The organism is Mesorhizobium sp. C277A, assembly GCF_040324395.1.
Lineage (GTDB): Bacteria > Pseudomonadota > Alphaproteobacteria > Rhizobiales > Rhizobiaceae > Mesorhizobium.
Window position 1 is genome coordinate 4,272,501 of the sequence record NZ_JAMYVW010000002.1, and the last position, 446,330, is coordinate 4,718,830.

General features: G+C 63.3%; 444 protein-coding genes, 4 tRNA genes, 1 other RNA gene, 5 pseudogenes and 2 riboswitches (2 of these 456 cut by a window edge). Of the genes and pseudogenes, 196 read left to right on the forward strand and 258 right to left on the reverse strand.

All coding sequences use genetic code 11. The features are described 5' to 3' along the window. Positions 1 to 1,609 carry the 3' portion of a M23 family metallopeptidase gene (locus NKK52_RS21010; protein WP_031204460.1) on the forward strand. 362 nt of this gene lie to the left of the window's left edge, so the window shows 1,609 of its 1,971 coding nt (coding positions 363–1,971); its start codon lies beyond the left edge, outside the window; the stop codon is at positions 1,607 to 1,609. Between the two features lie 173 nt (positions 1,610 to 1,782). On the opposite strand, the gene NKK52_RS21015 is transcribed toward NKK52_RS21010, so the two are convergent. The 9 genes from NKK52_RS21015 to NKK52_RS21055 all read right to left on the reverse strand — a co-directional run bounded on the left by NKK52_RS21015 (position 1,783) and on the right by NKK52_RS21055 (position 15,344). Continuing rightward, positions 1,783 to 3,342: an MFS transporter gene (locus tag NKK52_RS21015; protein ID WP_023685769.1), complete on the reverse strand. Its 1,560-nt coding sequence runs from the start codon at positions 3,340 to 3,342 to the stop codon at positions 1,783 to 1,785. A gap of 100 nt (positions 3,343 to 3,442) precedes the next feature. Then, the gene (locus NKK52_RS21020; protein ID WP_023685770.1) at positions 3,443 to 4,960 is read right to left on the reverse strand and encodes a L,D-transpeptidase family protein; all 1,518 of its coding nucleotides are present in this window, start codon (positions 4,958 to 4,960) and stop codon (positions 3,443 to 3,445) included. 292 nt (positions 4,961 to 5,252) lie between these two features. Beyond that, the gene (locus tag NKK52_RS21025; RefSeq protein ID WP_023685771.1) at positions 5,253 to 5,609 is read right to left on the reverse strand and encodes an MmcQ/YjbR family DNA-binding protein; all 357 of its coding nucleotides are present in this window, start codon (positions 5,607 to 5,609) and stop codon (positions 5,253 to 5,255) included. A gap of 71 nt (positions 5,610 to 5,680) precedes the next feature. Then, a complete protein-coding gene (gene clpB / locus NKK52_RS21030; RefSeq protein ID WP_023685772.1) occupies positions 5,681 to 8,287 on the reverse strand; it encodes an ATP-dependent chaperone ClpB in 2,607 nt (868 codons plus the stop codon). A gap of 208 nt (positions 8,288 to 8,495) precedes the next feature. After that, entirely contained in the window at positions 8,496 to 9,473 is a 978-nt protein-coding gene (locus NKK52_RS21035) for a DUF4167 domain-containing protein (protein ID WP_023685773.1), read from the reverse strand. A gap of 304 nt (positions 9,474 to 9,777) precedes the next feature. Continuing rightward, on the reverse strand, positions 9,778 to 10,656 hold the full coding sequence (gene prmC / locus NKK52_RS21040; protein WP_031204462.1) for a peptide chain release factor N(5)-glutamine methyltransferase: 879 nt from the start codon (positions 10,654 to 10,656) through the stop codon (positions 9,778 to 9,780). Then, positions 10,649 to 11,728 (reverse strand): peptide chain release factor 1, encoded by a 1,080-nt coding sequence (gene prfA, locus NKK52_RS21045; RefSeq protein ID WP_023712842.1) that lies wholly within the window; start codon positions 11,726 to 11,728, stop codon positions 10,649 to 10,651. Before prfA ends, prmC begins: the two co-directional genes overlap by 8 nt. Before the next feature lie 8 nt (positions 11,729 to 11,736). Continuing rightward, positions 11,737 to 14,007, reverse strand: a complete 2,271-nt coding sequence (gene ptsP, locus NKK52_RS21050) for a phosphoenolpyruvate--protein phosphotransferase (protein ID WP_023693992.1) — start codon at positions 14,005 to 14,007, stop codon at positions 11,737 to 11,739. 83 nt (positions 14,008 to 14,090) lie between these two features. Then, positions 14,091 to 15,344: an aspartate kinase gene (locus NKK52_RS21055; RefSeq protein ID WP_023685777.1), complete on the reverse strand. Its 1,254-nt coding sequence runs from the start codon at positions 15,342 to 15,344 to the stop codon at positions 14,091 to 14,093. A gap of 245 nt (positions 15,345 to 15,589) precedes the next feature. On the opposite strand from NKK52_RS21055, the gene NKK52_RS21060 reads away from it, so the two are divergent. From NKK52_RS21060 to NKK52_RS21075, 4 genes are all read left to right on the forward strand, one after another. Next, entirely contained in the window at positions 15,590 to 17,431 is a 1,842-nt protein-coding gene (locus NKK52_RS21060; RefSeq protein ID WP_023685778.1) for a CHASE3 domain-containing protein, read from the forward strand. Then, entirely contained in the window at positions 17,428 to 17,727 is a 300-nt protein-coding gene (locus NKK52_RS21065; RefSeq protein WP_023685779.1) for an antibiotic biosynthesis monooxygenase, read from the forward strand. The genes NKK52_RS21060 and NKK52_RS21065 overlap by 4 nt, the downstream gene beginning before the upstream one ends. 84 nt (positions 17,728 to 17,811) lie before the next feature. Then, positions 17,812 to 18,561, forward strand: a complete 750-nt coding sequence (gene ubiG / locus NKK52_RS21070) for a bifunctional 2-polyprenyl-6-hydroxyphenol methylase/3-demethylubiquinol 3-O-methyltransferase UbiG (protein WP_023672976.1) — start codon at positions 17,812 to 17,814, stop codon at positions 18,559 to 18,561. A gap of 23 nt (positions 18,562 to 18,584) precedes the next feature. After that, complete coding sequence (locus NKK52_RS21075) at positions 18,585 to 18,917, forward strand: MmcQ/YjbR family DNA-binding protein (RefSeq protein ID WP_023685781.1); 333 nt, start codon at positions 18,585 to 18,587, stop codon at positions 18,915 to 18,917. An 87-nt stretch (positions 18,918 to 19,004) separates the two neighbouring features. Here the strand turns inward: NKK52_RS21075 and NKK52_RS21080 are convergent, their stop codons facing one another. Beyond that, positions 19,005 to 19,910, reverse strand: coding sequence for a DMT family transporter (locus tag NKK52_RS21080; protein ID WP_023685782.1), 906 nt, complete (start codon positions 19,908 to 19,910; stop codon positions 19,005 to 19,007). A gap of 85 nt (positions 19,911 to 19,995) precedes the next feature. Here NKK52_RS21080 and NKK52_RS21085 point away from each other — a divergent pair, with 85 nt between their 5' ends. Next, entirely contained in the window at positions 19,996 to 20,481 is a 486-nt protein-coding gene (locus NKK52_RS21085) for a MarR family winged helix-turn-helix transcriptional regulator (protein ID WP_023672979.1), read from the forward strand. Positions 20,482 to 20,485: 4 nt separating this feature from the next. Here NKK52_RS21085 and NKK52_RS21090 read toward each other — a convergent pair whose 3' ends face one another. The 4 genes from NKK52_RS21090 to NKK52_RS21105 all read right to left on the reverse strand — a co-directional run bounded on the left by NKK52_RS21090 (position 20,486) and on the right by NKK52_RS21105 (position 22,950). Beyond that, positions 20,486 to 20,911, reverse strand: coding sequence for a DUF1178 family protein (locus NKK52_RS21090; RefSeq protein ID WP_023685783.1), 426 nt, complete (start codon positions 20,909 to 20,911; stop codon positions 20,486 to 20,488). Beyond that, a complete protein-coding gene (locus NKK52_RS21095) occupies positions 20,908 to 21,774 on the reverse strand; it encodes a carbon-nitrogen hydrolase family protein (RefSeq protein WP_023804565.1) in 867 nt (288 codons plus the stop codon). Before NKK52_RS21095 ends, NKK52_RS21090 begins: the two co-directional genes overlap by 4 nt. Positions 21,775 to 21,860: 86 nt before the next feature. Further along, a complete protein-coding gene (grxC, locus tag NKK52_RS21100) occupies positions 21,861 to 22,142 on the reverse strand; it encodes a glutaredoxin 3 (RefSeq protein ID WP_023804564.1) in 282 nt (93 codons plus the stop codon). A 22-nt stretch (positions 22,143 to 22,164) separates the two neighbouring features. Then, the gene (locus NKK52_RS21105) at positions 22,165 to 22,950 is read right to left on the reverse strand and encodes a ComF family protein (RefSeq protein WP_198026958.1); all 786 of its coding nucleotides are present in this window, start codon (positions 22,948 to 22,950) and stop codon (positions 22,165 to 22,167) included. Between the two features lie 71 nt (positions 22,951 to 23,021). On the opposite strand from NKK52_RS21105, the gene NKK52_RS21110 reads away from it, so the two are divergent. Next, positions 23,022 to 23,894, forward strand: coding sequence for a methyltransferase domain-containing protein (locus NKK52_RS21110; RefSeq protein ID WP_352629743.1), 873 nt, complete (start codon positions 23,022 to 23,024; stop codon positions 23,892 to 23,894). A 12-nt stretch (positions 23,895 to 23,906) separates the two neighbouring features. Here the strand turns inward: NKK52_RS21110 and NKK52_RS21115 are convergent, their stop codons facing one another. From NKK52_RS21115 to argJ, 5 genes are all read right to left on the reverse strand, one after another. Beyond that, the gene (locus tag NKK52_RS21115; protein WP_023685789.1) at positions 23,907 to 24,089 is read right to left on the reverse strand and encodes a Flp family type IVb pilin; all 183 of its coding nucleotides are present in this window, start codon (positions 24,087 to 24,089) and stop codon (positions 23,907 to 23,909) included. A 127-nt stretch (positions 24,090 to 24,216) separates the two neighbouring features. Beyond that, on the reverse strand, positions 24,217 to 24,525 hold the full coding sequence (locus NKK52_RS21120) for a hypothetical protein (protein ID WP_023685790.1): 309 nt from the start codon (positions 24,523 to 24,525) through the stop codon (positions 24,217 to 24,219). A gap of 97 nt (positions 24,526 to 24,622) precedes the next feature. After that, positions 24,623 to 25,039, reverse strand: a complete 417-nt coding sequence (gene mutT, locus NKK52_RS21125; RefSeq protein WP_023685791.1) for an 8-oxo-dGTP diphosphatase MutT — start codon at positions 25,037 to 25,039, stop codon at positions 24,623 to 24,625. Then, the gene (locus NKK52_RS21130) at positions 25,036 to 25,785 is read right to left on the reverse strand and encodes a GNAT family N-acetyltransferase (RefSeq protein WP_031204465.1); all 750 of its coding nucleotides are present in this window, start codon (positions 25,783 to 25,785) and stop codon (positions 25,036 to 25,038) included. Before NKK52_RS21130 ends, mutT begins: the two co-directional genes overlap by 4 nt. A 29-nt stretch (positions 25,786 to 25,814) precedes the next feature. Next, entirely contained in the window at positions 25,815 to 27,056 is a 1,242-nt protein-coding gene (gene argJ / locus NKK52_RS21135) for a bifunctional glutamate N-acetyltransferase/amino-acid acetyltransferase ArgJ (RefSeq protein ID WP_023685793.1), read from the reverse strand. A 169-nt stretch (positions 27,057 to 27,225) separates the two neighbouring features. Here argJ and NKK52_RS21140 point away from each other — a divergent pair, with 169 nt between their 5' ends. Beyond that, positions 27,226 to 28,455 carry a caspase family protein gene (locus NKK52_RS21140; protein ID WP_023714959.1) on the forward strand — a complete coding sequence of 410 codons (1,230 nt, stop codon included), beginning with the start codon at positions 27,226 to 27,228 and terminating at the stop codon, positions 28,453 to 28,455. 139 nt (positions 28,456 to 28,594) lie between these two features. After that, entirely contained in the window at positions 28,595 to 29,182 is a 588-nt protein-coding gene (locus NKK52_RS21145) for a TetR/AcrR family transcriptional regulator (RefSeq protein WP_023685795.1), read from the forward strand. 46 nt (positions 29,183 to 29,228) lie between these two features. Here NKK52_RS21145 and NKK52_RS21150 read toward each other — a convergent pair whose 3' ends face one another. After that, the gene (locus tag NKK52_RS21150) at positions 29,229 to 30,149 is read right to left on the reverse strand and encodes a peptidylprolyl isomerase (RefSeq protein WP_023685796.1); all 921 of its coding nucleotides are present in this window, start codon (positions 30,147 to 30,149) and stop codon (positions 29,229 to 29,231) included. A 244-nt stretch (positions 30,150 to 30,393) separates the two neighbouring features. Between NKK52_RS21150 and secA the strand changes: the two genes are divergently transcribed. After that, positions 30,394 to 33,126, forward strand: coding sequence for a preprotein translocase subunit SecA (gene secA, locus NKK52_RS21155; protein WP_023685797.1), 2,733 nt, complete (start codon positions 30,394 to 30,396; stop codon positions 33,124 to 33,126). A 216-nt stretch (positions 33,127 to 33,342) separates the two neighbouring features. Here the strand turns inward: secA and NKK52_RS21160 are convergent, their stop codons facing one another. Next, entirely contained in the window at positions 33,343 to 35,931 is a 2,589-nt protein-coding gene (locus NKK52_RS21160) for a helix-turn-helix transcriptional regulator (protein WP_352629750.1), read from the reverse strand. 244 nt (positions 35,932 to 36,175) lie between these two features. Here NKK52_RS21160 and NKK52_RS21165 point away from each other — a divergent pair, with 244 nt between their 5' ends. From NKK52_RS21165 to NKK52_RS21200, 8 genes are all read left to right on the forward strand, one after another. Beyond that, positions 36,176 to 36,448, forward strand: coding sequence for a DUF4242 domain-containing protein (locus NKK52_RS21165; RefSeq protein ID WP_023685308.1), 273 nt, complete (start codon positions 36,176 to 36,178; stop codon positions 36,446 to 36,448). Between the two features lie 435 nt (positions 36,449 to 36,883). Beyond that, the gene (locus NKK52_RS21170) at positions 36,884 to 37,387 is read left to right on the forward strand and encodes a hypothetical protein (RefSeq protein WP_023685309.1); all 504 of its coding nucleotides are present in this window, start codon (positions 36,884 to 36,886) and stop codon (positions 37,385 to 37,387) included. A gap of 502 nt (positions 37,388 to 37,889) precedes the next feature. Beyond that, the gene (locus NKK52_RS21175) at positions 37,890 to 38,939 is read left to right on the forward strand and encodes a hypothetical protein (RefSeq protein ID WP_156939300.1); all 1,050 of its coding nucleotides are present in this window, start codon (positions 37,890 to 37,892) and stop codon (positions 38,937 to 38,939) included. Next, on the forward strand, positions 38,921 to 39,694 hold the full coding sequence (locus NKK52_RS21180; protein ID WP_156939301.1) for a hypothetical protein: 774 nt from the start codon (positions 38,921 to 38,923) through the stop codon (positions 39,692 to 39,694). The genes NKK52_RS21175 and NKK52_RS21180 overlap by 19 nt, the downstream gene beginning before the upstream one ends. 477 nt (positions 39,695 to 40,171) lie before the next feature. Continuing rightward, positions 40,172 to 41,575 (forward strand): lipopolysaccharide biosynthesis protein, encoded by a 1,404-nt coding sequence (locus NKK52_RS21185; protein ID WP_023685313.1) that lies wholly within the window; start codon positions 40,172 to 40,174, stop codon positions 41,573 to 41,575. Continuing rightward, on the forward strand, positions 41,575 to 42,855 hold the full coding sequence (locus NKK52_RS21190; RefSeq protein WP_023685314.1) for a GNAT family N-acetyltransferase: 1,281 nt from the start codon (positions 41,575 to 41,577) through the stop codon (positions 42,853 to 42,855). Before NKK52_RS21185 ends, NKK52_RS21190 begins: the two co-directional genes overlap by 1 nt. A 75-nt stretch (positions 42,856 to 42,930) precedes the next feature. Beyond that, complete coding sequence (locus tag NKK52_RS21195) at positions 42,931 to 44,082, forward strand: YncE family protein (RefSeq protein ID WP_023685315.1); 1,152 nt, start codon at positions 42,931 to 42,933, stop codon at positions 44,080 to 44,082. A gap of 139 nt (positions 44,083 to 44,221) precedes the next feature. Continuing rightward, on the forward strand, positions 44,222 to 44,797 hold the full coding sequence (locus NKK52_RS21200) for a cation efflux transmembrane domain-containing protein (RefSeq protein WP_023673757.1): 576 nt from the start codon (positions 44,222 to 44,224) through the stop codon (positions 44,795 to 44,797). A gap of 188 nt (positions 44,798 to 44,985) precedes the next feature. Here the strand turns inward: NKK52_RS21200 and NKK52_RS21205 are convergent. Beyond that, positions 44,986 to 45,070 (reverse strand) — tRNA-Leu (locus NKK52_RS21205). A gap of 206 nt (positions 45,071 to 45,276) precedes the next feature. Between NKK52_RS21205 and NKK52_RS21210 the strand changes: the two genes are divergently transcribed. Further along, the gene (locus NKK52_RS21210; protein ID WP_023685316.1) at positions 45,277 to 45,861 is read left to right on the forward strand and encodes a YqaA family protein; all 585 of its coding nucleotides are present in this window, start codon (positions 45,277 to 45,279) and stop codon (positions 45,859 to 45,861) included. A gap of 62 nt (positions 45,862 to 45,923) precedes the next feature. Then, positions 45,924 to 46,442 (forward strand): disulfide bond formation protein B, encoded by a 519-nt coding sequence (locus tag NKK52_RS21215; protein WP_023685317.1) that lies wholly within the window; start codon positions 45,924 to 45,926, stop codon positions 46,440 to 46,442. Between the two features lie 266 nt (positions 46,443 to 46,708). Here the strand turns inward: NKK52_RS21215 and NKK52_RS21220 are convergent, their stop codons facing one another. Both NKK52_RS21220 and NKK52_RS21225 read right to left on the reverse strand, forming a co-directional pair. Next, a complete protein-coding gene (locus tag NKK52_RS21220; protein WP_008874122.1) occupies positions 46,709 to 47,266 on the reverse strand; it encodes an HNH endonuclease in 558 nt (185 codons plus the stop codon). Between the two features lie 128 nt (positions 47,267 to 47,394). After that, the gene (locus NKK52_RS21225; protein ID WP_023685318.1) at positions 47,395 to 48,036 is read right to left on the reverse strand and encodes a DNA-3-methyladenine glycosylase family protein; all 642 of its coding nucleotides are present in this window, start codon (positions 48,034 to 48,036) and stop codon (positions 47,395 to 47,397) included. 74 nt (positions 48,037 to 48,110) lie between these two features. Here NKK52_RS21225 and gluQRS point away from each other — a divergent pair, with 74 nt between their 5' ends. Then, entirely contained in the window at positions 48,111 to 48,986 is an 876-nt protein-coding gene (gene gluQRS / locus NKK52_RS21230) for a tRNA glutamyl-Q(34) synthetase GluQRS (RefSeq protein WP_023685319.1), read from the forward strand. Here gluQRS and NKK52_RS21235 read toward each other — a convergent pair whose 3' ends face one another. Then, the gene (locus NKK52_RS21235; protein ID WP_023671677.1) at positions 48,987 to 49,274 is read right to left on the reverse strand and encodes a hypothetical protein; all 288 of its coding nucleotides are present in this window, start codon (positions 49,272 to 49,274) and stop codon (positions 48,987 to 48,989) included. A 218-nt stretch (positions 49,275 to 49,492) separates the two neighbouring features. Here NKK52_RS21235 and NKK52_RS21240 point away from each other — a divergent pair, with 218 nt between their 5' ends. Beyond that, positions 49,493 to 50,368 (forward strand): DMT family transporter, encoded by an 876-nt coding sequence (locus NKK52_RS21240; RefSeq protein ID WP_031193215.1) that lies wholly within the window; start codon positions 49,493 to 49,495, stop codon positions 50,366 to 50,368. Here NKK52_RS21240 and NKK52_RS21245 read toward each other — a convergent pair. After that, positions 50,365 to 51,216 (reverse strand): YihY/virulence factor BrkB family protein, encoded by an 852-nt coding sequence (locus NKK52_RS21245; protein ID WP_023671675.1) that lies wholly within the window; start codon positions 51,214 to 51,216, stop codon positions 50,365 to 50,367. The genes NKK52_RS21240 and NKK52_RS21245 overlap by 4 nt on opposite strands. 60 nt (positions 51,217 to 51,276) lie before the next feature. On the opposite strand from NKK52_RS21245, the gene NKK52_RS21250 reads away from it, so the two are divergent. From NKK52_RS21250 to NKK52_RS21280, 7 genes are all read left to right on the forward strand, one after another. Continuing rightward, positions 51,277 to 52,143: an SDR family oxidoreductase gene (locus NKK52_RS21250; protein ID WP_081732471.1), complete on the forward strand. Its 867-nt coding sequence runs from the start codon at positions 51,277 to 51,279 to the stop codon at positions 52,141 to 52,143. Positions 52,144 to 52,167: 24 nt separating this feature from the next. Next, positions 52,168 to 52,359, forward strand: coding sequence for a twin transmembrane helix small protein (locus NKK52_RS21255; RefSeq protein WP_023671673.1), 192 nt, complete (start codon positions 52,168 to 52,170; stop codon positions 52,357 to 52,359). A gap of 19 nt (positions 52,360 to 52,378) precedes the next feature. Further along, entirely contained in the window at positions 52,379 to 52,960 is a 582-nt protein-coding gene (locus NKK52_RS21260) for a cob(I)yrinic acid a,c-diamide adenosyltransferase (protein WP_023671672.1), read from the forward strand. 29 nt (positions 52,961 to 52,989) lie between these two features. Further along, positions 52,990 to 53,790, forward strand: coding sequence for a rhomboid family intramembrane serine protease (locus NKK52_RS21265; protein ID WP_023685321.1), 801 nt, complete (start codon positions 52,990 to 52,992; stop codon positions 53,788 to 53,790). A gap of 214 nt (positions 53,791 to 54,004) precedes the next feature. Next, on the forward strand, positions 54,005 to 54,754 hold the full coding sequence (locus NKK52_RS21270; RefSeq protein WP_023685322.1) for an electron transfer flavoprotein subunit beta/FixA family protein: 750 nt from the start codon (positions 54,005 to 54,007) through the stop codon (positions 54,752 to 54,754). Positions 54,755 to 54,774: 20 nt separating this feature from the next. Further along, a complete protein-coding gene (locus tag NKK52_RS21275) occupies positions 54,775 to 55,704 on the forward strand; it encodes an electron transfer flavoprotein subunit alpha/FixB family protein (protein WP_023685323.1) in 930 nt (309 codons plus the stop codon). Between the two features lie 120 nt (positions 55,705 to 55,824). Beyond that, positions 55,825 to 56,703, forward strand: coding sequence for a 3-hydroxybutyryl-CoA dehydrogenase (locus tag NKK52_RS21280; protein ID WP_023671668.1), 879 nt, complete (start codon positions 55,825 to 55,827; stop codon positions 56,701 to 56,703). Positions 56,704 to 56,730: 27 nt separating this feature from the next. Here NKK52_RS21280 and NKK52_RS21285 read toward each other — a convergent pair whose 3' ends face one another. From NKK52_RS21285 to NKK52_RS21295, 3 genes are all read right to left on the reverse strand, one after another. Next, positions 56,731 to 58,656: a PAS domain S-box protein gene (locus tag NKK52_RS21285; RefSeq protein WP_245263150.1), complete on the reverse strand. Its 1,926-nt coding sequence runs from the start codon at positions 58,654 to 58,656 to the stop codon at positions 56,731 to 56,733. Between the two features lie 211 nt (positions 58,657 to 58,867). After that, on the reverse strand, positions 58,868 to 59,506 hold the full coding sequence (locus NKK52_RS21290; protein WP_023685325.1) for an NrsF family protein: 639 nt from the start codon (positions 59,504 to 59,506) through the stop codon (positions 58,868 to 58,870). 1 nt (position 59,507) lies between these two features. Next, positions 59,508 to 60,059 (reverse strand): sigma-70 family RNA polymerase sigma factor, encoded by a 552-nt coding sequence (locus tag NKK52_RS21295; protein WP_023685326.1) that lies wholly within the window; start codon positions 60,057 to 60,059, stop codon positions 59,508 to 59,510. Between the two features lie 204 nt (positions 60,060 to 60,263). Here NKK52_RS21295 and NKK52_RS21300 point away from each other — a divergent pair, with 204 nt between their 5' ends. From NKK52_RS21300 to NKK52_RS21310, 3 genes are all read left to right on the forward strand, one after another. After that, positions 60,264 to 61,271, forward strand: coding sequence for an iron ABC transporter substrate-binding protein (locus NKK52_RS21300; RefSeq protein ID WP_023685327.1), 1,008 nt, complete (start codon positions 60,264 to 60,266; stop codon positions 61,269 to 61,271). 154 nt (positions 61,272 to 61,425) lie between these two features. Further along, a complete protein-coding gene (locus tag NKK52_RS21305) occupies positions 61,426 to 62,997 on the forward strand; it encodes an ABC transporter permease (RefSeq protein WP_023685328.1) in 1,572 nt (523 codons plus the stop codon). Continuing rightward, on the forward strand, positions 62,994 to 64,076 hold the full coding sequence (locus NKK52_RS21310; RefSeq protein ID WP_023686694.1) for an ABC transporter ATP-binding protein: 1,083 nt from the start codon (positions 62,994 to 62,996) through the stop codon (positions 64,074 to 64,076). The genes NKK52_RS21305 and NKK52_RS21310 overlap by 4 nt, the downstream gene beginning before the upstream one ends. A gap of 35 nt (positions 64,077 to 64,111) precedes the next feature. Here the strand turns inward: NKK52_RS21310 and NKK52_RS21315 are convergent, their stop codons facing one another. The 4 genes from NKK52_RS21315 to ugpB all read right to left on the reverse strand — a co-directional run bounded on the left by NKK52_RS21315 (position 64,112) and on the right by ugpB (position 68,304). After that, positions 64,112 to 65,173: a sn-glycerol-3-phosphate import ATP-binding protein UgpC gene (locus tag NKK52_RS21315; protein ID WP_023673333.1), complete on the reverse strand. Its 1,062-nt coding sequence runs from the start codon at positions 65,171 to 65,173 to the stop codon at positions 64,112 to 64,114. Between the two features lie 7 nt (positions 65,174 to 65,180). Then, entirely contained in the window at positions 65,181 to 66,029 is an 849-nt protein-coding gene (gene ugpE, locus NKK52_RS21320; RefSeq protein ID WP_023685329.1) for a sn-glycerol-3-phosphate ABC transporter permease UgpE, read from the reverse strand. 9 nt (positions 66,030 to 66,038) lie between these two features. Next, positions 66,039 to 66,923: a sn-glycerol-3-phosphate ABC transporter permease UgpA gene (ugpA, locus tag NKK52_RS21325; protein WP_023685330.1), complete on the reverse strand. Its 885-nt coding sequence runs from the start codon at positions 66,921 to 66,923 to the stop codon at positions 66,039 to 66,041. 70 nt (positions 66,924 to 66,993) lie between these two features. Then, positions 66,994 to 68,304, reverse strand: a complete 1,311-nt coding sequence (gene ugpB / locus NKK52_RS21330; RefSeq protein WP_023685331.1) for a sn-glycerol-3-phosphate ABC transporter substrate-binding protein UgpB — start codon at positions 68,302 to 68,304, stop codon at positions 66,994 to 66,996. Positions 68,305 to 68,489: 185 nt separating this feature from the next. On the opposite strand from ugpB, the gene NKK52_RS21335 reads away from it, so the two are divergent. Together NKK52_RS21335 and NKK52_RS21340 are read left to right on the forward strand one after the other, a co-directional pair. Continuing rightward, positions 68,490 to 68,636 carry a hypothetical protein gene (locus NKK52_RS21335; RefSeq protein ID WP_023685332.1) on the forward strand — a complete coding sequence of 49 codons (147 nt, stop codon included), beginning with the start codon at positions 68,490 to 68,492 and terminating at the stop codon, positions 68,634 to 68,636. Between the two features lie 147 nt (positions 68,637 to 68,783). Then, on the forward strand, positions 68,784 to 71,231 hold the full coding sequence (locus NKK52_RS21340; protein ID WP_023685333.1) for a bifunctional diguanylate cyclase/phosphodiesterase: 2,448 nt from the start codon (positions 68,784 to 68,786) through the stop codon (positions 71,229 to 71,231). A gap of 99 nt (positions 71,232 to 71,330) precedes the next feature. Here the strand turns inward: NKK52_RS21340 and tlpA are convergent, their stop codons facing one another. Then, complete coding sequence (tlpA, locus tag NKK52_RS21345; protein ID WP_023685334.1) at positions 71,331 to 72,023, reverse strand: thiol:disulfide interchange protein TlpA; 693 nt, start codon at positions 72,021 to 72,023, stop codon at positions 71,331 to 71,333. Between the two features lie 34 nt (positions 72,024 to 72,057). On the opposite strand from tlpA, the gene argH reads away from it, so the two are divergent. The 3 genes from argH to lysA all read left to right on the forward strand — a co-directional run bounded on the left by argH (position 72,058) and on the right by lysA (position 75,082). Next, complete coding sequence (gene argH / locus NKK52_RS21350) at positions 72,058 to 73,458, forward strand: argininosuccinate lyase (RefSeq protein WP_023685335.1); 1,401 nt, start codon at positions 72,058 to 72,060, stop codon at positions 73,456 to 73,458. A gap of 68 nt (positions 73,459 to 73,526) precedes the next feature. Beyond that, positions 73,527 to 73,733, forward strand: coding sequence for a hypothetical protein (locus NKK52_RS21355; RefSeq protein ID WP_023673325.1), 207 nt, complete (start codon positions 73,527 to 73,529; stop codon positions 73,731 to 73,733). An 80-nt stretch (positions 73,734 to 73,813) separates the two neighbouring features. Beyond that, on the forward strand, positions 73,814 to 75,082 hold the full coding sequence (gene lysA / locus NKK52_RS21360) for a diaminopimelate decarboxylase (RefSeq protein WP_023685336.1): 1,269 nt from the start codon (positions 73,814 to 73,816) through the stop codon (positions 75,080 to 75,082). Between the two features lie 20 nt (positions 75,083 to 75,102). Here the strand turns inward: lysA and NKK52_RS21365 are convergent, their stop codons facing one another. Beyond that, a complete protein-coding gene (locus tag NKK52_RS21365; protein ID WP_023714970.1) occupies positions 75,103 to 75,405 on the reverse strand; it encodes an ArsR/SmtB family transcription factor in 303 nt (100 codons plus the stop codon). Between the two features lie 50 nt (positions 75,406 to 75,455). Between NKK52_RS21365 and NKK52_RS21370 the strand changes: the two genes are divergently transcribed. The 3 genes from NKK52_RS21370 to NKK52_RS21380 all read left to right on the forward strand — a co-directional run bounded on the left by NKK52_RS21370 (position 75,456) and on the right by NKK52_RS21380 (position 79,534). Beyond that, positions 75,456 to 76,397 carry a threonine/serine dehydratase gene (locus NKK52_RS21370; RefSeq protein WP_023685338.1) on the forward strand — a complete coding sequence of 314 codons (942 nt, stop codon included), beginning with the start codon at positions 75,456 to 75,458 and terminating at the stop codon, positions 76,395 to 76,397. 135 nt (positions 76,398 to 76,532) lie between these two features. After that, positions 76,533 to 79,121: a TIGR02302 family protein gene (locus NKK52_RS21375; RefSeq protein WP_023685339.1), complete on the forward strand. Its 2,589-nt coding sequence runs from the start codon at positions 76,533 to 76,535 to the stop codon at positions 79,119 to 79,121. A gap of 41 nt (positions 79,122 to 79,162) precedes the next feature. Then, complete coding sequence (locus NKK52_RS21380; protein ID WP_023685340.1) at positions 79,163 to 79,534, forward strand: glyoxalase superfamily protein; 372 nt, start codon at positions 79,163 to 79,165, stop codon at positions 79,532 to 79,534. On the opposite strand, the gene NKK52_RS21385 is transcribed toward NKK52_RS21380, so the two are convergent. Beyond that, a complete protein-coding gene (locus NKK52_RS21385) occupies positions 79,531 to 80,394 on the reverse strand; it encodes a LysR family transcriptional regulator (protein WP_023685341.1) in 864 nt (287 codons plus the stop codon). The two genes, NKK52_RS21380 and NKK52_RS21385, sit on opposite strands and share 4 nt — an antisense overlap. 224 nt (positions 80,395 to 80,618) lie before the next feature. Between NKK52_RS21385 and NKK52_RS21390 the strand changes: the two genes are divergently transcribed. Beyond that, positions 80,619 to 81,569 carry a DMT family transporter gene (locus NKK52_RS21390; protein ID WP_023686707.1) on the forward strand — a complete coding sequence of 317 codons (951 nt, stop codon included), beginning with the start codon at positions 80,619 to 80,621 and terminating at the stop codon, positions 81,567 to 81,569. A 6-nt stretch (positions 81,570 to 81,575) separates the two neighbouring features. Here the strand turns inward: NKK52_RS21390 and NKK52_RS21395 are convergent, their stop codons facing one another. The 3 genes from NKK52_RS21395 to NKK52_RS21405 form a co-directional block, all read right to left on the reverse strand. Beyond that, positions 81,576 to 81,947, reverse strand: coding sequence for a response regulator (locus NKK52_RS21395; RefSeq protein WP_023673316.1), 372 nt, complete (start codon positions 81,945 to 81,947; stop codon positions 81,576 to 81,578). Positions 81,948 to 82,011: 64 nt separating this feature from the next. Then, on the reverse strand, positions 82,012 to 82,554 hold the full coding sequence (gene hpt, locus NKK52_RS21400) for a hypoxanthine phosphoribosyltransferase (protein WP_023673315.1): 543 nt from the start codon (positions 82,552 to 82,554) through the stop codon (positions 82,012 to 82,014). Positions 82,555 to 82,577: 23 nt separating this feature from the next. Then, positions 82,578 to 83,213, reverse strand: coding sequence for a hypothetical protein (locus NKK52_RS21405; protein ID WP_023685343.1), 636 nt, complete (start codon positions 83,211 to 83,213; stop codon positions 82,578 to 82,580). A 179-nt stretch (positions 83,214 to 83,392) separates the two neighbouring features. Between NKK52_RS21405 and ftsE the strand changes: the two genes are divergently transcribed. From ftsE to NKK52_RS21420, 3 genes are all read left to right on the forward strand, one after another. Then, positions 83,393 to 84,052 carry a cell division ATP-binding protein FtsE gene (gene ftsE / locus NKK52_RS21410; RefSeq protein WP_023685344.1) on the forward strand — a complete coding sequence of 220 codons (660 nt, stop codon included), beginning with the start codon at positions 83,393 to 83,395 and terminating at the stop codon, positions 84,050 to 84,052. Then, entirely contained in the window at positions 84,045 to 85,034 is a 990-nt protein-coding gene (locus tag NKK52_RS21415) for a cell division protein FtsX (RefSeq protein ID WP_023673312.1), read from the forward strand. Before ftsE ends, NKK52_RS21415 begins: the two co-directional genes overlap by 8 nt. Before the next feature lie 133 nt (positions 85,035 to 85,167). Beyond that, entirely contained in the window at positions 85,168 to 85,887 is a 720-nt protein-coding gene (locus NKK52_RS21420; RefSeq protein ID WP_023673311.1) for a YdcF family protein, read from the forward strand. Positions 85,888 to 85,985: 98 nt separating this feature from the next. Here NKK52_RS21420 and NKK52_RS21425 read toward each other — a convergent pair whose 3' ends face one another. Beyond that, positions 85,986 to 86,618 carry a pyridoxamine 5'-phosphate oxidase family protein gene (locus NKK52_RS21425; protein WP_023673310.1) on the reverse strand — a complete coding sequence of 211 codons (633 nt, stop codon included), beginning with the start codon at positions 86,616 to 86,618 and terminating at the stop codon, positions 85,986 to 85,988. 112 nt (positions 86,619 to 86,730) lie between these two features. Between NKK52_RS21425 and NKK52_RS21430 the strand changes: the two genes are divergently transcribed. Then, complete coding sequence (locus NKK52_RS21430; RefSeq protein ID WP_023685345.1) at positions 86,731 to 87,636, forward strand: LysR family transcriptional regulator; 906 nt, start codon at positions 86,731 to 86,733, stop codon at positions 87,634 to 87,636. A gap of 116 nt (positions 87,637 to 87,752) precedes the next feature. Further along, positions 87,753 to 88,562 (forward strand): lysophospholipid acyltransferase family protein, encoded by an 810-nt coding sequence (locus NKK52_RS21435; protein WP_023673308.1) that lies wholly within the window; start codon positions 87,753 to 87,755, stop codon positions 88,560 to 88,562. Positions 88,563 to 88,631: 69 nt separating this feature from the next. On the opposite strand, the gene NKK52_RS21440 is transcribed toward NKK52_RS21435, so the two are convergent. From NKK52_RS21440 to NKK52_RS21450, 3 genes are all read right to left on the reverse strand, one after another. Beyond that, on the reverse strand, positions 88,632 to 89,246 hold the full coding sequence (locus NKK52_RS21440; protein ID WP_023685346.1) for a LysE family translocator: 615 nt from the start codon (positions 89,244 to 89,246) through the stop codon (positions 88,632 to 88,634). Between the two features lie 83 nt (positions 89,247 to 89,329). Next, positions 89,330 to 90,277, reverse strand: coding sequence for an aldo/keto reductase (locus tag NKK52_RS21445; RefSeq protein WP_023685347.1), 948 nt, complete (start codon positions 90,275 to 90,277; stop codon positions 89,330 to 89,332). A gap of 163 nt (positions 90,278 to 90,440) precedes the next feature. Further along, positions 90,441 to 90,974: a gamma-glutamylcyclotransferase gene (locus NKK52_RS21450; protein WP_023673305.1), complete on the reverse strand. Its 534-nt coding sequence runs from the start codon at positions 90,972 to 90,974 to the stop codon at positions 90,441 to 90,443. Positions 90,975 to 91,097: 123 nt separating this feature from the next. Here NKK52_RS21450 and NKK52_RS21455 point away from each other — a divergent pair, with 123 nt between their 5' ends. Next, a complete protein-coding gene (locus tag NKK52_RS21455; RefSeq protein ID WP_023685348.1) occupies positions 91,098 to 92,096 on the forward strand; it encodes a DUF2125 domain-containing protein in 999 nt (332 codons plus the stop codon). A 124-nt stretch (positions 92,097 to 92,220) separates the two neighbouring features. Continuing rightward, entirely contained in the window at positions 92,221 to 93,144 is a 924-nt protein-coding gene (locus tag NKK52_RS21460; RefSeq protein ID WP_023685349.1) for a sugar kinase, read from the forward strand. Between the two features lie 7 nt (positions 93,145 to 93,151). Here the strand turns inward: NKK52_RS21460 and NKK52_RS21465 are convergent, their stop codons facing one another. Together NKK52_RS21465 and hisC are read right to left on the reverse strand one after the other, a co-directional pair. After that, a complete protein-coding gene (locus tag NKK52_RS21465) occupies positions 93,152 to 94,087 on the reverse strand; it encodes a prephenate/arogenate dehydrogenase family protein (protein ID WP_023685350.1) in 936 nt (311 codons plus the stop codon). 4 nt (positions 94,088 to 94,091) lie between these two features. Next, a complete protein-coding gene (hisC, locus tag NKK52_RS21470; RefSeq protein ID WP_023685351.1) occupies positions 94,092 to 95,201 on the reverse strand; it encodes a histidinol-phosphate transaminase in 1,110 nt (369 codons plus the stop codon). Positions 95,202 to 95,327: 126 nt separating this feature from the next. Further along, positions 95,328 to 95,405, forward strand: a riboswitch (SAM riboswitch). A 60-nt stretch (positions 95,406 to 95,465) separates the two neighbouring features. Between hisC and metX the strand changes: the two genes are divergently transcribed. Both metX and metW read left to right on the forward strand, forming a co-directional pair. Beyond that, on the forward strand, positions 95,466 to 96,635 hold the full coding sequence (gene metX / locus NKK52_RS21475; RefSeq protein WP_023685352.1) for a homoserine O-acetyltransferase MetX: 1,170 nt from the start codon (positions 95,466 to 95,468) through the stop codon (positions 96,633 to 96,635). After that, complete coding sequence (metW, locus tag NKK52_RS21480; protein WP_023685353.1) at positions 96,632 to 97,246, forward strand: methionine biosynthesis protein MetW; 615 nt, start codon at positions 96,632 to 96,634, stop codon at positions 97,244 to 97,246. The genes metX and metW overlap by 4 nt, the downstream gene beginning before the upstream one ends. A gap of 7 nt (positions 97,247 to 97,253) precedes the next feature. Here metW and NKK52_RS21485 read toward each other — a convergent pair whose 3' ends face one another. Beyond that, a complete protein-coding gene (locus NKK52_RS21485) occupies positions 97,254 to 97,574 on the reverse strand; it encodes a DUF1330 domain-containing protein (RefSeq protein ID WP_023685354.1) in 321 nt (106 codons plus the stop codon). A 248-nt stretch (positions 97,575 to 97,822) separates the two neighbouring features. On the opposite strand from NKK52_RS21485, the gene NKK52_RS21490 reads away from it, so the two are divergent. Beyond that, positions 97,823 to 98,758 carry a glycosyltransferase family 2 protein gene (locus NKK52_RS21490; RefSeq protein ID WP_023685355.1) on the forward strand — a complete coding sequence of 312 codons (936 nt, stop codon included), beginning with the start codon at positions 97,823 to 97,825 and terminating at the stop codon, positions 98,756 to 98,758. Positions 98,759 to 98,809: 51 nt separating this feature from the next. Here NKK52_RS21490 and NKK52_RS21495 read toward each other — a convergent pair whose 3' ends face one another. The 3 genes from NKK52_RS21495 to NKK52_RS21505 all read right to left on the reverse strand — a co-directional run bounded on the left by NKK52_RS21495 (position 98,810) and on the right by NKK52_RS21505 (position 102,403). After that, the gene (locus tag NKK52_RS21495; RefSeq protein WP_023685356.1) at positions 98,810 to 99,598 is read right to left on the reverse strand and encodes a DUF1194 domain-containing protein; all 789 of its coding nucleotides are present in this window, start codon (positions 99,596 to 99,598) and stop codon (positions 98,810 to 98,812) included. A gap of 64 nt (positions 99,599 to 99,662) precedes the next feature. Then, positions 99,663 to 101,483, reverse strand: a complete 1,821-nt coding sequence (locus NKK52_RS21500; RefSeq protein WP_023685357.1) for an ABC transporter ATP-binding protein/permease — start codon at positions 101,481 to 101,483, stop codon at positions 99,663 to 99,665. Between the two features lie 137 nt (positions 101,484 to 101,620). Continuing rightward, a complete protein-coding gene (locus NKK52_RS21505) occupies positions 101,621 to 102,403 on the reverse strand; it encodes a class I SAM-dependent methyltransferase (protein WP_023670688.1) in 783 nt (260 codons plus the stop codon). Between the two features lie 118 nt (positions 102,404 to 102,521). Between NKK52_RS21505 and gloB the strand changes: the two genes are divergently transcribed. Together gloB and NKK52_RS21515 are read left to right on the forward strand one after the other, a co-directional pair. Further along, positions 102,522 to 103,289, forward strand: coding sequence for a hydroxyacylglutathione hydrolase (gene gloB / locus NKK52_RS21510; protein WP_023670687.1), 768 nt, complete (start codon positions 102,522 to 102,524; stop codon positions 103,287 to 103,289). Positions 103,290 to 103,309: 20 nt separating this feature from the next. Then, positions 103,310 to 103,741, forward strand: coding sequence for a cupin domain-containing protein (locus NKK52_RS21515; RefSeq protein WP_023699114.1), 432 nt, complete (start codon positions 103,310 to 103,312; stop codon positions 103,739 to 103,741). On the opposite strand, the gene NKK52_RS21520 is transcribed toward NKK52_RS21515, so the two are convergent. Genes NKK52_RS21520 through NKK52_RS21530 form a run of 3 tightly spaced genes read right to left on the reverse strand, consistent with a single transcriptional unit; the run spans position 103,738 to position 106,142 of the window. Then, on the reverse strand, positions 103,738 to 104,412 hold the full coding sequence (locus NKK52_RS21520; RefSeq protein ID WP_023670685.1) for a lysoplasmalogenase family protein: 675 nt from the start codon (positions 104,410 to 104,412) through the stop codon (positions 103,738 to 103,740). The two genes, NKK52_RS21515 and NKK52_RS21520, sit on opposite strands and share 4 nt — an antisense overlap. Further along, a complete protein-coding gene (gene yddG / locus NKK52_RS21525) occupies positions 104,409 to 105,296 on the reverse strand; it encodes an aromatic amino acid exporter YddG (protein ID WP_023670684.1) in 888 nt (295 codons plus the stop codon). Before yddG ends, NKK52_RS21520 begins: the two co-directional genes overlap by 4 nt. Before the next feature lie 45 nt (positions 105,297 to 105,341). Continuing rightward, the gene (locus NKK52_RS21530) at positions 105,342 to 106,142 is read right to left on the reverse strand and encodes a DUF3108 domain-containing protein (RefSeq protein ID WP_023685359.1); all 801 of its coding nucleotides are present in this window, start codon (positions 106,140 to 106,142) and stop codon (positions 105,342 to 105,344) included. A gap of 259 nt (positions 106,143 to 106,401) precedes the next feature. On the opposite strand from NKK52_RS21530, the gene rpmB reads away from it, so the two are divergent. The 3 genes from rpmB (at position 106,402) to NKK52_RS21545 (ending at position 108,216) form a co-directional block, all read left to right on the forward strand. Then, entirely contained in the window at positions 106,402 to 106,698 is a 297-nt protein-coding gene (gene rpmB / locus NKK52_RS21535) for a 50S ribosomal protein L28 (protein ID WP_023670682.1), read from the forward strand. 162 nt (positions 106,699 to 106,860) lie between these two features. Continuing rightward, positions 106,861 to 107,541 (forward strand): queuosine precursor transporter, encoded by a 681-nt coding sequence (locus NKK52_RS21540; RefSeq protein ID WP_023685360.1) that lies wholly within the window; start codon positions 106,861 to 106,863, stop codon positions 107,539 to 107,541. Between the two features lie 3 nt (positions 107,542 to 107,544). Further along, positions 107,545 to 108,216: a spermidine synthase gene (locus NKK52_RS21545; protein WP_023685361.1), complete on the forward strand. Its 672-nt coding sequence runs from the start codon at positions 107,545 to 107,547 to the stop codon at positions 108,214 to 108,216. A 5-nt stretch (positions 108,217 to 108,221) separates the two neighbouring features. On the opposite strand, the gene NKK52_RS21550 is transcribed toward NKK52_RS21545, so the two are convergent. The 4 genes from NKK52_RS21550 to NKK52_RS21565 form a co-directional block, all read right to left on the reverse strand. Next, positions 108,222 to 109,247, reverse strand: coding sequence for an esterase-like activity of phytase family protein (locus tag NKK52_RS21550; protein WP_023685362.1), 1,026 nt, complete (start codon positions 109,245 to 109,247; stop codon positions 108,222 to 108,224). Beyond that, a complete protein-coding gene (gene cobT / locus NKK52_RS21555; RefSeq protein WP_023685363.1) occupies positions 109,244 to 111,142 on the reverse strand; it encodes a cobaltochelatase subunit CobT in 1,899 nt (632 codons plus the stop codon). Before cobT ends, NKK52_RS21550 begins: the two co-directional genes overlap by 4 nt. Positions 111,143 to 111,153: 11 nt before the next feature. Then, complete coding sequence (cobS, locus tag NKK52_RS21560) at positions 111,154 to 112,140, reverse strand: cobaltochelatase subunit CobS (protein ID WP_023670677.1); 987 nt, start codon at positions 112,138 to 112,140, stop codon at positions 111,154 to 111,156. A 123-nt stretch (positions 112,141 to 112,263) separates the two neighbouring features. Further along, positions 112,264 to 112,893 carry a J domain-containing protein gene (locus NKK52_RS21565; protein ID WP_032887126.1) on the reverse strand — a complete coding sequence of 210 codons (630 nt, stop codon included), beginning with the start codon at positions 112,891 to 112,893 and terminating at the stop codon, positions 112,264 to 112,266. Positions 112,894 to 113,061: 168 nt separating this feature from the next. Here NKK52_RS21565 and NKK52_RS21570 point away from each other — a divergent pair, with 168 nt between their 5' ends. Then, the gene (locus NKK52_RS21570; RefSeq protein ID WP_023670675.1) at positions 113,062 to 113,364 is read left to right on the forward strand and encodes a BolA family protein; all 303 of its coding nucleotides are present in this window, start codon (positions 113,062 to 113,064) and stop codon (positions 113,362 to 113,364) included. 11 nt (positions 113,365 to 113,375) lie between these two features. Here NKK52_RS21570 and NKK52_RS21575 read toward each other — a convergent pair whose 3' ends face one another. Both NKK52_RS21575 and NKK52_RS21580 read right to left on the reverse strand, forming a co-directional pair. Continuing rightward, a complete protein-coding gene (locus NKK52_RS21575; RefSeq protein ID WP_023685364.1) occupies positions 113,376 to 114,929 on the reverse strand; it encodes an acetolactate synthase large subunit in 1,554 nt (517 codons plus the stop codon). 112 nt (positions 114,930 to 115,041) lie between these two features. Continuing rightward, entirely contained in the window at positions 115,042 to 115,374 is a 333-nt protein-coding gene (locus NKK52_RS21580) for a hypothetical protein (RefSeq protein WP_245260187.1), read from the reverse strand. Between the two features lie 92 nt (positions 115,375 to 115,466). Here NKK52_RS21580 and NKK52_RS21585 point away from each other — a divergent pair, with 92 nt between their 5' ends. The 3 genes from NKK52_RS21585 to NKK52_RS21595 are packed head-to-tail and all read left to right on the forward strand — an operon-like array spanning position 115,467 to position 120,301. After that, positions 115,467 to 117,416, forward strand: coding sequence for a PrkA family serine protein kinase (locus NKK52_RS21585; RefSeq protein WP_023685367.1), 1,950 nt, complete (start codon positions 115,467 to 115,469; stop codon positions 117,414 to 117,416). Between the two features lie 17 nt (positions 117,417 to 117,433). Then, the gene (locus NKK52_RS21590) at positions 117,434 to 118,741 is read left to right on the forward strand and encodes a YeaH/YhbH family protein (RefSeq protein ID WP_023685368.1); all 1,308 of its coding nucleotides are present in this window, start codon (positions 117,434 to 117,436) and stop codon (positions 118,739 to 118,741) included. Positions 118,742 to 118,750: 9 nt separating this feature from the next. Beyond that, positions 118,751 to 120,301 carry a SpoVR family protein gene (locus NKK52_RS21595; protein ID WP_023685369.1) on the forward strand — a complete coding sequence of 517 codons (1,551 nt, stop codon included), beginning with the start codon at positions 118,751 to 118,753 and terminating at the stop codon, positions 120,299 to 120,301. Positions 120,302 to 120,342: 41 nt separating this feature from the next. Here the strand turns inward: NKK52_RS21595 and NKK52_RS21600 are convergent, their stop codons facing one another. The 3 genes from NKK52_RS21600 to NKK52_RS21610 are packed head-to-tail and all read right to left on the reverse strand — an operon-like array spanning position 120,343 to position 122,977. Continuing rightward, the gene (locus NKK52_RS21600; RefSeq protein ID WP_023670669.1) at positions 120,343 to 121,239 is read right to left on the reverse strand and encodes an HlyC/CorC family transporter; all 897 of its coding nucleotides are present in this window, start codon (positions 121,237 to 121,239) and stop codon (positions 120,343 to 120,345) included. Then, positions 121,236 to 122,369 (reverse strand): 3-dehydroquinate synthase, encoded by a 1,134-nt coding sequence (aroB, locus tag NKK52_RS21605; RefSeq protein WP_023685370.1) that lies wholly within the window; start codon positions 122,367 to 122,369, stop codon positions 121,236 to 121,238. The genes NKK52_RS21600 and aroB overlap by 4 nt, the downstream gene beginning before the upstream one ends. Then, complete coding sequence (locus NKK52_RS21610; protein ID WP_023670667.1) at positions 122,366 to 122,977, reverse strand: shikimate kinase; 612 nt, start codon at positions 122,975 to 122,977, stop codon at positions 122,366 to 122,368. The genes aroB and NKK52_RS21610 overlap by 4 nt, the downstream gene beginning before the upstream one ends. Positions 122,978 to 123,149: 172 nt before the next feature. On the opposite strand from NKK52_RS21610, the gene NKK52_RS21615 reads away from it, so the two are divergent. The 5 genes from NKK52_RS21615 (at position 123,150) to NKK52_RS21635 (ending at position 127,112) form a co-directional block, all read left to right on the forward strand. Further along, positions 123,150 to 123,302 (forward strand): hypothetical protein, encoded by a 153-nt coding sequence (locus NKK52_RS21615; RefSeq protein WP_023670666.1) that lies wholly within the window; start codon positions 123,150 to 123,152, stop codon positions 123,300 to 123,302. A 21-nt stretch (positions 123,303 to 123,323) separates the two neighbouring features. Continuing rightward, positions 123,324 to 124,235 carry a site-specific tyrosine recombinase XerD gene (locus NKK52_RS21620; protein WP_352629780.1) on the forward strand — a complete coding sequence of 304 codons (912 nt, stop codon included), beginning with the start codon at positions 123,324 to 123,326 and terminating at the stop codon, positions 124,233 to 124,235. Between the two features lie 88 nt (positions 124,236 to 124,323). Then, the gene (locus NKK52_RS21625; RefSeq protein ID WP_023685389.1) at positions 124,324 to 125,274 is read left to right on the forward strand and encodes an acetyl-CoA carboxylase carboxyltransferase subunit alpha; all 951 of its coding nucleotides are present in this window, start codon (positions 124,324 to 124,326) and stop codon (positions 125,272 to 125,274) included. Between the two features lie 234 nt (positions 125,275 to 125,508). Next, positions 125,509 to 126,804, forward strand: a complete 1,296-nt coding sequence (locus NKK52_RS21630) for a L,D-transpeptidase family protein (protein ID WP_023685371.1) — start codon at positions 125,509 to 125,511, stop codon at positions 126,802 to 126,804. Positions 126,805 to 126,863: 59 nt separating this feature from the next. Beyond that, positions 126,864 to 127,112, forward strand: coding sequence for a sulfurtransferase TusA family protein (locus tag NKK52_RS21635; RefSeq protein WP_031204348.1), 249 nt, complete (start codon positions 126,864 to 126,866; stop codon positions 127,110 to 127,112). A gap of 12 nt (positions 127,113 to 127,124) precedes the next feature. Here the strand turns inward: NKK52_RS21635 and NKK52_RS21640 are convergent, their stop codons facing one another. Then, positions 127,125 to 128,219, reverse strand: a complete 1,095-nt coding sequence (locus NKK52_RS21640) for a CobW family GTP-binding protein (protein ID WP_023685372.1) — start codon at positions 128,217 to 128,219, stop codon at positions 127,125 to 127,127. A gap of 3 nt (positions 128,220 to 128,222) precedes the next feature. After that, positions 128,223 to 129,401 carry a D-alanyl-D-alanine carboxypeptidase family protein gene (locus tag NKK52_RS21645; RefSeq protein WP_023685373.1) on the reverse strand — a complete coding sequence of 393 codons (1,179 nt, stop codon included), beginning with the start codon at positions 129,399 to 129,401 and terminating at the stop codon, positions 128,223 to 128,225. A gap of 233 nt (positions 129,402 to 129,634) precedes the next feature. On the opposite strand from NKK52_RS21645, the gene NKK52_RS21650 reads away from it, so the two are divergent. Both NKK52_RS21650 and NKK52_RS21655 read left to right on the forward strand, forming a co-directional pair. Beyond that, positions 129,635 to 130,798 (forward strand): M20 aminoacylase family protein, encoded by a 1,164-nt coding sequence (locus tag NKK52_RS21650; RefSeq protein ID WP_023685374.1) that lies wholly within the window; start codon positions 129,635 to 129,637, stop codon positions 130,796 to 130,798. A gap of 106 nt (positions 130,799 to 130,904) precedes the next feature. Further along, a tRNA-Arg gene (locus tag NKK52_RS21655) sits at positions 130,905 to 130,981 on the forward strand. A gap of 278 nt (positions 130,982 to 131,259) precedes the next feature. On the opposite strand, the gene NKK52_RS21660 is transcribed toward NKK52_RS21655, so the two are convergent. The 8 genes from NKK52_RS21660 to NKK52_RS21695 all read right to left on the reverse strand — a co-directional run bounded on the left by NKK52_RS21660 (position 131,260) and on the right by NKK52_RS21695 (position 138,909). Next, positions 131,260 to 131,670: a TadE/TadG family type IV pilus assembly protein gene (locus NKK52_RS21660; protein ID WP_352443962.1), complete on the reverse strand. Its 411-nt coding sequence runs from the start codon at positions 131,668 to 131,670 to the stop codon at positions 131,260 to 131,262. Then, positions 131,660 to 132,091, reverse strand: a complete 432-nt coding sequence (locus NKK52_RS21665) for a TadE/TadG family type IV pilus assembly protein (RefSeq protein ID WP_023690708.1) — start codon at positions 132,089 to 132,091, stop codon at positions 131,660 to 131,662. The genes NKK52_RS21660 and NKK52_RS21665 overlap by 11 nt, the downstream gene beginning before the upstream one ends. Positions 132,092 to 132,095: 4 nt before the next feature. Next, complete coding sequence (locus NKK52_RS21670; protein ID WP_348524259.1) at positions 132,096 to 133,301, reverse strand: pilus assembly protein TadG-related protein; 1,206 nt, start codon at positions 133,299 to 133,301, stop codon at positions 132,096 to 132,098. Between the two features lie 379 nt (positions 133,302 to 133,680). Next, positions 133,681 to 134,667, reverse strand: a complete 987-nt coding sequence (locus tag NKK52_RS21675; protein WP_023683939.1) for a methyltransferase — start codon at positions 134,665 to 134,667, stop codon at positions 133,681 to 133,683. A 237-nt stretch (positions 134,668 to 134,904) separates the two neighbouring features. Next, positions 134,905 to 136,296, reverse strand: coding sequence for a chromate efflux transporter (gene chrA, locus NKK52_RS21680; protein WP_023683940.1), 1,392 nt, complete (start codon positions 136,294 to 136,296; stop codon positions 134,905 to 134,907). Then, entirely contained in the window at positions 136,293 to 137,111 is an 819-nt protein-coding gene (locus NKK52_RS21685; RefSeq protein WP_023683941.1) for a chromate resistance protein ChrB domain-containing protein, read from the reverse strand. Before NKK52_RS21685 ends, chrA begins: the two co-directional genes overlap by 4 nt. Positions 137,112 to 137,251: 140 nt before the next feature. Next, positions 137,252 to 138,040: a 3-hydroxybutyrate dehydrogenase gene (locus NKK52_RS21690; protein WP_023683942.1), complete on the reverse strand. Its 789-nt coding sequence runs from the start codon at positions 138,038 to 138,040 to the stop codon at positions 137,252 to 137,254. 332 nt (positions 138,041 to 138,372) lie between these two features. Further along, positions 138,373 to 138,909 (reverse strand): TetR/AcrR family transcriptional regulator, encoded by a 537-nt coding sequence (locus tag NKK52_RS21695; RefSeq protein WP_023683943.1) that lies wholly within the window; start codon positions 138,907 to 138,909, stop codon positions 138,373 to 138,375. A 149-nt stretch (positions 138,910 to 139,058) separates the two neighbouring features. Here NKK52_RS21695 and NKK52_RS21700 point away from each other — a divergent pair, with 149 nt between their 5' ends. Beyond that, a complete protein-coding gene (locus tag NKK52_RS21700) occupies positions 139,059 to 140,363 on the forward strand; it encodes an efflux RND transporter periplasmic adaptor subunit (protein ID WP_023683944.1) in 1,305 nt (434 codons plus the stop codon). After that, entirely contained in the window at positions 140,360 to 143,443 is a 3,084-nt protein-coding gene (locus tag NKK52_RS21705) for an efflux RND transporter permease subunit (RefSeq protein ID WP_023683945.1), read from the forward strand. Before NKK52_RS21700 ends, NKK52_RS21705 begins: the two co-directional genes overlap by 4 nt. A gap of 164 nt (positions 143,444 to 143,607) precedes the next feature. Here the strand turns inward: NKK52_RS21705 and NKK52_RS21710 are convergent, their stop codons facing one another. After that, positions 143,608 to 144,069, reverse strand: coding sequence for a L,D-transpeptidase (locus tag NKK52_RS21710; protein ID WP_023683946.1), 462 nt, complete (start codon positions 144,067 to 144,069; stop codon positions 143,608 to 143,610). Between the two features lie 331 nt (positions 144,070 to 144,400). Here NKK52_RS21710 and NKK52_RS21715 point away from each other — a divergent pair, with 331 nt between their 5' ends. Then, positions 144,401 to 144,733 (forward strand): hypothetical protein, encoded by a 333-nt coding sequence (locus tag NKK52_RS21715; protein WP_023670061.1) that lies wholly within the window; start codon positions 144,401 to 144,403, stop codon positions 144,731 to 144,733. A gap of 33 nt (positions 144,734 to 144,766) precedes the next feature. Then, a complete protein-coding gene (locus NKK52_RS21720) occupies positions 144,767 to 144,937 on the forward strand; it encodes a hypothetical protein (RefSeq protein WP_023670062.1) in 171 nt (56 codons plus the stop codon). Between the two features lie 71 nt (positions 144,938 to 145,008). On the opposite strand, the gene NKK52_RS21725 is transcribed toward NKK52_RS21720, so the two are convergent. Continuing rightward, complete coding sequence (locus NKK52_RS21725; protein ID WP_023670063.1) at positions 145,009 to 145,713, reverse strand: response regulator transcription factor; 705 nt, start codon at positions 145,711 to 145,713, stop codon at positions 145,009 to 145,011. Positions 145,714 to 145,807: 94 nt separating this feature from the next. Between NKK52_RS21725 and NKK52_RS21730 the strand changes: the two genes are divergently transcribed. Beyond that, the gene (locus NKK52_RS21730) at positions 145,808 to 146,536 is read left to right on the forward strand and encodes a response regulator (protein ID WP_023670064.1); all 729 of its coding nucleotides are present in this window, start codon (positions 145,808 to 145,810) and stop codon (positions 146,534 to 146,536) included. A gap of 222 nt (positions 146,537 to 146,758) precedes the next feature. Continuing rightward, positions 146,759 to 148,849, forward strand: a complete 2,091-nt coding sequence (locus NKK52_RS21735) for a hybrid sensor histidine kinase/response regulator (protein ID WP_023670065.1) — start codon at positions 146,759 to 146,761, stop codon at positions 148,847 to 148,849. A gap of 235 nt (positions 148,850 to 149,084) precedes the next feature. Here NKK52_RS21735 and NKK52_RS21740 read toward each other — a convergent pair whose 3' ends face one another. Next, complete coding sequence (locus NKK52_RS21740; RefSeq protein ID WP_023683947.1) at positions 149,085 to 149,465, reverse strand: hypothetical protein; 381 nt, start codon at positions 149,463 to 149,465, stop codon at positions 149,085 to 149,087. Positions 149,466 to 149,968: 503 nt separating this feature from the next. Here NKK52_RS21740 and NKK52_RS21745 point away from each other — a divergent pair. After that, entirely contained in the window at positions 149,969 to 151,171 is a 1,203-nt protein-coding gene (locus NKK52_RS21745) for an aromatic ring-hydroxylating oxygenase subunit alpha (RefSeq protein ID WP_023670067.1), read from the forward strand. A 15-nt stretch (positions 151,172 to 151,186) separates the two neighbouring features. On the opposite strand, the gene NKK52_RS21750 is transcribed toward NKK52_RS21745, so the two are convergent. Beyond that, on the reverse strand, positions 151,187 to 152,599 hold the full coding sequence (locus NKK52_RS21750) for an aminotransferase (RefSeq protein ID WP_023670068.1): 1,413 nt from the start codon (positions 152,597 to 152,599) through the stop codon (positions 151,187 to 151,189). A gap of 295 nt (positions 152,600 to 152,894) precedes the next feature. Here NKK52_RS21750 and NKK52_RS21755 point away from each other — a divergent pair, with 295 nt between their 5' ends. The 3 genes from NKK52_RS21755 to NKK52_RS21765 all read left to right on the forward strand — a co-directional run bounded on the left by NKK52_RS21755 (position 152,895) and on the right by NKK52_RS21765 (position 155,798). Beyond that, a complete protein-coding gene (locus NKK52_RS21755; RefSeq protein WP_023683948.1) occupies positions 152,895 to 153,812 on the forward strand; it encodes an ABC transporter permease in 918 nt (305 codons plus the stop codon). Then, positions 153,809 to 154,633 carry an ABC transporter permease gene (locus tag NKK52_RS21760; protein ID WP_023670071.1) on the forward strand — a complete coding sequence of 275 codons (825 nt, stop codon included), beginning with the start codon at positions 153,809 to 153,811 and terminating at the stop codon, positions 154,631 to 154,633. The genes NKK52_RS21755 and NKK52_RS21760 overlap by 4 nt, the downstream gene beginning before the upstream one ends. A gap of 91 nt (positions 154,634 to 154,724) precedes the next feature. After that, on the forward strand, positions 154,725 to 155,798 hold the full coding sequence (locus NKK52_RS21765) for an ABC transporter ATP-binding protein (RefSeq protein WP_023683949.1): 1,074 nt from the start codon (positions 154,725 to 154,727) through the stop codon (positions 155,796 to 155,798). A 40-nt stretch (positions 155,799 to 155,838) separates the two neighbouring features. Here the strand turns inward: NKK52_RS21765 and NKK52_RS21770 are convergent, their stop codons facing one another. The 5 genes from NKK52_RS21770 to NKK52_RS21790 form a co-directional block, all read right to left on the reverse strand. After that, complete coding sequence (locus NKK52_RS21770) at positions 155,839 to 157,134, reverse strand: flavin monoamine oxidase family protein (protein WP_023683950.1); 1,296 nt, start codon at positions 157,132 to 157,134, stop codon at positions 155,839 to 155,841. Further along, on the reverse strand, positions 157,131 to 158,207 hold the full coding sequence (locus NKK52_RS21775; protein ID WP_023670074.1) for an extracellular solute-binding protein: 1,077 nt from the start codon (positions 158,205 to 158,207) through the stop codon (positions 157,131 to 157,133). The genes NKK52_RS21770 and NKK52_RS21775 overlap by 4 nt, the downstream gene beginning before the upstream one ends. 116 nt (positions 158,208 to 158,323) lie before the next feature. Next, positions 158,324 to 159,406: an ABC transporter substrate-binding protein gene (locus tag NKK52_RS21780; RefSeq protein WP_023683951.1), complete on the reverse strand. Its 1,083-nt coding sequence runs from the start codon at positions 159,404 to 159,406 to the stop codon at positions 158,324 to 158,326. Positions 159,407 to 159,464: 58 nt separating this feature from the next. Further along, entirely contained in the window at positions 159,465 to 160,142 is a 678-nt protein-coding gene (gene betI, locus NKK52_RS21785) for a transcriptional regulator BetI (RefSeq protein ID WP_023683952.1), read from the reverse strand. Between the two features lie 27 nt (positions 160,143 to 160,169). Beyond that, positions 160,170 to 160,970, reverse strand: a complete 801-nt coding sequence (locus NKK52_RS21790) for a class I SAM-dependent methyltransferase (protein ID WP_023683953.1) — start codon at positions 160,968 to 160,970, stop codon at positions 160,170 to 160,172. A 201-nt stretch (positions 160,971 to 161,171) separates the two neighbouring features. Between NKK52_RS21790 and NKK52_RS21795 the strand changes: the two genes are divergently transcribed. The 4 genes from NKK52_RS21795 to NKK52_RS21810 are packed head-to-tail and all read left to right on the forward strand — an operon-like array spanning position 161,172 to position 165,869. Next, positions 161,172 to 162,791, forward strand: coding sequence for a phytoene desaturase family protein (locus tag NKK52_RS21795; RefSeq protein ID WP_023683954.1), 1,620 nt, complete (start codon positions 161,172 to 161,174; stop codon positions 162,789 to 162,791). Further along, a complete protein-coding gene (locus NKK52_RS21800; protein ID WP_352629798.1) occupies positions 162,778 to 164,343 on the forward strand; it encodes a phytoene desaturase family protein in 1,566 nt (521 codons plus the stop codon). The genes NKK52_RS21795 and NKK52_RS21800 overlap by 14 nt, the downstream gene beginning before the upstream one ends. Before the next feature lie 51 nt (positions 164,344 to 164,394). Beyond that, the gene (locus tag NKK52_RS21805) at positions 164,395 to 165,621 is read left to right on the forward strand and encodes an aminomethyl transferase family protein (protein WP_023683955.1); all 1,227 of its coding nucleotides are present in this window, start codon (positions 164,395 to 164,397) and stop codon (positions 165,619 to 165,621) included. A 2-nt stretch (positions 165,622 to 165,623) separates the two neighbouring features. Beyond that, positions 165,624 to 165,869, forward strand: a complete 246-nt coding sequence (locus tag NKK52_RS21810; RefSeq protein WP_023670081.1) for a hypothetical protein — start codon at positions 165,624 to 165,626, stop codon at positions 165,867 to 165,869. Positions 165,870 to 165,872: 3 nt separating this feature from the next. Here the strand turns inward: NKK52_RS21810 and NKK52_RS21815 are convergent, their stop codons facing one another. The 4 genes from NKK52_RS21815 to NKK52_RS21830 all read right to left on the reverse strand — a co-directional run bounded on the left by NKK52_RS21815 (position 165,873) and on the right by NKK52_RS21830 (position 169,041). After that, a complete protein-coding gene (locus NKK52_RS21815) occupies positions 165,873 to 166,931 on the reverse strand; it encodes a dipeptidase (protein WP_023670082.1) in 1,059 nt (352 codons plus the stop codon). A gap of 248 nt (positions 166,932 to 167,179) precedes the next feature. Beyond that, positions 167,180 to 167,479 (reverse strand): GNAT family N-acetyltransferase, encoded by a 300-nt coding sequence (locus NKK52_RS21820; RefSeq protein ID WP_023683956.1) that lies wholly within the window; start codon positions 167,477 to 167,479, stop codon positions 167,180 to 167,182. Then, on the reverse strand, positions 167,472 to 168,104 hold the full coding sequence (locus NKK52_RS21825) for an alpha/beta hydrolase (protein ID WP_023683957.1): 633 nt from the start codon (positions 168,102 to 168,104) through the stop codon (positions 167,472 to 167,474). The genes NKK52_RS21820 and NKK52_RS21825 overlap by 8 nt, the downstream gene beginning before the upstream one ends. A 4-nt stretch (positions 168,105 to 168,108) precedes the next feature. After that, positions 168,109 to 169,041, reverse strand: coding sequence for a VOC family protein (locus NKK52_RS21830; protein ID WP_023670085.1), 933 nt, complete (start codon positions 169,039 to 169,041; stop codon positions 168,109 to 168,111). Between the two features lie 217 nt (positions 169,042 to 169,258). On the opposite strand from NKK52_RS21830, the gene NKK52_RS21835 reads away from it, so the two are divergent. Next, a complete protein-coding gene (locus NKK52_RS21835) occupies positions 169,259 to 170,797 on the forward strand; it encodes an alkaline phosphatase family protein (RefSeq protein ID WP_031204126.1) in 1,539 nt (512 codons plus the stop codon). A gap of 118 nt (positions 170,798 to 170,915) precedes the next feature. Here NKK52_RS21835 and NKK52_RS21840 read toward each other — a convergent pair whose 3' ends face one another. Continuing rightward, positions 170,916 to 172,220 (reverse strand): PRC-barrel domain-containing protein, encoded by a 1,305-nt coding sequence (locus NKK52_RS21840; RefSeq protein WP_023683958.1) that lies wholly within the window; start codon positions 172,218 to 172,220, stop codon positions 170,916 to 170,918. A 257-nt stretch (positions 172,221 to 172,477) separates the two neighbouring features. On the opposite strand from NKK52_RS21840, the gene NKK52_RS21845 reads away from it, so the two are divergent. Further along, positions 172,478 to 173,398, forward strand: a complete 921-nt coding sequence (locus NKK52_RS21845; RefSeq protein ID WP_023683959.1) for a diacylglycerol/lipid kinase family protein — start codon at positions 172,478 to 172,480, stop codon at positions 173,396 to 173,398. A gap of 26 nt (positions 173,399 to 173,424) precedes the next feature. Here NKK52_RS21845 and NKK52_RS21850 read toward each other — a convergent pair whose 3' ends face one another. Continuing rightward, positions 173,425 to 173,652 carry a hypothetical protein gene (locus NKK52_RS21850; RefSeq protein ID WP_023683960.1) on the reverse strand — a complete coding sequence of 76 codons (228 nt, stop codon included), beginning with the start codon at positions 173,650 to 173,652 and terminating at the stop codon, positions 173,425 to 173,427. Between the two features lie 115 nt (positions 173,653 to 173,767). Between NKK52_RS21850 and NKK52_RS21855 the strand changes: the two genes are divergently transcribed. Then, positions 173,768 to 175,342 carry a sensor histidine kinase gene (locus NKK52_RS21855; protein WP_084627206.1) on the forward strand — a complete coding sequence of 525 codons (1,575 nt, stop codon included), beginning with the start codon at positions 173,768 to 173,770 and terminating at the stop codon, positions 175,340 to 175,342. Between the two features lie 58 nt (positions 175,343 to 175,400). On the opposite strand, the gene NKK52_RS21860 is transcribed toward NKK52_RS21855, so the two are convergent. From NKK52_RS21860 to NKK52_RS21870, 3 genes are all read right to left on the reverse strand, one after another. Further along, the gene (locus NKK52_RS21860) at positions 175,401 to 175,862 is read right to left on the reverse strand and encodes a hypothetical protein (protein ID WP_023683962.1); all 462 of its coding nucleotides are present in this window, start codon (positions 175,860 to 175,862) and stop codon (positions 175,401 to 175,403) included. 11 nt (positions 175,863 to 175,873) lie between these two features. After that, positions 175,874 to 176,200 carry an ElaB/YgaM/YqjD family protein gene (locus NKK52_RS21865; protein ID WP_023670092.1) on the reverse strand — a complete coding sequence of 109 codons (327 nt, stop codon included), beginning with the start codon at positions 176,198 to 176,200 and terminating at the stop codon, positions 175,874 to 175,876. Positions 176,201 to 176,324: 124 nt separating this feature from the next. Beyond that, positions 176,325 to 177,086: a Crp/Fnr family transcriptional regulator gene (locus NKK52_RS21870; RefSeq protein ID WP_023670093.1), complete on the reverse strand. Its 762-nt coding sequence runs from the start codon at positions 177,084 to 177,086 to the stop codon at positions 176,325 to 176,327. A 339-nt stretch (positions 177,087 to 177,425) separates the two neighbouring features. Here NKK52_RS21870 and NKK52_RS21875 point away from each other — a divergent pair, with 339 nt between their 5' ends. Further along, positions 177,426 to 177,743, forward strand: a complete 318-nt coding sequence (locus tag NKK52_RS21875; RefSeq protein WP_050485906.1) for a response regulator — start codon at positions 177,426 to 177,428, stop codon at positions 177,741 to 177,743. Positions 177,744 to 177,799: 56 nt separating this feature from the next. Here the strand turns inward: NKK52_RS21875 and NKK52_RS21880 are convergent, their stop codons facing one another. Then, positions 177,800 to 178,351: a sigma-70 family RNA polymerase sigma factor gene (locus NKK52_RS21880; protein ID WP_023670095.1), complete on the reverse strand. Its 552-nt coding sequence runs from the start codon at positions 178,349 to 178,351 to the stop codon at positions 177,800 to 177,802. A 3-nt stretch (positions 178,352 to 178,354) separates the two neighbouring features. Next, positions 178,355 to 178,558 carry a NepR family anti-sigma factor gene (locus NKK52_RS21885; RefSeq protein ID WP_023670096.1) on the reverse strand — a complete coding sequence of 68 codons (204 nt, stop codon included), beginning with the start codon at positions 178,556 to 178,558 and terminating at the stop codon, positions 178,355 to 178,357. Between the two features lie 212 nt (positions 178,559 to 178,770). On the opposite strand from NKK52_RS21885, the gene NKK52_RS21890 reads away from it, so the two are divergent. The 6 genes from NKK52_RS21890 to NKK52_RS21915 all read left to right on the forward strand — a co-directional run bounded on the left by NKK52_RS21890 (position 178,771) and on the right by NKK52_RS21915 (position 182,252). Next, complete coding sequence (locus NKK52_RS21890; RefSeq protein ID WP_023670097.1) at positions 178,771 to 179,565, forward strand: response regulator; 795 nt, start codon at positions 178,771 to 178,773, stop codon at positions 179,563 to 179,565. A gap of 220 nt (positions 179,566 to 179,785) precedes the next feature. Beyond that, a complete protein-coding gene (locus tag NKK52_RS21895) occupies positions 179,786 to 179,953 on the forward strand; it encodes a DUF1328 domain-containing protein (RefSeq protein ID WP_023670098.1) in 168 nt (55 codons plus the stop codon). Between the two features lie 163 nt (positions 179,954 to 180,116). Beyond that, complete coding sequence (locus NKK52_RS21900; protein WP_023683963.1) at positions 180,117 to 181,151, forward strand: sensor histidine kinase; 1,035 nt, start codon at positions 180,117 to 180,119, stop codon at positions 181,149 to 181,151. A gap of 129 nt (positions 181,152 to 181,280) precedes the next feature. Beyond that, positions 181,281 to 181,457, forward strand: coding sequence for a hypothetical protein (locus NKK52_RS21905; protein ID WP_023683964.1), 177 nt, complete (start codon positions 181,281 to 181,283; stop codon positions 181,455 to 181,457). A gap of 142 nt (positions 181,458 to 181,599) precedes the next feature. Further along, entirely contained in the window at positions 181,600 to 181,926 is a 327-nt protein-coding gene (locus tag NKK52_RS21910; protein ID WP_023670101.1) for a hypothetical protein, read from the forward strand. A gap of 83 nt (positions 181,927 to 182,009) precedes the next feature. Further along, complete coding sequence (locus NKK52_RS21915; RefSeq protein ID WP_023683965.1) at positions 182,010 to 182,252, forward strand: YMGG-like glycine zipper-containing protein; 243 nt, start codon at positions 182,010 to 182,012, stop codon at positions 182,250 to 182,252. 39 nt (positions 182,253 to 182,291) lie between these two features. Here the strand turns inward: NKK52_RS21915 and NKK52_RS21920 are convergent, their stop codons facing one another. The 4 genes from NKK52_RS21920 to xylF form a co-directional block, all read right to left on the reverse strand. Further along, positions 182,292 to 183,938 carry a CHASE domain-containing protein gene (locus NKK52_RS21920; RefSeq protein ID WP_023670103.1) on the reverse strand — a complete coding sequence of 549 codons (1,647 nt, stop codon included), beginning with the start codon at positions 183,936 to 183,938 and terminating at the stop codon, positions 182,292 to 182,294. Positions 183,939 to 184,094: 156 nt separating this feature from the next. After that, a complete protein-coding gene (locus NKK52_RS21925; RefSeq protein ID WP_023683966.1) occupies positions 184,095 to 184,892 on the reverse strand; it encodes an ATP-binding cassette domain-containing protein in 798 nt (265 codons plus the stop codon). Between the two features lie 12 nt (positions 184,893 to 184,904). Continuing rightward, positions 184,905 to 186,221, reverse strand: coding sequence for a sugar ABC transporter permease (locus NKK52_RS21930; protein WP_023683967.1), 1,317 nt, complete (start codon positions 186,219 to 186,221; stop codon positions 184,905 to 184,907). Between the two features lie 144 nt (positions 186,222 to 186,365). Then, positions 186,366 to 187,406, reverse strand: coding sequence for a D-xylose ABC transporter substrate-binding protein (xylF, locus tag NKK52_RS21935; RefSeq protein ID WP_023683968.1), 1,041 nt, complete (start codon positions 187,404 to 187,406; stop codon positions 186,366 to 186,368). 266 nt (positions 187,407 to 187,672) lie between these two features. On the opposite strand from xylF, the gene NKK52_RS21940 reads away from it, so the two are divergent. Further along, the gene (locus NKK52_RS21940; RefSeq protein WP_023683969.1) at positions 187,673 to 188,908 is read left to right on the forward strand and encodes an ROK family protein; all 1,236 of its coding nucleotides are present in this window, start codon (positions 187,673 to 187,675) and stop codon (positions 188,906 to 188,908) included. A 30-nt stretch (positions 188,909 to 188,938) separates the two neighbouring features. Here the strand turns inward: NKK52_RS21940 and phoB are convergent, their stop codons facing one another. From phoB to NKK52_RS21975, 7 genes are all read right to left on the reverse strand, one after another. Continuing rightward, complete coding sequence (gene phoB, locus NKK52_RS21945) at positions 188,939 to 189,628, reverse strand: phosphate regulon transcriptional regulator PhoB (RefSeq protein WP_031193203.1); 690 nt, start codon at positions 189,626 to 189,628, stop codon at positions 188,939 to 188,941. A gap of 16 nt (positions 189,629 to 189,644) precedes the next feature. Further along, positions 189,645 to 190,349, reverse strand: a complete 705-nt coding sequence (gene phoU, locus NKK52_RS21950; protein WP_023670109.1) for a phosphate signaling complex protein PhoU — start codon at positions 190,347 to 190,349, stop codon at positions 189,645 to 189,647. Positions 190,350 to 190,390: 41 nt separating this feature from the next. After that, positions 190,391 to 191,215 (reverse strand): phosphate ABC transporter ATP-binding protein PstB, encoded by an 825-nt coding sequence (gene pstB, locus NKK52_RS21955; RefSeq protein ID WP_023683970.1) that lies wholly within the window; start codon positions 191,213 to 191,215, stop codon positions 190,391 to 190,393. Positions 191,216 to 191,232: 17 nt separating this feature from the next. After that, the gene (pstA, locus tag NKK52_RS21960) at positions 191,233 to 192,549 is read right to left on the reverse strand and encodes a phosphate ABC transporter permease PstA (protein ID WP_023683971.1); all 1,317 of its coding nucleotides are present in this window, start codon (positions 192,547 to 192,549) and stop codon (positions 191,233 to 191,235) included. Continuing rightward, positions 192,546 to 194,006, reverse strand: a complete 1,461-nt coding sequence (gene pstC, locus NKK52_RS21965; RefSeq protein ID WP_023683972.1) for a phosphate ABC transporter permease subunit PstC — start codon at positions 194,004 to 194,006, stop codon at positions 192,546 to 192,548. The genes pstA and pstC overlap by 4 nt, the downstream gene beginning before the upstream one ends. Before the next feature lie 96 nt (positions 194,007 to 194,102). Continuing rightward, the gene (locus NKK52_RS21970) at positions 194,103 to 195,131 is read right to left on the reverse strand and encodes a substrate-binding domain-containing protein (protein ID WP_023683973.1); all 1,029 of its coding nucleotides are present in this window, start codon (positions 195,129 to 195,131) and stop codon (positions 194,103 to 194,105) included. A gap of 496 nt (positions 195,132 to 195,627) precedes the next feature. Beyond that, a complete protein-coding gene (locus NKK52_RS21975) occupies positions 195,628 to 200,136 on the reverse strand; it encodes a PAS domain-containing hybrid sensor histidine kinase/response regulator (protein WP_352629815.1) in 4,509 nt (1,502 codons plus the stop codon). A 242-nt stretch (positions 200,137 to 200,378) separates the two neighbouring features. Between NKK52_RS21975 and NKK52_RS21980 the strand changes: the two genes are divergently transcribed. Further along, on the forward strand, positions 200,379 to 200,735 hold the full coding sequence (locus tag NKK52_RS21980; RefSeq protein WP_023670115.1) for a hypothetical protein: 357 nt from the start codon (positions 200,379 to 200,381) through the stop codon (positions 200,733 to 200,735). A gap of 107 nt (positions 200,736 to 200,842) precedes the next feature. Here NKK52_RS21980 and NKK52_RS21985 read toward each other — a convergent pair. Then, a pseudogene (locus tag NKK52_RS21985) lies at positions 200,843 to 201,756 on the reverse strand (DUF2865 domain-containing protein). 290 nt (positions 201,757 to 202,046) lie between these two features. Between NKK52_RS21985 and NKK52_RS21990 the strand changes: the two are divergent. Further along, positions 202,047 to 202,262, forward strand: a complete 216-nt coding sequence (locus NKK52_RS21990) for a hypothetical protein (protein WP_023670117.1) — start codon at positions 202,047 to 202,049, stop codon at positions 202,260 to 202,262. 134 nt (positions 202,263 to 202,396) lie between these two features. Here the strand turns inward: NKK52_RS21990 and tolA (NKK52_RS21995) are convergent, their stop codons facing one another. The 6 genes from tolA (NKK52_RS21995) to NKK52_RS22020 form a co-directional block, all read right to left on the reverse strand. Beyond that, complete coding sequence (tolA, locus tag NKK52_RS21995) at positions 202,397 to 202,765, reverse strand: cell envelope integrity protein TolA (protein WP_023683974.1); 369 nt, start codon at positions 202,763 to 202,765, stop codon at positions 202,397 to 202,399. 220 nt (positions 202,766 to 202,985) lie between these two features. Beyond that, on the reverse strand, positions 202,986 to 203,867 hold the full coding sequence (locus tag NKK52_RS22000; protein ID WP_023683975.1) for a glutathione S-transferase family protein: 882 nt from the start codon (positions 203,865 to 203,867) through the stop codon (positions 202,986 to 202,988). A gap of 25 nt (positions 203,868 to 203,892) precedes the next feature. Then, positions 203,893 to 204,474, reverse strand: coding sequence for a VOC family protein (locus NKK52_RS22005; protein ID WP_023683976.1), 582 nt, complete (start codon positions 204,472 to 204,474; stop codon positions 203,893 to 203,895). A 594-nt stretch (positions 204,475 to 205,068) separates the two neighbouring features. Further along, positions 205,069 to 205,143: transfer RNA gene (locus tag NKK52_RS22010), tRNA-Glu, on the reverse strand. Between the two features lie 92 nt (positions 205,144 to 205,235). Beyond that, positions 205,236 to 205,643, reverse strand: a complete 408-nt coding sequence (locus NKK52_RS22015) for a VOC family protein (RefSeq protein WP_023683977.1) — start codon at positions 205,641 to 205,643, stop codon at positions 205,236 to 205,238. 13 nt (positions 205,644 to 205,656) lie between these two features. Beyond that, positions 205,657 to 206,037, reverse strand: a complete 381-nt coding sequence (locus tag NKK52_RS22020; protein ID WP_023683978.1) for a hypothetical protein — start codon at positions 206,035 to 206,037, stop codon at positions 205,657 to 205,659. A 25-nt stretch (positions 206,038 to 206,062) separates the two neighbouring features. On the opposite strand from NKK52_RS22020, the gene NKK52_RS22025 reads away from it, so the two are divergent. Both NKK52_RS22025 and rpoH read left to right on the forward strand, forming a co-directional pair. Further along, positions 206,063 to 207,121, forward strand: a complete 1,059-nt coding sequence (locus NKK52_RS22025) for an RluA family pseudouridine synthase (RefSeq protein ID WP_023683979.1) — start codon at positions 206,063 to 206,065, stop codon at positions 207,119 to 207,121. Positions 207,122 to 207,365: 244 nt separating this feature from the next. After that, complete coding sequence (rpoH, locus tag NKK52_RS22030; protein WP_023670124.1) at positions 207,366 to 208,277, forward strand: RNA polymerase sigma factor RpoH; 912 nt, start codon at positions 207,366 to 207,368, stop codon at positions 208,275 to 208,277. 293 nt (positions 208,278 to 208,570) lie between these two features. Here the strand turns inward: rpoH and NKK52_RS22035 are convergent, their stop codons facing one another. The 4 genes from NKK52_RS22035 to NKK52_RS22050 all read right to left on the reverse strand — a co-directional run bounded on the left by NKK52_RS22035 (position 208,571) and on the right by NKK52_RS22050 (position 211,089). Beyond that, positions 208,571 to 209,443 carry an MBL fold metallo-hydrolase gene (locus tag NKK52_RS22035; protein ID WP_031204128.1) on the reverse strand — a complete coding sequence of 291 codons (873 nt, stop codon included), beginning with the start codon at positions 209,441 to 209,443 and terminating at the stop codon, positions 208,571 to 208,573. A 146-nt stretch (positions 209,444 to 209,589) separates the two neighbouring features. After that, positions 209,590 to 210,249 carry a peroxiredoxin gene (locus NKK52_RS22040; protein ID WP_023683982.1) on the reverse strand — a complete coding sequence of 220 codons (660 nt, stop codon included), beginning with the start codon at positions 210,247 to 210,249 and terminating at the stop codon, positions 209,590 to 209,592. A gap of 189 nt (positions 210,250 to 210,438) precedes the next feature. Further along, on the reverse strand, positions 210,439 to 210,804 hold the full coding sequence (locus NKK52_RS22045; protein ID WP_023670127.1) for a cell division protein ZapA: 366 nt from the start codon (positions 210,802 to 210,804) through the stop codon (positions 210,439 to 210,441). A gap of 12 nt (positions 210,805 to 210,816) precedes the next feature. Further along, the gene (locus NKK52_RS22050) at positions 210,817 to 211,089 is read right to left on the reverse strand and encodes a DUF4164 domain-containing protein (RefSeq protein WP_023670128.1); all 273 of its coding nucleotides are present in this window, start codon (positions 211,087 to 211,089) and stop codon (positions 210,817 to 210,819) included. Positions 211,090 to 211,362: 273 nt separating this feature from the next. Here NKK52_RS22050 and tkt point away from each other — a divergent pair, with 273 nt between their 5' ends. The 8 genes from tkt to NKK52_RS22090 all read left to right on the forward strand — a co-directional run bounded on the left by tkt (position 211,363) and on the right by NKK52_RS22090 (position 221,143). Further along, positions 211,363 to 213,354, forward strand: coding sequence for a transketolase (gene tkt, locus NKK52_RS22055; protein ID WP_023683983.1), 1,992 nt, complete (start codon positions 211,363 to 211,365; stop codon positions 213,352 to 213,354). A 155-nt stretch (positions 213,355 to 213,509) separates the two neighbouring features. After that, positions 213,510 to 214,520, forward strand: a complete 1,011-nt coding sequence (gene gap, locus NKK52_RS22060) for a type I glyceraldehyde-3-phosphate dehydrogenase (protein WP_023683984.1) — start codon at positions 213,510 to 213,512, stop codon at positions 214,518 to 214,520. Positions 214,521 to 214,726: 206 nt separating this feature from the next. After that, on the forward strand, positions 214,727 to 216,613 hold the full coding sequence (locus NKK52_RS22065) for a potassium/proton antiporter (RefSeq protein ID WP_023683985.1): 1,887 nt from the start codon (positions 214,727 to 214,729) through the stop codon (positions 216,611 to 216,613). A gap of 145 nt (positions 216,614 to 216,758) precedes the next feature. Further along, positions 216,759 to 217,961 carry a phosphoglycerate kinase gene (locus tag NKK52_RS22070; protein WP_023683986.1) on the forward strand — a complete coding sequence of 401 codons (1,203 nt, stop codon included), beginning with the start codon at positions 216,759 to 216,761 and terminating at the stop codon, positions 217,959 to 217,961. A gap of 121 nt (positions 217,962 to 218,082) precedes the next feature. After that, positions 218,083 to 219,108, forward strand: a complete 1,026-nt coding sequence (locus tag NKK52_RS22075) for a class I fructose-bisphosphate aldolase (RefSeq protein ID WP_023683987.1) — start codon at positions 218,083 to 218,085, stop codon at positions 219,106 to 219,108. A 172-nt stretch (positions 219,109 to 219,280) separates the two neighbouring features. Further along, a complete protein-coding gene (locus NKK52_RS22080; RefSeq protein ID WP_023683988.1) occupies positions 219,281 to 220,021 on the forward strand; it encodes a DUF899 domain-containing protein in 741 nt (246 codons plus the stop codon). A gap of 62 nt (positions 220,022 to 220,083) precedes the next feature. Beyond that, entirely contained in the window at positions 220,084 to 220,797 is a 714-nt protein-coding gene (locus NKK52_RS22085; RefSeq protein ID WP_023683989.1) for an SGNH/GDSL hydrolase family protein, read from the forward strand. Positions 220,798 to 220,822: 25 nt separating this feature from the next. After that, positions 220,823 to 221,143: a hypothetical protein gene (locus NKK52_RS22090; protein ID WP_155924185.1), complete on the forward strand. Its 321-nt coding sequence runs from the start codon at positions 220,823 to 220,825 to the stop codon at positions 221,141 to 221,143. Positions 221,144 to 221,152: 9 nt separating this feature from the next. On the opposite strand, the gene NKK52_RS22095 is transcribed toward NKK52_RS22090, so the two are convergent. Continuing rightward, complete coding sequence (locus NKK52_RS22095) at positions 221,153 to 221,314, reverse strand: hypothetical protein (protein WP_023683991.1); 162 nt, start codon at positions 221,312 to 221,314, stop codon at positions 221,153 to 221,155. Between the two features lie 204 nt (positions 221,315 to 221,518). On the opposite strand from NKK52_RS22095, the gene NKK52_RS22100 reads away from it, so the two are divergent. The 3 genes from NKK52_RS22100 (at position 221,519) to NKK52_RS22110 (ending at position 223,127) form a co-directional block, all read left to right on the forward strand. Next, a complete protein-coding gene (locus NKK52_RS22100) occupies positions 221,519 to 221,689 on the forward strand; it encodes a hypothetical protein (protein WP_023670139.1) in 171 nt (56 codons plus the stop codon). A 181-nt stretch (positions 221,690 to 221,870) separates the two neighbouring features. Further along, positions 221,871 to 222,281, forward strand: coding sequence for a hypothetical protein (locus tag NKK52_RS22105; RefSeq protein WP_031196067.1), 411 nt, complete (start codon positions 221,871 to 221,873; stop codon positions 222,279 to 222,281). 126 nt (positions 222,282 to 222,407) lie between these two features. Continuing rightward, positions 222,408 to 223,127, forward strand: coding sequence for a helix-turn-helix transcriptional regulator (locus NKK52_RS22110; RefSeq protein WP_023683994.1), 720 nt, complete (start codon positions 222,408 to 222,410; stop codon positions 223,125 to 223,127). Positions 223,128 to 223,190: 63 nt separating this feature from the next. On the opposite strand, the gene NKK52_RS22115 is transcribed toward NKK52_RS22110, so the two are convergent. From NKK52_RS22115 to NKK52_RS22125, 3 genes are all read right to left on the reverse strand, one after another. Then, on the reverse strand, positions 223,191 to 223,883 hold the full coding sequence (locus NKK52_RS22115; RefSeq protein ID WP_023670142.1) for a DUF1013 domain-containing protein: 693 nt from the start codon (positions 223,881 to 223,883) through the stop codon (positions 223,191 to 223,193). A gap of 326 nt (positions 223,884 to 224,209) precedes the next feature. Then, positions 224,210 to 224,350, reverse strand: a complete 141-nt coding sequence (locus NKK52_RS22120; protein WP_023670143.1) for a DUF1127 domain-containing protein — start codon at positions 224,348 to 224,350, stop codon at positions 224,210 to 224,212. 356 nt (positions 224,351 to 224,706) lie between these two features. Next, positions 224,707 to 225,717, reverse strand: a complete 1,011-nt coding sequence (locus NKK52_RS22125) for an NAD(P)H-quinone oxidoreductase (protein WP_032903975.1) — start codon at positions 225,715 to 225,717, stop codon at positions 224,707 to 224,709. Between the two features lie 136 nt (positions 225,718 to 225,853). Between NKK52_RS22125 and NKK52_RS22130 the strand changes: the two genes are divergently transcribed. The 3 genes from NKK52_RS22130 (at position 225,854) to NKK52_RS22140 (ending at position 227,679) form a co-directional block, all read left to right on the forward strand. Then, positions 225,854 to 226,048: a DUF1192 domain-containing protein gene (locus tag NKK52_RS22130; protein WP_023670145.1), complete on the forward strand. Its 195-nt coding sequence runs from the start codon at positions 225,854 to 225,856 to the stop codon at positions 226,046 to 226,048. Between the two features lie 96 nt (positions 226,049 to 226,144). Further along, entirely contained in the window at positions 226,145 to 227,383 is a 1,239-nt protein-coding gene (locus tag NKK52_RS22135; protein WP_023683997.1) for an MFS transporter, read from the forward strand. Between the two features lie 32 nt (positions 227,384 to 227,415). Next, positions 227,416 to 227,679 (forward strand): ArsR/SmtB family transcription factor, encoded by a 264-nt coding sequence (locus NKK52_RS22140; protein WP_023690079.1) that lies wholly within the window; start codon positions 227,416 to 227,418, stop codon positions 227,677 to 227,679. 29 nt (positions 227,680 to 227,708) lie between these two features. Here NKK52_RS22140 and NKK52_RS22145 read toward each other — a convergent pair whose 3' ends face one another. The 5 genes from NKK52_RS22145 to NKK52_RS22165 all read right to left on the reverse strand — a co-directional run bounded on the left by NKK52_RS22145 (position 227,709) and on the right by NKK52_RS22165 (position 230,516). Continuing rightward, positions 227,709 to 227,933, reverse strand: coding sequence for an SRPBCC domain-containing protein (locus NKK52_RS22145; RefSeq protein ID WP_023699360.1), 225 nt, complete (start codon positions 227,931 to 227,933; stop codon positions 227,709 to 227,711). Between the two features lie 246 nt (positions 227,934 to 228,179). Then, complete coding sequence (locus NKK52_RS22150) at positions 228,180 to 228,554, reverse strand: nuclear transport factor 2 family protein (RefSeq protein ID WP_032887163.1); 375 nt, start codon at positions 228,552 to 228,554, stop codon at positions 228,180 to 228,182. Positions 228,555 to 228,577: 23 nt separating this feature from the next. Then, positions 228,578 to 228,904, reverse strand: coding sequence for an ArsR/SmtB family transcription factor (locus NKK52_RS22155; protein WP_023699361.1), 327 nt, complete (start codon positions 228,902 to 228,904; stop codon positions 228,578 to 228,580). A gap of 5 nt (positions 228,905 to 228,909) precedes the next feature. Continuing rightward, positions 228,910 to 229,566, reverse strand: coding sequence for a glutathione S-transferase family protein (locus tag NKK52_RS22160; protein WP_023683999.1), 657 nt, complete (start codon positions 229,564 to 229,566; stop codon positions 228,910 to 228,912). Positions 229,567 to 229,682: 116 nt separating this feature from the next. Continuing rightward, on the reverse strand, positions 229,683 to 230,516 hold the full coding sequence (locus tag NKK52_RS22165; protein ID WP_023684000.1) for an alpha/beta fold hydrolase: 834 nt from the start codon (positions 230,514 to 230,516) through the stop codon (positions 229,683 to 229,685). Between the two features lie 115 nt (positions 230,517 to 230,631). Here NKK52_RS22165 and NKK52_RS22170 point away from each other — a divergent pair, with 115 nt between their 5' ends. The 3 genes from NKK52_RS22170 (at position 230,632) to NKK52_RS22180 (ending at position 232,079) form a co-directional block, all read left to right on the forward strand. Continuing rightward, positions 230,632 to 231,159 carry a winged helix-turn-helix transcriptional regulator gene (locus NKK52_RS22170; RefSeq protein ID WP_023684001.1) on the forward strand — a complete coding sequence of 176 codons (528 nt, stop codon included), beginning with the start codon at positions 230,632 to 230,634 and terminating at the stop codon, positions 231,157 to 231,159. Between the two features lie 79 nt (positions 231,160 to 231,238). Beyond that, a complete protein-coding gene (locus tag NKK52_RS22175) occupies positions 231,239 to 231,472 on the forward strand; it encodes a hypothetical protein (protein ID WP_023684002.1) in 234 nt (77 codons plus the stop codon). A 175-nt stretch (positions 231,473 to 231,647) separates the two neighbouring features. Then, entirely contained in the window at positions 231,648 to 232,079 is a 432-nt protein-coding gene (locus tag NKK52_RS22180; protein ID WP_023684003.1) for a GlcG/HbpS family heme-binding protein, read from the forward strand. Positions 232,080 to 232,201: 122 nt separating this feature from the next. On the opposite strand, the gene NKK52_RS22185 is transcribed toward NKK52_RS22180, so the two are convergent. The 4 genes from NKK52_RS22185 to NKK52_RS22200 form a co-directional block, all read right to left on the reverse strand. Continuing rightward, positions 232,202 to 232,603: a hypothetical protein gene (locus tag NKK52_RS22185; protein ID WP_023670154.1), complete on the reverse strand. Its 402-nt coding sequence runs from the start codon at positions 232,601 to 232,603 to the stop codon at positions 232,202 to 232,204. Positions 232,604 to 232,795: 192 nt separating this feature from the next. Continuing rightward, positions 232,796 to 233,743 carry an agmatinase gene (locus NKK52_RS22190; protein WP_023684004.1) on the reverse strand — a complete coding sequence of 316 codons (948 nt, stop codon included), beginning with the start codon at positions 233,741 to 233,743 and terminating at the stop codon, positions 232,796 to 232,798. A 199-nt stretch (positions 233,744 to 233,942) separates the two neighbouring features. Then, a complete protein-coding gene (rpmF, locus tag NKK52_RS22195; protein ID WP_008834724.1) occupies positions 233,943 to 234,125 on the reverse strand; it encodes a 50S ribosomal protein L32 in 183 nt (60 codons plus the stop codon). A 153-nt stretch (positions 234,126 to 234,278) separates the two neighbouring features. Beyond that, positions 234,279 to 234,986, reverse strand: coding sequence for a transglycosylase domain-containing protein (locus tag NKK52_RS22200; protein ID WP_050591984.1), 708 nt, complete (start codon positions 234,984 to 234,986; stop codon positions 234,279 to 234,281). A 132-nt stretch (positions 234,987 to 235,118) separates the two neighbouring features. Between NKK52_RS22200 and NKK52_RS22205 the strand changes: the two genes are divergently transcribed. After that, a complete protein-coding gene (locus NKK52_RS22205) occupies positions 235,119 to 236,036 on the forward strand; it encodes a polyprenyl synthetase family protein (protein ID WP_023684007.1) in 918 nt (305 codons plus the stop codon). Positions 236,037 to 236,132: 96 nt separating this feature from the next. On the opposite strand, the gene NKK52_RS22210 is transcribed toward NKK52_RS22205, so the two are convergent. Then, complete coding sequence (locus tag NKK52_RS22210; protein ID WP_023684008.1) at positions 236,133 to 237,134, reverse strand: NADP-dependent oxidoreductase; 1,002 nt, start codon at positions 237,132 to 237,134, stop codon at positions 236,133 to 236,135. Between the two features lie 68 nt (positions 237,135 to 237,202). Then, a complete protein-coding gene (locus NKK52_RS22215) occupies positions 237,203 to 238,018 on the reverse strand; it encodes an oxidoreductase (RefSeq protein ID WP_023684009.1) in 816 nt (271 codons plus the stop codon). Positions 238,019 to 238,123: 105 nt separating this feature from the next. Here NKK52_RS22215 and NKK52_RS22220 point away from each other — a divergent pair, with 105 nt between their 5' ends. Beyond that, positions 238,124 to 238,708: a TetR/AcrR family transcriptional regulator gene (locus NKK52_RS22220; RefSeq protein ID WP_023684010.1), complete on the forward strand. Its 585-nt coding sequence runs from the start codon at positions 238,124 to 238,126 to the stop codon at positions 238,706 to 238,708. Positions 238,709 to 238,823: 115 nt separating this feature from the next. Here the strand turns inward: NKK52_RS22220 and NKK52_RS22225 are convergent, their stop codons facing one another. From NKK52_RS22225 to NKK52_RS22250, 6 genes are all read right to left on the reverse strand, one after another. Next, entirely contained in the window at positions 238,824 to 239,681 is an 858-nt protein-coding gene (locus tag NKK52_RS22225; protein WP_023684011.1) for a sigma-70 family RNA polymerase sigma factor, read from the reverse strand. Beyond that, positions 239,681 to 240,154: a carboxymuconolactone decarboxylase family protein gene (locus NKK52_RS22230; RefSeq protein WP_023684012.1), complete on the reverse strand. Its 474-nt coding sequence runs from the start codon at positions 240,152 to 240,154 to the stop codon at positions 239,681 to 239,683. Before NKK52_RS22230 ends, NKK52_RS22225 begins: the two co-directional genes overlap by 1 nt. A gap of 98 nt (positions 240,155 to 240,252) precedes the next feature. Then, complete coding sequence (locus NKK52_RS22235; RefSeq protein WP_050591985.1) at positions 240,253 to 241,353, reverse strand: ABC transporter ATP-binding protein; 1,101 nt, start codon at positions 241,351 to 241,353, stop codon at positions 240,253 to 240,255. Positions 241,354 to 241,367: 14 nt separating this feature from the next. Then, positions 241,368 to 243,572 (reverse strand): ABC transporter permease, encoded by a 2,205-nt coding sequence (locus NKK52_RS22240; RefSeq protein WP_023684014.1) that lies wholly within the window; start codon positions 243,570 to 243,572, stop codon positions 241,368 to 241,370. 90 nt (positions 243,573 to 243,662) lie between these two features. After that, a complete protein-coding gene (locus NKK52_RS22245) occupies positions 243,663 to 244,688 on the reverse strand; it encodes an ABC transporter substrate-binding protein (RefSeq protein WP_023684015.1) in 1,026 nt (341 codons plus the stop codon). A 61-nt stretch (positions 244,689 to 244,749) separates the two neighbouring features. Continuing rightward, on the reverse strand, positions 244,750 to 245,583 hold the full coding sequence (locus NKK52_RS22250) for an inositol monophosphatase family protein (protein WP_050587494.1): 834 nt from the start codon (positions 245,581 to 245,583) through the stop codon (positions 244,750 to 244,752). Positions 245,584 to 245,801: 218 nt separating this feature from the next. On the opposite strand from NKK52_RS22250, the gene NKK52_RS22255 reads away from it, so the two are divergent. The 3 genes from NKK52_RS22255 to NKK52_RS22265 all read left to right on the forward strand — a co-directional run bounded on the left by NKK52_RS22255 (position 245,802) and on the right by NKK52_RS22265 (position 249,472). Then, positions 245,802 to 246,821 (forward strand): LacI family DNA-binding transcriptional regulator, encoded by a 1,020-nt coding sequence (locus tag NKK52_RS22255; protein ID WP_084569953.1) that lies wholly within the window; start codon positions 245,802 to 245,804, stop codon positions 246,819 to 246,821. Between the two features lie 37 nt (positions 246,822 to 246,858). Then, complete coding sequence (locus NKK52_RS22260; RefSeq protein WP_023684018.1) at positions 246,859 to 247,044, forward strand: hypothetical protein; 186 nt, start codon at positions 246,859 to 246,861, stop codon at positions 247,042 to 247,044. An 85-nt stretch (positions 247,045 to 247,129) separates the two neighbouring features. Beyond that, positions 247,130 to 249,472 carry a response regulator gene (locus NKK52_RS22265; RefSeq protein WP_023684019.1) on the forward strand — a complete coding sequence of 781 codons (2,343 nt, stop codon included), beginning with the start codon at positions 247,130 to 247,132 and terminating at the stop codon, positions 249,470 to 249,472. Here NKK52_RS22265 and NKK52_RS22270 read toward each other — a convergent pair whose 3' ends face one another. The 6 genes from NKK52_RS22270 to NKK52_RS22295 all read right to left on the reverse strand — a co-directional run bounded on the left by NKK52_RS22270 (position 249,473) and on the right by NKK52_RS22295 (position 254,750). Beyond that, positions 249,473 to 250,225, reverse strand: coding sequence for a Stf0 family sulfotransferase (locus NKK52_RS22270; protein WP_023684020.1), 753 nt, complete (start codon positions 250,223 to 250,225; stop codon positions 249,473 to 249,475). 80 nt (positions 250,226 to 250,305) lie between these two features. Next, a complete protein-coding gene (locus tag NKK52_RS22275; protein ID WP_198031508.1) occupies positions 250,306 to 251,445 on the reverse strand; it encodes a sterol desaturase family protein in 1,140 nt (379 codons plus the stop codon). A 163-nt stretch (positions 251,446 to 251,608) separates the two neighbouring features. Beyond that, complete coding sequence (locus tag NKK52_RS22280; protein WP_023684021.1) at positions 251,609 to 252,160, reverse strand: chloramphenicol phosphotransferase CPT family protein; 552 nt, start codon at positions 252,158 to 252,160, stop codon at positions 251,609 to 251,611. A gap of 8 nt (positions 252,161 to 252,168) precedes the next feature. Further along, positions 252,169 to 253,026 carry a lytic transglycosylase domain-containing protein gene (locus tag NKK52_RS22285; RefSeq protein ID WP_023684022.1) on the reverse strand — a complete coding sequence of 286 codons (858 nt, stop codon included), beginning with the start codon at positions 253,024 to 253,026 and terminating at the stop codon, positions 252,169 to 252,171. A 3-nt stretch (positions 253,027 to 253,029) separates the two neighbouring features. Then, on the reverse strand, positions 253,030 to 254,283 hold the full coding sequence (gene ispG, locus NKK52_RS22290; RefSeq protein ID WP_023684023.1) for a flavodoxin-dependent (E)-4-hydroxy-3-methylbut-2-enyl-diphosphate synthase: 1,254 nt from the start codon (positions 254,281 to 254,283) through the stop codon (positions 253,030 to 253,032). 287 nt (positions 254,284 to 254,570) lie between these two features. Beyond that, on the reverse strand, positions 254,571 to 254,750 hold the full coding sequence (locus tag NKK52_RS22295) for a YdcH family protein (RefSeq protein ID WP_023684024.1): 180 nt from the start codon (positions 254,748 to 254,750) through the stop codon (positions 254,571 to 254,573). A 239-nt stretch (positions 254,751 to 254,989) separates the two neighbouring features. Between NKK52_RS22295 and NKK52_RS22300 the strand changes: the two genes are divergently transcribed. Continuing rightward, complete coding sequence (locus NKK52_RS22300) at positions 254,990 to 255,193, forward strand: YdcH family protein (RefSeq protein WP_023673103.1); 204 nt, start codon at positions 254,990 to 254,992, stop codon at positions 255,191 to 255,193. A gap of 24 nt (positions 255,194 to 255,217) precedes the next feature. Here NKK52_RS22300 and NKK52_RS22305 read toward each other — a convergent pair whose 3' ends face one another. Continuing rightward, positions 255,218 to 256,033: an IclR family transcriptional regulator gene (locus NKK52_RS22305; RefSeq protein ID WP_023684025.1), complete on the reverse strand. Its 816-nt coding sequence runs from the start codon at positions 256,031 to 256,033 to the stop codon at positions 255,218 to 255,220. A gap of 155 nt (positions 256,034 to 256,188) precedes the next feature. Here NKK52_RS22305 and NKK52_RS22310 point away from each other — a divergent pair, with 155 nt between their 5' ends. The 8 genes from NKK52_RS22310 (at position 256,189) to NKK52_RS22345 (ending at position 262,652) form a co-directional block, all read left to right on the forward strand. Continuing rightward, a complete protein-coding gene (locus NKK52_RS22310; protein ID WP_023673105.1) occupies positions 256,189 to 257,019 on the forward strand; it encodes a transporter substrate-binding protein in 831 nt (276 codons plus the stop codon). 66 nt (positions 257,020 to 257,085) lie between these two features. Then, on the forward strand, positions 257,086 to 257,751 hold the full coding sequence (locus NKK52_RS22315) for an amino acid ABC transporter permease (protein WP_023673106.1): 666 nt from the start codon (positions 257,086 to 257,088) through the stop codon (positions 257,749 to 257,751). A gap of 1 nt (position 257,752) precedes the next feature. Beyond that, complete coding sequence (locus tag NKK52_RS22320) at positions 257,753 to 258,403, forward strand: amino acid ABC transporter permease (protein ID WP_023684027.1); 651 nt, start codon at positions 257,753 to 257,755, stop codon at positions 258,401 to 258,403. 4 nt (positions 258,404 to 258,407) lie between these two features. Further along, complete coding sequence (locus NKK52_RS22325) at positions 258,408 to 259,202, forward strand: amino acid ABC transporter ATP-binding protein (protein ID WP_023673108.1); 795 nt, start codon at positions 258,408 to 258,410, stop codon at positions 259,200 to 259,202. Positions 259,203 to 259,319: 117 nt separating this feature from the next. Next, the gene (locus NKK52_RS22330; RefSeq protein WP_023673109.1) at positions 259,320 to 259,781 is read left to right on the forward strand and encodes a RidA family protein; all 462 of its coding nucleotides are present in this window, start codon (positions 259,320 to 259,322) and stop codon (positions 259,779 to 259,781) included. Positions 259,782 to 259,801: 20 nt separating this feature from the next. Beyond that, positions 259,802 to 261,007: an aminotransferase class V-fold PLP-dependent enzyme gene (locus NKK52_RS22335; protein ID WP_031204137.1), complete on the forward strand. Its 1,206-nt coding sequence runs from the start codon at positions 259,802 to 259,804 to the stop codon at positions 261,005 to 261,007. A 74-nt stretch (positions 261,008 to 261,081) separates the two neighbouring features. Then, on the forward strand, positions 261,082 to 261,579 hold the full coding sequence (gene purE, locus NKK52_RS22340) for a 5-(carboxyamino)imidazole ribonucleotide mutase (protein WP_023684029.1): 498 nt from the start codon (positions 261,082 to 261,084) through the stop codon (positions 261,577 to 261,579). Further along, a complete protein-coding gene (locus NKK52_RS22345) occupies positions 261,576 to 262,652 on the forward strand; it encodes a 5-(carboxyamino)imidazole ribonucleotide synthase (protein WP_023684030.1) in 1,077 nt (358 codons plus the stop codon). The genes purE and NKK52_RS22345 overlap by 4 nt, the downstream gene beginning before the upstream one ends. A 38-nt stretch (positions 262,653 to 262,690) precedes the next feature. Here NKK52_RS22345 and NKK52_RS22350 read toward each other — a convergent pair whose 3' ends face one another. Then, complete coding sequence (locus tag NKK52_RS22350) at positions 262,691 to 263,119, reverse strand: lysozyme inhibitor LprI family protein (RefSeq protein ID WP_023684031.1); 429 nt, start codon at positions 263,117 to 263,119, stop codon at positions 262,691 to 262,693. A 242-nt stretch (positions 263,120 to 263,361) separates the two neighbouring features. Here NKK52_RS22350 and ykgO point away from each other — a divergent pair, with 242 nt between their 5' ends. The 4 genes from ykgO (at position 263,362) to NKK52_RS22370 (ending at position 265,833) form a co-directional block, all read left to right on the forward strand. Further along, positions 263,362 to 263,487 carry a type B 50S ribosomal protein L36 gene (ykgO, locus tag NKK52_RS22355; protein ID WP_006327841.1) on the forward strand — a complete coding sequence of 42 codons (126 nt, stop codon included), beginning with the start codon at positions 263,362 to 263,364 and terminating at the stop codon, positions 263,485 to 263,487. Positions 263,488 to 263,600: 113 nt separating this feature from the next. Next, positions 263,601 to 264,182 carry a tetratricopeptide repeat protein gene (locus NKK52_RS22360; RefSeq protein ID WP_023684032.1) on the forward strand — a complete coding sequence of 194 codons (582 nt, stop codon included), beginning with the start codon at positions 263,601 to 263,603 and terminating at the stop codon, positions 264,180 to 264,182. Positions 264,183 to 264,298: 116 nt separating this feature from the next. After that, a complete protein-coding gene (locus NKK52_RS22365; protein WP_023684033.1) occupies positions 264,299 to 265,363 on the forward strand; it encodes an alpha/beta fold hydrolase in 1,065 nt (354 codons plus the stop codon). 5 nt (positions 265,364 to 265,368) lie between these two features. Continuing rightward, complete coding sequence (locus tag NKK52_RS22370; RefSeq protein WP_023684034.1) at positions 265,369 to 265,833, forward strand: hypothetical protein; 465 nt, start codon at positions 265,369 to 265,371, stop codon at positions 265,831 to 265,833. Between the two features lie 8 nt (positions 265,834 to 265,841). Here NKK52_RS22370 and pyk read toward each other — a convergent pair whose 3' ends face one another. Then, the gene (pyk, locus tag NKK52_RS22375) at positions 265,842 to 267,287 is read right to left on the reverse strand and encodes a pyruvate kinase (protein WP_023673117.1); all 1,446 of its coding nucleotides are present in this window, start codon (positions 267,285 to 267,287) and stop codon (positions 265,842 to 265,844) included. After that, a complete protein-coding gene (locus NKK52_RS22380; protein ID WP_023673118.1) occupies positions 267,284 to 267,772 on the reverse strand; it encodes a DUF1036 domain-containing protein in 489 nt (162 codons plus the stop codon). The genes pyk and NKK52_RS22380 overlap by 4 nt, the downstream gene beginning before the upstream one ends. Before the next feature lie 246 nt (positions 267,773 to 268,018). Here NKK52_RS22380 and NKK52_RS22385 point away from each other — a divergent pair, with 246 nt between their 5' ends. The 3 genes from NKK52_RS22385 to NKK52_RS22395 all read left to right on the forward strand — a co-directional run bounded on the left by NKK52_RS22385 (position 268,019) and on the right by NKK52_RS22395 (position 270,637). After that, positions 268,019 to 268,816 carry an N-formylglutamate amidohydrolase gene (locus NKK52_RS22385; RefSeq protein WP_023684035.1) on the forward strand — a complete coding sequence of 266 codons (798 nt, stop codon included), beginning with the start codon at positions 268,019 to 268,021 and terminating at the stop codon, positions 268,814 to 268,816. Positions 268,817 to 268,828: 12 nt separating this feature from the next. Then, a complete protein-coding gene (locus NKK52_RS22390; protein ID WP_023673120.1) occupies positions 268,829 to 269,137 on the forward strand; it encodes a DUF1244 domain-containing protein in 309 nt (102 codons plus the stop codon). Between the two features lie 324 nt (positions 269,138 to 269,461). Further along, complete coding sequence (locus NKK52_RS22395; protein WP_023684036.1) at positions 269,462 to 270,637, forward strand: MFS transporter; 1,176 nt, start codon at positions 269,462 to 269,464, stop codon at positions 270,635 to 270,637. Here the strand turns inward: NKK52_RS22395 and NKK52_RS22400 are convergent. After that, the gene (locus NKK52_RS22400) at positions 270,601 to 271,509 is read right to left on the reverse strand and encodes a LysR family transcriptional regulator (protein WP_352629844.1); all 909 of its coding nucleotides are present in this window, start codon (positions 271,507 to 271,509) and stop codon (positions 270,601 to 270,603) included. The two genes, NKK52_RS22395 and NKK52_RS22400, sit on opposite strands and share 37 nt — an antisense overlap. A 95-nt stretch (positions 271,510 to 271,604) precedes the next feature. On the opposite strand from NKK52_RS22400, the gene NKK52_RS22405 reads away from it, so the two are divergent. From NKK52_RS22405 to NKK52_RS22425, 5 genes are all read left to right on the forward strand, one after another. Beyond that, positions 271,605 to 272,561 (forward strand): SDR family oxidoreductase, encoded by a 957-nt coding sequence (locus NKK52_RS22405; protein ID WP_023684037.1) that lies wholly within the window; start codon positions 271,605 to 271,607, stop codon positions 272,559 to 272,561. A gap of 178 nt (positions 272,562 to 272,739) precedes the next feature. Further along, positions 272,740 to 273,600 carry an FAD binding domain-containing protein gene (locus NKK52_RS22410; protein ID WP_023684039.1) on the forward strand — a complete coding sequence of 287 codons (861 nt, stop codon included), beginning with the start codon at positions 272,740 to 272,742 and terminating at the stop codon, positions 273,598 to 273,600. Further along, the gene (locus NKK52_RS22415; protein ID WP_023684040.1) at positions 273,600 to 274,082 is read left to right on the forward strand and encodes a (2Fe-2S)-binding protein; all 483 of its coding nucleotides are present in this window, start codon (positions 273,600 to 273,602) and stop codon (positions 274,080 to 274,082) included. The genes NKK52_RS22410 and NKK52_RS22415 overlap by 1 nt, the downstream gene beginning before the upstream one ends. Next, positions 274,079 to 276,343, forward strand: coding sequence for a xanthine dehydrogenase family protein molybdopterin-binding subunit (locus NKK52_RS22420; protein ID WP_023684041.1), 2,265 nt, complete (start codon positions 274,079 to 274,081; stop codon positions 276,341 to 276,343). Before NKK52_RS22415 ends, NKK52_RS22420 begins: the two co-directional genes overlap by 4 nt. Before the next feature lie 24 nt (positions 276,344 to 276,367). Further along, positions 276,368 to 276,613 carry a MoaD/ThiS family protein gene (locus tag NKK52_RS22425; RefSeq protein WP_023684042.1) on the forward strand — a complete coding sequence of 82 codons (246 nt, stop codon included), beginning with the start codon at positions 276,368 to 276,370 and terminating at the stop codon, positions 276,611 to 276,613. A 276-nt stretch (positions 276,614 to 276,889) separates the two neighbouring features. Here the strand turns inward: NKK52_RS22425 and NKK52_RS22430 are convergent, their stop codons facing one another. The 9 genes from NKK52_RS22430 to NKK52_RS22470 all read right to left on the reverse strand — a co-directional run bounded on the left by NKK52_RS22430 (position 276,890) and on the right by NKK52_RS22470 (position 287,835). Beyond that, the gene (locus NKK52_RS22430) at positions 276,890 to 277,732 is read right to left on the reverse strand and encodes a DUF3618 domain-containing protein (protein WP_023752871.1); all 843 of its coding nucleotides are present in this window, start codon (positions 277,730 to 277,732) and stop codon (positions 276,890 to 276,892) included. Then, positions 277,729 to 278,121: a phage holin family protein gene (locus NKK52_RS22435; RefSeq protein WP_023693628.1), complete on the reverse strand. Its 393-nt coding sequence runs from the start codon at positions 278,119 to 278,121 to the stop codon at positions 277,729 to 277,731. Before NKK52_RS22435 ends, NKK52_RS22430 begins: the two co-directional genes overlap by 4 nt. Continuing rightward, entirely contained in the window at positions 278,118 to 278,726 is a 609-nt protein-coding gene (locus NKK52_RS22440) for a hypothetical protein (protein WP_352629849.1), read from the reverse strand. Before NKK52_RS22440 ends, NKK52_RS22435 begins: the two co-directional genes overlap by 4 nt. A gap of 530 nt (positions 278,727 to 279,256) precedes the next feature. Next, positions 279,257 to 279,673 (reverse strand): DOPA 4,5-dioxygenase family protein, encoded by a 417-nt coding sequence (locus NKK52_RS22445; RefSeq protein WP_023731819.1) that lies wholly within the window; start codon positions 279,671 to 279,673, stop codon positions 279,257 to 279,259. A 349-nt stretch (positions 279,674 to 280,022) separates the two neighbouring features. After that, on the reverse strand, positions 280,023 to 280,181 hold the full coding sequence (locus NKK52_RS22450) for a DUF3309 family protein (RefSeq protein WP_023685825.1): 159 nt from the start codon (positions 280,179 to 280,181) through the stop codon (positions 280,023 to 280,025). A gap of 96 nt (positions 280,182 to 280,277) precedes the next feature. After that, complete coding sequence (locus NKK52_RS22455) at positions 280,278 to 283,448, reverse strand: efflux RND transporter permease subunit (RefSeq protein ID WP_023685824.1); 3,171 nt, start codon at positions 283,446 to 283,448, stop codon at positions 280,278 to 280,280. A gap of 81 nt (positions 283,449 to 283,529) precedes the next feature. Further along, positions 283,530 to 284,708: an efflux RND transporter periplasmic adaptor subunit gene (locus NKK52_RS22460; protein ID WP_031204473.1), complete on the reverse strand. Its 1,179-nt coding sequence runs from the start codon at positions 284,706 to 284,708 to the stop codon at positions 283,530 to 283,532. 521 nt (positions 284,709 to 285,229) lie between these two features. Further along, positions 285,230 to 286,360 (reverse strand): patatin-like phospholipase family protein, encoded by a 1,131-nt coding sequence (locus NKK52_RS22465; protein WP_023685822.1) that lies wholly within the window; start codon positions 286,358 to 286,360, stop codon positions 285,230 to 285,232. Positions 286,361 to 286,746: 386 nt separating this feature from the next. Beyond that, positions 286,747 to 287,835, reverse strand: coding sequence for a citrate synthase/methylcitrate synthase (locus NKK52_RS22470; protein WP_027050804.1), 1,089 nt, complete (start codon positions 287,833 to 287,835; stop codon positions 286,747 to 286,749). 93 nt (positions 287,836 to 287,928) lie between these two features. Between NKK52_RS22470 and NKK52_RS22475 the strand changes: the two genes are divergently transcribed. After that, the gene (locus NKK52_RS22475; RefSeq protein ID WP_352629855.1) at positions 287,929 to 289,068 is read left to right on the forward strand and encodes a citrate/2-methylcitrate synthase; all 1,140 of its coding nucleotides are present in this window, start codon (positions 287,929 to 287,931) and stop codon (positions 289,066 to 289,068) included. Here the strand turns inward: NKK52_RS22475 and ftrA are convergent. Next, positions 289,065 to 290,057 (reverse strand): transcriptional regulator FtrA, encoded by a 993-nt coding sequence (gene ftrA / locus NKK52_RS22480; protein WP_031204472.1) that lies wholly within the window; start codon positions 290,055 to 290,057, stop codon positions 289,065 to 289,067. The genes NKK52_RS22475 and ftrA overlap by 4 nt on opposite strands. A gap of 89 nt (positions 290,058 to 290,146) precedes the next feature. On the opposite strand from ftrA, the gene NKK52_RS22485 reads away from it, so the two are divergent. Beyond that, complete coding sequence (locus tag NKK52_RS22485) at positions 290,147 to 290,566, forward strand: rhodanese-like domain-containing protein (protein WP_023685815.1); 420 nt, start codon at positions 290,147 to 290,149, stop codon at positions 290,564 to 290,566. A 50-nt stretch (positions 290,567 to 290,616) separates the two neighbouring features. Continuing rightward, a complete protein-coding gene (locus NKK52_RS22490; RefSeq protein ID WP_031194243.1) occupies positions 290,617 to 291,072 on the forward strand; it encodes a GNAT family N-acetyltransferase in 456 nt (151 codons plus the stop codon). A 44-nt stretch (positions 291,073 to 291,116) separates the two neighbouring features. Here NKK52_RS22490 and phaR read toward each other — a convergent pair whose 3' ends face one another. Then, positions 291,117 to 291,731 (reverse strand): polyhydroxyalkanoate synthesis repressor PhaR, encoded by a 615-nt coding sequence (phaR, locus tag NKK52_RS22495; RefSeq protein ID WP_023685813.1) that lies wholly within the window; start codon positions 291,729 to 291,731, stop codon positions 291,117 to 291,119. Between the two features lie 302 nt (positions 291,732 to 292,033). Here phaR and NKK52_RS22500 point away from each other — a divergent pair, with 302 nt between their 5' ends. From NKK52_RS22500 to NKK52_RS22525, 6 genes are all read left to right on the forward strand, one after another. Beyond that, positions 292,034 to 293,218 (forward strand): acetyl-CoA C-acetyltransferase, encoded by a 1,185-nt coding sequence (locus NKK52_RS22500; protein ID WP_023673832.1) that lies wholly within the window; start codon positions 292,034 to 292,036, stop codon positions 293,216 to 293,218. 129 nt (positions 293,219 to 293,347) lie between these two features. After that, positions 293,348 to 294,073 (forward strand): acetoacetyl-CoA reductase, encoded by a 726-nt coding sequence (phbB, locus tag NKK52_RS22505; RefSeq protein ID WP_023685812.1) that lies wholly within the window; start codon positions 293,348 to 293,350, stop codon positions 294,071 to 294,073. Between the two features lie 693 nt (positions 294,074 to 294,766). Beyond that, complete coding sequence (locus NKK52_RS22510; RefSeq protein WP_352630550.1) at positions 294,767 to 298,342, forward strand: helicase-related protein; 3,576 nt, start codon at positions 294,767 to 294,769, stop codon at positions 298,340 to 298,342. A 75-nt stretch (positions 298,343 to 298,417) separates the two neighbouring features. Beyond that, on the forward strand, positions 298,418 to 298,804 hold the full coding sequence (locus tag NKK52_RS22515) for an RNA-binding S4 domain-containing protein (protein WP_023673663.1): 387 nt from the start codon (positions 298,418 to 298,420) through the stop codon (positions 298,802 to 298,804). 252 nt (positions 298,805 to 299,056) lie between these two features. Beyond that, positions 299,057 to 299,395, forward strand: coding sequence for a ferredoxin FdxA (gene fdxA / locus NKK52_RS22520; RefSeq protein ID WP_013529180.1), 339 nt, complete (start codon positions 299,057 to 299,059; stop codon positions 299,393 to 299,395). Positions 299,396 to 299,821: 426 nt separating this feature from the next. Further along, on the forward strand, positions 299,822 to 300,403 hold the full coding sequence (locus NKK52_RS22525) for a CarD family transcriptional regulator (RefSeq protein WP_023673664.1): 582 nt from the start codon (positions 299,822 to 299,824) through the stop codon (positions 300,401 to 300,403). 195 nt (positions 300,404 to 300,598) lie between these two features. On the opposite strand, the gene NKK52_RS22530 is transcribed toward NKK52_RS22525, so the two are convergent. The 3 genes from NKK52_RS22530 to NKK52_RS22540 form a co-directional block, all read right to left on the reverse strand. Then, positions 300,599 to 301,366, reverse strand: coding sequence for an amino acid ABC transporter ATP-binding protein (locus NKK52_RS22530; protein WP_023685808.1), 768 nt, complete (start codon positions 301,364 to 301,366; stop codon positions 300,599 to 300,601). Continuing rightward, a complete protein-coding gene (locus tag NKK52_RS22535) occupies positions 301,363 to 302,043 on the reverse strand; it encodes an amino acid ABC transporter permease (RefSeq protein WP_031204469.1) in 681 nt (226 codons plus the stop codon). The genes NKK52_RS22530 and NKK52_RS22535 overlap by 4 nt, the downstream gene beginning before the upstream one ends. Positions 302,044 to 302,180: 137 nt before the next feature. Then, entirely contained in the window at positions 302,181 to 302,954 is a 774-nt protein-coding gene (locus NKK52_RS22540; RefSeq protein WP_023673667.1) for an amino acid ABC transporter substrate-binding protein, read from the reverse strand. Between the two features lie 397 nt (positions 302,955 to 303,351). Between NKK52_RS22540 and NKK52_RS22545 the strand changes: the two genes are divergently transcribed. Further along, entirely contained in the window at positions 303,352 to 304,209 is an 858-nt protein-coding gene (locus NKK52_RS22545) for an RNA polymerase factor sigma-32 (RefSeq protein ID WP_023685806.1), read from the forward strand. Between the two features lie 106 nt (positions 304,210 to 304,315). Here NKK52_RS22545 and NKK52_RS22550 read toward each other — a convergent pair whose 3' ends face one another. The 4 genes from NKK52_RS22550 to thiB form a co-directional block, all read right to left on the reverse strand. Continuing rightward, a complete protein-coding gene (locus NKK52_RS22550; RefSeq protein ID WP_245260137.1) occupies positions 304,316 to 305,722 on the reverse strand; it encodes a M48 family metalloprotease in 1,407 nt (468 codons plus the stop codon). Between the two features lie 329 nt (positions 305,723 to 306,051). After that, positions 306,052 to 306,816 (reverse strand): thiamine ABC transporter ATP-binding protein, encoded by a 765-nt coding sequence (thiQ, locus tag NKK52_RS22555; protein WP_023707251.1) that lies wholly within the window; start codon positions 306,814 to 306,816, stop codon positions 306,052 to 306,054. Then, a complete protein-coding gene (thiP, locus tag NKK52_RS22560) occupies positions 306,813 to 308,411 on the reverse strand; it encodes a thiamine/thiamine pyrophosphate ABC transporter permease (protein WP_023685804.1) in 1,599 nt (532 codons plus the stop codon). The genes thiQ and thiP overlap by 4 nt, the downstream gene beginning before the upstream one ends. 220 nt (positions 308,412 to 308,631) lie before the next feature. Continuing rightward, on the reverse strand, positions 308,632 to 309,639 hold the full coding sequence (thiB, locus tag NKK52_RS22565) for a thiamine ABC transporter substrate binding subunit (protein WP_031198746.1): 1,008 nt from the start codon (positions 309,637 to 309,639) through the stop codon (positions 308,632 to 308,634). 43 nt (positions 309,640 to 309,682) lie between these two features. After that, positions 309,683 to 309,797: riboswitch (TPP riboswitch) on the reverse strand. A gap of 162 nt (positions 309,798 to 309,959) precedes the next feature. Between thiB and NKK52_RS22570 the strand changes: the two genes are divergently transcribed. The 4 genes from NKK52_RS22570 to NKK52_RS22585 are packed head-to-tail and all read left to right on the forward strand — an operon-like array spanning position 309,960 to position 313,038. Beyond that, the gene (locus NKK52_RS22570) at positions 309,960 to 310,619 is read left to right on the forward strand and encodes a thiamine diphosphokinase (protein WP_023685802.1); all 660 of its coding nucleotides are present in this window, start codon (positions 309,960 to 309,962) and stop codon (positions 310,617 to 310,619) included. Position 310,620: 1 nt separating this feature from the next. Then, complete coding sequence (locus NKK52_RS22575) at positions 310,621 to 312,441, forward strand: ABC-F family ATP-binding cassette domain-containing protein (protein ID WP_023685801.1); 1,821 nt, start codon at positions 310,621 to 310,623, stop codon at positions 312,439 to 312,441. 55 nt (positions 312,442 to 312,496) lie between these two features. Then, on the forward strand, positions 312,497 to 312,739 hold the full coding sequence (locus tag NKK52_RS22580) for a type II toxin-antitoxin system CcdA family antitoxin (protein WP_023693600.1): 243 nt from the start codon (positions 312,497 to 312,499) through the stop codon (positions 312,737 to 312,739). Beyond that, on the forward strand, positions 312,739 to 313,038 hold the full coding sequence (locus NKK52_RS22585) for a CcdB family protein (RefSeq protein ID WP_023673676.1): 300 nt from the start codon (positions 312,739 to 312,741) through the stop codon (positions 313,036 to 313,038). The genes NKK52_RS22580 and NKK52_RS22585 overlap by 1 nt, the downstream gene beginning before the upstream one ends. Before the next feature lie 26 nt (positions 313,039 to 313,064). Here the strand turns inward: NKK52_RS22585 and NKK52_RS22590 are convergent, their stop codons facing one another. Together NKK52_RS22590 and NKK52_RS22595 are read right to left on the reverse strand one after the other, a co-directional pair. Continuing rightward, entirely contained in the window at positions 313,065 to 314,699 is a 1,635-nt protein-coding gene (locus tag NKK52_RS22590; protein ID WP_352629868.1) for a hypothetical protein, read from the reverse strand. A 76-nt stretch (positions 314,700 to 314,775) separates the two neighbouring features. Next, positions 314,776 to 316,074 (reverse strand): adenylosuccinate synthase, encoded by a 1,299-nt coding sequence (locus NKK52_RS22595; RefSeq protein ID WP_023684197.1) that lies wholly within the window; start codon positions 316,072 to 316,074, stop codon positions 314,776 to 314,778. A gap of 208 nt (positions 316,075 to 316,282) precedes the next feature. Here NKK52_RS22595 and NKK52_RS22600 point away from each other — a divergent pair, with 208 nt between their 5' ends. After that, positions 316,283 to 317,188 (forward strand): DMT family transporter, encoded by a 906-nt coding sequence (locus NKK52_RS22600; RefSeq protein WP_023684196.1) that lies wholly within the window; start codon positions 316,283 to 316,285, stop codon positions 317,186 to 317,188. Positions 317,189 to 317,293: 105 nt separating this feature from the next. After that, complete coding sequence (locus tag NKK52_RS22605; protein WP_023684195.1) at positions 317,294 to 317,758, forward strand: DUF2231 domain-containing protein; 465 nt, start codon at positions 317,294 to 317,296, stop codon at positions 317,756 to 317,758. 64 nt (positions 317,759 to 317,822) lie between these two features. On the opposite strand, the gene serA is transcribed toward NKK52_RS22605, so the two are convergent. From serA to glmM, 5 genes are all read right to left on the reverse strand, one after another. Then, the gene (gene serA / locus NKK52_RS22610) at positions 317,823 to 319,424 is read right to left on the reverse strand and encodes a phosphoglycerate dehydrogenase (RefSeq protein WP_023684194.1); all 1,602 of its coding nucleotides are present in this window, start codon (positions 319,422 to 319,424) and stop codon (positions 317,823 to 317,825) included. A gap of 58 nt (positions 319,425 to 319,482) precedes the next feature. Further along, positions 319,483 to 320,658, reverse strand: a complete 1,176-nt coding sequence (locus tag NKK52_RS22615; RefSeq protein WP_023684193.1) for a phosphoserine transaminase — start codon at positions 320,656 to 320,658, stop codon at positions 319,483 to 319,485. Positions 320,659 to 320,859: 201 nt separating this feature from the next. Continuing rightward, the gene (locus NKK52_RS22620; RefSeq protein WP_023684192.1) at positions 320,860 to 321,630 is read right to left on the reverse strand and encodes an outer membrane protein; all 771 of its coding nucleotides are present in this window, start codon (positions 321,628 to 321,630) and stop codon (positions 320,860 to 320,862) included. A gap of 229 nt (positions 321,631 to 321,859) precedes the next feature. Continuing rightward, a complete protein-coding gene (locus NKK52_RS22625) occupies positions 321,860 to 322,675 on the reverse strand; it encodes an outer membrane protein (protein ID WP_023684191.1) in 816 nt (271 codons plus the stop codon). A gap of 251 nt (positions 322,676 to 322,926) precedes the next feature. Next, positions 322,927 to 324,279, reverse strand: coding sequence for a phosphoglucosamine mutase (gene glmM, locus NKK52_RS22630; RefSeq protein WP_023673591.1), 1,353 nt, complete (start codon positions 324,277 to 324,279; stop codon positions 322,927 to 322,929). 347 nt (positions 324,280 to 324,626) lie between these two features. On the opposite strand from glmM, the gene NKK52_RS22635 reads away from it, so the two are divergent. After that, positions 324,627 to 325,628 (forward strand): hypothetical protein, encoded by a 1,002-nt coding sequence (locus NKK52_RS22635; protein ID WP_023684190.1) that lies wholly within the window; start codon positions 324,627 to 324,629, stop codon positions 325,626 to 325,628. 414 nt (positions 325,629 to 326,042) lie between these two features. Here the strand turns inward: NKK52_RS22635 and NKK52_RS32260 are convergent, their stop codons facing one another. The 3 genes from NKK52_RS32260 to NKK52_RS22655 are packed head-to-tail and all read right to left on the reverse strand — an operon-like array spanning position 326,043 to position 327,730. After that, a complete protein-coding gene (locus NKK52_RS32260; protein WP_210164784.1) occupies positions 326,043 to 326,735 on the reverse strand; it encodes an imine reductase family protein in 693 nt (230 codons plus the stop codon). Continuing rightward, on the reverse strand, positions 326,716 to 326,937 hold the full coding sequence (locus NKK52_RS22650) for an NAD(P)-binding domain-containing protein (protein WP_198031514.1): 222 nt from the start codon (positions 326,935 to 326,937) through the stop codon (positions 326,716 to 326,718). The genes NKK52_RS32260 and NKK52_RS22650 overlap by 20 nt, the downstream gene beginning before the upstream one ends. Positions 326,938 to 326,965: 28 nt before the next feature. Beyond that, on the reverse strand, positions 326,966 to 327,730 hold the full coding sequence (locus NKK52_RS22655; RefSeq protein ID WP_023684186.1) for an SDR family oxidoreductase: 765 nt from the start codon (positions 327,728 to 327,730) through the stop codon (positions 326,966 to 326,968). 185 nt (positions 327,731 to 327,915) lie between these two features. On the opposite strand from NKK52_RS22655, the gene NKK52_RS22660 reads away from it, so the two are divergent. Beyond that, on the forward strand, positions 327,916 to 328,284 hold the full coding sequence (locus NKK52_RS22660; protein ID WP_023684184.1) for a winged helix-turn-helix transcriptional regulator: 369 nt from the start codon (positions 327,916 to 327,918) through the stop codon (positions 328,282 to 328,284). 66 nt (positions 328,285 to 328,350) lie between these two features. Here the strand turns inward: NKK52_RS22660 and ftsH are convergent, their stop codons facing one another. The 9 genes from ftsH to ybgC all read right to left on the reverse strand — a co-directional run bounded on the left by ftsH (position 328,351) and on the right by ybgC (position 338,351). Further along, positions 328,351 to 330,276, reverse strand: coding sequence for an ATP-dependent zinc metalloprotease FtsH (ftsH, locus tag NKK52_RS22665; RefSeq protein WP_023684183.1), 1,926 nt, complete (start codon positions 330,274 to 330,276; stop codon positions 328,351 to 328,353). Between the two features lie 103 nt (positions 330,277 to 330,379). Beyond that, positions 330,380 to 331,786 carry a tRNA lysidine(34) synthetase TilS gene (gene tilS / locus NKK52_RS22670; RefSeq protein ID WP_023716078.1) on the reverse strand — a complete coding sequence of 469 codons (1,407 nt, stop codon included), beginning with the start codon at positions 331,784 to 331,786 and terminating at the stop codon, positions 330,380 to 330,382. Positions 331,787 to 331,837: 51 nt separating this feature from the next. Continuing rightward, positions 331,838 to 332,920: a tol-pal system protein YbgF gene (gene ybgF, locus NKK52_RS22675; RefSeq protein WP_023733018.1), complete on the reverse strand. Its 1,083-nt coding sequence runs from the start codon at positions 332,918 to 332,920 to the stop codon at positions 331,838 to 331,840. A gap of 211 nt (positions 332,921 to 333,131) precedes the next feature. Further along, positions 333,132 to 333,638 (reverse strand): peptidoglycan-associated lipoprotein Pal, encoded by a 507-nt coding sequence (gene pal, locus NKK52_RS22680; RefSeq protein WP_023684182.1) that lies wholly within the window; start codon positions 333,636 to 333,638, stop codon positions 333,132 to 333,134. A 249-nt stretch (positions 333,639 to 333,887) separates the two neighbouring features. Continuing rightward, positions 333,888 to 335,192 carry a Tol-Pal system beta propeller repeat protein TolB gene (gene tolB, locus NKK52_RS22685; protein WP_023673841.1) on the reverse strand — a complete coding sequence of 435 codons (1,305 nt, stop codon included), beginning with the start codon at positions 335,190 to 335,192 and terminating at the stop codon, positions 333,888 to 333,890. Positions 335,193 to 335,230: 38 nt separating this feature from the next. Continuing rightward, a complete protein-coding gene (gene tolA, locus NKK52_RS22690) occupies positions 335,231 to 336,388 on the reverse strand; it encodes a cell envelope integrity protein TolA (protein ID WP_023684181.1) in 1,158 nt (385 codons plus the stop codon). Between the two features lie 7 nt (positions 336,389 to 336,395). Beyond that, the gene (tolR, locus tag NKK52_RS22695) at positions 336,396 to 336,848 is read right to left on the reverse strand and encodes a protein TolR (RefSeq protein WP_023673843.1); all 453 of its coding nucleotides are present in this window, start codon (positions 336,846 to 336,848) and stop codon (positions 336,396 to 336,398) included. Positions 336,849 to 336,857: 9 nt separating this feature from the next. Further along, positions 336,858 to 337,568: a protein TolQ gene (gene tolQ, locus NKK52_RS22700; protein ID WP_023673844.1), complete on the reverse strand. Its 711-nt coding sequence runs from the start codon at positions 337,566 to 337,568 to the stop codon at positions 336,858 to 336,860. Positions 337,569 to 337,880: 312 nt separating this feature from the next. Continuing rightward, positions 337,881 to 338,351 carry a tol-pal system-associated acyl-CoA thioesterase gene (ybgC, locus tag NKK52_RS22705; protein ID WP_023824259.1) on the reverse strand — a complete coding sequence of 157 codons (471 nt, stop codon included), beginning with the start codon at positions 338,349 to 338,351 and terminating at the stop codon, positions 337,881 to 337,883. 65 nt (positions 338,352 to 338,416) lie between these two features. On the opposite strand from ybgC, the gene NKK52_RS22710 reads away from it, so the two are divergent. After that, positions 338,417 to 339,667 carry a glycoside hydrolase family 5 protein gene (locus NKK52_RS22710; RefSeq protein ID WP_023684178.1) on the forward strand — a complete coding sequence of 417 codons (1,251 nt, stop codon included), beginning with the start codon at positions 338,417 to 338,419 and terminating at the stop codon, positions 339,665 to 339,667. A gap of 144 nt (positions 339,668 to 339,811) precedes the next feature. Here NKK52_RS22710 and NKK52_RS22715 read toward each other — a convergent pair whose 3' ends face one another. The 6 genes from NKK52_RS22715 to NKK52_RS22740 all read right to left on the reverse strand — a co-directional run bounded on the left by NKK52_RS22715 (position 339,812) and on the right by NKK52_RS22740 (position 344,376). Continuing rightward, positions 339,812 to 340,714: a metallophosphoesterase gene (locus tag NKK52_RS22715; protein WP_023684177.1), complete on the reverse strand. Its 903-nt coding sequence runs from the start codon at positions 340,712 to 340,714 to the stop codon at positions 339,812 to 339,814. A 136-nt stretch (positions 340,715 to 340,850) separates the two neighbouring features. After that, complete coding sequence (gene ruvB / locus NKK52_RS22720; RefSeq protein WP_023716073.1) at positions 340,851 to 341,888, reverse strand: Holliday junction branch migration DNA helicase RuvB; 1,038 nt, start codon at positions 341,886 to 341,888, stop codon at positions 340,851 to 340,853. 43 nt (positions 341,889 to 341,931) lie between these two features. After that, positions 341,932 to 342,552 (reverse strand): Holliday junction branch migration protein RuvA, encoded by a 621-nt coding sequence (gene ruvA / locus NKK52_RS22725; RefSeq protein ID WP_023684176.1) that lies wholly within the window; start codon positions 342,550 to 342,552, stop codon positions 341,932 to 341,934. A gap of 10 nt (positions 342,553 to 342,562) precedes the next feature. Next, a complete protein-coding gene (gene ruvC, locus NKK52_RS22730; protein WP_023668769.1) occupies positions 342,563 to 343,069 on the reverse strand; it encodes a crossover junction endodeoxyribonuclease RuvC in 507 nt (168 codons plus the stop codon). Between the two features lie 67 nt (positions 343,070 to 343,136). Then, positions 343,137 to 343,667: a protease adaptor protein RcdA gene (rcdA, locus tag NKK52_RS22735; RefSeq protein WP_023684175.1), complete on the reverse strand. Its 531-nt coding sequence runs from the start codon at positions 343,665 to 343,667 to the stop codon at positions 343,137 to 343,139. A 385-nt stretch (positions 343,668 to 344,052) separates the two neighbouring features. Then, positions 344,053 to 344,376 carry a hypothetical protein gene (locus NKK52_RS22740; protein WP_023716072.1) on the reverse strand — a complete coding sequence of 108 codons (324 nt, stop codon included), beginning with the start codon at positions 344,374 to 344,376 and terminating at the stop codon, positions 344,053 to 344,055. Positions 344,377 to 344,744: 368 nt separating this feature from the next. On the opposite strand from NKK52_RS22740, the gene NKK52_RS22745 reads away from it, so the two are divergent. Continuing rightward, positions 344,745 to 345,296: a DUF2269 family protein gene (locus tag NKK52_RS22745; RefSeq protein ID WP_023684174.1), complete on the forward strand. Its 552-nt coding sequence runs from the start codon at positions 344,745 to 344,747 to the stop codon at positions 345,294 to 345,296. A gap of 7 nt (positions 345,297 to 345,303) precedes the next feature. Here the strand turns inward: NKK52_RS22745 and NKK52_RS22750 are convergent, their stop codons facing one another. After that, on the reverse strand, positions 345,304 to 346,074 hold the full coding sequence (locus NKK52_RS22750; protein ID WP_023668765.1) for a sulfite exporter TauE/SafE family protein: 771 nt from the start codon (positions 346,072 to 346,074) through the stop codon (positions 345,304 to 345,306). Between the two features lie 208 nt (positions 346,075 to 346,282). Here NKK52_RS22750 and NKK52_RS22755 point away from each other — a divergent pair, with 208 nt between their 5' ends. After that, positions 346,283 to 346,780 carry a GNAT family N-acetyltransferase gene (locus NKK52_RS22755; RefSeq protein ID WP_023684173.1) on the forward strand — a complete coding sequence of 166 codons (498 nt, stop codon included), beginning with the start codon at positions 346,283 to 346,285 and terminating at the stop codon, positions 346,778 to 346,780. Here NKK52_RS22755 and NKK52_RS22760 read toward each other — a convergent pair. Next, entirely contained in the window at positions 346,737 to 347,174 is a 438-nt protein-coding gene (locus NKK52_RS22760) for an Lrp/AsnC family transcriptional regulator (RefSeq protein WP_023704892.1), read from the reverse strand. The two genes, NKK52_RS22755 and NKK52_RS22760, sit on opposite strands and share 44 nt — an antisense overlap. A gap of 125 nt (positions 347,175 to 347,299) precedes the next feature. Between NKK52_RS22760 and NKK52_RS22765 the strand changes: the two genes are divergently transcribed. The 3 genes from NKK52_RS22765 to NKK52_RS22775 all read left to right on the forward strand — a co-directional run bounded on the left by NKK52_RS22765 (position 347,300) and on the right by NKK52_RS22775 (position 350,118). Further along, a complete protein-coding gene (locus tag NKK52_RS22765) occupies positions 347,300 to 348,217 on the forward strand; it encodes a DMT family transporter (protein ID WP_023684172.1) in 918 nt (305 codons plus the stop codon). Between the two features lie 142 nt (positions 348,218 to 348,359). Next, positions 348,360 to 349,007, forward strand: coding sequence for a thiamine phosphate synthase (locus NKK52_RS22770; protein ID WP_023684171.1), 648 nt, complete (start codon positions 348,360 to 348,362; stop codon positions 349,005 to 349,007). A gap of 46 nt (positions 349,008 to 349,053) precedes the next feature. Further along, the gene (locus NKK52_RS22775) at positions 349,054 to 350,118 is read left to right on the forward strand and encodes a tetratricopeptide repeat protein (RefSeq protein WP_198031512.1); all 1,065 of its coding nucleotides are present in this window, start codon (positions 349,054 to 349,056) and stop codon (positions 350,116 to 350,118) included. 9 nt (positions 350,119 to 350,127) lie between these two features. Here the strand turns inward: NKK52_RS22775 and NKK52_RS22780 are convergent, their stop codons facing one another. Continuing rightward, a complete protein-coding gene (locus NKK52_RS22780; RefSeq protein ID WP_245263110.1) occupies positions 350,128 to 350,622 on the reverse strand; it encodes a zinc-dependent alcohol dehydrogenase family protein in 495 nt (164 codons plus the stop codon). Further along, positions 350,561 to 351,145, reverse strand: a complete 585-nt coding sequence (locus NKK52_RS22785; RefSeq protein ID WP_245263109.1) for a zinc-dependent alcohol dehydrogenase family protein — start codon at positions 351,143 to 351,145, stop codon at positions 350,561 to 350,563. The genes NKK52_RS22780 and NKK52_RS22785 overlap by 62 nt, the downstream gene beginning before the upstream one ends. An 80-nt stretch (positions 351,146 to 351,225) precedes the next feature. On the opposite strand from NKK52_RS22785, the gene NKK52_RS22790 reads away from it, so the two are divergent. The 7 genes from NKK52_RS22790 (at position 351,226) to NKK52_RS22820 (ending at position 357,378) form a co-directional block, all read left to right on the forward strand. Further along, positions 351,226 to 352,110, forward strand: a complete 885-nt coding sequence (locus NKK52_RS22790) for a LysR family transcriptional regulator (RefSeq protein WP_023684169.1) — start codon at positions 351,226 to 351,228, stop codon at positions 352,108 to 352,110. 141 nt (positions 352,111 to 352,251) lie between these two features. Next, a complete protein-coding gene (gene efp / locus NKK52_RS22795; protein ID WP_023684167.1) occupies positions 352,252 to 352,818 on the forward strand; it encodes an elongation factor P in 567 nt (188 codons plus the stop codon). 22 nt (positions 352,819 to 352,840) lie between these two features. Then, entirely contained in the window at positions 352,841 to 353,641 is an 801-nt protein-coding gene (locus NKK52_RS22800) for an inositol monophosphatase family protein (RefSeq protein ID WP_023684166.1), read from the forward strand. Positions 353,642 to 353,758: 117 nt separating this feature from the next. Then, a complete protein-coding gene (gene trhA, locus NKK52_RS22805) occupies positions 353,759 to 354,475 on the forward strand; it encodes a PAQR family membrane homeostasis protein TrhA (RefSeq protein ID WP_023684165.1) in 717 nt (238 codons plus the stop codon). Positions 354,476 to 354,654: 179 nt separating this feature from the next. After that, complete coding sequence (locus NKK52_RS22810) at positions 354,655 to 355,680, forward strand: MotA/TolQ/ExbB proton channel family protein (protein ID WP_023668754.1); 1,026 nt, start codon at positions 354,655 to 354,657, stop codon at positions 355,678 to 355,680. A gap of 1 nt (position 355,681) precedes the next feature. Then, positions 355,682 to 356,713, forward strand: coding sequence for a peptidoglycan -binding protein (locus tag NKK52_RS22815; RefSeq protein WP_023684164.1), 1,032 nt, complete (start codon positions 355,682 to 355,684; stop codon positions 356,711 to 356,713). 239 nt (positions 356,714 to 356,952) lie between these two features. Next, positions 356,953 to 357,378 (forward strand): hypothetical protein, encoded by a 426-nt coding sequence (locus NKK52_RS22820; protein ID WP_023684163.1) that lies wholly within the window; start codon positions 356,953 to 356,955, stop codon positions 357,376 to 357,378. A 78-nt stretch (positions 357,379 to 357,456) separates the two neighbouring features. Here NKK52_RS22820 and NKK52_RS22825 read toward each other — a convergent pair whose 3' ends face one another. After that, complete coding sequence (locus tag NKK52_RS22825; RefSeq protein WP_023684162.1) at positions 357,457 to 357,810, reverse strand: DUF1304 domain-containing protein; 354 nt, start codon at positions 357,808 to 357,810, stop codon at positions 357,457 to 357,459. Between the two features lie 146 nt (positions 357,811 to 357,956). On the opposite strand from NKK52_RS22825, the gene NKK52_RS22830 reads away from it, so the two are divergent. Beyond that, a complete protein-coding gene (locus NKK52_RS22830) occupies positions 357,957 to 359,444 on the forward strand; it encodes a carboxypeptidase M32 (RefSeq protein ID WP_023684161.1) in 1,488 nt (495 codons plus the stop codon). A 10-nt stretch (positions 359,445 to 359,454) separates the two neighbouring features. Here the strand turns inward: NKK52_RS22830 and NKK52_RS22835 are convergent, their stop codons facing one another. Further along, complete coding sequence (locus NKK52_RS22835; protein ID WP_023684160.1) at positions 359,455 to 361,257, reverse strand: ABC transporter transmembrane domain-containing protein; 1,803 nt, start codon at positions 361,255 to 361,257, stop codon at positions 359,455 to 359,457. A 205-nt stretch (positions 361,258 to 361,462) separates the two neighbouring features. On the opposite strand from NKK52_RS22835, the gene rpmE reads away from it, so the two are divergent. Next, positions 361,463 to 361,684: a 50S ribosomal protein L31 gene (gene rpmE / locus NKK52_RS22840; RefSeq protein ID WP_023668748.1), complete on the forward strand. Its 222-nt coding sequence runs from the start codon at positions 361,463 to 361,465 to the stop codon at positions 361,682 to 361,684. A 186-nt stretch (positions 361,685 to 361,870) separates the two neighbouring features. Here rpmE and NKK52_RS22845 read toward each other — a convergent pair whose 3' ends face one another. Continuing rightward, complete coding sequence (locus NKK52_RS22845) at positions 361,871 to 362,512, reverse strand: TetR/AcrR family transcriptional regulator (RefSeq protein WP_023684159.1); 642 nt, start codon at positions 362,510 to 362,512, stop codon at positions 361,871 to 361,873. A 118-nt stretch (positions 362,513 to 362,630) separates the two neighbouring features. On the opposite strand from NKK52_RS22845, the pseudogene NKK52_RS22850 reads away from it, so the two are divergent. After that, positions 362,631 to 363,457: pseudogene (locus NKK52_RS22850) on the forward strand (Rossmann-fold NAD(P)-binding domain-containing protein). Position 363,458: 1 nt separating this feature from the next. Further along, positions 363,459 to 363,935 carry an anthrone oxygenase family protein gene (locus NKK52_RS22855; protein WP_023684158.1) on the forward strand — a complete coding sequence of 159 codons (477 nt, stop codon included), beginning with the start codon at positions 363,459 to 363,461 and terminating at the stop codon, positions 363,933 to 363,935. Between the two features lie 33 nt (positions 363,936 to 363,968). Here the strand turns inward: NKK52_RS22855 and NKK52_RS22860 are convergent, their stop codons facing one another. The 4 genes from NKK52_RS22860 to NKK52_RS22875 form a co-directional block, all read right to left on the reverse strand. Beyond that, entirely contained in the window at positions 363,969 to 364,280 is a 312-nt protein-coding gene (locus NKK52_RS22860; RefSeq protein ID WP_023684157.1) for an Rdx family protein, read from the reverse strand. After that, on the reverse strand, positions 364,277 to 365,062 hold the full coding sequence (locus NKK52_RS22865; RefSeq protein ID WP_084633991.1) for an RDD family protein: 786 nt from the start codon (positions 365,060 to 365,062) through the stop codon (positions 364,277 to 364,279). The genes NKK52_RS22860 and NKK52_RS22865 overlap by 4 nt, the downstream gene beginning before the upstream one ends. Positions 365,063 to 365,155: 93 nt before the next feature. Further along, complete coding sequence (locus NKK52_RS22870; RefSeq protein ID WP_023668740.1) at positions 365,156 to 365,905, reverse strand: YebC/PmpR family DNA-binding transcriptional regulator; 750 nt, start codon at positions 365,903 to 365,905, stop codon at positions 365,156 to 365,158. A 181-nt stretch (positions 365,906 to 366,086) separates the two neighbouring features. Then, entirely contained in the window at positions 366,087 to 366,410 is a 324-nt protein-coding gene (locus NKK52_RS22875) for an ArsR/SmtB family transcription factor (RefSeq protein WP_023684155.1), read from the reverse strand. 51 nt (positions 366,411 to 366,461) lie between these two features. Between NKK52_RS22875 and NKK52_RS22880 the strand changes: the two genes are divergently transcribed. From NKK52_RS22880 to NKK52_RS22890, 3 genes are read left to right on the forward strand one after another with little or no spacing between them, the layout of a single operon-like run. Further along, the gene (locus NKK52_RS22880) at positions 366,462 to 366,944 is read left to right on the forward strand and encodes an SRPBCC domain-containing protein (RefSeq protein WP_023684154.1); all 483 of its coding nucleotides are present in this window, start codon (positions 366,462 to 366,464) and stop codon (positions 366,942 to 366,944) included. A gap of 20 nt (positions 366,945 to 366,964) precedes the next feature. Then, positions 366,965 to 367,327: a VOC family protein gene (locus tag NKK52_RS22885; RefSeq protein WP_023684153.1), complete on the forward strand. Its 363-nt coding sequence runs from the start codon at positions 366,965 to 366,967 to the stop codon at positions 367,325 to 367,327. A 27-nt stretch (positions 367,328 to 367,354) separates the two neighbouring features. Continuing rightward, positions 367,355 to 367,837: an SRPBCC family protein gene (locus tag NKK52_RS22890; RefSeq protein WP_023684152.1), complete on the forward strand. Its 483-nt coding sequence runs from the start codon at positions 367,355 to 367,357 to the stop codon at positions 367,835 to 367,837. A gap of 22 nt (positions 367,838 to 367,859) precedes the next feature. On the opposite strand, the gene NKK52_RS22895 is transcribed toward NKK52_RS22890, so the two are convergent. The 5 genes from NKK52_RS22895 to ssrS all read right to left on the reverse strand — a co-directional run bounded on the left by NKK52_RS22895 (position 367,860) and on the right by ssrS (position 371,015). Next, entirely contained in the window at positions 367,860 to 368,621 is a 762-nt protein-coding gene (locus NKK52_RS22895) for a TerC family protein (protein WP_352629894.1), read from the reverse strand. A 70-nt stretch (positions 368,622 to 368,691) separates the two neighbouring features. Further along, the gene (locus tag NKK52_RS22900) at positions 368,692 to 369,516 is read right to left on the reverse strand and encodes a TIGR00282 family metallophosphoesterase (RefSeq protein WP_023684150.1); all 825 of its coding nucleotides are present in this window, start codon (positions 369,514 to 369,516) and stop codon (positions 368,692 to 368,694) included. 56 nt (positions 369,517 to 369,572) lie between these two features. Next, the gene (locus NKK52_RS22905; RefSeq protein WP_198025839.1) at positions 369,573 to 370,100 is read right to left on the reverse strand and encodes a DUF3592 domain-containing protein; all 528 of its coding nucleotides are present in this window, start codon (positions 370,098 to 370,100) and stop codon (positions 369,573 to 369,575) included. Positions 370,101 to 370,182: 82 nt separating this feature from the next. Continuing rightward, positions 370,183 to 370,767: a 5-formyltetrahydrofolate cyclo-ligase gene (locus NKK52_RS22910; RefSeq protein WP_023684148.1), complete on the reverse strand. Its 585-nt coding sequence runs from the start codon at positions 370,765 to 370,767 to the stop codon at positions 370,183 to 370,185. A gap of 92 nt (positions 370,768 to 370,859) precedes the next feature. After that, a non-coding RNA gene (gene ssrS, locus NKK52_RS22915) (6S RNA) lies at positions 370,860 to 371,015 on the reverse strand. Between the two features lie 149 nt (positions 371,016 to 371,164). Here ssrS and NKK52_RS22920 point away from each other — a divergent pair. After that, positions 371,165 to 372,004: an AAA family ATPase gene (locus NKK52_RS22920; RefSeq protein ID WP_023684147.1), complete on the forward strand. Its 840-nt coding sequence runs from the start codon at positions 371,165 to 371,167 to the stop codon at positions 372,002 to 372,004. A 41-nt stretch (positions 372,005 to 372,045) separates the two neighbouring features. Here the strand turns inward: NKK52_RS22920 and NKK52_RS22925 are convergent, their stop codons facing one another. After that, positions 372,046 to 373,584, reverse strand: coding sequence for an MFS transporter (locus tag NKK52_RS22925; protein WP_023684146.1), 1,539 nt, complete (start codon positions 373,582 to 373,584; stop codon positions 372,046 to 372,048). A gap of 141 nt (positions 373,585 to 373,725) precedes the next feature. Between NKK52_RS22925 and NKK52_RS22930 the strand changes: the two genes are divergently transcribed. The 6 genes and pseudogenes from NKK52_RS22930 (at position 373,726) to msrB (ending at position 377,908) form a co-directional block, all read left to right on the forward strand. Then, entirely contained in the window at positions 373,726 to 374,589 is an 864-nt protein-coding gene (locus NKK52_RS22930; RefSeq protein ID WP_023684145.1) for a LysR family transcriptional regulator, read from the forward strand. Positions 374,590 to 374,647: 58 nt separating this feature from the next. Continuing rightward, positions 374,648 to 375,094 carry a GNAT family N-acetyltransferase gene (locus NKK52_RS22935; RefSeq protein ID WP_023684144.1) on the forward strand — a complete coding sequence of 149 codons (447 nt, stop codon included), beginning with the start codon at positions 374,648 to 374,650 and terminating at the stop codon, positions 375,092 to 375,094. Between the two features lie 35 nt (positions 375,095 to 375,129). Beyond that, positions 375,130 to 375,390, forward strand: a complete 261-nt coding sequence (locus NKK52_RS22940) for a type II toxin-antitoxin system HicB family antitoxin (protein ID WP_023684143.1) — start codon at positions 375,130 to 375,132, stop codon at positions 375,388 to 375,390. A 9-nt stretch (positions 375,391 to 375,399) separates the two neighbouring features. Beyond that, positions 375,400 to 376,589, forward strand: a pseudogene (locus NKK52_RS22945) (vWA domain-containing protein). Between the two features lie 16 nt (positions 376,590 to 376,605). Beyond that, positions 376,606 to 377,403, forward strand: coding sequence for an MBL fold metallo-hydrolase (locus tag NKK52_RS22950; RefSeq protein ID WP_023684142.1), 798 nt, complete (start codon positions 376,606 to 376,608; stop codon positions 377,401 to 377,403). 100 nt (positions 377,404 to 377,503) lie between these two features. Then, positions 377,504 to 377,908 (forward strand): peptide-methionine (R)-S-oxide reductase MsrB, encoded by a 405-nt coding sequence (gene msrB / locus NKK52_RS22955; protein WP_013529102.1) that lies wholly within the window; start codon positions 377,504 to 377,506, stop codon positions 377,906 to 377,908. 62 nt (positions 377,909 to 377,970) lie between these two features. On the opposite strand, the gene NKK52_RS22960 is transcribed toward msrB, so the two are convergent. The 13 genes and pseudogenes from NKK52_RS22960 to NKK52_RS23020 form a co-directional block, all read right to left on the reverse strand. Continuing rightward, positions 377,971 to 378,282 (reverse strand): hypothetical protein, encoded by a 312-nt coding sequence (locus NKK52_RS22960; protein WP_031196451.1) that lies wholly within the window; start codon positions 378,280 to 378,282, stop codon positions 377,971 to 377,973. 7 nt (positions 378,283 to 378,289) lie between these two features. After that, a complete protein-coding gene (locus tag NKK52_RS22965; protein WP_023684140.1) occupies positions 378,290 to 378,730 on the reverse strand; it encodes a hypothetical protein in 441 nt (146 codons plus the stop codon). Positions 378,731 to 378,823: 93 nt separating this feature from the next. Further along, positions 378,824 to 379,084: a DUF2312 domain-containing protein gene (locus NKK52_RS22970; RefSeq protein WP_023668722.1), complete on the reverse strand. Its 261-nt coding sequence runs from the start codon at positions 379,082 to 379,084 to the stop codon at positions 378,824 to 378,826. A gap of 149 nt (positions 379,085 to 379,233) precedes the next feature. Continuing rightward, entirely contained in the window at positions 379,234 to 382,692 is a 3,459-nt protein-coding gene (pyc, locus tag NKK52_RS22975; protein ID WP_023684139.1) for a pyruvate carboxylase, read from the reverse strand. A 283-nt stretch (positions 382,693 to 382,975) separates the two neighbouring features. Beyond that, positions 382,976 to 384,097 carry a branched-chain amino acid ABC transporter substrate-binding protein gene (locus NKK52_RS22980; protein ID WP_023668720.1) on the reverse strand — a complete coding sequence of 374 codons (1,122 nt, stop codon included), beginning with the start codon at positions 384,095 to 384,097 and terminating at the stop codon, positions 382,976 to 382,978. A gap of 137 nt (positions 384,098 to 384,234) precedes the next feature. Then, positions 384,235 to 384,582 (reverse strand): DUF6867 family protein, encoded by a 348-nt coding sequence (locus NKK52_RS22985; protein WP_023668719.1) that lies wholly within the window; start codon positions 384,580 to 384,582, stop codon positions 384,235 to 384,237. A gap of 112 nt (positions 384,583 to 384,694) precedes the next feature. Next, positions 384,695 to 385,423 carry an ABC transporter ATP-binding protein gene (locus NKK52_RS22990; RefSeq protein ID WP_023668718.1) on the reverse strand — a complete coding sequence of 243 codons (729 nt, stop codon included), beginning with the start codon at positions 385,421 to 385,423 and terminating at the stop codon, positions 384,695 to 384,697. A 20-nt stretch (positions 385,424 to 385,443) separates the two neighbouring features. Continuing rightward, positions 385,444 to 386,550: pseudogene (locus NKK52_RS22995) on the reverse strand (ABC transporter ATP-binding protein); the annotation flags it as partial. Next, complete coding sequence (gene livM / locus NKK52_RS23000) at positions 386,550 to 388,145, reverse strand: high-affinity branched-chain amino acid ABC transporter permease LivM (protein ID WP_023684138.1); 1,596 nt, start codon at positions 388,143 to 388,145, stop codon at positions 386,550 to 386,552. The pseudogene NKK52_RS22995 and the gene livM, both read right to left, overlap by 1 nt. A gap of 4 nt (positions 388,146 to 388,149) precedes the next feature. After that, the gene (locus NKK52_RS23005) at positions 388,150 to 389,052 is read right to left on the reverse strand and encodes a branched-chain amino acid ABC transporter permease (RefSeq protein ID WP_023684137.1); all 903 of its coding nucleotides are present in this window, start codon (positions 389,050 to 389,052) and stop codon (positions 388,150 to 388,152) included. Between the two features lie 460 nt (positions 389,053 to 389,512). Further along, positions 389,513 to 390,514, reverse strand: coding sequence for a 4-hydroxyproline epimerase (locus NKK52_RS23010; protein WP_023684136.1), 1,002 nt, complete (start codon positions 390,512 to 390,514; stop codon positions 389,513 to 389,515). 13 nt (positions 390,515 to 390,527) lie between these two features. Then, entirely contained in the window at positions 390,528 to 391,946 is a 1,419-nt protein-coding gene (locus NKK52_RS23015) for an NAD(P)/FAD-dependent oxidoreductase (protein ID WP_280940314.1), read from the reverse strand. Positions 391,947 to 391,991: 45 nt separating this feature from the next. Next, the gene (locus tag NKK52_RS23020) at positions 391,992 to 392,885 is read right to left on the reverse strand and encodes a dihydrodipicolinate synthase family protein (RefSeq protein WP_023684134.1); all 894 of its coding nucleotides are present in this window, start codon (positions 392,883 to 392,885) and stop codon (positions 391,992 to 391,994) included. 69 nt (positions 392,886 to 392,954) lie between these two features. Here NKK52_RS23020 and NKK52_RS23025 point away from each other — a divergent pair, with 69 nt between their 5' ends. Continuing rightward, positions 392,955 to 393,644, forward strand: coding sequence for a GntR family transcriptional regulator (locus NKK52_RS23025; RefSeq protein ID WP_502902994.1), 690 nt, complete (start codon positions 392,955 to 392,957; stop codon positions 393,642 to 393,644). 36 nt (positions 393,645 to 393,680) lie between these two features. On the opposite strand, the gene NKK52_RS23030 is transcribed toward NKK52_RS23025, so the two are convergent. Continuing rightward, positions 393,681 to 393,980 carry a hypothetical protein gene (locus NKK52_RS23030; RefSeq protein WP_023684132.1) on the reverse strand — a complete coding sequence of 100 codons (300 nt, stop codon included), beginning with the start codon at positions 393,978 to 393,980 and terminating at the stop codon, positions 393,681 to 393,683. Between the two features lie 202 nt (positions 393,981 to 394,182). Further along, positions 394,183 to 395,679 (reverse strand): CoA-acylating methylmalonate-semialdehyde dehydrogenase, encoded by a 1,497-nt coding sequence (locus NKK52_RS23035; protein WP_023684131.1) that lies wholly within the window; start codon positions 395,677 to 395,679, stop codon positions 394,183 to 394,185. A gap of 365 nt (positions 395,680 to 396,044) precedes the next feature. On the opposite strand from NKK52_RS23035, the gene NKK52_RS23040 reads away from it, so the two are divergent. From NKK52_RS23040 to NKK52_RS23055, 4 genes are all read left to right on the forward strand, one after another. Further along, positions 396,045 to 396,926 (forward strand): LysR family transcriptional regulator, encoded by an 882-nt coding sequence (locus NKK52_RS23040; RefSeq protein ID WP_023668708.1) that lies wholly within the window; start codon positions 396,045 to 396,047, stop codon positions 396,924 to 396,926. A gap of 123 nt (positions 396,927 to 397,049) precedes the next feature. Beyond that, positions 397,050 to 397,490 (forward strand): phospholipase A2 family protein, encoded by a 441-nt coding sequence (locus tag NKK52_RS23045; RefSeq protein ID WP_023684130.1) that lies wholly within the window; start codon positions 397,050 to 397,052, stop codon positions 397,488 to 397,490. Continuing rightward, complete coding sequence (locus tag NKK52_RS23050; RefSeq protein WP_245263107.1) at positions 397,487 to 399,160, forward strand: phospholipase D-like domain-containing protein; 1,674 nt, start codon at positions 397,487 to 397,489, stop codon at positions 399,158 to 399,160. The genes NKK52_RS23045 and NKK52_RS23050 overlap by 4 nt, the downstream gene beginning before the upstream one ends. Then, positions 399,094 to 399,639, forward strand: a complete 546-nt coding sequence (locus tag NKK52_RS23055; RefSeq protein WP_245263106.1) for a phospholipase D-like domain-containing protein — start codon at positions 399,094 to 399,096, stop codon at positions 399,637 to 399,639. The genes NKK52_RS23050 and NKK52_RS23055 overlap by 67 nt, the downstream gene beginning before the upstream one ends. 104 nt (positions 399,640 to 399,743) lie before the next feature. Here the strand turns inward: NKK52_RS23055 and NKK52_RS23060 are convergent, their stop codons facing one another. The 8 genes from NKK52_RS23060 to rsfS form a co-directional block, all read right to left on the reverse strand. Next, positions 399,744 to 401,000 carry a D-amino acid dehydrogenase gene (locus NKK52_RS23060; RefSeq protein ID WP_023668705.1) on the reverse strand — a complete coding sequence of 419 codons (1,257 nt, stop codon included), beginning with the start codon at positions 400,998 to 401,000 and terminating at the stop codon, positions 399,744 to 399,746. A 93-nt stretch (positions 401,001 to 401,093) separates the two neighbouring features. After that, positions 401,094 to 402,203 (reverse strand): alanine racemase, encoded by a 1,110-nt coding sequence (gene alr / locus NKK52_RS23065; protein ID WP_031198509.1) that lies wholly within the window; start codon positions 402,201 to 402,203, stop codon positions 401,094 to 401,096. A gap of 271 nt (positions 402,204 to 402,474) precedes the next feature. Next, positions 402,475 to 402,990, reverse strand: coding sequence for an RNA pyrophosphohydrolase (locus NKK52_RS23070; RefSeq protein WP_023684128.1), 516 nt, complete (start codon positions 402,988 to 402,990; stop codon positions 402,475 to 402,477). 2 nt (positions 402,991 to 402,992) lie between these two features. Then, positions 402,993 to 404,174: a divergent polysaccharide deacetylase family protein gene (locus NKK52_RS23075; protein ID WP_023684127.1), complete on the reverse strand. Its 1,182-nt coding sequence runs from the start codon at positions 404,172 to 404,174 to the stop codon at positions 402,993 to 402,995. Positions 404,175 to 404,357: 183 nt separating this feature from the next. Next, positions 404,358 to 405,683, reverse strand: coding sequence for a S41 family peptidase (locus tag NKK52_RS23080; RefSeq protein ID WP_023684126.1), 1,326 nt, complete (start codon positions 405,681 to 405,683; stop codon positions 404,358 to 404,360). Position 405,684: 1 nt separating this feature from the next. Further along, the gene (locus NKK52_RS23085; protein WP_023715959.1) at positions 405,685 to 407,043 is read right to left on the reverse strand and encodes a murein hydrolase activator EnvC family protein; all 1,359 of its coding nucleotides are present in this window, start codon (positions 407,041 to 407,043) and stop codon (positions 405,685 to 405,687) included. A 122-nt stretch (positions 407,044 to 407,165) separates the two neighbouring features. Continuing rightward, complete coding sequence (gene rlmH / locus NKK52_RS23090) at positions 407,166 to 407,648, reverse strand: 23S rRNA (pseudouridine(1915)-N(3))-methyltransferase RlmH (RefSeq protein ID WP_023684125.1); 483 nt, start codon at positions 407,646 to 407,648, stop codon at positions 407,166 to 407,168. 61 nt (positions 407,649 to 407,709) lie between these two features. Beyond that, positions 407,710 to 408,087 (reverse strand): ribosome silencing factor, encoded by a 378-nt coding sequence (gene rsfS / locus NKK52_RS23095; protein ID WP_023668698.1) that lies wholly within the window; start codon positions 408,085 to 408,087, stop codon positions 407,710 to 407,712. Between the two features lie 241 nt (positions 408,088 to 408,328). Between rsfS and NKK52_RS23100 the strand changes: the two genes are divergently transcribed. Then, positions 408,329 to 409,183, forward strand: a complete 855-nt coding sequence (locus NKK52_RS23100) for a mechanosensitive ion channel family protein (protein ID WP_352537831.1) — start codon at positions 408,329 to 408,331, stop codon at positions 409,181 to 409,183. Between the two features lie 15 nt (positions 409,184 to 409,198). Here NKK52_RS23100 and NKK52_RS23105 read toward each other — a convergent pair whose 3' ends face one another. The 5 genes from NKK52_RS23105 to obgE form a co-directional block, all read right to left on the reverse strand. Continuing rightward, entirely contained in the window at positions 409,199 to 410,467 is a 1,269-nt protein-coding gene (locus NKK52_RS23105) for an MFS transporter (protein ID WP_502897164.1), read from the reverse strand. 85 nt (positions 410,468 to 410,552) lie between these two features. Then, entirely contained in the window at positions 410,553 to 411,140 is a 588-nt protein-coding gene (locus tag NKK52_RS23110) for a nicotinate-nucleotide adenylyltransferase (RefSeq protein WP_023684122.1), read from the reverse strand. Positions 411,141 to 411,303: 163 nt separating this feature from the next. Next, entirely contained in the window at positions 411,304 to 412,590 is a 1,287-nt protein-coding gene (locus NKK52_RS23115) for a glutamate-5-semialdehyde dehydrogenase (RefSeq protein ID WP_023684121.1), read from the reverse strand. A 3-nt stretch (positions 412,591 to 412,593) separates the two neighbouring features. Beyond that, positions 412,594 to 413,772, reverse strand: a complete 1,179-nt coding sequence (gene proB / locus NKK52_RS23120; RefSeq protein WP_023684120.1) for a glutamate 5-kinase — start codon at positions 413,770 to 413,772, stop codon at positions 412,594 to 412,596. A gap of 2 nt (positions 413,773 to 413,774) precedes the next feature. After that, the gene (gene obgE, locus NKK52_RS23125; RefSeq protein WP_023668691.1) at positions 413,775 to 414,806 is read right to left on the reverse strand and encodes a GTPase ObgE; all 1,032 of its coding nucleotides are present in this window, start codon (positions 414,804 to 414,806) and stop codon (positions 413,775 to 413,777) included. 167 nt (positions 414,807 to 414,973) lie between these two features. Here obgE and NKK52_RS23130 point away from each other — a divergent pair, with 167 nt between their 5' ends. After that, on the forward strand, positions 414,974 to 415,837 hold the full coding sequence (locus NKK52_RS23130; protein ID WP_023668690.1) for an endonuclease/exonuclease/phosphatase family protein: 864 nt from the start codon (positions 414,974 to 414,976) through the stop codon (positions 415,835 to 415,837). Positions 415,838 to 416,028: 191 nt separating this feature from the next. Here the strand turns inward: NKK52_RS23130 and NKK52_RS23135 are convergent, their stop codons facing one another. The 3 genes and pseudogenes from NKK52_RS23135 to NKK52_RS23145 all read right to left on the reverse strand — a co-directional run bounded on the left by NKK52_RS23135 (position 416,029) and on the right by NKK52_RS23145 (position 417,824). Beyond that, positions 416,029 to 416,616 (reverse strand): GNAT family N-acetyltransferase, encoded by a 588-nt coding sequence (locus NKK52_RS23135; protein WP_023684119.1) that lies wholly within the window; start codon positions 416,614 to 416,616, stop codon positions 416,029 to 416,031. Between the two features lie 132 nt (positions 416,617 to 416,748). Further along, positions 416,749 to 417,017, reverse strand: a pseudogene (gene rpmA, locus NKK52_RS23140) (50S ribosomal protein L27). A 99-nt stretch (positions 417,018 to 417,116) separates the two neighbouring features. Further along, positions 417,117 to 417,824, reverse strand: a complete 708-nt coding sequence (locus tag NKK52_RS23145; protein ID WP_023684118.1) for a 50S ribosomal protein L21 — start codon at positions 417,822 to 417,824, stop codon at positions 417,117 to 417,119. Positions 417,825 to 418,191: 367 nt separating this feature from the next. Here NKK52_RS23145 and NKK52_RS23150 point away from each other — a divergent pair. Then, positions 418,192 to 418,281: transfer RNA gene (locus tag NKK52_RS23150), tRNA-Ser, on the forward strand. Between the two features lie 141 nt (positions 418,282 to 418,422). Here the strand turns inward: NKK52_RS23150 and NKK52_RS23155 are convergent. Beyond that, positions 418,423 to 420,402, reverse strand: a complete 1,980-nt coding sequence (locus tag NKK52_RS23155) for a putative bifunctional diguanylate cyclase/phosphodiesterase (protein WP_023684117.1) — start codon at positions 420,400 to 420,402, stop codon at positions 418,423 to 418,425. Positions 420,403 to 420,669: 267 nt separating this feature from the next. On the opposite strand from NKK52_RS23155, the gene NKK52_RS23160 reads away from it, so the two are divergent. Continuing rightward, entirely contained in the window at positions 420,670 to 421,716 is a 1,047-nt protein-coding gene (locus tag NKK52_RS23160; protein WP_023684116.1) for a class I SAM-dependent methyltransferase, read from the forward strand. A gap of 276 nt (positions 421,717 to 421,992) precedes the next feature. Here the strand turns inward: NKK52_RS23160 and NKK52_RS23165 are convergent, their stop codons facing one another. Further along, positions 421,993 to 422,886 carry an SDR family oxidoreductase gene (locus NKK52_RS23165; protein WP_023684115.1) on the reverse strand — a complete coding sequence of 298 codons (894 nt, stop codon included), beginning with the start codon at positions 422,884 to 422,886 and terminating at the stop codon, positions 421,993 to 421,995. Between the two features lie 126 nt (positions 422,887 to 423,012). On the opposite strand from NKK52_RS23165, the gene NKK52_RS23170 reads away from it, so the two are divergent. Further along, entirely contained in the window at positions 423,013 to 423,951 is a 939-nt protein-coding gene (locus tag NKK52_RS23170) for an AraC family transcriptional regulator (protein ID WP_023684114.1), read from the forward strand. 769 nt (positions 423,952 to 424,720) lie between these two features. On the opposite strand, the gene NKK52_RS23175 is transcribed toward NKK52_RS23170, so the two are convergent. From NKK52_RS23175 to uxaC, 10 genes are all read right to left on the reverse strand, one after another. After that, positions 424,721 to 424,873, reverse strand: coding sequence for a hypothetical protein (locus tag NKK52_RS23175; protein WP_023684112.1), 153 nt, complete (start codon positions 424,871 to 424,873; stop codon positions 424,721 to 424,723). 395 nt (positions 424,874 to 425,268) lie between these two features. Further along, the gene (gene recQ, locus NKK52_RS23180) at positions 425,269 to 427,107 is read right to left on the reverse strand and encodes a DNA helicase RecQ (protein WP_023684111.1); all 1,839 of its coding nucleotides are present in this window, start codon (positions 427,105 to 427,107) and stop codon (positions 425,269 to 425,271) included. A 261-nt stretch (positions 427,108 to 427,368) separates the two neighbouring features. Further along, positions 427,369 to 427,707 carry a cupin domain-containing protein gene (locus NKK52_RS23185; protein ID WP_023684110.1) on the reverse strand — a complete coding sequence of 113 codons (339 nt, stop codon included), beginning with the start codon at positions 427,705 to 427,707 and terminating at the stop codon, positions 427,369 to 427,371. Between the two features lie 10 nt (positions 427,708 to 427,717). Next, the gene (gene kduD, locus NKK52_RS23190; RefSeq protein ID WP_023684109.1) at positions 427,718 to 428,485 is read right to left on the reverse strand and encodes a 2-dehydro-3-deoxy-D-gluconate 5-dehydrogenase KduD; all 768 of its coding nucleotides are present in this window, start codon (positions 428,483 to 428,485) and stop codon (positions 427,718 to 427,720) included. Beyond that, positions 428,482 to 429,339 (reverse strand): 5-dehydro-4-deoxy-D-glucuronate isomerase, encoded by an 858-nt coding sequence (kduI, locus tag NKK52_RS23195; protein ID WP_023684108.1) that lies wholly within the window; start codon positions 429,337 to 429,339, stop codon positions 428,482 to 428,484. The genes kduD and kduI overlap by 4 nt, the downstream gene beginning before the upstream one ends. A gap of 20 nt (positions 429,340 to 429,359) precedes the next feature. Beyond that, positions 429,360 to 430,136, reverse strand: coding sequence for a FadR/GntR family transcriptional regulator (locus NKK52_RS23200; protein ID WP_023684107.1), 777 nt, complete (start codon positions 430,134 to 430,136; stop codon positions 429,360 to 429,362). A 23-nt stretch (positions 430,137 to 430,159) separates the two neighbouring features. After that, positions 430,160 to 431,440, reverse strand: coding sequence for a TRAP transporter large permease (locus NKK52_RS23205; protein ID WP_023684106.1), 1,281 nt, complete (start codon positions 431,438 to 431,440; stop codon positions 430,160 to 430,162). Beyond that, positions 431,441 to 432,004, reverse strand: coding sequence for a TRAP transporter small permease (locus NKK52_RS23210; RefSeq protein WP_023684105.1), 564 nt, complete (start codon positions 432,002 to 432,004; stop codon positions 431,441 to 431,443). It lies immediately after the preceding gene. Positions 432,005 to 432,074: 70 nt separating this feature from the next. After that, positions 432,075 to 433,052, reverse strand: coding sequence for a TRAP transporter substrate-binding protein (locus tag NKK52_RS23215; protein WP_023684104.1), 978 nt, complete (start codon positions 433,050 to 433,052; stop codon positions 432,075 to 432,077). A gap of 38 nt (positions 433,053 to 433,090) precedes the next feature. After that, the gene (gene uxaC, locus NKK52_RS23220) at positions 433,091 to 434,500 is read right to left on the reverse strand and encodes a glucuronate isomerase (protein WP_352629921.1); all 1,410 of its coding nucleotides are present in this window, start codon (positions 434,498 to 434,500) and stop codon (positions 433,091 to 433,093) included. A gap of 175 nt (positions 434,501 to 434,675) precedes the next feature. Between uxaC and NKK52_RS23225 the strand changes: the two genes are divergently transcribed. Then, on the forward strand, positions 434,676 to 436,184 hold the full coding sequence (locus NKK52_RS23225) for a mannitol dehydrogenase family protein (RefSeq protein WP_023684103.1): 1,509 nt from the start codon (positions 434,676 to 434,678) through the stop codon (positions 436,182 to 436,184). Positions 436,185 to 436,212: 28 nt separating this feature from the next. On the opposite strand, the gene lepB is transcribed toward NKK52_RS23225, so the two are convergent. The 7 genes from lepB to NKK52_RS23260 form a co-directional block, all read right to left on the reverse strand. Then, positions 436,213 to 436,959 (reverse strand): signal peptidase I, encoded by a 747-nt coding sequence (gene lepB / locus NKK52_RS23230; protein ID WP_033000414.1) that lies wholly within the window; start codon positions 436,957 to 436,959, stop codon positions 436,213 to 436,215. 525 nt (positions 436,960 to 437,484) lie between these two features. After that, positions 437,485 to 437,892 carry a F0F1 ATP synthase subunit epsilon gene (locus NKK52_RS23235; protein WP_023668674.1) on the reverse strand — a complete coding sequence of 136 codons (408 nt, stop codon included), beginning with the start codon at positions 437,890 to 437,892 and terminating at the stop codon, positions 437,485 to 437,487. A gap of 109 nt (positions 437,893 to 438,001) precedes the next feature. Then, a complete protein-coding gene (atpD, locus tag NKK52_RS23240) occupies positions 438,002 to 439,573 on the reverse strand; it encodes a F0F1 ATP synthase subunit beta (RefSeq protein ID WP_023668673.1) in 1,572 nt (523 codons plus the stop codon). Between the two features lie 70 nt (positions 439,574 to 439,643). Then, positions 439,644 to 440,528 carry a F0F1 ATP synthase subunit gamma gene (locus tag NKK52_RS23245; RefSeq protein WP_023668672.1) on the reverse strand — a complete coding sequence of 295 codons (885 nt, stop codon included), beginning with the start codon at positions 440,526 to 440,528 and terminating at the stop codon, positions 439,644 to 439,646. A 34-nt stretch (positions 440,529 to 440,562) separates the two neighbouring features. Next, positions 440,563 to 442,092, reverse strand: a complete 1,530-nt coding sequence (gene atpA / locus NKK52_RS23250) for a F0F1 ATP synthase subunit alpha (protein ID WP_023684101.1) — start codon at positions 442,090 to 442,092, stop codon at positions 440,563 to 440,565. After that, positions 442,092 to 442,652: a F0F1 ATP synthase subunit delta gene (locus NKK52_RS23255; RefSeq protein WP_023684100.1), complete on the reverse strand. Its 561-nt coding sequence runs from the start codon at positions 442,650 to 442,652 to the stop codon at positions 442,092 to 442,094. The genes atpA and NKK52_RS23255 overlap by 1 nt, the downstream gene beginning before the upstream one ends. 246 nt (positions 442,653 to 442,898) lie before the next feature. Further along, on the reverse strand, positions 442,899 to 443,294 hold the full coding sequence (locus NKK52_RS23260) for an AGROH133_08824 family phage infection protein (protein ID WP_023684099.1): 396 nt from the start codon (positions 443,292 to 443,294) through the stop codon (positions 442,899 to 442,901). A gap of 138 nt (positions 443,295 to 443,432) precedes the next feature. Here NKK52_RS23260 and NKK52_RS23265 point away from each other — a divergent pair, with 138 nt between their 5' ends. Further along, on the forward strand, positions 443,433 to 443,621 hold the full coding sequence (locus NKK52_RS23265; RefSeq protein WP_023684098.1) for a hypothetical protein: 189 nt from the start codon (positions 443,433 to 443,435) through the stop codon (positions 443,619 to 443,621). A 16-nt stretch (positions 443,622 to 443,637) separates the two neighbouring features. On the opposite strand, the gene NKK52_RS23270 is transcribed toward NKK52_RS23265, so the two are convergent. The 3 genes from NKK52_RS23270 to NKK52_RS23280 form a co-directional block, all read right to left on the reverse strand. Then, positions 443,638 to 444,333 carry an aspartate/glutamate racemase family protein gene (locus NKK52_RS23270; protein ID WP_023684097.1) on the reverse strand — a complete coding sequence of 232 codons (696 nt, stop codon included), beginning with the start codon at positions 444,331 to 444,333 and terminating at the stop codon, positions 443,638 to 443,640. 110 nt (positions 444,334 to 444,443) lie between these two features. After that, positions 444,444 to 445,778 carry a lysine N(6)-hydroxylase/L-ornithine N(5)-oxygenase family protein gene (locus tag NKK52_RS23275; RefSeq protein ID WP_023684096.1) on the reverse strand — a complete coding sequence of 445 codons (1,335 nt, stop codon included), beginning with the start codon at positions 445,776 to 445,778 and terminating at the stop codon, positions 444,444 to 444,446. Then, positions 445,775 to 446,330: the end of an IucA/IucC family protein gene (locus tag NKK52_RS23280; RefSeq protein WP_050588639.1), read on the reverse strand. It continues 1,265 nt past the right edge of the window; 556 of the gene's 1,821 nt are visible here — the last part of the coding sequence; its start codon lies off the right edge, out of view; the stop codon is at positions 445,775 to 445,777. The genes NKK52_RS23275 and NKK52_RS23280 overlap by 4 nt, the downstream gene beginning before the upstream one ends.

A 446,330-nucleotide genomic window follows, 5' to 3' on the forward strand; every position in this document is an offset into this window, starting at 1 on the left:
CACCATGCCGTTCGTGCAGATCAAGATGGCGCTGGCCGCCGGCCACACCACCAACCGCGCCTATCCGCCTTTCGACCCGATGCAGGTGTTCGGCGACGATGGCGACTCGACGCCGGCGCAGCCGGCGACGGCTTCCGCAGTTGGGGGCCAGATCTACGGCGCCAAGGTCGAAAGCGAGATGAGCCTGAAGACGGTCGATTTCCCGGTCGAGACGGCCTCCTTCGACGAGAAAAGCGACCTGTCCGCCGACGAGGTGGAAAAAGTGGTGCGCGAAGCCGGCACCGACCTCAGCGACGGCGCCGTGCAGGTCGCCTCGCTGCATTATGTCGACCCGCAGCGATTCGGCGATGCCTTCGCCGAATCGATGGCCGGCTCCTACGACGTCAAGATCGTGCCGGAAAACGTCTCGGTGGCGCCGCGCGTCGCGCTCGACGACCAGACCCCGGCTTTCGCCGAGGAAATCATTCCCTTCACCAGGGACCGCGACATTGCCGAGGCTTTCGCTGATTCGGGCTATACGGGCGATGACGCCACCGGCATGGCGGAGGCGATCGGCAAGCTGCTCAACGCACCGGCGCTGAAGGCCGGAACCGTGCTGCGGGTCGGGCTCGAGGTACATGGCGACGCCGCCAAGGTCGTTCGCACCAGCGTCTATGACAAGACAACGCACATCGTCACCATCGCGCTCGACGACCGCGGCCAGTATGTGCCGGCGCAGGAACCGGAGCCGAACCCCGAATTGCTGACCGCGTTCGACGATTCGTCGGCACCGGTGGTGGTGCGCGGCAATCTGCCGAACGTCTATGACGGCATCTACCGCGCCGCCTATTCCTATGGCATGTCGAAGAAGCTGACCCAGCAATTGGTCAAGCTCCTGGCCTCCGGCGTCGACTTCCAGTCCAGGCTCAATCCGTCGGACCGCATCGACGTCCTGTTCTCGCAGCCGGACGGCGACGACCAGGCCTCCGACGAATCGGAACTGCTCTATGTCTCGTCGACCTTCGGCGGCCAGACGCGCAATTTCTACCGATTCCAGATGCAGGACGGCTCGACCGACTATTTCGACGAGGACGGATCTAGCGCCGAGCAGTTCCTGTTGCGCAACCCCCTGCCCGCCGGGAAATTCCGCTCCGGCTTCGGCGCCCGCCGACATCCGATCCTCGGTTATGTCCGCATGCATACCGGCGTCGACTGGGCGGCGCCGATCGGAACGCCGATCATCGCCGCCGGCAACGGCACCATCGAAAAGGCCGGCTGGGCCGGCGGCTACGGCAAACAGATCATCATCCGCCATGCCAATGGCTACGAGACCTCCTACAATCACCAGAGCGCCTTTGCCAAAGGCATCGAACCCGGCGTTCATGTCCGCCAGGGCCAGACCATCGGCTTCCTCGGTCAGACCGGCCTCTCCACCGGTCCGCATCTTCACTACGAGCTGATCGTCAACGGCACCAAGGTCGACCCGATGCGCGTGCGCCTGCCGGTCGGCAAGGTGCTGAAGGGCGACGACCTGGTCGCTTTCAAGCGCGAGCGCGAGCGCATCGATGAACTGCTCAAGCAGGAAGACAGCAATCCGCTGAAGGTCGCGAGCGCCAAGATCGAAGGCTAGTGCATGTCGCCCAGAAGTGTGCCGCGGCTCTGGGACAAGGACATGTGTCAAAACAAAGACTTAAAGCGCGTCGTATGAATCCGTTTCAGCGCGACGCGCTTTAAGCCGTCACACTCGACGCCAGCGAATCATAATCGCCCCATCAGAGCATTCCGAATCGGGTCGGCTCCGAATCAGGTCGACTGCTCCTCTTCGGCTCGTGACCAAGGCAGCTTTTGCCCCGAAACGGTGGCCCAGGCGATAACAGCGGCAAGGAGGCAAAGCACGGCCGTCACTGTCGACACGGCCGCGAACGCCGCATCGCTGGCGGCGAGCCGTGTTGCATCAAGGTCTGGCGCCAGGCCGGCCAATGCCGGTTCGCCGAATCCCGGAATGCCCGGCCTGACGCTGGTATCGAGCATCGTCGAATAGACCCAGGCCGCGAGCGAGCCCATCGCCGCCACAGCAATCAGCCCGCCAATGCGCGAAACCGCATTGTTGATGCCGGAAGCGGCGCCGGTATCCTTGTCCTCGACCGCGGTCATGACCGCCGTCGACAGCGGCGACACCACCAGCGCCATGCCGAGCCCCATCACGGCCATCAGCGGAAAGATACCGGTCCAGAAATTGTGCATGCCGGCATGAGTGAGCAAAGCCAGCCCGGCAAAGGCGATGGCAACTACCAGGCAGCCGCTGGCGATCGGAAAACGCGGACCGATGCGATCCGACCACTGGCCGACGAGACCCGACAGCAGCGCGATCGACGCCGACAGCGGCAGGAAGATGAAACCGACCTCTTTGGTGCTCAGCCCCCATCCGGCGATCAACAGCATCGGCAGGTAGAACAGATTGGCCGACAGGGCGAAATACAGGAAGAAGGTGGCGAGGTTGGCGCCGGCAAAGGCGCCGATCCGAAACAGCTTGAGATCGATCATCGGCTCGCGCTGCCGAAGCTCGAAGACGATGAAGATGATAAGCAGCACGGCGCCTGCGGCGATGCTCGGCCCCGACATCAGCCCGCTGCCTTCGGCGCTCATCGAGGTCAGTCCGTAGGCAAGCGCCCCGAAGGCAAGCGTGGCGAGAGCGGCGCCGCCGAGATCGAGGCTTCGCTTCTCCGTCGGCGCGTCGGCGGGAATCTTGGCCAGCAGGAGATAGATCGAGATCAGCCCGAGCGGCAGGTTGACGGCGAAGATCGCCCGCCAGATACCGCCGCCAAAGGCCGACAGGACGAAGCCGCCGAGCACTGGACCGAGCGCCGTCGTCAGCGCCGAGGCGGCGGCCCAGATGCCGATCGCCCGGCCGCGCTCCTTCTTCGGATAGGCCTTGGCGATGATGGCGAGGCTGCCCGGCACCATGATCGCCGCACCAATGCCCTGAATGGCGCGAAAGGCGATGAGCACCAGCGCATTCGGCGCCACCGCGCAGGCCAGCGAAGCGACGATGAACAGCGCAATGCCGGCAACGAAGGCGCGCCTGAGGCCAAACCGGTCGCCGGCGGCGCCGCCGGCCAGAATCAGCGCCGACAGCGTCAGCGCATAGGCGTTGGAAATCCACTGGACCTCGGCCAGGCTGGCGCCTAGGTCGACGCGCATTGCCGGCATGGCAATGGCCAGGATCGACCCGTCGATGAAGCCGAGCGCTGACGCCAGGATCGCCGCTACCAGCACGAACTTGCGCTGCGACTGCGGGCAAAATGTACCGTTGGAAAGCGACCTGGTCAGGGGAACGGCTGCGGCTTCGCTCGGAGACTTCATGAGCGTCTGCTTAGACTTGTTGCGGGCCGGCAACAACCAGCCAGCACCCTGCGCTCATGAATCCAGCTTTGGATCGGCCTGCCTTGTGGGCAGGCCGATATCACTGCGCTGGAGCGCTCACTTGCTCCGCAACATCATCGGCCGAGGGACCGCCGACGAACTCGACGGTGACGCCCGGCGACACCAGCTTGGCCAGTTCACGCGCATCCCAATTTGTCAGGCGCACGCAGCCATGGCTTTCGGTCTTGCCGATCTTGGAGGGATCGGGCGTGCCGTGAATGCCATAGGTCGGCTTGTCCAGCGCGATCCACACCGAGCCGACCGGGCCGTTCGGACCCGGCGGGATGGTCAGGATCTTGTCGTTCTGGCCCTGCTTGAAATTGATGCTGGGGTTGTAGGTGTAGTTCGGATCGAGCGCGACGCGCGACACCGTATGGGTGCCGGTCGGCGAGGGCGTGTCGGCTGAACCGATGGTGGCCGGATAGGCCGCGACCAGCTTGCCACCGGCGTCATAGGCGAACACCTGCTTCTTGTCCTTGTCGGCGACGATGCGAGCGACCGGCGTCGCCACCAGCCTGCCGAAATTGGCGACCTTGATGATGGTGCCGGGACGGCTGAAGTCTGCCTCGGGATTGAGCCCCTTCAGGTAGTTCTCATCCATGTGGAAGCGTTCGGCCAAGGCTTCGGTGACGGAGGTGTAAGCCATGCGGTCGAGTTGCGCCTTCTGGCTGTAATCTTCCGGTATCGAGGCGACATAAGGCCCGGCCGCGTCTTCGGGCGTGATCGTATAATTGGCGAAAGCATCGCCACCGGTTTGCGCCAGCGCAGCCTGGATGCCGACCGCGTCGGTCGAGCGCAGATTGCTGCCGGTGATCTGGTTGTAGGCGGCAAGCGCCTTGTCGACATTGGAGCCGAAGCGCCCGTCGACGACGCCGGGTGAAGCGCCGGCGCGGTCGAGCAGCACCTGCAAGGCGGCTACATCCTGGCGTGCGCCGAGTGAAAGCGAGGGATCGACCACGGTCTTGCCACCGGCTTTCGGCGGCAGCGCGCCCTGGTCGGCGGGCGCCGCCGGTTCGGCGGGATCGATAGAGGCTTCGTTCAGCGGCTTGCGCTTGACGGGCCGCGGTTCAGCGGATTTCGGCGCTTCCGGATAGGTGTCGCTGTCATTGGCATCATCCTGCGGAGCGGCCCCCAGGAATCTGTCGCTTTCAGGATCGTATTCATCAACCGGCGGGCCGGGGATTCGTCCCTGATCGTCCAGTTGCCTGCGGCGGAAACGCGCCATGTCTTCGGGATCGTCGAGATAGTAGCGGTCGTCGTCTTCGACCGGTGCGCGTCCAAGCTCACGTGCCCGCATTTCCCGGCGCAGCGCGCGGCGGTCGAGCCTGGTCTGCGGCGGCTGGATGGCGATGACCTTGCCGGTCTCGGCATCGACGATGACGCGGTTGCCCCTGGCGTCGTAATAGATGTCGAGATTGCCGTCCTGGGCAAGCACAATGCCGCCGCTATCGGCGGCGCGGACGGCCGGCAGTGCGTTGTCCACAGTCGGCGATGCCATGGCGCTGGACGTGAGCAGCCCGGCGGCGAGCACCGAAAAGGCAAGGATCGTGCGGAACATGGTGGTCAAACTCTCCGGTACTTACAGCGCCGCGCGTCCGTTTGGACGCGCAAAGGACGCTGTAACACTTCATGTCTGCGCATGATCCTTTCCGAAAATCGAATTTCGATTTTCGGGGTCATGCGTAATTGCCGCCGCCCGGCAGTGTTCCCACCAGAACGTTCTCGCCACCGTTTGGATGCGCAAGGAACGCCCTGATCGTCAAAAGCCTGCAGGCAAACCCCTTCGCCAGCAAACCACAACATAAGCTTTCCAACATGAACCGGGCATGAAGATGGCGGATTACTGGTTGCTACAGGCCCAATTCCTTGCGCGTCTGCTTCGTCAGCTTGAGGACGACGAGGCGGTGGCTTTCGCCGAGATAGTCCTTCAGCGCATCATCATCCATGCTCTGGCTTGTCTGACGCTGGATCCATTTCATGCCGCGCGAGGCGAGATAGGGCGCCGGCCGGCAGCCGGGCTGATCCTTCAGCACGTCATAAGCCATTTCAGAGCATTTGAAGGTGACGAAGACGCCACCCTCCCGGTCATGGCCGGCGATGGTGAAGACCTTGCCACCGACTTTCCAGACATCGGCCCCGCCCCACTGCACGACATGCGTCGTCTGCGGCAGCGAGGCGCAGAAGCTGTTGTAGTCGTCCAGCGTCATCTGCACCCCCGTCAAAGGATTGTTGTTTCATAAGAAAATGCCGCGCGTCCGGTCGGACGCGCGGCGTTGGATCAGGCTGCCGCGTCGGTCGGCACCACAGTGGGCCTGGACCGGAAATTCAACCGGTCGGAGCCGGCGGTGACCTTGACGGTCGAGCCGTCGAGTATCTCGCCAAGCAGGATTTTTTCCGCCAGCGGATCTTGCAGGTCCTTCTGCATCACCCGCTTCAGCGGCCGCGCGCCATAGGCCGGGTCGTAGCCCTTCGCCGCCAGCCAGTCGATCGATTCCTGGTCGAGCGACAGTGTGATCTTGCGGTCGACGAGCAGGCTTTCCAGCCGCTTGAGCTGGATCTCGACGATGCGGCCCATATCCTGCCGGCGCAGCCGGTGGAACAGGATCACCTCGTCGACGCGGTTGAGGAACTCCGGCCTGAACGAGGCTCTCACCACGCTCATAACCTCGTCGCGCACGGCATCGACATCCTGCTCTTCGCCGAGATTGACCAGATATTCGGCGCCGAGGTTCGACGTCATGACGATCAGCGTGTTGCGAAAGTCGACCGTGCGGCCCTGCCCGTCGGTCAGCCGCCCGTCGTCGAGCACCTGCAACAGGACGTTGAAGACATCCGGATGCGCCTTCTCGATCTCGTCGAACAGCACGACCTGATAGGGCCGGCGCCGCACCGCTTCGGTCAGCGCACCGCCTTCCTCATAGCCGACATAACCGGGAGGCGCTCCGATCAGCCGGGCGACCGAGTGCTTCTCCATGTATTCCGACATGTCGATGCGCACCATGGCGCTCTCGTCGTCGAACAGGAAATTGGCCAGCGCCTTGGTCAGTTCGGTCTTGCCGACGCCGGTCGGTCCGAGGAACATGAACGAGCCGATCGGCCGGTTCGGATCCTGCAGCCCGGCCCGGGCACGACGCACGGCCTTGGACACCGCCTGCACCGCTTCGCCCTGGCCGACGACTCGCTTGCCGATCTCGTCTTCCATGCGCAGCAGCTTGTCGCGCTCGCCCTGCAGCATCTTGTCGACCGGAATGCCGGTCCAGCGCGACACGATATGGGCGACGTGGTCGGGCGTGACCACCTCTTCGACCATGCCGGCCTTGCCGTCCTGGGCTTCGGCTTCCTTCAGCTTCTTTTCCAGTTCCGGGATCTTGCCATAGGCAAGCTCGCCGGCGCGCTGGAATTCACCCTTGCGCTGGGCAATGGCGAGGTCGTTGCGGGCCGCGTCGAGCTGCTTCTTGAGGTCAGCGGCGAGGCCAAGCTTCTGCTTCTCCGACTGCCATTTGGCGGTGATCTCGGTCGATTCCTCCTCGAGGCCGACGAGTTCCTTTTCGAGACGCGCGAGCCGGTCCTTTGACGCCTCGTCCTTCTCGACCTTCAGTGCCTCGCGCTCGATCTTGAGCTGCATGATGCGGCGATCGATTTCGTCCAGCGCCTCGGGCTTGGAATCGACCTGCATCCTCAGCCGCGACGCGGCTTCGTCGACAAGGTCGATCGCCTTGTCCGGCAGGAAACGGTCGGCGATGTAGCGGTTGGACAAGGTCGCCGCCGCGACCAGCGCCGAATCCGAGATGCGCACCTTGTGGTGCTGCTCGTACTTCTCCTTCAGGCCACGCAGGATCGACACGGTATCTTCCACCGACGGCTCGTTGACGAAGACCGGCTGGAACCGGCGGGCAAGGGCCGCGTCCTTCTCGACATGCTTCCTGTATTCATCGAGCGTGGTCGCGCCGACGCAGTGCAGTTCGCCGCGCGCCAGCGCCGGCTTCAACAGGTTCGAAGCGTCCATGGCGCCATCGGCCTTGCCGGCGCCGACCAGCGTGTGCATCTCGTCGATGAACAGGATGATGCCGCCGGCCGCCGAGGTGACTTCGTTGAGCACGGCCTTCAGCCGCTCCTCGAACTCGCCGCGATATTTGGCGCCGGCAATCAGCGCGCCCATGTCGAGCGCCATCAACTGCTTGTCCTTCAGCGATTCGGGCACGTCGCCATTGACGATGCGCAGCGCCAGACCTTCGGCGATCGCCGTTTTGCCGACGCCCGGCTCGCCGATCAGCACCGGGTTGTTCTTGGTACGCCGCGACAGCACCTGGATGGTGCGGCGGATCTCGTCGTCACGGCCAATCACAGGGTCGAGCTTGCCGGCGCGGGCATCGGCGGTAAGGTCGCGCGCGTATTTCTTCAGCGCGTCATAGCCCTGCTCGGCGCTCGCCGAATCGGCGGTACGGCCCTTTCGGACGTCGTTGATCACCTGGTTCAGCGCCTGCGCTGTGACGCCGGCCTTGGACAGGATATCGGCCGTCTTGGCCGACTTCTCCATGGCCAGAGCCTGCAAAAGCCGCTCAACCGTGACAAAGCTGTCGCCGGCTTTCTTGGCCAATTCCTCGGCGGTCGAAAACACCTTGGCCAGCGGCTGCGCGAGATAAAGCTGGCCGTTGCCGCCTTCCACCTTGGGCATGGCCTCAAGGGCGGTCTCGACGCCGAGCTTGACGTCGCGCACGTTGCCGCCGGCGCGCTCGATCAGCGAGGCGGCCAGCCCCTCATCGTCATCGACGAGGACCTTCAGCATATGTTCGGGAGTGAATTGCTGGTGATTGCGCGAGAGCGCCATGGTCTGGGCGGACTGGATGAATCCGCGGACGCGCTCGGAGTATTTCTCGAGGTTCATATCTGTCTCCTTCCATCACCGGCCCGCTTTGCGGCCCCGGATCAGATTGCGGTGACGGACCCGCTCATCCGAGCCGGGTCCAGTTCACGCCAGATATGGGGCGCAAGCCATTGCCGCTCAAGACGTCCGGCTGATGATATTGCATGGCCGAGCAAACGAAAACGGCGGAGATTTCTCTCCGCCATTTCATCGACTTATGTCTTGTGGGTCAGTTGTTGGCGTCGACGGCGAACGGGTCGCCGGCAGGGCTTTCGGCCGGCGCCGCATCCACCACGTCAATAGCGGCAGCGGTCTCGCCGGCGCCATCCACCACCTGGCCACCACCAGACTGTTCGTCACCGACCTGATCGGCATTGTTGCGCGGGCGGCGCGGACGCCGCGGGCGACGGGCAGCGCCGCTCTCGGCGGCTGCCTCATTGAGTTCGGCCCGGGCGGCAAGAGCCGCCGGCGACAGGTTTTCGTACAGCGGCGCCCGCTCGGAGAAACCGCTCTCGGCTTCGGGCTCAACCGCGGAAACGGTTTCCGCCTGTGCCGGGGTTTCGGTGAAGCGCTGCTGGTCGCCGCGCTGGCCGTTCTGCTCGCCACGCTGGTCGTTCTGGCCATAGCCGCCATTGGGGCGGCGGTCACGGTTGCGGCCGTTGTTGTCGCGGCCGTTGTTGTTGCGGCCATTATTGTCACGGCCATTATTGTCACGGCCACTGTTGTTCTCGCGGCCGTTTTCCTGGCCGTATGCGAGTTCGGCCGGCGTGCCCTCAATCGTCGGCTGCGGACCGTTGCCGTGGTTCGCCATCGGCGCTTGAGTCTCGCCGCCATTGCCGCTGCCGGCATTGTCAAAATCGTCGCGATCTTCATCGTCGTCGAATTCGTCGCGGTTCTGCGGGGCATTCTGGATCGGCATCTGCGCCTGTGCGGCGGCAATGATGCGGTTGTAGTGCTCGGCGTGCTGGAGGTAATTTTCCGCCATAACCCGGTCGCCGGAGCTTTGCGCATCACGGGCCAGAGTGGCGTATTTTTCGGCGATCTGCTGAGCCGATCCACGGATTTTCACGTCCGGGCCGTTGCTCTCGTAGTTGCGCGTCAGGGGATTTGGGCCCTTGCGGTTGTTGTTGTTGTTATTGTTGTTGCCACCGCCGCCGCCATTGTTGTTGCGACCGCGCATGCGCCTGTTCTGCTGTTGTGGCCTCATAAGACTCTCTTCATTTTGAAATTTTCGAAAAACGTTTCACGAACGGAGGCGCTCATGCAGCCAGCCGTTTCGTTTCTTCACCGGCGTTCGCCCGCATCAATTGCGTTGGCGCCACGTGTCATCCTGTTCCGGTTACATCACTTGCCGGACGATTCCCGCACGAAGCTTGGGCGTCGTTTGCGCAAGAAGGCAGCTATTTCCAAGGAAAACCGAATCGCTAAGAGCACTGCCTGCTTCGTCTCATCCGGTTAGGGCGGACCCTAGCCGCATTCCCCGGCATTGCCAAGCGCTTTTTTGCACTGCGTCAAGGCTTTCCCTGTTCAAACATAAGAACCCTGTCGTTTCCGCCAAGATCGACAAATGCCCCGGCCAGCCTGTAGCCGGCTGCCGCGAATATGTCTTTGACCTCATTGCGCTGCGTGTGGCCGATCTCGACCGCTATCTTGCCTTCTGCTTCCAGAAACTTTGCCGCCTCGGCGGCGATGATCCTGTAAGGGCCAAGACCGTCCACACCGCCATCAAGGGCTCTGTGTGGATCGAAATCGCGGACCTCGTCCTGCAGATTTCCAATGTCTCCAGACGGTATATAGGGAGGGTTTGCGGCAATTACATGGTATCGGCCCGAAACTTTTTCGAACCAGTCGGACTGCAGCCCCACGAACCGGCCGGCGAGTCCGAGTTGCTCGGCATTGCGTATCGCGGTTGCCAGCGCGTCTTGTGAAATATCGACCCCGGTGGCGGTCGCGGCGGGAACCGCGCTGAGCAGCGCCAGCGCAATCGCGCCGGTACCGGTGCCGAGATCGAGGATACGGCATAGCCCTAGCCTTTCGGCCGTCGCGCCGGCAAAAGGGAGGATCGCCTCGACCAGCGTTTCGGTGTCCGGCCGCGGCTCCAGCGTTTCCGGCGACAGCGACAGCCGCAGGCCGTAAAACTCGCGAAACCCGAGGATGCGGTGCACCGGTTCGCCGGCCATGCGGCGCTGCAGAGCAGCGCCGATTGCGGCAACCGCACCCGCATCGACCGTCCGTTGCGGGTCGGCGATCGCCTGCGTACGGTCCGTGCCGGAAAAATGTTCGACGATCAGCCTGGCATCCAGCGCCGAGTCGGAAAGGCCGGCCGCGGCAAGCCGCTCCCGCGCCACCCGCAACAACGGCCCGAGCGCGCCGGGCAACATGTCAGCCATCGAGGCCAATATCGGCGAGCAGCTTCGACTGATGGTCGGCAATCAGCGCATTGATGACCTCATCGAGCTCGCCCATCATCACCCGGTCGAGCTTGTAGAGCGTCAGGTTGATACGATGGTCGGTAAGGCGGCCCTGCGGGAAATTGTAGGTGCGGATGCGCTCCGAACGGTCGCCCGAACCAACCTGCGATTTGCGTGACTCCGAGCGCTCCTCGTCCGCCTTGCTGCGCTCTAGGTCGTAAAGCCGCGCACGCAGAATCTGCATGGCTTTCGCCCGGTTCTGATGCTGCGACTTCTCCGCCTGCACCACCATGATACCAGTCGGCAAATGGGTGATGCGCACGGCCGAATCGGTGGTGTTGACGTGCTGGCCACCCGAACCCGAGGCGCGCATCGTGTCGATGCGGATGTCTTCGGCGCGGATGTCGATGTCGACCTCTTCGGCTTCCGGCAGAACGGCCACCGTCGCCGCCGAGGTGTGGATGCGCCCGCTGGCCTCGGTCGCCGGCACGCGCTGCACGCGGTGCACGCCGGATTCGAATTTCAGATGCGCAAAGACGCCCCTGCCGGAAATGGTGGCGATGATTTCCTTGAAGCCGCCGGCATCGCCGTCGCTGGCCGACACCGTCTCGAAGCGCCAGCCGCGTTCGGCGGCATAGCGCTCATACATGCGAAAAAGGTCGCCGGCAAACAATGCCGCCTCGTCGCCGCCGGTGCCGGCGCGGATTTCAAGGATGGCGTTCTTGTCGTCGGCCGCATCCTTAGGCAACAGCAGGATCTGGATGTCCTTTTGCAGCTGTTCGATACGCGCTTCGACGCCCGGCAGATCTGCCTCCGCCAGGGCCCGCATCTCGGCATCGGTGCCCTTGTCGGCAAGCATCGCCTCGAGGTCGGCTTGCTCGCGCTCGACTGAGCGCAGTTCCCTGACCTTGGCCACCATGTCCTGCAGCTCGGCATATTCCGAGGCCATCTTCACATAGGCATCGGCCGCCGGGCCGGCCGACATCTGCGCTTCGAGCATCTCGAAACGCTTGACGACCTGATCCATACGCTCGCGGGGAAGATTGACCATGGCTAATGCTATAGCGGGATGGAGCGGTCGTCGGCGAAGGCCTGCAGCAGCGCCCGCATCGGCAGCCCTTGAGCTGGCGCCATCAGATTGTCGGCAAAGAAAGCCTCCAATTCCTCCAGTGGCAGTTCGGTCAACATCGCCTTGACCGGGCCGATCGAGGCTGGAGACATCGAGATCGAGCGGTAGCCAAGGCCGATCAGCGCCATGGCGGAAATAGGTTTTCCGGCAAGCTCGCCGCACAGCGTCACCGGCGTGTGGTTGCGAACCCCGGCGTCGGCGATCTGCTTCAGAACCCGCAGGAAAGGCGTCGAAAGCGTGTCGAAGCGGTCGGAGAGCTGCGTGTTCCCCCGATCGACCGCCATGACGAACTGGAACAGGTCGTTGGAGCCGACCGAGACGAAATCGACCGCCTTCATCAACTCGTCGAGCTGGAACAGCAGCGACGGCACTTCCAGCATGGCGCCCACCTTGAGGCTGGTCGGCAGATGGTGGGCAAAGCGGGAGAGATGCCGCACTTCGCGGTCGATGATCTCGCGCGCCTGGGCGATTTCGCCGAGTTCGGTAACCATCGGCAGCATCAGCTTCAGTTCGCGCCCGCCGCAGGCCTTCAGCAGAGCGCGGATCTGGGTCCTGAGCAGACCCGGCCGGTCGAGCGTCAGCCGGATCGCGCGCCAGCCGAGCGCAGGGTTTTCTTCCTGGATGGCGCCCTTGAAGTAGGGCAGCACCTTGTCGCCGCCGATGTCGATGGTGCGGAAGGTGACCGGCTTGCCGCGCGCCGCGTCCAGCACGTCGCGGTAGAGCCGCTCCTGCGCCTCGGCACGCGGGAAGGTCGAGGCGACCATGAACTGCAATTCGGTGCGGAACAGGCCGATGCCGGCGGCACCCGCCTCGGCCAGCTGCGGCAGGTCGACGGCCAGGCCCGCATTCATCAGCAGGTCGACCTGGACGCCGTCCTTGGTCACCGACGGCTTCTTGCGCAGTTCCCGGTAGACTTCCTGCCGGCGCGCCCGGAAGCGCACTTTTTCGGCATAGGCAGCTTCGAGGTCGGGCTGCGGCCGCAGATGGATGGTGCCTTCCTCGCCGTCGACGATGATGGCATCGCCGTTTTCCGCCATGGAAACGGCGCCCTTCATCTGGCCGGCGACCGGAATGCCCATGGCGCGCGCTACGATGACGACATGGCTGGTGGCAGCGCCGTCTTCCAGCACCACGCCGCGCAGCTTGTCCCTGGGATAATCAAGCAGTTCGGCCGCGCCCATCGAGCGCGCGACCAGGATGGCATCCTTCGGCAGTGACGCCGCGACGTCGTCAGGCCCGCGCCCCATCAGCTGGCGCAGCAGCCGGTTGGCGAGATCGTCGAAGTCGCTCATCCTCTCGCGCAAATAAGGATCGGTCATGTGCAGCATGCGGGCGCGCATGTCGCTTTGGACCTTTTCCACCGCCGCTTCCGCTGTCAGGCCGTTGCGGATCGCCTCTTCCAGCCGGCGCACCCAGCCGCGGTCGTTGGCAAACATGCGATACGCTTCGAGCACCTCGCGATGTTCGCCCTCGAAGGCGACATCGCGCCGCTCCAGCATGTCGTCGATAGAAAGCCTGAGCGAACCGAGCGACGTCTCCAGCCGGCGCACCTCTTCCTCACTGTCCTCGTTGAACAGATTGGTGACGACGATGCGTGGCTCATGCAGCACGACATGGCCGAGGCCGACGCCCTCGTTGAAGGACAGGCCGGTAAAGCTGACGGGACGGCGCAGATCGAGTTCGAGGCCGGGCCGGGTCAGGCGAGCGAGATCGCCGGTGGCGATCATCTCGGCGATCACCATGGCGGTCGTTTCCAGCGCCTCGACCTCGTCGTCGCGGTAGTGGCGCATGGTCTTGTTCTGCACCACCAGCACGCCCAGCGTGCGCCCTGCCCTTAGTACCGGCACGCCGAGGAAGGAATTGTAGATCTCTTCGCCCGTCTCCGGCAGGTAGGCGAAGGCCGGATGTTCCTGTGCATTGGAGAGGTTGAGCGGCCGCGCGCTCGCGGCAATGGTGCCGACGAGGCCCTGCCCCAGCCGCAGTTGCGCCAAATGGACGGCGTTCGGGTTCAGACCTTCGGTGGCATAGAGTTCGAGCACCGAATCGGCGCGCAGCACATAGAGCGAGCAGACCTCGGCGACCATGTTGGAGGCGATGTCGCGCACGATCCGGTCGAGCCGCTCCTGCGGCTCCAGCGGCTCCTGCATGAGCTCGCGGAGCCGTTTCAGCAGAACGCGCGGGCCGCTGGCCGTATCACGCATCGCGGCTTCTTCTCCAATGGGCATTTTGCCCGCCGCAGTTTCCACTGCGACCGGCGCACACGCAACAACTCAAATCGCTCTCGCTACTGCTTATCCAGACCGTACACGGAATGCAAAGTACGAACCGCGAGTTCCGTGTAGGGACCGTCAATCAGTATCGAAATCTTGATCTCGGAGGTAGTGATGGCGCGGATGTTGATCGCCTTGTCGGCCAGCGCCTTGAAAGCGGTGGCGGCCACACCGGCATGGCTGCGCATGCCGATGCCGATGACCGAAACCTTCGACATGCCGGCTTCCGACTGCACCACGTCATAGCCGATCGAAGCCTTCAGACGCTCCAGCACGGCCAACGCCTTGTCCACGTCGCCGGACGGCACGGTGAAGGTCATGTCGGTGAACTTGCCGTCCTCGGAGATGTTCTGGACGATCATGTCGACATTGATGTTGGCCTCGGCCAGCGGGCCGAAAATGCCGGCGGCAACGCCCGGGCGGTCGCCGACGCGGCGCAGAGAAATCTGCGCTTCGTCCTTGGCGTAGGCAATTCCGGTGACGACCTGCTGTTCCACGATCTCTTCCTCGTCGCAAATGAGCGTTCCCGGAGGATTGAGCAAATCCCCCATTCCGGGCGCATCGGGATCGTCGAAGGACGACCGCACGAACGTACGCACCCTGTGCACCATGGCAAGCTCGACCGAGCGCACCTGCAAGACCTTGGCGCCGAGCGAGGCCATTTCGAGCATTTCCTCGAACGAAATCTTGTTGAGCCGCCGCGCCTTCGGCTCGATGCGCGGATCGGTGGTGTAGACGCCGTCGACATCGGTGTAGATGTCGCAGCGATCGGCCTTGACCGCCGCGGCAATGGCCACCGCGCTTGTGTCGGAGCCGCCGCGGCCGAGCGTGGCGATGCGGTTGTCCGGGCCGATGCCCTGGAAGCCGGCGACGACAGCCACCTGGCCCTCGCCGAAGCGCTTGATCAGGAACGCGCCGTCAATGTCGAGGATGCGCGCCGCGCCATGCGCGTTGTCGGTCTTGATCGGGATCTGCCAGCCCTGCCATGAGCGGGCGTGCACGCCCATATTCTGCAGTGTGATCGCCAGCAGGCCGGCAGTCACCTGCTCGCCCGAGGCGACCACGGCGTCATACTCGCGCGCGTCGTGCATGGGCGAGGCTTCGCGCGTCCAGCCAACCAGTTCATTGGTCTTGCCCGCCATCGCCGAAACCACGACAGCGACCTCATGGCCGGCATCGACCTCGCGTTTGACGTGACGCGCCACATTGCGGATGCGGGCGATGTCGGCGACGGAGGTTCCGCCGAATTTCATCACGATGCGCGCCATGGAAGCGAAATGCCTTTGACTGAAGCCGGCCCAGGACCGAAAGGGGAAGTAAGCGCTCGACAGAAGCCGGCCGCTGAATGCGCGCCTCCTTAGCCAAATGATCACGGTTTCGCAAGGCTGGCGGCGGATGCCGGCTTCAGGATCGCGGCATTTTGCGTTCGGCCCCGCCGCCGCTTACCAAATGCTGCCCGCGGGAAACTCCTTTTGGTCCGGCATATCGAATGATTGTTCGCCTTCGACGCGCCATGCGGTGGCAATCGCTGCCGCTGTTCATCGGCTTCGCCGTGCTGGCGTTGATCGTCGGCACACGCGCCGTGCTGGTCGAGACCCAGAGAGCCAATCGTGAGGCCGCGCGCGAGGCGGTCGAGTATCAGGAATTGCTTTCCGGTTTGCTTGCGATGGCTCAGGAGGCCGAGACCAGCCAGCGCGGCTATCTCCTGACCGGCGAGAAATCCTACCTCCAGCCTTATCGGCAGGCGGTCGACGCCATTCCGGGCCAGCTTGCCCGCATCGACGGCATGACCGCGCCGGACGACGAACTCGTGCAGCAGATCAACCACGTCAAGGACGCGCTTTCACAAAACCAGGCCGAATTGGCTGAGACGATTGCACTCTACGATCGCGGCGATGCGGCAAAAGCTCTGGAACTGGTCCGCAGCGGCCAGGGCAAGGCCGCCATGGACCAGATCCGGGCCAGCATGGACACGATCCGGCGCATTGGCGGCGCAGCCATCGCCGCGCGCGACTCTCATACCGACCGGGTCGAAAACTGGCTGCGAATCGGCTCGATAGCGGCGCTGCTGGCGATCTTCCTGCTTGGCGCCTACACGGTTCGCCTTTCGCGCCGCCGGTTCCGCGCAGTGGCGATCGCCCAGGAAGAGCTGATGCGCAAGAACATCGAGCTCGGCAACGAAATCCAGACGCGTGAAAAGGCCGAATCGCAGATCCGCCAGATGCAGAAGATGGAGGCTGTGGGCCAGCTGACCGGCGGTATCGCCCACGATTTCAACAACATGCTGGCGGTGATCATCAGCGCCATGAACCTCGCCCAGCGCAAGCTGACGCGGGGCGAGCACGACATCATGAAATTCATCGAAGCGGCGACCGATGCGGCGACCCGGGCCGCAAACTTGACGTCACGGCTGCTTGCCTTCTCGCGCCAGCAGCCGCTCGCGCCTCAGGTTGTAGACGCCAATCGTCTGGTCGCCGGCATGTCGGACCTGCTTCGGCGGGCGCTTGGCGAAACCCTCCGCATAGAAACCGTGCTGGCTGGCGGCCTGTGGAAGACCCATGCCGATCCGAGCCAGCTCGAAAATGCCATTCTCAACCTGGCGGTCAATGCGCGCGACGCAATGGGCGAGGACGGCAAGATGACCATCGAGACCGCCAACAGCCACCTCGACGAGGGCTACGCCGCCACCCATGCCGAGGTCAAAGCCGGCCAGTATGTAATGATTGCGGTCAGCGACACCGGCGCCGGCATGCCGGCGGACGTCATGGAGCGGGCTTTCGAGCCATTTTTCACCACCAAGCCAGTCGACAAGGGCACCGGCCTCGGGCTGAGCCAAGTGTTCGGCTTCGTCAAACAGTCCGGCGGACACGTCAAGATTTACTCGGAACCCGGCCAAGGCACCACGATCAGGATCTACCTGCCGCGCTTCTTCGGCCCGGAAGAGGCCGCCATATCTTCGGAACGAGCCGGAAATCCTGCCGTGCCGGTCACCGAAACCATCCTTGTCGTGGAGGACGATCCACGCGTGCGGGCTTCCACCACGGATGCCATGCGCGAACTCGGCTACACCGTCATTCATGCCGCAAGCGGCCAGGAAGCGCTGGAAAAGCTGGGCGACAACCCTGGTGTGGCGCTCATGTTCACCGATATCGTCATGCCGGTGATGAATGGGCGCAAGCTCGCCGAGGAGGCGCTGGCGCGCATGCCGAAGCTGAAGGTGATCTTCACCACCGGCTTCACCAGGAACGCCGTCGTCCACAATGGCGTGCTCGACCATGACGTGCATTTCCTGGCCAAGCCCTTCACCATCGAGCAGCTGGCGGCGAAATTGCGCGACGTGCTGGACGCAAGATGACCGAGACCCTGGAAATCGTCACCTTTCGCCTCAAGCCTGGAGCGGAAGCGGCCTTTGCCGCCGCCAACAACCTGGTCGCCGACTGGCTGGCGCGGCAACCTGGTTTCGTAAACCGCTGCCTGGCGCGGCGGGACGATGGCGGATGGGTCGATGTGGTGCGCTGGCGAAGTCGCGAGCAGGCTCTCGCCGCCGCGGGCCGCATCATGGCCGAGATCGGCGATTGCGAAGCGATGCGGGCCATCGATCCCGCAAGTGTTGCGATGGAACATTCGGCAATTGTGATCTCGAGGCCATAGGTCGACTAGCCAGCAGTCGCAAAAACCGTCCTTGACTTTCTTGCCCCGGCACCCGACTTCCTAGCGTCCGAGGAGACCCGCCCCATGCCAGAGGCCCGACGATCGACAATCGATGCCGGAGAAGTGGAACGCTTTTCCGCGCTTGCCGCCGAATGGTGGAACCCGAACGGCAAATTCCGTCCGCTGCACAAATTCAACCCGGTCCGGCTTGCCTATATCCGGGACCAGGTGGCGGCGCGCTTTGGCCGCGATCCGCGGGCGGCGCGGCCGTTCGAAGGCCTGCGTTTCCTCGATATCGGCTGCGGCGGTGGGTTATTGTGCGAGCCGATGGCAAGGCTTGGCGCCGAAGTGGTCGGCGCCGACGCCTCGGCAACCAACATCGAGGTGGCGAAGCTGCACGCGGCCGAAGGCGGCGTGACGGTGGATTATCGCGCTACGACCGCTGAGGATTTGGCCGATTCCGGCGAGAAATTCGACGTCGTCCTCAACATGGAAGTTGTCGAGCATGTTGCCGATGTCGACCTGTTCATCGGCAAGTGCGGCGAGATGGTCAAGCCCGGCGGCATCATGTTCGTGGCTACCATCAACCGCACGCTGAAGGCACTGGGCCTGGCCATCATCGGCGCCGAATATGTGCTGCGGTGGCTGCCGCGCGGCACCCACCAGTTCGGCAAGCTGGTGCGGCCCGAAGAGCTTGAAAAGGCGCTCGGCAGCGCCGCCATGACCATCATCGACCGTACCGGCGTGACCTACAATCCTCTCGCCGACCGCTGGGCACGCTCCAAGGACATGGACGTCAACTATATGGTGCTGGCGGAAAAACGATCGGTCTGAACGAAGGGGCGGCCGTGGACACTATGAGGGCCCGAGAGCTGGCGCTCGATCTGCCCGAAACGGTCGAGCAATCGCATTTCGGCAAGGCTGACTTCCGCGTCCGCAACCGTATCTTCGTCTCGCTGCCCGAAGCCGACCGTGCTGTCGTCAAGCTCGACCGCGACCAGCAAGAGATGATGGCCGCGGCTGAGCCATCGGTTTTCAGGCCCGTGACAGGCGGCTGGGGCCAAAAGGGATGGACGTCGATTATGCTCGAAGCCTGCGACGAACAGACATTCCGCAGCGCAGTTCGGACGGCCTGGCGAAACGTCGCCCCGCCGGCGCTACGGAAGCGCCTCGACGCGAGCCAAATTTGAGCTTGAGCAGTTCGAGCAAAGTGTGAAGCGGTTTTCCCGGGAAAAGCGCATAGCGCTTTGCCTAGGGAATTGCGTAAACCAAAGACCCTATGCCTTCTGGCTCTGCGCCTTGGTGGTGATGATCACGCCGATGGTGATGATCACCGCGCCGGCCCAAGTCAGCAACTGGTAGTGCTCGCCGAGGAAGATGGTTCCGGCAAACAGGCCGACGGCCGCCGCCACATAGCCGATCTGGCTGAGATAGACCGGACCGCCCACGGCCTGCAGCCGGAAGAAGAAGGCAAACATCGCCGAGGCCGAAGCGACTTGCGCCACGACAACCAGCGGCACGGCCCTGAGCGGGGCGAAAGCGCCAACGCCGAACAGCGTGAGAATGCCGATCAGCAGCAGCGTCGCCGAGGCCAGGTGGCTGCCGACGGCCAGTTCGATCGGACCGGTGCCTTCGGGCCAGTCGACGGTGCGATAGATATTGCCGGCGGCAAGGCTGACCGGGATCAAAAGTCCGACCAGTACCCAGAAGAAATCGGCCGGCTGGCCGGCCTCGCCGCGAGTCACCGCCACCATGACCGCGCCGATGAAGCCGACGGCGATACCGATACTGCCGAGCATATTTGGCCGTCGAACGCCGAGCAGGATCGAAAACACCAGTGTGATGACCGGCGACAGCGTGAACATGATGCCGGTATAGCCGGCGCCGAGATGCGGGATAGCCGAAAACATCAGCAGATTGGGCACGGCGTAGGACACGGCGGCGGTGATGAAGAAATAGCGCAGTCTGTGCGAGGTGAGCCGCATGCGCTCGCCGTTCGCGAGCAACGCGCACAGCAGCACGCCCCCGGCGCCGAACGAGATAACGAAGGCCCAGACCATGGCCGGAACGCCGGCAGCCGTCGCCAGCTTGCCGAACGGCAGGGTCAGGCCGAGCAGGCCGCCGGTGACGACCAGCAGGCCAAGCGCCGATTCCCAGAGAAATTCATCGGATGGTCCCGTCACTCACTTGCGGCACTGGGTCGAAACTGTATCTTGAGGTAGCATACCACAAAGATTCTTAACGTCAAGATACTTAGCGGTGAGACAGATGGATCGCGCGGCAAAGGCGGTGGAGCAATGGAAGCGGGAACGGCCGGACCTGGAGGTGTCGCCAATGCTGGTGCTTGGGCGGCTGAACGAAGCCTCGTCGCTAATCGCCCGCGAGCGCCTCGCCCCGCTGTTTGCCCGTTTCGGGCTGCAGGCCGGCGAATTCGATGTGCTGGCGACGCTGCGCCGCTCCGGCCAGCCCTACGCGCTGACACCGACCGCTCTATACGAGGCGACGATGGTGACCTCTGGGGCCATGACCAACCGGCTCGACCGGCTGGAGAAGGCCGGACTGATCCTGCGCGGCCCGCACCCCAACGACCGGCGTGGCATTGTCGTGCAACTGACCGAAAAAGGTCTGGCCTTGATCGACGAAGCCCTGACCGCCCACGTCGCCAACGAGCATGAAATCCTCGCCGGGCTCACCGGCACGGAGCGGGGGGCACTGGCTCAGTTGCTTGGCAAATTGATCGATAGCGCCAGCTGATCGCTCAATTGCGCTCCTCGGGAAAACTCGGGATCGGCATGAAATCGATGCCATCCTCGGCCAAGCTCTTGGCTTCGTCCAACGTCGCCTCGCCATAGATGCCGCGCGCATCGCTCTCGCCGAAATGGATCTTGCGCGCTTCTTCGGCAAACTTGTCGCCGACATAGTCGGCATTCTCGCGCACCTTCTCGGCCATCGCCTTCAGTTGCGCCAAAGCCTGCTTCTGGGTTTCGCCCATGGCCAGCGCAATTGTTTCCTGCTTCCGCGCGGTGGAGACGGCTGGCGCCATCAGCGCCTTTTGCACCTTGTGCGAGCCGCAGCTCGGGCAATCGACGAAGCCGCGCTTCCTCTGCGTGTCGAAATCGTCATTGCTGCGAAACCAGCCCTCGAATTCGTGCTCGTGCTCGCAGATCAGGGCAAAGCGGATCACGAAGCCGCGCCCCTGAGCCGCGGCACTTCAGCCGTGCCGGCATTGACGGCAAAATCGCGCGCATTCCTAAGGTTGGGGATTTTTTTGCGCGCGGCCGACGACTGTGCGGTATCGATCTCGCCGATAATCACGCCCGGCTCGGCATGGACGGCCTCGGCGATGATGCGACCCCACGGGTCGACGATCAGCGAATGGCCATAGGTCTCGCGGCCGTCCTCATGCAGGCCACCTTGTGCTGCAGCAACCACATAGGCGCCGTTCTCGATGGCGCGGGCTCGCAGCAGCACATGCCAGTGCGCTTCGCCGGTCTGGCGGGTGAAGGCGGCAGGCACCGACAAGAGGTCGGCGCCGGCCATCGCCTCGGCGCGGAACAGCTGCGGAAAGCGTAGATCGTAGCAGACGGCAAAGCCCAGCCTGGCGCCGTCGATCTCGGTGACGACCGCTTCGGTGCCCGGCTCATAGGCGGCGGATTCGCGCCAGCTTTCGCCATTGTCGAGATCGACGTCGAACATGTGGATCTTGTCATAGGTGGCGAGCGTCGCGCCATCCGGCCCAAACAGCAGCGCCCGGTTGGCGAGCTTGCCGTCGGCGCGCAGGATGGCGGTAGAGCCAATATGCAAGAAGACGCCGAGTTCGCTGGCGAGCTTGCGCGCGGTCGCCACGACGATGTCCTTGTCTTCCGAGGTGAAGGAAGCAGCCCTGGCTTCCTTGTCGCGAATCAGCGCTCCGGTCATTTCCGGGGTCTGGATGTAGGTTGCACCGAGGCCTGCCGCCTCGCGAACCAGCCGTTCGAGATCGACCGCGTTGCGCTCGGGGCTCTCGCCCGAACGCATCTGGATCGCCGCCGCCTTGAAAACACCCATCGTCACGTCCTCTTTGAGCAATTCCAGGAAAAGTGTGTACCGGTTTTCCGTCCGAAATTGCATAAAAACAAAGACATAGAGCGGCCCTACGAACCGCTCTTTGTCGTCGAGCCGTTGGCAAGCAGCCTGTCCAGCTGGCCCCGCGCCTCCAATTCGTGGAGGTCGTCGGAGCCGCCGACATGCGTGTCGCCGATGAAAATCTGCGGAAAGGTCGAGCGGCCATGCGCCCGCGAAATCATTTCCTGGCGCAATTCCGGCGAAAACGAAGCGTCATGCTCGGTGTAAGCGACGCCCTTGCGTTCGAGCAGCCGCTTGGCCGCCGCGCAATAGCCGCACATCATACGGGTGTAAATCGTCACATCGAGCATCGGTCCGTGCCTTTCCTCGACCTTATATAGTCGCGGACTCGTCGGCCCGAAAGTCCCCCGGCAGGACACGCGCGAAGGTCAGCACATCGACCGCTCCGGCGCCGCCCTTCTTCAGCGCCCTGGCGACCGAGCGTACGGTGGCGCCGGTGGTGTAGACATCGTCGACCAGAAGCACGCGGCGCCCAGTGATCTCGATTTCGGCTTCCGCAGGCACACGGAAGGCGGCGCGGACATTGGCCTCGCGCTCCTGCCGCTCCAGCCCGACCTGCTGGCGCGTGAGCTTGACGCGCCGGACCGCCGAGGGCGAGAAAGGCAGCCCGCTAAGCTGCGCAACCGCCCTTGCCAACTCCGCCGACTGGTTGAACTGCCGGCGAAAGAAGCGCCGCCAGTGCAGCGGCACCGGTACGACGACATCGGCGTCTGCAATTAGCTCAGCGCCGGCGCGCAGCATCCAGCGCGCCATCCACGGCGCCAGATCGGTGCGATCCTGGTATTTCAGACCTTGCACCATCTGGCGGGCGACACCTGAATAGGCCACGGCCGCCCGCGCCCGCTCGAACAGCGGCGGATCGGCGATCGCCTCGGCCGACAGGAATCCCTCGCCCATATCGTGCGTGAATGGCGTGCCCATCACCGCGCACCATGGCCGCTCCAGCAGCCTGAGTTTCGGCCAGCAGGCACCGCACAAAACGCCGGGTTGCGAGACGTGCCTGCGACAGCCGGCGCAGACCGGCGGGAACAGCATCCGCGCCGGCCAGTCCAACATGGCCAGTTTCAACATGGTTTGAGCGAGGCTCTTGATCTCCATCACCGGATCGGCCACGTGGTTTTGTCGTCCGCGCCAGGATATCACTAGACGGACAAACAGGATGTCTACCGTTGCAGCCGATCATCGATACTGAACTTTGGCTGGTGCGCAAGCGCAGGGCCCTAGCCCACCCCGTAGCCGGCGCGGATTTTCTGATGCGGCGGGCGGCGGAAGACCTTGCCGACCGGCTTGGCGCGGTCGAGCGGAAATTCGGCAAGGCCGCGGTGCTGTTTTGCCAGACGCCGGACGCAACGGACGTGGTCGCTGCAAGCGGCAAGGCAGCGGAGATCGTGCGCGTCGAGGCAAATCCAGCGTTTCTGGACGGCCGGCCAGGGCTGGTAGCACCGCTGGAGACAGTGCCGTTCCAGCCGGAAAGCCTCGACCTCGTCGTTTCACTTCTGTCGTTGCAGGCGATGAACGACATTCCCGGCATGCTGGTGCAGATCCGCCGCGCTCTGCGGCCCGACGGGCTTTTCCTCGGCGCCTTTGCCGGCGCCGGCACGCTTTCCGAATTGCGCGAAAGCCTGCTCGCCGCCGAGACCGAACTCTATGGCGGCGCCAGCCCGCGTGTCATCCCCTTCACCGATGTTCGCGACGCCGGCGCACTGCTGCAGCGCGCCGGACTGGCGCTGCCGGTGGCCGACGTCGAAACGGTGACCGTCCGCTACGATACCCTCTTCGACCTCATTGCCGATCTCAGGGCGATGGGCGAAACCAGCGCGCTGACCGATCGCAGCCGGCGACCGGGAGCGCGAAAGCTTTTTACCCGTGCCGCCGAAATCTATGCCGAACGCTTTTCGGACGCTGATGGCCGCATCAGGGCAAGCTTTTCCATCGTCTGGATGTCGGGCTGGGCGCCCGATGCCTCGCAGCAAAAGCCCTTGAAACCGGGTTCGGCGAAGGTCTCGCTGAAGACGATACTGGAAAACCCCGGCGGGCGGTGACGGCGCTCCGGATCAGTGCTCGGCGAAGGCATTGGCAAGCTTGCTGTTGGTATCACTGAACAGAAACTGGATCGCATTGCTGGCCTTGCCGACACCCCCGACGATGGCAAGCGACAGCACCGCAACGATCAGGCCATATTCAATGGCCGTGGCGCCTGTTTCGTCCTGCAAAAATCGGCGCAGCAATGGCTTCATGATCGTCGATCCCTCTCATCCCCGACCATATCGCCGACCTGTTAAGAAAGGTTAACGGCACAAGCTTAACAGGCTGTGAAATGGGCCTGCGTTGAGGAAGTTCTCAAGCTGGTGTCGACCTTGTTGGTCAGCAGTCGCCGCTGCGTTGGCCGTCGGCGCGGATGATGCAGACTGAGCTCGGTGAGGGCTGCAGCACGCTTCTGCGCAGCGTATAGGTGGCCCGCGAGCCGATCGAACCCGTGCTCATCGGGTCGAGACCGCCTGCAAGAGCATCGCGGCTGGATGATCGCGTCTGGTTGTCCAGCATGGGGACCGCGATCAGCGCCAGCGCCACTGCGGCCGAGCCGAACAACAGCGTGACGCGCAATAAGCCGACGCCGGCGGCGCGAAAGCTGCGATCTGGCCGGATCGAGTCCCATTCCCTGTCGAGGCTCATGCAATCGCTCCCCGCGAACCCGCTTTGCCGCAATTTTTCACGACGAGATAAATCTTCCATTAACGCTGGCTAGATCAGACCGCGAAATGGCTTTGTATCACAACAGGTCGATGAGGAACTGGATTAGCGGCGCGTCGGCCGGCGGCATGGGATAGTCGCGCATCTGCTTTGGCCGCACCCATTTCAACGCCTGCCCTTCCCTGGGCTGCGCGATGCCGCGGAAGCGGCGGCAGACGAACAGGGGCATCAGGAGATGGAAATCATCATAGGAATGGCTGGCGAAGGTGAGCGGCGCCAGGCAAGGAATGTCAGTCTCGATGCCGATTTCTTCCTGCAGTTCGCGGATCAGGCATTGTTCCGGCGTCTCGCCTGGCTCTACCTTGCCGCCGGGAAATTCCCACAGGCCGGCAAGCTGTTTGCCCTCGGGCCGCTGCGCCAGAAGCACCCGCCCATCGGTATCGACCAGCGCGCACGCGGCGACCAGCAGCAGGCGTTTGCCGGTGATCTCGCTCATGCGCCCGGCGGCCGGCGATAGTGGTAGCGATAGACTTCGTCGAAGCCCAGCGAGCGATAGAGCGCCAGCGCCGGCGCATTGCCGGCCTCGACCTGCAGCCAGGCTTCGCGAGCGCCACGCAGCCTCGCCCACTTCAGCGCCGACAGGATCAGGTTGCGGCCATGGCCCTGATTGCGCGCCGACTTGGCGGTGGCGATCTCGAACAGACCGGCAAGATCGCCGTCATGGACGCAGATCAGCACCGCCAGAGGGTCGGCCCCTTCCTCCAGCGCAAACAGCCCGACTTCGGGTTGGATAGCGCCGATGATTTCCGAAAGACCGGGCCGCAGCGATGCATCCGAGCCGCTGGCCTTGAGCGACGCGCCGAGAAAGCGGCTGATATCCTTCAGCGGAATCTGGTCCATGGCCGGCGCCAGTTGCGCGTCCGCCAGCGGCAGCCGCATCACCAGGGATTCGTCGAATGTGCTCCAGCCCTCATTGTCGAGATGCTTGGCCAGGTCCGGCCCCGACAGCGGCGAGATGCGGAAGGTCAGCGGCCTGCCATAGGCGTCGAAGCGCCGGCTGGCGCGGCCGATGCGCTCGGCAATGTGCTGGGTGTCGCCGGGATCGAGCGGGTTGACCGAGTTCAGCCGCTTGGCCGGATGGCCGGCTGTCAGCCGCACCACCCAGGTGCCGTCATAATGCACGGCCGCCGCCGGCCAGGCGCGAAACCCCGCAGCCTCGTAGCGGCGCACGATGGCGAGCATGCTTGCCGGATGCCTGGAAGCCAACTCCATCAGCTCCGGTAATCGCCATTGATGGCGACATATTCCTTGGTGAGGTCGCAGGTCCACACCGTCGCCTTGCCGCGGCCGATACCGATATCGGCGCGGATGCGAATGTCGTCGCGCTTCATATAGGCCGAGATCGCTTCCTCGGAGTAGCCCGGGTCGCGTTCGCCCTCATGCGCCAGACGGTTGTCGCCGAACCAGATCGACAGCCGGTCGCGATCGGCCGGCTCGCCGGCCTTGCCGACGGCCATGACGACGCGGCCCCAATTGGCGTCCTCGCCGGCAACCGCCGTCTTGACCAGCGGCGAATTGGCGATGGACAGCGCGATGCGCTTGGCCGAGCGCGCCGATTTGGCGCCGGTAACGGTGACTTCGACCTGCTTGCGGGCGCCCTCGCCGTCGCGCACCACTTGCAGCGCCAGCGATTTGAGCACCTTGCCCAGCGCCCGGCGGAACGCGCCGAGACGCGCATCCTTGGGATCGCTGATGGCGGGCGCGCCGCGCTTGGCAGCGGCTCCGGTGGCGAACAACAGCAGCGTGTCGCTGGTCGAGGTGTCGCTGTCGACGGTGACGGCGTTGAAGGTCTTGGCCGTGCCGCGCGACAACAAGTCCTGCAGCACGGGGGCGGCGATCGGCGCATCGGTGGCGATGAAGGACAGCATAGTCGCCATATCGGGCGCGATCATGCCGGCGCCCTTGGAGATGCCATTGATGATGACGTCGGTGTCGCCAAGCTTGACCGTCGCTGTCGCCACTTTCGGATAGGTGTCGGTGGTCATGATGGCCTTTGCCGCCTCGGTCCACAGATCCGGCTTGCCGTCCTTGACCAGTCCGGCCAGCAAATGGCTGAATTTGGTGGTGTCGAGCGGCTCGCCGATTACCCCGGTAGAAGCGAGGAACACTTCGCCTGGCGTGCAGCCTGCGGCCTTGGCCGCGGCCTCGCCGGTCAGTTGGGTGGAGGCGCGGCCCTTCTTGCCGGTGAAGGCGTTGGCGTTGCCGGAATTGACCACAAGCACCCGCGCCTTGCCGGCGCCAAGGTTCTCGCGGCAGAAGTCGACCGGCGCCGAGGGGCATTTCGACTTCGTGAACACGCCGGCAACCGCTGTGCCGGCATCGAAGACTATGGCCAAGAGGTCGGTACGGTTCTTGTACTTGATCCCGGCCTCTGCGGTGGCGATGCGCACGCCCTCAATGGCAGGCATTTTGGGATATTTCTTCGGCGCGAGCGGCGAAATCGTTGCGTACATTGGGGACCTCGGGCGACGGAAAAACGCTAGGCGAAGGCCGGTTTGCCCGATAGCACGGCCCGGCGCAAGGGCGTTTTCTTGGCCGCCGCTGTGGGCAAGCCACCAGGGATTAAGCTTGCATTTCAAATCCGTTGGCGTCGGCGGGGCCTCTGGCGTTATGATATCGGCCATGGGCAGGCTGGTGATCTTGGCGGTGGCGTTTATGGGGCTTTTGCTCCTGAGCGCCGATGCGCAGCCGGAACGGCGCGTGGCGCTGGTCATCGGCAATGGCACCTATGCCGAAGCCGGCACGCTCACCAATCCGGTCAACGATGCGCTCGATATTGCCGGCAAGCTGCGCTCGATCGGCTTCGACGTCATCGAGGGCAACGATCTCGGCAAGCGCGAACTCGAGCGCAAGATCGGCGAATTTTCCGATGCGCTGGAAGGTGCGGGCGTCGGGCTTTTCTATTACGCCGGCCACGGCTTGCAGGTGGAAGGGCGCAACTACATCGTGCCGGTCGACGCCCGGCTCGACATGCCGGTCAAGCTGCAGCTCGAAGCCGTGCCGATCGACGAAGTCCTCGACATCATGGAGCAGCAGACCAAGGTCAGCCTGGTTTTCCTTGACGCCTGCCGCAACAATCCCTTTGCCCGCAGCCTGAGCCGCACCGCCACCACGCGCTCGGCAACGGCGCTTGCCGGTCTGGCGCAGTTCGATTCGACGCGCGGCTCCTTCATCGCCTTCTCGACGGCGCCAGGCGCTGTCGCCATGGACGGCACCGGGCGCAATTCACCGTTCGCCGCCGCCCTGCTGCGACACATGGCCGAGCCCGGCCAGAGCATCAACGACATGATGATCGCGGTGCGCCGCGACGTGGTCTCCGAAACCCGCGAGGGACAGCGCCCATGGGAACAGGGTTCGCTGCTCGAACGGTTTGAGTTTGTGCCCGGCGGCGAAACGGTTGCACAGCCGAAGCCCGCCGTCCCCCCGGCGCCCGAAACAAAGGTTGCGGCACTCGAACGGTCTGTAGGCGACGACAAGACCGCAATCGAGAAATTCCTGCGCGACGACTATCTTGCGCCCGATGCCGCGGCGATCGGCGAGACCGTCAAGCGGCTCTATGCGCCTTCCGCCACCATCTTCGGCACGCGCTATGACAGCGACGCCGTCGTCAAGCTCAAGACGGACTGGTTCGCGCAATTTGCATCCTGGTCGTTCAGTCTCGAGCCCGGCAGCCTCAATGTGACGCGGCAGGGCGAGAACCGCGCCGAAGCCGTGTTCGCGATGAGCTACGACTATATGTCGAAAGACAAATCGGCGGCGCGCATGACCGGCAAGGCACGCGTCACGCTTGGGCTGGTGAAGAGCGACGGCCAGTGGCGGATCGCCTCGGAAACCTCGCAAGCGATGAACTGAAAATCCCCGCGCAGGGCGAACGTGAGGCCTGCTTCTACAAGCGCTGGAAACGGGCCGTTTCGTTTGCCTGCCAGCTCACCTATATTGCCGGCGAGATTGTTGGCCAGGATTGCCGGCGAGATTGTTGGCGAGGACAGACATGGGCGAGGATCCGGCGCGCAGATCGATCGGGGCGCGGCGCAACCCAGACAGCGCCGAGGCCATTCTCGAGGCCGCGGAGGCGGTGCTGGTCGAGGCCGGCTATGCCGGCTTCTCCATAGAGGCCGTGGCGCGGCGGGCGCGCGCCGGCAAACCCACGATCTATCGCTGGTGGCCGAGCAAGGCGGCCTTGCTGTTAGAGGTCTACAAGCGGCAAAAGCGTGTCGACGTCCCCGGTACCGGCAGTCTCGAAGACGACCTCGTCGGTTTCCTGAGGAACCTCTTCGCGCATTGGCGCGACACATCCTCGGGCAGCGTATTCCGCTCGCTGATCGCCGAGGCCCAGTCGGACGAAGCGGCGGCCGCGGCCCTGACTGGCTATGCCGATGGGCGCGTGTCCCACACCGCTCGGATCATCGAGCGCGCCAAGGCGCGCGGCGAGGTTGCGGCCGATATCGACGCAGCGCTGGTCGCCGACCTCATCGCTTCCTATGCCTGGAAACACCTTTTGACCAACCGGCTGGACGAAGATGAGGCGACAATCCGTGCCACTGTCCGCTATGTGATGTCAGGCATCTCCCGCAATTGAAAAGGGCGCCGAACGGCGCCCTTTGCATGTTTTTTCGGTGCCGGCCTTACTTGCCGGCTTCCATCGTGTCGACGGCCTTCTTCAGATTGGCGTCGGGGATTTCGACCTTGGCGGCGCCGCGCAGCTGCTTGACCAGTGCGAAATACTTGTCGCGGATCACCGCCTGCTTGGCCTGGTCCTTGACGTCGTCGAAGGCCGGCGGCTGTTTGGTGCGCTTGTCCTCGAGCTTGATGACATGCCAGCCGAATTGCGTTTGCACCGGCTCCTTGGTGTATTTGCCGATTTCGAGCGCAACTGCCGCCTTGTCGAATTCCGGCACCATCTGCCCCGGGCCGAACCAGCCGAGATCACCGCCATTGGTCTTGCCCGAGGGATCGCTGGTATGCTCGTTGGCGAGCTTCTGGAAGTCGGCACCGCCATCGAGCTGCTTGATGATCGCCTCGGCCTCTTCCTTCGTCTTCACGAGGATGTGACGGGCATGAATCTCATTGACCGGCGGCGTGCTGGCGATTTCCTGGTCGTAGCGGGCGCGCACCTCGGCATCGGTAACCTTGTCGACGACGCCCTTCTCGACCATCTCGCCATGCAGCGCGCGCTGCTGCAGGAACGCCATGCGGCGCTGGAATTCGGGATCCTTGTCGAGCCCGGTAGCGACCGCCTGGGCGGCCATGACGCGGATTTCGATGGCCGCCGAAAGGGCGGCGGCGCGGCGCTGCTCGGGTGGCAACTGCGAGAACTGCTGCGACAGCTCGCCCTCGGCAAGCCCAAGGTCCGCCTCGGTCAGCTTCTGGCCATTGACGGTAGCGATAACGGCGTTCGGATCGACGGGGGCTGCCGCCGGCGCTGCTGCGGCATCGGCCGGGGCGGGAGCGGCTTCCTGGGCCATCAGCGGAAACAGCGACAGGGCCGACAGGCCGAAAGCCAAGCCAAGGCTGGCGAGCGACGCACGGCGAAACAGTAAGGACATCAAGATTAACTCCAAGGGGGGATTGGTAGGGCTTGCAGATCAGCCGGATTGTGGCGGAATTTGGCGCTGCCCATAGGGCTAACGCGGCGTTGACATCAGTTGAGCCCCCTCTTATCTGTCCAACGACTTTGCGTCCAGAACCGTTTTCCGGGCGCTTTTTGTGTTTGTCCGCGTTTCACGCGGAATTGATGGGGCCGGCCGGCGCTCATCTCAAAATTGAGAATTCTATCGAAAGGACCATCGGATGGTCAGTCTCGGCGGTCTCGCCCGTAAGGTTTTCGGTTCCTCCAACGATCGTCGCGTAAAATCGACCCGGCCGCGTGTCGAGGCGATCAACGCCATGGAAAACGAGATGCGGGCGCTGTCCGACGCCGAGCTTCAGGCCCGCACGGAAAAATTCCGCCAGGATATCGCCAACGGCGCCACGCTCGATGACCTGCTGGTGCCGGCCTTCGCCACCGTCCGCGAGGCATCCCGCCGCGTGCTCGGCATGCGCCCGTTCGACGTGCAGCTGATCGGCGGCATGGTGCTGCACAATGGCGGCATCGCCGAAATGCGTACCGGCGAGGGCAAGACCCTGGTCGCCACCCTGCCCGTTTATCTCAACGCGCTTGCCGGCAAGGGCGTCCATGTCGTCACCGTAAACGACTACCTTGCCACCCGCGACTCCGAATGGATGGGCCGCGTCTACAAATTCCTCGGCCTCTCGGTCGGCGTCATCGTCCATGGCCTGTCCGACGAGGAACGCCACGTCGCCTACGCGTCCGATGTTACCTATGCCACCAACAACGAGCTCGGCTTCGACTATTTGCGCGACAACATGAAGTATGAGCGCGCGCAGATGGTGCAGCGCGGCCACAATTACGCGATCGTCGACGAAGTCGATTCCATCCTGGTCGACGAGGCGCGCACGCCGCTGATCATTTCCGGTCCGCTCGAGGACCGTTCGGAAATGTACAACACCATCGATGCCTTCATGCTGCAGCTCGGCCCAGCCGACTACGAGATCGACGAGAAGCAGAAGACCTCGATCTTCACCGAGGAAGGCACCGAGAAGCTGGAAAACCTGCTGCGCGCGGCCGGCCTGCTCAAGGGCGAGTCGCTCTATGACGTCGAGAACGTCGCCATCGTCCACCACGTCAACAACGCGCTGAAGGCGCACCGGCTGTTCCAGAAGGACAAGGACTACATCGTCCGCAACGACGAGATCGTCATCATCGACGAATTCACCGGCCGCATGATGCCGGGCCGCCGCTATTCGGAAGGCCTGCACCAGGCGCTCGAAGCCAAGGAGCATGTGGCGATCCAGCCGGAAAACCAGACGCTGGCATCCGTCACCTTCCAGAACTATTTCCGTCTCTACAAGAAACTGTCCGGCATGACCGGCACGGCGCTGACCGAGGCCGAGGAGTTCGGCAACATTTACGGCCTCGAAGTCACCGAGATCCCGACCAATCTGCCGGTCATCCGCAAGGACGAGGACGACGAGGTCTACCGGACGGTCGAGGAGAAGTACAAGGCGATCGTCAAGGAGATCAAGGAAGCGCGCGCCAAGGGCCAGCCGACGCTGGTCGGCACCACCTCCATTGAAAAATCCGAGCAGCTGGCCGAGCGCCTGCGCAAGGAAGGGTTCAAGGATTTCGAGGTGTTGAACGCCCGCCACCACGAGCGCGAGGCCGCCATCGTCGCCCAGGCCGGCAAACCCGGCGCCATCACCATCGCCACCAACATGGCGGGACGCGGCACCGACATCAAGCTCGGCGGCAACGCCGAGATGCGCATCGAGGACGAACTGGGCGACATGCCTGCTGGTCCCGAGCGAGAGGCGCGCGAAAAGGAAATCATTGCCGATGTCGAGCGCCTGAAGGAAAAGGCGCTAGCCGCCGGCGGCCTCTACGTGCTCGCCACCGAGCGCCATGAATCGCGCCGCATCGACAACCAGCTCCGCGGCCGCTCCGGCCGCCAGGGCGACCCCGGCCGTTCGAAATTCTTCCTGTCGCTGCAGGACGATCTGATGCGCATCTTCGGCTCCGAGCGCATGGACGGCATGCTGCAGAAGCTTGGCCTCAAGGAAGACGAGGCCATCATCCATCCGTGGATCAACAAGGCGCTGGAAAAGGCGCAGAAGAAGGTCGAAGCGCGCAACTTCGACATCCGCAAGAACCTGTTGAAATACGACGACGTCTCGAACGACCAGCGCAAGGTGGTGTTCGAGCAGCGCATCGAATTGATGGACGGCGAAGGCCTGTCCGAGACGATCGCCGAGATGCGCGAAGGCGTCATCGAGGAGATCGTCACCAAGAACATCCCCGAAAACGCCTATGCCGAGCAGTGGAACGTCGCCGGCCTCAAGGCCGAGGTCGCCGAATTCCTCAATCTCGACCTGCCGGTCGAGGACTGGGTCAAGGAAGAAGGCATTGCCGAGGACGACATCCGCGAGCGCCTGACCAAGGCCGCCGACGACGCCGCCAAGGAGCGCGCCGAGCGCTTCGGCCCAGACGTGATGAGCTATGTCGAACGCTCGGTGGTGTTGCAGACGCTCGATCATCTGTGGCGCGAGCACATCGTCAACCTCGACCATCTGCGTTCGGTCGTCGGCTTCCGCGGCTACGCCCAGCGCGACCCGCTGCAGGAATACAAGAGCGAGGCGTTCGAGCTGTTTCAGGCGCTGCTCGGCAATCTGCGCCAGGCCGTCACCGCGCAATTGATGCGCGTCGAACTGGTCCGCCAGGCCGCCGAAGCGCCGCCGCCCGAAGCGCCTGAAATGTTCGGCAGCCACATTGACGGCACCACGGGCGAGGACGATTTCGAGGGTGGCGAGACCGCACTTCTGGTCCGCCAGGAGAGCAACGCCATCGTCGCTCCCGAAGACCGCGATCCGAACAACCAGGCGACCTGGGGCAAGATCGGCCGCAACGAAGCCTGCCCCTGCGGCTCCGGCAAGAAATACAAGCACTGCCACGGCGCGTTTGCTTGATCATTGGGTCGGCGGGACAGCACCCCCCTCTGGCTTGCCGGCCATCTCCCCCTCAAGGGGGGAGATCAGCAGTTGCGGCGCTCTGACTTCTTTCAACTTCGACAATTGGCGAAAGCCGCGATGACAGCCAATCTCCCCCCTTGAGGGGGAGATGTCCGGCAGGACAGAGGGGGGTGCGAAGGATCGCGACCTCTCGGTCCAACCCTCGTCAAAACCTTACAACAACCCCGAATCGCGCGCGGTCGCTGTCGCCTCGCCGCGCGACACCGCATCCAGCTTGCCCAGCACCGCCGAGACATGGTGATCGACCGTCTTTGGCGAAATCGTCAATTGCTCGGCGATCCGCTTGTTGGAGAGACCACGTTCGATCAGCTGCAGCACCTGCATCTGGCGCAAGGTGAGGCCGGCGAGGTTGGCGCGCGTCGAGCGGCGCGGGCCGCGGGCGATGCCGCCAACGCCGTTCTTGCGCATGATATCGCGCAGGCGCTGGGCCGCCGGCCTTGCCCCCAGGCCGTCGAAAATATCCAATGCCAGACGCTGCCCCTCGTCATCGCCGAGGATGAGCGCCAGTCCGCGCTCGTATGGCGCATTCAATTCGGACCAGAGTGCCGAAGCCGAACGCCAGTCGCCGGTCAGGAGCAGCCGGTATGGTGTCGCCATCTCGGCGGTGTCGCCGGCCGGCATATCGGGAGAGAGCAATGTTCGCCACAGCGCCAGCTCCCCGACATGGGCACGCGAGCGCACCGGCGTTTCGGCGCGGGTGATCAGCGCCAGCGCTTCTTGCCTGTCGGCCAGGCCCAGCCATGCCTGCTCCGCCATCAGCGCCGCGTAAGAGCTCAGCATCTGCAGGTCGCCGCCGCTTCCGACCAGACGCGCCATTTCGGCGAACAGCGGCTCGGCCGAGGGATCGCCGCGCCTCAGGCGCAGTTTCGCCAGTGCCAGCAGCGCCGGAAACCGGCCCACGGTGGTTGTCCGCTCATTGTCGATGACATCGCTTGCCGTCGCGGCGGCCTCATCCCATTGGCCCTGACGCAGTTGCACATCGGCCAGCATGCCCCTGAGATAGTCGCGCCAGGTGCCGAGGTCGTTCTCGGTGCAATAGTGGATGCCGCTCTCGAGCACCGGACGTGCCGCGTCGTAGCTCATCTGGGTGATCTCGAAACAGGCGCGGTTGGTGAAGGCGCGCGCGGCATGTTCCTGGAAATTGCCCTGGAGCGCAATTTCAAGGCTTTGGTCGAGGCGCAGGCGTCCGGCATCCGGATTGAGCCACTGCTCGACGCAGCCGACATTGTTGAGGGCATGCGAGGCGATGTCGGGACGGTTCATCCGCGCAGCCAGCGCCGCTGCCTTCTCGCCATAGAACAGCGTGTCCTCCACCCTCTCCGACAGCATCGCCAGATGCGAAAGGTTCGAATAGGCCATGGCGAGTTCGGGACCGGCGGGAGCCGCTTCCAGCATCGCCACAGCCTCGGCGCCGAAGGCGGCCGCCGCCTCGCGGTCATCGCCCATTTCGCTCAGCCGGGAGAGCCATCTCAGGCTGTCGCCCTCCTTCAGCCTGTTGCCGTCTGCCTGATGCAACCGGCGCGCCTGTCCCTGCGCTGCAAGCGCATCATCGATCTTGCCGATGAGATGGCACTCGAAGGCATGACTTTCGTAGAGCGCGGCGCGCTCGATCACCGGCAGGCTGTCGGCCTGCTGCAGGGCGATCTCGTAATAGCCGGCGGCATCGCGATGGGCGCCGACGCGCGACGCCTCGCGCGCGGCGATTGGCGCAAGTTCGCGCACCGCCGCCAGATTGTGCGCCTCGACCGCATGATGGACCAGGCGGCCTGTGGAGACGTCGCCATTTTCGAGCAGTGCCGCCAGCGCACGCTGGTTGAATTGCCGCCTGTGCGACGTCGTCAGCATCATTTCGATGGCGCGTCGCGCGATGTCGTGGCGGAAGGCGTAGCCGTCGCCCAGATCGTCGAGCAGCCCGTTGGCGACACACTCGGCCAGTTGGCCGGCGCTGGCGACGCCGCACAGGCCCTGCAGGGCCCAGGCGTCGGCGCGGCGCGGAAACACCGACACCGCGTCGAGCATTGCGCGGGCGCCTGGCGACAGCCGTTCAGCCCGCGCCAACACGGCGTCGCGCACGCTTGCCGGCAGCGCCGTTTCGTTTTCGGCCGACAGCAATTCGGTGACGAAGAAGGCATTGCCGGCGGTCGCCCGGTAGATGGCGTCGCCATCGCGTCCGGCCGCATCGGCGAGCGACAGCACGGCCGCCTGGCTGAGCAGCGGCACGTCGATGCGCGCCACGCTGCCGGCCGGGATTTCGCCCAGGGCGCGGCGCACCCGCATCTGTCCCTCGCTGCGGTCGGTGCGCGCCGTGAGCAACAGCAGGATGTGGGTGTTGACGATACGCCGGCCGAGGAAGCGCACGAAATCGAGCGTCGCATCGTCGGCCCAGTGCAGGTCTTCGATGATCAGCAGGCACGGCCCCTTGGCCGCAAAAGCGTCGAGCGCATCGGAAAACAGCGGCAGTCTCTGCCCATGCCGGGCGTCGATTGCGCGCGGCAGCGCCCATTGCGCCTCACGGGCCAGATCGTAAAGCGGCCCCAGCGGATCGGGGATCGACAGATCCTCGCAAGCGCTGCGCAACGTCGCCGCGCTCTCTCCGACACGGGCCGCGAATGCCTCGACAAGCGCCGTCTTGCCGGCGCCGGCCTCCCCGGCCAGCACGGCGACGCGGCCATGGCCGCCTATTGCATCGCCAAGCAGGCTCTCCAACTGCTGCAGCTGCGTCTGCCGTTCCAGAAGCATCATTGTCATCGTCTCACAGGATCGGAGTTTTCCCACCATGGCGGGCCGCTCACGATTAGCCCGTGAAGAAAGCGCCGCAATGTGACTTTGCACACATTGCCGTGCCTCTTTCCACAAAGAACGACGGCAATATAGGGAATCGTCCCGTCCAATATGGGGAATCGTTCCGATGCGCGGGCCGGGCCGGCGTGGTCAACGTCCAGCCGCGCTCCGACCGAGCGTGAATCAATGGAAAAGGAAGTCTTCCATGCCTCGCTATCTGATTGAACGCACATTTCCGGACGGCCTCAACATTCCGATGACCGACATCGGCGCCACTGCGGTCGGCGGCGTCGTCATGCGCAATGCCGAAAAGGGCGTCACCTGGATCCAGTCCTTCGTCACGCCCGACAAGAAGCACAGCTTCTGCATCTACGACGCGCCGACGCCCGAAGCGATCCGCAGCACCGCTCAGAAAAACTCGCTGCCGGTCGACAAGATCACGGAGGTGCGGGTTCTTGACCCTTACTTTTACCTCTGATCCTGCGTTCGGTCGCCACGATGATGAGCATCAAACTGTCCTTCGCGGCTGTGGCGAACTGCCTGATGGCCTGCCGCACGGTGGAATCGGGCCTGTCCTGGGAAAGACCGGCCGGCCAACCTCCGTGCTCGGCCGTCTATGGCGGTTCGCGTCGAAGCTGCCTGCGTATCTGTCTGAAAGGCGGCGCTTGCCCCCGGAAGGCGGCTATCTGAGGCGCGACATCGGGCTATCGGAGCGGGACGTCCCGCAGGAATATTGGCAATATTACTTTTGGGATCGTTGATTTTGCATGGTTTTTAATGGCTGCGGCCAAAGCCCGGCAACGGAAGCCGCATCGCATGAACCGGGACGGACAAACCAAATCCTAAACCAACGCCGCAGGCGTTTCGGCATCGGCCGCCGCCGCCTCGAGCGTCAACAAACGGACGGAAGACCATGACCAAAACGCTTTGGACGACACGCTTCGCGGCTTTCGCCGCCATCTCGATCGCGGCGGGTGCGGCCGCCCAGGCGCACGACGCCAACCCGTTGGCCGAAAAGGTGCGCGCAGCCAACAGCCGCTTCGAAAATGTGGCAGCCGCCACCGCCGAAGGCTATGCCCCCATCCCTTGCGCCAGCGGCATCACCGGCGGCGCCATGGGCATCCACTATGTCAACGGCGCCTATCTCAAGGACGATGCCGTCGATGTCGCCAAGCCGGAAGCGGTGATGTACGAGCCGACGGCCGACGGCAGCCTGAAGCTGATAGCGGTCGAATACATCACCTCGAAAGGCCCGGCCTCGCTCGAAGGCCAGTTGTTCAACTTCAACAGCGCCCCCAACCGCTACGGCCTCGGCCCGTTCTACGAACTGCATGTCTGGGCTTGGAAACAGAACCCGACCGGCGCCTTCGCCGACATGAACCCGAACGTGTCCTGCGACGCGGTGAAGGGGATGTAACCCTCCGACACCTCCGGCACCGGACACCCGGTGCCTGCCATCCCCCTTGGCGGGGGAGGGGCGAGCGAAACGCCGACCGGCTCCCCAGTCTTCCCCGGCGTTCGCTCGCCTTTTATGCCGCCCTCGTCGCCAAACCCAACGCTGTGATGTACGGGCCGGTGGCCAACGGAAAGCGTTTCCATCTCCCTTGTGGCGTTGTGCCCACAACTATGCTATGGTTTATGGGCATGGTGCTGATTTGCGCCGACGACCCGCCGCCGAGGCGGGTTTTTCATTTTCCTGGATGATTCACTGCTGTTTGCTTAACGACGCCCCTCCGGCCAGGGCTGGCGTATCTGTTCTACGCCGCTTTCAGCCGCACCATTTTCAATGAAAAGAAGGCCAGCATTGCCAACAAGCTTGCTCGTGCAACTATGCCGGCGCATTTCTTTTTGGCTCCACTTGCGGCTACTGGCCGGGAAAGCGTAACACTAGAAGATATTTAGGGGCTTCGGGGGTAGCTTTGGCATTGCTGAGGGGGATCGTCCTTGTTGCGGTCTTCGTACTGGCCACGCTTGGGGCAATAGCCCAGGCGGGATCAGCGTCATCGAACGATAGCCAGGAGCACGGGGCCGCCCAAGGTCAGAAGGCACCAACAAACGAAAATGCTCCGCCCCAAGCGACCACGTCCCCAGTCAGCCAAACGAATGCCGGCGAAGGGGATAAGGAAGTAGAGAAGGCACCCGACAAGATAGACCAATTCGGCAACGCTAGCCTGCGCGTTATCGAATTTATTGACGCCCATGAGGGTTTCTTTTTGGTCGTCTTCACCGCGCTGCTTGCTGTTTTTACCTACATGCTGAGGACTTCCACAGACCGGCTCTGGAAGGCGGGGGAAGAGCAAAAGGCCATCTCTAAAAAGCTTGCTGATACCGCCGAAAGGCAGATGCTCATCACCGGACGCCAAACCGACATAATCGAGAAGCAACACGCCATTGTACGGTTGCAGTTCATAAGCGCACGAGATACCGCCAAAAAGGAATTGCGCGCCTACCTTACAGTCGAGCCAGACGGCATCAACCAGCTGATCGGCAGAATGGAGGTGATAGGTCAGGTGCGGTTGCGCAACGTTGGCAGATTGCCGGCTCGCAACGTGACACTGATAGTCAAAATGAAGCTGTCGGCTCTGTCCGAAGAAGACCCGCGAAACAGGACCAAAGACTTCGACGCCTCGGAAGACCGCACCACTTACTCCGATAGGGTTGTAAACCCCGGAGGAGACATGCTGCAGGGGAGCGAAGACAATCCTCCCATAGCCGCTCTCGCTGTTGAACACTACAACATGTACGTCTTTGGAATTGCCAAGTACGACAACGGGTATGGCGATGCCTGCTGGACAAGATTCTGCCACCGCTATTCGACGGACGGTAGGCTTAAAGGTCTTGAAATGATCGATCCGCCCAACGCCACCAGAAGCGTCATTGGGCGCGAAAAGGCCCGCTATCATAACTATGGCAACAGCGCCGAACCTTCCGAAAGCGCGGACCTTGATCCATGCCAGCCATCCGCCTAGTCGCGATAGGGTTTTTCTTCGCGCTATGTGGTGTTGCGCAAGCTGATCCATGGTGGCTAGAACAACCGCCGCCGGCTGTCCAAGAACGCCAGCAAAGCCCCGCCGACGCTGCCAAAGAACAAGACCCCAAAAATGAAGTAGGCGAAACCTTTTGGGAGCGGACGCTCTATGACCCGGTGGCCCTTTCGACGGTGATCATAGCCTTGTTCACTGTTGTGCTTGGAATCGGCACTGGCTTTCTGGTTGTGGATGGCCGAAGGCATTCCAGGCACGCTTTGCGAGCTTACGTCTTTGTAGATTCCGCCGGCTTTTTCGATAGAGGCTTGCCTGAGAACGAACCCCAAGTGAAAGACCTCATTGGGTTTATCGGGTGCTCGATCCACATCAAGAATTCTGGCCAAACTCCGGCATACAACCTCATTCATTGGGCGCAGATCGCAATTTGTACGCCGGAAGAACAAGATGAAGTTTTGACAATCCCGCCGTTGGATGGCGCTGTTCCCAACACTCTGGCCCCAGGCGGCTTTAACAGCAAATGGATCAACAGAACCGACCAGGTAGCTCCGGACGAAATTGCCGATGTCATTGCCGGAAGGAAGATGCTCTATCTTTATGGTCGCGTCGAATACAACGACACCTTTGGCAGACGCCGATTTACAAATCACCGCCTCACCTTCAGTGGAGGTTGGCCTCCATATAATCGCATTGGCCTGATTTATTCCGAAAGAGGCAACGAAAGCGACCAAAACGAATAGGGCAGGAGGCGGGCTATCATCGACCGCCGCCCGTGGCGTTTGCGCCATAATACCGGGTCGGCGCACCTTCGTGGAAGAGCTCAGACTGTTCTTCGGCGCCGAAGGCTAGTCTCTCCCGCCAGCTGGACCGACCCGGCAGCGTGCTCGGCCAGATGGGTTCGCCTCAAGACGCGAATCGCGCATCACTGGGAAGTTTCCCCACGCCAGCAGATTTTGATACTCGTCGCGCGCGCCGCGCACTGGCGGCCTGCCGGCTCTCCGCTATGGCTCCCTGCCCTTCGGGCGTTCAGACCCTTCAAAAGGTCCGCTGGACTTTCTGATCCGCCCGAAGGCGGACCGGGTCTCACCGTTCGTCGCTCGAAAAGCCAAATCGTTGGCTTTTCGTCCCCTGCGCACCCGCACCCCGCCCACCCTTTCTTAATGTGTCTCCGCTACACCGAAACCTTGGAAACAGGCGGAAAACGGAGAGACATCGGGGTGCGCTTTTCCGCGGCGACGACGGCCGGGCGGTTCTTGCCGCAGCGCTTGGCGCTGCGCATGGGGCCTCTGCTTGGCCGCATCGATGCGGTGCTGTTCACCGCCGACGAGCGCGGCGAAGCCGGGCGCATGTCGCTGATCGCCTTTGCCATCCGCATCGTCAGCGCCGTCATCGCCTTCATCAGCCAGGTGCTGATGGCGCGCTGGATGGGCTCGTTCGAATACGGCATCTTCGTCCTCGTCTGGGTGACGATGGTCATCGTCGGCAACCTCGCCTGCCTCGGCTTCCACACCTCGGTCATCCGCTTCATCCCCGAATACCGCGAACGCAACATGATGGCCGAGCTGCGCGGCATCGTGGTCGCCAGCCGCCTGTTCGTGCTGATTGCCTCGACCGCAATCGCCGGACTAGGCGCACTGGGCGTCTGGCTGTGCGCGAACTGGATCGAGAGCTACTATGTCATGCCCTTCATCCTCGGCCTGTTCTGCCTGCCGATGATCGCCATGGGCGACCTGCTGCAAGGCCAGTCACGCGCCAATTCCTGGGCGCTGTTTGCGCTGTCGCCGACCTATCTGGTGCGGCCGGTGCTGATCCTGGCGCTGATGGCGCTGATGCTGGCAATGGGCTATGCGCCCGACGCCAGGACCGCGATCTTCGCTTCGATCGCCGCCACCTACGCCACCACGCTCGGCCAGCTCATCGGCGTGACCACGCGCATGGGCAGGAATATCCCGGCCGGGCCGATGAAGGTGCATTTCGCCGAGTGGTTCATCGTCTCGCTGCCGATCTTCCTGGTCGAGAGCTTCTTCTTCCTGCTCACCAACGCCGACGTGCTGATGGTCGGCGCCTATCTCCAGCCCAATGACGTCGCCGTCTATTTCGCCACCGTCAAGACGCTGGCGCTGGTGCATTTCGTCTATTTCTCCGTCAAGGCCGGCGTTGCCCAGCGCTTTGCGCAGTTCACCCACGGCGAGCCGGAAAGGCTCGCCGCCTTCGCCCGCGAGACCGTGTCGTGGACCTTCTGGCCGTCGCTGCTGATGGCGCTGCTGGTGCTGGCGCTCGGCGAGCCGATGCTGGTGCTGTTCGGTCCCGAATTCACCGCCGGCTATCCGCTGCTGTTCCTGCTGGTCTTCGGCGTCGTGGCGCGCGCCGCCGTCGGCCCTTGCGAAAGCCTTCTGACGATGAGCGGCAACCAGAACATCTGCGCCGCCGTCTATGCCATGACGCTGGCCTTCAACATCGGTCTCAACGTGGTGCTGATCCCGTTCTTCGGCCTGTGGGGCGCGGCGATCGCCACCAGCCTCGCCATGGTCTTCGAGGCCAGCGCCCTGTCCTTCACCGTCTGGCGCAAGCTCGGCATCGTCATGCTGATCTTCGTGCCTGCTGCCAGGGGAGCCGCCTGATGGCCGCCATCCCGCTGATCGAGGAAACCAGCGGCGGTCCGGCCGGCGCCATGGTGTCGGGCCTTGCCGGCCTGGCGCGCGACGCCGATCCGGCGCATCTCGAGATCCTCGCCAACAACCGGCCGTTGCGCAAGCTGGCGATCTATCCGGCTTCGGCCGGCTTCGAACTGGTCGAGGAGCTCGACTATCTGTGCACCCGCACGATCGAGCCCAACGTCTTCTTCAACCCGCGCTTTCTGGCGCCGGCCATGCCCCGGCTGGAAGATCGCGAGGTCAAGCTGGCAGTGATCCGCGACGGCGACGAATACCGCAACCGGCTGCGCCTGCTGGTGCCGTTCTCGGTCGAGCGGCCGGCGGTGCCGCTCGGCGTTCCGGTGATGCGCACATGGTCGAGCCCGTTCGGCCCGATCGGCACGCCGCTGGTCGACCACGACGACCCGATCGGCGTCGTCGAGGATTTCTTCGGCATGCTGTCGCGGCCGCATCTCAAGTTGCCGAAGGTCTTCGTGCTGCCCGACATGCGCCTCGACGGCCCGTTGGCCAGCGTGCTGGCCACCGTTGCCGAGACGCGCGGCCTGACAATGGTCACCACCGGCAAGGCGGACCGGCCGGTGCTCGAAAGCACGCTCGACGGCGAGGCCTATCTGAAAGCATCGCTGCGCGCGCACCACTACCGCGAATTCCGCCGCCTGAAACGGCGCCTGGGCGATCTCGGCAAGCTGGAACATGTCGTGGCGCGGGGACCGGACGAAATCCGCCACGCCATCGAAAGTTTCCTGACGCTGGAAGCGGCCGGCTGGAAGGGCCGCGAGCGCACCGCCATGGCCATCGACCGCTACCGCGCCGCCTTTGCCCGCGAGGCCGTGCACCGGCTGGCCGAGCACGACATGTGCCGCATCCATTCGCTGACGCTGGACGGCCGCACGATCGCCTGCCTGGTCGTCTTCGTCGAAGCCGGCGTCGCCTACACCTGGAAGACCGCCTATGACGAGACGCTGGCGACCTATTCGCCGGGCACGCTGCTGATGATCGAGGTGACCAGGCAGCATCTCGACGACCCCAACATCATGATGACGGATTCCTGCGCCGTGCCCGACCACCCGGTGATGAGCCGGCTGTGGAGCGAGCGCAAGCCGATGGGCTCGCTGGTGATCGGACTGACGCCGGATGCCGATCGGCTGGCCCGCCAGGCCGCCTCGCAGCTGCATCTCTACCGCGAGACCCGCAACATGGCCCGCCTGCTGCGCAACCGCGTGAAGAGTTTGCTGGGACGGCGATAGCCACTGGATCAACGGCAAGACACCAGCTATGGCTCCGGCGGCAATTTCGGCCGGCCTTCACGACAAGCCATCCTGATGATCAGAACCTTTTTGCGTCACGCCGGTCCCCGTGCGGCCTTTTCGCTGCTTGCACTGCTGCCTGTCCGCGCCTGGGCCGATAGCTGTCCCGAGGATTGCAGCGAGCCCGCGCCGTCCATCAACATCTACAGCCACACCGCCGCCGGCCATCTCAGCCCGGCCACGCTGGGTGCACTGCCGCGCGTCTATGTGCCGAACCGCTCCTCCAACAGCGTCACGGTGATCGACACCATGACACTCAAGGAAGTCGACAGGTTCCCGGTCGGCAGCAAACCGCAGCACGTCGTGCCGTCATGGGACCTGAAGACGCTGTGGGTCGCCAACAATGGCACCGGCAAGAACGGCAGCCTGACGCCGATCGACCCGATGACCGGCAAGCCCGGCCCGCAGATCGCCGTGGACGATCCCTACAATTTGTATTTCATGCCGGGCGCGGCCATCGTCGTCGACGAAGCCCTGGAGCGGCTCGATTTCCGCGATCCTCACACCATGGCGCTGAAGTCGGCCCTGCCGACGCCCACTTGTCCCGGCATCAACCACGCCGATTTCTCCGTCGACGGCGCCTACGCGATCTTCACCTGCGAATACGGCAATGGCGGGTTGGCCAAGATCGACCTGAAGAACCAGAAGGTGCTTGGCCATCTCGACTTCTCGAAAATGGGCATGCCGCAGGACATCCGCCTCTCGCCCGACGGCAAGGTTTTTTACGTCGCCGACATGATGAATGACGGCGTGTTCCTCGTCGATGGCGACAGTTTCAAAGAGATCGGCTTCATCCCGACCGGCATCGGCGCCCATGGCTTCGTCGTCAGCCGCGACGGCAAGCGGCTCTATGTCTCGAACCGGGGCTCGCACAAGATGGAGCAGGGCAAGGCAAAGGGACCGGGCAGCGTGAGCGTGATCGACTTCGCCACCCGCGCGGTCGTAGCACTTTGGCCGATCCCCGGCGGCGGCAGCCCCGACATGGGCAACGTCAGCGCCGACGGCAAACAACTATGGCTGTCCGGCCGCTTCGACAGTGCCGCCTACATGATCGACACGACATCAGGCGCGGTGACCAAGTTTCGGGTTGGCTCAGAGCCGCACGGCCTGACGGTGTGGCCACAGCCGGGGCGGTATTCGCAAGGGCATACGGGGAATATGCGCTAAGTCCGTGTTCGAGGCGCGGCTCGAACGCAAAAGGTCGCAAGGGCAACCGCCCATCGGCCGGGACCCGGAACGAGCAGGGGCTTTCCTTGGAAACCGCGAAGCTGTAGCTCCACACACTGGTTTCGGATACTGCCAGAAGATGAACCTTCGCCGCATCGTCCTCATCGTCGCGCTTCTCAATCTTGCCTATTTCGGGATCGAGTTCGCTGTGGCGCTCGCCATTGGATCAGTGTCCCTGTTCGCCGACAGCATCGACTTTCTTGAAGATGCTTCCGTGAACCTCCTTATCCTGCTCGCACTTGGCTGGTCTGTGCGCTCCCGTGCGCGGGTGGGGATGGCATTGGCGCTCATCCTTCTCATGCCGGGTCTGGCAACGCTCTGGACGGCTTGGGAGAAGTTCAACGTGCCGGTGCCGCCGCAGCCCATCGCCTTGACCTTGGCGGGACTTGGCGCTCTCGCCGTCAACCTGTCCTGCGCCTACATGCTGGCCGCGCACCGGCATCGTGGCGGCAGCCTCACAAAGGCGGCCTTCCTGTCGGCCCGCAACGACGCCTTGGCCAACATCGCCATTATTGCCGCAGGGTTGGTCACGGCCTTGCTCTGGCATTCCGCGTGGCCCGATTTGGCGGTGGGATTGGGGATCGCGGTCATGAACGCCGACGCGGCCCGCGAAGTGTGGGAAGCTGCCCGTGAAGAACACCGTGCGGCGGCCTGAGAGCACGTAGTGCGGGGCTACCGGCCGCCGCTGATTGGCGCTATCGCTGTCATCCTCAGCAGCCGCGGTTGGCTCTGTGTTCGAGGCACTGTTCGAACCCGGAGGGTTCGCAAGGGCGACCGCCCGTCGGCCGGTCAGGCCGCCCCATCGGAGCCCATGAGCGAAGCGAACTGGCGTGAGATCAAAAATGGTGCCCCTAGCCGGAATCGAACCAGCACTCCTTGCGGAACTCGATTTTGAGTCGAGCGCGTCTACCAATTCCGCCATAGGGGCTCAGGCCCAAAGGCCTGGATGGGCGCGGACTATACGGTTGGAGGCCTGTTCGTCAACTGGCCAAATGCGCCGCCGTGCCCTGCTTGCGGCAAAAGCCCGCCTTTCTGTTTCGTGAAGCTCCTGCCATTGTGCGGCGCGGAAAACCTTTCTAGACAGACGCGTATCAAAGCGCGTTGCGTCTGGGCAACTTGCATCCAGGAGAGCCGATGCTTCGCGGACTTTACGACTGGACCTTGTCGCTGGCGGCCCGCAAATCCGCCGAATGGTGGCTGGCCTTCATCGCCTTCGTCGAAAGCTCGGTGTTTTTCATACCTGCCGACGTCTTGTACCTGCCCATGGCGTTGGCGCGGCCCGAACGCGCCTATCGCTATGCGCTGACCGCCACTGTCGCGTCGGTGCTGGGCGGCATTGCCGGCTGGCTGATCGGTTACTATGCCTACGACACGATAGCACGGCCGATGCTGGAGCACTTTGGCGGCCTTGACGCGTTCGAGAGGTGGCAGTCGGCCGGCACCGGGCTGATGCTGGTGCTGCTTGTCACATCGGGTGCCGCCCACTTGCCGCCGATCAAGGTGGTCACCATTCTGGCAGGCGCCCTCCACGTCAATCTTGTCGTCTTCATCGTCTCCGCCATCCTGGCGCGTGGCGCTCGTTTCCTGCTTCTTGCCTGGCTGCTGCGCCGCTATGGCGAAGAGATCAAGGAATTCATCGAGAAGCGTTTGGGATTGATCGTCGGCGCCGGCGCCGCCGCCCTGATTTTGCTCTATATCGTCGTCAAATACGCCTTCTGACCGTCCAAGGCGGGCGGTGGGTCAGGACTATGCCGGCGGACGGCGAATTCAACGGACGAAACATGACAGCCACGATGACAGCCGATACCGGACGCCAGCGGACGCGCACCGCTTTGTTTCTCGCCGTGGCCATGGCCGCCACGGTCGGCTCCGCGCTCGCCTTCCAGCACATAGGCGGCTACATCCCCTGCCATCTGTGCCTGGAGCAGCGCACGCCCTATTATATCGGCGCCCCGCTGATGCTGCTGGCGGTGATTACCTCGATGCTTAGCGCGCCCGCATGGCTGACGCGCGGCCTGCTTGCCGTCGGCGGCCTGCTGATGCTCTATGGGCTCTATCTCGGCGTCTATCATTCGGGCGTCGAATGGGCCTGGTGGCAGGGCCCGGCCGATTGCACGGCCGGCGCCGGCCCGGTCGACACCGGCGGCAAGGGCGTGCTCGACGCGCTCGACAAATTCGTGCCGCCATCCTGCGACAAGGCAGCCCTTCGTATCCTCGGCCTGTCGCTGGCCGGCTGGAACGCCATCGCCAGCTTCATCCTCGCCGCCGTCGCCTTTCGCGGCGCGCTGGCCCGCGATTAATCAAGTGCGAGGTCGCGCCATGCGGCCAGTCTCTAAATGTTGGCACCGCCCCTCGTTGCCCTGCCGGGCATTTCTCCCCGTATAGTGACGGGGAGAAAGACGCAGTCATCAATGGTTTCGCCAATCCCGAACGCTGAAAGAAGGGCGCCAAATTTGCAGCCAATTCCCTTCTCCCCGTCACTATACGGGGAGAAGGTGGCGGCAGCCGGATGAGGGGCAGCACCTGACATCGGCGATTGCCCTGGCAAGGCCGATCGGGCCAATCCCTACGGCTCCAACTCCACATCCCAGTAGAGATAATCCATCCAGCTTTCATGCAGATGGTTGGGCGGGAACAGCCGGCCATTGTTGTGCAGGTCGTGCACGGTCGGCTGGTAGGGCTTCTGCAGCGGCCACATCTTGGCGTGCGCCGGCATCATGCCGCCCTTCCTCAGATTGCAGGGTGAACAGGCGGCCACGACATTCTCCCACGTCGTCGCCCCGCCGCGATGGCGCGGGATGACGTGGTCGAAGGTCAGATCCTCGGGCGTGCCGCAATACTGGCACTGGAAGCGGTCGCGCAGGAACACGTTGAAGCGGGTGAATGCCGGGTGCCTCGACGGCTTCACATAGGCCTTCAGGCTGACGACGCTGGGCAGCTTCATCGAAAAGGTCGGCGAAGACACCGCATGCTCGTATTCGGCGACGATGTTGACCCGGTCGAGGAACACCGCCTTGATGGCATCCTGCCAGGACCAGAGCGACAAGGGGTAATAGCTGAGCGGACGGTAATCCGCATTCAGCACCAGCGCAGGAAGCCCATCCGGAGATACGGCAACCGTCACCTTGTTGACCTCCTCGTTCTAGAACCGATCGGCGTGGATACTGTAAGCCCGACATGACAGGGATGTGAAGCGGATTGTCATCAGCCAAACGCGGCAAAAATGCAGGGTTTTCATGCTTTTTTACGGTTTCAGGCCGGAGGTGCTGCGTCCCGGCCCCTGGTTTCGCGATAATAGGACCAGAAAAGCCGCGATGCGACACCTCGCCACGGGCTCCATGATTCGGCCAGGGCGATCAGCGTTTTCTCCGGCGGACGCGGCTCGATGCCGAGCGCGTGGCCAACCGCGCTCTGCAGCGCGACGTCGCGCGCGGGGAAAATATCGGGGTGGCCGGCGGCAAACAGGAGATAGACTTCCGCCGTCCACGGGCCGATGCCCGGCACCGCGATCATAGCCGCGATCGCCTCTTCGGCGTCGAGCGAACAGAGGTGATGCAGGTCGAGCCCCTCAACCACGGCCTGCGCAACCGCGATCAGACCGCGCTGCTTCGGCCGCGACAGCCCAGCCTCACGAAACATGTCCTCGCCGGCGGCAAGGATCGCCTGCGGCGTTAGCGGATCGACCAGTTTCACCAGCCGGCCGAAAATGGCATCGGCGCTCGCACGGGATACTTGTTGCGAAACGATAATGGAGGCCAGGCTTCGAAAGCCGGGCTCCGACAGCCGCAGCGGCACCTCGCCGGCCATGCCGCGCACCTTTTCCAGGCGCGGATCGATTGCGCAAAGCGCATCCAGCCCGCGCGCAATATCGTCCAGTGTCGCGATGCGTTGCATGTTTTCTTGTTCCTGAACCGACCTCACGGTAGCAATTGGCAAAACCGCTGCACAACCCGATTGCCGCTTGTGAGATGACGCTCCTGACATTCCGCTTCGCGCCGAGCCCGAATGGCGAACTGCATCTCGGCCATGCCTATTCGGCACTGCTCAACCAGCAACTGGCGCGTGCGGCCGGCGGCCGCCTGCTGCTGCGCATCGAGGACATCGACACGATCCGCTGCACGCCTGAATTCGAGGCTGGCATCTTTCGCGACCTCGAATGGTTAGGTCTCGAATGGGAACAGCCGGTGCGGCGCCAGGCCGAGCATTTCTCCGACTATCAGGCCGTGCTCGACCGGCTGGTCCGCGAAGACCTCGTCTACCCTGCCTTTATGAGCCGTGGCGAGATCAGGGCCTTCATCGCCGACAGTGAAAAACGCGGCCGCGACTGGCCGCGCGACCCGGACGGCGTGCCGCTTTATCCCGGCGCCGACAAGGCGCTGCCGATCAGCGAACGCAACCGCCGCATCGCCGAAAATGCGCCCTTCGCCTGGCGCCTCGACGTTAAGGCGGCGCTGGCGCGCGTCGGCACGGATTTGTCCTGGCGCGAATTCACCAACGAGACGCTTTCGGCGACGCAGCGCGTCGAGGCGCGTCCGCAGGACTGGGGCGACGTCATTCTGGCGCGCCGCGACATACCGACCAGCTATCACCTGGCCGTCGTCGTCGACGACGCCCTGCAAGGTGTGAGCCATGTCGTGCGTGGCCGCGACCTCTATTCCGCGACCGGCATCCAGCGCCTGCTGCAGGAATTGCTCGGCCTCGGCCAGCCGCAGTATTTCCACCACCGTCTCATACTCGGACCGGATGGGCGCAAACTGTCGAAGAGTTTTGCTGATACCGGCCTTGCCGCGCTGAGGCAGGCAGGCATGTCGCCGGACGATGTCAGGCGGCTGGTCGGGCTATGACTAAAGCCGGGCCAGCCCCGCCTTGAGCAGCGCCAACGCGCCGATAAACGCGAAGGCGCCGCCCAGTCCCCAGGCAACCGCGAGCTTCAGATCTCTCAGGACGATGCCATGTTCGTTCGCGGCCATGACCGCGGCGAAAAAGCCGAGCGTGAACAGCAGCGTGTTGCCGGTCGACCCAAAACCGTCCTCCTGCATGATGGCGTCGAGCGCTGAGCCGAAGAAGAAGCCGAACACGGCCACACTGGCCACCGTCATCAACAGCCAGCTTGTATCGAGATGCAACAGCATGCGCGCTCCCTGTCGAAGCCGAAACGCCATGTCGCCGGATCGATCGACAGAAGTCGATTGCCCTGACGCCGCCCTTTGAATTCGGCCACCTCCTACATCAGGATGAGCTTATGTACCAATTGTTTCACTTTGCTTGCCGGATTGAACCGCATTAGAGCAATTGCCGTATTTGTCTCTTCACCGAATCGGACCTCTCCACCGGAAACGGCTTCCCCGAAATGCACAGTCTCAAGCGGTTCATCCCCGCCTCGTTTGTCGTCCTGTGGGCGACAGGTTTCATAGGCGCGCGCTACGCCATGCCCTGGGCGGAGCCCTTCACCTTTCTGGCCGCCCGCTTTGTCATCGCCGCCTTGCTGCTCGCCGGCCTGATGCTCGTGCTTGGCTCGAAGCGAGCCACAAGGGTAGAAGCGCTTCACGCCACGGTCTCTGGCATCCTCATGCATGGCATCTATCTCGGCGCGGTGTTCTGGGCGATCCACAGGGGCATGCCCGCCGGGCTTTCGGCGCTGATCGTCGGCCTGCAACCGCTGATCACGGCCGTGCTTGCCGGCCGGTTCCTCGGCGAGGCCATCCTGCCGCGCCACTGGGCCGGCCTTGCCGTCGGCCTTGTGGGGGTGATCATCGTGCTGTGGCCGAAGCTCGGCGCTCTCGGCGGCGGCGTTACGCCCGAAACCCTGTCGGCGTCGCTGGTCTCGGTGCTGGGCATGAGCGCCGGGACCATCTGGCAGAAGCGCTATGCCTCGGGTGGCGACCTGGTGGCGGCGACGATGTGGCAATATATCGGCGGCGGCTCGCTGATGATCCTGGCTTCGCTGGCCCTTGAGACCCACACGGTGATCATCAACGGCGAACTGATCTTCGCCATGGCCTGGCTGGTCCTGGTGCTGTCGATCGGCGCCATCTTCTTGCTGATGGTGATGATCCGCGACGGCGAGATGTCGAAGGTCGCGTCGCTGTTCTACCTGGTGCCGGTCGTCACCGCTGTCATCGCCTGGGCGCTGTTCGGCGAACGGCTCAGCCTCGTGCAGATCGTCGGCATGGCAATCGCGACGCTCGGCGTCGGGCTGGCCACGGCTCGGCCAGCCAAAACCTAGCTGCCGACACGTGCGCGCGCTTCGAGAAAGCGGCTGATCGCGGCGTTGAGTTCGCCGCCGAGGATGAAGATTGCCGACAGCATATAGAGGAAAACCACGGCGATCATGATCGAGGCAAGCCCCGCATAGGTCGTCACATAGGACGAGAAGTGATCGAGATAGGTCGCGAACATGGTCGAGCCGACAAGCCACGCAGCCAGAGTGAAGATGATGCCAGGCACCAGCGAGACAAAGCGGCGCTTGCCCGCCGGCAGCCAGTAGTGGACGGCAAACAAGCCACCAATGATGACGGTTGAGGCGATGACGTAGCGCCACAGCGTGATCGTGCCCGTATAGGGTTTGATCCACTCGAAATGAGCTTCCGCCAGCCGCGCCAGCAAAGGCGCAAAGACCAGGAGCACGCTGATCGCCAGGAAACCGGCCGTCGCGATCAGCACGAAGAAAATGCTCTGCACCCGGCGGTAGATGATGCCGCGCGTTTCGGCGACGCGGTAGGCGCGGTTGAGCGAGGTGCGCAGCGCCTCGATGCCGTTGGAGGCGAAATAGGCCGCCAGAAGCACGCCGTAGGTCAAAAGATCGGTGCGCCGCACGGTCAGCACGTTGAGCACCTCGCGCGCGATAGGCTTGGCGATCTGTTCGGGCCAGGTGTCGAAGACCAGGTGCACGGCAGTATCGGCGAACGCCTGCGCACCGAGGAAGCTCGCCAGCGTGGTGGCGAAGATCAGGAACGGGAACAGCGCCATGAGCGAAGTGATCGCCAGATGGCTGGCCATGGCCCAGCCGTCATCGGTGTTGAAATGGCCAAGCGCGTCATAGAGCACGCGGCGCAGCACGACGATATTCCGCATCAAGAGCCGCGTTCCCTTCGATTGTCTCGACGCCGCGAATATGGGAAGGGATTGTGGCAAATGGCAACCCTTGCTCAAACCACGATGCCGCCTGCCAAAGAGTTGCGCACCATCATCGTCACCGGCGCCTCGTCCGGGATAGGCGCCCACTGCGCCCGTGCGCTGAAGGCGGATGGCTGGCGCGTGTTTGCAACGGCGCGCAAGCCGGATGACATAGCCGCACTTGAAGCCGACGGCATCGAGGCCTTTTATCTCGACTACCGTGAGCCGGATTCCATCGCAGCACTTGCGGCATCGGTGCTGGAGCGGACAGGCGGACGCCTCGACGCCCTGTTCAACAACGGCGCCCATGCACAGCCCGGCGCCGTGGAAGACCTGCCGGTTGCGGCATTGCGCGAGCAGTTCGAGGCCAATTTCTTCGGCTGGCACGACCTCACCCGACGCATCGTACCGGTAATGCGTCGCCAGGGACATGGCCGCCTCGTTCATTGTTCCTCGATCCTTGGGCTAGCGCCGGTGCCTTTTCGCGGCGCCTACTCAGCCTCCAAGCACGCGCTCGAAGGCCTGATGCTGTGCATGCAGCAGGAACTCAGGGGCAGCGGCATCCATGTCTCGCTGATCGAACCGGGGCCGGTGACCTCGAAAATCGCCAGCAACGGGCTGTTCTGGTTCCTGAAAAACATCGACCACGAGAATTCCGTCCACCACGTCGCCTATGCCGCGCAGCTGGCGCGGCTTCGGGCCGGCGGCAGCTCATCACGGCTGAAAAAGGGGCCGGAGGTGGTCTATGCGGCCTTGCGCCATGCACTTCTGTCGCGGCGCCCGCGCCCGCACTATGTGGTAACAGTGCCGGCCAGGATTGGCGTGATGCTCAAGCGCATCCTGCCGGCATCGATGCTCTACCGCGTTCTGGCCGGACGCGCCTGATCGCAACAGAACTGGGAACAGATCATGGCAACCGTCATCAAAGTCCTCCTCGTCCTCGTCATGGTCGCCGTGGTGATCGTGCTTGTCCGCGGCCTCATCAACATGATGCGCGGCGGCTCCGGTGTGAGCTCGAACAAGCTGATGCAGGCACGCGTGCTGCTGCAGGCGCTGGCGTTGGCACTGATCCTGCTGGTGGTGTATTTCACCCGCAAGTGACGGCCGTTCGGGAGGCGACGTGGTCAAGCTCAACAAGATCTACACCCGCACCGGCGATGACGGCACCACTGGCCTCGGCACCGGTGAACGCAGGCTGAAATCCGACCTGCGCGTCGATGCCTACGGCACCGTCGATGAAGCCAATGCCTGCATCGGTATCGCCCGCCTGCACACAGCGGCAAGTTATCCCGCCATCGACGCCATGCTGTCCCGCATCCAGAACGATTTGTTCGACCTCGGCGCCGATCTCGCCGTGCCCGACGACGGCAAGCCGCTGGGCTACGAGCCGCTGCGCATCATCGCCTCGCAGACCGACCGCGTCGAAAAGGATATCGACCTTCTCAACAAGGATCTGCAGCCGCTCAAATCCTTCGTGCTCAATGGCGGCACGCCGGCGGCGGCAGCACTTCATCTTGCCCGCACCGTGGCGCGACGGGCCGAGCGGATCATGGTGGCGCTGGCGCAGGACCCGGCCGAACATGTCAATCGCGAGGGGCTGAAATACATAAACCGCGTCTCGGACTTTCTGTTCGTCGCCGCTCGTGCGGTCAATGACAACGGAAATGCCGACGTGTTATGGGTGCCCGGCAAGAACCGCTGAATTTTCGAAGGCGGGAAAGGGCTTGGGGCATGTTCATCCCGCTTTACGACTCCAACAGGTTGCGCCACATCCGGCTGCAATATGTGACGATCGGCCTGATCGCGGTCAACGCGCTTGTGTTTCTCATCACCACGATCGGCGGCGAAAATTTCAACAACGCAGCCGTGCTCGGCTTCGGCTTCATTCCTTCGGTTGTCCACGACACGGCAGAACTCTCGCCCCAATTCGTCGTCATTCCCGAGAGCCTGAGTTACCTTACCTATGCCTTCCTGCATGCCGATATCTTTCATCTCGGCGGCAACATGCTGTTCCTGTGGGTGTTCGGCGATAATGTCGAGGACGCACTCGGCCACATCCGCTACCTCATCTTCTACCTGCTTTGCGCCATCGCCGGCGCCTTCTTCCAGGGGCTCGTCGCCTGGAGTTCGGAGGTTCCGCTGATCGGTGCCTCCGGCGCCATTGCCGGCGTCGTCGCCGCCTATCTGGTCCTCTACCCCCGGGTGAAAGTGTGGGTGCTGGTCTTTGCCCGGATTCCGCTGCGTATCCCGGCCTTCATCCCGCTGATCCTGTGGATCGGCTTCCAGGTGGTGATGTTTGCCGCCGGCGGCGAAAACCAGATATCCTGGGCCTGCCATATTGGCGGCATCATTGCCGGTGGCGTGCTGGTGCTCATTATGCGCAGCCGCGGCGTGCCGCTGCTCGCCGGTGGCGACGGCGAGCCGCAACCCGCCGATCAGCCAGCCGCTTCTACTGGGCCGGCGCCAGCCGGTCCCGCTCCCGTGCAACCTGAGACGCGTTGGGGCCGGGGTGGCGCTTCCGGTCACAAGTGAACCGATTTGGGTGGTTTGGCCGCTGCCGTGGCATATTGACGTGTTGCGTCGCCACAACTACGGAGAGCGCCACCGCTAGGCGGCAGAAGACCAGAATTCGTCCGGCCAGGATTCCGTTTGGCCGGAATTCAGTCAGGAATGTCGGCTTTCGACAACTCTGCGGAGGCGCACGCTGCTATAGCGCGCCCGGATATCTCAGGAGAGGTGACAGACAATGAAGATCCTTGTGCCCGTGAAGCGGGTTGTGGATGCGAACGTCAAGGTTCGCGTCAAGGCCGATGGTTCGGCGGTGGAACTCGCCAACGTCAAGATGGCGATGAACCCGTTCGACGAGATCGCGGTGGAAGAGGCGCTCCGGCTGAAGGAAGCCGGCAAGGCCGAAGAGATCATCGTCGTTTCGGTCGGCCCGCAGCAGGCGCAGGAAACGCTCCGCACCGCGCTCGCCATGGGCGCCGACCGCGCCATCCTGGTCAAGACCGACGAGCAGACCGAGCCGCTCGGCGTCGCCAAGGTGCTGAAGGGCGTCGTTGACGCCGAACAGCCCGGTCTCGTGATCCTCGGCAAGCAGGCGATCGATGATGACTCGAACCAGACCGGCCAGATGCTGGCCGCCCTGCTCGGCTGGGCACAGGGCACTTTCGCCTCCAAGGTCGTGATCGACGGCGACAAGGCCAAGGTGACGCGCGAAGTCGACGGCGGCCTGCAGACGGTGGAACTGAAGATGCCGGCGATCATCACCGCCGATCTTCGCCTCAACCAGCCGCGCTATGCCTCGCTGCCCAACATCATGAAGGCCAAGAAGAAGCCGCTCGACGAAAAGAGCCCGGCCGATTACGGCGCCGACGTCAAGCCGCGCCTGAAGGTGCTCAAGACCGAGGAGCCCAGCGGCCGCAAGGCGGGCGTGAAGGTCAACAGTGTCGCCGAACTGGTCGACAAGCTCAAGAACGAAGCCGGCGTGCTCTGAGACTGGAAGGAACAGATAAAATGACCATTCTCCTCATCGCAGAACACGACAACGCCAGCCTTTCCGACCAGACCGCGAAGGCGCTCTCGGCGGCGCTGCAGATCGGTTCGGACGTGCATGTGCTGGTCGCCGGCAAAGGCGCCAAGGGCGCGGCCGACGCCGCTGCCAAGCTCGAGGGCGTGAGCAAGGTGCTGCTGGCCGAGGCCGACGAACTGGCCGAGCGCCTCGCCGAACCGCTCGCCGCACTCGTTGTCTCGCTGGCCGGCGCCTACGACACCATAATCGCGCCGGCGACCTCGTCGGGCAAGAATGTCGCGCCGCGCGTGGCGGCCCTGCTCGATGTCGCGCAAGTCTCCGAGATCATCGAAGTGGTTTCACCAGACACGTTCAAACGGCCGATCTATGCCGGCAACGCCATCCAGACGGTGCAGTCGAGCGACGCCAAGAAGGTCATCACTGTGCGCACCGCCTCCTTCCAGGCTGCCCCGGAGGGCGGCTCGGCAGCTGTCGAGACGGTCAAGGCCGCGGCCAATCCCGGCCTCTCCACTTTCGTCGAGAACAAACTCTCGGAAACCGACCGTCCGGAGCTGACCTCGGCCAAGATCATCATTTCGGGCGGCCGCGCGCTCGGTTCCTCGGAAAAGTTCCAGGAAGTCATCCTGCCGGTCGCCGACAAGCTCGGTGCAGCCGTCGGCGCCTCGCGCGCTGCCGTCGACGCCGGCTACGCCCCGAATGACTGGCAGGTCGGCCAGACCGGCAAGGTCGTGGCGCCTGACCTCTATATTGCCGTCGGCATTTCCGGCGCCATCCAGCACCTTGCCGGCATGAAGGATTCGAAGGTCATCGTCGCCATCAACAAGGACGAAGAGGCGCCGATCTTCCAGGTTGCCGATTATGGCCTGGTCGGCGACCTGTTCGTCATCCTGCCGGAACTGCAAAAGGCGCTTTGACGCTTTCTGCCAAAGCGTATTAAATTGTGAAAGGGTGGGGTAGACGAAGCTGCCCCACCCTTTTAGTTTGCACTGCACAAAAAGCAGGCCGCAAAGGCCTTTTCGACGGGATCGCTGCAAATGGCCAAGATCGAGACGATCGGCATCATCGGCGCCGGCCAGATGGGCGGCGGCATCGCGCATGTATCAGCACTTTCGGGTTTCAAGGTGCTGATCTACGACGTCTCGCCCGACCGTATCGAGAAGGGTATTGCCACGGTCAGCGGCAACATGGCCCGCCAGGTCGGCTCCGGCAAGCTTGAGGAAAAGCTGCGTAACGAAGCGATGGCGCGCATTTCCGCAGCCCCCACCATGGCTGATCTCGCCGGTGCCGATCTGGTGATCGAGGCGGCGACCGAGGACGAGACGGTCAAGCGCAAGATTTACGCGCAGCTCTGTCCCCAGCTCAACCCGGAAGCCATTCTGGCGACCAACACCTCGTCGATTTCGATCACCCGGCTTGCGGCGCAGACCGACCGTCCCGAGCGTTTTATCGGCATACATTTCATGAACCCCGTGCCGCTAATGAAGCTGGTCGAACTGGTGCGCGGCATCGCTACCGAGGATCAGACCTTCGAGGCGGCCAAGGCCTATGTGAAACAGCTCGACAAGACGATCACCGTCTCTGAAGATTTTCCGGCCTTCATCGTCAACCGCATTCTGTTGCCGATGATCAACGAGGCGATCTACACGCTCTATGAGGGGGTCGGCTCGGTCGATGCCATCGACACCGCCATGCGGCTCGGCGCCAACCATCCGATGGGACCGCTGCAGCTCGCCGATTTCATCGGCCTCGACACCTGCCTGTCGATCATGCAGGTGCTGCATGACGGCCTGTCGGATTCGAAATATCGCCCCTGCCCGCTGCTGGTGAAATATGTCGAGGCCGGCTGGCTCGGCCGCAAGACCGGGCGCGGCTTCTACGACTATCGCGGCGAGCATCCGGTTCCGACGCGCTAACCACCAGAACGAAAGTTCCGTGCTCCCTCAGGACGCCGCTGCAAGCGGCGGCTCTGCTTGGCCGCTTGACCCGGTATCGTCAGGCGCCACGGAAACACAGCCGCGGCCGGCGGCCTTGGCCGCATAGCAGGCAGCATCGGCCCGGGCGATGATCTCGTCGACTTCACCGCTGTTGCTGTGGATTGGCGCCAGCCCGATGCTGGCATCGATCGCATGCGGCCGGCCGTCCCAGCTGAACTGCAGGCCGCGGATGGCGTCGATGACCGAGCGTGCGGCAATCCTGGCGCCGGCGCTCGGCCCGGCTTTCAGGATGACCGCGAATTCGTCGCCGCCGAGGCGGGCCACGATATCCTCCGGCCCAAGCGCACCGCGAATGGCCTCGGCAACCCGCTTCAGCAAGGCGTCGCCGGCGGCGTGCCCGCCAGTGTCGTTGACCAGCTTGAAATGGTCTAGATCGATGAACATGAAATGATGTTCGCCCGCCGGCCTGGCTGTGCCGGCCTTGCGGCTCCGGTCGACCAGTTCCTCCATGGTGCGGATAAAGCTCGAACGGTTGGCAAGGCCAGTCAGCGCATCATGCGCCGCGGCATAGGCGAGCTGGCGCTGCAAGGCGCGCGCATCGGTGAAGTCCTGGAAGACAATGACAAGACCGCAGAACTCCTGGCGGTCGTTCATGATCGGCGACACCACCTGGCGGATGCTGCAGCGTGTGTCGTCGCGACGGATGAGGACGGCGCGACTGTTCTGGTCGACAGGGCTGGCGCTGCCGAGCGCCGGCCGCGTCATGCCGATCCTTTGCCCGGTTTCTTCGTCCACCGCCCAGTAGACATGGCCAAGCGTCTTGCCGAGCGCCTCCGCGCCAACAACGCCGGTGAGCTTTTCGGCGACCGGGTTCATGAAGGTGATGCGGTTGGCGGCATCGGTGCAGATGACGGCGTCGCCGATCGACTGCAGCGTCACCCTCAGCCGCTCCTTCTCGTCGGCCAGCATTGCCGCCGATACGATGAGGCTTTCCTCGGTTTGCTTGCGCTGGGTGATGTCGGTCAGGCTGCCGATGGCCCTGACCAGCCGTCCGTCCTTGTCGCGTTCGAGCGTCTTGCCGCGGTCGAGGATCCAGACCCAGTGGCCATCCTTGTGGCGCATCCGGAACTCGGCTTCGAAGAACGGTGTCCTGCCCTCCAGATGGGCACGATCGGCTTCGGCGACGTTTTCGCGATCGTCGGGGTGGATCATCGCCAGCCAGCGGTCGGGGTCGCCGTCCAGTTCGCCATCGGCATAGCCCAGCATCTTCACCCAGGTGGCGGAGTAGGTGGTGCCGCCCTTCCGCATATCAAGATCCCAGACGCCTTGTCCGGCGCTGGCCAGGGCAAAATTCCAGCGCGTTTCGGCTTCGGCTATGCGCGCCTCGGATTGCTTGCGCGCATCGATATCCTCGATCTGGGAGACCAGGTAGAGCGGGCTCCCGCTCTTCTCGTCGCGAATGACGGAACCGGCAAGATGGGCCCATACCGGCGTGCCGTCCTTCCTGAGGTAGCGCTTTTCGAAGTGGAAGGCGTTGACGGTGCCCGCCCGCATGCCGTCCATCGTCTCACGGCCGATCTGCACATCGTCGGGATGGGTGATCTGGAAGAAGGTCAGCGCCTCGATCTCCTGCTTGCTATAGCCGAGCATGGCGGCGAAGGCCGGGTTGGTTTCATGGATGCGGCCGTCGAGGCCGACAATGGCGATGCCGATCGCCGAATCCTCCATGGCGCGGCGGAAACGCTGCTCGCTTTCGGCGATCTGCCGGCGGTCGTCCAGTATCCGGTAAATGAACAGGGCGGCGAGAATCAGCGCAACGGCGGCGACCGGCACCGATATCTGCAGGCAGAGTTTCAGCACTTCGGCGCTGACATCGAGCCGCGACAGCAGGAGCGCGACCACGGCAGCGCAAAGCCCTCCGGCCGCAAGCACCAAAGCCACCTGACTGTCAGCCCGCAGGCTTTTTCGCTCTCGTCGCATCACTGTGCATGCCACCCCATGCGCAACACATTTCTGCAAAAAACACTGGATGATCGATTTTAAGGAAAGGTTGCGCCGGAGCCACCGGCAACACGGTGAACCCGCAAACAATTCCCGGCATGATTAAGGATCGGTGATTATTGGGCGATCTTGAACGGCCCGGTCACCAGCGCACGAAGAACCGTCCCCCGAGCGCGCCCAGACCGGCGAGGACGGCGATGGCGAGCGTGTACCAGTTGGCGACGAAAAGCGGCGAATCGTCGAAGCAGTGCGCGGCGTAGAAGGTCGCCGCCAGGCCGCCGGCGAGCAGTCCCGCGACCGCCCCGGCCAACACCGGCCGCGTCGGCGCGCCATAGCGCAGCATCCACAGGAAGACGGCAAGCGGGCCGATGCCGATCAGCGGGATGAAGCCCATGCAGATCATCATGTTGGAGCCGACCATGCGCGTGCTCCACATCGGCTCCGGCACCATGAACAGTTCGAGAGCCACCGCCACGGCCACCAGCAGCGGCGCCGCCAGCATCCAGGCCGCGGCTCTTGCCGTCGAAGCGCCCGGCGTCGACAACGCCCGGACCAGGCCAAAGGCGGTGACGGCGAGCACGATGGTGAACACGAACTTCGCCAGGAACCGCATCGTGTGCATGGCGGTCATGATGTCGGGACGCGGGCCGATGGTGAGAAAGAAGACCAGAGCCGCGATCACCGCCGCGGCTGCCGCCGCCATCAACCAGGCCGAGCGCAGCGGCATCGCCTTGCTGCTTGTGTCGGCGTCGAGTGCCTTGATGAGATCCTCCGTCCTCATGTCACTGCCGCCCGAAGCGCCCCTGCCCAAATCGCTTGGCGATCGCGGCAAGCCCGCGATGCAGCGACACCCGCACCGCCGTCTCGCTGACGCCGAGCGTGGCCGCCGTCTCGCCGATGGAGCGGCCGTCGACCGAGATCGAAGAAACGACGGAACGCTGCGCAGCCGGCAGTCCGTCCAGCGCCCGGTTGATGTCGCGTTCGCTGACGGTCTCGGTTTCCGGCTCGGCAAAGGTCTCGGCGATCTCGTCGATCTCGATTTCGATGCGCCGTCCGCGCCGCCGGAAAGCATCGATCAGCTTGAAGCGGGCTATCGCATAGATCCATGGCAACACCGGCGCGTCCTGGCGCCAGGTATGCCGTTTCACATGAATGGCCAGCAAGGTTTCCTGCACAACATCCTCGGGATCGACCCCGCCCTGTACGATCTTGCGCCTCGCAAAGCCGCGAACCAGCGCGGCGATCCGGTGCAAAAAGTCGGCGTAGGCCCTTTCATCTCCCGCGATCGCGGCCCGCATCAGCCGGGAAAGCTCGGCCTCATCCTTGCCGCTCACAAGAGTTCACTCCCCGATCTTCGCGCCTCGGCACCGATTTGTTACGTGTCCGGCGAAATGATGTCCAAGCCAAAGTGCCGCAAAATCACGAAAGTTTGCGGGAGCGGCGACCGATTGAAGCAGCCGAGCAATGTTGACTACTGCTGTCAGGTATCGATAGGTGCAGCCTGCGAAACCAGAACCACCGAGATTGAGGATGACGCCATGAGATACACGCTCTCCACCCTAGCGGGGGCCACAGCGCTGGCCGTGAGCATGATCGCCGGGCCGGCGATGGCCGCGGATGCCGGCATCATCGTCTACAACGCCCAGCATGAGAGCCTGGCCAAGGAATGGGTCGAAGGTTTCACCAAGGAAACCGGCATCAAGGTCACGCTGCGCAATGGCGGCGACAGCGATTTCTCCAACCAGATCGTCGCCGAGGGCGCTTCTTCGCCGGCCGACGTGTTCCTGACCGAAAACTCGCCGGCGATGACCCTGGTCGAAGCGGCGGGCCTTTTCGCGCCGGTCGACGCCGACACGCTGGCGCAAGTCCCGGCCGAATTCCAGCCGAGCAGCGGCAGATGGGTGGGTGTCGCGGCGCGCAGCACCGTCTTTGCCTACAACAAAACCAAGCTCACGGCCGAAAAGCTGCCCAAATCGATGCTCGATCTCGCCGATCCGAGCTGGAAAGGCCGCTGGGCAGCCTCGCCTTCCGGCGCCGATTTTCAGGCCATCGTCAGCGCGTTGCTCGAGCTCAAGGGCGAAGCCGCAACCGCCGACTGGCTGAAGGCCATGAAGGAGAATTTCACCGCCTACAAGGGCAACGGCACGGTGATGAAGGCGGTCAATGCCGGCGAGATCGAAGGCGGAATCATCTACCACTATTACTATTTCGGCGATCAGGCAAAGACCGGCGAAAACAGCAAGAACGTCGAACTGCATTATTTCAAGAACCAGGATCCCGGCGCTTTCGTCTCGATCTCCGGCGGCGGCGTGCTCGCCTCGAGCAAGCACCCGAAGGAAGCCCAGGCGTTCCTCAAATGGGTGACCGGGAAAGGCGGCCAGGACGTGCTGAAGACCGGCACGTCCTTCGAATACGCTATCGGCAAGGACGCGCAGTCCAATCCCAAGCTGGTGCCGCTGGCCGACCTGCAGGCGCCGAAGGTCGATCCGGCGACACTGAACTCCAAAAAGGTGACGGACCTGATGACGGCAGCCGGCTTGCTTTAGGCTGGGTTCGTCCTAAAAGGGCAACGATTGCGCTCCTGCCGGACTTTCCGCAGGAGCGCTCTGTTTTCGAGATGGCATTGTCCATGACGACACATTGCGTTTCCGGCCGCGCCTGCGGCGCCCCCGCCCCGGCGGCAGTGGCGCGGTCGAGCTGATGCAAACTGCGGTCGATCTCGCACGTTCAGGCCAGACAGTCGGGCGGTCCCGCCGGAAGCCCATGTCCTGGATCGCGCTTGTCGCCATAATTGTCTCGCTGCTGTCGCTGCTGCCGCTGGCGTTCATCATCTGGATCGGCGTGCAGATCGGCTGGGACACTGCTTCGGCCCTGGTCTTCCGGCCGCGCGTCGGCGAACTTCTGGTCAACACCGTGCTTCTGGTGGCGCTCACCGTGCCGATCGCCACCGTGCTGTCGGTGACGCTGGCATGGCTGACCGAGCGCAGCGACCTGCCAGGCGCCCGCCTCTGGGCCTGGCTGTCGGTCGCGCCGCTTGCCATCCCCGCCTTCGTGCACTCCTATGCCTGGATTACCCTGGTCCCGGGACTGCATGGCCTGTGGGCCGGCGTGCTGGTGTCGGTCCTTGCCTATTTCCCATTCCTCTATTTGCCACTAGCGGCCGCATTGCGCCGGCTGGATCCCGCCCTGGAAGATGCGGCCGCAGCGCTTGGCCTCGGACCATGGCGCGTGTTTTGGCGCGTCGTGCTGCCGCAGCTCAGGCTCGCCATTTGCGGCGGTGCGCTGCTGGTTGGACTTCATCTGCTTGCCGAATATGGCCTCTATGTCTTCATCCGCTTCGACACTTTCACCACCGCGATCGTCGACCAGTTCCAGTCGACCTTCAACGGCCCCGCCGCCAACATGCTGGCCGGCGTCCTGGTGACATGCTGCTTCGTGCTGCTCGCTCTGGAGGTGCTGGTGCGCGGCGAAGAGCGCTATGCCCGCGTCGGCTCAGGCGCGGCGCGCCACCGGCAGCGCTCGAGGCTCGGGCGCGCCACGCTGGCTTGCCTGGCTCTGCCTGCCGTCACCACGCTGCTCGCCATCGGCGTGCCCTTCGTCACCATCGGCCGCTGGCTGGTCGCCGGCGGCGCCGATGTCTGGCGTTTGGACGAGATCGGCCTGGCGCTGGGCCAGACGCTGTTCCTGGCGCTGGCCGGCGCCTTGCTTGCGACCATCGCCGCCATGCCGATGGCCTGGATCTCGATCCGCGCGCCGGGACCGCTGCAGCGGCTGCTCGAAGGCTGCAACTACATTGTCGGTTCGCTGCCCGGCGTGGTCATCGCGCTGGCCTTGGTCACCATTACCGTGCGCATCGCCATGCCGCTCTACCAGACGCTGTTCACAATCCTCGTCGCCTATGCCCTGATGTTCCTGCCGCGCGCCTTGATCAGCCTCAGAGCCTCGATCGCACAGGCGCCGGTCGAGCTCGAACGCGCCGCCGCCAGCCTTGGCCGGCCGCCGCTGAAGGCGCTTTGGTCGACAACGATTCGCCTGTCGGCGCCGGGGGCTGCGGCCGGCATGGCGCTGGTCGCGCTCGGCATCATGAACGAGCTGACCGCCACCCAGATGCTGGCGCCCAACGGCACGCGCACGCTGGCCATGGCGTTCTGGTCCTATAGCGGCGAGATCGACTATGCCTCCGCCGCCCCTTACGCCTTCATCATGGTGGCGATGTCGCTGCCGCTGACCTGGCTGCTCTATGTCCAGTCGAAACGGATGGCCGGGCGATGAGCTTTCTCGAAATCAGTGGCCTCACCAAGCACTACGGCCCGGTCGCAGCCCTTGCCGGCATCGAGCTCAGCGCCGCAAGCGGCAGTCGCACCGCGATCGTCGGCCCGTCCGGCTGCGGCAAGACGACGTTGCTGCGGCTGATCGCCGGCTTCGAGGCGCCCGACCAGGGCCGCGTCGTGCTCGACGGCGAGGTGCTGGCCAATGGCGGCCATGCGGTGCCGGCGCACCGCCGCGGCATCGGCCTGGTGGCGCAGGACGGCGCCCTGTTCCCGCATCTCAGCATCGGCGACAATATCGGCTTTGGCATGGCCCGCGGCGAGGACCAGCGCGCCGAGCGCATCGCCGAGCTCGCCTATACCGTCGGGCTGGACAAGGCGATCCTCAAGCGCCGCCCGCACCAGCTCTCCGGCGGCCAGCAGCAGCGCGTGGCGCTGGCCCGCGCGATGGCGATGAAGCCCAGGCTGATGCTTCTCGACGAACCGTTCTCGGCGCTCGACACCGGTCTGCGCGCCTCGATGCGCAAGGCGGTCGCCGAACTACTCGAAGCCGCCGGCATCACCACCATCCTGGTCACCCACGACCAGGCCGAGGCGCTGTCCTTCGCCAGCCAGGTGGCGGTCATGCGCGACGGAAAGTTCTCTCAGATCGGCACACCGCGAGAACTCTATCTGCAGCCGAAAGACCGCATGGTTGCCGAGTTTCTTGGCGACGCCATCATCTTGCCGGCAAAGATTTCAGGCGGCTTCGCCACCTCCTCGCTTGGTCGCATAGCCGTCGACTCGAAGGAGCGGCGCGACATCGCCCGCATCATGCTGCGACCGGAGCAGGTGCAGGTAAAGCGCACGTCGCGCGAAGGCATGTCGGGTCCTGCGGGCACGATATTCGCCGAGGTGACGGACTCGGAATTCGCAGGCTCGATGTGCACCATTGCCGTGCGGCTGTTGAACAACCCCGATCCGCCGGACGCCGCGGCGATCGGCAGCACACCGCTGACCTTACGCAAGCCGGGAATCGACGCACCTGCCGTCGGCGAGATCGTGCGTCTGACAGTTTCCGGCAAGGCGCATGTCTTCGCCTGAACTGCCGATGCGTCGGATTGGCGCGAGCGGCTGCGTCAATCGACTCGTTTCCCAGCATTGTCGAACCAATGCAGCTTCTCGGCCCTGGCCACGACGCGCAGTTGATCGCCGGGTTTGGCCGTGGCGCGGCCGGCCACACGCACGACGATGCGGTTGCCGCCGGCGGCACAGTGAAGAAAGCTTTCGGCTCCCACAGGTTCGACCGCCTCGACCGCCGCAGGCAGAATAAGCGCGCCGGATGATGCCTCGGCACTGAAGGTGACGTCGGCATCCTCAGGGCGGAAGCCAAGCGTGGCGGCGTTCGTAGGCGCGAAGTCAACCGTCTTGCCGTCGGTCAGCGCCGGACCAGCCGGTCCTTGCGAAAGAGGCAGAAGGTTCATCGGCGGCGCTCCGATGAAGGAGGCGACGAAGGTCGATGCCGGCTTCTCGTAGATGTCGAGCGGCGCGCCCGTCTGCTCGACCAACCCGCCATTCATGACGACGAGAATATCGGCCAGCGTCATCGCCTCAAGCTGGTCGTGGGTGACGTAGACCGAGGTGACACCGAGCGAGCGCTGCAAATTCTTGATTTCGACCCGCATCTGGCCGCGCAGTTTGGCGTCGAGGTTGGAAAGCGGTTCGTCGAACAGGAAGACTTTTGGATTGCGCACGATTGCGCGACCCATGGCCACGCGCTGGCGCTGGCCGCCGGAAAGCTCGCGCGGGCGCCGGTCGAGCAGCGCCGTGAGCTCCAGCACCTTGGCGGTCGAGCGAACCCTGCTGTCGATCTCGTCCTTGGGAGTACCCCGGTTGCGCAACCCGTAGGCCATGTTGTCGTAGACCTTCATATGTGGATAGAGCGCATAGTTCTGGAACACCATGGCGATGTCGCGCTCGGTCGGACCGATCGTGTTGACGATCTTGCCGTCGATGGCGACGGTGCCGGAAGAAATGGTCTCAAGCCCGGCGATCATCCGCAGCAGCGTGGACTTGCCGCAGCCGGACGGCCCAACCAGCACGCAAAGCTCCTTGTCGGGAATGGCGATCGAGACACCCCTCACCGCCTCGACGCCGCCGGGATAGACTTTCTTCACATCCTTCAGATCGATGGTCGCCATCAGCTTCTCACTTTTCGGTATCGACCAGTCCGCGCACGAACCAGCGTTGCATCAGCACCACGATCAGGATCGGCGGCAGTATGGCCAGCATCGCGGTGACCATGACCAGATGCCATTGGGTATCGGCATCGGCGAAGGAGACCATCTTTCTAAGTGCGATGACGATGGTGTTCATGTCATTGCTGTTGGTGACGAGCAGCGGCCACAGGTACTGCGTCCAGCCATAAATGAAGAGGATGACGAACAGCGCCGCGATGTTGGTGCGCGACAGCGGCAGCATGATGTCGAAAAAGAATCGCCATGGTCCGGCGCCGTCGACACGCGCCGCTTCCACCAACTCACCTGGGATGGTCATGAAGAACTGGCGAAACAGAAGCGTGGCGGTGGCCGAGGCGATCAGCGGAATGATCAGGCCGGCATAGGTGTCGATCATGCCGAGATCGACCATCACCTTGTAGGTCGGCAGGATGCGCACCTCGACGGGAAGCATCAGCGTGATGAAGATCAGCCAGAAGAAGACCATCCGAAGCGGAAAACGGAAGAACACGATCGCATAGGCCGAAAGGATCGAGATGAAAATCTTCCCTACCGCGATGCCGAGCGCCATGATCGTGGTGTTGAGCAGCAATCGGCCGACACTGACGCCGCCGATGCGGCCGACACCGCCGAACAGCGCCTCGCTGTAATTGTTCCAGACCTGGTCGCCGGGCAAAAGAGGCAATGGCGGCTTGAGGATGGTCTGCAGCGTCTGCGTGGAGGCAACGAAGGTGTAGTAGATCGGGAAAGCGACGATCAGGATGCCCAGGATGAGCACGGCGTGGGCGATGAGGGCGCGAAGCGGGGACTGACCAATCATCGCTCGCGCTCAACCGTAGTGGACTTTGCGTTCCACATAGCGGAACTGGATGGCCGTGAGTGAGATGACGATGACCATCAGGATGACCGACTGCGCGGCCGAATCGCCGAGGATCAAATTGACGAAACCGTCATTGTAGACCTTGTAGACCAGCGTCTCGGTGGCCTTGCCTGGCCCGCCGCCGGTGACGGCATGAACGATACCGAAAGTGTCGAACAGCGCATAGACAGTGTTGACGACCAGCAGGAAGAAGGTCGTCGGTGCGAGCAGCGGGAAGACGATGGTCCAGAAGCGCTTCGTCTCCCCGGCGCCGTCCATGGCCGCCGCCTCTATCAACGTCTTCGGCACCGCCTGCAGCCCGGCGACGAAGAACAGGAAATTGTAGCTGATCTGCTTCCAGGCAGCCGCAGATACCAGCAGGATCATGGCTTGGTTTCCGTTAAGCAAGGGATCCCAGGCGATGCCGAGACCTCTCAAGGCGTAGGCCAGCGAACCGATCGAGGGGTTGAACAGAAACAGCCACAACATGCCGGCAATCGCCGGCGCCACCGCATACGGCCAGATCAGCAGCGTGCGATAAAGGCCTTTGCCGCGCACCACCTTCTCGGCCATGACGGCAAGCAACAGGGCCACACCCATGGCGACCATCGCGGTCGCCAGAGAGAACACCAGCGTAACTTTGATCGAGTTGAGGTAGGCCGGGTCGGCCAGCACCTTGCGAAAATTGGCGAGCCCGACGAACTTGCTCTTCAGCCCGAACGGGTCTTCCCTGAGCATCGACTGGTAGAGCGCCTGCCCGGTCGGCCAGTAGAAAAAGATCAGCGTAATGGCGAGTTGCGGCGCCACCAGCAGGTAAGGCAGGGTCTTGTTGGGAAAGACGACGCGTGGAGACAGGGTGATTCCCTCGCTATTCAGGAAATCGTCCACGCGGGTCCGCGTGGACGAGGTTCAACTGACAATCGCTTCAGTTTCCGATCGCTTCCTGAATCGCCTTGTTGCCGCGTGCGACCGCGTTGTCGAGCGCCTGCTGCGCAGTCTGCTGGCCGGCCAGCATCTTCTCGAACTCCTCATTCTCGATGTCGCGCACCTGCGGCAGGTTGACGAGGCGCACGCCCTTCGAGTTCTCGGTCGGCGCCTTGCCCAGCATCTGCAGGATCGGCGTCTCACGGCCCGGGTTCTTGTCATAGAAGCCGGACTTCTTGGTCGCCTCATAGGCAGCGAGCGTCACCGGCAGATAACCCGACTTCTGGTGCAGATACTCCTGCACTTCGGTCTTGGACAGGTAGGAGAAGAACGCCGCGACGCCCTTGTATTCCTCGTCCGATTTGTTGCCGAACACCCACAGGCTGGCGCCGCCCGGCGTGGTGTTCTGGGGCGCGCCCTTGGCGTCACTATCATAGGGAAGCTGGCCGATGCCGTAGTTCATGCCCGATTTGACGATGTCACCGAGACCCCCCGACGATTCGGTGAAGATGCCGCATTCTCCGGCAAGAAAGATCTGCTTGGCTTCGGATGTACGGCCGCCATATTTGAAGGTGCCGTCCTTGGCCAGGTCGGCGAGCGCCTGGAAATGATTGACGAAGATCGGCGCATTGATCTTGAGCTCGACGTCGGTTCCGGCAAGTCCGTTCTGGTTGGTGCCATAGGAAACGTCGTTCCAGGCGGCGAAGGCCTCAAGGTGGATCCAGGTCAACCACGTCGAGGTATAGCCGCAGGAAGCGGCGCCGCTCGCCTTGATCTTCTTGGCGGCTTCCCACACCTCGTTCCAGGTCTTTGGCGGATTGTTCACGTCAAGCCCGGCCTTCTGGAAGATATCCTTGTTGTAATAGAGGATGGGCGACGAGGAATTATAGGGGAAGGACAGCATGGTCCCGTCCGGCTTCGAATAGTAGCCGACGATGCCGGGCAAATACTGGCTCTTGTCGAAGGTCACGCCGGCGCTGGTCAGCACATCGGCCACCGGCTTGATCGCACCTTCGGCGGCCATCATGACGCCGGTACCCACGTCGAACACCTGGATGATGTCGGGCGCTTGCCCCGCACGAAAGGCAGCGATGCCGGCATTCAGCGTTTCGGGATAGGTGCCCTTGAAAACAGGGAGAATTTCATAGTCGCTCTGGCTGGCATTGAAATCCTTGGCGATCTTGTCGACCACCTCGGCATTGGCGCCGGTCATTGCATGCCACCAACTGATCTGGGTGGCGGCGAAGGCGGAGGTGGTGGAAAGCAGGGTCAAGGTGGCGGCAACACCGGCCGCAAAGCCGAACAACTTCATGTTTCATCTCCCGTTTGTCATTGGCGAAAGGGGCGCTCCCGCGAACGCAATATGTGTCGCTGATGACAATCGGACAACGGATTTGTTGCTGTTTCGTGAATTTCATACCCGGCTAACTTCGCGCCCCCTCGCCTTGCAACGAGGACAGAGAGAAATGCCAAGCCGGCTCAGCGATAGAATGGGGCATGGTGGGCCTGCAAGGATCGCCGACCGCCCAGCGATGCGTGAAGGGCCCGCGTGACAGCGCCACGCACCTGCACCGTGCGGCCGCCAAACCGGCGCTCGGCCAGATCGAGATCGGCCGAGCGGCATCGCGCCAGGCGCTGCTGTAACCGTGCGTCTGGAATGAGACAGGATCGCCGCAACGTACAACCCGAAAAACCCGCTGTAGTTGTAGTTCGCATAACCGATTCTTCGTCAAGCGTGGCATACTAATCAAGTGGACGGCTTGATTGCTGTGGGAGAGCAGGTGGGGCGAGATGCTGACGGTCTATAATTGTATCGTGCATGAGCACGATCTGAGACTGGTCGCACTGGCAGCGCTCATTTGCGGTATTTCTTCCTTCTCGGCGGTCAACCTGCTTCGCCATGTCGACCGCTCGAGCGAGCGCAACCGCTATACCTGGCTGATGATAGCAGCCACTTCCACCGGCTTCGGTATCTGGGCGACGCACTTCATCGCAATGCTTGCCTTTTCTCCCGGAATCCCCAACGCCTACAATACGGAAATGTCGGCGCTTTCGCTCGCCGGTTCCGTCGCCCTGACCGCCGCGGGCATGTGGATCGCCACCTTGCGCCGGGGCATCGACTACCCTCTGGTCGGCGGCGCGGTCCTCGGCGCTGGTATCGCCGCCATGCACTATATCGGCATGGCCGCCTTCGAGGTCGAAGGGCGCATCGTCTGGAACCCGCTGCTGGTCGGCGTCTCGGTGCTGGCAGGCGTCACCCTCGCCGCGCTGGCGCTGCTGGTCGTGTTGCGACGGCCGTCCATGCAGGCCACTATCGCCGCCGCCATCCTGTTGACGCTGGCGATCTGCAGCCTGCACTTCATCGCCATGGGCGCGGTGTCGATCTTCCCGGACTCCTCCATCGAGATATCGCAGTTCACGGTCGAACCGGTGTCGCAGGCCTTCGCCGCCGCTGCAGTCAGCATGGCTATCCTGGTGCTTTCAGCCGCAGCATTGTGGATCGACCTTCGCTTCCGGCGTCACAAGCTCGAGGCCGAGCGCATGCACGGCCTCGCCAACGCCGCCGTCGAGGGGCTGATCGTCTGCGACGACGCCCGCATCGTCAGCGCCAATGACAGCATCGCGGCACTCACCGGCATTGCGCCGGAAGTGCTGAACGCGATGCTGCTTGGCGACCTCTTCGGCGAACGCACCGCGGCCGGCATGTCCGACTGCAGCGGACAGGCACAGGAAGCCGAACTCAGAGCCCATGACGGCGCCACCATCCCCGTCGAACTTATCGCCAGAAGCATCGACTATTGCGGCAAGCGGCACAGCGTGGTCGCCGTGCGCGACATCCGCGAACGCAGGAAGGCCGAGCAGGAGATCCTGCGCCTCGCCCATTTCGACCCGTTGACCGGGCTCCCCAACCGCCGCAGTTTCTCCGGCCGGCTCGAGGCCGAAATTGCCGCAATGGATCGCGGCGGCAAGGGTGGGCATCTTGCGCTGCTGCTGCTCGACCTCGACCGCTTCAAGGAAGTGAACGACCTGTTCGGGCATGGCGCCGGCGATGCCATGCTGCAGAAGGTGGCGCTATGCGCCTCCGCCGTGCTCCGCCACGGACAGATGCTGGCGCGTCTCGGCGGCGACGAGTTCGCCATCATCGCTCCGAACCTTCCCGATCCGCAGGCGGCCGGCCGCATCGCCGAGGCGGTGCTGGCGGCCATGCGCGAGGAAAACCGGCTGTCGGTCGGTGGCGGGCTGGTGTCGGCCAGCATCGGCATTGCACTTTATCCGCTCGACGCCGATGAGCCGACACTCCTGGTCAGCCACGCCGACACCGCGCTCTACCGCGCCAAGGCCGAGGGCAAGGACACTTACCGTTACTTCGAGGCCTCGATGGGCGCCGAGGCGCGAGACCGGCGCGTGATGGAGCACGAACTGCGCCAGGCCATGGCGCGCGATGAGTTTCGCCTCGTCTACCAGCCACAAAAGGAGATCAGCAGCGGGCGGATGGTTGGGTTCGAAGCGCTGATCCGCTGGCGCCATCCGCAGCGCGGCGACGTGTCGCCGGCGACCTTCATCCCGGTGGCCGAAGACAGCGGCGTCATCATCCAGATCGGCGAATGGGTGCTGGCGACGGCCTGCGCCGAGGCAGCGCGCTGGAAGAACCCTCTCACCGTCGCGGTCAATGTCTCGGCGGTGCAGCTCCACAATCCGAATTTCAGCCGCAAGGTGCATGAAGTCCTGCTCGGCTCCGGCCTGACGCCCGGCAGGCTCGAACTCGAGATCACCGAAACGGCGCTGGTCAAGGACATGCCGCGCGCGCTGGCGACCTTGCGCCAGGTGAAGGCGCTTGGCGTGCGTGTGGCGATGGACGATTTCGGCACCGGCTACTCCTCGCTGTCCAATCTCCGCGCCTTCCCCTTCGACAAGATCAAGATCGACGGCTCATTCATCAAATCAGTCGACAGCAACGGCCAGGTGGCAGCCATCGTGCGCGCCGTTCTGGGGCTTGGCCGCGGTCTCGGCCTGCCGGTTCTGGCCGAGGGCGTCGAGACGCTGGGCGAGCTGAAATTCCTCGACGCCGAGGCCTGCGAGATCGGCCAGGGCTACTACCTAGGCCGGCCGAGCCCGATCGAGGCGTTCAGCGAACTGACCGGCGTCGCGGCGCCGGCGGCACAAGAGGACGCCAGCGTCAAACAACGCGGCGGCAGCATCTTGATGCTGCCGCCGGCGGCGGCCCTGCGCTCAGCCTAGAGCAATTTCAGGAAAAGCTTGAAACGGTTTTCCGTCCGAAATTGCGTCGAAACAAAAAAGTTAGCGCGGGTAGCCGTTTCGACGAAACGGTGAACCGCTCTAAGGGGCGAGTGCGGCCTCAACCAGGTGCTTGGCATCCGGTCCCGACCATTCGGCCGGTCCGTTCATATGCGCGATCAGGCAGCCTTCGCCATCGATCAGCATGGTGACGGGGAGGCCTAGCGCCAAGCCGCGCGTCTTGACGTCGTTGAACAGCGCCAGCGTCGAATCGCGGTAGTAGCCGAGCGACCCGATGCCGATATCGGCGAGGAACTTCTTCGGCTTCACATCGTCGCCGGCATCGACATTGACCGCGACCACTTCGAAGGCATCGCTGCCCTTTTCCTTCTGCAAGGCGTCGAGCGCCGGCATTTCGGCGCGGCAGGGCGCGCACCACGTTGCCCACAAATTGAGCAGCACGGTCTTGCCGGCATGATCGGCGATCGTCATCGGCTTGCCGTCGGGACCGTTGAAGGCGAGACTTTTCAGCGATTGCGGCGGATCGGCGGGCAGCAATGCCGCCACCTGGCCGGTGGCCGCGGCGGCAACCTTTTTGGCGCGGTCGCTCTTGGCGGCGCAGGCGACATCGTTCTTGCTGTTGCCCGCGCCGGCCGCAGGTGCGCTGCCGGTGGCTGCGTTGTTGCCAGACCCGCTCTCGCTGACATATACCGCGACCGCGCCGGCCAGCACGCCCGCCAGCAAAGCGGCGAGGATCAGGCGCGGGGCCGGGAAGTATCTGTTACCGTCTGCCATTTTCTAAGACTGCTCCGGAGCACGGGTTATAGCGATGAGCGACAAGAAGGCCAGCAACCAGATGTGGGGCGGACGTTTTGCCTCGGGTCCGGCCGCGATCATGGAAGCGATCAACGCGTCGATTTCGTTCGACCGCAAACTCTATGCCCAAGACATAAGAGGTTCGATCGCCCACAGCGAGATGTTGGCTGAAACGGGCATTATTTCGGCGGCCGATCAAGAAAAAATCGCTCACGGGCTGAACACGATCCTAAAAGAGATCGAGGCCGGCACGTTCGAGTTCTCGACCCGGCTGGAAGACATCCATATGAATATCGAGGCCCGCCTTGCCGACCTGATCGGCCCGGCCGCCGGCCGCCTGCACACCGCCCGCTCGCGCAACGACCAGGTGGCGGTGGATCTCCGGCTCTGGGTCAAGGACGAATGTTTCCGCGTCGCCGAGGCGCTGAAGGGGCTGATCTCAGCCTTGCTCGAGCGCGCCGAGGAGCATGCGGCAACCGTGATGCCGGGCTTCACCCACATGCAGGCGGCGCAGCCGGTGACCTTCGGCCACCACTGCATGGCCTATGTCGAGATGTTTTCGCGCGACCTGTCGCGCGTCCGCGACGCCATCGAGCGGATGGATGAAAGCCCGCTCGGCGCGGCAGCGCTTGCCGGCACCAGTTTTCCGATCGATCGCCACAAGACCGCCAAGGCGCTCGGCTTCCGCGAGCCGATGCGCAATTCGCTGGACAGCGTCTCCGACCGCGATTTCGCGCTGGAGTTTTTGAGCCTGGTGGCGATCTCCGCCACGCATCTGTCGCGGCTCGCCGAAGAAATCATCATCTGGTCGACGCCGCAATTCGGCTTTGTCAGACTGTCGGACAGTTTCTCCACCGGCTCCTCAATCATGCCGCAGAAGAAGAACCCGGACGCCGCCGAACTGGTGCGCGGCAAGACCGGCCGCGTCACCGGCCATCTCGTCGGGCTGCTGACGGTGATGAAGGGCATGCCGCTGACCTACGGCAAGGACATGCAGGAAGACAAGGAATCGGTCTTCGACGCCGCCGAGACCCTCGATCTGATGCTGGCGGCGATGACCGGCATGGTGCGCGACATGACGGTCAATGCCGCCGCCATGAAGAAGGCCGCCGGCTCGGGCCACGCGACCGCGACCGACCTCGCCGACTGGCTGGTGCGAACGCTGGGCCTGCCCTTCCGTGAGGCACACCATGTCACCGGCGGCGCAGTGGCGTTGGCCGAAGAGAAGAAGGTGAGCCTTGAAAAGCTGTCGCTGGAGGATCTGCAGTCGATCAACCCCGGCATCACGGCAGACATCTTCTCGGTTCTGGCGGTGCAGAATTCGGTGAAGAGCCGCACCAGTTTCGGCGGCACGGCGCCGTCGGAGGTCAGGAAGCAGATCCGCAGCTGGAAAAAGCGCATCGCCAAGGCATGATGCCGGGGTGCAATGCGCCTAAAACTCGGTTAAAAGCGCAGCATATAAAGTTTCGGACGGATGGATCGATGACCGCAAGCAGGATTTTGGTGACGCTGACGCTGCTGACGGCGATGGCTGCCGTGACCGCTTGCGGCCGTAAGGCCGGTCTCGACACGCCCTATGAAGCGGCCGTCCAGGCCCGCAAGGACGCCGAGCGCGCCAAACAGCCGGTGCCGCCGGAGCCGGAAAAACCGGTCGTGGACAAGAAATTCATCCTCGACCCGCTGATCTAGGGCCGATGAGACCGGCTTGGTCTTTCTGACCAGGTCTCGTGCTAACCAGGTCTCGTGCTCCAACTTCCGGAAACACTCTCGTGAACCATTTCGATTACCGCGACGGCGTGCTCCATGCCGAGGACGTGGCGATACCAGACATCGCCGCAAGCGTCGGCACGCCGTTCTATTGTTATTCGACGGCAACCTTGACCAGACACTACCGGGTGTTCGCCGGGGCCTTTGCCGGGCTCGACACGCTGGTCTGTTACGCCTTGAAGGCGAATTCCAACCAGGCGGTGCTGCGGACGCTGGCAAAGCTCGGCGCCGGCGCCGATACCGTCTCGGAAGGCGAAATGCGCCGCGCGCTCGCCGCCGGAATCCCGGCCAACAAGATCGTGTTTTCCGGTGTCGGCAAGACCGCGCGCGAGATGGATTTCGCGCTCGAGGCCGGCATTCTCTGTTTCAATGTCGAATCCGAGCCGGAGCTTGAATTGCTGTCGGCCCGCGCCACCGCGCTCGGCAAGGTGGCGCCGGTGTCGCTGCGCATCAACCCGGATGTCGACGCCAGGACGCACAGGAAGATCTCCACCGGCAAGGCCGAGAACAAGTTCGGCATTCCCTGGCAACGGGCGCGCCAGGTCTATGCCCGCGCGGCCGGTTTGCCGGGCACCAAGCCCATCGGCATCGATACCCATATCGGCAGCCAGATCACCGAGTTGCAGCCCTTTGACGATGCTTTCGCGCTTCTGGCGGAACTGGTCGGCGCGCTGCGCGCCGATGGCCACGCCGTCGAGCATGTCGATCTCGGCGGCGGCCTCGGCATCCCCTACCGCACCGACAACAGCCCGCCGCCTCTGCCCGATGCCTATGCCGAGATCGTCAGGAAGCACCTGACAAAGCTTGGAGTGAAGGTGATGTTCGAGCCGGGCCGGCTGATCGTCGGCAATGCCGGCATCCTGGTCTCGGAAGTGATCTTCGTGAAGGAAGGCGACGCCAAGAACTTCCTCGTCGTCGACGCCGCCATGAACGATCTGATCCGGCCGACGCTCTACGATGCCTTCCACGACATCAAGCCGGTGGTGCAGCCGCCGGCCGACACGCCGCGCATGGCGGTCGACGTCGTCGGCCCGGTCTGCGAGACCGGCGACTATCTCGGCCTCGACCGTGACCTGCCCCGGCTCAAGTCTGGCGACCTCATTGCCGTCACCACCGCCGGCGCCTATGGCGCGGTGCAATCCGGCACCTACAACACCCGCCTTCTGGTGCCCGAGGTTCTGGTCGACGGCGACCGTTTCCATGTCGTACGCCGGCGCCAGACCTATGACGAACTGATCGGCCTGGATTCGGTGCCCGACTGGCTTGCATAGGAGCCGCCACGGCGGCTGCGCTACAGCCGGTTTTGGATGAGCATCCTTGTGTCGGCGATCCTGTCCTCGTCGCGGCGGTAGAACGTCCATTGCTTGATGCGCTTGGGGCGCAGCAGGCCGGCCTGGGTAAGCACGCGCATATGTTCGGAGAGCGTCGCCTGCGTAATGCCGAGCTTCTCCGCGATCAGCAGCGCGCAAACGCCGTCCTCGACCAGATCGCCGTCTGCCTGGGCCGGGAAATGCGCCTGCGGATCCTTCAGCCAGTCGAGGATCTGCAGCCTGCGTTCGTTGGCGATCGCCTTGAAGAGATCAACCTCTTGCATTTAGCCATTTTGCCAAGTTACTAATTGCTGTCAATCCCAAGGAGATGGTCATGACGAACGGCAACACCGTCACGCGCGAACGCATTGCCGCGATGGAACCGCGCATCCGCCGCTATATCAGGCACACGCCGGTGCTGCGCGTCGACATGGCCGATTTCGACCGGCCGCCGCTGGCGGTCGACCTCAAGCTCGAATGCCTGCAGCATTCCGGTTCGTTCAAAGCGCGCGGCGCCTTCACCAATCTGCTCGAACGGCCGGTGCCTGCGGCCGGCGTGGTTGCGGCTTCGGGCGGCAATCATGGCGCCGCGGTCGCCTATGCCGCCATGCGGCTTGGCCACAAGGCGACGATCTTCGTTCCCGAAGTCAGCCCACCGGCCAAGCTGCAGCGCATCCGCGGCTACGGCGCCGAACTGATCGTCGGCGGCGCCCGCTATGCCGAGGCGCTGGCCGCCAGCGAGGCTTTCGCTGAAAAGACCGGCGCGCTGCAGATCCATGCCTTCAACCAGGAGGAAACATTGGTCGGCCAAGGCACGCTCGGCCTCGAAATCGAAAACGATCTGCCCGACATCGACACGCTGCTGGTCGCTGTCGGCGGCGGCGGCCTGATCGGCGGCATCGCCGCCTGGTTTGCCGGCCGCATCAGGATCATCGCCATCGAGCCCGAAGGCGCGCCGACGCTGCATCGCGCCTTCGAAGCCGGCCTCCCTGTCGATGCGCCCGCCGGAGGCGTCGCCGCCGATTCGCTGGCGCCCAAACGCGTCGGCGAGATGATGTTCCCGATCGCCGAGGCCTTCGTCGAACGCTCCATCCTGGTCACCGACGACGCCATTATTGCCGCGCAGAGGGCGCTGTGGGAGCGGGTGCGGATCATCGCCGAGCCGGGTGGCGCCGCAGCCTTTGCGGCTCTCTTGTCCGGCCGCTACACACCGGCGCCGGGCGAGCGGATCGCCGTCCTTGTCTGCGGCTCGAATACCGATCCGGCGAAATTCTAACCTTGCTTCGACTGAAGTGGGACGCAAACCCGCCAAAGCTTTTCAAGTTTTCCGGAACCGCCTCGCCTTTGCCGTGTTTGCTGGTAAACTTCTGCTTGTTGAGTCCGGGCTATCCCGCCCGGGCAGGAAGGGCCGATGACGGAACGCCCCATTTCCAGTGGCGATCGCAGCCTGGCCGGGCGGCTTGCCCTGAGCCGGCTGGCGACACGGGTCTCGATGACGGTCGAGCGCGGCTGGCCGCTGCTTCTGCCGCTGCTCATCGTCGCCAGCCTGTTTCTCAGCCTCTCCTGGCTCGGCCTTTTCCCCCGGCTGCCTGACATTGCGCGCATTATCCTGGTCACGGCGTTCGGTATTGCCACGCTGGCGGCGCTCTACCCGCTGCGTTTCTTCAAGCTTCCATCCGCCGCTGAAATCGACCGCCGTATCGAGGCCGCCAACCAGCTGCAGCACAGCCCGGTGCTGGTGCAGACCGACCGTCCCAGCGGCAAGGAAAGCATCTTTTCCCAGGCGTTGTGGCGCGAACACCAAAAGCGCATGGCCGACAAGCTCGGCAGCCTTGGCGCCGACCTGCCGCGTACCCGCGTGCCGGAGCGCGATCCGTGGGCATTGCGTGCCGTGGCGGCGCTGCTGTTGGTCACCGCTTTTGCCTTTTCCTTCGGACCGTCCGGCGGCAGGCTGTCCGATGGTTTCAGTGCCCATGCGGCGCGCGACATCGTACCGCCGCGCATCGATGCCTGGGTGACCCCGCCGGCCTATACCGGCAAGCCGCCCATCTTCTTGACCGCGCCAGTCATCGATGGCAACGCCAAGCAGGCGGTTGCCACCTTCACCGTGCCGCAAGGCAGCGACGTCTCGCTGCGCGTGACCGGCGGCTCCGGCGAGGAAACGCTAAGCTTTGCCGACAAGGGCGGCAATGCTCGCGCCATCGACCCGTCGGGACCACAGGTGGCGGCCGTCAAGGCAGCGGCGGTCAACCCCGCGACCCCCAAGCTGCGCCAGTTCACCGGCAAGCTGACCGCCGACGGGACGCTGACGCTGAAGTCGGGCGAAGCCGATCTCGGTCGCTGGGCCTTCGCGGTGATCCCCGACAAGCCGCCGACGATCCGCTTCGTCGGCGAGCCCAAGCGCGCCGTCAACGGCGCCTTCGAGCTCAACTACCAGATCGACGACGACTATGGCGCGGCCACCGCCAAGGCGGTTTTCGCGTTGGCCGATCCGGCGGCGCCCGATGCGCATCCGCTCTACGGTCCGCCTGACCTGCCGCTGGCGCTGCCGCGCCGCGGCGGCAAGGCGAACGCCGCCAAGACCACCAAGGACCTCACCGAACACGTCTGGGCCGGCGCCAGCATCAAGCTGTCGCTTGTCGCCACCGACGATGCCGGACACACCGCGACCAGCGAAACCAAGACTATTGTGATGCCGGAGCGGCCCTTCGCCAACCCGCTGGCGCGGGCGGTGGTCGAGCAGCGCCGCCTACTGGCGCTCGACGCCAATGCCAAGCCGCGCGTGCTCGACCTGATGGACGCCATCACGCTGCGGCCCGAGGACACGTTCGACAACATGTCGCATTACCTCGCCATCATGAGCGCCCGCAGCCGGCTGAAGATGTCGGACAGCGACGATCAGTTGCGCAACGAGGTTGCCTATCTCTGGGAAATCGCGCTCGGCATCGAGGAAGGCAATCTCTCGTCCGCCGAAAAGCGGCTCCGCCAGGCCCAGCAGGCGCTGCAGGACGCCATCAAGCGCGGCGCCAGCGACGAAGAGATCGAAAAGGCGATGAAGGAACTGCGCGAGGCGATGAACGAATTCCTGCAGGAATTCGCCGAGCGCGCCAAGCAGAACCCGAACGCGCCGCAGATGCAGCAGAATGGTCGCGAGCTGCGTCAGAGTGATATCGACCGCATGATGGACCAGATCGAGAACCTGGCGAAGTCGGGCGACCGCGACAAGGCGCAGGAGCTGCTGTCGCAGCTGGAAAACATGATGAACAACCTGCAGGCCGGCCGTCAGCAGCAGGGCGGCGAGCAGGACAGCGAGATGCGCCAGCAGATGGACAAGCTGGGCGAGATCATGCGCCGCCAGCAGGAGATGATGAACGACACCTACCGCATGGACCAGATGCAGCGCGGAGATAATCAGCAGCCCGGCGAAGGCAATGGCGACGACCCGGACCAGCCGGGCGTCGGCAAGGATCGCGATCCTCTCGCCCGGCCGAAGTCGATGACACCGCAGGAATTCGCTGATGCGATGAAGCAGTTGCAGGAAGGCCAGGGCCAGTTGCAGAGCGAACTCGACAAGCTGAAGAAGGGCCTGGAAGGCATGGGCATGCAACCCAATGAGGGGTTTGGCGACGCTGGCAAATCCATGGGCAATGCCGAAAAGTCGCTTGGCGAAGGCGAAGGCGACCAGGCAGTCGGCCACCAGGGTCGCGCGCTGGAAGCGCTGCGCAAGGGCGCCAAGGAGATGATGAAGCAGCTGCAGGCGATGCAGGGCGACCAGGGCGGCAGCCAGGAAGGCGGCCGCCAACAGGACGCCGGCCGCGATCCGCTGGGCCGACCGCGCGCCAGCCGCGGACCCGATTTCGGCGATTCGGTGAAGGTGCCCGACGAGATCGACGTGCAGCGCGCCCGCCAGATTCTCGAGGCGATTCGCAAGCGGCTCGGCAACGCGCTCAGCCCCGACATCGAGCGCAGCTACCTCGAGCGGCTGCTGGAGCTGAAGTAGCCTCCAAGGCAACATCCGTCGAACTGAATGGTATCAGCGCCATGCCGAAACTCGGTGCCGTCACGCCCATCCTGCGCATCTTCGACATCGCCAAGGCACGCGAATTCTATGTCGACTTTCTCGGCTTCAAGGTCGAGTTCGAGCACCGCTTCGACGACAATGCGCCGCTCTACATGGGTGTAATCCGCGACGGCTGTGTCCTGCATCTGAGCGAACATCATGGCGACGGCGCGCCGGGTATAGCCATGCGCATCAAGGTTGAGGACATCGCGGCGTTGCACCGCGAACTGATCGGCAAGAGATACCGCTACGCCCGGCCGGGCCTCGAAACCACGTCGTGGCAGACCCGTGAAGTGTCGGTCGGCGACCCCTTCGGCAATCGCCTGCATTTCTACGAGGATGCAACAGACTAAGCCGGCCGGTTGACGAACGCCTCGCGGATCGCCTCCTGCATGCCGTCGATAGCTTCGCCTGAGGCATTTGGGCTGCGGTGCATCACCACATTCGAGGAATCGATATGGCCGAACCCGTCAGCGGCGGTGAGTTCACGACAGCCATCCGGAATATTGCTGTGCGAGATCGGCGCGATCGCCAGGCCAGAGGTGACGGCGAGCTTCAGGCCGCCGGTGGTGTCGCTGGTATAGGCGACACGGTAGGCCAGCCCACGCTGCTCAAGCGATTTGATGGCAAAGTCCTTGCACCAGCCGGCCCGGTTGTAGAGCGCGATCGGCACCGGCCGCTCCTCATGCATGTGATGCAGGCTCGATGTCACCCACACGGTCGGATCGTGCATCAGCACCTCGCCGCCGGAAGGATCCTGCCATTCGAACACCACGGCGAGGTCGAGTTCACCGGCCCCCAACGCTGCCAGCTGGGCGCCCGAATGTGCATAGCGCACGGTGACCTCGACCTTGGTGTGACGCTTCGAGAAGGCGCCGAGCGCGCGCGACAGGATGGCGTGACCATATTCCTCGGGAATGCCGATGCGCACAGGCCCGCCAAGCGGTGCCGCCGCCATCGATGCCGCCGTCTCGTCGAGCAGAGAGACGATGCGGCGGGCATTGACGATCAGCTCGCCGCCACGGCGCGTCAGCGCCACGCCGCGCGAGCCGCGTTCGAACAGGCTGTCGCCGACCAGCTCCTCGAGCTTCTTCATCTGCATCGACACCGCCGACTGGGTGCGCCCGGCCTGCTCCGCCGCCCGGGTGAAATTGCCCGCTTCGGCAATGGCGACGAAGGTGCGCAGGAGATCGCTGTCGAGGGTTGGCCGCATCGAATCCGTCATAAGCAAATTTGATCTCTGGTATCATTCCAATTCGTTTGCAACATGTCAAACGCCGCAGCATAGTCCGCTCACCCATTGGATATGCCGCCGCGAAACCGGCTGCGGACCAATCAAAGAGTCCTCACTCATACCCGCTGCCCGAAACGGTGGCGGGTTCTTTTTACCCAGGCCGGGCGCCTGCGGGCAGTTAAGGCAAGGGCCGGCAGAACAACATGCGCAACCGGATCGTTCTCGGCATCATCAGCCTGTGCCTTGGCGTGCTGGTGTTCTCGCTCCAGGACCCGCTGGTCAAGGCGGTGTCGGCCGGCTATCCCGTGACCGAGGTGATGTGGATCCGCTCGATCGTCGCTTTGCCGATCCTGGTCGTTCTCGTTCGCGCCGATGTCGGCCTGCGGGCCATCGCCTCGAAGCGGTTCGGCCTGCTGACGATACGCGCCTTCATCCAGTTCTCCTCCTATACGGTCTACTATCTGGCGATCGCTGCCTTGCCGCTCGCCGACGCGGTGGCGCTCTATTTCATGGCGCCCCTGTTCATCATGGCGATAGCCGGGCCCTATCTCGGCGAGCGGGTATCCTGGCAGGCTCTCGCCACCGTGCTGATCGGCATGCTGGGCGTGGTCGTGATGCTGCGCCCGGGCGCCGGCCTGTTCGACTGGGCGGCGCTGCTTTCGTTGGGCTCGGCTTTGCTCTACGGCTTTTCACAGCTGATGGCGCGCAAGATCGGCGACACCGAATCCTCCACCGTCATGGCCTTCTACCAGAACGGCGCCTATCTGGTCGGCGCCGCTGCGGTTGCCGGCACATTCTGGCTTGCCGGCATAACCCATGCTGTCCACCCCAGCCTCGAATTCCTGGTGCGGCCGTGGGTCTGGCCGACGACACCGGATTTCCTCAAGATGGCGGCCTGCGGCTTCGTCGCTTCGGCCGGCATGATCCTGCTGTCGCAGGCCTACAGGCTGGCGCCCGCCAACCGCGTCGCCACCTTCGAATACACCGGGATTATCTGGTCGCCGCTGTGGGGCTTCCTGTTCTTCGACGAGGTGCCGCGCTCGACCACCGCCATCGGTGCGGCGCTGATCATCGGCGCCGGTCTGCTGGCGCTCAACACCGAACGGCGCCGGAGCGCTGCGCCTGTCCTCGCCGCGTCTCAGGATGCCGCCTGAAGCGTGTCAGGCGAAGCAGGCGAGCGCCTGGTCGACCCGCGAGCGGATTTCGGCCAGCGTGAAAGGCTTTTGCACGACGTCGATAATGATGCCGTTCAATTCCTCGGCGCGCTCGCGCTGGTCGGCATAGCCGGTCATCAGCAGGATCTTCATGTCAGGGAAAAGCCTGGCTGCGGCGATCGCCATCTCGATGCCGTCCATTTCCGGCATGCGGATATCGGAGACGACGAGGTCGTAGCCGCCGCCTGCAGCACTGACCATCGCCAGCCCCTGCGCGCCGTCGGCGGCGATATCGATCGAGTGCCCGGCGCGTTCGAGCGCGCGGGCGGCGAGGGTGCGGACGGACTCATCGTCCTCGACGATCAGAAGCTTTGCCATGGGCCGGAATTTGGCGGGCAAAAGTTGACTTTTTCTGAAAATTTGAAGCGTCGGGGGCCTTTTCTCAGGCATCGCCTTTGACGACACCGACAAACGGCAGTTCGCGAAAAGCGTGAGCGACGTCCATGCCGTAGCCGACGACGAAGTAATCGGGACAGTCGAAGCCGACATAGTCGGCGTTCAGCTCCGTCTGGCGGCGCATGCGCTTGTCCAACAGCACCGCGATGGCGCAGCTTTTGGCGCCGCGCGACAGCATCAGGTTGCGGGTGAAGGAGAGCGTCTTGCCCGACTCCAGGATATCGTCGATCAGCAGCACGTCGCGGCCGGCGACCTCATTGTCGATGTCGCGCAGCACCCTCACCTCGCCGCTGGTGGTGCCGGCGCCATAGCTGGAAATGAAGATGAACTCGACCTCCGGCGACAGCCCGACATCGTGCATGGCGCGGATCAGATCGGCGGCGAAGATGAACGAGCCCTTCAGCACCGAAATCACCAGCAGGTCGTGATAGTCGTGCTCGGCGATCTCCTTGGCGAGTTCGAGATTGCGCCGCGCGATCGCGGACGCCGAAAACAGGACCTCGATGTCCTTGCCGCGCACAACTGGCATCAACAACCTTTCCAGAGAACCGACTAGCCGGCGAAGGTGACCGCCACGGCCTTGACGCCGTTTCTAGGCACATCGAGGCGGCTGGAAAAGCCGAATCTTTCGCCGGGCGCCAGAGAACGGTTGGATGTCCCCAGAGTATAACGGGTGATGCGGCTGTCATTGCCGGTGACACGTATCTCCAGCGGCGGCAATTGTCCCGCCTTCAAACCGTCATTGACGGCCTCACCATCCACGAACAGCACCGGGGCGGGTCCTGAGGCGTCGACACGCGACGTGACGCCGGCAATGCTGAGTACGGCGCCCTCCGGCTGTTCGACTGACCAGAACGGCGTCTGGCGCACCAGCGCGTGGCCACCCGAGACCCAGAAGGCGGCAAGCGCCGCACCGATGCCGGCAATCCAGAAGATCGGCCCGCCACGCGATGCCGGCCGCCCGGCTGACGCATCTGATTTGCGCAGCATCTCCATGCCTTCCATCGACGGCGTCGCGATGTCGCGCGCCGGCGTCGGCATGGCTTCTATCAGTGGGATCAGCTGCGGCAGCACCTCATAATCCGCATCGACGATGTCGGTCGCCACAGGCCGCGATTCCGGTGCGACACTTGTCCCGGTCATGATTTCGCCGGAAACCGGGCGCGCGGTTCGTTGCTCAGCCATCATGGCCCCGCTGTTGCCTCTTCGTTTCTTTTGCGTAAATGGAAATGGTTAACGCTTCCCCACCGGCCCCTTGTGACGCACTCAAAAACAGCGAGAATTAACCGACGGTTAACCATGGCGGCCGATGGTCGTTGGACAGAAAGGGCTGGCACGCCGCCGCCACACACCTCAGGTCGTCGCACGTGATCCGCTTCGAAAATGTCGGCCTCCGCTATGGCATGGGTCCGGAAATCCTCCGCGACATCTCCCTGCACATTCCGGAGAGCTCCTTCCAGTTCCTGAGCGGGCCCTCCGGCGCCGGCAAGACGACGCTGCTGCGCCTTCTGTTCATGTCGCTGAAGCCGACACGCGGGCTGATCACCATCTTCGGCAAGGACCGCTCGCGCATCTCGCGCGCTGAACTGCCGCATCTCAGGCGCCGCATCGGCGTGGTGTTCCAGGATTTCCGCCTGCTCGACCACATGACCACCTATGAGAATGTCGCTCTGCCGCTGCGCGTGCGCGGCCGCGAGGAAGCGAGCTACCGCACCGACGTCACCGAACTTTTGAAATGGGTTGGCCTGGGCGAGCGCATGCATGTGCTGCCGCCGGTCCTTTCGGGTGGCGAAAAGCAGCGCGCGGCAATCGCCCGGGCCTTGATCGAACAGCCCGAAATCCTGCTTGCCGACGAGCCGACCGGCAATGTCGACCCGCCGCTGGCGCGCCGGTTGCTCAGGCTGTTCATTGAGCTCAACCGGCTCGGCACCGCGGTGGTGATCGCCACTCACGATCTCGGCCTGATGGAGCAGGTCGACGCGCGCCGCATGATCCTGGCCGGCGGAAGGCTGGATATTTATGACTGAGCTATCGGCCGAACAGCTGCATGAAGACGCCGCCGAGCCCGCGACGACGACGCAGCGCGTCCAGCGCCGCATGGCGCCGATCGTGCCGGCGCAGAATATTGCCGGCCGCGCCTTGGTGCTGGTCATCGCCATCATGACCTTCCTGTCCTGCCTGACTTTCGGCGCCGTCACGCTGGTGCGCGACACTGCCTCGGTCTGGGAAAACCAGATCTCGCGCGAGGCGACGATTCAGATCAAACCGGTCGACGGCCTCGACATGGAGGCAGCCCTTGCCCAGGCCTCGCAGATCGTCGGCGAATTCCCCGGCGTGAAGGAAACCCGGATCATCGATCGCGACGCCACCGCGCGTCTGTTGGAGCCATGGCTGGGCTCGGGCCTGAATATCGACGAATTGCCGGTGCCGCGCCTGATCATCGTCACCATCGACGAGACCAGTCCGCCCGACTTTAGCGCCATCCGTGCGGCGCTCACGCCCAAGCTGCCGAGTGCTTCGCTCGACGATCACCGTACATGGGTCGACCGGCTGGTCGCCATGGCCCGCACCACGGTCACCATCGGCATCGCCGTGCTGGTCCTGATGCTGTCGGCGACGGTGCTGACCGTAGTGTTTGCGACGCGCGGCGCTATGGCGGGTAACGGCCATATCATCGAAGTGCTGCATTTCGTCGGCGCCGAGGCGCGCTTCATCGCGCGCGAATTCCGCTGGCATTTCCTGGTCACCGGCATGAAGGGCGCGGCCGCCGGCGGCGCAGCCGCGATCCTGGTTTTCATCGTCTTTTCCTGGTGGTCGTCGCGCAACATGGCAACGCCGCAGGCCGACCAGGCCACCGCTTTGTTCGGCAATTTCGCCATCGGATCGGCAGGCTATCTCGGCGTCGGCCTGATGGTGCTGGTGATCGGCGGACTGACGGCGGCGACCTCGCACGCCACCGTCGTCGCCTATCTCAGCGACATCGATGTCCGCCAGCCGGATGCGGGGTGAACCGTGAGGGCAGAAGCGAAAACAGTTCGGGGGCAAGGACAGGAATGGAAGGGACGATCACGGATCGAAAACCGACGTAACGCAATGTGCGCTTTTTTCCTTACCAAAAAGGCATTTCAGGATTAACCATAGGATGATGAACGCGCGGGAGTCGACCGGAACGGCTGGACAGATGCCAGTGGTGCGTTTGCGTGTGCGTACCGGGCTGGGCCGTTTGCGCACCGCCCTGCGTCTCGCCTCCCTCTGTCTACTGCTGCTGGTGGCCCTGTTTGCCGGTGGCTTCGGCTGGTTCGCCAGCAAGGTCAGCCACATGACGACCCCGACCAACCCAGCCAAGGCCGATGCGATCATCGTCTTGACCGGCGGTCAGGCCCGCCTCGACGCAGCACTCGATCTGCTTGCCTCCGGCAAGGGCGAGCGGCTGCTGATCTCAGGCGTGCATCCCTCTGCCAGCCGCCGCCAATTGCAGGCTGCTACCGGCGGCGACAAGGCGCTGTTTTCCTGCTGTGTCGACATCGACCGCGCCGCGCTCGACACGATCGGCAATGCCGAGGAAAGCGCTAAATGGGTGGAGAGCCACGCCTATGGCAGCGTCATCCTCGTCACCAACAATTACCACATGCCGCGCAGCCTGCTCGAGATGGGCCGCCTGCTGCATGGCGCCAGGCTTGAACCCTATCCGGTGGTCAACACCAATCTGGACAATGGCGACTGGCTGACCAAGCCGGAAGCGCTACGCGTGCTTCTGACCGAATACAGCAAATACCTGCTGGCGCTTGCGCGCGGCGTCGTCCCGGTCCGCCAGACTGCCGACAGCGTCGCACTGGCCGAGGTTTCGACCGCCAAGGACTAAAGCAATTCCAGGAAAAGTGTGTAGCGGTTTCCCCGGGAAAAGCACGTACGCTTTCCCTTGGGAATTGCGTCCAGACAGACGACTCTGACGGCGCTCGATTACCCCTTGGCCGTGCCGTCTTCCGCGCCACGCAGCCGCGCAATCTCCTGTTCGAGGCTTTCAATCCGCTTGTCGCGTTCGGCGAGTGCGGCCGCGACATCGGCGGCCTCGAATCGCTGCGGAATGTGTTGCGGGCAATTGGCATCCCAGGCCGAGACGGTGAACAAGATGACCTGCTCGGGGCGCGCCTTGTAGTCCTGCGGCATCAGCCTTGCCAGAAGCTCGGCATCGTCCTCGACGACGCGCGCCGTGCCCCAGATCTTGACGCGCTGGCGATGCGCATAGTCGATCAGGAACAGGAATGCCTGGTTGTTGTCGGCGAGATTCCCCTGCGTGATGAACTGCCTGTTCCCGGAGAAATCGGCAAAGCCGATGGTCTTCTCGTCCAGCACCTTGAGGAAGCCGGCTGGCCCGCCGCGATGCTGGATATAGGGCTGACCCTCGCCATTTGCCGTCGACAGGAAGACGCTGGTCTGCGCCGCGATGAAGTCGGCGAGGTCGGGCGTCATATGGGCGCGCCATCCGCCGCGCTCCTCGGCGCTGGCATAGCCCTTGCGCGAACCTTTGCGGGTCTGGATCGCCTTGACCGTCGGCGTGAAGGCGACATCGCTGGTGAAAGTATGAGCATTCATGGAAGCCTCCGCGAGGCCGAAACACGGCCATTGTACGAAGAGGTAGGTCCTTCCATGTTTTGGATGTAGATGGCATAGTTGCAAGCTATCTTTCCAATTTCCGGAAGAAACTATGGATCGTCTCGAAGCCATGTCGCTGTTCGTCGCCGCGGTGGAAGCGGGCAGCCTTTCCGCTGCCGGCCGCCATTTCGGCATTCCACTGGCAACGGTCAGCCGCAAGGTTTCCGACCTCGAAAAGCACCTTCAGGCGCGCCTGCTGAACCGTTCGACCCGGCAGCTCACGCTGACCGATGCCGGCCAGGCCTATCTCGCCGCCTGCCGCCGCATCCTCGGCGAGGTCGGCGAAGCCGAACGCACCGCTGCCGGCGAATACAGCACGCCGACCGGCGACCTGTTCATCACCGCGCCGGTCGTCTTTGGTCGCCTGCACGTGCTGCCTGTCGTCACCGAATTCCTGGCGGCTTATCCTCAAGTCAACATTCGCCTGACGCTGGCTGACCGGATAACCCAACTGGCGGAGGAACATCTCGACCTTGCCATCCGCATCGGCGAGCTTGCGCCTTCGAGCCTCATTGCCATCCGCGTCGGCGCGATCCGTCGCGTCGTGTGCGCCAGCCCCGCCTATATCGCCGCGCATGGCATGCCGCGGACGCCGGACGATCTGGCCGCGCATGAATGCATCAGTTTCGAAGGGCCTGCAGCGCTCGCCAGCTGGAGCTTTGCCGGCGACAAGGGCGAACTGATCGTGCCGATCCACTCACGGCTGCGCGTCAACACGGCGGAAGCTGCAATCGATGCCGCGATTGCAGGCGCCGGGATGACGCGGGTGCTCTCCTACCAGATCGCGGACGCAGTACGTTCCGGCGTGCTCGTCCCGGTCTTGCGACCCTTCGAGCCGCAGCCGTGGCCGGTGAGCCTCGTCCATGCCGGCCAAGGCCTGCTGGCGGTGAAACTCAGGGCGTTCCTCGATTTCGCCGCTCCGCGGCTGAAGCAGCGGCTATTGCAGGCGACGTGGTGAGTTGAGACTGGCTTTGAGTCAGTGGCGAGCCGGCCTATGTCAGGCCATTGCGGCGTTTCCTTTTTGCCCGCGCTTGGTGTAACCAACGCACACCTCCTCAACGGGCCCTTCCCCGCATGCTCTATATCCGCTCGCTGGCGTTCAACTTCGTCTTCTATGTCAATCTGATCGTCCAGATGGTCCTCTGGACCCCTTACTACTTCCTTTCGCCACGCCATCGCGCCTGGTTCGTGCCGAAATTCTGGTCGCGCACCAGCCTGTGGCTCTACGACAAGATCGCCGGCACGAGGAGCGACATCACCGGCGTCGAGAACCTGCCGGAGGGCTCTTTCATCCTGGCGCCGAAACACCAGTCGTTTTGGGACGCGATCGCTTTCTTTCCCTTCCTCCACGATCCGCTTTATATCCTGAAGCGCGAGCTGACCTGGATCCCCTTCTTCGGCTGGTACATCCTGAAGATGCGGATGATCCCGGTTCACCGCGGCAGCCGCTCCAAGGCGTTGAAGCAGGTCGTTGCATCGACAAAGCAGGAGATGGGGCGCAATCCGCGCCAGCTGATTATCTACCCCGAAGGCACGCGCCGAGCGCCAGGCGACGAGCCGGCTTACAAATACGGCATTGTCGAGCTCTATACGCAGCTTGGCGTCCCGGTGGTACCGGTCGCCCATGTCGCCGGCCTCTATTGGCCTCGCCGCAAATTTTTGCGCTTTCCCGGCACCATCAAGGCCCGCTTCCTGCCGCCGATCCCGCCCGGGCTCGGCAAGGACGAATTCATGGACCGGCTGATCGGCGATACGGAAGCCGCCTGCGACCAGCTGCTGATCGAGGCATCGCAGGCTCCTAACCCGCCGCAAATGCCGCCGACGGCGGTCAAGCGGCTGGCCGAACTCGCCGCGGCCGCCAAAGCAATTCCAGGAAAAGTGTGAGCGGTTTTTTCCGTCCTGAATCGCGCCAAAACAAAAAAGACCAAAGCTTGATCTCTTCTGCGGGCCGGCTCAAGGCCACGCCGCCAGCGCCGTGGTCAGCACCAGCGTCGCCGCGAAGGCCAGATTGATGATCCGCGACGTCAGCGGCTGGCGCAGGGTGCGGGCGAAGGCCGCGCCGGCCAGCAGCCACAGCACATGGATGGCTACGATCATCAGGGTGAGAACCGCCAGCCTGGCCGGGATGCCGAGAGCTGCGGTCGCGGAGCCAGCAAGGACCGCAGCAATCGCCAGATAGGCTTTCGGGTTGGCAACGGCGAGCAGGAAGCCGCCGAGGAAGGTCGGCAGAACCGCGCTGCTGTCACGCGCGGCCAGCGGCGGCGCTGTCGCTATTCTGTAGGCGAGGTAGAGAATATAGGCGGCTGAAGCGACCGCCAGCACTGGCGCTACGCCCGGCATCGAGGTGAGGATAGCCTTGATGCCGGTGGCCACGACCAGCAGCACCGCGACCGTGCCTAAAATGATCCCCGATGTGTAGTGAAGCGAATTGCGCAGGCCGAAGGCGGCCCCTATCGCCGTGACGCTGATCGTCGCCGGGCCAGGACTGCCCATGACGACGGTTGCCGCCAGCACCAGCGCCAGCAATTGCTGCCAGGGCTGCGCCTGCGAAAGAATGTCTGCGGCCATGCTGCCTCTTCTCCACAATAATGGAGAACAGTGTGGCAAGGCGGACAGCCGTCGTCTTGAACGATCGTGCCGAACCTGCGCGGCTAGGCGCTGGCCTTGTCCAGCGCCACGAGATCCTCCGCGCTGAGCTTCAGCGATGCGGCGCGCACCAGGCTGTCGACCTGGTCCAGCGTCGTGGCGCTGGCGATCGGCGCAGTGATGCCGGGCTGCGCCATCACCCATGCGAGTGCTACTTCCGCCTGCTTGGCCGAATGGCGCGCCGCCACAGTGTCGAGTGCGGCCAGAATGCGCATGCCGCGCGCATTGAGATAAGCCTTCACGCCGCCGCCGCGTTCACTTTTGCCGAGATCGGCCTCGCTACGGTATTTGCCGCTCAAAAACCCCTTGGCGAGACTGAAATAGGTGATGACGCCGATATCCTCGGCCACGCACACATCATGCAGCGGCCCGTCGAAGGATGAGCGATCGTAGAGATTGTATTCCGGCTGCAGCACGCTGTAGCGCGGCAGCCCGCGCAGGCTGGCAACATCGAGCGCGGCGCGCAGCTGGCCGGCGTCGAGATTCGAGGCGCCGATATGGCGGACCTTGCCGGCAGCGAGCAGCTTCTGGTAAGCGCCGAGCGTCTCTTCATAAGGCGTGGTCGGGTCCGGCCAGTGCGACAAATAGAGGTCGATGACATCGGTCTGCAGTCGCTTGAGCGACGCCTCGACTGCCCTTTCGATATGGGCAGCGGACAGATCCTTCTTGCCTTGTCCCATATCCGAGCCGACTTTGGTGATGACGATGATCTTGTCACGGTTGCCGCGGCTTTTCATCCATTTGCCGATGATGGTCTCGGACTCGCCGCCCGCGTGGCCGGGCACCCAGCGCGAATAGGCATCGGCCGTATCGATAGCGTTGAGGCCGGCGCCGCCGAACCGGTCGAGCAGGTCGAAGGAGGTCTTCTCGTCCGCGGTCCAGCCGAAGACATTGCCGCCCAGGACCAGCGGCGCGATGGAAAGGTCGGTTTGACCGAGACGGCGTTTTTGCAAGACGGGGCTCCGTGGGCTGGCGGCGGGCGACCCGAATGCTTCGGGCCGCAGCTAAGCTAGGTCTCGCCGCGCCGAGGTCAAAGGCCTCAGCCAATTTTCCAGCGGGCCAGCGCTTCACAAAGGCGCGAGCGCTTCGCCTGCAGGCTCGCCGTGGTCCACTGGCTCACGAGGCGATCCGCTTCGCCACCTCTTCCAGCCAGTGGTCGCTGATACCCAGCGCCGCGAGATGCTGCAGCGTGTTGAGCACATAGTCCTCGTTGTTTCCGGACTGGCCGACGGCGCCACGGATAACACCTGCCGCATGCGCGGGGTCGAGCCCGCCGGCATACTGCTCATGCTGGCGGTCGACGATATAGGCGACCGCTTTCACTCTCTCTCCCGCGGCCGCCCCATTCCCGTCGAGGCTGATATCGAGCACACGCTCGAGGTAGACGCTGGTCACCAATTCGCGCTCGCGCAGATAGGTCAGCACCTCATCGCGCAGCTCGCCGGGCACGCGAAAGGCCAGCCCGATGCAGGAGCCGCCACGGTCGAGGCCTAGCACCAGGCCCGGCCGCTGGCGCGTGCCGCGATGCACGAAGGAATAGACGCAGAGCGACCGGCGGTAGCCGTAAAGCCGCGCGCGCCGTGTCTCGACATGGGCGAATCCCGGTCGCCAGATCAGCGAGCCGTAGCCAAAAACCCAAAAATCGCCCATATCGCCAAGCCTGATTGTACGAGAGTGACGCCGCCGCATCGGAATCGGTGCTCTTCTGTTCTTTTTGCTTTTGCGTAAGCCACAGTCCACCCGCAACACGCCCGCGTTAATGAAAGCCGCAGCATGACGTCAAGTGACGAGCGTCCGTCGAAGTTTCGCCGCCGGCTGATGTGGCTCGCTGCCTTGCTCGTTATGCTGTTCGGCGTCTACAGCGCAGTCTGGTTCTATGTCGCCGGTCGCGTCAGCAGCGAAGCCGACAAGGCGGTGGCCTCGCTCAAGGACAAAGGCATCGAGGCCGGCTGCGCCAACCTCACCGTCAGCGGCTACCCCCTGAGTTTTGCCATCTCCTGTGACAATCTGGCTTACGAGGACGACGCCAGGAACGTTGCCGCCTCGGCAGGCAGCTTCAACTTCGTTGCAGAGCTCATCCGGCCTTTGTCGCCTGCCGCCGAGTTGCGTGGGCCGCTGCGCACCTCGGTGCCGGGGATGGCGCCGCTATGGATCGACTGGGACAATCTGCAGGCCAATGCCAAGCTCTTCTGGCCCCTGCCCCGGAGCATTTCGCTGCAGGCGGAGAGCTTGTCCGGCCAGACGGATCCGGCCGACGACACTGATCCGGTTTCACTGTTCAGCGCCGGAACCGCGGCGGGCGAGTTGCGGCCCGACGGCCAGGACATCGGCTACGTCGGCAGCTTCACCGATCTTGAGATCGACGCCGACGCGATCGGCGGGCGCGTGCTGCCGCCGCTCGACGGCAGCGGCGACGCGACGCTGAAGAACGGCGTCGCGCTGATGAAGACGCAGGCCAGGAGCCTGCGCGGCCAGGCGGCCGACATCCACAAGCTCGATCTGTCGTCGGGAACCGCGCGCATCACCGTCTCCGGCCCGGTGTCGGTCGACGCCAACGGCCTGGTCAATGCCGACCTGACGATCAAGCTGCAGGATCCCAAAGCCGTGGCGGCAATCCTCGCCACCGCAATCCCCGAGCAGAAGAGCCAGATCGAGCAAGGCTTTGCCGGTCTGGCGCTGCTCGGCAACGAACCGTCGATGCCGCTCAAGGTGGTGAAGGGCAAGGTCTCGCTCGGCTTCATTCCGCTGGGCAAGATCAAGCCGCTCGATTAGAGCAATTCCAAGAAAAGTGTGAGCGGTTTTCCGTCCGGAATTCCGTTAAAACAAAGAGATAGAGCATGATCGCAAAGAGCGGGAACGGCTTTTGGGGAGAGATCATGCTCGAGCAAGCCGACGCATGAACCGACCGGTGAAACTGCTGAGCGTTGGCGCGCTGACGCTGGATACCATCCTGCGCGTCGAAACCCTGCCCACGCATCAGGGCAAGTTCATCGCCTCGGACGGCATCCAGATCGCCTCGGGCATGGCGACAAGTGCTGCCTGCGCCGCCCGCCGTCTCGGCGCCGAGGTGTTCCTGTGGGCAAGTGCAGGTGACGATGCCGTCGGCGACCAATTGCTGGCCGGCATCGAGGCCGAGGGCGTCGATTGCGGCTTTGTCCGCCGCGTCGAAGGCGCCCGCTCGGCGCTGGCCGCGATCCTGGTCGACGCTCATGGCGAGCGCATCATCGTGCCCTTCTACGACCCAAAGGCGCAGGCCGACCCCGAGGCGGTGCCTGTCGCCGATCTTTCCGGCTTCGATGCCGTGCTGGTCGATGTGCGCTGGCCGGGCGCCGCCGCTCTTGCCTTGACCGCCGCGCGCGACGCCGGTTGCCCGGCAATCCTCGACGCCGACACGGCGCCGCTGGAGGTGCTGGAGCATCTGTTGCCGCTGGCGTCGCACATCGTCGCTTCGGAGACGGCTGCACGCATTGTCTGCGGCCACGCGCTGGATCCCGAAACCGCCTGCGCCGACCTCGCCAGCCGCACAGACGCCTTCGTGGCGGTGACCGGCGGCGCCTCGGGAAGCTGGTGGCATGACCGGTCCGCCGGATGCGTGCGCCACATCGCGGCGCCGAAGGTCAAGGCGGTCGACACGCTGGCCGCCGGCGACGTTTTCCACGGCGCCTTTGCCGTTGGACTTGCTGAGGCCATGTCGGTCGAGCACGCGTTGCGCTTTGCCAGCGCGGCGGCCGCGCTCAAATGCCAGCGCTTCGGCGGCCGGCTGGGCGCGCCGGACCGGGCCGAGACAATGGCCATGGTCGCGGCGACCTGGCCCGTCTGAAACAGATTTAACTTTTCACCGGGTGCTCGACCGCCTGCCGGCCGAAATCCGGCACGTCGATATCCTGGCCGGCCTCGATGATCGAACGGCGAACGGCCCGGGTGCGGGTGAACAGGTCGAACAGCTTGTCGCCGTCGCCCCAGCGGATCGCCCGCTGCAGCGAGGCGAGGTCCTCCGAAAAGCGCGCCAGCATTTCCAGGATGGCATCCTTGTTGTGCAGGCACACGTCGCGCCACATGGTCGGGTCGGAGGCGGCCAGACGGGTGAAGTCGCGGAAACCGGAAGCCGAATATTTGATCACTTCCGACTTGGTCACCGATTCCAGATCGTCGGCCGTGCCGACGATGTTGTAGGCAATGATGTGCGGAAGATGCGAAACGATGGCCAGCGTCATGTCATGATGCTGCGGGTCCATCGAGTCGATGTTGGAGCCGCAGCGCCGCCAGAATTCCGACAGCTTTTCCAGCGCGGCCGGATCGGTTCCCGGCAGCGGCGTGAAGATGCACCAGCGGTTTTCGAACAGGTCGGCGAAACCCGCATCCGGGCCCGATTTCTCCGTACCTGCCAGCGGGTGCCCCGGAATAAAGTGCACGCCGTCCGGTACATAGGGCTGCATTTGCGCAATGACGGAGGCCTTGGTCGAACCGACATCGGTGAGGATGGCGCCCTTTTTCAGCCCCGGCGCGATCTCTTGCGCCACCTCGCCCGACGATCCCACAGGCACCGAGACGATGATCAGGTCGGCGTCGCGGACCGCTTCCCTGGCGCCGGTGGTGTAGCTCTCGCCAAGACCGAGCTCCTTCGCCCGCGCCAGCGTGGCCGGGCTGCGCGTCGCGATGGCGACATGGCGGGCCAGGCCCTCGCGGCGGATAACGCGGGCCAGCGACGAGCCGATCAGGCCGATGCCGACCAGCGCGATCTTTTCAAACATCGGTGATGTCATTGTTTCAGCTTTTCAGGAATGTCGTGAGGGCATCGATGACGCCGCGATTTGCTTCTTCGGTGCCGACGCTCATGCGCAGCGCATTGGGAAAGCCATAGCCGGTAACGCGCCGCAATATATAGCCGCGCTGGGTGAGGTAATCGTCCGCCGCCTCAGCCGAATGCTTCTTGTCGTCGGGAAAGTGGATGAGGACGAAATTGCCGACGCTGGGCGTCACCCTGAGCCCAAGCTTCGTCAGCTCTTCATTCAGCCAGGTAAGCCAGGTCTCGTTGTGCAACGAACTGCGCTCGACATGGGCGCGGTCGCGGATGGCGGCAATGCCGGCCTCGATCGCTGTTGCGTTAACGTTGAAAGGGCCGCGGATGCGGTTGATGGCATCGACGATGTGCAGTGGGCCATACATCCAGCCGATGCGCGCGCCGCCAAGGCCGAGCTTGGAGAAGGTGCGGGTCATGACCACATTCTGTGCGCTGCCCGCCAGCTCGATGCCGGCCTCATAGTCATTGCGCCTGACATATTCGGCATAGGCCGCGTCGAGCACCAGAAGCACGTTGCCCGGGAGAGCGGAATGCAGGCGGCGGACCTCCTGGAACGGCAGATAGGTTCCGGTCGGATTGTTGGGATTGGCGAGGAAGATGATTTTGGTCCGCGGCGTCACCGCGGCCAGGATCGCGTCGACGTCGGCGCGTTCCTCGGTTTCCTTGATCGTCACCGGTGTCCCGCCGGCCGACTGGATGTAGATCTTGTAGATCATGAAGGCGTGTTCGGTGATGATGGCCTCATCGCCGGCCGCCAGATAGGTCTGCGCCAGCAGGCCCAAAATCTCGTCGGAACCGTTGGAGCAGATGATGTTTGCCGGGTTGAGGCCATGCACCTCGGCGATCGCCTCGCGCAGCCGGCGGGCGGTGCCGTCGGGATAGACATCGAGCTTGCTGGCCACTTCGCGCGCGGCCTCGATCGCCTTCGGCGACGGGCCGAGCGGGTTCTCGTTCGACGACAATTTATGGACCTTGGCGACGCCGGCCGGTGCTGTGCTCTTGCCCGGCACATAGGCGTCGATGTCCATAATGCCCGCGCGGGGCGTCGGTCGTGCCTTGTCCGCTGTCTTGTCCATGTCGCAAATCCATCGAGAATGCCTCCGTCCGGAGGCCGCAGCGGAAATACAAGCCGTAGCCGCGAATGTCGAGAGGCGGGCAATAGCTGGCCGTTGACGCCGGGCCGCACGAGTTCTAGAAGAACGCAACAGTTCCGTGGTGATTTGGCCGGTCGGCTTGCAGCCACGTTAAACAACTCGCTAAAGGGCCGTTTGCGTGACGTAACCGGCTTTGCGATCGCATTGCCGGTTTTTTATTGCCTGACGGCGGGCAAGGAGAGTCACATGGCCGCGCTCCGCGCTACAAAAACCAACAACGAGGCCGACAACCCGTCGAGCCCTGTGTTGCGTTTTGGCCCTGACAAGCCGCTGAAGCTTGACGCCGGCACGCTTTTGTCGCCGTTCCAGATCGCCTACCAGACATATGGCGCCCTCAACGATGCCCGCACCAACGCCATCCTGGTCTGCCACGCGCTGACCGGCGACCAGCATGTCGCCAGCACCAATCCGGTGACCGGCAAGCCCGGCTGGTGGGAAGTGCTGATCGGTCCCGGCAAGATCATCGACACCAACCGCTTCTTCGTCATTTGCTCCAACGTCATCGGCGGCTGCCTCGGCTCCACCGGTCCGGCCTCGACCAATCCCGCCACCGGCAAGCCCTACGGCCTCGACCTGCCAATCATCACCATCCGCGACATGGTGCGGGCGCAACTGATGCTGGTCGACCATTTCGGCATCGAAAAGCTGTTTTGCGTGCTCGGCGGCTCGATGGGCGGCATGCAGGTGCTGGAATGGGCGTCATGCTATTCCGAGCGCGTCTTCTCGGCCCTGCCGATCGCCACAGGCGCACGCCATTCCTCGCAGAACATCGCCTTCCACGAGGTCGGCCGGCAGGCCGTCATGGCCGATCCGGACTGGCATGGCGGCAAATATTTCGAGCACGGCAAGCGCCCGGAAAAGGGGCTCGCCGTGGCGCGCATGGCCGCCCACATCACCTATCTGTCGGAAGCCGCCCTGCATCGGAAATTCGGCCGCAATCTGCAGGACCGCGAAGCGCTGACCTTCGGTTTCGACGCAGATTTCCAGATCGAAAGCTATCTGCGCCACCAGGGCATGACATTCGTCGACCGCTTCGACGCCAACTCCTACCTCTACATGACCCGTTCGATGGATTATTTCGACCTCGCCGCCGACCATGGCGGCCGGTTGGCAGATGCCTTTGCCGGGACCAAGACCCGCTTCTGCCTGGTGTCCTTCACCTCGGACTGGCTGTTCCCGACCGAGGAGAGCCGCTCGATCGTGCATGCGCTTAACGCCGCCGGCGCCTCCGTCTCCTTCGTCGAGATCGACACCGACCGCGGCCATGATGCCTTCCTGCTCGATGAACCCGAACTGTTTGCCGCCATCAAGGGCTTCATCGGCTCGGCGGCCCGCGCAAGGGGGCTCGCCTCATGAGCGTCAATGGCAGCCAGCGCGTCGACCTCGAAGTCGTGGCCAACCTGATACCGCCGCAGTCGCGGGTGCTCGATGTCGGCTCCGGCGACGGCCTGCTGCTCGAACTCCTGCAGGAGACCAAGCAGGTCGACGGCCGCGGGCTGGAGCTGTCACAGCGCGGCGTCAATGAATGCGTGGCGCGCGGTCTCTCGGTCATCCAGGGGGATGCCGATACCGACCTCGAATTCTATCCGGACAAGGGTTTTGACTTCGTCGTCCTGTCTCAGACGCTGCAGGCGACCCGCAACCCGAAGCTGGTGCTCGACGAGCTGCTGCGAATCGGCAACCGCGCCATCGTCTCCTTCCCCAATTTCGGCCACTGGCGGGTGCGGCTGTCGCTGTTCGTCAAGGGCCGGATGCCGGTAACCGCGGACCTGCCCTATTCCTGGTACGACACGCCCAACATCCATTTCTGCACCATCCGGGACTTCGTCAATCTGGTCGAGGAACTCGGCGCTTCGGTCGAGAAAGCCACCGCGCTCGACGGCAACGGCCAGAAGATCGGCCTGTCGATGCCATGGTGGTTCTGGAATTTCTTCGGCCAGCAAGCGGTGTTCTTGCTGAAGCGGTAGTTTGCCCCTATTCCAGCACGTTCGTCGCCTTGTGCGGGTGCTGAACGCCATCGGCGATGATCACATCGGCGTGGGAGTTGTCGGTGCGCAAGGCCAGAATCTCCCGATAGGCTGATGAATCGTACCAGCCCCACGCATGCGCCCTGTCCGGAAACTCGATGACGATCAGATGCCCGGGCCATTCGTTTTCGACCACGTCCATGTCGCCGCCGTGGACAAGGAAGCGGCCGCCGAACGGCTCCAATGTGGCGTCGATCCTCTGCAGATACTCGACAATCTGCGGGCCCATTGTGACTTGACGCATATGGGCGACGGCGTAGGCGGCCATGGCTGAACTCCCTGTGAGATCGAAGCCCGACGACCGGCTTCGTTGGCGCAATCTGCAGACATGATGGCCATCGGTCGATTACGTCTGGGGTAATCGGCCGGCTTACCGGCGTCCTGGCTCAACAGTTTGTGATGACATTGCCGCTGGTTTTTTGTAGCGTCGAATCGAATGCCATCCCGGGGTAAGGCTTGGACGGCGACCATCAAAACCTCCGGCCTCCAGGCATTTCGGGGCACAATCGAAGCAACATGTCCAAGGCAACCGACCTCGCTCCGCTGATCTCGGTGATCACACCGACGCACAATCGCCGCAGCAAGGTGGTGCGCGCCGTGGAGAGCGTGCTGGCGCAGAATTTTCCCCGGTTCGAACACATTGTCGTCGATGACGGCTCGACCGACGGTACGGCAGCCGCACTTGCCGAAATCCGCGATCCACGGCTGATCTATGTTGGCTCGAAATGGCGCGGCGCCAATGCCGCCCGCAATGCCGGCATCGAGCGGGCGCAGGCGCCGGTGGTGACATTCCTCGATTCCGACGACGTCTATTTGCCGGATCGCCTGGCGCGGACGCTGGAGCAGTTCGACAACAATCCCTCGCTCGAAGTGCTGATCAGTTCCTTCGTGTCGCTGAAGGGCAATCGCCGCACCAACTGCGTCAACCGCGAAGCGCTGCTGAGCCGCGACTCGCTGGAGCGGGCCCTTGTCGCGCAGACCATCTTCATTGCCGGGTCGGCAATCACCGCCCGGCGCGAGTCGCTGCTGGCCATCGGCGGCTACGACAGTGACGTCACGCGCATGCAGGATCGCGAATTGTTGCTGCGCTTTGCCCGTCGCAGCGGCGCGCAGCTGTCCGAAGTGATCGACTGGAAAAAGTACAACTCGGAGAATTCGATCTCCGGTCGCCGGGACGGCTATGTCGAAGCCTATGCGAGCTTGATCGACAAGCACCCCTATATCGCCGACCGCTACCCCTACATTCCGCCTTACATGATCGCCCGGCAGCTCATCGCCGATGCACTCAAGGGCAGGGTTTTGCAGGCGTTCTCCGGCTATATGGCCAACCGGTCGTCGAAGGCGCTTGGCTATTCGCTGCCGCAGCTGTTGCGTGGCTATGTCGGCGGCCGGCGCTGGCGCCGCGATCTCTATGCCGAATTTCGCGACAAATACGGTGCACGGCCGGCCTGAAGTTTGCCGACAAGCCGCGCAGCGGCTTTCCCCTCCGAACTGCCTCAAACCTCATTTGTCGAGTTCCGGCAGATATGGGTCGGAATATAGCCGCCGGTCGCGTTCGCCCTGCAGGCAGTCCATGGGTGCGGCGGCATCGATCGGGACCACGGTCGCATCGGCGATGCCGCTCACCTCCAGGATCAACTTGCGGCGTATGGCGGTGGCGAATTCCGAGGCCGCATAGATCGGCAACACGAAGGAGCCGGGCCCACCGGTGACGCAGTCGTCATAATACTGGTCGAGATGGCTGAAGGTCGGCGACGGGCTGATCAGGATCGGCAGGCCGTTGATGACGATGCCCTTGGCCACCGCCGCATCGCGTGTCGTGGCGACGGGCAGCCCGGTGTTGTTGGGACCGTCGCCGGAAATGTCGATGACGCTGCGTGGCGCATCGAACCCCGTGCCCTCGAACAGCCCGGCGCCGAAGGCAAGCGCACCGGAAATCGAGGTGCCGCGAAAGCTGCGGAACGGCCGCGCTTCTATTCTGTCGGCGAAGGCGTTGGCGCTCTCTGCGCTGTCGATCACCTGCCAAGCGATGACGCCATCCTCGCGCACGACGCCCGCCCATTCGAAATAGGCAAGCGCGATGCGCCCGGTGGTTCCCGAGCGCACGGCCTTGATGAAATCGGGATGCCTGAGCGCCTCGACATAGCCAGCGCGCTGCAGCGCGAACTCCCTCTCGTCCATCGACTGTGAGATGTCGACGGCCAGCACCAGTTCAACATCCACGGCAACGGCCGGGGCAGCCACGGGCGTGGTGCAGGCAAGGCAGGCAAGCAGGCCGAGCGCATCGAGCATGGCCGCACCACGGATGTTTCGACCCGTGAATCTTCGCCGCGATCGCGGCGAAATAAAGCCCCTTCTACTTCTTTCGCCGCACGGCCGCTTTCGGCGGCGGGTCGATGGCGCCGGTCCTGACTCGGGCGGGTTTCAGTGGCGCAGCACCCGTATCCTTCACGATGTTCAATGCGCGTGGAAAGAAATGACCATTGTGCAGTCCGCGCCCGATGTTGAGGATCGCGGTCTCCGGCAGGCGTTTCTCCAGCATGGACAGTACCCTTCGCAGCGAAGGACCATCGAACGCGTCCATCGCTTCGTCGATGATCACCCATTTCGGCTGCCGCAAGGCCAGCCTGGCGAAGGCCAGCGACCGCTGTTCGTCATCGTTGAGTTCACGCTCCCACCGTGCGGAACGGTCGAGCGAGGATGACAGCCGCTCGAGCCCGACCTCGGCCAGTACCGCCCCAAAATCAGCATCGCCAGCCGGCGCCGAGCCATTCGGATGCAGCACTTCGCGTAACGTGCCGGCAGGAAAATACGGAACACGCGGCACGAAAATCGGCGTTTCTCCGGCCGGCAAGCCGATCCGCCCGCTGCCCCAGGGCCAAAGGCCGGCAACGGCGCGGAAGAACAATGTCTTGCCGGCGCCTGGGTCGCCGGTGATCATGACGCGCTCGCCGGGATGGATCTCGACATGGCTGTCTGAAAGTTTGGTGCAGCCCTCCGGCGAGGCCACTTGGAGCTTCTCGAAGGTCAGGCTGCCATTGGCGTTGTCGCCGAATTCGATGCGCTTTTCCTTGTCGTGCAGCACATCGGTTTCATCGAGCGCGATGCGGAAGTCGGCAACGCGCATCAGCGTGGCGCGCCAGTCGGCTATGCCGCCGATATTGTTGATGAACCAGCGCAGCGACGAGTGCACCTGGTTGAAGGCGCCGACCGCCATCATCAACCCGCCAAAGCTGATATCGCCTGAAAAATAGACCGGCGATGCCACAAGGATCGGCGCCACCACGGTGATCCAGCCATAGGTATCGGTCACCCAGGAAAGGTTGATTTGCGCTTTGTAGATGTTTCGCATCGCGCCCAGCACCGTGCCAAGGTCGATTTCGAGCCGTCTCTTGGCATCGGCTTCGCCGTGATAGAGCGCGATGGCGTCGACATTCTCGTTGACGCGCACCATCCCGGAACGCAGCTCGGCCTCGCGGGTGTAGCGGTCGCTGTTGAGGCGGATCAGCGGCCGCCCGACCAGCCAACTCAGCCAGGAGGCGATGCCGGCATAGAGGAACGCGGCCCAGACCATGTAGCCCGGTATCGCCAGCGACCAGCCGTTGATGTGGAAGACGAAGCCCGACGAGAGTTGCCAAAGCACGCCGACGAACGACACCAGCAGGATGAAGGATTGCAGCAGGCCGACGCCGAGGTCCGTCGACAGATCGGACAGATGCGCGGCATCCTGCTGCATGCGCTGGTCGGGATTGACGCCGATGGCGCCGGCATTGGCGAGCCGGAAGGCCCGCGCCGGCCGCATCCATTGGTCGATCAGGTCGAGCGTCAGCGCCTCGCGCAGCTTCAGCCGGATCATCTGGTTGAGCCAGGTCTGAGCGATGTTGAGCAGCAGCAGCGTGCCGGCAATCACGGCAAAGATCATCAGCTGATGCAGGAAGGCCGCCATGTCGCGACGCGCCAGCGCATCGTAGAAAGGCTGGTTCCAGCGGTTGAGCAGAACCTGGCCGATCGACGTCGCGACGATGACCGCCATAATGCCGACCGACGTCCAGACCAGCCACTTGCGCACCGGTGAGCCTATCAGCGCCCGTTTGATCGTCGCCACCTGATCGCGCAGGCTGCTGGCTTCGACGGTTACCGGCTGAGCGGTGGCGGACTTGTCCGGTTGATCAGCCATGCACGAGGTCCTTGCGTTCAGAAGCGTTGCTGAAACCAGATGGAGATACTTGAAGGCATCCGCCGCTCAAACGGACCGCGAATGCATCTGCGACAGGTAGGTGGGAAAAACCCACGCAACACCAGTTTTCATGATGATCACGAAGGTGTCACCTGACGCGTCGTCGATGTCACCCCTTCCGCCCGGCGGCCAAGCCGCGTCGCACCGTGCGGTGACAGTACCGGCACGAAGACACGGCGCGAGGCGCGCTGCGCGACCGGCACGCCCTGATAGAGCCGCTTCTGCGCCTCGACCACGATGACGCCGGAAAAGATCGGCCAGAACCGCCGGCCGGCGCGCTCCAGCACATTGTGGAACCGCATCATGAAGCGCCGCGGCGATGGCGGGAAGAACAGCGCGTCGGACCAGGAAGCCGGTGTGAAATTCGCCTCGCGCAGCAATTCTGTCAGCTGGCCGCGCGAGAACGGCCGGCCATTGCCGAACGGCGTGTGCTCGAACCGCGCCCAGACACCGCGCCGGTTGGGCACGACGATGACGACGCGCCCTGCCGGCGACAGCACCCGCCAGATCTCGTTCAGCGTCTCGCGCGGGTTTTCGACATGTTCGAGCGAATGCACGAGCAGCATGCGGTCGATGCAGGAATCGACCAGCGGCAATTCCTCGTCGAAGACCAGCGCCGTAGCCGTCGGCCCGTTCGCCGGCCAGACGACGGCGCCTTGCGTAGCAGGCATGAAGGCAAACACCCGCTCGGCATCGGTGCCGAACCGCTCCAGCCACGGCAAGGTATAGCCGAGCCCGACCAGCCGCTCATTGGGCACTGTTGCCCATATTGAGGACAGCGCCATGGTGATCGAGCGTTCAGCCAGGCGGCCGAGCGTGGTCGAATAGAAGGAGCGGAGATCGACGATATCGGAATGCATGCGCGGGACGGTAGCTGCGATGCCGCCCAAGTTCAACAAAGCCGGCACGTTCTGCAAAGCTAGAGTGACATCGGCGGCCAAGCGCCCTATGTCTGCGCCAACAGATGGAGAGATGCCAATGCCCGTCGAAATCGAACAGTTCATGTGCCGCAGCGACAATTTCGGCGTGCTGGTGCATGACCCGAAAAGCGGCGAGACCGCCATTATCGACGCGCCCGAAGAAGCGCCGATCATTGCCGCGATCGAGCGTACCGGCTGGAAGCCGACGATGATCCTGACCACCCACCACCATGTCGACCATGTCGAGGCCAATCTGGCGCTGAAGGAGCGCTTCAAGCTGCGCATCGTCGGACCGGAGGCTGAAAAGGAAAAGATCCCCGGCATCGACGAGACCGTCGGGCAAGGCTCGGTCGTCCATCTCGGCGGCGAGCGGATCGATGTCATCGCCACGCCCGGCCACACTGCGGGCCATGTCTCCTATCATTTTCCGGCCTCGAAAGTGGCGTTCACCGCCGACACTTTGTTCGCGCTCGGCTGCGGCCGGCTGTTCGAATGCAAGCCGCCGGTGATGTATGAGTCGCTGAAGAAGCTCGCCGCACTCCCGGCGGACACGGTCATCTATTGCGGCCATGAGTATACGCTTTCGAACGCCCGCTTTGCGTTGACCGTCGACCCGACCAATTCGGCGCTGAAAGAACGCGCCGCCAAGATCGAGACCCTGCGCGCCGACAACAAGGCGACGCTGCCGACCACGATCGGCGAGGAATTGTCGACCAATCCGTTCCTGCGCTGGCACGACCCGGCGATCCGCAAGCATCTCGGTATGGAGGAGGCCTCCGACGCCGAAGTGTTCGCGGAAATCCGCAAGCGCAAGGACAATTTCTGAGCATCGTTCCGGGATCAGCCATGACCAGCGCCGCTGAAATCATCGCCATGCTTGGCCTCAAGCCGCATCCGGAAGGCGGCTGGTATGCCGAGACCTTTCGCGACGGCGCCGGTGGCGCGCGTGGCCATTCGACGGCGATCTATTTCCTCCTTGAACAGGACCAGATTTCGGCCTGGCACCGGGTCAAGGACGCGGCCGAGGTCTGGCACTTCCATGCCGGAGCGCCGCTGGCGCTGTCGATGTGCGAGGAAGGTAGTCCAATGCTTAACCAGGTGATCGAGCAGGTGCTCGGCATTGAGCTTGCGGCGGGCGAGCGGCCGCAGATCGTCGTGCCGGCCGGCTGGTGGCAATCGGCGCGCAGCCTCGGCGAATGGACGTTGGTCGGCTGCACCGTGGCGCCGGGCTTCGACTTCGCCGCGTTTGAAATGGCCGAGCCGGGCTGGCAGCCTTAGGCCAGAAGAAAACCAAGAGTTATGCAGAGCTGGGCGGCATAGTAGAGCACCCAGACCGCATAACGGATGCCGGCGCGATAGGGTGCTATTGCCGGAACCAGGAATTTCTCCGCGGCAAGCAGCCCGTCCGATGCCATGAACATAACAGCGCCGCCGATGACCCACGGATTGTCGAGCGTCAACGCCGAGATGCCCATCGCCAGAATGGCCGCGATATAGATGGCGATCGGCACCCGCAGGCCGGGACTGACACGGCGCCAGAGCGCCGCCAGCATGACGACTGCGAAGGCCGCCATGGCAAGCGCGATGGCGCCGCGCCATGTCTCGGTGCTGAGCACATCCAGCCCGCCGCCGCCGCGCAGGAAGAGCGGCACATAGAGGACATGCGCCGCAAGGAAGCTGGCCAGCCCGCCGAGGAAGGCCTTTTCGCCGTCACGCGACAGGAAGGCATCGCCGACGCCGCTGAGCAGCAGTGCGACGACGAGCAACAGCGGCCCACCTTGCATGAAGGCCAGCGCCGCAAGCATGGCCACGGCCAGCGTCTTTGCCGCCGAGCGGGCCAGCGTCGGCCGCATATCCAGGGTGAAGGCGTAGATCACTGCCGCCACCAGCGAAAAAATCAATGTTGCATTTGCGTTGGCGTCGATGCCGCCGGCAAACGGCATCGTCATGCGCTTGCCCCGCCAGTTGCCGCCTTGCGCAGGAACAACGATTTCGCCGCCAGCGCCGCCCCACCCGTGATCAACACGCAGGCGGCCAAGATACGCAGCGACGGCTCGGCAACGCCCGCCGCGATCAGCACCAATGTCGACAGCAGTGGCGCCGCATAGCTTGCCGCGCCGAGCACCTGGATGTTGCCGCGCTTGACGCCGATATCCCAGGCATAGAAGGCGGCACCCACCGGCATCAACCCCAAACCAACCACCGCCAGCCACTGGCCGGGGCCATCGGGCAGCACCGTCTTTTCCAGCAGAAGATGGCAGATGAGGGACAGGGCTGCGGTGGCGGCGCAGAACCAGGTGACGATCGAGGTTGGCACCGCCGGAAAGCGCCGCGACAGCAGCGAATAGGACGACCACAGCAGCGCACACACGGCCGCCATCGCATAGCCGAAGGTGTAGCGAGCATCGAAGGCGAGGCCGCCACCCTTGGTGACGATCAGCACGGTCCCGGCGAGCCCGAGTAGCGCGCCGACGACATGGTTCCAGGCCAGCTTCTCGCCCGGCATCAGCGCTGATCCGAGCACGATCAGCAGCGGCCACAGATAGGCGATCAGGCTTGCCTCCACCGCCGGCGCGTTGCGCAGCGCGGTGAAATAGAAGAAATGGTAGCCGAACAGTCCGGCAATGCCGATCACCCAGACCTGGCGTGGGATCTTCAGGCTTTTATCGGTCGCCGGCATGAACAGCCGGGCAACCAGCCCGACCGCGGTGCCGATGGTGAAGGTGATGGCCGAGAGCAAGAATGGCGGCACGGCGCCCGACGCATCGGTGAGCAACGCCAGCAGCGCCCACATGGCGACCGCCGAGAAACCGATCAGTGTTGCGCGCCCCATGCCCGTCTCCGGCGACGCGCCCCATTTCTATTCGGGTAGGCGCATCTATTCAGTTGCTTCGAACCGCCCCGCGCTGACAGTCAAGGTGCCGATCTGCGTCCCGACCGTGGCGTGGATCGGCGCATATATGCCGGTTTGGCCGAGCGGTGCAAACGTCACCATCATCTGGCTCTTCTTCTTCAGGTAATTCAGCGCCTTGCGGCCCTTGCGGTAGCCTGCCACCGGCTCGAAGCTCATCTTGCAGGTAACGGTGTCGCCCTTGTAGCCCTTGACCGAGATCGATCCTTTCGAGGCGTAGGTCAGCGTCAGGTCGGCGCGCATCTCGCCGTCATAGAATTTCACCTTGCGCCCACAGACCTGGTCGAGGCTGTCAGCATGGATGACGGTAGCCGCCATCGGATCGAGCACCGATGCCAGATCGTTGCTGCCCAGCGGTATCCAGTTTTTGGGATTGCGCTTTTTCGGCTCGGGAATGATCTGGGTGGCGGTCACCGCGCCATTGGCAAAGCGGATATCGACCATGGAAGCCTTCTTGCCGGACTTATAATCGGCGCGAAATACCTGCGGCTGCATCTGCTTGCCCAGGATCTTGCCCTTTGACGAGATCGTGCCGCTCGTGTCGTCGAACAAGGTGGCGAGACCCGCGCTGGAGACGGTGCCGTCTATGGAATAGCTATCGCCTTCGTAGTGGCTGGAAAATGTCGCCTTGGCCACGGAAAGACCGAGGAACGACACCGTGTATTCGCCCTTGAAGGACTGTGCGGTGGCTGCGGGCGCGGCGGCAAGGGTTGATGTTGGCAAGGCGGCGACAAATATGGCGACAACGGCATGTGACGGGCGAAGCATGGCGGGCTCGGTCCTTGATTTTTTAACCGGAGGCGGGCGACTCCGGCTTGAGATGTCCCTGTCCGACCGCTTATAGGCTGAATTCCGGCCTTTATGTGAAACGCTCGTCACAGTCGTGGGCAAGCCGGAGCTTGACGCATTGGCGAAATGCAACTATGGAACGCCAACTTTTCCATAAGGCCGCCTGACTGAAACCGCGCGCCACCCGGCGCGGGCGAACAAGGTTTGGCAGGCTTAGACAGAACTGAAGGTTAGAACCATGTCCCGCACCTGCGAACTCACTGCCAAGGCAGTCCAGACCGGCAACAATGTGAGCCACGCCAACAACAAGACCAAGCGCCGCTTCCTGCCGAACCTCGTCAATGTGACGCTGATTTCGGAAGCGCTGAACCAGAATGTGCGCCTGCGCATTTCGGCCAACGCGCTGCGTTCGGTCGAGCATCGCGGCGGCCTCGACGCCTTCCTGGCCAAGGCCGACGCCAAGGAATTGTCGCAGCGCGCGCGCCTGTTGAAGAAGCAGATCGCCAAGAAGCTGGCCGACCAGCCCGCCGCTTAACGATATCAAGGCGGGGGACGACCGCCCTGAGCATCGGAGCAATCCGATGCTCAAAACTTCTAAGGCAGCAGCATCGGAGCAATCCGACGCTCAAAACTTGCAAGGCAGCGCGACCCGAACCTCGGCTAGCGCCTGGCTGGTTCCATTACCCAGGATAAAAAAATGACTTCCTTCTCGCGATATCTGCCCTTTGTGGCCGCCATGGCGCTTGTCGTCGTGGCATCGAACATCCTCGTGCAGTTCCCGATGCAGGGCCAGGCCGGCGGTCTGTCGCTGGGCGACATCCTGACCTGGGGCGCCTTCACCTATCCCTTCTCCTTCCTGGTCACCGACCTTGCCAACCGCCGCTACGGGCCGACCGTGGCGCGCCGCATCGTCTTTGTCGGCTTCATGACCGCGGTAGTCTGCTCGATCCTCGTCCCGCCCTTCCTGTTTCGCCACGGCCTGATCGAGTTCGAGACATCAGCCGACCGGCTGGTGCGCATCGCCACAGCTTCCGGCGCGGCCTTCCTTTGCGCGCAATTGCTCGACGTCACCGTGTTCAACCGGTTGCGCCGGCAGAGCTGGTGGCGCGCGCCGATCGTCGGCACGCTGGTCGGCTCGGTGTTCGACACCCTGGTGTTCTTCAGCATCGCCTTTTCGGCCGCCTTCGCTTTTGCCGGCCCGAACGACAGCTTTGCGCTGGAGACGGCGCCGCTGATGGGCGTGCTGCCGGTCGAGACCATGCGCTGGGTCTCCTGGGCGCTGGGCGACCTTTCGGTGAAGCTGATCATCGCTGTTGTGGCCCTGATCCCCTACCGGCTGCTCGCCGCCCACTGGAGCCAGCCGGCCGTGGCTGTCTAGGCCGTGATTCCCTGGGTCCAGCTCGGCTCGGCCAAAACGCCTGACGGCGGACAGGAACTGCGCCTCAAGCAGCGCGGCAGCGAATTCTCGATCATGCTCGGCACCAATGAGCTGATGAACAGCCGCCTCAGCGGCTCCGAGGAAGCGCTGGCCAAGCTCTCCTGTGAAAAGATCGGCGGCCGCGCCCAACCGAAAATCCTGATCGGCGGCCTCGGCATGGGTTTTACGCTGCGCGCTGCGCTTGCCCAAATGGGCGCCGACGCAGGCATCACCGTTGCCGAGCTTGTCCCCGCCGTCATCGCCTGGGCGCGCGGCCCCATGGAGGCGGTCTTCGCCGGCTGTCTCGACGATCCCCGTGTGACGGTTCGCGAAGCCGACGTCGGGCACATCATAAGATCCGACAAGGCAGCCTGGGACGCCATCCTGCTCGATGTCGACAATGGCCCCGAAGGCATCGTCTACAAGGGCAACGACGCCCTCTATGGCGCTGCCGGCCTCGGCGCGGCGCGTACAGCGCTCAGGCCCGGAGGCGTGCTGGCTGTTTGGTCGCAAGGCCCCGATGCCGGCTTCACACGTAGGCTCAACCAGGCGGGCTTTGTCGTGGACGAGGTGAAGACGCGCGCCAATGGCAAGCGCGGCGCGCGCCACGTCATCTGGATCGCCACCAAGCCTTAGGGCTCTCAATCCTGGTGCAGGATGAATTCCAGATAGAGGTTGCGCTGCAGGATCGAATGGTTGTCGTCCGAGATCAGCGACACCATCAGCGCTCCGTCATCGCGGGTCCAGACGTCGAGCCCTTCCATATTGTCGATCTGGTATCCCATATCGGCTTCCATCAGCACCGGCCCGTCGGCAACCGCGCCCTTCTCGACGCTTTCGCCATAGATGCGTCGCAGCCGCATCCTGACACCGCCGGCCATCGAGAAACTGCGCTCCAGCAGCAAGAGATCGCCATCCGGCAGGAAAGCGCCGTCGGTGATGTCGAAATCGCCGTTGCGCTTGACCGTGAAGACGCCCTTGTGCGGCCCTTCGATGATGGCGGCATAGATGTTGCCAGCCTTGTCCAAGCTCTTTTCCGAGACCACGACGAGGCCGCCCTCGTGCTGGCCGTTGGGATTGGCGTGGGTGACGGTCTCGAAACCGCGGTTCTGTCGCAGTTCGCGGGCTGGAACCAGAAAGTTCAGTTGCTTGAACGGCGCCGTCATGTTGCTGGGGTCGATCTTGAACTGGGCGACGCGGTGATCGCGCTCGAAGCCGACGGTGGCGATGCCGTCCTTGACTGCAAGGCCCTCGGCATCGACTTCCCATTTCCTGTCGATCGGCCGGCCCTTCTCATCGACCATCTGCTGCATGCGGAAATTCTGGATGCCGGACGGCCGCTTGTCGGCATCATGGGTGATAGAGCCGAAGAACCAGAAGCCCGTATCGGCGACGCCGATGAAATCGCTGCCGGGTTTGACGAACCGAAATGCCGACAGCGCGCCGAAATCGCGCGTCGTCGAGTTCATCTCAAGACCGCCGACGAATTCCAGCGGCCCAAACTGCTTGTCGGCGCTGCCGATATGGAAGGTGGTGATCGGCCGCGCCGAGACTTCGACCGGCTCGACCGCGCTTGGGCCGGCGGCGATGGCCGGCGCAAACGCCATGCCGGACAAGGCAGTGACCGCGAAGAGCATCTGCCGAAACCCGCCGCGCAAAAAAATCATCCGGCGCGCCGGTAGCCGCCGCGGCGTGTATCGCGCACGTTTTCCTCGGCGAACAGCGAGGCCAGCTGCTCGGTCATGGCGCCGGCCAGTTCCTCGGCATCGACGATGGTGACGGCGCGCCTGTAATAGCGGGTGACGTCGTGGCCGATGCCGATGGCCAGAAGCTCGACCGGCGAGCGCGTCTCGATCAGCTCGATGACGGCGCGCAGGTGCCGCTCGAGATAGTTGCCAGGATTGACCGACAGCGTCGAGTCGTCAACCGGCGCGCCGTCCGAGATCATCATCAGGATCTTGCGCTGTTCGGGCCGGGCGATCAGCCGGTTGTGCGCCCATAACAACGCCTCGCCGTCGATGTTTTCCTTCAGCAGGCCCTCGCGCATCATCAGGCCGAGATTGCGCCGGGCGCGACGCCACGGATGATCGGCGGATTTGTAGATGATGTGGCGCAGATCGTTGAGCCGGCCGGGGTTCGGCGGCTTGCCGTCCTTCAGCCACTTCTCGCGAGCCTGTCCGCCCTTCCACGCCCGCGTGGTGAAGCCGAGGATCTCGACCGAGACGCCGCAGCGCTCCAGCGTGCGCGCCAGAATGTCGGCACAGGTGGCGGCAACCGTGATCGGCCGACCGCGCATCGAGCCCGAATTGTCGAGCACCAGCGTCACCACCGTGTCGCGGAATTTGGTGTCGCGCTCCTGCTTGAACGACAAGGGCTGCATCGGGTCGATGACGACACGAACCAGGCGTGCCGGATCGAGATAACCCTCTTCGAGGTCGAAATCCCAGGAACGGTTCTGCTGCGCCATCAGGCGGCGCTGCAGCCGGTTGGCGAGCCGTCCGACGACGCCGGAGAGATTGGCCAGTTGCTTGTCGAGGAAGGCGCGCAGCCGGTCGAGTTCTTCTTCCTCGCACAGCTCTTCCGCACCGACCGTCTCGTCGAAGGCGGTGGTGAAAACCTTGTAGTCGATCTCTTTCGGCAGGTTGGCGAACGGGTTGTCGTTACGGCGCGCCTCGCCCGGCGTTTCGGCGTCCGCATCGTCATCGTCGGAAAGATCGTCGGCAGTGGCGTCGGAGGCCTCAGTCTCGGACGACTGTTCGTCGTCGGCCGAGGCCTCGGCATCCTCGGATTGCGACTGCTCGGAGCCGGAATCCTCTTCGCCGCCCTCCTCGCTCTGCTCCTCGCCTTGCGGCTGGTTCTCGTCATTGTCCTCGGAGTCTTCGGTCTCCTGATCGTCGCCGAGTTCCTCGGCCATCTCCATGGACGCCAGCATCTCACGCACGACGCGGGCGAAGGCCTGCTGGTCGCCGAGCTTGGCCGACAGTCCGTCGAGATCGGCCTTGGCCTTCTCCTCGACCCAGGGCCGCCAGAGTTCGACCAGCCGCTCGCCGCTCTTCGGGATCGGCCGCCCGGTCAGCTTTTCGCGCACCATCAGCGCCAGCGCTTCCTCGATCGGCGCGTCGGCCTTGTCCTTGACGTCGACAAGGTTGGCCTTGGCGTATTTGTCCTCCAGCATGGAGCCGATATTGTCGGCGACGCCCTGCATGGCGCGGCTGCCGATCGCCTCGACGCGGGCCTGTTCCACGGCGTCATAGATCGAGCGCGCCAGCTTGCCTTCCGGCGCCAGTTTGGTGTGGATACGCTGATCGTGGCAGGCGCGCTTCAGCGCCATGGAATCGCCCAGGCCACGAGTAATCGCGATGTCTGTCTTGGACGCTTTCTTCGGCAGTTCGGGCAGACGGGCGCGGCTGCCGGCGAGCGCCGGGCGGTCCTTGGCGAAACCGACTTCGAGCTCCTTGTCGCCGGCGATGGCGCGCATGCAGACGGTGACGGCACGCTTGAAGCTGTCGGCTTCAGACCCCGTCTTCGACTTGTTGCGCGTGTTGTCGCCCGGACCCGCCATCGAGGCTCTGCTCAGCCCAGCACCACGTTGGCGGCGCTCTCGGGCAGGTCCTCGCCGAAGGCGCGCTGGTAGAACTCGGCCACCACCGAACGCTCCAGCTCGTCGCACTTGTTGAGGAAGGTCAGCCGGAACGCCATGCCGATATTGCCGAAGATCTCGGCATTTTCGGCCCAGGTGATGACAGTACGCGGGCTCATCACGGTCGACAGATCGCCATTGATGAAGGCCGAGCGCGTCATGTCGGCGACCCGCACCATCTTGTTGACGATGTCCTTGCCCTTGCCGTCGCGATAGTGCTTGGCCTTGGCCAGCACGATGTTCACCTCATTGTCGTGCGGCAGGTAGTTCAGCGTGGTGACGATCGACCAGCGATCCATCTGCGCCTGGTTGATCTGCTGCGTGCCGTGATAGAGGCCGGTAGTGTCGCCGAGGCCGACCGTGTTGGCGGTCGAAAACAGCCGGAACGCCGGATGCGGGCGGATAACCCGGCTCTGGTCGAGCAGCGTCAGGCGGCCCGACGATTCCAGCACGCGCTGGATGACGAACATCACGTCCGGACGGCCTGCATCGTACTCGTCGAAGCAGAGCGCGACATTGTGCTGGTAGGCCCAGGGCAGGATGCCGTCGCGGAATTCGGTGATCTGCAGGCCATCCTTGACGACGATGGCGTCCTTGCCGACGAGGTCGATACGGCTGACATGGCTGTCGAGGTTGACGCGCACGCAGGGCCAGTTAAGGCGGGCGGCGACCTGTTCGATATGGGTCGATTTGCCGGTGCCGTGATAGCCAGACACCATGACGCGGCGGTTGTAGGCAAAGCCGGCAAGGATCGCCAGCGTCGTCGCCTTGTCGAACAGATAATCCGGATCGATGTCCGGCACATGTTCCGAGGTCACCGAATAGGCCGGCACCACCATCTTGGACTCGAAGCCGAATTTGTCTTTCACCGACACCGTCGTGTCGGGCAAATTGGCGATGTCGCGATCGACCTTGTTCATCTCTATCCAAGTCTCCACGGGCGAAATGCCTGATTTCGCCGGCAATCGATTTTGTCCGGGGGCGGTCTTAGAGCCTTTTCCACCCTTATGAAAGTTGGAAAACGACACGAACCGTTAGGTTGCTCAGCACAAACCCGCCTGCTTGAGCACGCGATAGGCCTGCAGCACATCGCGGAACCGGTCTTCCGAACCTCTATCGCCGCCATTCGCATCCGGATGGTGGCGCTTCACAAGTTCCTTATAGCGCGCCTTGATGTCCTTGCCAGTCGCCTTTGTATCAAGGCCAAGCGTTTCCAGCGCCTTGGCCTCAAGCGGCTTGGCCTTGCGTTCGCGCGCCTCGCGCGGGTCCTTCGGCCCTTTGAACAGATCGAAGGGATCGCGCATGCGGTTGTAATAGCCGGCGCGACCGGAACGCTGCTGGGCGAAATCGGGCGAGGAGCGCGTCGAGGCGCCGGCGACGCCCATCTTCCATGTCGGCCGGTGGCCGGTCATCGCTTCCTTCTGGAAGCGGGCTATCTCGGTGTCCGGCACGCCGGAGAAGTAGTTGAAACCCTTGTTGTATTCGCGCACATGATCGAAGCAGAACTGAAAATACTCGCCTTCCTTCATGCGTCCGACCGGCGCCCGGTGGGTACCGGCCTCCTTGCAGCCGTCCCACTGGCAGATCGGCGAGTGCGACTTCAGCTCCGCATCCTTGTCGGGACGGACCCGAATTTTCTCGAAATATTTGGGGTACGGTTTCATCTCACCCATTTATGGGCTGTTCGCACGTGCGAAACAAGAATTGACATTTTCGCGATCATCGCCCTAACCGCTGAATCGCGGCATAAAGCAGGGCGAATGGCGATTTTTGAGGCGGCCCGGCGGGATCGATCCCGATTTCCCGATCACGCCTTGCAGATATGGTGAAGGGAGATGGCGATGTCCATACAGGCGACGATGGAAGACAAGCTGAACAAGGCGTTTTCGCCGGAGCGGCTGGCGATCGTCAATGAAAGCCACCTTCATGCCGGTCATCACCACCACGGCTCCGACGATCACGGTGCCTATGACGGCACCGGCGAGACGCATTTTCGCGTCCGCATCGTCTCATCCGTCTTTGCCGGCATGAGCCGCATCGACCGCCACCGCGCCGTCAACGAATTGCTCGCAGCGGAGCTGCAAGCCGGCGTCCATGCGCTGGCAATCGAACCGGCTGCACCCGGCGAAAAGACCCGTTGGTAAGTCTCTCCGCCTCAGATCACCGCTTCGATGAGAAACGGTCCCGGACGCGACAGGGCACTGTCGAGCAGCGCGTCGAACCGCTCGCACGTGTCGGCGCGGGCCGCCTCGACGCCCATGCCTTTGGCCAGCGCAACCCAGTCCAGCGCCGGATGGTCGAGATCGAGCATGCGCCTAGCGTTCTCGCCGATCTCATTGACCCCGACATTCTTCATTTCGCCATGCAGGATGGCGTAGGTCCGGTTGGAAAAGATGATGGTCACGACGTCAAGCTTTTCCCTGGCCTGGGTCCACAGTCCCTGCACCGTGTACATGCCGCTGCCGTCGGCTTCGAGATTGATCACCTTGCGGTCCGGGCAGGCGATCGCCGCGCCGGTAGCCATGGGAATGCCGCCGCCGATCGATCCGCCCGTACCCATCATGTAGTCGTGCGGCGCCGCAAAGGCGGATAGCGCGAAGAACCGTCTCGCCGAGGTGACTGCTTCGTCGCAGACGATGGCATTGGCCGGAAGTTTGCGCGCCACCGACAGCGCGATGGCATCGTCCGTCAGTCTGCCGCTCAGCGTCGGTTCGTCTGGAAAGGCGGTTGCGGCGGCGAATTGCTGCGTCGGCTTGATGCCGAGCTCGTCGGCCAGCGCCTCCAGCGCCGCTTTCAGATCCTGGCCATGCGCCGCCAGCGAAAGCACCTGGCAATCGTCCCGAACCAGCCGCCCGGGCTTGCCGGGATAGGCGAAGAAGGCAACCGGCTCCTTGGCGCCGACCAGCACCAAGACATCAATATCGCTCAGCGTGGCCGTCGCCGCTTCGACCGGATAGGGAATGCGGGTCGGGGCGAACCGCCCGCGGCCGCGCTGCATGCGGGCGATCAGAACCTCACTGAACAGCCTGACATCGCTTCCCGATGAGATTCTCCCTGTGATTTCAAGTGCATCGGCGCGCGCCGCTTGCCCACGCACCACCATGCCGACACGGCCCGGCGCGGCGCGGATTGCTTCGGCGATCGTGTGCACAACAGCCATGTCGACGGCGGGCGGCGGCGCCAGCTTCACCTTGCCAGGCGAAATCGCAGCAACTTCGCCCCAGGCCGCATCCGCAGGCAGGATCAGCGTCGTGACGCTAGGCGGCGTGAGTGAGGCGCGGAAAGCCGCCTCTGCGGCCGGCACAATATCGGCCGGCCCCTTGACGCGGCCAACCCAGTTCGACATCGGCGACGCCAGGCCTTCTATGTCGCTGGTCAGCGGGGCATCGAGCGGCAGATGGTAAGAAGCATGGTCGCCGACAATGTTGATCATCGGGCTGCGCGCACGCCTTGCGTTGTGCATGTTGGCCAAACCGTTGGCGAGACCCGGTCCGGTATGCAGCAACGTTGCTGCCGGGCGGTCGGTCATGCGCGCATAGCCGTCGGCGGCGCCGGTCACCACGCCCTCGAACAGGCCGAGCACGCAGCGCATCTGAGGTTTGCGGTCCAGTGCGGCAACGAAATGCATTTCGGATGTGCCAGGATTGGCGAAGCAGACCGTGACGTCATTGGCCAGGAGCACGTCGCACAGCAGATCGGCGCCATTCATGATTTTCTTTCCCAATCGACAATTCAGGAACAATTGCACCTGTAGGCGCCGGGTCGGCAATGTCCCGCCGGGGCTTTTGGTCTGATCCAGGACGCCTCGCGGGGATCCGGGATCAACCGACGGTCGCATTCAGGAAGGCCAGCATCGCGGCGGTCAACGCGTCGACGTCCTCGCCGAAGTCGTGATTGATCGACATATGCGTGTAGGCGTTGCCGTCGAACAGCGTCACTTCAGTGCCGGTGGCGCGCAGGCGCTTGGCAAAGCCTTCGATTGGTCGTCGCAGCCTTCGGCGCGCGAATAGGCGATGAAGGTCGGCGGATGCTTGTGTCCATCGAGATAGCTGGCCGGCGACAACGCCGCCCATCAGCGCCGCAGCACCGGGCAACCCGCCATTCCAGCCACTCCGAATGTTTCCTCCCAAGCCTTCTACCCGGATTGCAGCCACTCTCCTTCATGTGAAGGGAACCAACAATGCTTTCCGACAGTTGAAGGTGATGAGGCGATTGGAATCCAGATCGGCTCCGAGGGCAGAACATCATGCGTGCAACCCAATCCGACGTCTTCGATCTTTTTTCGGAAATTTATGCCAATGCGGCGGACGAAGAGGTCAGCATCCAACAGTATCTTCTTGCCTGTCGGGAAGACAAATCGATGTACGCTTCGGCTCCCGAAAGGATGGTCGACGCAATCGGCGAACCAAAACTGGTTGACACCAGCAAAGACGAGCGGCTCGGCCGCATTTTCGCGAATCGGACCCTCAAGGTCTACCCTCATTTTTCCGACTTCTATGGAATGGAGGATACGATCGAGCGCATAGCCGGGTATTTCCGCTATGCCTCGCAGGGGCTCGAAGAACGCAAGCAGATCCTCTATCTCCTCGGCCCGGTCGGCGGCGGCAAATCCTCTCTGGCCGAGCGCCTGAAGAAACTGATGGAGCAGCGCCCGATCTACACGCTGAAGGTCGGCAACCAGATCAGCCCGGTTTTCGAGTCGCCGCTTGGGCTGTTCCATCCCGATCACATGGGTGATCTGCTAGAGGATAAATACGGCATAGCCCGGCGCCGGCTGAACGGATTGATTTCGCCATGGGCGGCCAAGCGCCTCGACGAATTGTCTGGCGACATTTCCAAATTCAGCGTCGTCAAGCTGATGCCTTCGCGGCTGCGCCAGATCGGCATTGCCAAGACCGAACCTGGCGATGAGAACAATCAGGATGTCTCGGCCCTGGTCGGCAAGGTCGACATCAGGCAATTGGAAAATTTTAGCCAGTCCGACCCCGATGCCTATTCCTATAGCGGTGGCCTGAACCGGACCACGCAAGGTCTGCTTGAATTCGTCGAGATGTTCAAGGCACCCATCAAGGTTCTGCATCCGCTGCTGACCGCGACACAGGAAGGCAGCTACAACGGCACTGAAAATTTCGGCGCCTTTCCCTACCAGGGGATCATCGTCGCCCATTCCAACGAGTCGGAATGGCAACAGTTCAAGAGCAACAAGAACAATGAGGCGTTTCTCGATCGCATCCTGGTGGTCAAGGTACCCTATTGCCTGCGGATCACCGAAGAGAGGCAGATCTATGAGAAATTGCTGCGTGAGAGCGAGTTGGCCGCCAGCCCCTGTGCCCCTGAAGTTTTGGACATCCTCAGCCGCTTTGCAGTTTCGACGCGCTTGGCCGAGCACGACAACTCGCCGCTCTACACCAAGATGCGCGCCTATGACGGCGAAAATCTGAAGGAAGTCGATCCCAGGGCAAAGTCGGTCCAAGAGTATCGCGACGCCGCCGGCGTCGATGAAGGCATGACGGGCGTCAGCACGCGCTTTGCCTTTAAGATCCTTTCGCAGACATTCAACTTCGATAATGAGGAGGTGGCCGCCGATCCTGTGCATCTGATGTACATTCTGGAGGAGGCGATCAAGCGGGAGCAGTTCCCGAAGGAAACGGAAGCGGCCTATCTTGAATTCATCAAGTCGGAGCTTGCGGCGCGCTACGCCGAGTTTATCGGCCACGAAATCCAGAAGGCCTATCTGGAGTCCTATAGCGAATACGGCCAGAACCTCTTCGACCGCTACATCGCCTATGCGGATGCCTGGATTGAGGACCAGGACTACAAGGACCCCGACACCGGCCAGATCCTCAACCGGGAGATCCTGGACAACGAACTTTCGCAGGTCGAGAAACCGGCAGGCATCGCCAATCCCAAGGACTTCCGTAACGAGGTGGTGAAGTTCACTCTGCGCGCTCGCGCAAGAAACCACGGCCGCAACCCGTCATGGACCAGCTATGAAAAACTGCGCGAGGTCATCGAGAAGCGGATGTTCGGACAGGTCGAGGACCTCTTGCCGGTGATCAGCTTCGGCTCCAAGCAAGACAGCGTTACGGAAAAGCGCCATAACGAATTCGTACAGCGCATGATCGAGCGTGGCTACACAGAACGGCAGGTACGCCGGCTGGTGGACTGGTACATGCGGGTGAACAAGGCGGGTTGACAGAGCCGGATGGTTCCATGCCGATCTTCATCGACCGTCGCCTGAACCCCAAGGACAAGAGCCTTGGCAATCGACAGCGCTTCCTCAGGCGTGCTCGCGAGGAGTTGAAGCGGAGCATTCGCGATCAAATCCGCACTGGCAGGATCGCCGACGTGGATACCGAGCACGCCGTGCCCATGCCTGAAAGGAAAACGGCCGAGCCGAGCTTCAACGATGACAGGGCCAGCGGACGGCGCCGACACATCCTTCCGGGCAACAGGCATTTTTCCCCTGGAGACCTGCTCCCGAAGCCGCATGGGGGCGGCGCGGCGTCGTCGCCAGGAAACACGGCGTCGGAAGACGATTTTCGTTTCGTGCTGTCACGCGAGGAGGTGCTCGAACTCTTTTTTGAGGATCTCGAACTGCCCGACCTGGTTAAGCTCAATCTCAAGGAAATCCTTGCCTTCAAGCCGCGCCGGGCCGGCTTCGCGGCAACTGGTTCCCCGACCAACATCAATGCCGGCCGCACGATGCGCAACAGCCTAGGCCGGCGCATTGCGCTGAGGCGCCCCACGCAGCAGGAACTGGAGGCGATCCTCCGGGAAATCGTCACGCTTGAGTCGGCCCCGGCCGGCGCGGCGGTGCGCCAGCGCATCGCGGAATTACGCGACGAGCTTGACCGGCTGGAGCGACGGCGCAGGCGAATTGCCTTTGTCGATCCGGTCGATATCCGATTCAACCGCTTCGACGCCCGGCCGGTGCCGAATGCCAATGCCGTCATGTTCTGCCTTATGGACGTGTCCGGATCGATGGGCCAACGCGAAAAGGACTTGGCCAAACGCTTCTTCGTGCTGCTGCACCTGTTCTTGAAACGGCGCTACGAACGCACGGAGATCGTCTTCATCCGCCATACCCATGAGGCGCACGAAGTGGATGAGGACACGTTCTTCTACAACACGCAGAGCGGCGGTACGATCGTCTCCACCGCGCTCGACGAAATGCACCGCATTATCGGCCAGCGCTATCCTGCCAGCGAGTGGAACATTTACGCCGCGCAGGCCTCTGACGGGGACAATTTCACCACCGATTCCGAGCGATGCATAGAGCTCATGAACGGCAAGCTCATGCGCCTGTGCCAGTATTTCGCCTATGTCGAGATCATCGACGAACGCGAGAGCCACATATTCGGTGCTACCGAAAACGGGACGTCGCTTTGGCGCGCCTACAGTACGATCGAGCTGAAATGGCCCAACTTCCAGATGAGCCGCATCGCTGCTCCCGCGGATATTTACCCGGTCTTCCACCGGCTCTTCGCCAGGCAGCCGGTGGCCATCAAGAGCGCTTGAGAGAGAGAGATGGTCAGGCGAGCCAACGAAACGAATTTGTTGTTTTCCGGTTCCGACTGGAATTTCGAGAAATTATCGCGGGCTTTTGAAGAGATCGAGGCGATCGCGGTCGACGAGTTGCATCTCGATACTTACCCGGTCCAGATGGAGATAATCTCCTCCCAGCAGATGCTCGACGCCTACTCATCTATCGGCATGCCACTGATGTATCGGCATTGGTCGTTCGGCAAACATTTCCTTCACCAGGAGCTTCTTTACCGTAAGGGTGGTCGGGGGCTGGCCTATGAACTGGTCATCAACTCCAATCCCTGCATCGTCTACCTCATGGAGGAAAACACCATGGCCTTGCAGGCCCTTGTGACGGCCCACGCGGCGCTTGGCCACAATCATTTCTTCAAGAACAATCATCTGTTTCAGCAATGGACCGACGCCGGGGCAATCCTGGGTTATCTGGACTTCGCCAAGGGCTACATCGCCCGGTGCGAGGAGCGGCACGGCCTTGCAGCAGTGGAGGCTATTCTCGATTCCGCCCATGCGCTGATGGAACAAGGGGTGTTCCGCTACCACCGGCCGCCAAAGCTCTCGTCGGAGCGACAGCGCGAAGGGCTTCGCGAGCGCCTCGAATACGAAGAGCGCTCCTACAACGATCTGTGGCGCACGCTGCCGCCGTCGCAGAACAAAAACAAGTCCGGCAATGAGGATCAAGGGATGGCGGAGCGCAAGAGATCGCTCAACCTTCCCGAGGAAAACCTCCTTTATTTCCTCGAGAAGAACAGCCTGATCCTGGAACCCTGGCAGCGCGAGATCATCAGGATCGTCCGCGTCATCGCGCAATATTTCTACCCGCAGCGACAGACTCAAGTCATGAATGAAGGCTGCGCCACCTTCGTGCATTATACGCTTATGAACATGCTATTCGATCGCGGCCGGATCGGCGAAGGTGCCATGCTCGAAATCCTGCGCAACCATTCGAACGTGATCTTCCAGCCGGCCTTTGACGATCCCCGGTTTTCAGGCATCAATCCCTATGCCCTCGGCCTCGACATGATGCAGGACATACAGCGCATTTCGACCGAGCCGACGGCGGAGGACCGCGACTGGTTCCCGGACATTGCAGGACATGGCAACTGGCGCGAGGTCCTGCTTGAGGCCTGGGCCAACCACCGCGACGAATCCTTTATCCGCCAGTACCTCAGCCCGAGCTTGATCCGAAAATGGCGGTTCTTCGTGCTTGGCGATGGAGCCGACCAACCGCATTTCGAAGTCGCCTCGATCCACAACGAACGTGGCTATCACAAGATACGGGCCGAGCTAGCCCACGGTTACGACCTTGGAGCGAATCGGCCGGACATCCAGGTGATTGATGTCGACCTGCTCGGCGACCGGCAGTTGCGACTGCAACACAGGGTAAAGGATGGTGTTGTGCTCGAAGGGGCCAGCCGTGACGCGACGCTGCGCCATGTCCGCAGCCTCTGGGGCTACGAGGTCAGCCTGGTCGCAGTTGACGCTCAAACCGGTGCGACCATCCACGAACGGTCTACGAGCCAGATCGCGGCATAAGCTCGGCAAAGAGCGTCATGTGGCGGGCCTGCTCGGTACCTTTAAGATTCGCCCGCCGGCCTGATCCTGATTCTGGCGATCCGGTTTTTGTCGCGCTTCATCACCACGAAGCGCTTGCCGTGGAAGGTGAAAGCCTGCTTTTCCTCGGGGATCGACTGCGTCTCGTGGATGACCAGGCCGGCAATGGTGGTCGCTTCCTCGTCAGGCAGGTTCCAGTCGAGCGCCCGGTTGAGATCGCGGATCGGCACGGTGCCGTCGACGACCACGGAACCGTCCGCCTCCTGCTTCACGCCCTGAATGTCTACATCGTGCTCGTCGGCGATCTCGCCAACGATCTCCTCGATAATGTCCTCCAGCGTCACCAGCCCTTCGACCTCGCCATATTCGTCGACGACGATAGCGAAATGCGCCTTGGCGCGCAGGAAGGCGTTGAGCTGTTCCTGCAGCGTCGTGGTGTCGGGCACGAACCAAGGCTTCGAAGCGATCTTCATCACGTCGATCCGGGAAAAGTCGTTGCCGACCTCGTTCAGCGCTCGCAGCAGGTCCTTGGCGTGCAGCACGCCGACAATGTTGTCGAGAGAGCCTTTCCACAACGGCATGCGGGTGTGCGGGCTTTGCAGGATCTCGCGCACCACCGCTTCCGGCCCATTGTCGGCATTGACCGAGCGCATATTGGTGCGGTGGACCATGATGTCGGAGACTTCGAGCTCGGCGAGATCGAACAGCCCGCCGACGCGGTCGCGGTCCTCACGCACCATCTGGCCGTCGCGGCGGAAATCGTCGACCGCGCCGCGCAACTCGTCCTGTGTCGAGCGCTGCGGCTCGATGCGCGACAGCTCATAGCCGAACATGGCAAGCAGGCGCGTGCGCACGGCCAGGACCAGCAGGATGAGGATGGCAAGGACGGCGACGACGGTCCAGCCGGGCTCGTTGATCATCGCTGCCGGCTTTCCTGGCCCGGGTGGTTCTCCCTGAGGAACGAAAGCACTTCCGACGCCGGTACATCCTTGGCAATAAAAGCCTGGCCAACGCCGCGCGTCAGGATGAAGGTCAGCGCGCCGCGCGACACTTTCTTGTCCTGGGTGATGAAGCCAAGCAGCGCCTCGGCATCGGGCAACTCACCAGGGATGTCGGCCATCCGCCAGGGTAGACCGACGGCGCGAAGATGCGCCTCCACGCGCGCCGCGTCGTCCGGGCTGGCCAGATTGAGCCTTGCGGAAAAGCGGTGCGCCAGCGCCATGCCGATGGCGACGCCTTCGCCATGGACGAGGCGGGCGCCATCATACTGTGTGGCGCCTTCCAGCGCATGGCCGAACGTGTGGCCAAGATTGAGCAGTGCGCGGTCGCCGGTTTCGAACTCGTCGCGGGCGACGACATCGGCTTTGGCGCGGCAGGCCTCGGCAATCGCCTCCGCCCGTTCCGCACCACCGGCGAACACCTTTTCCCAGTTCGCTTCCAGCCAGGCGAAAAACGCCGGTCGGTCGATCAACCCGTATTTGGCAAGCTCGGCATAGCCGGCGCGAAATTCGCGGATCGGCAGCGTGTCGAGCACTTCGGTGTCGGCCAGCACCAGCTTCGGCTGATGGAAGACGCCGACCAGATTCTTGCCGCGCGGGCTGTTGATGCCGGTCTTCCCGCCGACCGAGGAATCGACCTGCGCCAGCAGCGAGGTTGGAATCTGGACGAAATTCATGCCGCGGCGCACGATGCCGGCGGCAAAGCCGGTCAGGTCGCCGATGACGCCACCGCCGAGCGCAATGACGACATCGCCGCGCTCCAGCTTGGCGGCGAGCACGCCGTCGACCGCCTCTTCGAGATGGGCAAAGCTCTTGGTCTTTTCGCCGGCCGGCAAAGTGATGACGGCAGGCTGGATGCCGCCTGTTTCCAGACCGGCCTTCAGCGCGTCGAGATGTGCCGCCGCGACATTGTCGTCGGTGACCACCGCCGCCCTCGTGCCGGGCAGGCGGCGCGAAATCTCGGCGCCGGCGCGCGCCAAAAGGCCAGGGCCGATCAGGATGTCATAGGCACGCTCGCCAAGGCCGACCTCGACAGTGACCGGTTCGCTCACAGCCGCACCTCGCCTGGCGCAGTCGGAGCCGGAATGCCGAAATGCCCGCACAGCGCGTCGACAACCTCCGTCGCAATGACCTCCTTGCGGTCGTCGCGTGTCGGCACGGTGATGTTGGACGTGGCATAGACCGGGTAGCGCTCGCCCATCAGTCGCTCGAGCACGGCGCGCGGATCGGCGCTTTTGAGCAACGGCCGGTTCTGCTTCTTGGACACGCGTTCCATCAATAGGTCGATCTCGGCCTTCAGCCACACCGACACGCCATGCCCGGCGATCGCTTCCCGCGTCTGCGCATTCATGAACGCGCCGCCGCCGGTCGACAGCACCTGCGGCCCACTCTCCAGCACGCGCAGGATGACGCGCTGCTCCAATGCCCGGAATTCGGTCTCGCCATAGCGTTCGAACAGTTCCGGCACCGTCATGCGCGACACGGTTTCGATCTCCTGGTCGCTGTCGACGAAGGGCAGCGACAGCATCGTCGCCACCTTGCGGCCGATCGCCGTCTTTCCGGCGCCCATCAGGCCGACAAAGACGATCGAGCGGCTGCCCAGCCTGTCGAGCAGCGCGGCATGGCTATCGCCGGGAGGATTTGCTGGTAACGCGTTCATGAGACCATGCTGTTTATAAGCCGTCTTTGCCGGCGTATCGACATCAAAAGCCCGTTTGCGTCAAGCACAGCGCCTTTCGCACGCAGAGCCCTTCGTCCTTGAATTGACGGAATTAGCGTCCCATAAGGACACAGGGCTTGGAATCGCAGAGCAAGAAGACGGGCGAAGATTGATGCCGACACTGTTCCGCTTTGTCGTGACGATGATGATTCTTGCCGGCATTGCCTATGGTACGATGGTGGCGTTGGCGATGTTCGTCGAGCCGAAAAAAGCCGAAATCACCGTGCGCATTCCACCGGAAAAGCTGAACCCCAAGAAAAACTGACCCAAAACTGACCCCTGGAACATGAACAGCGCGGCTCGCATCGAAGCCTTTCTCGAGATGATGAGCGCCGAACGCGGTGCCGCTGCAAACACGCTGTCTTCCTACCGCCGTGATCTCGAAGACGCTTCGCGGCAGATTGCCGGCGGGCTTGCCGCTGCCGCCGCAGCCGACATCCGCGCCTATCTCGACGATATCGCGGCGCGCGGCTTTGCGTCGACGTCGCAGGCGCGCAAACTGTCGGCGATCCGCCAGTTCTTCAAGTTTCTCTACGCCGAGGGGTTGCGCGGCGACGACCCGACCGGCACGCTGGACAGTCCGAAAAAGGGCCGGCCGCTGCCCAAGACGATGAGCGAGGCCGATACCGGTCGGCTGCTCGACCGCGCCGCGCTTGAGACAGGCGATGCCGTCAATGGTGACCGGGTGGCTGCACTGCGCCTGCACGCTTTGGTGGAGGTGCTCTATGCCACCGGCTTGCGCGTCTCCGAACTAGTCGGCCTGCCGGTGACCGTCGCCCAGCGCGACGACCGCTTCTTCATGGTGCGCGGCAAGGGCGACAAGGAGCGCATGGTGCCGCTGTCGGCCAAGGCCCGCACGGCGATGCGGGCTTGGCTCACAGCCCGGGCCACGGTGCCGGCTTTCGCCGACAGCCCGTTTCTGTTCCCGGCCGCCGGCGACAGCGGCTTTCTCTCCCGGCAGGTCTTTGCCCGCGATCTCAAAGGCCTTGCCGCGCGGGCCGGCATATCGGCGGCGAAAATTTCGCCGCATGTGCTGCGCCATGCTTTCGCCAGCCATCTCCTGCAGAACGGCGCCGATCTCAGGGCGGTGCAGCAGCTGCTCGGCCACGCCGATATCTCGACCACGCAGATTTACACGCATGTGCTGGAAGAGCGGTTGGTGCGGCTGGTCAACGATCATCATCCGCTTGCCGACTAGGCCTCATATCGCTATGTGAGGGCAACGTGCCCGCGCGGAGCCTACATCTGCGCGATGTTTGCCTTCCGACGCATCGGTCCGCTCAAGAATGTACAATTACCTCGATTTCGAAAAGCCGGTGCAGGACCTTGAACTCAAGATCCTCGAGCTGAAGAAGCTTGCCGAGAATGGCGAGGCGGTCGACGTCGGCGACGAAATCAGCCGGCTCGAGAAGCGCGTGCGCGACGCGCTGCGCGACATCTACAAGGCGCTGACGCCGTGGCAGAAGGTGCAGGTCGCGCGCCACACCGACAGGCCGCATTGCCTCGACTACATCAAGGGTCTGTTCAGCGATTTCACGCCGCTCGCCGGCGACCGCAATTTCGGCGAGGACCAGGCGATCATCGGCGGCTTCGCCCGCTTCCGCGGCGAACCGGTGGCCGTCATCGGCCAGGAAAAGGGCTCCGACACGGCGAGCCGGCTCAAGCACAATTTCGGCTCGGTGCGCCCTGAAGGCTACCGCAAGGCCGTGCGGCTGATGGAACTTGCCGACCGTTTCCAGATCCCACTTCTGACGCTGGTCGACACCGCCGGCGCTTACCCCGGCGTTGGCGCCGAGGAACGCGGCCAGGCTGAAGCCATCGCCCGCTCAACCTCGGCCTGCCTCGGCCTCAAAGTGCCATCGATTTCGGTTGTAATCGGCGAAGGCGGTTCGGGCGGCGCCATTGCGATCGCCACCGCCAACCGCGTCTACATGCTGGAACACGCCATCTATTCGGTGATCTCGCCGGAAGGCGCTGCCTCGATCCTGTGGCGCGACACCACGCGCTCGAAAGATGCGGCGACCAACATGAAGATCACCGCCCAGGACCTTCTGGAAATGAAGATCATCGACGCCATCATTGCCGAGCCGCTCGGCGGCGCCCAGCGCGCGCCCGAAACGGTGATCGCCGCCACCGGCGATCTCATCGCCAAGACGATGAAGGATTTTGCCGGCGCCAACACCGATTTTCGCGAACAGCGCCGCGAAAAATATCTGGCGATGGGCCGCAGCCTCTGATTTTGGCCGGCAGCGCACCGCAATGTGGCGTCAAGGAGCAATTTCGCCACAAAAATGCCGCCGCATTCGGCTCAATAAAAAATCCGTGACACCGGGCGAATTGCCGTGGGGGGCGCCGTCCGACGCTTGCGGTAAGGAATTTTCAAGGTTAACGGGCTTAGGGTCCGTCAGTGTTCAGCATGCAGGCCCGGGCGCTATCCGGCCGTGCCGCGAGAAAAAGACATAGCCGTATCCATGTTTACCAAGCTTGCCCGCACTGGACTCCTGATCGCCGCGCTTGGCGTTGCCGGCTGCAACGATTCCTCGATGAAGAATTTTGCGCCGGAAGCCAGCAAGCCGCTGCCGGACAAGATCCTGGCCGACATGAAAGCCAAGGGCATGATCCGCACCTCGTCGGTGATGGCTCGCATCTTCAAGGAAGAAGGCAAGCTCGAAATCTGGAAGGCCAAGACCACCGGCCGCTACGAGATGGTCGCCAGCTACGACATCTGCAAATGGTCGGGCAAGCTCGGCCCAAAATACACCGAGGGCGACCGCCAGGCGCCGGAAGGTTTCTATACGGTCCGCCCGTCGCAGATGAATCCGCGCTCGAACTATCACCTGTCCTTCAACATCGGCTATCCCAACGCCTATGACCGTGCCAATGGCCGCACCGGCGCCAATCTGATGGTGCACGGCGCCTGCTCGTCGTCGGGCTGTTATTCGATGACCGACCCGCAGATCGAGCAGATCTACGCTTTTGGTCGCGATGCCTTCCAGGGCGGCCAGACCGAGTTCCAGATCCAGGCCTTCCCGTTCCGCATGACCGCCGCCAACATGGCGCGCTACCGCAACGACCCGAACTATGAGTTCTGGAAGATGCTGAAGGTCGGTTACGACAATTTCGAGATCACCAAGGTGCCACCGAAGGTCGATGTCTGCGACAAGCGCTATGTCTTCAACCAGGTGGCGCCTGAGGGCACGACATTCGATCCGACTGGCGCATGCCCCGCGACCACGCAGCCCGATTCGCTGAAGAGCGCACTCAACGCCTATCAAAGCAGCTATGACGCGGCCTTCACCGGCGCGGTCAAGGCCAGCGTGCCAGCGCCCAAGCCAACCATTGCCGGCATCAAGGAAGCCGCCATCGTTTCAGACTGGTCGAAGCGCCGCGCCCGGGGCGAGCGCGTGCCGATCGAACCGCCGTCGCTGAATTCCGACGGCACGCTGACCGAGACGGCGCGCATGGGCCGCATCGATTCGCCCGCCGGCCGCAAGATGGCGGCGCTGGACGCAGAGAAGGAAGCCAAGCGCAAGGCCGAGGAACAGCGGGTTGCTGCCATCGAGGCTGCGAAAGCCGCCAAGGCCCAGGCACTGGCTGAAAAGCAAGCCGCAAAGGCCCAATCGCTGGCCGAAAAGGAAGCAGCCAAGCAGGCCGCCCAGCAGCCGGTCGCCACTGCGAGCGTCGAGGCGGCGCCTGCGGAACCGCCGGCGGACGAAAGCCGGATGTCGAAGATCAAGAACAAGCTGCTAGGCATGTTCGGCGGCTGAGGTTTTCGCCTTGCCGATGCATGCCGCCCAAAAGTGCGCAGCGGTTTTGGGACAAAGACATGCATGAAAACAAACAAACAAATCACACCGCAATCTATGACCTCAAGGGCCTGAACTGCCCCCTGCCCGTTCTCAAGGCGAAAAAACGCCTAGCGGCAATGCAGCCGGGCAGCCGGCTTTGGCTGGAGACCACCGACCCGCTGGCGGTCATCGACATCCCCGCCTTTTGCGCCGACGCTGGCCACCAGCTTGTTGAAACGTCAGCCGTCAGCGGCGGCCACCGCTTCCTGGTCGAACGCGGCGCATAGCGAGCCTGACAATCAGCCCCCGGCTATCGCCAGCGGATTGCTCTCCAGCGCCGCGCGATCCGGCGTGTCGATCGACGGCCGGTTGGTGAAGGCGGAAAACAGCCGGCGCACATAATCTTCCGGCATATCGAGCGTGATCAGCACCAGCCTGGTGCCGCGTTGGCCGTCCGGCCAGGCCAGCAGCCGCGCCGGCGGATGCAGGATCTTCTGCACCCCGTGGACGACAAGCGGCCGCGACGGGTCCTCCGCAAGCTCGATGACGCCCTTCATCCGCAAAAGCTTGTCGCCATGCGCAGAACGCAGCAGGTCGAGGAACATCTCGATCGCCGAAAACGGCACCGGGCCGTCATGGACCAGCGAGTAGGAGCGCACGCGGGAATCGTGGTGGTGCTCATGCTCGCCGTGATCATGATGATGATGGTGGTGCTCATGGGCGGCTTCTTCGCCGAGCCAGCGCCGGACATCGGCGGATTTGGTCGCCGGATTGTAGAGGCCGCAATCGAACAGCGCCGTGACGCCGGTTCGGCCGTCGCCGGCGTCCAGCACCACGGCGCCTGGATTGAGCTGATGGAGTCGCGTTCGCAAAGCATCGACGTCGCCGGAATCGCTGGCCAGATCGACCTTGGTCAGCACGATGCGATCGGCGACTGCCACCTGCTTGACCGCCTCGACATGGCCGTCGAGCGTCGCGTTGCCGTTGACCGCGTCGACCAGCGTGATGACGCCATCAAGTCGGAAGGCCTGCACCAGGGCGGGATGCGCCATGATCGACTGCAGCACCGGCGCCGGATCGGCGAGCCCGGTGGTTTCGACGACGACGCGGGCGAGACGGGCGATACGGCCCGTCTGCAGCCGGTCGACGAGGTCAGCCAGCGTGTCGACCAGTTCGCCGCGCACCGTGCAGCATAGACACCCGTCGGACAGCTGGATGATGCCGTCCGAGGCCTGCTCGACCAGAAGGTGGTCGATCGCCACCTCACCGAATTCGTTGATGATGACGGCCGTGTCGACCAGTGCCGGATCTTTGAGCAGCCGGTTGAGCAATGTCGTCTTGCCGGCGCCGAGGAAGCCGGTGACCACCGTGACGGGTATCGGAAAGCCAGCCATCGCCTAGTTCGCGGCTTTGACCAGCTGGTCGCCCTGCACCGCGGTTGCCTGGCCCACCACGGCCGGTTCGGCGCCCTTTGGCGCCGGAATGTCTGGCCGCCAGCTCGGCAGCGGCACATCGGCGTATTCCTGGCCGCCCTGGTCGAGCATCGCCTTCGGCGCCGGCCCGGTGGCGCCGCCGAGGCCCACGGCAACCAGCGTCGGCACGTGGTCGAGCTTTTCCTGATAGGGCGATTTCGGCACGTCGGCGCCCTTCGCGGCCACCGGCGGAGCCGCCTCGGACTGCTCGTGCGGCGCCTTCTTCTTGCAGATCTCATCATGCATGTCGTTGGGTGACATGGTATCGCCATAGGAAGGCATGGCCGCGACCGTGAGCCAGTTCGGGTCGGGCATGGCAAAGCCCTGGTCAAGCAGCCTGGCGGCGGTCTCGGCACGGCTGATCGCCGATTTTTCGCCGAGCACGACCGCGACCAGCGTGCGGCCATTGCGTGTCGCCGAGCCGATCATGTTGAAGCCCGAGGGACAAACGAACCCGGTTTTCATGCCGTCGGCGCCGGGATAGCGCCCGATCAAGAGATTGTAGTTGGAGATCGCCTTCTTGCCGACGGCAAGGCCTTCGATCGAGAACCAGGGGGCGTATTGCGGGAATTCCTTGCGGATCGCCATCACCAGCAGGGCAAGATCGCGCGCCGTCGTATACTGCTCCGGCGAAAACAGTCCGTTCGGATTGACGAAATGCGTTCCGGTCATGCCGAGCCGCGCCGCCTCCGCATTCATGCGAACGGCGAATCCGGCCTGCGAGCCGCCTATGTTTTCGCCGATGGCCATGGCGATATCGTTGGCCGATTTGACCAGCATCATCTTCAACGCATTGTCGAGCCGCATCACCGAGCCCGGCTTGAAGCCCATCTTGCTCGGCGGTTCGCCCGCCGAATGCTTGGTCACCTTGATCGGTGAATCGAGCTGGACCTCGCCGGCGGCAATCGCCCGGAAGGTGACATAGGCGGTCATCAGCTTGCTCAGCGAAGCGGGATACCAGCGCTTGAAGGCGTCCTGGTGCTGCAGAACCTTGCCGCTGTTGAGGTCGAACAGGATCACCGGATTGGCCAAAGCTGGCCCAGCCAGCATGGGTAACGCCAAGCCGCCCGTTAGCAGTAATTTGAGGATATGGCTGTGCCGCATCATGGAATCCGAAATCGCCTCTTGCCGTAGTCGCCCCTGGCTCCGTAAGATTTCGTTACGCGATGGCCAGCATGACCTGATCCGGCCCTCAATTTCCGGATCACATTGTCTGGGGTGCTATTTACCCTATGTGACGCCAAGATGGCAAAGTGCCAAGATGGCAACAAGCATGGCAATCACAATTGCAATCAAGCAGGCCAGATCGTCTGCTCCAATAGCGAGATGGAACCATTATGCCGATTCTCAACCGCGCCGCCGAGATGCAGGATGAAGTTGCCGGCTGGCGACGCCATCTGCACCAGACGCCAGAACTGAATTTCGATGTCTTCAAGACCGCCGCCTTCGTCACCGAGAAGCTGAAGGAATTCGGCTGCGACGACGTGGTGACGGGCCTCGGCAAGACCGGCGTCGTCGGCATCATCCATGGCCGCAAGGGGCAAGGCGCGACCATCGGCTTGCGCGCCGACATGGACGCGCTGCCGATCAACGAGATCACCGGCAAGCCCTATGCCTCGACCATTCCTGGCAAAATGCATGCCTGCGGCCATGACGGCCATACGGCGATGCTTTTGGGCGCCGCCAAATATCTGACCGAAACGCGCAATTTCGCCGGCTCGGTCGCGGTCATCTTCCAGCCGGCCGAAGAGGGCGGCGGCGGCGGCAACGAGATGGTCAAGGACGGCATGATGGAGCGTTTCGATATTTCGCGGGTCTTTGGCATGCACAACATGCCGGGCCTGCCGGTGGGCCAGTTCGCCATCCGGCCGGGTCCGATCATGGCGGCGACCGCCGAGTTCACCATCACCGTGAAGGGCCGCGGCGGCCATGCGGCGATGCCGCACGGCACGATCGACCCGATCGTCATCACCAGCCAGTTGGTCGGCGCCCTTCAGACGGTCGCTTCGCGCAGCACCGATCCGGTCGAGGCGGTGGTGGTTTCGGTGACGAAGTTCCACGCCGGCGACGCCTACAACGTCATTCCCGAGACCGCCGAGATTGCCGGCACGGTGCGCACACTGAAGAAAGAGATCGCCAAGAAATCGGAAGAGCGCATCCGCACCATCTGCGAAGGAATAGCCACCGCCTTCGGCGCGACGATCACTGTCGACTATGACGCCAACTATCCCGTGACCTTCAATCATCCGGAAGAAACGGTCTTTGCCGGCGATGTCGCGGCAAATGTCGCCGGCGACACCCAGGTCCACCGCGCCATCCAGCCGGTGATGGGCGGCGAAGACTTCTCCTACATGCTGGAAGCCCGCCCCGGCGCCTTCATCTTCATCGGGAATGGCGAGACCGCCGGCCTCCACCATCCGGCCTACGACTTCAACGACGAAGTCATACCGCACGGCATGAGCTACTGGGTGAAACTGGCCGAAACGGCGCTGGCAGCCTGACCTATCCCGCAAGAGGCTGGCCGAATTGCGTTCGGCCGGCCTCTTGATTTCCCCTGGGCGAGCCTCTTGGCGAAACGATCCGAAGCGGCTATGTGTCGGGCCGCGTGGTCCCGTAGCTCAGTAGGATAGAGCGGCAGATTCCTAATCTGTAGGTCACAGGTTCGATTCCTGTCGGGATCACCAGCAAGATCAAAGGCTTGGTGACTGAGATAGCCTGTCGGCATGTTGCAGCACTGATGGACTGGTTTTCGGTGATTTTCACGGACGCGACCAAGCAAGCAGCCTGACTTTAGTTCCATAGAAAAAGTCCATCCCTGAGGTCTCAGGAGCGAGCTTTAAGCATCTACAGCCGCGAAGAGAATCGACCTCTTGCAAGTACAATTCCAGATCGAGCGATGGTTCCCAGTCGATCCGTTACGGTCTGAGTTCGGCGCCGCCAACTCAACGAAGCCGGCCGTATCCTAGCTGGCAACCAGGGGCACCGTGACGGTCGTGGCGTAATTTATCGGATACTGGTCGAAATACGGGAAAGCGATGACGAAGGCATAGCTGGCGGTCAGATGCGCCATCTTGAAACCGCCGCTGGCAGGGTCGGTCGCGATCGTCACAATGACGTTCTTCAGACCCAGGTTCACCAATTTCTGCGTGGCGATGGCCTGGATGTCGCTCTGCGAAAGCGTGTTGTTCAGCTGCAGCGCCCGGGAAGAGGTTTCCAGTGTATAGCGGACGGTCGACACGGCATTCATGGCCCAGCCGAAGGCGAAGATTCCGAACAAAAGCATCACCAGGAAAGGCGCGATCAAGGCGAATTCCAGCCCGGCTGCGCCGGAGCAGTCACGGCGCCACCTGGATCCGGTCCTTTCAGCGGACACGGATCACCTGCTGATGACTGATCGCGCGCGGGTCCGGGAAGACACCGAAGTTAAACGGGGGCACCCAGGTGCCCGTCGCCGTTATCTGGACGAAGATTTTCTTTCCGCCGCAGATGGTGGTCTCATCCACGACCGTGGCGCCGCACAAATAGGAGCGGACCAGCACGACCGCGGCGTCCTCGGGCTTGTCGTTCCAGCTCGAAAGCGCGACCGCCTGCGTCCCGGTGTCATTGGACGCGCCGGCCATCACGAGATTGGCCGCGGTTTTGACGCCCGCGCGCATCTGCAGGTAACTCGTCACGTAGGACCAGCCATCGGCGATGCCGAGGCAGACCAAGCACAGGACGGGCAGCAACATGGCAAACTCCACGGCGGCTATCCCGGATTTGTCCCGGACAATGCGCAAGGTCCGCCCACCCATCCCGCTACTCGACAAGCTGAACGGACAGTGCCGCCGGAATGTCGTCCATCCCGAGGCCTTTGCAGTTCTGCTTGATCGTCGTACTGCCTGACCACTGGATAGTGTCGGCGACGACCTGAGTGCAGCCACCGTTCCCCGAGAAGTTGCCAAGGTAGTTGACCTGCTGCCTGGGAAAATAGATGGCGCCGGTCAAAAGCGAGTCCGCTGTGCCGTTGAAGGTGCTCTGTGCCGCAGTCCCGGTCCTGTCGCCGTAGAACAGCACGCCGGAATAGGCTCCGGAGGTAGGCGCGCTCAGCGTCACCTTGGCGTTGCCGTTCATGCTGACGGTGTTGCTGCCTGCCATGAAGATGGTTACCCCGCTGCCGGCGACGACCGCGTTGGCGTTGACCTTCATACCGCCCTGCACGACGTAGACGCCTGGCTGCAGGGTGACGTTGCCGCTGAGGCTCATGCCGCTACAGTAGGTGCCAGGCTGGAGTGTTTGCGACGTCTTGTTGCCGTTGACATTCTTGCAAGGGTTGCCGGCTGTCGGCGTCGCCAAGCCGGAGAAAGGATCGGCTGCCGGCAAGGCTCGGGTGATGTTGGACTTGCAGACTGTGGTCGCTGGATTGTTCAGCACCATGCCGCCGACCGTGATCAGGCAGTCGGCCTTGAGCACCGCCGAGCCCTGCGTCTTTATGGCGTCCGAGGCAATCGAGTCCGACATGACCGAACAGCCGGTGAGGTTGACGGTGGTGTTGCCGGAAAAGAGCGCAGCCTGGGAGGCCGACGGACTGAGCGCCAGCACGCAAGCTTTGGAGGCGTCATTGATCAGCGCCACCGCCCTTGCCTGTTCGGCAACGGGCGCCTGGTTGAAAATCGCCGTGAAGTAGCGGTCGAGGTTCTGCTTGACGATGACCTCCACTGCCTTCTTCGCGGTGTTCGGGCCGGACAATGGCGGCGTGTTGACCTGGATCGTGCCCGGCGTGGCAAAATTGTTCGAGGTCGCGGACTGCGTGGCGGCGGCGATGATGGTCGGGTTATCGGAACCCGCGACTTTCTCGAGCGCGCCGGCATAGGCCGCGGCATCGGCAACGGCCTGCAGCTTGAGGCTGCTGTAATACCAAAAGGATGTCTCCACACCGAGGCCGGCGCCGCCAACCACGACCGGCAAGGTGAAGGCAACGATGACGGCAACGTTACCGTTCGTGGCGCGCCTTAGGCGGCTCAAAGCAAACCAAATCCGGGTGAACGCGTTGGATGCCATATGTATTAGAAACCACGAATAGATAAACGAATGTCTAAAAACTCCATTCCGATTCGACGTAGTCGAACGGGCTAGCTAGGCGCAAGTTGCAGCGACCGCGCAACATCCTGTCGGAGGTTCCGCCCCAATCGACGAATGCGAAATATGCCGCTATCGCGAACTTTGTTGTCGACCAAGTGACATTTAAATGCCCCCTCTGCGAAGAAGCTATCGAGAAGACAGGGGACACCGCGCTGCCGGTAAGGGGAAAGATCGGCTCACGCCGCCTCAGGAACTTTGTGCAATCCGTCCGGGGCTGGCTCTGAGGGCCACACACGCCCGAAACCAACCACTCCAGCCACGTTCAGTCCGTGAGGCGCCCACGAAAGAACGTGGTGCCGTCGGTCAGCTGCGACCTGGAAATATCCCGGAACCCAGCCTCGGTCATCCACGCGCGATACTGACCTTCCGTGTACGATTCGCCTGCGCGGTAAAGGTTCAGGAAGGTGAGATTGAGAAAGACACCCTCAGGCGGGCCGAGACGGTCGTCATCGACGACACCCCACCCCGCAATTGCGATCTCGCCTCCTTGGGTGAGGCAACGCGCCGCGTTCAGGATCGAACTGCGCGCCTGGTCCGGCGGCAGGACCTGGACGACAGCCTTCAGGATTGCCAAGTCATGCCGGCCGGTCGATGGCGCGACCGTTATGTCGCCTTCTTCGACAACCACATCGCCGGCACCGTATTCCGACAGGATCGCTGGTGCGACCGCCGCGACCGTCGGGAGTTCCATCAAAGTCGCCGCAATATGCGGCCATCGCTCGCGAAGACCGACCAGAATGGTCCCGGCGCCGCCGCCGATGTCGATCACCGAACTGACCGCCGAGAAGTCCAGTTCACGGGCGAGATTTCGGCCGAAAATCACCCCTCCCGGTGCGAGCATGCGGCTGAAGGCCGCTGCGGATTCTGGCCCCGCTTCGGAAAAGTCGTGCAGCGCGGCCGGCCGATTCTGCCGCAGCGACTCTGCGGTCAAAAGGTCGGCTCCCCAGAGTTCGCGCAGCAGCACATGATCGCCGCCGCGATAGGTCGGCTTGGACGCGTCAAGAAACTCCGACGCTTCGGCTCCGTTGCGAAACTGACCATCCTCGACGTCGAGGAGACCGATGCTGGCGAGCGCGTAGAGGAGCCGCGACAGACGAGCGGGCTCGACTTTGAGCGCTGCCCCAAGGCTGTCGGCAGTCGCAGCATCGCCGCCGAGCCAGGTGAAGATGCCAAGGTCCAGCCCGGCACGAAGCGCCAAGGCGGGGGGCACCCCTGCGATCAGCTTGTCGATCCGATCGGAATCCACCATGTCATATCCCGTTGTGCGATCCAGGATCGACTTTGAACAGCTCGGCCAACCTCGTCAAATCAGTTCGCCAGCGCGCCGCTCTCCGCGTCGAGCAGGTTCAGCTTGGCGGTATCGGGTTCGACGTAAAGCGTATCTCCGGGGCCAGCGCTGATCCTACCAGCGCCCGCGACCGTTGTGCGCCGGCCCGGCATACCTCAAAAATCCGGCTGTGATAATGGCTGGTCGCGCCTTCGGACGCTACGCAGGCAAGGCCAGCAGCGCCAGTCCGGCCAGCGCCGAGCCGGCCAATGTCGGCAGCATGCCGATCCTCAGTTTCAGCATGGCGACCATGGCGGCCGCCGCCAGCAGCGCGGCGCGCCAATCCAGCGACGACAGCACCGGTAGCTCCATCCCAAGACCAAAACGGTGCACCGCGCCGAAGACGACATGCAGTGCGAACCACAGCGCAAGGTTCATCACCACGCCGACCACAGCCGCCGTGATCGCACTCAGCGCCGCCGACAGCGCCTTGTTGCCGCGCAGCGCCTCGATGTAGGGGGCACCCAGAAAGATCCAGAAGAAGCACGGCACGAACGTCACCCAGAGCGTCAGCAATGCGCCGAGCGATCCGGCCACAAGCGGTCCCATCGCACCGGCGTGACGATAGGCGGCGACGAAGCCGACGAACTGCAGCACCAGGATCAATGGTCCCGGCGTCGTCTCGGCCAGACCAAGCCCATCGACCATTTCACCCGGCGCCAGCCAGCCGAACGAGGTCACCGCTGCCTGCGCGACATAGGAGAGCGCAGCGTAGGCGCCGCCGAATGTGACCACCGCCATCAGGCTGAAGAAGCCGCCAAGCTGTGCCCAAACACTGGCAGGGCCGGTCAGCGCCAGGATCAGTACGACCGGCCCGAGCCAGATCGGCAGCCAGATCGCGATGGTGCGCGGCGCGTGCCATTTCGTCGGCTTGGTGTGAGCGAGGTCGCCGCGTTCGAACATGACGTCGACGGCGCCCCTGACATCGGGCAAATTGTCCTTGCCGCGTGCGGCTCCGGAAAAACGCGCCGGTGCCAAGCGGTTGCCGATCCAGCCGGTCAGCCCTGCAACCAGGATGATCAGCGGAAACGGCAGCCTGATGACATAGATGGCAAGGAACGCGGCCACCGCGATCGCCATCATCACCCGGTTCTTGAGCGCCCGTTTGCCGATGCGGAGGACCGCCTCGACGACGACGGCCAGCACCGCCGCCTTGATGCCGAAAAACAGCGCCTCGATGACGGGCGCATCATTGTAAAGCACGTAGAAGATGCTGAGGCCCAGCATGACAAACGCACCGGGCAGCACGAACAGGATGCCGGCAACGAGGCCGCCGGCGGTCCGGTGCAGCAGCCAGCCGATATAGATGGCGAGCTGCTGTGCCTCGGGGCCTGGCAGAAGCATGCAGTAGTTGAGCGCATGCAGGAACCGCTGCTCGCCGATCCAGCGGCGATCCTCGACCAATTCCTTGTGCATCAGCGCGATCTGTCCGGCCGGCCCGCCGAAGGAGAGCAGGCCGATCCTTGCCCACAGTTTCGCGGCTTGGCGGAAGGTCGGGACGATCGGAGCCTCGGTAGCCTGTGCATCGTCGTCCGCGGCGAGGGCGCTCATGGCGCTTTGCCCGCGCTGGGCCAATTGTGGGTTTCGTCAGTGGCATCGCGGCACCATCTGAAGAACGCATCGTAGAGCAGCATGCCGGCATCAAGCTGTTCGAGATCGTCGCGGAACATGCGCGACAGCCCGAGCGATGCAGCGAGGAACCCGGCCGCCTGCGGTACGAGATCGAGGCGCGCCGTATCGGCTGCACGCACGATCAGCGCAAGGCGATCGAGCGCTTCGGACCGCAACCCGAACTCTTCGATCATCGTGTCGAAGGTGCAGCGCTCGCCGCGATGGCTCCAGAACACGTCGTCGATGTCGAAGGCAACCGCCCCAAACCGATCGGCGGCCGCCAGCACTTCAGACGGCTCGACAAACAGGAACACCGCCGAGGGATCGACGAAGCGGCGGATCAGCCAAGGACAGGCGATGCGGTCGACCTTGGGGCGGGCACGCGTCACCCAGACCGTGCGGCCCTTGTCGTCGCGGGGCGGTATCTTGTCGGCCTTGACCAGAAGTCCCTTGGCCGCCTGCCACGCCTCGAAGCCGCCTTCAAGGGATTCGGCAGCAATGCCCTCATGGCGCAGCCACGCGGCAACGCCTTGCGAGAGCTTCAGCCCCTTCTGGCAGATGACGACAGCATGAGCCCCCGTGAACTCGGCCGCCCAGCTCGAAACAGACTTGAAGTCGCGCCGGCACGAGGCCGGAAGCAGCCGCGGATCGACGTCGTAGTCTTCGTCGATGCGGACATCGACAAGAACAGGCGCGTCGGACAGACCGACAAGGCGGGAAAGCTGCGCTACGGTGATTGCGGTTGTTGACGGCATGGCGTCCACCTCCAGAGTGAGAGTTTGGACGCGATCATTGGGCTGACGCCTCACGGGGTCGTCGCGAAGGAACCCCTTGCCACAATGCTGGATTGATCTTTCGTCTTTGTCAAGGAAAGAGCGGCGCCGGGGGAGCGCGCCTACTGCGCCGTCCAGCCGCCATCCATCGGCAAAGTCGTGCCGGTAATCTGCCTGGCCGAGTCCGAGCACAGAAACAGCGTCAGCGCGGCGAGCTCCTCGACGGTGACGAATTGCTTCGTCGGCTGTGCCGCCAGGAGCACGTCGCGCTTGACCTGTTCCTCGGTCATGCCGCGCGCCTTCATCGTGTCGGGGATCTGCTTTTCGACCAGTGACGTCCAGACATAGCCGGGCGCGATGGCGTTTACGGTGATGCCGTCCTGCGCGACTTCCAGCGCTACCGTCTTGGTCAGACCCGCTATGCCGTGCTTGGCCGAGACGTAAGCCGACTTGAACGGCGAGGCGACCAGTGCATGCGCCGACGCGGTGTTGATGATGCGGCCCCATTTGCGCGCCTTCATGCCGGGCACCACGGCCTTGATCGCGTAAAAGGCGGCAAGCAGATTGATGCGGATGATGGCTTCCCACTTGTCGTCGGGAAACTCCTCGATTGGCGCGACATGCTGTATCCCGGCATTGTTGACCAGAATGTCGAGGCTGCCCAAGGCCTGCTCGGCTTCGCGCACCATGGCGGTCACCGCTGCGCCGTCCATCATGTTGGCGCCGGAGTAGCGGCACTGGACGCCAAAATCCTTCTCGATGCCGGCGCGCTCCTGTTCGATCGCCGCGGCTTCGCCAAGGCCGTTGATCGTGACGTTGGCGCCCTCGGCGGCAAGGGCGCGGGCAATGGCCAGGCCAATGCCGCTGGTCGATCCGGTGACGAGCGCATTCTTCGAAGAAAGGGAACCCATGGAGATCTCGCGACTGTTAGGAGGACTACAAAGGCACATAGTTTGGGCGCCGCAACATGACAATGCCATAACCATATGTCGGCGCCATCACAGCCCTAAAACGCGCTTTGCCGGCCTCGCCGAGCGCCGTCTCAAGGCTGACACGGCAGTGTTATGGTGCGGCGCAACATAGTCGGCCGCGCATTCGCGCAGTCATTCCTGAACCATCGATCCAACGAATCAGGGGGCTGTAGCTTGAAATCGCCGATGTCGTGATGCGTGCCTATGCCATGCCGCTCACCAACCGTCCTTTCCGCCCGGCCCGTATCGCTTCTTCGATCCGACGCCCTGAGCTATCCTGCAATCTCCAGCAGGGCCGATACCAGCAAGTGGCGTTCGTCGGCGGACAGCACGTCGGAATCGAAGAGGTTCATGCTGCGCAGCCCTTCGATGGCCAGAAAGCAGACCAGCAGCGTCTTGAGGTCCGGCGTCTCGCTCTTCAGCCGCTGCAGCAGCTGCGACTTGAAGGCTTTTATCGGCGTCAGGAAATCCGGATCCTCGGCGATCGCCGAGAATATCCACGAAGCCGTCGGCTTCGGCTCCTCGCAATCATCCGCCGAGAGCCGGATATAGGTGGCGAGCAGGCTCTCGCCGCTGGCGCCGGCGACACGGCCCGATTCCAGCGCCAGCTCGAACGCGCGCAGGTAATTCTCCACCAGGCCCTGCATCAGTTTGGCCTTGGTCGGAAAGTTATATAACAGGCCGCCTTTCGACACGCCGGCGCGGCTGGCGACGGCGTCAAGCGACAGGCTGCCGGGACCGGCCTCGCGTGCGACATCGGCGGCGGCGGCGAGTATCTTGTCGCGCGAATTTGCCCTTTGGGTCTTCATCGATCCCTTCCCCCGCACCAGCCTAGGCGGAATTGACAAGACCGTCCAGACGGTACAGTAAGTCCGCCGTCATTTGTAATCGGGACCTGGCGTCGATAAGTGTCCCGCTATTCGGCTATTTTGCCGGACATCGGCCGAGGGGACAGTTCGTGAAGCGCTTCATCTCTATCACCGCAATTCTGCTTCTGCTCGCTCTGGTGTGCGTCGGCGTTGTCGGCTTCAACCTGTTCCGCGACAACGCTATCAAACAGTATTTCGCCACCATGAAGCCGCCGGCGACGACCGTATCGACGGTTGTCGTCAAGCCTTCCGACTGGACGCCGGGGGTCGAGGCGATCGGCACGGTACGCGCCGTGCGCGGTGTCGACCTTACCGTCGAGACCAGCGGCATCGTCAAGGACATCCTTTTCCATGCCAACCAGAAGGTGCCGGTCGATTCGGTCCTGCTGCAGCTCGACGATGCCGTCGAACGCGCGGATCTGGTCGCGGCCAAGGCGCAGTCCGTGTCCGACAAGACGGCGCTCGAACGCGCGCTGGAGCTGCAGCGGCGCGGCGTCGGAACGGATGCCACGCTCGACACCGCTCAAGCCGCTGCATCGGCCTCCGCCGCGCAGGTCAACAAGCTGCAGGCCGTGCTTGATCAGAAGCAGCTGACGGCGCCGTTCGCCGGCACCGTGGGCATCCCCAAGATCGACCTCGGCCAATATCTCTCGCCCGGCAACGCAGTGGTGACCTTGCAGGATCTGGACACCATGCGGGTCGATTTCTCGGTACCCGAACAGCAGCTGCCGCTGCTCAAGATAGGCCAGGCGGTGCGGCTCGGCCTCGGCGGCACCGGCGGCGGCGCCGACATGCCGTTTGCCGGCTCCATTCGCGGCATCGATCCCAAGATCGACGCTTCAAGCCGCCTGGTGTCCGTCCGCGGCGAGGTCGCCAACCCTGACGGCAAGCTGACGCCCGGCCAGTTCGTCCAGGTTCGCGTCGAGCTGCCGCAGGAGAAAAACATTCTGTCCTTGCCGCAGACGGCATTGACGTCGAGCCTCTATGGCGACTTCGTCTTCGTCGTCGTTCCGGCGAAGCCGGCGGAAGGCGCCCCAGCCGCGAAACCCGAGGAAAAGCCTGCTGCAGGGGCCGACGCGGCAAAGCCGGCGGCAGATGCAAAGCCGGCAGACGCGAAACCGGCTGCCGAAGACGCCGCGGCGAAGCCCGCGGACAAGCCGGCTGTCGACCCGGCGAAGCCCGCGGCAGAACCGGAAAAGCCGGCGCTCGTGCTGTCGCAGGTGTTCGTGAAGCCCGGCCGCCGCAACGACGGCATGGTCGAGATCGTCGAGGGCATCAAGGCTGGAGACGAGGTCGTCACCGCCGGCCAAAATCGTCTCTTCAACGGCATGTCCGTCGCTGTCGACAACACCATTGACCCCAGCAAGTCGGCGAACCAGCAGGCTCAGCAATGAACTTTTCCGACATCTTCATTCGCCGGCCGGTCCTCTCCACCGTCCTCGCCTGTATGATCCTGCTCCTGGGTTTCCAGGGCATCTTCAACCTGTCGATCCGGCAGTATCCCAAGGTTGACGAGACGGCGATCACCATCACCACCGCCTATCCCGGCGCCAGCGCCGACCTGATCCAGGGCTTCATCTCCGCCCCGATCGCGCGGGCCGTCGCCTCGACCGAGAACATCGACTACGTCACCTCGTCCAGCCGGCCGTCTTCGAGCACTGTGGTCGTCCAGATGAAGCTCGGCTCCAATCCGGATGTCGCGCTGACCGAGGTCCTGTCGAAAGTGCAGGGCGTACGCGGCACCTTGCCGGATGCATCCAAGGACCCGGTCATCGTCAAGGGCACCGGCCAAGAGTTCGCGATGATGTACATCTCGATGCAGAATCCGAACATGAGCAAGGAGCAACTCACCGAATATATCGAGCGCGTCGTGCGGCCCCGCATGTCGACGGTCGAAGGTGTCGCCGACGTGCAGATCTTCGGCGCCGAGGAATATTCGATGCGGGTCTGGATCGACCCGGTCAAGCTTGCTGCGCGTGGCGTCACCGCCGCCGAAGTGCTGGCGGCGATCAACAACTCCAACTTCCTGTCGGCGCCCGGCAACACCGAGAACGAATATGTCGTCTCCTCGATCACGGTTCGCTCGACGCTGCAGACGCCTGAGGCCTTTGCCGAGCTTCCGCTGCGCTCGACGGACGGCCAGGTGGTGCGCTTGCGCGACGTGGCGCGAGTCGAGCTTGCCGCCAAGAGCACCGACACGAGGGTGAGCTTCAATGGCAAGCCCGGCACCTTCCTCGCCATCTTCCCGACGCCGGCCGCCAACCCGCTGACAACGGCGGAGGCGATCCACAAGATCGTGCCTTTGATTCAAGAGACGCTGCCGAAAGGCATGACCATCGAAATCGTCTACGATTCCACCGAACAGATCAGCGCCTCGATCGATGAAGTGTTCAAGACCATCGCCGAAGCCGTCGCCATCGTCGTCGTGGTCATCCTGTTGTTCCTCGGCTCATTCCGCTCGGTGATGATGCCGATCGTGACCATCCCGCTGTCGCTGGTCGGCGTCTGCTTTCTTTTGTTTGCGGTCGGCTATTCGATCAACCTTCTGTCGCTGCTGGCCATGGTGCTGGCCATCGGCCTTGTCGTCGACGACGCTATCGTGGTGGTGGAGAACATTCATCGCCACATGGAGGAGGACCACATGTCGCCGATGCAGGCGGCCTTCAACGGCATGCGCGAGATTTTCTCCGCCATCGTGGCCATGACCATCACGCTCGCCGCCGTGTTCGCGCCGCTGGCCTTCACCGGCGGCCTGACCGGCGCGCTGTTCCGCGAGTTCGCGGTGACGCTCGCCGGTTCGGTGGTGCTGTCCGGCCTCATAGCCGTCACCATCACGCCGATGATGGCGGCGCGTCTGCTCAAGGCGGGATCGCACAGTCGCTTCCAGCGCGTCGTCGACGGAACCTTCAGCCGTGTCGAGCATGTCTATGAGCGGGCGGTCACCGCCTCCTTGAGAAATCGACCGGTGACACTGCTGATGGTCGTGGCGCTGGTTGCGCTCACCGGCTTCATGTTCACCAAGACCTCGAGCGAACTGGCGCCGGAAGAGGACCAGGGCTTCCTGTTGTCGATCGTGACGGCACCGCGCTACGCGACCTCGGACTACACCGAGACCTACGTCAACCAGATCCTCGGCCTGGTGAAGGACATTCCCGAAACCAGGGCGCAATTCTCTGCCGTTGCCTTTGGCGGCGCCACCAACGGCGCCTTTGTCGGCTTCGCCTTCAAGGATTGGGCCGAGCGCCAGCGCAACTCAAAGGAGCTTCAAGCCGATATCCAGGGACGCCTCGGCAAGGTGGCCGGCGTCGAGGCCTTCGTCTTCGCGCCGCCGACGCTGCCGGGCTCCGGCGGCGGCCTGCCGATCTCCATGGTGGTGCGCTCGACCGGTGGTTCCGCCGAGGTCTACGAGGCGGCCGAGCAGATTAAGAACAAGGCGCAGGCCTCCGGCCGCTTCATCGTCGTGCAAAACTCGATGTCCTTTGACGCTCCGCAGGTGACGGTGACCATCGACCGCGACCGCGCGGCGGCTCTCAACCTGCCGATCGCCGACATCGGCCAGACGCTGACGCTGCTGGTCGGCGGCGCCGAAGTGGCTCAGTTCGACCGCGACTCCAACAGCTACGACATCATCCCGCAGGTGCCGAAGGAATTCCGCGACAATCCCGAGAAGCTCGGCGAATATTTCGTGCGTAGCGTGACCGGCGAAATGGTGCCGCTTTCAGCGGTAGTGAAGATTTCGACCAACGCCGCGCCGGCCGCGATCGAGCAGTTCAACCAGCTGAACTCGGCGACGATATCAGCGCTGCCGCTTCCCGGCGTCACCACGGGCGACGGGCTGCAGACCCTGGAGAACCTTGCCAAGGAGAGCCTGCCCGATACCTTCTTCATCGATTATTCCGGCCAGTCCCGGCAGGAGAAGGAGCAGGGCAACACGATCCTTATCGCGTTCGCAGCCGCCGTAATCGTCATCTATCTGGTGCTGGCGGCGCAGTTCGAAAGCTTCCGCGACCCGCTGATCATCATGATGGCGGTGCCACTGTCGATCTTTGGCGCCATCGTGCCGCTCAATCTGGGGCTTGGAACGCTCAATATCTACACGCAGGTCGGCCTGATCACACTGATAGGTCTGATCACCAAGCATGGCATTCTTCTGGTCGAGTTCGCCAACCAGCAGCGCGAGCTGCATGGCATGAGGCGGCGCGATGCGATCGTCGCCTCGGCCAAGGTGCGCTTGCGGCCGATCCTGATGACGACAGCGGCGATGGCGCTCGGCGTCGTGCCGCTGATCGTGTCCAGTGGTGCTGGTGCGGCGGCGCGCTATTCGATGGGCCTCGTGATCTTCACCGGCATCCTGGTCGGAACCATGTTCACCCTGTTCGTGGTGCCGATGTTCTACACCTTCATCGCCAGCAAGGACCTGCCGCACCACGCCGAAAAGCCAGACCCGAAGCTGATGCCGGTGCACGCGGACTGAGCTGCGAACGGCGTTAGCGAACAAACGAAAAGAGGCCGGAAATTTCCGGCCTCTTTTTTGACTGGATTGATTTACCGCGAAGCTCTGATGGAGCTTCAGGCGGGAACTTGCGGTGCGGCATGACCTGGCCGGCTGCGCTGCACCATCGCTCCAAACGCAGTCTGCTACTTGACGATGACGATGCTGGTGTTGGTCGGGCCGAAGGTTTCGACCAACTGGTAGAAGTCGGCGGCATTGTCGGGATGCAGCCGCACGCAGCCATGCGACGCCGGCCGTCCCAGCCGCTTGATGGCGTTGGTCGCATGCACGGCGTAGCCGCCGCTGAAGAAGACCGAATGCGGCATCGGCGCGTTGTCGTATTTCTTCGAATGCCACATCTCGTGCATGCGGGTCGGCTTGAACGAGCCGGTCGGCGTGACATGCGCACTGTCGCCGGTCGAGACCTTCCAGGCGAAAGTCGGCCGGCCATCGACCAGCACTTCCATGGTCTGCTGCGACAGCGAAACACGCGCCACGATCTGGTTTGCCGCGGCATGGGCGGTGCTGTTGGCGGTGCCAAGCAGAAGCGCGGCGCCGCCGGCTGCGGCGGTGACGTTGATGAGTTTGGCGGAAATGGCTTTGTACATGATGGCTCCTCTTTGCCGGTCCTGCCGGCGTCAATTCGGTGGCCGCCTTATCCCCGCGCCATGTTTCAGACTGACTTCGCTGAGGCTCGTTTGTGTTTCGAATCTGTTTCCTCTGGTTAACAAGCAAGGTGGACAAGGGAAGCGTGCTCCGCCTTCGCTGCGCACTCCCGATCACGCACCGCGCCCCCAAACGAAAGTGCTGATGTCCTTATATGAAAGAAGATTGGCTTCGCTCGAAACCGACTTGCAACAAAGCGCGGCCTGGGCGGCATGATCTGGTTACAGGCTCGCGGCACAGTCATCCCAACGAGAACAGCCGGCGCCAACGAAAATGAGCATCAAATCGACCACCCTGTCCTGGCTCTTCAGGATAAGCATCGCCGCATTTGTCGTCGGCGGCATCGGCACAGTAGCCGGCACCCCGATGACGAAACTGGCGGTGATGAATTCGGGTGAGATTTCGACGCTGCATGCCGCGCTGTTCATAGCCTTGGTCTGGATTGTCTCCAGTCTGCGCATCAACCGTCTCAGGGCCCTCTGGCGGGTCGGCCTCGGGTTGAAGTGGATGCGCGGCCCCTCCGGCAACTTGCTGCCGAGAGGACCGAAGGCCCGCGTCGCAACGGGGGGCTCCGTGGGCGACGCGGGCACTTCGGGTTTATCCTGAAGCACCCGCGGTTCTGATTTTTGGGGACAACCGATGAAGACGAAATCTGCAGCCTCCGTGCTTTCGGTACTGCTCTATGCACAAGGCCTGCTCGGCTTTGCCGGTCTCGCCACGGTTCTCCTGAAGGACCGCGCGCATGCCGCCAGCGAAATCGTAGTCGCCAGCGAATTGCCGTCGGGACCATCGCTTCTGGTGGTGCGCTGACGCCTATGCATGGCGCCCGAGATTGCGCAGCTTTTTTGGGCGAGCCGAGGAACAATCCAGCCTCCCGACCCTCAGTCGGCGCGCTGCGTCGGCGGGTCGAACCGGTAGCCTGCGCCGCGTATAGTTGTGATGGTTTCGGTGTCGAGCTTGCGGCGCAGCCGCACGATGCGCGAATCGATCGAGCGGTCGAAGGCATCGGCATTTTCGGCGGGGGCCGCCGCAATGATGTCGTCGCGCGTCAGCACCTTGCGCGGGCTGGCCAGAAACAGCCTGAGCAGCGCCACCTGGCCCGGCGACAGCTGTTCTTCCGTACCCGAACGGTGCATGACGATGGCCGACCGCAAATCGACGGTGGCATTTTCCAGCACGATCAGTTCCTGGGCGGACCTGCCGCGCCGCGTCAGCAGGCCGCCGATGCGCGCGGCAAGCTCCCTGACATTGAGCGGACTTTCGACGACATCTGCGGCGCCAAGCTCGAGCGCCAGCACCTTGTCGACCAGATCGGCCGGCCGGCAGATCAGGATGAAATCCGGCCCCGCCTTCCCGTCCGCGCTCTGGCCGCCGCCATAACGCCTGAGCAGGTCCCGCCCTTCCGCCTGGCTGAGGCTGTCGCCGACGATGACGATATCGATGCCTCCGGCCGAAAGCAGGGATTCAGCTTCCCAGGGCTGCCGCGCCTCGCGCACGTCATGGCCGCGCCGGTCGAGATGATCGGCAAGATCGCCGGCCACCACATCGGCGACGGAAACCAGCGCGATGACGGATCGTGCAGCCATGTTTTTCTTCCCGTTCCCCCGCAACCGGATATGAGTGCTGGACATCATGTTTATACCCAATCTACTTTCCGCTGAAAGCGGGAGCGAGGCCATAGTGCGGGCACGGATTGTCATCGTCGAGGACGAGCCCGATCTCCGGGACGCGGTCGCCGAGTATCTCGGCGCCAACGGCTACGATGTGACCCAGGCCGGAAGCGCGGCCGAGGCGCGCGCCTTGCTGGAGACGGAATCGTTTCATTTGGCCATTCTCGACATCGCCATGCCGGGCGAGGACGGACTGTCGCTCGGCCGCTGGCTGCGCTCGAAAATACCGGTCGGCATCATCTATGCCACGGCTGCCGGCACCGCACTCGACCGCATTGTCGGGCTGGAGCTTGGCGCCGACGACTACATCGTCAAGCCCTACGAGTTGCGTGAGGTGCTGGCTCGTGTGCGCAGCGTGCTGCGCCGCGTTCCGCAGCCGAGCCCGCCCCAGGCGGCGAAGACACAAGCCGATGGCGGCCGCCGCCTGACCTTCGGCCCGTTCCAGGCCGACCTCGACGGCAGGCTTGTCACCGGCGCCAACGGCGCCGTCATCGACATGGCCAAGAGCGAGTTCGATGTGCTGGAGGTTTTCCTGACCCGCGCCAACCGGCTGTTGACGCGATCGGCGATCTCCGAGGCGATTGGTTTTGTTGAGGATCCTGAATCGTCGCGCGCCGTCGACATTCGCATCATGCGGCTGCGCAAGAAGATCGAAACCGATCCGGCCAATCCGAAATTTTTGCGCACAGTGCGCGGCGAAGGCTATATCTTCTCGCTGCCGACCGGTGACGGGCACTAGAGCAATTACAGGAAAAGTGTACGCGGTTTTCCGCCCGGAATTGCGTAAAAACAAAGAGATAGAGGCTTCTCCGTTTCCGTGAAACGGTGAAACGCTCTAGCAATTCCAGGAACAGTGCGTAGCGATTTCCGTTCGGGATTACATTGAAACATGGAGCGTTTCACCTTTTTCGTGAAATGCTCCATAGCTGCCTAATTCGACGGCCCTTTACTGATGGCTGACATGACCGCTGAACCAGCACCACGTATGGACCCGCAAGGCGCTCGCCAGAGCGCCGCGATGGCGGCTGTGCGCGTCGTCCGCCGGTTGCGCGATGCCGGCGACTGGCAGCGCGAGATGGAAACCATCCTCGAAACGCTCTGCAGCGCCATGAATTGCCAGCGCGGCATCCTGTTCAGGCTGCGCGAATTGCCCGGCCAGGGCTTCGCCCAATCGGTCGCCGCCTACTGGATCGATCCTCGCTTCGGCGGCGAACTGGCTTCGCCGACGGTGATCATGCAGTCGATCGTCGATACCGATCCGCTGCTGGAGCGGATTGGAGAGGACGAGCGGCAAGGCAAGATCTTCGCCGGCCATACGCGCGATCTCGACGGGTTCCTCAGGGCCGATTTCGAAAAGCAGCACATCAAGTCGTTCCTGTCGGTATCGGTGTTCGCGCACGGTCATCTGTGGGGCACGTTCGCGGTCAATGACTGCCTAAACGAGCGCGAATGGACCGAAGAGGAAGAGGCGACGATGCACATCATCGCGCTCGCCATCGGCGACGCCATCGAGCACTCGCCGTCCGACGCCCATGCCAGCGAAGTCATCCGCCGCACCATGCTGCAGGCGTCGCTCGACGCCATCATCGTCATCGACGAGACCGGCTCGATCATCGAATTCAATCCGGCCGCCGAAAAGATGTTCGGCTATCAGCGCAGCGACATCCTCGGCAAGGACCTGCTCGATACCGTGGTGCCGGAATATTACCGCAAGGGCTATGTCTCGGGCGCCGAATACATGTCTGGCCGCGGCGCGCCGATGGTTGGCCAACGGCTTGAGACCGTGACACAGAATGCGGCCGGCGAGGTGTTTCCCATCGAATTGACGGCGACCGAGATGCGGGTGGCTGACCGTCAGCTCATCTTCGGTTCGATCCGCGATCTGCGCGATAAGCTGCGCGCCGAAGAAGAGATCAACCGCCAGCGCGAAAAACTGCACCAGAACGAGAAGATGGCGGCGATGGGTTCACTGCTGGCCGGTGTTTCGCACGAGCTCAACAACCCGCTCGCCGTGGTCGTTGCGCAGTCGACGCTGCTGCATGAATTCGCCACCGACCCGCAGACCAAGGTTCGCGCCGAGAAAGTGCGCGCCGCTGCCGAGCGCTGCGGCCGCATCGTCAAAAGCTTCCTGTCGATGGTGCGCCTGCATCCGGCGGCGCAGGCCGAGACCGATCTCAACCAGGTGATCCGCGCCGCACTCGAAGTAACCGCCTATGGCGCACGCTCGAGCGGCATCATCATCGACACCGATTTCGCGCCCGGCCCGCTGCTGGCGATGGCCGATGCCGACCACGTCACGCAGGTGGCCGCCAATTTCCTGATCAACAGCCAACACGCTCTGGCCGGTATCGGCGGCGACCGCCTGATCAAGGTGCGGACATTCCGCAGCGATCGCGGCAACCCCGGGTTTTCGGTCGAGGACAACGGACCGGGCATTCCCGAGGCGATCCGCAGCCGCATCTTCGAATCCTATTTCACCACCAAGCCGGTCGGCGTCGGCACCGGCATCGGCCTGTCGATCTCGAAATCGATCGTCGAGCGCCACAACGGCAATATCTGGTTCGAGGAGGTGCTGCCGCGTGGCGCGCGCTTCGTCGTCCAGCTGCCGGTAATCACCGGCGGCGCGGCAGCAGCCGGCGACAGCCCGGCTCGTTCCAGCGGCTTGCGCCATGCGCTGATCATCGACGACGAACCCGACGTCGCCGGCTCCCTCTCCGACATCCTGGAACTGATGGGTATCAAGTCGCGGGTCGTGCCGGCCTGGACGTCGGCGGCGGCGACCTTGACCGGCCACATGCCGCCAGACATCGTCTTTTCCGACTTGCGCATGCCCGGCACCAGCGGCATTGCCATCTACCGCGAATTGCTCGCCGACAACCTGGCGCTGGCCAAACGCTTCGTGCTGGTCACCGGCGACCTGATCGGCGCCAAGGCCGAGATCGAAGCCTTGCCGGCGCCGCAGCGCCCGCAAATCCTGGAAAAGCCGTTCTCGACGCTGGACGTCCGCGGCGTACTCTCGGCAATAGCCGACCAGGTCGCCGCCGCCGGCTAAGTTTTCGGAAGCACCCATGTAGGGTCTATCGAGATTCGGGTCAGGCGGAGTCGAGAATGGTGGTTCCCGAGAACCGGAGCGGAGCGCACTTGAAGTACGCGAGCACCGGAAGCGCAGGGAACCTCCATGCGCAGGCCGGCCTCACCCGAATATCGATAGGCCCTAAAAAAGAGGCTCCCGACCGAGGGAAGCGGCGGGAGCCAAGAACGAGCGCGGGAGGAAGCGCTCGGGAGGTTCAGAAAACGTTGGGTGTCGTGGTCAGCGGCGCTGCGTTGGCGATCATGCGGACGGCACGCGCCTTGTGCACGCCGGACTGGGCGGCGATGACGCGCAGGCACTCCGCGCTCTCGGCGCCCCAGGCCTGACCCTGGCAGGCAAAATCGATTTCCGGCTCCGGCAGCCGGGCGGTCTTGATGGTGGTCGGCGCGCCCTGGACAACATTGGCCGGCGGGTTGAGCGAAGCAAAAGCCGGACCGGAAGCCGGTGTCAGGAACATGACGGCCAGAGCGCAGGCGCCCAGCATGGAGAACATCGCAACCGGATGGTCGCTGGCGCGCTGACGCAGTGCCAGTTTGGCGCGTCGTTCGTTGCTAGTGATCTCGACTTTCGTATGCATTGCTGCTCCCCTTCGTTTTCTTATGAAACGAACCTAAGCGCGCCTGGTAACGGGCGAATGATGCGCTTGGCTTGCCCGCGTAACAGGTTTGAAACAAGAAATTCGGGCATATCCGGACAGATCCGGTCATGTGCCGACGGCAAGATGCGTTTGCGAAGCTGTTTCATCCGGGCAATCAAATGTTGACGACAGGCGGGCCGCGAACGCACCAAGCCCGCTTCCTGTCGGCCGCACTATGAACAAGCTCACACTGCGGATCGAATTTGCGGACGCCAGGTATTTTCGTCTCGGAGCGGGCCGTGTTTGCAAGCTCGGCACGGCCAAATCCGCATGCCGGACAGCTATTTCACGCCCCCGGTTAACGCCCGGATATTCCGGGATTTTCTGGCTTTCAGCTGGTCCTGTTGTGCCGACTTGAAAAGTTGTGATTTCTACAAGCCATTGCATTTCAATGTAAAATATGGTTTTATTGAATGAGTATTCAATAAAAGAAGAGCTTTTTTATGAACCCGCATCTCCGTGACGTGGCGATCCCCAATGATTGGGACCGGCGGGGTCTGCCGGGCTGGAGTTATCACTCCGACGCGCTTCTCGAACTTGAGAAGGAATACGTCTTCCGCAACCATTGGCAGATCGCCGGCCATGTCTGCGACGTGCCGAATGCCGGCGACTATCTGACTATGGACGTGGTCGGCGAGCGGGCGCTCATCGTGCGCGGCAAGGACGGCATCGTGCGCGCCTTCAACAACATGTGCCGGCATCGCGGCAGCCGCGTCGTCGCCGACAGCCAGGGCACCTGCAAGAACGCGCTGGTCTGCCCGTTCCATGGCTGGGTCTACAATCTCGACGGCACGCTGCGCGGCGCCGCCCGGCCGCGCTCCTTCCCCGAGCTCGACAAGACCGAATTCGGCCTGATGCCGCTCAACCTCGAGATATGGATGGGCTTCATCTTTGTCCGCTTTCGCAAGGGCGGCCCGCAGCCTTCGGTGGCCGAACTGTTGAAGCCGATCGAGGCCGAGATGGCACACTACAATGTGACCGAGATGGTGCCGTCCTGGGGCATCTGGACACAGAAGACGCCGGTCAACTGGAAGTCGGTGCGCGACGTCGACAATGAAGGCTACCACGTTGCCATGGCGCATCCGGCGCTGCAGGATCTCTACGGCTCAACCTATTTCGACGAGCCGTTCATCGACGGCGTGTCGCGCTCGTTTGCCACCTACAATCCGCATGCCGGCCGGCGCTGGAGCGTGCGCGAATACATCAAGCTCACGCCCGATGCCTCACACCTGCCGGAGCATCTGCGCAGGGCCTGGATCTATTACGGCATCTTCCCCAACAACGCGCTGTCGATCATGCCGGAATCGGTGCAGTTCTATCAGGAGTTCCCGCTGTCGACCGGCGAGACGCTGCTGCGCGGCGCCATCTACCGCTACCCCGACGAGACCCGGGAACAGGCGGCCGCCCGCTATCTCGCCTACCGCATCGACCGGGACACCATGAACGAGGACGTGCAGCTTTCCGTCTGGTCAAACGAGTCCATGATCTCGGAGGCCTTCGAGGGTTTTTATCTCTCCGACCTCGAATACGGTGTGCGCACCCACCACGACCATCTGCGCAAGCAGATCCCGGTGCTGGGCCTGGAGACGGCGCCGGAGGAGAAGGACATGTGGAACCTCAATGAGGCTATGCGCTCGCAGGTGTAGGGGCGGAACTGCCAGTCACCCCTGCCACACGCCCTCTTTGCGCAGATCATCCATGGTCCGCGAAATGCCTTCGCGCAGGATCGCCACCATGTCGTCGATCTGCTCTCGCGTGATGATCAGCGGCGGCGACATCACGCACATGTTGATCAGCGGCCGGACCAGGAGGCCGAGTTCGTGGCAATGCGCGTCGATGCGCTTGCCGACATCCTTGTCGAGCTGCAGCGGATCCTTGCTTTCGCGGTCGGCTACGCACTCGACGCAGCCCATCAGGCCCATGCCGCGGACTTCGCCAACCAGCGGCAGTTCCTCCAGCGTCTTCAACTGCGCCTGGAAATAGGGCGCGACATCGCGCGTGTGGGCCAGCACGCTGTCTTCCAGGATATCGAGGTTCTTCAGCGCCACCGCGCAGCCGATGGGATGACTGGTATAGGTCAGGCCATGGCCGAACATCGCATCGGGATGGTTGGAACGGCGCATTTCCTGAAGCAGCCGCTCCGAGATGATGACGCCGCCAAGCGGGAAATAGCCTGATGTAACGCCCTTGGCGAAGGTGATCATGTCGGGGTCGATGCCGAAGCCATCGCCGGAGGCAAAGACATGGCCGAGCCGCCCGAAGCCGGTCACCACCTCATCGGAGATATAGAGGATATCGTTGTCCCTGCAGATTTCGCGAATGCGCTTGAGATAGCCATCCGGCGGCACGACGACGCCGCCGGATGCCTGCACCGGTTCGCCGACGAAAGCACCGATCTTCTCTGCGCCGACGCGGGCGACCGTATCGCGAAACTGATCGACCAGGAAATCGCAGAAGGCGGCGATGTCAATGCCTTTCGGCCGCCGGAACGGGTCTGGCGAGGACAGTTTGACGACCAGATCGTCGGCGCCGTCCATCCAGTCGCGGTCGCGCGGCCGGCCGTTGAGCGAGGCCGACAGATAGGTCGAGCCGTGATAGGCGCCGCCGCGGCTGAGGATCAGCTTCTTTTCCGGCCGCCCGCGCACATTGTTGTAGAACTGCATGAAGCGCAGTGCCGTCTCGACAGCCGACGATCCGCCGGTGGTGAAGAAGGTATGGCTGAGATCGCCCGGCGCATGATCGGCGAGGCGCTTGGCGAGCTCGGCCGACGGCGCATTCATCGTATACCAGGGCGTGTTGTAGGACAGCATCATCGCCTGGTCGTACATCACCCTGGCCAGCTCCTCGCGGCGGTGGCCGACATTGATGCACCACATGCCGGCCGGCCCGTCGATCAGTCGCTTGCCTGTTACATCGGTGATGTAGATGCCATCGCCCTCGCCAATCAGCGCACGCGCTTCATTGCCGACCGAGCCGGCATAAGGCCAGGGCTGGATGAGATGGCGCTTGGCCAGCTCGACCGCATCGCCACCGTCAGCCATTTCCATCGCTCTTAGGTCTCTTGCAGCCGCCATCATTGCCTCGCATCGTCTGAGCGTAATTTTCACCGGACAGAACATGAAGCGCCAAGGGCAGGAAAGCCGGCTTTCTTCACTCCATTTTGAATGTCCGTTCAATCAATATTACAGAAATAGCGCTTGATTTCAATGCACGGATGCGCTCATGATGAAAGAAAGCCGGCAAGCTTGGAGCGCGCAACCAGCAAAGCGCGCTCCGCAAAAATTGGGAACAGGCAGCCGGCCCGGTCGAAGGGAGCATCATGGCGGAACAGTTCGAGCCAGCAACCGAGATCACGCCCGGGTCGCTGCAATGACGGTAGCTGCCGAAGGGGTGCCCACGCGGCGCATGACGCGAGCAAGGCGAAACGCCCTTCTGCAGTCCGAGTCCGTCCAGGGCCTTGCCCTGATCAGCCCGACCTTGGTCTACGCTTTGATCCTGCTGCTGGTGCCGATCCTGGTGGTCTTCGCCCACTCCTTCTGGACGCAGAACTACCTCACCATCGACCATACATTCACGCTGGAGAATTATCGCATCGCGCTGACCGAGCCGATCTACCGCGATCTGCTCTGGCGCTCGCTCTACATTTCGCTGACGGTGAGCTTTTTCACCGTCATCCTCGCCTATCCGATCGCCTATTTCATCTCGTTCCATGGCGGTCGCCACAAGAGCCTGTGGCTGTTCCTGATTACCATCCCGTTCTGGACCAGCTATCTCCTGCGCGTGATGTCATGGAAAGTCATCCTCGGCTATAATGGCGTGCTGAATTCCGGCCTGATGGGCCTCGGCATCATCGACGAACCATCGACCGCGCTACTCTACAATTCCAGCGCCGTCATCATCACGCTCACACACGCCTGGGCGGCCTTCGCCATCCTGCCGATCTTCGTTTCGCTCGAGAAGGTCGACCGCACCTTGGTCGAGGCTGCCACCGATCTTGGCGACGCCCCGCTGCGCTCCTTCCTGCGCGTGACGCTGCCGCTGTCGGCGCCGGGCGTCATCTCGGCCGCTCTCATCGTCATGATCCCCACCGTCGGCGACTATGTCACCCCAAGGCTGGTCGGCGGCAAGGATGGCGTGATGATCGCCAATGCCATCGAGTCGCAGTTCCATAAGGCCTCCAACTGGCCACTCGGCGCGGCACTGTCCGTGACCACCATGCTGGTCGTGACGCTGATGGCGGGCGCCACCGTGCTCATCATCCGCGCGCTGCAGAGGCTGGTGCGATGACAGCGAGGCGGCGCCTTTTTCCCGGCGGCTGGCTGTCCGCCTACGCCTTCCTCTACGTCGTCTTTCTCTATCTGCCGGTGATCTTCCTGCCGATCTTCTCGATCAACACCGCGCCGACGCCAAAATTTCCTCTCACCGGCTATACGCTGAAATGGTACCAAGACCTGCCGAAGACGCCGGCGCTGCTTGACGCCGCCTGGAACAGCCTGATCGTCGGTATCTCGGCATCGGTGCTGGCGACGCTGCTCGGCATCCTCGCCGCCCGCTCGATCACCCGCTACCGCTATCCCGGCCGCCGCACAATCAATGGCCTGATCATGGCGCCGCTGGTGCTGCCGGAAATCATCCTCGCCATCTCCATGCTGCTGGTCATGCTGCAACTGGGCTTGAGCCTTTCGCTGTTCACCGTCGTACTCGGCCATGTCCTGATCTGCATTCCCTATTCGATGACGGTGCTGACCGCCGGTTTCGAGGGCTTCGACCGCAGCCTCGAAGAAGCCTCCGCCGATCTCGGCGAGAGTGCCTTCGGCACCTTCCGGCGGGTGACGCTGCCGATGGTGGCGCCGGCGATCATTTCCAGCCTCCTGGTCTGCTTCACCATCTCGCTCGACGAGTTCGTCATCGCTTTCTTCCTGACCGGCACCGAGACGACGCTGCCGATCTATATCTGGGGCCAGTTGCGCTTTGCCGCCAAGCTGCCGGGTGTGTTGGCGCTGGGCACGCTGCTGCTGGTTGCCTCTTTCGTTTTGATGACCGTTGCCGAGATCCTGCGCCGCCATGCGGCCAGACGCACCCAGAGCGAGGGAGGCCTCTATGCCTGAGCAGTCCCGGGCCGAACGGCCTCAGGATGAACCATCCAAGCAAGATAAGTCCGAGCGGGCCCAATCTGATCGACCCCAAACCGACCGAGCAATGATCGAAATCCGCAGCGTTACCCGCAGCTATGGGGCGTTCAAGGCGCTCGACGACGCCTCGCTGACCATCAAGGAGGGCGAATTCTTTTCGCTGCTCGGCCCTTCCGGCTGCGGCAAGACTACGCTGCTGCGCATGATTGCCGGTTTCGACAACCCGACCAGCGGCTCGATCTCGGTCGGCGGCCAGTCGATGGAAGGCATCCCCGCCAACCGCCGGCCGACCAACATGGTATTCCAGAGTTATGCCATCTTCCCGCATCTCAATGTCGAGCAGAATGTCGCCTATGGGCTGAAACGGCTCAGGCTGGGAGGAACGGAAGAAAAGCGCCGCGTCGAGGAAGGGCTGGCGCAGGTGTCGCTCACCGGCCTCGGCAAACGCCTCGCCACCGAGCTTTCCGGCGGCCAGCGCCAGCGCGTGGCGCTCGCCCGCGCCTTGGTGATGCGGCCCAAGGTGCTGCTGCTCGACGAGCCGCTGTCGGCTCTCGACAAGAAATTGCGCGAGCAGATGCAGGTCGAACTGCGCCGCCTGCAGCAGGCGGTCGGCATCACCTTCGTGCTGGTCACCCATGACCAGTATGAGGCGCTCGCTATGTCCGACCGCATCGCCGTAATGTTCCGCGGCAAGATCGCCCAGGTCGCCTCGCCCAAGGAAATCTACCAGCGGCCGGTCAACCGCCAGGTCGCCGATTTCCTCGGCGGCATGAATTTCGTAAAAGCGCAGATTATAGAGGAGAATGCCGCCTCGCTGGTCGTCGACACGCTGGGCTTCGGCCGCGTCAGGACCGACAAGCCGAAGGCCTTCATGCGCAATGGCGGCGGCGCCACTCTGGGCATCAGGCCGGAGCGATTGCGCGTGCTGTGGGACAATGCGACGGCGAAATTCGAAGTGGCCGGCAAGGTGGTCGAACGCCACTATTTTGGCGAGATCACCCATCTCATCGTCGAGATACCCGGATTGGAAAAGCCACTGTCGGTCACCGAGACCAACGACTTCGGCGCCGACGATATCCCCGTCGGCACTTCGATCCGCCTCGGCTACGATCCGGAGGCCTTGGTGGCGATGGCGGACTGAGCATGATCCCGAAAAGTGGAAACCGGTTTTCGGAATAAGATCATGCTCCACTAAGAATTTTAAGTTCCGTCGCGATCTGTTTGGCTGCGATCCGCCCCATCACGATGGCGCCTTCGACATAACCCGGGAATGACGGCGACAGTTCCGACGATGCGAAATGAACAGGATCTGCGCCGGCACGGATCGTGCGCTCGGCATCCCTTGCCGTCACATCGACAATAAGGTCGCTGTAGGCGCCGCCGCTCCAGCGGTCATCGATCCAGTCGCGCTGGCTGAAATCGATAATATCGGCCGCCTCCGGGCCAAGGGCATCAACGAGCCTTGCCGTGACCTCCGCACGCAGCGCCGCGTCCGCGAGCGGACGCCAACGCAACGCCAGTGGTCCGCCGACGAAGACGACCAGCGCGGCATGTTGCGCATCCTTGCTGGCGTCACAGGCGAACAGGCCCGGCAGGTCGCGCCACATCACCATGCCGCACAGGTCGCGCTCGCGCCAGAACGGCGTGGGATAGCGCACCAGGATCTTGATCACCGCACCGCTTTCCCAGACGCCGAGCGCCTTTGCGAGAGCCGGCGGCAGAGCGGGCGCGAAATCCAGCTTCGCGGCCGTCGCCGGCGGCAGCGCGACCAGCACTTTTCGCGCTTCGATGGAGTTGCTCGCCGAGACGGCACGAACCCGTTGCGGCCCGTGCTCGATGCGCGTAACCGGTTCGTTCAGCCAAACCCTGTCGCCGAGATCTCCCGCCATGTCGTCGGCCAGCGACTGCATGGTTTCGAGCAGCGAATACTGCAGCTCCGGCACCTCGTTGGTGATGCGGCGGTCATTGTCGATGAGGTACCACAGCGGCACCTTGTGCATCGCCAAGCACCACAGGCCTTCGATCATCGAGCGGAAAGCCGTCTTGGCGTCAGTGGGATCATGCTGGCGTTCGAGCCAGGCGGCAGCGCTCATGCCGGCGATCGAGGGATCGTCCGGCTCGATCGCATTCATCCGCTCGCGGATTGCCATCGCGCCATGATAGGTCCGTTCGGCCTCTTCGACCGACAGCGATGGATGGGTGATGAAATCGCCATTCACATAGGTTTCGACGAAGGCCTTGCCACGGGACGCGGCCAGCGCCGTCACCTCCGGCATGTCTTCGCAGAAAAACTGGCCGCCGCTGTCGATGCGCTCGCCAAGCCCGTTGCGAATAGCCTCGACCCTGCCGCCGACGCGGTCGCGTGCCTCGAGCAGCACGACATTGATGCCGGCCTTTCTCAGCTCAAGCGCAGCCGACAGGCCGGTGAAACCGGCGCCGACGATGACGACATCGGTTCTTTCAGTCCTGTCGCTCAATAGCCGGCCTTGATCTTCTCGAATTCCGTGACCATGCGCTGCTTGAGCTCAGGCGGCACCGGCTGCTGGAACAGCGTCTTGTCCAAGAACTTGTCGAGATTGTCGAAGCCACGGTCGCTCAGCACCTGATGGTCGATCGCGGCCATCCCGGCGCTGTTGCCGTGGCCGTAGCCGAAGGTCTTGACCAAGTAATCGGACACGGCATGCGCGTTGACCGCACTGAGGAAATCATAGGCCTGATCGAGCTTGCCCGGCGCGTCCTTCATCAGCACATAGCCGCACACCCAGGTGGATATGCCTTCCCTGGTGTCGCGGTTCATGGCGATCGGCATGCCTTGGCCCTTGAGCGTCACGAAGGTCTCATTCCAGCCCCAGACGAGGTCGACCTCATTGCCGGTAAAGGCCTGGTTGAGGTCGGTGTCGTCGGTCCAGTAAAAGCGGATGTTCTTGTGGACGTCACGCAGGAAGGCGGACGCCTCCTGGAACTGCGCGTCGGTCATCTTGGTCCAGTCCTTGAGGCCGATGACCAGGCTGGCCAGCGCATAGGCGTCATCGACATTGTCGCCGATGGTGACGCGGCCCTTGAATTTGGGATCGGCGAAAATCTTCAGCGACTGCGCTTCCTCCGCCGTGACCTTGTCGGTGCGGTAGAGCAGCGAAGTGTTGCCCCAGTCGAACGGCATGAACCAGGCCTTGCCGTCGGCGGTGACGGCGAGATCCTTCATCGCCATGATGCCGGGATTGAGATCCTTCCAGCCGGCGATCCGGGAGGTGTCGAGCGGTTGCAGAATGCCGGCCGCGCGCCACTTGGTCACGCTTTGCGAGCAGGGGTGGGCGATGTCGGCCTTGAAGCCGGCGCGCATCTTCTGGAACGCTTCCTCCTCGTCGCCGAAGAAAGCAAAGGTCGGCTCGGCGCCGTATTTGGCGGTGTAGTCGGGGTGCAGCAACGGATCTTCATAGCCTGACCAGTCGAACACGACGAGGTCGCCGCCGCCTTCGGCATAAGCAAGCACGGCGCCGGCGCCGACTGTAAGAGCAGCGGCAAGGGCGAGGCGGCGAAGCATGGAATTCATGGCGCGAAACTCCTCATCGCGAAAAGCGGCCGGGCGACGTTACGGAATTTCAGCGGCCTTGGCGAGACCGTCTGCCCGGCGCACTGACAGGCAGACGGAGGAGGCCGGACAGAGCTTTAGTAGCCTGCCTTGATCTTCTCGAATTCGGCGATCATCTTGAGCTTGAGCGACGACGGCACGGGCGATTGGAACAGGGTCTTGTCGACGAATTTCTGCACGTCGTCATAGCCCTTTTCTTTCAGGATCGCCGGGTCGACGCCGGCCATGCCCTTGGCGTTGGCCTGGCCATAACCCCAGTCCTTGACCAGCACCTTGGCGGTCTCGGGATCGTTGATCGCGTTGAGGTAGTCATAGGCCTTGTCGACATTGCCGGGTGCGTCCTTGAACAGCACGTAGCCGCAGACCCAGGTCGAGATGCCTTCGTCCGTATCCTTCTTGGACTTGATCGGCACACCGGCAGCGACGGATTGTACCGTGGCATCGTTCCATGCCCAGGCGAGATCGACCTCGCCGCCGCTCAGCAACTGGACGACGTCCGTGGTATCGGTCCAGTAGGAGCGGACATTCTTGTGCACCTGGCGCAGGAAGTCGGACGCCTGCTTGAACTGGTCGTCCGTCATCTTGGTCCAGTCCTTGAGCCCCATGGCAAGGCTGGCCAGCGCATAGGCGTCGTCGACATTGTCGCCGATCGAGACCCGCCCCTTGAACTTGGGATCGGCGAAGGCCTTCAGCGACTGCACATCCTTCGCGTCGATCTTGTCGGAGTTGTAGGTGAGCTGGGTGTTGCCCCAGTCCCACGGCATGAACCAGGCCTTGCCGTCCGAAGTGGTGGCCAGATCCTTCATCGCCATGATGCCGGGATTGAGATCCTTCCAGCCGGTGATCTTCGAGGTGTCGAGCGGCTGCAGCAGCCCCGCCTCGCGCCACTTTGTCACGCTCTGCGAGCAGGGATGACCAAGATCGGCCTTGAAGCCGGAGCGCACTTTTTCGAAGGCTTCGTCCTCGTCGCCGAAGAAGGCGAAGGTCGGCGAGTCGCCGTTCTTCTCGACATATTTGGGGTGGAAGCTCGGGTCCTCATAGCCGGACCAGTCGAACACGATCAGGTCCTTGTCGGCGGCGACCGCAATCGCCGCGGCCGAACCAGCCAGCGTCGCCGTCAGCGCCAATGTCAGTGTCAGGCGTCGGGCTATTCTTTTCATGCTGTTCCATCCTCTTTGTTTCTGATTGTTCGCTCCGGCTTGGATCCGCCGGTTGTTGTCAACGTCCGCTGTCCGGCGGGTAGTGCTTCGGAAAGGCGGCCGACAGGAATTCGTTTGCCGCCTGTAGCGCGCTCTCACGGGTGACGTCCTCGGTCCCCATCATCAGCCGCAGCCACAAGCCCTCCAGCATGGCGCTGAGCGCGAGCGCCATGACCTGCGGCTCATAGCCATAACCACCGCCCTGCTTGAGCGTGGCACAGAGGTCGATGAAGATCTTCTGGTAGGCCGCGTCGCGCGCGCCGCACAGCGCCTGGTAGGTCGGCCGCGACTTGGCCTCGCCCCAGAACGCGCACCACGCCGCGAGCTTGCGCTTGTTGCAGATCGAACGGTCGAAATCGGCGGCGACCAGCGCCCGCAGCTGCCGGGCTGGATCCTTGCCGGCCTTGGTCAGCGCGACGCGCCAATGCGCCGCATATTCGTCGGCCATATAGGCCAGGGTGGCGACGAGCAGCTTCTCCTTGCTCTCGAAATGGAAGTTGACGATGCCGCGCGACAGGCCGGCGCCGTCAGCGACATCGGCCATCGTCGTTTCCGAATAACCGCGCTTGGCCAGCGAATCGATGGTCGCTTCGATCAGCTGCTGTTGCCTGACCTCCTTCGACGCCTTGCGGCCGCGTTTTTCCGGTTCGGTTTTTCCAGACGTGTCGGAGGATCGCTCTTCGCGCGCAGCTTTCATCGGTGCCGTCATGCTCCACATTGCCGGCTATCCCACCACAGCCGGCTTCCACCCGCGAAGATGAGTGGGACGGTGCTCGCCACTGTCAAGCACCTTCTGCATGGCCTCCCAGGTTCGTATGTTCTTGTCGACATAGGCCGCTCCGACCGCGGCTGCCGCCGTCTGGTAGAGCGGGCCTTTCAGCCTTTCCAGCTCGCCGCGTGCGACCTCGCGATACCAAGAATTGCGGTCCTTCACAGTGACATCGGCAAAGCCGGCGCTGCGCATCGCTTGCGCATAGCGTGCCGGCGAGGCCATGGCGAAGGACAGGCCTTCGGCCGCGACATAGGCCTTCATCTCAGATGACGGCTCGCCGTCATGGCCGATCAGCCAGTCGGAGGCGGCAAGGACGCCGCCCGGCTTCAGCACGCGAAAGATTTCGGCAAACAGCGCGTCCTTGTCGGGCACGTGCACCAGCGCATCCTTGGAGAAGACGACATCGAACGAAGCGTCGGCAAAAGGCAGCGGCCCCGGCGGCGCCTGGACGAAGCTGGCGCGGTCTGAAAGCCCTCGTGCAGCGGCATGCTTTCTGGCCGCCTCGATCACCGGCCGCTCGATGTCAAAGCCGGTGGCATGAGCGGCACCGTGGCGCTCGACCAGATGCAGCGCGATGCCGCCGGAGCCGCAGCCTATGTCGAGGATCGTCTTGCCCCTGAGCGACAGCCCTTCGACCACCCGGTCGACCTCGTCTGGTCCGCCCGGCGACAGATAGCCCTCGCCCCACAGCGCCTCGAGGAAGCGGATCGCGGCGTCGTCATATTCCGGCTCGCCATCTGCCGTTTCGATCATCAGACCTTAAGTCCCGTCAGCCGAATTGCGCAGGTTCGAATGCCGGCAAAGCGTAGCGTATTAACAGGAAAACGCAATATCATTTGTTGAACATTCATTCAGAATGGCTGGACAGAATAGCCGCTGCCGTGCCAAATTCCGCGCGTTCGGCGACAAATCACGCGAAAATGAAGGGTCGAGCACCATGAAGGCTGGGCGCGAATGAAAGCTTGGGATGCGATCGTCATCGGCGGCGGACACAACGGCCTGGTCAACGCCTGCTATTTGCAACGCGCCGGGCTCGACGTGCTGGTGGTGGAAAAGAACGACTGGGTCGGCGGCGCCGCCACCAGCCGCGAGCTGACGCCGGGCTTCCTCTACTCCAACTGCTCCTATGTCTGCTCGCTGTTTCGCCCCGAGATCATGCGCGACCTCGAACTGCCGCGTTTCGGCTTGCAGGTTATTTCCTATGAAGGCGGCGCCGTGTTCACCCGCGACGGCGACTACCTCGCCAACTACCGTGACCACGATGCGCACCGGCGCGAATTCGCCCGCTTCTCCAGGCGCGACGCGGAGGCCTATGACCGCTATTCGCGCGACGTGACGCGGCAGTGCCGTTTCATCCAGCCGCTGCTGATGCGCACCGCACCGGACCCGGCCAGTCTGAAGCCGCGCGACCTCGGAGAGCTTCTCTATCTCGGCAGGAAATTCGTCGGCCTGTCATCAGAAGAAATGGCGCTGACGCTGCGCTTCTGGACCATGTCGATCTCGGAATTCCTCGACGAATATTTCGAGACCGATGTCATCAAGGCGAACTTCGCTTTGTCCGGCATTATCGGTACCGCGCTCGGGCCGATGTCGCCCGGCACAGCCTACGTGCTGCTGCACCATTATATGGGTGAGGTCGACGGCTCGGTCGGCGCCTGGGGCTATGCGCGCGGCGGCATGGGCGCCGTCACCAAGGCGCTCGCCGCTTCATTCAAGGCGTCCGGCGGCGCTATCCGCACCGGCGCCGAGGTCGACCATGTGCTGGTGAGCCGAGGCAAGGCCAAGGGCGTGGTGCTGGCCGGCGGCGAGGAGGTCTACGGCAAGCTCGTCGTCTCCAACGCCGACGTCAAACGCACATTCCTGAAACTGGTCGAGGAGAAGGAACTGCCCGACATTTTCCTGCGGCGGGTCAGGAACTTCAAGATCCGCGGCTCCTCCGGCAAGGTCAACATCGCGCTGGATTCTCTGCCGGAATTCCCGGCACTGCCGAAGGATTCACCCGTTTATCGCGGCGACATGCATTTCACCGATTCCATGGAGCGCATGGAGCGCGCCTATGACGACTGGAAGGCCGGTCGCTGGTCGGCCGACCCATTCCTCGACATGGTCATCCCAACGACGCTCGACCCGACCATGGCGCCGCCGGGCAAGCATTTCATGAGCTGCTTCGTGCAGTACGCACCGCCCAAGGTGAACGGCCGCGACTGGACCGATGCCGACCGCGACGGTTTCGCCGAAAGCGTAGTTGCGCAGATCGCCGAATACTCGCCAGGCTTCCGCGACCGCATCGTCCATATGGAGGTGCGCACGCCGCGCGAGATCGAAGCCGAGGTCGGCCTCACCGAAGGCAACATTTTCCAGGGCGAGCTGACCTTCGACCAGCTGCTGTTCAACCGCCCGGTGCCGGGCTACGCACAATACCGCTCGCCGGTCGGCGGGCTCTATATGTGCGGCTCCTCGACACATCCCGGCGGCGGCGTCATGGGCGCACCCGGCCGCAATGCGGCAGCCGAGATCCTGCGCGACCTCGCCAAATCGACCTCCCATATGAGCCCGGCCCATGACGTCATTTGATGCCATCATCATAGGCGGCGGCCATAACGGCCTTGTCGCTGCCGCCACTCTGGCGAAAGCCGGCCGCAAGGTGCTGGTGCTGGAAGCGGCCGGCGATGTCGGCGGCGCGGCGCGCACCGAAGAGTTTGCGCCAGGTTTTCGGGTCTCCTCGATCGCGCATGTGCTGAACCGCCTGCACCCCGACGTGGTGAAGACATTGGAGCTGGAGAAACACGGGCTGCAGGTCACCCGCGCAGACTTCATTCCGTCGGTCGCCTTGGCGAGGGACGGCCCGCCGCTTGTCCTGCATGGCGCCTATGGCGAAGTGCTGACCGGCTCCACTCCGTCCGAGCAGTCCGCCTGGAAGGAATTGCGCGCGCAACTCATGCGCTATGCCGGCATCCTGAAACCGTTCCTGTCGCGGCGCCCGCCCGATCTCGGTGGCATGTCGCTGCTTGAAACCGCAGCGCTCGGCCAGACGGCCGTGGCGCTGAAAAAGCTCGGCAAGGAAGACATGCGCGACTTCCTGCGCGTTCTCCTGATGAACGTCGCCGACCTGCTCGACGAGCAGCTTGCCGATATCAGGCTGAAGGGCCTGCTTGCCTTCGACGCCACGCTTGGTAGCCACCTCGGCCCGCGTTCGCCGACCTCCCTGCTCGGCCTCTACTATCGGCTGGCCGGCGAGACCGGCGGCAAAACCGGCGCGCAGATGCTGCCGAAAGGTGGGATGGGTGCAGTCGTCGCCACGATCCGCGCGGCGGCGGAGAAAGCCGGCGTCACCGTCCGCACGGCAGCGCCCGCGGCCAGGATAGTCGTCGAGAAAGGCCGCGCCCTCGGCGTGACGCTCGACGGCGGCGAGGTGCTTCACGCCAGAACGATCGTTTCCGCCATCAACCCGGCGACCACAATGCTCGATCTCGTCGGCCCGCGCGAGATCGACACGGGTTTCGTGCGCAAGGTAAAGAACATCCGCATGAGGGGCGACGCGGCGAAGCTCCATCTGGCGCTCGATCGGCCACCGCAATTTTCCGGCGTCGACGCCGATAATCACAAGGGCCGTCTGGTTATCGCGCCCTCGCCCGACCATGTCGAGCGCGCCTTCAACCCGTCGAAATATGGCGAGTTCTCAGCCGAACCGGTGATGGAGATCACACTGCCGTCGCTCTCCGACCCGTCGCTCGCGCCAAGCGGCGCCTGTGTACTGTCGGCTGTCGTGCAATACGCGCCTTATGCGCTGAAAGAGGGTTGGGACGCCGGCAAGCCGAAATTCCTCAGAGCTGTTATGGCGCAACTCGAAGCCTACGCCCCCGGTATCGGCAAGTCCGTGCTGCATGCCGAGCTTTTGACGCCAGCCGATATCGAAGCCAACTACCGCATGCCGGGGGGCCATTGGCACCACGGCGAATTGCAGGCCGACCAGATGTTGATGTCGCGGCCGGTCTCCGGCTGGTCGGGCTACGACACGCCGATCGAGGGGCTGTTCCTGGCCGGCGCCGGTTCGCATCCAGGCGGCGGCGTTTCGGGTGCTCCCGGTTTGAATGCGGCGCGGCGCATCATCGCGATGAAGGGATGATCGGATGTTTCAGCCAGTCAACGCCGCACTCTACGGCGAAGGAATGCCGTCATGACGAGTCCGATCAACAACGCCGCCCGCACCACAGCGCAGTCGCATTTCCGCACACTGCGTCTCGGCACGCCGTTCCAGCCGCGCATCGATGCGCTGGCCAAAACTCAGGACTGGTACAATTGGGCCGGCTATCGCGCGCCGCATTCGCTGTGGGACGAGGAACTCGAATATTTCGCCATCCGCAGCCAGGCGGCTTTGTTCGACATCTCGCCGATGACCAAATACCGCATCGAGGGGCCGGATGCCGAAGCCTTCCTCGATCGCGTCACGCTGCGCGACGTCGCCAAGCTCAAACCGGGCCGCGTCCACTACACCGCATGGTGCGACGACGAAGGTTTTGTCCTCGATGACGGCACGCTGTTCCGGCTGTCGCCGACGCGCTTCCGCCTGTGTTCGCAGGAACGGCACCTGCCCTTGCTGCTCGACAGCGCCATCGGTTTCGAAGTGACCGTCGAAGAAGAGACTGAAAGCGTCGCTGGTCTCGCTCTGCAAGGCCCAACCTCCTTCGCCGTGCTGCACGAGGCCGGCTTTGCCGGCGTTGAAAAACTCAAAGTGTTCGATCTCGCCGAGTTCCCGCATGACGGTAGCACCGTCACCGTCTCACGCACCGGCTTCACCGGCGATCTCGGCTACGAACTGTTCGTGCCGGCCGAAAAAGCGCTTAGCCTCTGGGACCGCCTGATGACGGCAGGCGAACTGCGCGGCATCCGCGCCATCGGCTACGCCGCCCTCAACCGCGCCCGGCTGGAAGCCGGCCTGATCGTCGCCAATGCCGACTTCACCACCGCAGACCATGCCATCCGCGCCGACCGTCTGCGCATGCCAGACGAGATCGGTCTCGGCTTTATGGTCGACCTGGGAAAAGGCCATTTCAATGGCCGCCGCGCCATGCTCGAAGCGCGCGCCAAACGCAAGCTGCGCCATGTGCTGGTCGGGCTGGAGATCGAAGGCAACATCCCGGCCGAACACGCCATCGTCTATCACAAGAAGCATCAGGAGGTCGGGCTGGTCAGCGCCGCCATGTGGTCGCCGATGGCCAAGCGCAATATCGCCATCGCCTCGCTGACGCGTCCCTATGGTCATAGGATGGTCGAAGACCTCTGGGTCGAGATCTACGCAATGCGCGAGTTGCAGTACCAGAAGCTGATGAAGCGGGCCAAGGTGGTGGCCCGTCCCTTCATCAAGCTCGACCGCCGCACCGCCAATCCGCCGGCGGATTTCTGATCATGGCCAACGAACCGGATGATGAGGCGGAAGCCGCCGAACAGTGGCAGCTGGTCAACACGCCGCTCGGCGAAAAATGGTCGGGTCGCGCCCGCTATGCCGCCGCCATGTACTTCTACAAGCGCGGCGAAATGAGCGCCGAGACGCTCGAAGTCTACCGCATCTGCGCGCGGCTGGACTGGGAGAACCCGCTGCCGATGATCAGGGATCGCGGCGGCCAGGATTGGCTGAAGCGCATGGGCGCTTAAGCCTCAGCCTATGGTTCTTTCGAGAACGCTCAGCCAGTTGCGATAGGCGATCTTCTCGATCAACGCGCGTCCGAAACCGCGCGCGGCCAGCGCATCTATCAGCTTCGGCAGACCGGCAACGTCGCCGATGACCGCCGGGATCATGGCGCCGTCGAAATCGGAGCCGAGACCGACGCCGTCCTCGCCCAGCGCCTGCAGCAGCGAGTCGACATGGCGCACCATGATGTCGAGGCTGGTGTCCGAGTTCATCCGTCCGTCTTCGCGCAGGAAGCCGGTGGCGAAGTTGAGCCCGACCATGCCGCCGGTCTCGCGGATAGCGCCGAGCTGCCAGTCCGTCAGGTTGCGCGAATGGGTGCACAGCGCATGCACGTTCGAATGGGTGGCGACCAGCGGCGCATCGCTGAGTGCGGCGACATCGCGAAAGCCCTTTTCGTTGAGATGCGACAGGTCGATCATGATCTTGAGCTGATTGCAGGCCTTGACCAGCGCCTTGCCGGCATCGGTCAGCCCCGGTCCGGTATCGGGCGACGACGGAAAGCGGAACGGGACGCCATGGCCGAAGGCGTTGGGTCGGCTCCAGACAATGCCGAGCGAGCGCAGGCCGGCTTCGTAGAGCACGTCGAGCAAGGTAAGTTCGGGATCGATCGCCTCGACGCCTTCAATATGAAACACCGCCGCGATCGAACCTTTTGCCATCGCCTCGCGAATGTCACCGGCACTGCGGCAGACGGTCAGCGCGCCCGCGCGCTCCAGCCGAAACAGGATCGAGGCCATGCCGATGGTGGAATTGAGCGCATCAGCGCGTGGCAGTTCCGGCGGCAATGGCTCATTGTCGCTCGGCGCCGGCGGCACCGCAGAGCGTTTGCTCTTCTCGACCGGCGGTGGAAAGATCGCGAACATGCCGCCGGCAAAGCCGCCCTTCTTGGCGCGCGGCAGATCTATATGACCGCCCTGCGTCCCCTCGATGAACAGCTTTTCGACGTCTGTGTCTTTCGACTGGTACAGTCGCAGCAGCGTGTCGTTGTGGCCGTCGAAGACGGGGACGAGATCGGGTTCGGTCATCAGGAAGCCATTCGGTCAATTGGCAGGAGCGGACGAACCGCGGCGAACTGTGTACTTAGGCAAGAAGGCCGAACTGCGCAAATGCCAGAGAGGCGTTCGCTCTTGTGGCTGAGCGACTCCGACCACCTGCCGGGTCCCCGCTGCTTCGCAGCGTCCCGGCGTTCGCCGGCCTTCATCGTGCCACTGGCACGATGAATTCGCCTTCGGCGACCGGCAACTCACCCCACAAGGGGAGAAGGGAAAAAGGTCTATTGCTTCAGCACATCCGCCCATTCCGGATGGCGGCGGAACTGGGCGTTGGCGAAGGGGCAGAGCGGGATGATCTTCTTGCCCACTGCCCGCGCGTCCTCGACGGCGCGTGTGACAAGCCGAAGGCCGGCGCCCTGGCCGCGAAACACGTCCGGCACTTCGGTGTGATCGATGATGATCTGGTGCTCGCCGACCTTGGTGAAGGTCATTTCCGCCTCGGCGCCGCCGGGTCCGCGCAGCACATAACGTCCCTTCGAGCCGCGGTCCTCGAGTTCGATCTCAGGCAATTCGTCAGGCATCGCTTGCTCCTTCAACCGGCGCATCGGCAAAAAGCCGCCTCGCCGCTTCGATCTCGTTTGGTCGAATTTCGTGGCCGCCATCGTGCCACTCCACTGTGACATCGGCGCCATTGGCGCGCAAATAGGCCTCCAGCCGGGATGTCAGGTTGGGCGGGCAGATCGGGTCGCGCTTGCCGGCGGTGACCAGGATGCGGCGTCCGGCAAGGCTGCCCTGCACCTGCGGTTCGAACGGGATCAGCGGGTGCATCAGCACCGCCGCATCGAACAGCTCGGGCGCGGCGAACATTACGGACGCCAGGATGTTGGCGCCGTTGGAATAGCCGAGACCCAAGACCGAAGATGGCCTTGCCGCTGCCACCTGCGCCTTGATGAAACCGGCCATCTTGGCGGTCGCCCGCGCGAGGTCGTCCATGTCGTAGACGCCCTCGCCGGTGCGGCGGAAGAAACGCGCCGCACCATGCTCGGAAACATCGCCGCGCGGCGATACGATCGTCGCCTGTGGCGCGAGGTCGCGCCCGAGCGACAGCAGCTGGCTCTCGTCCGCGCCGGTGCCGTGAAAGACGAAGAGCAGCGGGCCGCCGGGCGAACCCGGCAGCGCCTTATGGATGTAAGCTTCCTTGCTCATCGTCTCAGCCTTCCAGCTTCTGCAGATGCTCTTCAAGATAGGGCCGCAGATGCTGGTGCTGCGTCGGCAGTTTCAGGGCTTCGCCGAGATGGGCGGTGTCCTCGTCGCGGTCGAAGCCCGGCTCATTGGTGGCGACTTCGAACAGCACGCCGCCCGGCGTTCGGAAGTAGATCGCCCAGAAATAGTCGCGGTCGATCACCGGCGTCACGCCATAACCCGTATCGATCAGCGCCTTGCGCACTTCGAGCTGCTGGGCGCGGTTCTCCACCGCGAAGGCGACATGGTGGACCGAGCCGGCGCCGAGATTGGCAAAGCCCGCGGTAGGCAGCGATTCGATATCGACGACATCAGCGCCGTTGCCGTTCTTGATGGCGAGCCGGCTGACACTGCCGGACTTGTCCACTTGCTCATAGCCCATGAACTTCAACAGCTCTTCCGTGGCGCCACCATCCTTCAATCTGAGCGAGACCGAGTGGAAGCCGCGTATCGCCTCATCAGCGGGAATGCCGCCTTTCAACCATGGCGCGCGGCTGTCCGCCTTGTCTTCGACCAGCGCGAAACCGTCGCCGTCGGGACCGGCGAAGGCCAGCCGCTTCTCGCCGAACGTCTCTTCGCGGGAGACACCCGCAACGCCTTCATCGGCGAAGCGCTTTTCCCAATAGCCGAGCGTGCCGGCCGGCACCGAATAGGCCGTGGTACCGACCTCGCCGACGCCGTGGCGGCCCCTGGCAATGTCCGGGAACGGAAAATAGGTCATCACCGAGCCGGGCGTACCGTGCTCGTCACCATAATAGAGGTGATAGACATCTGGCGCGTCGAAGTTGACGGTCTTCTTGACCCGGCGCAGGCCGAGCTTGTGCGTGAAGAAATCATTGTTCTGGCGCGCATCGCCGGCCATCGACGTGACGTGATGCAGGCCCTTGATCTGGTCGAGCATTGTCTTGCTCCTTCCCTTCGGTTTGCGGCCCTTGCCGCTGTCCACGCCTATATGAGGGGCCGCCCGGCAATGGCAAAGGCGGCAATCTCAGAATGGACTGTATCCCAATAGTGAACAGCAGGAAATTTTCGTTCACCATTTAAGCAAGACCGACAGGCTTGCGCTGCCGCCAAATTCCGGTTCATTGAACGTCTTCCCGACGTGACAGGATAGAGCATTGGCCGCGAAAAGCAGACGCCCGAACATCCTATTGATCTCCTGCGACCAATGGCGGGGCGATTGCCTGTCGGCTGCCGGCCATGCCGTGGTGAAGACGCCGAATGCCGATGCGCTCGCCGCCGAAGGCGTCCTTTTCATGCGGCATTACGGCGGCGCGGCGCCCTGCTCGCCGGCCCGCGCGTGCCTCTACACCGGCCTCTACCAGATGAACAATCGCGTCTGCCGCAACGGCACGCCGCTCGACGCCCGCCACGGCAACATGGCGCTTTCGGCCCGCGCCCTCGGCTATGATCCGACTTTGTTCGGCTACACCGACGTCTCGCCCGATCCGCGCACGATGGCGCCGGGCGATCCCCGGCTGAAAAGCTATGAGGGCGTGCTGCCCGGCTTCAGCGTTCGCCAGTTCCTGCCTGAGCATCAGAAACCATGGCTGTCATGGCTGAAGGCACGTGGCGTCGACACCAGCGCGGGCTCTCCCGGCATTCACCGCCCCGTGGGCGGGGAAGCGGGCGACGCCGTGACCAGCGCGCCGCCTGTCTATTCCAGGGACGAGACGCCGACCGCTTTTCTTGCCGGCGAATTCATTCGCTGGCTGGACGAACAGGATTCGCCATGGTTCGCGCATGTCTCCTTCATCAGCCCGCATCCGCCCTTTGTCGTACCGCGGCCCTACAACACGCTGTATGATCCGGCGGACGGACCGCCCTTCCGCCATGTCGAGACTTGGCAGGCCGAGGCGCAAAGGCATCCCTATCTGGCTTACGACCTTGGTCGCCAGAAGCGGAGAAGCTTCCGCCCCGGCACCGACGGCCACGTGCGCGACTGGGGCGACGACAACATCCGGGCCATCCGCGCGATCTATTACGGCATGATCTCGGAGGTCGACGCGCAGCTTGGCCGCATCTGGCAAGCGATCAAGACGGCGAATGCATGGGATGACACCATCATCGTGCTGACTTCGGACCACGCCGAGATGATGGGCGACCATTTCATGCTGGGCAAAGGCGGCTTCTTCGACGGCAGCTATCACATCCCATTGATCGTGCGCGACCCGCGTCACGGCAATGCAGCCGGCTCGACCGTCAACCACTTCACCGAGGCCGTCGACATCTTCCCGACCTTGCTCGATCTGCTGGACGCCGACGCCCAGCTGCATCTCGACGGCCGCTCGCTAAAACCGTTCCTGCAAGATGAACCGCCTAAGAATTGGCGCGACGCGGCGCATTGGGAGTTCGACTTCCGCTCGATTGCCAGCGGTGAGGCCGAACGGCATTTCGGCATCGGCTCGCGCCAGTGCAACCTCGCCGTCATCCGTACGGAAAAATTCAAATACGTGCATTTCGGCGGCGGCCTGCCGCCGCTGCTCTTCGACATGCAGAAGGATCCGGGCGAACTGGCCAACGTTGCCGCCGACCCGGCCTATCTCAGCGTGCGGCTTGAATTTGCCGAGCGACTGCTTGCCTGGCGCGCCGAGCATCTTGACCAGTCCTTGGCGCTTGCAGAGCTGACGGACGAAGGGGTGGTGGATATGTGGTAGGCAGTAGGCAGTAGGCAGTAGGCAGTAGGCAGTAGGCAGTAGGCAGTAGAATGTTCTGGCGGCCTGATTGCCTCGTCACTCGGTTTCGCCTACTGCCCAATCCCTACTGCCTATTCCCTTACTGTACCATCATCCGCTGCTGGTCGCGCTTCTCGGCATAGCTGCCCTTGTCATACGCAGCCTGCGCCTGCAGCTGCTCCTTGGTGAAATTGGTGTAGAGATATTTGTTGCCGTCCTTGTCGGTCATGAATTTGAGCTTGTCCATGCCGACCGCGACCTCCTTGGCGCCGATGCCTAGAAAGCCGCCGACATCGATGATGACGGCATCCGGCTTGCTGTCGGGCGTGAGCACGACGTCGCCGATCTCGCCGACCTTGGCGTCGTTGGCGCCATAGACGGTGGTGCCCTTCAGGTCGTCGCCTCTGATGTTGCCGACCGGCATTTCGGTCAGTGTCGACTTGTCGATCGCTGCCGTTTGCGTCGGATCGGTGGCTTTTGTACCGGCCGGAGCTTCCGCGGTCTTGTCCGCTGGCTGAGCATTGTCAGCCGGTGCAACGGCCGTCGGGCCAGCGGGAGCAGTCGGCTGCGTTGCGTCGGAGGTTGTCGTCACCGGCGCCGGATCATAGGGCTTGCGGTCGAAATCAGGCTGCGCCTGCAGTTCCTCCTTGGTCGTCTGCGCCACCAGCCAGCGATCGCCGTTCTTTTCGGCCCACCGTGCCTTGGCGAAATCATAGGTGACGTTCTTTTCACCCATGCCGAGGAAGCCGCCGACGCCGATCACCAGCGACTGCGCCTTGCCATCCTTGGTCAGCACGATGTCGTTGACGTCGCCGATATTCTGGGCATCGTCGCCAGTGCCATTGTAGACATTCTCGCCGATGATGTTGGTTGCGAGATTGCCGTCAGCGCGTTTCACCGCCGGTTCTGACGGCGCGGCGTTGAGATCAACCGGCTTCTGCGGGTCGTTCTGCGCCGTGGAAGCAGGCGCCGGGGCCGGATCGTAAGGCTTACGGTCGAAGTCGGGCAGCGCCGTCAACGCTTCTTTCGTCGTCTCGGCGACGAGCCAGCGATCACCATTCCTCTCGACCCATTGCAACTTGCCGTAGTCGAAGGCGACGTTCTTGCTGCCTATGCCGAGGAAGCCGCCAACGCCGATAATGGCGGATTTCGCCTGGCCGTTTTCATCGAGGACGACGTCGCTGACGTCACCGATCTTCTGCGCATCGTCGCCAGTGCCATTGTAGACAGACTCGCCAATGATATTGGTCATCAGCGCGCCGTCGGCCTGTTGCGGCGCCGGCGCGATGGTAGCAGGGGCTTCAGCCGGCGCTGGGGTCGTCGCCGGGGTCGTCGTTGACTGCGCAAACGCACCGGTAGCGATCAGCGTTGCCAGTGCGGTCGTCGCGAACAGTGTGCGGATCATGATTAAGTCTCCTCTTGCGTGATCTCATGTGCGCCGCAATCGGCAAACCACTTGCCGGGAGACCGAAGGCGGCGCCTCCAATGGGATCACAACGTTGTGACAAGGCGCTTGTTCCGAAAAAACGGGAGCATCGAAATACCCTGGCAAGTCCGCGGAATCGCCCGACATTCCCACCCGGCCGATGGAACCTTTCCCAAGCTTGCCCGTTTCAGCCTGCGGCTGGCATTCCGGCCGCTAAAAAGAATACGGAGTGGGGCATGCGATTTGCAGCGGTGCTGAACCGGGACGGCGGCACCTTGCGGACCACCGATCTTTCCGCGCTAACCGACCGCATGCGCCAGACGCTTGAGACGGCTGGTCACTCCATCGATATCGACATCGTCGCCGGCAAGGAGATTGTCGCGGCGCTCGACAAGGTCGCCGCGCGACGCGACATCGACGTCGTGCTGGCCGGTGGCGGCGACGGCACCATTTCGGCCGCCGCGGGGCGGCTGATGAATGGCAAGAAGGCGCTGGCCGTCCTGCCTGCAGGAACCATGAACCTGTTCGCCCGCGGCCTTGGAATTCCGCAGACCATCGATGGCGCGCTGAAGTCCTTTGCCGACGGCGAGATCATGGCGGTTGATATCGCGAGCGCGAATGGCCGGCCGTTCGTGCATCAGTTCTCGATCGGCCTGCACGCCAGGATGGTGAAGCTGCGCGACAATATGGAATTCGCCTCGCGCCTGGGAAAGATTCGCGCTTCGGCCAAGGCCGCCTGGACTACGATCAACAATCCTCCCGCCATGAAGGTGACATTGACGGTCGGCGAAGCCGAGATCGTGACCCGCATCAGCGGCATCGGCATTTCCAACAATCTGTTTGGCGAAGGCCATCTGCCTTATGCCGACAATCCTGCCGGCGGCGTGCTCGGCATCTATGTCACCGTGGCGCGGCAGCGTGGCGAGCTGGTCAGGGCGCTCTTCGACATGGCTCGAGGCAGGTGGCGCGACAGCGATCATGTCGAAACTCATCAGGCCGACAAGGCAATCGTGAAGATCCATACAGGGAGCAAGAAATTCGGCGCCGTCATCGACGGCGAACTGGTCAAGCTGGAGCGCGAAACGACAATCCAGATCCACCCTGGCGCACTGAACGTCCTGGTTCCGGCGCAAGCCGCCCAGGCGAAGGCCGCCTGATGCGATTACGAATGACTCGGAAAACCCTAGCCGCCCGACTGCCCCTCGCCGGCTGGCGCGCTCTGGTTGGCCGGCGCGCTCTGGCCGGTGGGCTGCCCCTGGCTTTCAGGGGTATCTGGATCGATCTTTTGGCCATAAATCTCGGCCGCTCCCCAAGCAATGAAAGCCAGGAGCAAAGCGGCGACCAATATGCGCAGGCCGTGCCAACCCCACCGCCCCTGACGGGCTTTGTTTTCAGGGGCGATCTTGGTCATTGGCGGCGTTCCTATCGCGCAACCGGGATGGTGGATAAAACCATCGCCGGCGAAACATGGTGGGGTAACGATTGCTTGCTACAAAAGTTCCGGCGCGCGACGACGGCCGCGCGAGATGCGCGCCGCCGCAGGTGGGGCCTGCAAGCGAGGGGGCTTGGTGGATAGCAAGGTGGCGAAGCAGGCTGGTTTGCCGGTTGAGGTCCGCCGCGCCGTGGCGGCGCCGGAGCGGCTTGCCGTACTGCATAGGCTTGACGCGATCGACACCGACTCCGATCCCGACTTCGATCGCATCACCGGCCTTGCCGCAGCCGTGATGCAGGCGCCGATCGCGCTCGTCACGCTGCTCGACACCGAACGACAGTGGTTCAAATCCTGTGTCGGCTTCAACGAGACCGAAACCGCGACCGACATATCGTTCTGCGCCCATACCATTGCCGCCGGCGACGAGCCCATGGTGGTGCCGGATGCCAGCATCGACCCTCGCTTCTCCCGCAACCCACTGGTCACCGGCGAACACCATGTCCGCTTTTATGTCGGCGCGCCGATGGTGGTCGCCGGCGCGCGCGTCGGTACGGTGTGCGTATTCGACCGGGAGCCGCATGAACTTCCGTCCGCTGCCGCGCTCGATCATTTGAAATCGCTGGCCAGCCTCGCCGCCAGCCTGTTTACCCTCAAGGACGCCACCCGCAGCGGCGCCATTGCCACGGCTGCTTTGGCGCAGGAGGAAAAGCGCCGAGCCATAGCGCTCGATGCCGCCTCGCTCGCCAGTTGGGCCTGGGATATCCGCACCGACATGATCGAATGCGACGTGCGTTTGTCGGAGCTGTTCAACCTGCCGCGTTCGAACCGGCTGCGGGCGCGCGACATTTTGGCCGCCATCGACCCGCGCGACGTCTACCAGACCGAGACGCGCTTTCGCGATGCCCTGACCGGCAGCGACGACTATTTCGGCGAATACCGGGTCAAAGGCTTCGATCCGCCGCGCTGGATAGTCACCCGCGGCCGCGTCATCGAGCGCGACGGCGAAGGCAAGCCGACGCTTATCTTTGGCGTCAACTACGACATCTCGGAACGCAAGCTCGGCGAGGACCGGCAAAGGCTGCTGCTGCGCGAGCTCAACCATCGGGTCAAGAACACGCTGGCGACGGTGCAGGCGCTGGCGACGCAGACCGTTCGCCACGCTCGCCGCCCAAGCGAATTCCTGGAAGCCTTCGGCGCCAGGCTGCAGGCGCTGGGCGCTGCCCATAACCTGCTGTCGGATCGCGAATGGCGCGGCATCGGTATTCGCGAACTGATGCAGATCGAGGTCAAGCCGTTCGATTCGGCAGAACGGCCGCGCATCGTGATCTCCGGTCCGGAGCTGCTGCTTTCGCCCGACCAGGCGGTGGGGCTCGGCCTGATCATGCACGAACTGGCCAGCAACGCGCTGCAATACGGATCGCTGTCGGTTGGCTCGGGGAAGGTCGATGTCGACTGGAAGGCGGCGGGCAAGAAAGGCGCGCACCGCCTTGTGCTGACCTGGATCGAAAGCGGCGGGCCGAAAGTCGACCCGCCGGAACGCCAGGGCTTCGGCTCTATCCTGATCCGCCGCAGCCTCGCCAAGGTTTTGTCGAGCGAAGTGACCCACGAATTCCGCAGCGAAGGCGTGTTCGCCGAAATATCGATGCCGCTTGAAGATCTGCCGGCTTAAAGCAATTTCAGAAGTGCGAAGCGGTTTTCCCGGGAACAGCGTGTCAGCGCGACGCGCTTTAGTCGGCTTCGCTGTCTGGATCGCCCGGATCCGGTTTGACGTTCTCGCGGTAGATGGCATAGGCCGCGAGCGCGATCATCGGGCCGAGAATGACGCCCTTCCCGCCTTTCCCCTTGAGCAAGGCCGGCAGCACGGCAAGCGCCGCGGTGATACCGAGCGCCTTCAGGTCGGCATTGCGCCTTCGCGCACGTCGGCGTGCACGCGTTCCAGCCGCAAGTTGATGAATGAGCACGATAAGCCCGGCCAGTACCAGGAAACCAGCGGCGAAGCCAAGACAGGCGGCCATCGAGCCATAACGGTCAGCCGCCCAGATGTAGGCCGCCCCCAGGAGAAACCCGAGGCCGCACAGGGCAGCCACGGCGGCGAGCCCGTAGACGATTGCCGCCGTGCGCGCGCGGCGCATGGCGGCAATGGCTTCACCCGAGGCCAAGGCCGAGATAAGCGGTGCCAGCATGCCCATCTCTGTCGAAACTAGCGCCGGGCAAGAAGCGCAAACAGGAAGCCGACGCCGGCCGCGATCGCCAGTGAAGTGACCGGCTTCTCGCGCACATTGGCCGTGATCTGGGCCTCAAGATCCTTGGCGTTGCCACGCAGGCTGTCGAAGACGGCTTCACCCTGGGCGCGCAACTGGTCGACGCCTTCGGCAGCAGCGCGCCGCGCCGTGCCGTAACCATGTTCGCCGGTCTTGGCCAATTGCTTGGTCAACTTTTCGATATCCGCCTTCAACTGCCGAATGTCGGCTTCCAGGTCGGCGTTCGTCTGACTTTCGTTGGCGGTTTTTCCTGCGGCAGTTGCCATTCTAAACTCCTTGCGTTTGCTTGGCTTCAAACGCCCGACACACGTCATGGTTCCGAAATCGGAGACCGTATCCATGAAAGGGTGTTTGCAAGTGCGAGTCCAGCCCCAGATGGAGGCCTGCCTGTCAGATCAGCGGCCGACGGCCTTCGCTTAGGCCCTCCCAGCGCGCGAGATCCTTCAGCCCCTCCCCGTCGATCACTTCGCAACCGCCGTCGCGCCAGGCGATCAGCTTGCGATCGATGAGCTTGCGGATCGTCTTGTTGGTGTGGACCAGCGACAGGCCGAGCGTATCGGCGACATGCTGCTGGGTAATCGGGATTTGCACCGGCGCCTTGCCGTTGAGCCCGACTGCCGCCGCGCGGCTGGCGATGAAGGCAATGAGATAGGCGGTGCGCTCGACCGCCGTACGCCGGCCGACGCTGAGCAGGTTCTCGTCCAGCATGCGCTCCTCGCGCGACGCCAGCCAGGTAATGTCGTAGGCAAGGCCCGGATGGTTGCGGTAGAGCTCGTGCAGGTTTTCACGCTCGAAGACGCACAACAGCATGGGCGACAGCGCCTCGACCGAGTGCTGCATTTCGCCCATCAGGCTGCCCTGCAGCCCGATAAGATCGCCGGGCATGGAGTAGTTCAGGATCTGGCGCCTGCCGTCCGACAATAGTTTGTAGCGGAAGGCCCAGCCCGAAAGCACGGTGTAGAGATGAGCACTTTGGCTGCCTTCGACCAGCACTGTGGCGCCCTTGTCGACGGCCAGTTCGCCCTTCTTGAACATGCTGACATAGGCAAGCTCCTGCTTCTCGAATTCCCGGAACACCGGCAATGGCCGAAGCGGGCAGATCTCGCATGGGTACTGACGGCTGGAAAACGAACGACCATTCTGGCCAGACATTTCGATCCCTCTTTCGAACGTCTCTTGCCAGAGACTGAGTGCTACGCTTTTGCAAGGCCGCGGTTCCGCTGCCGATGGCATGTCTTTTTTAAATGACAGGATGGCAAATAGCGATCATGACTCGCTACACTCCACTGAGGCGAATTCGAAGCCCGCTTGTGGAGTAGAGCCGGTGGGCGAACTTTTCGGATTAAGGCCTGACCGATCCCCCAAGGTCCGCGATGCGGTTGACTGGAGTCACTGTACCCGATGCTGCAAGAATTGAGGAGAGATTGCCAAGTGCCGCCATTGCTTGAGGGATTGCGAATTCTTGTCTTGGAGGATGAATTCCTGATCGCCATGGATGTCGAGCAGCTTTGCCGCGACCATGGCGCGAACGACGTAGTGATTGCCCGCGCTCTGGCCGAGATCGATGAGCAGAAGGTCGTTGGCGAGTTCGACGCCGCTATCGTGGACCTCATGCTGGGCGGAACGTCCACACTCGATTTTGCCGCGCGGTTGCGCCAATCGGGCCTGCCGTTTGTCTTTGCCTCCGGCTATTCGGACCCCGATGAGATCAAAGGGTCTTTTCCCGGCATCCGCCTGGTCACCAAGCCCTATTCGGGGACCGATCTCGTCGAGGCTCTGGCGGCGGCCTGCGGCCGCGCGCCAGTCTGAGATATCTTCGATGCGTATGTGTAGAGAGCCCAGGCCCGCAAAGGGGCCCTCCGCCGTCAGGCAGCGTTTGAACCCGTCACCTGGGACGAGATCGCGTCCGGCCCGTATTCGTCTTCGCCGGAGATTTTGAGGATCTCCTGCAACCGCGTGCGGGCCCGGCTGACCCGGCTCTTGATCGTTCCGACCGCACAGCCGCAGATTTCGGCGGCCTCTTCATAGGAAAAGCCTGAAGCGCCGATGAGGATGATGGCTTCGCGCTGGTCCTCGGGGAGTTGCTCGAGCGCGCCGCGAAAATCCTTGAGGTCAAGCTGGCCGTGCTGAGCCGGATGAACGGCAAGCCTGGCCGTCATGATGCCGTCGCTGTCCTGCACCTCGCGGCCGCGCTTGCGCATCTGGGAATAGAACTCGTTGCGCAGGATGGTGAACAGCCATGCCTTGAGATTGGTGCCGGGCTGAAAGCTCTCATGCTTGTCCCAGGCCTTGACCAGCGTCTCCTGCACCAGATCGTCGGCCTTGTCGGCATTCTGCGTCAGCGACACGGCAAAGGCCCGCAGGCTCGGGATCGAGCCGAGCAGGTCGGTCTTGAACCCTTGTGAGACAGCTGCCATGCCTCAGTCCTTCTTCTGTGCGGGTTCGGCCTTTTCCAGTTGGCTGAGCAACTGGGCAAAGCGATCCGGCACATTGTCCGAGACCAGTTCGTCATAATACTGTTTGAGTTTGCGGCCGATTTCCGAATTCGCCCCGAGCGGGTCGCCGGAATTGGCCCGGCGCCTGTCAGCGGCGCCAGCCAGCGTTTCTTTATTCATGTCCTTCATTTCGCCCTTAAATCCAGCGCCCCGAGCCGCCCCATTACACAACGCAAAGCGGCCCCCTCGTCTGGTTGCCCATCGCACCACAAACGTCGCCCGTACGGTTTCGTTCCACAAGTCTCGGAACTTTTTCGCAAAACCCGCGTTTGGGTGTTGGGGCTTGCAATCAGCTTGACCTGCAATCTATGCAATCACGTCATCTGAGGGAGACGTCTACCATGAGCCTTTCCGCAACCATCGCTCCGCACCTGCCGTTCCTGCGCCGCTTTTCACGCGCCGTATCCGGATCGCAGGAGAGTGGCGATGCGCTGGTCGCCGCGATGCTCGAAGCCATCATCGCCGACGTCGACATCTTCCCGCAAGCGTCAAGCGACCGCATCGCGCTCTACAAGGTATTCGCCAAACTGTTCACCTCCATTGCCATCCGCGTTCCGCAGGAGCAGGCGCAATCGGCATGGGAGCAGCGCGCCGCCGCCAATCTGAACGCCATTGCGCCACGGCCACGCCAGGCTTTCCTGCTGGTCGCGGTCGAAGGCTTCGGTGAAGACGAGGCAGCTGAAATTCTCGATGTCGACGCCAAGGAATTCTCCGAACTGCTTGCCCAGGCGAGCAACGAGATCTCTCGCCAGGTGGCGACCGATGTGCTGATCATCGAGGACGAGCCGCTGATCGCCATGGACATCGAGGAAATGGTCGAGAGCCTCGGCCACCACGTGGTCGGAACCGCGCGCACCCATACCGAGGCGGTGGCGATGTTCGGCAAGACAAGGCCGAAGATGGTGCTGGCCGACATCCAGCTTGCCGATGGCAGCTCGGGTATCGATGCGGTCAACGAAATCCTGTCGTCGACTTCGGTGCCGGTAATCTTCATCACCGCCTTCCCCGAACGTCTGCTGACCGGCGAGCGGCCTGAACCGGCCTTCCTCGTCACCAAGCCGTTCAATCCCGACATGGTCAAGGCGCTGATCAGCCAAGCGCTGTTCTTCGACCGGCAGGCCAAGGCCGCCGCGTGAAGTAGGGCCTTCAATCTCCAACTTTTCGCCGCCTCGCAGCGTTGGCGGCACTGGCGATCGCCTAACCCGGCGATCGGCGGCTGCCCGTCGCGCCGTATGGCGCTCACGCGCGCGAATCAATTCGCGTCCGGGCCCCTTCCAAAGACCTTCTTTTTCGGCAAATGGTGGAACAAACAGCAATCACTCACGTTCTTGATCCAGTATCGGAAGGAGACAGATCATGCTCTACTGGGCGCTCGTATTTCTCGTCGTGGCGATCATCGCCGGCGCGCTTGGTTTCGGCGGCATCGCCGGTACCTCGGCCGGTATCGCGCAAATATTGTTCTTCATCTTTCTCGCCTTCCTCGTCATCTCGCTTCTGGCCGGCCTGTTCAGACGGGCATCGTAGGAGCGGGCGAAGAACACTGGAAGCCGCACCCCTCAAACGGTTTCCAGCCACCGCCGGGCGATGTCCTCCAACGGGACATCGTCCGGCGGACCTTTTCTGGGGACCTACTCAGGAACTGAGTCCAAGTGAATCGTTCGGTCCTGATCAGGTGGACAGGTGATTGATGCGTTCCATTGGCGGAGGCGAGAGCGGACAGGGCGACGAGGTGATCGCACTGCACCCGGCTGAAAGCGGAATGCAGCTTGGCCGGGCCTTGCTTCACGCTCTGCACAATGCCGGCATTTCCGTCCTCTATCAGGATCGTGAATTGAAGACTGTATGGGCCCGCAACATGCGTGCGCCGTGGGTTTCCGACACAGCCGACAGCAACGGCGCGTTGCCACCGGCGCAAGCTGAGCAAATCGCCGCCGCCAAAAGCAATGTGATCGCTTCCGGCAATCCGGAACGCCTTGAACTGAGTGTTCCCACCGGTGATAGCATGCGCTGGTTCCAGGTATGGGTCGATGCCGATCGGGGCCATCGCGGCGACGTGCAGGGCGTCGTCACCACGATGGTGGAAACCACCGAGCAGAAACGCCGCGAACAGACGCTGAAGACGCTGTTGCGCGAAGTCAGCCACCGCTCCAAGAACCTGTTGGCTATCATCCAGAGTATTGCCACCCAGACCGGCCGCTATTCCGAGACACCGGACGATTTCCTGAAGCGCTTTCGCGGCCGCCTGCAGTCACTGGCTTCCTCGCAGGACCTGGTGACGTCGTCGAACTGGCGGGGTGCAGCACTTCGCGAGCTTATCCGCGGCCAGGTCGTTCGCTACGGCGCCGATCCCGCGCAGAGCCTGCGCTTCAATGGCGTCAACCCCTACCTCAATCCCAACGCGGCCATTCATATCGGCCTGGCCATGCACGAACTCGCCGTCAATTCATTCAGCTACGGCGCCCTGGCGCGGCCGGACGGCTTTGTCGAGGTAACCGCCGATCTGTCGAACGTCGCAGAGGCCGCAGACAAGCCGGCTTTGTCGCTGACCTGGGTCGAGGCCATTGTCGCCAATGATAACAGGCGCACCGAGAAACGCTTCGGCAGCGTTGCCCTCGAACGTGTCGTGCCGGCATCGCTGAACGGCACGGCGACGCTGGAGATCACCAGTGACCGCCTCGAATATCGCCTCGTCGTTCCGCACGGCAATTTCGAAACCGAATGAGCGGCGGGATTCCTTAACCGGCTGTTCACCATAAAATCCGATGCTGTGGTTCCCAGAGATTGCTGGATCTTGACCGATTCAACCGATGTTTCGGCCGCAGCCTGCAACGCGAGTATGGGAGGAATGATCATGACGGTTGCCGATATGAACAGGCTGGAGCAGGCCGCCCGGGTGTCGATGAGCGGCTTTCAGGATCCTGACGCTTCAGCCTCGCCTTTGCAGCACGCCTGGCATCCCTTGCTTCGCGTCGCCGCTGTCGCGCTCGTCGCCGCTGTTGTGCTGATCGTGGCGTCGCAATTGGTCTGAGCCAGATGCTCAGGTTCACGCTGCTCCCAAGCAGCCTGGCTCAGAAACTGTCCAGCTCGTAGCCGACCAATTATTAACGCCCCTTTCGGCACAGGAACTTTGACGGCTGTGGACCGTTCTTATGGCGAGAGGACGTGTCGCCGTGGAACACATCGCCGCTTTGCTTTTGGTAATTGGCTGTTCGAACAACATGACCGAATGCCGTGAACTGCCGGTGCCGGTCAGTGTTTTCGAAACCGCCGAAGCATGCACGGCAGAACGTCCATTCGCTGCCGGCGACGTGCAGGGTCAGGCCGAGCACGTCGTTGCCAAATGTCTTACGGTCGACCCCGCGCTGGAGGATGATTACGACCAGATCGTCTGGAACGTGCGCCCGGACGGCACCCTCGACGCGTCTTTGCAGATTTCCAGTGTCGTGGTCGCGTCGAACGCCACGCGCCGCGAAAAAGACTCTCTTAGCCAACAATAAGATCGAGCGGGCAAAGGCTGCTGTTTCGTGCTAAATAGCGGCTGGAGCTTACTAAAGTGAGGACAAAAGTGAGGAGAGATTCTATGCGGAAATTGATTATTGCCATGGTTACGGTGGTCGCCGTCAGCGGCTGCAGCACGACCGAGCAGGATGTCGGTGTCGGCGCCGGTGTCGGTGCTTTGGCCGGCGGACTGATCGGCGGCGGCAAGGGTGCGCTGATCGGCGCAGCCGTTGGCGCCGGTTCCGGCCTGCTGGTGCGCAACCTGCGCAACGGCTATTGCCAGTATCGCGACAATCGCGGCCGGCTCTACACCGCTCGCTGCTGATCCGCTTCAAAAGCGTCAGACAATCGCGACGGAGACCGGTCAGCCGGTCTCCGTTTGTTTGACTGCATCAGGCTGCGGGATCCTGATTTCCACCGTAAGCCCATCGATGCGAAAATCTCGGGCAATCGTGCCGCGCAATTCGCGCGTGACATTGAGGTCGATCAGCTTGGTGCCGAAGCCGGTCTTCGCCGGCGCTTCGAGTTCCTTCTGCCCGGCCTCGCGCCAGTTCAGAACCAGCATCCGCTCGGACCCGCGCCCCTCGAACGACCAGTCGACCTTGAGCGCACCCACGGAATTGCCGGCCTCGCCATATTTCAGCGCATTCGTCGCCAGTTCGTGAAAGGTCAGGCCAAGCGCCTGCGTCGTCCTCTCGTCGAGCAGCACCTGAGGCCCTGACAATATCCCTTCCGGAAGCTCCTTGCCGAACACCTGGCCGAGCTCGATGCGCAGCAGGTCGCCAAGATCGGCCTTCTGCCAGCGCGAACGCGTCAGCATATCCTGGGAAGCCGCCATTGCCTGCAGGCGGGCTGAGAAGGAAGTTGAGAACTCCTTCACGTCGGTTGCTTGCGCTGCCGTCTGGCGCGCAATCGCCAGCACCCGCGTGATCGAATTCTTGATCCGATGCTTCATCTCCTGCAGCATCAAATCCTTTTCGAGCAGGCTTTTTTCCGTCGTTTCATGCAGCAGCGACTTGGCGTCGTAGGCGCGCTCCTGGTAGCGCGCCACCAACGCGATGGCCCCCGCCAGAAGCAGGCCGAACAGCCCGAGCATGACCGGAATGGCGCGCGAGGACGGTTGCGAAAATGCACTTGTCGGCCGAAACAGCACCGTCCACGGCCGACCGGCGACGATGATCTTGCGCGTCACCAACAGCCTGTCGCCAAAGCTCGCAACCGGCGGCGTTTCCGACTGGAACAGAAGATTGTCGGCGTCGGCCGTGCCGTCATAGACCGCGGTGTTGACCGGCAGCAAAGGCGTGCGGCTGAGCGCGGTCTGGAACAGGTCGCGGGCGCGGAAGGCCGCGTAGAGAAGGCCTGATGTCGATGATCTGGACGCATTGATACCATCCGGCGCGGTTTCGACATTGAGCCTGACGAAGACCAGGAAACCGGTAAAGGTCTGCGCCGCGCCAGTGTCCTGGCCGAGCTGGACCAGACCGCTTGCGTGCTGTGCGTCATCGGCCATCGCTTTTTCGATCGCCTCGCGCCGCACCGGCTCGGTGAACATGTCGTAGCCGATGGTGGATTCGTTGGCAGGGTCGAGCGGCTCGAACAGCACGACGGGCGTGCGCCATGGCTGTGTCGTGTCCGGATAGACCGTGTGGGCGGCGCCGCGGTCGCGCAACATGTCGCGCTCGACCGCCGCTTCGTCACCGGTCTTGGCCAGCCTGAGATAGCCGATGCCGCGCAGGCCGGCGAAATTGTTATCGACATCGAGGGCGCTGAAGAAGGCCTTGAATTCGCTACCTGAAATCTCGCCATTGCGGGCGTCGAACAGCGCCTGCGTCGAGCGCAGCAGTGACAGATGCAGATCGATACGGCTTTCGATGCGGTTGAGCGCGTCGTCGGCCGTCGCCTCGAACTTGATGCGCGCCGCTTCCTGGGTCGCGAAATAGGCGAAGCCCGCCATCGTCAGGCTGATCAGTGCAACGGCAATGAAGGCAAGGATCGGGAAAAACTTCTTCAACGCAGGCCCATGGACGGTTCGGGACCTTTATGGGCAAGTCGCCGCGGCAAGACAATGGCGCGGCCAAGCCATAATGACAGCTGGCATATCATGCATATTTAGCCGGCTTATCGATCTCGAGCATCAGTGAACATGACAGCTGACGATAGCGTGGTCTCAGGCCGCGATCTTCAGCGCACCCGGACCGGGAATGGCGCCGGGCGGGCACTTTCCCAGGATGATCATGCCGAGCACTTCGTCCTGCGTCACATCGGTGGTGAGCGCGGTGCCGACGACCTGGCCGTTCTTCATTACGCAGACCCGGTCGGCAAGCTCGAACACGTCGTGAATGTCGTGGCTGATCAGGAAAATGCCGATGCCGTCGGCCTTGAGCTGCTTTACCAGTTCGCCGACCTGCGCCGTCTCCTGCGGCCCAAGCGCGGCCGTCGGTTCGTCCATGATCAGGATGCGGGCGTTGAACAGGATGGCGCGTGCGATCGCCACCGACTGGCGCTGGCCGCCCGATAGCTTGATCACGGGCTCCTTGAAGCGCTGGAAGCGCGGATTGAGCCGGCCCATCACCTTGCGCGCCTCGGCCTCCATGGCGACATCGTCGAGTGTCCCCCACGCGGTCATCAGTTCGCGGCCGAGGAAGAGGTTGGCGGCAGCGTCGACATTGTCGGCCAGCGCAAGCGTCTGGTAGATCGTTTCGATGCCGTATTTCTTGGCGTCGCGCGGATTGGAGATCGAGGCCTCCTGGCCGTTGACCAAGATCTGGCCGGCATCGCGCTTGTAGGCGCCCGACAGGATCTTGATCAGCGTCGACTTACCGGCGCCGTTGTGGCCAAGCAGCGCCACCACTTCGCCCGGGAAAAGATCGATGGACGCATCGTCGACGGCGCGAATGCCACCGAACGCGATCGAGATGTTGCGCATGTCGATCAGTGGCGTACCGGTGGGAGCAGTTTTTTCCATAATCGTTCCTCCCTAGACGCGCTTGCGGTAGACGGTGTCGAGCCAGACGGCGATGACCAGGACAGCGCCAACGACAATGCTCTGCAGCGGCGAGTCGATGCCGAGCAGCACCATGCCGGATTGCAGCGACTGCATCAGTAGCGCGCCGAGCATGGCGCCCATCACCGTTCCGGCGCCGCCCGCGAGCGACGTGCCGCCGATGACAGCGGCCGCGATCACCAAAAGCTCGTCCAGTGTGCCCAGCGCATTGGTTGACGCATTGAGACGGGCCGACGAGATCGCCGCGCTGATTGCAGCCAGCACACCCATGATCATGAACACCTTCATGGTCACCCAGCGCGTGTTGATGCCGGCGAGTTCCGCTGCCTCCGGATTGCCCCCGATGGCGAAGACATAGCGGCCGAAACGCGTGCGCTTGGTGATGAACGTCATGATGATGCCGACAATCACCGCCATTAGCACCGGTATGGCGATGCCATGCGCGATGAACAGCCCGCCTTCGGGAACGGTGATGCCGTTCTGCTGTGCGTACTGGCGCACGATGCCGATCGGCCATGGATAGGAATTGGCGATCCACACGGCGCCGAGGATGGCCGCGCAAGTGACCACGCCAAGCAAGGTCTCGGCCCAGACGGGGCGCAGTGGAAAGCTGAAGCGCTTGCGCTGTGAGCGACCGTTGAGCAGCGCGAAGGCGACCGCCGCGCAGGCGACGATGCCGACGATCCAGCTGGCAGCGGCGCCAATCGAGCCGCGTGGTCCGCCGCCCATCAGCTGGAAGGTGGCGTCGAGTGGCGCGACCGTGCGCCCGCTGGTGATGAGCCATGCCATGCCACGCCAGACCAGCAGGCCACCAAGCGTCACGATGAAGGCCGGAACCTGCATATAGGCGATGATGAAGCCCTGGAACGCGCCGATCAGCAGACCAAGCACCACGCCGGCGGCAAGCGCGACGACCCAGAGCCAGGGGTTTCCAAGCTGGAAGCCGATGACGCGAATCAGGAATTCGGCCTGTGCCACGCCCATGATCATGCCGATCACGCCTTCGACGGAGCCCACCGAAAGGTCGATGTTGCGCATGACGATGACCAGTACCATGCCGGTCGCCATGATCGCGACCGAGGACGTCTGCACCGACAGGTTCCAAAGATTGCGCGGCGTCAGGAAAAGCCCACCCGACAGGATATGTATGCCGACCCAGATGACCAGCAGCGCGCCGACCATGCCGAGCATGCGCGTGTCGAGCTCGGTCGCTTTCAGGAACCGGGCGACCGCGCCGAGTTCAGACGCTCGTGCCGTATCGGCCTGCGGATTTGAGGTCGTGTCGGTCATGATGTCCTCCAGCGGCTTGCCGTCTGGCGCGGATGCCGGACCACAGCCTAGAAGTTTGCCGCCGATGGCGGAAACACACAATTCTCGTAGAGAAAACGCCGCGGCTTGACAGCCGCGGCGCCTCATTTCTTCAAGTCGTCGAGATCAGTTGCAAGCCGCGACGCTGCCGGCGGCGACGCCTGTGCAGACTTCGTCCTTCTTGATCCAGCCGGCGTCGATGACGACGTTGAGGTTGTCCTTGGTGATCGCGACGGGGGTCAGGAACAGCGACTTGACGGTGTTGCCGCCAGGCGTGGTGAAGTCCTTGGCGCCGGCAATGTCGCCCGTCTTCTTGCCATCGGCAAGCTGCGAGGCGATCTCGGCGGCGTTCTTGCCGAGTTCGCGCGCGTCTTTCCACACCGACACCGTCTGCGTGCCGAGCGCGATGCGGTTCAGGGCGGCATGGTCGCCGTCCTGGCCCGAGACCGGAACCGTTCCGGCAAGGCCCTGCGCCGTCAGCGCGGCGACAACGCCGCCGGCGGTGCCGTCATTGGCCGCAACCACGGCATCGACCTTGTTGTCATTGGCGGTCAGGAACTGTTCCATGTTCTTCTGGGCGTTGGCCGGCAGCCAGCCATCGGTATAGGCCTCGCCGACATTCTTGATCTTGCCCGAGTCGATGGCTTCCTTGAGCACTTCCATCGAGCCCGAGAACAGGAAATCGGCATTCGGATCCGAGCCCGAGCCCTTGATGAAGACATAGTTGCCTTCGGGCTTCGCCTTGAACACTTCGCGGGCCTGCATGCGGCCGACTTCCTTGTTGTCGAAGGTCAGGTAGAAGACGTCCTTGTTCTCGATCAGGCGATCATAGCCGACGACCGGAATGCCTTCGTCCAGCGCCTTCTGCACCGCCGGGCCGATGGCCGAGGCGTCCTGCGCCAGGATGATCAGCGAGTTGGCGCCCTGCGAGATCAGGCTTTCGACGTCGGTCAGCTGCTTGCCGGGATTGGACTGCGCGTCGGCCGAAATGTACTTGTCGCCGGCGGCTTCGATCGCCGTTTTCATCGCCGCCTCGTCGGTCTTCCAGCGCTCTTCCTGGAAGTTCGACCACGACACGCCGATGACCTTGTCCTTCGCCTGCGCGACCGACATCAGCGCCAGCGACATGGCGACACCCGCCAGCATGGCGGCTGCAAATCTGTTCATTATAACCCTCCCTGCGCCGCCCACGGCGCGACAAAACCGGCCCGAAGGCCTGCACAAAGAGGCTCCATTTTTTCGAGCCTCGAAAAAATACTGGTTCAATGATAAGGCACTGTCAACATCGATTATGATGGATTCTGATGGCGTTGCCGAATTTTTTCGAGCTCCGCAATAAACAATGACAGGGCTGCCGGCGTCTGCCAATATTTGGCTGGTGCCGTCGAACGCCTTCACTATCATGAGGCGCGAGGAGGCCGGGAGGAAAACAAATGTCGGTTGGGATCCGCCACGACGATCTGCGCCGTCGCAACCGTGCGATGGTGATTTCGGCCGTGCGCCGGGCCGGCCAGCCGTCGCGGACCGAGATTGCGGCGACCACCGGCCTCAGCCATTCGACGATATCGGCAATCTCGTCTGATCTAATTCAAGAAGGCATCCTGATTGAAGGCAAGCCTGGCGAGACCGGCTCGCTGAAACGCGGCCGGCCGCAGGTCGGCCTTGGCCTCAACCCGGAAGCGGCGGCGGTCATGACCGTGGTGCTGTCGCTGAACTTCCTCTCCGTCACCGTCATCGACTATGCCGGCCAGGTGGTCGCGGAAGAACAGCGCCGGCTCGACACGCTGACCATGCCGCGCGACGAGCTGATCGGCGAATGCGTAGCAATCGTCGGGCGGCGTCTCGCGGACCCGGACCTCGATGTCCAGAGCATCGCCCGCATTGCCATGGGCATCCAGGGCATCACCGATTCGCAGGCGCGGGCCATGCTGTGGTCGCCAATCACGCCACTGACCGACATTGCCTTCGCCGACATGTTGGAAGCGGAATTCGGCATTCCTGCCACCATGGAGAACGACTGCAATATGATGGCGGTGGCCCTGCAATGGCGCCAGCCCGAGCGCTACCGCGACAATTTCATCGCGATCCTCTTGTCGCACGGCATCGGCATGGGGCTGGTGCTGAAAGGCGAACTGTTCACCGGCACCCATTCCTCGGGCGGCGAGTTCGGCCACATGATCCACCGTCCGGGCGGCGCGCTCTGCCGCTGCGGGCGGCGCGGCTGCGTCGAGGCCTATGCCGGAAACTACGCCATCTGGCGCAGCGCCAAAATGATGAGCGAAGATGCCGAGCCGGTCGATATCGGCGACGCTGATATGCGCGCACTCGCCGCGCGCGCCCGCGAAACCGATGGCCCGGAGCGCGAAGCCTATCGCAAGGCCGGTGAGGCGCTCGGCTTCGGCCTCGGCAGCCTGTTTGCGCTGATCGACCCGGCGCCTGTCGCCATGGTTGGCGTCAGCGCCGCCGCCTTCGACCTGATCGAGCCGGCATTGCGCGAAGCGATCGCCCAGACCGCCGGCGGCCAGCATTCGAAATCGATCTCCTTCGACACCGAGCCCAACGAGCTGCCGCTGATCCGCGAAGGCTGTGCCATGCGCGCGCTCGGCTTCGTCGATCAGGAGATTTTCGCGCCGGGCATTCAGGCCAAATCCGGCAAGCATGTCGCCTGAATGGCCGGCAACGGCGCGACGCGCAGCATCCTAGTCTTCCCTGATCGCGTAGCCGGCGCCGCGAATGGTACGGATGACATCCGGCATGCGGCCGTTGTTGACCGCTTTGCGTAAGCGCCCGACATGGACGTCGACGGTTCGCTCGTCGATGTAGATCGTCTCGCCCCAGACATTGTCGAGCAGCTGGCTGCGCGAGAACACGCGGCCGGGATGGCGCATCATGAATTCGAGCAGCCGGAACTCGGTCGGTCCGAGCCTGATCTCGCTCTTCTTGCGGTAGACACGGTGCGACTCGCGGTCGAGCACGATGTCGCCGACCTTGAGCACGCTGGACAGCACTTCCGGCTTGGCCCGGCGCAGCAGCGCCTTCACGCGCGCCATGAACTCCGGCGTCGAGAATGGCTTGACCAGATAGTCGTCGGCACCGGTGGACAGGCCGCGCACGCGATCGCTTTCCTCACCGCGCGCGGTCAGCATGATGATCGGCAGCCGCTCGGTTTCGGGCCGCACTCTAAGCCGCCGGCAGAGCTCGATGCCGGAAACAGCGGGCACCATCCAGTCGAGCACCAGGAGATCGGGCACGTTTTCCTGCAGGCGGATCTCGGCCTCGTCGCCGCGTGTCACCACCTCGACGTGATAGCCTTCGGATTCGAGGTTGTAGCGGAGGAGCACGCCTAGCGGCTCCTCGTCCTCCACGACCATGATGCGTGGCGCGATCATAGGCAGTTCACCCTCATCAGGCCGGCGTGGCCATCGCCGTCTCGTCCTGCTTCGGACGATTGGCGGGCAATTGCTGGCCGGTCAGCACATAATACGCATTTTCGGCGATGTTGGTGACATGATCGCCGATGCGCTCAAGATTCTTGGCGCAGAACAAGAGATGCGTGCAGGCGGTGATGTTGCGAGGGTCTTCCATCATGTAGGTCAAGAGCTCACGAAACACGGACGTGTATTTGACGTCGATGCGCTCGTCGTCATTCCTAAGTTTTGCAAGAGCTGCCGCATCGGTGGCGGCATATTCCTCGACGACGCCTTGCACCTGGATCAGCACCAGCTGCGCCATGGCATCGATGGAGTGCGAGAGGTCGCGCGGCGTGACGCTCAAGCCCACGGTGCCGACGCGTTTGGCGATGTTCTTGGCGAGATCGCCGATGCGCTCGAGGTCGCCGGCCATGCGGATCGAGCCGACCACGGCGCGCAGATCGTTGGCCATCGGCTGGCGCTTGGCGATCAGCGTGATGGCGCGGTCGTCCAGTTCGCGCTGGCGCGCATCCATGATGGCGTCGTCGGAAACGACACGCTGTGCCAGCGCATTGTCCGAATTGAGCAGCGCCCTGGTCGAGCCGCTGACCATCGAGCCTGCCAGATCGCCCATGTCGCGGATCAGCTTGCTGATCTGCCCGAGCTCTTCATCGAAGGAGGCGACGGTATGTTCACCCATGATCTTGGTCCTCGTGCCTGAAAATTCACCCGCCGGACGGCTCAGCCGAAGCGGCCGGTAATGTAGTCCTGGGTGCGCTTGTCGTCGGGGTTGGTGAACATCTTGTCGGTGGCGCCCTCCTCGACGAGATAGCCGAGATGGAACATCGCCGTGCGCTGCGACACGCGCGCCGCCTGCTGCATCGAGTGGGTGACGATGACGATCGTGTAGTTCTGGCGCAGTTCGTCGATCAGCTCCTCGACACGGGCGGTGGCGATCGGATCGAGCGCCGAGCAGGGCTCGTCCATCAGGATCACCTCCGGCGACACGGCGATGGCGCGCGCGATGCACAGGCGCTGCTGCTGGCCGCCGGACAGGCCGGTGCCGGGCTCCTGCAGGCGGTCCTTGACTTCGTTCCAGATCGCCGCCTTCTTCAGGCTCTGCTCGACGATCTGGTCCATGTCGGACTTGCGCTTGGCCAGCCCATGGATGCGCGGGCCGTAGGCGACGTTCTCGTAGATCGACTTCGGGAACGGGTTGGGTTTCTGGAACACCATGCCGACGCGGGCGCGCAGTTCGACGACATCGATGTTCTTGTCGTAGATGTCGTCTTCATCGAGCGTGATCTTGCCGGTCACCCGCGCCAAATCGATGGTGTCGTTCATGCGGTTGAGGCAGCGCAGGAAGGTCGACTTGCCGCAGCCGGACGGGCCGATCAGCGCCGTCACCTGGTTCTGACGCACGTCGAGATTGACGTCGAACAACGCCTGCTTCTCGCCGTAGAAGACGCCGACCTTGTCGCCGCGCATCTTGATGACTTCGTTCGACTTGGCGTTCATTTTGTCGCCCACTGCATTCTCAAGGGACTGTTCGGTCATGATGTTCATACCAAATTGCCTTTTTTCTACCAGCGCCGCTCGAAGCGGCGCCGGAGCACGATCGCGGTGATGTTCATGGCCATGAGGAAGACGAGCAGGATGATGATGGCGCCGGACATGCGCTCGACAAAAGCGCGCTCAGCCTCGTTTGCCCACATATAGATCTGAACCGGCAGCGCGGTCGCCGGATCGAAAGGCGTCGTCGGATAATCGGCGACGAAAGCGACCATGCCGATCAAGAGCAGCGGTGCTGTCTCGCCGAGCGCACGCGCCAGGCCGATGATGGTGCCGGTAAGGATGCCTGGGGCGGCAAGCGGCAGGATGTGATGGAACACCATCTGCATCTTGGAGGCGCCGAGACCTAGGGCCGCCGAGCGGATAGACGGCGGCACCGCGGCGAGGGCGGCGCGCGTGGCGATGATTATGGTCGGCAATGTCATCAAGGTCAGCACCAGGCCGCCGACGAAGGAAGCCGAGCGCGGCATGCCGAGGAAGTTGATGAACACGGCAAGGCCAAGCAGACCGAAGACGATCGACGGCACCGCCGCGAGATTGTTGATGTTGACTTCGATCAGGTCCGTAAAGCGGTTCTTCTTGGCGAACTCCTCCAGATAGATGGAGGCGGCGACGCCGATCGGCAGCGCCAGCAACAGCACGATCACCATCATGTAGAACGAGCCGATGATCGCCACGCCCATGCCCGACGTTTCGGGCCGGCTGGAGGCGCCATAGGTGAACAGGCCGGTGTTGAAATGCTCGGCCATCACGCCGTCGGCTTTAAGCTTGTTCATCCAGTCGATCTGCTGGTTGGACACCTTGCGGCGCGCTTCATCGACGCCGAGGTCGATCTGGCCCTTGAAGGCCGAGTCGAGGTTCGCGGCAGCCAGGATGTCGACGTCACGCGTCCTGCCGATCACCGACGGATCGGCGGAGACGATGTCGCGCAGCTGGACGCGGGCGCCTTCCGACAGGAAGCCCTTGAGCTTCAGCATCATCGGCTTGTTGGCCGGATCGATGCCGAGCTTGGCCACCAGCGCGTTTTCGGCGAGCTTGGGATAGTTCGCCTTGATCAGCACGGTAGGGTCGGTCGCGCGCTTGCCGGAGGGATCGATCACCTTCTCGTCGAAGGTGACCGGCAGCGTCACCGTCGTCTGCCAGAAGGCGGTGTAGCCTTTCGAGACGATGGTGATCAGCATGATGGCCAGGAACGCCAGGCCCACCGAGATCGCAATCACGCCATAGATGCGGAACCGGCGTTCGGCGGCATAGCGCGCCTTCAGCCCGATGTCGCGGCGCGGTCGCGCGACGGCGCCCGCCATCGTGTCCAGGGGGATGTCGGTCATTCGTACTGCTCCCGGTACTTGCGCACGATGTAGAGGGCGACGATGTTCATCACCAGCGTCAGCGCGAACAGCGTCAGGCCGAGCGCGAAGGCGACCAGCGTCTGCGGCGAGTTGAACTCGAGGTCGCCGGTCAGCTGGTTGACGATCTTGACGGTGATGGTCGTCATCGCCTCGAACGGATTGGCCGTCAGATTGGCGGCGACGCCCGCCGCCAGCACGACGATCATCGTCTCGCCGATGGCGCGCGACGCCGTCAACAGCATGGCGCCGACGATGCCGGGCAGTGCCGCCGGCAGGATCACCCGCTTGATCGTCTCGGAGCGGGTGGCGCCGAGGCCGAGCGAGCCGTCACGCATTGCGCGCGGCACCGCGGTGATGATGTCGTCGGACAAAGAGGACACGACCGGGATCAGCATGACGCCCATCACCAGACCGGCGGTGAAGATGCTCTGGCCCTGGATGAAGGGCGAGCCGCCGGTGAGTGCCGCCGACAGGTCGCGCAAGAACGGTCCGAGCGTGACAACGGCGAAGATGCCGTAGACGATGGTCGGAATGCCGGCCAGCAGTTCCAACGCCGGCTTGACCACCGAGCGCACACCGCGCGAGGCATATTCGGACATGTAGACCGCCGACATCAGCCCGACCGGCACTGCGACCAGAAGCGCGACGGCGGCGATGTAGAGCGTGCCGGCGAGTAGCGGGATCAGGCCGAACTGACCCTGGCTGCCGCCGGAACCGGCGGCGGCGAAACGCGGATCCCACACCGTGCCGAAGAAGAAGCTCATCGGCGATACGCTCTCGAAGAAGGTGATCGTCTGGAACAGCATCGACAGCACGATGCCGACCGTGGTCAGGATGGCGATGGTCGAGGCCGCAAGCAGCCCCCACAGCATCAGCTTCTCGACATTGTTGCGCGCCCTGGCGCGCGGCGCGATCTGCCTCAGCGCATAGAAGGCGCCGGCGACCGACAGCGCGAAGGTCAGCACGGCGCCGAACAGGCCGAGCCGGTCCTGGACCTGGTTCGCCTCGACCGCGATCGGGATCATATAGTCCTGTGTGTCGCTGGCCAGTGCCACGCCCTTGGCGGCGAGCAGCGGCTGCAATTCGGCGAAAGTAGCGGGAAGTGCGGTATCGCCATCGAGCCGGCGCAGGCCCTTGGCCAGGCTCTTCACCAGGCTGGCGTCGAGCGCTTCGCTGGCCACCTTTGTGTCGGCGGTGCGCTCGGGCAAAGCGGCATGGATGTGCCGGTCGAGATAGAAGGAAGAGCCGATATCCCAGACGGCGAGCAGCAGGACGGCAGGCAGGACCGCGAGCAGAAAGGCCCACCAGCCATGATAATGCGCGCGCGAATGCGGCTTGACCTTGCCGGTATCCTGCGCCGCTGCGCGCTGGCGGCCGATCACAAAAGCGACCACGCCTATGGCGATGACTATGGCGAGTACGAGCAAGGACGACATCACCCACCCCAGGGAAAATTCAGATCGCCGCCACCGTTGCGGCAAGCGGCGAAATCAGGGCGCGGATTTGGTCCGCGCCCTGATCCGGTCGGTTGATTACATCGTCTTTCCGGCGGCGAAGGCGTCGCGCTGGCCCTGACGTTCGGCGTCGGGAGCGGAAACCAGGCCGTACTGGGCGAGCGGGCTTTCCGGGCCGATCATCTGGTCATCAAGGAAGAACTCGACATATTCCTTGAGGCCGGGAACGACGCCCAGATGCGCCTTCTTGACGTAGAAGAACAACGGCCGCGACACGGGGTACGTGCCATCGGCGATGGTCTGCGTCGAAGGCACGATGCCTTCCACGGTAGCGACCTTCAGCTTGTCGGCATTGTTCTCGTAGAAGGCGAGGCCGAACACGCCAACGCCGGTCTTGTTGGAGTCGATGCGGGCCAGCGTCTCGGTGTAGTCGCCATCGATGTCGACAGCCTTGCCGTCCTTGCGGATGGCGATGCAGGTCTTGCCGATTTCCTTGTCGTCGGCGATGCCGGCAGCCTTCAAAGCGGCCTTGTCGCAGCCGGCGTCGAGCAGCTTGGTCTCGAACACTTCACGGGTGCCGTGCTTCTCACCCGGGATATAGGCGGCGATATCCCAGTCGGGCAGCTTCGGATTGACCTGGTTCCACTTGGTGTTCGGGTTGTCGACCAGCTTGCCGTCGACCACCAGCTTGGCGGCGAGCGCCTTGTAGATGTCGGCGGGAACCAGCGCCCAGTCCGGACCCTTGATGTCGGTGGCAAAGACGATGCCGTCATAGCCGATGCGGACTTCCTGGACGTCCTTGACGCCGGCGTCGGCGCAGGACTTCAGCTCGTCCTTCTTGATCGGGCGCGAGGAGTTGGCGATATCGATCGTGTCTTCGCCGACGCCCTTGCAGAACTCCTTGATGCCGGCGCCGCTGCCGCCGGACTCGACCACCGGGGTCTTGAAGTTGGTGAAGGTTTCGCCGAACTGCTCGGCGACGATCTTGGCGTAAGGCAGCACGGTCGACGAACCGGCGACCTGGATCTGGTCACGCGCAGCGGCGACACCGGACGATGCGGCGAACGCTACCGCCACGGCCAATGCCGTAACGAGGAATTTCTTCATGTGGCCTGCTCCTGTTCGGAAGATGGTCTCTTGGCGCCCTCTTCAAACCGGCGCCCGCTGAGGCCAATAGCCTTCGATTATTACAGTCGCATGACAGTTTCGTGTCAGCCCGGTAACGTCGCACAGACGTCTTGTGGGCCGCACCCTTTAAGCCGGTTTGTGGGAATGGAAGTTGCCGCTGGAATCAGACGCTTGCGCAATTCGTGCTGGCATCAAGTCCCGGCACACCGCAGGCCGCGATGCCGAGAAAGAAAAACCGGACGGGAGCGCGTTGCCCGTGACCAGAGCGAATCTTGGCCGAGCCATCGCCAAAAACAGGTCCGTTGGGGTAGATTCGACGCTGTTTCTTGTCGGCGGTCGCTTGCTCCCGCCCGTAACTGAATGAGCGGTTTCGTTGCGACCATTGTCCTGACTGGGCGCCAGCTTTGATATGGTGCGATCGCACCATATCCTTGGCTGTTGCGGCGCGGCCGAATCCCGGCGGCGCCGCAGGTTGCTATCCAGCGTCTCGTTGGGCTTCGCCTGATATGCCGACCCAGCGCTCGACCTTTTCGAGCAGCGCCCTGGGGCTGATCGGCTTGGGCAGATAGTCGTCCATGCCGGCTTCCAGGCAGCGCTCACGGTCGCCCTTCAAGGCATGCGCGGTGACGCCGACGATCGGGATATGCATACCCGTATGTTCTTCCAGCCGGCGAATTGCGGCGGTGGCCTCGAGCCCGTTCATCTCCGGCATCGAGACGTCCATCAGGATCATGCGCGGATTAAGCCGGCCGAAGGCGTCGAGCGCCTTGCGGCCGTTGCCGACGATTTCGAAACTGTAGCCGGTTTCGCCGATTATCTGGGTGAACACCATCTGGTTCACCTCATTGTCCTCGGCAACGAGAATGTCGAGCCGGCGTTCATCCCCGGCGGCCCGGGCGCGGGCACGAACCGGCGGCGGTTGCAGCAAGGCGCGTTCCGATGCAGCGAGCGGCGGCTTTGCCGGCGACGGTTCGTTCCTGCCGCCGCCGGAACCGCTGCTTGCCGCCGGCAGCACACGGCCGTCCGTGATATTGTGATGGTGCCGCTGGATGGTGGCGACCAGCGTTTCCAGAAGCACCGAGGAACGCGCCGGCTTGATCAGCTGGGCGTCGATGCCGAGATCGCGATAGCTGGTGTTGGCGAGCGACTGGTCGACCGAGGTCAGCATGATGATCGGCGTGTCGGCCAGCCCTGCGGTGTTGCGCACGACGCGCGCCATCTCGGCGCCGCTCATCCCCGGCATCTGATAATCGAGCACGACGCAATCGACCGGCACGCCGTAGGCTGCCGCGGCGACCAGCACCTTGAGCCCTTCGGGTCCGCTTTCGGCGGCGCAGGAATCGAAGGTCCATGACGCCATCTGCTCGCTCAGGATCGATCGGTTGACGGCATTGTCGTCGACGATCAGCACCCGTGAGCCGGTCACGTCGACCGGCATGATCCGCCGTCCGGTCTGTTCCTCGGCCCTGGGCAATGTCACGGTGAACCAGAAGGTCGAGCCCTTGCCTTCGGCGCTCTCGACACCGATCTCGCCGCCCATCAACTCGACCAGCCGCGAGGTGATGGCGAGCCCGAGCCCTGTGCCTTCGTGGCGTCTGGTCGACGAGGTGTCGGCCTGACTGAATTTTTCGAAGACGAGCTTCAGTTTCTGCTGCGGAATGCCGATGCCGGTGTCGGTGACCGAAACGGTAAGCTTTGTCCCCGTCGGCCCCCTTTGTCCGGTCACGTCGACCAGCACGTGGCCTTCGTCGGTAAACTTCACCGCGTTGCCGACCAGATTGGTGACGATCTGCCTCATGCGACCGACATCGCCGACGAACAGGCTTTCCAGGCCCGGCTCGACGCGCACGATGAGCTCGAGGTCCTTCTCCTTGGCGCGCGTCGATATCAGCGTCGCCACATCCTCGATTGCTTCGGGCAGGTTGAAGGGCGCAGGGTCGAGCACCAGCTGTCCGGCATCGATCTTGGAGAAGTCCAGTATGTCGTTGATGATGGTCAAGAGCGCGTTACCCGACTTGACGATGATATCGGTGAACGTCTTCTGCTTGGGATCGAGGTCGGATTTGGCCAGCAACTCGGCCATGCCGAGTACGCCGTTCATCGGCGTGCGGATCTCGTGGCTCATATTGGCCAGGAATTCCGACTTGGCGCGGTCGGCCAGCACGGCGCGCTGGCGCGCCTCGCGCAGTTCGGCCTCGCGCAGCTTCAGTTCGGTGATGTCGGTGGTCGACCCAATCAGATAGAGCGAACCGTCGGACGCGATCATCGCGCCCTTGCGGGCGAACTGGTGGCGCACGCTGCCGTCGGCAAGCGTCACCGTTTCCTCGATCTCCTGTGTATCGCCTGTGCGCAGCACGGCGAGATCGCTGTTGACGAAGGCTTCGCCGTCTTCGCCGAAAATCTCGATGTCCGTCTTGCCGATCGCGTCTTCCCTGCGGAGGCCGGTGAGGTCGCACCAGCCCTTGTTGACGTAGAACTGCCTGAGGTCGGAGCGCTTGGCGTAGATCGACACCGGCACGTTGTCGATGAGATTGCGGAACACCTCGTTCTCGCGCATGCTCTCTTCCAGCGCCTGCTCGCGCGCCTTGACGTCGGTGATGTCGGTGCTGGAGCCGACAAGGTGCACCGACCCATCGAGCGCCACCAGCCGGCTCTTGCGCGTCATCAATTGCCGCACCGTGCCGTCGCGATGGGTAACGGGCTCCTCGATCTCGCGGCCGCGGCCGGTGACGACGACCTCGGTGTCGTCATGGGTGTAGGTTTCGGCGTCGTCGATGCCGAAAAGCTGGAGATCGGTCCGGCCGATGACTTCCTCCTTGGGGATGCCGGTCAGCGCGCACCAGGCCTTGTTGACGAATTCCATGCTCAGATCCTGCGCCTTGATGAAGGCGGCGACCGGCAGTTCGTCCATGACGTGGCGGAACAGGTCGATCTGGCGCATGCTTTCCTGCAGCGCCTTTTCGCGGCTCTTGATCTCCGAGATGTCGACGCGCACGCCGATAAAGGTGCCGTCCTCGGTGCGCATATCGTAGACCTGATACCAGCGGCCGTCCGCATTGAGGCGCTCATAGGACGAGTTGGGCAGGCGATAGCGGGCGAGGATGGCATTGAGCCAGACATCGGGGTCGCCTTCATAGAGCCTGTCGATTTCTGGATCGCCGCTCGATCGGAAATAGCCGACCGAATGTCCAAGTTCCAGGGCCGCGCGGAAGCTGCGGCCAGGCTGCCATGCCGGTTTCAGCTCCGGCAGCGTGTCCTGCAGCTTGCGGTTTGCAAAGACGAACTTGTCGTCGCGGTCATAGATGATGACGGCCGCCGGCAGCGACTCCAGCACCGTGGTGAGGTTCTTGCGGGCGTCCTCGGCTTCGGTCTCGCGGCGCTTCATGTCGGAGATGTCGAACAGGAAACCGGCGACATAGTTGCGGCCGCTGGGCATGCCGACGCGGTTCTTGCGCACGATGCGCGAGCGGCTGGCGCCCTCGGCGTCGAAAGTCTCCTCGACCTCGTAGGGCGTGCCGGTCGCCAGCACGGCGCGTTCGCTGTCTTCGAATTGCGCGGCGTCCTTTTGCTTGAGGAAGTCGCCGCCGGGCCTGCCCAGCATCGCTTGCGGGCTCTGTCCGAACAGTGCCGAAAACGCCTCATTGACGAAGACGAAACGCAGATTGTCGTCCTTGACGAAGATCGGGTCCTTGACGCCGTTGATCACCGCCTCGGCCAGCCGCGATTTCTCCAGCGCTTGGGCGAGTTCAGCCTCGCGATCCTTCATGTTGGTGACGTCGACATAGGAGATCAGCCTTTTGCCGCCGGCGAGCGGCGCCAGCGAGGCAATCAGCGTACGGCCGTCATTGCGTGGCAGTTGCCTGGAGCCAACCAGGCCGGCCGAGATTTCTGCTTCGCGCTCGGCGATGTGGCCCTGCCATTCGGCATCGTCAGCACCGTAAGGGTCCATATCGCGGCTGGCCTGCATCAGTTCGCGGAAGCCGCAGCCGATGCCGGCGCGTCGGGGATCGATTTCCCAGAAATCATAGAAGGCGCGGTTGATCACCTCCGCGCGCATCTCCGCATCGAGGACGAGCACGCCGATCGGCATCTGGTCGACCATCGTGCGAAGATTGGCGAAGGTCTCCGTAATTTTGGCGTTGGCACTCTCGATCTCGGCGTCGCGACGCTTGAGCTCGGAGACGTCGTAGTAGGTCAACAGCCGCTTGCCGCCGGACAACGCCGTCACGGAGAACATCATCGTCCTGCCATTGGCATGGAGAAATTCGCGTGGCGCAACCGAGCCGGCGCTGATCTCCTCGATGCGGGTGGCTAGGTAGTGCTGCCACTGCTGTTCATCGAGATCGCCGTAGATGCCGTTGCGGCGGTTGAGTTCCATCAACAGGCTGAACGGCGCGCCGACCGTGACGGCGCCGTCGGGAATCCTGGAGAGCTCGCGATAGGCCTTGTTGACGATGAGCGTGTCGAACTTCGCGTCAAGCACCACGACGCCCATATGCATGGCATCCATTGTCCGCTCGAGATCGGCGAGGTGCTGCGTAGCCTCGCCGGCCGGCGGATCGCTCTCGTCCTGCCGCAGTTCGTCCAGCGCACCGGCCAGTGCCGTGACGTTGCGGCCGATGCCGCGATAGCCGATGAATTCGCCTTCGCCGTCGAACCGCGGGGAACCGGTGATCGAAACCCAGCGGCAGCCGGGACGGCCGCCCTTCAACTCATAAACAAAGTCGCGAAACGGCCGATGCGCCTGCAGATCCTCCAGATGCGCGGCGGCGTGTCGATTGCCGTGCACCATCTGCTTGAGGAAATCGAAGCGGAAACGGCCAAGAATGCTGGCGGGATCGATGCCGGTGGCGGCCTGGTAGTTCTCCGAAAGCCAGGAAAAGCGCAGCTCGGCGTCGGTCTCCCAGACCCAGTCGGCGCCGGCCCCGACCAGTTCGCGCAGCGCTTCGGGCGACCCCCCGACGGACGTATCCTCGCCGTTCACCACCCCTTTTCGGGAACCGCGTCCGCCGCGTGTTCCAACAGTCCCGTCAGCCATCCCGTTCCCACCCCGAAAGCCAAGGCCGAACCCCCTCAGCGGTTCGCCCGCGGAATGTGCCCGAGAAGCATTAATGATCCGCTAACCATAACCAATCCAGACTGCGGCCAGAGCCACATTGCCCTGCGGTATTCCGCCGGTTGTCGGCGGAACCCCGGCCGGGCTATAAGTCGGCGGGGGTGTTGCTGATGACCGGTTGGATCGTGCCTTGTTTCCTGTGCATGGCGCTGCTTGCGGGCAGCGGCTGCGCACGCAGCTATGACGGCACGGTGGTGATCCCGAAGCCGCTCGATATCAGGCGGGTCTGGGATCGCGATCCGTCGCAGACTGAGGCCAGCCGGATGCAGGCGGCAGCCGGTGTGTTTCCGACGCCGCCGCCGCAGGAGCCCTACCGGCCCGCGGCACGCAGGCACACAACACAAATAGCTGCGCCAAGGCGGCACGTCAGGTCCAGCCCTCCCAGCATGGCTTCCGAACCGGCCAATCCGCTCACCTGCAAGAATGTCAGCGAACCCGGCAAACGCTACAGGATGGTTTGCGAATAGCTGGTACTAGAGCAATTCCAGGAAAAGTGTGAAACGGTTTTCCGTCCGGAATAGCGTAAAACAAAGACATAGAGCGGTTCGCCGTTTCGGTGAAACGGTGAAACGCTCTAGGCGCAGGTTACTCCGCCGGGAAGAAAGCCGGCCCGACCACCCTGACCGGCCGCGAGCCGGCCAATGGCTCGACCGATTGTCGCTGGGCGGCGCCCCTGGCCTCTGCAGCGTCTGCGCCAGGCTGGGGAAGTTGCGCCACGGTGCCAAGATCCGGCTTCGCTGACGGCAAAGGAATGATCGCGTTGGCCATATTGGCTGGCGTCACCGTGCGCGCTCTCAGCTCGGCAACGCGTCGGTGATAGCGCGAGGTCGCAGGCCCTGAAGTTCGCATCATCGCGATATTTGAAGGCCGTCGGCAGGTCCTTGTAGGATGTGCGCGTATCGAGCGCGACCATCTCTTCGGTTTCAAGGCTTGGGTCACTGAGCATGTACAGGTCGACGCCGGCATCGTCGCAGAGTAGCGGCACTGATCGACCATCTCCTTGACATCGCCGCCTTGCACGAACTGCGATTTCGGCGCCGGGAAGAAATAGCCGTCGGAGAGACGAACGCAAAACAGCATCGAATTGCTGCCGATCATGGCACCAGCCGGACGCTGTCTTTGTTGCCCGGCGGCGGGCCTGCAGCCGAGCGCGACGAGCCTGGCCTGCAGTCCGGACGCATCCCGGCGCGAAATCGCGGCGTCGGCGATCTGGCGTTGCACCTGTGTGCGGCTTTTGGCGAGGTCGGCGCAAGCATTGAAGAAGCCCCCCACCGCACTTTGCGCCGTGCACCGGCGTTGCCTCTCCAGCCCCTGGATCGCCGCAAGCTGGCGACGTAGCTGCGCAAGCTCGGAGCTGATCCCGCCGCTGCGGCCGGACGGTGCCAGCTGGCTCCTGAGCGCGGCGCATGGATCGGCAAGGGAAGCCGAAATGCCGAGGACGCTTGCCGACACCAGTGCAAAGGTCACGACAAGCCACAAACGCATCATCGGCGACACCTGGTCCTTGTACCCCTGTGGAGCCGATCGCCGCTCCAGCCGATTGAGCCTCAATGCGGGAGGTAAGTCTAATTCAAGAGACGCCAGCAACCGCCAGGTATTTTATGCCGAGTGTATTATGCCGGTTCCTGTAAATTCGCTATTACACTTTTGTTTCAAGATGAGACGAAGCCAGGCTCGGGCGAGCCAGGCCGCCCGCAACCATCGATCCCGCGTTATCGGCCCTTGCGGATGAAACCTTTCTCCGGTGTCTCGCGTTGTGTCGGGCAAAGGAGACGAAGATGTCTATTCACTTCACTGTCTCTGGCCTGACCAGGAACCTGTTCCACTCGCTGGGGCTGGACCATGAGCGGGCGCCGAGAGCGCTCGATCCCGAACAGAGCCTGTTGCTGGAATGCTATCTGGCCGGACAGATTCCGGAATCCGCCTGGGCCGACTACGTCTTCGAGGCGCCGGAACTGCAGCGGCATGTCGATATCAGACGCCCGCACAACTGATCAGAGCAATTTCAGGAAAAGTGTGAGTCGTTTTTCCGGGAAAAGCGCGTAGCGCTTTCCCCTGGGAATTGCGTCAAGACAACGAGAGAGGGGGTCGCCGTTTCTGTGAAACGGTGAAACGCTCGCCCGCTCGCTTATTGCTTGGGCGAGGCGAATTGCAAGTTGAAGACATTGCCCGCGACGCCTTGCGCCAGCGTCGGCGAAAAGCTCAACGGCAAGCACCTTTGCAGGGCAGTGGTTGCGGCGTCGACGAACGACTTCCTGGTATCCGCATCGCCATCGACCTTGATCGCCGTCGGCCGCGGCGGACCGATCAGCGTGCCGTCGCGCTTGAAGCTGAAGTTCAAGGTGACGCTGGCATTTCCAACACCCGCCGGCGGCGTCCAGCACGCCTGGATGGCATCGCCGACCTCCGCCATCGTGTCGAGCGGCGCGGCATTGCACGGGTAGCCTCCGACCAACACAACACCGGCAATCGCAAACACTCTCGCTACGCCCTTCATCGCAAAGCTCCTCGTGTGTCGTCCGCCGACCATGATGGTAGGGTCGAAGCAGACGATGGCAATATGCCTGATGTCAGACTTTACGGCATGAGACGGGCCTGATGGCGCATCGGCGAAAAGCAAAAGGCCGGCATTGCGCCGACCTTTCCCTTCACCCTTGCGCCAGTACATCCGTGGTCACGTGGTGCCTTCAATAGACAGCGTTTTGGTTAACGAATCCTTAGTTTTGCGCGCTGGCCTGCGACTTCACATAGGCGATGTAGCCGCGCACGTCGCCGGCCGGCTCGGCATAGGCCTGGCCGAGTTTCTTCTCCATCGCCGCGACATACTCCTTGGCCCATTTGGGCAGCGCATAGTCGATGACGGCCAGGAACTCCAGCGTCGATGCCAGGCGTATGTCGGCGATCGACGGGTGCTTGCCGCCGATGAACGGCTTGCCGTCCCTGAAGAAGGAGTGAAACACCTCCAGCGGCTCGGCAATTGCCGCCATGGCGGCCTTCTGCGCCTCGGACTTCTTCTCCGGATGGACGTCGCTATGGCCGACCTCGCCGGCATAGTGCGGGAAACCCAGCGCCGGATAGGTGGCGCGCGCCACATACGGGTAGAGCGTGCCGATCAGGTAGAACATGGCGCTGTCGACCATCGCCCGCTTGGCCGGCGCCTTGGGATAGAATTTCTCCAGCCCGTGCTTGTTGGCGAGATACTGCATGATGGCACAGCTCTCCCACAGCACGCCGCGCGGCAGCCCCTTGTCCTCGATCATCGGCGTCAGATGCGCCGGATTGCGCGCCATATATTCCGGCGACCGCGTGTGGCCCCAGGCGTCGGTCTCGGCGGCGTCGAACCCGGCCGCACGGGCAAACACCCGGACGGTCATGTTGTTGACGCTCGGCTTCAGCATCGAGAGCTTCAGCGCAGGTTTTTTCGCCGCCTTGGCCTTCGGCCCCGACATCTTAGTAGCCGGCTTTGTCGCGGCTTTCGCGGCCGGCTTCGCGGCTGCCTTCGGCGCGGCCTTTACGGCCGCCTTTGCCGCCGGCTTCGCTGCCGCTTTTGCTGCTGGCTTGGCCGCTGGTTTGCCAGCGCTCTTAACTGTCTTTGCCATTATGGTCCTCCCCTTTTGCTGGCCGTCAGTATGGATTCTTCGGCGTCCGGTCGTCCGACAAGGTCGCGCGCGACCACTCGACCAGCGTCTGGATCGCGTCGGCAAGGTGCACTTCGGCGATGTTGTAGTCGCCGCGCGCAACGCGCAGCTTGTGCGCCTGCATCAGCACGTCGGCGTGGGTGAAGCCGGCCGGCGGATCGAAGCGATACGACGCTAGCTCGATCAACAGGCCGAGCGGATCCTCGAAATAGATCGAATCCATGAAGCCGCGATCCTTGACACCGCTGTGCTTGATGGCGCGCTCGTCGAGCCGGGCGACCGCCTGCAGGAAAGTGACGCGCGACACCGAGAACGCAATATGATGGACGCAGCCCGGTTCGGTCGGCGTGCGCCGCTTGACAGGCGTGCGGCTCTCGTCGGTGAAGACGGTGATCAGCCTGCCGTCGCCGGGATCGAAATAGAGATGGCTTTCGCTTGGCTTGTCGAGATTGGGTTGCTCGAAAATGAACGGCATGCCGAGCACGCCCTCCCAGAAATCGATCGAGGTCTGGCGGCCGGCGCCGACGAGCGTGATGTGATGGACGCCCTGCGACTGCAGTTTCTGCATCGGTCTCCTCCTCGCCGACCCTCGCCTATGTTCCCCGGCGTCTTGGGCGCCGCAAAGAGCCCTTTGGCTAGGCTTCGTACATGATGCTAGTGCAATTGGCAGCGCCGCGCCAGAAGCTCGCGGAGACTGCCGGCGCTGGATGGTGAAAGAGGCCTAAGGTTGCATGACCTGAGGCTATGCAACGGCTCTGAGCTCGGCTTCCGCCAGCGTGCCCAGGCCCGCGCATTCGGCACATGCCATCGTCTGCCCTGGACAGCCGGCCCGATGCGTGCCTTGCGGGCAGCAATGCCCTTTCGACTCACGCCATTTCAAGCAATCGAAAACCTGCCCGCTGCCGTGACAGCACGGGCATATCATTTTTGCCGAATTCATGCCTGCTATGCCAAACCAAATCCGCGTTGCCGCAGATGCTATCCCCGCACCGCAAGTAACAGAGATCGCTACGCTTTCAAGCGTCGCGGCCTGACTTAAATTGGGTGTATTCGGGTGCGCGGACTTGCCGAATTTCGCTGATGCCGCCGACCCTCGCGGTCACACGCGATCCGCGCGGCTGCTGCCCGAAATTTTCGATGATGCGGAAGGAAAGTCGTTGCTTGGTACGCCCAAGGGGAATCGAACCCCTGTTCCCGCCGTGAGAGGGCGGTGTCCTGACCGCTAGACGATGGGCGCGTTCAAGAACCGGCGATATAGGCTGACGGTTTGGAAAAAGCAACTGGGCTTCGAACGGCCGGACCGCTTCTGTGCAATCTCGGTTCGTGGACCTAGCGTTTCGGCTCGATCAGGTCCCACAGATTGCCGTAGAGATCGGCGAAAACCGCCACGGTGCCGTACGGCTCATGGCGTGGCGTTTCATGGAAATCGACGCCGTTTTCCAGCATGGTCGCATGGTCACTGTCAAAATCATCGGTTTCGAGAAACAAAACCACGCGGCCTCCGGTCTGGTCGCCGACGCGGCTCTTCTGCACATCGTCCAACGCTTCCGCCAGAAGCAGCCGGGGCCCTTGCCCGACCGCCGGCGTTACCGTCACCCAGCGCTTGCCGTCGCCGAGCTCGATGTCGTCGCAGAGGACAAAGCCAAGCTTGCCGACATACCAGGCGATCGCCTCGTCATAGTCGGGGACGACGAGCGTGATGGTTGCGATGCGGCGATGTTCGGCAAACCCGGTCATAGTTTCGGCCCGGCTATTTGTTGCGGATGGCGAAGCGGCCGATGATACGGCGCTCGGCGATGTCGTAGACGAAGATGGTGCGGCTGCCGTCGCTGAGCTCGGCGTCGATCGAAATGCGATTGCCCGACAGAGCCTGGCTGATCACCTTGGCCCCGACCGGGAGCACTATGTCGGCCGCGAGCGGCTCGCCGGGCGGAACTGGAATGTCGTTGGCGAGCGGCGGGTTCGCGGGCGGCGCCTTGCGCGATTTGTAGACAATGGCCGCGATCACCACCATAAGGGCCAGCAAAAGCAGGCCGAGATTGATGGCCATGAAGCGGATGAGCCTGCCGCGCACCTTTTCGATCTCGGGATCGAGCAGCTTTTCTTCTTCATCGGCAACGGGCCGGGCCATGGCAGAACTTTCCGGAACTTTTTCGATGAGCGCTCATAGCGAAGAGACCCCTGAATTGATAGAGGCTGGACAATTCATAGAGGCGGCGCCGACCGTGCTCGAAGCCGGCGCGGAAGCGGCCGGCCAGCGCCTCGACCAGTGGCTGGCGAGCGCCCTCGGGCCTGACATGTCGCGCAGCCGGGTGCAGATGCTGATCCGGCAAGGTGCCGTTTCGATCGACGGCAAGCCGGTCGACGAGACCAAGCGCAAGATGAGTGCCGGCGAGCGCGTATCGGTCGTCATGCCCGAGCCGGAACCGGCCGAACCGCAAGGCGAGGCCATCGCGCTCGACGTGCTTTATGAGGACGACGAACTGATCGTCATCAACAAGCCGGCCGGCCTCGTCGTCCATCCCGGCGCCGGCAACTGGACCGGCACGCTGGTCAATGCCCTGATCCACCACTGCGGCGACAGTCTCTCAGGCATTGGCGGCGTCAGGCGGCCGGGCATCGTCCATCGGCTGGACAAGGAGACCAGCGGCGTCATGGTGGTGGCCAAGACCGACCGCGCCCACAAGGCGCTGTCGGAGGCCTTTGCCGACCACGGCCGCACCGGCGACCTCGAACGTGCTTATTTGGCGCTGGTCTGGGGAATCCCGTCGCGGCCGACCGGAACGGTCGACGCGCCGCTTGGCCGTGCCGCCGACCGCGTGCGCCGCGCCGTCGTGCCGGAAGGCCGTGACGATGCCCGCCACGCCGTGACCCATTTCACCGTCAAGGAGCGTTTCGGCGAGGGCCAGCAGGCGTTCGCCACCGCCAGCCTGGTCGAATGCCGGCTGGAAACCGGCCGCACCCACCAGATCCGCGTCCACATGGCCCATATCGGCCATCCCGTCATCGGCGACCCCGATTACGGCCAGGCCTTCCGCACCAAGGCCAACCGGCTGCCCGAACTGCTGAAGGGTCAGGTCAAGGCATTTTCCAGGCAAGCTTTGCATGCCTGGCTTCTTGCATTTCGGCACCCGGCTACCCATTTACCGATGAGGTTCGAGGCGCCGATACCGGGGGACATGGAGGAACTCGTCGGCGGCTTCCGCAAACTCTGAACCCGAGCAATTCCAGGAAAAGTGTGAAACGGTTTTCCGTCCGGAATTGCGTCTAAACAAGCCAGCTAAAACCTGAGCGGCATTGTTCACTTCAGCGTGACACACTGTTTCGTGTTGAACAAATGCCTGTCTTTTCTGGTTTTGTTCCTATATAAATCAGTTGCCGCGGGCGAGCCTTTTGGTGCTCGCGTCACATGCCCGCCGCGTTTCGGGGGCATCACTCCAATAGAGAGGGGGCGCAATCATGGCCCAGTCACTACCCAGTATTGTTTCCGGCGAAGGCGGCCTCAGCCGCTACCTGGAAGAAATCCGCCGCTTTCCGATGCTTCAGCCGCAGGAAGAGTACATGCTCGCCAAGCGCTACGCCGAGCATGAAGACACTTCCGCTGCGCACAAGCTCGTCACCAGCCATCTTCGGCTCGTCGCCAAGATCGCCATGGGCTATCGCGGCTACGGCCTGCCGATCGGCGAAGTGATCTCGGAAGGCAATGTCGGCCTGATGCAGGCCGTCAAGAAATTCGAACCCGAGCGTGGCTTCCGCCTCGCGACCTACGCCATGTGGTGGATCAAGGCCTCGATCCAGGAGTACATCTTGCGCTCGTGGAGCCTGGTCAAGATGGGCACGACCGCCAATCAGAAGCGCCTGTTCTTCAACCTGCGCAAGGTGAAGGGCAAGATCCAGGCGCTGGACGATGGCGACCTCAAGCCCGACCAGATCACCGAGATCGCCACCCGGCTGAACGTGTCGGAAGCTGAAGTCGTGTCGATGAACCGCCGCCTGTCCGGCGACGCGTCGCTGAACGCGCCGATCCGCGCCAGCGAAGGTGAATCCGGCGAATGGCAGGACTGGCTGGTCGATGACCACGAAAGCCAGGAAGACATGCTGATCGAGCAGGACGAGCTGGAAAACCGCCGCGGCATGCTGTCGGGCGCTCTGGCCGTGCTCAACGATCGTGAGCGGCGCATCTTCGAGGCCCGCCGCCTCGCCGAGGAGCCGCTGACGCTGGAAGAACTGTCGTCCGAGTTCGACATCAGCCGCGAGCGCGTGCGCCAGATCGAGGTGCGCGCCTTCGAGAAGGTGCAGGACGCGGTCAAGGCCGCCGCCAAGCGCCAGATGCAGGCGCTGCGCACGATCGAGGCGCAGCCGGCGGCCTAAGGCTGGGTTCGGTTAAGGAACAGAAGGCGGCGTCGGGAAACCGGCGCCGCCTTTTTTGTTTTGTCGTCCGTCGGCGGTTAGCGAAAGTCGGACAACAGCTGATCTCCCCCCTTGAGGGGGAGATGTCCGGCAGGACAGAGGGGGGCGTGACGGATCGCAGCTTGCGATTTTAACTATCCCCAACCTGGAATTGTTCGAGCACACAGCCAAAGGTCAGCGGGACAGCACCCCCCTCTGCCCTGCCGGGCATCTCCCCCGCAAGGGGGGAGATCGGCAGCTTCGCCACTGCCCTCTCAAAGCCCATCAAGCGGAAACTTCAGATACCGCCTCCCATTGGCCTCCGGTTCCGGCAGCCGTCCACCATTCATGTTGACCTGCAGCGCATGCAGGATCAGCCGCGGCATCGGCAGTGTCTTGTCGCGCGCTTCGCGCAAGTCGACGAACTCGGCTTCGCTGCGCGCCGCAACGAGGTGGATATTCTTTGCCCTCTGCTCGGCGACCGTGCTCTCCCAGCACGGCTCGCGCCCGCCGGCCTGATAGTCGTGGCCGACGAACACCCGCGTATCGTCCGGCAGCGCCAGAATGCCCTCAATCGAATGCCACAGCCGCGCGGCACTGCCGCCGGGAAAGTCCGTCCTTGCCGAGCCGCTGTCGGGCATGAACAGCGTGTCGTGGACGAAGGCTGCGTCGCCAATGACATAGGTGATCGAGGCGAGCGTGTGGCCGGGCGAGAACAGCACCTTGACCGGCAGGTTGCCGATCAGGAACGTCTCGCCTTCCCCAAACAGCCGGTCCCACTGCGAGCCGTCTGCGGGGAAATCCGGCCAGTTGTAGATCGCCTTCCACAGCGCCTGGACTTCGACGATCCTGTCGCCGATCGCCGTCGGCGCGCCGGTCCTTTCCTTGAGATAGTGCGCCGCCGAGAAATGATCGGCATGCGGATGGGTGTCCAGGATCCACTCGAGCTCCAGCCCGTTTTCGCGGATAAAATCCAGCAAGGCGTCGGCATTCTTCGTCGCCGTCGCGCCGGATTTTTCGTCGAAGTCGAGGATCGGGTCGATGACGGCGCAGCGTCTCGTCACCGGGTCGGTGACGACATACTGGATGGCGCCGGTCGGCTTGTCGTAGAAGCCGGCGACCTCAGGTTTGGCCGAAGCGATGTCCAATATCCGGCTCCCCTGCCCCTTGCCCGACAGGAACCGTTTTCTCCGTCGGGGCTGAACAAGAGCATGGTCATCTGGCAAAGCGCGCCGGTCAAGCACGCCTTGCCACAAATAGGACTGAAGCCCGAAATAGCTCCGACGGAGAAAACCTAGGCTGACGGCTGCTTGGTCTTCCTGAGATAGGGCAGGATCGTCTCGAAAGCGCCAAAACGCTTGACCGCATCTTCGTTCGAAACCGCGGCGGTGATGATCACATCCTCGCCCTGCTTCCAGTTGGCCGGCGTCGCCACCTGGTGCTTGGCGGTCAGCTGCATGGAATCGACCGCGCGCAGGATCTCGTCGAAGTTGCGGCCCGTCGTCATTGGGTAAGTCAGCACCAGCTTGATCTTCTTGTCCGGCCCGACGACATAGACCGAGCGCACCGTGGCGTTGTCGGCCGGCGTGCGGCCTTCCGACGTCTCGCCGGCGCCCGCCGGCAGCATGCCATAAAGCTTGGCCACCTTGAGGTCCTTGTCGCCGATCAGCGGGTAGTTCACCGTCTGGCCGGTCGCCGTCTTGATGTCGGCCTGCCACTTGTCGTGGCTCGCAACGGGATCGACGGAAATGCCGATGACCTTGACGTTGCGCTTCTTGAACTCGCCTTCGAGCCCCGCCATCGTGCCCAGCTCGGTGGTGCAGACCGGGGTGAAATTCTTCGGATGGCTGAACAGGATCGCCCAGCCGTCGCCGATCCAGTCATGAAACTTGATCGGCCCTTGCGTGGTCTCGGCGGTGAAGTCAGGCGCGATGTCGTTGATACGAAGGCTCATGGCATTATTCCCCAGCAACAGATTTCGTCAGGAGCGGCCGTGGACGGCGTCAACGCTCCGGCATTCCCGCATCTTAGCGCAAAAATCGCGGCTGCAGGACAATAGGAAACTATTATTGGCGACCGAACGAGCACTTTCGTTCTACGGACCGACGTTGGGCCGACAATCTTTCGTTTGTGCGGGGAAGACTCAGGCCTTGTTGACCGCCAGCGACGTGGCCAGGTCTTCCATGCGCTGGGCGAGCGCGCCGAGCGCGCTGGTCAGCACGGTGTCGTTCTTGTCGGCCTTGGTCAGCGCTTCGTCGCGCGTCTTGCGCAGTGTCTGCACTTCGGTCTCCATGCCCTTGACCCGCTTCTGCAGCTCCGAAAGCTCGTCCATCACCATGATGCCGGCCATCACCGTCAGCCGCTGGTCGCCGATCTCGCCGAACGAATCCTTCAGATGCGAGACATAACGGTCGAACCGCTCGGCGAGGTCGATCAGGTGCTCTTCCTGACCCTCGTCGCAAGCCATGCGATACTGCTTGCCGTCGATGGAAACCGTGACCTGTGCCATGGCCTGCAGCTCCTACCTGTCCAGCACCGCGCGGATGGTTTCCATGGCGGTCACCAAGCGGCGCGACACTTCCTTGTTGGCATCTTCCAGCCGTTCGGCGCGGGCTTCGGAATTGTCGAGTTCCTGCGCCAGCCGTGAACGGTCGGCGTTCATGCGCTGCACCTCAGCCTCGGCTTCGGAATAGTCGCGCTCGTGCTCGAGCTTGGCCGCGACGGCGTTTTCCAGCCCCTCGATGGCCTTGCCCAGCCTGTGGATGACTTCCTTGAGTGTGGTTTCGCCGGTCATGGCCTTCGTCCTGTGCCCTGCCCATCACCGAATCGCTTCGCGTTCAGAACGCGTTAACAAGGAAACATTAGGCACCGGGTGAAGGCAACGTCAACAAAGCTCTCGCGACTGTCCCCCGCTAACGCTAATGTAGGTCGCCCCATAAGGTCTCAAAGCCATCACAAGACCGGCAAATGTGCAGCCGATTTGTTGACTAAAAGCCCGTGGCTGCTATGTGTCGCGCACTCTTTCCTGGGCTCTGCCAAGCCCACAAATCCCCACCCCGGAGGTACCATGACGTCGCGTGAACAACATGACCGGATGGCCAATGCGATCCGTTTTCTCTCCATGGACGCCGTCGAGAAGTCCCAGTCCGGCCATCCCGGCCTGCCCATGGGCTGCGCCGACATCGCCACAGTGCTGTTCACCCGCTTTCTGAAATATGATCCGAAGAACCCCCATTGGCCGGACCGAGACCGCTTCATCCTGTCGGCCGGCCACGGTTCTATGCTGCTCTACTCGCTGCTGCATCTGACCGGTTACGAGGACATGACCCTCGACCAGATCAAGCATTTCCGCCAGCTGGGTTCCAAGACTGCCGGCCATCCCGAATACGGCCATGCCACCGGCATCGAGACGACGACCGGCCCGCTCGGCCAGGGTCTCGCCAATTCGGTCGGCTTCGCGCTCGGCGAGCGCATCATGAACGCCGCCTTCGGCAACGACCTCGTCGACCACTACACCTATGTGCTGGCCGGCGACGGCTGCCTGATGGAAGGTGTTTCCCAGGAAGCCATCGCGCTGGCCGGCCACCTCAAGCTCAACAAGCTGATCGTCTTCTGGGACAACAACAACATCTCGATCGACGGTCCGGTTTCGCTTGCAGACAACACCGACCAGGTCGCCCGCTTCCAGGCCTCGGGCTGGAATGCCAGCCACATTGACGGCACCGACCCCGAGGCGATCGCCTACGCCATCGAAGCCGCCCGCCATTCCGACAAGCCGACGATGATCGCCTGCAAGACGACCATCGGCTTCGGCGCCCCGACCAAGGCCGGCACCAACAAGGCGCACGGTTCGCCGCTCGGCGCCGACGAGATCGCAGGCGCGCGGAAATTCTTCAACTGGGACTCGCCGCCCTTCGAAATTCCGGCCGACATTCTCGACGCCTGGCGCACCGCCGGCAAGGCCGGCGTCAAGCCGCGCACCGACTGGGAAGGCCGGCTCGCCAAGGCCAAGCCCGAGCTGAAGGCCGAGTTCGAGCGCCGCCTCGCCGGCAAGCTGCCGTCGAATTTCGATGCCGTCATTGCCGACTACAGGAAGAAGCTGTCGGCCGACAAGCCGAAGGTCGCCACCCGCAAATCGTCGGAAATGGCGCTGGAAGTCATCAACGGCGCGGTGCCGGAAACCATCGGCGGCTCTGCCGACCTGACGGGCTCCAACAACACCAAGACCAGCCAGACCAAGAACATCACGCCGGACGATTACGGCCAGCGCTATGTCCACTACGGCATCCGCGAGCATGGCATGGCGGCCGCCCTCAACGGCCTGACGCTGCATGGCGGCCTCATCGCCTACGGTGGCACCTTCATGTGCTTCTCTGACTATGCCCGTCCGTCGATGCGGCTGGCGTCGCTGATGGGCATCCGCTCGATCTTCGTCATGACCCATGATTCGATCGGTTTGGGCGAAGACGGCCCGACCCACCAGCCGGTCGAGCACCTGGCGGCGCTCCGCGCCATCCCCAACCACAATGTCTTCCGTCCGGCCGACGCGGTGGAAACCGCCGAATGCTGGCAGATTGCCATTGAATCGGAAAAGACCCCGTCCACCCTGGCGCTGACCCGCCAGAACCTGCCGACGGTGCGCACCGAGCACTCGGCCAGGAACCTCTCGAGCCAGGGCGCCTATGAACTGGCCGCGGCGAGCGGCGAAGCGGCGGTGACGATCTTCGCGACCGGCTCCGAGGTCGAGATCGCGCTCGGCGCCCGTGATTTGCTTGAAAAGCATGGGCACCCGACCCGCGTCGTCTCGGTGCCTTGCTTCGAACTGTTCGACCAGCAGAGCGACGCCTACCGCAAGGAGACGATCGGCAACGCGCCGATCAAGATGGCGATCGAGGCCGGCATCCGCCAGGGCTGGGATCACCTGATCGGCTCCGACGGCATCTTCATCGGCATGACCGGCTTCGGCGCTTCCGGCACCATCGAGCAGCTCTACCCGCATTTCGGCATCACCGCCGAAGCCGCGGCCAAGGCGGCGGAAGCCCGCCTGCACGGCAAGTAAGATCAGGGTCAGTCCCGCGCACCTCCAAGGCGGATTCGCGGGGCTGGACCAACCTAATCGATTTAAATTCGGCCTTCTGCGGCTGGATTCTTGTGCCATCCGCCGCTATGAAGCTGCGGACCCATCTGCCGCCTCCAGCTCCCAGGGAGAGTAAAATGACCGTCAGAGTTGCCATCAACGGATTTGGCCGCATCGGCCGCAACATCCTGCGCGCCATCCATGAATCCGGCCGCAAGGACATCGACGTCGTCGCCGTCAACGACCTCGGCCCGGTCGAGACCAACGCGCATCTGCTGCGCTATGACAGCGTGCACGGCCGCTTCCCGCACGAAGTGTCGGTCTCGGGCGACCAGATCACCGTCGGCAAGGAGACCTTCAAGGTCACCGCGATCAAGGACCCGGCGCAGCTGCCGTGGAAGGAGCTCGGCATCGACATCGCGCTCGAATGCACCGGCATCTTCACCGCCCGCGACAAGGCTGCCGCGCATTTGACCGCCGGCGCCAAGCGCGTCGTCGTCTCCGCGCCTGCCGAAGGTGCTGACCTCACCGTCGTCTACGGCATCAACCACGACAAGCTGACCAAGGACCACATCGTCATTTCGAATGCGTCCTGCACCACCAACTGCCTGGCGCCGCTCGCCGCAGTGCTGCACGAGACCGTCGGCATCGAAAAGGGCATGATGACGACGATCCACTCCTACACCGGCGACCAGCCGACGCTGGACACCATGCACAAGGATCTCTACCGCGGCCGCGCGGCTGCCCTGTCGCAGATCCCGACCTCGACCGGTGCGGCCAAGGCGATCGGCCTGGTGCTGCCCGACCTCAAGGGCAAGCTCGACGGCATCTCGATCCGCGTGCCGACCCCCAACGTCTCGGTCGTCGACTTCAAGTTCATCGCCAAGCGCGCCACCACCGTGCAGGAGATAAACGAAGCGGTGATCGCCGCCTCCAACGGCAAGCTGAAGGGCATTCTCGGCGTCACCCATCATCCGAATGTGTCGATCGACTTCAACCACGATCCGCGCTCGTCGATCCTGGCGCTCGACCAGACCAAGGTCATGGACGGCAACTTCGTTTCGGTGCTGTCCTGGTACGACAATGAGTGGGGCTTCTCCAACCGCATGGCCGACACCTCGGTCGCCTTTGGCAAGACCATCGCCTGATCTGAAGGCATCGTCTCGCAGCTTCGAACGCCCGGCTGTGCCCGGGCGTTTTTCGTCAGCGCGCCGGGCAAGGCGCGCCGAGCCGCCAAACGCCGGAAAATCAGCGGCATAAGGCAAAAAGCCATCCTTGCGCCTTGCACCGGCCATGCCTTCGCCCCACTCTCCCGTGAATCGGTAGAAAGAGGAATTCGAGGGGCAAATCACGGATGGAGCATGCGATCTATCTCGTCACGCTGGTCGGCACAGCGCTAGTCGTCGCCGCAGCGTTCTCGAGCCTGATCGCCTTCCGCTTCGGCGCCCCTTTGCTGCTGCTCTTCCTCTGCATCGGCCTCGCCAGCGGCGTCGATGGTCTCGGTATCGAATTCGACAATGCGCGCGTGGCATATTTTGCCGGCTCGCTGGCGCTGGCGGTCATCCTGTTCGATTCCGGTTTCGGCACGCCGCTCAACGCGCTGCGCCAGGCGGCCGGACCGGCGGTGTCGCTGGCGACCTTCGGCGTAATCCTGACCACTGGCCTGTTCGGCGCCGCCGCCTATTACCTGCTCGACCTCAGCTGGCTGGAATCCTTCCTGCTCGGCGCCGCGGTCGCCTCGACCGATGCGGCGGCCGTCTTCTTCCTGCTACGCGCCGGCGAGATCAATCTGCGCGAACGCGTGCGCGCGACACTGGAAGTCGAATCCGGCACCAACGACCCGATCGCCATCTTCCTGACCATCACGCTGGTCGAGATCATCGCCGCCCACGCCAATCCCGAGACCCATGTGCTGGTCACCGACCTGATCCTCGGCTTCCTGCTCAATATGGGGCTCGGCGCCGTCGTCGGCGTGCTTGGCGGGCTCGGCATCGTGCGCCTCGTCGACCGGCTCAACCTTGACCATGGCTTGCTGCCGATCTTCGTGCTGACCCTGTCACTGATGGTGTTCGCCGCGGCCGGCGCCATTGGCGGCTCTGGCTTCCTGGCGGTCTATCTCGCCGGGCTCATTGCCGGCAACTCCGACATCCGCGCCGTCACCATCCTGAAGCGCTTCCAGGACGGCATGTCGTGGCTGGCACAGATCATCATGTTCCTGATCCTCGGCCTGTTCGCGACACCCTCGCAGTTTCCGGCGATCATGGTGCCGGCGGTGCTGCTCGGCCTATTCCTGATGTTTGTCGCGCGCCCTGTCGCCGTCTGGCTCTGCCTGATCCCGTTCCGCCTGCCGCGTCCCGAGATCGCCTTCGTCTCCTGGGTCGGCCTGCGCGGCGCCGTGTCCATCCTGCTTGCCATCACCCCGCTGCTCGGCGGACTGGAGAACGGCCGCACCATCTTCAACGTCGCCTTCATCATCGTGCTGGTATCGCTGGTGGTGCAGGGCTGGTCGGTCGGTCCGCTGGCGCGCCGGCTCGGCCTGATCGTGCCGGCGAGGCTCGGGCCGCTCGACAAGGTCGAACTCGAACTGCCGGGCTCCGCCCATCACGAACTGCTCGCCTACCGCGTGGCGCCCGGCAGCCCGGTGGCGCGCGGCGAGCGTATCCCGCGCTGGGCACGGCCCTCGTTGGTGCTGCGCGACGGCCGCTCGATGCGTTTCCAGGACATGGGCCGGCTCGCGGCCGGCGACCAGGTTTATATCTTCGTGCCCGACCGCTATCCGCGCCTGCTTGACAAGCTGTTTGCCAGCCGCGCCGTAGTCGACCCCGAGGATGCCGACTTCTTCGGCGCCTTCGCCGTCGATCCCGCCCGCTCGGCCGCAGAGCTCGAGGCCGCATACACACCGGGATTGAGCGAAGCCGAGCAGAAGCTCACCGTCGGCGCGCTGGTGACGGCAAGGCTTGGCGGCCATGCCGAATATGCCGACCGGGTGCTGATCGGCCCGATCGAATTGATCGTCCGCGACGTCGACGACAAGGGCAAGATCACCGGTCTCGGCCTCTCCTTCGAGCCGACCGCGCCGGTGGCGCGGGTTCCGGTGTTCCTGAGCGCCGGCGAGATCGGCGATCGTGTCTCCGCCTTCATCCGCAACTGGCGCAAGCCGACCGAGACGCAGACTGCAGAGGCGACAGCCAATGAGAAGGCCCTTGAGCCGACGGCGGAAAAGATAACGACAGAAGGCTGACAAGCGATCGGTTCACGCTGACGTCCCGCATCATCACGACAGCCTTCGCCTTGATCTCAAAATTTAGCTCGCACCCCGGCTCAAGCCTTGCATCGTCATCGATGCGAGGTATGGTCCCGGCGATTTTCCACGGAAAGGAACCCGCATGGCCGCCTTCAAGACACTCGACTATATCGGCAATATCAGCGGCAAGCGCGTGCTGGTGCGCGTCGACCTCAACGTGCCCGTCGCCGACGGCAAGGTCACCGACGCCACCCGCATCGAACGCATCGCACCGACCATCGCCGAACTGTCCGGCAAGGGCGCCAAGGTCATTCTGCTCGCGCATTTCGGCCGCCCGAAGGATGGTCCCTCGCCCGAATTCTCGCTGGAGCCGATCGCCAAGGCTGCCGCGGAGGTGCTTGGCCGCCCGGTCGGCTTTGCCGGCGATTGCGTCGGCGACACGGCGGGCAGTGCGGTCGCCGCCATGAACAAGGGCGATGTGCTGCTGCTGGAAAACACCCGCTTCCACAAGACCGAGGAGAAGAACGACCCTGATTTCACAGAGCGGCTCGCCGCCAATGGCGATATCTTCGTCAATGATGCCTTTTCCGCCGCCCACCGGGCGCACTCCTCGACCGAAGGCCTGGCGCGGCTGTTGCCGTCCTATGCCGGCCGCACCATGCAGGCCGAGCTCGAGGCGCTGGAGAAGGGGCTCGGCAATCCGATCCGCCCTGTCGTCGCCATTGTCGGCGGCGCCAAGGTGTCGACCAAGATCGACCTGTTGATGAACCTGGTGAAGAAGGTCGACGCGCTGGTGATCGGCGGCGGCATGGCCAACACTTTTCTCGCCGCGCGTGGCACCGCTGTCGGCAAGTCGCTGTGCGAGCATGACCTTGCCGCGACAGCCAAGCAGATCATGATCGAGGCCGCCGAAGCCGGCTGCGCCATCATCCTGCCTGTCGACGGTGTCGTCGCCAAGGAATTCAAGGCGGGTGCGGCCAGCGAGACCGTTGCCATTTCGGATGTCCCGGCTGACGGCATGATCCTCGATGTCGGCGAAAAGACCGTGAAGACGATCGGTGAATGGATCGACCGCGCCGCGACGCTGGTCTGGAACGGCCCGCTCGGCGCCTTCGAGATCGAGCCTTTCGACCACGCCACGGTGGCGGCGGCCAGGCACGCAGCGGCCCGCACCAGGGCCGGCAAGCTGGTCTCGGTCGCCGGTGGCGGCGATACGGTGGCCGCCCTCAACCATGCCGGCGTCGCCGACGACTTCACCTATGTCTCGACCGCCGGCGGCGCTTTCCTCGAATGGATGGAAGGCAAGCCGCTGCCCGGCGTCGACGTGCTGAAGAAACAAGCCTGACCGGATTGGGGGGCACAAAAACGGACGCCAGGAACTTTCAACCGATTCGAGCTTTCCGATCCCATTCCTTTGGCGGTAGACTTCCGTTACGCGCGGAACGTACCCCCTTAGGAGAAGAAAAATGAGCGAACGTCTCGAAGACATTGCCGCCGCGATGGTGGCCGGCGGCAAGGGCCTGCTGGCCGCCGATGAGAGCTCCGGCACCATCAAGAAGCGCTTCGACGTTATCGGCGTCGAATCGACCGCCGATAGCCGCCGCGACTACCGCGAGATGATGTTCCGCGCCAAGGACGCAATGACGAAGTACATCTCCGGCGTCATTCTCTACGACGAGACCATCCGTCAGAAGGCTGCCGACGGCACGCCTCTGGTCGACATCATCAAGGCGGCGGGCGCCATTCCCGGCATCAAGGTCGATGCCGGCGCCAAGCCACTCGCCGGCTTTCCCGGCGATACCGTTACCGAAGGCCTCGACGGCTTGCGCGAGCGGCTCGCAGATTATTACAAGCTCGGCGCCCGCTTCGCCAAATGGCGCGCGGTGGTCGACATCGACACCGGCAAGGGCGTGCCCTCGGTCAATTCGATTGCCTCCAACGCCCATGCGCTGGCCCGCTATGCCGCACTGTGCCAGGAGGCCGGCATCGTGCCGATCGTCGAGCCGGAAGTGCTGATGGACGGCGCGCACGACATTGACACCTGCTACGACATCTCGAAGGCAACGCTGATCAAGCTCTATGACGAGCTGCATGCGGCGCGCGTTTTGCTGGGAGGCACCATCCTGAAGCCGAACATGGTGCTGGCCGGCAGGAAGTCGGGCAAGGTGAGCAGCCCCGAAGAGGTCGCGGAAAAGACCATAAAACTGTTCCGCGAAACCGTACCGGCAGCGGTGCCGGGCATCGCCTTCCTTTCGGGCGGGCAGTCGGACGAGGAGGCTACCGCCAACCTCAACGCCATCAACGCCATCGGCCCGCATCCGTGGAAGCTGACCTTCTCCTATGGCCGCGCCTTGCAGGCCGCCCCGCAAAAGGCCTGGAGCGGCAAGGCATCGAACGTCGCCGCCGGCCAGGCCGCCTTCACCCATCGTGCCCACATGAACCATCTGGCGGCGCTGGGACAATGGACGGCGAGCCTCGAACAGGCCGCCTGAGCGCAGTCCTCCCGTTGTCATACAACCCGGGCCGATGCGCCCGGGTTTGTTTATGCAAAGCCCGGCTTGGACGGAGTTCGTCCATCCTTATCTCCTTTTCGGCAAAAGCTGACGGCGATGTCGGTTTCTGCCCACCCCAAACGTCCTTGGGTGAACAGACAGGGAGAACTTCATGACTCGCAGCAAGGTGGTTTCGCGTGAAGACTGGTTTGAGGCGCACAAGGCGCATCTGGCGCGCGAGAAGGAATTGACACGGTTGCGTGAGCGCATCGCCGCCGAGCGGCGTGAACTGCCCTGGATGAAAATCCGCAAGGACTATGTCTTCGAGACCGAGCAGGGTCCGAAGAACCTGGCCGGACTGTTCGGCGCCAACAGCCAACTGATCGTCTACCACTTCATGATGACGCCAGGATCGAACCACCGCTGCGAAGGCTGCTCCTTCCTTGCCGACCATATAGACGGCGCCGATCAGCATCTCAGGCGCCACGACGTGTCGCTGGTGGTGGTTGCGCGCGCGCCGCTGGCGGAACTGCTGCCTTACAAGCAGCGTATGGGCTGGAAATTCGACTGGGTGTCGTCCTACGCCTCGGATTTCAACTTCGACATGCAGGTCTCCTTCACCGACAAGCAGATCGCGGCCGGCGACACCACCTACAATTTCGAGACGCGTCCGCGCACGTCAAAGGACCTTCCCGGCACCAGTGTTTTCTACAAGGACGAGAACGGCGACATCTTTCTCACCTTTATGTCGCGCGCCCGCGGCGGCGAGGCGCAGATCGGCACCTATGACTATCTCGATATGACGCCGAAGGGCCGCGGCGAAAATGGCCCTTATCAAAGCCTGATGGACTGGGTGCGGCTGCATGACGAATATCAGGAAAAGCAGGCGGCTAAGGAAAACTGCTGCGACTAGAAGCGCGTTCACCTGCGCCCAAACATGCGCTAAGGCTGCCGTTAACCTCTAACGGTATTGCCATGCGCTTCCCGGCCCTTCTTACCTGGCTCGCCTACCCCGTCTATGTCTGGCAGGGCCTCGGCGTGCGCCGCCGCACCACCCGCATGCTGCCGGCACAAGGGCCGGTCATGCACGAAATATCGGGCAAGGCGCCGGCCATCTCGCTGCTGGTGCTGGGCGATTCCTCGGCCGCTTCCGTCGGCATCGGCAATTCCGAGAACGGGCTTGCCGCGCAGCTTGCCGTCATGATCGCGCAGCGAACCGGCCTTGCCGTGCGCTGGCGCGCCGCCGGCTTCAACTCGGCAACGTCGGGCCAGATCCGCGACCATGTGCTGCCCAATCTGTCGGCCGATCGGTGGACGCATATAGTGCTGGCCATCGGCACCAACGACACCAAGAATTTCCACTCGGTGCCGCGCTTCAAGAAAGAGTTCGGCGGCCTGCTTTACGCGCTGCGCGCCAAATGGCCGGAGGCCCGCGTCGTCTGGTCGCCGGTGCTGGAATTCACCCGTGCGCCGGCCATGCCGCCGCTGCTCGGCAAGATACTCGAAATCCGCGCTACCGCAATGAACCGCATGGGCGAGCGCCTCTGTTTCGAGCGCGGCGCCGTGCCGGCGCCACGGCTGCCGATCACCAACCCTGAGGCCGGCTTTGCCTCCGATGGCTTTCATGCCTCGGAAGCCGGTTACCGCGCCTGGGCCGAACATCTGGTCGGATGGGTGCTCGCCGATTGACCTGAGGGGGCACAAGCTCGGACTGGTGGGCTTCAGAGAACTGACGCGGGTATTTCCAAATACTGTTGATTGCAGCCTGCTTCCAATGGATCTGAGCCAGAATATCATCCAGCAGCAATGGACGAGCTACGGCCTGGATTCCGAAACCGGCAACGACACCTGCACGCTGACCGGCAACCGCGCCGAATCGAGCAAGCATGTCATTCCGGCCGGCCCGGCCAACGCCACGCCTTTTATTGCGGCGAACCTGCCGGAATTCATGACGACGCGCGGTGGCGATTACTTCTTCGTGCCCAGCCTCAACGCCATCCGGATGATTGCCATGGGAACGGTGGACCCGACCTGACCCTCAAGGCTATGCCCAGTGCCCCAGCGCACCCGCCAGCGCGATGGCCGCCATGGCGATCAGGGCCAGCTTCCAGAAATCGCCGCGCCGCTTCAGGCCCGGCCAGCCGAGCGGCTTGATCAGCTGAATGGCCATCATGCCGATGATGACGAGCGCGAGGAGTTTCGACATGCCCGCCTTTGAGCAGCATCGCGACAGGCTGTCAAAGCGGTTCTTGCATGGTCTCGGTCGACTTGGCCATTCCTGACAAAAGGCTCGTTTCCGAACCGACCGCCAAGCACCTCGCAGCTTTCTTCAACGAGCTGACATGCTCCTGACAGACTGCTGTCAGGAGGGGTATGCGATAGTGTCTCCATCAGAGAAGAGGAGATGGTCATGAACAGCTTTGGTATTTTGAACAGCGTACAGCACTATGTCGGCAAGATCCGCACGATGCGCAATGAAGTCCGTACCCAGCGCTTCCTGAACTCCTTGCCGGCGGACATCCGCAAGGACATTGGCTGGCCGGATATGTATGAGGGTCACAGCCGCATTCGCGAGATCTGAGGCGTTTTACCTGACAATGCTTGGATGCGGACCCCGCAACGCCCGGATCATTGACATGGACCCCCGGGCAGCGACCCCTCGGGCTGGCGCAAAAACTTTGGCGCCTGCTACGGACAATGCTGAAGGCTCCTGACAGAATGCTGTCAGGAGCACCATGCCATAAACGTGTCAGGAGACATGAATGGTGAAAAGCTGGAACGACAGGCTGAACACGCCGGGCGTCAACGGCGTGAAGCCGACGCCACGCACAATGGGCGACGTCGTCGAGGGCCAGCCGATGCTGGTGCCGACGCCCCGTCAGGTCGATGATTTCATCCGCACGATCCCCAACGGCGTCGAGATGGATGTACGCGCCTTGCGCACTGCGCTCGCCATCGAGCATGGGGCGCAAGTGACATGTCCGGTCACCATCGGCTATCATCTGCGCACCGTCGCCGAAGCCGCCAATGAGGATCTCGAACGCGGCATGACGCTGAACGATATCACGCCGTACTGGCGTGTGCTCGACGTGAACACGCCGACAACGAAGAAATTGTCCTTCGGCGCGGAATTCGTCGCCGTGCAGCGCAAGCGCGAAGGACTTAAACCATAATGCGTGTCGCCCAAAAGTGCGCAGCGGTTTTTGGGAGAACGACAAGCATAAAACAGGAGATGGATGTCACCCGGAACCGGTTTCGGGACCGTGACATTCATAGACAAGCAGCCGAGGGACCATACGATGCGACGTGCCGACAGGCTCTTTCAGATCGTGCAGCACCTGCGTGGCGGCCGGCTGGTCACCGCCCAGAAGCTCGGCACATGGCTCGAGGTTTCCGAGCGGACCATCTACCGCGATATCGCCGATTTGCAGTCGACCGGAGTGCCGATCGACGGCGAGGCCGGCGTCGGCTACATGATGAGGGAGGGTTTCGACCTTCCGCCGCTGATGTTCACGCGTGACGAAATCGTCGCGCTGGTCGCCGGCGCCCGCATGGTGCGGGCCTTTGGCGGCGCGGCCATGGCGCGTGCGGCCGACGAGGCGCTGGTCAAGATCGGCGCCGTCCTGCCCGACGCCGAGAAGGACCGCATCGCCCGCACCGAGATCCACACGCCGATGTGGGTGGTGAGCGACGCCGCGCGTGAGGCGATCGACGTGATCGAGCGCGCTGTCGAGAAGCGACAGGTGCTGACCATCGACTACCGCGACGAGGCCGGCCGCGGCACCGGGCGTGACATCCGTCCGCTCGGTCTGTGGTTCTGGGGCAAGGTATGGACGCTGGTTGCCTGGTGCGAGATGCGCGACGATTTCCGCGCCTTCCGCATCGACCGCATCGCCTCGGTGGTCATCGCCGGCCGCATCTTCAAGCCTGAGCGCGGCAAGCAGCTTGCCGACTTCTACCGCGCCGTCGAACGCTCGGAGGACTATGGCATGACGCCGGACCGGGCGGCGCGCAGCTGAGACTTCGATAATCAATGAAAAAGCCCGCTCGAAGCGGGCTTTTTTGATGAACTGTCGCAAACCTTACTCGTCGTCCGCATCTTCCTTCTTGGACTTGAGCGCCGAGAGCTTGGCGAACACGGCGTTTGCGTCGAGCTCGGCATCCTCGTCCTTCGGCTTCTCCGGCGCCGGCACCAGGCGCTCGGTCACGGCAGCCGGCAGCAGCGTGTCGCCGACAGGCTGCGCCTGCTCGCGGCCGCGCGAGGCGCGGTTGACTTCCATGTCGAGGTCGATCTGCGAAGCGAGACCCAGCGTCACCGGGTCCATCGGCTGCAGATTGGCCGAATTCCAGTGCTTGCGCTCGCGGATCTGTTCGATCGTCGACTTGGTCGTGCCGACCAGGCGCGAAATCTGCGCGTCCTTCAATTCCGGATGGTTGCGGACCAGCCACAGGATGGCGTTGGGCCGGTCCTGGCGCTTCGACAGCGGTGTGTAGCGGGGACCCTTGCGCTTGGATTCCGGCACCCGCACCTTGGGGTCGGACAGTTTCAGGCGCTGGTTCGGATCCTTCTCGGCGCGCGCGATCTCGTCGCGGGTCAGCTGTCCGGTCATGATCGGATCCATGCCCTTGATGCCCTGCGCCGATTCGCCGTCGGCGATCGCCTTGACCTCGAGCGGATGCAACCCGCAGAACTGCGCGATCTGCTCGAAGGAAAGCGCGGTGTTGTCGACCAGCCAGACGGCGGTCGCCTTGGGCATCAGCAGCGTATTGGCCATTTCAAAAATCCTTCTCGTTCGCCCGCGTTCCCGCGCGGGCGGTGGTTTAGAGCCACCAAAATGGGAAATTCGCGGCCTGTATAACCGCTCCGCTGCCGTTTCGCAATGTTTTTGGCGCAGGGCGCAGCCGTCGGACACCGGACAGCGGGGGAGGCCAGGAGGACCTCGGCTCCGGCGATCATTGATGCCGAGTTGTACAGGGGGTCCAAGACGACAAAACCCGCCGGACAGGGTCCAGCGGGCTCGGAACCGGCGACGGGATACCGTCTGCGGCGGCTCTTGCTTCTGCCGCGTGGTCAGGCCTCATCGGCCGACCAGGCTTCGAATTAGATGGCCTTGCGGGCAATCCTCTCGATGTCGCCGCGGCTGATGCCGAGGTCGCTGAGCTGACGGGCGTTGAGCTTGTTCAGCTCGCGCACGGTTTCGTTGTACATACGCCAGTTACGGAAAGCGCGGATCGGGTTCATGGTTGTCCTCCAGTTGTTAGATCAAATCGTTTCGATGACGCTTAGATAGGCAGTGCTGCCCACGAATTGAACAGACGTCTTTGCATAGCCGCAATGCAAATGCTGCATTGCAGCATTAAGCTTGTGTTCATCTTGCCGACAGGCTGAGCGCGGAGCATGGCGCGAGGTTCAGGTCAGGCCGAGCAGAGAATGGCGGCTCCCGAGAACCGGAGCGAAGCGTACTTCAGTACGAAGCACCGGCCTACGCCGGCCGTAGCCTTAACTGCCGCAACGCCTCATGAGGGCTTCGGCCGGCGAAGGCCGGAAGCGCAGGGAGCCGCCATTCGCAGGCCGGCCTCGCCTAAATCTCGCCCCATCTAGCCGACGTCGAGAACGATCTTGCCTATATGCTCGCCCTCTTCCATGCGCTCATGCGCCCGCCAGGCGTCGGTCAGCGGGAAGATCATGTCCATCACCGGCGCTACCTTCCGGGTGCCGAGCAGCGGCCACACCTGTGCTTCCAGTGCGGCGGCGAGCGCCGCCTTGAACTCGACCGTGCGAGGCCGCAGCGTCGAGCCGGTGTGGGTCAGCCGCTTGACCATGATTTTCGAGAAATCGGCGCTCGCCACCGCGCCGGCCTGGACGGCGATCTGGACGATCCTGCCCTCGACCGCGGCGGCCTCGTAGTTGCGCGCGATATAGTCGCCGCCGACCATGTCGAGAATGACGTCGGCCCCCTTGCCGCCGGTCGCATCCTTGACCGCCGCGACGAAATCCTCCTCGCGGTAGTTGATCGCCCGGTCGGCGCCGAGTTTCAGGCAGGCGTCGCATTTTTCCTTGCTGCCGGCGGTGGTGACGACATAGGCGCCGAAGGCCGACGCCAGCTGGATCGCCGTGGTGCCGATGCCCGATGAGCCGCCATGGACCAGCAGCGTCTCACCCTTTTTCAGGCCGCCGCGCTCGAACACATTGTGCCAGACGGTGAAATAGTTTTCCGGAACCGCGGCCGCCTCCGTGTGGGTGAAGCCGGCGGGCAGCGGCAGCACGCTGCCGGCATGAACCTTTACATATTCGGCATAACCACCCCCCGGCGTCAGCGCGCAGACCCGGTCGCCGATGCGCCAGCGCGATATGTCGTCGCCAAGGACGGCCACTTCGCCCGATGCCTCGAGACCGGGCAGGTCGGAAGCGCCGGGCGGCGCCGGATAGGCGCCCTTGCGCTGCTGCACGTCGGGGCGGTTGACGCCGGCCGCACGCACCCGGATCAGGATTTCGCCGGGACCAGGCACCGGCACGTCGCGCGTTTCCGGTTTCAGCACCCGCGGCCCGCCCGGTTGCGAGATTGCAATGGCCGTCATCGTGGCTGGAATTTTATGTCCGCTCGCCATGAAATTTCCCGTCTCGGTCCGCCGGCTGCCAGCTTCTTGCCGGCTGTTTGCATCTACGCCCCTGCCCTATGTATGCTGATTGCCGGATCAGGCAAATGGCCAAATCAGCCCCAATACTGAATAGGGAGGAGCGACGATGGCGATCTTCGACGACGAACCCAAGAAGAAAGCCCGCCCGCATGAGATCGGACAGGATCTGTCGCTGCTTTCGGTCGGTGACCTGACCGAACGGATCAGCATCCTGCGCGAGGAGATTGCCCGGCTCGAAGCCGAGCTCCAGACCAAGGGCAGCACCAAATCGGCGGCCGAAGCCCTGTTTCGCCGCGGCTAGTTTTCGCGTTAGTTTCGGCGTTGAGCATCCGCCGCCGAAAAGCCCGAATGCGCCTGTCTTCAGACCCCGCCACCGAATCTCCAGACGGATCAAACAATGTTTGCAAGCTACAGGCCGATCCTCTCGCTGCTTCGCGGCACCGCTTTCCTGCTCGCGGCTTCGGGATTGCACGGCCTGTTGTTGCCGTTGCGCGGCCAGCTCGAAGGGTTTTCGACCGCATCGCTCGGCCTGATGGGCACGGCCTGGGCCGGTGGCTTCGTCACCGGCTGCTTCTTCGCACCGCGCCTGGTGCGCCGCGCCGGCCACGTCCGGGCGTTCGGCGCCTTTGCCGCTTCGGGCGCCATCGTGGCGTTGCTTACCGGCCTGATCATCGACGAATATGTCTGGATCCTGCTGCGCGCCTTCACCGGCTTCACCATGGCCGGAGCCTTCATGGTCATCGAAAGCTGGCTGAACGAGAAGGCCACCAACGAGAACCGCGGCACCGTCTTCGGCCTCTACATGATGGTCACCTATGCCTCGATCATGGGCGGCCAGATGATCGTTGCCGGCGGCGACGTCAGATCGGCATCGCTGTTCATGATCACCGGCATATTGTTCTGCCTGTCGCTGATCCCGACCGCGGTGTCGTCGGCTTCGTCTCCCAAGCCTTTGCAGGACGTCAAGCTCGACGTCAAAGGTCTCTACGCCAACTCGCCGGTGTCGGCGATCGCCTGCCTGTTGGTCGGCATCGCCAATGGCGCCTGGGGCACGCTTGGCGCCGTCTACGGCGCCCGTATCGGCATCTCCACCGCCCAGATCGCACTGATGATGAGCCTTGTCGTTATTGCCGGCGCGGCCATGCAGCTTCCGGCCGGACGCCTCTCCGACAAGACCGACCGCCGTTTCGTGCTGGCGGGCGCGGCTTTCGGCGCCGCACTGTTCGCCATCCTGATCTTCCTGTTCGAACCGCGTTCCGCCGTCCTCGTCATTGTCTTCGCCGCTGCCTACGGCGCCTTTGCCTACACGCTCTATTCGATCGCCGTGGCGCATGCCAACGACCACGCCCGATCGGAGGATTTCGTCAAGGTCTCGGGCGGCCTGCTGCTTCTGTATGGCTTCGGAACCATGATCGGGCCCTTGCTGGCTGCCGCCCTGATGGGCTGGCTCCGCCCCGAAGGCCTGTTCCTGGCCACCGCGCTGGCGCATCTCAGCCTCGCCGCCTACACGTTGCTGCGCATCAGCCGCCGCGCGCCGGTGCCGATCGAAGACCGCGATGCCTTCAAGACCCAGCCGGCCGATCGCTCGGTCACCCCTGAAGCACTGCGGCTCAGAAAAGCGGAAGCCGACGGTTGAGATTTGAAAAGCTTTGCCCCACAAGTATAGGCATGATCTTTTCTGACGCCTTCATGGCGATTGCCGACCCCAACCGGCGCTATCTTCTGGAAGAGCTCCGGCGTGGCCCGAAAACCGTCAACGAGCTGGCTTCGGGCCTTCCAGTCTCCCGCCCGGCCGTGTCCCAGCACTTGAAAGTGTTGCTGGACGCCGGTCTGGTTCAGGCCAGGGCCGAGGGCACGAGGCGCGTCTATACAGTCAGCAGTGCCGGCTTCCTCAAGCTCAATATTTGGCTTGATCAGTTCTGGGAAGCATAGGCCGAGATTCCAGCTCGCCTCCCTGGCTTTCAAGTGTCCGTTGCCAGCGCCTTGCCCAGCGCATCGAGCAGGAATCCGGTACCATGCTCGCGCGATGACGGTGTGTCGTGCCCATCGAGAAACGCGCCCTGCTCGGTGAGCACCAGACGCGTGCCCGTGCCTTCCGGGCGAAGCTCAATTGTCGCCAGCGAAACCGAGATTCTGACATCACCGAACAGCATGTCGTAGCTGTAGACGATGCGTTGGTTGGGCACGATGTCCTGATAGGTGGCGGTATAGGTGTGGATCGGCCCGTCCTTCGGCCCGCCGGCTGACCGCCGACGCGAAAATCCATTTCGTGCCTGTGGGTCATCGGGTTGTCGGGGTCGGCGAACCAGCGCCGCTTGGCGGCCGGATCGCTGAGCGCGAAATAGACTTTCGCCGGTGCAAATGGATAGAGGCGCTCGAGGACGAAGGTGGAGTGGACGACGGATCGTTCGGCCATGGTCAGGTCCTCTAGGTCAGCTTGATGGTTTCTGCGCGACGAAGACGCCGTCGCGATAGGACGCGCCGAAATAGACTTCGACGGCGCGCAACCTGTCGTCATGGAACAGATGCAGTTCGGTGTTGCGGAAGGTCTTTCCGTCCGCCGTCTCGCAGCGATAGAGGACAAAGGCGGCGTCCTCGTCCTCGCATATCCGCTCGATGACGATCGAGCTGAAGGCCGGGCTGTCCGGCCAGCAGCGCTCGAAATAGGTCGCACGGTCGATGGCGTCGTCATAGGGGCTGGTGAAGGTGAAATCGTCGGCGAGCACCGCCGCGACGGCAGCCTTGTTATTCGCCTGGTAGGCGGAAAAATAGCCGCGGATCAACTCCGCTCTGCTTTTGCCGGGCATGGTCATTTCTCCTCTGCTTCAGGTCATTCGGTCCCGGCGAGAAAATCGCCGAGCCGGTCGAGCCGACGCTCCCATGTCAGCCGCCGTTCGTTGATCCAGTGTTCTGCGCTGCGCAGCGCCTGCGGCGCGATCTGGCAGGTGCGCACGCGGCCGAGCTTTTCCGAGCGCACCAGCCCGCTTGCTTCGAGCACGTTGAGATGCTGGACGACGGCCGACAGCGACATCGCCAGCGGTTCGGCCAACTGGCTGACCGAGGCCGGCCCACGCGACAGCCGTTCGACCATGCTGCGCCTGGCCGGGTCTGCGAGCGCCTGGAACATCAGGTCGAGCTGGGCGGGATCGTGCAGCATCGCGATCAGCCGTTATTGTAGGGAAAGAACTTGAAGTAGGGCTGCGCCTCCTCGACCACCCGGGCGAAGGACGGCCGCTTGAGCAGGCGGTCGTGGTAGTGTTTCACGGCCGGATAGCTGTCGCCGAACGGCTCGACCTTGTTGGCGTAGAACAGCGCCGGCGAGGCCGCGCAGTCGGCCATGGTGAAGGTGGGGCCGGCCGCCCAGATTTTCGAACGCATCTCCTCCTCGATGATCGCATAGGCGTTGCGCAGTTGCGCGCGCGCTTCCTCGACCCCGAACGGATCGGTCTTGTCCTGCGGGCGCAACCTGTCGCCGACGATCTTCTGCATCGGAGCCTGCACGTAGAAATCGTAGAAACGGTCGGCCTGGCGGACCTGGAGAGCAAGGTCGGCCTCGGCCGGGATGAGCTCGACCGGCCCGGGATAATGCGCGGCCAGATATTCGATGACGATGGTCGATTCCAGCACCGTGCGATTGCGTGCATCGTCACGCAGCGCCGGCATCTTGCCGGTCGGCGACACCTTCAGGAATGCTGCCCGCGACTGCTCGTCGCCGAGGTCGACGATAACCGGCGTGAAGGGCGTGTCGTTCTCGTAGAACGCAATCAGCGGTTTCCAGCAGAACGATGCCAGCGGATGGAAATGGAAGGTCAGGGACATTTTTTGCTCGTCTGTTTGTGGTTCGCCGATGCTGGAGCGGTGCCAGCCTGCGCCGACACTGAAGCAATTACTTAACTATTTCCGTGAGGCGAATGTGTCAAGGTTCCAGACTGCCTTCAGGGTTTGGTATGCGTGACGATGGCGGCAACGATCGTGCCCCAGTCGTCGGGATGCAGTTCGTGGCCACCGCCTTCGACGCGGACAAGCCGCCCGCCGGCAACAGCGTCGGCAAGGGCTGCGCCATGCTCGACCGGAAAGATCGGATCCGATGTCCCGTGAATGACGAGCAGCGGAACCTTGATCTCGCGCAGGCGTCCTTTCAGATCCTCGCAGCTCTTCAGCATGAAATGGTTAGTCGCGCTCAGGAAGCCGCCGGATCGGTCGTAGTCCCGTTCGACGAACGCCCGCATCGCCTTCTCGTCGAAGTGATGCGCGGTGCTGGCGATCACACGCGCATCCTTGACGACGAAGCCGACCACCTGGTCGCGGTTCGACCAGTCGACTCTGGCGCCATCGGCCGAGTGCTCCATATAGGCTTCGGTCGTTCCCGGCAGCTGCGATGTGTCGATCCCCACCGGCGAACTGCTGATTACGGTCAGCGAGATGACACGCAAGGGATGTTTCAACACCAGTCGTTGCGCGATCATGCCGCCCATCGACATCCCGATCACATGCGCCTTGCCGATGCCGCAACTGTCGAGGACGCGCACCGCATCGTCCGCCATGTCGTCGAACGTATACGGCGGCTCGCCCGGCGTATATTTGGTCGACAGGCCGGTGTCACGATTGTCGTAGCGGATCACGAAGTGGCCTTCGCCGGCGAGCTTTTTGCAGAGCGCCTCCGGCCACCAGAGCATCGAGGCCATGGCGCCCATGATCAGCAGAATGGCTGGATCTCCGGGATCGCCAAACGTCTGGGAGACGATTTCGGGTGCTGCGGCCCTTGTCATGGGACTCTCCTCCTATCGGCCAATCAAAGGCCAATCAAACTGGTTGCATTTTGCAATCGGTTGCACGATAATAAAACTGATACGATAATGCAACCGGTTTTTTGAGGAGAGTCGGATGAAAACCGAACACCGCTCGGGATGCCCTATCAATCTGTCGCTGGAAGTGTTCGGCGATCGCTGGAGCCTGATCATCCTGCGCGACATGATTTTTGGCGGCAAACGCCACTTTCGCGAACTGCTCAACGGCTCGATCGAGGGCATCGCTTCCAATATCCTGGCCGACCGGATGAAGCGGCTGATGGAACTCGGCATGCTGACCAAGGCCGACGACCCCTCGCACAAGCAGAAGGCGATCTACAGCCTGACCGAGATGGCCATCACGCTGGTGCCGATCATGGCGCATCTCGGCGCTTGGGGCCGCGTCTGGCTGCCGGTGAGCGAGGAGCTTTCGATCCGCGCCGAGCTGCTGGAGAAAGGCGGGCCGCCAATGTGGGAGCAGTTCATGGACGAGTTGCGCCACGACCATCTGGGCACGCCTGTCGCCACACCCGCGCAGCCTTCCGTCCGCGCTACATTGCAGGCCGGATATGAGGCGGTGGTAGCCCGCAAGGCGTCGAGCGGCATCGAGGCCCCGGCCGCTTGACCAACTTATTTCCCCATTATCAGGCCGGCTCTGCTATCAAGGGGCTGAAAAACATAATTTACGGGATTGGATAACGCTCTTGGTCGAGAACTCTAAGGATACTGCCCGCGCCAGGGCAGATATGCGTTTCAAGAAGCAGGAAGAGGCAGCCACGGTGCGGCAAAAGGCGATGGCGGAGTATGTCGCCGAGGCCGACGCCCGCCAGGCCAAGACCAACAAGCTCCGGGCATTGCGCCTTGCCAAGGAAGCGGAAGACCTCGCCAACGCCCCTGCCGTTCCGGTCAAGAAAGCGCCCCGAGCCAAGAAAAAATAGCGCGGCCTTCTTCATCGACGCCCGATCTGGATGCCGGCGGATCGTATCCGCCATGTGCCACGATCAGCAATGCCCGCCATTTCCGCTTTCCCACGCGAAGCAATTTCAACCGCAACCGGGATTTCGCATCCCGCATGTCAGGCGATGATTGACGCGTTTTGATCAGGAGACAGCCATGACCGCACTGACCCTCGAAAAAGCCAAGCACATCATCGACGCCGCCTTCGCCAAGGGCGCCGAGCTGAAGCTCAAGCCGCTCGGCGTTTCCGTGCTGGACGCCGGCGCGCATCTCGTCGCCTTCCAGCGTCAGGACGGAGCCTCGTTCCTGCGCCCGCAAATGTCGGCCGGCAAGGCCTATGGCGCGCTCGCCATCGGCATGGGCTCGCGCCGTGTCGAGGCTTTCGCCAAGGAGCGGCCGCATCTCGTCGCCGGCATTTCCGACGTCTCGGGTGGACGCGTGTTGCCAGTCGTCGGCGGCGTGCTGATCCGCGACAAGGCAGGCGCCGCCATCGGCGCCGTCGGAATTTCGGGCGATACGTCGGACAATGACGAGGCCGCCGCCATCGCTGGCATCGAAGCCGCCGGCTTCACCGCCGATCCGGGCTGAGGGGGAGCTTCGTCATCCCAGGGCGAAGCAGGAGCGAAGCTACGCGGCGCAGACCCCGGGATGACGACCAGAAAGAGCAGCCACGCCAATCGCGAACGGATGCGACCATCCAACGAAGGCGGCTAGTTCAAATTTATGTCTCTACTCGCCGACCGCATCGACACCGAAAACCCGGCCAGCACATCGAACAGGGCGATCACCATCAGCGTGAAGAAGACGGAGTGCGCCGCGCCCTTCACCAGCAGGAACTCGACCAGGAACGCCACGAAGACCAGCGTCGACAACAGATGGTCCATGATCGAGGCGTTCGTGGTGCGCACCGACTTCACCATTTCGAGGAACAGGAAGATCAGCCCGATCACCACCATCAGGTCGCCGAGCGTCATCGAGAACACCCCGCCCGACATCATGCTGAACGAGAAGATCTCGGTCGCCCACGGATCGTCGCCGCTGCCGAATATTCCGAGGAGTCCGAGATTGTAGGCCACGAAGGGCACGATCAGCAGCGGGATGGCACCGAACATCAGGCGTCTCCTCTAGCAATTCCAGGAAAGCGGTTTCCCAAGGAATTGCCTAAACAATGGGGGCACCTTCTGTAGAATGCCCCGCAGGCACGCCGTCAAGATTTTTCGCTAGCGCCCGCAAACACGGAAAAAGACCGCGCGAAACAACCCTGTCAGCCACAGTTGCCCGGCTGACCACCGACACGCCGGGATTCAGCGCTTGAACTGGCCTGTCCGCACGGCGGCGCCGATAGCGTTGAGGATTAAAAGGCCGGCGGTCATCGAGGTGATCTCGTTGACGTCGCGCGCCGGCGCGATCTCGACGATGTCGATGCCGACGACACGTCCCTTGGCGAACAGCCCCTTGATCAGCTCGATTGTCTGCCGGTAGCTGATACCGCCAGGCGCCGGCCCTTCGACCGCCGGCATGACAGCGGGATCGAGACCGTCGGCATCGATGGTCAGGTAATAGCGGCCACCGTCCGGGATGCGCTTGAGCAGCGCCGCCGTACCGATATCCTGCCATTCATTGGCGGTGACGATGTTGGAGCCGTAGGCGCGGGCCGCCTCGACCTCCTCGAGCCGGGCGCTGCCCTGGCCGCGGATGCCGAGCTGGAAAATCCCGGCTATATGCGCCATCTCCGAAGCGCGGCGGATGGGGCTGGAATAGCCTTCCCTGACCCCGTTGACATTGTCGCGCCAGTCGAGATGGGCATCGATCTGAACCAGGGTGATCGGCCCTTCGCCGTCAAGCGCCCGCAGGATCGGGATTGGAATGCCGTGATCGCCGCCAATGGTGATCGGCAAGGCGCCGGCGACGCGGATCTTGCGGATCGCCGTTTCGGCCAACCTGTAGTGGCTGCCGGCGGCATCGCCGGGGACATCGCCGACATCGACCACCTTGACGTCCTGCCCGTCGAACAGGGTTCCGCCGATGTCGAAATCATAGCGGTCGAGCCCGAGGCTGATGCGCTGCGAGGCGCGCCGCACCGCGGTCGGCGCGTTGGTCTGGTCGTTGACCAGCTCGTCGATCGTGTAGGGACTGCCGTAAGGCATGCCGATGATGGCGACATCCGCCTTCAGCGCATCGAGGTCCTCGACCAGCGGGAAGTTCATGAAGGTCTGGAAGACATCGCGGGGTGCTGTGGTGAGCTTGGTCATGCGGTCCCTCTGAAGCCGGTCGATCATCGCGCGGAAGCGCCGCGACAAGGCATGCGGACTCAATACAGCACCGCCGCCGCAGCTTGTATCGCCACGGACGCCCGGTCTTTGGCATAGTTGGCGGCGCGGCGCGCACCAAACGCAAAAAAACCGGCCAATGGCCGGTTCTTTTAGGCATCAAACCCTTCGAAAGCTGGTCTCAGCTTTCCTTGGGCGTCAGCACCTGGCGACCGCGATACATGCCGGTCTTCAGGTCGATATGGTGCGGGCGGCGCATTTCGCCGGAATTCTTGTCCTCGACATAGGTCGGGGCCTTGAGAGCGTCGGCCGAGCGGCGCATGCCGCGCTTGGACGGAGAGGTTTTTCGTTTCGGAACGGCCATGGATATGCTCCACTACATGGTCAAAATGCCCCGATAGCCCTCGTGAAAGGGCCGCGTCAGGGCCATAATCTGAGAAAGTCGGGTGCCTATACACGCCCTGCGCCGTTTTGGCCAGCACCGTGGCGATTTTTTTTGAGCCGGCAGCGGTTCGACCTAATCAAGACAACCGACATACGCGCCCGAACGGCCGGCGCGGCGTTCGATCAGCGACGCCAGGCGCAGCAGACCCGGACCGGGCTTGGCCGGATTGCGGGCGATCGGATTGGGCAACGAGACGGCGAGCAATGCCGCCTGCCGCCGCGACAGCTGTTTGGCCGAAACGCCGAAATGATGCTGCGCCGCCGCCTCGATGCCGTAAATGCCCGGCCCCCATTCGGCGATGTTGAGATAGATTTCCATGATCCGCCGTTTCGACATCACCGCATCGAAATAGACGGCCAGCGGCAGTTCGACCACCTTGCGCACCGAGCCCAGCGGCCGCGACCACAGGAAAAGGTTCTTCACCGTCTGCATGGTGATGGTCGAGGCGCCGCGCGTCGCCTCGCCGGCCAGCGCATCGTCGACGACGCCGCGCAATTCGCCGAGATCGATGCCGCGATGGAAGCAGAACTGACCGTCCTCCGACATGATCACCGAATTGGCCAGCACCGGCGACACATCGTCGATCGACACCCAACGCCGGTCGTAACCGGAGAAGGTCGCGAGGTCTTTGACCATCAAGGTCGATATCGGATGCACGAAGGACGGCAGATAGAGGAAGGTCAGCCCAATGGGTATCGCCGCCAGCACGACGGCGACGACCAGGCCGCGCCGTGCCAGGCGCTTCAGACCGGCGCGGTTCACGCGCCTTGGTCGCGCCATCTCAAACCCTTCGGTTTCATGATCGACGATCGGTTCCGTCAAGCCGCCCCCACCCGCGCCACTCTCCCGCCTCCGGCATAATGGCGCGAGGCTTCTTGCGCAACGTCTGAGTGTCGGCTACCGCTCCCGGCCATGACGAAAGACGAGCAATTGGCCTTTGAGGCCGCACTTCTGGGGCGGGCGGCGGCGATCGAGGCCGGGCTCAGGCTGCTGCTCGACGGCCGCACGCTTGCCGGCGAGATCGCCCGGCCGGAGCGTCTGATGGCGGCCATGCGCCATGGCGTGCTGAACGGCGGCAAGCGGCTGCGCCCCTTCCTGGTCATGGAAAGTGCCGCCCTTTTTGGCGCCGATGGCGAGGCGGCGATGCGCGTGGCGGCGGCGCTCGAATGCGTGCATTGCTATTCGCTGATCCATGACGATCTGCCTGCCATGGACGACGACGATCTGCGCCGCGGCCAGCCGACCGTGCACAAGGCCTTCGATGAAGCCACCGCCATCCTTGCCGGCGATGCGCTTCTGACGCTTGCCTTTGATGTCCTCGCCGATGAGGCGACGGCGCTGCCGGCGGAGCGCAGGGCGGCACTGGTGCTGGCGCTGGCGCGCGCGGCCGGCACTGGGGGCATGGTCGGCGGGCAGACGCTCGACCTCGAAGCCGAGCGCAGCAGGCCGGACGAAGCCGGCATTATCCGGCTGCAGGCGATGAAAACCGGCGCGCTGATCCGCTTCGCCTGCGAAGCCGGCGCGATCATTGCCGGCGCCGCACCGCAGGACCGCGACCGGCTGGCCGAATTCGGCTCGGCGGTCGGGCTTGCCTTCCAGCTCGCCGACGACCTGCTCGACCTGACCGCCGATGCCAGCCAGATGGGCAAGGCGACCGGCAAGGACGCAGCCGCCGGCAAGGCGACGCTGGTGGCGCTGCATGGCGCGAACTGGGCGCGCAGCCAGCTCCATGGGCTGGTCAAGCAGGCCCATGAATTGCTCGAGCCTTACGGCGGACAGGCAGCCTTGCTGAAGGCAGCGGCAAGCTTCGTGGCAATCCGCAACAACTGAGGTTTGGGCGATCGGATGCCGAACCGTTTTCGGAATTTGTCGGCCTTGCGCTGCCTTGCTTGGTGTCTCTCAAATGCCCCAAAGCAATTGGGCGCGCTATCTGACCTTGACGACGACCTTGCCCTTGGCGCGTCCTGTTTCGACGTAAGCCAGCGCCTCATTGGTCGCTTCAAAAGGAAAGACCCTGTCGACGACCGGGCGAATCGCCCCATCTTCGATGAGGGACGTGATTTTGCTCAGTTGCTCACCTTGCGCCGACATGAACAGGAACGAAAATCCCACGCCCCGGCGCTTGGCTTTGGTCCTGATACCACGGCTCAGCAGCCGCAGCAGCAGCCTTAGCATCACGTTCAGTCCCTGTTTCCTGGCAAATTCGGGATCCGGAGGACCGGAAATCGAGATGAGCTTCCCACCCGGTTTCAGCACAGTCAGGGATTTCTCAAGCGTCTTGGCGTCCTGGCTGTTCAGGACGACGTCGTAGCCCGACAGGATTTTCTCGAAGTCGTCCTTCCTGTAGTCGACGACGACATCGGCGCCGAGATCCCTGACCAGATCGTTGCTTGCCGCGCCCGCTGTTGTCGCAACGATCGCGCCGAGGTGCTTTGCCAACTGGATGGCGAATGTCCCCACGCCGCCGGAGCCAGCCTGGATGAAGATCTTCTGGCCTGTCTTCAGACCCGCCCTCTCGATGAGAGCCTGCCAGGCGGTCAGACCGACCAGCGGGATCGAGGCCGCCTCTTCCATGCTGAGGTTCGCCGGCTTCAGCGCCACGTCGGCTTCATCGATTGCGATGAATTCGGCCAATGTCCCGATCCGGCCGTCGCGCGGCCGCGCATAGACGGCGTCGCCGGGTTTGAATTTGCGGACTTTCGAGCCCACCCTGACAACCCTCCCGGCAACGTCGTGACCGAGGATGAAGGGCCGGCGATAGGGAAGGACGAGTTTGAATTCGCCGGTCCTGATTTTGGAATCCAGCAGGTTCACCCCGGCGGCATGGACCTCGACCAGGACGTCATTGTCCAGCAGCTCCGGCTCCGGCATCTCGGCCAGCCGCAAAATGCCTTTCTTGCTATATTTATCGACAACGAATGCCTTCATGGCAGTGACTTTCTGAGAGTGTCCGTTGGTGTGCCGTTTGTGTGTGAAATTCTCCGTCCCACCGTTGTTCAGACCGGCAGGCGGAATTGCTTGCGCAAGGTCTTGTCGAACATCCCCGCGGGGGCGAAGCGGCGCAGCAGGCTGACCTGGCGCGCTGCCTTCCCTGCGGTATAGCGCCGTCGCGGACGGGCGTCGGTCGCTGCCTTGACGACCACATCCGCCACCACTTCCGGCCGATCGGCTTTGGGCATCACATCGGCAAGCAGCGCCTTGAGACCGGCGCGCGCCTGATCGTAGTCCTTCAACAGGGAATCCGGCTCGATGCCGTTCTGGTCGAAGACGGTGCGCACGAATGCCGGCTCGATGACCGAGACGCGAATGTTGAAGGCGCGAACCTCATGATCGAGCGATTCCGAATAGCCCTCCAGCGCGTGCTTGACCGCCGAGTAGTGCGCTGAGTATGGCGCGGGCACCCATCCTAGAATCGAGCCGATGTTGACGATGCGCCCTTGGCCGCGGCGCCGCATCGACGGCAACACCGCATTGGTCATGCGCATGACGCCGAACAGATTGACGTCGAACAGAGCCTGCACCTGTGCGACCGAAGATTCCTCGGCGCCGCCAAGCAGGCCGACACCGGCATTGTTCACCAGCAGATCGATACGACCGGTCTGGGCCAGCACGGTTGCAACGAGGGCGCTGACGGACTCCCCGTCGGTCACGTCGCAGGTCAGCATGGACACCTTAGCCGGGCCGTTGCCGGCCTTGCTGCGGCTTGTCCCGAAGACGGTATACCCCGCCCGCGCCAAGGCCTCGGCACTGGCGCGGCCGATGCCCGAAGAGGCTCCGGTCACGACTGCGGTCTTTCCAGAGTTCGCATTCATTTTTTATGCTCCAAAGCCACTGGGGCTAGCTTTCGTTCGCTGGTTGAATTATGATCATAATATCAAATTATGACCGTAATGCAATAGCAGAAAGGAATAGCAGCCATGCGCTACGAAAAGGGCCGAAAGGACGCCTCCCGCGATCGCATCGTCGAGGTCGCAGCCCAGCGTTTTCGCGGTGACGGCATCGCCGCGTCCGGACTGGCAGCCATTATGGGCGACGCCGGACTGACGAACGGAGCCTTCTATCCGCATTTCCAGTCCAAGGCGGAACTTGTGCGTGAAAGCCTTGTAGCGGCACTGGAGAGCCAGTCGCAGCAACTGCAGGAGGTATTGGCAGCCGGTGGTCCGGAGATGGGCATAGCGGCGTATCTGTCAGCTGAGCACCGGGACAATCCGGGAGCCGGCTGCGCGTCGGCCGCCCTGTTGCCGGAACTCGCGCGTCAGCCGCCCGAAACGCGCCAAGTCTATACCGAACGCTTGCTGGTTCTGGTGCGCCAGTTGTCTGCAGTACTTCCGCAGACCAAGGACCCGGAAGCCGCCGCCCTGGGCGTTTTTGCGACCCTCATAGGCACGCTTCAGCTGGCCCGCGCGGCAGCGGGGACGGAATTGTCGGATCGCATCCTTGCGGCAGGAGCAGACGCCGCGCGCAGCCTGATCCAGCCAAGTGACGGGGAGAAGGCATCCTAGAGGTCGGTGGCGGCAGCGGCAAAGGGCAGCCCTGACATCGTCCTCGGGTGGCACACAGGAAGGGCCGGCTTTTGGAGGCGGGCCGAACCGGTATTTCGCTCCGATTCAATCGGGTCTAACGCAGATGCCTGAGCTTGTCGGGATTGCGCATGACATAGACGGCCGCGATCTTCCCGTCCTCGATGTCAAGCGCGGTCGTCTGCAGTTCGCCATCGGCCTCCCGCGTGACGAACCCCGGCAGTCCATTGACGAAGCCGATGCGCACCAGCGTCGAGCGATTGTCGCGCAGCCAGGCCGCGACTTGCGCGTATTGCTTCATGACGGCGTCGAAGCCCAGCACCGGCGCCAAAGCCGCCGGACGCTTGCCGCCGCCATCGGCATGAGCGCTGACATCTTCCGTCAGCAGCGCGCCGAGCGCCTGCATGTCGCCGCTGCGCGATGCCGCGAAAAAGGCTTCGGCGATCTCCAGGCCACGCTGCTTCTCCACCTTGAAGCGAGGCCGCGCCTCGCGGACATGGCCCCGTGCGCGAGCGGCAAGCTGGCGGCAGGCGGCTGAATCGCGCTCGATGGCGGTCGCGACCTCCTCGAATTCCAGCCCGAACACATCGTGCAGCAGAAAGGCCGCCCGCTCGAGCGGCGAAAGCCGCTCCAGCGCCAACATCAGCGGCAAGGTGACATCTTCAAGATCGTCCTCTTCGACGATCGGCTCGGGCAGCCAAGGGCCGATGTAGGTCTCGCGCTGGCGCCGCGTGGATTTGAGCTGGTCAAGGCAAAGCCGCGTCACCGTGCGGCGCAGGAACGCTTCTGGCTCGCGAACCTGCGAGCGGTCGGTCCCCATCCAGCGGATGAAGGCATCCTGCACGACATCCTCGGCGTCGCTCACCGAGCCCAGCATGCGATAGGCGACCCGCATCAGCTTCGGACGCAGCGGGCCGAAGCCCGCTGCCGCGTCGTCGGGTGCCGTCGCCGTCATCAGGCCGCCTTGGCGCTGGCGCGTATCGTTGCTGCGTCGGTGTAGAGCCCGAAGCCAACGGCGATGCGGTTCCAGCCATTGATGATGTTGATCAAAACGGTGAGCTTCACCTGCTCCTCCTCGGTGAAATGCACCTTAAGATCATCATAGGCGCTTTCGCGGTCCTGTCCTTCCGAGAGGCGCGTCAGCGCATCGGTCCAGCCGAGCGCGGCACGCTCGCGGTCGCTGTAGCAGGGCGCTTCGCGCCAGGCCGGCAGCAGATAGATGCGCTGCTCGGTCTCGCCATTCTCGCGCGCTTCGGTGGCATGCAGATTGATGCAGTTGGCGCAGCCATTGATCTGCGACGCCCGAAGCTTCACCAGCTCGTTGAGGCTGTGCTCGAGCCCGGCGGCGACGGAGAGTTCGGTCGATGCGCGCTGCCACTGCTTGATCAGCGCAGGGGCGGCGGCGAAGAGGTCGATCTTGGCGGTCATGATTGCAGTCCTTGTGTTGGGTACGCCATCATGACGAGACAAGACCGGCCGGTGTGACATTCAGGCTGGATTTTTTCGAAGGTGCTTTCCCGGCGCGTTCAATCGTCTTTGATCAGCACGATCTTCGCCGGATCGAAATCGATCCCGACCATCGTCCCTTCCGCCACGGCGGGTGTGACATCAGGCGATGTCGCGAACAGTTCGACCGCCGGATCGCTGATCGCGATCCGGTATTCCATGTGGTCGCCGAGATACGAGCTCTTGACCACCTGGCCCTTCATGGTGCCCGCTGGCTGGCCGGGCAAGATGCGCACGGCATTCGGGCGCACAGCGAGGATCGCCGGCCCCGGAGCGTTACCGCGACCCGGCATGTCGAGCAGCAAGGGTCCGACCTTGACCCTTGCACTGGTCGCATTGCTGGAAAGCACCTCGACGTCGAGCAGATTGGCGTCGCCCATAAAGTCGGCGATGAAACGGTTGGTCGGCTCGTTGTAGAGGTCGCGCGGCGTACCGTCCTGGGCGACGCGAGCGGCGTTCATGACGATGATGCGGTCGGAGACGGCGAGCGCCTCTTCCTGGTCATGCGTGACATAGACCATGGTCAGCGCCAGATCTTGCTGCAGGCCGCGGATTTCGTCGCGCACGCGCCGGCGCAGCTTGGCGTCGAGATTGGACAGCGGCTCGTCGAACAGCAGCACCTTCGGCTCCAGTACGATGGCTCGCGCCACCGCGACGCGCTGCTGCTGGCCGCCGGACAATTCGCTCGGCTGGCGCTTCTCGTAGCCGGACAGGCCGACAAGCGACAGCTTTTCGGCGGCGCGCTGGGCTGCCTGCGCCTTGCCAAGCCCCATAGCCCGCAAGCCGTAGCTGACATTCTCCATCACGTTCATGTGCGGGAACAGCGCATAGGACTGGAACACCATGGAGACATCGCGCTCGGTGGCGGACAGCAAGGTGACGTCCTTGTCGCCGATCAGGATGCGCCCGGTGCTGGTCTGTTCCAGTCCGGCGATCAGCCTGAGCGTCGTCGTCTTGCCGCAACCCGAGGGCCCGAGCAGCGTCACCAGGCTGGCCGGCGCGATGTCGAAGCTGACGTTGTCGACGGCGGTCACCGCGCCGTATTTCTTGGTGACGCCCTCGAACCGCACGGCCGGCCTGTCCGTGACAACCGGGACAGCATTCTTCGCCGTCTGATCCACGCCGCTTCTCCCCATCAGATTGCTGCCACCACGGCTTCCGCCCCAGGCCGGCGCCGGCCGAGCCGGCGTTCGCCGACCAGCAGCTGGATGCCGATGAGGATGACCATCATGACAACGATCATCACCGCCGAATAGACAATCGCGATGCCGTATTCGCCGACATCTGCGCGCCCGACAATGTAGACCGTGGCGAGATTGAACCGGCCGCTCGCCAGGAAGATGACGGCGCTGACCGCCGTCACCGCGCGCACGAAACTGTAGATCATCGCGGTCACGATCGCCGGCTTCAGGATCGGCAGGATCACCCGCAGCAAGGTAGCAAAAGACCGCGCCCCAAGCGTCAGCGATGCCTCGTCCAGGCTCTTGTCGATCTGGCCCAGATTGGCGAGCCCGGCACGGATCGCCACCGGCATATTACGGAAGATGAAGGAGATGACGATGATCAACCCGGTACCGGTCAACTGCACCGGCGGCACGTTGAAGGCAAGGATATAACTGACGCCGATCACCGTGCCGGGAATGGCGAAACTCATCATGGCCAGGAACTCGAACATGGTGCGCCCGGCGAAACGCTGCCGATCGAGCAGATAGGCCGTCAGGATGCCGAGCGCCGCAGTGAACGGCATCGCCACCAGCGCCAGGCCGATGGTCATCAGCAGCGACGGCCAGGCCGAGCCGCTGAAAAACCAGCCATTGACGCCTTTCTCGATCGAAAAGGCGGTGAGGAAATACTCGAGCGTCGGCGTGTTGTCGCGCCCGATCGATTGCACGAAACCGCCGCCCAGGATGATGCCGTAGACCACGATGGTCAGAACCAGCCACGGAACGACGGCGGCGTAGCAGCCGATCCGCAAGGCCTTGGGCAGCGTCGCCGGTACGCCGCCATCGCCCTTGCCTGCGACGGTGACGTAGCTGCGGCTGCCGATCCAGCGGCGCTGGATGACGAAGGCTGCCAGCGTGAACATCAACAGCACGATCGCCAGCACCGCCGCGCGGCCCTGGTCGTGCGCCGCGCCAACCACCGCGAAGAATATATCGGTCGACAGCACGTTGAAATTGCCTCCCAGCACCAGCGGATTGGCGAAATCGGCCATGCTCTCGATGAACGAGATCAGGAAGGCGCTGGCCAGGCCCGGCCGGATCAACGGCCAGGTGACGGTGCGAAACGTCCGCCAGCGGCTGGCGCGCAAGGTCTGCGACGCCTCCTCCATGCTCGGGCTGACCCCTTGCAGCACGCCGACCAAAACCAGGAAGGCGATCGGCGTGAAGGCCAGCACCTGCGCGATGGTGATGCCGGCCATGCCATAGATCCAGCGGCTGCGCGGAATGCCGAGATGCACCGACATGAGGTTGGTGACGATGCCGGCGCGGCCGAACAGCAGGATCAGCGCCAGGCCGATGACGAAGGGCGGCGTGATGATCGGCAGGATGGACAGGCCGCGCAGCAACCATTTGGCCGGCAGCTTGGTGCGTAGCGCGATCAGCGCCAGCGCCAGGCCGAGCGCCGTGCAGAAAAAGCCGACGAGGACTGCGATCGCCACCGTGTTCCACGCCACGCCGCAGGAGCCCTCGCCATAGAGGCAGCGCAGGCTCCATATGTTGGCGCTGAAGATCTTTTCGAAGAACAGCGCCGGCACGACATTGCCGTCATTGTCCTTGATGGCCGAGGTGAGGATCGACAGCAGCGGATAGGCGACGAACAGGATCAGCGAAGCAATCACGATTGAGAGCGAGCCGACGACGAAACGGTCGCCCTTGCACCATCCCCGCGCGGCGAGCGCCTCGGCGATGAACATCAGCATCGCCACGGCATAGAGCGCCGCGCCCCAGCCAAGCCCCGGCTGCATCGGTCCCGGCGTGCCGGCGATCCGGGTAAGCAAGCCAAATCCCCAGCCCGAATGGATGATGGAAAAGCCTTCGATGGCCAGCCACAGCAGGCCCGCCGCGCCTGCAACCGCAAGGCTCTTGGGGTTATTGCGCGCCACCAGCCAGCTCGCCAGCAGAAGCGGCAGGACAAGCGGCAACAGCCAGGGCCGGCCACCGAGCGCCAGGATGATGGCCGGTGTCGCATCCGCCGGCTGTGCCAGCCAGTCGAACGACAGGAAGCCGCCTTCGACTTTGTACCAAGGCAAGAGCACGAAGCTCGCCCACGCGGCCATTACCCAGGCGAGCGCGCTGCGTCCAGGAGCGGAACTGACCATGGAACCGGCCGCGGCCATTCAATGTCTTTCTGTGCCAAAGGATGGTGCGCCGGCTGCAGCGAAGGGCAGCCGGCGATCAGATGCTAGAGTGAGCGCAAAAGAACGCGCTCAGCCGCTATTGCGGACCTCGTCGGTGAACTTCTTCAACAGTCGCTTGCGTTCGGCCGACGAGCCGTATTTGGCGAAGTCGTAGTCGATCAGCTTGATCTTCGAGAGGTCCGGCGCCTCGGGCGGCACCGGCGTGGCGGTGTTCGACGGGATCTGGAAGCTGCCGTTCGGCGCCGCGAGCTTCTGCGCATCCGGGCTCAGCGCCCAGTCGTAGAATTTCTGCGCCTCTTCGACATGCTTGGCGCCCGTCACGATGCTCATCGAGCCGATCTCGAAGCCGGTGCCCTCGCAAGGCGAAACCACCTTCACCGCCGGGTTCTGCTTGGCCGCGTTGATGACGTCGTGCTGGAAGGAGATGCCGATCAGCGTCTCGCCCTTGCCGACGGCGAGCGCCGGCGCGGCCCCTGCCTTGGTGTATTCGGCGATGTTCTTGTTGAGCTGCTTGAGATAGTCGAATGCCTTGTCCTCGCCCATCAGCTGGACGATGGTGGCAAGCATGGTCCAGGCCGTGCCCGATGAATTCGGGTCGGCCATCTCGATCTCGCCCTGGAATTCCGGCTTGACCAGATCGGCCCAGCACGCCGGCGCGGTCAGCCCGCGCTGCTTCAGATCTTCCTCATTGTAGCCGTAACCGAGCGCACCGAGATAAATGCCGACCGTGCGGTTCTTCGACCTGTCGGCCTGCTTCAGCGCCCAGTCGCGCAAGTTTGCCAGTTGCGGCGACTTGTATTCCTGGGTGAGGCCCTCTTCCGCCGCCTGCAGATGCGGGTCGCCGGTGCCGCCCCACCAGATATCGGCTTGCGGATTGTCCTTCTCGGCCCGGAGGCGGGCGTAGATTTCGCCGGCGCTCATGCGGGTCATGTCGACGCTGACGCCCGTCTCCTTCTGGTAGGTGGTCGCCATCGCCCGGCACCAGGCCTCGTCGACGGCGCAATACATTGTGAGGCTGCGGTCGGCCGCCTGGGCGGCACCCGCCAATCCGAACATGGCCAGCGCCGCGCCAAGGCCAAGCCAGGCGGCGCGCAAGCCTTGCTTACTGTCAAATGTCTTCATCGATATTCCTCCCTGTCTTCTCACTGGAAACGATCTACCCGTCGTCGAGCGGCACTCCGATCACCTGGGACAATGTCGCCGCGACACCGGGTGCTGCCGCAAGCACGGGATTGCCCTTCGCCATGCCGTCGCCGTCGAGGAACCGGTTCACACGGCCGCCGGCCTCCTCCACCAGCAGCAATCCGGCCAGGCAGTCCCACGAATTGATGTGCAGCTCGGCATAGGCATCCGAGCGGCCGTCGGCCACATAGGCCAGCCCAAGCGCTCCGGAGCCGGAGCGCCGCACATTGGCGCCGAGTGCCCAGACAAGGCTCACCTTGTCCAGATAGTCGCGATTGGGAATCCTGGGCGACCAGCCGAACTCGACAAAGGCGCGGTCGAACGCTTGCGTCGGCGACACATGGATCGGCGCGCCATTGCGCGTCGCGCCGTGCCCGCGACGGGCAAAGTACGTTTCGCCGATGGCCGGATTGGCAATGCCGCCGATCTCGCTGCGGCCGTCCTCGACGAAAGCTATCGAAATGCAGAAATGCGGAATACCGCGCATGAAATTGGCGGTGCCGTCGATGGGGTCGACGACCCACATGCGGGCAGAGCCGATGCCACCGCCTTCCTCGCCCAAAAACCCGTCCTGCGGAAAAGCCTCTGCCAGCGTCGCGCGGATGTGCTCCTCGACCTTGCCGTCGGTTTCAGTGAGAAAATCCTGCGGGCCTTTCATCGCCACCGGCTGGACGGCGCCCTGCCGGGCATAGCCTTCCATCGCCAGTTGCCCGGCCGTGACAAGCAGTTTCCGGCAGACCTCGGCACGCCTGTCCATCTCGGCCTCGGACAGCCGGTCCGCCTTCGGATGCGCCGCCGCCCTGCTCATGCAGCCGGTCCGGACAATCGCGCCCTCAATGCCGTCTTCGGCGAAATGGACAGGGTATTCCTCCGATGCCACTCTTGAGCCGGCTTGTATTGCACGGCTGTGCAAAGCTGTTGCATTCGGCCATGCCTGTCAAGTGCGGTGGGTGGCAATGGCAGAAGAGTTGCATTACATTGCACTGGCGTGCAAAGAATCACGAAAACAGCAGCGAGAGCGTTGGCTTGACGGTTCCGAGAATCCGCACCGGTTTTTCCAGCGCCCAGCAGGTTGCCGACCTCGCCGGGGTTTCACGTTCGGCGGTGTCACGTACCTTCACGCCCGGCGCTTCCGTTTCCGGGGAAACCCGCGAGCGAGTGATGCTGGCGGCCGAGCAACTCGGCTATCACGTCAACCATCTGGCTCGCGGCCTGATGCGGGCCTCGACCGGCATTGTCTGCCTCATCGTTGCCGATGGCGACACGCCCTATCATGCCCGCCTGCAGAAGGCGCTGACCCAACATCTGCGGGACGCCGGCAAAATGGCCATGGTGTTCAACACCTCCGGCCCCAGCCACCATGTCGACCAGGCGCTGCGCAACACGCTGAACTATCGCGCCGATGCGAGCATCGTTCTGTCCGGCTCGCCGCCGCAGTTGCTGATCCGCACCTGTCTTGAGAACGGCCAGCGGCTGGTGCTGATCAATCGCGATGACCGCTTCGACGGCCCGCACAATATCGGTGTCGACAACGCTGCAGCCGCAGAGGCAGCGCTGCATGCCTTCATCCGGGCCGGCTGTACCCGCCCCGCTTTGGTGACCTCGGCTGCCGGCACGCCCAGCCTGCTCTCCCGCGAAACCGCCTTCCTTACCGCGGCGCAGGAGGAAGGGCTGGAGGTGACCGTGTGGCGCGAGGGCCGCACCGGCTATGCCACCGGAGCCGATGGCGCCAGGCGGCTCTTTTCTGGCCGGCAGCGGCCGGATGCGGCGTTCTGCGTGACCGACCTGATTGCGTGCGGCTTTCTCGATGCGGCCCGCCACGAGTTCGGCATCAACGTACCCCGCGATCTCTGCGTCATCGGCTTTGACGACATTGAACAGGCCGACTGGGCCTCTTACCGGCTGACGACGTTCTCGCCGCCGATCGAGGAGATCGCCAGGCGCGCCGTGCGGCTCGCGACCGGCGCGCGGGAGGAGGCTGGCAGCCGCCTGATCTGCCATGCGCCCATGGTCTGGCGCAGCACGGTGAGGCCGGGCCAGGGCTGATGCGAAACATGTGTCGGTCAAGACGGGAAACGTACTGATGTCCAAGAAAAAGGCCAGGAAGACCCGCCAGGCGGCAAGACCGGTGGAGATAGCTGTAGGCCCCGAAATCCGGAGCATGATGCGCAAGTTCGGCCTGACCGAGGAAGAAGCACTGCGCATGATGCGCGAATGCGATGCCACCCTCTATGGCGCCAACTCCGGGCACGTGCAGCCAGGATCTTGACGGCCCGCCAGGCGCGAACGGAATTTTAATGTAAATCAAGCGTAATCCCGACCGTTAAAATGATGCGTATGTGTTGGGGTTGCGCATGCCGGAATATTCTTTCTTCATCCGCTCGATCCGGATCCGCTACATCTCGGGATTGCTCATCTTTGCGCTGGCTTCCACCGCGGTGATGTTTGCGCTCAATCGCGTCAATTCCTTCCGCCACGACATCGACGCGCTGAGCAGCAATCTCGTCGTCTTCACCCGCGACCTGCGCAACGCCTCCAGCTTTGCCGAAACCGCCAGCACGACCTGGCGCACCGAAACCCGTGACGGCCTTGCCGCCGCCGCGCGCGGCCATTCGCAACGCCTGACCAGCGAGATCGAAACACTGTCCGCGGAGTTGGCCGCGATCAAGCCGAGCCTATCGGCCAAAACGCTGGACGAACTCTCGTCGGCCGCCGTCAACGGCGACCTGTTCTGGTCGTCGCGCGACATCGTGCGCAACTTCAACCTGATGTCGGCGGCGCAACAGACCGACGAATGGAGTTCGCGCGAAATCCTCAACCAGAACGACCTGTTCGTCCAGCCGATGCTGGTGCGTGTGCGTACCGCCATGGATGGCGAACGCCATCTGGCCGACGCCTCCAGCGACAGGCTGCTGTTGTGGGCAAGCGGCCTTCTGTTCGCGGTTCTTGCCATCGTTGCCCTCTGGATCTTCCGGCCGATGGAAAAGGCGATCCGCCGCGCCTTCACCGAATCCGCCGCATCCTTGTTCAAGGCCGAAGCGGCCGACCGCGCCAAATCGGAATTCCTGGCCAATATGAGCCATGAGATCCGCACGCCGATGAATGGCGTGCTGGGCATGGCCGAACTGCTCGCCAAGACCGAGCTTAACGCGCGCCAGAAGACCTTCACCGAAGTCATCGTCAAGTCCGGCAATGCGCTGCTCACCATCATCAACGACATCCTCGATTTCTCCAAGATCAATGCCGGTCAGCTGACGCTCGATCCTGCACCCTTCCGGCTTGCCGAAGCGGTCGAGGACGTGGCCACACTGGTGTCGGCGCGCGTCGCCGAAAAGAACCTCGAGCTGATCGTGCGTGTCGACCCGCGCCTGCCTGCCCATGTCGTCGGCGATGCCGGACGGTTTCGTCAGATCGTCACCAATCTGCTCGGCAATGCGGTGAAGTTCACCGAGAAGGGCCATGTGCTGATCGATGTCGGCGGCGAGGTGGTCGACGGCATCGTCCAGCTCAAGGTCCGCGTCGAGGACACAGGCATCGGCATTCCTGCCGAGAAGCTCGAGAACGTGTTCGAGAAATTCGCGCAGGTCGACGGCTCGTCGACGCGCCGCCATGAAGGCACCGGCCTCGGCCTTGCCATCGCCGCCCGCCTCATCGACCTGATGGGCGGCAAGATCGGCGTCGAAAGCGAGATCGGCCGCGGCTCGGTGTTCTGGTTCGCCGTGCCGCTGCCGGCGCATCAGCAGGACACGCGCAACGAGATCGTGCCGGTCGATGTCACCGGCGCCCGCGTGCTGGTCATCGACGACAACCCGGTCAACCGCGAGATCTTGCTGGAGCAGCTCAGAAGCTGGAGCTTCGACTGCGCGGCCGCCGAAAGCGGCGCCGTCGGCCTCGCCTTTCTAGACCGGGCCAGCCAACTCGGTGCTGCGGTCGACTGCATCATCCTCGACTACCAGATGCCCGGCATGAACGGCGCCGATGTCGCCAAGGCGATTTCCGCCGACAGCCGTCTCTCCGCCATCCCGGTGGTGCTGCTGACCTCCGTCGACCAGGTCGATTTCGGCAAGATGGTCATCGATTTCGGCATCGCCGCGCATCTCACCAAGCCGGCGCGCTCGGCCATCCTGCTCGGCACCGTCATCTCGGCCATCCAGAAAGCGCGGGCCCAGATCGGCAAGGCCCAGTTCGTTCGCGAGCCTGTCGTTCCGCAGGCGGCACCCGTGACGCCACCCGCCTTCACCGTCATTCGCGGCCCGGCAATTCCGGCGGCCACAGTGCCTGAATCGATCGCCACGCCAAACGGCCCGATCGATATTCTGATCGCCGAGGACAATGACGTGAACCAGCTGGTGTTCGGCCAAATCCTCAATGGGCTTGGCCTCAGCTACCGCATCGCCAGCAATGGCCGCACGGCCGTCGAGATGTACCGGGCGCTGCGGCCGAAGCTGATCCTCATGGACGTCTCCATGCCGGAGATGAACGGCTACGAGGCGACCCGCGCCATCCGGGCGGCGGAGGCAGCGAGTGGCAATCACACACCAATCATCGGCGTCACCGCGCACGCACTGAAGGGCGACCGCGACAAATGTATCGAGTCCGGAATGGACGACTATCTGCCTAAGCCGGTGTCGCCCGACCGCCTCGGCAGCAAGATCGGCACATGGCTCAGCGAAACGGTCGCGGTAAAGAGGGCTTGATCAAATCGCCGCGTCCAGACGATAGCGGCGCATCCAGTCCAGACTAATCTCGTCCGAGAGCTTGGCGACGCCCGGCTTTACGTCGGCGGCATTCGGCGCCGGAACGCCCAGGGCCTTGCAGATGGATGCCAATGCCGCTGCCGGATCGCCTGACAGGCGCTCATAGCCGATGCGCAGCGGGACGATCCCCTGCTCCGCGAACCAGACGTTCCAGCCCGCGTCATAGGCTTCGAGTTCGGCAAGCTCGCGCTGGATCCGCTTGAAATCGTAGCGGGGTTCCTGCGGCGGTGCGACTCGTTCGATCTCGGTTCCGTCGGGCGCGATGTGCCAAAGCCCGGTCTGCTCGGCCTTGATCAGCGACACCGCCTGCGCCAGCTTGTTTTCGCGCGAAAGATGGATGTAGAGGACCCGCCCGAAGGCCTTTTCAAAGCGTGCTTTGTCCGATGGCAGGTCTGGGTAGATCCGGTCGAGGATTGCCGAGAGTTCATCCAGGTTTTCCCGCATCAGGCGCAAGCCGAAGACGCCCGTTCCGCCCCTTCCCGCGCTGATTGCCGCACCGAGATAGGCGAGGTCGAAATCATGCGCGCTCATCGTCTCGGGATGCGGCAATTTCCACTCTTCGGCCCATTCCGCCTTGTCCTGCCGCCGGTAGAACGAGTGCGGATCGCCGGCTGTTTTCGTCGAGGCCAGAAGGCCGCACAGCAAGGTGCTTCCGGTTCTCGGCGTGCCGCAGATTACGTAGCCGTCACGCATCTCGGGGCTCTGTCGCTTGTCATGGATTGGGCTAACCTCGCCAGGCGCGGTGACACGCGCGCTTCGCGAAGGACTCCAGTCTAGCCGCGCCGGAAGGGATAGAGGAATTGCTGCCAGTATCCGTTCGGAACGGGATGTCCGTGAATGCCGTAGCCGTTCGGCCAGCGCCCTTCGGGCATATGGTGGGTACCGAACAGCCGGTCGAGCAGCGGGAAATGGATGGCGAAGTTTACGTCGATCGCTTCTTTCTCGAGGCCGTGATGCCAGTGGTGGTAACGCGGCGACACCAGCACCTTTTCGACTGGACCGAAACTGGTTCCGATGTTGGAATGGATGAAAGACGAATAGACGTAGACGATCGATATATACGTCTGGATAGCCGATTCATCGAACCCCAGCACGAACATCGGGGTGGCCGTCAGGCTGCGCAGCACGATGATTTCCAGGAAATGCATGCGCGCACCGGCAATCCAGTCCATCGACTTGGCGGAATGGTGCACGGCATGGAACTTCCACAGCCAGGGAATGCGATGAAAGGCCCGATGCACCCAATACTGGGCAAGGTCGGTCAGGAACATTACCGCCAGCAGTTGCACCAGCCACGGCAAGTCGTGGACCCAGGCGCGCACCGAACCAAGGGCGCCCTGCGCATTGACGAAGTTGGACGGCGCCAAGGTCAGGTAGGTCAAAATCTGCACCAGCAGCGATGAGACCAGATAGTAGAACAGGTCCTCGCGCCATTCGTCGCGGAACACGGTCTGATCCTTGTTGCGCGCGAAAAGACGTTCGAGCGGAACGAACAGCACACCCATGAACAGGGCGTTCAGGATGAAGAAATCTAGCCCGAAGAACACCCCTTCGATGTGCAGTTGATGGCGCACCGGAAGCATGCCGACCAGCGACGCCAGCAGCACAGTGAACATCGCTGCCGCGCCGAGCGTCTTTTGCCTGCGCAGCGTCATGCTGAGGATCGCCAGGATATAGCCGGAGATGAGGACGAAATAGAGCACCGGCTTGAAGAACAGCATCTGGTGGATGGGGGCCAGATCCGGCATCGATGTAAGCGACGGGTAGCGCAGCACGATGACCATCAGCAGGGCGGTGACCCCGGCAAGCAAGCCAATCGAGCCGGACAGCCAGCCAGAACCGAACGGCCGTTTGGCGCGCGGCGTTTCAAGTTCACTTACAACGCGTCTAAGGAAATTTGCCACCGCCCCCATGCCCCGCCTTTTTGACGATCGCAAAAGCTCTCGTCGAGATATCGACCTCTTTTGCTACAGCAGGGCTCATTAATATTTAATCGCCACGACCCTGCACATGACGGGTGACTATCGCTTTCGGGCGATTGGAAGAGCTATGATTGCAACAAAAGAACACCGGCCACTATAGTCGGAATCTTTCCTGGATGCGACGGGCGCATTCAAGCGGCGTCAGCCGGCTGGTGTCGACTTCGAGGTCGTAGTCTATGCCGTTGTGGACGCGTCCATATTGCCAGCGCGCCAGGCCAGGCAGCCTGTCGGCGCGCGCGGCCTCGCGCGCTCCCAGCACCTCCAGCGGCGCCATGACGCCGACCAGATGCAGGTCGAAACCCGACAGCAGCATGCGGTGCTCCGCTATCTCGTCATTGAAGATCACGTCGTCGACAATGAGATTGTTGCCTTGCCCGGCCATGGCGGCGATGGCATGGCGCATGCCGCGCATGGCTCGCGCGCCGACCGGCCCGCTCCTGATCACCACCGACGGCTTGCCGTCTTCCAGCACGGTCTCAAAGGAAAACCCGTCGGCATGATCCTGCAGCGCCGGCGGCAGCATGTCGATGAAAGCATCCATCTGGACATGCAGGAAGGGCTCGGTGGCGATTGTTTGCAGCGCCCTGGCGATCGAGCTTTTGCCGGCGCTGCCGACGCCATTAAGCAGGACGATTTTGGCCGTCATGTCGCCCCCTATCGGTTGCGCACGACGATACAGGCGCCGCCGACGCTTTGCAGTTTCTGGCAGATGACGTTGGCGGCGGCACGGTCGTCGACACCGATCCTGACGGCGTAGATGCCGCGTCGGCCGATCGGCGTGCGCACCCGGCTGACCACCGGGTCACGACCGGAAAGCAGCGCCGGAAACCGGCTCCTGACCCGCAGCCACTGATTGATCGCAGCTCCCCTGCGGAAATTGCCGGCCACCTGGACGCCCCATGGCTTCACATTGATCGACGCCATGGCCACGGTTCTCGACATGATCACCGGCAGCTTGCGGCAGGCGACGGCAAAGCTGGTTTTCGCGTCGAGCGGCTCGATCGTTCCGGCGTAGGCGCCGTCGGAGAACTTGTCGGCTGGTTCGCCCATGATGTCGAAGACGTAGCTCTCGGTCTCCATCGGCAGGAAACCGCCGGAATCCAGCCAGCGCGAAACGCGGCTCTCGCCGGCATTGTAGGCAGCCGCCGCCAGGCCGAGATTGCCGAAGCCGGTCTTCATTTCGGCGAGATATTTCGCCGAAGCCGGGATCGCCTGGTCGATGTCGAAAGGATCGGCCAGCCCGCGCATCTTGGCGGTGCCCGGCATGAACTGGGCGATGCCTTCGGCACCGACAGGGCTCACCGCATTGGGGTCGAAGCGGCTTTCCTTCCAGATCAGCCGGGCGAAGTAATCCTTCGGCAGACCGTTCCGCTCGGCATGCGTCTCGATCAGGTCACAGACACGGCCGATCAATCGTTTCGCCGCCGAGCGCGATTGCGGTGGATCGGCGAGCGCCTGTCCGGCACCCAGCCCGCAGAGCAGGATCACACCGGCTTTGAGCAGCCCCCGCATGGCTTATTCGGCCGCAGCCTTGCCGTGCTGGCCAAACCGCTGCTCGATATAGTCGGCAACCATTTTTTCGAAATCGGCGGCGATCGACGGACCGCGCAGCGTCGCCGACTTCTTGCCATCGACGAAGACGGGCGCGGTCGGCGTCTCGCCGGTGCCGGGCAGCGAGATGCCGATATCGGCGTGCTTGGATTCGCCGGGGCCGTTGACGATGCAGCCCATCACCGCGACCTTGAGGTTCTCGACGCCGGGATATTTCTCCCGCCAGACCGGCATGTTCTTGCGCAAATCGGCCTGGATGTTCTGGGCGAGTTCCTGGAACACGGTGGATGTCGTGCGGCCGCAGCCGGGGCAAGCGGCGACGATCGGCACGAACTGACGGAAGCCCATGGTCTGCAGCAGTTCCTGCGAGACCTGCACCTCGCGAGTGCGATCGCCATTCGGCTCCGGCGTCAGCGAGATGCGGATGGTGTCGCCAATGCCTTGCTGCAAGAGGATGCCCATGGCCGCCGACGAGGCGACGATGCCCTTGGAGCCCATGCCGGCTTCGGTGAGGCCGAGATGCAGCGCATGGTTGGAACGCGTGGCAAGCTCGGTGTAGACGGCGATCAAATCCTGCACGCCGCTGACCTTGGCCGACAGGATGATCTTTTCGCGGGCGAGGCCTATCTCTTCAGCCATTTCGGCCGACAGGATCGCCGACTGCACGATCGCCTCGCGGGTTACTTCCTGCGCCGTCAGCGGGAAGCCTTGGCGCTGGTTCTCGTCCATCAGCCGGGTGAGCAACTCCTGATCGAGCGACCCCCAATTGACGCCGATGCGCACCGGCTTGTCATGCCTGATCGCCATTTCGACGATCGCCGCGAACTGGCGGTCCCTCTTGTCCTTGAAGCCGACATTGCCGGGATTGATGCGGTATTTGGCCAGCGCCTCGGCGCAGTCCGGATGGTCGGCCAGCAGCTTGTGGCCGATATAGTGGAAGTCGCCGACCAGCGGCACATTGATGCCGAGCCGCTCGAGCCGTTCGCGGATGCGCGGCACGGCGGCAGCGCTCTCGTCACGATCGACGGTGATGCGCACGATCTCGGAGCCGGCGCGATGCAAAGCCGCAACCTGCGCGACGGTCTGGTCGATATCGGCCGTGTCGGTGTTGGTCATCGACTGCACGACGACCGGCGCGCCGCCGCCGACGACCACGCCGCCGACATCGACGCCGACCGATGTCCGGCGCGCAAAGGGGGAGGAAAAATACCCGGTCATGCCGGCAGCCTCTTGATCACCCGAGCGACATACGTCCACGTCGACGCACGCTCAAACAGCTATCAGCACATAGCGCTGAGGTTCGGGCATGAGGTGGAGGAGCAAAGATGGCTTGTCAATGGCGACAGACAAGCAGAGCCGCCAAATCGCAGCAGCGCGGCGACCCCACAGACGGGTTTCGCCGGCCAACAGTATCGGAATCAGTAGCAAACACAGGCCTCCGGCGGCATGTCGCCACCGGAGCGATAGTCACGCGCCAAGGCGGCGCGTCTAATCCTGGAAGGGCGTCAGTGTCTCGTCGGTTTCGCCTTCAGTTTTTCAATCTCGTCCTTGAGTGCCAGCTTGCGTCGCTTCAGATTCACGATTTCGAGGTCGTCGACCGATGGATGGTTCATCGCATCGTCGATCTCGCGTTCGATATCACCGTGTTTCCGCTGCAACTCATCAAGATGGGATGCAAGAGACATGATTGGTTCTCCCTTTCATGGTTTCCTCGATTGCAGCCGTCAAAGGCACGTCCACCGCAGGTCGCATCTGTGACGGCACCATGACAGTCTGCCACCATCCGGCTGCGATGTCGAATGCTGCGTGGTAGCATTCCACGACAATGTGATATGTGATATTGGCTGCGCGCCGGCGGCAATTGATGCCGCCCCCGCCCAATCATGCCCATTGCCGGGCGCCGCAGACATGCAGACGGTAGAGAATGTCCGACCAGGAAAAGGCCGATGTCCGCCTCGAATTTTCCCGCCTGAAGCAGGAGCATGCCGATTTCGACGCGGCCATCAATGCGATGATCGCCATGGGCTGCGACCCCTTGCAGATCCAGCGCATGAAGAAGAAGAAGCTTTTCCTCAAGGACCGGCTGATGGCGCTGGAAGACAAGATCATTCCGGACATCATCGCTTAGCCGACGGCCTCGGGGCCTAACTGCTCACCCCGCTATCGACAGCCGCGCCGCGCGATGGCGCAGCAACGTCAGCAATTCGTCGGTCTTCTCCGCTGAAGTGTCGATCGGCACCACCAGGCACATCGTCGCCTCGACCTTGCCGGCGGCCGCGAAGACAGGGGCGGCCAGGCATTTGGTGTAGGCGTCGACCAGCCCCGAAGTGATGCAATAGCCGGTCGTTCTGGCCGTCGCGATATCGGCAATGAAGTCGTCGAACTGCAGCCTGCGGCCGTCGGGCAGCAAAAGGTCGTCTTCCGAGACCATGTCCTGGATGGCGGCCCTTTCCAATCCGGCCAGAAGCAGCCGCCCCGATGCCGTCCATGGCAGCGGGATCTGCAAGCCAGTGGCCGAGCTGATGCGGAACGGCCTGGTGCCGGGGCTGGAATGGACGATGGTATAGCGCCCGCTTTGCAGCATGCACAATTCGGAGGTCTCGCCGGTCTCGCGCGACAGATTGTCGACCTCCTGCCGGCCCCGCCTAAGCAGGTCGTTGCCCCTGACATAGTCCATCCCATAGAGGTAGAGCTTCTTGCCGAAATAGACCCGGTTGCCGTCGCCCTCCATCTCCAGGAGACCCGCATCGACCAGCGAACGCACCAGCGTATAGGTGGTGGAGCGCGGCGCATTCACCCCCTTGGCGAGATCGCCAATGCCGATGGCGCGCTGCGTGACATGCAGGAAGTCCAGGATCTCCAGCACCCGGTTGAGGCCCTTCTCGCGCGAGCCGGAGGTCTTGTCGGGCGTCGGGCTCTCGGCTGGACCAAGCTCCGCCCGATCCGTGAGTCCATTGCTGTCTTGCATAACTGATTCCTGATGTTAGTATCTGTCTTGTATAGGATACATGTGTCTATTGTAAGAGACAATCAGGTCGGCGACACGTGTGTCTGTAAGGGGAACTCAAACAACAGGAGGTCGCAGTGAACGACGCATCCAAGCGAGATTTTCTGAAACTGGGCATGGCCGGGCTTGCAACGGCGGGCGTGATGACCGCTGTCAGCGCCGAAAAGGCGGCGGCACAAGCCGCATCCGACAGCGTTCTGCGCACCGCGCTTGACCGCGGCAAGCTGATCGTCGGCACCGGCAGCACCAACGCGCCATGGCATTTCGAAAACGATGCCGGCGAGCTGGTCGGCATGGACATCACCATGGGCCGCATCCTGGCCAAGGGTCTGTTCGACGATCCGAGCAAGGTCGAGTTCGTCATGCAGGACCCGGCGCAGCGCATCCCGAATGTCACCACCAACAAGGTCGACATCACCATCCAGTTCATGACCATGACCGCGCAGCGCTCGCAGCTGATCCATTTCTCCAGGCCATACTATGTCGAGGGCGTCGCCCTGCTGACGCTGCCGACGGCGGAAAACAAGACCTTCGACAAGCTGCTCGCCGGCGGTTCGGCGACGCGCATCTCGATCCTGCAGAATGTCGACGCCGAAAGCTCGGTCCATTACGCCCTGCCGGAGGCGCAGGTGCTGCAGATCGACACCCAGGCCAATGTGCTGCAGGCACTGGAATCGAAACGCGCCGATGCCGCCGCCGTCGATCTTTCAACCGTGCGCTGGCTGGCCTCGCGCAACCCCGACAAATATTTCGATGCCGGCAAGAGCTGGTACTCGATGCTCTACGGCGCGGCGGTCAGGCAGGGCGACCTGGACTGGCTGACCTTCGTCAACCAGACCTTCACCATCGCCATGTTCGGCCATGAGACCGCACTCTACGACGCCGCCTTCAAGGACTATTTCGGCCAGGAGCCCCCGGCCCGCCATCCCGGTTTCCCGGTTGTCTGACAAGCGGCGGAAAGGTTAGCCCTTCCGCCTTCTAGTTCGCATCCCCTTGGTTATTGCGGGAGACGCATGGGCTATACGCTCAACTTCAACCTGATCTGGCGCCATTTCGACAAGCTGTGGGGCGGCCTTCTGCTCAGCCTCGAGCTTGCCGTGATTTCGATTGCCATCGGCGTCGTCATCGGCCTGATGCTGGCGGTCTGGTATGTCTCGGCCGGACGCGTGGTGCGCGCCATCATTGCGGCTTACGTCGAATTCATCCGCAACGTGCCGCTGATCCTGCTCGTCTATCTCGTCTTCTACGGCCTGCCGACGGTGATCGACGTCGCCTACGACGCGCCGACCTCGTTCGTGCTGACGCTGTCGGTCTATAGCGGCGCCTATCTGGTCGAGGTGTTCCGCTCCGGCCTGGAAGCCGTGCCGCGCGGCCAGCTCGATGCCGGCAAAGCCATCGGCCTGACGCCCTGGCAGCGGCTGGTTCATGTGCGCCTGCCGACCATGCTGCGCATCACGCTGCCGGCGCTGTCCAACACCTTCATCTCGCTTTTCAAGGACACGTCGATCGCCTCGGTGATCTCGGTGCCCGAGCTCACCTTCGGCGCCCAGTGGATCAACTTCAACACCTTCCGCATCGTCGAGGTCTATTTGGTGACGACGGCGATGTACCTGGTGACCGGTTACACCCTGCTCTTCGGGCTGCGGCTGGTCGAACGCCGGTTCAGGGCTGCGCGCTGACATGCTGAGCCAGATCCTCTACGCCGTACCGTTCCTCGCCCAGGGCTTCGCCATCACTTTGTGGGTGTCGCTGCTGGTCGTGGTGCTGTCGCTGATTGCCGGCGTCGCGCTCGGCGTCGGCCTGGTCTACGGCCCGGCGCCGCTACGCTGGGCCGTGCGCATCTTCTCCGACACCATCCGCGGCATCCCGATCCTGGTGCTGATGTTCTTCGTCTATTACGGCCTGCCGGCCATCGGCCTGCATCTGCAATCCTTCTCGGCGGCGGTGCTGGCGCTCACCTTGTTCAAGACCGCGCAGGTCATTGAGTATCTCCGCGGCGCCGTCGGCTCCATTCCCAAAGGGCAGTCCGAGGCGGCGATGGCGATTGGGCTGACCTTCCGCCAGCGGCTCACCTACGTCATCTTTCCGCAGGCCTTCCGGCGCTTCCTGCCGCCCTGGATCAACGGCGTCACCGATGCGGTCAAGGGCAGCGCCCTGGTCTCGCTGCTCGGCATCACCGACCTGATGCAGGCGATCAACCAGGTCATCGGCCGCACCTATGAGGCGATGCCGCTCTACATCCTCGGCGCCTTGATCTATTTCGCCGTCAACTATGCGCTTTCCTACGCCAGCCGGCGGCTGGAACGGCGCTTTGCCTTCATCCGGGACTAGCACGATGGCCACAAGCTCGAACGACAATGCTGCCCTTCTCGACATTGCCGGGGTCTCGAAAGCCTTTGGTTCGGTCGAGGTGCTTCGCTCGGTCAGCCTCAAGGTGGACAGGGGCGAGGTGGTCACCGTCATCGGCCCTTCCGGCAGCGGCAAAACCACCCTGCTGCGCTGCGTCAACTTTCTCGAAAGCTACGACTCAGGTTCGATCCGCATCGACGGCAAGGAGGTCGGTTTTCGTGAGGCCGGCGCGCGCCAGCGGCGCAGCGAGCGCGACCTTGCCAACATGCGCGCCGAAACCGGCATGGTGTTCCAGAGCTTCAACCTGTTTCCGCACCTCACCGCCGCCGGCAACATCATGCTCGGCCTCACCAAGGTGCGCGGCAAGAGCAAGGCCGAGGCGCGCCAGATCGCCGAGCATTGGCTGAGCCGCGTCGGCCTCGCCCACAAGGCCGACAGCCTGCCGGCGGAACTCTCCGGGGGCCAGCAGCAGCGCGTCGGCATAGCGCGGGCAGTCGCCATGGAGCCAAAGATCCTGCTGCTCGACGAGATCACCTCCGCGCTCGATCCCGAATTGGTCGGCGAGGTGCTGGCCGTTGTGCGCAGCCTGGCCGAAGACGGCATGACAATGGTGATGGTCACGCACGAGATGGCCTTTGCCCGCGACGCTTCGAGCCGCATTGTCTTCATGGCCGATGGCGGTGTCAGCGCTGTTGGCCCGCCGAAGGAGATCCTTGCCGAAGAGACCACCAATGAGCGCCTGCGCTCTTTCCTGGCGCGGTTCCGCGCCTCGCATTTCTGACATGGGCGGCCCAAAGCAATTCCAGGAAAAGTGTAAGCGGTTTTCCCGGGAAAAGCGCGAAGCGCTTTCCCTTGGGAATTGCGTAAAACAACAGGCCGGCCCAAGGAGAATTCTTCCATGACGCCTTACATCCGGCTCGCCGAGCTCGGCCTGACGCTGCCCGAGCCGCCGACGCCGATCGCCAATTTCGTCACCCATGCGGAAAGCGGCCGGCTGATCTTTCTTTCGGGTCAAGGGCCGCTGCGCGCCGACGGCACGCTGTGCACCGGCAAGGTCGGCGAGGACGTCACCGTCGAGCAGGCCTATGAGCATGCCCGCCTCACCGGCCTCAACCTGCTCGCCGTCATGCACGCCGCCGCCGGCGATCTCGGCCGCATCGTGCGCGTCGTCAAATTGCTCGGCTTCGTCAATGCGACGCCGACCTTCAGCGACCACCCGAAAGTGGTCAATGGCTGCTCGGACCTGTTCGCCAGCGTCTTCGACAAGATCGGCGGCCATGCCCGCTCGGCGATCGGGGTCGGCTCGCTGCCTGGAAACATCACCGTCGAAATCGAAGCGGTCGTCGAGATCGCCGCCTGACCGTCAAGGGATTGCTGAACATGAAAACCTATTCCGACACCGGCTCCAACACCACGATCCGTGAACGGCTGGGACTGCGGCCGATCATCAACGTCTCCGGCACGATGACGACGCTCGGCGCCTCGATCATCGTTCCCGAGGCGATCAGCGCCATGGCCGAGATCGCCTCGCAATGGGTGGAGATGGACGATCTGCAGCGCGCCGCAAGCGTGATCACCGCCCGCCTCACCGGCGGCGAGGCCGGCTTCATCACCGCCTGCTGCGCCTCAGGCATCACAATGGCGATCGCCGGGGCAATGACCGGCACCAATTTGCTGGCGATCGAACGGCTGCCCGACGACACCGAAGGCCTGAAGTCCGAAGTCGTCATCCAGCTTGGCCATATCGTCAATTACGGCGCACCGATCGACCAGTCGATCCGCGTCGCCGGCGCCAAGGTCATTCCGGCCGGCACGGTCAGCGTCACGCAGGATTATCATGTGCGCGAGGCTATCAACGAGCGCACGGCGGCGGCGCTCTACGTCGTGGCGCACCACACCGTGCAATACGGCATGCTTTCCCTTGAGGAATTCTGCGATATCTGCCACGCCAGGGGCGTGCCGGTGATCGTCGACGCGGCTTCCGAATATGACCTGCGCAGCTTCCTGGCGCGCGGCGCCGACATCGTCGTCTATAGCGGCCACAAATTCCTTTCGGGGCCGACCAGCGGCATCGTCGCCGGCCGCAAGGATCTCGTCCGCGCCGCCTATCTGCAAAACCGTGGCGTCGCCCGCGCCATGAAGGTCGGCAAGGAAAGCATCGCCGGCACGATGGCGGCGCTCGAAGCCTGGGAAAAGCGCGACCATGCCGGCATCCGCCGACGCGAGGAAGCGGCGCTCAATCTATGGAGGGATTCGCTGCAGGGAATACCCGGCATCGTCGCAAACATCATTCCCGACCCGACCGCCAATCCGCTCGACCGGCTGCAGATCTTCGTCTCCCCCGAAAGCCGCTTCAGTGCCGCCGGCCTCGCCTCGGCATTGGCGGCCGGATCGCCGCCCATCATCGTGCGCAATCACGAGGTCGAGCGTGGCCATTTCTTCCTCGACCCCTGCAATCTGCACCCAGGCGAGGCCGAGATCGTCGCCGAACGCCTCCGCGCCGTGCTCACCGCGGCCGACAGGCCGGCGGATGCGATGAGACAGCCGCGAAAGGATTCATCCGGCGCCCTGCGCTGGCCGGACTAGGCTGCGGCGGCCGCCATCCTTGCGGGCCAGCCCGAATTCCGCTAAGGCGCGCCATTACCGCCGGGAGCATGCGCTTGACCGACCACCGCGCCGACGTCGCCATCATCATGGGCAGCCAGTCCGACTGGGCGACGATGCGCCACGCCGCCGAAACGCTGGAGGCGCTGGGCATTCCGCACAAGCGGCTGATCGTCTCCGCCCACCGCACCCCGGACCGCCTCTATGATTTCGCCAAGGGCGCCAAGGCGGCCGGCTTCAAGGTGATCATCGCCGGCGCCGGCGGCGCCGCCCACCTGCCCGGCATGACGGCGGCGATGACGCCGCTGCCGGTGTTCGGCGTACCGGTCGAATCGAAGGCGCTGTCAGGCCAGGATTCGCTGCTCTCCATCGTCCAGATGCCGGCCGGCATTCCGGTCGGCACGCTTGCCATCGGCAAGGCGGGTGCGGCCAACGCCGCCCTTCTGGCGGCCGCCGTGCTGGCGCTGAACGACGAAGAACTTGCCGCCCGCCTGGATGCCTGGCGCACCGCCCAAACCGCCAGGGTCGCCACCGAACCGACGGATGCGCCGTGAGCCTGCCCGCGGGATCGAGCATCGGCATCATCGGCGGCGGCCAGCTCGGCCGCATGCTGGCTGTTGCCGCAGCGCGCCTCGGCTACCGCACAATTATCCTCGAACCGCAGGCCGATTGCCCGGCGGCTCAGGTCGCCAACCGCCAGATCACCGCCGCCTATGACGATGCGGACGCCCTTGCCGAACTGGCGGCAGTCAGCGCCGTCGTCACCTACGAATTCGAGAATGTGCCGGTGGCGGCCGCCGGCGCACTTGCTTCCAAGGTCCCGGTTTATCCGCCGCCGCGAGCGCTGGAAGTTGCCCAGGATAGGGTGGCGGAGAAGCTATTCCTGAACGGCATCGGCATCAGGACAGCGGATTTCCGCTCCGTCGACAATGACGACGAGCTGACGGCGGCGCTGAGAGAGTTCGGTGGCAGCGGCATCTTGAAAACCCGCCGCATGGGCTATGACGGCAAGGGCCAGCGCGTCTTCCGCAACATGGAGACGGGCGGCTTTGCCGGCACATGCGAGACCATGGGCAATGTGCCGCTGATCCTCGAATCCTTCGTCGCTTTCGAGCGCGAAATCTCGGTCATCGCCGCGCGCGGGTTGGACGGCGCGGTCGCCGCCTACGATCCGGCTGAGAACGTCCACCGCGACGGCATCCTGCATACCTCGACCCTGCCGGCCCAGATCAGGCTGGAGACGGCGGCGACGGCACAGGGGTCGGCAGCGAAAATCCTGGCGGCCCTCGACTATGTCGGCGTCATCGGCGTCGAGTTCTTCGTTCTTGCCGATGGCACGCTGCTGGCCAACGAAATGGCGCCGCGCGTGCACAATTCCGGCCACTGGACGGAAGCCGCCGGCATCGTTTCGCAGTTCGAGCAGCATATCCGCGCCATTGCCGGCCTGCCGCTGGGCAACCCTGGCCGGCATTCAAACTGCATCATGGAAAACCTGATCGGCGACGATGTGCTGCGCGTACCCGCTTTGCTCGCCGAGCCCGATCTGATGCTGCATCTCTACGGCAAGGCGGAAGCGCGCCCAGGCCGCAAGATGGGCCATTTCACGCGCATCAGCCGCCGTAGCTAAGCCATTCCGGCACTTTGCGCGAGGGCGTGGCTCGAGCCCTATTGCAGCTCGTCGTTCAGATCCCCGTCTTCGTCGGGGCTGGCGCAACTCGCATCGCCTTCCCTACAATTGGCGCCCGCGGTGAGCTGTTTGATGCGCTGGTCCGTCAGTTCGGTCAGGCATTGTGAAACCTCCATCGGATGGATGGAGCCGCCCTCGCTGTCTGTCGTCGTGTAGGCGCATTCGGCGTCGCGGAAGGCGATCCAGGCGCGTTGCGCGACCTGCAGCAGCTTCCTGCCCTTGTCGTCGTTGCGACCGACGAGATCCTTGTAGGCCTGGTTGAGCTTGGCATCGGCGGCCCGATAGTCCTCGCCGGCGCAGATGTTCATCATCTGCTGGCTGTCGTCGTTGCGGTCGCATTCCTGCGCCTGCGCGATGGAGGCGGCTGCCATAACGGCAAGGCTCGCGGACACAAACAACAGGCGCATAGAGGTCTCCAAATCGGCTTGCGGGTGCCGCACCATTCCAGCCCGCCTTCGGCCGCGCAATGGCGTGGAGCCGAGATGGCGGATATTTGATGGCCAAAGCCATTCTCGGCCTCTATCCAGCACGCTTGCGGTTGACACGGGCAAGGCTCCTCGTTTATGAGCCACCGCAAGTTCAAAGGCGCGCTTTTCAGGCGCGCCTTAATAATTCGGCCCGGACAGGGCCCAGACCGACGGGCAAGACCATGAAGATCAAGAATTCGCTCAAGGCGCTGAAGGCGCGTCACCGCGACAACCAGCTGGTTCGCCGCAAGGGCCGCGTCTACATCATCAACAAGACCGCTCCACGCTACAAGGCGCGCCAGGGCTGAGTGTTCGGCCGGAGGCTCGTTGCCTCCGTCCATACGATGGTAATTGCCTGGTTCCAGGCACTTTCACGCTAATTTCAGTTTGACGATCCGCCGTCCGGGGTTAGATTCCGGCGATGCGGATTCTTTTTGCATTTTTGGCCACCCTCTTTCTTTTCGGCGTCGCTCCGGCGTCGGCGGACGATCCGCCGGCAAAGCCGCCGGTTGCCCTGACCAGGGAAGCCAGGCTCGACCAACTGTTTGCCGAGCTGAAGCGCGAGCGCAACGAAAAGGCGGCCGAGCGCATCGCCGGGCGCATCTGGGGCGAATGGTTCCAGTCCGGCAGCGCCTCGATCGACCTGATGATGCAATGGTCGCAAAAGGCGATGGACGACCAGAAGTTCGACGTCGCCCTCGACTTCCTCGACCAGGTCGTCATCCTGCAGCCAAAATATGCCGAAGGCTGGAACCGGCGCGCCACCGTCCATTACATGATGAAGAATTTCGGGAAATCGATGTCCGACATCGACCAGACGCTGCAGCTGGAACCACGCCATTTCGGCGCGCTTTCGGGCCTGGCCCAGATCATGGCCGCCACCGGCCACAAGCAATCGGCGCTCGAAGCCTGGCAGAAGGTGCTTACCATCTATCCGATGATGCGCAGCGCTCAGGACCAGGTCGCGGCAATTTCGGAAGAGCTTGCCGGCGAAGGAATTTGATTAGGCAGTAGGGATTAGTGAGTAGTCAGTAGAGAAGATTGGTCGAGACGCCACCTCCCTACTCCCTACTCCCTACTCCCTAGAACTTATCCCCCTCCACCCCCGTATCTCCGCGCATGAACCTCATTTACGCCGCCTGTGCTTTGCTCCTCGCGCTCGTCTTTGCCCTGGCCGGCGTCACCCGCGCCGGCGCGTGGCTGATCGAGTGGCGAAACCCGCCGGCCGGCGAATTTGCCGACATCGGCGGCACCCGCATCCACTATGTCCACGTGCCGGCGCCTCAAAATGCCGAGCTGCCGGCCATCGTCTTCATCCACGGCGCCAGCGCCAATCTCAGGGATCAGATGCTGCCGATCAGGCCTTTGCTCGAAGGCCGCGCCGAGATGGTCTTCCTCGACCGGCCGGGCTTCGGCTGGTCGGCACGCGGCCCCGGCAAAGAGAGCCCGTCGGCGCAGGCCGACACCATCGCCAGACTGATGGACCGTCTCGGCATCCACAATGCGATCATGGTCGGCCATTCCTTTGGCGGCGTGATCACCGCCGCCTTTGGCCGCGAACACCCGGAGAAGACGCTCGGGCTGGTCTTTCTGTCGCCGGTCAGCCACCCCTGGCCGGGCGGCGCGACCGCCTGGTACTACAAGCTGACCGCCACCCCCATCATCGGCTGGCTGTTCTCGGAGACATTGACCTATCCGGCAGGCACGCTGCAGATGGACAGCGCCACGGCCTGCGTGTTTTCTCCCAACAAGGTGCCGGAAGGCTATGTCGGCAATGCCTCGATTCCGCTGGTGCTGCGTCCCGGCGCTTTCCGCGCCAACGCCATCGATGTCGCCGGCCTCTACGACTATACGTTGAAGGCCGCGCCGCATTACCGCGACATCAGAGCGCCGACGATTGTCATCTCGGGCGACCGCGACAAGGTGGTCTATGCCTCGATCCATTCGGTCGGCCTGGTCAGGGACATCCCCGGCGCCGAACTGATCTGGGTCCACAATCTGGGCCACAAGCCGGATTGGATCGCCTCCGACCTCGTCGTCGGCGCGATCGAGAAAGTCGCCGGCAAGGTCGTCGACCTGCAGGCAATGGCAAAAACCGTGGAAGCACGCATCGCCGGCGATGCCTACAACGATGCACAGTGCCCCGACATTACGGTGCCCGACGCGGAACTGGCCCCGACCTGATCGCAATTTATGTCCTGAAACACGGCATCAAGAGAAACCCGGAGAAGCGATGGGCGTTGCCGGACCGCATCTTCTTCGGCTATGGCGCGTGCGCCATTCTTGCCGGCGCCTTTCTCGAGCGTCCTCCTCTGGACGGCTTTTACGGCGAACGGATCATTCCTGGCGAGGGCTTTTCCGGGAACCATATTTACGCGACGAACGGCGTGATCGCGTTCGACTACCACGGCTATTCAGCCCGCGAGCGGCTTTTGGAACACCACAAGAGGGGCTGGGCGTCGCGCAATCCCGGGTGGCACTGCACGATCGCCACGGTCGATTTCGATCTGCTCGACACAGTCGAACTCAACCGGCGAAAGATGCTGGGTCCGGACCAGTACCTGCACGACCCCGTTCCTCGCGCACACCGCTTCCTTCAGCGTATCGATCACGCCGAAGGTGCGGCAAGAGCGCTGCGAACTGTGATGAGTTGAAGCCTCTGTCAACCTATGTTGCGGGTGGCCTGCACGTCCGACCCGACATAGGCGATGCGCAGCATGTTGGTCGAACCCGGCGTCCTCAGCGGCACGCCCGCCGTGATGATGACGCGGTCGCCCGGCTGACCGAACCCCTCTTCGAAAGCGATGCGGCAGGCGCGGTCGACCATGTCGTCGAGGTCGCTGGCGTCGGGCGAGACGACGCAATGCGTGCCCCACAAGAGCGACAGCCGCCGCGCCGTGTTGAGGATCGGCGACAGCGCGATGATCGGCACTTGCGGCCGCTCGCGCGCGGCGCGCAGGCCCGTGGTGCCCGACGCCGTATAGGTGATGATCGCCGACAGTTTCAGCGTCTCCGCAATCTCGCGGGCGGCGAGCGAAATGGCGTCGGCGCCGGTTGCTTCCGGTTCCGAGCGCTGCGCGTTGATGATGCCGGCATAGGTCGGGTCGGTTTCGACCTTGGTGGCGATGCGGTTCATCATCGCCACCGCCTCGACCGGATAGGCGCCGGCAGCGGATTCGGCTGAAAGCATGATTGCGTCGGCGCCCTCGAACACGGCGATCGACACGTCGGACACCTCGGCGCGGGTCGGCACCGGCGCGGTGATCATCGATTCCAGCATCTGCGTGGCGACCACCACCGGCTTGCCGGCGCGGCGCGCGGCGCGCGTGATCTGCTTCTGGATGCCGGGCACCGCTTCCAGCGGCATTTCCACACCGAGATCGCCGCGGGCGACCATCAGCGCGTCGGAGAGTTCGATGATTTCGGCCAGCCGGGCGACGGCCTGCGGCTTTTCAATCTTGGCCATGATCAGTGCCCGGCCGCGCGCGATCTTGCGGGCTTCCGCCAAATCCTCCGGCCGCTGCACGAAGGACAGCGCCACCCAGTCGACGCTTTCCGCCAGCACCGCATCGAGGTCCTTGCGGTCCTTTTCGGTCAGCGCACCGACCGGCAGGTCGGTGTCGGGCAGGCTGACGCCCTTCTTGTCGGAAATGGTGGTGCCGGCGACGACGGTGCAGGTGATAGACTTGCCGTCGCTCTTCACCGCCCTGAGCTCCAGCTTGCCGTCATCGATCAACAGACGGTGGCCGGCCTCGACCGAGCTCAGGATTTCGGGATGCGGCAGGTAGACCCGGGTCGACGTGCCGGGCTCGGGATTGTTGTCGAGGGTGAAGGTCTGGCCCGGCGTCAGAACCTCCTTGCCGTTGGCGAACTTGCCGACGCGCAGCTTCGGTCCCTGCAAATCGGCCAGGATGCCGATCGGACGGCCGACCTTTTCCTCGACCGCGCGGATGCGGCCGACCAGCGTGCGCATCAGCTCGTGATCGGTGTGGCTCATATTGATGCGGAAGACATCGGCGCCGGCTTCGAACAGCTTCTGCAGCATCTCCTCGGACGAGGAGGCAGGACCGATGGTGGCGAGGATCTTGACCTTGCGGCTACGTCTCATTGACTGTTTGTTCCCGGGGCGGCTGGAGCGCCTCCCGTTGTGGACTCATCGGTCAGCTGGACCATCCAGCTTGCCTGCTCGCCCGTGTCATATTCCTGGAATCCGGCGCGCTGGAAGCCCCGGGCGACGCAATCGGTAACGCCTGCGATCTTGAACTCTTTTTCAGCCACGCACATGTTGATCGGGCCATCCCAGCGCCCGCCGCGCTCGGCGTCTTCTGCATAAAGATAGTAAAACCTCGATGACAGCGGACCTTCGATCAGCGTCTTGCAGCTCGATCCTTCGATGTGCCACCACCCCTCGGTGATCCAGCCTGCCTTGGCGCGGTAGCCGATGCCAACGCCGACCAGGTTCTGCGTGGCGTTGCAGACGCGGAAATCGGCGCGGGCAGGCGAAGCCGCGACCAGCGCGGTGAGCCCTAGCGTCAGGGTCAGGAGCGGCACGGCAAAGGCGGTGCGCGCACGCGGCCTGCCGGCGGAACCCATCCCGAAACCCCTCAATAACGTCATCTGCATCTCTCAACGCCCCTTTTCGGAAAAGTCCGGGCGCATGTCAACGCGCCGTTCTGTCCAATTCCAATCGATTTAGAAAGGCCCCCGACACGCGATCTGCCGCGCGTCACAGGATTTTCGCAGAAACCGTGGCCAAACAACGGCATTGCGCAACAGTCCTCTTCGTGGGAATGACGATACCACCCTCCCCGGAAGCCAGCGAACAGACCTTTCCAGCCAATGACCCGATCCACAGTTTTCGCGCCTTTCGATATCGTCGAAGGCGACCGCAAGCGAGGCATCGTGCTTGTCGCCGACCATGCCCGCCGCGACCTGCCGGAGGAGTATGGCAGTCTAGGCCTGCCGGCGGCGGAACTCGATCGCCATATCGCCTACGACATCGGTGTCGAGACGGTGACGCGCGAACTGGCCGCGGCGCTCGACGTGCCGGCGGTGATCGCCAATTTTTCGCGGCTGCTGATCGATCCCAATCGCGGCGAGGACGACCCGACGCTGATCCGCCAGCTCTATGACGGCACCGTCGTGCCGGGAAACTATCCCATGGCACCGGCCGAACGCGAAAGGCGGCTCGACGGCTTCTACCGGCCTTATCAGGACGCGGTCGGCGCCATGATCGCGTCGGTGGCGCACGCCTCAGGCAAAGCGCCGTTCATCTTCTCCGTACACTCCTTCACCCCTGTCATGCAGGGCTTCATCCGCCCTTGGCATGTCGGCATATTGTGGGACCTCGACGACCGCGTGGCGCGGCCGCTGATCGACATGCTGGCGCAGGATAAAAACCTCGTCGTTGGCGACAATGAACCCTATGACGGCGCGTTGCGCGGCGACACCATGTTCAAGCACGCCATCGTCAACGGCTTTGCCCATGCGCTGATCGAGATCCGCCAGGACCTGATATCAGACCGCAAGGGGGCGCTGGCCTGGGCGGAACGGCTGGCGCCGATCGTTGACGCCATCGACCGCCGTCCCGATATACATCAGGTGAAGATGTTCGGCTCGCGCACCGGGCCGCTGTGAGGATCCAAGGCAATGACCGAACTCAGCGATGACCAGAAACGCGATTTCGAGGCCGCGGCCTTCCGCCGGCTGGTCGATCATCTGCGCGAGCGCAGCGATGTGCAAAACATCGACCTGATGAACCTCGCCGGCTTCTGCCGCAACTGCCTGTCGAACTGGTATCGCGAAGCGGCCGAGGCTGAGGGCGTCGATCTCGGCAAGGATCAGTCGCGCGAAATCGTCTACGGCATGCCCTATGCGCAATGGCAGGCGCTGAACCAGACCGAGGCTTCGGACGCCAAGAAAGCGGAGTTCGAGGCAAGACGGCCGAGGGATCACTGAGGTAGCGCGCGGTTCACAGGATTGACGTCGGCGGGACAGCGCCCCCCTCTGTCCTGCCGGACATCTCCCCCACTTGGGGGGAGATTGGCCGTCACGCAGGCTCTAGCCAATCGCCAGCGGTGCAAGAATAAGCGAGGCGCCGAAGCCGCCAATCTCCCCACTTGTAGGGGAGATGTCCGGCAGGACAGAGGGGGGCGCGAAGGAACGCTGCCTAACGGTTTCCCCTTAGATGTGGCCCACAAGCTTTTCGCAGCCAAGCGCTTGACGAGAAATTGAATCGATCTAATTTGCCGCGCAAAGCCATTCTTTGACCGGATTCGGGCCATGAACGCGCAAAACACCATGCAGAGCGCCCTTCAGGGGCGATGGGCCGTAGCAGCGATCTTCCTCGCCAACGGCTTCCTGACCGGCAGCTGGGCGCCGCAGATTCCGGTGTTCCTGACCCGGCTCGACATCTCGAAATTCACCCTCGGCCTGCTGATCCTTCTGTTCGGCGTCGGCGCGGTCGCGGCCATGAGCTGGTGCGGCCATCTGATCTCCAGGCATGGCTCGCGCACCGTGTTGCGCTGGTTCGGCCTGTGCGGCAGCCTCGGCCTGCTGGTCGTGGCGCTGACGCCCAACGTCCCGCTGGCGTCGATCGCCATGATCATCTTCGGCGGCTCGATCGGCGGCATGGATGTCGCCATGAACGCCAATGCGGTGGTGGTCGAGCGCCGGCTCTCCCGCGCCATCATGTCGTCGTCGCACGGCTTCTGGAGCCTCGGCGGTTTCGCCGGCGGCGGTCTGGGCGGTTACGCCATCCAGACTTACGGCCACCTCGCCCATGCGGCTGTAGTCACGGTCATTGCTTTTGCCGTCATTGCCGTGGCGGTCGGCTACCTCATCGCCGAGGACAAGCCGCAGGTCGCCGAGCATCATAAATTAACGCTGCCGGCCAACCCGCTGGTCTATCTTGTCGGGCTGATGGCGCTGCTGACGATGATTTCCGAGGGCGCCGTGCTCGACTGGGCAGCGCTTTATCTCCGGCAGGAGCTCGGCGCCGACCTCGCCATCGCCGGCCTTGCCTACGCCGCCTTCTCCGGCGTCATGGCTGTCATGCGCTTTTTCGGCGACGGCGTGCGCAACCGCTTCGGCGCGGTGGCGACGCTGCGCGGCTCGGCGGTGGTCGCCGCCGCCGGCATGCTGGTCGCCGGCCTGTCGCCTTCGCCCTGGATCGCCATCGCGGCTTTTGCTCTCTGCGGCTTCGGCATCGCCAATATGGTGCCGATCATCTTCTCGGCCGGCGGCAACCAGGAAGGCATGTCGTCGGGCACCGGCATGAGCGTCGTCACCACCATGGGCTATTCCGGCATATTGGTGGCGCCGTCGGCGATCGGCTTCGTCGCCGAGCATTCCAGCTTCGGGCCGATCTTCGTCGCCATGTCGGGGCTGTTGATCGTCGTGCTTTTGATGGCCGGGCTCGCTCACCGCGCCGAATTCGCGGCCGCCCCCGCCGAATAGCGCTTCAGCTCCTCGTAGAGGAAATCCGCTACGCGGCGGATGCGCACGCTGGTGCGCACGTCGCGATGCATGGCCAGCCACACCGGCAGGCTGGGCAGTGGCAGGCCGGGCAGCAGTTTCTCCAGCGACGGGTCGCTGTCGGCCAGCGGCTCCTGGCCAAGACCGACGCCGTTTCCCGCCCGCAGCGCTTCCCACAGAACGATCTGGTTGTCGGCCCTGAAGCGGAAGCTGCTTCGGGTGACGGGGATGCCGGCTTGGGTAAAGCCCCGGATCATCTCGTCGCTGCGGTCGAAGCCGATCAGCGGGTGGTCGAGAAGATCGGCGGGCTTGAGCGGGCGGCCGTGCTGGTCGAGATAGGATTTCGCCGCGCAGCAGCAGAGCTTGATATCGCAGACCTTGCGCGCCGTCAGCTCGTTCTGCGCCGGCTTGACCATGCGGATGGCGATGTCGGCATCCCTTCGCAGCAGGTTCTCGACCTGGTTCGAGGCGACGATCTCGACCTCGATGCCGGGCTCCTCGATGCCGAGCCGCGCCGTCATCTTCGGCAGCACATAGGCCGCCACCACCTCGCTGGCGGCAATGCGCACCGTGCCTTCGATCGCCTCGACCGAGCCCAATGCCAATAGTGAGAACGCGCTCGCCTGCTCGCTCACGGCCTTGCCGCGTTCGAACAGCGTGGCGCCTGCTTCCGTCAGCGCATAGCCGCGCCGCCCGCGCCGGAACAAGGTGACGCCCAACGCCTGTTCGAGCTCACCGATGTGACGCCCGAGCGTCGGTTGGCTGGCCGACAGTTTGCGCGCTGCGGCCGACAGGCTGCCGGTCTCCGCCACGGTGACGAAACTCTTGATCAGGTTCCAGTCGATGTCTTCCATTCATTTATGAATAACAAATCTGCATCCATAGTCAATTTTCATTCGCGTATGAACGCATCATATTCGCCGTGCAAACACAGACACGGAGAAGAAAAATGACCAAGATCGCAATTCTAGGCGCCAATGGCCGGCTCGGCCGCGTGGTTGGGAAAGCCTTCATCGACGCCGGTTTCGACGTCCGCGCCGTCACCCGCAGCGGCAAGGTCCCAGCCGAACTCAAGGGCGCCACCGCCGTCGCCGGCGATGCGCTCGACCGCGAGGCGCTGATCCGCGCCACGCAGGGTGTCGACATCGTCTTCAACGGTCTCAACCCGATCTACACCGACTGGAGCAAATGCCTGCCGATGGCGGAGAACGTCATGGCCGCCTGCCATGCCAACGGCGCGCTGCATCTTTTCCCCGGCACTGTCTACAATTACGGCTCGCCGATGCCTGAGGTGGTCACCGAAGACGCGCCATTTCGTCCGACGACCGAGAAGGGCCGCATCCGCTGCGCCATGGAAGCGCTGTTTCGCCGCGAGGCGGATGCCGGCCGCGTCCGCACCATCATCCTGCGCGCCGGCGATTTCTTCGGCGGCACGGGCAGCGGTTCATGGTTCGACCTCGTCGTCGCCGCCAAGATGAACAAGGGCGTCTACACAGCGCCTGGCCCTGCCAACCTCGTGCACGAATGGGCCTATTTGCCGGACTTCGCCATCGGCTTCGTCGGCCTGGCGCGCAATCAGGGCAAGCTCGGCTTCTTTGAGGCGCTCAACTTCCCCGGCCACGCCGTCACCGACATGGACATAAAGGCCGCCGCCGAGAAGGCGCTGGGCCGTCCGCTGAAACTGACCTTCATGCCTTGGTGGGTGCTGCGCGCCGGCAGCCCGTTCGTGGCGATGTGGCGCGAGATCGTCTCGATGTCCTATCTGCGCTTCGAACCGCACCGGCTCGTGTCCGACCGGCTGGCAAGCATCATCGGCGAAGTCCCGCACACGCCGCTGGACGAGGCCGTGGCCGAGGCATTGAAGGACATCGGCATCAGCCTCGACAATGCAAAAGACGCCGCTTAAATGCATGTCGCCCAGAAGTGTGCGCGGTTCTGGGACAACGACATGCATCAAAACAAAGACTTTAGACAAAAATCTCTCTCGCGGTGCTGGCCCAATCGCTGGAAATCAGCAACCGGATGGTCATTATGAGGAGACTGTTTATAACGGTCGGCGAGATCACCATCACCAAGGGGAGACGATGCGTTACATACGTCCGCTTTCAATCGAAGACGCCGTTGGCCTGCTGGCCGACGCTTCCGGCACATCAGCCATTCTCGCTGGAGGCAGTGACCTCCTCGTTCGGATGAAGGGCGGGTTTGTCGATCCCGACCTGATCGTCGATATCAAGGCGATCGAGGGCTTGAGCGAGATCAGGGAGACGGCCGACGGCTTCAGCATCGGCGCCACCGTCCCCTGCGCCGTCCTGGGCGAGAGCGCGGTTCTGAAGAAGGCCTGGCCCGGTGTCGTCGAAGCGTCGAAGCTGATCGGCTCTAAACAGGTCCAGGGCCGCTGCACCATCGTTGGCAATCTGTGCAACGCATCGCCGGCCGCCGACAGCGTCCCGGCCTTGGTGGCCGCCGCCGCAAAGGCCGTGGTTGCCGGTCCGTCGGGCAAGCGCACCATTCCGGTCGAGGCTGTGCCGATCGGGCCTGGCAAGACCTCGCTCACCAAGGGTGAGATCGTCGAGGCGATCCTGCTCGACAAGCGCGCGCCGCGTTCGGGCGACGCCTACCTCAGATTCATCCCGCGCACCGAGATGGACATCGCGGTGGTCAGCGCCGGCGTGAACCTGACGCTCGACGAGCATGGCGTCATAACAGCCGCCCGCGTCGCGCTGGGCGCCGCGGCCCCGACCGTGCTTCTGGTGGAAGAAGCAGCCGAGGCTCTCATCGGCAGGAAGCTGGATGAGGCGGCACTTGAGCGGCTCGCCAAGATCTGCGCTGGGGCCTGCCGCCCCATCGACGACAAGCGCGGTACCATCGAGTTCAGACGAAAAGTTGCGGGCGTGCTGGCCGGACGGGCCGCGACGACCGCCTACGCACGCGCAGGAGGCAAATGATGGCCGGTGTAGCAGTTTCAACGACAATCAACGGCGATCACGTCGAATACCTTTGCCAGCCCGACGAGACGTTGCTCGACGTCCTGCGCGACCGGCTCGGGCTGACCGGCGCCAAGGAAGGCTGCGGCACGGGCGACTGCGGCGCCTGCTCGATCATTCTCGACAATCGGCTGGTCTGCTCGTGCCTGGTGCTCGGCGCTGAAGCCGAAGGCCGGCATATCGAAACCGTCGAGGGCATGGCGCATGGCGATCAGTTGCATCCGCTGCAGCAGAAATTCCTCGAGCATGCGGCCCTGCAATGCGGCATCTGCACGCCGGGCTTCCTCATCGCGGCCAAGGATCTTCTGGCCAAGAACCCCGATCCTACCGAGGAAGAAATCCGCTTCGGCCTCGCCGGCAACCTCTGCCGCTGCACCGGCTACGACAAGATCGTGCGCGCGGTCCAGGATGCGGCCAATGTGATGAAGGGAGCGCACGCATGAACTTCGATCCACGCTTTTCGGGCCGCAAATTCTCCTCCGTCGGCACGCGGCCTATCCGTCCCGACGGCGTCGACAAGGTGACCGGACGCGCCCGTTACGGCGCCGACTTCAACATGGCGGGACAGCTGGTCGGGCGTGTCCTGCGCAGCCCGCATGCGCATGCCAGGATCCTCAAGATCGACACTTCGAAAGCGGAAAAGCTGGCCGGCGTGAAAGCGGTGATCACCGCCGCCGACCTGCCCGATCTCACCGATGGCGATGCCGCCATGTACGACGTCCTCGACAATTGCATGGCGCGCGGCAAGGCGCTCTATGACGGCCACGCCGTGGCCGCGGTCGCCGCCGTCGATGCCCGCACGGCCAGGCAGGCGCTGAAGCTCATCGAGGTCGAATACGAGCTGTTGCCGCATGTGACCGATGTCGACGAGGCGATGAAGCACACCGCGCCGTTGATCAACGACACGATCTTCACCGAGGGTCTCGAGGAAAAGCCGGTAAAGCCGTCCAACGTCACCAAGCGCAGCCAGTTCGGCCATGGCGATGTCCATCAGGGCTTTGGGCACGCCGATGTCATCGTCGAGCGCTCCTTCAAGACCGAACAGACGCATCAGGGCTATATCGAGCCGCACGCCTGCGTTGCGAGCGTCTCGTCCGACGGCACCGCCGACCTCTGGGTCTGCACGCAGGGCCATTTCGTCTACCGCCAGCATTGTGCGCAACTGCTCGGGCTGGAAGCCTCGAAGCTGCGCGTCACCTCCTCGGAGATCGGCGGCGGCTTCGGCGGCAAGACCCATGTCTGGGCCGAGCCGGTGGCACTCGCTCTGTCGCGCAAGGCAGGACGGCCGGTGAAGCTGGTGATGACTCGCGACGAGGTGTTCCGCGCCTCAGGCCCGACCAGCGCCACCTCGATCGACGTGAAGATCGGCGCTCGCAAAGACGGCACCATCACTGCCGCCGAAGCGACGCTGCGCTACACCAGCGGTCCCTATGCCGGCACATGGGCCGAGATCGGCGCCATGACGGCATTCGCCTGCTACAAGCTCGACAACGTCAAGACGGTCGGCTTCGAAGTGCTGGTCAACCGGCCGAAGACCGCGGCCTACCGCGCGCCCTCCGCACCGATGGCGGCTTTCGCGGTGGAAAGTGCCGTCGACGAGCTGGCCAAGGAGCTCGGCATCGATCCGGTCGAGTTCCGGATCAAGAACGCCGCGCAGGAAGGCACCCGCTCGTCCTACGGTCCGGTCTACGGCCCGATCGGCATCGGCCCGACGCTGGAAGCGGCGAAGACACATCCGCACATGAAGGCGCCGCTCGGCAAGAACCAGGGCCGCGGCATGGCTTGCGGCTTCTGGTTCAACTTCGGTGGCCAGACCTGCGTGGACCTGAACATCGGCATGGACGGCTCGGTGTCGCTGGCTGTCGGCACGGTGGACGTTGGCGGTTCGCGCGCGTCGCTGTCGCTGGTGGCGGCGGAGGAGCTCGGCATCGACTATGCCCAGCTCAAGGCGGTGGTCGCCGACACATCCTCGCTTGGCTACAACGACATGACCGACGGCAGCAGGGGCACCTTCTCGTCCTCGATGGCGACCATCTCGGCCGCCCGCAACGCGATCAAGATCCTGCGTGAGCGCGCCGCCCAGACGTGGGACATCCCCGTCGACGACGTGGTCTGGGAAAACGGCCACGCCATGGCCAAGGGCGAAAAATACGGCAATCTTGCAGCCCTGTCGCTGAAGGAGATCGCCGCCGCGTCCGGCAAGACCGGCGGGCCGATCGCCGGCCACAGCGAGCTCGTCGCCGACGGCGCCGGCGTCTCCTTCGCCACCCATATATGCGACATCGAGGTCGACCCCGATACCGGCTCGACCAGGGTGATCCGCTACACGGTGATCCAGGATGCCGGCAAGGCGGTGCACCCGACCTATGTCGAGGGTCAGTACCAGGGCGGTGCCGCGCAAGGCATCGGCTGGGCGCTCAACGAGGAATACATCTACGGCAAGGATGGGCGTCTCCAGAACGCCGGCTTCCTCGACTACCGCATCCCGGTCTGCTCCGACCTGCCGATGATCGACACGCAGATCCTCGAGATCCCCAACCCCAACCACCCCTATGGCGTGCGCGGCGTCGGCGAAACCTCGATCGTGCCGCCGCTGGCGGCGATCGCGAACGCCGTCTCCAACGCCGCCGGCGTGCGCATGACCCACATCCCGATGTCGCCGCCACGGATTCTCGCCGCGATCGAGGCGGAACGGGGAGGCTAGGGCAAAAATGAGGTTCTTGCCCTAATGGTCGAAGTGACGCTCTGGGGCGCGCTGGGCCAGCTCGCCGGCGGCCAGAGCAAGGTCGAGGTCGAGGCCAAGGACATAAGGGAGCTGTTCAGGAAACTGGCTGAACAGTATCCCGGCATCGAGCCCTGGATCGAGAAGGGCATTGCGGTGGCCATCGACGGGACGATCTATCGCGATACGTGGTCGAAGGAACTGCCGCCGGGGGCGGAGATTTTTCTGCTGCCGCGGCTGGCTGGGGGGTGAAGTGGGGTGTCGCCCTACGTCCCAGAGCGGACCGGCATCCTCGGTCTGCGAACTTCAAGTGCAATGTCGGTCCTCGCCTAGATGCCAGTTTTGCTGACCGCGTCTTATCGGCGGCGGGTTGGCCAACAATCCAGAGAACCTGATCCGCTGGATTGCTATCGGCAAGGGACATCAGTCCGCGCACGGCTCTGAAGTGACTCGAGCGGGTCACCGTTTGACGGACAACACCGGCCCCTTTCTGGAGAGGCCGGCTATCGTTGATCCAGGATCATCAAGCTAGGTTTGGCGCTGAGACGTATCGGAAATTCGTTCGCGCACGGCATGCTCGGTCTTGTCTGCTGTGGACTTCACGATCTCGCCGAGCTGATCGGCTATCGTGTCTGCTTCCATATCTTGCCGGCCAGCTTCCTGCTTGATGGTCTCATAGGCGTCGGCGGCGACCTGCTTGGCCTCATCGAGGCCCCTGTCGAGCAAAGTTTCGGCGGAATCGCGAAGCTTGTCGCCATAGGCGCCTAGTTGCTCGTCCTCCGTTGCGGTATGGGGCAGCATTGCACCTATAGCGGCGCCGATGGCGAGACCGACGGCCGCTACGGCCAAGGGTTGATCCTCCAACAGATCTTGCGCGGAGCGGCTGGCTTTCGCCGCCATGTCCCCAGTCGTCGAGCTTGCATTGGCAGCGCTTCCCGTCAGACCCGCCGCAGCGGCTCTTGCGGTGCTCGATATGGTGTCGCCGACGCTGGCAGCGCTCGAGGAGAGCGATTCCGCGGCGTCGGAGAGCGTGCCGCCCAAGCCGCCGCGCTCCCCTGCTACATCATGTCGTCCCGGCGCTGAAGGCAATGGATAGCCAGCCGAACGGTGGGCGGTGTTTGAGGTACCGCTGCCGAACATCAGCCAGGCCAGACCTGCGCCCACCATGGTGACCGGCAAAGGATTGTCTCGGACCTGCGTTCTGAGATTGCTGAGCATGGCCGCGCTCTCCCCTCCCGAGAACAGCCCGGTGAACTCATCCAGCAATTGTCCAGGCGTCATCTTGCCTCGAATGGATTCGGCGGTCTCCATCACCCGAGCGCGAGCAGCCTCGGCCTCGCGTTCAAGTTCGGCTGCGGATTTCTCGTTCATCTCACCTGTTCCTTAATCGCGCTCGCGTCGCGCTTGAGCTGTCCCTGGGTCCGGTCGGGGGTAAGTTCCGAAGGCGCCATGCTGGCCGTCCCGGTCCGCAGCAGGATGACGCCGAGGACCGCCACGACCACACCGACCAGCAGGGAAGACCACCCCGCGCCAAGCCCTGCCCGCGTCAGTGCGATAATGAGCGCCTGCAGCAACACCAAGAGCGCGGCGAGCAGGCAAATCGCGCCGCCCAGCACTTCCGCGGCACCTGCTCCGGCTTTGGTAAGCTTTTCAGAGAGCTCGGCCCGAAACAGCCTCGCCTCGGTTTGCACCAGAGTGGTGACATTCTGGGCCAAATCGGTGACTAGCCCGGCAAGGCTGGGATTGTCCTGGTTGTTCATCTGTCCTGCTCCGCGATCTGCGTGGCCCCATCATCGCCGACCACGCCAAAATCTTGTGGACGATCAGCGGACCAACCCTGTGGCTGATCGGTGTGTGATCTGAGGCCTCCCGGAGCGGCCTCAGAATCGGGCGTTGCCGGCGGAGAAGCCTTGATGAACCGCCCGAGAGCCAATCCTGCCAACACCGATCCCGCAAGCAGGACACCGGGATTTTGCCGGCCGAAGGACTGCACGTCATCAAGGACTTGGCTAAAGGGCTTCTGTTTCAAGGACGATGAAAGCCGCTCAAGGCCACTGGCAGCATCCAAAGCGAACTTCGATGCGTTCCTTTCATCGTTGCTGGCAAGGTGATCGCTGGCCGCTCGCAGTGCACCACCCAACGCCGCCAAGCTCGATCCGATGTCGCGCTGCGCCTCCTCCGCCTTGTCGGAGATGACCTGCGTGGCTTCAGATGCATAGTCGCCAGCCTTACGGGTCACCTCGTCCCGCGCGTCGTGAAGCAACTCGCTGGCACGCTCATTTTCGTGGCGAAGTCTTTCGGAGACGTCGCTTTTCGCCTTGTCGAATTCGGTGGGCTGTCCGCCCTGATCCTTCTCATGCTGCATGAGGCCACCTAGTGAAAACCGAGGAAGGAGAGGACCGCGAGCACGACGACGATAAGGCCGATAAGATAGATTACACTGTTCATGTGCACGTCCTCCGTAGCTTTCCAACTTCGACGAACCTGCGATGTTCCGTAAGTGAGAGCATTTATCTCAGCCGAAACGAACAGCTTCGTCAGGCACGCACCCAGTCACCAGTGAGTTGCCCTGTCCCTCGTGCGGAGCGCCAGTTGCTCCGTCCGAACGGGTGCGCCCGACCCTGCGGGAACGAGTGCCGGCTGCCTCCTCTATTGCAATCTTTGCCTATTCGGCGACCCCGCCTCGGCGTACCGGCGACCAAGGAGAACTCTCCCTTGCCATCAATTGACGGTCCATCGCTCCAACGGCCCCGCGCTGGTTCGGCACCTTCGACGAAGCAATGATGAAGGCATAGGATACGGCTTGAGGCGCAAAGCGGCCTGTCATGCATGCCTGAGCTAGGCTACTGGCGAACGCGTCTCCAAGGCCAAGTCTCTACTTTGCAGAACGCCTCCCTACGCCCCCAGCGTCGGCTCGGTATTGACCTCCAGCGCTTCTTCCGCCTCGTCCTCCTCGCCCAGCACCTCGCCATGCACCCCCAGCGGCCGCCCGATCCAGATCGGATCGACCAGATGGTCGCGCTTGGGGTTGGTGGTGTTGGGGTGGATGAGGATGCTCAGGCCGCCATGGTTAAGCATCAGCCAGGGGACCAGCGTGGCGAAGATCTCGGTGGCGAAGGAGACCTGGTACATGGCCTGTTCGTGCGGGCCGACCGGCTCGTCGCGCCAGTTGCCCAGGCGCACGCGGAAGCGTTCGCCGATGCGCAGGCGCAGCCATTCGGCCTGCTGCCGTTCGGCTTGCCCGTCATAGTAGATGTGGGCGTGATAGCTGGCGATCTCGGCGAGCGGCCTGGGCGGGCTGGCGGTGTTCACCTTGATGGCTCCCTCGGTGATTGTGGTGCGGGCAGCGTATACGCAAGCGGGCGGGGTGGCCAAGGGGGGCACAGCGTGTGCTCGTCATCTCGATTTCGGGCCAATCGCATATGGAGCTCCCCCACTCCGTCTCGGCTTCGCCGAGCCACCTCTACCCCCACATTCGGGGGGAGAGGAAATGCTAATCGCCGAGGTTGCGGCCTTGAAAAGCTTGGTATTTCCTCTCCCCCTTGGACATGGGGGAGAGGTGGCCGCGCAGCGGCCGGAGTGGGGGCGGGCGCCGCCGTATGCCTATTGCCAGCACTTCATCGGGCGAGGAAACGCTGATCGCAGAGGTCTCTTGCCCCGATCAAACCCTGCCCATCAGCACCAGGATCAGCAGCACCACCAGCACAGCGCCGGCTATTCCGGACGGCCCATAGCCCCAGGAGCGCGAATGCGGCCAGGCCGGTACGGCGCCGATCAGGATCAGGATCAGAACTATGATGAGAATGGTGCTGACGGTCATAAGAGTCCCTCGCTTTGCTCTTCAGATGCGAGGGGACAATGCAAAAGGCCGCCCGGTTGTTCCGGACGGCCTTTTGTCTGCCTGGGGAAAGCTGGCCTATTCCGCGGCTTTCGGGAAGGCGATTGCCGGTTCGTCGAGTGGACCCGGTCTCGGCCCCACAGGCGCATCGGGCTTCTTGTCGCGGCCGAAAATTCTGCGGAAGAAGGCGTAGAAGCGGCTGTTCTTGCTGCGCGTGAAGATCATCAGCATGGACGGCGTCACCACCAGCGTCAGCAGGGTGGCGAAGGACAGGCCGAAGACGATTGCCGAGGACAGCGAAATCCACCATTGCGTCGACGGCGCGTTGATCGTCGTCTCGTGATGGAAGATTTCCAACCCAAGACCAAAGGCGATCGGCAGCACGCCGAGAATGGCCGAGACCGCCGTCAGCACCACCGGGCGGGCGCGCTCGCGGCAGGTCTGCAGCACCGCTTCCATCTTGTCCCAGCCTTCTTCGCGCAGCCGGTCATAGGTGTCGATCAAGACGATGTTGTTGTTCACCACCACGCCGGCCAGCGCGATGACGCCGATGCCCGACATGACGATGCCGAAGGCTTCGCCTGTCAGCAGCAGCCCGAGGAACACGCCGATCGTCGCCATGACCACGCAGGACAGCACCAGAAGCACGCTGGTGAACTTGTTGAACTGCATCAACAGCACCAGGAAGATCAGGAAGATCGCCGCGCCGAAGGCCTTGCCGAGGAAGGCGCTGGCTTCGGCGCTGTCCTCGTTCGACCCCGCGAGCTTCCAGCGTATGCCGTTGTCGAGCTTCATGTCGGTGACCGCCTTGGTCACCTCCGCCTGCACCGCCGCGACCTGCGTGCCGGCGGCGACGTTGGCCTGGACGACCACGGTGCGGGCGCCGTCGATGCGGTTGAGGATGCCGACCGTCGGCTCCGGCTTGCGCACGACGAAGTTCGAGATCGGCACCGAGCCTTGCGCGGTCTGCACCCGGAGCTCGTCGAGCGTCGACAGCGTGCGCCGGTCTTCGGGCAGGCGCAGCCTGATGTCGACGGCGTCGTCGGCGCCGGCGGGCCTATATTCCGAGAGCTTCAAGCCATTGGTCACCAACTGCACCACGGTGCCGACCGCGGTCGGGCTGATGCCGTACTGCGCCGCCTTGGCGCGGTCGACCTCGAGCGCCCAGTCGACGCCGGGCGGCGGCAGGCCGTCGGAAACGTCGATGACGCCGGGCACCTTGGCGATGCGCGCCGCGACCGCACGGGCCTGGTCGTCGAGCCCTTTTGGATCGATGGCCGAAAGCCGGAGCTGGACCGCCTTGCCCGTCGGAGGACCGGCCTCCGGCACGCGCACTTCGACATCGACGCCGGGAATGCCGGCCATGACGGTGCGCAGCTCATCCAGGATATTGTTCGCCGATTTGCGCTCGCGCCAGTCGATGAATTCGTACTGGATGACGCCGACGACATCTTCCGGCACATCCTGGCCTCCGCCTTGCGTCTTGCCGACGCGGGTGTAGACCGATTTGACGCCAGGCCAGCCGAGCAGCCGGTTTTCGGCGATCTTGGTCGCCGTATCCATTTCGGCCAGCGAGAGATTGCCGCGGGCATGCACATAGAGCAGGCCGTAATCGGGCTCGACGCTGGGGAAGAACTCGACGCCGGCGCCATACTTCGAATAGGCGAAGCCGACGCCGGTCAGCAAGACGGCGGTGAGCACCAGCACAGTAATGGGGAAGCGCACCGCCTGCTTGACCAGCGCCATGTACCAGCCGTCGCGATTTTGTTCCTCGTGATGCTCCGGCGCCTTGGCGAAGAGCGCGCCCAGCGTCGGCGCGAACACCAGCGCATAAAGCATCGAGGCCGACAGCGTGACGATCAGCGTGATCGGCATGTATTTCATGAAGTCGCCGATGATGCCGGGCCAGAACAGCAGCGGCGAAAACGCCGCGATGCGCGTCATCGTCGCGGCGATGACCGGGCCGGCCATGCGCTTGGCGGCCAGCGTGAAGGCTTCCGCCTTCGGCATGCCTTCGCCCATGCGCCTTTCGGCGAATTCGGTGACGATGATGGCGTCGTCGACCAGCATGCCGACCGCCAGGATAAGGCTGAACAGCACGATCATGTTGATCGTGTAGCCCATCATCGCAAGCAGCAGGATGCCGATCAGGAAGGATGACGGAATGGCAAGCCCGATCAGCAGCGAGGCGCGTCCCGACAGTGCATAGAGGATGACGATGAACACCAGGATGACGGCGATCATCACGTGGTTCTGCAGGTCGCCCAGCAGCTGGTTGACGAAGACGGACTTGTCCTGCGTGTAGGTGATGTTCATGCCTTCCGGCATGGTCTTGACATAGGCGTCGGACACTTCCCGCACCTTGGCCAGCGTGTCGATCAGATTGGCGCCGATGCGCTTCTTGACTTCGATGGCGATGGCCGGCTTGCCGTTGAGGCGGGTGATGGTCTCGGCATCGGCGAAGGTCGAGCGCACCGTCGCGATGTCCTTGGCCTGGACGACGGCATTGGGTCCGGCAACCACCGGCAAGGACGCGACATCCTCGGGTGTCTCGATCAGCGACGGCACCTTGACCGCGTATTTGCCTTCCGACCCCTCGATGTTACCGGCTGCGACCAGGCTGTTGGAGGCGCCGACGGCGCCGATCAGCTGGTCGAGCTGCAGGCCGTAGGACGACAGCTTCATCGGGTCGATGACGACCTCGACAAGATCGTCGCGCGCGCCCTGCAGCGAGCCTTCGAGAACGCCAGGCACTTCTTCGATGCGGTCGCGCAATTCGCGCGCGGCAGCCGTCAGCACGCGCTCGGGCAATTCGCCCGACAGCGTCACCACCAGCACCGGGAATTCGGAGATGTTGACCTCGGTGACGACGGGTTCTTCGGCCGCCTGCGGCAGGTCGGCCTTGCCGTCCTGCACCTTGGAGCGCGTGTCCTGAAGTGCTGTCGCCAGGTTGGTCTGCGGCTGGAACTCGACCAGCACATAGCCGCCGCCCTGGAAGGCGGCCGAGCGCATTTCCTTGAGGCCCTTGAGGCTCTTCAGCTTGCTTTCCATCGGCCGCAGCAGAAGGCGCTCGGAATCCTCAGGCGAAATGCCCTGATAGATCAGGCTGACATACATCATCGGAATCGGAACGTCGGGTTCCGCTTCCTTCGGCGTCGACTGATAGGCGACCCAGCCCGCCAGCAGCAGGAAGACCAGCACCGCAATGGTCAGCCGGGCATTGTTGATCGCGAGTTTGACGATATCCATGGCCTGTTCTCAAGATTTCAGGAGCCGCATTGCGGCCGGTTGTCCCCGCCCCGGCTGTCCCCGGCCGGGGCCGCTCCGGCGCTACTGCGTTGTCGCTTCGCCCAACAGCTTCTGGATGGTCGCCTGGTCGGCCTCGACCGGCTTGACGACGTCGCCTTCCTTGACGAGTTCCTGGCCGGCGACGATGACGCGGGCATCGGCTGGAATGCCGCCAAGCACCAGGCCCTTCGGCGAGTCGTCGACGAGGTCGATCGGGAAGAACACCACCTTGTTGTCCTTGTCGACGGCACGGATGCCAAGGTCGCCCTTGTCGCCCAGCGTCACCACGGAGCGCGGCAGCATGACGGCGTCGGTCGGCTGCGCGCTGAGCGAAATCTCGGCCGTCATGCCCGCCGGCACGGAGCCATCGGCATTGGGCACGGCAATCTCGACGCGGAAGGTGCGGGTCGCCGACGAGGCGTCGCGGCTGATGTAGCGCACCGTGCCTTCGACGGTCTGGCCGCTGACCAGCCGCACAGCAGCCTTGTCGCCGAGCTTGAGATAGCCGAGGTCGCGTTCGCTGACTTCGCCGCGCGCAATCACCGGATCGAGCTTGAGGATGGTTGCCACCTCGCCGCCCTGCATGATGGAACTGCCGAGCTCCACCGGCACCCGGTCGATGACGCCGTCGAAGGGCGCCTTGACTAGATTGCGGTCGAGTTCGGCCTGCGCCGTTTCCAGCTGCGACTGCGCAGCGGTCAGGTTCGAACGCGCCGTGTCGAGCTGCAGCTTGGGCAGATTGCCGGTCTTCATCAGCCGCAGCGATGCGTCGAGTTCAGCCTGGCGCTGCACGACGAGCTGCTTGGCATTGTCGACCATCGAGATCTTTTCTTCCGCCGCAAGCATCAGCACCAGATCGCCGGTCTTGACGTGATCGCCCTGCTTGACCGGCAGCTTTTCGATGACGCCGGCGACACGCGTCGCCAGCACGGCGCGCTTGTCGGCCTCGGTCAGCCCGGAAATGCGGATGGCGCGGGCATAGGTCTTGCGCGGCGGCGTCACCACCGCGACGGTGCGCAGCGGCGCCTTCGGTTCGGCCTCGGCGGTCTTGGTTGCATCCGGTGCCTTGGCCTGATCGCCCGGCTTGGCCTGATCGCCTGCCTTGCCAGCACCTTCGACAGCGGCGCTGCCGACGGACGAGAACGCGCCTGTTCCCATCCAGCCGGCGAAGCCGATGAGCACGACAATAGCGGCAAGCTTGTGAAACCTGATCTTCGGCATCATTGTTTTTCCACTGCGGGGTTCGGCCAAGTCGTTATCCAACAGGGTGTCCGTCGTCTAACAGCTACCGTGTCTTCCAACTCGGGCGCGTCGCCGATATGGGTGCGCGCCAGGCCGTGTTCAATTTGCCGTGAACGGCGAAGCCGCGCTTCTACATCAAAGTTGCATCACAATACAGTCGAAAAGTTGCAGGAACATTGTGCCAGGCGATGTAGTGTGGCCAATGGGAAACGGTTTTGTCAGCGCCCCGCCAGGCGACAGAACCACAGTCTCGGAACCATACGGGTGTTGGAGGCGCTTTGTTTTCAAGGCGTTTTGAGCACTGACATTCTCCTGTGCCTGCACTAGTTTTTGACGCTCAAATGTGGGCGCGACCTGCGTAGCCACTCAGTGAATGGCAGCAGGCGTCAGTATGATTTTGTATACCGTCACACGCAACGGTTGTTCCGGGACGGAAAGTCATCGGCGCTACTCCGATTTGCCGAACACTTCGCTGATCGTCTTGATCGATCCGGGCGGACTCAGGCCCGCCGGCGTTCCGCCTCCGGCTTCTTGCGGGCGGCGAGGAATTCCTTCACCCGCCGTCCCGGTGCCGGCCCGCGCACCGGTTTGAAGCCGTCATCGAGTTCGCCGGAAAGATCGAGCGTCGGCCGCTTGCCGACGGCGTCGTAATTCTCCTCCAGCCAGTCGCTCGCCGCTATGCGGCCAAGGTCGCGCAAATAGGTCAAAAAAGCCCATTCGGCGTTGACCTTGGACGACGCCGACAGATCCTTGAACGCCTCGTCGGCATCGATGCGGTGCATGCGGATGTCGCGGTATTCGCCACGCGGCAGCCGGCCGGCGGCGATCAGCTCCTTGACGAAGGCGATCGAGCGGAATTCGTTCAGCAGCCCGGCATTGAAGGTGATCTCGTCGATGCGGTTCTGGATTTCGTTGGCGCTTCTCGGCGTGCCTTCGCGCACCACCGGATTGATCTGCACCAAAAGCACATCCTCGGTCGCCGCCGTCTTGAAGAACGGGAACAGCGCCGGATTGCCGCCATAGCCGCCATCCCAATAGGGCACGCCCTTGATCTCGACGGCGCGGAACAATTGCGGCAGGCAGGCCGAGGCCATCACCGTGTCGAGGTCGATCTCGCCATCGGAAAAGACGCGCAGCTGGCCGGTCTCGACATTGGTCGCCGAAATGAACAGCTCCATCGACTTGCAGGCGTGAACATTTTTGAAATCGATCTCCTGCTCGACCACGTCGCGCAGCGGGTTCAAGCCCAGCGGATTGGCGACATAGGGCGAAAACACTCGGGACATGGTGTCGAAGAAGAAATAGCCGGGCGTGTTCTCGATCGACCAGTTGCCCCAGGCGACGTCCCACGGCATGCGCTGCACCGGGCTGAAGCGGCCCTTGGCCGCCACCGCGCGCCAGAAGTCGTCGAGCTTTTGCCGTGCACCCTCGACGCCGCCGCGCACAAAACCATCGGCCAGCGCCACCGCATTCATCGCGCCGGCGCTGGTGCCGGACACGGCTGAAATGTCGAGCCTGCCATCCTCCAGCAGCCGGTCGAGTACACCCCAGGAGAAAGCCCCGTGCGAGCCGCCGCCCTGCAGCGCGATGTTGATCTTCTTCGTTTCCTCCGCCTTGCCGTTTTTGGTCATGGCGTTCCTGTTCGGTTTGGTCGCTGCTGCCTCATTCCGCCCGGAAATCGGGCGGGTTCGACGGCAGCGGACTTATATTGCAGTGCAGCATATAAGGGATGACCAAGGCAAGAACACGAACACGGTCGCGTGATCACATGAAATTTTGGTCATGGGGAGTGGTCCTCCACGCCGAGGTCTTCGCCCTACGAATACCTCCACCCTTGATCCCTCCCCACAAGGGGGAGGGAGACTTGGTAGACGCTGATCTCAGTAAACCACCGACGTTTCGGCGGCGCGCGCCAGCTGCCCTCCCCCTTGTGGGGGTCCGAAGGACGGGCGAGACCCGTGGCTCGCCCCGGCAAGCTAGGGTGGGGTCCTCTTCGCAACAATCTGAACTTGGAACCTCAGGCCACGAGGTCCGGCACCGGCCCGACATAGCGCGACTGTGGCCGGATCAGCCGCCCGGTCGTCTGCTGTTCGCGCGCATGCGCGATCCAGCCGGCGACACGTCCGGCGGCAAAGACATTGCTGAACGCCTGTGGCGGAAAGCCAGCCGCCTCAAGGACAAGCGCTGTGTAGAACTCGACATTGGTCTGCAGCGAGCGCTGCGGCTTGGCGATCCGCAGCACTTCGAGCGCCGTCTGCTCGACCTGTTCGGCGAAGGCCAGCCGGCGGCCGGCTTCGCCTTCGCTGCAGAGCTGCCGCACGACGGCTTTCAGCACATCGGCGCGCGGATCGCGCACGCGGTAGATACGGTGGCCGAAGCCCATGATGCGCTCGCCATCTTGGATCTCGCCACGAAGCCAGCTGGCCGCGTCGCCATGCGCCTCGATTGCATCGAGCATCTCGATCACCGGGCCGGGCGCGCCGCCGTGCAGGGGGCCCTTGAGCGCGCCGAGCCCGGCCAGCACCGACGATGTCAGACCGGCCAGCGTCGATGCGACGACGCGGGTGGCGAAGGTCGAGGCGTTGAGGCCGTGATCGCAGACGGTCACCAGATAGGTGTCGAGTGCCCTTGCCAGCGCCGGCGACGGGACGGATCCCTCGAGCATCCTCAGCATGTCGGCGGCATGATCGGCCTTCGCGTCAGGTGCGGTCGGCTGCTCGCCGCGCGCCAGCCGCAGCAGAGCCGGCGTCAGCACGGCGGGCGCCGCGATCAGCCGCAAGGCGTCCGTCAGTGCCTCGCCATCCGGCAGCAGCGCCATGCCGGCGCGCATGGCGCCATAGATCTCAAGCGGTTCGAGCAGCGGCAGCGAGGGCGCAAGCCGCTCGAACACCTCGACGCGAGCCTTGCCCAGCCTCGCTGCCAGTTCGGCATCGCCGGGAAGGCCGTCGAAGAAGCCGTCGAGCAACAGGCGAACCACTTGCGCATAGCGCCAGCGTCCCGCCAATTCCGGCAGCGAATGACCGCGGATCGTCAGGCGGCCGCCAAGGCCATCGACATCGGAGAGCACGGTCTCCGCCGCCACCACATCATCGAGCCCGTTCGCCATATCTCATCTCCTTGCAGCTTTTCTGCATGGGAGATAAGGGTTAGGCTGCGCCTCGATCAATCTTGATCAATATAATCAATATGTGAGCTAAAAATGTCCGAATGGCTGTCGCGGGAAGAGGCGCTGGAAAGGCTCAAGGTCCGGCCGCAGACGCTTTACGCCTATGTCAGCCGCGGCCGCATCGGCATGCGGCCGGATGAGAGCGACCCGCGCCGCAGCCAGTACCGCGCCGACGACATCGCGGCATTGGCGACCCGCCGGGCGCGGGGCCGCAGTCCCTCGGCCATCGCCGAGAGTGCGATCGCCTGGGGCGAACCCTCGATTGTCACCGCGATTTCGACTGTGCTGCACGGTCGACTGATCTATCGAGGGCAAGACGCCGTTGCGCTCTCCAAAGCGGCGACGCTGGAGGAAACCGCTGCTGTGCTCTGGGCCTCGACTGAACCGGTGGCTTTCAAAGCTCCGTCATCTGAAGCGCCTCATCCAGTCGGCCGCGCCTCGGCCTTTGCGCAGCTTGCCATGCTTGCCGGCCAGGGGCGGCCTTCGCTCGGGCGCAGCGCCGCCTCGCTGTGCACTGAAGCCGCGCACACAGTCGCAGCGCTGGCGCAGTCGCTGGGCGCCGGAACCGGCACAGCGCCTGTCCATAAGCGCCTGGCGCAGGGCTGGTCGGTGGATGATGCCGGCGCGGAAGCGATCCGCTGCGCCCTCGTCCTGCTCGCCGATCATGAACTCAACGCATCGACCTTTGCCGCCCGCGTCGCAGCGTCCACAGGCGCCTCGCCTGCCGCATGCCTGCTGGCCGGCCTGGCAACGCTGTCCGGCCCGCGCCACGGTGGCGCCGGCGAAGCGGCGATGCAACTGGCTGAAGATGCAGCAGCCCACGGCGCGGATGCGGCGATCCGGCGCTGGCTCGGCCATGATCGGCCCTTGCCGGCGTTCGGCCATCCGCTCTATCCCGACGGCGATCCCCGTGCCACCGCACTTCTGGAAGTCATCCCTGTCGACGAGACGCTGCAACAGCTGCAAAAAGCCGCCATGGCGGCGGTCGGTGCCCAGCCCAACATCGACTTCGCCTTGGCCGCTCTGACGCGCGGCCTTGGCTTGCCGCGCGATGCACCGTTCCAGCTGTTTGCGCTCGGACGCAGTGTCGGCTGGGCCGCGCATATGGTCGAACAGATCATTAGCGGCAGCATCATCAGGCCGCGTGGCCGCTATGAGGGACGCGTGACTTAAGCCGACCTGGCCGTGCTCCCGAACCGCGCACGGTACGCGACGGGCGTCGTGGCGAACTGCCGGCGGAAGTGATGCCGCAACGTGCCTGCCGCGCCAAAGCCGGCGGTCTCGGCAATCCGTTCGATCGGCATGGCGGTGTCTTCCAGCAGCGTGCGCGCCCGCGAAAGCCGTTCCGACAGCAGCCAGCGCGCCGGCGTCACGCCGGTTGCGGCCGCAAAGCGGCGCAGGAATGTCCGCTCGCTCATCCCGGCAAGCTCGGCCAAGATGGCGACGGGATAGTCGGCGGCAATATCGGCGCGCATCCTGTCGATCAACGGTCCAAGCCGGCTGCGCTCATGTGGCTCGGGTACGGAACTCTCGACATACTGCGCCTGGCCGCCGTCGCGATGCGGCGGCACCACCAGGCGACGCGCCACCATGTTTGCCGCCTTGGTGCCAAAGTCGCGCCGGACCAGATGCAGGCAGAGGTCGATGCCCGCGGCACTGCCTGCCGATGTCAGCACATTGCCCTCATCGATGTACAAAACGTCCGGAATCACGGTGATGTCGGGGTACATCTCCGTCAGCTTCTCGCTGTAGCGCCAATGCGTGGTCGCCCTTTTGCCCGCAAGCAGGCCGGCGGCGGCAAGCACGAACACGCCCGAACAGATCGAAAGAATGTGAGCGCCGCGCTCGCTCGCCTTCCGCAGCGCCTCGATCAGCGCCGGCGGCACCGGAGCCTCCGTTCCGCGCCATCCCGGTACGATCACCGTGCCGGCCTGGCCGATCAGATCGATCCCGCCGTCGGCAACAATACGCACGCCGCCCAGCGCGCGCATTTCACCGCCATCGATCCCGGCAACGGCAAAACGGTACCAATCCTCACCCATTTCCGGCCGGGGCAAGGCGAAGATCTCAACCGCCACGCCAAACTCGAACGTGCACAGCCCGTCATAGGCAACGGCAACGACAAGAGGGTTGGCAGGGCGCGGATTCGCAGAGGATGGCATGATCTTGACGATATATGGCAAAGCTGCCAGCTGCAATCGCCCTGCTTCCTGTCTTATCTCTCCGTCGCATCAGCAATGGAGATACGAGGATGAGCCACGTGACAGACATTGCGGCGGCATCGCCGGATATCGCCCGCGACCATTTTCTGCGCCGGCTTTCCGTCGAGACCGACTGTTCCGACGTCGCCGCCGCACTGCGTGCCGGGGAGCCGGACTTTGTTCTCTTGCATGTGGTCGGCTCGCCGGAAGCCTATGGAAGCCGCCATGTGCCGGGCGCGCTGCATCTGCCGCACCGCGAAATATCGGCCGAGCGGATGGTGCAATGGCCCGAAAAGACGCTGTTCGTCGTCTATTGCGCGGGACCGCATTGCAATGGCGCGGATCAGGCGGCCTTCAAGCTGGCCAGCCTCGGTCGTCCCGTGAAGATCATGATCGGCGGCATAACCGGTTGGCAGGACGAGGACCTTCCTTTCGCTTCAGGCAAGGAGCCCGGTGTCTTGCACGCGTGAGGCCACGCGAAATGGTCGGCCTTGAAGACTGGGCAAGCATGCAGAAGGCCATGGTTAGAATTCGTCCATTCGAGCGCCAGGATGTCGGTGCGGTGCTCGCCCTCATGCGGGCGCTAGCTGTCTTCGAGGGTTATGACGACAAGCTTCGCGTCACCGAAGCGAACCTCATCGAGCACGGGCTGGGACCATCGCCCCGGTTCGGCGTGTTGGTGGCGGAGCGAGAGGGCGTGATCGTCGGCATCGCCGTCCACTACCTCATCCCCTGGACCTACGACCTGAAGCCGGTTGTCTGGCTGAAGGAACTCTACGTCACTGAAGCGACGCGCGGGATGGGGGTCGGCCATGCGCTTGTTGAACAGCTTCGCCAACACGCTTTGAGCATTGGCGCCTCCGCCATCAAATGGACGGTGCTGAAATCCAACTCGCCGGCCAAAGCCTTCTACCGCTCGCTCGACGGCCAGCCCGACGATATCTGGGAACCGTGGCAGCTGAAAATCGACCCGTAAAAGCCGCCTCACCAAACTGAGGCGTTCGATCATGCAGCGGTCGCTTACGACATGGTGTCAAGCTTGCGCTGCATGGCGGCGATCTGTTGCTTCAGTTCCTGAAGGTCGTCGCCGCTCTTTTCCGGGACATCCTTGCGGGCCGGCTCGGGTGCAGCCGCGGCCGCAGCATTTGTGGCGGCGGTCGGGAACGGCGTGAACAGGCGCATCGCGTTCTGGAACATTTCCATGTTGCGGCGTGTCTGCTCTTCCAGCGCCTTGATCGGCGTGGCGATCTTCATCACATCCAGCGGCGACTTGCCGATCGCGCCCTTCATCTGCTCGCGGAACCGCTCCTGTTCCTTGGAGAAGGCCATCATCGACTGTTCGAGGAAGCTCGGCACGATTTGCTGCATCTGGTCGCCATAGAACGCGATCAGCTGGCGCAGGAACGGGATCGGCAGCATGTTCTGCCCATCCTTGTTCTCCAGTTCGAAGATGATCTGCGTCAGCACCGGATGGGTAATGTCGTCACCGGTCTTGGCGTCCTGGACGGTGAACTCCTCGCCCTTCTTGACCATCTCGGCCAGATCCTCGAGCGTGACATAGGTGCTGGTGCCGGTGTTGTAGAGCCGGCGATTGGCATATTTCTTGATAATGATAGGGTCGTCTTTCGCGGCCATCAGCATCCTCCCGGGACACCGGCGCGCCTGAGTAAGCCGCCGGTAACGATTGCGCCATTTTTAAGGATATGCGCAAAAGCTCTATAATTCCAAGCGCTTTGTGCAGTGCGGCATCATTTATTGCTGCATGGCGGGCTAATTATGCTGCGCAGCAAAGGTTGGGCGATCCCGCCGGCCGCTCACGCCCTGCTTGCGGCGCTTGGCCGGCATGCCCATTTCCGGTTTGACTTGGGGTGTGGAACGGGCAAGAAAAGTCCCAACAAGCCCCCAAGAACACGACACCTCGAAGTCTGGAGAGAAAAATGTCCGCTTCCAATTCAATCGTCGTTGCCAGCGCCGCACGCACGGCTGTCGGCTCTTTCAACGGCGCCTTCGCCGCCACCCCGGCGCATGAACTTGGCGCCGTCGTCATCAGGGAGCTTTTGGCGCGCGCCGGCGTCGAGCCGGGCGAAGTCGACGAGGTCATTCTCGGCCAGGTGCTGACCGCCGCGCAGGGCCAGAACCCCGCCCGCCAGGCGTCGATCAATGCCGGCCTGCCCAAGGAGACGACCGCCTGGGGCCTCAACCAGGTTTGCGGCTCGGGCCTGCGCGCCATCGCGCTCGGCATGCAGCAGATCGCCGCCGGCGACGCCACGGTGATCATCGCCGGCGGCCAGGAATCGATGTCGCTGTCGCCGCACGCCGAGCACCTGCGCGCCGGTGTCAAGATGGGCGACTACAAGATGATCGATACCATGATCAAGGACGGGTTGTGGGACGCCTTCAACGGCTACCACATGGGCAACACCGCCGAGAACGTCGCCCGCCAGTTCCAGATCACCCGCGACGACCAGGACCAGTTTGCGCTGGCCTCGCAAAACAAGGCCGAGGCCGCGCAGAAGGCCGGCAAGTTCAAGGACGAGATCGTCGCCTTCACGATCAAGGGCAGGAAGGGCGACACTGTCGTCGACCAGGACGAGTACATCCGCCACGGCGCCACCATCGACGCCATGTCCAAGCTGAAGCCGGCTTTCGACAAGGACGGCACCGTGACCGCCGCCAACGCGTCGGGCATCAATGACGGCGCCGCCGGCGCGCTGCTGATGAGCGAGGCTGAAGCCACAAGGCGCGGCATCACCCCGCTGGTGCGCATCGCCTCATGGGCGACGGCCGGCGTCGATCCGGCGATCATGGGCACCGGACCTATTCCCGCCTCGAAGCGGGCGCTCGAGAAGGCCGGCTGGTCGGTCAAGGACCTCGACCTTGTCGAGGCCAATGAAGCCTTCGCCGCGCAGGCCTGCGCCGTCAACAAGGGCATGGGCTGGGATACGTCGATCGTCAACGTCAATGGCGGCGCCATCGCCATCGGCCATCCGATCGGCGCGTCGGGCGCCCGCGTCTTCAACACGCTGGTTTTCGAGATGCGCCGCCGCGGCGCCAAGAAGGGCCTTGCCACGCTGTGCATCGGCGGCGGCATGGGCGTCGCTCTGTGCGTGGAAGCGCTGTGAAAGAGAAGTGAGTAGTGAATAGGGAGTAGTGAATGGGGAAGAAGGAGCAGCGCGGCGGGATATCGATCCCTACTCGCTACTCCCTACTCCCTATTCCCTTCTTCCGACCAAAGGGAGGAAGAACTTTCAATGACCAAAGTAGCGCTCGTCACCGGTGGATCGCGCGGCATCGGCGCCGCCATATCGATCGGCCTGAAGAATGCCGGTTACACCGTTGCAGCCAACTATGCCGGCAATGACGAGGCAGCGGGGAAGTTCAGCGCACAAACCGGCATCAAGGCCTACAAATGGTCGGTCGCCGACTACGACGCCTGTGCCGCCGGAATCAAACAGGTCGAGGCCGATCTCGGCCCGGTCTCGGTGCTGGTCAACAATGCCGGCATTACCCGCGACGCCATGTTCCACAAGCTGACGCGCGAGCAGTGGAAGCAAGTCATCGACACCAATCTGTCTGGGGTCTTCAACATGACGCATCCGCTGTGGGGCGGCATGCGCGACCGCAAATTCGGCCGCGTCATCACCATTTCCTCCATCAACGGCCAGAAAGGCCAGGCCGGCCAGGTCAACTATTCCGCCGCAAAGGCCGGCGACATCGGCTTCTCGAAGGCGCTGGCGCAGGAGGGCGCGCGCGCGGGCATCACAGTCAATGTCATCTGCCCCGGCTACATCGCCACCGAGATGGTCAAGGCGATCGACGAGAAGGTGCTGAATGAACGCATCATCCCGCAGATTCCGGTCGGCCGCCTCGGCGAACCGGAAGAGATCGCGCGTTGCGTCGTCTTCCTCGCCTCTGAGGACGCCGGTTTCATCACCGGCTCGACCATCACCGCCAATGGCGGCCAGTACTTCGTCTGAACGACAGCAATTTCGCCCGGTAGGACGGGCCGCCTTATGGCCCGTTTTTCATCGCCGGCCGGCGATGTTCCCCAGGCTGCGCGCGAGACATTGACCCGTTCCGGCACGCAAAGATTAACGATTTCCAGGCGCCCTGTGCAAAACCCGGTTCGCAAGCTGTGAATTCTCGGTGGACAAGCTGTGGATAACACAACATGTTGGGGTGAACAAACCGGGAAATCCCGCCATCGCTGATTCGTCACCCATTCGTTCTGCTTTGAGCGGAACGTTAACGACCAAGGCCGAAAACCACCGGAAACTGGTTAAGGCCGATTAAGAAAATTCAACACTTTCATAATGTTGGCCGAGGCGTATCGGATCACGACGATGCCCCGCCGGCAAAGGTTAACGTCAATGGTCGCCTTGCAGGAATCGGGCCAGTTTCCGCGATTCAGCATATGGTGAGACTCAGGCTCGCAAAATCCACATGTAGCCGTGAACAAAAGCTGAATCTGCCGGAGTCACTGATTCGTCGCCGATTCGTTCCAGACTCGTTCCAACTGTTAATTGAGACCTCAAAGACGAACCGTGGGATTGCCGGCCGGAACATTCCGCTTTCGCTTCGCGCCTGAAATCCCTATGTGTCGCCTGTCATACGCGCCACGCGAGGCGCGCTCCCGACAACACGATGCAGAAAGCCTCATCTCCAGGCCGATGAACATCCAGCCGAAACACACCGAGCCGCTGATCCTGTCGGGCCGCGACGTGACTGCCGTGCTGGGTCCGACCAACACCGGCAAGACCCATCTCGCCATCGAGCGCATGGTGGCGCATGAGAGCGGCATTATCGGCCTGCCGCTCCGCCTTCTGGCGCGCGAGGTCTATGCCCGCGTCTGCGAAAAGGTCGGCGCCCACAAGGTGGCGCTCATCACCGGCGAGGAAAAAATCCAGCCGCCCGGCGCGAAATATTCGGTCTGCACCGTCGAAGCCATGCCGCGCGAGACCGACGTTGCCTTCGTCGCCATCGACGAGGTGCAGCTCGCCGGCGACCTCGAGCGCGGCCACATCTTCACCGACCGAATCCTGCACCTGCGCGGGCGCCAGGAAACGCTGCTGCTCGGCGCGGCCACCATGCATGGCATCCTGCAAAAGCTGCTGAGAGGCGTCTCGGTGGTGACGCGCCCTCGCCTGTCGCACCTGGCCTATGCCGGTTCGAAGAAATTGACCCGCCTGCCGCGGCGTACGGCCATCGTCGCTTTCTCCGCCGACGAGGTCTATGCCATCGCTGAGCTGATCCGCCGCCAGCAAGGAGGAGCGGCGGTCGTGCTCGGCGCGCTGTCGCCCCGCACCCGCAACGCCCAGGTGGCAATGTTCCAGGCAGGCGACGTCGACTATCTCGTCGCCACCGACGCCATCGGCATGGGGCTCAACCTTGATCTCGATCATGTCGCCTTCGCCCAGAACCGCAAATTCGACGGCTACCAGTACCGCAACCTGACGGCGGCGGAGCTCGGCCAGATCGCCGGCCGCGCCGGCCGGCATCTGCGCGACGGCACCTTCGGCGTCACCGGCCAGGTCGATCCGCTGGACGAGGAACTGGTCAAGCGCATCGAGGGGCATGAGTTCGATCCGGTAAAGGTGCTGCAATGGCGCACCGCGCATTTCGACTTCGCCAGCCTCGACGCCCTGAAGCGCTCGATCGAGGCCAACGCGCCGGTCGAAGGCCTGACGCGGGCGTTGCCGGCGGTCGATGCGCAGGCGCTCGAACATCTCTCCCGCGACGAGGACATCCGCGCGCTGGCTACCAATGCCAAGCGCGTCGCGCTGCTGTGGGAAGCCTGTGCTCTGCCGGACTACCGCAAGATCGCGCCGGCCCAGCACTCCGACCTGATCGCCTCGATCTACACCGACCTCGCCAAACACGGCCATGTCGATGAGAACTACATGGCCGAGCAGGTGCGCCGCGCCGACACCACCGAAGGCGATATCGACACGCTGTCGCACAGAATTGCCCAGATCCGCACCTGGACATTCGTGTCCAACCGGCCGGGCTGGCTGGCCGATCAGGCACACTGGCGGGAAAAGACGCGCGAAATCGAAGACAGATTGTCGGATGCGCTGCATGAGCGGTTGACGAAACGGTTTGTAGACCGCAGGACTTCCGTCCTCATGCGGCGCCTTAGAGAAAATACAATGCCTGAAGCCGAAATCAGTCCTACCGGAACCGTCCTTGTCGAAGGCCATCATGTCGGCGAGTTGCAAGGGTTCCGCTTCACCGCCGATCAGAGCGCCGGCGGCGAAGACGCCAAGGCCGTGCGTACGGCAGCGCAAAAAGCGCTGGCCGCCGAGTTCGAGGCGCGTGCCGAACGCTTCGGCGCCTGCGCCAATGGCGACCTTGCGCTCGGCTCCGACGGCACGCTGCGCTGGATCGGCGCGCCGATCGGCACGCTGGTTGCCGGCGAGGACGCGCTGAAGCCGCGCCTGGTGCTTTTGGCCGACGAGCAGTTGACCGGCCCCGCCCGAGACAAGGTCGCCGCGCGCGCCGAGCGTTTCGTCAATTTCCAGATCGAGTCGCTGCTGAAGCCGCTGGTCGACTTGAAGAATGCCGAGCAGATCGCCGGCATCGGCCGTGGCATCGCCTTCCAGCTCGTCGAGCATTTCGGCCTCATCAACCGCCGCGACATCGCCGAGGAAATGAAGTCGCTCGACCAGGAGGGTCGCGCCGCCTTGCGCCGGCTCGGTGTGCGCTTCGGCGCCTACCACGTCTTCGTGCCGGCGCTGATCAAGCCGGCGCCCGCCGGACTGATTACGCTGTTGTGGGCGCTGAAGAACGACGGCAAGGACAAGCCCGGCTTTGGCGACGTGGTGCACGCGCTGGCCTCCGGCCGCACATCGGTGGTCATCGACCCGACCTTCGACAAGAGCTTCTACAGGCTCGCCGGCTACCGCAATCTCGGGCGCCGCGCCGTGCGCATCGACATTCTGGAACGGCTGGCCGACCTGATCCGGCCTGCGACCAACTGGAAGCCCGGTCTGGGACAGCGCCCCGACGGCGCTTATGACGGCCAGTCCTTCATGGTGACGCCGCCGATGATGTCCATCCTCGGCGCCACCGCCGACGACATGGAAGAGATCCTGAAAGGTCTCGGCTATCGCGCCGAGCCGAAGCCGGCGGCAGAGGTCAAGGCGCGGCTGGAAGCACAGGACAACGCGGCGCGGGAAGCGGCTGCCGCCAAGCTGGCTGCGGACGCGGCTGCAAAAGCTGAACAGGCCAAGGCGACGGAAGCCGCTGCAAGCGAAGCCGTCGCTGAAGCGCCGGCCGTTGGATCGGAGCCGGATGCGGTTGCCGCCGCTGAGCCTGCGGCTGAGCAGCCCGTCGCCGAAGCCGCAGCGGAGGCTGTTGCTGCGGACGCTCAGCCGGGCGCGCCTCCCGAGGGTTCGGAGCCAACTGCGGCCGTTGAAGCCACCGCCGAAGCTCCAGCCATCGCGGAAGCAACGGCAGAGCCCGTCGCGGAAGAACAGGTCGAAGCTCCCCAAGTCGAAGCCCCCATAGAAATCACGGAAGAAGCTCCGGCTGTTGCAGAAGCTGACGACACCGTCCCCGAAAGCGCCGACGCCACCGTCGCCGAAAACGCCGACGCCCTTACCTCCCCCTCGATGGGGGAGGTCGCGGCGCGAAGCGACGCGGGTGGGGGTGACAGCGCTGACGAAACCGATAGTGCAGACCGCGTAGCCGATGCAGGTGCAACCACCGACGCCGGCGCTGCCCCCACCCCGGCGCTGCGCGCCGACCCTCCCCACGAGGGGGAGGGTGGAAGCGCCGAGGCCGAAGCCCCAAAGCCCATCTTGTTGTGGCGGCAGGGCCGTTTCGAGCAGCGCCCGCGCCATCGGCAAGACAACCGCAGAGACAATCGCCCGCGTAACGGCCAGGCTAGCCGCGCCGATGCGCCGGCCGACGCTGCCGGCGGACAGCCGGCACCGGGCGAACGGCCGGCCTATCAGGGCCGGCGCGACCAGCGCGACGGTGCCGCCAAGCCACGCTTCGACCGTTCGAAGTTCAAGCCCAAGCCGCAGGCCGAGGGCGAACAGCGCCGCGACGGCAAGCCGCAAGGCGAGCGTCCGCGCGAGGGCCGGCCTGACTGGAAAGGCGGCAGGCCGGAAGGCAAAGGCGGACCGCAAGGCGCCAAGCCGGCTTTCCAGGCCAAGCCACGCGATGAACGCCCGGCGCGCTTCGATCCGGACTCGCCCTTCGCCAAGCTCGCCGCCTTGCGCGACCAGCTGAAGAAGTAGGCTCTGAGCATGATCCCGAAAAGTGGAACCGGTTTTCGGACAAGATCATGCTCCAACAAGAGATAACTCGCTGCGATGGTTGCTGAAGGTCGTCAGCGCATCGACAAGTGGCTGTTCTTTTCGCGCGCGATAAAATCGCGCTCGCTGGCGGCCAAGCTGGTTGTCGCCGGACGCGTCCGCATCAACAGCGACAAAGCAGCGCAGGCCTCCGATCTGGTCAAGCCTGGCGACGTTTTGACCATTACGCACGAGCGCCGTATTTTCATTTGGAAGGTGCTTGGCACCGGCGTGCGGCGCGGTCCGGCCGAGGAAGCGCGCACGCTCTACGAGGACATGTCCCCGCCGCCGGCCCCAAAAGGCGAGGCTGTTGCCGATGCCATTCCGGCGCTGCGCGACGCCGGCAGCGGCCGGCCGACCAAGAAAGAGCGCAGGCAAACCGACCGGCTGTTCGGCGAAGACTGAAGCCTTGGCCGTCTGCGCCATGCCGGCGGTCTGGAATTTCATGCCGGACACGCGCGCCCCGCCGGCAATGGCTGCCCTTGCAAGCGGCAGGCAAAGGCGCTACCTCACCAAAAAAGCCGCCGCATCGGCGCGAAAATCGGAAATCGATTTTCGGAAAGCACGATGCGCAGATTCAAAGTGTTAGAGCGTACTTTGTGCGTCCAATTGGACGCACGTCGCTCTAGCAAGAACGGGACGTCCCGGAGCCGACCAATGACCTATGTCGTGACCGACAACTGCATCAAATGCAAGTACATGGACTGCATCGAGGTCTGTCCGGTCGACTGCTTTTACGAGGGCGAGAACATGCTTGTCATACATCCCGACGAGTGCATCGACTGCGGCGTCTGCGAACCGGAATGCCCGGCCGATGCAATCAAGCCCGACACCGAGCCGGGCCTCGACAAATGGCTGCAGGTCAACACCGAATACGCCGAGAAATGGCCCAACATCACCGCCAAGAAGGAGCCTCCGGCAGATGCCAAGAGCTTCGACGGCGAGGCCGGCAAGTTCGAGAAATATTTCTCCGCCGAGCCCGGCGAAGGCGACTGAGCACATGACGCTGGAATCGGAATCGATTTCGGAAAGGGTGATGCGCAAAGCAAAAAAGTGCGGCCTATTGGATCGTCATAACGCTGCGTAACGCGCATCATACATTAACTGCCTTGACAGGCGGCGATGGCGCTCGACCTTCGCGTTTGCAGCAAAACCTTGATTCTTCCGACTTTTTGTGCTACACCAGTTGAAACATGCCGGTGACACAACGTCGATTTATGGCGCAAGCGCCCCAAATCACTGAAAGGTGAAATCCCCAATCGGACCAGAGCGATCTGGGCCAGGCAGTCGCTATGTATGCGGTTTGCCGGTCCCGGCTTTTTCCGATGGGTTCATCTGTTGTGCGGCTAACGATCGGTGTCCCCGGTCGCATGCGTTCGGACCGGCAGGCCGCCGGTGCCACAACAAGGAGTTCAGGGCGTAATGGCAACGATCACCCCGCAGAAGAAGTCCACCTCGGCACGCCACGGTTTCAAGACCGGCGAGTACATCGTCTATCCGGCACACGGCGTCGGCCAGATCGTCTCGATCGACGAGCAGGAAGTTGCGGGCCACAAGCTGGAACTGTTCGTCATCGACTTCCAGAAGGACAAGATGCGCCTGAAGGTTCCGGTCGCCAAGGCGACCTCCATCGGCATGCGCAAGCTGTCGGAAGAGGATTATGTCGAGCGCGCGCTGAAGGTCGTGCAGGGCCGCGCCCGCGTCAAGCGCACCATGTGGTCGCGCCGTGCGCAGGAATATGATGCCAAGATCAATTCGGGCGACCTGATCTCGATCTCGGAAGTCGTGCGCGACCTCTACCGTGCCGACAACCAGCCGGAACAGTCCTATTCCGAGCGTCAGCTCTATGAGGCGGCACTCGACCGCATGGCGCGCGAGATCGCGGCAGTCAACCGCATGTCGGAAACCGAAGCCGTGCGCCTGATCGAGGTCAACCTCAACAAGGGCCCGAAGCGCGGCGCCAAGGCCGACAATGAGGAAGCCGAGCAGGAAGAAGCTGCCTGATCGCTTTCACCGTCGAATTCATGAAAAACCCGGCCTTGTGCCGGGTTTTTGTTTTTACCCCCTTGTGGGGTTCCAAGGACGGGCGGGACCCGTGGCTCGCCCAGGCAGGTGGCTGCGAAGCAGCGAGGATGGGGACGACACCAGACCGCACCCGGACCTTCCGTCCGACCTCCCCACAAGGGGAACGTAGAAGGCTCAGCCGCCGGCTTCCTTCTCCGCCTCCTGCTTCAGCGTCGCAATAAAACGCTTGGTCCGTTCACGCTCCGGGTTGGAGAACACCACGGCGGACGGCCCCTTCTCGACGATGACGCCGGCGTCGAGGAACACCACCTCCTGCGCGATCTTGGATGCAAGGCGAAGGTCGTGCGTGGCCATCACCATGGTCGTGCCTTCGCTGGCGAGTTTTCCCAGCACGTCGACCACTTCCTGCGCCAGTTCCGGATCGAGCGCCGAGGTCGGCTCGTCGCAAAGCAGCACTTTCGGCGACGGCGCCAGGGCGCGGGCAATGGCCACACGCTGCTGCTGGCCGCCCGACAGCGTTGCCGGCCAATCATCCGCCTTGTGCGCCATGCCGACCTTCTCGAGCAGCGCCAATGCCCGCTCGCGCGCCTTTGCCGTCGGCCATTTCAGCACCGTCACCAGGCCTTCCATGACGTTCTCGATCGCGGTGCGATGCGGGAACAGCTGGAAGTTCTGGAACACCATGCCGGTCTGCAGCCGCAGGCGCTGGATGTCGCGGCTGGGGATCTTGATGCCGGGACGGAATTCCAGCGTCTCGTCGCCGATGCGCACCATGCCCGAGGTCGGGATCTCCAACAGGTTGATGCAGCGCAGCAGTGTGCTCTTGCCGCCGCCGGAGGGGCCGACAAGCGCGGTGACGCTGCCTTCGGCAATGGTGACCGTCACGCCCTTCAGCACCAGATTGTCGCCGAAGCGCTTTTCGATGTCGGTGAGGCCGATCATGAGCGCGCCTCCAGGAAGCCGCCATAACGGTTGAGCCGCTCCTCCAGCCGCGTCTGCAAGGCCGAAAGCACCGAGCTCATCGCCAGATAAAGGATCGCCGCCTCGACATAGAGGATCAGCGGCTCATAGGTGGTGGCGACGATGCGCTGCGCCGCCTGGAACATCTCCGGCACAGTGATGGCGGCGGCCAGCGACGTATCCTTGACCAGCGAGATGAAGGTGTTGGACAGCGGCGGCACGGCGACGCGGCTGGCTTGCGGCAGGATGGTGCGCCGCATCGCCTGGCTCCAGGTCATGCCGATCGAATAGGCCGCCTCCCACTGGCCCTTCGGCACCGAGCCGATCACGGCGCGGATAATTTCCGAACTGTAGGCGCCTATGTTGAGGGTGAAGCCAATCAGCGCCGCCGGAAAAGCGTCCAGCAATATGCCGACCGAAGGCAGGCCGTAAAAGATCAGGAACAGCTGCACCAGAAGCGGCGTGCCGCGGAAGATCCAGACATAGAAGCGGACCACGGCAACCAGAGGCTTGGGGCCGAACAGCCGCACCAGGGCGACAACCAGGCCGACGAACAGGCCGAGTGCGAACGATAGCAATGTCAGCGGTACGGTGAAGATCAACGCCGCCCACAGCAGTGTCGGCAACGAGTCCAGCATCAGGTGTAGCCAGTGCGGCACGAACGGCTCCTCCCTCACAGACCGCCGCGGTGACGGCAGTGCGATTGTGTGCTTCTCATATCATGCGAAGAACGGCGAGCCGTCAAAGACGGCCCGCCGCTATTTGTCATTGCCGGCAAACCGCCGGGAGATGGTCTTTACTGCGAGACATCCTGGCCGAAATAGGTATCGGCGATCTTCTTGTAGGTGCCGTCGGCCTTGATGTCGGCCAGCGCCTTGTTGATCGCCGCGACCAGCTCCGGATCACCCTTGCGCACGATGACGCCGGAATAGTCGGCGTTCTCTTCCTGCGCGGCGATCTTCACATTGGCGTCCGGCTTGTGCTTCTTGAAGTCGAGGAAAGACAGGCTGTCATTGATGGTGGCGTCGGCGCGGCCGGTGAGCAGCAGCTGGATCGACTGGTCGAAGCCGTCGGTGCCGACAAGTTCGGCGCCGTTGGTCTCGGCGAGCTTGCCGAAATTCGATGTCAACGACTGTGCCGACTTCTTGCCCTTGAGGTCGGCGAAGGTCTTGATGTCGGTGTTGTCGCCGCGCACGATCAGCACGGCCTTGGAGGCGATGTAAGGATCGGAGAAATCGTACTTGGCCTTGCGCGCGTCGGTGATGCCGACCTCGTTGATCACGGCGTCGTAGCGGTTGGCGTCGAGGCCGGCGATCAGCCCGTCCCATTTGCCTTCGAGGAACTCGACCTTGACGCCGAGCTTGTCGCCGATCGCCTTGGCGATCTCGACGTCGAAGCCGACCAGCGCGCCGGAAGCATCATGATAGGTGAAGGGCGCATAGGTGCCTTCGGTGCCGACCTTGAGTGTGCCGGCCTGCTTGATCTGGTCGAGATTGGCGCCGGCGTGGCCTGATGTAACAGCCAGAACCTGCAGCGTTCCGGCGATGATGAGCGAATTGAGCCATTTCATTTCTATGTGATCCCGTCCTTGGCCGGTGTCCGGCGCTTGTGAGAGCCGGAAACTGGCAGATACAGCGCAGCAAAATAAGGAACCAGATTTCAAAAAAACGGCGATCCAGAAATCAGATTCTCAAAGCAGCTCCGATCGGTGCCAATAGTCCCGATCTGCGGTGTCGATGCGCCCTGTCGGACCGCACTAAACAACCGCCCTCGGCGGCGGAACCAATCCCCGGTATGGCACGTTCATGGCTTGTTGTAGGGCGCCGCGTTTCCATTTCAAGAACCCTTGGCTGCGCTAGGCCCGAAGCAATTCCAGGAAAGTGGGAAAGCGGTTTCCTTCGGAATTGCGTCAAACAGAGATAACGGCCGCCAGGCCGTCCGAAAATGTCCGGGAGCAGGAGCGCGGCATGATCGAAGACACGGCAGGACGGACCATGGTCCGCACGGCAATGAAAGCCCCCTACCTCGAGCGCGATGAGGAACATGTTCTCGCCTTGCGCTGGAAGGAGGACCAGGATCAGCAGGCGCTGCATCAGATCACCGTCGCCCATATGCGGCTGGTCATCTCCATGGCTTCGAAGTTCCGACATTACGGCCTGCCGCTCGGAGATCTGGTCCAAGAGGGCCATGTCGGGCTGCTGGAAGCAGCCGCGCGTTTCGAGCCGGAGCGCGAGGTGCGCTTCTCGACCTATGCGACATGGTGGATCCGCGCTTCGATGCAGGACTATATCCTGCGCAACTGGTCGATCGTTCGCGGCGGCACCTCTTCGGCGCAAAAGGCGCTGTTCTTCAACCTGCGGCGCCTGCGCGCCCGTCTTGCCAATGGCGCCGAGCCGATCTCCAACGCCACGCTCTACCGCGAAGTCTCGGTAGCCCTAGGCGTCTCCGAGGCCGATGTCGCGAAGATGGATTCCAGGCTTTCAGCACCTGACTCTTCGCTCAACGCACCGCTCGCCGACGAAGCTGGCACCACCGAGCGGATGGACTTCCTGATTTCGGACGATCCATTGCCTGACGAGGTCGCCGGCGACACCATCGACGTCGAACGGCGCCTGATGTGGCTGAAGACGGCGCTCCGCGCGCTCAATGCCCGCGAACTCAGGATCATCGAGGAGCGCCGGCTGAGCGACGAAGGTGCGACGCTTGAGGCGCTTGGCGAGACGCTCGGCATTTCCAAGGAGCGTGTCCGGCAGATCGAGGCCCGCGCCATGGAAAAGCTCAAGCTCGCGCTGGTGAAGCAGAATCCGGAGTTCATGGCGGCCTGAGATTGCCAGGAACGGGGTACCCCGAGTTATCTCAGAAAAGTTATCTCAGAAAAGTTATCTCAGAAAAAAGCACTACGAAGGCTGGGGTTTCTGACGAAGACCGGCGCTATCTGTCCGTGACGATCTTGACCTTGTCGCCGGCCGAAACCGAGGCGCCCGGCGACATCGCGTTGAGCACGCGGAACAGATCGAGCTTGCGGTCGACGCCGACCATCTGCGCCGAAAGTGTGCCCATCGTCTGCCCGGCCTGTACCGTGACGACGCGGATATGCAGCGGCTTCAGTGCCGCCTTCTCGGCGGGGCTGAGCACGCGGAACGAACCGCTGACCGAGCGTGCCACCGGATCGAGTGTCGTGCTGGCCGAGGGGGCCGCTGTCAAAAGCCGGTAGACCTGACCGCCGGCGCGGATCACCGCAATGTCGAACTGCCAGCCATCGGCGCCGGCGTGCGCGGTCGCCGCCTGGTTGCCGTCGATCGTCTCCTGGCGCACACTGGTCTCGTCGAGACCGGCCACCCAGCCGCTTCTGATGTAGTCGGTCAGCGCACGATCCTTGTCGATCGACACACCGTCGAAGCGGATCGCCATGTCGCCGGGACCGGTCGCCGTCACCGCCGCCGCCGAATTGTCGATGATGAAGCCGTCGGGCACCGTGAACGAAACGCCGAGGCCCGGATGCAGGAAGGTCTGGCCGCGCACATAGCCCTCTTCCGGCGTGTCGCCATAGAGCAGGCCGTCTATCCCGGCCAGGAAGGAATCGCGGTCGCGGGTGCCGATGCCCGGCGCGCCGAACTGGCGGGCGTGGCGCTGCGCCAGATCAATTCGCTGCGGCGTGTTGGGGTGCGTGGCCAGGAAGTCGAGGCTGGCGTCGGTGGCGCCGCTGATCGAGCGGAAATCGGTGTAGGCCGACATCGACTGCAGGAAACGCCCGGCGGCATAGGGATCGTAACCCGCCTCGCCGATCGACTTGATGCCGATGGCGTCTGCCTCCAGCTCCTGGTTGCGCGAGAACTGCGCCAGCCTCAGCTTGCCGCGGATCAATGCCTGCTTGGCGGTCGGGCTGTCGCCCAGCACATCGGAGACCACCTTGGTCGCCAGGCCTTCCTCGGCCTCGAGCTGCTGTCGCTGCAGACCGTGATTGGCGGTGACGTGGCCCATCTCATGCGCGATGACGGCGGCGAGTTCGGCCGAATCATTGGCCAGCGCCAGCAGGCCGCGGGTGACGTAGAGATAGCCACCCGGCAGCGCGAAAGCGTTGACGTTGGGCGAATTGAGGATGGTGATGCGATAGGTCTGGGTCGGATTGGCCGACACCACGGTCAGGCTGCCGACAACCTTGGCCACCATGCGCTCGAGCTTGGGATCGGAATATTCGCCGCCATAGGTGGCAAGGATGCGCGGATGCTGTGCCTTCGCCAGTTCGGCAAGCTTGCTGTTGGCGGCGACATTGTCGACCGTGATCGGCTTGTCGGAAGGCTGGAAGCCGGATTCCTGCACTTCGGGAGGCGTGAACATCTGGCAGCTGGCCAGCGCCACGGCAAGGCCGGCCAGCGCGAGGAAGCGCACCAGCGGTCTGCGTTTCAAAGTGTCAGTGCCGGTCGGCAGCACGGCGTTCCTTCAGCTCTCGGCGCATGATTTGGACCGGGGTCCGCGCCAGCGAAAAATCGGTTTCGTTGGCAATCCTGCACACATCAAAAAACCTACAGCGTTTACGCATCCGGCCGGGTGCGGCGCTGTAGGGGCAAATCACGGCTCGTGCCGGACCAGTACTAAGCGGACCTAGCCACATCGACTGGACCATGGCAAGCAAGCGCCACATCACCTGTAGCCGGTTTGGTCGTAAATTATGTCCGCTTCCGGGCAATATCGCGTGATCCGCCCGAACTTGCGCCGATATAGCGCCGAAACGCTTCAGGGCCAGTGCCGTCGAAAAAATCGCCGGCAGGTCCCGTCGCGGCAACCCTGCCATTGTCCAGAAAAACCATCTGCTCGCCGATACGGCGAGCGTCTTCCGGCTGATGCGTGACGAACAGCACCGTCATCGCCCGCTCGGCATGAACGCCGGCCACCAGGTCGAGCATGTCGTCGCGCAGTGCTGGCCCGAGCGAAGCGAACGGCTCGTCGAGCAGCAGCACTGGCCGGTCGCGCACCAGAACGCGGGCGAGCGCCACGCGCTGCCTTTCGCCGCCGGAGAGTTCGCGCGGCAGGCGCATTTCCTTGCCGGCCAGGCCGACGCGGTCAAGCGCCTCGGCGATTGCGGCGCGATCGGCGTCGGTCAGGTTGAGCGATGGCGAGCGGCCGAGCCCGACATTCTTCTCCACCGAGAGATGAGCAAACAGATTGTTTTCCTGGAATACCATCGACACCGGCCGCGCCGAAGGCGGCTCGGCGCCGACATCGGCGGCGCCGATCAGCACACGACCGGACTCCGGCGTCTCGAAACCAGCCACCAGATTGAGCAAGGTCGATTTGCCCGAACCGCTTGCCCCCATGATGGCGGTGATCTTAGATGTATCGAATTCGACATCGAACAGGAATGGCGTTTCGCCATAGCTGAACGAGACCTTGTCCAGCCGGACAGTCGTGCCTTTCTCCACAGCGGACGTCACGATCTCTCTCCCCGTCCCAGCCAGTCTGCCGCGACCACCAATGCAAGGCAGACCGCCCCGAGCAGCAAAGCCAGCCCGGCAGCATCGGCCGTGCGATAGCTGCCCATGCGCGCCAGCAGGAGATAGGGCAAGGTCTGCACCGAATCGCTGCCGAACAGCGCGATGACGCCGAGATCGCCGAGCGACAGTGCCATGGCGAAGGCAAAGCCGGTGGCCAGCGGCCGCCGGAGCGATGGCCAGTCGACCAGAAGCAGCCGGTTCCAGCCCGCAATGCCGAGCTGCGCGCACAGCTTTTCATGGCGCTCGCTCGCCGCATCATAGGCCGGGCGCATCGCGCGGATGGCAAAGGGCATCGCCATCACCGCATTGACGGTGACGACCATGACCGGCGCGATGGCAAAGACATCGCTGACCGTGCGCAGCAGGAGAAACCAGCCGGCGCCGATGACGATGGGCGGCACGACGAGGACGAAGCCGGCGCCGGTGTCGGTGGCATGTTCGAGCAATGAACGGGCACTGGACCGGCGGCGCAGCGACAGTGCCCGCCGCGCCATGATCAGCGACAGTGCCAGCGCCACCGAAAGTAGCGCCGCCGAGAAGGCGAGACCGGCGCTGGTCAGCGTCGCCTGACGCACGGCACTCTCGCCCGCCAGCCGGCCGAGATCGGCGCCGAGGCCGGAGGCAACGGTGGCCGCCATCGGTCCGGCGACGAACAGCAAGGCGAGCACGATCAGGACGGCGTTGAACGCTGTTTCTGCTTTGCCGGCCAAGTGATAGCGGCGCGGCGCGACAGGCAAATTGGCGTCGCCGGTCACATTGGCGCCGAGCCGCGTCAGCGCCAGCATGACGGCGAAAGTCAGCGCGATCTGTAGCACCGTCAGCGTCACCGCTCGCGCCGGATCGAAGTCGAAACGCAGCGCCTGATAGATGGCGACTTCCAGCGTCGTCGCCGCCGGCCCGCCGCCGAGGATCAGGACGATGGTGAAGGAGGTGATGCAAAGCATGAAGACAAGCCCGGCGACGCCCGGCAGCGCGGCGCGCAGCACCGGCCACTCGATCAGCCGGAAGGCTGGCCTCGCCCCCATGCCGAGCTGGCTCGCCAGCCGCCATTGATCGGCCGGCACCGTTCCCAGCGCTTCGAGGAACAGCCGGGTGGCCAGCGGCAGGTTGAAGAAGACGTGGGCGACGAGGATGCCCGACAGCCCATAGATGTCGGGCGAGCTCTGGCCACCGATCGCGGCGAAATAACCGGCGCGGCCATAGAGCGCCAGTATTCCCAGCGCTCCGACAATTGCCGGCAAGGCAAGGGGCACAGTGAATAGCTGCAGGATGAAGCCGCGTCCGAAGAAGCGCGGATGCCGCGACAGCGCCCGGGCGACGAAGAGCGCCGGTACGGCGGAAAGCAGAGTCGAGAGCGCAGCCTGCCAGAGCGTGAAGCGGACAACGCGCAGGAGATAGAGGTCAAAGGCGGACGCGGCGCCGGAAAGGTCGTGCGCGCCTTCGCGGATAAGGCCGGCGAAGGCGCCACCGATCAGCAGCGCGATTGCCGCAAGCGCGACAATGCCGGCCGTGATGCGGGGGTCAGAGCGTTGCACTCTTTACCGGGCGTCGCGTTCCTTCGCGCCCCCCTCTGTCCTGCCGGACATCTCCCCCACGAGGGGGGAGATTGGCGGTTTTAGCGCTCCGCTCATTCCTGCAGCTTCGGAGATTGGCGAAAGTCAACGTAAAGGCCAATCTCCCCCCTCGTGGGGGAGATGTCCGGCAGGACAGAGGGGGGCGCCGTAGAGCACTCATCTTTTGACTATACAGCCAAATCTACTTGCTCATCACCGCCAGCCATTCGTCCACCCAGGCCTTGCGATTTGCCGCGACCTCTTCCGGGCTGAACAGCAAGGTCTTCGCCGGCTTGACCAGCCTATCAAAAGCCGGATTGAGCGGCTTGTCGGTTTTCCCGGCCGGGAACATCCAGTTGGTCTCCGGAATGACATCCTGGAATTTCGGCCCGGTCATGAAGGCCAGGAACTTCGCCGCCAGCGGATTCTTCGCGCCCGTGGTGGTGATGCCGGCGACCTCGATCTGCAGATACTCGCCTTCCTCGAACGAGGCCGCCTGGTAGCGCCCGGTGTTCTCCGCCACCATGTGGTAGGCCGGCGACGTCGTATAGGAAAGCACCATCGGCGCCTCGCCCTTGGTGAACAGGCCGTAGGCCTCGCTCCAGCCCGGCGTCACCGTCAGCACTTTGCCCTTGAGTTTCGCCCAGGCTTCCGGCGCCTTGTCGCCATAGACCGACTTGACCCACAGCAGCAGGCCGAGGCCCGGCGTCGACGTCCTCGGATCCTGGATGACGATCTTGTCGGCGGCATCGCCCTCGACCAGTTCCTTCAGGCTCTTCGGCGGGCTCTTCAGCTTTTCGGTGTCGTAGACGACGGCGAAATAACCATAATCATAGGGCACGAAAGTGTCGTCGCTCCAGCCGCCCGGCACGTTGTTTTCAGCCACCGCGCCATGTCGGACAAACAGGCCGGAAGCCTTGGCTTCCGCGGTGAGGTTGGTGTCGAGGCCAAGCACGATATCTGCTTTGGTCGAGGCACCTTCGAGCTTGACGCGGTTGAGCAGCGCGACGCCGTCGGCGACCGAGACGAAGTCGACGCTGCAGCCGCACTCGGCCTCGAATTCCTTCTTCACCTGGGGGCCTGGACCCCAGTCGGCAGTGAAACTCTCATAGGTATAGATCGTGAGTTTTTCCTGCGCGCACGCAGGGCTTGCCAGTAGCGAAACAGCAAGCCCCAGCGCTGGGACAAGACGGGACAAAAAAATGCGCATCGGCGCCTCCTTCATTCGTGTTGAAAGGAATTGAGGCGTCGGGCTGTCCGAAGCGTCTAATCCCTCCGCCGGTACAAACCGGATCAGGTTCAGCGGGTTGGCGAGACTGCCTCTCAGCCGGTCCGCGAAGATCGCGTCCGGCACCCCGTTAGAGCGTTTCGACACATAGGCCCGGCCAAGGTGCCACGCAAGCGGAAGTTTGCCCGAGCATGATCCCGGAAAGTGGAATCCGTTTCCGGAAAAAGATCATGCTCCAACAAAGAGTGACGGTGCCGCTCGGCCTTCCGTTTCGTCGGCGGGGCTGGTAAGGGCCAGCGGATATGAGCACATTCACCATCCTGCTTGGCGGCGATCTCGTCCGCACGCCGCGGCTCGACCGCCAGGTCGCGGGCACGCGCGTCATCGCCGCCGACGCCGGCATCGGTCATTGCCGCCTGATCGGCCTGATGCCGGAGCTGTGGGTCGGCGATTTCGATTCTGTGCCGGCGGACCTGCCTGCCGATCTCGCCGCCGTGCCGCGGGAGGTGTTTCCTCCCGAAAAGGACAAGACCGATGGCGAACTGGCGATCGCGGCGGCATTGGAACGCGGCGCCACCAGCCTGGTGCTGGCCGGCGCTTTCGGCGGCAAGCGCGCCGACCACGCCTTCCTGCATCTGGCGCTCAGCCTTCAACTGGCAGAGACAGGCACAAAAGTGCTGTTGACCAGCGGAGCGCAGGAAGGCGCCCCTTTGCTGCCCGGCAAGGCCGGCTTCGACTATGCCGACGGAACGCTGTTTTCGGTGCTCGGCTTTTCCGATCTTTCGGGCCTCACCGTGTCCGGCGCGAAGTGGCCGCTCGACCATGTCGAGGTCGTGTTCGGCTCGTCGCTGACCATCTCGAACGAGGTCAAGTCCAACAAGACCGGGGGCGGCCTCGAAATTGAGCTCGGCCATGGCCGCGCGCTGCTGCTCGCCCACCCCTACCCCTTGCCTGAAAGCTGACATGGCCCCGCCCCTTCTCAACCTCGACGGCATAAGACTGACCTTTGGCGGCACGCCGCTGCTCGATGGCGCCGAACTGACGGCGTCCGCCGGTGACAAGATCGCGCTCGTCGGCCGCAACGGCTCCGGCAAGTCGACGCTCCTGAAGATTGCCGCCGGTCTGATCGAGCCGCAAGACGGCGAGGTCTTCCGCCAGCCTTCGGCAACGGTGCGCTATCTCCCGCAAATGCCCGACATGGACGGCTTTGCCAATGTGCGTGCCTATGTCGAGGCCGGGCTTGGGCCTGCCGACGATCCCTACCGCGCCACATATCTGATGGAGCATCTCGGCCTCGCCGGCACGGAGAACCCCAACGATCTCTCCGGTGGCGAGGCGCGCCGCGCAGCACTTGCCCGCGTCATGGCGCCCGAACCCGATATTCTGCTGCTTGACGAGCCGACCAACCATCTCGATTTGTCGGTCATCGAATGGCTGGAAGAGGAGCTCGTCCGGACGTCTTCGGCGCTGATCGTCATCTCGCACGACCGTCGCTTCCTCGAACGCGTCTCGCGCGCCACTGTCTGGCTCGACCGTGGCCAGACCCGCCGCCTCGACAAGGGCTTTGGCCATTTCGAGGAATGGCGCGACCTTGTGCTGGAAGAGGAAGAGCGCGAACAGCACAAGCTCGGCCGCCAGATCGTGCGCGAGGAGCATTGGCTGCGCTATGGCGTGACGGCTCGCCGCAAGCGCAACATGCGCCGCCTGGGCGAACTGCAGACCATGCGCCAGCGTTTTCGCGGCCATCGCGGCGCCGAGGGCTCGGCCACCATGGTGGCCAGCGACGCCGCCGAATCCGGCAAGCTGGTGATCGAGGCCAAGAACATCGAGAAGAGTTTTGGCGACCTGACCGTGGTCAAGGGCTTCTCGACCCGCATCCAGCGCGGCGATCGCGTCGGCCTTGTCGGGCCGAACGGCGCCGGCAAGACGACGCTGTTGAAGATGCTTACCGGCGAGATGAAGCCCGATGCCGGCTCGGTGCGGCTCGGCACCAATCTGGAAATCGCCACGCTCGACCAGGAGCGCGAGGCGGTCGATCCGGCCGAGACCCTGGCGCAGTATCTCACGGACGGGCGCGGCGAAAACCTCGTCATCAATGGCGAGCAGCGCCATGTCGTGTCCTACATGAAGGATTTCCTGTTCAAGCCGGAACAGGCGCGCACCCCGGTGCGCGAGCTGTCCGGCGGCGAACGGGCGCGGCTGCTCCTGGCGCGTGTTCTGGCGCGGCCGGCCAACCTTCTGGTGCTCGACGAGCCGACCAACGATCTCGACATGGAGACGCTGGAACTGTTGCAGGAACTTGTCGCCGGCTTTGCCGGCACGGTCATCCTGGTCAGCCACGACCGCGACTTCCTCGACCGCACCGTCACCAGCATCATCGCCCCGGACGGAGGCGGCCGCTGGATCGAATATGCCGGTGGCTATTCCGACATGCTGGCGCAGCGCGGCGGCACCCGGCTCGACGACCGCAAGGCGCGCGCCAAGGCCGAAGCCAGCGATGCGCCGGCGCCGGGCAAGAGCGAGCCGGCAGCGCCAAAAGGGCCGTCGAAGAAACTGTCGTTCAAGCAGAAATTCGCCCTGGAATCGCTGCCCAAGAAGATCGAGGCGGTAATGGCCTCGATCTCGCGTTTGGAAAACAACATCGCCGATCCCGCCTATTACGAGCGCGACCCGACCTCGTTCCAAAAGACCATCGCCGCCCTCGACAAGGAACGCGCCACGCTGGCCGCACTCGAGGAAGAGTGGCTGGAACTGGAAATGCTGCGTGAGGCGATGGAGGGGTAGCATTGCCTGCGGTCTTTTATGCGCGTATATTGTGCGCATGAAAGGAGGCATCTCCGTGCTTCAATCGACGCCAAAAACTCAGCGGACCTCTGTCAACACGTCCATTGACTCTCAGTTGATCAAGGACGCCAAAGCGTTGGGCATCAACATCTCCCGCGCTGCCGAAGCAGGGATCGCGAAAGCGATTGCGGCGGAGAAAACGCGTCGATGGCAAGAAGAAAACAGGGAAGCCATCGAAAGCTCCAACGAATATGTCCGAAAGAACGGACTGCCATTGGCTAAACACCGGCCGTTCTGATGGCGCGTTACGATTTCTATCGGAGTACCGAGAGCGACGGTTATCTTCTCGACGTGCAGTCAGATATGCTTGAAGGGCTGAGCACGAGGGTGGTCGTTCCTTTGATGCCGCCCGAGATTGCCCCGCTTCCTGGCCGCCGCCTGAACCCGACCTTCGCTATAAACGGCAAAGATCTTGTGATGGTCACACAGTTTGTGTCGGCCTTCAGCGCGTCCGAATTGCGGATGCCAGAGGGAAACCTTTCTAGACATCACGACGACATCGTCGCCGCGCTCGACATGCTGTTCCAGGGCTTCTGAGCGAAGGCAGCCGCCACTGCCGCCCGTCAACCTGCCGTCTTGGCCTGCCAGGCCTTCAGCGCCTCGTCGAACACCTTCTCGCCCGGAATGCCCTTTTCCATGGTCAGCAGCGCCCGGCGTCCGGTCTTGTAGACCACCGGCACGTCGATCCAGTCCTGGCCTCGAAGCAAGGTCATGTTGGCGTCCTCGTCGGCCTTGGTGTCGTTGAGCGCCACCAGGAAGAAGCCGTCGGCGATCTTGGCCGGAATCCCGATCAGCGGGCTGCCGGCATCCTGTTCCGAACTCTTCATGGCGACGCGCAGGATGTTGTCGACGCCACCGCCGTCAAAGCCCTCGGGCGTCAGGAAGATCATCTCGATGATGTGGCTGGCCGGCAGCGTCTGGTCGGTATTGCGGCGGATGGTCATGCGCAGCTGGATGTCCTTGCCGGGAATGGTCGCCTCGGCGCGGATCGCCGGCTCGGGCGGCAGGTCGCCGCCGGGCGATTCCTGCACCAGCGACCAGACGATGCTGCCGGGTTCGGCCGAACCTTGCGCGGTCGAGGTGCGTTCCTCGTAGAAGATCGCCTTCTGGCCGACCGCAACGGTCGGCGCGGGAGCGGCGGCCGCCGGCGCAGCGGGCGGCGTGGCGGCGGCATCAGCCGGTGCTGCCCCATTGGCCGGCGGAGCGACGCCATCGGCGGGCGGCGTTGCCGGTGGCGTGGCGGAAGCGTCGGGCGCCGGCGTGGCGGGCGCGCCCGTGGCTGCGGCGTCGCCGGCCGGCGGGGTCGCAGGCGCTGGAGCCGCAGGTGGCGCTGGAGCCGGGGGGGGCGGTGTGGTCAGCGCGGCGACGGACTCGCCCTCGCCGATGCCGCTTTGACCGGCCGCGGGACCGGGGTCGGTTTCACCGCCTTCGGGCGACAGGCGCTGGGTGAACTTCGTTCCCTCGCCGGCAGCGGCCGGTGCCGGTGCATCGGCCGCGGGCTTGGCCGGCGCCGGCTTTACCAGCGGTTCGGTCGAGACCGTCTTGGTGTCGCCGCCGAGGCCCAGCATCGAGCCAAAGGCATCCTTGTTCAGCCAGATGCCATAGCCGCCGCCGGCGACCACCAGAAGCGCGACGACAGCCGCGATCAACCCGCCATAGCTGCGCCTGCGCTCGGCGGGGCGCAGGCGCTGGAACGTGTCCGCCGCCGGCTGCTCGTCATTGGCAAAGACATCGGCGCTGTCGTCGTCGGCGTCCAGCTCCGCGGCTTGCTTGTCGATGGTTTCTGCACGCCCTGCAGGCGGTGTCGGCGCGGGCCTCTGCCAGCTCGGCTCTGTCCTGGCGGTCGGCGCCGGCTGCACGGGTTTCGCCGGCTGCCAGGCCGGCGCAGGCGTGGCGGAAGGCTTTACATGACTGGACTGGTTCTTGTTGCGGTCGATGGAGGAGAAGATGTGCTCCAGCTCCGCCAGTGGGTCGGATGCGGGCAGTGCCCTGGCATAGTCGCGCTCGACGCTCGAGATGGCATCTTCCAGGGATCGCTTCTGCGTGCTTATGGCTTCGGCGGCCAGCGGCGGCGAATACTCCGCAAGCTTCTTCGCCAGCATGGTACGAACGCTGTCATAGATCCGCGTACGCTTTTCGGGCGTTTCGTCGCCGTGCTTGTCGAGCGCCTTTTTCAGAATAGCAACGAAATCTGCCATGCTTCAGTCGACCTGTATTTTGTTTCCGCGCCGGCCCCCGCAAATCGGCCGCGATGCCCGGAAAGGCTTCAGAAAACTAGTCTTGAAACGGATCGGTCACAAGTATCGTGTCGTCCCGTTCCGGGCTGGTGGAAAGGAGCGCGACGGGTGCCCCGATCAGCTCCTCGATGTAACGGACATATTTGACGGCCTGCGCCGGAAGGTCGTTCCAGCTGCGCGCGCCGGCTGTGGTGCCTTTCCAGCCTTCGAGCGTCTCGTAGACCGGCTCGACACGCGCCTGCGCGCCCTGGCTGGCCGGCAGATAGTCGATCGTTTCGCCGTCGAGACGGTAGCCGGTGCAGACCTTGATCTCATCCAGCCCGTCGAGCACGTCGAGTTTGGTCAGGGCGATGCCCTTGATACCGTTGACGGCGACGGCCTGGCGCACCAGCACGGCGTCGAACCAGCCGCAACGGCGTTTGCGCCCGGTGACGACGCCGAATTCGTGGCCACGCGTACCGAGAAATTCGCCGATCTCGTTCTTCTGCTCGGTCGGGAACGGGCCTTCGCCGACACGCGTCGTATAGGCCTTGGTGATGCCCAGGACATAGCCGATGGCGCCGGGGCCCACCCCCGAGCCGGCGGCTGCCTGGCCGGCAACGGTGTTGGACGAGGTGACGAACGGATAGGTGCCGTGGTCGATGTCGAGCAGCGTGCCTTGCGCGCCCTCGAACAGGATGCGTTCGCCGGCGCGGCGCTTGTCGTCGAGGATTTTCCAGACGCGGTCCATATAGGGCAGGATCTCATCGGCGACCGAGGTCAGCTCGGTCATGATCGCCTCATGCGTGACTTCGCCATGGCCAAGCCCGCGACGCAGCGCATTGTGATGCGTCAGCAGCCTGTCGACCTTGAGAGGCAGCGTTTCCAAATCCGCCAGATCCATCACCCGAACCGCGCGCCGGCCCACCTTGTCTTCATAGGCTGGGCCGATGCCACGACGCGTCGTGCCAATTTTCGTCCCGGAATTGGAGGCGGCGTCCTCGCGGAATCCGTCCAGCTCCCGGTGCAGCGACAGGATAAGCGCCGTGTTTTCGGCTATTTTCAGGCGGTCCGGCGTGACCTCGACGCCTTGCGCCTTGAGTTTTGCCACTTCCGCGACAAAGGCGTGCGGGTCGAAGACGACGCCATTGCCGATGATCGACAGCTTGCCTTGCCGCACCACGCCCGACGGCAGCAGCGACAGTTTGTAGACCTTGCCGTCGACGACCAGCGTATGGCCGGCATTGTGGCCGCCCTGGAAGCGCACGACCACGTCGGCGCGCTCCGACAACCAGTCGACGATCTTGCCCTTGCCTTCGTCGCCCCATTGCGAGCCGACGACCACCACATTGGCCATGTTTCTTTTCCCTTGAGATGCCGCCCTGGCGGCCTGGATATGGTTCGAAACGACAGGCCTCTATAGCGTCAAGACCTCGCAAGCGCGACCTTTCTTTGCCGCCGAAAATGCCCTGAGGCACAACAATTTTCGGCTTTGACATCATTTACTTGCGTCGGCGGGGGCAATAGGCCGGCAAACACAACTCCCCAAGCGGCCGGAATCCCGCATGCATCGACGCGCCTACCTGTTCCTGCTGCTGACCACCCTGCTGTGGGGCGGCAATTCCGTCGCCGGCAAGCTGGCGGTCGATCACGTCTCGCCGATGACGCTGGTCTTCCTGCGCTGGGTGCTGGCCGTCGCGATCCTGCTGCCGATCGGCTGGCGCACGATCAGGGAGGACTGGCAGGTGGTGCGCAAACACTGGTTCGTGCTGGCTGCACTTGGCGCCAGCGGCTTCACTCTGTTCAACACCATTTTTTACACCGCGCTCAACTACACGACCGCGATCAATGTCTCGATCGAACAGGCGGCGATGCCGGTCTTGATCATCATTGCCAATTTCTTCTTCTTCCGCCTGCGCGTGAGCTGGGCGCAGATTGCGGGCGTGGTGCTGACCATCTTCGGTGTCATATTGACTGCCTGCCACGGCGATCCGCGCCGACTGCTCACATTGGAACTCAATTTCGGCGACGCCATCATGCTGGTCGCGGTCGTCCTCTACAGCGGTTATTCGGTCGGGCTGCGGCTGAAGCCGGTGATGCGCTGGCAGAGCCTGATGTTGTCCCTGGCGATCGCTGCCCTCATCACCTCGCTGCCGTTCTTCCTGTGGGAGGTCGCCGCCGGCAAGGTTATCGTCCCCGATATCAGCGGCTGGGTGGTCATCGTCTATACCGCGATCGGCGCTTCGGTCATTTCGCAGATCACTTACATCAGGGGCAACGAACTGATCGGCGCCAACCGTGCCGGGCTGTTCATCAATCTGGTGCCGATCTTCGGCACGCTGCTGTCAGTGCTGATCGTCGGCGAGACATTCCAGCTCTACCAGGCGCTGGCGCTCGTCCTGGTGCTGGGCGGCATTTCGCTCGCCGAATACAGCGGGCGCAAGATGGCGGCACCGAACCGCCGCGGATAACATTTGGCTGCTGCCGCGCTGCGCCGCCGTCGCGATAACTGCTGCCGCGCGCCGACCTGGAACATTTTACCTCTGGCGGAGTTTGCTTGCGTGGGAGGCAACAAGATGAGCCATAACCCTCGCAGCACGGCAAGCATTGCCGGTCACCCCATTCATCCAATGCTGATTCCGTTTCCGATCGCCTTCTTTGTCGGCACCTTCGTTTGCGATCTGATTTTCTGGCAAACAGCCGATCCCGGGTGGGTCACCGGATCGCTTTGGCTTCTCGGCGCCGGCCTGATCATGGGCGCCTTGGCCGCTCTTACCGGCCTGACGGACGTTCTCGGCGATGTTCAGATCCGCAATCTCACGACGGCATGGCTCCATGCCGGCGGCAACGTGCTCGTCGTGCTGATCGAGCTTTATAACTGGTACTCGCGTTATGTCGGTGGAGCGGCGGCTGTGATCCCGACCGGCTTTATCTTATCGCTGATCGTGGTTCTGGTCCTGCTGTTTACAGGGTGGAAGGGCTGGGAACTGGTCTATCGGCATCGCGTGGGCGTCTCCGACGGCTCAGACGAATTGACCTGAACCGGCCTCTGCGATGGCCGCCCCAATGATGGGGGGAGGACCGCCGCATCCGCCACGCCGTCAACTACATTGCGTTGACGTCGAACTGCAGCCGCTTGGCCGAGTCGATGGACTTGTGCGCCTTGACCTGTTCCAGCACTTTCTCCGGGAACGGCGCGTCGAGATAGAGCAGCGCGATCGCGTCGCCGCCCGGCCGGTTGCGGCCGAGCTGGAAGTTGGCGATGTTGACGCCGTTCTCGCCGCACACCGTGCCGAGCAGGCCGATAATGCCGGGCGCATCGGCATTGGTTGTGTAGAGCATGTGCTGGCCGACCTCGGCGTCGAGATTGATGCCCTTGATCTGGATGAAGCGCGGCTTGCCGTCGGAGAAGCAGGTGCCGGCGATCGAGCGCGTCATGTGCTCGGTCTTCACCGTCAGCTTGATGTAGCCGTCGAACACGCCCGACTTGTCGCGCTTGACCTCGGCGACGATGATGCCGCGCTCCTTCACCATGATCGGCGCCGACACCATATTGACGTCGGCGACCTGCGGCCGGATCAGTCCGGCAAGCGCGGCACTGATCAGGGCACGCGTGTTCATCGTCGCGGTCGAGCCGTCGAACAGGATCTCGACCTCGTTGATCGGGTCCTCGGTGACTTGGCCGACAAAGGCGCCGAGCACTTCGGCGAGCTTGACGAACGGCTTCAGCCGCGGTGCTTCCTCGGCCGTGATCGAGGGCATGTTGATGGCATTCGAAACCGCGCCCTTGATCAGATAGTCGGCCATCTGCTCGGCCACCTGGAGCGCGACATTTTCCTGCGCTTCCGCTGTCGAGGCGCCGAGATGCGGCGTTGCCACCACATTGTCCATGCCGAACAGCGCGTTGTTCTCCGCCGGTTCGACCTCGAACACATCGACGCCAGCGCCCGCCACCTTGCCGCTCTTCAGCGCCGCGACCAGGTCGGCTTCGACGATGAGCCCGCCACGCGCGCAATTGATGATGCGCACGCCGTTCTTCATCTTGGCGATCGCCGCCGCGTCGATGATGTTGCGCGTCTTGTCGGTCAGCGGCGTGTGCAGCGTGATGAAATCGGCGCGGGCGAAAAGCTCGTCCAGCTCGACCTTGTCGACGCCGAGTTCCTCGGCGCGCTTGTCCGACAGGAACGGGTCGAAGGCAACGACATGCATCTTCAGGCCGACGCCGCGCGTGGCGACGATCGAGCCGATATTGCCGCACCCGATGACACCCAGCGTCTTGCCGGTGATCTCGACGCCCATGAAGCGGTTCTTTTCCCATTTGCCGGCATGGGTCGAGGCATTGGCCTCCGGGATCTGGCGTGCGAGTGCAAAGATCATGGCCACCGCATGCTCGGCCGTGGTGATCGAATTGCCGAAAGGCGTGTTCATCACGATGATGCCCTTGCGGCTCGCCGCCGGGATGTCGACATTGTCGACACCGATGCCGGCGCGGCCGACGACCTTGAGTCTTGTCGCGGCGTTGATCAGTTTTTCCGTGACCTTGGTCGCCGAGCGGATGGCAAGACCATCATACTGGTCGATGACTTCGAGCAGCTTTTCCTTGTCCTTGCCGAGATCGGGCAAATAGTCGACCTCGATGCCGCGGTCCTTGAATATCTGGACGGCGGTGGTGGAGAGTTTGTCAGAGACGAGAACGCGGGGCGCCATGGCGGCCTCCTTGAATTGGATTGTTGGGAAAGGGCGGCCCGCAGGCCACCACGAAATCTCAGGCTGCGGCCTTCAGCGAAGCCTTCTGTGTGGCGAAGGCCCAGTCGAGCCAAGGCAGCAGCGCTTCGAGATCGGAGGTCTCGACGGTGGCGCCGCACCAGATGCGCAGACCGGAAGGTGCGTCACGATAGGAGCCGATGTCGTACGCGACGCCCTCCTTGTCGAGCACAGAGACGATCGCCTTGGCGAAAGCCGCCTGCCCGTCGGCGTCGAGCGCCGCGACATCGGCGTCGGTGAAGGACAGACACACGGACGTGTTGGACCGTGTCGCCGCATCGACCGCGAGATGGCCGAGCCAGGACGACTTGTCGACAAAGCCATCGAGCACGGCGGCATTGGCATCGGCTCTCGCAATCAACGCATCGAGACCGCCGATCGACTTCGCCCAATGAAGCGCATCGAGATAGTCCTCGACGCACAGCATCGACGGCGTGTTGATGGTCTCGCCCTTGAAGATGCCTTCGATCAGCTTGCCGCCCGAGGTCAGGCGGAAGATTTTCGGCAGCGGCCACGCCGGCTTGTAGGTTTCCAGTCGCTCGACGGCGCGAGGCGACAGGATCAGCATGCCGTGTGCGCCCTCGCCGCCCAGCACTTTCTGCCAGGAGAAGGTGACGACATCGAGCTTCTGGAAATCGAGCTTTTGCGCGAATGCCGCTGAGGTGGCATCGCAGATGGTCAGGCCCTTGCGATCCGCCGGGATGAAATCGCCATTCGGCACGCGCACGCCTGAGGTCGTGCCGTTCCAGGTGAAGACCACATCGCGGTCGAAATCGATCTTGGTGAGATCCGGCAGTTCGCCATAGCCTGCCTCGACCTTTCTGATATCGGCGAGCTTCAGCTGCTTGACCACGTCGGTGACCCAGCCGGAGCCAAAGCTTTCCCATGCCACCATGTCGACACCGCGTTCACCGAGCAGCGACCACAGCGCCATCTCGACAGCACCCGTGTCCGACGCCGGCACGATGCCGATACGGTAATCGGCCGGAACCTGGAGAATCTCGCGCGTCAGCTCGATCGCCTGTTCGAGCTTGGTCTTGCCGATCTTGGCGCGGTGGGAACGGCCGAGCGCAGCATTCTTCAGTGCCTCGACCGACCAGCCGGGGCGTTTTGCGCAGGGACCTGAGGAGAAATTGGGGTTTGCCGGACGGAGTCCGGGCTTCGTATGCGTCGTCATCGTGGTCTATCCTTCCAGATAGTGGCCCCTCGTTGGGGAGGGGTGGCCCACGGACGGCGATATGCGTTCAGCCCTCAGGCGTCAAGAGGAAAGTTTTTGTCGCTGGCGGCATACCGGCGATACGGGATCAGCATGTCGTGGGCTAAAACGCAAACAGCGGATCGAAGAGATCCGCCGTTGGGCTTCCGAACAGCAAGCTTCCTACCAGAGGTCGTAGCGCAGGCCGAGCTTGACCTGATGATTGCTGATGCCCTTGCGGATCGGATAGGAGGTCAGGCTCTCGGCCGTGACATATTCGGCATCCGGCGCGGAGAAGTACTGGTAGCCGAGATCTACAGAAACATTCTTGGTCACCTGATAGGCCAGGCCCGCATCCAGCGTGTAGGCGAGGGAATACTGGGTCTTGTTGTCGTTCCGGACGAAATCATCCGTAGGGTCGACATTGTCGGTGAAGTAACTCGCCGACAGCTTGTATTTGCTCCGGACCAGCCCAATGCCGGCGCCGAGGTAGGGCGTGATCCCGACATAAGTGCCGAGATCGACATAGCCATTGACCATGCCCGACAGGGAATAATTCTGCAGCGATGCCGACGCGATGGTCGCACCACCCGGCGGCGGCGTCGCCGAATCGTCAAAGCCGACGCCGATCTTGTTGCCGGGCAGATAGCCAAGATTGACGTCGCCGCGCAGATAGTCGTTGAAGTGGTAGCCGAAGCCGATGCTGGCAAAGGCCGGATCCTGCTTCTCGCTGAAGCTCGCGGGGGCGAAGGTGAAATCCTGATCCTCGTAGCTCTTCTGCGCCAGATAAGAGACGTCGCCGCGCAGATACCAGCCCGAGCCGACCTCGACCGGTTGATAGTCCGGCGCCTGATCGACATAGATCGGCGGATCGTAGTCCGCGGCCTGCGCCGGCGTCAGCGGCACAAGGACGAGTGCGGCGAGCGCCGGCGCTGTCAGCGATTTGAAATTCATGGGTCCCCGGCTCCTGAAATTGGCGCCCGTCATTTTGATCGCAAGCGCCGTTTCACCAAGCATTGTTAACCATAGTGGTTAAGTCAGGGTTAAGGATAACGCGGCGTACCGAATTGATTTCGATTGGGTTTCTTCGGCACACGCGGCCGGTTGAAAACGCGCAAGCATCGGCAAACGAAAACCGCCCGGCAAGACCGGGCGGTTCGCGAATTCCTGGATTTCGAAGCGACTACTTGGTGTAGATCGGCTCCGGCTCTGGAACGTAGGGCTCCGGCGATGTGCAACCATTATTGCCGCCGAACTGATAGCGCAGACCGCCTCGTACCTCATGTGTGTTGATGCCATGGTCGAAGCCGGGCCCGGAACTGCTCACGTCGAAGTCGAACATGCGGCCCCCCTCAATGTGAGAGTAGCGATAGCCGGCATCCAGGATCACCCTGTCGGTAAGGCAATAGGACGCGCCGGCCATGAGCGCGTAGGCAAAGCGCCAATTCTTCGACCCGGGGTTGGTCTCGGTTGTGTTCGGGTCGTGGACGGTATCCCATTTGACGTGCGCGCCGCCGATGCCAGCGCCAACATAAGGCGTGATGCCGTGCCAGGTGCCGATATCGTAATAGGCGTTGGCCAAGAGCAGCAATGCGCTCATTTTCGACACTTCGACCGAGGTCGTAACGCCATCGTTGGTTGATCCGTTGAAGTCCGAAGCGAACCAATAGTCGGCTGTCAGGTCGGTACGGAAATGATCGTTGATCTTGTAGCCAATGCCGGCGCCGAGTGAGAAGCCGCCCTTAAGCTCGCCGGAATCGAAAACATTGCTGCCGGGAGGCGGCCCGTAGGTGATATAGTCGATGCCGCGCAAATCCGATTTATGATAGTCGATGTCGCCGCGGATGTACCAGCCGCCGAAATCGGCCGGCTGCTCGTAGGCGATCGGCGCCGGCGCCTCTTCGACCACCGGCGGCTCCGCCAGATCGGCGGCGAATACTGGCCCGGCCACACCTGCGAACAGCGCGGCAAGGAGGGCCTTTTTTGCTGTATTGAACATGTTTGTCACCCCTGAGAACCGTCGGGAAAGTCCAACTTGCCCGAATGTGATTGACCTCAGTTGTGGATAATGAATTGGAAAAGTTAAAAGGCGTTTAACCCTGTCGATTAACCACGAATTCTCGACATTTTAGCAAACAGTCTCCGCCGGCATAACGCTGGGACCAACCCTGGCCGAAACAAAAAGCCCGCCTGCAGGCGGGCTTGAAGTCTTGAGCCGGCAGTTCGCCCCTGCCGTTGGACGCAGCGCAATCAGGCGGCGCTGCGCGTTTCCGAAATAATGTCGACGATGTCGTTGACCACGGCCTCGACCAGCTGTGGGTCGTCGCCCTCGGCCATGACGCGGATCAGCGGCTCGGTGCCGGAGGGCCGTATGACCAGGCGGCCGGCCTTGCCGAGACGGTTGCGCGCGTCTTCGATCACCGCCTTGACCGTGGCTTCCTCAAGCGGCTTGCCGCCGGCGATGCGGACATTCTTCAACAGCTGCGGCACCGGCTCGAATTTCTTCGACAATTCGCTGACCGGCCGGTTCTGCCGCTTGATGCAGGCCAGCACCTGCAGAGCCGAGACCAGCCCGTCGCCAGTGGTCGAGAAATCGGACAGCACAATGTGGCCCGACTGCTCGCCGCCGACATTCAACCCGTGCGCGCGCATATGTTCCACGACATAGCGGTCGCCGACCTTGGTGCGATGCAGCTGCAGCTTCATGTCGCCAAGGAAGCGTTCGAGGCCGAGATTGGACATCACCGTCGAGACGACGCCGCCGCCGGCCAGTCGCCCGCTCTGGTGCCAGGACTCGGCGATCAGCGCCATGATCTGGTCACCGTCGACGATGGTGCCGTTCTCGTCGACGATGACGACACGGTCGGCATCGCCGTCGAGTGCGATGCCGATATCGGCGCGCACTTCATGCACCTTCTTCTGCAGGCCGGCCGGATGGGTCGAGCCGCATTCCTTGTTGATGTTAAAACCGTTCGGATCGACATTGATGGCAATGACCTCGGCGCCCAGTTCCCAAAGTGCTGCTGGCGCCACCTTGTAGGCCGCGCCGTTGGCGCAATCGACGACGATCCTGAGACCCGACAGCGACATTGAGCGCGGCAGCGTGCGCTTGGCGAATTCGATGTAGCGGTCATGCACGCCGTCGACGCGCTTGGCGCGGCCAAGTCCGTCGGAATCGGCGAGCGCCAGTTCGATATCCTTGTCGAGCATGCTCTCGATGCGCTCCTCGATCTCGTCGGAGAGCTTGTACCCGTCGGGACCGAACAGCTTGATGCCGTTGTCGTAATAGGGATTGTGCGAGGCCGAGATCATGACGCCGATATCGGCACGCAGCGAGCGTACCAGCATGGCGACCGCCGGTGTCGGGATCGGGCCGAGCAGGAACACATCCATGCCGGCCGCGCACAGGCCGGACACCATGGCGTTTTCGATCATGTAGCCGGACAGCCTGGTATCCTTGCCGAGCACGACGCGGTGGCGATGGCTGCCGCGCTGGAACGAGAGGCCGGCGGCCATGCCGACCCGCATCGCGATCTCAGCCGTCATCGGAAACTTGTTGGCGCGCCCGCGAATGCCGTCGGTGCCAAAATAACGTCCTGCCATGCTTGCCAGAATCCCCGTCGGTTTTTCAGCCGGCTCGTAATGCCACAATTGGTCCGAGCCCGACTATCACATTGTGTGATTGTATATTACCAATTCTTAGAAAATCATTGTAGCAGGCTGTTCGGAGCGTTGGGCAACGTACCATGACACGGTGTTGCCGCAATATAGCATTCACACTGGGCCACACCGCGCAGATTGGGCCGGTAAGCCGGACTGTTGGAGGGGGCAGATCGCAATGGGTCCATCACCTTATCGGGAGAACGCCGTTTAGCATCTGGCGCAGCCTAGCGTTGAGAGCTATTGATTTACACAGGTACAACCTATGGGCGCAGCAACGGGAGAAACGCATGCTCATCCACCGACTTGCAACTTTGACGGGTCTTGCCGTCGCAACCTTGTTCATGGCGGCGCCCGCCAGCGCGCTGACCATGGCCCAGTGTAGTACCAAGTATAATGCCGCCAAGGACGCCGGCACGCTGAACGGGCAGACCTGGAATCAGTATCGGAAGGCCGAGTGCGGCACCGACGCGGCGGCCACCACCGAGACCGCAAAGCCGGCGGCCAAGAAGGCCGCTGCGGCCAAGACGGACACGACCAAGGCCGCCGCTGCTGATGATGGCGCCAAAGGTCTGACGGCCAAGGAATGCAGCGCTAAGTACCAGGCTGCCAAGGCCGCCGGTACGCTCAATGGCGCAAAGTGGAACGACTTCCGCAAGACCGAATGCGCCGCCGGCGCATCCGCCGCGGCAGAACCGGCCAAGGCCCCGACCAAGGCCGCAGCCACAACCGACGATGGCGCCAAGGGCCTGACGGCCAAGGAATGCAGCACCAAGTACCAGGCGGCAAAGGCCGCCGGTACGCTCAATGGCGCAAAGTGGAACGACTTCCGCAAGACCGAATGCGCCGCCGGGGCCTCGGCCGCGGCAGCACCCGCCAAGGCAACCACCAAGGCAGCTGCCGACAGCAGCGGCAAGGGCCTGAGCATGGCCGATTGCAGCGCCAAGTACCAGGCTGCCAAGTCTGCCAATACTCTGGGCGGCAAGAAGTGGAACGACTTCCGCAAGGCCGAATGCGGCGCAGGCGCAGATGACGACGACACCGTGCCGGCTCCGAGCGAGGCGACCTATACCAGCGAGCCCGAGAAGCCCTCGGTCAGCGCTCCCAAAGGTGTCAAGTTCCCGGCCGCGATCTCAAAGAAATACGCCGGCGAGACGCCGGCCAAGGGCCGCATGCATACCTGCCTCGAGGTGTATTATGCCAACAAGGACTCCAACACGCTCAATGGCCTGCGCTGGATCCAGAAGGGCGGCGGCTTCTACAGCCTCTGCAATGCCAAGCTGAAGAGCTGATCGCGTAGCCGTATTCTCCAGACAATGGCCCGCGTATCGCAGCATGCGCGGGCCTTTTGTCGCGCTCGAACACACCCGGCGTTGCTCGCGTCTACATACCGCGGAAGCTGTCGGCATCATCTATTCGCCCACACTGCCCACCGCCAGACATATCGGTGGTTCGCAAAGATTCCAATTGAACATATGCAGAACAAATGGTATACAAAAGGACATCGAACTTTTGTCAACCAGGAGGGTCTTATGTCCAGATTGAAATTGGCGGCATTGGCTGTGACGGCATGGATTGCGTGGAGCGTCGCCCCTGCAAGCGCACTGACGATGAAGGAATGCGGCGAGGCCTATCGCACAGCCAAGGAAGGCGGCACTCTGAACGGCATGGATTGGACCGCTTTCCGCACAGAGAAGTGTGCGACGTCAGCTGCGGAGAGTGCCAATGCGGATGCGGTCAAAACCGAGCCGCAGCCGCAGAAGGAAACCAGCGCGGCGGTAGCCCCCGCTGTAGCGCCGACGGGCGTGACATTCCCGACCACCCTCACCGCCGAATTCAAGACCGAGAAGCCCTCGAAGGCGCGGATGAAGACCTGCCTGCAGAGCTACCACGGCAACAAGGACGCGGGTACGTTGAACGGCCTTCGCTGGATCCAGAAGGGCGGCGGCTATTACAGCCTCTGCAACGCCAAGCTGAAGAGCTGATCGACCAGCAGCGTTTGAAGATCGAAGGCCCCCAACCGCAAGGTTGGCGGGCCTCAGGCTTGTAAGATCGGCATTGGCCTGGCCGGCAGCCACCCCGCGCTTCATCAGGCTTTGCATCGGCAAGACGAGTTCGGTGCTGACATCAGCCGACCTGCTGGCATCGATGACATTGACGTAGGCATCAGCCTGCATGCCCAGGTTGGAAACGACATTGCTGGTGTGATCGCCACTGTCGATCTGTTCCGCCCATTTCGGCAGCAGGCCTTGCATCGACTGAAGCCAGGAGGCCAGCAGCGGCATGAACTCGCCGGCCGGGATTCCTGCTGCGCCCGTCAATGCCAACGCCTGCAGAACGCCCGCGAACATGCCGTACATGCCGCTCAGAAGCGAGATATCATAGATGAGCGGTGTCATAGACAAGCAGGCACGCCACGATCAGTGGACTCGATCTGACGGCTTCCTCGACACTCTTGGCCACAATGGCGCCCTTGGCTGCCAAAGCCTCAGCCTTTGCCGGAGAACGGTTCCACACCGTCACCGCATGTCCCTGGTTCAGAAAGGCTTCGGCAAGCGCCGTGCCCATGGCGCCGAGACCGATTACTGTTATGTCGCTCATTCTGCTTCTCCTTGGTTTGGTTGCGCGGTTACGCCGGTGTCGGGCTCAGGCCCTGGCCAAGGCCACCGTCCACGGTCAGCCGCGCGCCCGTGGTGAAGGTCGCGTCGAACGCCAGGAACAGCACTGCGCGCGCCACCTCCTCCATCGTGCCGTGGCGCTTCATCGGCGTGACCGCGTCGCCGATCGCCATGAAGGCGGCCCGCTCCTCGGCCGAGGCGTCGGCCACACCCATCGTCGGCGTATCGATGAAACCAGGGCTGACCACATTCACGCGGATGCGGCGCGGCAGAAGCTCGGCGGCCAGGACCTTGGCGAAGGCGCGCAGTGCCGCCTTCGATCCGGAATAGACGCTCATGCCGCCGGTGCCGGATTCGTCGGCGATCGACGAGGTGAAGACTATGGCGCCGCCATCCCTGATGAGGGGCAGCAGGCGCTGCGCGGTGAAGAATGCGCCTTTGGTGTTGATGTCGAAGGTGCGATCGTAACTGTCCTCGGTGACCCGCTCCACAGGTTCGAGATTGGCCACCCCGGCATTGACGTGAAGGAAGTCGATCTGGCCAAGCTTCTGCCCCACTTCGGCACCGAGCGTGACGATATCGGCCATGTCTGAGATATCGGACCGCACGACATGAGCTCGCGAAAGCAGCTTGGCTCGCGCGACCTCGATGTTGCGCTGGTCGCGGCCGGTGACCAGGACCTCGGCGCCGCTTTCGATCAGGGCTTCGGCAACGGCGAGCCCCATGCCGTGCGTCCCGCCGATGACAACGGCCTTCTTGTTTGCGTATCGTGTCATGATCCATCCCTTTTTGACAAAATCCGGCCGCCGACGGCCTTTGCAGGTCGAAGCGAGGTACCGATATGATGTTGTGGTGTTCGCCGATGCCGGCGAGCTGGTTTGAAGCTATGGACCGGCTTGGTTTTTCTCAAGTACCGACAAAAATGTAAGCTACCCACCGATTGCTCAGAATTGGATGAAACATGGGAAAGAAACAGCCAGATAGTTGCGGATTGGGGCCGGCGCTTGAGGTCATCAGCGGCAAATGGAAGGCGCTACTGCTCTGGCAGATTCACAAGGCGCCGGCACGATTCGGTGAGCTGAAGCGGCTGGTGCCTGACATCAGCGAAAAGATGCTGATCCAACAGCTGCGCGAAATGGAGGCCGACGGCATCGTCCATCGCGAAGTCTTTCCCGAGGTGCCGCCGAGGGTCGAATACTCGATTACCGAATTCGGCATCGAGCTGGACAATGCCCTGATCCCACTGGCCAGATGGGGCAAGCAACATGCTGGCCGGACTGACGGTGTGCGCCCCGGCAAAGCAAATGCATCCGCCCCGCATGCTCTTTGAGAGACCCTGAATAGCAAAACGCCGCGGATTGAGCCGCGGCGTTTTCTTGCATCAAGTGATGTCAGCTCAGCTCGACGGCTGAGGCTCCATGCCGCCTTCGGGCTCGGGACCCTTCTTGCGGCGGCCGGACTTCGGCACAGCCGAGCCGCGGCTTGTGGGGGTATCATCCCCCAAATCTCGCGCGGGCTTCTGGCCGGCGATCAGCTGCTTGATCTCTTCGCCCGAAAGCGTCTCGTACTCGAGCAGGCCCTGCGCCAGGGCGATCCATTCCTTCTTCTTCTTGGTCAGGATGGACTTGGCCGTGACATAGGCCTCGTCGATCAGCCGGCGCACTTCGGCGTCGATGATCTGCGCGGTCTCTTCCGAGACGTTCTGCGTGCGCGCCACCGAATGGCCGAGGAAAACCTCTTCCTGGTTGTCGCCATAGGCGACATGGCCGAGCTTGTCGGAGAAGCCCCAGCGCGTGACCATGGCGCGCGCCAGCTTTGTCGCCTGCTCAATGTCCGAGGACGCGCCCGAGGTGATGTTCTCCTTGCCGAACTTGAACTCCTCGGCGACGCGGCCACCCATCATGATGGCGAGCCGTGAGATCATGTATTTGTAGCTCATCGAATAGCGGTCGCCTTCCGGCAGTTGCATGACCATGCCGAGCGCGCGGCCGCGCGGGATGATGGTCGCCTTGTGCAGCGGATCGGCCGACGGCACGTTGAGCGCCAGGATGGCATGGCCGGCCTCGTGATAGGCCGTGAGCTCCTTTTCGGCCTGGGTCATGGCCGACGAGCGGCGCTCGGCGCCCATCATGATCTTGTCCTTGGCGTCCTCGAACTCGGCCATGGTGACAAGGCGCTTGTTGCGGCGCGCCGCCATCAGAGCGGATTCATTGACCAGGTTCATCAGGTCGGCGCCCGAGAAGCCCGGCGTGCCGCGTGCGATCACCTTGAGGTCGACATTCGGCGCCAGCGGCACGTTGCGCACATGCACCTTGAGGATCTTCTCACGACCGACGATGTCGGGGTTCGGCACCACCACCTGGCGGTCGAAACGGCCCGGACGCAGCAGCGCCGGGTCGAGCACGTCGGGCCGGTTGGTGGCGGCGATCAGGATGATGCTCTCGTTGGACTCGAAGCCGTCCATCTCGACCAGCAGCTGGTTCAGCGTCTGTTCGCGCTCGTCATTGCCACCGCCGAGGCCGGCGCCGCGATGGCGGCCGACAGCGTCGATTTCGTCGATGAAGATGATGCAGGGAGCATTCTTCTTGGCCTGGTCGAACATGTCGCGGACACGGCTTGCGCCGACGCCGACGAACATCTCGACGAAGTCGGAACCCGAAATGGTGAAGAACGGCACATTCGCTTCGCCGGCGACGGAGCGGGCGAGCAGCGTCTTGCCGGTGCCGGGAGGTCCGACCAGAAGCACGCCGCGCGGGATCTTGCCGCCGAGGCGCTGGAACTTCTGCGGATCGCGCAGGAACTCGACGATCTCCTCCAGATCTTCCTTGGCCTCGTCGACGCCGGCGACATCCTGGAAGGTGACGCGGCCATGCGCCTCAGTGAGAAGCTTGGCCTTCGACTTGCCGAAACCCATGGCGCGGCCAGAGCCGGACTGCATCTGGCGCATGAAGAATATCCACACGCCAAGGATCAGGATCATCGGCAGCCACGAGAGGAGCATGCTGATCAACCCGCCCGAGCCGTCGTTCTCAGCGCGCGCATTGATGGTGACGTTCTTGTCCTGCAGCCGCGAGACCAGCTGCGGATCGCCAGGCGAATACGTCTGGAAGCCGTTGGCGTTGTCGCTATAGGTGCCCGTGATGCGGGGTCCAGTGATGACCACCGTCTTGACCCGGCCCGCCGCGACCTCCTGCAGGAACTGCGAGTAGGGAACGTCGGTGGAGGCCCCACGCGTCTGTGGCGTCTGGAACAGATTGAAGAGAGCAATGAGCAGGACCGCTATGATCGCCCAGAGCGCGAGATTGCGATAATTCGGATTCATCAATTGTCCCGTTGGTGCCCGCTGGGACACGCGTCATGAGAGGAAACTTGCGCCTAACATAGGGAGAGCGCCCCCCCTTGCCAAGCATAACAGCACGTCTGGGTTAAGCTTTCGCGCCATGATCAACCGGCACTGTGGCGGCCAAAGGGCAAGCCGGGACAGGCGGTGCGCCGATCAACTCGGCGACGGCCTGCGCCAACACCAGATCGAAGCACGGCAGGAAACGGGCAAAGGGGGCAACGGCGGGGCTGACGGCGGCTGCCGGCGCCGACGCTACATCCTCTGCAAAACCACGGCATTCGCCGCCGCGCCACAGCGCCGGTTCCGCAGCCAGGGCGGCGCGCACAAGGCTTGGCGGCGCGCCATCCCCGGCAATCGGCGTTTTGGCGGCGGCAGCGGCGCCAAGCGGCGCGATCAACCATGCACCCGGACTGTCGCCCAATGTGATCGCCCCGGCTTCAATGTCTGGCGTGATCCGCCGGCGACCGTCCCAGAGCAGAGTGCCAGCTGCCGGCGCGGAACGCGGCAGGTCGCGCGATTCACGGCGCAGGAAGATGCCGTTTCGCCTGATATCGACCACCGTCCGCGACAATGTGGCGCAAAGCGGTCCGGCCCGCATTTGCTCGAACAGCGCTTCGCCGCGCGCCTGGTCCGGCAACAAGGCGGTGCCGCCCGTCGCCGCCAGCAGGACACGCAGCGCATAGACCGCGGCTCGCGTGTCGTCAGCTTCGGCAAGACCGGGATCGAGACGGATGAGACCCCTCGCCGGCCGGCTGGCAAATTCACCGATCAGGGCGGCGGCGCGGCGACCGAGTTGTTCGCGCTCGCCGGCGGCCCGCCTGGCCAGGCCGATCGCTTCGGCAAAACGCTGCCCGCTCCGGTCTTCGCCGAGCACGGCGCGGATGCGCGCGCGTTCGAAATTCGTGTCGATGTTGGTCGGATCCTCGACCCAGCCGACATGTTCGCGCTGCAGGAAGGCGCGCAACGCCGCGCGCCGAGCGCCGAGCAGCGGCCGCGCGATCCAGGTCCGCCAGTCATAGAGAGTGGCAGGCGCCATGCCGGCCAGACCTCGGCCTGCAAGCTCTCGCCCATCATTCCGCGCGGCTCGCATCAGGACGGTCTCGGCCTGGTCGTCGGCGGTGTGGCCGGTCACGATCACACCAATGCCTTGCGCCTGCGCTGCCTCGGCCAGCAACCGGTAGCGCGCCTCGCGCGCCGCCGCGGGCAGGCCGGCCGACGGCTTGGTGCCGGACCAGTTGAGCGTCCGGTGCGCGATGCCGCGCTCGGCACAAAGCTTTGCCACGCTGCGCGCTTCGACTGCTGCTTCCGGACGCAGGCCGTGGTCGATCGTCACCGCCATCAGCCGGGCTGTCGGGGCGCTGCGGTCGAGGTGAGCCTTGAGGAGAAGAAGGAGGGCGGTCGAGTCGCTGCCGCCGGACACGGCCGCAAGCGCGCCGTTGGTAAAGTCGATCTGCGAAAAATTCGAAAGGTCAGGCTCGGTATCGAGCATCAATGCATGTCGCGCAAAAGTGGTCCCGGTTCAGGGACGACACGGCAAAGACTAGCACGCCGCCAGCGCCCTCTCCTGCTTGACGCGTTCCTTGAGCGCGGCCGAAATATCGGGATAGCGCTTGCCGATCTCGCCGAAGGTGGCGCAGGCGACATCCTTCTGCTTGAGGCCGACCAGCGACACGCCAAGCTTCAGGAGCATGTCAGGCGCCTTCTTGGCCTTCGGATAGTCCTTGCTGGCGGAGAGGAAAACCTCGGCAGCGTCATGATACTTCTGCTGGCCAAGCAGCGATTCGCCAAGCCAGTAATGCGCGTCCGCCGCCTTGGCGTCCTTCGGGAAGCGGGCGATGTGGTCGCGAAAACCCTGCTCGGCGGTGCTGTAGTCGCCCGACAGGATGAACTGGTAGGAGTTGCGGTAGATCTCTTCCGGGTTGTTGGTGGCAGGCAGCGCCGCCACCACGGTGCCGTCCGACTTGCCGGTCTTAGCCCCGGCAGCCGGCGCCTCGGCGGCGGGAGCCGCACCTTCCGCCGGCGCCGCTGCCTGCGTGTTGCCGCCGGCGTCGATTACATTGCCGTTCTTGTCGACGGTGATGGTGCCGAAGGTCTTGGGCGGCGTGCCGTTGATCACCTTGCCGGGATCGCCGGTCTGCGATTCGACGATGACCTCGCCGACGCTCTGGCCGCCATCCGACTGCGCGCCGGCATCGGCCGGCGCCTGGTCTGCCGGGGCCTCGGCGACGCCGGTGCCCGCGCCACCGTCCTGCGGCGCGGCCTCCGATTTCTTCTGGGCCGGCGGCTGCCCGCTGGAGCCGCCTTCCAACTGCTGGAAGCGGAACTCGTTGTCTTCCTGCTGCTTGCGCATCTGCTCCTGCATCTGCAGGATCTGGAAGTTGAGTTCCTCGAGCTTGCCGTTCATCTGCCGGAGCTGATCTTCCAGCCCCGCGGCGGCGGTGCCGTCCTGCTGCTGCGCGATCTGTTGCTGCTCCGGCTTCTCCTTCTTGCCGAAAATGCCGAGCGTCGGCAGATGGAAGGAAAAGCCGCTATCCGCGGGTTGTCCGGTGCCGCTCGCGGAAGCCGCGAAGCCTGATACGAGCAGCAGCGCAAGCGTGCCGCTCAAGACCGATCTGAAATGCATGTGCCTCTCGCCGTGAATATCGTGAGCCTGTTCGCGCCTTCCGATCACAGTGGGACCGGCACGACGCCCTCGGCTCTTAGCAGGAGGCGAGACTTCGGCCAAATTTTGTTTCCGGGTTTGTTTCCGGGGCCGAAACTAAAAAAGGCGGCCACAAGGCCGCCTTTCGCATGGAGGTGTTGCAATTATGCGACTAAGGCCGCCGTCTTACTCATCAGGAGCCGGCGCCGGAGAGCGTGGTGACGGCGCGGCGATTCTGCGACCAGCAGGAGATGTCGTCGCAGACCGCGACCGGACGTTCCTTGCCGTAGGAAATGGTCTTCAGGCGGCTCGCCGAAACGCCCCTGGCGACCAGGAAGTCGCGGGTGGCGGCGGCGCGGCGGGCGCCGAGAGCCAGATTGTATTCACGTGTGCCGCGTTCGTCAGCATGGCCTTCGACGACGATGGCGTACTGCTTGTACTGGTTGAGCCACTGTGCCTGCCGCGACAGCGTCGTCTGCGCATCGGCGCGGATCGCGGTCGAGTCCGTGTCAAAGAAGATGCGGTCGCCAATGTTGACGGTGAAGTCCTGCGCCGAGCCCGGCGTTGCGGCACCCGCGCCATTGAGACCGAGATCGGCAGCGTTGTTCGGGGTTTTCTTCGAGGCGCAACCGGTGATGGCGAGCATCGCGATCAGGGCGATCATCGCCGGGTTTCTGGTAAGTGCTGCGATACGGCCCATGCCGCCTCTCCTTCGTATTCGAGTGATCGTATTTCGAGTGATTTCGTTGATCACCCAGTAACCACGTTTGGGTTAACCGGCATTCAAGAAATACGGTTAATGTTTGGTTTCGATCGTCCGTCCACGACCTTCAAATCCACGGTCACAGTTGGCGCGGACCCTAGGCGGAAATGCGGCCGAAACGCGACTAATGAATGGAAAAGGGGCCAAACGGGCCCCTTTTTAGCAGGTGTGGCAATTCGGCCGAAACTACTCCAGCAGCGGCGACCAGGCGGGATCCGACGCGAAATTCGCGGTCGGGATCGACTGTTCGTTGCGGCCGGTGAGATCGACGGAAACCAGTTTTGGGCCGCCGGCGGAGTCGCGGAAGAACATCAGCACGCGGCCGTTGGGCGCCCAGGTCGGTCCCTCCTGCTGGAAGCCCGAGGAGAGGATGCGCTCGCCCGAACCGTCGGTCTTCATGACGCCGATCTGGAATTCGCCGCCGGTCTGCTTGGTGAAGGCGACGAGGTCGCCGCGCGGCGACCACACCGGCGTCGAATAGACGCCGTCGCCGAACGAAATGCGGGTCTGGCCCGAGCCGTCGGCGCCCATCACATAAATCTGCGCACGGCCGCCACGATCGGAAGTGAATACCACCTTGCTGCCGTCGGGCGAATAAGAGGGCGAGGTGTCGATGGCGGTCGAGTTGGTCAGCCGGGTGGTCGAGCGGCTTCGCAGGTCCATGGCGAAGATGTTGGAATTGCCGTCATCGCGCAGCAGGCTCATGATCACCTTCTGGCCGTCGGGCGAGAAGCGCGGCGCAAAGGTCATGCCGGGAAAGTTGCCGACCAGTTCGCGCTGTCCGGTCTCGATCTGCAGCAGATAGACCCGCGGCTGGCCGCTTTCATACGACATGTAAGTGATTTCCTGCCGATTCGGCGAGAAACGCGGCGTCAGCACGATCGAGCGGCCATCGGAGAGATAGCGCACATTGGCGCCGTCCTGGTCCATGATGGCGAGCCGCTTCTTACGCGCATTCTTGGCGCCGGATTCGTCGATGAAGACGACGCGTGTGTCGAAATAGCCCTTCTCGCCGGTGAGCTTCTCATAGATCGCATCGGCGATGATGTGGGCGACACGGCGTTGATTTGCGTCGTTGGCGAAAAACTGCTCCCCGGCTATCTGCTGGTTGCCAAAAATATCCCATAGTCGGTACTGGGCGCGGATTCGGCCGTCCGCCTCCTTGCTCACGCTGCCGGTGACCAGCGCCTGCGCATTGATCACCTTCCAGTCGTCGAAACGGGGCTGCGCATCCGGATTGGCGATCTTCTCGATGAAGGCGTTCTTGTCTATCGGTGCGAAGAGACCGGAGCGCTTCAGGTCGGCGGTGACGATCTCGGAAATCTGCGCGCCGAGCCCTCCCTGGAAATCTGGGATGGCGATCGGCATCGGTTCGACATTGCCTTTGTTGACGTTGAGCTCGAGGGTTGCTCGAGCAGGCAAGGTGACGACGGCGTTCATGCCCATCGCCATCGCGGCGACCATCAGGAGCGGCTTGAGGATGGATTTCATGTCTTCTCGCTTCTCTTGCTGATTTCTGGGTGCTCAGGCTACAGGCCAAGCATCGCTCTGGGATCGAAGTTGACGCGAACGTCGGACCAAATGTCATGCTTTCCGGCGGGCACCTGCAGGCCGGCGACATCGCATTTCTGCACAGCGCGAACCGCGCTGCTGTCGAACTGGGGGTTGCCGCTGGACTTCTCGACGGTCGGACGGCCCTCCAGCTTGCCGGAGGCATCCAGGCTGAAACGGATCACCACGGTGAAATCCTCAGAACCCTCAAGCCCAACCGGGAGGGTCCAGCAGCCACCGAGTTGTTCTTCCAATGCCCCTTGCTCGGACTTCGACAGCTTCTGGCCTTGATCCTTGTCGCCGCCTAGCGATGCCTGTTGGGTCGAGCGCTTGGCGCCGCCGCCGGATGGCTTCTGCTTGTCGAGCAAAGCCTTGATGTCAGCCTCATTGAACTGCTTGTCATCCGACTTCGGCTTCGACGAGGCTTCCTTGACTGGCTTGTCAGCGTCCTTGCGGTCCGGTGCCTTCGCGCTTTCGGCCTGCGCCGGCTGCGGCTTCGGCCGTGCTTCGGGAGCAGGAGCGGAAGTCGGAAGCTGCGCTTCTTCCAGAGGCTGCTGATCCGATATGGCTTCGGCGACCGCATCGGGCTTCACGCGTGGCTTCGGCTCTATGGCGGCGGTCGTGTCCGGCTGCGGTGTTGGTGCAGGCTCCTTCACCGGGGTCGGCTTCGGTTCAACCTGCTTCACCGGCTCGGGCTTGACCTCTTCCTTCGGCTGCGGCTCCGGCGCCACCTCCGTCGCAGGTGTCGGCTTCGGCGCTTCCTTTGGCTTCGGCGTGTCCTCGGTCTTCGGCTTTTCGGTCGGGGTCGGCGCCGGAGCAGCCGTCGCTGTTTTCTCCACCAGCTTCGGCTTGGGCTCGTCCGTCACCGGCTTGTCGGTATCAACGCTGTTCTCGCCGATTTTCTGTGCATCTGGCACGATGTCGGGACGCTTGGTCGGCATCGGCGCCGGCTTTTCGTGCATCACCGCCTTCTTGTCGCCCTGCAGCGTCTGCGCAATGGCTTCCATGGGAACGATGTCGACCGCTATCGACTCGACATCCGTGGACGGCAGCGCGGCCGGCGCCGACAGGGTGAACAGGCCGAAAGCCAGTGCCACCGTATGCAGTATCACCGATGTGGTGAGGCCGGTCTTCATCGTGCGTCTACTGATCCTGTTGCTGCAGTGAAATCAGGCCGATATTCTTGTAGCCGGCGGCCTGGATGAGGGCCATCACCTCCATCGCGGCGCCATAGTTGGTCGCCTTGTCGCCGCGGATGAAGATGCGCTCTTCGTAGCCGGTCTTGGAAATCGCCTGCAGTTTGGCGACCAGCTCTTCCCTTGGGATTTCGGTCTCCTGCAGGAAAATCTTGCCGGCCGCGTCGATCGAAACGGTGATCGGCTGGGTGTCGGCGTTCATAGCCTTGGCCTTCGTCTCCGGCAGGTCGACCGGCACTCCGACCGTCAACATAGGTGCGGCGACCATGAAGATAATCAAGAGCACCAGCATCACGTCGACCATCGGCGTGACGTTGATTTCCGACATCAATGCATGGTGGCGGCCGCGCCGCCTGTGTCCGCGCCCGCCGCGTCCTGCCATGCCAACCGACATACCCATCTTCTTACCTCAGCCCTTAGGCGCTACTTTTTCATCGATTTGGCGCGAGAGTATGGCGGAGAACTCATCCGAGAACCCTTCCATCCGCACCGCGATCTTGTTCGCGTCGGATGACAGCTTGTTGTAGGCGATAACCGCCGGTATGGCGGCGAGAAGACCGATGGCCGTCGCCAGCAGCGCTTCGGCAATGCCGGGTGCAACAACCGCGAGACTGGTGTTCTTCGAACCGGCAATCGCCTGGAACGAGGTCATGATGCCGATGACGGTGCCGAACAGGCCGATGAAGGGTGCGGCCGAACCAGTGGTGGCGAGAAAGCCGAGACGGCCCTCCAGCTTCTCCATCTCGCGCGTCAACGCCAGGTCCATCGCCTTGTCGATGCGGGTCTGCAGGCCGAGCGGCGATTTGGCCCCCTTCTCGAAGCTCTTCTTCCATTCGCGCATGGCCGCAACGAAGATCGCACCCATGCCCGTGGTCTTGCGGTCGGCAAGCGTGCGATAGAGCTCTTCCAGCGACTGCCCCGACCAGAACACCTGTTCGAAGCGATTGAGCGACAGACGCATGCGGGCATAGCTGACCAGCTTGTCGACGATGATCGCCCAGGTCCAGACCGAGGCGCAGAGCAGACCGATCATGACCAGCTTGACCACCCAGCTGGCCTGTGTGAACAGCGCCCAAATCGACAATTGCGCTGCCGGATCGGCGAGTGCGGTAGTTTCCATGCTTCAGTCCTTAAGATTTTCCGGGCATCGCTGGCGGCTGGCCCATGGGCATCCCTTGTGGTCCGTTCGCGCTTGGCTTCCGGATTAACCCCAAAATGCACCGTTGGCGGCCTTTTCAGGGCAAATATTGGTGAAAGGAAGGCGCGCGGATTCTTCCAATCTTCACCGATCTCTTCATGAACCGTTATGGTTAAGGATGGGTTAGGAAATATGGCGCGGCGCATTGCCGCGCCAAGGCACGACGCGGGCCATCCATCCACAATCGAATGCGCTGCCGATTGGCCGCTCGTTGCCGGCCGGCAGGCCTGGATATCAGCTTGCTCCTGGTAGAAAGGCCGCGATCCATTCTTTCGGAAAGCGCTTCGGCCGGCCGTTCTCGCCGATGATCGCCGCCTCGACCTTTGCTTCGACCAGTACCTCTGTCCCGCGTTTCAATTGCTGCGCCATGACGATGCGAGCGCCGGAAATATCCTGCGTCGATGTGTCGATGGTCAGGATGTCGTCCATGCGGGCAGGCGAGCGGAAATCTATCTCCATCCGCCGCACCACCCAGACGATCCGTTCGCCGTGCTTGCCTTCCTGAAGTTCTGTGTGGTGGACGCCCGCCAGCCTGAGATAGTCCGAGCGGCCGCGCTCGAAGAATTCGAGATAGCGCGCGTGGTAGACGACGCCGGAGAAGTCGGTGTCGGCATAGTAGACCCGCGCCATCAGCCGATGGCCGAATTCCGTCAAGGCTCCGGAAAGCCCGCCGGCAAGCGCCGCCGATTCACCATGATCGTCCATCGCGCTTTCCTTTTTGCCCCCGGCGGGGCACCTGTCTTGCCAAAATCACCAGCGCAGCAAACCGGATGGCACTGTTGACGGCGAGGATCAAGACCTTGATGGCAGCGCTGCTGGTGCTGGCGGCGTCTGCGCTTCCCGGTCAGGCCGCGAGCTTTTCGATGAAGCGCGGCCTCAACCTCGACCAGTGGACGACCTGGGTCGGGGAAGACAAATGGAACGACCGACAAGCCATCCTGCCCTATCCGGAATGGCGCAAGTTCCTCGACGAGGGTGACCTCAAGGCGCTGAAGGCCGCCGGTTTCGACTTTCTGCGCATGCCGGTCGATCCCTCGCCGTTTATGTCGGATCAGACACTGGCGCTGCGTGACGACCTTTATGCCAGCGTGCGGGACTCGGCGCGCATGATCAACCGGGCCGGTCTGAAAGTGATCGTCGACATGCACCTGATCCCGGCCGGCGGCGGCCGCGAGATCGGCATGGGCCAGGTGATGGACGATCCCGCAACCTTCGACGCCTATGTCGAGGTCGTCCGCAAAATGGCGCGCACGCTTGCCACTGAGGACCCGGCGCAGGTCGCTTTCGAGCCGATGAACGAGCCTATCGTCGACTGCGACAGCGATGGCACCAGCCTGTGGCCGGAGCGTCAGCAAAAGCTGTTCGCGGCCGCGCGCGCCTCGGCCACCAGGCTGACGCTGATCCTGACCGGCGCCTGTTATTCGAATGCGGCTTCGCTGGTCAGGATCGACCCAAAGTCGATCCCCGACGACAACCTCATCTGGACCTTCCACTCCTACGACCCGTTCCTGCTGACGCATCAGGGCGCGACCTGGGCCGGCGATTTCATTCTTTATGTTACCGGGCTGCCCTATCCGCTGACCGCGGTGCCGCGCGCCGAGCTCGATGCGACGCTGGATGCGATCCGCGCCAAGATAAAAGCCGAGGCGCCATGGACCAAACGGAACGGCCTGCTCGCCTATCTCGATGAACAAGCCGCCAGCATGGACACGGACGAAAAGCTGCTCGGCGTCATGGATGCGCCGTTCGAAAAGGTCGAGGCCTGGGCGAAGGCCAACGCCATCAAGCCGGAAAACATCACGCTGGGCGAGTTCGGCATGATCCGCCAGGAGTATGGCAACCCCTATGTGATGCCGCCCAAATACCGCGCCGCCTATGTCAAGGACATGATCGCGCGCGCCGAGGCGCATGGCTTCTCATGGTCGGTGTGGAGTTTTGGCGGCGCCTTCGGCATCGTCGATGCCTTCAACGGCGAAAAGGCCGAACCCGCCGTGATGGATGCAATCCGCTCGCTCCATTAGCCCTAGGGCATGTCGAGATCCAGATCAGGCCGAGTCGGAAATGAGGGGTCCGAGAACCGGAACGGAGCGGACTTTGGTCCGTGACTACCGGAAGCGCAGGAACACCTCATTTGCAGGCCGGCATCACCTGAATACCGGCATGCTCTAACCGAGGTCGATCTGCAGGATCTCCGGCCGCATGCCAAAGCGCACCGGCGCGATGCTGAAGCCGAGCCCGCCTGACACGATCAAATTGCGGTCATTCTCGACGACATGGCCATAGGCAAAGCGGTTGCCGAAGCGGGACGGCACCACCGGTGAATAGCCGAACAGCCTGACCTGCCCGCCATGTGTGTGGCCCGACAGCGTCAGCGAAACCCGCCACGGCACTTTCGGGAAAATGTCAGGCTCATGCGCAAGCAGGATGATCGGTGCCTGGTCGGTGATCTTGGCCAGCGTGCCGTCGAGATCGTCGAGGCCTTCAAATTTGTCGCGGCCTGCGGCCTTGTTCGGTAACAGGGCCAGCTGGTCGGCGAGTCCGGCGATCCAGAAGCCGTATCCATTCTTTTCCAGACGCACAGCGTCGTTCTCCAGAACCGAGATGCCGGCTTCCTCCAATGCCTTGCGCGCCACAGTCGGCCCCGCTCCGGCCTGCTGCGCGAAAGGATCGTGCCACCAGTCGTGATTGCCGAGGATCGACAGGACACCAAGCGGCGCCTTCAGTCCTGACAAGGCCGGAGCCCATTCATGGGCCTCCACCCGGTTCGTCACCAGGGACATGCCTGAGATATAGTCGCCGAGCAGTACGATCAGATCGGGCTGCAGCACGTTCGCACCCTCGACGAGCGAAGCGATCCGCTCAGGCGTCATCCAGGGGCGGCAGGCGTGAATATCGGCAAGTGCTACAACGCGCAGCTTCAAGCCCGCCGGCCAATGCGGCGGCGTCAGCCGGTAGCGCTTCACATGGGTCAACAGCATCGGCTCGATGCCGACCGCATAGGCACTGAGCGACGCCAGCGAGAGGAACGAACCCCCGACGAATTTCAGGAACCCGCGTCTGGTGATCACTTTTCTGGCTCCGACGCTTGATCGGAGCAGTTCGCGCCGACACTACGACGCCCGATAGCATCCAGGAATGCGCCTTCACGCTGGCAGGCTTGAGGAAATTCTGCGCAGACAGCCCGTTCCGGAGGACAAATCTCCGTTACTCTTCCTGGAACAGGTTGATCTGCTGCTGCGCCAGATCCTTCGGTGCGTCGAGGCCGAGATGGCGCCAGGCATTGGCGGTCAGCACGCGGCCGCGTGGCGTGCGTTGGATGAAACCCTGCTGGATCAGATAGGGCTCGATAATGTCCTCGATGGCGTCGCGCGGCTCGGACAGGCCGGCGGCGATGGTTTCGATGCCGACCGGCCCACCACCGAAATTGCGCGCGATCATCGAGAGATAGCGGCGGTCGAGCGCGTCGAGGCCGAGCGCGTCGACCTCCAGCCGCGTCAGGGCTTCGTCGGCAACCTGCTTGTCGACGTGACCGTCGCCGGCAACGGAGGCGAAGTCGCGCACCCGGCGCAGCAGCCGGCCGGCGATGCGCGGCGTGCCGCGGGCGCGACGTGCGATCTCCAGCGCGCCATCGGCGCGAAGCGGCATTTGCAGGATGCGGGCGCCGCGCCGCACGATCTGCTCCAGTTCCTCGACAGAATAGAAATTGAGCCGCACCGGAATGCCGAAACGGTCGCGCAGCGGGTTGGTCAAAAGGCCGAGCCTGGTGGTGGCGGCGACGAGCGTGAAGCGGGCAAGATCGATCTTGACCGAGCGTGCCGCCGGACCTTCGCCGATGATCAGGTCGAGCTGGAAATCCTCCATCGCCGGATAGAGGATTTCCTCGACTGCCGGATTGAGCCGGTGGATCTCGTCGATGAACAGTACATCGCGGTCTTCCAGATTGGTGAGAAGTGCGGCGAGATCGCCGGCCTTGGCGATCACCGGACCGGAGGTCGAGCGGAAATTGACGCCGAGCTCGCGCGCCATGATCTGCGCCAGCGTTGTCTTGCCAAGCCCCGGCGGCCCGACGAACAGCACATGGTCAAGCGCCTCGCTGCGGCCCTTGGCGGCCTCGATGAAGACTTTGAGGTTGGCCCGCACCGCGGCCTGGCCGACGAAATCGGCGAGCGTCTGCGGCCGCAAGGTCTGCTCAGCATCCTCGCCGCGCTTTTCCGGGGCAATGAGGCGGGGTGAAAGGCTCATGCGGCCTTCCTCGCACAGGGCAAAGGACCGGACAAGCAATCACTCACCGCGCCAGTTCCTTCAGCCCGAAACGAATGAGCTTCGAGGCATCGGCGTCCTCGCCGGCCGTCTTCAGCGCCGCCGCGACAGCATTGGCTGCGGTGTCGCGCGAATAGCCGAGATTGACCAGCGCCGAGACGGCGTCGGTGATGGGCGCCGGCGCCACGCCTTCCCCGAGTTCCTGCTTCAGGCCGATGGCGCCGGAGGCGGTTCCGGCATAGGCCGGCGCCTTGTTCTTCAATTCGGTGACGATGCGCTCGGCCACCTTCTTGCCGACGCCGGGCGCGCGGCTGACCATGGCGATGTCGCGCAGCGCGATCGCATTGGCGAGGTCGGCCGGCGCCAGCGTCGACAGGATGGCCAGCGCCACCTTGGCGCCGACGCCTTGCACATTGCTCATCAACAGCCGGAACCATTCGCGCTCAAGCACCGATTGGAAACCGTAGAGCCGGATCATGTCCTCGCGCACATAGGTCTCGATGAACAGCACCACCGCCTCGCCGGGCGAAGGCAGCGCGGCCAGCGTGCGCGCCGAGCAATAGGCGACATAGCCGACGCCGTGCACATCGACGAGGCAGAAATCCTCGTCGATCTCGTCCAGCGTGCCTTTCAATTTGCCGATCATGCGTGATCCCTCATGCCAGCGCCATCCTGTAGGCGACGCTTTGCCGGTGATGCGCGTGGCAGATGGCGATAGCTAGCGCGTCGGCGGCATGTTCGGTGTCGAAAACGGCTTTCGGCAACAGCACCTTGACCATCATGTGGATTTGCTTCTTGTCGCCATGGCCAACGCCGATCACCGCCTTTTTGACGGCATTGGGGGCATATTCGGCGACGACAAGGCCGGCGCGCGCCGGCACCAGCATGGCTATGCCGCGCGCCTGGCCGAGCTTCAGTGTCGCCACCGCATCCTTGTTGACGAAGGTTTGCTCGACGGCCGCTTCCTGCGGCATGGCCGCATGCAGGATCTCGGCCAGCCCGTCATGCAATTGGCAGAGCCGTGTCGCCAGCGCCGCCTTGTCGTCGGAGCGTACAGTGCCGGAACTGATAAAGCGCAGCGAGTTGCCGAGGCTCTCGACGATGCCCCATCCGGTGCGCCTCAGCCCCGGATCGATACCGATAATGCGAATCGCTTCCCTCATGCGCGAAGTCTACCTCCGGCGCACAGCGATGTCAGGGAAATGTGAACAAACCAGAAACGGGAAGCGTTTAACCTCGAGCGAAAGCCGTATTCAGCAGCGTGATCTGGTCGGAAACCGGATTGACGCGGCGGGCGGCGGCAGGCGTCTCGGCAAACGCGCCGCCATAGATCTCTTCGTCCATGCGGCGCACCAGCGCCTGCAGGCGCAGCGAGCGGGTGACGAGGTCGAGGAAATCCTTCGGCAGTTCGCCCCAGCCGACCGCTTCGTCATGCGCCGAGGCGGTGTCGAGACGCACCTTGGATTTTTCCGAAGCGACCTGGTCGCGGGTCATCTCGCCGGAATTTGCCGCCCGCTGCAAAAGCAGCCAGGAGGCGACTTGCATCAACCTTGTGGTCAGCCGCATCGATTCGGCCGCATAGAGCGTCGCCGCCAGCCTGGACAGCTTCTTGGCCTCGGCACGGCCCTTGCCGTCAAGATACTCGGCTGCCTGTTCGACCAGGCCCATGCCTTCCTGGTAGAGCGGTTTGAAGGATTGGGAGAAAACCCGGCGTTCCGCCAGCTTGATGGTTTTCGCGATGCCCTTCGAAGGCTCGTTCATCGATACGCCCCTGCACTGCCCCGTCGGCTGATTCGGCTTCTCGCCGTCACGCCGGCACCCTAGATGACTGAAGCTTGAAAATGCGCTTCGCCGCCGGCGAAGGCAAGCACATGTTTAACAAACGGTTAACGCCTGCGCAGGGGCGCCAAGCGGACCAAAAGCAGACAAAAAAAGAGCCGCGGATAAGGCGGCTCTCAGGAGTTTAACAGGGAGGCGTCAAACGAAGTGGCTCCAACCACTCGGTAAGAATCCAGATCACTGGATGGACATAGTAAACACCTGTAAAGCTTAATGAACCCTTAACGGCGCGGATATTTCTTGATCGACCGCTGCCCTTCTGTGCCGTATCAGCACAACGACCCCCGAAGCCTGATCGTCAGCTTGTTCATGCCTTCTTCCATACAGCCGGCAAGGAAATGAAGGCGAACAGCAGCATTGCCGCATAAAAGCCCATCGAGGAGGAACCCAGCACCGGCTCGATCTCCGGATGGCCGGCAAGTTCAAAGTAAAGCCCGATCATCAGTGCGATGCCGCAGATTGCCGTCAGCCAGAAATGCACGACCGCAATCGTCTTTTGCCCGACCGCTGGAAACAGGTGGTAGAAGAAAGCAAACACCGCCGACATCAGCCAGCCCGCCACCATGGTGTGCGCGTGGGTCGGCATCTGCCCATGGTCATTGGAGATCGCCATATCCAGGCCGAGCGCCATGCCGCAGAGGGAATAGATGACGGCCAGGGTGAAGAAATTTCGTGCTACGCCTTACATGGGATACCCTCGTTGGTTGTTGCAGACTTGGTCCGACCGCGCGCGGCCAAAATGGAGCGTCGGTCGCGAGCGGCTTAGTCCCCGCAGGTTTCAGGATCATGCCGCGAAACCAGCCAATGCCGACACGGCGTCTATCCGGCAAATGCCGGGTATTGTGCGGGCTGGCGGTAAAATCCGGCGACGGCGCCACCGCAACAAGCCGGCACCCACGCGGCATCTTCTGGATACATGTACGGAGATAATCCGCCCTCCTTCGGAAGCAGACGCGCGAAAGCAGCGTTTACCCCCGGAACGATGCACAAGGAGCGGCAATGGACTGGTATTCTCTCTTCAAATTCCTGCATGTCATGGCAGCGATCCTCTGGCTCGGCGGCGGTTTCGCCATGCTGCTGGTTTCGATACTCGCCGATCGCGCCGGCGACGACGAGACGCTGATGGTCATGCTGAGAATGACGGACAAACTCGGCTTGCGTCTGTTCGTGCCGGCGTCCGTCGCGACCCTGGCTTCTGGCCTGGTGCTGACTTCGCTAAGGACCGGCTTCTCCGACCTTTGGGTCGTCATCGGCCTTTGCGGCTACGCCGCCGCGTTTCTGACCGGTATACTCGTGCTGAAGCCTTCGTTCGAAAAGCTTGCCACAATGCTTGCCGCGGACGGCATGACCCCGGCTGCCATAGCGTTTGGGCGCCGCATGATACGGATCGTCAAGTTCGATTTCGTCATCATGATCGTCGTCGTCGCCGACATGGTGCTGAAGCCGACCGCGCACGACATCGCCACTCTCGGCGCAATGGCGGTCGTGGTCATGGGTGGTGCATCGCTGACCTTTGCGAGCGCCCCGCGAACCAAACCGGCAGCCGCCTGAGCGGGATTTAGAGCAGGCCGGCGATCCCGTCCCAAAGCAGCTTGACCGCGACCACGGCCACGGTCGCGTAGGTGAAGGGATAAAAAATCTCCGGCCGCATGCGCCGCACCAGCCAGGCGCCGGCGATGGTGGCCAGCGGCGCCAGCGGCATCAGCACGGCCGACGCCGTCAGGTTGGCGGTGTCGAACTGGCCAAGCGCGAAGTAGGGGATCAGCTTCAGCGCGTTGGTGGCGGCAAAGAAGATCGCCGATGTCCCCGACAGCACCTTCGGATCGAGCCGGATCGGCAGCGCATAGACCTGGAAGGGGGGCCCGCCGACATGGGCGACGAAGCTGGTGAAGCCGGCGACGGTGCCCCAGAAGGCGGCGGCGATGCGGTTGGGCGCCGCCGCATGGTCGGAACCGTGGCGGAACTGGAGATAGAGCCAGCGCAGCACGAAGATCAGCGCGACAGCGCCGACGATCAGCCGCACCATCTCTTCGGTGACGAGCGCTGCCGTCAGCCAGCCGAGCCCAATGCCGATCACCGCGCCCGGCATCATGTCGACCAGCATCTTTCTGTCATACACACCCCACCACGTCCACACCGAAACGATGTCCATCAGGCACAGGATCGGCAGCAGGATGGCCGCCGCCTGCACCGGCGGCATGGCCAGCGCCATCAAAGGCACGCCAACGAAGCCTACAGCGCCGCCGAAGCCGCCTTTCGACAGCCCGACAAGTATCACCGCCGGAATGGCGGCGGCATAAAACCACGGATCGGCGAGCAGACCTGACATGAGCTGAAAATGGCTGGAGGGAAGACGGTTGCCCTGCAATAGCCCAAAAACCCTTGCGCCGCGACCGGGAAAATGCCGGGCCGGGTCGATCAACTGTGCGTAAAGCGACGGTTCCGGATTTGCGGCAAGATCGCCGCCGATGCATAAGGGCGCCGTCCCCGCTGCATCAGGTTTTGGCCCCAGGTTTTTGACCCCCAGGTTTTTGACAATGAGCGAACCCCACATCCGCCGCGCCGAAGCGGCCGACCTGTCTGCCATCGTAGTCATGCTCGCCGACGATCCGCTTGGCCGCAGCCGCGAGGATGCGACCGAACCACTCGCCAAGGCCTATCGCGACGCCTTTGCCGCCATCGACGCCGACCCCAACCAGTTTCTTGCCGTGATGACGGATAGCGGCCGCGTCATCGGCACGTTGCAGATCAGCTATCTCGCCGGGCTGTCGCTGCAGGGCGCCTTGCGCGGCCAGATCGAGGCTGTGCGCGTCGTCGCAGACCGCCGCGGCGAACGGCTGGGACAGCGTCTGCTGGAATGGGCGATCGAACAGTGCCGTGAACGCGGCTGCAAGATTGTCCAGCTGACCACCAACAAGAGCCGCCAGGACGCGCATCGCTTCTATGACCGGCTCGGCTTCAAGGCCAGCCACATCGGCTACAAGCTGGAGCTTAATTCAGTGGCGGCGGACGGCGCCGGATCGGCTGCGCCTTGATGATGGCGGTGCTGGTCTCCGCCTTGTCGGCGATGCGGTCGAGAAGCTTGTCGAGCTCGCCGATGGAGCGCACGTAGAGCCGGGCCACGAAACAGTCGTCGCCGGTGACCTTGTCGCATTCGCCGAATTCCGGGATCTCCTCGATCAGCTTCTGGACGATATGCAGCTTGCCCGGCAGTGGCCGCACCCGCACGATCGCCTGCAACGGAAACCCCAGCGCTTCCGGGTCGATCTCGATGGTGAAGGCGCGGATGACGCCGCGTTCCTCGAGCCGCCGCAGCCGTTCCGAGACGCTCGGCGACGACAGCCCGACCTGCTGCGCCAGATCCTTCAACGAAGTCCGCGAATCCAGGATCAGGATGTCGAGAAGCTTTCTGTCCAACTCGTCCAGCATTTTCATCTCCTCGCAAAAGGACAGCGCGCGCCTTATTAAATAAGGTGTTGTCCTCTTATAACCTTTCATAGGGCATATAAACCCTCAAGACGGCATGAGATTATGGCCTCAACAGAGGTATTGTCATGGACAACACGGTACGCGGCACGATCGAGATGACGGCGGCGATGACGATCGTCGGCACGATCGGCTGGTTTGTCGTCATGTCGGGCCAGCCCGTTATGGACGTGGTGTTCTGGCGCTGCGCTTTCGGAGCGGTGGCGCTGCTGATCACCTGCGCGGCACTCGGGCTGCTGCGCGGCAGGCTGACGCTGCGCATTGTTGCCATCGCCGCTCTTGGCGGCGCGGCCATTGTCATCAACTGGCTGTTGCTGTTCAGCGCCTTCTCCCGCGCCTCGATCTCGATTGCCACGGCGGTCTACAACACGCAGCCCTTCATGCTGGTCGGCTTCGGCGCGCTGTTCTTCGGCGAGCGGCTGACCCTGGCCAAGCTGACCTGGCTCGGCATCGCCTTCGCCGGCATGCTGCTGATCGTGCAGACAGGGCCCGATGCGGGTGTCGGTTCCGGCATAACCGGCACAGATTATGTCATCGGCATCGTCATGGCGCTCGGAGCGGCCTTCTTCTGGGCTGTCGCGGCAATCGTCGCCAAGAAGCTCAAGGGCACCCCGCCGCATCTGATCGCGCTGATCCAGGTCTGCGTCGGCGTCGTCATGCTGGCGCCCTTCGCCAACCTCTCGCATTTGCCCGCAGATGCCTGGAGCTGGGCCATGCTGGCCACGCTTGGCGTCGTTCACACGGGCCTGGTGTACATATTGATGTACGCCGCCATCCAGAAACTGCCGACGCATCTGCAGGGGTCGCTGTCCTTCATCTATCCTGTCGTGGCGATCCTGGTCGATGTCATGGCTTTCGGCCACCGGCTGCATCCGGCCCAGCTCGTCGGCGCCGCCGCGATCCTGGTCGCCGCCGCCGGCATGAACCTCGGCTGGACTTTGTGGAAAGCCAAACCAACGGTCGAAAGCCCGCAAGCCGTCAAATGAGCGGCAGAGCGTCTTCTTGCGGGCTATCGTAAACCAAAGCCATCTCATCGATCCCCGCCCGCCTGTTCAAGGCGGGCGCTTTGTTCTATGCCGCAATGCAACCATCTTCGCCCGGCATAGGCGAAACCCGGGATCGAAAGCCATGAACGACGCAACACCCCCCAACCGCTGCCGCATCGTGCTGATCGCACCCAAGGACGCTCCGGCGCAGCGCATTGCGGCTGCCTTCGACGGCGGTGATATCGCTTCCCTGATCCTGCCTGAGAACGGCATGGACGAGGCTGCCTTCCAGGCCTTCGCAGAACAGATCGTACCGGCCGCGCAAGCGGCCGGCATCGCCGTCATCATCGCCGGCGATACCCGCATTGCCGGCCGTGTCCAGGCCGACGGCATTCATGTCGAGGTTTCCAAGGACGCGCTCGCCGAGACCATCGAACACTTCCAGGGCAAGATGATGGTCGGCGCCGGCGGCGCCAAGACGCGCGACGACGCGCTGGAACTCGGCGAAACCAGGCCCGACTACATCTTCTTCGGCCGCTTCGGCTACGACAACAAGCCGGAACCGCATCCGCGCAACCTGTCGCTCGGGCAATGGTGGGCGGACGTGATTGAGATCCCTTGCGTCGTCATGGCCGGTTCCGCCATCGCTTCGGTAGAAGCGGTGGCCGCCACTGGCGCCGAGTTCGTGGCGCTGTCCAGCGCCGTCTTGGCCGAAGGCGCCGATCCGAAGGCGGCGATTGCCGCCGCCAATGCGCTGCTCGACCAAACCGCGCCGCGCTTCGAGGGCTGACGTGCGCCGACCTGGACTTCCTCTCGCGGTTCTCGTTGCGGCCTTGATGAGCGGGGCAGCGATCGCGGCGGAAACCGTTCCGCTGCCGCAGCCGAGGCCGGACACCAGCGCGCCCGCCCTCAGCGTGCCGGATGCGGTCGCCCCCGATACGGGTGCCCCGAAAGCCGGTGCCACGGATTCCGGCGTCCATATCGACAAGCCGATCGACACCCCGCTGCCGCAGCCCGCGACAACCGCGCCGCTGCCGTCGGCCGACGCGATCAACCCAAAGCGTTTCGGCGCCAAGCCGGCGGACCCCGCCTATGGCGCTTTCCAGCGCGGTCTTTACAAGACCGCCTACAATCTGGCGCTGGTGCGGGCCAAGAATGGCGACCCGGCGGCGCAAACGCTGGTGGCCGAGATCCTGTCGCGCGGGTTGGGCGTGCCGCTCAACCCAGCGGAAGCCGCCAAATGGTATGCGCAGGCCGCCGAGCAGGGGATTCCTGAATCGCAGTTCCAGTATGCGCTGATGCTGCTCGACGGCCGCTACGTCAAGAAGGACGAGAAGGGAGCTTATGCGTTGATGCAGGCCGCCGCCGAGGCCGGCAACCGGCTGGCGCAGTTCAACTTCGCGCAATTGCTCGTGCAGCAGGATCCGGGCGATGCCGGCATCGCCAGGGCTGTGCCTTATTATGAGCGTGCCGCGGCGACAGGGCTTGCCGACGCCCAGTATGCGATGGCGCAGGTTTATGCCAATGGCGTCGGCGGCAAAACCCGCGACGATGCAAAGGCCCGCAGCTTGCTGGCACAGGCTGCCAGGCAGAACTACGACACCGCGCAGATCGATCTTGCCGCCTGGATGATCGAGGGCCGGGGCGGTGTTCGCGACCTGAAATCCGGCTTCAACTGGATGAAGCAGGCAGCTGAAGGCGGCAATGTCGCTGCCCAGAACCGGTTGGCAAAGCTCTATATGGGCGGCATCGGAACCGACCCCGACCTGATCCTGGCCGGGGCGTGGTATGTGGTCGCCCGCCGCGCCGGCCTTATCGATCCGGAGATGGACGATTTCCTGCAAGGGCTGACCGACGATCAGACAAAGCAAGCCTTGCAGAAGGCCAACCGCCTGCCCTGACACGCAACGTCACTGTGTATGATCCAGCACGACCTTGCCGAAGGGAGAGCCGTGTTCGAGATGGCGAAAGGCCTGCGCTGCCTCTGCCCATGGGAAGACCCGGTCGATCACCGGCCGCAGCCGATTGACGGCGAGCGCCCGGTTCATCGCTTCGAAGGACTCGCGCGAGCCGACCGGTATGCCGCGTGCTTTCACCTGGCGTCGGAAGATGTCGAGCGGATTGATCACCCCTTCGCTGCCGCCGAGATAGCCGATGACGTTGATCTGGGCGCCGCGCGCCGACGCCTTGAGCGACTGCGCGAAACTCTGGGGACCACCGACTTCGATGATGTGGTCCGCGCCGCGGCCATCGGTCAGCGCCAGCACGGCCGACGACCAGTCCGGATTGTCGCGGTAGTTGATGCCGTGATGCGCGCCAAGCCCCTTCGCCCGGGCAAGCTTCTCATCGCTGCTCGACGTAACAATGACGCGCGCGCCCGGCCGCCCTTGCCAACTGCACGGCAAACAGCGACACGCCGCCGGTGCCGAGGCTGAGCACGGTTTCGCCTGGCTTGAGCTTGCCCTCGGTGAACAACGCATGCCAGGCAGTGACCGCGGCGCAAGGCAACGTCGCCGCCTCGACATCGCTGAGCTGCGCCGGGGCGATGACCGCCGCCTGTTCGTCCAGCCGGGCGAATTCGCTTAGCAGCCCATCGATGGGGCCACCGCGCTGGTATGAGGGTTCGGCCATGGCGAAGCTGCCGCCGACCCATCGCTGCCAGAACGTGCCGCAGACCCGGTCGCCGACCTTGAAGCGGCTGACCTCGGAGCCAACCGCAACGACCTCGCCGACGCCGTCGGAAAGCGGCACCAGCGGCAAGGGGAATGTCGTGTGATAGCTGCCGCGCGCGATCTCGACATCGCGGTAGTTGAGCGCCGTCGCCTTGACGCGGACGATCATCTCCTGACGGCCGGGTTCCGGCGTTGGCCGTTCGACCATCATGAGATTGTCGATGCCGCCTGGGCTCTGCAGTTCGATTGCCTTCATTGTCATTGTCCTTCCGTTTGAAAGGAAAATCGCTTGCCAGGCGGTGGATTTCAAATTCATAATGTTCAGAATGATTATGCTTGCAAAACATCGTTCTGACTATGCTTGAGGAATTGCGCACGCTCGCCCTGTTTGCCGAGGAGGGCTCGATCCAGAAGGTCGCCCGGCGCCTGCCGCTGACGCAGCCGGCTGTGACCCGGCAAATCCAGCGGCTGGAGGACATGCTTGGCACGACGCTGCTCGACCGCCGGCAAAAGCCGCCGCGACTGACGCCGACGGGGCTGGAAGTGCTGGCGCGCGGCCGCGATATCATCGCTTCCGTAGAAGCGCTGAAATCCTTCGCCGGAAAGACCGAGCCGGAAGGACTGTTCCGCCTGGGTCTCGCCCATGGCCTCTCGGACCGCGACATAGCGGGGGCCATCGCCAACGCCGCGGCGGCGTTCCCGAAAGTGTCGCTACGGCTCAAGACCGGCTGGAGCGCCGAACTGATCGATCAATTCGAACGCGGCGAGCTCGATGTGACGATTGTTCTGCGATCGTCGGATAAGCCAGGTCCGGAAGCGCTTGGCACTGAACGTCTTGGCGTCATAGCTGCGTCCACCGTCGCCGATCCGGAAGACGGTGGCCGGACACCCATGCCGTGGGTGCTTAGTCCGGCCCCTTGCGACGCGCGCCAGAAACTCATGTCCGTTCTGGTCGGCGGAAGGCGTTATTTCGAGATCGCGGCGGAGATACAGGATCCGGCCTTGCAGATGGAATGGGTCCGTCGGGGGCACGGCCTTGGGCTAATGCCGTTGCGTCTTGCAAGGCGCCGACTTCCCGACGGCCTCATGCTCGTCAACACGGAAGATGTCGACCTTTCCTTGCAGGTCGCCGCACTTCGCTCGCCTCATCTCAACCGGCTGACTGAGGCTGCGGATGCCATCGTCGAGGCCGTCGGCAAAGTCATTGCAGCCCAGGTTTGAGGCTACCGGCCCTTGTCGGGCGATCTGGCATCCCTTGCCTCTCCTGCCGATTTGTGGTCTTGGGGGCCCGAAATCGCTTGTCCAGCGACCATCCCCATACCAACGGCCAAGCCGTTGGTAGCATCCCGGATCAATCTCATCATGGCCAAGATCAATGGCAACGAAATCCGTCCCGGCTATGTCATCGAGCACGATGGCGGCCTTTGGGTGGCGGTCAGGACCAACACCGTCAAGCCCGGCAAGGGCGGTGCCTACAACCAGGTCGAACTGAAGAACCTGATCAACGGCACCAAGCTCAACGAGCGCTTCCGCTCGGCCGAGACCGTCGAGCAGATCCGGCTCGACCTGAAGGATTTTTCCTTCCTCTACGCCCAGGACGACGCACTGGTGTTCATGGACACGCAGAGCTACGAGCAACTCGAGCTGGCGAAGGATTTCGTCGGCGACGGCGCCGCCTTCCTGCAGGACGGCATGATGGTGACGGTCCAGCTCTATGAGGACAGGCCGATCGGCATTTCGCTGCCCGACCAGGTGACGCTGACCATCACCGAGGCCGACCCGGTGGTGAAGGGCCAGACGGCCGCGTCCTCGTACAAGCCGGCGGTCCTGGAAAACGGCATTCGAGTGCTGGTGCCGCCATTCATCGGCGCCGGCGAACGCATCGTCGTCGACACCAACGAACTCACCTACATGCGCCGCGCAGACTGACACGTAGGCAGGAACAGATACGATGGCACGCTCCGCACTTCTCAATGTCATGGTCCAGGCCGCCATGAAGGCCGGCCGCTCGCTGTCGCGCGACTTCGGCGAGGTGCAGAACCTGCAGGTGTCGATGAAGGGACCGGGCGACTATGTCAGCCAAGCCGACCGCAAGGCCGAGGACATCCTGTTTGCCGAACTGTCGAAGGCACGGCCGGGCTATGCCTTCCTGATGGAAGAGCGCGGCATGATCGCAGGGGACGACGACCAGCACCGTTGGATCGTCGACCCGCTCGACGGCACCACCAATTTCCTGCACGGCATTCCGATCTTTTCCATCTCGATCGCGCTGGAGCGACAGGGCCAGTTGGTCGCCGCCGTCATCTACAATCCGGCAATGGATGAGCTCTACACCGCCGAGCGCGGCGGCGGCGCCTTCATGAACGATCGCCGGCTGCGCGTTGCCGGCCGCAGCAAGCTCACCGACTGCGTCATCGGCTGCGGCGTGCCGCATCTCGGCCGCGGCCAGCACGGCAATTTCCTCGTCGAGTTGCGCAATGTGATGGCCGAGGTCTCGGGCGTGCGCCGCCTGGGTTCCGCCGCGCTCGATCTCGCTTATGTCGCCGCAGGCCGCATGGACGGCTTTTGGGAAACCGGCCTGTCGGCCTGGGACATTGCCGCCGGCCTGCTGCTGATCCGCGAGGCCGGTGGCTTCGTCTCCGACATGGATGGCGGCCAGGATATGCTCGAGGCGGGTTCGCTCGTCGCTGGCAACGAGGTCATCCAGCGCGCGCTGCTCAAGGCGGTGAAGAAGCCGCTTTCGGCGCGCTGATCACTTGGCATGCCGGCGCGGCGCGCTGAAGCGCCGCAGTCGCAAAACCGCAATCAAAGCTTGAAATACTGCCCGGCGGCCGCCCAGATACCAGATAAGGGTGACGCAGGATCTTTTATGACGAGCATACCTTCACTATCCTCGCGAGAAGCGCAGCCAGACCAGCCAATTGAAATCCCTTATGTCGGGCGTTGGCACTACTCGCGTGCGGAGATGATCGCCGATGGCATCGTCCATGCGGTCGGCATCGTGCTGGCGATAGCAGCCGGCTCGGCCTTGCTGGCACTGGCCGCCTTCCATGCCGGTCCCGGCGAATACATCGCCGCCGCCTTCTTTGTGGTGTCGCTGCTGACTGTGCTGTCGATTTCGCTGACCTACAATCTGTGGCCGGTGACGTCGCCGGCGAAGTGGATCTTGCGGCGCTTCGATCATGCGGCGATCTACCTCCTGATCGCCGCGACCTACACGCCCTTTCTGGCCCAGCTCGACGGCTCGCCGCTGGCGCTGCCGATGATTGTCCTTGTCTGGACCGCTGCTTTGACCGGCATTGCCATGAAAGTGTTCCTGCCCGGCCGCTTCGATCGTCTGGCCATTGTCTTCTATCTCGCCATCGGCTGGAGCGGCGTCGTCCTGGTCAAGCCGCTGGTGGCGACGTTGCCGACGACCTCGATCGCGCTGATTGTCGCCGGCGGCATCGTGTACTCCTGCGGCGTCATCTTCTTCGCCTGGAAACGCCTGCGCTTTCACAATGCCCTCTGGCACGGCTTTGTCGTCACCGGCGCCGGGCTGCATCTTGCCGCCATGGTCGACTGCCTGGTCGTCAACCGCCTCTGAACGGCGTGGTGCGGCCCGACAGTCGGGCAATATTGCCAAGCGCCATTCAATTTGGTCACAATTCCGTTTAGAGTCGCGAATTACGTGATCGGCGGCACTGGAGCGGTTCCAGGGAAGTATGAGCGGCTTCCCGTTCGGAATTGCGTCAAGGCAAATAGAGCATCGGAAACGGGGCACGGATGGCTTTTCTCAGATCCTTCGGCGTGGGCAGGCGTTCTGATGTCCTGATGTACGATCCGCACAAACTGTCGAGCCCGCAGGTCTTCCTCCTGACCATGGTCATCTTCCTGGTCATCGTCGCCTTCATCGCCGCCATCCTCACCCGCCAGATCTCGACCGCTTTCGGGAGCAATCCCGGCCTCAACGGCCTGATCGTCGGCGTCCTTGTGGTCGGCATCCTGCTTGCCTTCGCCCAGGTCGGACGACTGTTTCGCGAAGTGCGCTGGGTCAATTCCTTCCGCGCCGGTTCCGAAACCACCGAGCCGGTGCTGCTGGCGCCGATGAAGGCCATGATCGGCCGCTCCTCGACGGTCGCCTTCTCGACGTCTTCGATGCGCACCATGCTGGATTCGATCGCCACCCGCCTCGACGAAAGCCGCGACACCTCGCGCTATCTCGTCGGGTTGCTGGTGTTCCTCGGTCTGCTCGGCACCTTCTGGGGCCTGCTCAACACCATCGGCTCGATCCGCGAAACCATCGAATCGCTCGATCCCGGCACCGGCGACGCCGCCGCCGTGCTCGATTCGCTGAAGCAGGGGCTGTCGGCGCCGCTGGCCGGCATGGGTACGGCCTTTTCGTCCTCGCTGTTCGGCCTTTCCGGGTCGCTGGTGCTAGGCTTCCTCGACCTGCAGGCCGGCCGCGCGCAGACCCGCTTCTATACCGAGCTTGAAAACTGGCTGTCCTCGGTCACCGATCTCTCCTCCGACATCGCCGTCGCCGACCCGGCCAAGACTGAATCCTCCGACGAGATCCGGGTCCTGTCGGAACGGCTGCGCAGCATGCAGGAAAGCGGCGGCGGCTCCAATCCGCGCGTCGCCACCGCCATGGCCAATCTCGCCGACGGCATTTCCGGACTGGTCAAGAACATGCGCTCCGAGCAGCAGATCATGCGCGACTGGGTCGAGGCCCAATCGGACGAGCAGAAGGCGATGCGCAACACGCTGGAAAAGATCGCCGACGCGCTGAAGAAACCCGGGGTCCACTAGCATGGCTCTCGCCAGGGGCCGGCGCACCGATCGCCGGATCGACTATTGGCCGGGCTTCGTCGACGCGCTGTCGACGCTGCTGCTCGCCATCATGTTCCTGCTCACCGTTTTCGTGCTGGCGCAGTTCCTGCTCGGACGCGAACTCTCCGGCAAAGATACGGCGCTCACGCGCCTCAACTCGCAGATCAACGAACTGACGCAGTTGCTGGCGCTGGAGCGCTCGAGCGCGCAGGACAAGGACGATTCGCTGGCCAATCTGCAGGCGTCGCTGTCGGCCGCCGAAGCTGAGAAGAGCCGGCTCGAGCAGCTGCTGGCACAAGGTGCCGGCGCCGGCGACGCCGCCACCCAGCGCGCCGCGGAACTCGGCGGCGAACTCGACAGCCAGCGCCAGATCAGCCAGCAGGCGCTGAGCCAGGTCGAGATCCTGAACCAGCAGATCGCAGCACTGCGCAAGCAGATCGGCGCGCTCGAGGACGCCCTCAATGTGTCCGAAACGCGCGACCGCGATTCCAACACCAAGATCGCCGATCTCGGCCGTCGGCTCAACGTCGCGCTGGCGCAGCGCGTGCAGGAGCTGAACCGCTATCGCTCCGACTTCTTCGGCCGCCTGCGCGAAATCCTCGCCGACCGCGAGAACATCCGCATCGTCGGCGACCGCTTCGTCTTCCAGTCGGAAGTTCTGTTCCCGACCGGGTCGGAAGTGATCAACGATGCCGGCAAAGTCGAGATGAAGAAGCTCGCCGATGCCATCATCGAGTTGCAAAAGGAAATCCCGCCCGAGATCAACTGGGTGCTGCGCGTCGACGGCCACACCGACAACAAGCCGCTGTCCGGCGCCGGCCGCTATCGCGACAATTGGGAATTGTCGACGGCGCGTTCGACCTCGGTGGTCAAGTTCCTGATCGAGAACGGCGTGCCCGCCAACCGGCTGGTTGCGGCCGGCTTCGGCGAATTCCAGCCGCTCGACCCCGCCGACACCGAAGACGCCCGCAACAAGAACCGACGCATTGAACTGAAGCTCACCGAACGGTGATTTTCAGTCACGCGAAATTGTTTGCCGGCTCAACTCTAGGGCGCAACGCCAGGTCGGCAAGGCCTGAAAACATTATCTTTCTTTAATTACACTTCGCGTTTCCGGGCTCCTACTTTGACGCGCAGGGCCGAGAACCGCCGGCGATGCCTCCCATCGCGACGCGACGGAACCGGACGGCCCGCTTCCGGAAGGCGGAGCGAAAGCGCTTGCCCCTTCCATAGCAGGAGGAGACGCACATCATGCGCTATTTGAAGACTCTCAGGACCGCAACCCTCACGACACTTCTGATCACTGTTCCACTCGCCGGCGCCTATGCCGCCGGACATCACAAGGGCGCCCTCGACGCCAGCGACCCGACCGACATGACCGGTCCGCGCGTGACCGGCCTGATCGAGCAGGTGCGGGGCGTCGAACAGGGCATCACGGATGCGCGCGAGACGAAGGGCATCTCGACCTCGGAAGCGCAGTGGCTGCATCTGCGTGCTGCGCATATCGGCCAGGCCGCCGAACGGGTCGCCGCTTCGGACCATGGCCGGATCCCGGCCGCGCAATATCACGATCTGCTGCGCCGCCTCGACAATGTCGATCAGAGGCTGATGTCCGACACCGGCAGCGGCTTCATGATCGGTGATGGCTCCGACGGCGGAAATTATCCGAACGGCTGAGATCCGCTCTGATATCTCCAGGAATGAGGAAGGGACTGTCTGACGCCCCCGGATCTGGCTCCGAGGGCGTCTTTTTTGTCACCAGCCCAGCCACAGCGCAGCGAGGGCCAGCACCGCCGGCACGGTCTGAATATAGAGGATCTTCCGGCTGGCAGTCGCCGCGCCAAAGAGGCCGGCGACGGCGATGCAAAGCAGGAAGAACACCTTGATCTGGAATCCCGCCGCGCCGAGATAGAGGCCCCAGATCAGCCCGGCGGCAAGGAAGCCGTTGTAGAGCCCCTGATTGGCGGCGAGCACCTTCGATGCGCTGGCGAAGTCCGGCTTGAGGTTGAACGCCCTGTGCCCGCGCGGTGTGTCCCACGCCACCATCTCCAGATAGACGATAAAGAGGTGGATCAGGGCCACCAGCCCGACCAGGATATTGCCGATCATCTTAGTCTCCCCTCCATGGCGGTGTTCCACCGTCAGCCAGCATTCCACGCACCAGCTCACCGGCGCAAGCTGCATAGCCACCTTTGAGGGTTGCCAATCCTGGCGCGTTGGTATCTTTTCCCGCGGTCCAAAACGCGGAACCTGTCATGTCTTTTCAGAAGCTCGATGATCTCGGCCACAAGCTCGAAGCGCTGGAACATGCGCTCGCTATCCTCGGCGCCGACGAGGCGACTCACATGGCTGTCGGCGGCGGCGAGAAGCGCGCCGAAGCCATGTCGTCCCTGGCCGGGATGCTGCATATCAGGGCAACGGCGCCGGAGATCGCCGACTGGCTCGCCGCCGCCGAACAGGAGGCGCTCAACGAGGAGCAGCAGGCGGCGGTCCGCGAACTGCGTCGCCAATACACCAACCTGACCTGCCTGCCGGTCGAATTCGTCGAGCGCCAGACGGTGGCGCGTATGCGCTCCGAGCAGCTCTGGCGCGACCTGCGCGCCAAGAATGACTGGGCAGGCTTCCTGCCGGCGCTCGAAGGTGTCATCGCGCTGGTGCGCGAGGAAGCCGCTTTGCGCGCCGACGCGCTCGGCCTCGATCCCTACGACGCACTGATGGAGCAATACGATCCTGGCAACCGCGCCGCCGACATCACGCCGGTGTTCACCGAGCTGAAGACATTCCTGAAGGGCTTCGTGCCGGAAGCCCTGGCCGCGCAGGAAGCGCGCCTGGCCAGGCATCCCGTGAAGCCGCTCTCCGGCAGCTATGCGATCGACCGGCAGCGCGAGCTTGGTCTCGCCATGATGGCTTCGGTCGGCTTCGACCTCACCCACGGTTCTCTGTCCGTATCGCACCATCCCTTCTGCGGCGGCGTGCCGAGCGACGTGCGCATCACCACCCGCTACAAAACGTCCGATTTCCTGTCGGCTTTGATGGGCGTGCTGCACGAGACCGGCCACGCGCTCTACGAGCAGAACCTACCGAAGGCCTGGGCGCACTGGCCGCTCGGCAAGGCGCGCGGCATGGCGGTGCATGAAAGCCAGAGCCTGTTCGTCGAGAAACAGGTCGGCCGCAACCCCGAATTCTGGCGCTGGGCGCTGCCCGTGGTCGAAAAGCATCTCGGCGAAGCCTGGTCGCTGGACGACATCCTGCCGCATGTGCACCGGGTAGAGCGCGGGCTGATCCGCGTCGACGCCGACGAGGTCACCTACCCGCTGCATGTCATCCTGCGCTACGAGTTGGAGCAGGAGCTGGTCTCGGGGCGGCTGCAGGCGGCCGACCTGCCCGAAGCCTGGGACGCCAAGATGCGGGAGTATCTTGGCCTTTCGACCATCGACAACCCAGCCGACGGACCGATGCAGGACGTGCATTGGCCGGGCGCCGCCTTCGGCTATTTCCCGTCCTATACGCTGGGCGCCATGATGGCGGCGCAGCAATGGGCTGCGCTGACGCGCGACCATCCTTCAGCCGACAGCGAGCTTGCCAACGGCAATTTCGCCGCCATCAATGACTGGCGCCGCGACAAGATCTGGTCGCAGGGTTCGCGCTGGTCGACGCCCGAACTGCTTGAGCGCGCCACCGGCGAAAAGCTCAACGCCGCGTATTTCACCGAGCATCTCCGCAAGCGGTATGGTCCCGCCTGATTGCGGGTTGCTACTCCGCGGCACCCCTGAAGGCGCTTGCTCCGGTTTCGAACTGCAGCTTGGCCAGCCTTGCATAGATGCCGCCCTTGGCGACCAGGCTCTGGTGCGTGCCTTCCTCGACGATGCGGCCGCCATCCATGACCAGGATGCGGTCGGCCTTCAGCACGGTCGCCAGCCGGTGGGCGATGACGATGGTGGTGCGGCCCTGCATCAGCCGTTCCAGCGCCGTCTGCACCAGCGTTTCGCTTTCGGCGTCGAGCGCCGACGTGGCTTCGTCGAGCAGCAGGATCGGCGCGTCGCGCAGGATGGCGCGGGCGATCGCCACGCGCTGACGTTGGCCGCCGGACAAGGTGACGCCGCGCTCGCCGACCTGGCTATCGTAGCCCTTGTCGAGCCTGAGGATGAACTCGTCGGCCAGCGCGTCCCCGGCGGCGGCCTCGATCTCGGCATTCGTCGCGCCCGGCCGGCCAAAGCCGATATTGTCGCGCGCGCTTGCCGCAAAGATGGTGACATCCTGCGGCACGATCGCAATGCGCTCCCGCACTTCAGCCGGATCGGCTTCGCGCACGTCGACGCCGTCAATGGCGATGCGGCCGGTTTCGGGATCGTAGAAGCGCAGAATCAGCGAAAAGACGGTGCTCTTTCCGGCGCCCGACGGGCCGACGATCGCCACCGTCTCGCCCGGCTTGACCTGAAAACTCAAGCCGTGGACGGCGGCACGGTCCGGCCTTGCCGGGTAGGAGAAGGAGACGTCGTCGAAGCTGATCGCGCCTGTCGCCTTGGCGGGCAGCGGCAGCGGATTGGCCGGCGGTTGAATCGCCGGCGTCTCGTCGAGTATCTCGGTCAGCCTTTCGGCCGCACCCGCCGCCTGGGCAAGCTCGCCCCAGACTTCCGACAGTGCGCCCAGCGCGCCTGCGGCAAACACGGAGTAAAGCAGGAACTGGCCGAGCGTGCCGGGCGACATCGTGCCGGCAAGCACGTCACGCGAGCCGAACCACAACACCGCCACGACCGAGGAAAAGATCATGAAGATGGCAAAGAAGGTGAGCAGCGAGCGGGAGAAGATCGACGAGCGCGCCGCCTGGAACGCGGCTTCCACCGCGGCCGAGAACCGCCCGGTGACCAGCGTCTCGTTGGTGAACGCCTGCAACGTACGCACCGCGCCGATCTGCTCGCTTGCATAGGCGGTCGCTTGCGCCAGCGTGTCCTGCGCCTGCCGTGACCGGCGCCTCACCGAACGGCCGAACGCGACCAGCGGCAGCACGATGACCGGAATGGCCGCGATCACCAGGCCCGACAGTTTCGGGCTGGTGATAACCATCATCGCCACCGCGCCGAGCCCGAGGATGACGTTGCGCAGCGCCACCGAGGCAGTGGCGCCAACCGCGGATTTCACCTGCGTGGTGTCGGCGGCAAGCCGCGAGACGATCTCGCCCGACTGGGCGGTGTCGAAGAAGGACGGCGAAAGCGTCGTGACATGCGAAAACACGTCGCTGCGGATGTCGGCAACGACCCGCTCGCCGAGCGTGATGACGAAGTAGTAGCGTCCGGCCGATGCCGCCGCCAGAATGGCTGCCATCGCCACCAAAGCGGCGAAATATTCGGCGATGAAGACGGTGCCGGAAGCACTGAAACCGTGATCGATCATGCGCCGCACGGCCAGCGGCAGCGCCAGCGTCGTCGCCGCGGCGATGGCGAGCGAAATGAGGGCGCCTATGACCAGTTTGCGGTAGCGGAATATATAGGGATACAGGCGCCTGAGCGGCCCGAGCGAGCGCCTGCGCCCGTCTTGCTCGCCGCTGATGTCCGCCATGACCGTTTCCTCTGGCCGCTTCCAGGTGGGCGCGTTCAATATGCGCCTGCCGTGGCCTTGTGATTCAATTCCGGCTGATGTATAGGCTCGCCGACCGTTTTAGAAGCCGTGGCTTTTCAATAGCTGCGGCTTCGAGTTTTAAAAAGGGGCGCATCGACGCAGGCCGCGGGCCAGTCTGTAGCGCCACAAGCCAGGAAGCACGACAATGAAGGCCGATATCCATCCCGACTACCACACCATCAAGGTCGTCATGACCGATGGCACCGAATACTCGACCCGTTCGACCTGGGGCAAGGAAGGCGATACGATGAACCTCGATATCGACCCGACCACGCACCCGGCCTGGACCGGCGGCCAGCAGACCCTGCTCGACCGCGGCGGCCGCCTGTCGAAGTTCAAGAAGCGCTTCGAAGGCTTCGGCCTCTAAAGTTTACCTGTATCGCTGAATAAAGAACCCGCCTTTGTGGCGGGTTTTTTGTTGCCGTCAAAGTCAGTCGCTTCAAGCTAACGCGCCGATACCTCCCGCTTGTGGGGAGGTCGGCCCAAGGGTCGGGTGCGGTCCGACGCCTCCACCCTGCTGCTTCGAAGCGACCCTTCCCAGAGTGGTGCGAGCCTACCCGTCCACCAATTCCCGCAGCGCCATGCGCTTGTAGGCGGCGACCAGCCTGTCGCCCTCCTGCCGATCGACCGAGATCGCCAGCCGCACGGCAGCCTCGCCCATCTGCCAGACCAGAAACGCTGTGGTCTCCAGCGCCACAGGATCGGCGCCGGGATGCAGCCGCTTCAGCACCATGGTCAGGAATTCGGCATTTGCCCGGCTGTCGGCGAGTTCGAGCTGGCGCAGCGCCTTGTCGGCCTGCGTGCCCGACCAGATGTCGCGCATCACCGGCTCGGCCAGGAACAGCTGATAGTAGATATCCACCAGCTCCGAAAACGCCTGCCGCAGGCCCTCGGCGTCGACGACATCCTTGAGCGCCGAGGAGATGCAGGCCTGGCTTTCGGCGGTGTAGCGTTCGGCCAGCGCCCAGACGATCGCCCGCTTGTCGGGAAAGAACTGGTAGAGCGAGCCGATCGACACCGCGGCCCGTTCCGCCACCTCGCCCATGCGCATGGCGTCGCTGCCTTGCTCGGCAATCAGCGCCGAGGCTGCGGCCAGCATGCGCTCGACCCGCTCGCGGCTGCGCTGCTGGGTGGGCGCCCGTCGCGGCGATGCGACCTGCTCCTGGGCAGATGCGGGCGTTGCTGTGTCTTCCATGACGGCCTCCGGTCTCGACAAAATCTGCCAACAGACGGCTTGACTCCCAAAATACGAGGGTTTATCACGTTTTGCAAATGTGAGGATTACTCATATTTATAAACAGAGGAAAACCACAATGACCGACACCAAACCAGTCCTGATCCTCGGTGGCACTGGCAAGGCCGGCCGTCGCCTCGCCGAGCGGCTGACCTCACCGGTCATTCCCGTGCGCATCGGCTCGCGTTCCGGCAGCCCCCGCTTCGACTGGGAGGTTCCGGCGACCTGGGAGCCTGCCATGCAGGGCGTGGGCGCCGTCTACATCAGTTACTATCCCGACATCGCCGTGCCGGGCGCCGCCGAGACCGTCGGCGCCTTCGCCAGGCTTGCGGTGGCAAATGGCGTCACCCGCATGGTGCTGCTCTCCGGCCGCGGCGAGACCGAAGCCCAGCGCGCCGAAGAGATGGTCAAAGCCTCGGGCGCTGACTGGACGATCCTGCGTTGCGCTTGGTTTTCGCAGAATTTCAGCGAAGGTTTTCTCGTCGAGTCCTTGCGGCAAGGCGAAGTGGCTTTGCCTGTCGGCCCTGTTGGCGAGCCCTTCGTCGATGTCGACGACATCGCCGATGCTGCCTTCGTTGCGCTGACCGAACCGGGTCATGTCGGCCAGCTCTATGAGTTGACCGGGCCCGGCTGCTAAGCTTCGCCGACGCGGTTGCCGAGATCGCCAAGGCGACCGGCCGCGACATCCGCTATATCAAGATCTCGCATGACGAATTCACCGCCGCGACGGCGGCATACGAACTGCCGCCCGAAATCGCCTGGCTGCTCAACGAGCTGTTCACCGAAGTGCTTGACGGCCGCAACGAGACGCTGACCGACGGCGTCCAGCGTGTGCTCGGCCGCGCGCCGAAAGACTTTTCCGCCTACGCAAATGAAACCGCTGCAACCGGCATCTGGAGCAACTGAGATGATCAAGCTTCTTCCCACCCTCACCATCATCGCCGCCATCGGCTCGGGCGTCGTCGGCGGCGTGTTCTTCGCCTTTTCCAACTTTATCATGTCGGCGCTTGCCCGGCTGCCGGTCCCCCAAGGCATCGCAGCGATGAATTCGATCAACATCACGGTGATCACGCCCACCTTCATGACGGCGCTGTTCGGCACCGGCGTGCTCTGTCTGGTGCTTATCGCCGCCGCTCTCATGGGGTGGAGCCAGTCCGGCTTATACTGGCTGCTTGCCGGTGCCGTGATCTATTTGATCGGCAACCCGATCGTGACCATGGTCTTCAATGTGCCGCTCAACGATGCGCTCGCCGCCGTCGACCCGGCCAGCGCCCATGGCGCAGCCGTGTGGGCGAACCATCTGAACCAATGGGTGATGTGGAACCACGTCCGCACCATCACCGCCATCGTGTCGATGGCCTGTTTCATCTTCGCATTGCTATGAAAAATGGCACTTCGCAAACGCAAGGACCTCGCCTCAAGAGGGGTCGTTTTGCGTGTGACCCTTGCGGTCGGAATGGCCTAGATCCCGGTCCGGATCGATGACGTCGCGCACCAGCTGCTTGAGCTTGGCGGCATCGGGAAAGCCGCCGTCGCGCTTGCGGTCCCAGATCAGCACATCGTTGCAGGAAACGGTGAAGATGCCGGCTGTGCCCGGCACCAGCGTCACTTCACCGAGATCCGTGCCGAAGGTGGAGAGCAGCTCCTGCGCCATCCAGCCGGCCCGCAGCAGCCACTGGCACTGCGTGCAATAGGTGATGACGATCCGAGGTTTATCAGGGAGGCTCATTCATGTGTCTCGCGGGTGCGAACGGTTGTGCCGGCAACCCGATCATGGATCGGCTCATTGCCCAACGCCATCGTTATTCCGATCCAGACCGGCCAGACCAAAGACAAGCCGATCGCGACCAAGGCGGGCACGAATTCCAACCAGGCATTGCTCGGCGCAGGTCGCGGAAAGCTCCCCCAGGTCTGAAAGGCAAACCATGCCCCTGTCAGTACGACGGGGAAAGTGCCGAGAAACTTGATCACCTGTCGACGAAACGCCTTTCGCAAGGGCAAGCCTCTTCTCTGCCATTCATTCTCGTCATAAACGACGAGCACCAAAGCCCGCTTACCGACTGATCGGCCCGAGGCCATCTCCATAAGAAGAAGATAGATCGCCAGAGCGGGTACTTGGAGGAAACTCAGATCCAACGCCGTAGGTCGAAAATCCCCCTTCGAATTAAGATCGATTGAAACCGTCTCGGGCTTCGCAGACTGGGTTTCCTTCGCGGTGCCAACTGCCCAATCGGCTACTGGAAAGCCGAAGAGAGACGACTTGCACACCTGCCAATCGTACCGTCCAAGCGACGGACCGCCGTGCACCTTGGCCGAGCTGCATATTCTTAGGAAGAGCCAGAAGTGACCTTTCACCCCACCGTCGGTCAGCGCGAACAAGCCAGCCACCAGAAAATAGAGAGGTATCAGCACGACAAGGTAGTCGATAAACGAAGCAAGGAACCGACGCCAGAAGCCACCGCGGCGAGGCCAAGCCATCGCAGCGGCAAGTGGAATCCCTTCGCCGGTCATCTCCCCTCCCGTCGATCACTGACTGATCTATACGTTGGGTGGGGAGTCCTTGGCTACGGCGTTCGCCTACACTTCCGTGTGACGGTCAGAAACTCATGCCGCGCTTAGCTTGGCCATGGTCTCGTCGTCGACCTCGAAATTGGCGTAGACGCTCTGCACGTCGTCATCGTCCTCGAGCGTTGCGACCAGTTTCATCAGCGATTGCGCCCGCTCTTCGTCGACCGGGACATTGTTCTGCGGCTGCCAGATCGGCTTCACCGATTCGGCCTCGCCAAGCGAGGCTTCCAGCGCCTTAGACACTTCGCCCATACTCTCGAACGCACAGTAGATGGTGTGGCCTTCCTCGTCGGACTCGACGTCATCGGCGCCGGCCTCGATCGCCGCGTCCATCACCTTGTCGGCGCTGCCGGCGGAGGCCGGATAGTAAATCTCGCCGGCGCGGTTCCACATGAACGACACCGAGCCGGTTTCACCAAGCGCACCGCCGGCTTTGGTGAAGGCGGCGCGCACATTCGAGGCCGAGCGGTTGCGGTTGTCGGTCAGCGCCTCGACGATCAGCGCCACGCCGCCTGGCCCATAGCCTTCATAGCGCACCGCTTCGTAATTCTCGGCATCGCCCATCGATGCCTTGTTGATGGCGCGCTGGATGTTGTCCTTCGGCATCGACACCGCCTTGGCGTTCTGAATGGCCAGGCGCAAACGCGGGTTCATCGACGGATCCGGTGTTCCGCTCTTGGCGGCGACGGTGATTTCGCGCGCCAGCTTGGAAAACATTTTCGACCGCACCGCATCCTGGCGGCCCTTGCGGTGCATGATGTTCTTGAACTGTGAATGGCCAGCCATGGCACCCCTGTCGTCTTAGGCTAAGAGCATCCCGAAACGAGGTGGTCTCACCTCGTCCTCCCGGGTACTCGAATTCAAATTTTCAGAGCCGTCCAAGGTGCAACGCGATGGATGCACGGCGTTCTCTGTCGGAATGGCCGGCTTATAGATAAATCGGCTCAATTCGTCCAGCCGCGCCGGTTCAGCCCTCCAGATCGGACTTCAGCCGGTCGATAATGCTGAGCGCATGGCCGGCATACTGGCTGATCCAGCGGTCGTGGATGTGCTTGATCGGCAGCGCGTTGAGATGGTTCCAGCGCTCTCGCCCTTGGCGCTTTGCCACCACCAGTTCGGCTTCTTCCAGCACCTTGAGATGCAGCATGACGGTGCAGCGATCGATGTCGGGAAACGCCTCGCACAACATGCCGGTCGTCTGCGGCGCATCCTTCAGCTGATCCAGCAATTCGCGACGGCGCGGATGCGCCAACGCCTTGAAAACGTGATCGTCTGCGGTTTGGCTTGACATGTTATGTTTTTATAACATATCGTCGAGCCAATCAAGAAAGGAGCTGTGGATATGTCTCTTGGATTCAGAGTTTCCGGGCGCATCGGCAAACCGGTCGCAGAAGTCTTCGACGCCGTCGTCAATCCGGAGAAGCTCAGCGGCTATTTCACCACCATCGGCGGCGCCAGCGCCCCGCTGGAAGCCGGCATCGGTGTCGTCTGGTGGGGAAAAGTGCCGGTCGAGGTCGATGAAGTGGTCAAGGACAGCCGCATCGTGTTGCGCTGGGATGCCACAGATGCCGACGACAGGCCGGCCTACAAGACACGCATCGAGATGAACTTCGAGCCGCTGGACGATGGCGGCACCCTTGTGACCATTGCTGAATCCGGCTGGCCGGAAGGCGTGGTCGGCCTGCAGAAATCCTACCTCAATTGCGAGGGCTGGTCGCAGATGCTGGCTTGCATGAAGGCCTATGTCGAATACGGCATCAACCTGCGCGACGGCTACTACCGCGGCGAGATGAGGGGCGAGCCGGCCAACGAGACAAACAGATGAACCGCGCAACGGAGCCCGCAATGACCGCGAAGATCACCGGTGGCATCAACATCGCCATGAAAGTGCCCCCGCATCAATACGAGGCGACGATCGCCTTCTATCGTGATGTCGTCGGCTTGAAGCCATTCACCGCCAAGACGCCGGCCATCGGCTTCGAGCTTGGCCCAAACCGTCTGTGGATCGACGAGGCGCCGATGCTGAGCCAGGCCGAAGTCTGGCTTGAGCTTTTCACCGACGATTCTGCAGCCATTGCGGATCATCTCGCCAAGGCCGGCGTCGTCCGTTGCGACGCGGTCGAGCCCCTGGGCGAAGGCTTTCGCGGCTTCTGGATCGCCAACCCGGCCAGCATCGTTCACATGGTGCGCGAGCCTGACGCCTGGTGAGCGCAAACCGGACAAGAAGGAGCATCGATGGAAATTCACAAAACGCCGACTGCCGAAGCCGGCATGCTGATTAAGCGGCCGGTCGACGAGGTCTTCGAGGCGATCGTCAACCCGGCCATCACCACGAAATTCTGGTTTACCCACAGCAGCGGCCGGCTGGATAGCGGCAAAGAGGTTCGCTGGGAGTGGCGCATGTACGGCGCCTCGGCGATGGTCAATGTCAGCGAGATCGTCGAGAACAAGAAGATCGTCATGCAATGGAGCGATCCGCCGACCACTGTGGTCTGGACATTCACGGAGATGCCCGGCGCCGAAACGCCTGACGGTGCGACCTTTCTTGAGGTCAGCAATTTCGGCTTCGCCGGCACCGCCGACGAGCAGGTCAAGCAGGCGGTCGGCTCGACCGACGGCTTCGCACTGGTTCTTGCCGGCGCAAAGGCATGGCTGGAACAGGGCCTGTCGCTTGGCCTGATCGGCGACCGCTACCCAAACGGCATGCCGGGGCGCTAGGGCCGCCCCTGCGGCGCCAGCCTCAATGCCCGCCGCCGGATTTCTTGCGCCGCCGCGCCAGCATGTTCAGGCCCTCGACCAGGGCGGAAAAACCCATGGCGGCGTAGATGTAGCCCTTCGGCACATGATAGCCCATGCCGTCGGCGATCAGCGTCATGCCGATCATCAGCAGGAAGCCCAGCGCCAGCATGACGATGCTTGGGTTCTTGGCGATGAAATTGGCCAGCGGCCCGGCCGCCAGCATCATCACGCTCACCGCCACGATCACGGCGATGTACATGATGGCAATCTCGTCGGTCATGCCGACGGCGGTGATGATCGAATCGATCGAAAAGACGAGATCGAGCAGCAGGATCTGGAAGATGGCGCCGGCAAGCGAGATCTGCAGCGTCTCGCCCATCATCGTATCCTTGTGGTCGTCGGGATCGACGGTGTGGTGGATTTCCTTGGTCGCCTTCCAGACCAGGAACAGGCCGCCGGCAATCAGGATCAGGTCGCGCCAGGAGAAGCCATGGCCGAAAGCGGTGAACACCGGTGTGGTCAGTTGGACGATGATCGAAATGGTGGCGAGCAGCACCAGCCGCATGATCAGCGCCGCCGAGATGCCGAGACGCCGGGCGCGGGCGCGCTGCGCTTTAGGCAATTTGTTGGTCAGGATCGAGATGAAGATCAGATTATCGATGCCGAGCACGACCTCGAGGACGATCAGCGTCAGCAACGCGACCCACGCGGTTGGATCGGAAACAAATTGAAAATGCGGCGCCAGGAAGTCAACGAGCTGCATGGAGGTCGTCCCCTCTACGATCTAGAGCAGTTTCGTCGCCAGTTAGGTACTATATTCCACCATATCAATGTCACGACCAGAAGGATGGCGCGGTTTCTTCAAGCCGAGGCCCGCGGCGAAACGGCGCGATCTTTTCGGCCAGGCCCGTCCGGTCGGAAATGTCGACGCCGACGCCGCACAATGTCGCCGGTCCGGTCGCCGCCTCGAAGCGGCCTTTCGGCACTTTCGACAGGAAGCGGTTGAGCGGCTCTTCCTTGTCCATGCCGAGCGAGGAATCATAGTCGCCGCACATGCCGGCATCGGACATGTAGCCGGTGCCGCCGTTGAGGATCTGGTGGTCGGCCGTCGGCTGGTGCGTATGGGTGCCGATGACGAGGCTGGCGCGGCCGTCGACGAAATGCGCGAAGCACATTTTCTCCGAGGTCGCCTCGGCGTGGAAATCGATGACCACGGCGTCGGCCTGCTCGCCCAGCGGACAGGCGGCAAGCTCGCGCTCGCCGGCCTGGAACGGATCGTCGAGCTCGGGATGCATGAACACCCGGCCCATAATGTTGGCGACCAGCACGCGCGCGCCGTTTTTGGCAATGTAGACGCCGGAGCCGCGCCCCGGCGTGCCCTTGGGGAAATTGGACGGGCGCAGGAAACGCTCCTCGCGCGGCGCGAAGGCGAGCGCATCACGTTGGTCCCAGACATGGTTGCCGGTGGTGACGACATCGGCGCCGGCCGCGATGGTGTCGCGAAAAATGTCTTCGGTGATGCCGAAACCGCCGGCGGCGTTCTCGCCATTGACGATGACGAAGTCGAGTTTGAAATCGGAGATCAGGCCGGGCAGTTGTTCCCACACCGCCGTACGTCCCGATTTACCCACCATGTCGCCGAGGAAGAGAAGTCTCATGCCCACTTCTATCCAGAGGCACGGACGCTAGGCAAGCGCTACCCAGGCGATTGGCGCTAACGCCGGCCGAAAGTACCACGCTGCCGTTGAGACGGCTTTGCGCTCGCGCCCGCGACGCGAACTGCCGAAGGCATCATCGGTGACGCCGGCGGTGCGGTGCGTCCGCGCAGCCAGAAGAACCACACGTAAAAAACAGTGAACCCACCAGTAGCGGCCAGGAGCAACAGCCCGCCGCGCCAGCCCTTCATCGCCGCGGTATCGAGGATCGATGGATTGGCAGGGTTGTAATACAACTTCACCGCGTCGCCTTTGGACGCCGTGTAGAGGCCGATGTCCTTTCCCTTGCCGGACCACGTCATCGGTGCATCGTTCGCGACATAGGTGACAGCGACGTTGATGCCTTTCGTGGTGAGGCCATTACCCTGGGCTTCGCTGTAGGAACTGACATCCGTCACTGTGGCAACCGTCTGATGCCAGGCGAACTGGTGGTGCAGGGCCGTTCCGGAAATGTGCAATGCCATCGCGAACAGCGTCACCGCTATGAGGACGAACGGCATCAGCAGGAAGCGTGCGAAGACAAACATGATGGCCGCCATCGGCTCGGACTGTGTTGCCGGAATACTATCCGGCACGTCTTGGAAACGCGTTAAGCGGGATCGCGGTCTTTTAAGCGATATCGAAGCGGCGCAAACCGCTCTCGGTCAGTATTTCCGGGATGATGACGTCGTGCGCCTCATCCGGCACCAGACCCACCTCCTGGCAATTGAAAGCAATGCCGATCAGTCGTGGCGGCTGGCCCTTGTCGATCAGCCTGGCGATGGCGCGGTCGTAATAGCCGGCGCCATACCCGATGCGATGACCGCGGCTGTCGAAGGCCGCGAGCGGCACCAGCATCACCGCGGGATCGAGAACCTCGGCCTCCGCATGCGGACCGACCGTGCCAAAACCCATCTCGACCATCGGCGCGCCGCGCACCAGTTCGCGAAAGACGATGGTGGTCTTGTCGAGGATGGCCGGCAGGCAAAGCCTGGCCCCCTTCTCGCGCAAGGCGAACATCAGTGGCCTGATGTCGACTTCCGATCGCATCGGCCAGAAAGCTGAAACGATCTGACCCGGCTCGATGGCGAGGTGGTCGCGCGCCGTCTCGGCCATCTCAAGCGCGATCTCCACCCGCCACAGCGGATCGAGCGCATCGCGGCGGCCGAGTGCCTCGAGGCGCAGCTGCTTTTTCAGGGCTTTGGGAGATGTCATCCGCGGACGATAGAAAAGGTCGGATCTGGGTGACGTTTCATGAGCGACGTTTTCTACCACATCATCCGCCAAACTGGGCGGATACAGGTAAGTGACGATCCACACAACCGGTGGAGAGAGCGATCCCGGGAACCTACAAAGTAGGTGGGCGCCGTATGAGAAAACCCACGGGTCTTCCCAGGGACAGCTCCCTAAGGATCGTTAAGGCCCCGGGGAAAATGTTCTCCTGCCGGGAAGCGCAGACCGCCAAGCCCAATATAGGCGGCTGGTCGGTCAAGCGCTAGTGACATGAGCCGATGTTTCCATTTCGATCTCACACGCTTTGGTCGCAGCCGGCTCGCCCTTGCACAGGTCAAGCAGCGTCCTTACGCTCGCGCTGACCAACCGAGGAGCAAGTATGCGTTTCGAAGGCACGGCGGCCTATGTCGCCGACAAGGATCTGATGGTGGCGGTGAACGCCGCGATCGCGCTGGAGCGGCCATTGCTGGTCAAGGGCGAGCCGGGCACCGGCAAGACCGAGCTTGCCCGCCAGGTGGCATCGGCGCTCGGCCTCGACCTGATCGAATGGCACGTCAAGTCGACCACCCGTGCGCAGCAGGGACTGTATGAATATGATGCCGTCTCGCGGCTGCGCGACAGCCAGCTCGGCGATGCCAGGTTCAACGACATCAAAAACTACATCAAGCGCGGCAAGCTCTGGCACGCCTTCGCGGCCGGTAAGAAGGTCGTGCTGTTGATCGACGAGATCGACAAGGCCGACATCGAATTCCCCAACGACCTGCTGCAGGAACTCGATCGGATGGAGTTCTTCGTCTACGAAACCGGCGAAACGATCCGCGCCGCTGTGCGCCCCATCGTCATCATCACTTCCAACAATGAGAAGGAACTGCCCGACGCCTTCCTGCGCCGGTGCTTCTTCCACTACATCCGCTTTCCCGATGTCGACACGCTGCACAAAATCGTCGACGTGCACTATCCCGGCATAAAGCAGAATTTGGTGCGTGCTGCCCTGACCCAGTTCTACGAGATCCGCGATGTGCAGGGGTTGAAGAAGAAGCCGTCGACCTCCGAGGCGCTCGACTGGATCCGCCTGCTGGTCGCCGACGACATCGCACCCGAGGATCTGCGCGCCGACCCCAAGAACGCGCTGCCGAAACTGCACGGCGCGCTGCTCAAGAACGAGCAGGACGTGCATCTGTTTGAGCGCCTTGCTTTCATGGCCAGGCGGCAGGGGTGAGGATCGAGGGTTGGCTGACAGCTACGGGCGGCTTTGGCCGCTTACTCCGCGGGAGCAAACCCTCTCTCCTGCGGCGCGACGCGCTTCGGCCCGAAGATGGCGAAGCCGATGACCGACAGGGCGAGAACGCCGATCCCGCAATAGAGCATGACCCAGCCGAAACCGTTGACCAGGGCGGCATGCACGATGGCGCCGGATGGGTCGAGGGCTGCGAGCTTCGGCGTCCCCTGCGCAAGGCCCTCCAGATTGCCGGTGGCGACCCTTTCCGCCAGTGCCCGCAACTCATCCGGCTCCAAAGCCGCGCCGAGTGTGGCCCGCAGGTGGGAAACGATACCTTGCGTCAGCAGCAGGCCGAGCACCGCGATGTTGATGGCAAGCGTGATCAGGCGTGCGCTGATATCGATGCCGGACGCCATGCCGGCGCGATCCGGCGATACCGCGCCGGTCGTGGTGTTTGTGGTCGGCGAATTGGTGAGACCGATGCCGATGCCAGCAATCAGCGTGCCCGGCAGCATGGTCAGCCAGGTGGCGCCCTCGAGCCTGGAGCCGATCCACATGGCGATGAAACCGATCCCTAGCGTCAGCAGACCGAGCGGGATGGCAATTCGCGCCTGATAGCGCGCGCGAATGCGCTCGGCGATCGGCGGCATCACCATGAACGGCAGCGTGTAGACGAGCAACAGCAGGCCGGTCGTCGTGCTGTCGTAGCCGAGAACGCCGGAATAATAGATCGGCAGATAGATGATGAACGGCCAGTAGCTGAAATTCATGCCGATGGCGCCCATGATCGCGCCGGAAAACTGGCGGATGCGGAACACGGAGAAATCGAACATCGGATAGGGATTGACCCTCTCGGCGACAAGGAAAGCGATGAACGCAGCCACGGAGGCTGATATCACGCCGATGCGGGCGCTGGTCCCGAGATCCGCACCCTGCGTGATCAGATAGGAGAAGCCGAACACAGAAGCCGACAGCGTCAGCATGCCGGCCCAGTCGAGTTTCTGGGCATTGTGATCGCGCGATTGCGTGACACCGATGCCGATAAAGGCGAGCGCCAGGATCGCCAGCGGCACGTGGATGAGGAACACCCACTGCCAGTTCGACAGCGCCACGATCAGGCCGCCAATGGCGGGACCGAAACCAAGCCCGATGCCTGAGACGACGCTCCAGGCAACAAAAGCCTTGCCGCGTTCACGGCCATCCTGGAACTGATGCGACAGCACGGCGACGCTGCAGGTCAGCATCGCGCCGCCGGCGAGACCTTGCAGGAAGCGGGCGGCGATCAGCAGCGCCGCACTCGGCGCCAGGCCGCACAGCAGCGAGGCGAGGCCGAAGGCGACGGTGGTGATCACCATCACGCTCTTGCGGCCGAAACGGTCGGCCAATGTCCCTGTCGCCATCAGCACTGTGGTGCAGGCGATGGTGTAGGCATTCATGATCCACTGCAAATCCCTGAAATTGGCGGCGAGCACGCTTTCCAGTTTCGGCAGGATCACCGGCACGCTGGAGATTTCGAGCCCGAACAAGAGCGACGCCAAGCACACGCCGGTGAGCGCGAAGGTGTTTCGTTGAATTGGCATATCGATCTCTTTCCATCCGAGCATGAGGCGCTCTTCAAACCGCGATCAAGTTGAGATAGAGGAGACTTGATCATGAAAAAAGGCTATGCTCGGCTATATCAGAAATGACAAAACGGAATGATTGGCCAATGGAGTGCTGCGATGATCAGTCTTGATGTGGACGCCGTACGAACCTTTGTGATGGTGGCCGATCTGCAGAGCTTCACCCAGGCGGCCACGGCGCTGGGCAGCACCCAGGCGACAATCAGCGTCAAGCTGCGCCGTCTTGAGGAAAAGCTCGGCGCGCGATTGATCGAAAGAACGCCGCGCCGCGTCAGCCTGTCGGCACGAGGCGCCGTCTTCCTCCCCGCTGCGCGCGACTTCCTTGCCGCGCACGAGCGCGCCATGGCGGAGTTTGCGTCAGCACCGTGCCGGCTTGCGCTCGGCTTTGTCGATCATGCCGCCGGTCCGGCGCTGTCCATTCTGATTGCCCAGCTCCATGCGCACGATCCATCGCTGACGCTCAGTTTGAGGATCGACACCAGCACGGTGCTCAAGGAAGCTTTCGATCACGGCGAGCTCGACGCGGTTATCGTGCACCGCGAAGGCGACAGCCGTCCTGGCCGGACCTTGTCGCGCAACCACTATGGCTGGTTCGCCGCACCTTCCTTCGAGTGGCAGCGCGGAACGCCGTTGCGCCTCGCGCTCTTAAGCACCGTGTGCAACTGTCCGGATCGTGTGCGGGCGGTCGAGGCGCTGGACAAAGCAGGCATCGCCTGGGAGGAGGCCTTCGTCGGCGGCGGCGGCGCGGCCGTCAACATTGCGATATCGGCGGGCTTTGCCGTTTCGGCGCTGGCTCACTGCGTCGCTCCGCCCGGCCTGATCGAGGTTGGCCGCAAGCTCGGCCTGCCGTCGCTTGACCCCTCCGAAGTGGTCCTGCATTCGCACAATCTGGCGCCGCGGGCGCGTGACGCGCTGCAAATGCTGGCGACCGCATTTCGCGAGTACAATTCGCCGGTGGATTAGGCGATGGTGTTTCCGATCTGATTCCGCCGGAATCCGATAAGGCTTTGGAGGAACCGAAATGACCGAGATCACCGTCCGCCCGCTGGCGCTGGCCGACCATGCCGACTGGCGGCGGCTGTGGACTGCCTACCTCACCTTCTACGAGACCAAGCTGCCGGACGAGGTCTACGACATCACCTGGAAACGACTGTTCACGGAAGGTGAATTCGAACCGAAGGGGTTTATCGCCACGCTCGACGGCAAGGCGGTCGGCCTGACCCATTATCTCTATCACCGCTCCGGCTGGTCGGAGAAAAACAACTGCTACCTGCAGGACCTGTTCGCCGACCCTGATGTGCGCGGCAAGGGCATCGGTGCGGCCCTCATTGAAGCGGTCAAGCAGGAAGCCGACAAGATCGGCGTCAAGAACGTCTATTGGATGACCCACGAAACCAACGCCACAGCGCGCAAGCTCTACGACCATGTCGCGCGACGGACGGGCTTCATCGAGTATGATCTGCTATGATGCGAGCGCGATCGAAATAACGCGGAAGGAGCCGAATGATCCGCTATGTCGGAATCCTGGATGGCAGTGACGGCGTTTGGGGAGTGCGGATGCCCGGTCTCGCCGGCTGCCACGGGGCCGGCGCAAACCCGGCGGAAGCGATAGCCGACGCCGCCTCGGCTATGCGCGAATGGGCGGAAGCCCGCATCGCGAAGCACTTGCCCATGCCCAACCCACGTACTGTGGCAAATCTTCTGCAATCCGGCGAAATCGACAGTGCCCGTGGCGACTCCGCCGTGACCGTTCGGCATAGATAACGGCCAACCATGTTCCTCCCCTTCTTTCTCGAACTGAAGGCCGCGCGGGTTCCCGTTTCGCTCAGGGAATATCTGTCGCTGCTGGAAGGGCTGGAGGCCGGGCTGGTCGACTATGACGTCGAGGGTTTTTACTACCTCGCCCGCGCCGCGCTTGTGAAGGACGAACGCCATATCGACCGCTTCGACCAGGTGTTTGCGCATGTCTTCAAGGGGATCGAGGCGCTCACCGGCCCCGATGCCGTCGGTGTCGCCAACATCCCTGAGGAATGGCTGCGCCGGCTCGCCGAAAAGCACCTGACCGAGGAAGAGAAGAAACTGATCGAGGCGCTCGGCGGTTTCGACAAGCTGATGGAGACACTGAAGCAGCGGCTGGAGGAACAGAAAGGCCGCCACCAGGGCGGCTCGAAATGGATCGGCACCGGCGGCACTTCGCCTTTCGGCGCCTATGGCTACAATCCCGAAGGCGTGCGCATCGGCCAGCATGAAAGCCGCAATCGCCGTGCGGTGAAAGTCTGGGACAAGCGCGAGTTCAAAAATTTCGACGACGCCGTCGAGCTCGGCACCCGCAACATCAAGGTGGCGCTGAAGCGCCTGCGTCGCTGGGTGCGCGAGGGTGCGGAGGAAGAGTTCGACCTGCCCGGCACCATCCATGCCACCGCCGAGCACGGCTATCTCGATGTGCAGACGCGCCCCGAACGGCGCAACGCCGTGAAGCTCTTGATGTTCTTCGATGTCGGCGGCTCGATGGACGACCACATCAAGAGCGTCGAGGAGCTGTTTCGGCCGCCCGCGCCGAATTCCGCCAGCTCGAATATTTTTACTTCCACAACTGCCTTTACGAGGGCGTCTGGAAGGACAACCGGCGCAGGCATGCCGAGACCATCCCGACCTTCGATCTGCTTCACAAATACGGCCCCGACTACAAGGTGATCGTCGTCGGCGATGCCTCGATGAGCCCTTACGAGATCGCGCATCCCGGCGGTTCGGTCGAGCATTGGAACCCGGAAGCCGGCAGTGTCTGGCTTGACCGCCTCATCCAGCAATGGCCGAATGCGGTCTGGCTGAACCCCGAAAACCAGAAAAACTGGGGCTTCACCCATTCGATCGCGATGATCCGCGATCTCTTCGGCGGCCGCATGTTCCCACTGACGCTGGCCGGGTTGGAAACCGCGACGAAGCAGCTCTCACGCAAGCGTTGATATGAGAGGAAAACCGATGACCTGCTTTCTTTGCCCGCAATGCGGCGTCCAGTTCGCGGCAACGCAGACCCCTCCAGAAAATTGCCCGATCTGCGAGGACGAGCGGCAATATGTGCGCTGGGAAGGCCAGGCCTGGATCACTGGGGAAGAACTCTCTGCCGGGCATAGGCTTGTGATGAAGGACGATGCCGGCGTTCTCGCTTTCGGCATCGAGCCGCGCTTTGCTATCGGCCAGCGGGCGCTGCTGGCGCAGACGCCGCACGGCAATGTGCTGTGGGATTGCATCTCGATGGTGAGCGACGAGGCGGTAGCCGAAATCAACCGTCGCGGCGGCCTGGCCGCGATCGCCATTTCGCACTGCCACTATTATTCGGTGATGGTCGAGTGGAGCGAGGCGTTTGGCGGCGTGCCGATCTATCTCCATGCCGACGACCGCCAGTGGATTATGCGGCCGCACAACGCCATCGTCAGCTGGGCGGGCGAGACGCTGGCCATAAACCCGTCGCTGACACTCGTGCGTTGCGGTGGCCATTTTGCCGGCGGCCAGGTGCTGCATTGGAAACGCGATGACGGTAACGCCCTGCTGTCCGGCGACATATTGCAGGTGACGCCGACGCGTCGCCATGTCAGCTTCATGTACAGCTATCCGAACTACATTCCGCTCAATGCGCCGGCCGTGCGACGCATCGCGGCGGCACTTGAGCCTTTCGAATTCGACGACATCTACGGCGCGTGGTGGCAGCAGAACATCATCGGCGGCGCAAGAACGGCATTTCATGCGTCGATCGCCCGCTATCTTCAGGCGATTGGGTAGGAGCTCGGCTGAAAATGCGAGCAAAACACGTAACAAACGCCTATCTCTAAGCGAATATAGCTTGCAACCAACAACAAGCCGCCAAGGCTGAGGAGATCAAATGGACACCCACACCTACCCTGTCACCCGCACCGACGCCGAATGGCGCGCCCGCCTGACGCCCGAGCAATATGCGGTCATGCGCGGCCATGGCACCGAACGGCCCGGAAGCTGCGCGCTGCTCTACGAAAAGCGCGCCGGCACCTTTTCCTGCGTCGGCTGCGACCAGCCGCTGTTCGAATCCAAGCTCAAGTTCGAGAGCGGCACCGGCTGGCCGAGCTTCAATGATCCGGTGCCCGGTTCGGTCGAAAACACCGTCGACCGCAGCTACGGCATGGTCCGCACCGAATGCCACTGCGCCCGCTGCGGCAGCCATCTCGGCCATGTCTTCGAGGACGGCCCGCCGCCGACCGGCCTGCGCTATTGCATCAACGGCGTGGCGCTGAAATTCGAGCCGGCGGCTTAAGCCGCGGCTTGACCACCATCTTCAAAGGGCGGCTTCGGCCGCCCTTTTTCGTGTCAATCTTCTCAGACAACCACCACCAGGATCAGCCAAAGCGTAGCCCCGAGCGTCATCAACGAAGCCTTGGCGCCACTGGATTTTTCCGTGGTTCGCCAGACGGCAAAGGTCAGAAAGATGTTGTAGGGCACGGGCGCGAAATGCACCGCCAGGACGACGGCGAGCGGCAGCTTCAAGCCGAGCAGAATGAGCGCGGCCACCGACGAGGTGATGTTGATCGCCGTGCCGACAAGGACTAGATCGCGCCAGAACAACCGCTCGACCGGAACCGCGCCTTGCCAGCGCGAGCCGAAGAAGGATCCGATGCTTTGCACCAACACCTGATAGCTATCCCTCTCTCAGCACGTCGGTGACGGCGCGCTCGAAGCGCGAGCATTCCGTCACCAGCCAGTCGGCCATGGCCGGCCAGTTGTCCTCGGCATAGCAGTTCACCCGCCACATCGAATTGATGCCGAGGCCCTCGCAGCTCTGCTCCGGCCTGAGCTTCAGCCTGTCTTCGATTGCCGGTTGGAACCGCTTCAGCCGCGACCAGACCCCGGTCGCGCCGAACTTCTCGTTACGGCCGAAAAAGACGCCAACTTGGCTTTGCGCCGGCGCGACATACATGGACAGGACCAGAGCGAAGTCAGGCAGCCCGCGCTGCCAGAACCAGGGTCCGCGCCGCGCCATGGAAGCGCGTTCCTCCGGATGCCGTTCGGCGAACAGCGCCCAGAAGCTGCGTTGGCGGAATTCAGAGGCGCGGCGGGCGCCGAAGTCGAATTCGCTCATGGTTCGATGCCCGTTCCAGCATCATTCCTTGGCCCGAGACTGTTTCGAAATTCGCTCCGGCGATATCAGCCGGAGTGGAATTTCCAGACAGCCTTACACCATGCCGAGCGCGGCCTTGTAGAGATCGAGGATGGTTTCCTCTTCCTGGCGCTCGGCCTGGTCCTTCTTGCGCAGCCGGATGATCGACCGCATCGCCTTGGTGTCGAAGCCGGTGCCCTTGGCCTCGGCGAACACTTCCTTGATGTCGTCGGCGATGGTCTTCTTTTCTTCCTCGAGCCGCTCGATGCGCTCGATGAAGGCGCGCAACTGGCCGGCGGCAACAGTCTGGCTGGTATCTGTGATGTCGTCGGCCATGTTTTTTCTCCGCTACTTTTTAAGCACCGCGATTCTGGCGCGGTAAATTGGGAGCGGGTTCGATGCCCGAGCAGGCGCGGCGGGTCAAGCCATTATCGATGCTCCATCAACGGCTGCTGCCAGCCGTCCCAGTGTGATGGATCCGCGCGTCAGCCAAACGCGATCAACAGATCCTTCGCATCGATCTGATCGCCGGCCTTGACCAGCACTTCGGCCACTGTGCCGTCGCGCTCGGCATGCAGGGCCGTCTCCATCTTCATGGCTTCGATCGACAACAGCACGTCGCCGGCCTTGACCGCTTGGCCGGCGGCAACCGAAAGGGCGGAGACCACGCCCGGCATCGGCGCGCCGACATGCGCCTCGTTGCCGGGCTCGGCCTTGCGCCGAGCCTTGGCCGCCGAGGCGCCATGCGCCCTGTCCGGCACCCGGACACGGCGCGGCTGGCCGTTGAGCTCGAAGAACACGGTGACCATGCCCTTCTCATCGACGTCGCCGATCGCAAGGCAGCGCACTACAAGCGTCTTGCCTTTTTCGATGTCCAGGAAGATCTCATCCTCGGACTTCATGCCGTAGAAATAGGTCGGCGTCGGCAGCACACTGACCGGCCCGTAGGTTTCCTGCGCGGCGGCGAAGTCGGTGAACACCTTCGGATACATCAGCCAGGAGGCGAATTCGTACTCCGAGAGCTTGCGCTCCAGCTTCTGCTCGATCTCCTTGCGGCTGGCCTTGAGGTCGGCTGGCTTGAGCAGCGAGCCCGAGCGCTCGGTGATCGGCTTGCTTTCCTTCAGTGCCTTCTTCTGCAGCTTCGCAGGCCAGCCGCCGGGCGACTGGCCGAGATCGCCGCGCAGCATCGAGACGACCGAGTCCGGGAAGGCGATGTCCTTGGCTGGGTTTTCGACGTCGGCAACGGTCAGATCCTGGCTCACCATCATCAGCGCCATGTCGCCGACCACCTTGGACGACGGCGTCACCTTGACGATGTCACCGAACATCAAATTGACGTCGTGATAGGCTTGTGCCACCTCGTGCCAACGCGTTTCCAGCCCCAGCGAACGCGCCTGTTCCTTGAGGTTGGTGAACTGGCCGCCCGGCATTTCGTGCAGATAGACTTCCGAGGCTGGCCCCTTGAGGTCGCTTTCGAAGGCGGCATACTGGTTGCGCACCGCTTCCCAGTAGAAGGAGATTTTGCGGATCCATTGCGGATCGAGGCCGGGATCGCGCTCGGTTCCCTTCAGCGCCTCGACGATCGAGCCCAGGCAAGGCTGCGAGGTGTTGCCGGAGAAGGAATCCATCGCCGCGTCGATGGCGTCGACGCCGCTTTCCACGCCGGCCAGCACCGTCGCCGCCGACAGGCCTGACGTGTCGTGGGTGTGGAAATGGATCGGCAGGTCGGTCGCCTCGCGCAGCGCCTTGAACAGCACGCGGGCGGCAGCCGGCTTCAAAAGCCCGGCCATGTCCTTGACGGCGATGATATGGGCGCCGGCGGCCTGCAATTCCTTCGCCAGCCCGACATAGTATTTAAGGTCGTATTTGGCGCGCGCCGGATCGAGGATGTCGCCGGTGTAGCAGATCGCCGCTTCGACCAGCTTGCCCTCGGCGCCCACCGCGTCCATGGCGACGCGCATATTCTCGACCCAGTTCAGGCAGTCGAAGACGCGGAACAGGTCGACCCCACCGGCCGCTGCCTGGCTGACGAAATGTTGCACGACATTGTCGGGATAGTTGGTGTAGCCGACGCCATTGGCGCCGCGCAGAAGCATCTGCAGCAAAAGGTTGGGGGCCGCTTCGCGCACTTTGCTCAACCGCTCCCACGGATCCTCGGTGAGGAAGCGCATGGCGACGTCGAAAGTGGCGCCGCCCCAGCATTCCAGCGACAGCAGCCGCGGCAGCGCCCGCGCATATGTGCCGGCGATGCCGGCAATGTCATGCGTGCGCATACGGGTGGCGAGCAGCGACTGGTGGCCGTCGCGCATCGTCGTGTCGGTGACAAGCACCTCTTTTTGCTCACGCATCCAGGCAGCGAATTTCTCCGGCCCCAACGCGTCGAGCTTCTGCTTGCTGCCATCAGGCACATTGCCGTTGAGATAGGGCACGACAGGCGCTGCCGCATCGGCCTTGGGCATCGGACGGCCGCGGGTTTCGGGATGGCCGTTGACGCTGACGTCGGCCAGATAGTTGAGCAGCTTGGTGGCGCGGTCCTGCCGCTTCACCTGCGCGAACAGCTCCGGCGTCGTGTCGATGAACCTGGTCGTATAGGAATTGTCGGCGAAGCGCGGGTGGTTGATGATTGCCTCGAGGAAGGTGAGGTTGGTCGCCACGCCGCGGATGCGGAACTCGCGCAAGGCCCGGTTCATGCGGGCGATCGCCTCGGCCGGTGTCGGCGCCCAGGCAGTCACCTTCTCCAGCAGCGGATCGTAGAAGCGGGTGATGACCGCGCCCGAATAGGCGGTGCCGCCGTCGAGGCGGATGCCGAAACCGGCGGCTTCGCGATAAGCGGTGATGCGGCCGTAGTCCGGAATGAAACTATGCTCCGGATCCTCGGTCGTGATGCGGCACTGCAGCGCATGACCGTTCAGCCTGATGTCGGCCTGCGCCGGCACGCCCGACTCTTTCGTGCCGATGGCAAAGCCGTCCAGTATGTGGATCTGCGCCTTGACGATGTCGATGCCGGTCACCTGCTCGGTCACGGTGTGCTCGACCTGGATGCGCGGATTGACCTCGATGAAGTAGAATTTGCCGGTGTCGGCGTCCTGCAGGAATTCCACCGTACCGGCGCCGATATAGCTGGTCTCGCGCGCGATCTTGAGCGCATAGCCGCAAAGCTCCTGGCGCAATGCCTCGCTGAGATAGGGCGCCGGCGCCCGTTCGACGACCTTCTGGTTGCGGCGCTGGATCGAGCAGTCGCGCTCGAACAGATGCACCGCGTTGCCATGCGTGTCGCCGAGCACCTGGACCTCGACATGGCGGGCGCGCTCTATCAGCTTTTCGAGATAGACCTCGTCCTTGCCGAAGGCGGCCTTGGCCTCGCGCTTGCCCTCCATCACCTCGCGGGCGAGGTCGGCTTCCGCGCGGATGGCGCGCATGCCGCGCCCGCCCCCGCCCCATGATGCCTTGAGCATCACCGGATAGCCGACTGTCTTGGCGAGCTGCTTGACTGCTTCCATGTCGTCCGGCAGCGGTTCGGTTGCCGGCACCACCGGCACGCCGACCTCGATGGCCAGATTGCGTGCGGCGACCTTGTTGCCGAGCCGGCGCATCGTGTCGGGCTTCGGTCCTATGAAGGTGATGCCGGCCTCGGCGCAGGCATCTGCGAATTCAGGGCTTTCCGACAGAAGGCCATAGCCCGGATGGATGGCGTCGGCGCCGGACAGCTTGGCGACGCGGATCACTTCCTCGATCGACAGATAGCTTTCGATCGGCCCCATGTCCCTGGCCAGATGCGGCCCGCGCCCGACTTGGTAGCTTTCATCGGCCTTGAACCGATGAAGTGAATATTTGTCCTCCTCGGCCCAGATCGCCACGGTTTTGAGGCCGAGCTCGTTTGCCGCGCGAAAGACGCGGATGGCAATTTCGGACCTGTTGGCGACGAGGATCTTCGTGATGGCCAAGGAAGGAGGCTCCGGACAGGGAGGGATGGGGCAGAGGCATGATTAACGCGAAAATGCTGCAGTGCAACCAAAATCGGGGAGAGCTTAAACCGATTTAAATGGGATTCTAGCACCACCGCTCGAAAAGATGCGTGCGATTGGCGTCGCGAGGTGACGCTAATTGTCGTGCCCGCAAAAATTCGACCCGGCTAGCGGCTTATCCAGCCACCCTCGCTGCCGCCCTGTCACCAAAGAAAAAATGCCCGGCGCGAGCGCCGGGCATTCCATAGAGCTGTGTTCCGAATTACGACTTCGGGAACCAGGAGATCTTGCCGTCCGGACCCTTCTTCCATTCGTACATGATGTAGCCCGGGAGCTTCGGATCGCCCTTCGCGTCATAGGCGAGATCGCCCAGAACGGTCTTGAACGGACCCTTCTCGTGCAGCGCCTTGGCCACTTCCACGGGGTCGTTCGACTTGGCCACGGCAGCGGCCTCGGCGATCACCTGCATGGCGGCGTAGGAGTAGAGAGTGTAGGCTTCCGGCTCGAAGCCCTGGGCGCGGAACTTCTCGACCAGTGCCTTGTTCTCGGGGATCAGGCGCGGATCGGGACCGAAGGTGTTGAGCGTGCCGATAACCGCATCGCCGGCGATCGCAGCCAGCTCGTCGGTGACGATGCCGTCGCCCGACATCAGGGTAGCCTTGAGGCCCTGGTCCGCCGACTGGCGGATGATCAGGCCGGCTTCGGTATGCAGGCCGCCCCAATAGATCAGGGTAACACCGGCGTCCTTCATCTTGGCAATCAGCGCCGAGAAGTCCTTGTCGCCGACATTGACGCCTTCGTACATGACTTCGGTCAGGCCGGCTGCGTTCATCGCCTTCTTGGTCTCGTCGGCAAGGCCCTGACCATAGGGGGTCTTGTCGTGGATGACGGCAACCTTGGCGTCCTTGAAGTTGGTCGCGATATAGCCGCCGGCGATGCCGCCCTGCTGGTCATCGCGTCCGCAGGTGCGGAACACGTTCCACAGGCCGCGCTCGGTGAATTTCGGGTTGGTCGCCGCAGGCGTCACTTCGACGATGTTGTTGTCGACGTAGACTTCCTGCGAAACCGGGATCGAGACGCCCGAGTTGAAGTGGCCGATCACGAATTTCACGCCGTCGCCGACGAACTTGTTGCCGACCGAAATGCCCTGCTTCGGATCGGAGACGTCGTCGCCGACTTCGAGCTTGATCTGCTCGCCGTTCATGCCGCCTGCGGCGTTGATGTCGGCAACGGCCGCTTCCGCACCCTTCTGCAGCTGCGCACCGAAGGCCGCATTCGGACCGGTGATCGGACCTGCGACGCCGACGATAACGTCAGCCCATGCATTGCCACCGAACGCGACAAGCGCGGTCAGGGCAACGGCGGACAAAAGTGATTTCTTCATTTAAACGCTCCCATTTACGAGGTGGGCGTGGATGAAACTTTCATGCGATGCCCACCCTTATCGCAGAAAGCGTACTTTGCCGATTTTCAGGCCCTTGTCACGCCGATTCATCCCCGGAACGGCGTTAATGATGAACGTCAACCTTTCGGTTTCCAGCTTAAGATCGAAGCCCGTTCGTAAAGCCAATTATACTGCGTCACCATCTGGTTCGTACGCGTGTATTGATAGCCGACAAATCCCAATATCATGAGCACGATTGTGTCCACGACATAGTATTGCAGCGAAAACATCGTGCCGCCGAACAAGGCATGATGGATGAACCTGATGCCTATGCCGAGACCCAGCAGATAGGCGAACAGCGCCGGCAGGCTGCGCCATGTCTGGGCGCTGGCCTTGCCGGTCATCCATGCCGCCCAGCCGCCGAGCAGACAGGTGACGAAGAAGAACTGCCAGATGGAAGGTTCCTCGTGAAGAATGCCTTGCATGATGAAGACTCCCTAGCATGATCCCGAAAAGTTGCAGACTTTTCGGACAAAGGTCATGCGACAAACAAACAAGTTGGAGCGGAATACCGTATGCATACATTCCGCTCCAAAATCAGTGATGGCCGCCTTCGAGATAGGCCGCCCGCACTTCCGGATTGGCGAGCAATTCCTTGCCTGTGCCGCTCATGGTCACGTTGCCGTTGACCATGACATAGCCGCGCGTGGCGAGTTTGAGCGCGCCGAAGGCGTTCTGCTCGACCAGGAACACGGTCAGCCCTTGCGTGCGGTTCAGCTCGCGGATGGCATCGAAGATCTGCTTGACGATCAGCGGCGCCAGACCCAGCGACGGCTCGTCGAGCAACAGCAGCTTAGGCCGCGCCATCAGCGCACGTCCGATCGACAGCATCTGCTGCTCGCCGCCCGACAGCGTGCCGCCGCGCTGGGCAATGCGCTCCTTGAGGCGCGGGAACAGCGCGAACACCTTCTCAGCATCTTCGTCATAGTGCTTGAGATTGTCGAGACCGGCGCCCATCTGCAGGTTTTCCATCACCGTCATGCGCGGGAAAATGCGCCTGCCTTCCGGCGACTGCGCAATGCGCATGCGGGCGATCTCGTGCGTCGGCATCTGGGTGATGTCGGTGCCGGCGAAAGTGATTGAGCCGGCACGAGCGCGCGGCGCACCGAAGATGGTCATCATCAGCGTCGACTTGCCGGCACCGTTCGCACCGATCAGCGCGACGATCTCGCCCTGGTTGACGTGGACATCGACGCCGTTCAGCGCCTTGATGTTGCCGTAGTAGGTCTCGACGCCCTTGATGTCGAGCAGCGTTGTCTCGGCCATCACTTACGCCCTCCGCGCGGCTTGCCTGTCGGGGATTTGGTGGCCGCCGGCTTGGACTTGGCCGTTAGACGCTCGGACGGTGCTCTTGGCGCGGAGTTGGCTCTTGTATCGTATTGGGTGGCCTTTGAAGCTCCCTTCGACACTGTGACCCGCTCGCCCTGGCTGTGGCCGATCGTGTCGCTTACCGGGCCGGCGAGATAGGAAGACGATGTGCCTGGTCCGTGAGCCGAATCCGGCCCGATGTCCAGCTGCTCGATGACGTCTTCATCGCCGACCTCGGTCAGCACCGTCTCGACCTCCTCGTCGTCGACGCCGAGATAGGCGGCGATGACGCGCGGGTCGGTACGCACCGATTGCGGGCTGCCGTCGGAAATCTTGCGGCCATATTCAAGCACCACGACATGGTCGGAAATCTGCATGACCACCGACATGTCATGTTCGATCAGCAGGATCGAGGTACTGCTCTTGATGTCCATCAGCAGCGAATTCAGCGCAGCCGACTCCTTCGGATTGAGACCGGCCGCAGGCTCGTCGAGGCACAGAAGTTCGGGCCCTGTGCACATGGCGCGCGCAATCTCGAGGCGCCGCTGCGCGCCATAGGGCAGGTCGCCGGCCGGATCGTCGGCGCGATCGACAAGATCGGCCTTCTCCAGCCAGTGCTTGGCAAGCTCCACCGATTCAGCCGAGGCTCTGCGGTAGCCGCCGATCCCGAACAGGCCCAGGATCGTATAGCCGGATGCCTTCATCAGCTTGTTGTGCTGGGCAACCAGCAGATTCTCCAGCAGCGTCATGCCCGAGAACAGGCGGATGTTCTGGAAGGTGCGCGCCACCTTGGCGCGCGCCGGGATCTCATGATTGGGCAGCCGTTCGAGCAGGAAGCTCGAGCCGTCGGCCCGGTTGAGCGTAATCATGCCTTCCGACGGCTTGTAGAAGCCGGTGATGCAATTGAAGACGGTGGTCTTGCCGGCGCCATTGGGTCCGATCAGAGCGGTGATCTCGCCGCGCTTGGCCTGGAACGACAGATCGCCGATGGCGATCAGGCCGCCGAACTTCATCGAAAGATGCTCGACCTGGAGGATGGCGTCTTTCATACCCGGATTGGTCTTCTGAATGGAGGTCGCGCTCATCAGCCGTGCCCTTCCTTGGTGAAGGAGGAGGAGACCGCTTTTCGTTCACTGAGGAAGGCCGTCGGTTCACGGCTGCCGACAAAGCCGCGCGGCTTCCACAGCATGACGATGACCATCGCCATGCCGAACAAAAGCATGCGGTAAAGCTCCGGCGTGAAATCTTTTCCGAAGACACTTTTCAGGAAATCGAGTTCGCGCAGTGCCTCGGTGCCGCCGATCATCACCAGCGCGGCGACCGCGATGCCGACCAGCGAGCCCATGCCGCCGAGCACCACGATGGCCAGGATGATCGCCGATTCCAGGAAGACGAAGGATTCAGGGCTGACGAAGCCTTGCCGTGCGGCGAAGAAGGCGCCGGCAAAACCGCCGAACATGGCGCCGGTGGCAAAGGCGGTGAGCTTGGTGGTGGTGGTGTTGATGCCAAGCGAGCGGCAGGCAATCTCGTCCTCGCGCAGCGCCTCCCAGGCGCGGCCGACAGGCATGCGCCTGAGCCTGATGGTGACGAAGGCGGTCAGCAGCGCCAGCCCGAGAATGAGATAGTAGAGGAAGATCTTGTAGTAGGCGCTTGACTGGGCGATGTGCAGCACCTTGCCGATATAGTTCGGGTCGGTCGAATTAAACGTCATCAGGCCGAAGAAGGTGACCTTCGGGATGCCGGAGATGCCGGCCGAGCCGTTGGTGACTTCACGCCAGTTGATCAGCACCAGGCGGATGATCTCGCCGAAGGCCAGCGTCACGATCGCCAGGTAATCGCCACGAAGCCTGAGCACCGGAAAGCCGAGCATAACGCCCCAGAAGGCGGCCATGGCGCCGGCGGCGGGCAGCAGGATCCAGAACGACAGGCCGTATTGCGAACCGAGCAACGCATAGGCATAGGCGCCGACCGCGTAAAAGGCGACGTAGCCGAGATCGAGCAGGCCGGCGAGGCCGACGACGATGTTCAGCCCCCAGGCCAGCATCACATAGATCAGGATCTGGATGCCGAAATTGTCGACCCACTTCAACGAGCCCTGCAGGCCGCCGGTTATCGACCACGCGTAGATCGACAGCACAACGACGACGAGGATCGGGTATAGCACCAGCGCCGCAATCCCGAGCTTGGTGAAATTGGCGTGGATGAAGGAGCGGAAATAGAAGATCACGCAAGCGAGCGCGTAAATGACGGCCAATGCGCGCAGGAACTGAAGGTAGCCGGCCAGATCGGGTCCGACCAACGCCGGCAGGGCGCTGCCGAACGCAACCAGGACAACCGCCAACACGACGGCGACGATGAAGGCCGGAAGCAGGAAGAAGCGCGACGCGACGCTCGCCGGCAACAGGCCGGTGGCGACATTGGTGATCTTCTGATTGGCCATGAACGGCTGGCCATAGGCAATGTAGAAGAAGCGGCCAAGCATGGTCAGCACGACCACGGTGATGAGCAGCAACCAGCGCTGCACCAGGATCAGCTGGTTGCTGATGTTCTGGTCGGTCTTCAGGCCGATGAAGAGAATGAACAACCCCAGCGAGATGGCGCCGGCATAGAACGCTTCGCGCAATGCACGCTGCACGGGGGACGCGACGGTGTCGCGCTCCGAGGATACGGAAACCGCCATTGTCTCAGACCTTTTCGACTTCTGGCCGGCCCAAAATGCCGGAAGGCAGGAAGATCAGCACGATCGCCAGGATCGAGAACGCCGCGACGTCCTTGTAGTCGATCGAGAAATACGCCGACCACATGCTCTCGATGAAGCCGATCAAAAGCCCGCCAAGCACCGCGCCCGGCAGAGACCCGATGCCGCCGAGAACGGCCGCGGTGAAGGCCTTGACCCCCGGCACAAAGCCGTCGGAAAAGGCGATGACGCCGTAATACATCAGGAACAACGTGCCCGCGACGGCCGCAAGCGCTGCACCCATGATGAAGGTGATCGAGATCGTACGGTCGACATTGACGCCGAGCAGCGCCGCCATCTTGCGGTCCTGCTCGCACGCCCTTTGCGCCCGGCCGAGGGAAGTCCTGTTGACCAGGTACCAGAACAGCGCCAGCAGCAGGGCGGTGACGACGACGATGATGATCTGCTTCAGCGACACGCTGATGCCGTTGATGTTGTAGACTTGGCTGACCATCGGCGGGATCGGCTTGTTGCGCGGGCCTTGCGTCACCTGGATGAAGTTCGACAGCGCGATCGACATGCCGATGGCGGTGATCAGCGGCGCCAGCCGGAACGAACCGCGCAGCGGCCGGTAGGCCACCTTCTCGATCGTCCAGTTGTAGAGGCTGGTGAGCAGCATCGCCACGATCATCATGATCAGCAGCGCCAGGACGACCGGGACCGAATAGAACAAGGAGCCGAGGATGAGGAAGACAACGAGGGCGGCGAATGCCCCGACCATGAAAATGTCGCCGTGGGCGAAGTTGATCATGCCGATGATGCCGTAGACCATCGTGTAGCCGATTGCGATCAGCCCATAGATCGATCCCAGCGTCAGCCCATTGATAAGCTGCTGGACAAAGTACTGCATGTGTACATGGCTCCCCTGGAATGTCGCCCATGCAGACGCATTCCTTTTCGTATTTCCCCTAGTCGTAAAGTTTCGAGCCCGGATTGCAACGTGATTTTTCAAACGTCGAGCGTGTTTTGCCGGCACGCCTTCCGATTGCCCGTTTTTTTGCTCCCGACCGCTGGACTATCGCGGACCCTATCATTGGCATAACGCAATGTCTTTGACGATTCAGCCGGGCCAGCGACCTCATTTCGAAGAAATCCCGGTCAAAATTCGGTGATGAGACGAATCCTTGCATTGTTGGCGGGTTTCGTTTTTTAGCCACATTCCGTACTGACCAGCTGCAACATGGGTTACTTCCCGACTTATGGCGGTGGATGCCTCGCCCAACGCGCTAACCTTTCGCTGACTGGTTTGCCAAGAGGTCCCGCTCTGGGTCCAAGTCCTGGTCTCGGTGGATGATCGGCAGCCTACCGCATCACTTAACCACAAAACCGTGCGCGAACGGATCGCGGTCGTCGATGAAGATGGTGTTCAGGCCGGTCATCCGGGCCCAGCCGCCTATCGAAGGAATGATGGCCGGCTTGCCGGCAACAGTGACGTCCCTCTCGACCTTGCCCTTGAACAGCGAGCCGATGATCGATTCGTGGACAAAACTGTCGCCGGCCTTGAGCTTGCCCTTGGCATGGAGCTGCGCCATGCGCGCCGAGGTGCCGGTGCCGCAAGGTGAGCGGTCGATCGCCTTGTCGCCATAGAAGACCGCGTTGCGCGCATCCGCGCCCGCCATTGTCGGCTCGCCCGTCCACAGCATGTGGGACAGCCGGTTGATGCCGGGGTTTTCCGGATGCACGAACGAGTACTTCTCGTTGAGCCGCTGCCGCACCACGGGGCTCCAGGCGATGAAATCGCTGGCGGAATAATCAGCCATGTCGCGAAAATTCGCCTGCGGCTCGACGATTGCGTAGAAATTGCCGCCATAGGCGACATCGACAGTGATCTCGCCAAGCTGCGGGCAGTCGACCGTCAGTCCCTCGGCATAAAGGAAGGACGGCACATTCGTGATGCGCACCTCCTCGACATAGTCGCCGACTTGTTTGTATTCGGCGATAACCAGCCCGGCCGGTGTGTCGAGCCGGAGCACGCCGGGTGTCTTCGGCTTGATCAGCCCATGTTCGATGGCCATCGTCACCGTGCCGATCGTGCCGTGGCCGCACATCGGCAGGCAGCCCGACGTCTCGATGAACAGGATGGCTATGTCGCAATCCTCGCGCGTCGGCGGATAGAGGATCGAGCCCGACATGACATCGTGGCCGCGCGGCTCGAACATCAGCCCGGTGCGGATCCAGTCATACTCCGCCAGGAAATGCGCCCGCCGCTCCATCATCGTCGGCCCCTGAAGCAAAGGGCCGCCGCCGGCGACCAGCCGCACCGGATTACCGCAGGTATGGCCGTCGATGCAAAAGAAGGATTTTTTGGCCATGATTTCCTCGAACTCAAAACCGTTGCGGGCTGAAGGGAGCAAGATCGATCGGCGAAGTTTGCCCGAGAACAAGATCGCGGATCAAGCGGCCGCTGGCCGCCGCCTGGGTCAGGCCGAGATGGCCATGGCCAAAGGCGTAGACGACGTTGGACGCGGTGCGCGCCGTGCCGATGACGGGCAACGAATCCGGCAGCGACGGGCGACACCCCATCCACTCGCGGCCACCTGACGCGTCCAGCCCCGGAAGGAATTGTCTGGCTTTTTCCAGCATGGCCTTCGAGCGCGCAAAATTCGGCGGCCGGTCGAGACCGCCCAACTCGACGGCGCCGCCGACGCGCAAGCCCGTGTCGAGTGGCGTGATGACGAAGCCATGGCCGGAAAAGATCAGCATTCGCTGCACGTCGAAAGCGGTCTTCGGCAGTGTGGTGTTGTAGCCGCGCTCGGTTTCGAGCGGGATGGTGTCGCCAAGCGCCTTCGCCAGCAGATGCGACCATGCCCCGGCGGCCACGACAAGATGTCTTGCCTGCCTGGTCGTGCCGTCGGTCAGCGTCAGCGTCGCGCCATCAGGATTGGCGGCGACGCGCTCTATGCGCGCCTTTTCGAAACGCGCGCCCAGCCTTTCGGCATAGGCCCACACCGCCTTGCCGAGCAGTTTCGGATCGGCGACGGTCTTCCAGCCCGGCACGAAGGTGCCCTTGATGAAGCGCGGCGACAGTCCCGGCTGCAGCCGCGCCAGTTCGTCGCCTTCGACATGGCGAAAGTCGATGCCGAAGCGCTGGCGCGCCGCCCAGCCCGGGAGGCCGGCCTGAAACTCGGCCTCGCTTTCATAAAGTTCCAGCGAACCGTCTTCGCGCAGCATCGGCCGCGTGCCGGAACGGTCGAGCAGTCCCATCCATTCGGCCTCGGCGAGCTTCATCATGTCTGCCTGAGCAGCAAGGCTCGCCTCATATTTTGCCGGTGCGCCGGCGCGCCAGAAGCGCAACAGCCAAGGCAACAGCTTCGGCAGATAGGCTGGCGGGATGCTGAGTGGCCCGAGCGGATCGGCAAGCCATTTCGGCAAGTGCCGCATCATGCCCTTATGCGCCAGCGGCAGCACGTCGGAGAAGGCGAAGCCGGCGGCATTGCCGGAGCTCGTCTCCTCGCAGATGCCGGTGCGGTCGAAGACCGTGACGCTGCGCCCGGCCTCGGCCAGCATGGCCGCCGCGCAGATGCCGACAATGCCGCCACCGACAATGGCGATATCTACCCCTTCTCCCCGTTCACGGGGGTGAGGAGTGGTCCGCGAAGCGGTGGAAAAGCCAACTGCTTGGCTTTCCGAACGACGAACGCCCGGAGCGCCAGCGAAGGGCTGCGGGGCCCGAAGGGCGGATGAGGGGCGGCGGCCCTCCTCTGTGTCCCTGGAATTTCCTTGCACGTCGGCGCTGCCCCTCATCTGGCTGCCGCCATCTTCTCCCCGTGCACGGGGAGAAGAAAGCCTTCAGAACTGCGGCAGCTTCGGCCGTACCGCCAGCGCGTCATTGATGATCTTCTCGACTGTCTTGCGGCGCTCGCCCGACAGCGGCTGGCGCGGCATGCGCACGCGGTCATTTGTGTCGATCGCGAGCACTTCGGCAAGCTTGATGTTTTGGACCAGATAGGTCGAGACATCGAGATCGAGCAGCGGCCGGAACCAGCGGTAGATCGAAAGCGCCTCCTCGCGGCGGCCCTGCTTCATCAGCTGGTAGATGGCGACTGTCTCGCGCGGGAAGGCGACGACCAGACCCGCCACCCAGCCGATGGCGCCGACCGACAGCGCCTCGAAGGCGAGATTGTCGACGCCGGTGAACAGATCGTAGCGGTCCCCGAAGCGGTTGATGATCTCTGTCGAGCGGCGGATGTCGTCGGAGGACTCCTTGATGGCGACGAAGCGCTTGTCGGCGGCCAGTTCCTCCATCTGGTCGACGGTGACGTCGACGCGGTAGGCGAGGCGGTTGGAGTAGATCATCACCGGCAGGTCGCCGGCCTGAGCGACGGCGCGCAAGGCGGCGACCGTCTCTTCCGGGTTGGTGTGATAGATCGGGCTCGGTACCACCATCAGCCCGTTGGCGCCTTCCCGGCTCGCGCGCTTTGCGATGCTCGCCGCCTCGCGGGTGCCCGCCTCGTTGACCGTCAGCAGCACCGGCTTGTTGCCTGCAACTTTCTGCGCCGTCTTCAGCACCTCGATCTTCTCGTCATGCGACAGCATCGGCCCTTCGCCGAGCGAACCGCAGACGATGATACCGTCGCAGCCTGCCTCCATCTGCAACGCAAAGCAGCGCTCCATTTCGGCATGGTCGAGGCGGTCGTCTTTGGTGAATTTGGTCGTGACGGCGGGGAAAACTCCGGTCCACATGATCGTCTCTCCATCTGATATATCAGCCGTATATCTGTTGGAAAACCGGCTGTCAATGCGGAATCCGTTGTGATATATGGAAGATATATCAGGAGCCCACCTTTGATATCCAGTGAGACAGCATACCCCGAGCCGGCCGCTGCCAAGGCCTACCATGTACTCGAGCATATGATCGTGACGTTGGAACTGGCGCCGGCGAGCTTTGTCACCGAAGGCGCCCTCATCGAGAAGCTGGCGCTAGGACGCACGCCGGTGCGCGAAGCGATCCAGCGCCTCGCCTGGGAAGGACTGCTGGATGTCAGGCCACGCGCCGGCATCGCCATTGCCCCGCTTCATCCCGGCGACTGGCTGCGCGTGCTGGATGCCAGGCGCGGCGTCGAGGTGGTGCTGGCGCGCTCGGCCGCCCGCTTCGTCACCCGTGAGGCCGCCGACCTGTTTCATGAGGCAGCCCTTGCCATGCAGAAGGCCGTCATCTCGGGCAATGTGCTGGCCTTCATCCAGGCCGACAAGGCGCTCGACGAGGCCTTGGCGATGGCCGCCGACAACCCGTTTGCGGCCCGTCTGGCCGCGCCCCTGCAGACCCACAGCCGCCGCTTCTGGTTCCGCTACAGGGCCGACACAGGACTGGCCGAATCGGCTGAGCACCACGTCGCGCTAATCCGCTCGATCCTGGCTGGTGACGAAGAGGCTGCCGCCAAGGACGCCAAACGCCTTATGGCACTGCTGCGCGGCCATGCCGAAGTGGCCGCCACACGCTGAACTCCGTCTCTGCTCCAGACTTCCGACCGGTCTTTATCAGGTGCCCGGCAAGACTGCGGCCATGGTCGCCCCGTCCCAGCCTTCGCCAGCCGTGATGATGCAGCTTTGGCCGTGTGTGTCGGTGGCCAGGATGGTCCAGGTGCCCTGGTCGGAGACGAATATCTCAAGCACCACATTCGGGTTCACCAGGCCACGAGCGGCTTGGTTTTCGTGGAACTTCTCGCCGAGCGCCTTGACCAAGTCGGTCCGCGCCGCGCATTGATCGGCTTTGGCCTCGGCGATGCCGGACATCGCGAACACCGCAAAGAATATCGCCGCCACAAGACGTCGTGTCATCTGACACCTCCTTGCGCCAGACGAGAACCCCGGCTGCAACCGGCGCTATTTTGATGGCCTGCACACGGCAGGAATGCAATTTAAGGCAGATGACAGGCTCTTGGTTCCATCGCTTGAACGTGATCGCCAATGTCGGTTTCGTACAAAGAAAGGCCCGGGACGTTGAACCCGGGCCTTCTTGCCGATCTTCGAAATCGTCCGGTCAGTTCATCGTCGGGATGACGAACTCGGCACCGTCCTTGACGCCGGAGGGCCAGCGCGAGGTCACCGTCTTGGTCTTGGTGTAGAAGCGGAACGCGTCCGGGCCGTGCTGGTTGAGGTCGCCGAAGGACGACGCCTTCCAGCCGCCGAACGTGTAGTAAGCGATCGGAACCGGGATCGGCACGTTGATGCCGACCATGCCGACCTGGACGCGCGAAGCAAAATCACGAGCAGCATCACCGTCACGGGTGAAGATGGCGACGCCATTGCCCATCTCATGATCGTTGGCTAGCTTGATGGCGCTCTCATAGGTCGGCGCACGCACCACCGACAGCACCGGGCCAAAAATCTCTTCCTTGTAGATGCGCATGTCGGCGGTCACATTGTCGAACAGGCAGCCGCCCATATAGTAGCCATCCTCGTAGCCCTGCATGGAGAAGCCGCGGCCATCGACGACCAGCTTGGCGCCTTCCTTGACGCCGGTGTCGACATAACCCTTGACGCGTTCCAATGCCTGCGCCGTCACCAGCGGGCCGAAATCGGCGGACGAATCCGTCGACGGGCCGACCTTGAGGCTTTCGACACGCGGGATCAGCTTTTCCATCAGCCGGTTGGCGGTGTCGTTGCCGACGGGAACGGCAACCGAGATCGCCATGCAGCGCTCGCCGGCCGAGCCGTAGCCCGCGCCGATCAGCGCGTCGACGGTCTGGTCCATGTCGGCATCGGGCATGATGATCATGTGGTTCTTGGCGCCGCCGAAGCACTGCACGCGTTTTCCCGCGGCCGTGCCGCGCGAGTAGATGTAATGCGCGATCGGCGTCGAGCCGACAAAGCCGATAGCCTTGATATCAGGATCGTCGAGGATGGCGTCGACGACATCCTTGTCGCCATTGACGACGTTGAGAACGCCAGCCGGCAGGCCAGCCTCGAGGAACAGTTCGGCGATGCGCATCGGCACGCCAGGGTCACGCTCGGAAGGCTTCAGGATAAAGGCGTTGCCGCAGGCCAGCGCCGGGGCAATCTTCCACAACGGGATCATCGCCGGGAAATTGAACGGGGTGATGCCGGCAACGACGCCAAGCGGCTGGCGCATCGAATAGACATCGATGCCGGGGCCGGCGCCGTCGGTGAACTCGCCCTTCATCATGTGAGGCGCACCGATGCAGACTTCGACCACTTCGAGGCCGCGCTGGATGTCGCCCTTGGCGTCGGCGATGGTCTTGCCGTGCTCGCGCGCCAGGAGATCGGCCAGTTCGTCATAGTCGCGAGCAACCAGTTCAAGAAACTTCATCAGCACGCGCACACGCCGCTGCGGGTTGGTCGCAGCCCATTTGATCTGTGCTTCCTTGGCGTTCAGCACAGCCGCACGCAGTTCCGCCGGCGACGCCAGCGCCACCGTGCCGCGCACCGAGCCGTCCATGGGCTGCATGACGTCCTGCTTGCGCCCGCTGGTCCCGGCGACATGCTTGCCGCCGATGAAATGACCGTATTCGATCATGGTTTCTCTCCCTGAGTTTGTGATGAAGCATTCAACGCCTTTGCAGGCGCGAAGGCAACGCGAGGGGAAACGCAACCGTTGTGCAAGAAATAGACAACGAAGGACGAGTGTGCATTAATTGCCGCAAATTACAGATTGCTGAAAGGCCCGAAGGTTGCGCTCCGTCACACCCCCCTCTGTCCTGCCGGACATCTCCCCCGCAAGGGGGGAGATCAGATGTGGCCGCCGCCTTCGCAAATCTTCAACGCAGCAAAAGAGACGCAGGTGGCGGAGCTGCCAATCTCCCTCCTTGCGGGGGAGATGGCCGGCAGGCCAGAGGGGGGTGGGCGGGAACGCCGCGTTCGCCGCTAGCCCGGACCACCCCCATGAACTGGGATGACGTCCGCATCTTCCTCGCCGTGGCCCGCGCCGGGCAGATCCTTGGCGCCGCCAAGCGGCTGGAACTCAATCACGCCACCGTCTCGCGCCGCATCGCAGCGCTTGAGGATGCGTTACGGACAAAACTGTTTCGCCGGCTTACCACCGGCAGCGAGCTGACGCCGGCCGGCCAGCGCTTTCTCGACATTGCCGAGCGCATGGAAGCCGACATGATCGCCGCGCGCTCCGCGGTGTCGGGCGAAGGCGACGATATCTCAGGCACCGTGCGCATCGGCGCGCCCGACGGGTTTGGCGTCGCATTCCTCGCCACGCGTCTTGGCGCGCTGACCGCGCTGCACCGCGAACTCACCATCCAGCTGGTGCCGGTGCCGCGTTCCTTCTCGCTGTCGCGGCGCGAGGCCGACATCGCCATCACCGTCGAGCGGCCGAGCGAAGGCAGGCTGGTGGCGGGAAAGCTGGTCGACTACACCCTCGGCCTGTTTGCCTCGCGGGACTATGCGCAGGCGCACGGCTTACCCGAGACCGCTGCCGAACTCGGCCAGCATACGCTGATCGGCTATGTCCCAGACCTGATCGTCAGCCCGTCGCTCGACTATGCGGCGGAGTTCAGCCCGGACTGGCGCACCAGCTTCGCCATCTCCTCAGCGCTGGGCCAGGCCGAAGCGGTGCGGTCGGGCGCCGGCATCGGCATCTTGCACACCTTTGTCGCCCGCTCGATGCCGGAGCTGATCCCCGTCAACATCGTGACGCCGATCCGCCGCGCCTACTGGCTGGTCTATCATGAATCGGTCCGGCCGCTGCGCCGCGTGCAGATCGTCGCCAACTTCATCACCAAGGCGGTCGAGAGAGAGCGCGGGCTGTTTGTCTGATGGCCGCGCCGCCTTGCCTTCGCCACAAAATCGGCCAGTGTGGCAACAAGCGCGATGTCGCCTATCATTAAGGATTGGCTGCGCCGGGTGGGACACTTTTTTGCAAAGCTGGTGCGGATCAAAATGCGAGCGGTGCTCGCCATCTTGCCGCTTGTCGCGCTTTCCGCCTGCGCCAATCCATGGACCGAAGTTCCGGAAGCCGAACTGCCCAAGCCGGTCCGTATCGCAATGGCCCGCCCGTCGCCTTTCGTCTTCGGCAATTATTGCGGTCCCGGCACCCGCACCGGCGACCTCTCGGCTCGCCCTGTCAATCGCCTCGACAGCGCCTGCCAAATCCATGACGCCTGCTACATCGCGCGCCATAATCATTGCGACTGCGACGGCGCGCTCGTCGCCTCGGCAAAGGCGATCCGTGATGACAAGACAGCGCCGAAAAAGATGCGCGGCGAGGCCGAGCTTTTGATCGCCACTTTCGCGCTTCCCGTCTGCAAGGTGTTTCCGCAAGGCTTCCTGCCGCCGCGCGATCCGGCTGAACTGAAGACGATGAACGGTGCGACCGGATGAACCGCGCCATCTGCCTGGCCTTGGCCGGGCTGGGGCTGGCGGCCCTTGCCGGTTGCGCCGCCCCGATCCGGCACAGCTGCGATTTCTTTCCCGATGCGAAGGATTGCGGCCGGCCGTCGCTATCGGCCGACACGCCGGGACCGCAGACTGCAGCAGCAGCGTTTTTCGGCGATGCCGGCGCCCGCGACTATGAAAGGCAGTTTCTGGCGCTGCTCGCCCACAACCAGATCGGCGCCATCGACAGGGCGAACGGCACCGGTCCGTTCGGACATGACCGCCACGCCATCGCCAACCGCGATTTCCAGGCCACCTACCGGACGCTGGAACGGCTGGCGAAGCCGGTTACCGCCGAACAGATGCCGGCAGTGAGCGGCACAGCCGGCGAAGGCCATTTCAACGGCCGTTGGCGCGTGTCGCGGCAGACGCTCTATGTCAACGCCGCCGCGCGGCCCTCCGCGCCAAAGACGTTCAGCTTTTCCGGCCTGCAGGCGCGCTCGGTCGAGATCGTGATGCGCCAGGCGGGAAAGCAGCCGGTTGAGATATCGGGCGCCTGCGACGGGGCGCTGGCGATTCGCGCCGGCGGTGGCTCGCGCAGCGTGGCGAGCGGTGCCGCCTTCCGCCTCCGCCTGTCGGCCGGGCAAACCGCCAGCCTGTTCCCCAGCGATGGTTTGAACCGCTGCAGTCTCAAGCTCAGCTCCAGTCTGGCGCCGGCAGGCGCCCCGCTCACCATCCTGCGCGAAGAGGTTGCCTATCCGGCGATAGCCGCGCTCGACAGCCGCTACGAGCGTTGTCCAGTGCCCGGTCCATCCGGCCTGGATGAACTCGCCCGCGTCTTCTATGCCGGCCGCTGGCTGTCGCAGAGCTGTTCGCTGCCGCTCGGGTCACCGCGCCTGTTACGCAAGTCGCGCGACGGCTTCAACGCCAAGGTCGAAGCGCTGCTCGGCGCGCCTTTACCCGACAGCGCCTTCGACAAGGCCGACCCCGAACTGCCGCTCGATTTCTCGCGCGCGCCGAAACTCAAGCTGGTCTATCTGTCGTCGCTGGAGTTCAAGGCCGATTTTTCCGGCCGCGTCATCGAGCGGCTGATCCGCCATCACGCAGCCCTCGGCACCAAAGTGCGCATCATGGTCACAGACGTGCTGGAGCGCGACAAGGACGATGCCCTGCTGCACCGGCTGGCGGCCGATTATCCCAATGTCGAGTTGCAGGAATATCGTTGGCGGGCCGACCACGGCGCGCCGGTCGACGAGCAACTGTCACAGCTGCACAAGACCCATCACGTCAAGATGCTGGCGACGCTTGCCGAGGATCCCGCCCGCTCGCGCGTCATCATCGGCGGCCGCAACATTCATGACGGCTTCCTGTTCCACAAGCCGATCGACCTGTCGCGCTATCCGAACCTCGAGCAATACGGCAAGACCGACGGCCTCTCGCTCAACTACATTCGAACTGGAGCGATTTCGACATCGAGTTTGCCGACCCGGCCACGGTCGAGACGCTGGCCGCGCATCTCTCGACATTGTGGCTGCGCGACGCCGACACCAACATCGCAAGACCCTTCTCCATTCCGGTGCGCTCCGACAGCCGGCGCCCGCCGGGCACGGTGCGCCATTTCATTTCCGTGCCCTACGAGGACAACCATGCGCTCGAGACCTATTTCGTCGAGCTGATCGACACTGCCCGGCACCATATCGAGATCGTCAATCCCTACCTTAATCTGACGCCGAAGCTCAGCCTGGCCATCGAGCGGGCGCTGGCGCGCGGCGTCAGGATCGACATTGTCGGCCGCATCGACCTCAAGGGCGATATTGGCGGCAAGCTGCTGACCGCGCTCAACAAGCTGTTCGTGGAGAAATATTGCGACCGCATCAACATCCGCGAATTCAAGGCGCCCGATGTCGTGCTGCACTCCAAGATCATGATGATCGACGAAAGGCTGGTGACGATCTCGTCGGTCAATCTCAACAACCGCAGTTTCTTCCACGATCTGGAGAACGGCATGACGGTGCTCGACCCTGCCTTCTACGCCAGGATGCAGCCGGTCTATGACGACTATGTCGCCCATTCGAACCCGGTATCGACCAAGGTGACGATACCGTGGGCCTACCGATGGCTGTTCTCGAAGGGTTGGGTGAAAGAGGCGTTTTGAGGGGCTGGCGACGCTGAAGGAATGCCGTTCTGTAGCGATCCTTTACACCCCCTCTGTCCGGTAGGACAGAGGGGGTGCTGGCCCGCCAGCTTTAAAAAGCACCCCTACCTCAAATACCGCTCCGGCCCCAGCTCCCGCACATCGATATCAGGCACCTTGCTGGAGATGATGTCGGACAGCACCTTGGCCGAGCCGCAGGCCATGGTCCAGCCAAGCGTGCCGTGCCCGGTGTTGAGATAGAGGTTGGAGAACTCGGTGCGGCCGACCAGCGGCGGCCCGTCCGGCGTCATCGGCCGCAGCCCGCACCAGAAGGACGCCGCCTTGAGGTCGCCGCCATCCGGGAACAGATCGCCGACCGAATGTTCGAGGGTGCGCCGGCGCGATTCATGCAGCCTGAGATCGAAGCCGGAAATCTCCGCCGTGCCGCCGACGCGGATGCGGTCGCCGAGCCTGGTGATCGCCACCTTGTAGGTTTCGTCCATTACCGTCGACACCGGGGCGGCGACCGCGTCCTTGATCGGAACGGTGATCGAATAGCCCTTGACCGGATAGACCGGGATCGGGCGCCTGAGCAGGCGCATGAAGCGCGCCGAATAGCTGCCCAGCGCCAGCACATAAGCGTCGGCCGCGCGCGAGCGCTGGTCGGTGCCGACGCTGACGATGCGATTGCGGTTCTTGGAGAAGCGCCGGATCTGCGTACCGTACTCGAACGTGACGCCGCGCGCCACGCAGAGCTCGGCCAGCCGATCGGTGAACATCTTGCAGTCGCCAGTTTCGTCGCCGGGCAATCTCAGCCCGCCGACAAACTTTTCCCGCACGCCGGCCAGCGCAGGTTCGGCGCCAATGCAGCCTTCGGGATCGAGCAACTCGTAGGGAACGCCATATTTCTTCAGCACCTCTACATCGCCGCCGGTGCCGTCGAGCTGCTTTTGCGTGCGAAACAGCTGCAGCGTGCCCTTGGTCCGCTCATCATAAGCGATGCCGGTCGCCTCGCGCAGCGCCTTCAGCGTGTCGCGGCTGTATTCGGCGAGCGGCACCATGCGCGCCTTGTTGATGGCATAGCGATCCGCGGTGCAATTGCGCAGCATCTTGATGAGCCATGTCCACATATACGGATCGAAGGCCGGCCGCACCACCAGCGGGCCGTGCTTCATCAACAGCCACTTGATTGCCTTCAGCGGAATGCCGGGGCCGGCCCAGGGCGAAGCATAGCCCGGCGAGATCTCGCCGGCATTGGCGAAGCTGGTTTCCAGCGCCGGCCCTTTCTGGCGGTCGAACACCGTCACCTCGTGGCCGGCCTCAGCGAGATAATAGGCAGTGGTGACCCCGATAACGCCGCCGCCCAACACGAAGATCTTCATCGCATCACTCTCCACGACGACTTCCGTCAGAGGGCCGCCGCCTCCTGTCTGCCGGATTCTGCGGCGTCCGCCAAGGGGCGGCGTGTCGCGGCTCTATTCGTTGATATAGCGGCGGTGGAAGCGGGGGCCGAGACTGGTCAGGATTTCATAACCGATCGTGCCGGCATGACCGGCGGCGTCATCGACGCTCTGCGAGGGGCCTAGCAGTTCGACAAGGTCACCCTCGCGCAGCCGGCCGGCCGGCAGGGCCGAGATGTCAAGTATGATCGAATCCATCGACACCCGCCCGACAAAGGGCAGTCGCACGCCGTCGAGCCAGGCAGCCGAAGCCGCGCGCCGGTGCCAGCCATCGGCATAGCCGAGCGAGATCGTGGCCGCGCGCAAGGGACCGCTGGCCAGAAACGCATGTCCGTAGCCGACGCCCGCGCCCTTATCGATGCCGCGTGTCTGGATGATCTTTGCCTCGAGCCGCACCACCGGCAGCATCGGGTTCGCCTCATCAGGCGTCGGATTGATGCCGTAGAGCGCAGCGCCCGGACGCGCGAGGTCGTACTGATAGCGCGGCCCAAGAAAGATGCCGGAGGAATTGTCCAGCGACGCCGGCGCCTTGGGCAGCACTTTGCGCAGCCGTTCGAACTCCCTGAGTTGCGCGTCATTGGCCGCATTGGTCGGTTCGTCGGCACGGGCCAGATGGCTCATGACGAGGACGACATCGACGCCGGCGAAAGCATCGGCCGTAAGCGCCTCGACCTCTGCCGGCGCCATGCCCAGCCGCGACATGCCGCTGTCGACCTGGATGGCGGCCTTGAGCTTGCGGCCGGCCTTTTGGCCTGCCTCGCTCCACGCCTTCAGTTGCCCGGTGCTGTTGATGACGGGAACAAGGTCGGCGGCCACCGCTTCAGGTTCCGAGCCCGGCGGCAGGCCATTCAGCACATGGATTTCCAGCTTCGGTCCGAGTGCGTCGCGCAGCGCGACACCCTCGGTGAGATGCGCGACAAAGAAGCTGTCGCAGCCTTCGGCAACCAGTGCCGCCGCCACTTGCCGCGCGCCGAGCCCGTAGCCGTCGGCCTTGACGACGCCGGCGCAGCGCACGCCGCCGAGCTTCGCGTTCAGCCGCCGGTAATTCTCTCGGATAGCGCCGAGATCGATGGTGAGAATGGCGCCGGCCGCCGCTTCGCTGATCGTATCTTTGGCTTTATGCATTGCAGACCCGCTGAAGTCGGCGCTGCCCCTCATTGTCCTGCCGGATATTTCTCCCCGGCCCTATACGGGGAGTTGAGGAGCGGTCCGCGTAAAGCGGACGAAAAGCCAACTGCTTGGCTTTTCGAGTGACGAAAGCCGGCAGGCAGGTGAGGGGCAGCCCAGACGCTGCGCTAAGAGGCCATTGCCCGGCGTCGTTCATATGGGTCTCGTGGCTGCGGGTGTCCCGATCAATAAAGCACGAATCAGGTGCCGTGCGAACCGTCACATCCAGCTAGGCAAGATGACGGAACGCCGCCACCACATCCTCATAGACCTTCCGTTTGAACGGCACGATCAGATCGGGCAGGTCCTGCATCGGCCGCCATGCCCATTCATCGAATTCGGCGGTGTGGCCGCCCGGCGGCGGATTGATCTGGATCTCGCTGGTCCCGCCGTGAAAGCGGTAGGCGAACCATTTCTGCGTCTGGCCGCGATAACGCCCCTTGAGGGCTATGCCGACCAGATCGGGCGGCAGGTCGTAGTTGATCCAGTGCGGCGCCTCGTCGAGCAGCGTGACCGAGCGCATGCCGGTCTCTTCATAGAGCTCGCGCCCGGCCGCCTGCAGCGGCTCCTCGCCCTCGTCGATGCCGCCTTGCGGCATCTGCCAGAGCTGCGTGGTCCCGGCAAATTCGCTGTCCGGTTCGGCGATGCGGTGCCCGACCCAGACCAGCCCGTCGCCATTGAGGATCATCAGTCCTACGCAAGGGCGGTAAGGCAGCGTCTCGGGGTCGACAGGTTTCTTCGTCATGATCAGCCTTTTTCCGGGTCGATGGCCACCGCCGAGATCGGCACGATCTCGATGCCGCGCTTTTTTGCTTCGACCACCCAGGACGCCACGGTATCGACGGTGAGGTCGAAGGCCGAGCCGATGCCGACGGCGGAGCCTTTGGCACGCGCGGTCGCTTCCAGCGCGTCGAGCTTTTTCAGGATGGCGCCGCGGTCCTGCACGGCGTCGATTGCCGTATCGCCGGCGACGAACGGCACACCGTCCTTCAAGGCGAGATCGGACGCCAGGCTCCGCGCGGACGAGCCGTCATCGACATAGGCAAGGCCGCGCTTGCCAAGCTCGGCCATGAACGGCCCCATCGCTGTCGCGTCGGCCGAAAAGCGCGCCCCCATATAGTTCATGACGCCGGTATAGTTGGTGGTCCGCGACAGCGCCCAGCGCAGATTCTTCAGATTCTCGTCCGGGCTTGCCGCCACTGTCAGCGTGTTGCGGCCGGGATTGACGTTGGGATAGTCGAACGGTTCGAGCGGCACCTGCATGACCACCTCATGCCCGCTCTGCCGTGCCGCCTGCATCCACCGGCCGATGCTGTTGCCTTGCGGCGCAAAGGCCAAAGTCACTTCAGCCGGCAGCTTGGCGATCGCCGCCTGCGTGCCGGTCTGCGACACCGCAAGCCCGCCGATGACGATTGCCACGCGAGCGCCGCGCGAACCCGACCACGGCCGCGCATAGACATCGAACGGCCGCCGGCCGTCAGCGGCGCGAACCGGGAGTGGGCCGGTGTCGCTGGCCTCGATCAGCGCCCTGTCGGGGATATGCGCGATCTTCAGGTTCTGGCCGATCGTCGACGGGTCGTGGATGACAATGGCTGCATTGGGCGGGCCGTCACCCTCCTGGGTTTGCACATGGATGATCTGCGGACCGCTGGCCTTGGGCGTTTCCGCCTTCGGCGCTGCCGCCGTCGCTTGAGCAGTGGGTGCTGCGGGCGCGGGCTCGGCCGCCGCCGTCACCTTCGGCGTCGAGACCGCGATTGCTTCCGTTTTGCGGAACGGCTTCTCGCGCAGCGCGATCGCGCCGGAGATGCCGACCGCGGCCAGCACGACCAGCGTCGCCGCGACGGCGCCAGCGCTGATCCCGCGCGACGCAGCACGCGGTCGGACGGTCTGTCCGAGCGGGCGTTCGATGTCCTTGCCGACGTCAGCCAAGCCGCATCCCCGGGCGCGTGATCAGCGAAATCTTTTCGCCATGCGCAGATCCAAAACTGACGGCGCGTCCCCTGCGCCTTTTGAGGCGCAGCGCCCAGCTGCCCCCGAATCAAACTGCCGGAACCTCACGGTCCCGGCAGCATTGCATCGCTTCGATTGGGCAGCCAGAGCTACCAGTCGATTTTATTGGTTAAGCACTGCCTTCTCCGGATTCGGCGGGAATGCCGGGTCGGTCTTCTGGCCGCGCAGCAGCTGTTCGGCATAGATCAGCTGCAGATCGTCCTTTGGATCCGGCGGCACATAGGCAGCCGAGCCCGAACCGGTATCGCTCTCGTCGGCGCCCTTGATGTGGCCCTTGAGGTCAGATTCACCGCGCGTCAGGTCCCTGCCCTGCAGTTCGGGCGGCAGCGGCTGGTCGACCTTGATGTCGGGCGTGATGCCCTTGCCCTGGATCGACTTGCCGGACGGCGTGTAATAGAGCGCCGTCGTCAGGCGCAGCGCGCCGTTCTCGCCAAGCGGGATGATGGTCTGCACCGAGCCCTTGCCGAAGGACTGCGTGCCGACCACTGTGGCGCGGCGCAGGTCCTGCAGCGCGCCGGCGACGATCTCGGAGGCGCTGGCCGAACCGCCATTGACGAGCACGATCAGCGGCTTGGCGCCGATGTCGTCGCCTGCCTTGGCGTCGAAGCGTGTGACGTCCTTCGGGTCGCGGCCGCGGGTCGAGACGATCTCGCCACGGTCGAGGAAGGCGTCGGACACGCTCACCGCCTGGTCGAGCAGGCCGCCCGGGTTGAGCCTGAGATCGAGCACATAGCCCTTGAGCTTGTCGTTCGGCACCTGCTTCTTGATGGTGTCGATGGCGCTCTCGAGGTCGTCATAGGTCTTTTCGGTGAAGGAGGTGATCTTCATGTAGCCGATGTCGTTCTCGACCCGGAACTTGACCGCCTTGACCTTGATGATGTCGCGCACCACCGTCAACTCGATCGGCTTGTCGGCGCCCTGGCGCAGGATGGTCAGCTTGATCGGCGTGTTGACCAGGCCGCGCATCTTTTCGACCGCATCGTTAAGCGTCAGGCCGCGAACCTCTTGGCCGTCGATCTTGGCGATATAGTCGCCGGCCAGCACGCCTGCCTTGGCAGCCGGGGTGTCGTCGATCGGCGTGATCACCTTAACCAAGTCGTTCTCCATGGTGACCTCGATGCCGAGGCCGCCGAACTCACCCTTGGTCTGCACGCGCATGTCCTGCGCCTGCTCGGCATTCATGTAGGAGGAGTGCGGGTCGAGCGAGGTGAGCATGCCGTTGATGGCGTTTTCGACCAGCGACTTGTCGTCCGGCGGCGTCACATACTGCGCCCGCACGCGCTCGAAGATGTCGCCGAAGATCGCCAGTTGCTTGTAGGTCTCGGAGCCTGCAGCGTTCGCCGTCGAGCCGGGCGCGCCATAGACCAGGCTCATCGCTGACGCGCCCATCAGCGCACCGGCAATAAGAAGCGACAGTTTCCGCATCATTTCACGTCCTTCCAGAGAAGCGGTCCGCCCACCATGGGGTCGGATCGACGGGTTTTCCATCCTTGCGGAACTCGACATAGAGTTCCGGCGTGGCATTTCCATTCTTCGAGGCCGAGGTGCTTGCCACCCGGGCCTCTCCCATCGCGCCGACCGGCTCTCCTGCGAGCACCGACTGGCCAGACGCGACGCTGATTCTGCTCATCCCCGCCAGAACGACATGATAGCCGTCTCCCGCATTGAGGATCAAGAGTTGACCATAGGAGCGAAAAGGCCCCGCATAAAGCACATTTCCGTCCGCCGGTGCCGTGACGATGGCTCCCGATTGTGTCGCAACCATGTCGCCAAGCATCACCGCGCCGTTACCGTCATCGGCCCCGAAACGCAGCTTGATCTTGCCGGTGACCGGCAGCGAGACCTGTCCCTGAAGTGCCGAAAACGGCGCGGCGGCGGTGAGGCGGTTGCCTTCCGGCACGGGCAGCGAAGCCAGTTCCGTCGACGCGGTTGTGCCTGCATCGGCGTTATCGGCGTCGGGCTTATCGCTGTCGGCCGCTTTCTGCTCGCCTGCCTTGACGGCATCCGCCACCTTGCGGCTCTTGTCGGCCTCAAGCGAAGCGATCAGCTCTTTCAGGCTGCCGGCCTTGGCCGCAAGCGCCTGGGACCGCTGCTTTTCAGCGGCCATCGCCGTCCAGGTGTCCGCCTCGAGCTTCTGCTTGGCTTCGAGCAGCATGGAGAGGCGTTTCTTTTCCGCCGTCTGCTCGCCGACCGCCGCCGTCAGCCGCGTCCGCTCGGCCTCGATCGAGCCCGTCACCCGGGTCTGTTCCCTGAGGTCGGCCAGCAATTTGTCGGTCTGCTGGCGCAGTTCGGGCACCACTGCGCCGAGCAGGATGGCGCTGCGCACCGACGACAGTGCGTCTTCCGGCTTGACCAGGATCGCCGGCGGCGGATTGAGCCCCATGCGCTGCAGCGCCCCCAGCACCTCGGCCAGCACGTCGCGCCGCGCCGCCAGCGAGACACGGATCTTCTGTTCCTCGCCCTTCAGTCCTTCGAGCCTGGCGCCGATATCCTCGATGTCCTGGCCGAGCTTCTGCTCGGTCATCGCCGACTGGATAAGCGCCGCGGTGATCGAGGCATGGTCCTTCTTGACCGAAGCAATGTCGGCGGCGAGCTTGGCCAGCCGTTCGGACGACAGCGTGATCTCGGCCGACACCTTCTCATATTCGGCACGGCTCAGATCGGGGTCGGGCGCCACGTCCAGCGTATTTTCGGCCCGCGCAAGCCCGAGCGACAGCAAAACCACCGCTGCAGCGATGCCGCAGCGCGCGTGCCGAAAGCCCGTTCGTGATTTCCCGTTGTCAGCCATTGAAGCCCGACTCTATGCGTGGCTTCGTTAACGAACCATCAACCATGATCGAACCGAAGCCTAGCACAAAACAGCCGCGCATTGGGGCGGAAATCCGGACGATTGATCCTCGACCCACTGATTTACGAACGGTGGTAGGGATGTCCCGAAAGAATCGTTGCCGCCCGATAGAGCTGCTCGCCCAGCATGACGCGCACCAGTTGGTGCGGCCAGGTCGCCGCGCCGAACGAGACTATCAGCTCAGCCTGATCGCGAATCGACTGGTCGTGCCCGTCGGCGCCGCCAATGGCGATGACCAACGCCTTGCGTCCGCCATCGCGCAGCTGGCCGATACGGCTGGCGAAATCGTCTGAGGACAGGTTTTTGCCGCGTTCGTCGAGCAGGAACAGCGCCGTGCCCGGCTGCAGCTGTGCCTGCAGCTTCTGGCCTTCCTCGCGGCGGCGCTCATTGGCGTTCTGGGCTCGTCCCTCGGCGATCTCGGCGACACCAGAGAATTCGAACCCGATCGCCGGGCCGCTCTTGGCGAAACGCTCGAAATAGCGGTCGGCGAGTTCTCTCTCGGGGCCGGCCTTCATCCGGCCCACGGCATGAACTGCTATCTTCATCCCTGCCTCGGCGAGCTTTCAATCCATGTCGCACCCGGATGGTTACGACATGAGACGGAGCTCAGTGCAAGGTCTCTTCCTCAAGGTCCGGCGCCTGCCACATCTTTTCAAGATTGTAGAATTCGCGGACTTCTGGGCGGAAGACATGGACGATGATGTCGCCTGAATCGATCAGGACCCAGTCGGCGCCGGACAGCCCCTCGACGCGCGCCGTGCCGAGACCGGCATCCTTGAGCGCCTTGAGGAGGTGGTCGGCGACAGCCGAGACATGACGGTGCGACCGGCCCGACGCGATGACCATATAGTCGCCGAGGCTCGATTTCCGCTGAATGTCGATTGAGACAATATTTTCGGCCTTGGAGTCTTCCAGACTGGCAAGGACTGTCTTGATGGCACGGGACACGGCGTCATCTACGCTGATCCTGGCCGGCGAAGGCATGATGTCAGCCTTCTTCCGCAATGCTGTTCTCAGTGTATTTCCTTTCGCAGCAAGAACAACCAAATCACCCACGAAATCAGGTGACACCCTATAGATAGGCAGAGTTCCCTTGCAGTTTCAAGACGGGAGGCCCTGCCACCGCGAACGCAGTGCAAGACTTCCGGTTCCGGAGCCTTGAGAAAAATCGGAACCCATGGCCGCGGCAGGGGTTATCGACACACCCCCCAAACGGATTTTCCTGATGCCAATCGACCCCCAGAACACGCTGCTCACCGTGCAGGCTGGCCTTGCGCAACTCAGCACACTGATCGTTTCCTATTCCTTCTCCGCCATCGGCGCCATCATCCTGCTGGTCGTCGGCTATCTCGTCGCCGGGCTCGCAGAACGATCGATCTCAGCCGGCCTCGGCCATATCCATGGTTTCGACGCGACGCTGCGCCATTTCTTCTCGAAGATCGTGCGCTACGCCATCCTGATCCTGGTGGTCATCATGGTGCTCGGCCAGTTCGGCGTTCAGACGGCCTCGATCATCGCCGCCATCGGCGCCATCGGGCTGGCAATCGGCCTGGCGCTGCAAGGCACGCTGCAGAACATCGCCGCAGGCATCATGCTTCTGGCGCTCAGGCCATTCCGCATCGGCGAATATGTCGAGGTCGGCGCCATTTCCGGCACCGTCGAGGAAATCGGCCTGTTCGCCACCAAGCTCCGCACGACAGACGGCGTCTATGTGCTGGCGCCCAATTCGACGCTATGGAACCAGCCGGTGCGCAATTTTACCCGCAACGGCGTGCGCCGCGGCGATATCACGCTGAGCATCGGCTCCTGGAACGACATCGACTTGGCGCAGAAAACCATGCTGGGCGTTGCCGGCAGCGAGCGCCGCGTCAAGCGAGAGCCGGCGCCGATCGCCTTCGTTGCCACCGTGGGCGATGCCAGCGTCGCCATCACCTTGCGCTATTGGACCACGGCGGCGGATTTCTTCGCCACCCAGATCGATCTCACCAAACGCGTCAAGCAGGCCTTCGACGCCGAAGCCATTTCGGTTCCCGCACCTCCGCCGGAGGCCCGACAGGAAACTGCCGCCACCAGGCAGTAGGAGCTGTGAAACCGTTCAGCGCTGATCTTCCGGGGCGTAGGCGAGCTCCACCGGCAATGGCGCCTGCGCCGACATCGGCGCGAAACTGCCGGTCGCCGTGGCGGGAACGGCCTGCGTCGTCGCCACTCGCCACAGCACGAACAGGCAGAACACGGTGGCGATGATGATCGCCACATAGATGAAGGCCTGCGTTCCATAGACGGCCGACAGGGCCGTCACGATACCTGGCACGATGAAACCCGACAGCGACCAGGCAAACAGCAGCGAACTCGACAGCGCCACCATGTCGTCCTTGCCGGCGCGATCGGCGGCGTGTGCGCTGGCCAGCGAATAGATCGATTCCGAAGCGCCGTCCCAGATCACATAGATCACCACCAGCACCGCCAGAGCGCCACCGTCAAAGCCGATAGCCAGAATACCGGCAACGATGGCCAGTGCCGCAGCGCCGGCCAGCACGTAACGGCGATCGGTACGATCCGAAATCCAGCCGAGCGGGATCTGCAGGATCAGCGTGCCGACGGGCATGGCCGACAAAAGCAGCGCCACATCGGCCTGGCTGTAGCCCTTGGCCGTGGCATGGATCGGTGCGAACCCGGCGATCGCCATCGACAGGCCGCCGACGGCCAGCATGCCGGCCACGCCGACCGGCGAGATCCGCCAGGCGCGGCCAAGCGCCACGGAGGCTGCGCGAGGTGGCGGCGGTTGAGCCAACCGCGTCATGCCGACCGGCAGGATCGACACCGCGGTGAAGGCAATGCCGATCAGCGGCGCCTGCGCCGTCGCGATGTCGACCGCCGCCAGCAGGGCATAGCCGACGCCAAGTCCGGCGACATAGGCGACGTAAAACACCGCCATCACCCGGCCGCGAATGGCGTTTGCGACGGCATCGTTGAGCCAGCTCTGGGCGACGATGAACAGGCCGCATATTGCAAAACCGTAAAGCGCGCGCGCCGCGATCCACAGCAGCGGGTAGGTGCCGGCGCCAATGGCAGCATTCGACAGCGCTATCAGCGCCGACAGCACCATGAAGGCGCGGGCGTGCCCGACGCGGCGCACCAGCGGCCCGGTCAGGATGCAGCCGGCAAGTCCGCCGGCGGAAAGGCCGGTGATGATCAACCCGGCCCAGGTCGGATCGAAGCGCTCGACCCCAAGCCGGACCGGGATATAGGCGAACATCAACCCGTTGCCGACCGCGATCAGCGCCATCGACACGATTACGCTGGCAATGGCGATCACGGGCGCCGGCGGGGCGCCATGATTGTGGTCGATGTCGGTCTGGTTCACTGAATTGGCCATATCCAGCGCAGCATCGCCCAGCGGATCGCGAAAGGCCGCCGTAAAAGCGACATCGGCGATCTGGCCTTACGAGTTACCCCTTGGCTTGCTTGCGAATAGCACTCGATGACAGCGACGAACGCGGGCCGTGAATAAAAGTCCAGGCCGGCGCCTTCATGCGCGCGAGCCGGGGCGCGTCACCCTCGTCGACGCGGGCATAGTCGAACGTCTTGGCCACGACCGAGGACAGGAAGGACAGCGTCGCGCCCGGGCGGTCGATGACGGCGATCGGGAAGGTCATGACGATCTGGCGCCAGCGCTGCCAGCGGTGGAAATCGCGAAGCGAGTCGGCGCCCATGATCCAGACGAAATCGACGCCGGGATTGCGTGCCTTGACCAGCGCCAGCGTGTCGGCGGTGAAGCGGATATGATGCGCCGCCTCGAAGGCGGTGACCTTGATCTTCGGGTTCTTGGCAATCTGCTCCGACTGCAGCAGCCGGTCGCTCAGCGGCGCCAATTCCCTGGTGCTCTTCAGCGGATTGCCTGGCGTCACCATCCACCACAATTGGTCGAGCGCGAGGCGCCGCAAGGCAATTTCCGCCACCAGCGCATGGCCGGCATGCGGCGGGTTGAACGATCCGCCGAACAGGCCGACGGCGAGGCCCTTTTCGGCATGCGGCATGCGGAGGTAGTGCGAGGAAAGAGGCGCCCCACCCTCCCCCTTGTGGGGAGGGTCGATCCGCGAAGCGGAGCGGGGTGGGGGGATTGCAGAATTCAGCGTCGTACCCCCACCCGGCTCGCTGCGCTCGCCACCCTCCCCACAAGGGGGAGGGTAAGGCCAGCGCTCAAGGCCTCACCTGTCCCGACCCGCGCACGCGGTATTTGAACGAGGTCAGCTGCTCGACACCAACCGGTCCGCGCGCGTGCATCTTGCCGGTGGCGATGCCGATCTCGGCGCCCATGCCGAACTCGCCGCCATCGGCGAACTGGGTGGAGGCATTGTGCAGGAGAATCGCCGAGTCGATCTCGCTGAAGAAGCGCTGCACAGCCTTTGCATCCTCGGCGATGATCGCCTCTGTGTGGTGTGAGGAGAACGTCTCGATATGGTCGATGGCGCCGGCAATCCCGTCGACCAGTTTTACCGCGATGATGGCGTCGAGATATTCGGTCACCCAGTCGGCATCGGTCGCCGGCTTGGCGTCGAAGAACAGCTTCATCACTTCCTGATCGGCATGGATCTCGCAGCCGGCGGCGCGTAGCGCGTCGAGGATCGGCACCAGATGTGTGGAGGCCACCGCGCGGTCGACCAGCAAAGTCTCTGCAGCGCCACAGACACCGGTGCGCCGCATCTTGGCGTTGACGGCGATCCTGACCGCCATGTCGAGATCGGCCGAGCGGTCGATGTAGAGATGGCAGATGCCTTCAAGATGGGCAAAGACCGGCACCCGCGCCTCGCTCTGGACGCGCCCGACCAGGCTCTTGCCGCCCCGCGGAATGATGACGTCGAGATTGCCGCCAAGCCCTTTCAGCATCTCGCCGACGGCGGCGCGGTCGGTGGTCGGCACCAGCTGAATGGCGTCTTCCGGCAGGCCGGCGGCCTTCAGCCCCTCGACCAGGCAGGCATGAATGGCGGCGGACGAATTGAGCGAGTCCGAGCCGCCGCGCAGGATCACCGGATTGCCGGCCTTGAGGCAGAGCGCGCCGGCATCCGCCGTCACATTCGGCCGGCTTTCATAAATGACGCCGACAACGCCGAGCGGCGTGCGCACGCGCTCGATCTGCAGGCCGTTGGGGCGATCCCAGGCGGCAATCACATCGCCGACCGGGTCCCTGAGCTCGGCGATTTCACGGATGCCATCCGCCATGGCACGGGTGCGCGCCGGATCGAGCTTCAACCGGTCCATGAAGGAGCCGGACAAGCCCGATTCGTGTCCGTTAGAGACATCGATGGCGTTGGCATCGAGAATCTGCTGCTGGCGCGCGATGATCGCGTCGGCCATGGCGAGAAGTGCGGCATCCTTGGCGGCGGCGGTCGCAATCGCCAACGGTCGGGCGGCCGCGCGGGCACGGCGGCCGATATCAGCCATCAGCGCGACGGTGTCATCCCCGGATTGTTCATGCAACTTCAGCATGTCTCATCCTCCGCTTACCTCGCCCCCGGCCCATACCTGGCCGGCAGCCCGTATCTGGTCACCCGGATCGCTCACCACCAGATCGTCGCGGTGGATCATCGCCGAGCGCGCCTCGTAGCCGAGCACGGTTTCGATCTCCGCTGTCTTCAGGCCTGCGATCCTTACGGCATCGGCGGCATCGTAGGCAACAAGCCCGCGCGCGATCTCGCGCCCTTCCGGCGACAGGATGGCCACCGTGTCACCGCGCGAGAAATTGCCGCTGACCAGCCTGACGCCGGCCGGCAGCAAAGATTTGCCGGACAGCAGCGCGCCGATGGCGCCGGCGTCGACGGTGAGCCGCCCGGCCGGTTCGAGCTGGCCGGCGATCCAGGTCTTGTAGCCTTTCACCGGATTGGCGCTCGGCCTGAAGAAGGTGGCGCGCTCGCCACGCTCGATCGCCATCAGTGGCGACAGCCTGGTGCCCGAGGTGATGATCATGGCGGTGCCGGCGGCGGTGGCGATCTTGCCGGCATCGAGCTTGGTGCGCATGCCGCCGCGCGACAGTTCGGATGCGGCCGCCCCGGCCATAGCCTCGATATCGGGCGTGATGCGGTCGACCACCGGAATGAATTTTGCATCGGGATCGCGCGCCGGCGGCGCCGTATAGAGCCCGTCAATGTCGGAGAGCAGCACCAGCAGGTCGGCGCCCATCATCGTCGCCACCCGGGCCGCCAGCCGGTCATTGTCGCCATAGCGGATTTCGGAGGTCGCCACCGTGTCGTTCTCATTGATGACCGGCACCGCCTTCATCTTGAGCAGCGTCGAGATCGTCGCGCGGGCATTCAGATAGCGGCGGCGCTCTTCGGTGTCGCCGAGCGTCAGCAGGATCTGGCCTGATTTCAGCGCGCCCTTGCCCAGCGCGTCCGACCACGCGCCGGCCAGCGCGATCTGGCCGACGGCCGCAGCCGCCTGGCTTTCTTCCAGCTTCAGCGCCCGTTTGCCGAGACCGAGAATGGTGCGGCCGAGCGCAATGGCGCCGGAGGACACGACCAGGATCTCGGCGCCACCATTGGCCAGCACCGCAATATCCTCGGCAAGCGAGGCAAGCCAGTCGCGCTTCAGGCCGCTGGTGCGGTCGACCAGCAAGGCCGAACCGATCTTGACCGTGATGCGCCGGTATTTTGTCAGCGACTGCGCCGTCATCGCTATCGGTCCCAGCGGGTCTCGACGGGAGCGGCAGCCCTGTCGCGCGCTTCGCCGACAACCGCCATCAGCGCGCGCAGCACCGCTTCGACGCCCTCGCCGGTGGCCGCCGACAGCAGCATCGGCGCGCGGCCGGCAGCGCGTTTGAGCGACGCAACCTTCTTCTTGCGCTCATCGGCATCGAGGATATCGACCTGGCTGAGCGCCACGATCTCGACCTTCTCGATCAGCCCATTGCCATAGGCGTCGAGCTCGGCGCGCACGGTCTTATAGGCTTTGCCCGGATTTTCCTCCTGCGCCGAAACCAGATGCAAAAGCACACGCGTGCGCTCGACATGGCCGAGGAACCGGTCGCCGATGCCGACACCCTCATGCGCGCCCTCGATGAGGCCCGGAATGTCGGCGATGACGAATTCGCGCGCATCGATGCGGGCAACGCCGAGACCTGGATGCAGCGTGGTGAAGGGGTAGTCGGCGATCTTTGGCTTGGCTGCGGTGACGGTTGCCAGAAAAGTCGACTTGCCGGCATTGGGCAGCCCGACCAGGCCGGCGTCGGCAATCAGCTTCAGCCGCAGCCAGACATTCATCTCTTCGCCGGGCTGGCCCGGATTGGCGCGGCGAGGCGCCTGGTTGGTCGAGGTCTTGAAATGCTGGTTGCCGAAGCCGCCATTGCCGCCCTTGGCCAGCAGGAAGCGCTGGCCGACCACGGTCAGGTCACAGATCAGCGTCTCATTGTCCTCGGCAAACACCTGGGTTCCGGCCGGCACCTTGAGCGTCACATCGGCGCCCTTGGCGCCGGTCATGTTGCGGCCCATGCCGTGGACACCGGTCTTGGCCTTGAAGTGCTGCTGGTAGCGATAGTCGATCAGCGTGTTCAGCCCATTGACCGCTTCCAGCCAGACATCGCCGCCGCGGCCACCGTCGCCGCCATCCGGGCCGCCGAACTCGATGAATTTTTCGCGCCGGAACGACACAGAGCCGGCGCCACCGTCGCCGGAGCGGATATAAACCTTGGCTTGATCGAGAAATTTCATTGGACTACGCAGTTTCTGTTGGCCTTGCGGCTTTGCTTTAGATCTTGCGCCTTGCTCTAAACCAAGGCGCGGCCAAGGGCGAGGCCGTTTTGCGACTAAAGCGCCGGATGCCCTTTTGTCGGGGACGCGGTAGCAGTGTTCGCGGACGGACCTTGAGGGGCGCGGGAATGAAGGTTGTGAGCTACAACATCCAGTACGGTATCGGTCTGGATGGCCGCTACGATCTCGGCCGCATCACCGAGGCGGTTCGCGGCGCCGACGTGATCGCGCTGCAGGAAGTGACCCGCAACAATCCGAGGAACGGCAACCGCGACATGGTCGCCGAGATCGGTGAGGCGCTGCCCGAATATTTTGCCGCCTACGGCAGCAATTTCGAGGTCAATGTCGGCTCGCGCCTGGAGGCCGGCCGCGCCATCACCACCACTTTCCAGCTCGGCAACATGGTGCTGTCGAAGACGCCGATCCATCTGTCGCGCAATCTGCTTTTGCCGCGCAGCCGCAGCCTTGAGGCGATGAACTTCCAGCGCGGCGCACTCGAGGCGCTGGTCGAGACCCCGCTCGGCTTCATCCGCTTCTATTCCACGCATCTCGACCATCGCAGTCCGGTTGAGCGCGCCAGCCAGATCCGTTTCCTGCGCCAGCGCCTGTTGAACTATGCCTTCGAGGGCGGCGGTCTCTCCGGCATTCCCGAGATCGGCCTGCCGGACCTGCCCTATCCCGAAGCCTTCATCGTCATGGGCGACTTCAACATGCTGCCCGGCTCGCCCGAATATGTCGAACTCGTCGGCCGCCCGGACCATGAATTCGGCATGCCCTTGACCGCCGATCTCGCCGTCGACGTCGCCCAGCGCCTGAACACACCAGACGTCGTCACCTGGGTCGATCCCACGCGACCCGAAGACACAAGCCGCCACAAGCGCATCGACTACATCTTTACCTCGGCCTCGCTCGCCGGATCGCTGAAGCGCCTGTGGGTCGACCCGCAAGCGGTCGGTTCGGACCATCTCCCGATTTGGGTCGAGATGGGCTGAGTTGAGCCCGATCCACAACCAACGTTTCCAAACCTGTCGTTTGGAGGCACGCGCCTAGGTGTTGAGATTCAGGTCAGGCCGAGCCGAAAACACTGGTTTTCGAGAACCGGAGCGGAGTGTACTTAAGTACGTGCACCGGAAGCGCATAAGACCCGCGTTTGCAGGCCGGCCTCACCTGAATATCAAAACACCTAGAAATGCACCCAGTTTCGAAGACTGATCCAGGTCTTTCTGTCCAGCCGGTACCGCTCGACCGGCACCTGGCCGGCGACGATCGAGTTCAGCATGCCCTGGCCGGCATACTGGAAGCCGCATTTGTGGATGACCCGGCGCGAGGCCGGATTGATCACCCGCGTCGAAGCCTGCAGCACGTGGATCGACGTCCGTTGGAAGGCAAGGTCGACCAACGCGTGCGCGGCCTCCGTCGCATAGCCGCGCTTCCAATAGGGCTCGCCGATCCAGTAGCCGAGTTCCAGCCCTCGATCGGTCATGTTGAGGCCGGCGCAGCCGACGAAAATGTCGGTGCCGGCGAGCGTCAGGGCGTAGGCGATGCCGGCCCGGCGCGACCGGGTCATAGCCAGGAAGGCGCGTGCCTCGGCCTCGCCATAGGGGTGCGGCATGCGGGCCAGCATCTCGGCGACGTGACGGTTGTCGGCAAGCTCGACCAGTTGCGCGATGTCGGCTTCACACGGGGCGCGCATCACCAGCCGCTCCGTGGCCAGCACCGGGCAATCTATCGCGTAACTTTCGTCTTCGGTGTCTTCCGCTTCGGCAACCATTCGACGTCCTCCAGGCAAGAAAAAAGGGGAGATGGAAAACCCATCTCCCCTGATCCTTTTCCTGGCTCCATTCACTGGTTTGGCCAGACACCGGTTCCCGAGATGGGCGCCGGTTTTATAGTGCGGAACCGGCTACTCCGCGGCTTTGGTAATCGGGTTGACCGATACGTAGGTTCGGCCGTTGGCTTTTTGTTAAAGGTGACTGCGCCGGTCTCGAGCGCAAAAAGGGTGTGGTCCGTGCCCATGCCGACATTGACGCCGGGATGCCAGGTGGTGCCGCGTTGACGGATGATGATGTTGCCCGGGATGACGGCTTCGCCGCCGAACTTCTTCACGCCCAGACGCTTGGAATGCGAGTCGCGACCGTTGCGCGACGAGCCGCCAGCTTTCTTGTGTGCCATCTAACTAACTCCGATGCGCCCTGGGGCGCTTGAATGGTCTTATGAACGCGTTCGCGTTCCGTTTCAAGTCCGATCCGGCGACCTTGTCGCCGGTTCGTTTTACTTCTTCGCCAGTTCCTTGGCCTGCTCGCGCCAGTCGTTGATCTGGTCGGTGCTGAAGGGCATGTGCGCGTCGATCTTGGCCACGTCCTTGTCCGACAGCTTGGCAAGCTGGGCGAAGGTGGTGATGCCCTGCTCGTGCAGCTGGCCGGCGGCAACCGGGCCGATGCCCTTGATCACGGCCAAATCGTCCGGCTCGCCCTTCGGCGCCTTGAACAGCGGCGCGGCGACGGCGGCCTCCGTCTTGGCTTCATCCTTCGGAGCAACCTCGGCTTTGGCTTCCTTCTTCGCCTTGGCTTCCTTCGTCGCGGCCTCGGCCTTCGCCTCGGGCGCTACGTCAGCCTTGACTTCCTTGGCTTCCACCTTGGCTGCGGCCTTCTTGGAAGGCTTGGCGCCACCCAGCAGGATCTCGGCGATCCGCACGGTGGTCAGAAGCTGGCGGTGGCCGATCTTGCGGCGCGAATTCTGCCGGCGGCGCTTCTTGAAAGCGATGACGGTGCGGTTCTTGCCCTGCTCGACGACTTCCGCCGTGACCAGAGCGCCATCGACGAACGGGGCGCCGAAGGTGACATTTTCGCCTTCGCCATGGGCGAGGACGCTGCCGATTTCGACGATATCGCCGACATTGGCTTCGAGCTTCTCGATCTTCAGGAGATCGTTGGCGGCAACGCGATACTGCTTACCGCCCGTTTTAATGACTGCGAACATTTTTTGCCTTTCGCTGTTCGGTCGGCCTCGATGAGCCGCGTCACGCGGTTCGGCCGTCTTTTTGTCAGTCTGCGGGTTCGAAAAACAAGCGGCGTGGAAGAACCCTCCACGCCGATTGCGCGCTTCCCCTAACCGAAGGTTCGGTACGAGTCAAGGCAAACGGCCGGATTCCTTGGCCATGCGGCCTCCTTGCCGCGCCCGATCCCTCTGGTCGAGACCGGTTGGCCTATCTGCCGACGTGGCCGCGGCGCAGCCCTCCCGGCAAAGCCCGCACAGGAAGCTGAATTTCCCCGCGGATTTGGCCTTGTAACCTGCCCGCCCAGCCGTTATCTAGTGCGCCGCGCCGGCAACGGCCGACCATGACCGCGGAGAGGTGGCAGAGTGGTCGAATGCACCGCACTCGAAATGCGGCATGGGTGCAAGCCCATCGGGGGTTCGAATCCCTCCCTCTCCGCCACCCTACGCCCTGCGGGCTTCGGGTGGCAGGCCACCCGGAACCGCATCTGGGCGTAGGAGTGTCGCCCGAAGCTACGAAGTAGCGTAGGGGGGACCGGAACGAAGCAGGATGCCCTCCGAAGCTTCAGCGTAGAGGCTGCCGCTAGGCAACAAGGCCTTGCCTTATTTGGTTAACCTCTTCGATCGGGACTGGATGCCCGGTGAGGAAGCCCTGCATCAAATTTACCCCCAGGCGCTGCAGCAATATGTACTGCTCCTCCGTTTCGACGCCCTCGGCGAGCACGACATGGCCGAGATTGCGAAGCAGCCCGACCATGTCCCGCAACAGGCTCAAGCCACGAGACGTCTGGCAATCGTGGAGGAAGCTGCGATCAATCTTGACCACGTCGAATTTGAAGCGGCGGAGCCATGTCAAGCCGGCAAATCCCGTTCCGAAGTCGTCCAGCCAGATCTGAACGCCGAGTTTTCGCAACCGCTCCACGTTTCTTACCGCTTGCGCCTCCAGAAAGATGTCACTGCCTTCGGTGATTTCGATGGCCAGTTTCTGGGGCGCAAGGCCGTGCCTGCCAAGAATCTCGGTGATCCGGAGTGAAAAGTTAGGAGCCTTGAGCTGAAGAACGGAGACGTTCACCGTCACGACCGAGCCCAATCCGTATTCCGCCATGTCACCGCAGGCTCGATCGATCAGCCACGTACCCAGTTCCACGATCGCTCCGGTCTGCTCGGCAACGGGTATGAATACGGACGGACTGATCATGGTGCCGTCGAAGTCGCATACCCGCATCAGACTCTCGTGGCCCAGCACGCGTCCCGACGCCAGCTCGCGAATTGGCTGGTAGGCGACAGAAACGAGCTGGTTGGAAACTGCCACCTTCAGCAGTTCTGAAAGATTTTCGCCGGAGCGATCCTGGCTGGTGGCATGCGGGTCGTAAATCGTGAACGTAGCCCGACCGGCAAACTTGGACGCGTAGAGCGCGCGGTCAGCTTCCTGCAGCAGGATTCTAAGCTCTATGCTCTGATCGGCGCGCGTCAACGACGCCCCGGCACTGATCGTTACGATGTTGAGCTTGTCGCCCCGATCAGGGTGGTAGATATCCAAATCCTCTACAGCGCGACAGAATTTCTTCGTTATCTCATGAAGGTGAGCCCGCCCGGTGACCTTGCAGAGAATGACGAATTCTTCTCCGCCATAGCGGGCCGCGATGGCGTTGTTGGCAGCCGCCATCTCGGAGAGGACATGGGCGAGTTTGATCAGGCAATCGTCGCCGGCCTGATGACCAAGTCCGTCATTGAACCTTTTGAAGTAGTCGACGTCGATCAGAATGAGCCCTATCTCGTCGTCGTCCGCGGCCCAGTCTTCGCGCAGCTCCGAGAATTCTCGAATGATCGCCCTGCGGTTCTTCATTCCCGTGAGCGGATCGGTGTCGGCGATTTCGGTTAGCTTTTGCCCCTTCTTGATAGCAGCCTGCTCCTGGAATTGTGCCCGAAGCGCGTGCAGGAAGGTCTGGTAACGCTCCAGGCTCAGCCGCCACGAAAGATAAAGCGACAAGACGAGGCAGTTCACGAAATAGGCCGACAACACGACCCGACCGGCGATGTCGGCCTGAAGGGAGAACATCGCGGCGTACACAAAGCTTGCGGCGACCGTCGCGGAGGCAAGGGCTGAAAGCCAAAAACGGAAGTTGAAGAACAGATTCGCACCCAGGATGAACACGGTGCCAAAAACCATGAAATGGGAGAGGGCATCCTGATGCTCTGTTCCAACAGCGGAGACGAGCCACCCAAGGGCACCGGATACAATCGCCAGCGCTGCTACAAGGTGCAAGGTGGCAAGGGCAAAGCCCCGTCGGGCGACAAATTCGACAAGCGCCAGGGAAGTGATCCCTAGCGTAACGCGCGTCAAAACAAGCCGGCCGGCGATATCCGGAAAAAGAAACCAATCGAAAAGGCCATAGGCCACATAGCTGAATACAGCAGCCGCAATACCCCATCGCACAAGGCTGCGATTCTCATCGGCATCCTTCTGCAGGAACAGTGTCAGGAGTTCCGGATCGGCGGAATGCCACCGCGGACGTCCAATCGCTGCCGCCACCTTCTGGGCAACGTCCTCGCTCAGTTGCATCGCAACGCTCCTCCGCGATCTGCAGTAGCGAATGCAACAGCCGACGTCGCCTGCGGTCGGGGAATGAAGACGTCCCTGTCCGCAAGAAAAGTCAGATGTCGCTAACCGAGGGTAAACGGGCGGTTCGGATTTAGCCAGTTTGCAGGATTGATGGCCGTTCCGTTGATTAAAATTTTACTAAAATTTTATTAAAATTGTTAGCATTGGTTGGCGGCGCACCTATGCTGCTGGCCGGGGACCGGGGCGGTAAACCGGAGAGTAAACGGCATGCCTATCAAGCCAAAACTGCAGCTCGACCAATACAGCCTGGTCACCACCAGGCTGATGAAGAAACATGTTGCGACCTCCGAAGAGGCGGCTGACTCCGACGAGTTGAGGGACAGCACGGCCCAGCTCGCCCTGATACTGGACCTTGCTCATCAAGCCTTTGCGCGAAACAAACCGGCCGCCCCCGTCGTCCATCGTTTGGCGGGGCGACTCCACAAGCTCCGCCGGCAGGTTGCTACCGCGGTTTGGCAGAAACTCGTTCCTTTGGCTCAGCAGCATCGGGTCGCGGAATATTTGCTCCAGGACCCGTTCACGCGGTGGTCGGTCGAAAAACCGCGCGGGTATTCGGGCGATGCAGGCCTGCTGGATATTTACTACAAGCATCCGATCGCCGACGAGATCGTGGCCTCGTCGACCTTACTTGGTCGGCAAATCTATGCGTACACCAGTGAAGCTGCCAGTTCGGTGGCGGGGCGCGAGCGGCGGGATATTCTGGCCAGGACCGTGGACGAGACGGCCAGCAGTGTGGAAAAGGCTGAGGTGCTGGCGATTGCCTGCGGCCACCTCAGGGAAGCCGAACGCTCCGACGCGTTGGCCAGGCATAAACTGCAACGTTGGATCGGCCTGGATCAGGACCCCGTCAGCGTAGCCACGGTGAACCACGACTTTGCCGGCACGGCAGTCGAGGCAGTCCAGGGTTCCGTACGCGGCATCCTACGCCGCGCCTACGCCCTTGGCACATTCGATCTCGTCTACGCATCGGGGCTTTACGATTACCTGCCGCGTGCCATCGGCGTCCGCCTGCTTCAAAGAGCCATGGAACTCGTCAAGCCCGGTGGCGAATTCCTGTTTGCCAATTTCAGCGACGAGATAACGACGGATGGTTACATGGAGACTTTCATGGATTGGCCGCTCATCCTACGTTCGGCCGACGATATGTGGGACATCATCAATGCCGCCCTCGGCGGGAGTCCTTTCGACGCGAAAGTCTACTATGGCTCGAACCGGAATATCGTTTACGGCAAGGTGAGGAAGGGCGATCTCTAACTAGGCGCGGGAATCGCGCGCGCATCCCCGTAACAAGGTAGGTCTGCCATGACGAGGCCATGCCTTCGCCGGCTTTCCGGCGACGGGCGAGCAGGTCGTCCGGGCTGCGGGCGGCCTACGCCGTGTTCGTTCTGCTTGCCGCCATACAGATGTGGCGGCGGTTCCAGCAGCACGACGGTGCTGCCCGCTCGGCGGGCTGCGTCTGGCCGTGTTGCTGGCACTGCCGCTGATCGCCAGGCTGTCGGTCGTGCAATGCAACGCGACTGGCCGGCCTGATCAGGCCTCGAAATAGCGGGCACGATCGAGATCGGCGATGAGCCCCGGCCCGGTCGGCTGCCATCCCAGCGCAGTGCGGGTCTGCTCACTTGACGCCGACAAGTCCCTGCCGATGAAATGCCCGAGAAAGCCGAAATGCGCAGCCGCGTCCTCGGGGCCTATGGAAGCGACCGGCAGGCCGAGCCGGCGGCCGATGATCTCGGCGATCTCTTTGCTCGCCACGCCCTGTTCGGCAACCGCATGATAGCTGACGCCGCCCGCCCCCTTCTCCACCGCCAGCCTGTACAGGGTGGCGGCGTCGAACCGGTGCACCGCCGCCCAGCGATTTGCGCCGTCGCCAACATAGGCCGAGACGCCCTTTTCACGCGCAATGGCAATCAGCATCGGCACGAAACCGTGATCGCCCTCGCCATGGACGGTCGGCGCCAGCCGCACCGTCGATGCGCGCACCCCGCGCGCTGCGAGCGCCACGGCCGTTGCTTCCGAAGCGCGCGGCATGGCGGCCGATGGAGGCGCGGGTTTGTCGTCTTCGGTTGCCGGCCTTCCCTGCGCAAAACCGGCGAGGCCGGAGGTGACAAGCAGCGGCCGCTCGGAACCCTCGAGCGCCGCGCCGAGCGTTTCGATGGCGCGCTGGTCAACTGCGCAACTGGCGGCGAATCTCGAAAAGTCGTGGTTGAAGGCCGTGTGGATGACGCCATCCGATTGGGTAGCGCCGCTGCGCAGGCTGTCGAAATCCTCGATATCGCCGCGATGCGCCTCGGCACCCGCGGCCACGATCGACTCCGCACCTGCTTCCGACCGCGCGAGGCCAAGCACCTGATGGCCCGCCCCGACCAATTCCCGCACAACAGCCGAACCGACAAAACCGGTAGCCCCGGTAACGAACACACGCATGATGATTTCTCCTTGTTTTCATCGATGACTGCACAAAGCAGCCGTTGCCGAAGGAGATAGAAGGTTGAGATCATACGATCTATGCGGTAAAATCCGAGATATCTTCGCAATCGTCCGAGAACCCTCATGGATCCGCTGTCAGACGTGCTGTCGCTGCTGAAGCCGCGCAATTACCTGTCCGCCGGCCTGGAAGCCGGTGGCGACTGGGCGATCCAGTTTCCTGACCAGCAGGCCGCCATCAAATGCGGCGCCGTGGTGTCCGGCCGATGCTGGCTGTCGGTCGAGGGCGTCCCTGACGCGGTGCGGCTGGACGTGGGCGACTGCTTCCTGTTGCCGCGCGGCCGGCCTTTCCGCCTTGCCAGCGATCTCGGCCTGCCGACGGTCGATGCGCGAACGATCTTTTCACCGGCGCGGACCGGCGGCATCACCGTCCATAATGGCGGCGGCGATTTCCTCCTGGTCAGCAGTCGCTTCACGCTGTCCGGCGACCATGCCGGCATCCTCTTGCGGATGCTGCCGCCCATCGTCCACATCCGCGGCGAGAGCGACCATTCGGCGCTTCGCTGGCCGGTGGAGCGGATGATGCAGGAATTGCGCCAGCGGCGTCCCGGCGGCTTTCTCATCGTCGAGCACCTCGCCCACATGATCCTGATCGAGGCCTTGCGCCTGCATATGACCGCGCAAGGCAATGTCGGCTGGCTGTTCGCACTTACCGACAGGCAGATCGGCGCGGCGATCGGCGCCATGCACGAGGACCCGGCGCATGGCTGGACATTGCAGCAACTGGCGGAGCGCGCGGGCATGTCGCGATCGACTTTTGCGCTCAGATTCAAGCAGACGGTCGGGGCCTCACCCCTGGATTATCTGACGCGCTGGCGCATGATGCTGGCCGGCGACAGGCTGATGCATTCCGGCGATCCGGTTTCCGTCATCGCGCTGGCGCTCGGCTACGAATCCGAAAGCGCCTTCAGCACGGCATTCAAGCGCGTCATGGGCTGTTCGCCGCGGCAGTACAGCCGCCGGGAGCCGGACCTGACTGCGCAGGCCGAACGCGAAGCCGCCTGAGGCGGCGATCCGATCGCCTTGATCACCTTGCCCTTAAAGGCTGAAGCGCGAACGAAACTCGGTGAACGACATCGCCAGATGGTTCTCGTCCACATGGCCGGTGATTCCGTCCACACTGCGCGAGTCGAGTTGTAGCGGGCGAGCCAGAGCGGACAATTGCCGAAGCCGCTCGGATTTCCCAGCGCGCTTCGACCGCTGCGGCCCTTCTGCTCAGATCGATCCCTTGCTTGCTCCATGGCATGCGCTTGACAATCGACTGATTCGCAACCCTTCGGGAATATAAGTATTTCAGTTAACTTAGGGATAATCGGCAGCAGGAACTAGATTTCAGACGCTCAATTGGCACGAGCAAAATCGCGTTTTTCATGCTTTCAGAATGACTTGCTCGCGTGCTGGCGGTTAACCGGCACCAACTTCTCCGATTTCCTTGCCTCTACGGCTGGGTAGCGCAATAGGGTTAATTGCGCGATTGCTAATATGCCTATATCTTAGGCGGCGCGGGGGGCCTCATATCTTCCCGCAGTGGCCGGTGCGGTGAAGCCCCACAAGCATGCCCAACCTGCACCGGCCATTCCCTATGGCTGGGTATGGTGTTCCCGCTCGGCAATCTTTTCCAAGAGCTTCCGTGAAGCCTCTAGGACGCGTCGCGTTTCGGCGATGGTCGATTGCAGGGAGTCCAGTTGGCTCTCCGCTCGGAGCTGGCTACGGCGGGCGCTTTCAATGAACTGGTGGTCAGGTTCCCACCGGTCTTTCATCGGGCTTAGCCTCTCTACAGACGAACGAACTTGTCGAGAAGCAGGCGTATCCGCTGGCCCTCAGCATAGGACAGCGCAAACGGTTCAATCACGAATGATCGGGTAATTTCCTGGTCTTCCTTGGCCACAGGAACGGACCATTCGCCGCCGGCTTCGACCACTTCCACGCAAGGCAATGCTTTGCGGATTGGACCCACGTTTCCACCACAGCCTCTATACGAAAAGCAATGGTAACCTCGAGTTTTATACTCCCGTCGAAAGCGGGTTTTCAACAACAAAGATGGTCTGAATCATACCATTCGGGTCAGGGATAGCGGCTGCCGACGTAGCGTCTCCAAGGCCGAGAAAACCGCCATCCGCGCGCAACAGCGGGTTTCCATAGTCACGGCTACATCCGAAGAATCGACCGCATAGATTCAGGAATGTGTGTTGTCGTCACGGTTCCATACAATTTAGAAGGCCATTCCCCTACGGCTGGGTAGCGCCAAAATGAAAGGATAAGCGGGCGGGCAAGTTGAAGGCGTACTGATGCCGGATCGGGCTTTGGTCCAGCAAAACCCTTTCAGCCTGGCGTCTCGGAAAGGTGCGCGGCAATGGCGCTCACAAAAGCCTTGCCGAACTCCTTGAGTTTGGCGGCGCCGACGCCATTCACTTCGGCAAAATCGTCGAGGTCTTGCGGACGACGCTCGGCCATGTCGATCAGTGTACGATCCGAAAACACCACATAGGCCGGCACCTGGCGTTCCTTGGCCAGCCGCAGCCGCACCGTCTTGAGCGCCGCGAGCAGCGACGCATCGACATTTTCGCTCTGAGGGCTCTGCCCGGCACGAGCCGCGCGGCGCGCGGCGCGCGTGCGCATCTCGACCCGATACTGGAACGGCACCTCGCCCCGGCCGAGTGCGTGGCCCTTGTCCGCGATGGCCAACCCGCCATGGCCGGCCGGGTCCGGCATCAGGAAACCGTTCGCGACCAGCTGGCGAATCATAGATTGCCAAAAATCCTTCTTGTGCGCGGCGCCATTGCCGAAGGCTGCCAGCCTGTGATGCCCCCTTGCCGCGATCTTTTCAGTCTCGTGGCCGATCAGGATGTCGATGACATGGCCGGCGCCGAAGCGCTCGCCGCTCTGCGCCACCGCCGCCAGGATGAGGCGCGCCTCGGCGGTGCCGTCGGCGCGCGGCGCCTGTTCCAGGCAATTGTCGCAATTGCCGCAAGGGACCGCCTCTTCACCGAAATAACCGAGCAGCACCTGGCGGCGGCACTCGGCCGTCTCGCAATAGCCGATCAGCGTATCGAGCCGGCCATGCGAGCGACGCTTGTGTTCGACAGCGGCGTCCTCGTCGTCGATGAACATGCGGCGCATGCGGATGTCGCCAAGGCCGTAAAGCATATGCGCCTCCGCCGCCCGGCCGTCGCGACCGGCGCGGCCGATTTCCTGGTAATAGGCTTCGAGGCTGCCCGGCAGGTCGGTGTGGAAGACATAGGCGACATCAGGCTTGTCGATCCCCATGCCGAAGGCGATGGTCGCCACCATGACGACGCCCGACAGGGTCATGAAGGCGTTTTGATTCGCATCGCGCGCCTCCTTGCTCATCCCGGCGTGATAGGCGAGCGCGGTGACGCCGTTCTTTTCGAGGAATGCCGCCATCTCTTCGGTCTTCTTGCGCGACAGGCAGTAGACGATGCCGCTGCGCCCCTGATGGCGCTCGATGAAGTTGAGCAACTGCCGCTTGCTGTCCTGCTTGGGCTCGATGGCAAGCTTGATGTTGGGCCGGTCGAAGCCAAGCACCTGCGTTTCGACACGCCCGCCAAACAGCCGTCTCTCGATGTCTGCCCGCGTCGTCTCGTCCGCCGTCGCCGTCACCGCAATGATCGGTACGTCGGGAAAGATGCCACGCAGCTGCGACAGGTCTTCATATTCGCGCCGGAACGCCGGCCCCCACTGCGAAATGCAATGCGCCTCGTCGATGGCGATCAGGCTGACATCGAGCCTGGCAAGCGCATCCAGCATCCGCTCGGTCATCAGCCGTTCCGGCGCGAGGTAGAGCAGCCGCGTCTGGCCCGACGCGACGCGGCGCCATGCCGCGACATTGGCATCACGATCGATCGAGGAATTGATCGTATCGGCGGCGACGCCGGCGAGGCGCAGTGCCGCGACCTGATCCTGCATCAGCGCCACGAGCGGCGAAACGACAATGGTCAGCCCACCCTTGACCAGCGCCGGAACCTGGTAGCACAGCGATTTGCCGGCACCCGTCGGCATGACCGCCAGCACGTGGCGGCCGCCAAGCAGCGCCTCCATCACTGCGGCCTGTCCGGGACGGAAATCGTCGAAACCGAACACGTCCTTGAGGACACGTCGTTTGGGATCGTGCGTCGGTACGCTCGTCGTCGATATCTGCATCACTGATGTTTTCGATCGGCCGCCCGAAGCAGCGGCGTGGACAGAACGATTAGCGCAGCCCCTGCGTGACCACAACAAGCAGCAGCAACACCCCACCGGCGATCGACCTGGTTGGCATCGTTAAACCTATCTTCACCATGTTGCGGCACCGTCAAACCCTGCGGCGATGTTTCGAGTACCGCTGCGCCACGAGCGCACAGGCAACAGCCCGCGCCTCCCCAGGAGGCGCGGGTTTCCTGTTTCTGGAATTGCCGAAAAGGTTCAGGCCAGGAAATCGGCGCGGTGCGGGGTAAAGCTGTCGACCAGGCGCCCGGCCTCCAGCGCCTTGACGCCGTGCACCAGATTGGACGGCACGATGAAGCTGCCGCCGGTCTCGATGGTCGCGGTGCGGCCGTCGATGGTCACCTCGAAGCGACCTTCGGCGACATAGCTGGCCTGGACATGCGGGTGCGAATGCAGTGCGCCGACGCCGCCCTTGTCGAAGCCGAACTCGACCATCATCAGCTCATCGGTGGAGACGAGAACGCGGCGTCTGTTGCCGTCCGGCGTCGGCGTCCAGGCGCTCTCGCCGGGCTGTGCGAAAATCTTGGCTTCAATCATGACCATCTCCTCATCGCGCCAGCCAGCCGCCGTCCACGGGAACCACCGCGCCATGCATATAGTCGGACGCTGGCGCCAGCAGGAACACGGCGGCATCGCCTATGTCTTCCGGCCCGCCCCAACGTCCCGCCGGGATGCGTGCCAGGATGGCAGCACTGCGGTCGGGATCGGCGCGCAACGCCTCGGTGTTGTTGGTTTCGATATAGCCGGGCGCAATGGCGTTGACGTTGATGCCTTTTGCCGCCCATTCGCAGGCAAGCAGCCGGGTTATGCCGAGCGCGCCATGTTTCGACGCGGTGTAGGACGCGACACGAATACCGCCCTGGAAACTCAGCACCGAGGCGATGTTGACGATCTTGCCGCGCTGCCCGGAATCGGCCAGCACGCGCCTGGCAAAACCCTGGCTGAGGAAGAACAGCGTCTTCAGATTGACGTCGATGACGTCGTCCCAATCGGCCTCGGAGAAATCGACCGCATCGGCGCGGCGGATGATGCCGGCATTGTTGACCAGCCCGTCGATCGGGCCGGTCTTCTCCCACACCTGGTCGAGCATGGCCTTGGCGGCAACATGATCGGCAAGATCGCATCGCACCGCCTCGAACTGGCCACCGGCTTCCGCGACTTGTCTTTCCGTGTCGTCCATCGCCGAGCGGCCGACACCGATGACGGTGCCGCCGGCGCGCGCGATCGAGACGGCGATGCCTTGGCCGATGCCGGTGTTCGCGCCGGTGACCAGGATACGCTTGCCGGCCAGGCTGAAGGAGGAAGGGCCGCTCAACGCAATTCACCCAGCGGCACCGGGTCGACATCGGTGTAGTCGACATTGTCGCCGGCCATCGCCCAGATGAAGGCATAGTTCGAGGTGCCGGCCCCCGAATGGATCGACCAGCCCGGCGACAGCACCGCCTCCTCGTTGGCCATCACCAGATGCCGCGTTTCGTCCGGCTCGCCCATGAAATGGAAGACGCGCGCCGTCTCCGGCAGGTCGAAATAGAGATAGGCCTCCATGCGCCGGTCATGCACATGGCAAGGCATGGTGTTCCACACCGAGCCCGGCGCCAGTTGGGTCATACCGACCACCAGTTGGCAGGTCTTGACGCCATCGGCATGGATGAACTGGAAGATGGAGCGTTCGTTGCAGGTTTCCTTGCTGCCGAGATCGAGGCGCTTGGCATCGCCAATGCGGATCAGCCGGTTGGGATGGGTGTGATGCGCAGGCGCGCTGAGCAGATAGAATTTGGCCAGTGCGCCCTCATCGGCCGATGCGAACGAAACGTCGGTGCTGCCCATGCCGAGATAGAGCATGTCGCGCGCCTGCAACTGGTGGGCCTCGCCATTCGCCGTCACCGAGCCGGCGCCGCCGATATTGACGATGATCAACTCGCGGCGATCGAGAAAATTCCTGGTCCCCGTTGGCTTGATCGCTTCCAGCGGCAGCGCTGTCCCTTCCGGCACGGCGCCGCCGACGATCATGCGGTCATAATGGGCATAGGTCAGGCTGACGCGTCCCGGCTGGAACAGGTCGTCAATATGGAAGTTGTGCCGCAGTTCGTCGGTGCCCATAGAAGCCGCGGCAACCGGGTCGATGGCGAAACGCGAGGTGAAATCGGTATGCGGGTGACTTTGAGACATTACTGCTCCGGCTGAAATGGTTATTCGGATGCCGTCGCCCTGACCGAGTCGGCATAAAAGACCTGGCGGGCGTGCAGGCGCTCGCGGTAGCGCTGCTGGCTGGCGGTGAGATGGGTGCGCATCGCCTCGCGCGCGGCTTCGGCGTCGCCTGACGTGATCGCATTCAGGATCACCAGATGCTCGCGCTGCAGCCCGCGCTGATAGCTGTCGGATTGCACAAGTTCCGTCGACCAGGGCGAGGTCACGTCGCAGGGAATGGCGCGGCGTCCGAGCACATCGAGCATCTCGACATAGAACGGGTTGTTGGTGGCGCTGGCGATTGCCCGGTGGAAGGCGAGATCGGCCGGACCGGTCGGCTCGCTGTTGAGAAGCAGCCGTTCGAATTCGAAGAACGCTTCCTGGATCGCTGCTTCCTGCGCGGCGTTGCGGCGAATGGCGGCGAGCCCGGCCGATTCGATTTCGACGGCCAGGCGCACTTCGAGCACATTGAGCGCGATGGAATCCTTGCTGCCCATGTCGGCGGCGAGCGCGCCGAACATCGTTGAGATGTGCTCGGTGACGAACACGCCTGCGCCCTGGCGCGCCTCGACCAGCCCGTCGGCGGCGAGCTTGGCCAGCGCTTCGCGGATGACGGTGCGGCTGACGCCGAAGGTCTCGGTCAGCTGGCCCTCGGTCGGCAATTTGTGGCCGGGCAGGATCTCGCCCGCCTGCAACTGCTTGCGGATCGCCGCAACGACGGTCTCCGACAGTTTGGGTTTTCTCTCGACCCTGAGATCAACAGCGCTATCCGATGCCATATCGCACCCCTGTTTGAAGACGCCTATTTGAACACGCTCGGCAACCAGAGCGAAATCGCCGGAATATAGGTCACCAGCCCCAGAACCACGATGCCCGCGCCATAGAACGGCCAGATCGAGCGCATCGCTTCCCAGACCGTAATCTTGCCGACGGCACAGGCGACGAACTGCACCGTGCCGACCGGTGGCGTGTTGAGGCCAATGCCGAGATTGAGGATGGTGATGACGCCGAAATGCACGGGGTCGACGCCGTAATGGGTGACCAGCGGCAGGAAGATCGGCGTGCAGATGATGATCATCGGCCCCATGTCCATGAAGGTGCCGAGCAGCAGCATCAAGACGTTGAGCAGAAGCAGCACCACCAGCGGATCGGTGGAGATGGCGTTCATGCCTGCGATCAGCAACACCGGCACTTTGAGATAGGCCATCAGCCAGCTGAACGAGGCCGCCGTGCCGATGATCAGCAGCACCATTGAGGTCGTGCGCACCGCGCCCTTTGTGGCATGGACGAAATCGCCCCAGGCCATCGACCGGTAGACGAAGACGGTGACCAGCAAAGCGTAGATGATGGCGATGCAGGAGCTTTCCGTCGCCGTGAAAATGCCCGAGCGAACGCCGCCGAAGATGATCCCGATGAGCAGAAGTCCGGGGATGGCGATGACCGCCAGCTGGCCGACACGCGAGAAGCCGGGAAAAGCCTCGACCGGGTAGCCGCGGCTGCGGGCGACGAAATAGGCGGTGACCATCAGCGAAGCGGCGAACAGCAGACCAGGCAGGATACCGGCGGTGAACAGGTCGGCGATCGAAATCTTGCCGCCGCCGGCGATCGAATAGATGATCATGTTCTGCGACGGCGGCAGAAGCAGCGCGATCAGCGCCGCCATCGAGGTGACGTTGACGGCATAGTCGGCTCCGTAGCCGCGCGCTTTCATCTGCGGGATCATCAGCCCGCCGACGGCAGCGGCTTCCGCCACAGCCGAGCCGGAAATGCCGCCGAACAACGTCGCGGCGATGATGTTGACCTGACCGAGCCCACCGCGGACATGACCGACCAGCGAGCCGGCAAAGGAAACGATGCGCTGCGCGATGCCGCCGCGCACCATCAGGTCGCCGGCAAAGATGAAGAACGGGATCGCCATCAGCGAGAACGCCGACATGCCCGACTTCAATTGCTGGAACACCACCAGGGGCGGCAGGCCGAGATAAAGCACGGTGGCGAAGGACGCCGCACCCAGGCAAAAGGCGATCGGCGTGCCGGCAAACATCAAAAGCGTGAAGACGCCAAACAGGATCCAGAGTTCCATCTAGGCCTCCTGCACGGCCGGCATTTCCGGCACTTCTTCGAGATTGATATCCTTGTCGATGTCGGCGCCGGACCAGCGCAGCGCGATGCGTTCGGCCGAGAACAGGCAGATCAGAAAGCCGCCGGCAACCAGCGGCAGATAGTCGAAACCGCCGGGAAGTTCGAGCGCCGGGATGATGGTCCGCCAGGTCAGCCCGACCAGCTTGCAGCCGTACCAGACCATGCCGATGCCGAAGCCTAACGCGATCAGGTCGGACAGGGTGCGCAGCGCCCATTTGCTGCCCTTGGGCAGGATATAGAGCAGCACGTCGAAGCCCATATGGTAATTCTCGCGCACGCCGACGGCAGCGCCCAGGAAAATGAACCAGTTCATCAGCATGATGGCGGTGACTTCGGTCCAGCTCGGTGACGCGTTGAGCACGAAGCGGGAAAACACCTGGTAGGCAACAAGCGCGGTCATGGCGACCATCCCGATGCCCGCGAGATAGAGCGCACCGTCGCAAATCTTCGAAAGCACCGCGCTGAAGCGCGGTGGCGCTCCGCTCCTGGCCGTTCCCGCAGTCATCCGATCCTCCCGGTCTTTCCGTCCCCTAAAAGCGATTGGCGGGGCGGCGCCATGCCGCCCCGCCAGAAAATCACTTGGTCGCCTGGATGCGCGTCGCGAGGTCCTTGAGTTCCGGCGTCTTCAGATACTTGTCGTAGACCGGCTTCATCGCATCGATCAGCGGCTGCTTGTCGATCTCGCTGACCTTGACGCCGGCCTTCTCGACGATCTCTCGCGACTTCTTCTCCTGCGCGTCCCACAATTCGCGCATCTTGACGACGCTGTCCTTGGCCGCCTGCTTGACGATCGCCTGGTCTTCCGGCGTCAGTCTGTCCCAGCTCGACTTCGACATTACCAGCACTTCCGGCACGATCTGGTGCTGGTCGACGGTATAGTGCTTGGCGACTTCGTAGTGCTTGGCGGATTCGAAGCTGGGCCAGTTGTTCTCGGCGCCGTCGATGACGCCGGTTTCGAGCGCCGAATAGACCTCGCCATAGGCCATCGGCGTGGCATTTGCGCCAAGCGCGTTGACCATGTCGACGAACACGTCGGACTGGATGACGCGGAACTTCATGCCTTTCAGATCGGCGATCGAGGTGATGTCCTTCTTGGTGTTGTAGAAGGAGCGGGCGCCGGAATCGTAGAAGGCAAGGCCGACCAGATCATGCGTCTCGAATGCCTTGAGGATCTCGTCGCCGATCGGCCCGTCCATGACATGGCGCATGTGCTCGACCGAACGGAACATGTAGGGCAGCGACGGCACCGCGGTTTCCGGCACGATGCCGTTGAACGGACCCATCGAGACGCGGTTCAGATCGATGACACCGGTCTGCGTCTGCTCGATCGTGTCCTTTTCCTCGCCGAGCTGCGCCGAATGATAGACCTCGACCGAATAGCGGCCGGCGGTGCGCTCCTTGATGAGCTCGCCGAGATATTTGACCGCCTCGACGGTCGGATACCCGTCCGGATGGGTGTCGGCCGAGCGCAGTACGGTCTGGGCGCCGGCAACGCCGATCATCAGCGAGCCGAAGGCGAATGTGGCTGCCATCAGTTTTGAAAAATGCAACATGACTGTCTTCCTCCCTTTTAAAATTCCACGCGCCCGGCTCACAGCCGGTACGCCTTCTTGGCAAGCGTGTAGGCAAGCTCCCGCGCCAGCTCATGCGCCTCGTCCTCACGCAGCCGGTGCTCGGCGACGAGACGGGCGAGAAAGGCGCAGTCAACCCGGCGCGCCACATCGTGACGGGCGGGAATCGACGGAAAGGCACGGGTGTCATCGTTGAAGCCGATGGTGTTGTAGAAGCCGGCGGTCTCGGTGGTCATCTCGCGGAACCGGCGCATGCCTTCCGGACTGTCGTGGAACCACCAGGCCGGCCCGAGCTTCAACGCCGGATAGACGCCGGCCAGCGGCGCCAGTTCGCGCGCGTAGCTGGTCTCGTCGAGCGTGAACAGAATGATGGAGAGGTCGCGCTCCAGCCCGACGCAGTCGAGCAAGGGTTTGAGCGCCGCGGCATAGTCGGTGCGGGTCGGAATATCGAAGCCTTTGTCGCGGCCGAATTTTTGGAAAACACCAGGCGAGTGGTTGCGCCAGGAGCCGGGATGGATCTGCATGACCAGCCCGTCGTCGCGGCTCATCTTGGCCATTTCGGTCAGCATCTGGGCGCGAAACAGCTTGCGCTCGCGCTCGTCGTCCGAGCCGCGGCGGATGCGGTTGAACAGCTCTTCCGCCGCCGCATCGGAAAGATTGGCGGTCTCGGCCGTCGGATGGCCGTGATCCGACGAGGTTGCGCCGAAACTTTTGAAGAAGGCGCGGCGCTGGCGATGGGCGTCGAGATAGCCGACCCATGTGCCGGTGTCGCAGCCGGCGATCTCGCCCAGACGATCGAGATTGGCCGAAAATCCTTCGAAGTCGGGATCGACGACGGCATCCGGCCTGTAGGCAGTGACGACGCGGCCCTGCCAGCCGCTGTCGCGGATCGTCTTGTGCCATTGGAGATCGTCGAGTGCGCCCTCGGTCGTCGCGATGACCTCGATGTTGAAGCGCTCGAACAGCGCGCGTGGGCGATAATCGTCGCGCTGCAAAAGCGCCGCGATGGTGTCGTAATGGCGGCTAGCGGTGCTGGCGTTGAGCGGCTCTTCGATGCCGAACAGATGCTCGAGCACATGGTCGAGCCACAACCGCGTCGGCGTGCCGCGGAAGAGGTAATAGTGCTCGGCGAAGCGCCGCCAGATCGCCCTGGGATCGGTCTCGACCGGCGAGCCGTCGTGGGTCGGGACGCCGAGATCTTCCAGCCGCACGCCCTGGCTGAACAGCATACGGAAAATGTAGTGGTCGGGCACCACCAGCAATTGCGCGGGATCGGGGAATGGCTCGTTGAGCGCATACCAACGCGGATCGGTGTGGCCGTGCGGGCTGATGATCGGCAGGTCCTTGATGCCGGCATGGAGATCGCGCGCGATCGACAGCGCGCGCCCTTCGGCGGCAAAAAGCAGATCCGGATCGGTCAGTCCCGCCACGTCGTTCCTCCCAGGGGCGATATCGGTAGGATTGGAAAGAAATAATGTCAACATACAAAAACTGGATTGTTGTATGATGACTTTTAACCGGCGTCAGGTCATTGTGCAGCGGAAGAGCGGATGTTACGCCGCTAGCAGATCCCGCCCCGCACACCATCCAGCGACAAGCCGCGCCATGACCAGCAGACGCCTTTCCAACGCAACAGTGCAATCCTTGCCGGCCTCGGTCGCGGTCCCCCCCTATGATCGCGCCAGTGTCGCCCCAGGCATCGTCCATCTCGGCGTTGGAGCCTTCCACCGTGCCCATCAGGCCGCCTATGTCGATGACTGCCTAGCGGCCGGCGAGACCGGCTGGGGCATTGTCGGCGTCTCGCTGCGCAGCCCCGACACGCGCGATGCGCTGACGCCACAGGACGGGCTCTACACGCTGGCGGTGCGCGGCAGCGATGGCGAAGCGCTGCACATTATCGGCTCGATCCAGTCGATGCTGGTCGCGCCGGAAGACCCCGGCGCGGTGCTGGCCGCGCTGACCGACCCGCGCACCCGCATCGTCACCCTGACCATCACCGAAAAGGCCTATCTCAGGGCCGCCGACGGCAGCCTCGACGAAAACCATCCCGATATCGTCCACGATCTGGGCAATCCCGGATCTCCCAGGACAGCGCATGGATTCCTGGCGGAAGCGCTGGTGCGACGCCGGGCCGCCGGCACGCCGCCCTTCACCGTGCTTTGCTGCGACAACCTGCCGGCCAATGGCGCCACGCTGCACCGGCTGCTGGTCGGGTTTGCAAAACTGCGCGATGCCGGCGCTGCTGCTTCAGGCGACGCTGCCCTCGCCGGTCATATAGCCGATGACGTTGCATTCCCATCGAGCATGGTCGACCGCATCGTGCCGGCAACCACCGATGCCGACCGGGCGCGCATCGCGGTCGAACTCGGCCTCGAGGACGCCTGGCCGGTGATGACCGAACCGTTCCGGCAATGGGTGATCGAAAACAGGTTTCCAGCCGGCCGCCCGGCCTGGGAGAAATTCGGCGTCACCATGGTCGAGGATGTCCGGCCGTTCGAGGACATGAAGCTTCGGCTGCTCAACGGCGCCCATTCGGGCATCGCCTATATCGGCCTGCTCAGCGGCCACGTCACCGTCGACCGCGCCTTCGCGGATCCCGCGATCCGCGCGTTCGTCGACCGGCTCTGGGCCGAGGCCATCCCGACATTGCCTGGGGATGCCGGGCTCGACACGTCAGCCTATACGGCCGAACTTGCCGAACGTTTCTCCAACACCGCGCTGGCCCACCGCACCGCGCAGATCGCCAATGACGGCAGCCAGAAATTGCCGCAACGCATTGTCGCTACCGCCATCGAGCGCATCCAGGCCGGCCTGGTCCCGGAGCATCTGACGCTGGTGATCGCCGCCTGGATCGCCGCCTGCGAGGCGCGCGGCAAGGACCTGCCGGAAGCCCACTTTACCGATCCGCTCGACGCGGCGCTGGCGGCGCTCGACGAACGACGGATGCTGGAACGAGTAGCGGCGGTGTTCGACTGGGCCGGCTTCGCCAGCGGCAAGCCCGAGCGGCAGACGCTGATCGAACTGGTCGCCGCTCATCGCGAGCATATCCTGCAAGGCGGGATCGTGCTTGCGCTCTCAGCGCTCGGCATACCGGAGCCGATAAACGTAGGCTGAAGCTGGTCCGGAACCGCCCATTTCAAGCCTATTGTCCCGCCGGAGCGTCCAGCCTCTGCCGCGACGAATACTCCGTGCCTTGCGAATTCCAGAACAGTCGCACTGCCTTGCCGACCAGGTTTTCGGCAGGAACGAAGCCGACACTGAGCCGGCTATCGGAGGAACTATCCCTGTTGTCGCCAAGCACGAAATAGTGGCCTTCGGGCACGTCGAACACCCGCGTGTTGTCGGTTATTGAATTGTCCGTAAGACTGATGACGGAATAGGAAACGCCGTTGGGGAGGGTTTCACGTTGCAGTCTGGCGCTTTGGGGAGAGTCCTCGGAGCTGTACGGACCAACATCCTCGAGTTTGACCGCCACACCATTGATGCGAAGGATTCCGTCGACCATCTGGATTTTGTCGCCCGGCAGTCCAACGACCCGCTTGACGTAGTCGATGCTCGGATCCGCTGGAAATTTGAACACCACAATATCTCCGCGCTTCGGCTCGGCGGCAAAGATCCGGCCTTCGAAGGGCAGCAGCCCAAGAGGAACACTGTAGCGGCTGTAACCATAGGCAAACTTCGAGACGAAGAAATAGTCGCCGAGTTCCAGCGTTGGTGTCATGCTGCCTGCCGGGGTCGAAAACGGCTGGAAGAGGAATGTGCGGATCGCTAACGCGGCTCCGTAGGAGGTCAGCACGGCCAACAGCAGCACCGAAAGGCCGTGTGAATACCACCGGTTCGGTCTGTATCGTGACGCGAAAGGCACGACGAGCGCTACCCACAGGACCATGAGACCTAAACTGGAGAGATCCACCAGCCAGGCGAGATCGACCCCCGGCAGAACCGGGAATCCCACATATGTCAGCGCAATGCTTATGGCGCTGATCACCATCAGGCTGGCAACCGCCGGCCGGCCGGCGCCGATCCAAAGGAACCCGCCGAACGGACCGCCAAAGGCCGCGATCAGCGCCGTCGTCCACCGGGATCGCGAGGCCGCTTCCGGTTGCGTTGTCTGTTCCGTCATCGGCCACCCCAAATCGATAGACAGCCGGACTGTCGAACAACCAGAAAGCAGGGGCAAGCCCCGATCCGACTGTACCGCCGCAGCCAAATCGCGGTTCCGCCGGCGCCATCGCCTAATACAAGCTCATCTCGCCCTGACTGGCAGCCGGCATGCCGCCACCCGATCTGATCATGCTGGCTGCCCGCTCTGAAATCCCGCCAAGGCCCAGCGCCTATGCGAGACGATCCAGGATGGCGGCCGCAACAAAAAAGCCGGGCTGAGCCCGGCCTTTTCTTCAAGTCATTCTGCGGCTTACGCCGGCAGCAGCGCGCCTTCGAGCGTGGTAAGCTGGCTAAGGAACTGCTCCGCCTTGCTGCGGCTCTGGTCGTCCTTGGCGTCGGCGGCGTCTTCCTTGGCTTCCTGGATGCGGCGGGCGAGATCGGCGCGGTCGATATCGCCGACGGCGACCGCCGATTCGGCGAGCAGCGTGCAGCCGGCAGGGACGATGTCGGCAAAGCCGCCGAACACCACATAGCGCTCTTCCTTGCCGCCGGCGGTCTTCAGCGTGACGACGCCCGGCTTGATCGTGGTCATGACTGGCGCATGGTGCGCCATGACTGTCATTTCACCTTCGGCGCCTGGAATGACGACGGACTCGACCTGCTCGGAAACCAGGAGGCGCTCCGGCGAGACCAGTTCGAACTTGAAAGCTTCAGCCATGTCAATTTAGTGAGTAGGGAATAGTGAGTAGGGAGTAGGGAGAGGACAGCTGTCCTGATCACCCGGCCGCTATTCACTACTGACTACTGACTACTCCCTATTGCCTTGATTACGCTGCTTCAGCCGCCAGGCGCTGAGCCTTCTCGACCGCTTCGTCGATGCCGCCGACCATGTAGAAGGCGGCTTCCGGCAGGTGATCGTAGTCGCCGTTGCAGAGGCCCTTGAAGCCCTTGATTGTGTCGGCGAGGTCGACCAGCTTGCCCGGCGCACCCGTAAACACTTCGGCGACGAAGAACGGCTGCGACAGGAAGCGCTCGATCTTGCGGGCGCGGGCCACCGTCTGCTTGTCCTCTTCCGACAGCTCATCCATGCCAAGGATGGCGATAATGTCCTGCAGTGACTTATAGCGCTGGAGGATCGACTGCACCTGGCGGGCGACGGCATAGTGCTCCTCGCCGACGACCAGCGGATCGAGCATGCGCGAGGTCGAGTCGAGCGGATCGACGGCGGGGTAGATGCCCTTTTCCGAGATCGCGCGGTTGAGCACGGTCGTCGCGTCCAGGTGGGCAAACGAGGTCGCAGGCGCCGGGTCGGTCAAATCGTCGGCCGGCACGTAGATCGCCTGCACCGAAGTGATCGAACCCTTGGTCGTTGTGGTGATGCGTTCCTGCAGCGCACCCATGTCGGTGGCCAGCGTTGGCTGGTAACCCACGGCCGAAGGAATACGGCCGAGCAGCGCCGACACTTCAGAACCGGCCTGCGTGAAGCGGAAGATGTTGTCGACGAAGAACAGCACGTCCTGGCCCTGGTCGCGGAAATATTCGGCGACAGTCAGGCCGGTCAGGCCGACGCGGGCACGCGCGCCCGGCGGCTCGTTCATCTGGCCATAGACCAGTGCCGCCTTGGAGCCTTCGCCGCCGCCCTTCTTGTTGACGCCGGACTCGATGAACTCGTGATAAAGATCGTTGCCCTCGCGGGTGCGCTCGCCGACGCCGGCGAACACCGAGAAGCCGCCATGCGCCTTGGCGACGTTGTTGATCAGCTCCTGGATCAGAACCGTCTTGCCGACGCCGGCGCCGCCGAACAGGCCGATCTTGCCTCCGCGGGCGTAGGGCGCCAGAAGGTCGAGCACCTTGATGCCGGTGATCAGGATCTGCGCTTCCGTCGACTGTTCGACATAGGTAGGCGCCGGCTGGTGGATGGCGCGCATCTCGATGCCGTCGACCGGGCCTTCTTCGTCGACCGGCTCGCCGATGACGTTGATGATGCGGCCGAGCATGCCCGGGCCGACCGGAACGGTGATCGGCGCGCCGGTGTCATAGACGTCCTGGCCGCGAACCAGGCCTTCGGTGGAATCCATGGCGATGCAGCGCACGGTGTTTTCGCCCAGATGCTGGGCAACTTCGAGCACCAGGCGGTTGCCGACATTGGAGGTTTCGATGGCGTTCAAAATGGCCGGCAGATGATCGCCGAACTGCACGTCGACGACGGCGCCGATGACCTGGCGAACCTTGCCGATGGCGCCGGTCTTCTTGACGGCAACGCTCGTCGTCTTCGCTGCCGGGGCCGCGGCCTTGGCGGGCGCGGCCGCCTTCTTGGCCGGAGCGGCCTTCGCCGCTGCTGCCGGAGCCTTTGCGGCCGCTTTGGGGGCCGTCTTCGCGGGGGTCGCTGCTTTCGCCATCGTCTTTACCCTTCTCGTCCTTTGTTTCTCACGCTCCATCAGAAGGTCGATGACCTCCTGGCGGTCGCGCCTAGAGCGCTTCGGCGCCCGAAATGATTTCGATCAGTTCCTTGGTGATCTGCGCCTGCCGCTGGCGGTTATAGGTGATCGACAGTTTGTTGATCATGTCGCCGGCATTGCGCGTTGCATTGTCCATGGCGCTCATTTTGGCGCCCATCTCGCCGGCTGCGTTTTCGAGCAGCGCGCGGAAGACCTGGACCGAGATGTTGCGCGGAATGAGGTCGGTGAGGATCTCGCCCGGCTCCGGCTCGTATTCGTAGACGGCATTGCCACCGGCGGTCGCTTCGGCGGGAGCGGAAGCCACGCCGGCAGGAATGATCTGCTGCGCGGTCGGAATCTGGCTGATCACCGACTTGAACTGCGAATAAAACAGCGTGCAGATATCGAAGCCGCCTTCGCCGAACAGATGGATGATCTTACGGGCGATCGCATCGGCATTGACGAAGCCGAGCTTCTTGACATCGCGCAGGTCGACGCGGTCGATAATCAGCGAGGCATAGTCTCGGCGCAGAATGTCGAAACCCTTCTTGCCGACGCAGATGATCTTGACCTGCTTGCCGTCGGCCAGAAGCCGGCGGATATGGTCGCGGGCCAGACGTGCGATCTGCGAGTTGAAGCCGCCGCACAGGCCGCGCTCGGCGGTGCAGACGACGAGCAGATGCACATCGTCCTTGCCGGTGCCGGTCATCAGCGCCGGGGCATCGCCGCCGCCGCCGATCGCCTGCGTGATATTGGCCAGCACCGCACCCATCCGCTCGGAATAGGGACGCGCCGCCTCCGCTGCTTCCTGCGCGCGGCGCAGCTTCGCCGCGGCGACCATCTGCATCGCCTTGGTGATCTTCTGCGTCGCCTTGACCGAGGCGATACGGTTACGAAGGTCTTTTAATGAAGGCATGCTTCAAACCTGATCCCGAGCGTCCGGCTTCTTCTCAAGCGAAGGTCTTGGCGAAGGCGTCGATCTCGGCCTTCAGCTTGGCGCGCAGATCGTCCGACAGCGCCTTTTCCTTGCGGATGCCGTCCAGCACGTCCTTGCCGGCCGAGCGCATATGGCTGAGCAGGCCGTGCTCGAACTTGCCGACCTGGTTCAGCGCCAGCTTGTCGAGATAGCCGTTGACGCCGGCGAAGATCACCGTGACCTGCTCCTCGACCTTGAGGGGCGAGAACTGCGGCTGCTTCAACAGTTCGGTCAGGCGCGAGCCGCGGTTGAGCAGGCGCTGCGTGGCGGCGTCGAGATCGGAGCCGAACTGCGCGAACGCAGCCATTTCGCGGTACTGCGCGAGCTCGCCCTTGATCGAGCCGGCGACCTGCTTCATCGCCTTGATTTGCGCCGACGAACCGACGCGCGACACCGACAGGCCGACGTTGACCGCCGGACGGATGCCCTGGAAGAACAGGTTGGTTTCGAGGAAGATCTGGCCGTCGGTGATCGAGATCACGTTGGTCGGGATGTAGGCCGACACGTCGTTGGCCTGCGTCTCGATGATCGGCAGCGCGGTCAGCGAACCGCCACCCAGATCGTCGTTGAGCTTGGCGGCGCGCTCGAGCAGGCGCGAATGCAGGTAGAACACGTCGCCCGGATAGGCTTCGCGACCCGGCGGGCGGCGCAGCAAGAGCGACATCTGGCGATAGGCGACGGCCTGCTTCGACAGATCGTCATAGCTGATCAGCGCATGCATGCCGTTGTCGCGGAAATATTCGCCCATGGTGGCGCCGGTGAACGGCGCCAGGAACTGCATCGGCGCCGGATCGGAAGCGGTGGCGGCGACGATGATCGAATATTCAAGCGCGCCGCGCTCTTCGAGAACCTTCACGAACTGCGCGACCGTCGAGCGCTTCTGCCCGATGGCGACGTAGACGCAGTAGAGCTTTTCCTTTTCTGGCCCGTTGTCGTGCACGGCCTTCTGGTTGAGCATCGTGTCGAGGATGATCGCGGTCTTGCCGGTCTGGCGATCGCCGATGACCAGCTCGCGCTGGCCGCGGCCAACCGGGATCAGCGCATCGATGGCCTTGAGGCCGGTCGACATCGGCTCGTTGACCGACTTGCGCGGGATGATGCCTGGCGCCTTGACGTCGACGCGTTTGCGTTCGGTCGCCTTGATCGGGCCCTTGCCGTCGATCGGATTCCCGAGCGCGTCGACGACGCGGCCGAGCAGGCCCATGCCGACAGGCGTATCGACGATGGCGCCGGTGCGTTTGACGATGTCGCCTTCCTTGATGTCGCGGTCGGCGCCGAAGATGACGACGCCGACATTGTCGGCTTCGAGGTTGAGCGCCATGCCGCGGATGCCGCCGGGGAATTCGACCATTTCGCCGGCCTGGACATTGTCGAGGCCGTAGACGCGAGCGATACCGTCACCGACGGACAGCACCTGGCCGACTTCGGAGACCTCGGCCTCCTTGCCGAAATTCTTGATCTGGTCTTTGAGAATTGCGGAAATTTCCGCGGCGCGGATGTCCATCAGCCGACCTCTTTCAGTGCAAGCTTGAGCGAATTGAGTTTGGTTTTGAGCGACGTATCGATCTGGCGCGAGCCCATCTTGACCACCAGCCCGCCGAGCAGCGACGGATCGACGGTAACAGTGATGGCCACGTCCTTGCCGGCGACGCCTTTCAGCGCGGCCTTGAGTTCGGTCTGCTGGGCAGCCGTCAGTTCATGCGCCGAAGTGACCTCGGCTGATGTCTCACCGCGCTGTTCGGCGGCGATCTTGCGAAAAGCCTTGATCATGCCGGGCACCGCGAAGAGCCGGCGGTTGCGGGCGACGACGCGCAGAAAATTGCCGGTCAGGCCGGTGATGCCGGCTTTGTCGGCGATCGACGCGATTGCCTTGGCCTGGTCCTCGCTGGAGAACACCGGGCTGTTGATGAGGCGCGTCAGGTCGGCGCTGTCATCCAGCATCTTGGCGAAACTGTTGAGGTCGGCCTCGACCTTGGCCACCGAATTCGACTGCCGCGCAAGTTCGAACAGCGAACCCGCGTAGCGTTCTGCGACACCTGAGATTGGCGATGACGATTGAGCCACGGACCGTCTTTTCTCTTGTCTGAGGGGCCGCAGATTGTTGGCGCGAGCAAAAACTCTGGCTAAATCTTTGACCTTACTAAGTTTTTCCAAGCACGGAGGCGCGGCTTCCGCTATCCCCGGCCGAAAGTCGATTGCCGTCTAGCACAGGCATTTTAAGACCGCAATGCGTCGTCCCGCATGCTTTTCGGGCACTATTGTCGCATCCGGCCGCAGAGTTCAACTGAAGCCTTTGGATTGGCTGCCGATTCAGGGCAGAAAGCCGAAGACGAAGGCAAGCGGCAACGCGGCCAGGACGAGTTCGACGACGATCGACGCCCAGTTGAAAGGCGTGTTGGCGCCGTCCGACATCATCGACAGCAAACGGCCAAAAGCGGTGAACAGCCAGGAAAAGCCGAGTGCCATATAGAGCCACGGCTGCGCCAACAGAATGCAGCACAGGCTGACGCCGAGATAGAAGCCCGACATGCGGCCGCGCCCTTCCGCGATTGCCGCTGCCCTTTCGGGCCGGACCTGCAGCCGCAGAATCCGAAATGCCAGCCCTGGCGCGAGGAAAAACAGCAGACCGAGCGCCAAGGTGACGACGGCGCTAGACCAAGCCAGCCATTCGCCCTGGCTGGTCGGCCACGGAAACGCAAATTCCATCTTGCTTTCATCCCCTCACAGCAATGCCGGATGTATTGAATGTCGCTGCAAAAAGAAGTCAAGCGCGCGGCAGTTTTGGCACGCAATTCGTGAAGGAGCGGAAGGCTGTTTAGGCCGCGCGCGCGTCCGGCCAGCATCGTGGCCAACCTGTATTATCAGGCGACGCCTCCCTCCTATCTGCAGGACCGGTTTTGCACAGCCAAAGGCCCCGACACCGATCGCCTTTATTTCCTGACCAAGCACCTCAATCTGGCCGGCACGGAAGCAGATCGATGGAAGCTGAAAGTGGCCGGCAGCGGCAATGTCGCCGTGGCTGCCCAGCCCTGATGCTTTTTTTGACCCTTCAGGGCAGCATGAATGCGACCGCCGCCTCGGCATGGATGCGCGTGGTGTCGAACACCGGAATGTCGAAATCGCGCTCGCCAATCAACATGGTGATCTCGGTGCAGCCCATGATGACGCCATCGATCTTCTCATCGCGCCGCAGACGGGCGACCTCGTCGATATAGGCCGCCTTCGATGCCGCGTTGACGATGCCCCGGCAGAGCTCGTCGTAGATTACCTGGTGCACCATGTCGCGCCCGGCCTGGTCCGGCACCACGGGCTGCAGCCCGTATTTCTCCGTCAGCCGGCCCTTGTAGAAATCCTGCTCCATGGTGAAGCGGGTCGCCAGCAGCGCCGGCCGCTTGACGCCGGCGCCCTTGACCGCGACGGCCGTGGCGTCGGCAATGTGGATAAGCGGGATCGACACCGCCGCCTGCACCCGGTCGGCGAGCTTGTGCATGGTGTTGGTGCAGATCAAAAGCCCCTCTGCGCCGCCCGCCTCCAGCTTGCGCGCCGCATCCGCCAGCAGCACGCCCGCACTGTCCCAGTCGCCATGATGCTGCCGGTCGGCGATTTCGGCGAAGTCGAAGGAATAGAGCAACAGCTTTGCCGAATGCAGCCCGCTCAGCCGCTCGCGCACGATCTCGTTGAGCAGGCGATAATAGATCGCCGTCGATTCCCAGCTCATGCCGCCGATAAGGCCAAGGGTTTTCATGCGCTGAGCCTCCAGCAGGACCGAACGATCTCTCTCACAGAAAAGCTTTACGGGTCGATGTCAATCTTAACGCGCGCCGTACCACGCTCTTCGGCCCGCCTCCACAAACATCACCGCGCGCCCGATTCGGTCATCCTCGCATTGGCGCCGAGATGATGCAGGCTTTGTGTCGTGTGCCTTGAACTCCAGGCAACCGGCGGATCGGGCAGATCGAGATCGAACTGTGCCCGCCCGAGCAGCGAATTGACGATCTTGGCGCTGCGCCAAGCCATCAGGCTGAGCTGCGGCTCGGCTATGCCATGGCTGAGCCGGCCGGCATTGAGTGCGTAGATCCGGCGGTCGTCGGGCCCGTCCCATTCGACCTCGAAGCTGGCGTTGAGCCTGTAATGACCGCGCTCGTCCAGCGCGATCCTGTTCATGAGCGGTGCCATGCAATCAGGAATGGCAAAGGCATAGCCGGTGGCCAGAACCACCGCATCGACGGTGCGCGTCTCGATGGCGCCGTCGAAGCCGTTGCGCATGATCAGCCGGTATTCGCTGCCTTCCCGCGTCACGTTCAGCACTTCGCGGTGCGGCGTCATGTTGACCGCCGTCGTTTCCTCCGAGAGGTGCCGCAGCGTGTAAAGCTGGCGATAGATCGCCTTCAGCGTGCTCGTCGATGCGCCGTCACCGGCAAGCAGTTGCTGTTCCAGGATCGTCTCGCGCCGCCCTTGCGGCAACCGATGGAAGTTTTCGACATAGCCCGGCGTGAAGAGTTCGTCGGTGAAAGGCGAGTCGTCCAGTGGCAGGAAATTCGGCCGCATCGAGATCCACTCGATTTCGCGGCCGGCGAAGCGGTCGGAGGAGATCAGATGCAGAAGCACTTCGGCGCCGCTCTGGCCACCGCCGATCACGGCGACACGCTGTCCGCTCAGGCGATCGAGGCGGTTGGCGGCCTGGGCGTTGTGGAAGCATTGATCGGAGGCCGCCGCCCGCGCCCAGGCGGGGATGTTGGGCACCAGCCCGACGGCAATGGCGAGATTGCGCGCGTTCACCTGCTCGCGGCCGATACGCAGCCTGAAATTCGTTCCGTCGAAGTCGATCCGGTCGACGGCGCTGGCGAAGCGCAGCGAAGACAAGTTCTCGCCGACCCATCCAAGATAGCGGGCGAATTCCGGCCGCGGGATGGCTGAGAAATCCGCGTTGAGGAATTCATAGAACCGCTTCTGCGCGACCAGATAGGACATGAACGACCATGGGCTGGTCGGATGCGTCGCGGTGACGAGATCCTTGAGGAAGGATGTCTGCAGTTCGACGCCCGGCAGCATCATACCCGGGTGCCATTCGAGCCGCGTCGCCCGATCGAAGAAGCGCGCTTCGACGCCGTCCACCGCATCGAGATGGGCGGCGAGGCTGAGATTGAACGGCCCGATGCCGATGCCTGCGAGGTCAAGCGTATGGGTCATGGCGAACTCCTTATGGAGCTGGCTGGGCTGATGGGAGATCGCCGGGCTGACTCGGGGTTAAGCGGATTGTCGAGCGGTGTGCCGAGGTCCGGCAGAGGGCGTTCGCCGCTGTCACCGTACCCGATCGCGAAGCGCACCTTGTTGATGGCGATGCGCGGAATCTTCGGCGCAAACAGATCGAACAGCACGAACCGTTCCGCCAGCTCGGTGTTCTGCGCCTGGTAGCGCCGGATGGCGCCGGCGAGGATGGCGTAGAAAGTCCTCTCGTCGAAGCGGTCATAGGCGGCCAGCGCCTCGGACAGGAAACGCAGAACGCTGACGATGTGTCCCGTTTGCAGATGCTGGAGAAGATGTGCCGGGGGCCGGCGCTTCAGCGTCGACAGGATTTTGGGGTCGAGGCCGGCCAGTTCGGGAAACGGCTGGTCGACGAGATCGAGGTCGCCCTGGAAATCCTTGACCGCCACGCCGAGAGGCGTCGCTCCGTCGAGGATGATGGTGACGTTCTGGCCATGGGCGATGAAGCCGACGCCGTAACGGCACATGAAGTGGTAG

Bases quoted from the DNA above. Each gene is read 5' to 3' on its own strand.
- NKK52_RS21015 (WP_023685769.1), bottom strand. From the start codon at position 3,342: ATGAAGTCTCCGAGCGAAGCCGCAGCCGTTCCCCTGACCAGGTCGCTT.
- NKK52_RS21020 (WP_023685770.1), bottom strand. From the start codon at position 4,960: ATGTTCCGCACGATCCTTGCCTTTTCGGTGCTCGCCGCCGGGCTGCTC.
- NKK52_RS21025 (WP_023685771.1), bottom strand. From the start codon at position 5,609: ATGACGCTGGACGACTACAACAGCTTCTGCGCCTCGCTGCCGCAGACG.
- clpB (WP_023685772.1), bottom strand. From the start codon at position 8,287: ATGAACCTCGAGAAATACTCCGAGCGCGTCCGCGGATTCATCCAGTCC.
- NKK52_RS21035 (WP_023685773.1), bottom strand. From the start codon at position 9,473: ATGAGGCCACAACAGCAGAACAGGCGCATGCGCGGTCGCAACAACAAT.
- prmC (WP_031204462.1), bottom strand. From the start codon at position 10,656: ATGGCTGACATGTTGCCCGGCGCGCTCGGGCCGTTGTTGCGGGTGGCG.
- prfA (WP_023712842.1), bottom strand. From the start codon at position 11,728: ATGGTCAATCTTCCCCGCGAGCGTATGGATCAGGTCGTCAAGCGTTTC.
- ptsP (WP_023693992.1), bottom strand. From the start codon at position 14,007: ATGCGTGATACGGCCAGCGGCCCGCGCGTTCTGCTGAAACGGCTCCGC.
- NKK52_RS21055 (WP_023685777.1), bottom strand. From the start codon at position 15,344: ATGGCGCGCATCGTGATGAAATTCGGCGGAACCTCCGTCGCCGACATC.
- NKK52_RS21060 (WP_023685778.1), top strand. From the start codon at position 15,590: ATGCGGTGGCAATCGCTGCCGCTGTTCATCGGCTTCGCCGTGCTGGCG.
- NKK52_RS21065 (WP_023685779.1), top strand. From the start codon at position 17,428: ATGACCGAGACCCTGGAAATCGTCACCTTTCGCCTCAAGCCTGGAGCG.
- ubiG (WP_023672976.1), top strand. From the start codon at position 17,812: ATGCCAGAGGCCCGACGATCGACAATCGATGCCGGAGAAGTGGAACGC.
- NKK52_RS21075 (WP_023685781.1), top strand. From the start codon at position 18,585: ATGAGGGCCCGAGAGCTGGCGCTCGATCTGCCCGAAACGGTCGAGCAA.
- NKK52_RS21085 (WP_023672979.1), top strand. From the start codon at position 19,996: ATGGATCGCGCGGCAAAGGCGGTGGAGCAATGGAAGCGGGAACGGCCG.
- NKK52_RS21095 (WP_023804565.1), bottom strand. From the start codon at position 21,774: ATGGGTGTTTTCAAGGCGGCGGCGATCCAGATGCGTTCGGGCGAGAGC.
- grxC (WP_023804564.1), bottom strand. From the start codon at position 22,142: ATGCTCGATGTGACGATTTACACCCGTATGATGTGCGGCTATTGCGCG.
- NKK52_RS21105 (WP_198026958.1), bottom strand. From the start codon at position 22,950: ATGGAGATCAAGAGCCTCGCTCAAACCATGTTGAAACTGGCCATGTTG.
- NKK52_RS21115 (WP_023685789.1), bottom strand. From the start codon at position 24,089: ATGAAGCCATTGCTGCGCCGATTTTTGCAGGACGAAACAGGCGCCACG.
- NKK52_RS21120 (WP_023685790.1), bottom strand. From the start codon at position 24,525: ATGAGCCTCGACAGGGAATGGGACTCGATCCGGCCAGATCGCAGCTTT.
- mutT (WP_023685791.1), bottom strand. From the start codon at position 25,039: ATGAGCGAGATCACCGGCAAACGCCTGCTGCTGGTCGCCGCGTGCGCG.
- NKK52_RS21130 (WP_031204465.1), bottom strand. From the start codon at position 25,785: ATGCTCGCCATCGTGCGCCGCTACGAGGCTGCGGGGTTTCGCGCCTGG.
- argJ (WP_023685793.1), bottom strand. From the start codon at position 27,056: ATGTACGCAACGATTTCGCCGCTCGCGCCGAAGAAATATCCCAAAATG.
- NKK52_RS21140 (WP_023714959.1), top strand. From the start codon at position 27,226: ATGGGCAGGCTGGTGATCTTGGCGGTGGCGTTTATGGGGCTTTTGCTC.
- NKK52_RS21145 (WP_023685795.1), top strand. From the start codon at position 28,595: ATGGGCGAGGATCCGGCGCGCAGATCGATCGGGGCGCGGCGCAACCCA.
- NKK52_RS21150 (WP_023685796.1), bottom strand. From the start codon at position 30,149: ATGTCCTTACTGTTTCGCCGTGCGTCGCTCGCCAGCCTTGGCTTGGCT.
- secA (WP_023685797.1), top strand. From the start codon at position 30,394: ATGGTCAGTCTCGGCGGTCTCGCCCGTAAGGTTTTCGGTTCCTCCAAC.
- NKK52_RS21160 (WP_352629750.1), bottom strand. From the start codon at position 35,931: ATGATGCTTCTGGAACGGCAGACGCAGCTGCAGCAGTTGGAGAGCCTG.
- NKK52_RS21165 (WP_023685308.1), top strand. From the start codon at position 36,176: ATGCCTCGCTATCTGATTGAACGCACATTTCCGGACGGCCTCAACATT.
- NKK52_RS21170 (WP_023685309.1), top strand. From the start codon at position 36,884: ATGACCAAAACGCTTTGGACGACACGCTTCGCGGCTTTCGCCGCCATC.
- NKK52_RS21180 (WP_156939301.1), top strand. From the start codon at position 38,921: ATGCCAGCCATCCGCCTAGTCGCGATAGGGTTTTTCTTCGCGCTATGT.
- NKK52_RS21190 (WP_023685314.1), top strand. From the start codon at position 41,575: ATGGCCGCCATCCCGCTGATCGAGGAAACCAGCGGCGGTCCGGCCGGC.
- NKK52_RS21195 (WP_023685315.1), top strand. From the start codon at position 42,931: ATGATCAGAACCTTTTTGCGTCACGCCGGTCCCCGTGCGGCCTTTTCG.
- NKK52_RS21200 (WP_023673757.1), top strand. From the start codon at position 44,222: ATGAACCTTCGCCGCATCGTCCTCATCGTCGCGCTTCTCAATCTTGCC.
- NKK52_RS21210 (WP_023685316.1), top strand. From the start codon at position 45,277: ATGCTTCGCGGACTTTACGACTGGACCTTGTCGCTGGCGGCCCGCAAA.
- NKK52_RS21215 (WP_023685317.1), top strand. From the start codon at position 45,924: ATGACAGCCACGATGACAGCCGATACCGGACGCCAGCGGACGCGCACC.
- NKK52_RS21225 (WP_023685318.1), bottom strand. From the start codon at position 48,036: ATGCAACGCATCGCGACACTGGACGATATTGCGCGCGGGCTGGATGCG.
- gluQRS (WP_023685319.1), top strand. From the start codon at position 48,111: ATGACGCTCCTGACATTCCGCTTCGCGCCGAGCCCGAATGGCGAACTG.
- NKK52_RS21235 (WP_023671677.1), bottom strand. From the start codon at position 49,274: ATGCTGTTGCATCTCGATACAAGCTGGCTGTTGATGACGGTGGCCAGT.
- NKK52_RS21240 (WP_031193215.1), top strand. From the start codon at position 49,493: ATGCACAGTCTCAAGCGGTTCATCCCCGCCTCGTTTGTCGTCCTGTGG.
- NKK52_RS21245 (WP_023671675.1), bottom strand. From the start codon at position 51,216: ATGCGGAATATCGTCGTGCTGCGCCGCGTGCTCTATGACGCGCTTGGC.
- NKK52_RS21250 (WP_081732471.1), top strand. From the start codon at position 51,277: ATGGCAACCCTTGCTCAAACCACGATGCCGCCTGCCAAAGAGTTGCGC.
- NKK52_RS21255 (WP_023671673.1), top strand. From the start codon at position 52,168: ATGGCAACCGTCATCAAAGTCCTCCTCGTCCTCGTCATGGTCGCCGTG.
- NKK52_RS21265 (WP_023685321.1), top strand. From the start codon at position 52,990: ATGTTCATCCCGCTTTACGACTCCAACAGGTTGCGCCACATCCGGCTG.
- NKK52_RS21270 (WP_023685322.1), top strand. From the start codon at position 54,005: ATGAAGATCCTTGTGCCCGTGAAGCGGGTTGTGGATGCGAACGTCAAG.
- NKK52_RS21275 (WP_023685323.1), top strand. From the start codon at position 54,775: ATGACCATTCTCCTCATCGCAGAACACGACAACGCCAGCCTTTCCGAC.
- NKK52_RS21280 (WP_023671668.1), top strand. From the start codon at position 55,825: ATGGCCAAGATCGAGACGATCGGCATCATCGGCGCCGGCCAGATGGGC.
- NKK52_RS21290 (WP_023685325.1), bottom strand. From the start codon at position 59,506: ATGAGGACGGAGGATCTCATCAAGGCACTCGACGCCGACACAAGCAGC.
- NKK52_RS21300 (WP_023685327.1), top strand. From the start codon at position 60,264: ATGAGATACACGCTCTCCACCCTAGCGGGGGCCACAGCGCTGGCCGTG.
- NKK52_RS21305 (WP_023685328.1), top strand. From the start codon at position 61,426: ATGCAAACTGCGGTCGATCTCGCACGTTCAGGCCAGACAGTCGGGCGG.
- NKK52_RS21310 (WP_023686694.1), top strand. From the start codon at position 62,994: ATGAGCTTTCTCGAAATCAGTGGCCTCACCAAGCACTACGGCCCGGTC.
- NKK52_RS21315 (WP_023673333.1), bottom strand. From the start codon at position 65,173: ATGGCGACCATCGATCTGAAGGATGTGAAGAAAGTCTATCCCGGCGGC.
- ugpE (WP_023685329.1), bottom strand. From the start codon at position 66,029: ATGATTGGTCAGTCCCCGCTTCGCGCCCTCATCGCCCACGCCGTGCTC.
- ugpB (WP_023685331.1), bottom strand. From the start codon at position 68,304: ATGAAGTTGTTCGGCTTTGCGGCCGGTGTTGCCGCCACCTTGACCCTG.
- NKK52_RS21335 (WP_023685332.1), top strand. From the start codon at position 68,490: ATGGTGGGCCTGCAAGGATCGCCGACCGCCCAGCGATGCGTGAAGGGC.
- NKK52_RS21340 (WP_023685333.1), top strand. From the start codon at position 68,784: ATGCTGACGGTCTATAATTGTATCGTGCATGAGCACGATCTGAGACTG.
- tlpA (WP_023685334.1), bottom strand. From the start codon at position 72,023: ATGGCAGACGGTAACAGATACTTCCCGGCCCCGCGCCTGATCCTCGCC.
- argH (WP_023685335.1), top strand. From the start codon at position 72,058: ATGAGCGACAAGAAGGCCAGCAACCAGATGTGGGGCGGACGTTTTGCC.
- NKK52_RS21355 (WP_023673325.1), top strand. From the start codon at position 73,527: ATGACCGCAAGCAGGATTTTGGTGACGCTGACGCTGCTGACGGCGATG.
- NKK52_RS21365 (WP_023714970.1), bottom strand. From the start codon at position 75,405: ATGCAAGAGGTTGATCTCTTCAAGGCGATCGCCAACGAACGCAGGCTG.
- NKK52_RS21370 (WP_023685338.1), top strand. From the start codon at position 75,456: ATGACGAACGGCAACACCGTCACGCGCGAACGCATTGCCGCGATGGAA.
- NKK52_RS21375 (WP_023685339.1), top strand. From the start codon at position 76,533: ATGACGGAACGCCCCATTTCCAGTGGCGATCGCAGCCTGGCCGGGCGG.
- NKK52_RS21380 (WP_023685340.1), top strand. From the start codon at position 79,163: ATGCCGAAACTCGGTGCCGTCACGCCCATCCTGCGCATCTTCGACATC.
- NKK52_RS21385 (WP_023685341.1), bottom strand. From the start codon at position 80,394: ATGCGGCCAACCCTCGACAGCGATCTCCTGCGCACCTTCGTCGCCATT.
- NKK52_RS21390 (WP_023686707.1), top strand. From the start codon at position 80,619: ATGCGCAACCGGATCGTTCTCGGCATCATCAGCCTGTGCCTTGGCGTG.
- NKK52_RS21395 (WP_023673316.1), bottom strand. From the start codon at position 81,947: ATGGCAAAGCTTCTGATCGTCGAGGACGATGAGTCCGTCCGCACCCTC.
- hpt (WP_023673315.1), bottom strand. From the start codon at position 82,554: ATGCCAGTTGTGCGCGGCAAGGACATCGAGGTCCTGTTTTCGGCGTCC.
- NKK52_RS21405 (WP_023685343.1), bottom strand. From the start codon at position 83,213: ATGATGGCTGAGCAACGAACCGCGCGCCCGGTTTCCGGCGAAATCATG.
- NKK52_RS21415 (WP_023673312.1), top strand. From the start codon at position 84,045: ATGACTGAGCTATCGGCCGAACAGCTGCATGAAGACGCCGCCGAGCCC.
- NKK52_RS21420 (WP_023673311.1), top strand. From the start codon at position 85,168: ATGATGAACGCGCGGGAGTCGACCGGAACGGCTGGACAGATGCCAGTG.
- NKK52_RS21425 (WP_023673310.1), bottom strand. From the start codon at position 86,618: ATGAATGCTCATACTTTCACCAGCGATGTCGCCTTCACGCCGACGGTC.
- NKK52_RS21430 (WP_023685345.1), top strand. From the start codon at position 86,731: ATGGATCGTCTCGAAGCCATGTCGCTGTTCGTCGCCGCGGTGGAAGCG.
- NKK52_RS21435 (WP_023673308.1), top strand. From the start codon at position 87,753: ATGCTCTATATCCGCTCGCTGGCGTTCAACTTCGTCTTCTATGTCAAT.
- NKK52_RS21440 (WP_023685346.1), bottom strand. From the start codon at position 89,246: ATGGCCGCAGACATTCTTTCGCAGGCGCAGCCCTGGCAGCAATTGCTG.
- NKK52_RS21450 (WP_023673305.1), bottom strand. From the start codon at position 90,974: ATGGGCGATTTTTGGGTTTTTGGCTACGGCTCGCTGATCTGGCGACCG.
- NKK52_RS21455 (WP_023685348.1), top strand. From the start codon at position 91,098: ATGACGTCAAGTGACGAGCGTCCGTCGAAGTTTCGCCGCCGGCTGATG.
- NKK52_RS21460 (WP_023685349.1), top strand. From the start codon at position 92,221: ATGAACCGACCGGTGAAACTGCTGAGCGTTGGCGCGCTGACGCTGGAT.
- NKK52_RS21465 (WP_023685350.1), bottom strand. From the start codon at position 94,087: ATGACATCACCGATGTTTGAAAAGATCGCGCTGGTCGGCATCGGCCTG.
- hisC (WP_023685351.1), bottom strand. From the start codon at position 95,201: ATGGACAAGACAGCGGACAAGGCACGACCGACGCCCCGCGCGGGCATT.
- metX (WP_023685352.1), top strand. From the start codon at position 95,466: ATGGCCGCGCTCCGCGCTACAAAAACCAACAACGAGGCCGACAACCCG.
- metW (WP_023685353.1), top strand. From the start codon at position 96,632: ATGAGCGTCAATGGCAGCCAGCGCGTCGACCTCGAAGTCGTGGCCAAC.
- NKK52_RS21485 (WP_023685354.1), bottom strand. From the start codon at position 97,574: ATGGCCGCCTACGCCGTCGCCCATATGCGTCAAGTCACAATGGGCCCG.
- NKK52_RS21490 (WP_023685355.1), top strand. From the start codon at position 97,823: ATGTCCAAGGCAACCGACCTCGCTCCGCTGATCTCGGTGATCACACCG.
- NKK52_RS21495 (WP_023685356.1), bottom strand. From the start codon at position 99,598: ATGCTCGATGCGCTCGGCCTGCTTGCCTGCCTTGCCTGCACCACGCCC.
- NKK52_RS21500 (WP_023685357.1), bottom strand. From the start codon at position 101,483: ATGGCTGATCAACCGGACAAGTCCGCCACCGCTCAGCCGGTAACCGTC.
- NKK52_RS21505 (WP_023670688.1), bottom strand. From the start codon at position 102,403: ATGCATTCCGATATCGTCGATCTCCGCTCCTTCTATTCGACCACGCTC.
- gloB (WP_023670687.1), top strand. From the start codon at position 102,522: ATGCCCGTCGAAATCGAACAGTTCATGTGCCGCAGCGACAATTTCGGC.
- NKK52_RS21515 (WP_023699114.1), top strand. From the start codon at position 103,310: ATGACCAGCGCCGCTGAAATCATCGCCATGCTTGGCCTCAAGCCGCAT.
- NKK52_RS21520 (WP_023670685.1), bottom strand. From the start codon at position 104,412: ATGACGATGCCGTTTGCCGGCGGCATCGACGCCAACGCAAATGCAACA.
- yddG (WP_023670684.1), bottom strand. From the start codon at position 105,296: ATGGGGCGCGCAACACTGATCGGTTTCTCGGCGGTCGCCATGTGGGCG.
- NKK52_RS21530 (WP_023685359.1), bottom strand. From the start codon at position 106,142: ATGCTTCGCCCGTCACATGCCGTTGTCGCCATATTTGTCGCCGCCTTG.
- rpmB (WP_023670682.1), top strand. From the start codon at position 106,402: ATGTCCCGCACCTGCGAACTCACTGCCAAGGCAGTCCAGACCGGCAAC.
- NKK52_RS21540 (WP_023685360.1), top strand. From the start codon at position 106,861: ATGACTTCCTTCTCGCGATATCTGCCCTTTGTGGCCGCCATGGCGCTT.
- NKK52_RS21550 (WP_023685362.1), bottom strand. From the start codon at position 109,247: ATGATTTTTTTGCGCGGCGGGTTTCGGCAGATGCTCTTCGCGGTCACT.
- cobT (WP_023685363.1), bottom strand. From the start codon at position 111,142: ATGGCGGGTCCGGGCGACAACACGCGCAACAAGTCGAAGACGGGGTCT.
- cobS (WP_023670677.1), bottom strand. From the start codon at position 112,140: ATGAACAAGGTCGATCGCGACATCGCCAATTTGCCCGACACGACGGTG.
- NKK52_RS21565 (WP_032887126.1), bottom strand. From the start codon at position 112,893: ATGGGTGAGATGAAACCGTACCCCAAATATTTCGAGAAAATTCGGGTC.
- NKK52_RS21570 (WP_023670675.1), top strand. From the start codon at position 113,062: ATGTCCATACAGGCGACGATGGAAGACAAGCTGAACAAGGCGTTTTCG.
- NKK52_RS21575 (WP_023685364.1), bottom strand. From the start codon at position 114,929: ATGAATGGCGCCGATCTGCTGTGCGACGTGCTCCTGGCCAATGACGTC.
- NKK52_RS21585 (WP_023685367.1), top strand. From the start codon at position 115,467: ATGCGTGCAACCCAATCCGACGTCTTCGATCTTTTTTCGGAAATTTAT.
- NKK52_RS21590 (WP_023685368.1), top strand. From the start codon at position 117,434: ATGCCGATCTTCATCGACCGTCGCCTGAACCCCAAGGACAAGAGCCTT.
- NKK52_RS21595 (WP_023685369.1), top strand. From the start codon at position 118,751: ATGGTCAGGCGAGCCAACGAAACGAATTTGTTGTTTTCCGGTTCCGAC.
- NKK52_RS21600 (WP_023670669.1), bottom strand. From the start codon at position 121,239: ATGATCAACGAGCCCGGCTGGACCGTCGTCGCCGTCCTTGCCATCCTC.
- NKK52_RS21610 (WP_023670667.1), bottom strand. From the start codon at position 122,977: ATGAACGCGTTACCAGCAAATCCTCCCGGCGATAGCCATGCCGCGCTG.
- NKK52_RS21615 (WP_023670666.1), top strand. From the start codon at position 123,150: ATGCCGACACTGTTCCGCTTTGTCGTGACGATGATGATTCTTGCCGGC.
- NKK52_RS21620 (WP_352629780.1), top strand. From the start codon at position 123,324: ATGAACAGCGCGGCTCGCATCGAAGCCTTTCTCGAGATGATGAGCGCC.
- NKK52_RS21625 (WP_023685389.1), top strand. From the start codon at position 124,324: ATGTACAATTACCTCGATTTCGAAAAGCCGGTGCAGGACCTTGAACTC.
- NKK52_RS21630 (WP_023685371.1), top strand. From the start codon at position 125,509: ATGTTTACCAAGCTTGCCCGCACTGGACTCCTGATCGCCGCGCTTGGC.
- NKK52_RS21635 (WP_031204348.1), top strand. From the start codon at position 126,864: ATGCATGAAAACAAACAAACAAATCACACCGCAATCTATGACCTCAAG.
- NKK52_RS21640 (WP_023685372.1), bottom strand. From the start codon at position 128,219: ATGGCTGGCTTTCCGATACCCGTCACGGTGGTCACCGGCTTCCTCGGC.
- NKK52_RS21645 (WP_023685373.1), bottom strand. From the start codon at position 129,401: ATGCGGCACAGCCATATCCTCAAATTACTGCTAACGGGCGGCTTGGCG.
- NKK52_RS21650 (WP_023685374.1), top strand. From the start codon at position 129,635: ATGCCGATTCTCAACCGCGCCGCCGAGATGCAGGATGAAGTTGCCGGC.
- NKK52_RS21665 (WP_023690708.1), bottom strand. From the start codon at position 132,091: ATGGGTGGGCGGACCTTGCGCATTGTCCGGGACAAATCCGGGATAGCC.
- NKK52_RS21675 (WP_023683939.1), bottom strand. From the start codon at position 134,667: ATGGTGGATTCCGATCGGATCGACAAGCTGATCGCAGGGGTGCCCCCC.
- chrA (WP_023683940.1), bottom strand. From the start codon at position 136,296: ATGAGCGCCCTCGCCGCGGACGACGATGCACAGGCTACCGAGGCTCCG.
- NKK52_RS21685 (WP_023683941.1), bottom strand. From the start codon at position 137,111: ATGCCGTCAACAACCGCAATCACCGTAGCGCAGCTTTCCCGCCTTGTC.
- NKK52_RS21690 (WP_023683942.1), bottom strand. From the start codon at position 138,040: ATGGGTTCCCTTTCTTCGAAGAATGCGCTCGTCACCGGATCGACCAGC.
- NKK52_RS21695 (WP_023683943.1), bottom strand. From the start codon at position 138,909: ATGAAGACCCAAAGGGCAAATTCGCGCGACAAGATACTCGCCGCCGCC.
- NKK52_RS21705 (WP_023683945.1), top strand. From the start codon at position 140,360: ATGAACTTTTCCGACATCTTCATTCGCCGGCCGGTCCTCTCCACCGTC.
- NKK52_RS21710 (WP_023683946.1), bottom strand. From the start codon at position 144,069: ATGTACAAAGCCATTTCCGCCAAACTCATCAACGTCACCGCCGCAGCC.
- NKK52_RS21715 (WP_023670061.1), top strand. From the start codon at position 144,401: ATGAGCATCAAATCGACCACCCTGTCCTGGCTCTTCAGGATAAGCATC.
- NKK52_RS21720 (WP_023670062.1), top strand. From the start codon at position 144,767: ATGAAGACGAAATCTGCAGCCTCCGTGCTTTCGGTACTGCTCTATGCA.
- NKK52_RS21725 (WP_023670063.1), bottom strand. From the start codon at position 145,713: ATGGCTGCACGATCCGTCATCGCGCTGGTTTCCGTCGCCGATGTGGTG.
- NKK52_RS21735 (WP_023670065.1), top strand. From the start codon at position 146,759: ATGACCGCTGAACCAGCACCACGTATGGACCCGCAAGGCGCTCGCCAG.
- NKK52_RS21740 (WP_023683947.1), bottom strand. From the start codon at position 149,465: ATGCATACGAAAGTCGAGATCACTAGCAACGAACGACGCGCCAAACTG.
- NKK52_RS21745 (WP_023670067.1), top strand. From the start codon at position 149,969: ATGAACCCGCATCTCCGTGACGTGGCGATCCCCAATGATTGGGACCGG.
- NKK52_RS21750 (WP_023670068.1), bottom strand. From the start codon at position 152,599: ATGGCGGCTGCAAGAGACCTAAGAGCGATGGAAATGGCTGACGGTGGC.
- NKK52_RS21755 (WP_023683948.1), top strand. From the start codon at position 152,895: ATGACGGTAGCTGCCGAAGGGGTGCCCACGCGGCGCATGACGCGAGCA.
- NKK52_RS21760 (WP_023670071.1), top strand. From the start codon at position 153,809: ATGACAGCGAGGCGGCGCCTTTTTCCCGGCGGCTGGCTGTCCGCCTAC.
- NKK52_RS21765 (WP_023683949.1), top strand. From the start codon at position 154,725: ATGATCGAAATCCGCAGCGTTACCCGCAGCTATGGGGCGTTCAAGGCG.
- NKK52_RS21775 (WP_023670074.1), bottom strand. From the start codon at position 158,207: ATGAATTCCATGCTTCGCCGCCTCGCCCTTGCCGCTGCTCTTACAGTC.
- NKK52_RS21780 (WP_023683951.1), bottom strand. From the start codon at position 159,406: ATGAAAAGAATAGCCCGACGCCTGACACTGACATTGGCGCTGACGGCG.
- betI (WP_023683952.1), bottom strand. From the start codon at position 160,142: ATGAAAGCTGCGCGCGAAGAGCGATCCTCCGACACGTCTGGAAAAACC.
- NKK52_RS21790 (WP_023683953.1), bottom strand. From the start codon at position 160,970: ATGATCGAAACGGCAGATGGCGAGCCGGAATATGACGACGCCGCGATC.
- NKK52_RS21795 (WP_023683954.1), top strand. From the start codon at position 161,172: ATGAAAGCTTGGGATGCGATCGTCATCGGCGGCGGACACAACGGCCTG.
- NKK52_RS21800 (WP_352629798.1), top strand. From the start codon at position 162,778: ATGACGTCATTTGATGCCATCATCATAGGCGGCGGCCATAACGGCCTT.
- NKK52_RS21805 (WP_023683955.1), top strand. From the start codon at position 164,395: ATGACGAGTCCGATCAACAACGCCGCCCGCACCACAGCGCAGTCGCAT.
- NKK52_RS21810 (WP_023670081.1), top strand. From the start codon at position 165,624: ATGGCCAACGAACCGGATGATGAGGCGGAAGCCGCCGAACAGTGGCAG.
- NKK52_RS21815 (WP_023670082.1), bottom strand. From the start codon at position 166,931: ATGACCGAACCCGATCTCGTCCCCGTCTTCGACGGCCACAACGACACG.
- NKK52_RS21820 (WP_023683956.1), bottom strand. From the start codon at position 167,479: ATGCCTGACGAATTGCCTGAGATCGAACTCGAGGACCGCGGCTCGAAG.
- NKK52_RS21825 (WP_023683957.1), bottom strand. From the start codon at position 168,104: ATGAGCAAGGAAGCTTACATCCATAAGGCGCTGCCGGGTTCGCCCGGC.
- NKK52_RS21830 (WP_023670085.1), bottom strand. From the start codon at position 169,041: ATGCTCGACCAGATCAAGGGCCTGCATCACGTCACGTCGATGGCCGGC.
- NKK52_RS21840 (WP_023683958.1), bottom strand. From the start codon at position 172,220: ATGATCCGCACACTGTTCGCGACGACCGCACTGGCAACGCTGATCGCT.
- NKK52_RS21845 (WP_023683959.1), top strand. From the start codon at position 172,478: ATGCGATTTGCAGCGGTGCTGAACCGGGACGGCGGCACCTTGCGGACC.
- NKK52_RS21850 (WP_023683960.1), bottom strand. From the start codon at position 173,652: ATGACCAAGATCGCCCCTGAAAACAAAGCCCGTCAGGGGCGGTGGGGT.
- NKK52_RS21855 (WP_084627206.1), top strand. From the start codon at position 173,768: ATGCGCGCCGCCGCAGGTGGGGCCTGCAAGCGAGGGGGCTTGGTGGAT.
- NKK52_RS21860 (WP_023683962.1), bottom strand. From the start codon at position 175,862: ATGGGCATGCTGGCACCGCTTATCTCGGCCTTGGCCTCGGGTGAAGCC.
- NKK52_RS21865 (WP_023670092.1), bottom strand. From the start codon at position 176,200: ATGGCAACTGCCGCAGGAAAAACCGCCAACGAAAGTCAGACGAACGCC.
- NKK52_RS21870 (WP_023670093.1), bottom strand. From the start codon at position 177,086: ATGTCTGGCCAGAATGGTCGTTCGTTTTCCAGCCGTCAGTACCCATGC.
- NKK52_RS21875 (WP_050485906.1), top strand. From the start codon at position 177,426: ATGGATGTCGAGCAGCTTTGCCGCGACCATGGCGCGAACGACGTAGTG.
- NKK52_RS21880 (WP_023670095.1), bottom strand. From the start codon at position 178,351: ATGGCAGCTGTCTCACAAGGGTTCAAGACCGACCTGCTCGGCTCGATC.
- NKK52_RS21885 (WP_023670096.1), bottom strand. From the start codon at position 178,558: ATGAAGGACATGAATAAAGAAACGCTGGCTGGCGCCGCTGACAGGCGC.
- NKK52_RS21890 (WP_023670097.1), top strand. From the start codon at position 178,771: ATGAGCCTTTCCGCAACCATCGCTCCGCACCTGCCGTTCCTGCGCCGC.
- NKK52_RS21895 (WP_023670098.1), top strand. From the start codon at position 179,786: ATGCTCTACTGGGCGCTCGTATTTCTCGTCGTGGCGATCATCGCCGGC.
- NKK52_RS21900 (WP_023683963.1), top strand. From the start codon at position 180,117: ATGCGTTCCATTGGCGGAGGCGAGAGCGGACAGGGCGACGAGGTGATC.
- NKK52_RS21905 (WP_023683964.1), top strand. From the start codon at position 181,281: ATGACGGTTGCCGATATGAACAGGCTGGAGCAGGCCGCCCGGGTGTCG.
- NKK52_RS21915 (WP_023683965.1), top strand. From the start codon at position 182,010: ATGCGGAAATTGATTATTGCCATGGTTACGGTGGTCGCCGTCAGCGGC.
- NKK52_RS21925 (WP_023683966.1), bottom strand. From the start codon at position 184,892: ATGGAAAAAACTGCTCCCACCGGTACGCCACTGATCGACATGCGCAAC.
- NKK52_RS21930 (WP_023683967.1), bottom strand. From the start codon at position 186,221: ATGACCGACACGACCTCAAATCCGCAGGCCGATACGGCACGAGCGTCT.
- xylF (WP_023683968.1), bottom strand. From the start codon at position 187,406: ATGAACAGATTTGCAGCCGCCATGCTGGCGGGTGTCGCCATGTCGCTG.
- NKK52_RS21940 (WP_023683969.1), top strand. From the start codon at position 187,673: ATGTCGGTTGGGATCCGCCACGACGATCTGCGCCGTCGCAACCGTGCG.
- phoB (WP_031193203.1), bottom strand. From the start codon at position 189,628: ATGATCGCGCCACGCATCATGGTCGTGGAGGACGAGGAGCCGCTAGGC.
- phoU (WP_023670109.1), bottom strand. From the start codon at position 190,349: ATGGGTGAACATACCGTCGCCTCCTTCGATGAAGAGCTCGGGCAGATC.
- pstB (WP_023683970.1), bottom strand. From the start codon at position 191,215: ATGAACATCATGACCGAACAGTCCCTTGAGAATGCAGTGGGCGACAAA.
- pstA (WP_023683971.1), bottom strand. From the start codon at position 192,549: ATGACCGACATCCCCCTGGACACGATGGCGGGCGCCGTCGCGCGACCG.
- pstC (WP_023683972.1), bottom strand. From the start codon at position 194,006: ATGTCGTCCTTGCTCGTACTCGCCATAGTCATCGCCATAGGCGTGGTC.
- NKK52_RS21970 (WP_023683973.1), bottom strand. From the start codon at position 195,131: ATGAAGAAATTCCTCGTTACGGCATTGGCCGTGGCGGTAGCGTTCGCC.
- NKK52_RS21980 (WP_023670115.1), top strand. From the start codon at position 200,379: ATGACCGGTTGGATCGTGCCTTGTTTCCTGTGCATGGCGCTGCTTGCG.
- NKK52_RS21990 (WP_023670117.1), top strand. From the start codon at position 202,047: ATGTCTATTCACTTCACTGTCTCTGGCCTGACCAGGAACCTGTTCCAC.
- tolA (WP_023683974.1), bottom strand. From the start codon at position 202,765: ATGAAGGGCGTAGCGAGAGTGTTTGCGATTGCCGGTGTTGTGTTGGTC.
- NKK52_RS22000 (WP_023683975.1), bottom strand. From the start codon at position 203,867: ATGGCAAAGACAGTTAAGAGCGCTGGCAAACCAGCGGCCAAGCCAGCA.
- NKK52_RS22005 (WP_023683976.1), bottom strand. From the start codon at position 204,474: ATGCAGAAACTGCAGTCGCAGGGCGTCCATCACATCACGCTCGTCGGC.
- NKK52_RS22015 (WP_023683977.1), bottom strand. From the start codon at position 205,643: ATGACCGGGTTTGCCGAACATCGCCGCATCGCAACCATCACGCTCGTC.
- NKK52_RS22020 (WP_023683978.1), bottom strand. From the start codon at position 206,037: ATGGCCCGGCCCGTTGCCGATGAAGAAGAAAAGCTGCTCGATCCCGAG.
- NKK52_RS22025 (WP_023683979.1), top strand. From the start codon at position 206,063: ATGAGCGCTCATAGCGAAGAGACCCCTGAATTGATAGAGGCTGGACAA.
- rpoH (WP_023670124.1), top strand. From the start codon at position 207,366: ATGGCCCAGTCACTACCCAGTATTGTTTCCGGCGAAGGCGGCCTCAGC.
- NKK52_RS22040 (WP_023683982.1), bottom strand. From the start codon at position 210,249: ATGAGCCTTCGTATCAACGACATCGCGCCTGACTTCACCGCCGAGACC.
- NKK52_RS22045 (WP_023670127.1), bottom strand. From the start codon at position 210,804: ATGGCACAGGTCACGGTTTCCATCGACGGCAAGCAGTATCGCATGGCT.
- NKK52_RS22050 (WP_023670128.1), bottom strand. From the start codon at position 211,089: ATGACCGGCGAAACCACACTCAAGGAAGTCATCCACAGGCTGGGCAAG.
- tkt (WP_023683983.1), top strand. From the start codon at position 211,363: ATGACGTCGCGTGAACAACATGACCGGATGGCCAATGCGATCCGTTTT.
- gap (WP_023683984.1), top strand. From the start codon at position 213,510: ATGACCGTCAGAGTTGCCATCAACGGATTTGGCCGCATCGGCCGCAAC.
- NKK52_RS22065 (WP_023683985.1), top strand. From the start codon at position 214,727: ATGGAGCATGCGATCTATCTCGTCACGCTGGTCGGCACAGCGCTAGTC.
- NKK52_RS22070 (WP_023683986.1), top strand. From the start codon at position 216,759: ATGGCCGCCTTCAAGACACTCGACTATATCGGCAATATCAGCGGCAAG.
- NKK52_RS22075 (WP_023683987.1), top strand. From the start codon at position 218,083: ATGAGCGAACGTCTCGAAGACATTGCCGCCGCGATGGTGGCCGGCGGC.
- NKK52_RS22080 (WP_023683988.1), top strand. From the start codon at position 219,281: ATGACTCGCAGCAAGGTGGTTTCGCGTGAAGACTGGTTTGAGGCGCAC.
- NKK52_RS22085 (WP_023683989.1), top strand. From the start codon at position 220,084: ATGCGCTTCCCGGCCCTTCTTACCTGGCTCGCCTACCCCGTCTATGTC.
- NKK52_RS22095 (WP_023683991.1), bottom strand. From the start codon at position 221,314: ATGTCGAAACTCCTCGCGCTCGTCATCATCGGCATGATGGCCATTCAG.
- NKK52_RS22100 (WP_023670139.1), top strand. From the start codon at position 221,519: ATGAACAGCTTTGGTATTTTGAACAGCGTACAGCACTATGTCGGCAAG.
- NKK52_RS22105 (WP_031196067.1), top strand. From the start codon at position 221,871: ATGGTGAAAAGCTGGAACGACAGGCTGAACACGCCGGGCGTCAACGGC.
- NKK52_RS22110 (WP_023683994.1), top strand. From the start codon at position 222,408: ATGCGACGTGCCGACAGGCTCTTTCAGATCGTGCAGCACCTGCGTGGC.
- NKK52_RS22115 (WP_023670142.1), bottom strand. From the start codon at position 223,883: ATGGCCAATACGCTGCTGATGCCCAAGGCGACCGCCGTCTGGCTGGTC.
- NKK52_RS22120 (WP_023670143.1), bottom strand. From the start codon at position 224,350: ATGAACCCGATCCGCGCTTTCCGTAACTGGCGTATGTACAACGAAACC.
- NKK52_RS22125 (WP_032903975.1), bottom strand. From the start codon at position 225,717: ATGGCGAGCGGACATAAAATTCCAGCCACGATGACGGCCATTGCAATC.
- NKK52_RS22130 (WP_023670145.1), top strand. From the start codon at position 225,854: ATGGCGATCTTCGACGACGAACCCAAGAAGAAAGCCCGCCCGCATGAG.
- NKK52_RS22135 (WP_023683997.1), top strand. From the start codon at position 226,145: ATGTTTGCAAGCTACAGGCCGATCCTCTCGCTGCTTCGCGGCACCGCT.
- NKK52_RS22140 (WP_023690079.1), top strand. From the start codon at position 227,416: ATGATCTTTTCTGACGCCTTCATGGCGATTGCCGACCCCAACCGGCGC.
- NKK52_RS22150 (WP_032887163.1), bottom strand. From the start codon at position 228,554: ATGCCCGGCAAAAGCAGAGCGGAGTTGATCCGCGGCTATTTTTCCGCC.
- NKK52_RS22155 (WP_023699361.1), bottom strand. From the start codon at position 228,904: ATGCTGCACGATCCCGCCCAGCTCGACCTGATGTTCCAGGCGCTCGCA.
- NKK52_RS22160 (WP_023683999.1), bottom strand. From the start codon at position 229,566: ATGTCCCTGACCTTCCATTTCCATCCGCTGGCATCGTTCTGCTGGAAA.
- NKK52_RS22165 (WP_023684000.1), bottom strand. From the start codon at position 230,516: ATGACAAGGGCCGCAGCACCCGAAATCGTCTCCCAGACGTTTGGCGAT.
- NKK52_RS22170 (WP_023684001.1), top strand. From the start codon at position 230,632: ATGAAAACCGAACACCGCTCGGGATGCCCTATCAATCTGTCGCTGGAA.
- NKK52_RS22180 (WP_023684003.1), top strand. From the start codon at position 231,648: ATGACCGCACTGACCCTCGAAAAAGCCAAGCACATCATCGACGCCGCC.
- NKK52_RS22185 (WP_023670154.1), bottom strand. From the start codon at position 232,603: ATGTTCGGTGCCATCCCGCTGCTGATCGTGCCCTTCGTGGCCTACAAT.
- NKK52_RS22190 (WP_023684004.1), bottom strand. From the start codon at position 233,743: ATGACCAAGCTCACCACAGCACCCCGCGATGTCTTCCAGACCTTCATG.
- rpmF (WP_008834724.1), bottom strand. From the start codon at position 234,125: ATGGCCGTTCCGAAACGAAAAACCTCTCCGTCCAAGCGCGGCATGCGC.
- NKK52_RS22200 (WP_050591984.1), bottom strand. From the start codon at position 234,986: ATGGCGCGACCAAGGCGCGTGAACCGCGCCGGTCTGAAGCGCCTGGCA.
- NKK52_RS22205 (WP_023684007.1), top strand. From the start codon at position 235,119: ATGACGAAAGACGAGCAATTGGCCTTTGAGGCCGCACTTCTGGGGCGG.
- NKK52_RS22210 (WP_023684008.1), bottom strand. From the start codon at position 237,134: ATGAAGGCATTCGTTGTCGATAAATATAGCAAGAAAGGCATTTTGCGG.
- NKK52_RS22215 (WP_023684009.1), bottom strand. From the start codon at position 238,018: ATGAATGCGAACTCTGGAAAGACCGCAGTCGTGACCGGAGCCTCTTCG.
- NKK52_RS22220 (WP_023684010.1), top strand. From the start codon at position 238,124: ATGCGCTACGAAAAGGGCCGAAAGGACGCCTCCCGCGATCGCATCGTC.
- NKK52_RS22225 (WP_023684011.1), bottom strand. From the start codon at position 239,681: ATGACGGCGACGGCACCCGACGACGCGGCAGCGGGCTTCGGCCCGCTG.
- NKK52_RS22230 (WP_023684012.1), bottom strand. From the start codon at position 240,154: ATGACCGCCAAGATCGACCTCTTCGCCGCCGCCCCTGCGCTGATCAAG.
- NKK52_RS22240 (WP_023684014.1), bottom strand. From the start codon at position 243,572: ATGGCCGCGGCCGGTTCCATGGTCAGTTCCGCTCCTGGACGCAGCGCG.
- NKK52_RS22250 (WP_050587494.1), bottom strand. From the start codon at position 245,583: ATGAGCAGGGCGGCGGCGCATCCGAAGGCGGACCGGCTGTCCGAGGCC.
- NKK52_RS22260 (WP_023684018.1), top strand. From the start codon at position 246,859: ATGTCCAAGAAAAAGGCCAGGAAGACCCGCCAGGCGGCAAGACCGGTG.
- NKK52_RS22265 (WP_023684019.1), top strand. From the start codon at position 247,130: ATGCCGGAATATTCTTTCTTCATCCGCTCGATCCGGATCCGCTACATC.
- NKK52_RS22270 (WP_023684020.1), bottom strand. From the start codon at position 250,225: ATGCGTGACGGCTACGTAATCTGCGGCACGCCGAGAACCGGAAGCACC.
- NKK52_RS22275 (WP_198031508.1), bottom strand. From the start codon at position 251,445: ATGGGGGCGGTGGCAAATTTCCTTAGACGCGTTGTAAGTGAACTTGAA.
- NKK52_RS22280 (WP_023684021.1), bottom strand. From the start codon at position 252,160: ATGACGGCCAAAATCGTCCTGCTTAATGGCGTCGGCAGCGCCGGCAAA.
- NKK52_RS22285 (WP_023684022.1), bottom strand. From the start codon at position 253,026: ATGCGGGGGCTGCTCAAAGCCGGTGTGATCCTGCTCTGCGGGCTGGGT.
- ispG (WP_023684023.1), bottom strand. From the start codon at position 254,283: ATGACCGGGTATTTTTCCTCCCCCTTTGCGCGCCGGACATCGGTCGGC.
- NKK52_RS22295 (WP_023684024.1), bottom strand. From the start codon at position 254,750: ATGTCTCTTGCATCCCATCTTGATGAGTTGCAGCGGAAACACGGTGAT.
- NKK52_RS22300 (WP_023673103.1), top strand. From the start codon at position 254,990: ATGTCCGACCAGGAAAAGGCCGATGTCCGCCTCGAATTTTCCCGCCTG.
- NKK52_RS22305 (WP_023684025.1), bottom strand. From the start codon at position 256,033: ATGCAAGACAGCAATGGACTCACGGATCGGGCGGAGCTTGGTCCAGCC.
- NKK52_RS22310 (WP_023673105.1), top strand. From the start codon at position 256,189: ATGGCCGGGCTTGCAACGGCGGGCGTGATGACCGCTGTCAGCGCCGAA.
- NKK52_RS22315 (WP_023673106.1), top strand. From the start codon at position 257,086: ATGGGCTATACGCTCAACTTCAACCTGATCTGGCGCCATTTCGACAAG.
- NKK52_RS22320 (WP_023684027.1), top strand. From the start codon at position 257,753: ATGCTGAGCCAGATCCTCTACGCCGTACCGTTCCTCGCCCAGGGCTTC.
- NKK52_RS22325 (WP_023673108.1), top strand. From the start codon at position 258,408: ATGGCCACAAGCTCGAACGACAATGCTGCCCTTCTCGACATTGCCGGG.
- NKK52_RS22330 (WP_023673109.1), top strand. From the start codon at position 259,320: ATGACGCCTTACATCCGGCTCGCCGAGCTCGGCCTGACGCTGCCCGAG.
- NKK52_RS22335 (WP_031204137.1), top strand. From the start codon at position 259,802: ATGAAAACCTATTCCGACACCGGCTCCAACACCACGATCCGTGAACGG.
- NKK52_RS22350 (WP_023684031.1), bottom strand. From the start codon at position 263,119: ATGCGCCTGTTGTTTGTGTCCGCGAGCCTTGCCGTTATGGCAGCCGCC.
- ykgO (WP_006327841.1), top strand. From the start codon at position 263,362: ATGAAGATCAAGAATTCGCTCAAGGCGCTGAAGGCGCGTCACCGCGAC.
- NKK52_RS22360 (WP_023684032.1), top strand. From the start codon at position 263,601: ATGCGGATTCTTTTTGCATTTTTGGCCACCCTCTTTCTTTTCGGCGTC.
- NKK52_RS22365 (WP_023684033.1), top strand. From the start codon at position 264,299: ATGAACCTCATTTACGCCGCCTGTGCTTTGCTCCTCGCGCTCGTCTTT.
- pyk (WP_023673117.1), bottom strand. From the start codon at position 267,287: ATGAGACGTAGCCGCAAGGTCAAGATCCTCGCCACCATCGGTCCTGCC.
- NKK52_RS22380 (WP_023673118.1), bottom strand. From the start codon at position 267,772: ATGGGTTCCGCCGGCAGGCCGCGTGCGCGCACCGCCTTTGCCGTGCCG.
- NKK52_RS22385 (WP_023684035.1), top strand. From the start codon at position 268,019: ATGACCCGATCCACAGTTTTCGCGCCTTTCGATATCGTCGAAGGCGAC.
- NKK52_RS22390 (WP_023673120.1), top strand. From the start codon at position 268,829: ATGACCGAACTCAGCGATGACCAGAAACGCGATTTCGAGGCCGCGGCC.
- NKK52_RS22395 (WP_023684036.1), top strand. From the start codon at position 269,462: ATGAACGCGCAAAACACCATGCAGAGCGCCCTTCAGGGGCGATGGGCC.
- NKK52_RS22400 (WP_352629844.1), bottom strand. From the start codon at position 271,509: ATGGAAGACATCGACTGGAACCTGATCAAGAGTTTCGTCACCGTGGCG.
- NKK52_RS22405 (WP_023684037.1), top strand. From the start codon at position 271,605: ATGACCAAGATCGCAATTCTAGGCGCCAATGGCCGGCTCGGCCGCGTG.
- NKK52_RS22410 (WP_023684039.1), top strand. From the start codon at position 272,740: ATGCGTTACATACGTCCGCTTTCAATCGAAGACGCCGTTGGCCTGCTG.
- NKK52_RS22415 (WP_023684040.1), top strand. From the start codon at position 273,600: ATGGCCGGTGTAGCAGTTTCAACGACAATCAACGGCGATCACGTCGAA.
- NKK52_RS22420 (WP_023684041.1), top strand. From the start codon at position 274,079: ATGAACTTCGATCCACGCTTTTCGGGCCGCAAATTCTCCTCCGTCGGC.
- NKK52_RS22425 (WP_023684042.1), top strand. From the start codon at position 276,368: ATGGTCGAAGTGACGCTCTGGGGCGCGCTGGGCCAGCTCGCCGGCGGC.
- NKK52_RS22430 (WP_023752871.1), bottom strand. From the start codon at position 277,732: ATGAACGAGAAATCCGCAGCCGAACTTGAACGCGAGGCCGAGGCTGCT.
- NKK52_RS22435 (WP_023693628.1), bottom strand. From the start codon at position 278,121: ATGAACAACCAGGACAATCCCAGCCTTGCCGGGCTAGTCACCGATTTG.
- NKK52_RS22440 (WP_352629849.1), bottom strand. From the start codon at position 278,726: ATGCAGCATGAGAAGGATCAGGGCGGACAGCCCACCGAATTCGACAAG.
- NKK52_RS22450 (WP_023685825.1), bottom strand. From the start codon at position 280,181: ATGACCGTCAGCACCATTCTCATCATAGTTCTGATCCTGATCCTGATC.
- NKK52_RS22455 (WP_023685824.1), bottom strand. From the start codon at position 283,448: ATGGATATCGTCAAACTCGCGATCAACAATGCCCGGCTGACCATTGCG.
- NKK52_RS22460 (WP_031204473.1), bottom strand. From the start codon at position 284,708: ATGCCGAAGATCAGGTTTCACAAGCTTGCCGCTATTGTCGTGCTCATC.
- NKK52_RS22465 (WP_023685822.1), bottom strand. From the start codon at position 286,360: ATGACCAAAAACGGCAAGGCGGAGGAAACGAAGAAGATCAACATCGCG.
- NKK52_RS22470 (WP_027050804.1), bottom strand. From the start codon at position 287,835: ATGGCGAACGGGCTCGATGATGTGGTGGCGGCGGAGACCGTGCTCTCC.
- NKK52_RS22475 (WP_352629855.1), top strand. From the start codon at position 287,929: ATGTCCGAATGGCTGTCGCGGGAAGAGGCGCTGGAAAGGCTCAAGGTC.
- ftrA (WP_031204472.1), bottom strand. From the start codon at position 290,057: ATGCCATCCTCTGCGAATCCGCGCCCTGCCAACCCTCTTGTCGTTGCC.
- NKK52_RS22485 (WP_023685815.1), top strand. From the start codon at position 290,147: ATGAGCCACGTGACAGACATTGCGGCGGCATCGCCGGATATCGCCCGC.
- NKK52_RS22490 (WP_031194243.1), top strand. From the start codon at position 290,617: ATGGTTAGAATTCGTCCATTCGAGCGCCAGGATGTCGGTGCGGTGCTC.
- phaR (WP_023685813.1), bottom strand. From the start codon at position 291,731: ATGGCCGCGAAAGACGACCCTATCATTATCAAGAAATATGCCAATCGC.
- NKK52_RS22500 (WP_023673832.1), top strand. From the start codon at position 292,034: ATGTCCGCTTCCAATTCAATCGTCGTTGCCAGCGCCGCACGCACGGCT.
- phbB (WP_023685812.1), top strand. From the start codon at position 293,348: ATGACCAAAGTAGCGCTCGTCACCGGTGGATCGCGCGGCATCGGCGCC.
- NKK52_RS22510 (WP_352630550.1), top strand. From the start codon at position 294,767: ATGAACATCCAGCCGAAACACACCGAGCCGCTGATCCTGTCGGGCCGC.
- NKK52_RS22515 (WP_023673663.1), top strand. From the start codon at position 298,418: ATGGTTGCTGAAGGTCGTCAGCGCATCGACAAGTGGCTGTTCTTTTCG.
- fdxA (WP_013529180.1), top strand. From the start codon at position 299,057: ATGACCTATGTCGTGACCGACAACTGCATCAAATGCAAGTACATGGAC.
- NKK52_RS22525 (WP_023673664.1), top strand. From the start codon at position 299,822: ATGGCAACGATCACCCCGCAGAAGAAGTCCACCTCGGCACGCCACGGT.
- NKK52_RS22530 (WP_023685808.1), bottom strand. From the start codon at position 301,366: ATGATCGGCCTCACCGACATCGAAAAGCGCTTCGGCGACAATCTGGTG.
- NKK52_RS22540 (WP_023673667.1), bottom strand. From the start codon at position 302,954: ATGAAATGGCTCAATTCGCTCATCATCGCCGGAACGCTGCAGGTTCTG.
- NKK52_RS22545 (WP_023685806.1), top strand. From the start codon at position 303,352: ATGATCGAAGACACGGCAGGACGGACCATGGTCCGCACGGCAATGAAA.
- NKK52_RS22550 (WP_245260137.1), bottom strand. From the start codon at position 305,722: ATGTTCACGCCTCCCGAAGTGCAGGAATCCGGCTTCCAGCCTTCCGAC.
- thiB (WP_031198746.1), bottom strand. From the start codon at position 309,639: ATGCGCATTTTTTTGTCCCGTCTTGTCCCAGCGCTGGGGCTTGCTGTT.
- NKK52_RS22570 (WP_023685802.1), top strand. From the start codon at position 309,960: ATGAGCACATTCACCATCCTGCTTGGCGGCGATCTCGTCCGCACGCCG.
- NKK52_RS22575 (WP_023685801.1), top strand. From the start codon at position 310,621: ATGGCCCCGCCCCTTCTCAACCTCGACGGCATAAGACTGACCTTTGGC.
- NKK52_RS22585 (WP_023673676.1), top strand. From the start codon at position 312,739: ATGGCGCGTTACGATTTCTATCGGAGTACCGAGAGCGACGGTTATCTT.
- NKK52_RS22590 (WP_352629868.1), bottom strand. From the start codon at position 314,699: ATGGCAGATTTCGTTGCTATTCTGAAAAAGGCGCTCGACAAGCACGGC.
- NKK52_RS22595 (WP_023684197.1), bottom strand. From the start codon at position 316,074: ATGGCCAATGTGGTGGTCGTCGGCTCGCAATGGGGCGACGAAGGCAAG.
- NKK52_RS22600 (WP_023684196.1), top strand. From the start codon at position 316,283: ATGCATCGACGCGCCTACCTGTTCCTGCTGCTGACCACCCTGCTGTGG.
- NKK52_RS22605 (WP_023684195.1), top strand. From the start codon at position 317,294: ATGAGCCATAACCCTCGCAGCACGGCAAGCATTGCCGGTCACCCCATT.
- serA (WP_023684194.1), bottom strand. From the start codon at position 319,424: ATGGCGCCCCGCGTTCTCGTCTCTGACAAACTCTCCACCACCGCCGTC.
- NKK52_RS22615 (WP_023684193.1), bottom strand. From the start codon at position 320,658: ATGACGACGCATACGAAGCCCGGACTCCGTCCGGCAAACCCCAATTTC.
- NKK52_RS22620 (WP_023684192.1), bottom strand. From the start codon at position 321,630: ATGAATTTCAAATCGCTGACAGCGCCGGCGCTCGCCGCACTCGTCCTT.
- NKK52_RS22625 (WP_023684191.1), bottom strand. From the start codon at position 322,675: ATGTTCAATACAGCAAAAAAGGCCCTCCTTGCCGCGCTGTTCGCAGGT.
- glmM (WP_023673591.1), bottom strand. From the start codon at position 324,279: ATGGCAGGACGTTATTTTGGCACCGACGGCATTCGCGGGCGCGCCAAC.
- NKK52_RS22635 (WP_023684190.1), top strand. From the start codon at position 324,627: ATGCTCATCCACCGACTTGCAACTTTGACGGGTCTTGCCGTCGCAACC.
- NKK52_RS32260 (WP_210164784.1), bottom strand. From the start codon at position 326,735: ATGACACCGCTCATCTATGATATCTCGCTTCTGAGCGGCATGTACGGC.
- NKK52_RS22650 (WP_198031514.1), bottom strand. From the start codon at position 326,937: ATGAGCGACATAACAGTAATCGGTCTCGGCGCCATGGGCACGGCGCTT.
- NKK52_RS22655 (WP_023684186.1), bottom strand. From the start codon at position 327,730: ATGACACGATACGCAAACAAGAAGGCCGTTGTCATCGGCGGGACGCAC.
- NKK52_RS22660 (WP_023684184.1), top strand. From the start codon at position 327,916: ATGGGAAAGAAACAGCCAGATAGTTGCGGATTGGGGCCGGCGCTTGAG.
- ftsH (WP_023684183.1), bottom strand. From the start codon at position 330,276: ATGAATCCGAATTATCGCAATCTCGCGCTCTGGGCGATCATAGCGGTC.
- tilS (WP_023716078.1), bottom strand. From the start codon at position 331,786: ATGCTCGATACCGAGCCTGACCTTTCGAATTTTTCGCAGATCGACTTT.
- ybgF (WP_023733018.1), bottom strand. From the start codon at position 332,920: ATGCATTTCAGATCGGTCTTGAGCGGCACGCTTGCGCTGCTGCTCGTA.
- pal (WP_023684182.1), bottom strand. From the start codon at position 333,638: ATGGGCCGTATCGCAGCACTTACCAGAAACCCGGCGATGATCGCCCTG.
- tolB (WP_023673841.1), bottom strand. From the start codon at position 335,192: ATGAAATCCATCCTCAAGCCGCTCCTGATGGTCGCCGCGATGGCGATG.
- tolA (WP_023684181.1), bottom strand. From the start codon at position 336,388: ATGAAGACCGGCCTCACCACATCGGTGATACTGCATACGGTGGCACTG.
- tolR (WP_023673843.1), bottom strand. From the start codon at position 336,848: ATGGGTATGTCGGTTGGCATGGCAGGACGCGGCGGGCGCGGACACAGG.
- tolQ (WP_023673844.1), bottom strand. From the start codon at position 337,568: ATGGAAACTACCGCACTCGCCGATCCGGCAGCGCAATTGTCGATTTGG.
- ybgC (WP_023824259.1), bottom strand. From the start codon at position 338,351: ATGGACGATCATGGTGAATCGGCGGCGCTTGCCGGCGGGCTTTCCGGA.
- NKK52_RS22710 (WP_023684178.1), top strand. From the start codon at position 338,417: ATGGCACTGTTGACGGCGAGGATCAAGACCTTGATGGCAGCGCTGCTG.
- ruvB (WP_023716073.1), bottom strand. From the start codon at position 341,888: ATGAGCCTTTCACCCCGCCTCATTGCCCCGGAAAAGCGCGGCGAGGAT.
- ruvA (WP_023684176.1), bottom strand. From the start codon at position 342,552: ATGATCGGCAAATTGAAAGGCACGCTGGACGAGATCGACGAGGATTTC.
- ruvC (WP_023668769.1), bottom strand. From the start codon at position 343,069: ATGAGGGAAGCGATTCGCATTATCGGTATCGATCCGGGGCTGAGGCGC.
- rcdA (WP_023684175.1), bottom strand. From the start codon at position 343,667: ATGAACGAGCCTTCGAAGGGCATCGCGAAAACCATCAAGCTGGCGGAA.
- NKK52_RS22740 (WP_023716072.1), bottom strand. From the start codon at position 344,376: ATGGCGCTCGGCCTGGATATGGCGATCTCCAATGACCATGGGCAGATG.
- NKK52_RS22745 (WP_023684174.1), top strand. From the start codon at position 344,745: ATGGACTGGTATTCTCTCTTCAAATTCCTGCATGTCATGGCAGCGATC.
- NKK52_RS22750 (WP_023668765.1), bottom strand. From the start codon at position 346,074: ATGTCAGGTCTGCTCGCCGATCCGTGGTTTTATGCCGCCGCCATTCCG.
- NKK52_RS22755 (WP_023684173.1), top strand. From the start codon at position 346,283: ATGAGCGAACCCCACATCCGCCGCGCCGAAGCGGCCGACCTGTCTGCC.
- NKK52_RS22760 (WP_023704892.1), bottom strand. From the start codon at position 347,174: ATGCTGGACGAGTTGGACAGAAAGCTTCTCGACATCCTGATCCTGGAT.
- NKK52_RS22765 (WP_023684172.1), top strand. From the start codon at position 347,300: ATGGACAACACGGTACGCGGCACGATCGAGATGACGGCGGCGATGACG.
- NKK52_RS22770 (WP_023684171.1), top strand. From the start codon at position 348,360: ATGAACGACGCAACACCCCCCAACCGCTGCCGCATCGTGCTGATCGCA.
- NKK52_RS22775 (WP_198031512.1), top strand. From the start codon at position 349,054: ATGAGCGGGGCAGCGATCGCGGCGGAAACCGTTCCGCTGCCGCAGCCG.
- NKK52_RS22785 (WP_245263109.1), bottom strand. From the start codon at position 351,145: ATGAAGGCAATCGAACTGCAGAGCCCAGGCGGCATCGACAATCTCATG.
- efp (WP_023684167.1), top strand. From the start codon at position 352,252: ATGGCCAAGATCAATGGCAACGAAATCCGTCCCGGCTATGTCATCGAG.
- NKK52_RS22800 (WP_023684166.1), top strand. From the start codon at position 352,841: ATGGCACGCTCCGCACTTCTCAATGTCATGGTCCAGGCCGCCATGAAG.
- trhA (WP_023684165.1), top strand. From the start codon at position 353,759: ATGACGAGCATACCTTCACTATCCTCGCGAGAAGCGCAGCCAGACCAG.
- NKK52_RS22810 (WP_023668754.1), top strand. From the start codon at position 354,655: ATGGCTTTTCTCAGATCCTTCGGCGTGGGCAGGCGTTCTGATGTCCTG.
- NKK52_RS22815 (WP_023684164.1), top strand. From the start codon at position 355,682: ATGGCTCTCGCCAGGGGCCGGCGCACCGATCGCCGGATCGACTATTGG.
- NKK52_RS22820 (WP_023684163.1), top strand. From the start codon at position 356,953: ATGCGCTATTTGAAGACTCTCAGGACCGCAACCCTCACGACACTTCTG.
- NKK52_RS22825 (WP_023684162.1), bottom strand. From the start codon at position 357,810: ATGATCGGCAATATCCTGGTCGGGCTGGTGGCCCTGATCCACCTCTTT.
- NKK52_RS22830 (WP_023684161.1), top strand. From the start codon at position 357,957: ATGTCTTTTCAGAAGCTCGATGATCTCGGCCACAAGCTCGAAGCGCTG.
- NKK52_RS22835 (WP_023684160.1), bottom strand. From the start codon at position 361,257: ATGGCGGACATCAGCGGCGAGCAAGACGGGCGCAGGCGCTCGCTCGGG.
- rpmE (WP_023668748.1), top strand. From the start codon at position 361,463: ATGAAGGCCGATATCCATCCCGACTACCACACCATCAAGGTCGTCATG.
- NKK52_RS22845 (WP_023684159.1), bottom strand. From the start codon at position 362,512: ATGGAAGACACAGCAACGCCCGCATCTGCCCAGGAGCAGGTCGCATCG.
- NKK52_RS22855 (WP_023684158.1), top strand. From the start codon at position 363,459: ATGATCAAGCTTCTTCCCACCCTCACCATCATCGCCGCCATCGGCTCG.
- NKK52_RS22860 (WP_023684157.1), bottom strand. From the start codon at position 364,280: ATGAGCCTCCCTGATAAACCTCGGATCGTCATCACCTATTGCACGCAG.
- NKK52_RS22865 (WP_084633991.1), bottom strand. From the start codon at position 365,062: ATGACCGGCGAAGGGATTCCACTTGCCGCTGCGATGGCTTGGCCTCGC.
- NKK52_RS22870 (WP_023668740.1), bottom strand. From the start codon at position 365,905: ATGGCTGGCCATTCACAGTTCAAGAACATCATGCACCGCAAGGGCCGC.
- NKK52_RS22875 (WP_023684155.1), bottom strand. From the start codon at position 366,410: ATGTCAAGCCAAACCGCAGACGATCACGTTTTCAAGGCGTTGGCGCAT.
- NKK52_RS22880 (WP_023684154.1), top strand. From the start codon at position 366,462: ATGTCTCTTGGATTCAGAGTTTCCGGGCGCATCGGCAAACCGGTCGCA.
- NKK52_RS22885 (WP_023684153.1), top strand. From the start codon at position 366,965: ATGACCGCGAAGATCACCGGTGGCATCAACATCGCCATGAAAGTGCCC.
- NKK52_RS22890 (WP_023684152.1), top strand. From the start codon at position 367,355: ATGGAAATTCACAAAACGCCGACTGCCGAAGCCGGCATGCTGATTAAG.
- NKK52_RS22895 (WP_352629894.1), bottom strand. From the start codon at position 368,621: ATGCAGCTCGTTGACTTCCTGGCGCCGCATTTTCAATTTGTTTCCGAT.
- NKK52_RS22900 (WP_023684150.1), bottom strand. From the start codon at position 369,516: ATGAGACTTCTCTTCCTCGGCGACATGGTGGGTAAATCGGGACGTACG.
- NKK52_RS22905 (WP_198025839.1), bottom strand. From the start codon at position 370,100: ATGTTTGTCTTCGCACGCTTCCTGCTGATGCCGTTCGTCCTCATAGCG.
- NKK52_RS22910 (WP_023684148.1), bottom strand. From the start codon at position 370,767: ATGACATCTCCCAAAGCCCTGAAAAAGCAGCTGCGCCTCGAGGCACTC.
- NKK52_RS22920 (WP_023684147.1), top strand. From the start codon at position 371,165: ATGCGTTTCGAAGGCACGGCGGCCTATGTCGCCGACAAGGATCTGATG.
- NKK52_RS22925 (WP_023684146.1), bottom strand. From the start codon at position 373,584: ATGCCAATTCAACGAAACACCTTCGCGCTCACCGGCGTGTGCTTGGCG.
- NKK52_RS22930 (WP_023684145.1), top strand. From the start codon at position 373,726: ATGATCAGTCTTGATGTGGACGCCGTACGAACCTTTGTGATGGTGGCC.
- NKK52_RS22935 (WP_023684144.1), top strand. From the start codon at position 374,648: ATGACCGAGATCACCGTCCGCCCGCTGGCGCTGGCCGACCATGCCGAC.
- NKK52_RS22940 (WP_023684143.1), top strand. From the start codon at position 375,130: ATGATCCGCTATGTCGGAATCCTGGATGGCAGTGACGGCGTTTGGGGA.
- NKK52_RS22950 (WP_023684142.1), top strand. From the start codon at position 376,606: ATGACCTGCTTTCTTTGCCCGCAATGCGGCGTCCAGTTCGCGGCAACG.
- msrB (WP_013529102.1), top strand. From the start codon at position 377,504: ATGGACACCCACACCTACCCTGTCACCCGCACCGACGCCGAATGGCGC.
- NKK52_RS22965 (WP_023684140.1), bottom strand. From the start codon at position 378,730: ATGAGCGAATTCGACTTCGGCGCCCGCCGCGCCTCTGAATTCCGCCAA.
- NKK52_RS22970 (WP_023668722.1), bottom strand. From the start codon at position 379,084: ATGGCCGACGACATCACAGATACCAGCCAGACTGTTGCCGCCGGCCAG.
- NKK52_RS22980 (WP_023668720.1), bottom strand. From the start codon at position 384,097: ATGAAGAAATCACTTTTGTCCGCCGTTGCCCTGACCGCGCTTGTCGCG.
- NKK52_RS22985 (WP_023668719.1), bottom strand. From the start codon at position 384,582: ATGCAAGGCATTCTTCACGAGGAACCTTCCATCTGGCAGTTCTTCTTC.
- NKK52_RS22990 (WP_023668718.1), bottom strand. From the start codon at position 385,423: ATGGCCGAGACAACGCTGCTCGACATCAAGGGCGTCGAGACCTACTAC.
- livM (WP_023684138.1), bottom strand. From the start codon at position 388,145: ATGGCGGTTTCCGTATCCTCGGAGCGCGACACCGTCGCGTCCCCCGTG.
- NKK52_RS23005 (WP_023684137.1), bottom strand. From the start codon at position 389,052: ATGCAGTACTTTGTCCAGCAGCTTATCAATGGGCTGACGCTGGGATCG.
- NKK52_RS23010 (WP_023684136.1), bottom strand. From the start codon at position 390,514: ATGGCCAAAAAATCCTTCTTTTGCATCGACGGCCATACCTGCGGTAAT.
- NKK52_RS23015 (WP_280940314.1), bottom strand. From the start codon at position 391,946: ATGAGGGGCAGCGCCGACGTGCAAGGAAATTCCAGGGACACAGAGGAG.
- NKK52_RS23020 (WP_023684134.1), bottom strand. From the start codon at position 392,885: ATGTGGACCGGAGTTTTCCCCGCCGTCACGACCAAATTCACCAAAGAC.
- NKK52_RS23030 (WP_023684132.1), bottom strand. From the start codon at position 393,980: ATGACACGACGTCTTGTGGCGGCGATATTCTTTGCGGTGTTCGCGATG.
- NKK52_RS23035 (WP_023684131.1), bottom strand. From the start codon at position 395,679: ATGATCGAATACGGTCATTTCATCGGCGGCAAGCATGTCGCCGGGACC.
- NKK52_RS23040 (WP_023668708.1), top strand. From the start codon at position 396,045: ATGAACTGGGATGACGTCCGCATCTTCCTCGCCGTGGCCCGCGCCGGG.
- NKK52_RS23045 (WP_023684130.1), top strand. From the start codon at position 397,050: ATGCGAGCGGTGCTCGCCATCTTGCCGCTTGTCGCGCTTTCCGCCTGC.
- NKK52_RS23050 (WP_245263107.1), top strand. From the start codon at position 397,487: ATGAACCGCGCCATCTGCCTGGCCTTGGCCGGGCTGGGGCTGGCGGCC.
- NKK52_RS23060 (WP_023668705.1), bottom strand. From the start codon at position 401,000: ATGAAGATCTTCGTGTTGGGCGGCGGCGTTATCGGGGTCACCACTGCC.
- alr (WP_031198509.1), bottom strand. From the start codon at position 402,203: ATGCATAAAGCCAAAGATACGATCAGCGAAGCGGCGGCCGGCGCCATT.
- NKK52_RS23070 (WP_023684128.1), bottom strand. From the start codon at position 402,990: ATGACGAAGAAACCTGTCGACCCCGAGACGCTGCCTTACCGCCCTTGC.
- NKK52_RS23080 (WP_023684126.1), bottom strand. From the start codon at position 405,683: ATGATGCGGAAACTGTCGCTTCTTATTGCCGGTGCGCTGATGGGCGCG.
- NKK52_RS23085 (WP_023715959.1), bottom strand. From the start codon at position 407,043: ATGGCTGACAACGGGAAATCACGAACGGGCTTTCGGCACGCGCGCTGC.
- rlmH (WP_023684125.1), bottom strand. From the start codon at position 407,648: ATGAAGATAGCAGTTCATGCCGTGGGCCGGATGAAGGCCGGCCCCGAG.
- rsfS (WP_023668698.1), bottom strand. From the start codon at position 408,087: ATGCCTTCGCCGGCCAGGATCAGCGTAGATGACGCCGTGTCCCGTGCC.
- NKK52_RS23100 (WP_352537831.1), top strand. From the start codon at position 408,329: ATGCCAATCGACCCCCAGAACACGCTGCTCACCGTGCAGGCTGGCCTT.
- NKK52_RS23110 (WP_023684122.1), bottom strand. From the start codon at position 411,140: ATGCCGCATGCCGAAAAGGGCCTCGCCGTCGGCCTGTTCGGCGGATCG.
- NKK52_RS23115 (WP_023684121.1), bottom strand. From the start codon at position 412,590: ATGCTGAAGTTGCATGAACAATCCGGGGATGACACCGTCGCGCTGATG.
- proB (WP_023684120.1), bottom strand. From the start codon at position 413,772: ATGACGGCGCAGTCGCTGACAAAATACCGGCGCATCACGGTCAAGATC.
- obgE (WP_023668691.1), bottom strand. From the start codon at position 414,806: ATGAAATTTCTCGATCAAGCCAAGGTTTATATCCGCTCCGGCGACGGT.
- NKK52_RS23130 (WP_023668690.1), top strand. From the start codon at position 414,974: ATGAAGGTTGTGAGCTACAACATCCAGTACGGTATCGGTCTGGATGGC.
- NKK52_RS23135 (WP_023684119.1), bottom strand. From the start codon at position 416,616: ATGGTTGCCGAAGCGGAAGACACCGAAGACGAAAGTTACGCGATAGAT.
- NKK52_RS23145 (WP_023684118.1), bottom strand. From the start codon at position 417,824: ATGTTCGCAGTCATTAAAACGGGCGGTAAGCAGTATCGCGTTGCCGCC.
- NKK52_RS23155 (WP_023684117.1), bottom strand. From the start codon at position 420,402: ATGCAACTGAGCGAGGACGTTGCCCAGAAGGTGGCGGCAGCGATTGGA.
- NKK52_RS23160 (WP_023684116.1), top strand. From the start codon at position 420,670: ATGCCTATCAAGCCAAAACTGCAGCTCGACCAATACAGCCTGGTCACC.
- NKK52_RS23165 (WP_023684115.1), bottom strand. From the start codon at position 422,886: ATGCGTGTGTTCGTTACCGGGGCTACCGGTTTTGTCGGTTCGGCTGTT.
- NKK52_RS23170 (WP_023684114.1), top strand. From the start codon at position 423,013: ATGGATCCGCTGTCAGACGTGCTGTCGCTGCTGAAGCCGCGCAATTAC.
- recQ (WP_023684111.1), bottom strand. From the start codon at position 427,107: ATGCAGATATCGACGACGAGCGTACCGACGCACGATCCCAAACGACGT.
- NKK52_RS23185 (WP_023684110.1), bottom strand. From the start codon at position 427,707: ATGATTGAAGCCAAGATTTTCGCACAGCCCGGCGAGAGCGCCTGGACG.
- kduI (WP_023684108.1), bottom strand. From the start codon at position 429,339: ATGTCTCAAAGTCACCCGCATACCGATTTCACCTCGCGTTTCGCCATC.
- NKK52_RS23200 (WP_023684107.1), bottom strand. From the start codon at position 430,136: ATGGCATCGGATAGCGCTGTTGATCTCAGGGTCGAGAGAAAACCCAAA.
- NKK52_RS23205 (WP_023684106.1), bottom strand. From the start codon at position 431,440: ATGGAACTCTGGATCCTGTTTGGCGTCTTCACGCTTTTGATGTTTGCC.
- NKK52_RS23210 (WP_023684105.1), bottom strand. From the start codon at position 432,004: ATGACTGCGGGAACGGCCAGGAGCGGAGCGCCACCGCGCTTCAGCGCG.
- NKK52_RS23215 (WP_023684104.1), bottom strand. From the start codon at position 433,052: ATGTTGCATTTTTCAAAACTGATGGCAGCCACATTCGCCTTCGGCTCG.
- NKK52_RS23225 (WP_023684103.1), top strand. From the start codon at position 434,676: ATGACCAGCAGACGCCTTTCCAACGCAACAGTGCAATCCTTGCCGGCC.
- lepB (WP_033000414.1), bottom strand. From the start codon at position 436,959: ATGGTCCTGTGGGTAGCGCTCGTCGTGCCTTTCGCGTCACGATACAGA.
- NKK52_RS23235 (WP_023668674.1), bottom strand. From the start codon at position 437,892: ATGGCTGAAGCTTTCAAGTTCGAACTGGTCTCGCCGGAGCGCCTCCTG.
- atpD (WP_023668673.1), bottom strand. From the start codon at position 439,573: ATGGCGAAAGCAGCGACCCCCGCGAAGACGGCCCCCAAAGCGGCCGCA.
- NKK52_RS23245 (WP_023668672.1), bottom strand. From the start codon at position 440,528: ATGCCTTCATTAAAAGACCTTCGTAACCGTATCGCCTCGGTCAAGGCG.
- atpA (WP_023684101.1), bottom strand. From the start codon at position 442,092: ATGGACATCCGCGCCGCGGAAATTTCCGCAATTCTCAAAGACCAGATC.
- NKK52_RS23260 (WP_023684099.1), bottom strand. From the start codon at position 443,294: ATGGAATTTGCGTTTCCGTGGCCGACCAGCCAGGGCGAATGGCTGGCT.
- NKK52_RS23270 (WP_023684097.1), bottom strand. From the start codon at position 444,333: ATGAAAACCCTTGGCCTTATCGGCGGCATGAGCTGGGAATCGACGGCG.
- NKK52_RS23275 (WP_023684096.1), bottom strand. From the start codon at position 445,778: ATGACCCATACGCTTGACCTCGCAGGCATCGGCATCGGGCCGTTCAAT.